This window comes from Chryseobacterium sp. CH25 (genome assembly GCF_004119455.1).
In the GTDB taxonomy this organism is placed as follows: Bacteria; Bacteroidota; Bacteroidia; order Flavobacteriales; family Weeksellaceae; genus Chryseobacterium.
This window is the reverse complement of sequence record NZ_NRQT01000002.1, coordinates 180,515-616,694: the sequence shown is the minus strand read 5'-3', so window position 1 is coordinate 616,694 and position 436,180 is coordinate 180,515. Positions and strand designations below refer to the sequence as shown.

Here is a 436,180-nt window from a genome sequence, read left to right as displayed (position 1 = left end):
GAGCGAATGAACGAAATGAAAATTAATCCGTGCTGTGTCGTGAGGACAGAAATTAAATCATTTATAACATACATTCAATCTTTATTCAGTAAGATTTTGCAAAAGTTTGAATAAGCGTTTTAAAATTTTACCAGCTAATAATCGTAAATTTATTGTTCATTAATCCAAGTTTTAAAACTGAAAATCTTCTCTGCCATGAAAGAAAACAAATACGACAACCCGTCATTTTTTGACCAATATGAAAAAATGCTCCGTTCTCAATTGGGATTGGAAGGAGCCGGAGAATGGCATGCTCTGAGAAACATGCTTCCTGATTTTAAAGGAGAAAATGTACTGGATCTAGGCTGCGGATTTGGGTGGCACTGCCGATATGCGATCGAAAATGGAGCAAAATCTGTGGTTGGAATTGATCTTTCAGAGAAAATGCTGGCCAAAGCACAGGAAATTAATACTCTTGAAGGCATTCTGTATGAAAGAAAAGCCTTAGAAGATCTTGATTACTCTTCAGAACAGTTTGATATTGTTTTAAGCTCACTAACCTTGCATTATGTAGCATCGTTTGATAAGATTGTTCAAAATATTTATCAGTGGCTTACTCCAGGAGGATCTTTTGTTTTCTCAGTAGAACACCCTGTTTTTACCGCTGAAGGAACTCAAGATTGGGTGTATGATAAAAATGGAGAAAAAACCGCTTGGCCTGTTGACAATTATTTTATTGAAGGAAAAAGAAATACTACTTTTTTAGGTGAAAATGTTATTAAATATCACAGAACTCTAACTTCCTATCTGAACACTTTACTTAAATATGGTTTCAAAATAAAAGAAATCATTGAACCAGAACCCAGTCATGACTTGTTAAAAGAAATTCCAGAAATGAAAGATGAACTGCGAAGACCTATGATGCTGTTAATTTCTGTAGAAAAATAAGTTACCTGCCAAAAAATGAGAATCTTATTTTAATTTACGGAAAAGTATATTGTATAACATAGTAATAAAATAATTACATATCTTTGTATAACAAATTACATAATATGATTACTAAAAAAACAATAGCCATTCTGATCTCTTTGTTGATCTGCACTAGTATTGATGCACAACTATATACCAAGAAGTTTGAACAGAAAATAGACAGCCTCATTCTTACCGGGTTTGGAAATAAAAATGAGCCAGGCGGAGCTTTCATGATTATGCATAAGGGAAAATCATACTACCGAAAAGCATTTGGAAAAGCTAACCTGGAACTGGAAGCTGATATGACTCCAGACAATGTTTTCCAAATTGGTTCTATGACCAAACAGTTTACAGCTGTAGCCATTCTTATACTGGAACAACAGGGAAAACTAAATGTTAATGACCCAATCTCAAAATACATTCCAGACTATCCTAATGGTGATAAAATAAGTATTCATCATCTTCTTACTCATACTTCAGGCATTAAAGACTTTACAAAAATGAAATCATTGTCTTCCATTGCACAAAAAGAAATGGAACCTAAAGCAATGGTAGATTTTTTTAAGAATGAACCTGTAGATTTCATGCCGGGAGAAAAATTCGATTATAACAATTCAGGATATGTAGTGCTGGGATACATTATAGAATTGGTTTCTGGCGATACTTATGAAAATTTTATCAGGAAAAATATTTTTGAGAAAGCAGGAATGAGTCATTCTTATTACGCTTCAGACCGAAAGGTGATCTCCAAAAGAGCCTATGGCTATCATAAAAAAGAATATGGTTTTGTTAATAAAACAGTCATCAGTTTCAGTGTTCCTTTTTCTTCAGGTTCACTGATGTCTACCGTAGACGATCTCTGGAAATGGCAGCAGGCTCTGAATCAAAATATATTATTAAATTCCTCACAAGCTCAAAAAGCATTTCAGAAATATAAACTGAATAATGGCAAAGAATTTACTTATGGCTACGGATGGCATTTGAAAGAAATCAACGGAACTCCGGATCGCGAACATGGTGGAAGTGTATTTGGCTTCAAAAGCATGGGAGTTTATATTCCTGAAGAAGATCTTTATGTAGTAGGCCTTAGTAATTGTGATTGTCATTCTCCAACCGAGATTACCAGAAATATGGCAACCATAGCTTTAAGTACTCTCAAAAATTCTACTAAAGCAGATAAATAGTTCAGAAGTTTATTTTTTATTTTTTGGGAAGAACATAATCTGGGACTTTAAAAACAGCAACCAGAACAATAATCAGACATAAAATATTAATCAGGATAGCCACAGTAAAAGCTGTATGATAATTTTGTATTAATGGTTTTTCTCCAAGAAAATAATAAAATACACTGCCGATTGCCACAATGCCGATGATAGCTGCAATCTGCTGGAAGGTATTATAAACTCCGGAAGCATTTCCGGATAATTTTTCCGGTATTCCTGAAAGAGCAATATTGGCTAATGAAGGGATTACAGAGCCTACTCCTACCCCATGCAAAAATAATAACAAATATAACTGGTAAAATTCTTTAGAGCCACTGAAAAAAATAATCTGAAGAATCAAAATTAACATGATAAAAACAAGTCCTGCCATCAAGGCTATTTTACCATATTTCAGAATCAGTTTCACTGAAAAAGCTGAAGCAAGGATAAATCCCAACCCCTGAAAAACGATCACTTCACCCGCTTCCATTGCACTAATCTTTAATCCATCCTGAAAAAATAAAGAAAGAATATAAAAGTAAGAATCCAACATAATAAAGAAAAAAGATACAGCCATAATACCCAGATTGAAGTTTTTATATCGGAATAATTCAAAATCAATCAGGTAAGGTTTTTTATTGTTCAATTTCTTTTTCTGATTAGTAATAAAGTAGATTAAAATCACCACAGAAATTATCATGTACAGAATATTCTGAGCAGAAAAGATTTCCTTTTCAGAAACCGTAAGCGTATAGGTCATGCTGAAAAGTCCTGCTGACAACAAAAAAACACCCCAAAGATCAAAAGATTCTTTTCTATTAATTCTGGATTCTTCCAGTATTCTTCTACTGAAAAAAATGGCAACCAGACATATCGGGATATTAATTAGAAAAATAAGTCTCCATGATTCTTCCAAAACGGTTAGTGATGAAAAATATCCACCCAGAAACTGCCCAAGAATAGTTCCGATCCCAATGGTGATTCCATACCAGCCCATTGCTTTTGTTCGCTGTTCATGAACAGGAAATAAAATCTGAATCATAGAAAGAACCTGTGGGGCCATTAACCCTGCACTTATTCCCTGAGCCAATCTTGATATCATCAGCTGAACAGCTCCCTGTGAAATGCCGCAGGTGATGGAACTTATCATAAAAAAGCCCAATCCGAAAACGAACATCTTTTTTCTTCCATATACATCTCCCAATCGTCCCCCTGTAATAAGAAAAGAAGCAAATCCAATAAGATAAGATGCTATCATCAGTTGCATTTCACCATTGGATGCATGAATATCGCGCTGTATAGAGGGTATGGATACATTGATGATAAAAATATCCATAATGGTTAACAATTGACCAAATAATATAACAATTAATTTCAGATAGTTATGTTTCATTTTTATATAGATATATCTATTTTTTAAGTTTGAAAAAAAATTAGGGTATTAACCCTTGAATTATTTTTTGGATATGGTTAAAAGAATCATTTTTCCTGGTAATAGTAGAGGTAACCACAGCTCCTTCTATCAGTAAAAATATATTTTCAGTGATTAAATCCGGATCTGATAACTGATGCAACTCATGATATTCTTTCACAATACCAAGAATGATTGCTTTCTGTTTCTCCTTATGATTTTCGAAAACCGGATACAGCTGCATTCCCCTCTCCTATTTCTGAAACAATTTTAATGAAATGGCATCCTGCAAACTTAGATGACTGCTGAACTTTCTTACGATAATCAATGATGGCAGAGATCTTTTCTTTAGGGTCCGAAATATGAGCAATACTTTTTTCAAGACCTTCAAACCAATCCTGTTCTTCTTTGATTAAATAAGCCTGAAGAAGATCACTTTTAGAAGCAAAATGGTTATACAATGAACCAATTGCTATGTCAGCTTCTGCAATAATCTGATTGATTCCTGTAGAATTATACCCTTGTTTATAAAATAATTCCGAAGATACTCTGATGATCCTGTCACGTACTTTTTCCTTTTTCATCCTGAAAAATTTTAACAAAGCTACATAAAAAATAGAGAAGTCTATCTATTTTTTATCATTAAGGATTCCTATCTGCTCATTAAGGTCTCTATGATTTCATCAAAATTCTTTCCTTGAAATCTTTCATTATTGACAAAATAGAACGATATTTAAGCTATAAAATACCAGCCATGTTCAAGTTTTTCAAGAAGAAGAAAAAAATTAAAGCCAACCTTCATTCTGTAACTATTCCTGACCAGGGGTGGATTAGAGTTTCAGAAGACAAAGAAGCAATAAGATGGGTTAATCAACAACAATCAGCCTTAATTGTCCTTCATTTTTTTGACAAAGACCCTGATCTTCCTACAGCTCAAGATCTTGATTATCTGAAAAAGTTTTACAGAAATATTGCTGCAGCATCTAATGGCGGGACTATTGAAACAGATATTATTCATGTTCACAATATCCCCTGTGTAAAAACCATTATTAAAATTCCTCAACAGGAAACAGGGATGGCTTATATTGCCTCTATCACCATTCCTTTTGAAAATTGCAGTTATGTAGTGAAAATCCAGGCTAACGAAATTGGAATTACAGGAATGAGAGATGCCCTTATCCTTGACAGATTACACAAGGCCGGAGAAGTGGAAATGGATGAAGAAACTATGAAAAACTGGTTTGAAGATCCTTATGACCCTGATTTTAAAGAAGGAACTTTAATGAATAAATCTGAACTGGAAAAGTACGATCATGAATTTCCGGAACATCCGCTTTCTATTGCAAGATCTCTCATCAGATCAATAGCTGCCACAATCATTTTCAAAAAAGAAATAAAAGAACTTCCGTCATTTAAGAAATAAAAAACAACCCATGAATTCATCCAATCCTGTTGTTTATTTTGAAATTCCCGTAACTGATCTTGAACGTGCTGAAAGCTTTTATTCTGCTGTTTTTAATTTCAGTTTTGAGAAAGAAATAATCGATCATTATGAAATGGCTCTTTTTCCTTTTGAAGAGAAGAACAGCGGTATTACCGGAGCTTTAGCCAAAGGCGATGTTTATAAGCCTACAAAAAATGGTGTCATTATTTATTTTAAAACAGAAAATATTGATGCTACCCTGGAAAAAGTTCTTCAACACGACGGAAAAATTCTCTATCCTAAAAGAATAGATGAAAAATATGGTTTTGCTGTAGCTGAATTTGAAGATTCTGAAGGCAACAGGATTGCACTGCATCAAACTATTTAAGATTTTGAATTAAAAAAATCTTTCTGCTTCCCTCCTGAAGACTTCATTCATTCCCATTTACTGCATAATATTTTTTAACTGATGTTTAAGCATATTTTGTATCTTTAATTACCATTTCTATAAAAATATTTGGTAATTCGTTATGACAGAAGAACTTTATTTCATCAAAACCAATCCAAATATTGCAAAAATCAATTTGTACAATAAGCTTTGTCGTGAAGAAGAAAATTTTCAAAACTTCCTTCAGCCTGATGCCAAAATCAGTCTTGAAGTCATCAAGGATAAAGTAAAAGATTCAGTGGAAGAACTTACCCGGGAAGAGCTTTTAAATATATTTTTGTGGTTCAGTAAAGCATATCCTTCTGATCATGAAGAAATAAAAACTCAGCTGTTCATCAATGGTATTGATCTTTTTTATGAAATTCAAAAGCCCATACATACTGAAACTTTTCTAAGAGTACTTTCTGAATATGAAAAACTTTCCCGTGAAAACCTGAATTATATTGTCAATGCCCAGAATTTCAATCAATTTCTGATCTACGGAATATTTCTTACTGAAATGATTAACAGAGAACAGGGCAAAGAGAATATCCTTTCGGATTATCTGAAACCGGATTATCCTGCTTTATATACATTGGCAGAAAATCATTCTGAGCTTAAAACTCTTGATGATAAAAACAATGCAGATCTCCAAAAATATTTCAATGACCTGTATGACCTGACTAAATTTTATAAGGGCTCTATTATTCAGCTTTAGTATATAACATAAAAGCTGCTTGAAATTTATAATTTCATCCTTCCTTTTTTTTCATTCACCAAATTATTTAGACACTATATTTTACTTTAAAATCTGGCTGCTTTAGTCCTTTTCCGAAACTTAAAAAAATTAGCACTCAATAAAAAGATTTTTCACAAGCCGATGTAATATTCACCGGAAAACAATTGTCTTGTATTAAAAGCTAAATATAAACCGGAAAATTATTCTTCCTTTAAGTCTTGGTACTTCTTCATTCTTTTTAGCACAAAGTGTAGAAGGAACTGTTACTGGTAAAGAAAAAACAGGATAAAAGCAATAACCCAGGCCGGCAGTTCCTTTTGAAAATAAGGTTTTGTCGGTCTTTTTTATGAAAGATTGTCATAAAAATCTACAAATAGAGTTCAATAATCATTTGACTTTGGAGATTCTTCGCTTCTCTCAGAATGACACAGTCCTATTTTAACTTTAAGACAGTTTATTTTTTTACAACAGAAAATGATCTGATCCTGAACAGGTAATACAACATACCGCCAAGAAAATAAGCCAATACATCAAAAATATCTCCTGTAAAAAGATGGGATAATTTTGGACATAGTACTTCAAAAAGAAATGACAGATATATTACGGAAGTCAGTACAAATTTGAAATCTGGCTTCCAGGAAAACCCAAGGAATGAATTCATGATATATTCTATCAGGTAACAATACATCGGAATGGTAATACAATCTGTAAAGTGGTCATTGATAAGAGGAATAAAAATACCATTCTTTCTCAACAGGATAATAGCTGCCCAGACTGCCAATCCTAACAGGAACCAATAAGAAATCTGCTTTTTCATTACATATGCAGTACTGCCATAATAAACCCGATAATCACCTGAAGTACTTTTGCCATAATATCCTGAATATCGATTTCATTCTTCTTTTCAGTTTTTCCGGCGGCCTCATAATCAAACTTTTGTTTTCCTTCCATTGTCATAAGATTTGATAGTACAAATATACTTAAATTAGAACAATTGTTCTAATTTTAAAAAGATGATTTATTCCCAACATTAATTATTCCTATCTTTGAACAATGAGCACAAAGGAAAAAATTTTGGCCAAGGCACTGGAGCTCTTTAATGAAAAGGGATACAACAATATTACCACGAGGCATATTGCGGCTGAACTGTCCATTAGTCCAGGAAATTTACACTATCACTTCAAACATTCTGAGGATATTATTAAGATCCTTTTTGCAGAGCTCACTCTGAAAATGGATGGACTTCTTAATAAAATGAAGGAAAAAGAGTATAAAACCCTGGAAGATCTTTATAATTTTACCTTTTCAACTTGTGAAATCTTTTATTCTTACCGTTTCATTTTCATCAATTTTATAGATATTCTGAACAAAATCCCGGAAGTTAAAGGCCAATATGAAGGAATCAATTTCAACAGGAAAGAAGAATTTCAAATGATATTTTCCGACCTTCAGCAAAATAATATTTTTAAAAAAGATGTTCCTGAATTTATCAAGGATAGCCTTACAGAACAGATTTTCATTATGGCAGATAACTGGCTTACCCACAACAGACTGATTTTAAAACTGAATAAAAAATCAGCTATTCAGCATTATACTGTTCTGCAGATGAACCTCTTCTATCCTTTACTCAATAAAGAGCAACAAAAAATTTATGAGCAACAATACATCCAATAAAATAATTGCCATCAGAAAAGGAAACTTGCAGGATCTCCCGGAAATGCTGATTCTTTTTCAGGATACCATTACAAGCGTCTGTCAGCAGGATTACAATCCCAATCAGCTTGAAGCCTGGAAATCCGGATCACAGAATCATGAAAGATGGCAAAATGTGATGAATGAACAGTATATTCTGATTGCAGAATCTGAAAATAACATGGTAGGTTTCAGTACTCTTGATCAAGGAAACTATATTGATCTATTGTTTGTTCACAAAGATTATCAACACCTCGGAATTGCTTCTCAGCTATACAAACTGCTTGAAAAAGAAGCTTTATTTCACAATCAAAAGGTTTTAACTGCAGATGTAAGCAAAACCGCAAAACCATTTTTTGAAAGGATGGGCTTTACAGTTATCCAGGAGCAAACTGTAAATGTAAAAGGCATAGATCTTATCAATTATAAAATGGAAAAAGAGCTGATAACATGATAAAAAACATATAAAGCCTTTTTAACAGATTATGGCATAGAATTAGCTTAAGAAATGACAAGTAAAATTGTTTTGAACCATTATTTTAGACCATTAAGATTCGTAAATGGTTAAGTTTTTTCTAAAAAAACAAATCTTGTTATAACCACTTCAATACATCTTAATGGTTTAAATTTTGGAACTTCAGGAAAAATCCTGTTATATTTAAACATCAATGAAACACTTAAACAGTATATTACGTCTTCCATTCTTCAGTGAATATTACACTCCGAGCTATCGTTCGGGAAGACTTTCTATATCTGTAATCTAAATTAAATAATCTACTTAACATATAGAGCCCGGACAGTACTGTCCGGGCTTTTTTCATTTAAAACTATTACAACATGATTGATACATTACAAGAAAATGTTTCTATTATCCTGCCGGAAAACGGCTTGGAAGAGAAATTAAAACAGGCTAAAGAAGAAAACAGAGTACTTTCTATTAAACTCGGATTTGACCCTACTGCTCCCGATTTGCATCTGGGACATGCTGTTGTTCTCAAAAAACTGAAGCAATTTCAGGATCTGGGGCATCAGATTATTATTGTAGTGGGAAGTTTTACCGCAAGAATTGGTGACCCTACAGGAAAAAATAAGGCCAGAAAACCTTTAAGTGCTGAAGATGTTCAGCATAATGCACAAACCTATATCAATCAGCTTTCAAAGGTTATTGATGTTGAAAAAACGAAGATTGTTTTTAATTCCGATTGGCTTGATACACTGGATTTTTCTGAGGTTATCCAACTGTTATCAAAAGTTACAGTGGCTCAGCTGATGCACAGAAATGATTTTAACAAACGCTTTACAGAAAATACTCCAATTGCTATGCATGAGCTGGTATACCCTATTCTGCAGGGTTTTGATTCTGTAAAAATTGAATGTGATATTGAAATGGGTGGAACGGATCAGCTTTTCAACTGTACCATGGGAAGACAGTTGCAGGAAGTTCATCAGATGTCTGCCCAAATTGTTATGTGTATGCCTCTGTTAAAAGGTCTTGACGGAAAGGAAAAAATGAGCAAATCTCTAAACAACATCATTGGACTGACTGATGAACCGAACGAAATGTTTGGAAAAACCATGTCTATTCCTGATCTCTTAATTGAAGAGTTTATTGATCTTACTACTGATTTTTCAATGGACGAAAAAAACAGTTTAAAATCAAAAATGGAAAACGGAGAAAATCCGATGAACATTAAAAAACTAATTGCTAAAAATATCATCAGTCAATATCATGATGACGAAGCTGCTGAAAATGCGGAACACTTCTTCAATAATCAGTTTCAGAATAAGAATTTTGATGAAAAAAGCTTTGAACCTGTACCTATCAGTACTCTGGCTCATACTCAATTGCAAACAACAGCTTTAGAGCTTTGTCATCAGTTAAAAAGTGACCTCAGCAAATCTGCGGTGAGAAGGCTTATTCAAAGTGGTGGAGTTCAAATCAATTCGGTTAAAGTAACAGATCCCGATGAGGAAATCAAATTAACAAAAGAGATCAAAATAAAGATTGGCAAAAGAAACTTTTTTGAACTTATCTAAGTAGAAAGATTAAATGCCGGAAGTAGGAGTAAAATATTTACAAAAAAATAAATTTATTACTGTTTCCGGCATTTCTATTCTAAATCATTTTTTATTTCCAAGTCCAATTAAATCAATATCTTCGCCACCAGAAACAAAAAGTAATGACGCAGGCTGAAATTCTTACCCTGATTGATGAAGAATTAGTCACTGATAATATTAAAACTGAACTCAGTGAGCAAAAGATTGTCTGGACAGATCATTCAGGTACAGAAAATTCAGTATCCCCACATCAGACAGCAATTAATAACAATGGAATTATTGCATGGTGGCAATGTAATGAAGCAGGAAAAGAAGAAGTTCGTATCAGACTGAAAGAAAAGAAAATATTTACCTGGAAACCACCCATCAATACATTAGGAGTACCCGTTTTCCGGGATGGTCTCTTATATTTTTATGAAACTCATTTGATTATTAAATATAAAGATGCTCATTATCAGAGACTGTTTATTTTTAATATCAAAACTTTAAAAGATGAAGAAATCCTTATTAATGCGCTTACCATCCAGGTCAAAATAATCAGGAATGAATTATTTTTAGGTGGAATTTACCCTGATGAAGAGTTTATAAAAATCACCATGCATTCAGATTATTTTGAAAAAGAGAATATTGATGAAGCCTATCTTCGACAGAGAAATATTACATTTGATTAAATAAAGCTGCTGAAAACAAACAGATATGCTATAACAAACCGGTATATGGAAAGAAATATTACAATCTATATGTTTGATAGTACAAAAGCTGCAAGAAACCTTTATAAGGATCTTCAGCACCGAATCTACTATACCAGTACGTTTAAAAATCATATTGAAGAGTATGAAAAGCATGTTGAGAATAATAATGTCAGCTTAGATAGGATTCTGGAATGTGTCAAAAATGATATTAATATGATGCATCCCAATGATCTGTATGAAATTACTCATTTCTTTAAAGATCAGATACATCCATTATTTTCTAATGATTCTGTAAAAGCTAGAGAAGAATACTTTAAAACCCTGTATGATTATTTGGGAATCACTAAACTCTACGAACTTGATACTATCAATACAGGTAAAGCCTATGGGTATCTGTATGAAACTTATGTTGATTATTTTCCTTTAAGTGGAATACAGGGAAAAAATTTAAGCATAAATATCCCTACCGAAGATTTTTTACATTTTAATGATTTTCTCATTCTGATGACCCAGAAAATTATTAAAAGTCAACTCTATGATTATCATGATGAATTAACCGAAGAGGAAAAACATATCATTCAAACGGTACAGTCACAGAGCCTGCAAAATATAAAGTTATCTGAAATTATTGAAGAGGAAATGAAATTTCTTGCAAAAGTATTTTATCCTGATGACAGACAGGATTTTGTGCAGACTGTATATCACGCTCACAGTTTCTTAAAACAGTCCATTGCAATGAAATCAATGATTGATATTCAAAAAAATCCTAGAATTATTGTAGTAGATACTTATTAGTTATTTTCTCTCAACAGGGAAAGTATGGCCTGAAATTAGAATTCAAAAACCTTATGAAAACCCCACTTATTTACCAAAAAGCTACAGAAAATGATATTGACTATCTTCTTGATCTGAGGACAAAAACGATGGTTCCGCATTATGCTGAAGCTAATCTTCCTACAGACCGGGAAACCACTCTTCAACGAATTCTTTATCAGTTTGACAAAGCTTATATTATCTTTCTGGACAATCAACCTATCGGGCTTTTAAAAATAGATAAAACAGATACTAATATTGATATTCTGCAACTTCAGATTGATCCCAGCCAACAAGGTAAAGGATTAGGCAGAATGATTCTCACTGATATCCTTGACGAAGCTTCTGTAACAGGAAAAACAGCTTCTTTAAGTGTTTTAAAAACCAATAAAGCACAACATCTTTATTCCAGTTTAGGCTTTAAAATTGTAGGTGAAAATGAACATTCTTATTTTATGGAGTTTTCGCCGGTTTAAGGGTAAATAACATGAATAAATCTGTATAAATATAATATCTCGCGGATTGAGCTGATCAAGCAGATTCTTTTCCCACAGATGATGATGTATGAAATCTGCGAGACGCCTTAAATTAGTTATTGAGATTGCTTCACTTCGTTCGCAATGGCAGAAAAGAAATGAAGAACCTAAGGATAATTCAATTTTATCGGAGATACAATCTTTGTGCCTTAAAACATAAAGTATACAAAAACCTTTGTGTCTTCGCGTTTTCCAACATTCAAAAAAACAAAAACAAAATTACAGCAATGACTATTGGTTAGCCATTGTCACATAAATCAATCTTCCGCCTTCTTCTGCAGATAACAGTATTTTTTTTCCATCAGTAAGCTCTACCATAGATCCCGGTGGAATTTCTTTCTGTTCTGTAATATCTTTCATCCCTGCCAAACTCTGATTCACCAATACCCATTTCCCCTGATGAAAAGTAAAATATCCTACAGGCATTTTATCCTGCATCGTCAGATTTTCATTTCTAATCACTTTTCTGGACACATGCCATTTGAATAAATATTGATTGTGATATACCATCAAACGGTGGTTTTCAGGTTTCCAAACCTCATCATCAAACCGGAAGTATAAATCCAGAACCGGGAGCGTTCCCTGATGTGGAGTCCCGCAGAAAGGACATTTAGGATTACTGGTATTATCAAAAACATACCATTTTTCAGTACATTCTGTATTCTGACAAGGCTGTATCATATCTACTGTTTTCAGTAAAGCGGTTTCCCATTCATTAGCGGTTGGACGTCTGATGGGATCATGCAATCCTTCTATAAATGTTTTTCTGAATAAATCAGCGATATATGGACCTGTTACGGTATAAGGCATCTTCTGCGGATCACCCCAGAAAACATCCCATTTTCTAAGATGATCTGCTCTTACATTATTGGATGGATCATTTGGATGCTCTACAAACAGAGCTTTTTCACCCATAGATATCACTTCATCCTTTTCAGAATCCAGATCCCAGATCTTTCCGCCACGAAGAGGATGTCTTCTCAACAGATACATATAGATCAAAACGCCAAGGGCATGCAAATCGGTTTTTTGATTGGGTAAGTGCCTTCCGGGATCCTGAATGTTAAGGTGCTGAGTTTTTAAAACTTCGGGCGCAATAAAATCAGCTGTTCCTATTACTTCCGGCGGGAATAATTTCGGGACAACAAGTCCGTCAATATCAATAATACAGGCCGCTTTAGTTACCGGATCTACCAGAATATTATTGTATGATAAATCTGAATGGGCTAATCCCATCTGATGAAGTTTCTTTACACCCCGGCTGATATTAATGGCAATCTGAAAATAACTTAACCAATCTCCCAGTTCAGACTGATCCAACCTTAATGGATACTGCGAGTTTCTAAACATAGGTGCGGTAAACCATTTTCCAACTTTATCTTCACCTTTAATATTATCTGAACCTATATATCCTTTAGCAAAGAAAAACTTTTGATTGTAAATAGGAACAACAATTCCTGTAAGCCTGTCTTTTTCCACGATATCATACGGCCATCTGAATATTTCATTTAGAAAATATTCAGCAGAATTACCGTTCTGAATGCTTTGCAGATAGGTAGAAACAATTCTCATAATCCTTTCTTTCTGTCCTTCATCCAATGGCTTTCTATAAAATGCTACCACATAGTCTCTATCCGGCGAAAAGTAAACGTCTTTTACTCCACCCTGGATGGGTTTTTCATCTACATATTCATAGGATTTGGCTGTATCCAGGACAGAAACAACTCTAATGGTCTTTTTCATATTGAATTAATAAATTATGGCCAGTGTACGGTCGTCATGGTTTCCTCTGCTCCAGAAATCGGTCCAATGGAGAAGTTGTTTAGCAATTTCGGTATCATTAATAAAATCTACTTTGGTGAGATCATCGTTATCCCCATTAAGATCATTAAAAAAAGTTTTCCAGCTTTCTGTATCTTCCAGCTTGTTTTCAGTAAGAAATTTAGGGTCATAAATACCATCTGTCATAAGTACCAGATATGAAAATTTTTCCACACAGGTTATTCGGAAACGGGAAACAATCTTATCATTAAATATTTCTTTCATGGTAATAAAACGGGTACCACCGCTGAATTCTCCCACATCCATGGTGTTCAAAAGTTCTACTTTGGAGAAATCGGAATTGATAAGATTGATCGGGCAGTCTCCTACCCCAAAACTCAGAATAACATATCCAAAACTGAATTTTTTAATTAATGCAAAAATTAAAGTCGCATGGAGATCATTAATAGATAAATTATTTTCTGAAGCCGTTTTCTCCAACGTCTGATGAACATATAAAACACTTTCATACAAACGTCTTATAATATTCTCTTTAGCTTCCTCTTGTTTGTTTGTATCTCCAGAGTTGTAAATAATATTGATTTCTTTTTCAATCTCATTTAATACTTGAGAAGTACTGAAAAATCGGTTAACAGAGTCTGTTGTCAATCTTGATCCTTCTCTTGCCATTACAGCAGAACCAGCTCCATCCGAAACTGAAATAATATTCCAGTCTGCAGGAAGCTTATTCACCGCAAAATCATCTTCTCTGAATTTCCCTTCATGGGCATGAGAACGACCTCTTTTGGAAGCCACAACAATTTTTTTATCTGAAAATGTTCCCTGAAACGAAACTTCATCTTCTTTATAAAAATCAGCATTTCTATCACTGGGAATATTCTTCCATAAATCTTTGGGATCAATATTAACCAATAACTGAACTCTTTTCACATCCGTATTTTCTTTATCCTCAGTATGAAAAAATTCTATATCCAGATGATACATATTATGAACCTTCGGAATACCGGAAATCCTGTTATTTTCAAACGTAAGTCCCGTTTCTTCCAGGTTTTTGATATTTTTAATACTGATATTCGGAAAATCATCCATATCAAAACTGAATTCATAGAACTTTCCTGAATGAGCATGATTCAGCACCCAGTGAACGTCTTTAAATTCTTCTTTGTCTTTATGAATAGTAACTTTTTCCACAGGCTTTTTACCAATTCCAAAATAAAATGAAGGTATTTTCATAGGCTATATGATTTAACCCAAAGTTCTGTTAATATCAAATCCACCCCCGGAATATCCATAATAATCGGAAGTTCCACACCAAGGGCATTTATTGTATCCTTCCCCTTGCAGGCAATGAATTCCACCACATGAACAGGTTGCCAGAGCAATAGGATTTGCACAATGCGGACAGGATGTTCCCCCCTGAAGTTCTTCTATCGAAATCCTCAGATTGCTCCTTTGCGCTGAAGACAGTCTGTAATAAGATTTCTCATCAATCTTATAAGCTCCTTCCAGTTTATAGTATCTCGTAGACATTCCCGGAATACTGGATTCTCCAAATGTTTTTTTAAATTTCATCAGATAGAGTTTATCGGTCTCTGAACATTTCCCATTCAAGACAACAAAATTATTGTCCGGAAAACGCTGCTCCATCTGTGGATCTACTTTTTCAAGAATAACAGAATCAATTTTAGAAAGATTGATTCCTTCTTTCTTGGCCTCAGTAACACTTTGACTGGTTGTTTTAATAGAATCTGTCACCCATTTGAAGAATTCTTTATACGAATTTTCGTCCGTGTTATTGAACAATAAAACATGATCTGCCAGTGAACCTAAAAGTTTATAATTGGTATTCTCCCCTATAGAAACAGCAATGGTATTGGCTTTTCCGTTGTATTTACTGTTCCATCTTTCGATTGCTTTGGTAGCATCATCTGTGGGAACTCCGTCTGTAAATAGGAAAACAATAGGCTTCCAGTCGCCTTTTCTATCGTATGTTGTTTTTACAACATCCCGATCTATACAGTCCATGATTTTAATCAAACCTTGCGACAATGAAGTACCACTCCCAATCGGAATTTTGGGCGGATAAAAACTGATAATATCCTGAAGCGGCGTAATCACCTCAGCCTCTCCTGCAAAGCCTACCACAGAAATGTAAACCGTTTCCAATGAATATGGATCTTTCTTCAATTCCCGAACGATATCAGAAATCCCTTCCTGTACCTGTTCAATTGGGTCTCCTACCATAGATTCGGAGACATCTATCAAAAAATAAATAGGCAGTCTTCTCATAACTGTAAAGACAATTTTTTAAATAATAATATTCAGCTCCGATGGTGGCGGAGGCAATGTTACGTGATCTGTTGTATTCTGTGAATGCCCACCCTGTGTAATGGAAGAACTCACCCATCTGAAAAAAGAAGAGAGCGTGATAGCATCTGTAGTGTCCAGCTTTACAACATGATCTGTAAGTTCCTTAAGAAACTGTTCATCAGCCTTAGGTCCTGCTGCACAGCCTACAATAGCTCCAAACTCAAGACCTCTAAGTACAGGGATCATCTGTCTGTATTTCTGAATATCAGAAGGTTTTCCGTCTGTAAATATAAAAAGTAATGGCTGCCAGTCTCCTTTTTCATCAGCAGAACCCTTTACAAGGTCTTTCTGAACAAGATCAGCCACCATTTCAAGGGCTGCTCCCGTATGCGTAGGCCCACTATCCGGACAGGTAATTTCCATAGGATAAAAATGGGCAAGAGCTGTTAATGGAATGATATTTTTGACTTCTCTATCGAAGGTAATGACACTTAAATGAAGGCTATCCATCGCTTGTGGATCTGCACGAAGCATACTGATAAGCCCGTTGAATCCGTTGTTCAGTGCCTGGATAGGCTCCCCGTTCATAGAGCCGGAAGTATCCAGTAAAAAATAGGCTAATAATCTTCTGTTCATAAGGGCGGTTATTAATTCTGAAGCCGGCGGAGGAAGTCGAAGACTTCCCAGCCGGCTTTTATGTTGAATAGAATTCTAAAATCTAGTTGGAATAGGAATACTGCTGTCTCAGGATATCAATAAAGTTATCTGTATTGTGAGGTTCTCCCACAGCACGGAACTTCCAGTCTCCATTATGACGGTATGCCTCAGCAAAAACCATTGCACACATTCCGTTCATACTTGAATCTCCGGAAAGGCTGTACTTTGTAATTTCTTTACCTGAAGCATCTACCGCACGGATAAATGCATTATCAATCATTCCGAAATGCTGATTATTGCTTCTTCCTTGATAAATGGTCACAAGGAAAACAATTTTCTGGTAGCTTTGATCCAATTGATCCAGCTTTACAATAATCTGTTCATCATCTCCATCTCCGGCTCCCGTTCTGTTATCCCCCGTTAACCATACATTTCCGCTTGGATGCTGCATAGAATTGAAGAAAACCACATCTCCCTGATACAGCCCCATCTGTCTTCCGTCATTCGTTTGAACTGTTCTTCCAAGATTGGCAACCTTTCCATTACCATCTAAAAGAAATGCTACTGCATCAAGATCATATTCTGCTTCCTTATTAAATAATTTTCCAAAGAAACCACCTTGTTTTCTTACATCCCATCCTAATCCGATCGTTACTTTTGAAAGGTCATAAACACTTTCTCCACGGTCGTTCTTTCTTAAATCAATCGTTTGACCTTTCTGTAAATTAATTGCCATAGCTATTATTTTGTGTATTAGTTTATTTACTGTTTATTTGATGATTTGTCCTTTATAATATTTTTCAAGGAAGAAACCAAGATCAGCTCTGTATCCTATTCCTGAAGCTTCAAACTTCCAGCTTCCGTTTCTTTTATACAGTCTTCCGAATTCAACTCCTGTTTCAATAGAAAAATCTTCATCCAACTCGTATTTTGCAATCTCCTGGTTGGTACTGTTGTCTACCACTCTGATATAAGAGTTTCTCACCTGTCCGAAATTCTGCTTTCTTCTTTCAAAATCTTCAATAGTGACTACAAAAAGAATTTCTTCTACTCTTGAATCCACTTTATCCAAATCAATAATAATAGCTTCATCATCATCTCCATCACTGTTCTTACCGCTTGGATCATCTCCGGTGTGGGTAAGTGCTCCATCTGGTGAATTCAGGTTATTATAAAAAACAAAATATTCCTCGCTTACTAATTTTCTGTCAGAATCGATCATAATTGCTGAAGCATCAAGATCAAAGTCGTAGCCTGTCCCTTCATTAGGATCCCAACCAAGTCCTATCGTCATTTTAGTCAATCCGATCTCGATCTTTTGTCCTTTCTGTAGATTAATTGCCATAGTATTTTATGTTATGAATTATTTTTTGCATTAAGATAGATTTGATTTACGAGCTGACCAAATTTATTTACCAAAAATAATGGATATAAAGCAATTAAGTCTAATTTTCAGGTTAAATGAAAGACAACAAAAAGGTCCAATTAAAAAACTGGACCTTTATACGTTATAATTGTTGATTTATTTTTTAAAACTCTTTCTTAGCAGCGACTTCGTTTCTTGCTTTGGCCAACATTGGAATAGAAATAAGCCCCATTACCAACATAATGACAATCTGAAGCGGCAAAGAAATAAAAGAATAGGTGAGCCCCATTTCACCACCAAGCTCAGCACTTTTCCCCACCGAGATAAAAAGAGCCATAAAACCATATTTCATTGCCAGATTATACGCCCCGATTCCTCCACTCGCCGGAATTATCATTCCCATTGTTCCCACAACAATAATGAAGAACCCGTCGGCGAAAGTAAATGCTGAAGTTTCAGGAAGTGCAAAACATACCAGATACGCTGCAAAATAATAGGAAATCCAGATTCCCAATGTATATAATATGAACTTCCCTTTTTGTTTTAACTTGAAGATAGTAGTCAGTCCCTGAAAAATACCATCTATAAAATTCACAATCTTACCTAAAAACGGAACATTTGCCAATCTCTTTTTAAAAGCAAAAAACAAAACTGTACCTCCTATTAGAACAGCAAGAACAAGTAGAATTTTATTCGGGTTGATATTCACTCCTGAATTTTCATAGAATGACAAAATTGCTTCGTATTTAAACAATAATGTCAGTCCAAGGAAACCAAGCATACATATCAGATCCACTACTCTTTCCAAAATAATTGTTCCAAAAGATTTATCTACAGGAACTTTTTCTACACCATACAAAGCGGTGGCTCTTGCCACTTCACCACTTCTTGGAATAGTAAGGTTCATTAAATAACCAAATGAAATAGACCAAAGCGAATTGGAATTGGAAATACGATGTCCCATTGGCTCCAGCATCAGATTCCATCGAATTGCTCTGAACCAATACGCCAAAAGGCCAAATACAGAGGCAAACAATACCCAAAGATAGTTAGCTTTAGCCAGTGACTGCTGAATTACTTTAAAATCAAGCCCACGTAGGGCAAGCCATAAAAAAAAGCCTGCAAAAGCAAGCGATATCAATATTGTAATTATTGATTTTAATGGACTTTTTGATGTTTTCTCCATGAATTACGTAAGAAGGTTTGTTTTTTCATCCGGGAAAACGATTTTCGGCTGGAAGTCTTTTGCTTCTTCAGGCGTCATCTGTGCATAGGCAATAATGATGATAATATCATCTCTCTGTACCTTTCTTGCAGCAGGCCCATTCAGACACACTTCTCCGGATTTTCTTTTCCCTTTGATCACATACGTATCAAAACGTTCTCCGTTATTTACATTGACGATATAGACCCTTTCTCCCACTACCAAACCGGCAGCTTCTATAAGATCTTCATCTATCGTTATACTTCCTATATAATTAAGGTCTGAGGCTGTAACTCTTACCCTATGAATCTTGGACTTGAAAACTTCTATTAACATGTTGCAAATTTATTAATAAAAATTAATAAAACAGACCTTCACTACCATTAAAAAACTCCCATAAACAAAGGGGTTTAATTTTGTAAAACACAAAAAAAGAGAACATTACTTATATTATTAATAATTATATTCTTAAAAACATCAATACTTTATACACAATTTAGGATTTAATAAATACAGGAAATAATATTAACTTTTTGCTAAAGTCAATAAACATAAGCATTTGGCATGATTTTAGTAACCCGTAACGTAGATTTTTCGTTAAAATACGAATTATCATATTTTAACTGTTTTCACTGAAAAGTAAAAAAATTGTATAAGTTTTTATAAAAAAATTGCACAATTAGAAAATAGTATTATATTTGCTATAATTACGAACTAACTTTAATATTAAAAATTATGAACAAGTCTGAATTAATCGACGCAATCGCAAAAGATGCAGGTATCACTAAAGTTGCAGCAAAGGCTGCTTTAGAATCTTTCATTGGTAACGTAACTTCTACTTTAAAGAAAAAAGACGGAAAAGTTTCTTTAGTAGGTTTCGGTACTTTCTCAGTAGCTGAGAGAGCAGCTAGACAAGGGATCAACCCTGCAACTAAAAAACCAATTAAAATTGCTGCTAAAAAAGTTGCTAAATTCAAGGCTGGAGCTGATTTATCAAATGCAGTTTCTGGTGCTAAGAAAAAATAATCATTCAGATTACGAAAATTCAAGACCGTTTCTTTGAAGCGGTCTTTTTTATGCCCTGTAATTACTGATATTGAATTGATTATTAATTATGGATTTGAAATTGCCAACACAATATAAACCATTCAGTGTTTAGAATATTGCTGAAGGTTCAGAAGAAGGAAAAATATTTATATAAAACCATTAAGGTGAGTAAAGAGATCATGATTATTAAGTTTTGGCTAAAGCCGGATGGATATAAAATAAATAAGCGGGCTAAAGCCCGCTTCTATTGATGTTTTAAATACTTTATGCTCAATTTATCAAAGGATTCTGAAATACCTTTTATATCCTTTCTATGGAGCCAATCGAGAGATCTTCCAATCCAGATCGTCTAACTGATATATAATTCTATCATGAAGACGGTTAGGTCTTCCCTGCCAGAATTCAATTTCATAAGGTCTTGCAAGATACCCTCCCCAATGAGCAGGTCTTGGAATCTCTGTATTTTCGTATTCTTTTTCCAACTCTTTTAATTTCTCTTCCAGAAACTCACGGCTTGGTATTTCCTGGCTCTGTGGAGAAACTACAGCGCCTAACTGACTTCCCTTAGGTCTTGAGTGAAAATAACCGTCACTCAGATTCTCGGCTACTTTTTCAAGGTTGGCTTTGATGATGATCTGCCTCTCCAGATTAGGCCAGAAAAAGTGCAGACAGGCTTTATGGTTATTCTCTATTGCTTTTCCTTTTCGGCTGTTGTAATTGGTATAAAAAATAAACCCTTCGTGAGTATACGCCTTCAGTAAAACCATCCTTGTTCTCGGACAACCATCTTCTTCTACTGTAGAAACCGCCATAGCATTGGATTCTGAGACCTCAGAACTCTCACTGGCATCCAAAAACCAGTCTCTAAACTGCTCAATTGGATTTTGTTTTATCTCACTTTCAATAAGTTGGGATTTATCATACACTTTTCTTTTGTCGTGCAGGTTTTCCATAAATATTTTTTATTAAATTTGAGTATGAATCACTCATACAAAGGTAAAATATTAATCTCGACACCTGACATTTCCGGCGATATTTTTTCCAGATCGGTAGTATTGGTTATTGAACATAACGAAAGCGGTGCTTTTGGTTTGATACTGAATAAAAAAAACAGTCAGATGAGCAGTAAATTCAAAGATTTCTTTGATTTTAAAATTGAGGTGTATGATGGTGGGCCTGTGGAAAATGACAAGGTATTTTTCATTGTAAAAGGTGATGAAAAAGTAACTGAGGTTTATACAGATATTACTGATGAATATTACCTTACCGAAGATATTGAGCGTATCATCAATGCTGTATTAGCGAATGAACTGGATATTCACAATGTAAAAATCTTTTCCGGATATTCCGGATGGGCTCCTAATCAACTAGACAGCGAGGTTCAGAGAAAGATGTGGACGGTAGTGGATGTTTATAATCTTGATTACACTCTTCCGAATGATCAGACTTTATGGAAATCTATCATGCAGAACCTTGGTGGTGAATTCCTACTTTGGGCCAATTCTCCTGAAGATATTTCATTAAACTAGCGATATCCTTTCCAGATAAGCAAAATAATTAACAAATTTTAGGATTTTGTTAACCAATTTTAAAGAAAGTTTTTCCGTTCTTTGAAAAACCAAAATCACTGAAATGAAAGGTATTACATTACTTGCTTTATCAATCTTTTCGACTGCTTTTTTATCCTTTACTCCTCTTAACAAGAAATATATTGTCATAGACGCTGGTCATGGTGGCAATGATCATGGTGCCGTATATGGTAATTTTAATGAAAAAGATATTACATTAAGTATTGCCAGAGAAATACAGAAACTTAATGAAAATCAGGATCAATATGAAGTAGTTTTAATTAGAAGCGAAGACACTTATCCCAGCCTTTCCGAGAGAACCAGCCAAATCAACAAACTGAACCCTGAAATGGTCATCTCACTTCATGTTAACACCTCTCTTCAGCAAGAGACCTCTATGCGGGGTACTGAAGTATATGTTCAGAACTCTGAAGATTCAAAAAAACTGGCAGGAAAAATCTATAAAAAATTCAAAGTCCGTAAAATTGAAGAACGCAATAATCTTCATATGCTAAGAGAAACAAAAGCACCTGCTGTATTGGTTGAATTGGGATTCCTCAATAATTCTTCAGACAGAGCTTATATTACCAGTGAAAACGGACAAAAGGAAATCGCACAGAAATTCGTTGACATTATCAACGAAAATTAAATAAAGAAACAATTTCTGATTTACTCAGAATAAAACCCGGTAAAGGACTTTGTAACTTTGTTGTTTACCGGGTTTGTCAATTTATGAGTTAAAACTCTTTTTCCAGCTTTCTACCAATTCTGTAAATCGGGAAGTTTCAAAGGTTTTATTTCTTATTTTACCTACAGAAAATATGCCTTTCTCATCAGAAATCATTAAAATTTCTTCTGCTTTCTGAGATTCAAATGCAATAATCTCGTGTTCCTGGATATCTGCCAGGTTATTTTTATGTAAAAAAGTAACAAAGTTTTCCATTAAAGGAGATATGTAAGCTCCTTCGGTCTGTTTTGGAACTTTAATCACATTTCCTTCCATAAATAAAAGGTTACCGGAAGTAGTACGGGCAATTCTTTTATTAGGATTTAAAAGGATAACATCATCAAGATCATTTTCCTGGGCGTAAATTCCTCCGTAGATATTTTCAGGACAATGTACTCTGATATTACTTAAGAGATTATTATTTACATTGATTTCCTTGATCAGATCCATATCCAGAGGTCTCTGATGAACTGCCAGTACATCATCTTTTACTTCAACTTCATAAAAGTAGGAAATTGAGGATTTTGCCAATGTTAGGGCATCCTGGTTTCTAAATACCTGGAAATTGATAATTCCATTCTGGATTCCTTTCCCATCTATAACCTCTTTCTGGAACAGTAACTGGAAAAACTCCAGTGTATAGGTTAAGGGAATATTCATTCTCATCTTTCTCATGGAAGCCATCAGGAAGAAATAGCATTCTTCATCCATGATCAATCTGCCGTCTCTTACAAAGAAAGAAACCTTCACTGCATCGCCCCAAAGAAAGGCTCTGTTCTTTATATTCAATTCGTCTGACGTAAAATATTGATTTTCCAATTTTCGATGTGATTTATTTACAAAAAATAATGAACGATAAATCGTTCATCAGTTTTATCATTTGATACAGTCCTGCATTATGCAGCACCTAATTTTATTCTGAGGTTCTCAATAAGATTCTCCCAATACATTGCGTTTTCTTCTTCATCACCTTCTTCACAGAAATCTGTAATATTCAGTGCCAGATCTTCTGTAATATCATCTATGGTGATAGTCATTTCAAAGAAGTTTTTAGTTCCCTCATCTTCTTCCCATCTAAAACGCACGAAACCTTCAGGCTTATATCTGATCAAAGTGGCCTTTTCTGCAGGGCCTCCACCCCAGCTAAAAAAGAAATCATCGCCTTTCTCTGTAACCTCATCCGCAAACCATTCAGACAACCCCTCTGCAGTAGCCAGATATTCATATAAAATCTCTGATAAACAATGCATTGGAAATTCGTAATGGACTTTATGTTTCGCCATATAATCTTTGTTTTTATCGTCCCGCAATATATAAATTAATTTTTTTATTACACAAAATTGCAGTTACTTTTTTAAAGAATCTGCATGATATTTATCAGAGATTATAAATATGTATTATGTTAAGTATTAAGCTTTAAAACTTCCATGTAAAGCATAAAAAAAATCTCTCCATTACGGAAAGATTTACATTGACTGTCTGAAACAATCTTAGTTCTTTTAAAAGTGGAAATTTAATTCAACAAAGCCTATTTTTCCGAATCCAGTTTCACTCCATCCTGTCTTTTTATCCTTCTGAAAGGTGTCGCGATCTACTATATAAATGTATTTGTAATAAAACATCGGCTCCGTAGAAATAGAAAAATGCGGAGAAATGAAATACTGTACTCCAATGAAAGCTCCTATTCCATTATCATACTGGGGTTTATTAATATTCTTGTAATTAGAATATCTCATAAAAGCATCGACACCATAATAGAAGTTCCAGTTTCGGTATCTTTTAAGGTTTCTGTCTACCCCAAGTTTCATAGCAAACTGTGTAAAACCTCCTTCACTACCATCTTTTTTATAATCAAACCCAGTTCTGTAGGACCATTTACCCTGTGGTGAATACCGATAATTAATAACCATTGCATTATCATCGGATGCAAAAATGGATTTAATAAACTTGTTAATCCCAATACCTATCTGATGTTTGGGAATTGTAAATAAAGTATCTTTCTGGGTCTGGGCTAAGCACAGGAACGAAAAGAAAAGAAAGAAAAATGCGGGAATAGTACGTTTCATAATAAAAACATCTCAAAGATTTATAAGTCTTTGAGATGTGTATCTTTTTTTGTGATATTATTTGATATAGTTTGCGAATATAGCTTTGATCTTCTGTTCAAAATCTCCAATATATACATCTGTATTTTCAGTGGTTCCATCGGCATAAACAATAAAGAATTCTCCTTGTCCATTTACTGTTTTATAGATGATCTCTCCAACTTTTTGTCCGGAATAATATACCTGAGCCTTAGAGTTTGCGTTGATCTGGCTGTCTGTAGGATCATTAATAGCTGCCAATGCTTCTAAATTCATACTACCCGTAATTTTAAGGTTCCCTTCCGTTACAGATACTGAAACTGCTTTAAAATCGTCCTTGGATGAAATATTAGCATAATCAGTATGTTTTAATGTAACATTTGCAATTACCTCACTGTTTGCACCTTGAGGAGTAGCAGCATTATATTTGAACTGAAATTCTTTGCTTGAATTTCTCTGCCATACAATAGTCTGCGTCCAAGGGGAAGCAAATATTTTGATATTGGCACTGATTGGCATACTGAAATTAGTACTGTTATCAAACGTAACATTTGATAAATTCATACTAAAGATTGTATTATCATTTCTCTTTAATGTAAGATCAAAAGTTTTAGGAAGCCAAATGGTTTCTGAATTATAGCTTGTCTGAATATCAGAATAAGAGGTAAGTGCTAATTCTCCGTCAACAGCTGCCTGATTTTTAACCGATGGGAATTTAAGAACAATACCCGTAGAGTTTCCCGTCTTAGCCCATTGTCCTGTAGTATTATTATAGGTATAAACTCCCAATTTAGTTGCAAACTGTAGTTTATTATTGATCAGAACCTCTCCAAATTGGGTTTCAAAACTTTCGATAACATTATTTAAATAGCTATCATCATACTCTTGTGCAGTATTGTTGAACATGGTGTATAAAATATATTTTGACAGATCACCATCATCCAATACATTCAGTTTATCATAGAAACTATTGATTGTTTTTTTGATATTCTCCTTGTCCTGTGCTACTGTTGTGGTACGATTTTCAGTAATAGAATCATCTGAACTTCCGCAGGCTTGAATCCCCAGGATAGTAGCAAGTCCTATCCCAGTGAATAAAATAATTTTTTTCATGGTTATTTTTTTACGCTGCGAAAGTATATATTTTTTTTATTTATTCAAAACTTTATAAAAAATTGCTTATTCCTCGTCTAGAATCTGTAAAATAATTTCACAGCCTTTTCTGATTTCATCAAGAGATAATGTAAGCGGTGGGGAGATTCTCAAATATTCATTTCTATACAATTGCCAGAAAACAATAAGCCCGTTTTCCATACATCTTTTAGCTACATGTAAGGTATATTCCGGTTCTCCAAGGTTTACTGCAAGCATTAACCCTTTACCATTTATATTTTTAATCTTTGGATGTACCAGAAGTTCTCTGAACAGTTTTTCTTTTTCTTCAATTTCATCCATTAAACCACTTTCCAATACTTCTTTCAAAGTAGCATAACTGGCTGCAGCAATTAGTGGATTTCCTCCAAAAGTAGTAACATGTCCCAGTTTTGGAGAATGCGATAATGTTTCCATAATTTTTCTTGAACTCATAAAAGCTCCTACCGGAACTCCACCACCCATTCCTTTTCCCATAACAAGGATATCGGGAACGATACCAAAATGTTCAAATGAGAATAGTTTTCCTGTTCTTCCAAATCCGGGTTGAATTTCATCAAGAATTAAAAGCGCTCCTACTTCTTCACATCTTTTTTTCAGCTTAATCAGATAATCATCATTCGGAACCAGAAATCCAGCTGCACCCTGAATGGTTTCCAGAATAACACAGGCTGTTTTTTCTGTAATCTTCTCAAATTCATTTTCATTATTGAATTCGATAAAACTAACCATAGGTAGTAACGGACGGAATTCTCTTTTATGATTTTCATTTCCTGACACACTTAATGCACCATGAGTATTCCCGTGATAAGAATTTTTAAAGGAAATAATTTCTTCTCTTCCTGTATATCTTTTAGCAAGCTTTAAACTTCCGTCAATGGCTTCTGCACCACTATTTACAAGATAAGTCACTTCCAAAGGTTCCGGAGTAGCTTCTGCAAGCAACTTACATAATGCAATTGGCTTTTCCTGAGCATATTCTCCGTACACCATTACGTGAAGATACTTATCTGCCTGTTCCTTGATAGCATTCACTACTTTTGGGTGTGAATGTCCTAATGTATTGGCAGAAACACCTGCTACAAAATCAAGATATTTTCTACCATCTGTACCGTAAATATAGTTTCCTTCTGCTTTTTCAACTTCAAAACCTGCCGCAAATTTGGTGGTTTGTGCTTGATATATAAAAAAATCTTTGTGCATTTCCATTGTCTCAAAAAATTTCAGCAAAGCTATAAAAGATTCAGCAAATGCCGAAATTATTGATATGGAATAAAAATATCACCCTTAAAAGTTTAAGAGTGATATTCATTGAAATATTAAGATTCGTTTAGAGTTATAATACTTTTTCTACCGTTACATAGCTGTCATTGGTAACTGTATAATTGGTTGTACCACTTACTTCTGTAATAGACTCCAGTGTAATATACTGTCCCTGAACCGCATATACTGAAATATCTAAACTGATCTTTCTGTTGGTTCCATCAAAGTTAACAGTATCTTCCAACAATTGAAATCTTTTCACATCATTCAGGTATAAACTGGCTCCTAATCTGTTGCTAAATGATCCTGCAGGACCTGTAAAATTAAGATTTACATTAACCCTATACAGCCCGGTCTGCCTGATATACAACCTGTTAAGATCAGCTCCTGTAGTAGGGACATTTGTTTTCAGTTTTAACGGATCAGCAAGGAAATTGGGTTTATCAATGGTGTTATTAATGGGTAGAAAAGCAGTCCCATCCGTTGTTGACACAGCATTCAACCGGAACCTTGAGATATTATCTGATTCTATTTCAAAAGCCTTACTCCATACCAGACCATCAAAAACCATTACCTCACCCGTGCTTTTAACAAACAAAAGCATCCCTCTCAATTCTTCTATCCTGGTTACGGGAGCACTTGCTCCTGTATAAGGAAGATCTACTACAGCGTTCACTGCCGGAAGACCAAATCCTTTCACCCCAGTTGCTTCGTTGGTATTGGTAATATACATCATTACCTTATCATTTCCGCTGGCGTTAGAGTCCGGATTAGAGATACTGGTGAAATTCACCTGTGCACTGTACATATTGATCGCCAATAAAGACAGTCCGAATATATATTTTTTCATCTTAATAAGCTTTAATTAAACGTGCTGCGAGATAAGAATTAATTGAATTGGCATCTGTACCATAAGCGGATAATGATCCACCAGATCCACCAATGGTTCTGATGGTAGGAATAACCCTTAACTCAGCTCCTACCGGTAAAGAAAGCGTCTGGGCAAAACTGCATGTTTTATTTCCATTTGTATCTATAACGAATATGAGTGAATAATTGGACTTCGTAACGATTGTTTCCCAATTTCCTGCAGGAGTATATCTAACCTGTAGTGTCAGCTTAAATTCTGTAACACCTACCTGTGCACCAAGAGATCCACCGGTAAAACCTAAAGCAGCACCTACATCATAGATTCCTGCCAGTTTTATTGTAACATTACTTGCATTCTTTAATGTAAGATTATCTACAAGAACCTCACTTTTATCATCCGGAGCTAAGTAAACTGCAGAACCAGTTGAAAGGCATATTCCTAAACCAAAAGCAATACAAGGGATTGAAATTCCTGAAGAGATTCCAAGTCTTGAGCCTTTAGGCTGATATATTCCCTGAATTTGTCTTGCAGGATTCCAGGCATAGCCATCATATTTATAATACTGGTCATCTGCTTTACTGTAGATAAGCCCTCCTACAAGATTGGGATAATCATTAAATTTATCTGTTACTCCAGCATTGTATTGCGGAAATGAAGTAAAACTGTTGGAAAAAGGAAGTATGGCTCCTTTGGTTCCGTCTAAAACTTTTACGATATTTTTTGTGCTATAAATATCGCCACCAATCCCTACCTGGGAAAACAAGAGGTATTGGCAAAAAAGTGCTATAATTAATGTAACCTTTTTCATCTTATTGCATATTTATTTTTTCAACAATAATATCTGATATAGAATTTCCTGCAGTGTTCATCGCAAAAAACATATTATTTCCCACACAGCCACCTACCAGCATAGTCTGGTTACCGTAGAATCTCAGTCTTGCTCTGTCATTGGCATTAAAAACCCCTACATAAGTAAATGCAAGAGACTGTCCCACATCTATAGACCCAACAGGTATTGATCCCAATGAAAGCAACCCGCCTGTAGTATTGCTTACTGTATTATTAACAGGTCTCCACGTTGTTCCATTATCAGAACTAATTTCTAAATTCAATCGGGAATACAGATTGGTTGATGCTCCTATACAAGTAGGAGTACCTACATTCAGCGCACCACTTTTAAATGAAACTTTATACAGGCCTCTAGTTTTAAAATTAATTACATTACTTGTTGTACTCAGCAGGTCTACGTCCGTTGAAATTTCATTCAGGGCAGGTATTCCTGTAGTAAAAGGTACATCTACTGCTGCACATTGCTGATTAGATCCAATAAGACAATTAGGGAATGGTAAAACAACACATGGATCGCAAGTAGTAGTAACGGTTCCATTCCTTATAAAACGGGCCATTTTATTATTTTTCATGGTCGTCACAATAGGGTCTGAGATTTTCCAACTTGTTCCGTCATTCTGAACAACACTTCCTGTTTCACGGTTAAAGATAACAGAACCTTGGGTTCCGTCTCCTGTTGTACCGGTTAATGAGGAAGGCAATACCGAAGCTGTGTTAGCTCTCGGTAGTCTGGCTGCGTAATCGTCTTGCTTTACATGCAATTGGGTTCGAACGTCTGGCTGAAAGCCCGTGGTTTTAGAAATACCAACTTGGGCCTCGATCTTTATATTGCAAAAAATAAAGATCAAGATAATAAATTCTAATTTCATATTGTCATTTTTAGATTGGCTTGACCTATTAAATGTATAAAATATTATAATTAGAAAAATATACTAGTATTTAAAAATAATAACTCCAATATATTAGAGTTATTACAACCAATAAAAAGTTCAGTACCAGACAGAAAATTCTAAGTTTAAGACTGAGAAAAAATATTTTTAATTTTAATATCGAAAGAAAGAATTTGAACAATTTCAACCCTTTTTTTTTGTTTTAAATCAAAAAAAATTACCATTTATGATATGAAAATTATTTTTTTAACATTTCGAGTTACAAAACAAGACCTTAACCAAGCTTCAATCAAGGTTAAAAAATTATTTAAACAAAATCAAAAACAAACAATTAACACATTGATATACAATATTATATATTAAAATTAAATTAATTCAATGAAAACTATGAGACTTTCAAATAATAGATTTTCTATCATTAATCAATTTGGTTAATAAATTTAATTTAACATTTACTTTTTTCACTATTTATTGATATAAAAAGCAAGAATTTATTTAAGAAATTAACAATTTTCAAAATAATAATTATGTTTAATCAAAACCTAGCTGTACAAAATTTAAAACTGTTATCTGAGATTTCTCATCCTGATAAAATGATTTAAATTAACCTCATAGACATAAAAAAAACCGCTTTATAATAAAGCGGTCTATATATTATTTTCTTACTCTTTTTGGCTTTTTCGCCTCTTCTTTGGCTCTTTCTTTTTCAATAGCTTCCTGAGCCTTATCATACAACTCATTATCTGAAGAATATTTGATTTCCTCATAATTCGGACTGTCTACCAATATATCCTGCCATTTCCTGATCCGGTCTTTTGTATTCCAGTTGAAATCAGGAAACTTTCTTTTTGAAGGTTCCAATTTACTCATAGGATAGGTGTCGGCTGTAGCTCCGATACTGCAGGAAATAATCTGCAGAGCTCTATCCTCAAATAAAGCACCAATGATACCACAAGCAGAAAGTGTAATTCCAATTCTTTCCGGTTTTTGGGTTTCTTTGTTTACATCATCTACATAGGCAATAGACTGCGCATTCCCAACTACTCTGGCTTCTTTGATATCATTCCCTTCATAGTAAACGGTCATAAACTTACCTTTCACCTGATTGAATTCATCTTTAAGGGTTAAAGAATCTACTTTACTGATGGCAAAGGCATTTCCAATTACTTTTAGGGAATCTATATTCTCATTCTGGGTATTAAAATAGGCTTCCACTTTATCACCTGTCACCTGTTTTTCACCACTCCATAAAATAGGCTTTGTATACATATGCATAACACCATCCGTTTCATTAAAAGCAATAGAGTCAGCTCTTCCCTGTGCATTAGATTTGTATATTCTTGCTTTTTTGTAAGCTCGTAAAAAACTTTTTTTAATTCTGATATCCAGAGAATCTTGTCGCTGATACGTTATGATCTTTTCTGCAGCAAAATACGCCGTATCTTTTTCCATGATTTTAACGGCGTAAGGATTTTTGGTGATCATTGAAGAGTCTTTTTTCTCAAAGATTTCGCCATAACCGCCCTTCACATATCTCCTTTCCTTTGGATCATCCAGCTTTACGTTTCCTGTTGCCTTTCCGAAACCTGTGATCTGATTAAAATACATATCATCACCGGTAAGGATTTTATCATTATAAAAGATCTTGGAATTTTTATTCAGGAAAGCTTCTTTGGTTTCCATTCTATAGGTTCCTCTTTCTGTATAAACCCTGTTTTTAGGATTAGCTCTGTTGGTAATGGTTGTGGGCCCAAAAAATTCGGCTACTTTGGTGTTCTGATTCTGTTTGATATTGACTCCTTCAATAATGTATTGAGCGTTGTCTATTTTAACGTTCCCTACAAAATCAATCATTTTGGTATTGAGGAAATAGGTTGCAGCTTTAGTATACATTACATTTCCCTGACTGTCGGAAATAGTACCGCCTGTATTGAAATAAGCCTGACTTGACAGTTTATCATAATACAGAATATCTGTTTTAATCGTCTGTTTAGGATCAGTAAGAACAACGTTCTTACGGGCAACACCTTTCTGGGTATTACCGTCATATTCCATTTCTCCAGCAGTGATTACGGATCCGTCAGCATTTTGAAGCTTTGTATTTCCTATTGCTTTGGCAAAGTTCTCTTCACTGTAAAGAACTACTTCATCAGCGGTAAGTATAGATCCCTTTTGTTCTATCTGAACATTTCCTACAAAATACTGATTACCATCATATTTTGTGGGATCTTTAATAATTTTATCTGCGTTGATAAGCTTTATTTTATCCTCAGGTTTCAATGGCTGCGTTTTTGCAGGTGCAGGAGTCTGTAAATAAGGATCTCTCTTCACAGGAGTTTTATCCTGCGCAAAACTAAGCGTAGAAATAAAGATAAACAGAAAAAGGATTTTTCTCATTAATTAGTCATTCTTAGTGCCATAAAAATATAGCGAATGAGAATCAATTTTTACGCCAAACGCTTCTTCAATGGCTTCTTTGATTCCTTGGATTCTTGGGTCACAGAATTCAATAATTTCTTCAATTTCTTTATCAGAGTCTTTTTTGTAGATCACCAAATGGTCATGCTGTTTATCAAAATAAGACTTCTCATAAGATGAAGAAGTAAGGGTCTTTTCTCCGAACTGATGTTTACGGATTAATCCTGCATCAAGGAAAATCTCGATAGTGTTATAAATAGTTGCTTTAGAAACATGATATTTCTTCTGCATCATCAGAAGATACAGATCATCTACATTAAAGTGATGATCCATATTATAAATTTCTTCTAATATCGTATATCTTTCAGGAGTGTTTCTAAACCCTTTTTCTAATAAGTAGTTTCTCAAAACATCCTTGATCAAAGCTATATTTTTTTCTTTTTGTACTGTATCCATTAAAAAAATTATCTACAAATTTATTGAATTTTATTTAAATAGATAGTATGGTTTAAATGCACCAGGCATTAAGAGTTATGACGGAAGTATCCGGACTGTTCGATTTTATTATCGTAAACAGTAAGCTCTGTAATTGGAGCCGACTCTACTTCTACGTTGTGAGAAGACACTCCCCAGGCCTTAAAGTCATCACTTCCGATATACTTCACAAAATTGTAAATATTAAGTGTAATCTTCTGTTTAACAGTTAAAAGTATATCGTTGATATAAGTATTATCTATAATTACATACTTCAAATCCGGTGGTATATCATGAGCTCTTAAAGATGGATGGCTGCTTCTTGAAGGAATGGTTCCATCTGCCATAAGATCTCTCAATACCATATTGAAATAGTCATTAATTCTTCGGTCTACTTTAAATCCTAAAAGGAAATTGATCTTATAAACAGTTCCCGGAAGGATTTCATCAACTGTATATTTGAATGTATATGGATCTTCCTGATTCACAATACTTAAAATAAAGTAGTGATCTGCTCTCTTCGGCTGCTTTTTGATGATAGAATAAATAATTTTAGATTCTACTTCATCATTTCTTTTAGCACGGCTTAAATAAGCAAGGTTTGTTGCATATTTTGGAATGGTTTCATCCAACTTCATATCCTTAAGGATGGAAATGTATTTATCAATTTTAACATATTGAATGAAATTCGCTTTTATCAGTCTTCCGTTGTACCATGCGTACATACATACTGCGATGAATCCACCTAATACCATCGTTAACCAACCTCCATCTACAAATTTAATAACGTTAGCATAGAAGAATCCTGACTCCAGGAAAAGATAAACTAGCGCAAAACCTGCAATAAAAATTTTATTAACTCTTGTACGGCTCAACCAGTATAAAAGAAGAATTGTGGTCATCAACATGGTGATGGTAATAGTAAGCCCATAAGCAGCTTCCATATGTTCTGATTTCTGAAAGAATACAACCACTACAAAACAGAACGCCATTAGTCCCCAGTTAATTCTAGGAATATACATCTGTCCTTTAATCCCTGAAGGATATTCAATATGCTGATTCGGCCAGAAAGAAATAGACATTGCTTCAGAGAACATGGTAAATGATCCTGTAATAACCGCCTGGCTGGCAATGATTGCTGCTGCAGTAGCCAGAATTACACTTGGTAAAACTGCCCATTCAGGCATAATTCCGAAGAAAGGATTTACTCCGTTATGAACCTGGTGATAATTATCCAATAACCAAGAACCTTGTCCTAGATAATTTAGGATAAGCATTAGTTTTACAAAAATCCAGCTGATTCTGATATTCTTTGCTCCACAGTGTCCTAAATCTGAATATAAAGCTTCAGCTCCTGTTGTACACAGGAATACAGCTCCCATAATTACGATGGCACTGGATGAATGCGTAATCAGGTTATAGGCATACATTGGGTTGAAAGCTCTGATGATCTCAATATGATCAAAAATATGCATTGATCCTGAAATTCCTAACACCAGGAACCAGGTTACCATTACAGGCCCGAAGAACTTACCAATGGAAGCGGTTCCGAACTGCTGTACGACAAAAACAATGAATAGAATGACTAAGGTAATGAGAACTACCGGAGTTTCGGGATTATAGATCTTTAACCCCTCAATGGCAGACATCACCGTTAAGGAAGGGGTGATTACACTATCTGCTACGAGCGTGGATGCTCCAATAATGGCGACTATATAGAGCCATTTTTTCTTGAGTTTTTTTACAAGTGAATACAAAGCAAGAATTCCACCTTCACCCTTGTTATCTGCTCTTAAAGCAATGATCACATATTTCAGGGTAGTCTGGAGCGTCAATGTCCAGATGATACAGGATAATGCTCCTTCAATGTATTCATCAAATGGCATCGTAGCGCCTTCTTTTCTTGCATTCACAATCGCCTTCATTACATAGAGTGGTGAGGTTCCAATATCTCCGAAAACGATTCCAAGCGAAACTATAACGCCTACAAATGAAAGCTTCTTTAGGTCAAAGTGATGACCGCCTTCTGTAACTTCTGCCATATCAGCCAATTTATTTTTTTAAAAGCGCAAATTTATATCAATTTTATGACCCCAAGAATTTTTCTTCATGAATATAATAAATGAAAAAACTTCCTTTCGGAAGTTTTTTTCTATTATGATTACTTAACGTACATTGCTTTTTTAATTTCCTCTTTCACTTTTTCAAGCTTAGGGAACCATTCTGCAAATAATGCAGCTGAATAAGGTGCAGGTGCATCAGGAGTAGTAATTCTCTTGATTGGAGCATCTAAATAATCGAATGCTTTTTGCTGTACCATATACGTAATTTCAGAAGATATTGATCCAAATGGCCAAGCTTCTTCTAAAATAACCAATCTGTTTGTTTTCTTTACAGATGCTAAAATAGTATCGAAATCTAAAGGACGAACTGTTCTAAGGTCAATAACTTCAACAGAGATTCCTTCTTTTTCCATATCTTCAGCAGCCTGTAATGCCAACTTCATGATTTTACCAAAAGAAACTAAAGTAACATCTTTACCTTCTCTCTTGATATCTGCTTTTCCGATAGGTAAATAGTACTCTTCTTCTGGAATTTCCATTTTATCACCATACATCTGCTCAGATTCCATGAAGATCACCGGGTCATTATCCTGGATAGCTGTTTTCAATAATCCTTTTGCATCATAAGGGTTTGAAGGTACTACTACTTTAAGCCCTGGGCAGTTGGCGAACCAACCTTCAAAAGCCTGAGAGTGTGTAGCTCCTAACTGTCCTGCAGAAGCGGTAGGTCCACGGAAAACGATTGGGCAGTTCCACTGTCCACCACTCATCTGACGGATTTTCGCAGCATTATTGATAATCTGGTCAATTCCTACAAGAGAGAAATTGAATGTCATAAATTCTACGATAGGTCTGTTCCCGTTCATTGCAGCTCCTACAGAAATCCCAGTAAACCCAAGTTCTGCAATCGGTGTATCGATCACTCTTTTTGGACCAAATTCATCCAGCATTCCTTTTGAAGCTTTATATGCACCATTATATTCTGCAACTTCCTCCCCCATCAGGTAAATGGATTCGTCTTTACGCATTTCCTCGCTCATTGCCTGCGCAATTACCTCACGAAAAGTATATTCTGCCATATTTTCTTGAAAAATTTAGACTACAAAAATAGTGTTTTTTTATTATACACATAATAAAAAGGCATCTCATTTGAACAAGATGTCTTTTTATTAATAATAATTCAAAAAAGAGATTTTGTGGGAAGGGGAGTTGGAGGCTGGAAGAGGGAAGTTATTGAGGTTTACAAAACTACTGAAAATGTATTTTTATTGTTTTTTACTCACTATTTTTTCAAAAGCAACATATACCAACCTCCAGCTTCCCTCTCCTGCTTTCATTCTCAAATTGCTTTTTCCTCCTGAAGGCTCAATTCTTTATAGTTTTTTCTCAGATCCTGTAAAATTTTCCCGTAGGTTCTTTTATAAATTATATACAGGATGTAAAACCCAATCACTGCAAAAAAACCGAAAATTATATAATTGGCTACTTCAGGAATCATTATATCAGGATTGGTAGGTAAAGCGTTAGTATCATGATTTTTATTATAACCATCCTTTAGCCCAGCCATAAAATCTCTTGTATTATGATCAAACTGAATAATATTATCTGTGACAGCCAGTACCAGTGATATGCCTGCATATCCCAGAATAAGAGTACGCATATTTAAAATGCTCTTCATCAATGTGATACTGTCCTGTCCGGTTCTCATTTTACGAAACAAAATGATAATGGCTGCTGTAAAAACAAAGAACATGGTTATTCTTATATAAGGAAACTCTCTGTTCAGATAGCCATATAAAGCCCATAAAACCATTTCCACCAAGCCAATAATCAATAATGTTCTGGTCATAGAAACAGATTTGTTTTTTATCATCTTATAAATTTCATTTTCAGAATATTCTTTAAAATCATCCGATTCTTTATTCCAATCTTTTTTCAGTAATTCTAATTCGTCCATATTATTTTGTGCTTATTTTGGTTTTCAGATTATTTTTTGCCCTGTTCATCTTTACTCTTGCATTTCCTTCTGTAATCCCGAGAATCTCACCTATTTCTTTATAGGGTTTGTCTTCCAGGTACATCATGATTAAGGCTTTTTCCACGTCAGACAATTCATGGATGGCTTTATACATTTTTTGAAGCTTATGTTCATCGTCTTCATAAACCTCGTATTCCAATGTAAGGGATGAAACATCAATATGAGCAGTATCTGCCTTTTGTTTCTGAGGTTTTCTGAATAATGTAATCGCCGTATTAAGGGCTACACGGTACATCCAGGTAGAAAACTTAGCATCTCCTTTAAAACCCGGAAAAGATTTCCATAGCTGAATCGTGATTTCCTGAAATAAATCGTTATGATCTTCAGTATTGTCTGTGTATATCCTGCATATTTTATGGATTAGCTTCTGATTGGGCTTAAAAAAATCTATAAATGTTCTCTCCTGTTCGGTGCTCATATTCTATAAGTGGGGAGATTTTATTTTCGTTACATAATTTTTCAAAAAAAATGACATCTCATTTCTGAAATGTCATTTTAAAATTCTATTTAAACTTATATTAATTAGCTTTCTCCCAAACCTGGGTTCTTCCTAATAATGATAATCCTAAATACCCTCTTACATTAAGCTTGTCTCCGCTTTTTGTAATGGTACATTTGTAAGTTTTCCCTGTTTTAGGATCTGTAATACTCCCTCCAGTAAACTCATCTCCTTCTTTCTTCAGTCCACGGATAATTTCCAACCCAGCAATTGGCTTACCTTTTCTGTCATCTTTACAAGCTGTACAGTTAGGGTCAGCTGGTTTTATTAATAGCTGAGAAACTTTACCATAATACTTACCATCAGACTTTTTAAATATTTCTACAATAGATTTAGCCTGTTTGGTTTCATCATCTATGGTCTTCCACTTTCCTTCTATCTGTGCAAATGTCATCACACCAAATAAAGAAAGCGCGAATGTTAACATTATTTTTTTCATATTTCTTATAGTTTTAATTTTAATACAATATACTTTTCTATGTATTGATAAAAATATAAATTAATTTTTAACGAACAAAAACTTTTATTATACAAAGCATAAAAGAGTAAATAAATGAGTTTACTTATTTAAGCTTCCTGTTTATCACTCTATCCATATAATCCTGATACCAGGCTTTTGCAGTTTGCTTTCCCTGTTCTACTTCGGGGTTTTTTAATTGGCTAATCAGATTCTTTTCAAGAGCAAGGTCCGTTTTATCATAGACTCCCACAATTTCCTTGCCATCAAAACGATAGATGTAATTTCCAATCATAAATTGTTCATTATTCCCATCTGAATTCACCATAATTCCCGGATATTTTTTATCACTTACTAAACTTCTTCCCCAGCTTCTGATGGGTTTATTATACCCAATGAGATCTGCAAGTGTTGGATAGATATCAATCTGCTGGGCCATTTCCTGATTTTCACCTTTAAGCTGATATGCAGGATTTGGAGAATATAAAACTAACGGAACAGCAAAGCGGTTCATCGCTTTTTCATATTCGGGATAATAAATCTGGTTGGTATGATCTCCCGTAAATACAAAGATTGTATTATTAAACCAAGGTTGTTTTTTAGCTGTTTCAAAATATTTTTTAATCGCATAATCCGTATACTGTATTGGCTCATGCATTTCTATTTTTCCTTTTTTGAATTTTCCCTGATACTTTTCAGGAATTTTGAACGGATGGTGTGAAGACGCCGTAAAAACGGTCGTCATAAAAGGTTGCTTCTTTCCTACATTTTTAGCAAAATACTGGAGAAACGGTTCGTCCCAGATCGCCCACATTCCATCAAAGTCTTCATCATGGTTGTATTCTGTTTTCCCGAAATAATGTTTAAACCCTAAAATATTTCCAAATCCTAAAAATCCCATAGAACCATTAGGAGCTCCGTGATAAAAAGAAGTATCATATCCCAAATCATTACAGACAGAAACGATAGACTGAATTTTCTGATTAGAGTATGGAGAACCCGTAAAAGCATCGGTAAGACTCGGAATACCTGCTAAAACACTACTCATCCCATGAATAGACTGTCTTCCGTTTGCGAAAGTATTCGGAAAAATAAGGCTCTGAGTGGCCAGGCTGTCCATAAACGGAGTGTAGGAAACGTAATCTTTAATATTCTTATCCTTATTAAAAGCTCCCGAATATTCTCTCCCGAAAGATTCTACAATGAAAATAACGATATTGGGACGGTTTTCTACCTTTCTGTCATATACTTTATAAGGATGTACATTCTCTTCAATATATTTTTCATCTACAAAATGAACTTCTTTGAAATTATTGGTATTTAAAGTTCTGAAGAATGAAAACGTACTGTTAAGAACCAGATTACCCTGTAATGGATTGGTAACAAAACGAGTAGCATCCACCATATTAATAGGTCTTGTGCTGTGTTTGAAATCTCCTCTGATTCCCCCTACTACTAAAACAGCAGTGATGCACAGAGTAACTATGGAAGATAAAAAATAAGAAAGTAAATGAGCTGGTTTTGTCTCATCAATCTTTACTTTTTTATAAAGGAAAACCCACAATCCCATTAAAACAATAAACCAAATCAGTACAAAAGGATGTTGCTGTACAGAAATCATCAGCGTCTGAGAAACATTAGACTCGTGTTCCGCAACCTGAAATACAGCTGAAGTAAGCCTTGACTGGGAGAATTTATAATAAATAAAATCCCCAAAATTCATCCCATAAGCCAATCCGTTCGTCAGAAAATAGACCCAGAACAGAACTTTCTGAAATCCTTTCTTGGTATTGATGACCAACGGTAAAAGGCTCAATAATATAAATAGTGCATTCACATACAAAATAGCCGTTGTATCGAAAGCTGTACCATGATAGGCCAACTTAAGGTATTCTGAAACAGAGTCTACCTTAATAAGGTCTTTATTAAAGTACCAGAATAAAAGTCTTGCGATCTGATAAAAAACATAGGCTAAAAAAATTCTGTAAACCAATGCCAGAAGTTCCTGTTTTCTAAATCCTTTTAAAAATTTCATGGGGCAAATTTACATCAAAATCATTTTATTGCGTTTTTTAGTACATATTATTTTGAGATAGAATTTTTAAAAACTGTAATTTTGTACTTATGGATTTTATAAAGAATAATCTGGCTAATGCCTTGACCCTGGCTAATCTATTTGCAGGCTGTGTGGGTGCAATACATCTTATTTTAGGAGACTATCAAACTACGGCAATATGCCTTATCCTCTCCTCCATTTTTGATTTTTTTGACGGATTTGTAGCCAGAGCCTTAAAATCAAACTCCAATCTGGGACTTCAGCTTGATTCTCTTGCGGATATGGTGAGTTTTGGCGTTATTCCGGGACTTACCATGTATAAAGCTCTTGAACCATTCGGAACTGAACTTCTTGGGCTTCATTTACCATTTGAAATTAAATATCTTGGTCTGGTTGTAACTGTTTTCTCTTGTTTAAGACTTGCTATTTTCAATCTTGATGAGGAACAGAGATATTATTTTAAAGGATTAAATACTCCAACCAACACAGTTCTTTTATTTGGATTATACTATGCTTTCAAGGAAACCGGAGCATTCAGCTTCCTGTTTGATAATGCATTGCTGCTTATCATTCTTTCATTCCTTACTTCATGGCTTCTCATCAGCCCTATCAAAATGATGGCAATGAAATTTAAATCCAAAGCATTAAAAGACAACTATCCAAAAGTAGTATTATTGGTAGGTGGAATTGCTATTCTTACTATCTTCAAGACTGTAGGGATTCCGATGCTGGTGATCTATTATATGTTAATATCCCTTATTTTTCAAAAACAATTAAAATAGGAATCAAAGGATTTCTTATTTTCAAATTAACACATTTTCAAATTATTAATAAGCAATATGAACTTAAAACTCCATAAACCCCTTTGTATTTTTGATCTTGAAACTACAGGAACGAACATTGGAAAAGACAGAATTGTTGAAATCTGTATCTTAAAAGTAAACCCGGATGCCTCAAGAGAAAGTAAAACATGGAAGGTAAATCCTGAAATGCCGATTCCAAAAGAAAGCAGTGAAATTCACGGAATTTATGATGAGGATGTAAAAGATGCTCCTACCTTCAGAGATATTGCTTCTAAAGTAATGGAAATGATTACCGGTACTGATCTGGGTGGTTTTAATTCCAACAGATTTGATGTTCCTCTTTTAGCCGAAGAACTGCTGAGAGTAGGAATGGATTTTGACCTTAGTAAATTCAAATTGGTAGATGCTCAGACTATTTTCCACAAGAAAGAGCCTAGAAATCTTGGAGCTGCTTATCAGTTTTACTGTGGTAAGACATTGGAAAATGCGCACTCTGCAGAAGCTGATGTAATGGCTACTTTTGAAGTTCTGGATGCTCAGGTTGGAAAATATGATGATATTCCGAATGAAGTTGCTCCATTAAGTGAGTTTACTTTCCATAATAAAAATGCAGACCTTGCAGGGTTTATCGGATATAATGATAAACAGGAAGAGGTATTCAATTTTGGAAAATATAAGGGACAAGGCGTAAAAGCTGTCTTCCAGAAGGATCTTGGATATTTCGGGTGGCTTCAGAATGCAGACTTTCCGTTATACACAAAGAAGGTATTTACTAAAATTCAACTGTCAAGCAGATTTTAAATATGTCTGATCTGGTTCGTTTTAAATTTTATGAAACAGCCCTGGAAGCTAACAGGGACAAACAGATTCTGTCTGAAAACGGAATTAACAGTTTCATTGCGAATGAACAGCTTATTCAGTCGGATTGGCTGCTTTCTCAGGCTGTAGGCGGAATTCAGCTCCAGGTTTTTGAAGAGGATCTGGAAAAGGCAAAACAAATTCTGCAGGATTATAAAGATAATGAACAGTACTCATTAGAAGTAGAACGCACCATCGAAAACCCTGAATTTGATTTCGTGTGTCCAAAATGCAGTTCCAATCATATCTACAGAGACGACAGAGCCACCAGCTTTTTTGGAATCTCGTTTCTCACAAGTCATAAGTTTGTGTGTTACTATTGTGGGAATGAATTTACTCACGAATAAGAACTAAAAATAAAATAATTACATTAATCAGAAGATTGCTTCGTTTTTACAATGATGCAATCCGAAAACAAATAAAGAGTTATGAAAATCATCTGCATAGGAAGAAACTACAGTGAACATGCTAAAGAATTAGGAAACGAGATTCCGGAGAACCCTGTTATTTTCATGAAACCAGATACAGCAGTTTTAAAGGGAAATGATTTTTATATCCCAGAATTCTCAAATGATATCCACTATGAACTGGAAGTGGTGATCAAAATATCTAAAGGTGGAAAATACATTCAAAAGGAAACAGCTCACAAACACTACGAAGAATTGAGCTTAGGAATTGATTTCACAGCCAGAGACCTTCAGAGTGAATTGAAGTCTAAAGGACTGCCATGGGAGCTTGCTAAAGGATTTGATGGTTCTGCAGTAGTGGGAAGTTTCTTTAAAAAAGAGAATTTTGACCTTAACACCCTTTCTTTTTCCCTTCTGAAAAACAAAGAGAAAGTTCAGGATGGAAATACAAAAGATATGTTGTTCCATTTTGATGATATTATTGCTTTTGCTTCTCAATATTTCACTTTAAGAGTAGGTGACCTTATTTATACAGGTACTCCAAAAGGAGTTGGAAAAGTAGAGGAAAATGATATTCTGGAAGCTTACCTTGAAGAAGAAAAAGTGCTTGATATCCGAATATTATAAGTATTTAACATAAAAGTCTGGTAAATTTTTCTTATCTTTAGGTAACAAAATGAAAGGTTATGATAAATATTGTATTGCCCGTAGATTTTGGGGACAAAACAGACCAATTGGTGGACGGTGCCATAAAATTTGCAAAACAACTTAATGGTAGAATTTACCTGATCCATGTTGCACCATCAGATATCGGATTTGCGATTGGTGATATGGGATTTCAATATTTTCCTGAGGTAGAAGCGAATGAAATCAGGGAAGAATTGGTTCAGCTTAATAAAATTGAGCAAAGAATCATTGCCCATGATATCGATTGTGAGCATCTTTTAAAACAGGGACTGGCAAAAGATATTATCCTTGAATATGCCAAAGCAAAAAATGCTGATTATATCGTAATGGGATCACACGGAAGAAGCGGAATTTATGATGTATTTGTAGGAAGTCTTACCAAAGGACTTACAAAGAGTTCGAATATCCCGGTTTTAGTACTTCCTATCCACGACTAAGTAAATAAAATTTTAATCGTTAGTAATAAAAAAACCGATCAAATAAATTATTTGATCGGTTTTTTACTATATAACCAATTAATTAACCTTCTTTTTTGTAGATATTCGGATCGTAGTAAGGGTGCTTACCTTCCGTTGGAGAATAATAGTCTTTATCTTTGTCACCACCTAGTGTTACAACCAGTACGTAGCACCAATAAGTGAATAATACACAGCAAACTATAAATAGAATCCAGTTTAAAACATTTCCGAAAGTATCAAAGAATGCGAAACTCGATTTGAAAACTTTGCTTAAGAATAGAAAGAAAGACGTCATTATTTTCCTTTTTTAAATTAACTTTGTACAAATTTATAAAAAATGTTTAAATTACTTTCAAAAGAAAGCAATATTTTTTCAATTCCTGTTTATATTGGTTGTCTTCTTTTAGTAGTCGTAATATTTAACATACTGAATTTCAACACTTACGAAGCAATTATTGCCGGAATTACATTTTTGGGAATTGCTTTGGGATATTTTTGTTTTCACAGTGTTGCCCTTAATTATCAGACCCACCTTCCGTTATTTTTATATACGTTTTTTATTTTTGGTCTGTATCCGGGTAATTTAGACATAGGAATTGCAGTTTCCCTGTTAACCAATTCTTTCCTTATCCTGCTCTTAACCAGTGCAGATGAAGATATCAGAAAGAAATCCTATGTATTGGTGGGTGCCATAGTAGCATTGAATTTTATTTTTCTTCCTACTACCTGGCCCATGGCTGTTTTTGTAATCATTCACGTGATTGCTACGTCTGCCAAAATAGGTTTAAATATTTTCAGATTCCTTTTAGGGGTGATTCTGATTGTATTCAGTTATTTTTCTGTAATGTACTTTGTTCAGTTTACTTCATGGAATATTGATTATTTTCCATTTGGAAAAATGAAACCGGTGACAGATTACACGGAATTATTCCCTTTAATTCCTGTGGCATTAATGCTTATTTATGCCGTGTATGACCATTTTCAAAATTATAATAAGAAAAGCCCGATAAGCAGATATAAATATACTTTTCTGTTGGTCTTTTCCTTAGCTCAGCTTGTTACCATTATTTTGTATATGAATAAAAGCTATGAGTATTTGTTACTTCTGGCATTTCCTTCAAGTATTATTCTGAGCAGAATGATGAGATTCTTACCCAAATACTGGATGCAGGAAGCTGGTTTATGGCTTATTATTTTAAGTTTACTTACCTTTAAAGTAGGTATGTTTTTTGATTTATTTTAGAAAATTATGATTCAGATAGACGATAAATTGATTTCTGAGGAAATCTTTTCCGAAGAATTTGTGTGCAACCTTACCAAATGTAAGGGAGCCTGTTGTGTGGAAGGTGATGTAGGAGCTCCACTGGACAAAAACGAGCTTGAAATACTGGACGGTATTTTTGATAAAATCAAACCTTATCTTACTCAGGAAGGCATCAAAGCCCTTGAAGAGCAAGGTACATGGACTACCGATCCGCACGACGGAATGTATGTTACTCCCATGGTAGAAAACCGTGAATGTGCTTATGTAACTTTTGATGACAAAGGAATTACGAAATGTGGGATTGAAAAAGCGTATGAAGATGGTGCTGTAGACTGGCAGAAACCTATTTCATGCCACTTATACCCTATCCGTGTTACGGAATACTCTTCATTTACGGCTTTAAATTATCATGAATGGAATGTATGCAGCGATGCATGTACGCTTGGAAAAGAACTTCAGGTTCCTGTGTATAAATTCCTGAAGACCCCATTAATCAGAAAGTATGGCGAAGAATTTTATGATGTTCTGAGCGGAGCTGCTGATGAATGGAAGAAAGAATATGGTTCATAAACAACCTGAATAAAAAGAGAAAGCCGGAAAATTGATTTCCGGCTTTTTTATGTAAGAAGGATGGAAGCTAAATAATGGAGTTTATTATTGAGCCTTTAGCAATTGATAGTCATGCCAGCTCAATAATACTAAAATCAATGATTGTTTTCAATAACTTCCAGCCTCAGGTTTCCTTACTTTATTTATTTAAAATCAGCGTCCGATACTCCGGAGTTCACTGTAATCTTAGTAGTTTTAATAGTCACTTTCTGACCTGCACCTTCTGCTTCTACATCGGCAGGGAACTGTAAGCCATCTACAGCCATATAGCTTTTTATCGTTACATTTCCTTCTCCGGCAAGCGTTTTATATAAAAGTCCTGTAGCAGCATCAAAATAGAATTTTCCTTTCTCAGAAGACAGTACGTTATAGTCTTTACCATCCAGTTTTTCTACTGCAACATTCTGAAAAGTAGCACCGTCAAATGCTAATGCATCCACTGGCTTTGCTTTTTTAAGTTCAGCAACTTTATCTGCAGGAATTGCAGTTTTGGTTCCCATCTGATCAAAATATCCTTTTTCACCATCGAAAAACTGAACCATCTGTTGCCCCATCAATGACTGTACAGACTTAAATTTGTTTCCCATTTTTCTGGTGGTCATGTTAATTTCCATTCCCTGAGCTGACATGGTATTTTCCATATAAAGAGTTTTTACGCCCTCTAATTTTTCTTTTCCTCCCAATGCTTTAAAGTAGTTATCCAATACCTCTTTAGCCGTTAAGGTTGACTTTGCAGCCTCTGTTTTTACAGAAGCGGCATCTTTCTTCTGAGCTGCTGCCGGAACCGAGAAAAGTACGGCACAGAAAAATGGAATGATGATCTTTTTCATATATAATAAGTTTAAAGGGTAAATATAGGAATATTGGCGGACATGGCTACATTATGAGTAATAAGTAATGATTGATAATTGATGAAGGATTATGAGACTGAAGAAACGGAAACATCTTTACATAAAAAAACCGCCAATAAATTGACGGTTTTGAAATATTTATATCTGAGTATAATTATTTTTTAAGTTCTTCTAAAAATTCGTCGTGAGAAATTTTAGTTTCTTTTTTGCTCGCTTTTTCAAGAATTACATCTTTTAATTTAGCCATAGCAACTTCAGAAGAGATTTGTCTTACTTGCTCCTGATCTTTCAACATTTCAACAGCATATTTTTGGATCTCCTCATCACCTAAGTGGTGAATTCCGTAGATAGCCAATTGGTTTTTAACTAACTGCTCAGCTTGTGCCAATACATCAGCATAGTCAAGGTTGATTTCGTTATCAGTCATCAATTTACCTTCGATGATCTGGTATCTCAATTGGTTTTTCTCAGCTTCAAGAATTTCTTTAGCCTGCTCTTCAGACTGGATGTTCTGGTTAGAGAACATTAACCATTTTGTTAAGAAAGTTTCAGGAAGGGCTACTTCTTCTTTTTCAGTAACCTGCTCTAATACTTTATTCACAAAGTGAACGTCAGCATTCTGTTGGAAGTACTCGTCTAATTCAGTCTTAACTTTCTCTTTAAGCTCTTCTTCAGACTTGATGTTTCCTTCTCCGTATACTTTGTCGAACAACTCCTGGTTAAGTTCAGCTAAGTCTAATGAATAGAAGTCTTTTACTTTAACTTCAATTTCATTGTGGTGTAGGTGCTCTACTTCTTCTTTGCTGAATCCTAATTCTTTAGCTAATTCTTCATCACCTGCAAGAGTTTCTTTAGTTACTTTTACAGATCCATCCATTTTCAAAGCTTTTACTAATTTGAAAGCTTCTTTGTTTTCTCCTGTAATAGTAACGTTCTTTGGGTGGTGGTGGTGCTCTCCTTCAGCATCTTCTTCCACAACTTGAGAAACTTCTAAAGCGATGTAAGAATCTTTAGTGATTTTATCTTGAGGAACCTGCTCAGCGAAACGCTTCTGCATGTTTTCAATACTCTTGCTGATTTCTTTTTCAGAAGCTTCTACTTTGTAGTGAGGTGCTTCATATTTAGCTAAATCTATAGTAAATGCAGGCTCATATCCTACTTCGAAAGCAACTTCCAACTGATCAGCATTGTAATCGAATTCGTTTACTGGCTGTGGAATAGGTTGACCAACTAATCTTAACTTGTTTTCGTTAACATAGTTGTTCAAAGCATCAGAAACCTGTCTGTTGATTTCTTCAAATGCAATCCCTGCTTCATATTGTTTTTTAACCATACTCAAAGGCACTTTCCCTTTTCTGAATCCAGGAACTTGCGCATTTTTAGCATAATTAATCAATTGCTTCTCTACTTTTTCTTTGTAGTCAGATTTTTCCAATGTCACTGTAAGCAATGCACTTACATCATCATGGTTTTGTGCGGTAACCTTCATTATTGATTAAAATTTTAGGTTGCAAAAATATGAATTTTTTATGAAAATCACCCATTTAAAATCAACTAATACAGCCAAATATTGTTAAAAGAGAGATTATGCAATTTTCTACCATTTATATATGAATTGTGAACTTGGTTTAAAAACCTGATTCCTTTGCTAATATCATCTATAAATGCCAAAGAGCTGACAGGCATCTCACCTGATTTACCCCTTCATATAAGCCTTTCTCAAAAAGACATATAAAAAAAACACCATAAACAATACATTATAAAATCTCTTTTTGGAGGAGTATTTTTTATAGCACTAACCCAATAAAAAACCACCGGAAAATTCCGATGGTTAACCAAGATGAAATCTACAACAAGTTGTATTTTTTTTAAGATCTATTTAGTTGCTTAGGTTATAAGTTGCCTGAGCGTCTGTTTCTCCTCCAACTACACTTCCCCATGCAGTTCCAGATTTAGCATCGTTTACACTTTGCGGAGAGTGAATCAGAGTTAACTTCAATAATGGTGCTGTTCCGTCAACAGCTTTTACTACCGTCCATTTTGTTCTCAACCCCACTCTTTTTCCATCACTTCTAAGATCACTTCCGTCTATTCTTTCTACAGTAATATTAGATTTCGGAAAATCGAAAATTAAAAAGTGCTCATTTTTAGCATCAATAATTTCCTGGGTAGCATCTTCATTTCCATTTTTAAATTTGGCTTGAACAGTATAAGTTTTACCATCTTTAAGAGGAATAGTAGGAACTCCTCCTGCCCCAATGCTGTAATCATAAGTTTGTGTAGTTCCCGCTGCCTCATCTGTCACCAACAAAAGAATATTTGTAAGTTCTTCCTGAGGAAGATCATCTTCTTCTGCAGACCCGTTTCTCTGACAAGAAGTAACGGCAGTAACAGTGATAAATAAAACAGCTAATAATTTGATAATATTTTTAGTATTGAATAGATTTTTCATTTTTTAAGAATTTTAAAATTTTGATTGAATTGTTTTTTAATTTTTAGAATTTATATCTAAAATTTAAAATAAAGTTTCTTCCTGCCTCATCTGCAAAGAATCTCAAACGGTTCAGATACTCTCTATATGAAGTATTGAAAAGATTGTTTACAATAAGCCCTGCAGAAAGATTTTTACTGATATTGATTCCTGTTTGGATATTCCAAAGTGAGTATCCATTTGGTGGAGTACTGAAATCGATTTCCTTATCTACCAATTCACCATTCACATAAAGTTCCAATGGTGCATTTCTAATCGGGAATCTGGTTTGTTTTAAAAATGTTTGATTTTCAACAGTAAAATAGAAGTTTCTCCATTCCTGTTTTTTAAATTGTAATGCATTGGAAAAATTTGGTGGCATCATTAGAATCAACGGTTCTTTGTGGGTATCATCCTGCCCATACACATAGCTCCCTCTTCCTACATAGGTAAGGTTATCGGTAAACTTCCAGTTAACATCCAGGTCAACCCCATACATCTTTGCATCAATCTGCTGGTAAACCCATTCCGGAAATACTCCTCTGATTGTTCCTTTAATTCCTACCGGAATTTCATTAATGAAATTTTTCGTGATAAAGAAATATGGATTTAAAGAAACATTCAGGCCTTTCAGAATATTGAATTTTGAGTCAATATTCAGGTTAAACTGATGTCCCTGCTCATTTTTTAATCCCATATATCCGGTTTCAATAATCCCTGCAGAATGGTGGAGACCATCTGAAAATAATTCTGCAACATTCGGAGATCTTCCCACTTTTGCATAATTAAATTTCAAATCAAAGTTAGCATTCGGACGATATTCCAAACCGGCATTGAAAGAAACGTTATTGTAATTAAGCTGAGGGCGTGTCAAAACCCTGTTTTGATCTGTTTTCACATAAAATTGCGGATAAGTATCAGCATACAAATTCACCCAGTCACTTTTATCATACCATTTGGTGACATCATAACGGGTAAAATCATATCTGGCTCCAGCTTCAAAATTGAATTCAGGTGAAATTTTATACTTGAAAACAGAATATGCACCTGCTGAATATTTATCATAATTCGGAATTAAACGTCTTGCTTTTGTTGCAGGATCTGAATAATTATTTTGAAAACCTGCATCAATTCCAGTTTCCAACGACCATTTTCCTCTTTCTAATAAATCATTAATATTAAATTGATGAGTCATCAATGCCAAATCCAGAGAAGGAGTATCATTCAAGTCTCCTCTTCTGATATCATACTCTTGTCTGTGGTTATACTGGTAACTGTAAGTTGCAGAAAGCTTTCCTATATTCTCAAATCTTTTGAAGGCTGAAACTTTTGCAATATGATGTTCAATAACCTGTCTTGGGTTATCAATATCATAACTGAATTTACCGGAATATATCGGAGGATTAGCATTCATCGCCCTATCGTAATCGTCAGAAGTAGAAACGTGTGAGTCTCTTAAAATTCCTATATTCTGATTCGTCAGATAATAATCAAAAGAGATTCCTCTTTCATAGGTATTATTCTGAACGGTGAAATTGAAGGAAGAAAAATCCATTCCTGTATTTTTCAGATTATAATTTGGAGCACTCTGGTCTCCTAACTTCTTGATGCTTCCTCCAGATTTTATTGCCCATCCGTTTTTCCAAACTTTAGCTACATCTACATCCAGCCCAAGACCTCTTCCGTTGGAAATTCCAGTAAGTCCTACTGAACCTTTGATGGTATCTTTTTTCGGAAAAATTTCGGGCTCCATTACCACGACTCCCCCAATAGCATCACTTCCATATTTCAATGCAGATGCTCCTTGATGACATCAATATGCTGAAAATTGTTGATATCAACATTCGGTGCATGCTCAACACCCCATTCTTGTTCGGCAAGACGTACCCCATTATTCAGAATACTGATACGACTTCCATAAAGTCCATGAATAACTGGTTTTGAAATATTATTTCCGGTTTTCAAAGCCGTCACCCCTGAAATTTTAGATAACAGACTCCCCAGGTTTTCTGTAGAGTTTTTCTCTATATCAGATTTACTGAGTGTTTTGACTACCAGTGAACCGTTATTTTTATGATTCCCATGGATTGTTACCGTCTCAATATCATTACTATGATGTTCAAGAATTATCTTTATATGTATGTCCTGCGTAACTTCTATATTTTCAGTATAATCATTACAATCAGGATGTTTTGCAATGAGTGTATACTTCCCTGCAGGGACTTTACTAAAGGAAAAGATTCCTTTTTTATCTGTTTTTGCTGTAAGGTTTCCAATTCTTACCACTGCATTTTCCAGCATGGTTTTATCATGAAAGTCCTGAACGGTTCCTTGTACAGTATAAGTTTTCTGTGCACTTGTAAATACTGATCCACAAAAGATCAATAACAGGCAATATATCAATTTCATTGTAAAATAGATTGCTTACATACCTTTTTGTAATGAAAAGGTACATTTTTTCGTTAAAGTTTATTGAATGGGTTGAGATTCTTTGTACAATGAATGGTGTACAACAGAGTATGTATCAATTACAAGGAGTAAAAAGTTAAAATATTGGAACAAGCTAGTCAACAGGTATACTCTATATTATCACCTATTACAAACTAACAGCTGTATCTCAACAACTTTAAGCATTAAACTTCAAAAATTGAACATTAAACTCTATGACATAGAGCTGTAACCCAATAAGAATGTATTGATTAGGAAATTGCGGGCGGTCCGCGAAGCTGAAAAGTAAATTTGGTCTGAGACCAGATTTTTTCCTGAATAGCGATAATTTGCTTTACTTCGTGCGTATAATGCTCAAAGCTAAAGCTGAATTCTTCAGGAGCTAATGTGTGTCCGGTCACCAAAAAGTGGCAGGCCAGACAGTCACCCGCTTTCTCTTTAGTAATGGCTTTCGTTACAGAATTTTCGACTTTTTTAAGGTTAAATGCCTTAAAATAATCTACTGATTCGTGATGGTGAAAGCTCTGAGAAAGCAGCGCGATGAAGTATACCCCAAACAACAGCCTGGAGATAAATACTTTTAAATTTCTGCTTTCTTTAATCATGGTTCAAAATTATGAAAATAATTTAATTTTCAGCCAAAACTTCTATTAAATTACTTTTGCAATTCATTTACTTATAAGTAGAAAAGGATTATGATTTGTTACAAAAAAAGCTTCATAAAGTAAATTACGAAGCTTTTGTATTGTTAATTAATCAAGTTGGGTTCCTAAGTATTCCCATTCCTGCAGAGCGTTATCCAGCTCTTCTTTAGCTTTATTGTATTTTTCTAAAGTTTCATCGGAAGGATTTTCTTTGGCGAAAGAAGCTTCCATTTCTTCTACTTTGGTTTCAAGTTCAGAAATTTTTTCTTCTACCTTCTTAATTTTATTCTGAATATTTTTTTGTTCCTTAGTGATAACATTCGATATCTGGCTATTGCTAACTACCGGTTTTTCTTCCACTTTCTTAGGCTCTTCTTTCACATCACTATGAAGTTTTGCTTTTTCTGCAGAAATCTCTCTGATGGTTTCTTTTTGCCTGTATTCAAGATATTCGTTGATATCTCCAAGGAATTCTTTCATTTTACCATCACGGAACTCATAGATTTTATCACAAAGTCCCTGAAGGAATTCTCTGTCGTGAGAGATTACGATTAACGTACCTTCGAAATTCTGTAACGCTAACTTAATGATCTCCTTAGACTGAATATCCAAGTGGTTGGTAGGTTCGTCCATAATCAATGTATTGAAAGGACGAAGTAACAGTTTACAAAGTGCTAAACGGTTTCTCTCTCCTCCGGAAAGGACTTTCGTTTTCTTTGTAACAGCATCTCCCTGGAACAGGAAAGATCCTAACAGGTCTCTTACTCTAGGTCTTGTTTCTTCTGTAGCAGCATCTTCAGCCTCTTCAAGAACGGTTTTATTAGGTGTTAAAACTTCTTCCTGATTCTGTGCAAAATAACCGATGTTTACATTATGTCCAAGATTCCAAGCTCCTGAATAGTCTTTAATATCTCCTGCTAAAATTTTAGCCAATGTTGTTTTTCCCTGTCCGTTTTGTCCCAGAAGTGCAATTCTGTCTCCTCTCTGAACAATAAAATCTACATCATCAAAAATCTGTTTCTGACCATAAGCCTTTCCAAGGTTTGCAGCTTCAAAAATTACTTTCCCCGGAACCATAGACTGTACGAAACGGATATTGAATTTAGAAACGTCTTCGTTATCTACTTCAATACGTTCAATTTTATCTAATTTCTTAATAAGCGACTGTGCAAAAGAAGCTTTGGTAGCACTTGCACGGAACTTATTAATGTTATCTTCCATCTGCTTGATCTCCGCATCCTGATTCTTTTTAGCCTGAATCAGTTTTTCACGACGGTCTTCACGCATTACAAGGTATTTGGTATAGTTGGCTTTATAATCGTCAACTTTCCTATTGTTGATATCAAAAGTACGGTTACAAACGGCAGTCATGAACTGTTTATCGTGACTTACCAGCACAATAGCTCCCGGATAATCTTTTAAGAAGTTTTCAAGCCAGATGATTGACTCCATATCCAGGTGGTTGGTAGGCTCATCGAGAAGCATGATGTCATTCTTTTGAAGAAGCAGTTTTGCCAATTCGATTCTCATTCTCCATCCTCCTGAAAACTCATCAGTAATTTTTTGGAAATCATCCGCTTTAAATCCAAGACCAAATAACACTTTTTCCATATCACCTTCCAGATTGTAGGCATCATGGTTCATTAAAAGGTCATTCAGCTCAGTCATTTTATTAATAAGATCTGTGTAGGAATCACTTTCGTAATCGGTTCTTGTAGCCATTTGGTGGTTAACTTCCTCAAGCTCGTTTTTCCATGCATTGATTTGCTCAAAAGCCTGCATAGTTTCAGCCCAAACCGTTCTTCCTTTCACAAAATCAAGATCCTGCTTCAGGAAACCAATGGTAACACTTCCTTCTGTGATCACTTCTCCTTCGTAGAAATTAATTTCTCCGGACAGCATTTTCAATAAAGTAGATTTTCCTGCTCCGTTTTTTCCCACGAGCCCTACTTTATCATCCTTTTTAATGGTGAAATTGACGTTTTGAAATAAATAATTTCCTGAATGATGTAATCCTAAACTTTGAACCGAAAGCATCTTAATTAATAATTAGTAATGAATAATGAATTTTCGGGTGCAAAAATACGGAAAAAGAAATGAATAGCCCAGAAATAAAAAAACTGACCAAAATGATCAGTTTTTACATATTGGTTTTACAACAGTATTTATTTTAAAAATCATTAAGTAATGGGACCAGTGATACTGCTGGAGATACCTGTTCTACAGGGAATGTTCCCGGAATATTTTTAATTCCAAAAGTCGTTTGAATCATCTGCAGATCATAGATCATATTCTGATCGCTGAACCTAAAGGTACATCCGAACTCATGTGCCTGCCCTGCCATAGACCCTGGAGTTGCATTGGTCTGAGATGCAAATAAAGCTATTTTTTCATCAGGTATTATGCTTACAGTCTCTTGTGCAGCACATGTAAATGCACAGAAAGGGAAAAAAATACCATTCATGTATGCAGCAAGCCCTACTGTTATAGGAGATGAGTCTCCAGGCCTGTTATTCTTTACAGTAATTACTCCGGGAGCTCCTGAAGTAGTAGGAAAGGTACCATCTGGATTGAATGTTGCTTCTGATCCTAAAGTGACTACATCTGATAATACCTCCATTATGATTTTCGTATTGACGGTAATATCAGATCTACGGTAAACATATACTTTATATATTTGTTCATAGTTAATTTTTAACACACCAAATACACTCGTATAGTCTATCACAAACCAAGTGGGCACTCCTGAAGCAACCTGATTGGTACCGGATGCTCCCATATATCCCACTAACTTATACCTTTCTTTCTGTAAGGAATTTAGAATTTCCTGTTGCTCTCGTGATCTGAAATCAAAGTTCATTGAAAATATGGGCCTTTCTTGTACGAGTGTTTTTTCCATAGTCTTAATTTTTAATGTTCTTACTCTTTTTACGATCAGGCTTTTCAGAATCCGCCTTTGTTCATTTCTTTTAAAATTCAGTTGTGAAATGAACACTATCAAAGTAACAGGAATCAGAATCAAAAAGCTACAGTATAATACACCAAATTAAAAATTCAGTGATTATACTTAACTGACCTCAAATACATTCCAAATAAAAGGGAACATCTGAAATAATGTTCCCTAACCTAAATTTAAAACTAAAAGGACTAACACTAATTATTGATTTCATCCAGCCTTGTTACCGGAGTTTTGATAATTGAACGAGTCCAGATATCATTGTTAGGAACACTGGTTCCATATAGAAATTCTGCTACAAAATTATCTTCAGGAAGATGCAGTTCAGCAGAAAGTCTCGCGTGGCTTTTCTGATCTACAATGGTACTGCTTGAAACATTTAATCCGTTGTTGAGAAGTTCAACATTCATTTCATATTCGGATCGTTTTAACAAACCATCGTAATAAAGCCCGAAATTTGCTGAAATATGGATATAATCAGCCAATTCACTAAAATTGTATATTGGCTTTCTATCTTTGGAAAGGTCTCTCACATAGGTAACCATTTCTTTATATAAACTTTCTAACAAAGGATGTCTGCTATAATCTGTTTCAAAATCTTTCCCTGATGCAAAGACTTGTGAGACTGCATTGGTTTCCTGCAACATTAGTTTTCCATACAGTTTTGACAGTTCGTTGTAAACTTTATCTCTGCAGGCATAGGCTTTAGAAAAAGCATCTTTTCTTTCTACCCCGAATTCTGAAAGTAGGGCATCCCATATTTTATTTCCTTCAGAATCTGTTTTTCCGGTTCTTATATTTTCAACATACCTGATAAGATCGTCTGTATTGGCAAAATTTGTAGAAATATATACAGACTGTGGACCTTCCAGATAACCACCACCAATATCTCCATGTGCTCCAGGAACAAAAATTTCTTTCCAGGTGGAAGTAGTATTCCGGAACCGGTAATCCTCCATCATTTTTGAATTTTCAAAAAATCCCGTCAGTGGAAAAAAGAATCTGCATTCATGAAGGGCACAGATATGAAATACGTTTTCCACCTCATGAGGTACACTTAGATTATAAGTATTAAATGGTTTTGATTCTACCGTATCAAAAGCTCCTAAAAATTTCACTTTAATTCCAACAAAAGAATAGTTAGCGAAAAGCCAATTGCTAAAAGCTCTGGCCAGCATACTTCCTCTTCCGAAACCATATAAATAAAAATGATATTCATTGTCTCCATCAGTCATAATCTTCCGAACAAAATCTTCTGCTTTCTGAAGTTTATCATCTGAAGAATATCCTTTTCCATAAGGCGGATTCGCGCATGTTGTCATGGCAAAATTACTGTCTTCTTCACCTGAGACGGTTCCTATTCCTTCAATATATATTTTTTCATTCCCGATAAATGATTTGTACAATTTATAGATATTGGTGAATGCACCGTGATAACTTTCATTATTGTTCAAAGGTTTATCTGATGAAAGTGCATTTACTCCATTGTTTCCCGTACCGTCAAAGAAAATCCCGACGGAAATCACTCTACTGACATTCATTCTTATTAATTTTTTAATACAGATCTTCTCTGTGCATTTATGTTTTTATTAAAATCCCTAAAAGAGACATTTCAAAATAACGGAAGAAAGTGCAGTTTGGCTAGAGTGAAAAGTACCAAATAAAAAATTCCGTATTTCTACGGAATCAAGCTATATTTTTTCTAGTGAGTAAATATTGTTCACAATAGCATAAATTACTATGCCCACTGTGTTTTTAGCTCCTATTTTCTCAAGAATGCGTTGCCTGTGGCTTTCAACAGTTCTTGGGCTTATGAACAGTTTTTCTCCTATTTCATTATTGGTAAATTCCTGACAGATCAGTTTTACAACATCTTTTTCTCTTTCAGACAGTTCATCTTCAGTTTCAAAAAGTGAATTTTTCTTGGCTGAACTGTTCATATAGGTAAACAACATCTGGTGATCTTCAGCCGTAAAGAAAACTCCATTTTTATCAACCATTGTAATGGCATCAATAAATGTTTTCTTATCTGAATTTTTAGGAAGGAAAGCTGAAACACCCAACTTAACCATATATCCTAAAATGGATGTTTTATAGTGAGAGGAAAGAATAATGATTTTAAGATCGGGATATTTTTCTTTTAGAATTTCTACCAGTTCAAAGCCATTCATCGGCTTCATCTGAACATCTATCAGTGCAATATCGGGAAATTCTTTTTCTGAAAGATTCCCCAGATACTCTATAAAATCGGGTCCGTTATCTGCAGTAAGGCATACGGATATATTTTTTTCATTGGACAGCAGCATTTTTACCCCTTCAAGGATCAGCTGTTCATCATCAATCAGGGCTAGTTTGATTTGGGAACTCATGATGTTTCGGAATTTTAATGATTAAACGACTTCCTTTATTTAAAAAAGATTTTTTCCATTTATGAACGGCATTCATGGACTTAATTCTGGATTCGATGTTTTTAATCCCCATGCCTTTTTTTACCTCTTCATACTCAAATCCCTGTCCGTTGTCTGAAATAACAACTGCCATATTCTGTGAATAATCTTTTATATAAATCCACAAGTCTGTGGCATTAGAATGCTTGATTACATTGGTAGTAAATTCCTGAATAATACGGTACAACTGTACCTCCACAAAGATATCTTTCTTTTCATACCTTGGCATCACCTGCAGAAAAATATTAATCTTATGGGAAAGATTCGCAATGAGTTCTTCTGCATACAGAACCAACCCTACCGATTCCAGATTCACAGGATATAGTGAATGGGAAATACTTCTGGCAGCATCAACCAGTGAAGACATCTGGCTGTGGATATTTTTTTTAATCAACTCATCCCCTTTTGTATCCAGATTATTGAGCCATAAGGAAAGGATATTGAGCCTGTTTCCTATATCATCATGAATCATCACGGCAATTCTTTTCCGTTCTTCTTCCTGAGCTTTGATATTCTCTAATACTAACTTTTTCTGATGAAGAACTTCTGCTTCATGCTGTACATTTTTTTCCTTAATAATCCTGCTTATAAAAGCTCTGTAAGCGAGCATTATAAAAGATACTATAATTGCTATGGTAACAATTATGAGAATCAAAAGGTTGATATTTAAGGTTACTTCTTTAATCGGATGAAAGTATATAAAAGTGAACAGTATAAAATACTGGATAAAATATTATTGGCTGTAAAAAGAATATAATAATTGTTTTCTGAAAGGTTAGCAATCTGATGCTGAATAATAAAAATGAACACTGAAACTGAATAATAGAAAAAAATACTGGCATCTACCCATAGAAACCGGTTCTGAGCTGATGTATTTTTGATCTCACTAATCAGAGTAGTTCCTGAAAGACAAATAATGATAATATTGGAAACTACTTTTGCAATATCGGCATTGGCCGGATAGTTAAAACCATATTTTGAAATCATAAAACCTGTTGCAATTGCAGCAGTTATTCCCAAGAGGTATTTAGCCCAATCCAGCTTTCTGATAAACAAACCTGTCAGTAAAAAAAATTCTCCGGCAATGTAGAACGGATAAAGAAATGAGGTATCATCAAGCTTGAAAATATAGGGTAATGCAAGATTCAGCAGTTCTATAAAAAACAGAAAAGCAATACAATAAAAATACTGCTTTTCTTTATAATTTAATATGCGGTATTTAGCAGCTCCCAATACTATAACAGCAAGAAGCAACCCGTAGTTTAGGAATAAAATCGTCTTATAAAGATCTGCCATTCCTTTTATTTATTATTTTAAAATTCACCTTCCATACCTGGTATACGGCAGATAGGTGGACATGGTTTTGCCCAGTCATAGGTATTAGAGGTCATCTGAGCACGCTCTGCATTCTGAAGATTTTCACGGAAAGAGATAAAGATAAGTGTTACCAACATTTTTCCGTATACCTCATTATATTTAAGTCCGAAAGAACATTTAATTTCCTTCAGGCCTGTATCCGAAAGACATAAGTCTGCTGTAGGAACATAGAATCTTTTAAAGATCCCCATCCCTTCAGATTCATGACATTCTTTGTAAAACCAATCCATCCCTGATTCTCTCCAGCTTTCAATAGCTTCTATAGCTTTATCCTGTTCAAGAATAGGTTTATTGGAGATAGGAAAAGCCATGTCTGCATTTTTTTCAACTTTTTCAAGCCCTTTGGAAAGAATGGTATTTTTAACAATAGTATACTCCTGTACCTCCTGAAGTTTTACATCACTGGTCAATTCGGTAAGTAAGCAATAAGGATATTCTCTTTGATCTATTCTGTCTCCTTTTTCATTCAGGGGATAGAAAATCAGGATCAATTGATCTTTCCATATTCCTATTGTAGCGCAGAACTCAGTATAATCTTTGTAACTTTTCATCCACTCTAGCGGACCATCAGAAACAGTAAAAACATAGGTGGTAGGAATTAAATCCTTGATTCTTGAATAATTGGAACGGCAAAGACTCCATTCGTCTGCAGCAATTCTGCATTCTTCTACTGGAAGTAAATATTCTACGATGTTTAATGTTGTCATAAGCATGGTTTTTTAGTTGTATAAAATTATATAAACTAAACATGCTGTGCAAGTAGGAATTTAATTAATAATTCCGCACCGTAATATGATAGCAACTTTGCTGTCTTTCTTTTATGTAATAAATTCTACCTGCATCCGCATAGTGCTTTAAAACTTTCTCCAAAGCCACTTCCATTTTCGGATTATTTTTAAGAACATTATTGAACCTTACATAAGAAATATCAAAAGAGTTTCCATAGTTGTGTGAACTGATGCCCAATGATGCATTAGAGTTTACTCTTCTTAATCTGCATTGGTCTTCCAGGGTTCTGGTAATGGACGAAACAGTGAATGTAGCCCCTTTTGTTACCTTACTGAATTTGGAACCGATATTTTCTAATGTAGTCTTTCCTTTCGAAACCATATAGGCTTTACTGTAATCAAGTTTCTGAACCTGATATCCTTTTCCTGATTTCTTTATTTTATGGAACTTCCCTTTATTAATATACTTCTGTACGGTTTTAGAATCTTTCAGTAACTGTACCCCAAAACTTTTAGAAGCATCCAGATGGGGTTTATAAAGTGCAGTAGGTTCAACCTTTAAAACAGTTGTAAGATCATAGCAGGGAAGGGCTTTTTTTGCCGCCTGCGAATAATGTAAACTATACATAAAGGGTACAAAGACCACACAAAGAAACTTTCTCATTAACCACCACTTTAAATTACTAACGAAGGATAAAACAATTATGTTAGTTCATTCAACAACAACTATAACAGTATCCAGATAAATCCCAAACAAACATCAAACCAATTTGTTTAATTTACAATTTTTGTTCCCTTAATTTTGAAATATTTTTTCAATTTTAACTTTTTATTTTAAGATATAAATTCTACATTTGAGATACATTTTAAAAATAAACAACATGATAAAAAAACTTTTTGCTGAATTTTTCGGCACATTTTGGCTTGTTTTCGGAGGTTGCGGGAGCGCTGTTTTTGCAGCGGGTGTTCCTGATATCGGTATCGGACTTTTAGGTGTTGCTTTGGCCTTCGGTCTTACTGTTCTTACAATGGCATACGCCGTGGGTCATATCTCCGGTGGTCACTTCAATCCAGCAGTTTCTTTCGGGCTTTTAGCAGGAGGAAGATTCTCTGCAAAAGACCTTATTCCTTATATTGTAGCACAGTGTCTTGGGGCAATTGTTGCAGCAGGATGTCTGTATACAATCCTTAACGGAGCCGGAGTTGTAGATTTCTCAGCACCTGGGGCATTTGCGACCAACTTCTATGGAGAAGCGGTCTACAATGGAAAAGCATTCAGTATGGGTGCCGCATTCCTGGCAGAGTTTTTACTAACAGCTTTCTTCCTTATTGTTATTATGGGTGCTACGGATAAATGGGCTAATGGTAAGTTTGCAGGTATCGCTATTGGTCTTGCTCTTACTTTGATCCACCTGATCTCTATTCCTATTACAAATACTTCTGTAAACCCTGCAAGATCACTTTCACAGGCAGTTTTCACAGGCGGTTTGGCTATGTCACAGCTTTGGCTGTTCTGGGTAGCTCCAATTCTAGGTGGAATTGTAGGTGGATTAATCTACAAATTCTTACTTCAAAGAGATACTGCAGAAATAGCAGACTAATTAATTTTAGAATTACATATAACTATAAAATCCTGTCATCAGACAGGATTTTTGTTTTTATAAGGCTGTATTTTAACGCAAAGTTTTATTAGGAGAAGACATTATTTTCAGGAAGCAAAGAAGAGCAACTTTGTCGCTGATGAAGCAAGTGATTTAGCTATGTGGTAAAAAAAGAAATGATTGCTTTACTTTTTATTTTTAAGATCAAAAGGATTTTTGAAAATGAGTTCTTCTTGTTTTCCTTTGATTTCCATTTTACGCTGAAGTAGATTGAGGGCCATTTTTCGGATGAAAAGGTCTTTATCATTCAGTTTCCAGTAAGAATCTTGGTGAAGTTTTTTGGGTGGACGGATAAGATAGAATTCTGTATCCCAAGTATCGGCATTATGATAAAATTCAATTATTCCGCAATGTTCCGGAATAATTTTGGAATCTACCATTCCCATTGGCAATAGGAAACTGAAAGCATTGCAGACATAATCTCCACAGGAAATTTTATCATGCTTCAGAAATTTTTCCCCGGTATCTTTATTTAGGTATGATTTTTTAAAATCGTTTTTAAAATCACTTTTTGAAAGCTTAATCTCAATTTCATGGCTCATTCCTTCTGCATCAACAATGAGTATATCTGCTTCCCAATCAGCCTGAAAATAGTTGGTGAGTACGAGTTCTTTTTCAAAATCGCAGTGGGTGTGGATATATGCGTGAACAAGTTCTTCTATTTTAAGCATAATGTAAAGTTTAGATTGGAGACCTACAGACACAAGATATGAGACTAAAATCCCGAACAACCAACCTCAGAATAGTTAATATTTAGCTCACCAACAGACTGCAACCTCTGATATCAGAATGATCTATTCTTCCCAATACCTGAAATTTATCGCCCACTATTTTACCTAAATCCTGAGTTGCAATAAAAGAGCAGGAATGGGTATTCGCTAAATCGATAATATTGATTGCTCCCGTTCTCCCTTCTTTTTCATAAGAGAAAGGATCTTCAGCATTTCTGATCTTAATTCGCATCCAATTAGGGCACTGGTATTCGTTGTTTCCCAGAGAATATGCCTGAGATAACAATTCTGTCATTGAATATTCTGAGTAGATCTTATCTGTTTTGAAACCTTCCTGTAAAATTTTCAACAGTTCATCTTTCGTCATTTCTTCCTTTCTACCCTTCATTCCTCCGGTTTCAATAACGATTAGGTTTTCAAGAATATTTAGAGCTTCTTCGCTACGCTCAGAATGACAGTAATATAAGAAATCTAATAGAGCAAAAGAAACTCCAAAGAGAATTACTTTTTTATCCTGTAACTGATTTAAAAGACTGAAAAGATCAGAATGGTTGTAAAGGAAATATCCGTTTTCAGGCTTTGCAGATTTTTTCATCAGATAATCCACCATGTAAATCAGTGATGAATTCTGCTTTTCCAGATAACTTGGCAATAACCCAAGGAAAATAAAATCGTCTGGCTTTCCGATGAATTGTTCAAAGCTTTTGTAAATACTTTCCTCATACAAATCTGTATTGGCTATGAAGTGTTTGGAAAGATTCATCTGAGTGGTTCCGGAACTCTGAAAAAAAGGTCTGTAGTAACATTTTTGTCCAGAATCTGATGATTTTTAAACATTTCAATTGGAAGAAAAGGTATTTTAGATAAGTCATTCACCTCATCCGGATTGATGTTCAGAAAATCTACAAACTTTCTATATATCTCAACGTTTTCATACTGATAACGAAATGTTTTCAATGATGCCTCCAGGAAATCCTGTTCCGTTTGTATGTTGAATATATTTTTCGGTTCCATAATTTTTTTCAATCTTATTATTACTTCTGTATAAAGCAATTATTGGGATAAAATATTTTTATTTAATGTTTTTTTAATATCAGAATCTGACTTTGGTAAACTTCTTGCAATTACTTAATCGGAATATGGATTAAAAACAGAATGAGTCCCCCACTCATTCTCAAATTACCTCTTTTTAGGGGTAATTTTTTTGTTTTATTTCTCGAAAGTTTTCAGTTCAAAGTCTTTTTCAAAAACGCCGTAAGTAAAATAGGAAATCCAATCTCCCAGGTTGATGTATTTTGAGTTTTGCCCCAGATCCAGTACCATAGGAAGATGGCGATGTCCATACACGAAATAATCAATCTTCTCAGTCTTCAGCTTTTCCTTGGAATAAATGATGAGAAACTCTTTATCTTCTCCTAAGAAAGCTTTGTCTTCTTCTCCTGATATCATTTTATTTTTCTGGGAAAGATACAATGCCACTTTCATGGCAATATCGGGATGAAGCCATTTGAAAAACCATTGTGCTACCGGATTGGTAAAGACTTTTTTCATTCTTTTATATCCCTTATCACCAGGTCCAAGGCCATCTCCATGAGCCAGCAGAAACTGTTTTCCACCCATTTCAAAATACTGCTTCTGATAAAAAACTGTACATCCAATTTCTTCTTCAAGATAATCTTTCATCCAAAGATCATGGTTTCCCACAAAAAAATAGATATGGATGCCTCTGTCTTTTAATTCTGCAATTTTTCCTAAAACACGAATATATCCTTTGGGAACTACATGTTTCCATTCATGCCAGAAATCAAAAAGATCACCCATTAAAAATAAAACCTGTGCATCTTCCTTGATCTGATCCATCCATCGTATAAACCTTTCTTCACGTACCTTACTTTCTTTAGGAGTAGGCGCACCGAAATGCTGATCTGAAGCAAAGTATACTTTTTTTCCAGGTTCTAAATTAATTGTTGTTTTTAACACCTTGTGAGCTTTATGGGATAATTATTATTGATTGTCTTCTGCAAACCATTCTCCATAAGAGTTTTCTGTCTCATGAAGTTTAAGATAAGCCAGGGAAATTCCTTCCGGAAGTCTTGATTTTATTTTAGCTGCAATGGCATACAGCATATTTTCGCAAGTTGGCTGGAAACTGCAATAGATTACCTTATGCCCTTTCTGTTCAAGATCATCACCCAATTCTTTATGAGGAGTAAGTGCATTTAAAAGCACAGCATGATCCCAAACGTCTACGATCTCAGATTTTACGATACTTTTGATATCTCCGAAATCAACTACCATCCCGTTTTTAGGGTTATCAATATCATTAATCGGTTTTCCTTTCACTGTTACAAACAGTTTATAGGAATGTCCATGCATATTTTTACATTTCCCATCGTAGTTGTACAGTACGTGGGCGGTTTCAAATGTAAAAATTTTTGTTATACGTATCATATTTGCAAAGATATGATAAAACAGTCTAACTTTAAAAGTCAGACTGCTATTAATAAATTCGAGGAATTCGATTGAAAATCAATAAAAACTTAATTAGTTTAATAAGTGTTCTGAAGCGTTTGTCTGTTTTATGAAAATAATTCCATTAAAGCATTCATTAAGCTTTAGAGGTTCTGTAATTGTAAATTTTTCTGTTGGAGGAGTGATGGGACCATATCCTAGAAATCTCATTTTAAAAGACTGTCCATATACATTTTCTGAGCTACCATTAAAATCAACAAAATAATTTTCGTATTTATTATTTCCCAGTTTTTCTTCCCAACTGTTTTCCAATTGCTTTGGAAGTTGATAAGAGGTGTATTTATTATTCTTCACGGCACGTGGGTCAGTTGTAGCACTATAGTTCCCGAAAACTGTGGAAGTTGCCAGCGCATAGTATTTATTCCCATACTTCTTTTTAAGATACCCGCCCATTCCATCTACAATGATAGGTTTCAATGCAATATGCCCATTATGAGCAAAAAGAATCATCTTTTTATTATATCCTGATTGAATTTTTTCAATCATTTCAGCCATAATTAAGTCTCTGGAAACATCATAATTTTTTTTGCTTGCTTCATAAGGAATTTTAAACCCTTGTTCCAGATTATATAAAGCTAATTTTGAGTTCAAATCTATTTTTTGACCATACAAACTATCTGCTTTTTTAGTTAGGAGAAATCCTTCTGTTCCATTTTTTATTACCACATTCATATCCAGTTTAAAAGATGGATCATTTTGTTTTTCCCACATTTCATCCTGTAAGGCGGCTTTTTTTCCAATCTCATTGGCTATCTCAGTATATTCTTTTCCTAAGTTCATCGTTTTTTTCAGAATTTCTGCACTGTTGGTGAGAACATCTGTATCAAACCCAGAAATGATAACTTTATCCTTATGGCTTTTATTATATTCTCTGATCCACGTTAGCAAATCGTAAATCTCTTTTGTCTGCCAGATAGAAGTTATGTATTTTTTTAAAGCATTATTTAAATCAACATCTGAATTTACAGCCTCATTAAGAAATGAAGCATCCCCATAGGCACTTTCAAAGGCTATAATTTTAAAATCATTTTTACTCAATAGCTGTTTTGAAACCTCACTTCTGATTTCATTAAATTCTTTGGTTCCATGGGTTCCTTCCCCTAGCCCAACTATAGTATGAGTTTTCAGATGTTCGCTAATATCTTTTACAGCCTTAGTCATATTTTTATGATCTGCAAACGACTTTGGGATTTGAGTTACATTTTGAGTGTTTTGAGAAAAACCTATTGAAAAAACAATAGAAAGGCAAAAGTCAAGGATTTTTTATTTAGCATGATTATAATATGTTTTTTTAATTTTTTATTTTAGTTGATTTTCAAGGTGAGATTATTATCTCTGCTTCCGTCTGTATTAGCTGCATTGTAAGGAAATGTCACCCTATCATTTTTACAATTCCTACGGCCATTCCGGGAATTTCATTGATTTGGATAACATTTCTTATATAGCTGTCGATTGCTTTTGACTGTTTGGCTGAATCCTAAAATGGATACATTCAAAAATATGGCTGTTAAAATGGATTGCTTCATTGTTTGTTCATCTATTGTTTAATAAGACAGCTACAAACTTTATTATGTTACAAAATTTCTGAATTTATTCTTCAATCTGCTTTTCTAATTTCTCCAGCCAATTGTTTTCCAGCCTTTTTATTTTCTTCGCTTCGGTATCAAAGAGAATCCAAAGTGTGCTTGAATCCACCACCAGCTCATCATGACAATAGAATTCTACTTTTCTTGGCTGTTTGGCCCCTTCCGGAGTTTGTGGATATGTTTTTACAGTAATTACATCATTCAGATAAACCTGTTTTTTATAACGGATATGATGATCCAGTAACATCCAAACATCATTCTCATACTCCGTTTTATGTTTTAAAAGATCCCAGTGTTCAGCAGCCACTTCCTCTACCCAATGCACATATTGAACGTTATTAACGTGGTTATTTTGATCGATATGTTCTTCCGTTACTTTGATCTGTTTTTCATGCACTAAACTCATTTCCTTGAAATATTTACTCAAATTTAGGATTTAAAAACGGAAGAAGTCCAACGTTTTCTATGCAAAAACGTCTATTTCTTCTAAAAGAAAAACGGAACCAGATGAGTCTGATTCCGTTTTACAATATTCAATAGATTGAAATTATTTTTTAGCTTTTCCTGCTGCTGGTTTAGATGCTGAAGCTCCTAATTTTGCTTTCACCACATCAGTAATATCTTCACCACCTTCAGTATAGATAAGGTTTGAACCTCGTGCTGAAATATCAAACACATAGTTCAGTCCTTTTTCCTTAGATACAGCATAAATAGCATCTTTTACTTTTTGTTGTATTGGAGCAAACAATTCTCCTTGCTTAGCAGATATTTCCTTAGCTGCCTCTGCTCTTGCATCTTCTATTTTTTTACCCAGATTGTCTAATTCTGTCTGTGCAGCCATCAGTTCCTTAGTAACAGCCTCTTTATTAGCTGCAGTTAATGTTTTTTCTTTATCCTGAGCTGCTTTTAATTTCGTCTGATATTCATTGATATTTTTATCAATCTCAGCTTTCTTAGCTTTAGTCAGGTTATCTACAGCTTCACCTGCTGTTTTTACCTCAGATAAGTTACTAAAAATATCTTCCGTGTTTACGCTTCCGATCTTTTGTTGAGCATTTGCAACATTAGCAGTTAAAGTTAATCCTGCTGCAATTAAAAATAATTTAATTAGTTTCATTATGATATATACTTTTTTCGAAAAATTTATTTTTTTCAGAGTCCAAATATAATATAATTTTTCATTTACAATCACTCTGTTTTTTTCAGACTCCATAAGGCTAAAAACTTTGTTACAAGCAACTATATTATTGAAAATGGTTTTCGTTAAAACATCTAATAACATAAAGCCCTCCCCAAAAAATGAGGAGAGCTTCGAAAATATGTATAATGCAAAAAACTGAATTTTAATGAAACTGGGCTGTTTCTGTAGAATCTTTCATCGCTACGGTAGCTGAAGATCCATTGGTAACAATATTCTGAACCTCATCAAAATATCCTGTTCCCACAAAAGACTGATGTTTTACCGCTCTGAATCCTTTTGACTGTAAAGCAAATTCACGTTCCTGAAGTTCTGAGTATCCAGCCATTCCTCTTTCTTTATAAGCTAAAGCCAATTCAAACATTGCAGTATTCAAAGCATGGAATCCTGCCAAGGTAATAAACTGGAATTTATATCCCATTTTAGCTAACTCTTCACGAAAAGTAGACATCTCTTCCACACTTAGTTTAGCTGCCCAGTTAAATGAAGGTGAACAATTGTAAGCAAGCATTTTTCCTGGAAACTGTGCATGAATTCCGTCTGCAAATCTTTTCGCCTGCTCTAAATCCGGGTTTGAAGTTTCCATCCAGATCAGGTCCGCATAAGGAGCATAAGACAACCCTCTGTCTATCCCCTGTTCTACTCCGTTTCTTACCACATAAAATCCTTCGGAAGTTCTTTCTCCTGTTACGAATTTTTTATCTCTGTCATCAATATCTGAAGTGAGTAGATCTGCCGCATCAGCATCCGTTCTTGCAATAATAAGACTCGGAACCCCCAATACATCTGCTGCCAAACGTGCTGCAATCAATTTATTAATAGCCTCCTGAGTGGGAACCAATACTTTTCCACCCAAGTGTCCACATTTCTTTGCAGAAGAAAGCTGATCTTCAAAGTGTACTCCGGCAGCACCTGCTTCAATCATCTGCTTCATCAGCTCAAATGCATTAAGATTCCCCCCAAAACCAGCTTCAGCATCAGCAATAATCGGAACAAGATACTCTTTATTTCCAGCTCCACTTACTGACTGAACCTGATCTGCTCTTAATAAAGCATTGTTGATCTTTTTCACTACAGAAGGCACTGAGTTCGCAGGATATAAAGACTGATCCGGATACATTTCTCCTGAAAGGTTTGCATCTGCCGCTACCTGCCATCCTGAAAGATAAATTGCTTCCAAACCTGCGTCTACTTCCTGCACAGCCTGGTTACCTGTTAAGGCTCCAAGTCCAGCCACATAGTCCTGAGTATTTAATTTCTCCCAGAATTTCGTAGACATTTCCGTTGCAATGGTATAATCAATTTTGTAAGATCCGCGAAGTTTCAATACTTCTTCTGCTGTGTAAGGTCTTTTTATACCATTCCAGCGTGGGTTTGTCAGCCAATCTTGCTCTAGAGCCTGGATTTGTTCTTGTCTTGTTTTCATAATATTTGGATTTTGTTTGTTGAGTTGTGGGGTTCGGGATGCGGGATTTCGTGAATATCAATTTTTTATTTTACCATTACCGAACTATATAAAAGGATATGCTTTCAGTGTTAAAAATTCTTCAAAGTTTTCTGAGAAAATCAATTCATTGAAAAGTTCTTTGGCAAGGTTGAATTTTCCGTTTTTAAAGCGAACTTCACCAACGTATCTTTCAATATTGTCCATTTCTTCAGACTCCCATTGAAGAACCATATTTCGGGTTAATGTTCTGTCATCACTTAATACTGCCTCATTTTTCAGCCATTGCCAGATCTGGGTTCTTGAAATCTCAGCAGTAGCAGCATCTTCCATCAGATTATAAATGGCTGCTGCACCTGTTCCCATCAACCAGCTTTCGAGATAAAGAATTCCTACATTAATATTTTTTCTTACTCCTTTCTCTGTGATTTCTCCTTTCGGGATTTCCAGCAAATCACTTTCTTTTATATGGTATTCCAATTTTTTATCGATCTGATTTTTGGAAGGCATATATTGATCAAAAACATCCTTGGCTACTGAAACCAATGCAGGATGTGCAACCCAGGTTCCGTCATGACCATTTTTTACTTCTCTTTCTTTATCACTTCTTACTTTTTCAAAAGCAATAGTATTAGCTTCGTCATCATTTTTCACAGGAATCTGTGCTGCCATTCCACCCATAGCATGAACATTTCTTTTATGACAGCCTTCAATTACTCTTTTTGAATAGGCACTCATAAAAGGTGAAGTCATGGTTACCTGGTCTCTGTCTGGAACGATAAATTCAGGAAGGTTTCTGAATTTTTTGATATATGAAAAAATGTAATCCCATCTTCCACAATTCAGACCGGAGCTATGTTCTTTTAATTCATACAAAATTTCATCAATCTGGAATGAGGCTGTTATGGTTTCAATTAAAACGGTTGCTTTAATGGTTCCCTGTGGAATTCCCAGATATTCCTGAGCAAAGACAAATACTTCATTCCACCATCTTGCTTCTTTATAATGTTCTAATTTTGGCAGGTAAAAGTATGGGCCACTTCCTTTTTCCAAAAGATTCTTTGCATTTCTGAAAAAGTAAATTCCAAAATCAATTAATGATCCGGACGTTACTTCTTCATTAATCTTAATATGTTTTTCAGGAAGATGCAATCCTCTTGGTCTTACCAATAAAACAGCTGTCTTTTCATTAAGCCTGTAAGCTTTTCCTGCTTCGTTAACAAAATCTATATTTCTGTTGATAGCATCGGAAAGGTTAATTTGTCCCTCCATACAATTGGCCCAAGTTGGCGAACTGCTGTCTTCAAAATCTGCCATGAAGGTGAAAGCTCCGGAATTTAGAGCATTGATAATCATTTTACGGTCAACCGGACCTGTAATTTCTACTCTTCTGTCCAGTAAATCTTCCGGCAATGGTGCACATACCCAATTTCCATTCCTGATCTCTTCTGTCTCTTTCAGAAATTTTGGAAGGTTACCCTGATCAAATTCTTTCTGTTTTTTTTTCCTTTCTTCTAAAAGTTCTATTCTTCTATGATTGAAATTCTGATGAAGCGATATTAAGAAATCTATCAAATCGGGAGTGAAAATTTCTTCAAACTGCTTCTGATCCGTAATTTTTAATTGAGTCTTAGTTTCCATAACATATTGATTTTGTGACTTGATATTACAAACATAGACAAAAATTTTCACAAACAGCGAACGTTCGCTAAATTTATTTAAAAATTATTATGCGAATAATCGCATCTAATTATTTATATTTGAGTAATGAATTCAGAAAGCGACTATATCAAGACAGTTTTCGGACTAAAACTGAAACAGCTGAGACAAAAGAAAAATTGGTCTCTACAGGATCTTGCTGTAAAAACCGGATTATCAAAATCTTACCTTAATGAGATTGAAAACGGAAAGAAATATCCGAAGCATGATAAAATCATTCAGCTTTCTGAAGCGCTGAGCTGTACTTTTGATGATCTTGTTTCCACAAAACTGGATAAAAGCCTTGCTCCTTTTAATGAAATTCTGCAGTCTGATTTCTTTAAAGAAGTCCCTCTGGAATTATTCGGGATCAATAAAAATAACCTTATCAGTATTATAAGTGATGCACCTAAAAAGGTAACAGCCTTCATTAATGCACTGATAGAGATCTCTCAGAATTATAATCTGGGAAAGGAAAGGTTTTATTTTGCTGTTTTGAGATCATTTCAGGAATTATATGACAATTATTTCCCGGAAATTGAAGATAAGGTAAGCCAGTTTACGGAAGATAATCATCTTCAGATTGATAAAAATTTAAAGTCTGACATTCTTGAAAGTATTCTTACGGAAAGTTTCAATTATACGATTCAGTCTGAAGATTTTGAAAGCTATGGAACACTGAACAACTTACGGTCTCTGTTTATTCCTGAAAAAAAATTACTGCTTCTGAATAAAAAACTTGAAAAGGATCAGAAAACATTTATTCTGGCTAAAGAAATAGGATTCAATGTTTTGGAGTTAAAAGTTCGTCCTACCACTTATTCATGGCTCGACTTTGGAAGTTTTGAAGAAATCCTGAATAATTTCTACGCTTCTTATTTTGCAGGAGCTTTATTAATTTCAAAGGAAACAGCCATTGAAAAGACTTCTGAATTTTTCCAACAAAATACATGGGAGCCTCAGAATTTCGCCAGCCTTATCAACAGTTTCACCCATTCACCGGAAACTTTCTATTACCGCCTGACCAATATTCTTTCTGCTGAAATGGGCATTAAGGATTTATTCTATTTGTGCCTGGTTAAAAAGAAAGGCTCAGAAAAAATTCAAATTCTTAAAGAGCTTCATCTTAATCACCAGCAGGCTCCTCATGCCAATGCTATGAATGAACATTACTGCAGAAGATGGATTGCGGTAAAAAACCTTCATCATTTAAAGGAAAATGAAACGCTGACTGATGCTCAAATTTCCCATTATAAGGATCAGGGAATTAGCTATCTGGTTATTTCCACTTCACAGAAAAATCCTTTTTCCGATGGCAGTAACAGAAGCTATTGCCTGGGAATTTTACTGAATCCGCAAACGATTAAAAAAATCGGTTTTATAAAATCTCCATCCCTAAAAACCATCAACGTAGGAGTAACCTGCGAATCCTGCAGTATCCCGGATTGTGAAGAAAGACAAGCCCCACCGGTTCGACTGGAAAAGGAACATTTTAACCTGAGCATGAAGAATGCTATTGAGAAGATAAAAAAGGATTTTTGAGTTTGAGAGTCTTAGGGCGTGAGAATTTGAGGGTGTAAGAGTTTTTAGAGTGGAGACTCAAAACTATTTTATATCTTAGTAAAAACACACTTATGATATTAGATTTACTCTTCCCTAACCGATGTCTTCATTGTAACAGAGTTATTAAGGATGATCTTTTGGTTTGTGATCTATGCTTTCCACAGATACATTTTACGCATTATGACTATTCCAAAAATAATCCGGTTAAGGAGCAATGCAAACTTTCTTTTCCTGTTGAGAATACGTATGCCCTTATTCAGTTTGAAGAAGATAGTTTAAGCAGGAAAATCATTCACGAACTGAAATACAGAAAGAGAGAAATTACCGGAAAAATCCTCGCAGAATGGACTATTGAACGATTGGATTTTGGCGATCAGAAACCTGATCTTTTGGTAAGTGTTCCCCTTCATCCTAAAAAATTAAGAGAAAGAGGATATAATCAACTTCATTTATATACAGAAATTCTTTCAAAATACTATGACATTCCGTTTGATCATCATTTGATCAAGAGAAACTACTATTCTAAAGCCCAAGCTTTAAAGGACAAAAAGCACAGACTGGAAACCATTAACACATTTTCAGCCACTCAATCCATTACAGGGAAACACATTCTATTGATTGACGATGTTTTTACAACAGGAACTACGGTTTCATCTATTGCCTGGGAGATTTTAAATGCCGGTGATAATAAAGTGAGTGTACTGGTGATGGCAATGGATGTCTAGAGATTTAATGTTTAAAGTTTGATATTTAAGGTTATTAAAGTGCAACCATTCGCTATTTACTTACAAAGCAATATTCAAATTCAATATAATTCTCTCGTTTTCGTGTTTCGATTCTTTTGCTTAATTTTCAGGAAAACAAATAATCATGCCGAATTTGGTTTTATTACATGGAGCTTTAGGTCATTCTGAAATCTTTAATCCTTATCTGAATAACCTTTCTGCCCATTTTACCGTTCATACTCCTTTATTTTCAGGACACGGAAACAGAGAACTTCCCTCAGATGGAATCAATATAGAAAAATATACACAGGAATTAACCGAATACTGTACAGAGAATAATTTAACAGATGTCTATTTTCTGGGACACAGTATGGGTGGTTATGTTGCTCTTTGTTATGCTATGAAATATCCTGAAAATGTTAATTCAATTATGACTTTGGGAACAAAATTCGATTGGACTGAAGAGCAGGCTTTAAAGGAAAGTAAGACGCTTAATCCGGATATCATTCTTGAGAAAGTTCCACAATATGCTCAACTTTTAGAAAACCAACATGGCATCAAGTGGAAACAACTACTTCCTGCGATTGCTGATTTAATGATTGATCTTGGAAAAAATCCACCACTGAAAGACAACTTTGCTTCTATCAATACTCCTGTTCAGATTATGGTGGGAGATAAAGACAATATGGTAACTCTTGAAGAAAGTACTCATGTTTACAGAAGCCTTCCTAATGCAAAATTGGCCGTACTTCCAGAGACAAAACATCCCATGGATAAAGTACGACCTCATTTATTGTTGAATTTAATAAAAGATTTCTGGAATCTTTCTTAAAATTATCTTTGTAGTTTTTCTCCGTAGCTTAAGTCTCCGGCATCCCCTAATCCAGGGGTGATGTACCCTTTTGATGTTAAGTTTTCATCAATGGCTCCTACCCAAATATGAGCGTCTGGATATGCGTTCTGAACCGTTTCAACGCCCTGTCTTGATGCAATAGCTGCAACAATGTGAAGCTGAGTTGGATTTCCGTTCGTCAATAAGTCTTTAATAGCTTCAATCAGGGAAGCTCCGGTTGCCAGCATTGGATCTGCTACAATCAGTGGTCTTCCTTCAATACTTGGGCAAGTAAGATAGTCTTGCTTAATTGAGAAATAGTCGTTGGCATCGTGTTTTCTGTACGCAGCTACGAAACCACAATCTGCTCTGTCAAGATAGTTAAGAATTCCTTCAAACAATGGAACTCCTGCTCTTAAGATGGTTGTAATTACCGGCTGTACTGCAATTTCTCTGCTTTTAATGGTATCTAAAGGGGTCTGGATTTCAACATCTCTTACTTCCAGTCCTTTGCTGATTTCAAAAGCCGCAATTTCTCCGATTCTTTCCATATTTCTTCGGAATCTCATTCGGTCATGCTGGACCTGAACATTTCGAAGTTCATTAATCCATTCATTAACAAGGGAAAAGTTTTGCGATAAAATAGTAAGCATGAAGATTTTAGGTTTTAATTACAGTTAGTAAAACATTAATTGCTGCAAAATTACAACTAAAAAACGAAATTGAAGATGAGCAAGCAATTAGAATAAGTATATCTATAAAAAATCTGGTAAAGCTACCTTTACCAGATTTTCATTAAAAAGTCATTTTATTTTTGTCTGAAATACACTTCAATCGGAACTCCGGTAAACCCGAATTCTTTTCTCAGCTGGTTTTCAGTAAATCTCTTATATGGTTCTTTCACATACTGTGGAAGGTTACAGAAAAATACGAACTGTGGAGACGGTGTAGGAAGCTGAACACAGTATTTAATTTTAATATATTTTCCTTTCAACGCTGGTGGCGGTGTATTTTCGAAAATAGGAAGCATTACTTCATTCAGTTTTGAAGTTTTGATTTTCTTTTTACGGTCTTCATATACTTCCATAGCCATGTCTACAGCTTTCAGGATTCTTTGTTTCGTTAAAGCTGATACGAACAGAATTGGAATATCCTGGAACTGACCGATTTTATCTTTGATTGATTTTTCGAAATCACGCATTGTATTCGTCTGCTTGTCTTCGATCAAATCCCATTTATTAACAAGGATTACAATTCCTTTTCTGTTTTTCTGTGCTAACCCGAAGATATTCATATCCTGAGATTCCCATCCCTGAGTAGCATCTACCATGATGATCACCACATCAGAATATTCAATAGAACGGATCGATCTCATTACGGAATAGAATTCCAGGTCTTCATTTACTTTAGACTTTCTTCTCATACCGGCTGTATCCACCAATACAAATTCGTGACCGAATTTATTATATAAAGTCTGGATACTGTCTCTTGTAGTTCCTGCAATATCTGTTACAATATTTCTTTCAACATCCAATAAAGCATTGGTCATTGTAGATTTTCCTACATTCGGACGACCTGCGATCGTAATTTTAGGTAACCCTTCGAAAGGATCTTTATATTCTGTAGTAGGGAAATCTCTAACAATATCATCTAATAGGTCCCCAGTTCCTGAACCTGTAGCAGAAGAAAGAGTATAATATTTATCGATTCCTAACTGGTAGAATTCAGTTGCAGGAAGTTCTTCCTTAGATGAATCTACTTTGTTAATTACAATATAAATTGGCTTGTTTGATCTTCTAAGAAGTCTGTAAATTTCGTGGTCAGTATCTGTAAGTCCTTCTTCTACGTTCATCATAAAGATAATGGAAGTGGCTTCATCTACTGCTAATTGTACCTGCTTACGGATTTCCTCCTCAAAGATATCATCTGTACCTACATCGTATCCTCCGGTATCAATTACAGTAAAATCTACTCCATTCCAATCAGACTTCCCGTAGTGACGGTCTCTGGTAACACCGGCTGTAGAATCTACAATAGCCTCTCTTCTTTCTAATAAACGGTTAAAAAGAGTGGATTTTCCTACGTTGGGACGTCCAACGATTGCGACAATATTTGACATAAAAAATGTTTAATAATCCTTTTGCTGCGCTAAGGATAAGTTATTAATGGGTTACTCCAACTTTTGGAGCCCAATTTTTTTGCAAAGATAAGATTTTATTATTTAGGATTAAAAACCTTCTTCATTTTGAAAATTTTCAGTAAAAAATAATTATTTGGCTATCAGCAAATAAGCCCATCAACACTCAATTATCTTAACTTTTTTTAATTGTAAGTTTTGTAGTTCAAATAATTTTTCTAATTTTGCAACATCAAAACAGACCCATGGTGTAGCGGTAACACTACTGATTTTGGTTCAGTCATCTGGGGTTCGAATCCCTGTGGGTCTACAAACCATCCTTTTCTAAGGATGGTTTTTTTATTTGTTCTCATTTTTCTAAAAGACATTGAAACAAGCCAAAATTTTGAACATCTAAAGAATCAATAAAAACAGCTCCTGTGTTTTATCATTTCATTTAGAATAGAACATTATATACTCAACTCTTATCTAAAATAAAATTGTAGATATTAAAGCAAAATCACAACCTATGTGAATATTTCATTTTATTTTGAATGATATGAATTCATTTTTCTAGTTATCTTTTATATTTTCCAAATCATTTTCAAAAGAATTCACATTTTAATTTAACACACCAAAAAGTGATAACAATCACTATTTTTCTCCTTTTAGAAGGCATTACAGGCCATATAAAAAAATTAAATTTGCACTAAATTAATTTAGACTATTTTAAAATAACAAAAGGAAATGAAAAAAATCTATTTCGGTGCATTCTTTCTATGTACGGTTTTAGGGTCTGCTCAGGAAGTTATTTGGCAAAAGGATATTGAGTCATCTTCTCAAGATTTTCTAAGCCAGATTATTACCAGTATAGACCAGCAGTATCTTATTACCGGAAGTTCTATACAGAGTGGCAAACTTCAACAGGAAAGCAACAAAAACAATGGTTACGATTTCCATCTGATTAAACTTAACCAACAGGGAGAAAAGTCCTGGGAAAAGTATTTTTCAGGAAACAACCATGATTATTTATCAGCAACCGTAACCACTCAGGACGGTGGATTTCTCTTAGCTGGAACATCATATTCCGGAAAAGGGTTGGATAAGAAAGAAGACTCTAAAGGCGGAGCGGATATCTGGCTGATCAGAATCAATGAATTCGGAGATGAATTATGGCAAAAAACATTGGGAAGTACTTCTGATGAAGAAGCGAGATCCGTTATTCAAAGTACAGACTTAGGATTTTTTGTAGCTGGAAATATTCAAAACTCTGATAAGGGTTATGGTTCTAAAGATGTATGGATTACCAGATTAGACAAAGACGGAAAAGAACTCTCTCAATTGGTTTTAGGAGGAAAAGGGTTAGATGAAGTTGAAAAGATGATTCCAACAAAGGATGGTGGTGCCTTATTGGGCATTTATTCAAGAAGTTCTGAGGTTCATATTTCGGAAGATAATCCTCGTGGAACGATCTCTCCTTCCTCGCCTCGTAGTACCTCAAGCCCCGAATCCCGCACTGGAAAATTTACAGAAAATTTTGGTGAAGGTGATTATTGGATCGTTAAACTGGATAAAAACGGGAAAGTAGAATGGGAAAAGAACTTTGGTGGCAAAGGAGATGATCATATCAGAACACTGGCATTGACTGCAAACGGCTATATCATTGGTGGTGAATCCAGATCAGAAAAATCAGGAAACAAAACAGTGGGTATTGAAGAAGGAACAGATCTGTGGCTGATAGCTGTCAATGAAAGAGGTGAAGAGCAATGGCAAAAGTCATATAGCTTCAAGAACAGGGATATTCTTATGGGTATGAATGTGATTCATTCAGAAAATGAGCAGTCTTCCAAAGGTATATTGCTAGGTGGTTATACCCAAGCAGAAGGAAGAATAGAAAAAGAGGATGAGACTTTCTGGATGTTATACCTGGATAGAAATGGTGATGAACAGTGGAGAAAACATGTAAATGGCAAGTCGAGACAAAAAGAGGAAAGACTTTCAGATTTGAAATTAAACAGAGATGGCTCTATTGTATTAGCAGGAACCAGTGCCAAAGAATTGGGAAAAGAAAACTGGAAAATTGTAAAGCTGGGAGACAAGCAGGTTAACCAATTAATTCCTAAATACGATATCAAAATCTATCCGAACCCTGTTACAGATTATGCCTATATAGAAATTGGCTTTGACTTTACTGAAGCGGAGATTCTACTGTATGATATGGGAGGCAGGCAAATTCAAAATATCAAAACAAAGAACAAAGTAAACAAAATCAATACGCAGGCTTTTGTGCAGGGAGCCTATTTGGTGACAATAAAAACTGATAACAATAAAACAGCAAATGCTAAGCTGATTAAAAAATAAATTCTATAACATGATAAAAAAATTATCTATATTATTTCTTATCCATATTTCATTACTTTTCCTGTCACAGACAAAACCACCTGAAAGCTATTCTTTGATAAGAGGGGTGAATGAAGGTGTTAATATGAACAGGGGAATGGTTGATTTAAACATTCCTTTATTTGATATTATAGAAGGGGGATTCAGGCTTAATAACAGTTTAAATTATGAATCAAGAGGATTTGTGCCTTATCTATATCCCAGCTTCGTAGGGTTAAACTGGAATCTAAACCAGTTCGGTAAAATAACACGTGAATCAAGAAAAATTGATTTAACAACTACAACAAAAAAAATCTTAAATCCATTTTATGGTGCTTCTCCAGCTCACATTTATTTAGCAAATTATTCTAGCTACCAATATAATGACATAAGGAGTTATGACAGAAATGACTGTATTAAAACTGCTTATTCAAATAACGCAAAAAAAATATCAATATTTAATGATGCTCTCAATCCGGCTTATCATGCTACGAATCTATTCGGCGATACACAACAATATTATGGTCAATCTATAAATTATGAACCGGATAAATATTATTTTGATTTTTTAGGGATTAAAGGTTATTTTATTGTAGACAATGAGATGAATCCTATAGTATTTTCTGAAAATTCTTCATTAAAAGTTGATATTTCAAAAGTTGATTGTTATGATATTTTCGGTAATATACCATTCTCTCAGTTTATAATTACAGACAACAAAGGAAATAAATATTATTTTGGTGGTAATACAGATGCAATGGATATTAACTTTAGTTATAATAGAGTAACTTATGACCATCATGAGAGTAACGATCCATCACATCCAACACAGATTCCATATTCTTATGCAAAGTTCAATAAAACAAATTATATTGACTCTTGGCTTTTAAATAAAATAGTCCTTGCAAACGGATCAGAAATCAAAGCTTATTATAAACAAAACAATCTTACTATATTAAACAATTATAGAGGAAATTGCTGTAATACTGGTGGAGAATATCCAATGCCAATGATAGAAAACTTTTCTGTTTATTACGTCACAGATAACACAGGTTTTCCTAGTAAACAAGAACTTTTACAAAATAATTTATCAATAAAGCATTCAAGAGTTGTTGGAATGTCTCAAGTGGATACTTATACTAAAATGGCCGTTTTAGACAGTATCAAAATTAATGATGTCACAATTTCCTATAAATATCATAATACACTAAACCCACTTGAGATTACCAATAATTATTTAGATGAGATTTTAGTCAAAAGAAATAATAAGCAAATAAAAAAGGTTAATTTAATATATGAAGATCTCGGATTAACCAATAAAAGAACATTTTTAAAACAAATATTAAGCTCTACTGATGAGAATGTAAACCTAGATTATTACAATACAGATGATTTCCCAGAATATAAGAACAGTACAGTTATGACATATATTGGTGGAATATGGAACGGTTCTAATTCTATATTTTACGATCCTACTCTTGATGAATATAAAAATTCGTATGATACTGGTTTGTTGAAAAAGGTAACTTATCCCACCAAAGGTAGCACAACTTATCTTTATGAATTTGGCGATTATTCTAAAATCATTGGTTATCATGGTGTTCTAAACACTAACGAGTTATCTGTGATTGACTATTCTGGTACCATTAACTCTCCCAAACTAAAGAAAAAAATTGAGAAAAACAGCTTTAATGATAGTATTGTAACTCGTTATGAATATCTGAATGATTCTGGGTTATCATCAGGTATTTTAGAATCTGGGAATTTATATTCATTTGTGTCTATAACTAATGATTCACAAGCAAAGCTAAAAGGACCAGTATCCACAAATAAGTCAAGTATTTTACAGTATAGCACAGTAAAAATCACTACTGAAGGAAAAGGTTCTCGAAAGATATATTTTAATGATTATATTACGAATCCTGATACTTTAACAGTGAAAAATTTTAGTGGCAATAATTCATCTTCTCCTAAAGAATATTTATCAAAAAGTTATGAAAGAGGAAAAATATCAAAAGAAGAATTGTACGACAACGGAAATAATCTAATCAAGAAAACAGAGTATAAGTACAAAAATTTTCTTAAAAAATTACCAAATCTAGATGCTGTTAATTCAACAGCATGTGATGGGTGCAAAGTTTCTGATTTAAACTATTATATTACTGTAAGACAACCTGGTCCATTTGAATCCATTACATCTAAATATGTACCTATAATTCCTTATCTTCTTTCATCAGAAACTACAACAGAATATTTCGGAGGTAAGACAATACAAACAAAGAGGAATATATCCTATATGGATAAAATAAATTATGGAGGATTAAATAATTTATGGCATCCATTTCCTGTAGAAGAAAAAATAACAACTGCTGCAGGAACAGCTACGAAAAAATATCTTTATCCTAATGAATTAATTAAAGGAAATTGCTCAGGCTTCAGAAATTGCCCAAACTCAGAAAACGCTACCGCTTCTCAATGGGGAAACTATAAAAGCATGCTTGATTCCAACATTCTTATTCCTTTAGTAGAGATAACCAAAAATACAGATAATAAATTTTATCTAAGGGAAAATCTTTTTACCGCAAGCAATACCTTTCTGTATGCTCCTAAAAAGGTAAGACATTCATTATTAAATGTTCCGTTAGATTTTGATAATTATACTATTCCTACCACTAATACTGTGGATGATATCACCTATGATGTTTATGATGAAAAGGCGAACAACTTACAGTACACCCCTAAAGATGGAATACCTGTTACAACAATTTATGGATACAATCAAAGCTTACCTATTGTTACAATAACAGGTATCACTTACGAACAATTAATGCAGATATTCGGGTTACCTAATACTCCTACGGGATATTTGAGTTTAGATATTGTTGCTAAATCAAATGCTGATAAAGACTCAGCCAGTGAACAACTATTACTCAATGCACTGGAAACTTTCCGCAATAATCCGGCATTAGCTAATTATCAGGTCTCAACATCTACCTATGATCCTCTAATCGGTGTAAAAAGTATAACTCCGCCTTCAGGGCTCAGAGAGAATTATATCTATGACTCCGCAAACAGGCTTCAAAAAGTAACCGATGTAAATGGTAATATTCTAAAAGAACATACCTATAACTACAAACACTAATATCCACAATTGTAAATATAACAATAAAGAGATAATATGGTATTTCATACCCTTTTACTCCATTGGAATATTTCACACGACAAATAACAAATCATAGTGAAACGATTATTTTATATATTATTTTCATTGATGGGAATTCATTCACTGCATTCCCAAATTGTGCTGAGCAGCCCTGTTACACAACAGGGACAGGAAATATCAGACCCGTACAACATAAGAGTATTACCCGGTTTTAAAGCAAACTCGGCTGCAATAGGTACTTTCCGAGCCTTTATCGGAAATACTAATAACAACTCCAATAATCAGACTGATTATAATGGTTCAGGGACATCATCGGAAAACTACATTACAACCCGTATTTATCTGGATGCAACAACCAATAGTAGTCCTTCGGTGAGACAACTGTATACCATCAAATATTTTGATGGCTTGGGAAGACCCAAACAGGAAGTTAATGTAAAAGCTACACCCCAGGGAAAAGATATTATTACTCATATTGAATATGATCAGGTTGGGAGACAATCTAAAAATTATCTTCCTATTCCTCAAACCGGATCTCAAAATGGTAATATCTATACTTCACCTTTAGCTAATGCGTCATCTATATATGGTGGTGAAAAAATATTTTCAGAAGCTCAATTTGAAAACTCTCCACTAAACAGGGCTCAACAACTAGTACAAGCAGGCACAGACTGGAGTGGAAAGCCGATTAAGTTTAATTATGATGTTAATACCCCGGGAGATAATCTAAAGAAGTATTCAACGGTAACAGCATGGGATCAGGTTGGAAAAATGACAATAAGTTCAATTCAACCTCCTGAATTCTATCTGCCGAATACTTTGTATAAAAATACAATTACTGATGAAGACGGCAACAAGACCATTAAGTTTAAGAACGCTAAAAACCAGTTAGTTTTATCACGAAAAGTATCTGAAAATAATGAAAATACAGATACTTATTATGTATATAATGAATATGATCAACTGGCTTTCGTTATTCCACCATTGATTTCTACATGGGATATTTTAAAACAATCAACATTAGACAATTTATGTTATCAGTATCGTTATGACAATCAAGGTAGACTAGTGGAGAAAAAACTTCCCGGTAAGGACTGGGAACACATGGTGTATGATAAAGCCGACAGATTGATCTTAACACAGACAGGTAATCTCAGAAAACAAAACAAATGGCTTATTACCAAGTATGATCAACTAGGAAGGGTGGCCTACACAGGTTTTTTAAACGGCGGCGAAAGAGCAACAAGACAAAATGAAATCAATAAGCTGAACATTGTTGAGAGCAGAAGTACAACAGGCTTTACCAGGAACGGAATTACAGTTTATTATACTGACAATTATTTTATCGGAGAGATCCCTACTCTATTAAAAGTAAATTATTACGACACCTATCCACAGGGTTATAACTTTACACCTTCTTTTCCTACAAGTATACAGAATCAGAATGTTTTAAAAGACAACCTGGCTGCTGGAACCAATACAAAAGGGTTTCCTGTAATGGAACTTGTAAAGAATATTGAAGATGATAACTGGACAAAAGACTATACTTATTATGATACTTCAGGAAAGGTTATTGGTACACATTCCATCAATCACTTGGGAGGGTATACCAAAACAGAATCAAAACTGAGTTTCACAGGAGTACCGCAAACTGTTCTTACCAGACATAAAAGGCTCAGTTCAGATACAGAACAGATCATAACACAAACATTTGAATATGATGCGCAAAACAGACTAAAGAAACAATGGCATCAGGTAGGCAGCAATCCTATAGAATTATTGGCTGATAACACCTATAATGAACTATCTCAACTTTCCAATAAAAAAGTAGGAAATAATTTACAGAATATAGATTATGCTTATAATATTCATGGGAGCCTGGTTAAAATCAACGACCCGGAAAATCTCAATGGAAAATTATTTACTTACGCAATCAAATACCAGAACCCTTCAAATGCTTCTACTACCAAAAAATTTAATAGTAATATTACAGAAGTTGACTGGAGAACAGCACAAGATGGAGTTCTTAAGAGATACAACTATCAATATGATGCGCAAAACAGGATAACAAAGGGTATTTATTCTGAACCCGGCTCTACCCTAGAACAAAACGGTTATTTTAACGAAGAGCTCAGCTATGATCTGAATGGAAATATCAATACTCTTAAAAGATATACCAAACCATCAATAGGAACAACCGCAGAATTAATAGATAACCTGCAATACAATTACGAAAACTCCAATTTAAGCAATAGACTTGAAAGAATAACAGTAGCAGATGGTTCCCCAGATAACCCTTCAGGCTATCTGGTATTGGGAAATAAAATCTTATATGACGATGATGGAAACATGATCGAAATGAAAGATAAAGGAAGATCAAGAATTGATTATAATTATTTAAATTTACCTAATTTCTTTGATGGTGATGGATTTGACTATGCTAAATATGTTTATTCCGCAAATGGTGAGAAAGTAAAAAAAACAGAATGGTTTGCTTTTGGAAACAAAACAGCAGAAACAGATTACCTGGATAATTTCCAGTACGTAAATGGCTCTTTAAAATTTGTTCCTACCTCTGAAGGATATTATAATTATGAAAATGGGAAATATGTTTACAATTACAGTGACCATTTAGGTAATACCAGATTAAGCTATACTAAAAAAACAGGAAGTACAGATATTGAAATTTTAAGTGAGAATAGTTACTACCCATTCGGATTAAAACATTTTGGGTTTAGTAATGATTATTTAAATAAAAATCCAAATTACAGGTATGAATATAATGACAAGGAGTACCAATATCTTGCAGGAAGTATGTATGATTATGGAGCCAGGTTCTATATGCCGGATCTGGGAAGATGGGGAGTAACAGATCCATTAAGCGAACTCCAGTATGGATATAGTCCATATTCTTATGTTTATGGAAATCCTATCAGGTTTAATGATCCCACAGGGATGATAGGAAATGATCCACCAACAAGGGGCTTTACAGCTGATAATCCGGTGGATGTAGGTGAGATTTTCCTAACCCCTAAAAGTTTTGAGTTCTCACTTTCCTCTGTGGGAATTTATGGGGTAAATAACTATGATCATCCTGCTTCAATGATGCCTAGCAACTGCTTAGTTTGTCATTCAGGAAGCGGTTTGGCTTATAACATCCCTCAAACGGATCCTTTGGCATACCGTGGTCCTGAAAACGGACAAGGCGGAGGATTACAAAGCGTAAGTATTCTGTCTATTCCATATATGCTTTTAGAAGCAGGGCTTACAGAAGCTCTTATGCAACTGGGAATAGAAGGAGAAGATGCATACACTGCTGCAAAAACAGCCACCTTCCTGTATTCCATGAAAGCTCCACAAAGTAGTAATGGTACATTAGGTGTTGTTAACGGAAATAGTGGATCCAGAATACTGAGCAGTTATACTAAAACCTCAACAGCCATAAGATCGGCTTTAGCAAATAGAACAGGAAAAAGAGGGTTTTCAGAAGTCGGTTACCAATTTCAAAAACACCATGGAAGAGGTGGAAATTGGACAATACCACAAGGAGTCAAACAAAACCCAACCATGTTTAACCAGGCAGGATATAAAACATTCAAAGAAATTTGGAGAGCTCCGGGATCTTTCAAAAATGTTGGAGGTTTTTATGAAAAAAGATTATCTGACGGAAGAGGTATAAGATTACAGCACAATTGGCAATTTAAAGGCTTTTTAGATTAAAAAAATATATGTTAACAGAAATAATATTTACAGGCGCTTTTCCTGTATTGAATTTTAATTTTTTAAAAGAAATTCTTACAGATGCTAAAGAAATACGTTTTAATGATCCTGAAATCAATACCATAAAAGATTTTGATGAAATTATAGCCATCATTAAATCTAGTCTCTATTTTGATTTAGTCATCAATACAGACTTTTTACATATAAGAAATATTATTATTCCTAGAGTATTTATAAATATGGGAAGGGATCATGAAGAAGTTGAAATTTTATTCTTTTTTGATTTAAGAGATTTAAACCTACCTAATATTAAAATGAGTGTTGATTATCTGCAAAACTGGGCAAAAGAATTCCAAGTAGAGAATAATTTTAACTATTTTATTTGTCAGCCTGATAATGCAGCTGCCAATGACTATTATTTTAATATTAGTGGACAAGGGGATTTATATGATAAAATTAAATAGTGATTATAATAGCCACCTGCTGCTCAAAGTCTCTCGACTTTGAGCAGGTAAAAAATCGCCAGCGCATCCCTATCACTTATTTTGACATAAAAACCACTGTAATCACAGTGGTTTTTATTGTATCAAGAACTTCCTTTTTATCTAAATTTCATCCAACATTCATCTTATATACTTAGTTTTATAAGATTGAATATATTTAGAAAGTAGAGTTTATTTCAATAAAACCTGAAGATCAGGGCTTCATTGCTATGGCAAGAAATGTAATTCCAATATTAGTAGATTAAATTATTAAGTTAAAAAGATATCAATAAAAAATTATTATTTCTTACCACTCAAAATTTAAAAATTCCCAATCCAATTGTGTGTCTTTTTAGACAACAAAATGTATAGAATAGTAAACGAATTTAATTAATAAACAAAGCACCTACATTTCTGTAAGTGCTTTGTTAATGTTATTTTACTAAAATATTAAATGTTAATTTCCATCATAGGTTATTACCCAGTTCTTATTTTTCAAATCCTGTAATGTAAGATCATATCGTTTTAAAACGAGATTATTTGCTTTAATATAATCCCATCCCTTCGTATCTAAAGTAAGTCCATCAAAAACATAGACCATCATAACACCGGATGGTATTAAAGAATGATACACATTTTCATACGAAGTTTTAGATGATAATACAGTTTGTGTGGTCTGATCTGCTTCAACCTTATTATATCCTCCCAGCTTAGGGTCGGGAATTTGTTTATACACATCTGTATCAGGATATTCATAGGAACTTACTACATACAACGTTTTATTGGTCTTGTTTACAAACGTTATTACCTGATGGCTGTTTTCAGTGTTGCTATATACACAAGAAACAAACATCATCATTGTACTTAACAGAAGAATAACATTTTTCATAAAGCTTATCATTTATTAATAAAATAATTAGAAACTCCTGAAATCGCATACCCTGAAGTTGCAAATAATACAGCGTCATACCACTTCAGATGAGTAAGATTATTGGACAGGGCCATTTGATTTGAAATATCATTAAAAGATTTAGACCAATCATATCCTACGATTACGTTTCTTCTATCCCAGCCTTTATAATTTTCAACATGCTTATTAAAATAAGTGAAAGCTCTTGAATTAGCATCCTGTTCTGCATAGTGTAAAGTATGCGAGTTTTTGCTTAATGTATCAAAAAAACTTGGTATTGCAAACTTTTGCATATAGAACAGACCAAATTTCTGGCTTTGTAAATAATGTCCGTATTCATGCTGGAATAAACTGTTGTTAGGATCTGCCTGTAAACCTCTGTCACCAATAACAAAATTCCCAAGTGTAAACCCGCCCCAGTTTGGCTTATAAGATTCTACTGCTGTTGCACCATCATAATAAGTAACACTTTTTACTCCTCCGAAGAGATTATAAAATCCTGAGGAAAGGTAGCCCAACATTGACTGATCAGACTCCCATGTAAATCGGCTCAGTATCTGTCCGAAATTACCTTTAAATAAGCCCATATCAATTTTCCAGGCTTTTGAAGTTCTACTGTAATCATAATCATCAAAATTAACGCCATGAGTGAAAATATTTTTAAATGTATCAAAAATAGCAGTAATAAATGAAAACAGTTCTCCACTTGGATCTGTATATGATAACGGATTATTCAGTACATATCCATATCGATTATAATTCTGGGTATTAAAAGGATCCTGAATATAGTTGTCTACAGAAAGGAAGGTATGCAGTTTCGGATCGTACATTCTTCCGTTCATATGTATCAGCCCAACCTGAAAGAAATGTTCATGTCCTGTATAACCACGCTCAATCATTAAATCAGGAGCTTGCTTGCCTAATTTAATTATCTCTCCGTTCTTTTCTAAATAAACAAGGTTTCCCCACGGGTCAAAATGTCTCCGTTCTTCAACATTACCCTTCTTATCCGAAATTGCTAAAATAGTCGACTGGTAATCTCTATGAAGGTAATGTATTCCTTCATTCAATACATCCATATTAATATTAAAATCTTTAATATAAACAGCCGGAGCAGTGTAAGGATCATTAGCAATATAAGTGATGATCCGGGTCCCCAATGCATTAACATTTGGTTTTCCTAAATAATTATAATTAATGATCTCAACAGAGCTGTCGTCAGAATAGATTTTTCCTTTTCCATATACAAAAAAATCAGGATAAAAGTCTTTGTCTGCAGCCGACCTCCTTTGATGGATATTATAATTAAAGTGAACCATTTCGTATCCTTCCTGTTTTATGACAGTCGGCATTCTGTACGAGTTATATTCTACTTCCTGCAGGGGATTTGCACTGTAATAGGCATCACCAGCAGAATTCAGATTAATGGTTTCTTTTCTATATCTGTTAACGCCATTGTATTTGTAGTCACCCACATTACTATTGTTGTCTATTCTTCCGTAGGCATCATAAGTCTGTGATTGTGATCCGTTCGGATAAGTCCAGCCCACAAGTCTTTGCTGATTATCATAATCGAAATTTTCTAACCATCCTCCCTGAATCACAGTACTGTTTCTGTTTTGTAATGTACCGGTCATAGCAGAAAAATTATAAATATTCTCAATAATATTTGCACTTATACTATTATAGTGTTTTATAGAATGAAGATAAAAATTACCATCATATTCATTATTTATTTCTGTTCCATTACCCAACTGAGCATTTAAAATATCTTCTTTTTCATTTGTCTGGTTAAGCTGCCATATCAATTTATCTCCATCGTCTGTAATTTTATATAAAACTCCACAAGATGCATAAAAATTCTTATGCTTAAATTCGCTGGATACAGAATTAACCAATGTCTGGGTAAATTCTTCGCTTATTCTTCCAAAATTATCGTACGAATAATTTTTCTTAAATGTTGCCAAACCATTGTCTTCTTCTTTTTCTGCAAACCTGTAGTAATTATCATACTGGTATTTGAATGTGTTTGGAACACCATTTGAACTTCCCATCTCGGATTCTAGAAGCCCTACCGAATTGTACTTATAATCTGTTTCTATATCTGTAGCATCACCTTCAATTTTCTTATGAATAACCCTTCCAAACTGATCATAAGTGAAAAGTGTTTTTCCTTTAGGATTTTCTTCTTTTAAAATTTGTCCTAAAATATCATATTCATAAGTATAATACCCTCCTACAGCTGGATCATACATTTTTGTTTTTCTTCCCCATCCATCCTGTTCAAAATTGATAACATATCCGCCATAATCTGAATTTTTCAATCCACCATTAGCAAAATATAAATAATTAACAGTTCCGCCGTTATCACTGGATTTGATTTTATTTCCCCAGGCATCGCTAGTTGTGGTCTGTGTTTTTGTTCCTTCAACTACGGTAACATTTAAGCCATTATAGCTTGTGGTTATTATCTTTCCTGTAGGAAAAGTCATTTTTTTGATTCTATTATATTCATCAAATTCACTCACAATCCATTGAGATGGTGTTACTGTAGAAAAATAAGGATTACTTACTCTATAAGGTTTATCAAAAAGATTATAATCTGTCCGTATATCAATCCACTTATTATTTAAGCTCAGCTTTCTTTCCACTCGTTTTCTTCCCCATACATCATTATAAGTTTCACTAATTGCACCAGTAGGTTCAGTAACTTTAATTTTTATTCCATTAGTAAAATCCCCGGATGTAATCCAGTCATAAGTAAAGCTGGTTTCGTTATTATAAATATCCCTTTCTTTTATTTTCTTTTGCCAGCCATCATACTCATAAGACACTGTCTGATTAAGATGATTGGTTTTTGATAATAAAGGTCCGAAAGCAGAATTATAGTTGAATTGGTCTTCAAAACCTAAAATATTGGTAGACTTTACGATAAATCGTCCAGAGGTATCATACTTCATCTTTTCAACCCTCGCAGTCATATTAGGTGCAGACATTGTTTTCTGAATTAAATTTCCATAATTATCATATTGATAATCTTCTGTTATAAAATCTGTAGCATTTCCTTTTTTCTTGAATTGAGAAACCAGATTATTAGCATAAGAAAACGATTGCTCAGTTGAAAATGTTTCGGAACCTAACGTCTGTGTCTCAGTTTTTTTAGTTTGTCTTCCAATAAAATATTGGTTTGAGATTCCTGAAGGGTTGTTATCAAATTCAAAAAGTGTTGTTTTTTCACCACCTGGAGCTACATCTCTGGTCTTTGTAGCGTTATTATAAACATCATAGACATCAAAATATGTGTATTTTGTAACTCCTGTAAGGTTATCAATCTGCTGAACCTCTGTTGGTAAATTGACAAACACTTTATTAGATAGCAATGTTGAAGAGAATGTCTTCCGTGTTTTTGTTACAAAACTTGTGGGAGAATCGAAACTAGGACTTCCATTAATAAGATAGGATTCAATATTAGCTCCACGTTTTTGAGGACTTTGTTTTGACACAGTCCACAATTTTTGAGTTATTGTTCCTCCATACACCGATGAAGTAGCAACACCTTTAAATCCTAAAAAGCCGATTCCTTCAAAATTTACAACGGCTCCCTTATACTTATAATCCTGAATTTTACTTTCCCCGTTGAAACTTTTCGTAACCTGTGCTACTAACTGGGTAGAAAGGGAGTTATTGATGTTTGCATATGGATAAAGTTCTTCCTGATCTTCTACATATACTCCATTTCCATTATCCAACAACGGACTGTAGTTGATTGTCGTTAGGATATCATTTTCTTTTATCCTTTTTAAAGCAACATCTACCCTGTTATCTTTTTTGAAAGACACATATTTAATTTTATCTCCTCCAAAGAATGCATAATCTAAATTCTGGTTGGTAGCAGTTGGATTATTTAAAAAGATCGGAGTCCCTTTATTGGTAGCTCCTCCATTTGTAAAATTATTTTGCCAATTATCAATATAAGCTGAGAATGAAGGAAATCCGTTTGCATCATTACCCATATTATATCTGATACTTCCTTTATCTCTCACAGTAAAATTATCTCCATACTGATTGTAAGGATAATTCCATTGTCCTCCCTGCGGATTATTATAAGGAGTAAGCACATCATGTACAATAGCATCTGCCTTACCATCACCATTGATATCTGAAAATATATAATAAAATACCTGAAGCATATACCCACATAACTGACCTCCGGATCCATTTGGATAACATGTGTTGATAACCTGAGGAGCATAGTAGGTAATACCTGTATTAATATATCCAGGTTGAAAACTTTTCCCGTTGGAAGTCAAAATAATCCAATTTGAGCTTGCGTTAGTATCAGGAGTAATTAAGTCGGTTTTACCATCACCATTGAAGTCGGTTAAATATACTGGCTTGCTTAGTGTATAGAAAGCATTACTGGTTTCATGCAGCAAAGTAAAACTATTGTTTTCAAAACTGAAAACAGAAATTTTCAGATTGTTCATTACATACAGGTCAGATTTCCCATCCCCATTGAAATCAGCTACATACAGCCTAGATGAAGAAGTAATTATATTATTTGATCCAATAAATAATGGATCCTGAATGCCTGTAGTGTTAGCATCAGATTTAAGGAAATAAAAATTAGAAATATTATTATAATTATCCTTTACACAGCACGGATTGCTTCCATCTCCGGGATCAAGAACCGGTCCATTACCACAATCACTCGTTGGATAAGAACTATAATAAGGAAAAGATATGGCTATGATATCAGATACCCCATCCCCATCAAAATCTCCTGAAATATATTTTTTCGGAATTCGTGCATAGATAGGATTATCCATGAAGCATTGATAATTTTCCGCAGTTGGAAAAGTATAAGAATTGGAAAATGCTAAATCTAAAGAATTATATGTTGTATTGGAAATATAGTTATTTACTTTAACAATTTCTTCAGAAGACATCATAGATCCATTGTTGGTAACAGTTGACAATGCATCCAGACCGTAGAATTTATTGTTAGCCAAAACAAGTTTTGTTGAGAAAACATCTGTGAATTTTTCAACATTTATTAAACTACCCGAAATGTTTGACGAAGAATTTAATAAAGTACTTGAATTAAATCGATACAATTTATCTTTAGAACTTGGATAGGTCATAAAATCAATGGCACCATCTTTATCAAAATAACCAGAAACATAGTTCCAGCTTGAATTGTCAAAAGCAGGAGATACACTTGTTAGTGTTCTGGAGTTATTAGTAAGCCCATTAACTGTTGTATCATATTCAAAAATAATAGGAGCAACAGATTCCCCTGCTGAATTAAATTCTTTAATCTGTGTTAATCTTTCGTAATTTAAAGAGGTTACATCATAAGTCAACCCATATTTTCTATACAACAGACCGTTCCCCTTAACCTCAATTCTTTCCAGTTTTTTAGTCAGGTACACAAATTTTGAATCATATACATAATTCTGCTCATTGCGGGAGCTGTTCTGATAATAAAAATTGATCTCGTTAACCGGGGTATATTGCCCTACAGACGGATTTCCTCCATATTTAACCGTTGATAAATAAATGGTATTTGCTCCTTCCTTAGTATAAGCATATTCAATTCTGTTATACTTAACATCATCAATTTGGCTAATCTTCCATTCGAATGAATTTTTGGAATTCGCATCATTTCCATAAAGAGCAACATTTCCATTCGGATAATAAACAATAAAATAGGAAGGTCCATCAGGAGTAGCTCCTTTGGAAATAATTTTTAAATTTGAATAATTTTCTGTTTGATATTCAGCATTATCCCCTCCATAGGTTCCTGTTTTTAAAATAAGTCTCTGACCATCCAAAACAAATCTATCACTGCTATCATAATCAACAGGATCAATCTCTCCATCGTGGAATTTTGTTGAGGATACCCTTGTAATAGAAGATACACCTTGAATATTCCAACCCCAGCCTGCAACCCCGTTGCCCGACTGATTTGAATAATCCAGGGAGATGCTTGGCACCATATCCTTTATACCCGGTAAATTTTTAATAGGGACAGAATAGCTTGCTCCCCCAGCCAACGAAACTGAAAAGTTACCATCAGTTTTTCCAACACCTTGTGATTTTAGAATCAAGGTAAGGAATAAAAATATTAAGAAACTAAATCTTTTTTTCATACTGTATTAGTGTTTTAATATTTTATAAGTTAACTTTTCTCCGTTCGTCAGATGAAATACGACAACATACATACCTATAGGCTCATTGGACAAATCAATAATCGCCTTCATCTGACCCCTTTTAAATTCCAAAGGTCTGATTTGTGTAAAATTATAAGCAACATATTCCATTTTTTGAATTAACAGATCTGTCTCTTCAGACCAAACAAGCGTCACCTTATCCTTAGTGGGATTGGGGTATATTTTAACTTCTGATGGTTTTTGAGAAACTTCTGCAATAGGATTACTTCTCGCTACAGCGGATTTTATCAAAGGAGTACATCCATTACAATATTTTCTGACGACCTGGTTCCCGCCTGAATCATATTTGAACGTTAAAGTTTGAGAATGGAAAAACTGAAATGCCAGAACAGCAAAACTGATCAAAAATTTAGCTTTTTTCATGATTATTAGTATTATGGTTGATTTCAAAATTAACAAATATTATAAACAAAACAATATTTTATTGATAATATTTAATACAAAATCCAATTTTACTAACAATTCATCACAACAAGGGAATTCAATATAATAAATGTATAAAAGGATCCAAAGCTCAGAAAGCAAAGTCTCCTGACTTTGAGCTGATAAAAAAAGGCTGTCACATTTCTGAAACAGCCTCTTTATTATATAAGATTAAAAAAATTAAACCAGATCAAATCTATCCAGATTCATCACCTTCGTCCAGGCCTTAACAAAATCATTGATAAATTTACCCTGTGCATCTGCACTTCCGTAAACTTCAGCAATTGCTCTCAACTCAGAATTGGATCCGAATACAAGATCTGCACGGGTAGCCGTCCATTTTGGCTGGCCTGTTTTACGGTCTGTTCCCATATACACTTCTTTATCGTCTGACATTGCTTTCCATTGGGTTCCCATATCCAAAAGATTCACAAAGAAATCATTGGTAAGAGCTCCAGGACGGCTGGTGAATACACCATGTTTTGAACCGTCAAAATTAGTATCCAAAGCACGCATACCTCCTACCAATACTGTTAATTCTGGTGCAGTAAGCGTTAACAACTGAGCTTTATCAATTAATAAAGATTCTGTAGAAACCGTGAATTTTGTTTTCAGATAATTACGGAATCCATCTGCTGCAGGCTCTAAATATCCCATAGATTCTACATCTGTTTGCTCCTGAGAAGCATCCATTCTTCCTGGTGCAAAAGAAACTTTCACTTCATGTCCTGCATTTTTTGCGGCTGCTTCTACTGCTGCATTTCCTGCTAAAACAATTAAATCCGCTAAAGATATTTTCTTACCATCGTTTTGAGAGTTGAATTCATTTTGAATACCTTCCAATACTCCCAACACTTTTTGTAATTGTGCCGGATTATTTACTGCCCAGTTCCTTTGTGGTTCTAATCTTACTCTTGAACCATTCGCTCCACCTCTCTTATCACTTCCTCTGAAAGTAGATGCAGAAGCCCACGCTGTTGAAACCAGTTCGGAAATACTTAATCCCGAGTTCAGAACTTTAGCTTTAAGAGTTTCAGCATCAGAATCATTTACCAATTCATGGTTTACTTCAGGAATAGGATCCTGCCAGATTAGTTCTTCCTGAGGCACATCCGGTCCTAAATAACGGGCGCGAGGTCCCATATCTCTGTGCGTAAGTTTAAACCACGCTCTTGCAAAAGCATCTGCAAACGCGTCCGGATTTTCATAAAAATGTCTTGAAATTTTTTCGTAAACAGGATCTAATCTTAAAGAAAGATCTGTTGTCAGCATTGTTGGTCTATGCTTTTTATTAGAATCAAATGCGTCAGGAATAATTTCAGCGCCCTCCTTTGCTACCCATTGGTGAGCTCCGGCAGGGCTTTTCGTTAGTTCCCATTCATTTTCAAATAAGTTCTTAAAGAAATAATTGCTCCATTGTGTTGGAGTTTCTGTCCAGGTTACTTCCAGTCCACTGGAAATGGCATCTCTTCCGCTTCCGGATTTATAGCTGCTCGCCCATCCCAGACCCTGTAGTTCAATTCCGGCTGCTTCCGGTTCTTTACCAACATGATCGGCAGGTCCTGCACCATGGGTTTTTCCAAAAGTATGTCCACCTGCAATTAAAGCAACGGTTTCCTCATCATTCATCGCCATACGTCCGAAAGTATCTCTGATATCTTTAGCCGCTGCAATCGGATCAGGATTTCCGTCCGGTCCTTCAGGGTTTACATAAATTAATCCCATCTGCACTGCTGCCAATGGATTTTCAAGGTTTCTTGAATGAATATCTCCATCTGCTTTTTCATCAGTAGGAAGAACGGCAGAATGACCTTCCACTACTCCTTCAGAACCATGAGCATAACGTAGATCTCCGCCTAACCATGTTTTTTCTGATCCCCAATATACATCGGCATCCGGTTCCCACACATCTGCACGTCCACCTGCAAATCCAAAAGTTTTGAATCCCATAGATTCAAGGGCAATATTTCCTGTAAGAATTAAAAGGTCTGCCCAGGATATATTTCTACCGTATTTTTGTTTAATAGGCCACAACAGTCTTCTTGCTTTATCAAGGCTTACGTTATCCGGCCAGCTGTTCAGTGGTGCAAAACGCTGTTGCCCCGCTCCTGCTCCACCTCTACCGTCTCCTACACGGTATGTTCCGGCACTGTGCCATGCCATACGGATAAATAATGGTCCATAATGGCCAAAATCTGCCGGCCACCAGTCCTGTGAATCTGTCATTAAAGCATGAAGATCTTTTTTTACCGCCTCAAGATCAAGGCCTTTAAATGCTTCTGCGTAATCAAAGTCTTTATCCATTGGATCAGACAGTGATGAATGCTGGCGCAGAAGATCTACTCTTAACTGATCCGGCCACCAATCTTTATTCTGAGTACCTTCGCCTGCTACACTCTTCTTCATTGTTCCGTTATGAAACGGGCATTTACTGATGTCATTCAAATCTTTTTCCATTGTCGTTTATTTATTTTTTATATTGATTAATACAGTTTAAGTAATTCCTATGTTGTAAGGACATGACAAACTTACAACGTTCGTTCAATAAATACAATCTATTAATAATTATTTCAATGATAGTTAAAAACTATAAAGAAACATTTCCGACAGCATCAAAACTAGAGACACAATTGTGGTATTAAGTTAGTCATTTTTTAAATCCATTTGGCACCCTCCCCTCTATTTAGAATAACTCAATGTAAGGAATATGGGTTGGAAGAAGGAAGTTGGAGACGGGAAGTTATGATGGACAGGAAATAGCTTTAGGAAACTTATTTAAACTTAGACGAATAGAAAAAAGAAAATATTTCTACTATGTCTTCCAATACTTCCAGCTTCCATCTCCCAGCTTCCGACCATTGCATAAAAAAAATTAACTACCTTTATAATTCACAAACATGAATCTCTTTTCCCATGAAAAAAATACTTATTATCATTCTTGTAGCTTTTGTTATCATTCAGTTTTTCCCTATTGATAAGACCAACCCGCGTCCTACACCAGGGATGGATTTTCTGAAAATAAAAAACACTCCTGAAAAAGTAGCCAAGATCATCAGGACATCATGCTATGACTGCCATTCCAATGAGACCAAATATCCCTGGTATGCAGATATTTCACCTGCATCATGGTATGTAAAAAATCATATTAATGAAGGCAGAAAACATCTTAATTTCTCTACCTTTGCAGTATATGAACCTCAAAGGCAGCTTCGTAAACTGGAAGAATGTATAGAAATGGTTGAAAAAAAAGAAATGCCACTTGAATCATATTATCTTGGACATCAGGATGCCAAACTGACTGACGAGCAACGTAAAGATCTTGTTAAGTATTTCAAACAGGCCAAAGAGGATACAGAAAGAAGGATCATGTTTAATAAATAGAAATCGTGGAAAACTGGGAAAACAAACATATTGTATTTTTTGACGGAGATTGTGGTGTCTGCAATTTCTGGGTTCAATGGATTCTGGAAAGGGATACAAAAGACCAATTTATGTTTGCCTCACTTCAATCTGAATTCGGGCAGCAGTTTTTATCGGAAAGAGGCTTGGAAACTAAAGTTTTTAATACTTTATACCTTTGGAAACCGAAACAGTATTACTTCATAAAATCAAGAGCTGTTCTTCAAATTGCCAATATTTTAGGTGGAATCTATAAACTTTCAGCTGTAGGTAAAATTATACCCGGTTTTCTGAGTGACAAAGCATATGATATGATTGCAAGAAACAGAATGAAACTGGCTAATCAAAAATGTTTTCTTCCGGATCAGCATCAGAAGAAAAAATTCATTCAGGTTTAATTTCCCACAGATTTCACAGATCTACACAGATGTTTATGCTGTAGATAAAAGATCTGCGTTATCAGCAAAATCTGCGAGAGATTATATTATTCATTATTTTTTTTGAGTTCAAAATCCGCTACTCATTACTCATAAATTAAGCGACCACACAGAATAACTATTCGGCGGGCACTGAATTTTCACCCTTTTATCCCCCTGAGTTGTCGGATACCAGCTTGAATGTCCGGTAAAATCTTTAATCTGCTGATTACTCCAATTGGTATCAATCCATCTTTCCTGCCAATTTGATGATGTATTGATATAAACTACAAGCCCGGGATTTCCGTTATATCCATTACGTCTTGCAATGTATTCATCGTTATCCGTATATAAAATAGAAGTGGTTCCTGTAGCTTTATTGTTATGAATCCAGATCAGATTGTTCAGTCTTTCCTTGTTTAACCATTCTTCATAGTCTCTATAAAATATAGTAGGATACCCTTCATGAGTTAGAATGTAAGCATAGGCCGGCATTTTATTGTAGATAACATCTGTATCATGGTTGGCAACAAAAGTTACAGCTTTGTATGGATTTCTTTTCCACATCATATCATCATTCAGTACATTCAGGTTTCCGTTATCAAAAGCTTCATCCATTTTATAATAGGCAGCGAAATCAAATACGGAACTGTTGGCATTATTAGCCCACCATTCTAAGGTATTGACATTGGAATCCCACAATTCACCTACAGAAAAACCACCTACTTTAGAATTCCAGGTATTGACTACCCACGGCCCGAACCCTTTCACATAATCGAATCTCCAGCCATCAAATTTCATTACATTTTTATAATATTTTGCGACTGAATCATCCCTTCCCCACAGCCAGTCCTGTACATGAGGGTTTGCATGGCACAAGTCCGGAAACCCGCCAAAAGCACCTTCATCATTATTTCCGTAGGAATTTTTATAAAAGTCATTATAATTTCTCTGAAATTTTCCTGAAGCTACTCCGGAAAAATTAGTCCAGGTATTGGTTCCCGTAAACGGATTGGCTTCAGACTGCCCACCACTGTTATGATTAATCACAATATCAGCATATACCTGCATATTTTCTGCATGGGCTTTTGTAATCAAAGCTTCCAGTTCTGTTCTTGATCCGAATCGGGTTTCTGTACTTCCATTCTGATTGAAATTTCCGAAATCATAATAATCAGTAGGATCATATCCCATGGAATAAGCTCCGTTTTGAGCTTTTGAAGCTGGTGGAAGCCATACCGCTCCAATTCCTGCATCAGACCATGCTGTTAATTTATCTTTAACGGTATTCCACCAATTTCCTCCATCGGGAACATCCCAGTAAAATCCCTGCATCAGAACACTTCCACCCGGGCCGGCTACAAATTTCCCATTCATTGATCCGGAATCTCTTCCTGTACTGAATGGTCTCCCGTCATGCTGGGTAACATTTACTATTTTATCATGTACCTCTTCCTTCTTCACGGATTCCGTACTCAATTCATCGTTATTCTGGCATGAACTAACAAGCGCTAAAGCCAGTAGAGAAAGAATAAAATGTGTTTTTTTCATTGGAATATTTAATTATCAAAATATTAACTAATTTACATTTTTATTAAAAACAAATTCAAAATAAGGAGAAATATTTTAAATTTAAATAATAATTCAATCAGAATTGCATCTGAAATTTTCATTAAAAAATCATAAATTTTCAAGTTTCTCCAAACAATTTTTCTTTTAATCCATATATTTGCATACTATGGAATACAATACCCAAAAAACTCAGCTTCATATGCCGGAATACGGCAGAATTATACAACAGTTGGTTGAGCGCTGCAAAGAACTTCCTACCAAAGAGGAAAGGAATGAAATGGCTATGGCAATCATCGATTTTATGGGTCAGAGAAACCCACAACTTCGCGACGAAGAAAATTATAAACATAAACTTTGGGACCATCTTTTTATTCTTGCCAATCATGATTTGGATGTAGATTCTCCTTATCCGTTCCCTACCATGGAACAATTGGCAGAAAAACCTAAAAGAATGGAGTACCCAAAACTTCAGGGAGACTTTAAATTTTACGGAAAAAGTATCCTTCAATTAATAGAAAAAGCAATTGAACTGGAAACGGGCGACGAAAAAGAAGCCCTTATTGAAGTGATTGCCAACAATATGAAGAAGTCTTATAATGTTTACAATAAAGAACACGTAACGGATGATGTTATCTTCAGACATCTGAAAGAATTGTCTGAAAACAGGTTGGATCTTACAGGAATTGACTCTCTTGAAAAAAGTAAGATCTATTATACAAATAATAACAACCGAAACAACAACAATAATAACAACAACCGAAATAGCGGTAATAACAACAGCAATAATAAGAACCAACCCAATAAAAGAAGGCATAATAACAATCATAAAAACAGAAAATAATGAGTGGAACATTTCAAATAAGAGGAGGAAAAAGACTGCAGGGTGAAATAACTCCACAAGGAGCTAAAAATGAGGCTCTACAAATTTTGTGTGCAGTTCTGTTAACAGACGAGGAAGTAAGAATTAAAAATATTCCGGACATCCATGACGTAAACAGACTGATTGAAATTCTTGGGGATTTCGGAGTAAAAGTTATTAAAAACGGCCATGGAGATTATACCTTCAAGGCTGATAAAGTTAATTTTGACTATATAAAATCAAGCGAGTTCAAAAAAGACGGAGCTAAGCTTCGTGGATCAATCATGTTGATGGGTCCTATGCTGGCTCGTTATGGTGAAGCTTATATGCCAACTCCGGGTGGTGACAAGATCGGAAGAAGAAGACTGGATACCCACTTCCAGGGATTGGTTGAACTTGGTGCCGAATTCCATTATGATGAAGAGGAATATTTCTATTCTTTAAAAGCAAAAGAGCTAACTGGAAAGTTCATCCTATTGGAAGAAGCTTCTGTAACCGGAACCGCTAATATTGTAATGGCTGCTGTTTTAGCAAAAGGAAAAACAAGAATTTACAACGCTGCCTGCGAACCTTACCTTCAGCAATTATGCAAAATGCTGAACAGAATGGGAGCTAATATTTCAGGAATCGGATCTAACCTTCTTACTATTGAAGGGGTGGAATATCTTCATGGAACAGAGCATACAATGCTTCCGGATATGGTAGAAATCGGATCATGGATTGGACTTGCTGCCATGACAAAATCTGAAATCACCATCAAAAATGTAAACTGGAATCAATTGGGAGTAATTCCTAATACCTTCAGAAAACTGGGAATTCAGCTTGAGCAAAGCGGTGATGATATTTACATCCCTGCTCAGGAACATTATAAAATTCAGAAATTTATTGACGGATCTATCCTTACTATTTCTGATGCTCCATGGCCTGGCTTTACCCCGGATTTATTATCCATCATCCTTGTAGTAGCTACTCAGGCTAAAGGAAGTATTCTTGTTCACCAGAAAATGTTTGAATCAAGATTATTCTTCGTGGATAAATTAATTGACATGGGAGCTCAGATCATCTTATGTGATCCTCACAGAGCTACAGTAATTGGATTAAACCATGAAGCTCCGTTAAGAGGAACTACAATGGTTTCCCCGGATATCAGAGCCGGAAATGCCCTTCTTATTGCAGCTCTTTCTGCAGAAGGAAAATCTATTATCCACAATATCGAGCAAATCGACAGAGGATACGAGAACATTGACGGAAGATTGAAAGCCATTGGTGCTGATATCGAAAGAATCTAAACTTATTTTTATTACCATAGAGCGTTCAGAGAAATCTGAGCGCTTTTTTATTGCTCCGATTTTACGTAAGCTTAATCCAATCAATTTTAATTGATTATCTCTTTGCTGCCTTAAAATATAAAATCTTGAAAATAGAACTTTGCATTTAAGAAAGTAATAAATGTTTTTTTTATGACCACCTCGTCAAAAATTCTTTGAATTTTTGCCACCCCTCCGGAGGAGGAGAATCCTCACTCCTTCAATTGGGATAGTTGTTGGGGTTGGGATCAATATTGACTTTATATTTAAAAAATCTGTGAGATCTGCGGGAGAAATTATTAAAAATAAAAAGTGCCCGATAAAAACCGGACACTTTGAGTAATTAAAACTATATGAATCTCCCCTAAGAATACTTCCGGCAGAGATATTCCACCGTTGTATTCAAAAGTTTATTTTTATTCAGATAAAACTCCAGTTTCTGATAGTCTTCTGAATTGACATTAATGTATAACTGTACTGAACCAAAACTATTGCCGTTCACATATTCTACGTTTGCTGATAACACTCTATGACAGATCCCCATTTGATTATAGATGGTATTCATTAAATGCTCAAATTTCATTTTGCCATTTAATTCTATTTCCAATAATAATTCTTTTTTAGGCAGGTTCAGTGTATTTTGAAAAACCTGCAGACTTGGGTTAGGTGTAATCATCGCTAAACATTTTTGGGTTAATACTCAGATCATATTGCGTTCTGCATTTTTAAATCTGTCACAAAAATATAAAAAAATATTAGTCTACCAAATTAGTGGACTAATATTTTTTAAAATTTAACATTTAAAAAGAAAGAAGCCATTACAGCTTCTCTATTATTTTAATTCAAATTTGGGAAAGGGATATGGGCCGGAAGCTGGAGGATGGAAGTCATCAAGTTATTAAAATCAAAAACATGTTTTTAATCAATCTTGAAACCTTATTATTTTAGGTGCTATATTCTCTATTATATGTCAAATAGTAACTTCGTGCTTTCTGCTTCCACCTTTCTTCCTCATTTTTTAAAGGTCTCCTACCCTTTCTAATTTCTCTGATCCGGCTAATCCGTTGGGGTTACAACCAGGTTCTCCTTCAGGAACTTTAAGATTTTTCTTAGCGTAGAACTCTTCCCAGAATGCATTGATTTTTCCCGTTTTGGGATCAACAAAAGTCATAGGTTCCAATTTAAAAATATGATCGTCCCGGAAAGCTCTTTCTATAAAGTCTGAACAGTAATAAGAACCTTCATCCAAAATATAATTGAAATTATAAGGTTTTCCCAGCATAGAATGTGCTTTTTCAATAGCAACAGGAATAGACTTTTGATATTCAGGTTTCAAGCGATAGACAACAATATTTTGCTGGTCTTTTTTCTGATCTTCCATAAAATCCTTCAGACTCTGTTTTTGTGAACCTCCTTTTGGGGCTGCATGCAAAACAAATATTTTACCTCCACTTTTTTCCAGAATCCCAATATGGTCAAAAGAAGCAATTTTCTGCTTTTGGGTAACATTATTAATAGCTCCGGACAATCCTGTTTCTTTTGCCATTACAAAAAGTAAATCTCCATTTTGAAGCTGTACGGAACTCTGATAGGAATTACACTGTAATAGGATTAGCATTAAAAGCGACAGTAGCCCGCCAACAGTTGCTTTCTTAATTTTATTATTGAAAATCATTTTAATTTCTGGTATTCTGATTGTTTATCTGACTCCAAAATTACAAAATAGAAATCATTACATTTGTGAAGAATATCGAGTAACTTTCACAGTAACCCAAACACTTTATCCACTCTTATGCCTCATATTTTACTTGTTGAAGATGATAAAAGACTTTCACGCCTTATTGGAAGAGGTCTTCTGGAACAGGATATGGATGTAAGTTTTGCCTATGATGGTGAAAAAGCTACAGAACTGGCCACTACTCAGGATTTCGATCTTATCATTACAGATATAATTGTTCCTTTAAAAAACGGCCTCGATTTCTGCAGGGAGATAAAAAATTCAAAACCTCACATACCCGTTATTATGCTGACAGCATTGGGAACTACAGATGATAAACTGGAAGGTTTTGATTCCGGAGCAGATGACTATTTAACCAAACCGTTTGAAATGCGTGAGCTAATTGCAAGGGTGAAAGTCTTAATGAAAAGATTTTCTCTGCATTCTCCTACTGAACCGATATTAAGATATGAAAATATCGAAATGGACCTGAAACTGAAATCAGTAAGCAGAAACGGAACTCCTATTAAACTTACCCCAAAGGAATTCAATCTGATGAAATACATGCTGGAAAATCCTGAAAGAGTACTCTCCCGCTCAGAAATTGCAGAAAATGTATGGGAAACGCATTTTGATACCGGAACTAATTTTATAGATGTATACATCAACTATATCCGTAAAAAAATTGACAAAGACTTTGAAAGCAAACTGATTCATACCAAAGCCGGAATGGGTTTTATCTTAAAAAAGGGATACGAAGAACACCAGCAATAAACCATAAGGTATGAAAATAAGAACCCGCCTCACCCTACTCTTTACCATCGTCACGGCTATGCTGATGATATTTTACGGTATTGCAGTATACTATTCTTCCAGTGAGGCCAGGGAAGTTTCATTTTATGCCCAGCTCAGAAACGAAGCGGTAGCCAAAGCCAATCTTTTTTTCAGAGTACACTGAGCGAAAAGGAAATGCACCGTGTTTACAAAAACAATACAAAAACTATTAATGAGGTTCAGGTAGCCATTTATGATCCGGAATTTAATCTGATTTATCACGATGATTCAAAAGTAGATTTTGTGAAAGAAGATCCAAAAATGCTTTCCAATATTTTAAAAAGGAAAGAGATCAGTTTTTTCATTAATGACCTTCAGGCTATAGGAATGGTGTATTCACACAATGGGAAAGAATACCTGGTAACCGCTGCCGGATACGATCAATATGGATACAAATCCATCAACCACCTTCTTACCATCAGTATTATTGCTTTCATCAGTATTCTGATACTTATTTATTTAGCCGGAATATTCCTTTCAAAAAAGCACTGAGCCCTCTGGGTGAAATGGTTCATCAAATAAAGAACATCACTGCCGGAAAATTACAGTTGCGTTTAAAAACATCTGGCGAAAAAGATGAACTGAATGAATTGGCTCAAAATTTCAACGGAATGTTGGAAAGACTGGAAAATTCGTTTGATGCTCAAAAACATTTCGTATCCAATATTTCCCACGAACTTCGTACCCCATTATCCGCCATTATCACAGAACTGGAATTCTCTTCTGGAAAGGAACAGACCAAAGAAGAATATCAGCAGACCATTCAATATACACTGGATGATGCCCGAAATATGGCGAAATTATCCAATAGCTTAATGGATCTTGCCAAAGCCAGCTACGACCCTAATGAAATCAGTTTTTCTGAAGTACGACTGGATGAAATTCTTCTGGAATCTTATTCAAAAATCATAAAAGAAAATCAGGAATATAAAGTTTCTCTGAATATTGACAATGCCATAGAAGAGCACCAACTCGTTGTACAGGGAAACGAATACCTGCTACAGGTTGCATTTAATAACCTCATCGATAATGCCTGTAAATATTCTCCAGTTCATACCTGCCTGATTGATGTTAAAGTAACCAATGAAAAGCTTTACATCAGTTTTATCAATACTGGAATTACGATTTCACAGGAAGATTTACTTCATATTTTTGAACCTTTTTTCAGAAGCGAAACCTCTAAACAGGAAAAAGGATATGGAATCGGGCTTTTCCTAACAGAAAAAATTATCCATCTGCACCATGCAGCGATCAAAGTAACATCTGAAAATAATGAAACTGTTTTTACGATAATATTTGACATCAAAAATTATTGATTTTGATGCAAAGTTCTGATTTATCCTTGTCAAGGTTTAAAACCTTGACAAGGATAAACTGATTAGACATCTGTTTAATATGTAAGAACTTAAATACCTCTTAACGGTTTATATTAAGACTTTTTAATTATGGGAAGCAGCTGCTTTATTAAAATGGTAGTTCCTATACTCGCGGCAATAACACAACTGATGGAAATCCACTGTAAAAAAGACAGTTCTTCAGCAAGAAAGACCAATCCGGAAAGTGCTGCAAATGCAGGTTCCAGACTCATCAGAATACTGAATGTTTTAGCAGGAAGCTTTTTTAGGGCCATCATTTCTAAAGAAAACGGTAAAGCACTGGATAAAATGGCGACTCCCAAACCTTTTACAAAAATAGTCGGGGTCATATTAAAAACTGCACCATCCCATATTGTAAAAGGGATAATTACCAGACTGGCAAATAACATCCCTGTGGTTACGGCATCTCTTCCATCCATTATTTTAGAAACTTTTCCGCCCATTACGATATAAAGAGCCCAGAATATTCCCGCAAGAAAAGCTAATCCAAGTCCTAACAAATCTACATGATCACTTTTCCACGGAACAATAAGCAATATTCCTATACAGGCCAATAATGCCCAAACTACATCCAGCAATTTTCGGGATAACGCCAATGCAAGAAATAGCGGACCTGCAAATTCTACGGTTACTGCAAGCCCTAAAGGAATCCTCTGAATTGCCATATAAAATATAAGGTTCATAGCCGCCAGCCCCGTTCCATACATCGCACAATACTTCCACTTTTGTGGGGTAAACTCTAAAAATTTGGGTCTATTGATGATGGTAAGCAGAATTGCGGAAAGCACAATCCTCAAAGTAACGGTTCCAATGGCTCCAATTGCCGGAAAAAGCTGTTTGGCAATGGATGCTCCACCCTGTACACAGATAATGGCTAACAATGTGGCAGGAATCGCTAAGTTTGAATTTTTCATTTCTAAAATATATAATTTATAAAGACAACTTTTGGTTGGAAACCGGGAAATAAAACAAGCTTTATTCTACAAAATTAATAATAGTATAGTAAAAAACTAGATTATTGCCAAAAGTATTGAAATTTTATCTTAAAAAATGGTTACAGATGAGCGCTTTATTTCCCAATCTGTAACCATTCATCAACCCGTACATAGTATCAAATGATACTATCAATTATGTCATTTTTAATTAAAAAAGGACTATCTCTATTTTTCTAATAAAATTCTAATAGCATTCTAAAGTTTTTCTAACGGCTTAAAAAAGCCACTCTTCCTACTTTTGCACTGTAAAAAATAAAGCACATGGACGCAGATCCTTACAGTAATTATCAATCTTAAAAGCTTTAGTTGTACTCACTTTTCCCGTACAGCTCACAAGCTTTATAAAAAAGGAAAAGTTATGAATACATTTGAATTTACACTTCGTTTATTAACTGCATTCTGTTTAGGAGCCGGTATAGGCTTCGAGAGACAGTGGCGCAAAAAAAATGCAGGTCTTCGCACCAATACCTTAGTTTGCATAGGTTCCGCAGCATTTGTACTGATTGCCATCAGAATTGGTGGTGATGCAGCCGGAAGAATTACCTCTTACATCGTGAGTGGAATCGGATTTCTCGGTGGTGGTGTTATTATGAAAGACGGCCTTACCGTAAGAGGTTTGAATACCGCAGCCACTTTATGGTGTTCCGCAGCGATAGGAGCATTGTGTGCACTCGGATATCCCAAAGAAGCACTTATTACCGTCTTTTTTATTGTTTCCACCAATATATTCCTACGCCCTACTTTATCTACCCAAAAGGAGGTACGGAGTAAGAAACTGGTCATCAACAAGAAAAAGAACAATACAAAACCTAAAATCAGCAACAGCACTCAATTTTATTAAGATCATGAAAAGAATAATCTTAAGCATTATCATTCTTTTTGCAATCTCCTGCAAAGACAATGTTCCACAACAAACTCCAGAACAGGAAATCATCCTGAAGGATAATCAGGTTATCATTCCTGAAAACAGTCCTGTTTTAAAGAAAATTAAAACCATAACCGTCAGCGATCAGGAATACAATCATGATATTACTTCTGTAGGAACCATAGAAGCCATTCCTAATAATTATGCAGAAATAGCAAGCCCATTTTCAGGAAGAGTTACAAAAGCATTTGTTAATATCGGACAGAAAGTAAGTGCTGGAAGTCCTCTTTTTGAAGTGCTTTCATCAGGGTATCTGGATATACAGAAAGAATATTCCGATGCCTTGAATGAAGCGGGTCTTGCAGAAAAAAAATACAAACGTCAACAGGACCTTGTAAAACATGGTGTGGGAATACAAAAGGAACTTGAAGAATCTGAAACAGAATTCAGAAATAAAAAAATTTCCCTATCCAATGCCTCCACAGCATTAAAAATTTATAACAGCCAAGGGAAAGGCTCCGGCGGTTTAATTGTAAGAGCTCCTATTGCCGGTGAAGTTATTTCCAACAAAATCGTTACCGGACAGTATCTCCGTGAAGATGCAGAACCTGTGATGGTTGTTGCTGAACTTTCCAAGGTTTGGATTTCAGGAGAAGTGAAAGAAAAGGATCTTCGGTTCATTAAAAATGGAGATCAGGTATCTGTAAAAGTTAATACTTATCCAGACAGAGCTATTACCGGAAAAGTATACCATATCAACGACTGGGTAGATGAAGCCACAAGAAGTATCAAGGTTTTAATACAATGTGATAATCCCGACAGAACATTAAAGCCCGGCATGTTTGCCACCATCATCTACTCCACCGATTCTGAAAACACAATTATTATCCCAACCTCTGCTCTGATGCAAAAAGATGACAATCAATACGTCTGGATCAAAACAGGAAGAAACCAATTCATGAAGCGTAATGTAACCACTGCCGAAGCTTCTGAAAAAACGGTAAAGATCACATCAGGGCTTAAACCAGGAGATGAAATCATGACCACTGGAGGAATTTATCTGCTGGATGTAAAATAAATGTAGAATGTGGAAGCAAAAACTCCCATTAAAGTTAGATTATGAAAAAGTTATTAACCGTTTCCATACAGAAAAAATGGCTTATACTGGCCCTCTTTATATTATTAGGATTTTTTGGATACTATTCTTGGACTAAACTTTCCGTTGAAGCTTATCCGGATATTGCAGACACCACATCACAGGTTGTGACCCAGGTACAGGGACTCGCTGCCGAAGAAGTAGAACAACAGATTACCATTCCCCTAGAAAGAGCTCTTAATGGAATCCCGGGAATGCACGTCATGCGAAGCAAGAGTACTTTTGGACTTTCCATGATTACCATTGTATTTGATGATGGCATTGATGATTATTGGGCAAGACAGCGTATCCAGGAAAGACTGGCAGAAGTTTCTCTGCCTTATGGGGCGCAGCCAGGATTAGATCCTTTAACCTCGCCCGTAGGAGAAATTTACCGATATGTAATTGAAAGTGACAATCTCAGCTTAAGAGAACTTACGGATCTTCAGAATTTCGTGATTATTCCCAGAATAAAGCAGGTTTCAGGAATTGCAGATGTAACCAATTTTGGAGGAATAACCACTCAGTTTCAGATAGAGCTTGATCCCAATAAACTGGAGCAATATGGTCTTTCCCTTGCAGAAATTATCGAAACCATCAGTAAAAACAATGCCAGTGCGGGTGGAAGTATGCTTCCCCGTGGAGATCTTGCATACGTTGTCCGTGGGATTGGATTGATTAAAAACCTTGATGATCTTGGAAAAACCGTTGTAAAAACAGAAAAAGGAGTTCCTGTTTTTTTAAATGATATCGGAACTTTAAAATATGGAAACCTTGAACATAAAGGAATCCTTGGATTTACAGACCGAAGCAGAAACTATAATGAAAGTGTAGGCGGAATTGTATTGCTTTTAAAAGGACAGAATCCCTCTCAGGTATTGATTGGTGTACATGAAGCCGTAGATGAACTGAACAAAAATATTCTTCCGGCAGGGGTAAAAATTCATACCTACCTGGACAGAACTGATCTTGTAAAAACCACTCTTACTACAGTTTCCCATACTTTAACGGAAGGAATCGTATTGGTAATCATTATCATGATTGTATTCCTTGGAAGCTGGCGGGGAGCTCTTTTAACTGCGATTACTATTCCTTTTTCACTTCTTATTGCTTTCATTTTAATGCATTTCACCAATATCCCGGCCAACCTTCTTTCATTGGGAGCTATAGATTTCGGAATTATTGTAGATGGTTCCATCGTAATGCTGGAAGCTATTTTAAGGCAGAGAGAGGAACATCCCGACAAAGAACTGGAAGAGAAAACAATCATTCAAAAAGCCACTGAAATTGCGAAACCGATATTCTTTTCAGGAATTATCATCATTACAGCTTACCTGCCTTTGTTCGCATTTGAAAGGGTTGAAAAAAAATTATTTACTCCCATGGCATTTACAGTAGGTTACGCATTATTAGGAGCTCTGGCAGTAGCTTTACTGCTAATTCCCGGGCTGGCTTATATGATTTACAGAAAACCCAGAAAGCTTTATCACAACAGATGGCTCGAAAAAGTAAGCAACGCTTATGGAAAAGGAATTGACAAAATCATGTCTGCTCCTAAAAAGATCTTTATTCCTGCAGGAATTGTATTATTGGGAGCAGGAATTCTTTCTTACAGCGTAGGTAAAGACTTCTTACCTGAACTTGATGAAGGTTCTATCTGGTTACAAGTACAGCTTCCACCCGGAATTTCTCTGAAAAAAGCACAGGAAATGAGTGACTCTCTCCGTATGAGAACCATGAAACATTCAGAAGTAACTTATATTATGGTACAGGCTGGACGGAACGATGATGGTACCGATCCGTGGACAGCTTCCCACTTTGAAGTATCTGTAGGGATAAAACCTTATAAAGAATGGCCATCAGGAAAAACAAAAGCAGACCTCATCAAAGAACTTGCAGAAGATTATAAAGATATGCCAGGTTTTACAGTAGGTTTCTCTCAGCCAATGATTGACGGAGTGATGGATAAAATATCAGGTGCCCACAGTGAGTTGGTGGTGAAAATTTATGGCGATGACTTTGCCGGAACAAGACAGGTTGCAGAAAATGTTCTCTCCCTTTTAAAAACTGTTCCCGGTTCTGCTGATCTTGCCATTGACCAGGAACCACCACTTCCTCAGCTACAGATTATAGCTGACAGAAATAAAATCGCACAATATGGCTTAAATGTTTCTGACGTTACCGATCTTATTGAAACGGCACTTGGTGGAAAAGCAGTTTCTCAAATCTTCATTGGTAACAAAGTGTATGATATTTCCTGCCGTTACGTTGAAAATAGCAGAAATACTCCTGAAAAGATTGGAAATCTGATGCTGGCCTCTTCATCAGGAGCAAAAATTCCGCTTTCACAGATTGCTTCAGTAAAATTGAGTACCGGAGAAAGCACGATCACAAGAGAAATGAACAAGAGACACCTTACTGTAAAGCTTAATCTACGAGGTCGTGATTTGACTTCATTCCTCAACGAAGCTCAAAAAAGCATTGAAAAAAACATCCGTTACGACCATGAAAAATACCAGATCAAATGGGGCGGACAGTTTGAAAATAAAAACAGGGCTTATTCAAGACTGGCAGTTATTGTCCCGTTGGCTTTAGCAGTGATGTTCCTGTTATTGTACGGTGCATTCGGAACCTTCAGACAGGCACTGGTTTTAATGAGTATTATTCCATTAGCTTTATTTGGTGGAATGCTGGCCTTAAACATTAGAGGAATGTCTCTCAATGTATCTTCTGCAGTAGGTTTTATTGCCTTATTCGGAGTGGCTATTCAGAACGGGGTGATTATGGTTTCCCATATCAATACCTTAAGAAAAAGTGGAATTCCGCTTAAAGCATCGGTTATTCAGGGAGCAAAGGACCGTTTCAGGCCTGTATTGATGACCGCCTCCGTAGCGATCATCGGATTATTGCCTGCTTCTCTTGCAACAGGTATCGGATCAGATGTACAGAGACCTTTGGCTACCGTAATTGTGTATGGATTGATGTTTTCAACATTCCTTACCTTGTTTGTACTTCCTGCCATTTATTATTTAGCTGAATACCGTTTCGACAAACAAAATGCAACCTCTCATGAAATCTAATTTTTTAATCATAATAGTATGTACCGTTACCGGTATATTCATCAAAGGCCAGACAGAGCAGGAACCTATTTACTTCAACGAATACCTGAATTATGTGAAGGATAAAAACCTTGGTCTTGCTGCACAGAAATACAATGTCAGTATGGCTGAAGCCTCTATCCTCACCGCAGGAATTTTCCCGGATCCTCAAATTGAAATGGAAACCTCTAACAACGGGGTTTCCAAAGATATGGGATACACCATGGAAGGGGCAGTTAGCTGGACACTTGAGTTGGGTGGCAAAAGAAAAGCCAGAATAGAAACTGCAAAAAATGAAGCAGAATATTCTAAACTGCAATTACAGGATTATCTGAGAAATCTTCTTGCTGATGCTACTTTAGGTTATATTGATGCTTTAAAATCAAAAGCATTGCTGAATGTTCAGAAAGAGTCTTATCAGAGTATGCTCAAATTGGCTAAATCTGACAGTATCCGATACAAATTAGGTGATATTTCCAAAGTAACGTCTCAGCAAAGCCGCCTGGAAGCATTTTCTTTATTAAATGAAGTGTATCAACTTGAAGGAAATCGGCAACAATCCATCACTGCGCTATCTGATTTTATGGGAAGCGACAGTACCGGCAAAGAAGTAACCGGAGATCTCAATACCTTCAACAGAACTTTTGCTTTAAATGACCTCATCACACAGGCTTTTAACCAAAGAGCAGACCTTTTAGCTTCCAAACAGAATATCAATACTGCGGCAAGCCGTGTTAAACTTGAGAAGGCTAATCGTGCAATAGATTTAGGGTTGAGTGCCGGAGCAGGACATAATACTGTGGCCAATAATGAAATTGCCCCTTCACCTGCTGTCAATACTGTAAAATTGGGAATCAGTGTTCCTTTGAAATTTTCCAATCGTCGGAATGCTGATCTTAAAATTGCCGAAATGGGCCACTCTCAAGCAGAAACAGAATATCGACAAATTGAAAACAGTATCAGGATGGAAGTTACTCAGGCTTACCAACAGTATACTTCTGCTCAAAAACAGTTGCAGCAGTTCGATAACGGAATGTTAAAAGAAGCGGAAAGCATTCTGAAAGGAATTACTTACAGTTATCAGCGTGGAGAAAGTTCTATTTTAGAAGTGCTTAATGCCCAGAGAACCTATAATGAACTTCGTCAGAATTATTTCCAGTTGCTGGCAGATAATGCTTCTGCTTTAATTGAACTTGAGCGCAAAGCCGGAATCTGGGATATTGATTTTTAAAAAGAAGGGGAGCCAGAAGCTGGAAGAAGGAAATTTATACTCGTCATAAAATTACTGGAACACCTATTAATTAACCTTTTAAAATGTGAATATTTTTAATAACAAACTATAAGTTATCAAAAACACAACACTAACTTCCAGCCTTCCTCTTCCGGCTTCCATCCTAAAAAACTGCCCTGCAATCTAATTGATTCAGGGCTTTTACTATTTCTTATACTGAGATTCATAAATACCAATCCAATCCTCTACAGTCATTTTCTGACTCAGTTCTGCGATCAGCTCAAAAGGAATATCTTCTGGTTTCTTAAAACGTACACAGGATTTTCCCATATCCAGTTTTTTCTTGGAGTATTTAGGAAATTCTGCCACAAACCAATTCAACAGCTCCGGTCTGGAATACAGTCCCATATGATACAGTGCAATAAAGTTTTTTTGTGAGGCCAGATTAATAAAAGGCAAAGGAGTTCCCGGAGCACAATGATACCCTGCAGGATAGGTTTTCAAAGGAACTGCCCAGCCTAACATCCCGTAATTGGAAATTTCTTCAAAACCTTTAGGTAGATTATTATTAATCATATCATAAAGTTTCTTAAACGGCTCTTGCCTTTCATCCGGAATCTTTGAAAGATAGTCTTCCAGTGAGTTTGATATAATTTGCATTTTCAGTGAGTTTTAGGTGGTCAAGTTAACAAAAATAGTTATTCATTGATATAAAAAAAGCAGCGATACAAGAATGCACCGCCACTCAACTTTATTTACACTAAAAAATTATTTTTTGATCGTTTTTACTGTAGAATGAGATCCGTCTTTAAAATATAGCGTTACAAAATACAATCCGGAATTCAATCGGCTCAGATCAAGCTCATTCACAGAACCTTCAACTGTTTTCACTACTCTTCCTGCAGTATCTGTTACCGCTACTGACTTAATATCTCTGGTATCTGAAATGTACAGAATATCCTTGAATGGATTTGGATGAACTACCGCTTTTTTCGCTGGTTTATTCACTTCCGAAGTACTTAACTGAGTATTTTCAACCGTAAAATCATCCACATAGAAATTATAATCCAAATCTTCATCCAGCGATCCTGTACTGCCATAAAATGCAAAAACAGTATTCGCACCGATATAATTAGCAAGATCGAATGTATATGGGTTAGAGGTATTAGACGGTGCATTATTTGTATCCCAGGTCTGCAGAATCGTCCATGTAGTTCCACCATCATTGGAAATCATGAAATGAACAACATCATCACTATCCATACCTGAAGAGCCAGTACCGGAATAGGTAGTTACTCCGTAATTAAACTTCACTTTATAGCCACCTGCAGAGAGATTAAAAGTTACTGTTTTAAGCCACCCTGTTCTATCTGACGAATATAAATTCATAGAGGCAGAAGGCCCATTAGCTGATGTGTTTAAAAAACTACGCGATCCCCAATAAGAAGTACCAGTACCTGTTGGCCCTGTACCCGGATCTCCGCCTGTTAAGTTATTCGCCCAGCATAATCCCGGAAAACTTGCAAAATTATTAGTATAAGAAGGCACTATAGCCCCACACTGTGTTGTAAACGATTTAGCAAGTGACCACGCACTCTTACTTGTTGCTGTACTACAGTTAGCTCTTACCCAGTAATAATAAGTTGTACTTGGGGATAAATTACTAAGTGCATAAGAAGTACCTACAACATTGGAATGATTAGGGTTTACATTACTCGCAGGAACTGCAGAGTTGGGACTGTAATAAATATCATAACTTGTCGTCTGGTTGCTTGCCGGAACTGTCCATGAAATTTGAGCAGTATTAGCAGTAACTCCGGTTGCTGCTTCTGTTGTAGGAGCAATACAGTCTGTATAAGCATCTGCTGAGAAAGCAAAAATATTAGGAATTCCAGAGCCGGAAGTTTTTGAAATGGTAACGCTCTGTATTGGTTTAGCCTGATTGGCTGCATCAATGTTCAGTACAGTCTGATACAATCTGGGATTGGTACTGTTGGGTTCTAAGACATCGTTTCCTCTATTAATTCTTCCAATTCCCTGAATAGCATAATTAGAACCGCCATACCAGTCTGAAAGGCTGATATTAGAAAATGTCTGAGTTGAATTATCTGTAAAAGTTACCGTTGCACTTACCGCAGACGTTCCGCTGCCACTTGTTGAAAGCATATATAGCTTAAAAGCAGCCATTGGTGTAGTAAATACAAGAGTTCCGCTATCTCCTGTTGCATTAAGCTTTAAAGAATTATTAGCACTTAAATCCCCCAGTTGATAACTTAAACCCGGTGTAGAGGCTACCACAGAATTAATGATACCATCCGCAGGAATTCCGTAAGTAAGAGCGGTGCTTGTAGAGGTAAGTTTAAAATCTCTTGCAACAAAAGCAAAAGATACTCCATCAACATCTGTTGTAGTAGACACAGAAGAGGATCCTACTCCATTTGCAATTACATCTGCCGTAAACCCGGAAGTAATTGGCATCTTTTGAAAATTTTGAGCTACCATCGCTGATGCTGAAAGAAGCGCAACAGCAGGAAAAGCTTTAAAAAATAAATTTATTGTCATTTTATTTACATTTGGGCGGTAATTTAAGAAAAAACAATAATAAATAAAGATTATTTTTAACAAATAAATAAATAATATTAAAAATAAAGATAATATCAATAGTTTAAATTTTAAAATTATCAACCTTCAAAGCAGATGATGAGCCGTTTCTTCTTATTCTTAATTTTATTATTGGGAAATTAAATCCTATTTTTGTCATACAAATTTTTGAACAATGCCGAATATTTCAAACAGAGCACTGCATATGCCGCCATCGCCGGTAAGAAAACTGGTTCCCTTTGCATTACAAGCAAAACAGAAAGGAATAAAAGTATATCACCTTAATATCGGACAGCCTGATATTGAAACTCCGGAAACAGCATTAAATGCTTTAAAGAACATTGATCTTAAAGTATTGGAATATGCACTTTCTGAAGGTAACTTAGACTACAGAAAAGCCCTTACAGAATATTACCACTCTTTAGGTTTTTCAGATCTTACACCGGATAACTTTATTGTTACCAATGGTGGTTCTGAAGCGTTAAACTTTGCTATTTCAACTTTGTGTGATGATGGAGATGAAGTAATCATTCCTGAACCTTATTATGCTAACTATAATGGATTCACCAGTACATTCGATGTAAATGTAGTAGCAGTTCCATCTACTATTGATACAGGTTTTGCCCTGCCACCAATTGAAGAATTTGAAAAAAAGATTACAGAAAAAACCAGAGCAATCATTATTTGTAACCCAGGTAACCCAACAGGGTACCTTTACACTCGTGAGGAACTTCAGAAACTTGCTGAGATTGCTTTAAAATATGATATCGTAATTATCTCTGATGAAGTATACAGAGAATACGTATACGATGGAAAACAACAGGTTTCTATCCTTGATTTCCCTAAGCTTAAGGAAAACTGTATCGTTATTGATTCCGAATCTAAACGTTATTCTATGTGCGGAGTAAGAATCGGATGTATGGTTACCCGTTCTCAGAAAATCCGTAACGCAGCTATGCTTTTTGCACAGGCAAGATTAAGCCCGGTTCTTTTAGGACAGATTGCAGCTACAGCGGCTCACCAGAATGACGGAGCTTATATCAGAGCAGTAAGAGAAGAATATACCCACAGAAGAAATGTTTTAGTAGACCTTTTAAATGCTATTCCGGGAGTAATATGCCCTAAGCCTAGAGGAGCATTCTACTGTGTAGCTGAACTTCCTGTGGATGATACTGAAAAATTTGCACAATGGTTGCTTGAGTCTTATTCTCTTAACAATGAAACAATCATGGTAGCTCCTGCCGGAGGTTTCTACAGTAACCCTGAATTAGGTAAAAAGCAGGTAAGAATTGCTTATGTACTGAAAGAAGAAGATCTTAAAAGAAGTGCTGAAATTCTGAAAGAAGCTTTAAAAAAGTACAGAGAAGAATTCAGCCTGTAAATTATAAATGATGCCGACAACAAAAATTGCATATCTGAAACTCATATTTCCGATCTTTTTGCTGTCGGCATTTTTTCCTGTGATTCAAAAAAAACATCACAACCTGTACCATCTAAAAATCCCAATGAAATAACGCTTATCAGGTTATCTCATATAGGGGGTACTATGGGTGAATACAGGATTATTAAAGCTACCAAAGATTCTGTTTTTGCAGAAAAAGGTGCTACTGCCAACAAAACTCATCAGGAATGGGCTTCAGCAATCAATACAGATACATGGAAGCAGCTCATCTCCTCTATTAATGTTAAAGATCTTGACAAAATAAAAAGTTCACCAAGCCAACAGTCTGTAGACGGAATTGATGAAACTTTTCAGATACGCACTCCTAAGAAGTCACATATCTACGTTAACTCTTTTGCCGATCCGGAACATTACACACAGCTTCAACAGCTTAAAGAACAACTAGACAAAATTCTTCCTAAAGAATACAAATAAAACATGCAAGAAAATTTTTCCTTAAAGCCTTACAATACATTCGGTGTTGATGCCAAAGCAAAATATTTTACAGAAGTTAATAACATCGAAAAGTTAAAAGAAGCTCTTAGCTTCTCAAAAGAAAACACTTTACCTCTTTTATTTTTAGGAGGCGGAAGTAATATTCTGTTGACAAAAGATTTTAACGGCCTTGCCATTAAGCTTAATTTTAAAGGCATTACGGAGCAGAATCTCAATGAAAATGAAATTCTGGTTACCGCAAAAGCAGGTGAAAACTGGCATGAATTCGTAATGTACTGTCTGAATAAAAATTACGGCGGATTAGAAAATCTTTCTTTAATTCCCGGAAATGTAGGAACGTCTCCTATGCAGAATATCGGAGCCTATGGAACAGAAATAAAAGATGTATTTGTGAGCTGCCAGGTATTGGATCTGGAAAATCTTGAGCTTAAAACCTTTGGTCTTGAAGAATGCAGGTTTGGTTACAGAGATTCTATTTTCAAGCAGGAAGGAAAAGGAAGATATGTTATTTTAGAAGTTACTTTTAAGCTAACTCAAAAAGATCACCACATCAAAACAGAATATGGTGCTATTAAATCTGAGCTTGAAAATCTTGGAATTACGCATCCTACGATTCAGGATGTTTCCAAAGCTGTGATTAATATCAGACAAAGCAAACTTCCGGATCCTAAGCAAATTGGAAATGCAGGAAGCTTTTTCAAAAATCCGACTATTCCTTTGGCTCAGTTTGAAGCGTTAAAGCAGAAGTTCGAAAATATTCAGGGATATCCTAATGGAAATATGGTAAAAGTTCCTGCAGGATGGCTTATTGAGCAGTGTGGATGGAAAGGTAAACAGATCGGAAATGTAGCTTCTCACAAACTTCAGTCATTGGTTATCGTCAATGCAACAGGAGAAGCAACAGGAAAAGAAATTTTTGACTTCTCCACTGAAATTATCAACTCCGTTAAAGAAAAATTCGGCATAGAACTCGAGCGAGAAGTGAATATTATATAACATTCGCTTTAGATTATATAACAGAATTCCGGGTATTTTCCGGAATTTTGTTTTCTTATTTTAAATTATTCTAAATAATCATTGGCTAGCATTATTATATTTTATAATTTTGCGACCTGCTTATTTAGAATAAATAAAAATGACTAGATCTTTACTTTTTGTTTTCTTTTTCATTTTCTGTACACAGTTTGTACAGGCGCAAACTGAAAAATCACAACTGAATATCACTGTATTTGATGAAAACAATAAAGAATTAGGTGGCGCTTCTGTTACCATCAATCAAAACTCTTTAGTTACCGATAAAAATGGTCATACGAACATTTCTATTCCTAATGGTAAATATCATGTAAAAGTTCTTCATCCTAACTTTCAGGAAAAGGAACTGAATATCGTTCTTACCTCATCACAAAACATCACCATCCAGCTTCAGCCTATTAATAAACTGGAAGAAGTAGTAATATTTTCCAAGGAAGGTAAAGGTTTAACTACTAAATCTGTTATAGACAGACAGGCTATGCAACATTTACAGCCTTCCAGTTTTACAGATCTGATGGAACTTCTTCCCGGCGGACTTTCAAAAGCACCTTTTTTAAACACAACCAATAAAGCTACTCTCCGTGAGAACACCGGAGATTATGTGGGTGATAAATACAACACTTCATCTCTTGGAGTACAGTTTATGATTGATGACAACATCATCAATACTAATGCTGATATGCAGGTTTCTGTAGATAACAGACAGTTTTTAGATAGTCCAAAGTATAGAGAGACCACCTCTTCAGGGGTTGATATGAGAACCATTTCCACCAACGATATTGAAAAAGTAGAAATTATCAGAGGAATTCCTTCAGCAGCATATGGAGATCTTACTTCAGGATTGATAAAAATTGAACGCAGAATAAAAGCGTCCCCCTTACAGGCAAGATTCAAGGCTGATGGATTCAGTAAACAATATTACCTGAGCAAAGGTTTTAAGATCAATGATAAATGGCAGCTGAGTGCAAGTGCAGATTTTCTGGATTCAAAATCAAATCCTACTGATGATTTTGAAACTTATCAGCGTATCACAGCATCTATCCGATCAAAAAAAATCTCCACGCTATGGTCAAGACCTTTAGAATGGAAGTCTACTATTGATTTTTCCACTAATATCGACAATAAAAAATATGATCCGGATAATGGTTATCCTTCAACTGATAAATATGAATCCAATAATAAAAGAATCAGCATAACGAATAACTTCATTTATCAGCTGGATAAAAATTCTTTTTTCAATAAACTTGCTTTAAATACGGCTCTCCGTCAGGGATTTGAAAAATTAGAACAGATAAAACTGATTCAGTTATCCGGTCCCCGTTCATTTTCATTGGCAACAGAACAGGGAGAAAATGTAGGGTATTTTCCGAATCTACGCTATATCACAGAATTTTCTACAGAAGGAAAACCTTTGGATATCACGGCTTTCTTCCAGGCAAACGGAACAAAGAAAACATTCGGAATTACTCATCAATATGAAGCGGGGCTTGATTGGAGGTATTCAAAAAATAATGGTAAAGGGATGCAATATGATATGAAAACGCCTCCTTCTGCCAATTCAAGAATAGCAAGGCCAAGACCTTACAATGATATTCCCGCCTCCAGCTTATTAGCAGCTTTCTTCGGCGACCAAATGAGCTACGCTCTTAATCAGCATAAATTCACCTTGTATGCAGGATTGAGATTATCAAAAAATCTGGGGATTGACAATTCTTATGCGATCAGTAAAAAAGTTTTTGCTGAACCGAGATTAAATTTACAATACAACCTTCCTCATCTCATGATTAATGGCTATCCTTTAAAAACAGATGTTACCTTAGGATATGGTCTTTTCTACAAGCAGCTTACTCTATTGATGCTTTATCCTAACAAGGAATATTGGGATTATACTCAGCTGAATTACTATCATAATGATGAACAGTATCGATATGTCAACTTTATGACCTACATACAATCAAAGGAAAATAAAGAACTTCAGGCAGCAAAAAGTATTAAAAAGGAAATTCGTTTAGATCTAGCTTACAGAAATAATGAATTCTTTATCACTTATTTTAAAGAAAATATGAACAATGGTTTCCGAAATATGGACCAAACTACTGTTCACAGTTATAAGCAATATGATAACACTCAAGTAGATATAACCCAATGGACACCTAACGGACCAGATTTAACAAACGTTCCTTATGATGTTAAAAATGTTTTTGCCCAATACACAACTACAGAAAATGGGAGTGAAACATTAAAACAAGGAATTGAATTTGGTTATACTTCTCCAAGAATCAAAGCAATTAACACCAGATTTACTTTCACCGGAGCATGGTTCAAAACCCAGTACAGAAATTCTACACCTATTATCGATAGACCCAATGCTTCAATTGGAACAGAAGCTTATCCTTATTACGGAATCTATCAATCTGATTACGGTTATGTGAATTCTAATATAAATTACAACCTTCTTATAGACACCTATCTTCCAAGTCTGGATATGATTATCTCGGCTTCTATACAAGGAAGTTTATACGATCATAGCAGGAACGACAGAAGAATTGCTGAACCTATTTCCTATTACGGAATAGATGGTGTAGTACATCCTTTTACAGAAGCAGACAGAACTGACACTTATAAACAATGGCTGGTAAGAAGCGTTTCTGTTTCTGATAATCTGGATAGGCTTTACACCTTTACTATGGTAGGAAATATTAAAGTGACCAAAAGTATTTATAAAGCACTACGTACCTCATTATTTGTCAACAGACTTTTCAATTATAGTGCCCCTTATACTTTCAACAATGTAAAAGTGTACAGAAAAGGAACCAATACTCCGTATTTCGGAATGGAATTGAACTACAATTTTTAATATATATCAAAAAAATATCATGAAAAAAAGAGTTTTACTACTAAGTTTAGCCGCTATGATGGCCACAACATTTACAGTAACATCATGTACTAGTGATGATTTCGGAACTACTACTACTCAAAAAGGAGTTTTAACATTAAATTTCTCTGGTGAAAATATCTCAACTTATAAAAGTTTAGATATTGAGATCAGGGAAGTAAATACCGGCACTGTAATAAGAGAAAGCATTAAAAATGTCAATACATATTCTTTGCCTTTGGACTATGGTTCTTACAAAATTACAGTAAATGGTGCTGTTATTTCCGGTAATGAAGAAGTATCAGCCGGAGCTATGGCTCAAACCGACGTTGCTTTATCTGCTACCAAACTTAATATTCCAATCATTATTAAAAAATTCCATGATGACTTTATCATTGAAGAAGTTTTCTTTACAGGAGTTAAAACAGTTGAGGGTAAAAACTATAACTCAAGCCGTTATTTTAAGTTAACCAATAATACCAAGGAAGTATTATATGCTGACAAACTAATCATTGGGCAATCTGAATTCCTGACTGTAGAAGATAAAAATCCTACTCCATATAATGCTAACTTATCATTCCCGGTAAAAGCAGTGATGGTACTTCCCGGTTCTGGTACTCAATACCCTGTACAGCCTGGAGATTTCATCGTTATTGCAGACAACGCAATCAATCATAAAGCTCAAACCAGTACAGCATACGACCTTCACAATGCTAACTTTGAATACCCTTCTAACAATCCTGCATTAGGACAAGTAGATAACCCTTCTGTTCCCAATGCAAAAGTGATCTATTCACAAATGAACTTTAATATGTTCTTTTTACATGATCGTGGTTTTGAAAGTTATGTGATTGCACGTTTCCCATTCGATGAAAATGAAGAAAGCTTCCTGAAAAAAAACACCTATGAATATACTTATATCAACAGTGCTGGTGGAGTTACTGCAAAAAAAGCGTATTCCATTCCTAATTCATGGATTATTGATGGGGTAAACAACAGTATTTCTTCAAAATTTGCCCAGACATTAACTTCTGCAAGTATTGATGGTGGATGGACTTCTGTAGGAACTATTGATAAAGACCCTACCCGTTTCGGAAAATCAGTAAGACGTAAGGTAAACGGACAGATGACGAATGGTAGAAACCTTTATCTGGATACCAATAACTCATCTAATGACTTCGTGAAAGACGCTCAACCAAGTTTAAAAGACGGTATTGTTCACTAAAATACCGTTCGATATTCAACAGTAAATTATGTTACAAACAAAAACATTTTTCTGCTTATTATTGATTGGGGTTTCTTTAAGTACAAAGGCTCAGGATAGCCTAAGCCTTTTCAAAAAGCTCAATAATCAATATAATCAGGAAAGAGATTTTAAAAATACATTTTATTATAACCCGGCATCCATGTCGGGTTATAGTAATTCTTCATTTTCAGAATTTAGCGTCGGTTATCATGATAATAAAGATAACATTTACCGTCAACAACTGGGAAATGGAAATAAAGGACTGACAATAAAAGCGAAATCTTTTCAAAAGCTAAAGCCTAACCGTTTTGTATGGGGAAGCGCAAGTTATCAGAACTTAAAAACCAGCATCGTCAATTGGAACGAAACGTTAGATTATGACCGTATTGCACCTTATATTACTTCAGATTCCGTTGGCGGAAAATTAAATCTGGAACGATATCAGTTTGCCGGAGGATATCTTGAAAAAATAAACCGTTGGACCGTTGCCGGACAGGTAAGTTATTCTGCACAGATGGGATACCGTTCAAAAGATCCGAGGATGAAAAGCACAACTTCAGATCTAAAGATAAATGCTGGTGTAAACTACCAAGTCTTCAGAGAGTATGAAGTTGGAGTTTTTGGTGAATTTAATAAATACACTCAAAATAATTCAATCCAGTTTCAAAGCCTTTTGGGCAGACCTTATGTATATCTCATGTCAGGACTTGGCTTCTCTAATTATTTGTTTAATGGAGGAACTCGCCCGGCCAATACTTTCGAAGAATTTGCTTATAAAGGAGGAATTCAAATTTCCAACCAACAAGGAAGAGATTTCTACCTTCAGGCTTCAATGGGAAAATCCAGCAATATTAAAAGTTACAATGATAATTCCAACGAAAACCATAACATTTCTGATCTGAAAAATGAAAAGTTTGAATTGGAAGGAGCAAAGTTCTTTAATATTAATGATAAACACCGCGTTGGTTTATCAGCAGGATATGTTACATCCCGAAAAACAGGCTCTGAATATGGCTATTCTATGAATACCGCGATAATGACCCAAATCTTCAAAAGAGAAGCTTATCGCAGAGAAAATTACACAGCCTCTCTTAAAGGTTTTTATCAGTACAACCAGGAGAATTTCTCAATTACAGCAGTTCCTTTCTTGGGGTATGAAGAAATAAAAGAACGTAGACTTTACCCAAACTCAGGACAGAAATTCACATACTCCTATTTCGGGCTTAATGCTGATTACAAACAACAGATTAACAATAACCAGGCATTTACATTCCAACCTTATTTCAATAAAAGAATAGTGAACCAATCCATCAATGCTTTAAACACCACAGGAAATGCGGCTGTTGATGAATGGGTACTTCAGGACTATATCTTCCAGGCTAGTGATATTACAACATTAGGAGCCTCGGTAAGATATGATTTTAAACTGGATAAACTGCCTGCATTCTTTGTAAGCGCGCAATACCAGACCCAAAAAGTCCAGAAAAATAATAATAATTTTGTAGGTGCAAGCATAGGGATAACGTTTTAAACATGAAAAAACTAGTATATTGGGGATTAGGTGGTATTGTACTCACTTTATTAAGCTTTACACCTAAGGTCAATCGGGATTTACTGGACCTTCAGGATCCTACCATTGAAGATATTGTAAAGAGTTATAAAAAGGCAATTGCAGAATGGCCCAAACCGGATATTGATTATGGAGTACAATGGAAAGAATTCTCTCCTATTAAAAAAGACTCTGCATTTTTTGTAAATCAGGACAAGCCTACTGTTATTCTTGGGAAAATGCTATTCTTTGATCCCAAATTATCCCAGTCCAGCCAAATTTCATGCAGCTCATGTCATGATCCTGAAATGGGTTGGTCAGACCGAAGACAGGTAGCATTAGGAAATAATCACCTTCTGGGAAACAGAAATACACAATCTCTTTATAATATTGCAGAGAGGCAGATCTTTTTCTGGGATGGCAGAGCAAAGACTCTCGAAGAACAGGCTGCAGGACCACTCGGAGCACATCATGAAATGGCAATGGATGTCAAAGCATTACCCTCAAAAATACAATCCATAAAGGGATATAAGCCTCTTTTCAAAAATGCCTATGGTGATGAAAATGTAACCTATGACAGAATTGTAAAGGCCATTGCAGACTTTCAAAAAACTATTAAAAGCCAGCCAAGCCGTTTTGATAAATTTCTGGAAGGAAAATACAATGCCTTATCTGATGAAGAAATCTATGGGATGCACATTTTCAGAACAAAGGCACGCTGTATGAACTGTCATAGCGGACAATATCTTACAGACGAATCTTTTCATAATATTGGACTTACTTATTACAAAAGAAAATTTGAAGATCTGGGGTTGTATAATATCACCAAAAAAGCTGAAGATGTGGGAAAATTCAGAACCCCACAATTAAGAGACCTAATGCTCACCCAGCCATGGATGCATAATGGTTTTTTTGGAGAGTTGGAAGGTATCGTCAATATATACAACAGTGGAATGCATATGATAGATCCATCTCCTGAAGCTAAACAGAAAGATCCATTATATCCTGTAACAGATCCACTTTTAAAACCTTTAAATCTTACAAAAGAAGAAAAAAAAGCTTTAGTTTCTTTCCTTGAAGCTCTTTCAGGAACAAAATATAAAATGAGACGACCAGAATTTCCTGTAGAATAAAATGTATCCGGCATTTGCCGGATATTTTTGTATGGGAGTTTGAAGTTTTCAAGGATTTCTCCCACCAATTTAGATTTCACAACAATCTATATCTTCTGACTTCTCTTCCCCTCTTTCCTATCACGAGAAAAAACATTATTTTCGTTATAAATTCAGCACAACATGAAAATAGCTATTTTAGGAGCCGGAAATATGGGATTATCATTTTCAAAATCGTTTTTGAAATATGAACTTATTAAGCCTGAAAATCTTCATCTGATTACCAGAAGCCAAACAAAAATCTCCAAAATAGCAGAAGAATTTCCCAAATCAAAAACATCCACCTTTGAAGAAGTTGCAGAACTTGATGCTGACCTGATTATTATTGCTGTAAAACCACAGGATTTCCAGACAGTTGCTCAGAACTTCAGATTTACCTTAAAAGAGAATCAAATGGTTCTTTCCATAATGGCCGGAATTAATATTGAGAAAATCCAGAAAGCACTGAATCATTCCCTGGTTGTAAGAGCTATGCCTAACTCACCTACCCTTCTGGGCATGGGAATTACCGGCTATACAGCGGCAGATGGAATTTCCTTTAGCCAGCTTATCAACATTGAAAGGCTATTGAACAGTACGGGAAGATCAGTTTATTTGGAAGATGAGAATCTTTTAGATGGGGTTACTGCTCTTTCCGGAAGCGGACCTGCTTATTTCTACTATATTATTGATGCCATGATTAAAGCAGGAATTGAAATGGGAATTGAAGAAAACCTGTCCAAACTGTTTGTAAAGCAAACCATGCTGGGAGCCTATCATCTCATCAACAATTCTGAAAAAAATCTTGAAGAACTTATCAAAGACGTTGCATCCAAAGGGGGAACTACGGAAGCTGCTCTGAAGACTTTTGAAGAAAACAGTTTCAAAGAAATTTTAAAAAAAGGAATTTTAAATGCTGAAAAAAGAGCAAAGGAACTCAACAGCTAAATCTTTTTTCAATAAATCTGCAGCACAGCCAGCCTAAATACACTCCAAACGTATTTAGAAGGATATCATCTACCTCAAATATTCCCATTCTTGTAAAATACTGAAGTCCTTCCACTATGGTAATGGCAGGTATAAAAGTAAATAGTAAAGATTTTAGCTCTGTAAGTTTTGGAAAAATCCAGCCCAAAAACCCAAACGGAACAAACATCACTATATTTCCGAGGACTATAACAACAATGTCCTTCCAAGACATTGCCCCCTGAATAAACTTAATAGTAGAAAGTACAGGTTCCACCGTAATCAGATTATCTTCATACTGAAACCTGCCCATTCCGAAAAACATCAGATAAAGCAAAAACAAGGTATAGGGAACAATAACAATTTTATATAATTTCTTTAACATCGGATGCTAATATATTCATTTCAAAAACATTAATTTTGTATATTAAAATAATTTAATGAAATACGTTCTGCTAACACTTATTTCAGCAATGCTGCTGTCGGTCTCTTGGCCTACTTATGGAGTTCCGTTTTTTATATTTTTCGCACTCGTTCCCCTTCTGATGATGGAACATGGAATTTCAAAATTTTCAGACTATAAAAGAAAAGGCTGGATCATCTTCGGACTTTCCTATCTGTGTTTCGTGATTTGGAATATTGTCACTACAGGATGGCTGTATGGTTCTAAAAATCCGGACGGAAGTCATTCTATGATGGCTGTTGTGTTCCCGGTTCTTGTGAACTCACTTCTATATTCCTTGGTTTTCCAATGCTATCACTGGTATAAAAATGCTCAGGGAACTTATTGGGGATTAGGATTCTTTATTGCGATCTGGATGAGTTTTGAAAAATTCCATTTAGGTTGGGAACTTACCTGGCCATGGCTGAATTTAGGAAATGTATTTTCAGATTATCCAAAACTGATTCAGTGGTATGATACCCTGGGAGCAACCGGAGGAAGCTTCTGGATTTTATTAATCAACGTTCTTATTTTCTATACGGTAAGAACATGGGAAGCAGGAAGAAAGAAAAAAGACCTGATTAAAAATTCATCTATTATAGCAGCTTTAATTGCTGTTCCAATGATTATTTCTGTCATTAAGTATAACAGTTTTAATGAAAAACCATCTGGACAGGTGAATGTGCTGATGCTTCAACCCGATTTGGATCCTTACGCTGAAAAATATTCAAAAGACAGCTTAACCATTGAACAGGATCTTTTGGCTCTGGCTGAAAAAAACTCAACAACAAAAATAGATTATTATATTGCTCCTGAAACGGCACTACCCGGCAGAGGTTCTATTTCTGAAACCGGGATTGAGAAGAGCTTACTTTTAAATAATGTAAAGGATTTCTTATCTAAACACCCAGGATCTGTTTTTGCAACAGGAATCTCTTCCCACCGTTTATTTTTTGATCCTAAAACCTTACCAAAAGAAGCGTATGAAGTTAATCAAGGAGTTTGGGGAGCAAGTTACAATACAGCTATTCAGCTTGCGCCACAGCAGAAAACACAGATCTACCACAAAGGAAAACTGGTTCCAGGTGTTGAAATCTTCCCTTATATGAGTGTTTTAAAACCTATTTTAGGAGATGCCATGCTTAATTTAGGGGGAACAGTTGCTTCTTTAGGCACTGATAAAGAAAGAATATCATTTTCCAATCCTTACAACAAAGGAAGAATAGCCCCTATCATTTGCTACGAAAGTATTTATGGTGAGTTTGTTACAGATTATGTAAAAAAAGGAGCCAACTTCCTGGGCATTATGACCAATGATTCCTGGTGGGGTGTTACAGAAGGACACAAACAACTTTTATCTTATGCAAAATTAAGAGCTATTGAAACCCGAAGAGAAATTGCCCGTGCTGCCAACAGTGGAATTTCAGCACATATTAATGCAAAAGGAGAAATTGTTGCAGATACATTTTATGGAGACCAAACTGCATTATTCTCAAAAATTAACCTTTATGAAGGGATGACATTCTACTCAAGAGCAGGTGATCTTCTTTCCAGATTTTCAATATTCGCTTTAGGGTTTTTATTATTCTATTACCTTATAAAAAGATTTCAGGCAAGAATAAAGAAAGCATAGTGTTTAAGCGTCAGTCACGCTGATCATTACACTTAAAAATACAATCTGCGTTATCTGCAAGATCTTAGAGAAATTAAATTCTCACTGATTGAGCTGATGACGCAGATTCTTTTTAAACACAAATAACACTAATGTTTACGCCAATAACCACAAACTTCTGTGTAAATCTGCGAAATCTGTGGGAAATAAAACTCTAACCAATTGAACTGATAACACAGTTTTTTCTTAAACACCAATAACCACAAACATCTATACAAACCCCTGATATCTGTGAGAATAAAAAAGAGAAGCCAGCTGGACGTCTGACTTCTCTCAAGATAGAATAATGATTCAGTTAGTTATTTTATACTAAGTTTTTTGGTGGTTATTTCGTTTTTTATTTTCAGTTTTAATAGATATATACCTTTAGGGAGATGAGAAACATCAATAGACTGATCTGATTTTAAAATGATACTCATCTTTCTTCCTTCCATTGAATAGATTTCAGCATCTGAAACCTTCTCTCCTTTAATAAATACTTTATCAGAGGTTGGATTTGGATAAACAACAAGTTCTTGTTCTCTATTAACCGTATTTTCTCTGGTTGATAATGTTCCCTGTGTAGAAACATCAGAATATACCTTTGAGGCATCAATGGATCTTACACTCCAATATACGTTCTGAATAGACGGATCAAGATCCAGGAACCATGAAGGTGTAGTTACAATATATTTGGCAATATCCTGTGATCCTGGTGTAGATCCTACTTTAATTTCATAGCGTAATGCGTTCGTTGGAGTTTTATCATCTGTGGCTCCACTCCATGTAAAATTAAATCGGTTTCCGTTTTTAATCAGATTCAGATTTGTGGGTGCTGTTGGTTTTGCATTTTGCTCTGTAGAATTATTTTTAAACATTTTAGTCAAAGATGGGATACTTGGATTTGCCCAATCAAATCCTGCTAGTAAAACATCCAGATGATTGTCATTATTAAAATCGAACAATTGAATAAATCCCGGACCTCCTAAGCTGTGTATCCCACTCGTTGTACCTTCAGTAAATTGCTGATTAGTCACATTATATAAATAAGTTTTTACTACTGCATTATAATTCACATCACCGGAAATGATAAAATCATAATATCCATCATTGTTCAAATCCCCTACGCTGACAGACGCTTCAGAAATTCCTGTTGGAATCTGCTGAACCACGAAGGTTCCCGTTCCATCATTCATCATCACTGCAAGGTAAGGGTCATCATTAGGGTCTTTACCCACCACTACCATATCCTGAAAACCGTCTGCATTAAAATCAGCCACTTCCAGTTTTCCGGAAATTAAAGAATCCAACGCCTGCGTATGAACCAATGTACCATTCTGGTTGATATATACTTTAGAAACCGGATCACCGTTAATATCCGAACCTATAATAACAAGATCCAAAAGATGGTCATTATTAAGATCTATTACTTTAAAACTCCCGTTTTGAGTTCCATCAGCCCAGTTTTCAGTCATAGTAAAACCTGATCCTGTATTTTGATAAAAATCCACACTATTCCTAAAACCACCCCCATGGGCAAACTGAGTTCCGTTAATAGCATAGTCCTGTTTTCCATCATGATTAAAATCAAAAACTTCTAATGAACCATATATTTTTCCCGGAAGCTCATCTTGTCTCACAAAACCAACTCCAGTATTTTTAAAACGATAGTGCTTGTAGTTTACAATATCCATATAACTCAGCCCTGTAGAGATAATATCCATTAATCCATCATTATTAAAATCAATAAATCTTATATCTCCCAGATGGGTTACATCTCCTCCCAGATCGGTATAAGGCTGTAAAGTAGTCCCATTATTATTGTATACTTCATTATAGGTAGCATCAGGATTTCCATCTCCATCTGAATCTATGGCTCCATTCACTGCAATATCCAATGTTCCGTTATTGTCTACATCAGCAATATCCGCTGCTGAGAAATAAAAATTATTCATTCCGGTCTGTATCTCTGTAAAATTCTGAGCACATAAACCAACAGGCAGCATAGATAATAGAATATAAATTCTCTTCATAATTTTTATTTAGATTAATTAAAAACAAAGATAGAATATTAATTTTTCAGCTTAAAAAAAAGTGTGTATGAAATATATCAGCACTGATTTACTGCTATATCCCGGAAATTCGGATATTTTAAAAAATCAATATTTATAATCAGCCACTTATTTGCAAATATTTTCCAAAAGATTTGTCTATCTAAAAAATTCTTCGTTATTTTGCACTCTCAAATATTATACAAATAAGAACATCGAGATATGTCAAGAATTTGCCAAATAACAGGAAAGCGTGCAATGGTTGGTAACAACGTTTCTCACGCTAATAACAAAACGAAGCGTCGTTTTGAAATTAACTTATTAGAGAAGAAGTTTTACCTTCCAGAGCAAGATAAGCACGTTACACTGAAAGTATCAGCTCATGGATTGAGAGTGATTAACAAGATTGGAATCGAGGAAGCTATTGAAAGAGCTACTAGAAACGGATTGATTAAAAAGAATTAATAAATCATGGCAAAAAAAGGAAATAGAGTTCAAGTAATCCTTGAATGTACAGAGCACAAAGAAAGCGGTATGCCAGGAATGTCTAGATACATTTCTACAAAAAATAAAAAGAACACTACAGAGAGATTGGAATTGAAAAAATACAATCCTGTTCTTAAGAGATCTACCCTTCACAAAGAAATCAAGTAATTTATAAATATAATTTACAATGGCAAAGAAAGTAGTAGCAACCCTACAAACTGGGTCTAAAAAAATGACTAAAGTGGTGAAAATGGTGAAGTCTTCTAAATCAGGAGCTTACGTTTTCGAAGAAAAAGTAATGAATGCTGATGAAGTAGATGGTTTTTTGAAAAAATAATCAATACTTTATTTACAATATAAAAAACTACTCATATTTTGGGTAGTTTTTTTGTTATCTTTGTTCACCAGATTATTAATCAATGAAATATGAAGAAGATTCTTGTTCTGATAGGTACAGTTATTTTTCAATTTTCATTCAGTCAGAAAATAATGAACCCTACAGAATACAAAAGTTCACCAAAAGTTTTCAGTATTCCTGGATTATCACAATCAGTAAGCATTGATTGCGGTACGTCCAGAATGATTTTATTATCTGGTCAGGTTCCTTTAGATTCAAAAGGAAACCTGGTGGGAAACAATGTAGAGGAACAGACACATCAGATTTTCAGAAATATTGAAAATATTCTGCAGGAGTATGGAGGTTCAGGAAAAGACATTGTCAGGCTTGGAATTTTCATCACAGATATATCAAAAACCCCGGATTTCAGAAAAGTGAGGGATCAGTATATCAACCTACAGAATCCACCTGTAAGCAGCCTTGTAGAAGCAAGCAAGCTGTTCAGAAATGATGTATTGATAGAAGTAGAAGCCACAGCAGTGATTACAAACAAAAGATAAGAATAAACTAAAACTATGAGTTGGTTTAAAAATATTTTCAAAAAGGAAGAAAAAGAAACTCTTGATAAAGGATTGGAAAAATCCAGCCAGGGATTCTTTGAAAAAATGACGAAGGCCGTAGTCGGTAAAAGCAAAGTAGATGATGAAGTTCTGGATGATCTGGAAGAAGTACTTATTGCATCAGACGTAGGCGCTTCCACTACCATTAAAATCATAGAAAGAATTGAAGAACGTGTAGCCCGCGACAAATATGTTGGGGTAAACGAACTGGACAGTATTCTTCGTGAGGAAATTTCAGGATTACTGCTTGAAAACCCTCATGCAGGAACCGGCAATATCGATACTTCAAAAAAACCTTACGTAATTATGGTTGTGGGAGTAAATGGTGTTGGAAAAACAACCACTATTGGAAAACTGGCTCATCAGTTTAAATCTGAAGGTAAAAAAGTAGTTCTTGGAGCTGCAGATACGTTTAGAGCTGCTGCAGTTGATCAACTTACCATCTGGAGTGAAAGAGTGGGCGTTTCTATTGTAAAACAGGAAATGGGATCAGATCCTGCTTCTGTAGCTTTTGATACGGTACAGAGTGCTGTAGCTCAAAATGCAGACGTTGTTATCATTGATACTGCGGGAAGGCTTCATAATAAGATCAATCTGATGAACGAGCTTTCTAAGATTAAAAGAGTAATGCAAAAAGTGATTCCTGATGCACCTCATGAAATCTTATTGGTACTTGACGGTTCTACAGGACAGAATGCATTTGAACAGGCTAAGCAGTTTACTGCAGCGACTGAAGTGAATGCTTTAGCCGTAACAAAACTAGACGGAACAGCAAAAGGTGGTGTTGTAATTGGTATCTCAGATCAGTTTCAAATTCCGGTAAAATATATAGGTGTTGGAGAAAAAATGCAGGATCTGCAGCTTTTCAATGGTACGGAATTTGTAGACTCATTCTTCAAGAAAAGATGATTTATATCATGTTTTCCCTTATATTAGTAAACAAATCAATTTTAAATATTAATCATTAAAAAATTTGCAACTATGGGAATTATAACATGGATCTTATTCGGTCTTATTGCAGGTGCAATCGCTAAAATGATCATGCCGGGAACTCAGGGAGGAGGTTGGCTAATCACCATTATCCTTGGAATTCTAGGCGCATTTGTAGGAGGAGCTATAGGAGTTTACATTCTACATTGGGGAGACGTTACCTCATTCTGGAATCCAAGAAGCTGGATTCTTGCCATTGGAGGAGCTTTGGTTATCCTCTGGATATACGGAATGGCTACAAAGAAAAGCTAATGTAACGCTGATAAAAAATAAAATCCCGGATCTGAAATTCAGATCCGGGATTTTCGTGTACAATATAATTTAGTTAGTTGTTGATTCTAATCTGGTAAGGCATTTCCATTTTTACCTCAGACTGTAATTTTTTGTCAGTAATCTGCTGCAGGATTTCATAGTTAGACTTCCCTATTTTATTTTTGATAATTCTTGCAGAGATATCTTCTTCATTAAGATCTTTAAAGATCTGCTCAAAAGGAGTCATTTTCTTAGGATAAGATTCTACGTAGTAAGATTTCACTCCTGCTTTCTGTGCTGCAAACTTTACAGCATCGTTAAGTGTACCTAACTCATCTACCAATCCAATTTCTTTTGCACGGACACCGCTCCATACTCTACCGCCACCTACATTATCAATCTGCTCGAATGCTTTCTTTCTGTTCTGCGTAACAAAATGTACAAATCTTTTATAAGTACCTTCCACACTTCTCGTCATCATGTTTACTCCATAAGGGGTAACACCGTTTAATCCTGAATAATACGTTGAGTTAGCATTTGTTGCAACAACATCTGCACGGATACCATTCTTGTTTGCAATATCTTTATAATAAGGCAACACTCCAAATACCCCGATAGAACCTGTAAGTGTATTAGGTTCAGAATAAATTTTATCCGCTGCCATAGCTACATAATAACCACCTGAAGCTGCGTAATCACCAAAAGATACAATCAGTGGCTTCTTCTTTTTCAGTTTCTGTAATTCAAACAAAATTTCATCTGAAGCATTCGCACTTCCGCCAGGAGAATTGATTCTGAAAACAACCGCCTTCACCTTATCATCTTCCTGAAGTTTTTTAATGTATTTCACATACTTTTCAGAGTGAATATCATTGTATTCGTCTCCATTATTAATAGAACCTGATGCATATAATACAGCCACTTTTTCTCCGGACTTATCTTCATCAGCAAAAGAACTGATATAGTTTGTTAAAGAAACCTTATTCAGTTTTTCTTTATCCTTTACATTCAACTTCATTTTAAGCATATCTTCATATTCAGATTTCTGAATAAGTTTATCTGCCAGTTTATATTTTAATCCCTGCTCAGGAATCATTCCGTACAAGCTGTCAACAATCGTTCTGAATTGAGCAGTATCAATTTTTCTGGAAGTTGCCATTTTATAAGATGTATTTTTCCAAAGGTCGTTTAGTAATGTACTTAACTGTTCTTTATTTTCAGGAGAAATATCATTTCTTAAGAAAGGTTCCACCGCAGACTTGAATTTCCCGTGACGGATCACCTCTATTCCAATCCCATATTTATCTGCAAAGTCTTTAAAGAAGGTAACCTCAGTAGAAAGACCTTTTAACTCTATACCACCTGCAGGATGAAGATAATACTGATCAGCTACAGATCCCAGATAATAAGCAGACTGTGATACTCCATTTCCGTAAGCATATACAAATTTCCCGCTTTTTTTGAAATCTTCAATAGCATTTCTAAGATCATCAATTTGGGTAAGCCCTGCATTCAGGTCATCTGTCTCAATACTGATCCCTTTAATATTATCATCCGTTTTAGCTTTATTAATGGCCTCAAGTACATCATACAAAAGAACATTTTTATTCTGGCTGCCTAAACCAAACAGATCCATCTGTTCTTCTGTAGGGCTGTCTATTATATTAGTCTTTAAATTAATCGTTAGAACCGAATTCTTTTTCACCGCTCCCGACTTGTCACTTCCCATAGAACTGAACACAAGCATCATAATAAAAAAGACGAAAAATACAGCGCAAAGTATGATTATTGCTACTATATTTGCCAAAACATTTTTAAAGAAACTTCTCATAAATCAATCAATTTTCCAATATGTCGCAGCAAAAGGTAGTTTTGTTACTAGGAAGTAACCTTGGAGAGCAAAAAAAATATAGAGCTTGCTTTACAGAAGATAAGTGATGCCGGAAACCACATTTCACAGATAAGCGAATTTTTGATGTCTGATCCCGTAGAATTTGTCAGTTCCAATATTTTTTGTAATATTGCAGCAATAATATTCACGCATCTTTCACCAATTCAATTGCTTGATTGTATTAAAAACATTGAAGTTGAAATGGGAAGAATTAATGATTCAAAAGTATCAGGTGGTTACACAGACAGGGTAATAGATATTGATATCATTAAGTATAATGAATTAAACTTTACATCAGAAAGATTAAATATCCCTCATAAAAAACATCTTTTTGAAAGGGAATTTTCAAGAATATTATTAAAGGATTTTATTTAAAACATAAAACATATTGTATGAAATTAGGTTTATTATTATTGGCTACAACCTTGCCAATTGCTGCTTTCGCACAAAGTAGCAGTACTACAGTAAACTCTTCTACTGAGTATCCTAATACATTCTCTTCAGGCTCCGCTAACGTACAACCTTTTGACAACAAAGCAAGACGCTTCAGAGATTGGTCTATTTCAGTAGGTGGAGGACCGGCATTTATGGTTCACTCTGACCTTAAATCTCTTCGTAAAGATAAAACCAACTGGGGTTATAATGCTTATATCAGTATTGATAAGCAGATTTCACATACTTTTGGTTTAAGTGTAATGTACACCAGAGGAGAAACGAAACAAACAGGACAACTTCCGGGTGCTGCGGGTGTAGCTGCAGGAATTGCCACTGCAACAACGCAATTTGACCAAATTGCTTTAATGGGAGACATCAACTTCTCTAACCTATTAAGAAGAGTTGACAATCATTCCCCTTACAGATGGGCTTTACATGGATATATGGGTGTGGGTCTTCAGGGATTCAGAACTTCATTACATGACAATAATGAGCTTAGATGGAGTGATACTCCTAAAAGAGCACCTTTGTTCATCAAACAGGACTTGGATATTAACTCCATATTCTACCAGGGAGGTATTGGTTTAAAATATAACGTTTCAAAACTTATTGACGTTGAAGCAAGAACCATGTATATCATCAGTGGTGATGACGAGTTTGATGGTGGCGGATGGGCTGGTCCTGGCGATTATGATCCTGCTGCAAAAGGTTCACATTACAACATGTTAAATCCTAGAAGATCAGACAATGCATGGACAGTAACTTTAGGTGTATCCTTCAAATTAGGAAAGCACCTGTCTCATTTAGCTTGGCATGATCCACTTCAGGAAGCATACTACAGAACTAATGTTTTAGAAAACGCATCTACAGATCTTGTAGTTTGTGAAAAAGGAGATGCTGACAATGACGGAGTATGTGATGACTGGGACAGACAGCTTGACACTCCTGCAGGAGCAAGAGTAGATGGTGCTGGTGTTGCTCTAGATATGGATCTGGATGGTGTTATTGACCTTTATGATAAATGTGTAACAGTTCCTGGACCTGTTGAAAACAACGGATGTCCAATCAAATAATATATAAAAGCCAACAACAGCTTTTGTAAAAAATCAAAATTAAATAATACACGATGAAATTAAGTTTAGCAATTGTTGCTTTAGCTTTGACAATCCCTACAGTCAGCTATGCGCAGGATTCAGCAGCAGCTACAGACGGAAAGTATCCCAATACCTTCTCTTCAGGTTCTGCTAATGTTTCCCCATTTAATAATCAGTCAAAAAGATTTAATGACTGGTCTATTTCAGTTGGAGCTGGAGTACCATTACTTCAGTCAGCAGATTTAACATCCATCAAAAATGGTAATGGTAAAAACCTGTTTGGATACTCAGCTTATGTAAGTATTGATAAAGCGATTACCCATGCTTTCGGGATCAACTTACAATATGACAGAGGTGAAACAAGACAGGGATGGTTCAATACTAAAGACTCTGCACCTAACGCTACTGCAGTAGGAGCAAGAACTCAATATGACGCGATCTCCCTTTTAGGAGATGTTAACTTCTCTAATCTTTTAAGAAGAGTTGATAATCATTCTCCTTACAGATGGGCACTTCACGGATATGCAGGTATTGGTACTATTGCCTACAGAGCATATCAGAAAACTAACAAAGGACAGGTATTAGCTACTGAAGTTAAGCCATTTGAACTAGGTTCAATGTTTATGCAGGCTGGTGCCGGTCTTAAATTCAAAATAAACAGAAGAATTGATCTTGAAGGAAGATTAATGTATGTAGTAACCGGTGATGATGAATTTGATGGTGGCGGTCAGGCATACAGCGATATCAACAAACGTTCAGAGCAGGTTTCTGATAACTTCTTCAACGCTACTTTAGGTCTTTCTTTCAAATTAGGAAAACACGAATCTCACTTAATGTGGCACGACCCACTTCAGGAAATCTATTACAAACTTGATGTACTGGCTAATAAAAATCAGGATATCGAAGTATGTAAAAAAGGTGATGCTGATAACGACGGGGTATGTGACGATTGGGACAGACAGCTTGATACTCCTGCAGGAGCTAGAGTGGATGGTGCCGGTGTTGCTCTTGATACAGACCTTGATGGTGTTATTGACCTTTACGATAAGTGTGTAACAGTTCCTGGACCAGTTGAAAACAACGGTTGTCCTGTGAAAAAAGACAATAATCAGACTGCTGTAGAAGTAGAAAAAACCCTTAAGGATATCTACTTTAACTTTAATAAAGCAACCATCAGACCTGAATCTAACAGTAAATTAGACCTTGCTGCTTCAATTATCAAAGAAAACGGCGGAAACTACTTACTGACAGGACATACTGATATTAAAGGAAATGCAGCATACAACCTAAGATTATCTAAAGAAAGGGCTGCTGCTGTAGTAGGTGCTCTGGAAAACAGAGGTATAAGCGAAAGCGTACTGAAATCAAGAGGTGTAGGTTCTGCAGAAGCTACTATACCAGCATCAGCTTCAGATGCTGAAAGATTAGCAGACAGAAAAGTTACGGTAAGATTTGTAGAAAGCTCAGAATGGAATTCTATCAAAAAGAAAGACTATGAAGATGCTCCTGTAAAAAAACCAGTAAAAAAAGCTCCGGCTAAGAAAAAGAAAAAATAATTTCTTAAATATTCATAAACCGAAAAGAATTACTCTTTTCGGTTTATTTTTTTCAACTACGACTTTTTTTACATACCTTTATATCATTTTCCGGGCAATAGGTAGAGAATCATTAAGATACAGCCATTATTGTTTTGAAAAAAATAACACAAAAATCACTTTTTAGCGTAAAAAAATCATTTAAAATAACTTAACTAAAAAAATAACACTATGAAATTAAGTTTAGCAATTGCTGCTTTAGCATTGGCGATTCCTACGGCCAGCTATGCACAAGACTCAACGGCAGTTTCAAAAGGAGAGTATCCCAATACGTTCTCGTCTGGGTCTGCCAACGTTTCCCCATTTAACAATCAGTCAAAAAGATTTAATGACTGGTCTATTTCTGCGGGGGTTGGAGTTCCATTACTTCAATCAGCTGATTTAACATCCATCAAAAATGGTAATGGTAAGAACCTTTTTGGATATTCAGCCTATATCAGTATTGATAAAGCGATTACCCATGCTTTTGGGATCAACTTACAATATGACAGAGGTGAAACAAGACAGGGATGGTTCAATACTAAAGACTCTGCACCTAACGCTACAGCTGTAGGAGCAAGAACTCAGTATGATGCAATCTCCCTTTTAGGAGATGTTAACTTCTCTAACCTTTTGAGAAGAGTTGACAATCATTCTCCTTACAGATGGGCACTTCACGGATATGCAGGTATCGGTACGATTGCCTACAGAGCCTACCAGAAAGATATTAAAGGACAGGTATTAGCTACTGAAGTTAAACCATTTGAACTAGGTTCAATGTTTATGCAGGCTGGTGCTGGTCTTAAATTCAAAATAAACAGAAGAATTGATCTTGAAGGAAGATTAATGTATGTAGTAACCGGTGATGATGAATTTGATGGTGGTGGTCAGGCATACAGTGATATCAACAAACGTTCGGAGCAGGTTTCTGATAACTTCTTCAACGCTACTTTAGGTCTTTCTGTAAAATTAGGAAAACACGAATCTCACTTAATGTGGCACGACCCACTTCAGGAAATCTATTACAAACTTGATGTACTGGCTAATAAAAACCAGGATATTGAAGTATGTAAAAAAGGTGATGCTGATAACGACGGGGTATGTGACGATTGGGACAGACAACTTGACACTCCTGCAGGAGCTAGAGTGGATGGTGCCGGTGTTGCTCTTGATACAGACCTTGATGGTGTTATTGACCTTTACGACAAGTGTGTAACAGTTCCTGGACCAGTTGAAAACAATGGTTGTCCTACTACCACTACAGGACCGGTAGTAGAAACAGAAACTAAATTGGAAGGAATTGAATTTGACTTAAATTCTGACAGAATTTTACCTTCAAACACTCCTATCTTAAATAACGCTGTAAACTATATCAATTCTTCAAGCGGTTCTTACAATGTTGTAGGAGCTACTGATACAAGAGGTACAGATGCTTACAACCAAAAACTATCTCAGAGAAGAGCAAACAACGTTAAGAATTATCTGGTGAAAAACGGAGTTCAGTCTGGTAAATTAAACGCTGTAGGTAAAGGTGAAAAAGACCTTAAATATCCTGAGTGCGAACCAGCAACGAAGTGCCCTGAGTGGAAAAACAGAGCCAACAGAAGAGTATACTTCGAAGCTAAATAATAAACTTATTAACTTATTATATAAAAGTCACGCATTGCGTGGCTTTTTTTGTCCTGATACTTTCCTTATTTTTACAACATGATTTCTCCACAGGATTTTCAAAAGCTAAAATATGATACTCTTAAGTATTTCTGGGGCTACACCGGCTTCAGAGATTCTCAGGAAGAAATCATCAATGCTGTTATCAATGAAAAAGATACTCTGGTCCTGCTTCCTACAGGTGCCGGAAAATCATTATGTTATCAGCTTCCCGCTTTATTAAAAGAAGGAACTTGCCTGGTGATCTCGCCACTGCTTGCTTTAATGAAAGATCAGGTGAACCAGCTTAAATTCCGGGGCATAGAAGCAGAATATCTATCCTCTGAATTGGATGAGTATGATGCAGAAGCCATTTACAATCGTTGTAAAGAAGGCATTACCAAACTGCTTTATGTATCTCCGGAAAGATTAACCAATATTCAGTTTCTTCAAAATATTGAAGAAATTGAGCTCTCATTTATTGCTGTTGATGAAGCCCACTGTATTTCCGAATGGGGACAGGATTTTCGTCCAAGCTATCAGAATATAAAAGGTTTTAGAAGCAATAATCCTGAAATCCCTTGTCTGGCACTTACTGCAACGGCTACTCCAAAAGTTCTGGATGAGATCAAAAACAAACTTGAACTTAGAAATCCGGCTGTTTTTCAGAAAAGTTTTAAAAGAGATAATATAAGGATCTTTACAGAAGAAGTCTCTGATAAATTCCAGCGTGTTCTGGATATTTTAAAATACAATACAGATTCGGGAATTGTATATGTAAGAACCAGAAAAGAAGCAGAACTGCTTTCCGAATTTTTAAAGAAAAATCATCTGAAAAATGTAGACTACTTCCATGCCGGTTTAACTACAAAAGAGAAAAATACAAGGCAAAATACATGGAACAACAGTGACAATCAGGTTTTAATTTCCACCAATGCTTTTGGAATGGGTATTGACAAAGATAATGTACGTTTTGTTCTTCACTACTCTCCTGCTGCTTCCCTTGAAAATTATTATCAGGAAATCGGAAGAGCCGGAAGAGATGGTAAGGAAAGTTTTGCATTCATGCTATGGAATAAACAGGAGCTTTTGAATTTCGATCAAATCCTCAAAAATCAAACTCCCAATAAGGCTGAATTTTTAAAGATCATAAGCTACCTCTACTCTATTTTCCAGGTAGCAGAATTTGAATTACCTGAAAAAACATTTCAATTAAATACTGCTGGAATACAAAATTTCACTAAGCTTTCAAAAGCCAAGATCAATAATGTTCTCAACTTCCTGCATAATCAGGAAATCATTTATTACAACGACAATAAAAGCCTTTCTTCTCTGGAGCTTTTTATTAAGTCTGATGAAATTGATCAGCTACCCCAAAAAGATGCTTATTTCATAGAGCTTCTACTCCGTACCATGTCCGGAATCACTACCCATAAAGTAATGTTCAGTGAGCAACAGGTCAGCAATAAAATTGAAGTAGGCGTCCCTTTAATCAAAGAACGTTTAAAAGAGCTTCAACAGAAAAACTATCTTGAATACATAGACGGAGCTTTATCCAGCATCAAATTTCTGAAACCCCGTGATGAAAGAGCTGTTAATAATGCGTACTGGAAACTTTTTGAACACATCCAGCGAAACAAAATCCAGAAATGGGAAGAAATGAAGTTTTACGTTGAGGATAAAGATTATTGTAAAATGAAACTTATTCTGGCTTATTTTGGAGAAAAAAATTCAAAAAACTGTGGCCAGTGTTCTGTGTGTGAAAAGAATAAACAATCTATTTTCGGAAAAAATATTTCCCAGCAGATCATCAATGTATTGGCAAAGAAATCAGCTACTATAGAAGAACTTTCTGTACAGCTGAGTTATCATTCCAAAGAAAGTATTCTGGAAAATTTAATATTCCTGCTAGACTCCGGAAAGGTAAAAATGCTGAACTTCAGAACGTATGCGCTTAATCATGAGTAATGAGTAATGGGGTAATTTACATCCTACTCCCTCGAATCACGAACCTCGAGTCTCACATATCAACTACAAAAACTTATCTTTGCAGTATGAAATCATTGAAAGTCGTTTTTTTAGGTACTCCTGAGTTTGCAAAGACATCATTGGAGTCTATTCATCAATCTCATCATCAGGTTGTAGGTGTTGTAACCGTAGCAGATAAAGCAAGCGGACGTGGTCAGAAAATCAACCAGTCCCCAGTAAAAGTATACGCTTCAGAAAATAATATTCCTGTTTTCCAACCAGAAAAATTAAGAAACCCTGAATTTTTAGAGGAACTTAGAAAGCTGGATGCTGATGTTTTTGTTGTAGTTGCATTCAGAATGATGCCTAAAATTCTTTTTGAAATGCCAAAAATGGGAACCTTCAACCTTCATGCTTCTCTCCTTCCGGATTATAGAGGGGCTGCTCCCATTAACTACGCTGTAATCAATGGGGAAGAAAAGACAGGGGCAACTACTTTCTTCATTAATGAAAAGATAGACGAAGGAAATATTCTTCTTCAGCAAGAACTTGATGTTTTACCCGATGAAAATGCAGGTACCCTTCATGACAGATTAATGGAAATGGGTTCAAAATTGGTAGTAAAAACATTGGACGGATTAGCAGATAATGCTATTGAAGAAAAACCTCAGCCACAGGTAGAACATCCAAAAAACGCTTATAAAATATTTAAAGAAGATACCAGAATTAATTGGGAAGCACCTTCTAAAACAGTACACCAGTTTATTTTGGGAATGTCTCCTTATCCTGCAGCCTTCACCACTTTAAAAATTGGAGAAGAAGAAAAAGGATTAAAAATATTTGGTGGAAAATTTGAGATTTCCAATCATGGTAAACCTGCAGGAACACTTGATATTTCTAAAAATGAATTTAAAATCTACACTCAGGATGGAGCTTATTTTCCACAGGAACTTCAGTTAGAAGGTAAGAAAAGAATGACTGTAAAAGATTTCCTGAATGGTTTCAGAAACTTTGATGAAATAACATTATAATTTAGTACACAACTGAATTTTAATTATAAATAAAAAGCCACAACACTTATTTCTGTTGTGGCTTTTTTATCTGTTATTATTTTAAATCAAAAAATAATTCCCATTTTCTCTAAGATTTCTTTACAATATTTTTGCGAACTCTACTTAGTGATTCGGGAGTTACTCCCAAATAGGCAGCGATCTGAATATTGGTAAGACGATGAGCAATTTGAGGATACTTTTTTAAAAATTCAAGATAACGTTCTTCTGAAGATTTGCTTAAATTATCAATAATCCTACGCTGTAATGCTATAATTGAGCTCTGAAATTTGAGCCTCATCAGTCTTTCCACCTCCGGCATTTCCTGGTATAACTGCTCTTTATCCATTTTTGAAATCAATAGAATTTCACTGTCTTCGAGAGCCTGAATAGTAAGTTTAGAAGGAATCCTGTTGATAAAGCTATCTATATCAGAGATCCACCAGTTTTCAATAGCAAAATATAAAATTTGTTCGGCAGCATTTCTGTCTGTATGAAAAACCTTAAAGCAGCCGCTCACTACGAACCCTTCAAAATCACAGATACTTCCTTCCGTTAATAAAAATTGTTTCTTCTTTATTTTTCGGTAGGTAAAGGCACTGCAGTATCTTTCCAGCTTTTCATCTGAAATATTAACATACTCCCGGATATGTTTTTGTAAAGGCTCGGTCATGGCTTAAAAATAAAAAAAGGTTTAGAAAAATCCTAAACCTTTTATTTTATATGGTAAAAAATCATTTAAAGTAAAACAAATTCACTATTGATTCTTCTCTTTTTATAGTTGTACCAACTCAGTTACCTCTACATCGTATCCCCCAACCTGAGGCTTGATACCAGGATTTTGAGTGATTACTTTAAACTTGTTGATTCCTAAATTCTTTAAGATCTGCGTTCCAATACCGTAATCTCTGTAGTTGTATGCTAAAGTAGGGTGCTGCTCCTGCCCATCCTGATAATTAAGGAACTGCTGAAGCTTTCTTAATGTATTTTCAGAATTGGAAACGTTGTTGATGAAAATAATAGCTCCTTTTCCGGCTTCGTTGACCATGTTGGTAACTTTTTCCAATAAAGGTTTTTCACCATTGTTTAATCTTGTTAATACATCAAAATAAGAATCAGAAGACTGTACTCTTACCAATACCGGCTCATCTACTGTCCATGCTCCTTTTGTTAATGCAAAATGGATCTGATCGTTAGAAGTCTCTCTGAAAGCATAAAAGTCAAACTCTCCGTAGTGTGTTTTTACTTTTTTCTCTTCTAATCTTTCAACAAGATTTCCTTTTTTAAGCTGATAGTGGATCAAATCTTCAATAGAAACAATCTTCATATCGTGCTTTTGAGCGAATGCATGAAGTTCAGGTAAACGGGACATTGTTCCGTCTTCGTTCATGATTTCGCAGATTACACCACCTTCTTTTAATCCTGCCAAGTGAGTAAGGTCAATAGCAGCTTCAGTATGTCCTGCTCTTTTCAATACTCCACCTTTTCTTGCACGAAGCGGGAAAATGTGTCCTGGTCTCATGAAATCTGTAGGCTTAGATTTTTCATCCATCAAAGCTAAAATTGTTTTTGCTCTGTCTCCTGCAGAAATACCTGTAGAAGTTCCGTTTCCTAAAAGGTCAACAGATACGGTGAAAGCAGTTTCTTTAGGATCGCTGCTTCTGCTTACCATTACTTCAAGACCTAGCTCATCGCATCTTTTTTCAGGAAGTGGCATACAGATAAGCCCTCTTCCGTGAAGTGCCATGAAGTTGATAATTTCTGGTGTTGTTAGTTCTGCTGCACAAAGAAAATCTCCTTCATTCTCTCTGTCTTCATCATCTACTACTATGATTATTTTCCCATTTCTAAGGTCTTCAATGGCCTCCGGAATAGTATTTAATTTAATATCAGACATTTTTACTTTTTATTTGAGTGCAAAGATACTCATAAAAATAAGCATCTGCCAATTTATATGGATGGTTTATTACGCTTTGGATAAGGAGTTCACCGCTTCTCTGATAATCTCGTAAGATCTTAATCTTTTCTGATGATCGTAAATATGTGAATTAATCATCAGTTCGTCTACATTAAATCTATTCTGGAAGTCTTTAAGTTTCTCCTGAATCTCAGCCTGATCTCCGATAAAAGTATATCTCAGCTTCTGTAAAACCATAGATTTTTCCATAGGTGACCAGATTTCATCCATATCATCTACCGGCGGTGCAAATGGCTTTCTGTCGTTTCTCACGATATTGATAAATGCCTGAAATAAAGTAGTAGAAATTTTATGAGCTTCCTCAGAAGTTTCTGCTGCTACTCCATTTACACAGGCAATGATATAAGGTTTATCTGAATACGCTGAAGGCTGAAAATGTTCCCTGTAAATTTTAAAAGCCATTTCCATCTGTTCCGGGGCAAAATGTCCCGCAAAAGCATAAGGCAATCCAAGTTCCGCAGCCAGCCATGCACTGTCTGTACTGGAACCTAAAATATAAAGCGGAATATCCAATCCTTCTCCCGGAATGGCACGTACCATTGCATCCGAATTTTCTTTGGAAAAATATCTTTGAAGTTCCAGAATTTGTCTTGGAAACTGCTCATTAATAATGGCTGGATTTCTTCCAAGAGCCTGAGCGGTTAATCCATCTGTACCGGGAGCTCTACCCAATCCAAGATCAATTCTTCCCGGGAAAAGAGACTCCAAGGTTCCGAATTGTTCAGCAATAATCAGAGAACTGTGGTTAGGAAGCATAATTCCCCCTGAACCTACTCTGATCTTTTTTGTTCCATTGGCTATGAAACCAATTAAAACAGAAGTGGCAGAACTGGCTATGCTTTCCATATTGTGGTGTTCAGCCAACCAGAATCTTTTATAATCTAAGCCTTCTGCGTGATTGGCTAAGGACAGACTGTCCTGAAAAGTATCATGAATGCTTTTCCCTTGCTTTACCGGCGCAAGGTCTAAAACAGAAATTTCAAAATTTTTCATATTGAGATGTTAATTTTTAAGGTGATACAGAATCATCCTTTTCTAAATGATATTAAAAACCATACAAATTTAAAACTTCTGAACTTCATTAGTTACTTTTTGTAATTAATAGGATCTATTGATGAGTTCAGGGAAAAACTATTGGAAATGAATTTTTATTCAATCCGTTTTGTTTATATATTTTTAGAATGTAAAATTCTTAATTAGTGTTGTATATTTGAGTATAAACTATTCCATGAAAAAAATATTTCTCCTTCTCTTTTTTATAGAATCTTTAATTTGTTGTAATCCTAAAAACCAAGACAGTTCCAAAAGAATTGCTAATTCAAAATACTATACAAAATCAGATACAGTACTTATTACTGCAGAAATAGCTGATACCATCAAGTATGATAAAAAAAGTTTCAATGAATTAATTGATAAACATCCTGAATTTTTTCAAGATTGGCCTGAAAATCCAGATAAATTCTATTTCTGTTTTGGAAATAATACAGAATTTGGAAGTGAAGCAGGTAAGGATCATTATTATACATTGTATACATATTTTTTAAAACAACGGAATGGATTTGAAAAATATACAGAACAGCGCAAGACACTTATCCATATTTTCTCTAATATCAATTCAATATTTGGTCATATTGCATACGGAGGCTCCTATTTTGGCCATCAAGGAAAAAGGATTCCTGCATATGCTGAATATCTAATTTTTTTGTCTTCAATTGATAAAGAGAAAGAGTCTGAAATAGATCATTATGATATTTCAAAACAAAAGAAGCTTTATATCCAAACTTTAAGACAAATAATTGAAGATGAAAATAGCATTGATTTTGAATCTGTAGGAAAGGAGAAAATTGATAGAATAAAAAAAATAAATTTACTTGTTGATGAAATTGAGCAACTTATAACAAGTTCTTATTATCTTCGTTCTGCTCAAAATTTTCATTATCAGTATTATACTAAAATATGAAAACAAAAATAATGTATATCGAAAACAAATCCTTCGGACATCACGGGCCTGCATGGATTGGTTTTGTAGAGTTCTCAAAATCCGGACAAACTCTTTATTTTAATAACAAAGCTCTCAAAAAACTTAAGAAACCAGGAATCAATGCCAATCACTTTGATATTGAAACAGGAGAAGGATATTGGGTATCCGGTATTAAGAAAAATGGGCAAAACAGGCATCAATTTGGTGGTGGAAAAATTATGATTGATAGAGATTCCATCAATGAGTATCTGAAGCTGGTAAGTTTTACAAGAATTGATCAAAATCACTTCGAAATTGTTGAATTCTCGGAAACAGATAAAAACAGGTTCAATACAATAGAAAATACAGAAACCGAATTCCGAGATGAAAGTTATCAGGCAACTTTTTATGACAATAACCTTAGAAAACTAATTTTTGATCTTTAATATTTAATTTTCTTAAATACAAAGGTTTTGGCTGATCCCAGTCAAAACCTTTTTTGTTTTTTGGGTTCCTATTTTTCCATATTAATATGCTCTGCTTTAATGAATTATATAAAAATCATTACTCTATTCTTTTAAACCCTTGCAATTTCTTAGTTCACTAAAACTCACGTATTTCAATGATAATAATTCAATAAAAAGAGAAATATTTACTATATTCGTATACCAAATCTTAAAATATTTAATATGAACAACAAAACAAACAACTTGTTTTCTCAGAAAGTATTTACAAAAAAAACTTTCCTGATGAGCCTTATGGTGGCTGCAACATTATCTTCTTGTAGTAAAAGCAATGATGAAATGGCCACTGAAACACAAACCAACTCAGTTAATACAGCCAATCTGAAAAGAGGACAATTAGATGGTCAGGAAATTACATATGAAAGAAAAAATGGAATGAATTTCTTCCAGGGAGATATTGTTCTTTCCGATCAACAACTGGCAGAAGGTGGAACAGCCAGTAAAGGAGGTGCTACATATTCAAGATGGCCTAATCGAACAATTTATTATACCATTGCTGGTAATATGGGTTCTATTAATGTTAATAAGATCAATACTGCGGTTAATGAGTACAATTCCAAGACGAATGCCCGCTGGGTTCAGCGCACCAATCAATCCAACTATGTAGAATTTGTTTTCGGAAGTTCAAACGGATCTGATGGCTGGGCTCATATCGGTTATCAGGGTGGAAAGCAGACTATTTCTCTGGATCAGTATATTTCAGTAGGATCAGTGATTCATGAAATGGGCCATACCGTTGGACTTTATCACGAACATTCACGCCAGGACAGGGATCAGTATGTTAGCATCCAATGGGGAAATATTCAGGATGGACAGGGATATAACTTCAATAAATATACTTCAGGAACAGATATAGGTCCTTTTAATATTAATTCTGTCATGATGTATTGGCCAAACTCTTATTCTAAAAATGGCTTACCTACCATTAAAAGAGCTAATGGCACCAACTTTACGTATAACAGAACAGGATTTACTACCGGAGATATCAATACTATCAATGCGATGTATCCTTAAATCTATAGATCAAAGTCTTATTAAATATAATTCAAAGCAAGAAAAGAATTCCCTAGGAATTCTTTTCTTTTTTATAATTGTAATGGTTAATTAAAATTCTGATCTCATTAAATTCAAAATGATTGGGCAGCGCATTTTTCCACTCCGTTAAGGTCTCATGTGGATTTTTATAAAATTCATCTTCAAACGCTTTGATTTTATCTGAAGTAATCACTCTTGCAATATCCAGCAATCCTTGTTCTGCAAACTTGGCAAGATGACCAATCACGGTTTCTTTTACCAACCCTCTTTCCAATGCAATTTCACCAATGGTTTTTCCCTGTTCAAAAAGTTGGATGGTAAGAACCTGTGACGGAACTTTAACAATTTTCATGCTGACTTCCTTGTCATTCTTTTCATCCAGAAGTCTTGTTTCAAGCAGGTGAATATCTTTCAAACTGTTCAGATATTCCTCAATATCTTCCAGCCAGCTTTTTACTTCTTCATTATATTGCTTCAACCCTTTTGCTCCTTTGATTTCAGCATAAAATTCTTTTAACGGATCAAAAATTTTATTTCTGGTTTCCGTAAAGAAGAAATTAACGGCCCCTTTTGATTTGCTTTCAATTTCGCTCCATTGTTCTTTCTGTTCAATGAAGTTATTCACTTTTTGAAAGATCACACGCTCCAACTTTTCAAAGATTTTTCCAAGATTGGTTGCTTCATGTTTTAACTGAAGATAAAGCTGATTGACTTTAGTGCGATCTATATTTTTAGTTACAGCAGAAAGTTTGTTCCACTCCTCTACTTCATTTAAGAACCACATACAGTCTACTGTGCGAAGTACTTTCCTGATGCTGTAATCATATTTTTCCTGATTCAGAATAGCTTCTACATGATCGTTAGCCACCGTATTGCTGTGGAAACTCAGGATTCTATTGTCTTTAAAGATAACTTCAGGAGTAATTTTTGATTTTAAAACAATTCCTTCCAAAGTTCTACAACGTGATAAAGCTACATATACCTGCCCCGCCGTAAAACTTTTTCCAGCATCAATAATCACCTTATCAAAAGTAAGTCCTTGACTTTTATGAATGGTCACCGCCCAGGCTAATTTAATCGGGAACTGTTCAAAACTTCCCAATACTTCTTCTTTGATTGTTTTATCTGTGTCCAGGAAGTATTTTTTCTGTTCCCAGGTTTCTTTTTTTACGGTAATCTCTTTTTCGCTTTCGTCCAGAACTACACGGATTTCATCTTCATCTAATCCAATGATTTCGCCCAGTTTTCCATTGAAATATTTCTTTTCCCCGGAAATATCGTTTCTGATAAACATGATCTGAGCTCCTATTTTGAGTTCCAGAAACTGATCGTTAGGAAACTGATTTTCTTTAAAATCTCCAACTAATTTAGCCTCATAAGTTTTAGGAGAGACTTTTATTTCCTTCAGTTTCTCCTGATTGATTTCATCTGCCATTTTATTGTGGGAACACAGGTAAACGTAAGATTCTTTACCCATGTCGAAATCTGGATCGTATCTTTTGTTCAGATGATCGAAATCTATATTGGCTACATCACCGTCACGGATTGCATTCAATATTTCAAGAAACTCCTGGTCAGACTGTCTGTAAACTTTTGTAAGCTCAATCGTAACAATCGGAATATCTTTAATGGCGTGGCTATCGAAAAAGAAAGGAGAATCGTAATACATTTTTAAGATATGTTCATCTCTTACCACTGGTGGCAACTGGAACAAATCCCCAATGAACAGCATCTGTACTCCACCAAATCTCTGGTTATTTCTTCTGATAAATCTTAAAGAAAAATCCATCATGTCCAGAACATCCGCTCTCAACATGGAAACCTCATCAATAATAATGATCTCAACCTCTCTTAAAAGTTTGAGTTTATCTTTACGGTATTTAAAATGCGGCATCAGATCGGCAATATTATTTGCCAAACTGGTATCTATCCTTTCTGTTGTAGGTAGAAAAGTTCTAAGGGGCAATCCAAACATAGAATGGATGGTTACCCCACCCGCGTTAATTGCAGCAATCCCTGTGGGTGCAATAACCACATGCTTTTTCTTTGTTCGTCTTACAAAATCGTTAAGAAACGTTGTTTTTCCTGTTCCTGCTTTCCCAGTCAGAAAAACACTTCTGTTGGTGTACTCTATTAAGTCAAAAAAATGATTGTTCATCGTTGTCAAAAATACGGAAATGAATTTGATTTTCTTACCTTGGCATAAGTTTTGAAAATTCTTAAAAAGAAAAAAGTCTACTGTGAAAAAATTTTTACTACCTATTCATGCTATAGTATTATGTGCTACATTAACCCTGATTTCCTGTAATTCAACAAAGAACCTTGACACGAATCTTCCTATAGATATTGCCAACAGACCTGTTGATGAAGACAGCCAGAAATATGATCAGGCACAATTGGATAAATTAAAAGCATCTATTGAATCTGAAGCAAAAGGGGAAGAATGCACGAATGGCAGTGACTGGACTTTTTCTCCTATGGGCGTAAAATCCTGTGGCGAACCTCAACAGTATATCGCTTATCCTAAAAAAATTGAAACTTCAATTCTTCCAAGAATCAGTGAGTATACGGATAAAGTAAGGGTTTTTAACGAAAAATATAATATTATATCTGACTGTACAGTGATTCCCCCTCCTTCATATGTTAAATGTATCAAAGGAGAAGCAAGACTGATTACACCAGACTCAAAATAAAAGTAAAGCAAAGGTTCTATATCAAATCGATACTAAGACTTGATATACAAAGCTCCGTCGTAAGACAGAGCTTTTGTTGTTTTATATTAGAGCTCAGGCTTGAGACTTAAAGATTGGAGATAAAAGACAGCCTCCTCACCCAAAAACATTAAACAAGAAGATCGCACCACGTATCCCGAAATCACGTACCTCGCATCCCGCCTACAACTCGTAATCTTTCACATTCTCTTTATACCAGGATGAATATTTCACATAATTATCTGCAATTCTGTTTACTTCACCTTCCAATAACTGAGCGTTAATATCTTTGATCTTTTTAGCTGGAACTCCACCCCAGACTTCTCCGGATTTAATATGGGTTCCCTGGGTAACTACAGAACCTGCCCCAACGATTGAATTTTCTTCAACCAGGCAGTCATCCATCACAATAGCTCCCATCCCAATCAGTACATTATCTTTAATCGTACATCCATGAACGATAGCATTATGGCCGATGGAAACATTATTTCCAATATTCAAAGGATGTTTCTGGTACGTACAGTGCAACATTGCATTATCCTGAACATTGACTTTGTCTCCCATTTTAATATAATGAACATCCCCTCTGATTACTGCATTATACCAAACGCTGCAATCTTTTCCCATGGTAACATCTCCGATAATGGTAGCGGTTTCAGCTAAAAATGTATTCTCTCCGATCTGTGGTATTTTCCCTAAAAGTTCTTTTATAAGTGCCATAGTTTTAATTTGAAAATTTAAAAAATAAGCCATTTGAAAATCATCATTTCCTACCTTCTGATTTTTAGCATCTAACTTCTAAATTACAGCGATAGCAAAAATCTAACTCTCAATTTTCAGCTTCTAACTTCTAATGCGTATTTTTGTATCTCAAATTTAACGAAAAAATGCGTACCGTACTTATAGAACCAACTGAAAACCCAAAAGTGATAAAATTTGTAGCAGATTACAATTTGATTCCGGGGTCTTTGGAGTTGGACAGAAATTCAGATATTTCAGAAATTCCTTTAGCACAGGAACTTTTCAATTATCCGTTTGTAGAAAGAATTTTCATTACGGCTAACTTTGTAGCTGTAGCTAAACAGGATACTATTGAATGGGAACACGTAGCGGAAAGCCTGAAAAATGTAATTGAAGACGAATTATTGGCTAACCCAAGAATTTATCTTCAGAAGAAAAAAGAGATGTATCAGATTTATTCTGAGATGACTCCTAACCCTAATGTAATGAAGTTTGTTTCCAGCAAACTGCTTATGGAAGGGTTTGTAGAAGTAAAATCAAGAGAAGCAGCAGAAGAAGTTCCTTTAGCAGCTGCGATCTTTAACGAGTTTGATTTTGCCAAAGAAGTTTTCATTTCTGATAACTTCGTAGCGGTTACGAGAGATAACTCTGTGGAATGGCATGAGGTAATGATCACGGTTCGTGCTCTTATTGCTGATTATCTTCAGAATGGTGGTGAGATTTCTAAAATTGAACCTCAAAAGCACGAAAACCCTGTAGAAAAAATCATCAACAGAGAATATACTGATGATGAGCAGAAGATTTCTGACATTCTAAATGAATATGTAGCTCCGGCTGTGGAAAATGATGGTGGAAAAATTTCTTTAATGGAATATGATGAAGCCAGCAAAACAGCTAAAATGCTTTTACAGGGAGCTTGTTCAGGATGTCCGAGTTCTACCGCTACTCTAAAGAACGGAATTGAAAATATTTTAAAGCAATTCGTTCCGGATCTTGTAGAAAAAGTGGAAGCTGTAAACGGATAATCAATATCTCATGACCAACTCAAAAAAGATCCTCATAATTATTGGTAGTGCTACTAAGAACTCCAGTAATCAGAAACTGATGGAACAGGTATTGGAAAAAAATCCCAATATTCATTTCCAGATGTATGATGATCTTTCTGTTCTTCCTCACTTTAATACCTCATTAACTGATGTGGATACTCCTGAGGAAATTGTACAGATCAGGGAATATATTAATGATTCAGCTGGGGTTATTATTTCTACTCCGGAATATATTTTCAGTATTCCGAGCAGATTAAAAAACCTGTTGGAATGGTGTGTTTCTACAAATGTTTTTCTGGGTAAACCTGTTGCCTTTATTACAGGATCTGCCAGTGGAGAAAAAGGTCATGAAGAATTATTATTGCTTTTAAGAACACTTGGAGCAAAAACTGATGATAAACATCAGCTTTTAATAAAAGGGATAAGGGTAGATTAGAGTCTGATGGCTCGGTTGAAAACAATACCTTTGTTAAAGTATTAGAATTGGTAACGGATTTTGAACAATCTGTTTCATCATTAAAATAAAAAATGTTGGGCAAAAAAGGAATTTTATTAGTCAATTTAGGATCGCCAAGATCTACGGCAGTAAATGATGTAAAAGAATATCTTGATGAATTTTTGATGGACGAGAGGGTAATTGATTACCGTTGGATCTTTCGGGCATTGCTTGTTCAGGGAATTATCCTGAAAACAAGACCTGCAAAATCTGCCGAAGCTTATAAAACGGTATGGACAGATGAGGGTTCACCATTGATCGTCATTACTGAAAAGATTCAGAAAAAACTTCAGAAGCTGGTAGATGTACCTGTAGAAATCGGGATGAGATATGCGGAACCAAGCATTGAAACCGGAATTCAGAAACTCGTAGATCAGGGAATTTCTGAAATCGTTCTTTTCCCATTGTATCCACAATATGCAATGAGTACTACAGAAACCGTTATTGAAAAAGCGGAAGAAGTAAGAAAAAAGAAGTTCCCAAAAGTAAAGATCAATTATATTCAGCCTTTCTATAACAGAGATATTTATATCAACTGTCTTGCGGAAAGTATCAAGGAAAAACTTCCTGAAAATTTTGATGCCCTTCAGTTTTCTTATCATGGAGTTCCGGAAAGACATCTGTACAAAACAGATCCCTCCAACACCTGTAAAATTGATGACGCCAATTGTATTAACAGTCAGGTAGATACTCACAACGCCTATTGCTACAGACATCAGTGTTATAAGACCACTGAAGCTGTGATTGCTAAAATGGGACTTCCAAAGGAAAAAACAATTGTTTCCTTCCAATCCAGATTAGGAAAAGATAAATGGATTGAACCTTATACGGATGAAACGTTGGAAACCATTCCTAAAAAAGGGGTTAAAAACCTTGCAGTAGTTTGTCCGGCATTCGTTTCAGACTGTCTTGAAACCTTAGAAGAGATTTCAGAAGAAGGAAAAGAGCAGTTTATGCATGGTGGTGGAGAAAGCTTCCACTATATTCCATGTCTGAATGATGAAGACCGATGGATTGAAGTGGTGAAAACACTTTGCGAAGAGAAACTGAATGATTTTTATTTAGTATAATCATTTTATCACCATATAAAAGGGCTGCCTCAAGATGAGACAGCCCTTTTACTTTTTATGGAAATATATCGTTTAATTAAAAATTATCGTATGATCCAAACCATGCAAATTCTGTAGTATGCGGAACTGAAACTTTGTTTCCGGCTTTATCATACAGGGTTATTCTGGTCATTGTTTCGGATTCTCCATCCCAGGTTCTTCCTACCCAGTTATGATCCAGCTTAAACCCTTCTTTAAACATCTGCTCTGGGACATGTATGGATGTAGATGTTGGAGTAAAGTACTTAGTGTATGATCTTGTGATATACGCTCCTGAGCTGTTACTTCTGAATGAAATATCAATATCCATTCTTGAGAATTCATTGGTGTTGTTAGAATTCGCTTTCAGGTTAATTACTTTTACTCCTCCAAATCCTGTCCAACGTTTATCTCCTTTGTAAACATAAGTAACAAGTTTAGCTCTGTCAACGCTTGTAGGGTTATCCAATTCAAGAGTTTCATCACCGGCTACACTTCTCATTTGAGTAAAGATAGGATACCCATAGAAATTAGAATCAAATTTTACATTGAACATAGAATACAGATTATCCAATGAATTTCCCCAGAAAGGCTCTGTACTCTTATCTCCCGTAGTCATAACTGTAACCACAGATTTTGATAAAATATCAGTTGTTTCCTGGTTATATCCGCCGCCACCTGAAACTTTCCAGATGTTAAAAGTAGCCTCAATAGCAGATTTTACTTTCTCATAAGAATACTCACTTTCAATTGCCAGATAAGCATACTTCCCGTAAGTTACCTGCTTGGTAAAGTAAGGCTTGCTGGTAAAGTATTGAGAAGGAACACCTGTCTGCTGAATAGTTTTAGCATCGTTATTATACTCTGGAGATTTAAAAAATCCATTCTTGCTTGGTTCGAAAATTACATCGAATGAAGTTGCCACAAGTCTTGCAAAATAGATACTCTTATATTTTGTAGTATGTGTATTTTGGGACATTTTTGTAGTGAAGATTGTTCCTAAACCAACATTAAAAGAAAGAGCTTTCTGAACATCTGAATAACTGTAACATTCTGTTGCTGAATAATCAACACTCTTTTTAACTCCTGAATTGATGTAATCATTAAAATTTTTAGATGTAACAGCCTGAGACAGCATATTGCTATAGTTTGTAAACCCTTTTGGGCTGTCTATACCTTCAATAACGTAAGGGTTTGAAAATGCAAAAATCAAATCATATGGATTCTTATCATAATTAACCTCTGAATCAAATGCAAAATTTTCAATCCTGTTTAAAGGGTATACCGCTCCCGGATAGATTGTTGAGCTATTAACACTGATATTCTTTCCGGTTGCCGGGTTAACGCCCGAAGCTCCGGCTTTCATACTGTTGTCTCCAATAAAGATATGATCTTTGTCAATTGTAGATACATCCCAACTGAAAGGCTGATTGTCAAAACGACCCATTTTTTGAGATTGATCAGCATGTAAAATTTCTTCATTATTATTATCCCCAACACAGGAAATAAGGCACAGAGAAACTGCGCAGCAAAATAAGATAATCCGCTTCATTTTTTTATATATTTTTTATTAGAACCCCTATTAATAAAGGGCTCAGCGAATTTAAAAAAATATATTTCATCCAATAGTGATTATATAAATCAAAAATCAAATAAATGAGAAATATCATCAATCAGTGAATAATGCACACAAAATTTGTCCTATTTTCAAATAAAACTTATAGAAAGCGGTATACAAAAAACAAAAGAATCTGCCTCCATAGAGACAGATTCTTCATTTAAGATATATAAGAAATTATTTTTTAATTAAGTTTCCTGCTTTTTGTCCGTTCACGGTTACAATATAAACTCCAGGAAGTATATTGGCTGGCAATTGTATTTCTACTCTATTTGCGCCGTCAATAAGATTAACTTTTTCTGAAAGTTCTTTTCTTCCCGTTAAATTTACAAGTTCAACAATTCCTTTGCCTTCCTTCCCGTTAAACACAACACTAAATCTGTCTGTTGCAGGATTTGGGCTGATGGCATATGAAGACTCATTAGCCGCTGCTGCAATAAGTCCGGCTGCAGAAGTTCCTCCACCTACTCCTACTGCATTCCATGCATTGGTAACCTGTGTTACTTCATTACTACCTGCACCGTAAAGATCTGCAGCAGCCTGTAAAGAATATGTTCTTGTATTGGCATAAGTTGAAGTAGAAGTCAGGTAAGAAGTCAGTGTTCTGTAAGCAATGGCTCCTGCTTTATCTAATCCTATTCCTGAAACATTATATACAAAACCATTATCGTTGGTTCCTGATCCTCCTGTTACCAATAAATAATACCAGAAATTAAGAACTCCTGAATTGGTATGAACCCCACAATAGTCATTAGCCTGACTAGGGCTGGCACATCCTGAAGTGGTAGTTGCTTTCCAATATGTTCCCAAATAGGTATCCGGCTGGCTATAAGCATTAGGATTAGCCATATTTCTAATTACATAACTGAAATCTTCTCCCAGTGTCCAGCTTGCCTGAGTTGGTCTTGCCCATTTTTCTATGGTATTACCAAAGATATCTGAGAATCCTTCGTTTAAAGCACCTGGCTCTCTCTGATAAACAAGATTGGCTGTTTTAGAAGTCATACCGTGGGTAATTTCGTGACCGCAAACATCAAGAGCTGTTAATGGTTTACCACCATTAGTAGTAGAACTTCCGTCCCCATAAGTCATTCTGGACCCATCCCAAAATGCATTAAAATAATTGGTGGAATAATGTACATAAGATTTTATAGCAAAGTTATTGTTGTCAATACTTTTTCTTCCAAACTTGGTATAAAAATAGTCGACAGTCATTTCTGCCCCCCAGTGTGCATCGGTAGCATACTGATCTTTGTTGGTATTGACATTGTTCCATACATTATCTGTATCTGTAAAATCTACTGCTGAAGCATAGCTGGTTCCTTTTTTCAAGTTGTAGGTTTCTACAGACGTTCCGCCATTTCTACCCGTTTCTCTCAGTCTGTAACTTCCATTATAAGAATCAGTCACAATATTTCTGTTTCCACTGTAACCAGTAGTAGCTGTTCCAGGTGTATTTACATCGTGAATAATAGCATCTACACCCAAAACTCTCCCACTTTTAGCATCTACAAATACATATTGTCTGCTTAGAGGTTTCTCCGCATAGATATCGAATTTATACGCTAACTTCAGATCCTTAAGAGTCTCATCGGTAGGCTCAGAATAATAGACCAATTCACCCTTAGGAGCAAAACTGGCATTATCATCTCCAGTTTCTTTTTTAATAAAATTTTCCTCTTCTTTGTTTTGCCATTTATACTGTTCTGCACCTACAAAATTTAAAGCATTCTGTAAGGCAATTTTTTCAGAAATATTAGACTTTTTCTCCACTCCTGACGGAACTTTAAGCACCCATTTTCCAGACTGCCCTACAATTTTACCGTCTTTGGTCTGTACAGCCATCATTCCATATTCAACCGGAATGTCATTTACTGTTTGTTGAAATCTGTGAGTTTCAATACCTAGCTGGTCGATTTCAAGTCCTAATTTTCGGGCTTGTCCTTGTGAAAGCTTCTCAGATCTTTCATCCAATAAAACCGGATTTCCTTGAAAAACAGGTCCATTTTTATCAAATCTTAAGAAATCTGCGTGTAATCCACTTTTACCAGGAATTACTTTTGATGGTGTGTTTTGTCCAAAAACGAAAGAGCAGGCTGCAATGCTTGCTGCCAGAATAAATTTTGTTTTCATAAATAATATTTGTTAAGTGTGAAACGAAGGTAAAAATTTTTCACAATAAACAAACATATTATTTACAAAAAATTCAATTGAAAATATAAATCATTAAACAAACCACAATAATGATTTTAAAACAAAGCGAAATAATTAAAAATAATTTTATTATTTTGAAAATTTTTCATGAATTAAATTCATAAAAATCAATATTTTGTGAATTATTATTTTCGTTATGCAAATCATTTTATTGAATAAAATTCTTATAATTTGAAAGATTTATTAAAAAAATAAGGCTATCTCTGTGGAGACAGCCTTGAATATTTTAAAATAAAGAATATTTTATTTCCTAACCGGAGTTCTGAATTCCCCGTACCCCATCAAGCCATCATAATTTCGGCCAAAAGGAGCAAAGTAAAGAAATGCCTGATAAAGGTTCTCTGTCTGCCAGAAGTTACCGTTCACTTCACCAAAATCTAACGGACCATCTCCCTGTTTTGTAGCAAGAATATAGTTGTAAAACCCTTGCTTCAGAAATAATTTGGCAACATACTGCTTCGTAGCGGCATCATATTGCATTTGATTCTCTTTACTTGGCTTAAAATTATTGAATCCACCCAGAATATAAATATCTTTATCCACCGGATCAGATTCAAGGGAAAAATATACCCATGAATAATCTGCTTCTCTTTCCGCATCCCTTTCTCTTCCCAGATCATTTCTTCTGTAATACCAAGCTCCGTTTACATCGGGTTGATACTGATAATTTAAAGGAAATGCCCAAACCGGATGTAAATAGGTATGATTGGCATCATCTTTTACTTCCACTGCACGAACCATGTCTGCTGCAGTATTCAGGTTTTTATTATCGAAATAATAAAACTCATTATCTCCCGGGAAAGCAAGATTCATTTGCTGGAAAAGCAGTTGATTCCCCAAAACAGAGCTTGGCTTCAGATTAGAAATCGTCATATTTGGATTATTATTCTGCATCACATTTAAACTCATAGAGTTTACATTGGAAGACAGATCTCCTGCTTTCGGTAATGCCTGTACCTCTATTCTCTGATTGATATTTGGGTTCTTTGCATCTGCAATTCTTGAAACATTCACTCCTAAGGTAGCCATATCTTCCACCAGATAGAACCTTCTTTTGAAAAGAGGTTTGTCTGCAGAATCCTTATAAACAATCAACTCAAAGTTTCCAGATATTTTCGGCTGCATTTTATCATTGGGAAAAACCAGTTTATAATGAGTATACGCCTGCAAGGTATTGAATGAATACTGAAACTTATCCAATAGTGCATTCATACTGCCTGTAGCAATTTCTGTAAAGAACAGATTATCATCATTCCAGTTTCTGTCGTAATGTTTGATGGTATACCGATAGATCTCGCTGCCATTCGTAAGATCATCAAAACTCAACACCAGTTGTTCACCAAACTTGATGACTGGTGTTTCATCATTTGTCTGAGGGTTAAACAGCTGTATGCTTTGGATATTTTGTCCATACACCAGCCCACCCAGGGAAAGTAAGAGTATTCGCAAAGTTTTCATTATGACGAAGATAACGAAAAATAGCCATTTTCTTAATAATATCGTATTTTTGAATAAAAATATTGAGACTATGCTTCAGATTCAAGGCTTCGTATGCAACTTTGCAAGTGAGAATACCTACATTCTTTATAATGAAAACAAAAACGCCTGGTTAATTGATCCGGGAAATATGAATGAACAGGAGACCAGAGCCATTGATAACTTTATTAAAGAAAAAGAACTGAACATTCAGAAAATTCTTTTAACACATGCTCATATTGATCATGTTTTAGGTCTTCAGTGGGCATTTGACACCTTCAAAGTTCCGGTGAATATGCATCAGGAAGACCAGGAAGTTCTTGATATGCTTCAGGCAAGTGGAATGAGATTCGGGTTCCCTGTTGATCCTGTAAAAGTAGATATTGAATATGTAAACGAAGGAGAGGAACTTGAACTGGACGGAGAAAAGTTTAAAATTTACCATGTTCCGGGACATTCTCCTGGAAGTATTGTTTACCATAATGAAAACCAAAAATTCATGATCTCCGGTGATGTTTTATTTGAAGGCAGCATCGGAAGAACAGATCTATACAAAGGAAATTACGAACAGTTAATTGACGGTATCAAAACAAAACTTTTCGTTCTAGATCCTGAAACGCAGGTTTTCTCTGGTCACGGAAATCCTACTTCAATTGGGTTTGAAAAGCAGTATAATCCTTTTTTTAAATAAGGTAATCGGGTTTGAGAGTCGGAGAGTTTGAGGGTTTTAGAGTGTACGCATTTTTGTCATTCTGAAAGAATCTAAACATCGGATTTTTAATAATAGGATTGAAGTAGAATGAATAAATCTAAAATACATTTTCGGATTATCATAATCTACAAATTATGTATAATACTCCCTAATAACCTAGTAAAAAATGAATTTTAAAATATTTGGTTTAATATCATCACTTCTTATTCTTTATAGCTGTGGTTTTGGAAAAACTGAATGGAGAATCGATCAATTATATACACAAAAGATTGAAGGTACTTCAAAAGTCATCTATTATTTTAGTGCATGGGGAGGTCTTGACTCAAACCCTCATGGTTTTATAATTTTGGATTCAACAAAACAATTTCAGGTTGAAGTAGAAAGCATTCTACCCATTTATCAATTATCACAAATTCCAAATAAAAGTAATATTGAAGGTATAACTCACGAATGTTATGGAACTTGCGGAGACCCTTATTACAATAGTATTCCAATTTTCAAACCAATGAAGGTGAATATTTCATCCGAAAATGAGATCAAATTAACAACCCGAACATATCAGTATAAAGGATATTCAGAACATGATAGAGCATTAGAAAGATATGTTTTTGAAAAATATAAAGAGACTAAAGATAGCTTATTCTTTTATAATTTAAACGATGTTGAAAGTATGAACGGAATACATCTCGATGAATTAAAAGTAAAAAAAGGAGAAACATACCTTTTGTTTAATAAACAAGATAATATTGAGAAGATAATTGTTGACGATGTAACCTTAAATCTTAAAACAAATTCTATCGAAAAAATAAGGCATATTGCTTTAACTCCAAAAAATAAAATTAGAAATAAAGAATTTTCCGAGAGAGGGATATTCAGAGAATTAAAAAATAAAAACCGTCAGAACTAAGTCCTGGCGGTTTCGTGTTATAAAGAAATAGAGTTTAGAAATCTAACGTGATGGAAGCTCTGGCAGCAGCACCCATAATAGGTCTTGCCATTCTGATACTAGAACCTGTTACAGTCTGAGATCTTGGATCACCTTCTGTAATTCCGATGGTATTAAATATATTGGTTCCGTCTACAGCAAAGCGGATTTTTCCTAACTGATAAGACATTCCTGCTCCAAATTCTGTGAAAGATGGTAGAATATTATCATCCGTATTTCCTTCATTCTGGAAACGCTTTCCGTAATAGTTCATACTTACATACGCTCTCCATTCTTTGGTGATATTCACTGCAGGAGAAATATTGAAATAAAATTTAGGAATTCTTCTTACCACATTTCCGCTATAATCGAAGGTGGTACCATCAGCATTTCTTCCGGTAAAATCTTTGTATTTTGGATTCTGAATGGTTCCGTTGAAAGTAACTTCAAAGATATTATTGAATAATCTGGCATATCCTTCAATCTCAAACCCAAAATTGGTGGTATTGGCAAATTTATTTTCTGAAGTTCCGTCAGAATATACATCCGTAAACGAAAGATTTTTAAGAGCAGAATAAAAAGGGATCACTGCAATATCGAAAGTACGGGAATAATATTTATACCCTACTTCCAATTGATTGGTGAGTACAGGTTTTACTGCATCCAGCTTTCCTATATTATTATAGTACGCTTCTTCATTCGGAGATCTGAAACCATGAGAAAAACGGGCATACACTGCATTTTCACGATTGATCTTATAGTTGGAAGCCAATGTATAAGAGACTTTATTAATATCATAGTACCAATATGTGAATTGATTTCCCAAAACATTCATATTCTCATCTGCAGTAGTGGTATCAAAACCATGGGTTCCATCAACTGTTAAACCTGAGTTATTAAGATTAGCTGTAGTAGTATTTACTTTATAGCCTCTGTAATAATCACGGCTGTAACGGATTCCTCCATTAAAGCTTAATGCGTCTGTTACATTATAATCAAGATTTAAATATAAATCATTCAGACTTCCCTGGATCTGTGAATCTCTAAGTAAGCTTGACATATTTAAAACTCCATTATAGGTTTTAGAATATCCTACACTGCTTGGACTAAGAGACGGATCTACCAGGTTTAGCAGCTCAGGTCTATCTGTTGCTGTTGCTAAAATATTACTCCAGTTCCAGTATTGATGGGATTTCCAGTTTGATTTATAAAATCCGGCCGTTACATTTCCTTTGTCAAATTTATAATTGAACTGCAAATCATTCACAAAATTATTCATTTGCTTATCAATAGCCCAGAAACCAAGCTTTTGAACAAACTGAGGAGCTACCACTGCTCCACTGCTTACCATGGAATACTGATAATTAGTCATTCCCATACTCTTTGCAGCAAAATCTGCTCCTGTCTGAGGTGCTCCTGCCGGGAAAATCCCCGTATAGTTCATATCTATATTGGTATATCTGGTTTTATTTAAAACGCTGAAATTTCCACCCAGATCATATTTAAATTCAGCTCCCAATACATCTACTTTCGGATGGATTCCATCTTCAAGATTTCTGCTGAAGAAACCACCACCAGCTTGTGGAATATTTAATTGACTGATTGCTCTGTAGCTGTATGTTCCGTAATTAGGATCAAAACCTGCAAATCCTTTTAACTTATCTCCATCCTGAGTTAAAGGAATTGGAAGGAAGAACGTATTTCTGTCATCCAGTTTTTTATAGTAAACTTTAACGTAACCTTTATCAAATACATATTTCAGATTCATTCTGATCTGTCCGCCGTTATTCGCCTTAAATCCTGTTTTTCTGATGCCGTCATCTGATCTGTAGAAGCCTCCAATATTGAAGAATAATTTATCTTTCACCAAAGCACCACCTACGTTAAGGTCAGTACGGATCAATCCATAAGTACTCGTTTCCAGTTTTGCACTTCCTTTAAAATCATTGGTTCCTTCTTTTGAAATAAAGTTGATTAATCCTCCGGGAGAATTATTGGCATAAATAGATCCGGAACCTCCTCTCAGAGCTTCCAAACGGCTTACCGTATTATCTACACGGAAAAAATTATCTGCATTCGCAAATTGGAGTGCTCCATCTTCAAAAACCGGAAGACCGTCTTCCTGAACCTGCACAAACTCATAAGCTCCTGCAGACGGAATTCCTCTTGCAAAAAGGTTATTTCCCACTTCCCCACCTGAAGTTTCTACTGCAAATCCAGGAACTCTCTGTAGCAATGCAGCAGCACTGATTGGGTTTTGTTTTTGAATTTCTTTAGCATTAAATGTTGAAATAGCCGTACTGGATTCTATTTTTTTCTTGGGATTGGAATTCCCTGTAATCACAACTTGATCGATAGAAGAAACTTTCACAGAATCCTGTGGAGTTTCCTGAGCATAAGCATTATTAAAATATAACGTAGCTGTTGCGGCGATTAAAAAGATTGATTTTTTTTTCATAGCCCTATTTTTTATTGTTAGTTTCAGTTTTGTTGTAGTTTTAAATACACACCATTCGTCCAACCGAATCCATCCTGATTGGGATATTCCCCGCCTCCTGCTATTGTTTCCGTATCTAATGCATTGTATTTTTCCATCAGTTTTCCAGTATTCCTGTAGACCCTTTCTACATTGAAACACCAGTTATATTTAATTTTTTCGGCTAATTCATTAAAGCCATAATTTTTCATTGCCTTAAAGCCTAACCATTGGTAAGGTGCCCAGGCATTGGGTAAATCCCATTGTTGTCCGGATTTTTTGGTAGTCGTAACCAATCCTCCCGGATATAAAAACTTTTCAGAAATGGTTTCAGCTACTGCCTGAGCCTGAGCCTGATCTGCAATTCCTAAGAATAAAGGGTAAAGAGCAGCAATATGTTCAGACGGTGTTTTTGTGTTTTTTTAATATGATAGTCTCTGTAAATCTTCGTCTTTTCATCCCAGAAGTATTTATGAATCATATGTCTTCGCTTTGCTGCTCTTTCACTAAAATAATTTTCTTTGTCTTTCAGATTCTGAAGTTCCGAAGATTTTGCCAATGTAATTTCCAAATGCCATAAAAGACAGTTTAAATCTACCTCAGCAAGGTTCAGGGTTTCAATCGTCTGAATATGTTCTCCGTCTGCAAACCATCTGCTGGAAAAATCCCAGCCGGATTCACAGGCGCTTCTTATATTTCTGTAAAACTCCTCTCCTGGAGCATTTTCTTTATCTTCGATATCAATAAGGTAGCTTTCAGGACGAGGTTCATTTTCTGCATCGTAATATCTGTTCAGGAGATCTCCATCCTGAGTTTTCACTACCCTTTTTAAACCTGAGCCGTTTTCTACTTCCTCATTACCATCCATCCAGAAATTATATTCTTTCTCTAGCGTATCATGATATTTTGAATAAATAGTTTCATCATTCGTTGTCTCCGCTAGAAGTTCCAGCATCAATGAAAAATACGGTGGCTGTGAGCGGCTTAAAAAATGAGTTCTGCTCGCATTCGGAACAAATCCAACATTCTGAATCAGATAAGCACAGTTTTCCACAATATTCTCCATCATTTCCACCCTACCGGAAACCTGTAGCCCAAGCATAATAAAATAACTATCCCAATAAAAAAATTCATTGAAGCGACCACCCGGAACAATATAAGGTTTTGGTAATTTTAAAAGTGTTCCTTTTTCTTCATGGGCAGTACGGGTCAATTCATCCCAAAGTTTTTCAATATGTTCCTCAATCGGAAGATGATCTTCTCTCTGAACAGAAACTTTAGCCCCTAAAAAATCAAAGTGAGCCATCACAAAACTTTTCAAATCGAAGCCTGTAGAATCTTTCTCCAACTCATATTTTGCATTGATCTCAGAAATCAGAAATAAAGGAACCGCATCGGTCATCATTTTCTGATCTTCAAAAATTTCTGATTTCTGTACTGCATCGAAAAGGACCTGAATTTCTTTGATATAAAGCTGATTACTCATGATTATTTTTTAGGGTTAATTTTTAATTTATTCATAAAAATGGCTGAAGTGATTAACAGCGAAAGCGGAATCAGCGACAGATAAAATGCCTGTTGCCCACTGAATTCCTGAAATACAAAACCTGTAATGATTGAGCCTATTGTTCCTCCAATTGCAGAAAAAACAACAATCAATCCAGACATTGCACTGTGTAAATATTTAGGAATAGAAGCCAGAATTACCGAGTTGATACTTGGATAAATCGGAGCTAACAACCCGCCCATTAATGGAAATAAATACACTACAAGTGGAGCATTCAGCCAGTTTGTACCGGTATCAATATGAATATTATGAGTTAATGGAAGTACCAGAAGTAAACTTACCGCAAAACCAATAACACAGAATGATACCACATAAATCCAGCTGATCTTTCTGGAAAAAAATCCAGATAGAAATCTTCCCAATGCAAAAGCTCCTGCCAAAACGGCTCCTGCCTGAATACTCATGGAAGTAGGAACTTTTAAAATTTCTTTATAAAATGTGGGAGTCCATGTCTGAAAACTCTGTTCCACCAATACAAAAAGGAATGCACATAATAAAAAGCACAATACTTTTTTATAACTGAATAAACTTGCACTGTTTTTAAGATCCCCAAGCCAATCGGTCTTCTCATTTTTTGCTTCTTTTTCATTTAATTTTGAAAAGAATAAGAACAGAAAAGACAATGAAGAAAGAGCTCCCAGAACCCAATATACATTCAGCCAATGGGTAGATTTCGGATTGTGATCGTCAATATATAAACTGAACAAAAGGTTTCCTGCCAATACACCGATCATAAAAAAACCTTCCAGAAATCCCATGAAGCTTGAATGTTCTTTATCCGTTTCCGTCACCAAACCAATGGAAGTGAAAACAGAAATTTTAATTAATGCAAAAGAAACTCCTACAATGGCAAATAATAATTTAAAGACCCAAAAATCATTGGTAAATGGCATTACGAAACACATTCCACTCACCAAAAACAACGCAGTCAGCATTGATTTTTTAATTCCGATCTTAGGAAGAAATGAAGCAAGAATGAATGAACAGATAGCAATCGGAAGATCTTTAAATCCTTCCAATACGCTGGCAGATGATTTCGAAATTCCAAAGTTCTGCTGTACCTGCAAAATAACAGTTCCCACAGAATTCAGAAGAATTGCGAAAACAAAATAGTTCAAAAACAGAACCGCCTTGATGTTGAAGTTTTTCATTCAGGTTATTTCTTTGCGGCTAAGATAGAAGCATTTCTGTTCACAATAATTTAACACAATAAATCAATATTTGAACAATATTAATATAATTAGTATTTTTAGTGATTAAATATGATTAATTAAATGAAAGTTACTTTTGAAAGAGTAATTCCCAACGAGAAAAGCTCATTTCGCATAATTCACAATAACTCCCCTATTTCAGAATTCAAATGGGAATATCATTATCATCCCGAAATTGAATTGGTATGTGTTATTTCCGGGAGCGGAACCCGGCACGTTGGTTATCATAAAAGTAATTATACTCATGGTGATCTGGTTTTAATAGGTTCCAATATTCCACATTCAGGATTTGGATTGAACTCTATTGATCCGCATGAAGAAATTGTCCTTCAGTTTAAGGAAGAAATTCTTCAGTTTCCACAACAGGAAGTGGAAGCCAGATCCATCAAAAACTTATTAGAACTTTCAAAATATGGGATTCATTTTCATCATAAAGTAAAAAAAGCCCTGCTTCCGAAATTAAGACTCATGCTGGAATCGGAAGGTTATAAAAGATATTTATTGCTGCTGGAAATTCTTTTTGAACTGTCAAAATGTAAAGACTATGACCTGTTGAACAAAGAAATCATGCCCTACACCATTATCTCAAAAAACAAAACCCGTCTTGAAAACATTTTCACGTATGTAGAACATCATTATGATAAAGAAATTAATATTGAAGATGTTGCAAAGCTGGCCAATCTCACCTTGCCTGCCTTTTGTAATTTCTTTAAAAAAGCAACGCAGATTACCTTTACAGAATTTGTGAACCGGTATCGGATCAACAAAGCTTGTTTACTGATGGCTCAGGATAAATCTATTTCAGAATGTAGTTATAGCTGCGGATTTAATAATGTGACTTATTTCAACAGGATGTTTAAGAAATATACAGGGAAAACACCTTCAGAATTTATTAAGGATTATGCGCATAATAAAGTGAGTGTTTAGAGATGCAGTGGATTAGTTCAGTGTAAAGATTTTGACAACTATTTTATATACTCTGTTTAGATTCCCACAGATTGCTCAGATGACACAGATGTTTGCGCTATAAATCATAATAGAATTATACAGCATCAAAAAATCTTTGTAATCTCCTAAGTTTGCAAAGGAATACCTAAAAATAATCTATGGAATCTGCGGGAAATAAAAAAGCTGTCCTAAAAAGAACAGCCATATATTATAATAAATAAGAACCGGTAACCGGAATCTTATTTCCATTTAATATTACATCCCATACTTGGTCTCTGAATTTCTTCCTGTGGTTCCCCAGCTAAAAGATTTTCAAAAGCAATAATTAAATCTTCTCCAGTAACATCTTTATTATTTCCTGGTCTTGAATCATCCATCTGACCTCTGTAAACAAGATCCAATTTGTCATCAAAGAAATAGAAATCAGGAGTACAAGCTGCATCATAAGCTTTTGCAATCGCTTGGCTCTCATCAAATAAATAAGGGAAATCAAATCTTCTTTCAATCTGGAATTCGATCATTTTTTCAGGAGAGTCATCCGGATATTTTTCAATATCATTAGCATTGATTGCGATGAATTCAATTCCTTTTTCATTATAGTCTTCATATAATTCATTGATCTTATCAATAACATGAAGAACAAACGGACAGTGGTTGCACATGAAGATTACCAGTGTTCCTTTTTCTCCTTTCAGCTCTTCTAAAGACTGAAGTTCATTCGTTTTTGACGGGTTTGGAAGCTCAAAAAACGGAGCTTTTGTACCTAATGCCAACATATTGGAGGGAGTATTCATATCCTTTTTCTTTAGTTTCACAAAGATAGAAATTTCTTTGGTTATATGGTAAGGAAGAGCGAAGCTGGAAAGAGGAAGTTATTCTTCCCAATATATTTATCGAGTAAGGCTATATACTTTATTCATTTTTACAATAATTTTTTAATTATATACTTCAGCCCTTTCCTACACTCATTTTTCCACCTTTCAGCCAACATCACTAAGCTTCTTTTTTCCATAAAAATTAAAATAACGTTTGGAAGATATCTTCAAAAGTTTGTAGTTTTGCTAACACTGTTAAGAAAAGAATATCATGGGCCTACATGAACGTCGTCAAAGAGAAAAAGAATCCATCCGTGCAAGTATTTTGCAGGCGGCATTCACTTTGGCTAAATCTGAAGGCTGGGCATCACTTTCCATGCGTAAAATAGCAGACGCTATTGAATACAGCGCACCGGTGGTGTATGATTATTTCGAAAATAAGGACGCTATTCTATTTGAAATTTCAATAGATGGTTTCCACAAACTACATATAGAATTATTAAAGGCACAACAACAGTTTGATACTCCTGAAGAGCAACTTGTTGCTGTTGTAGACGCTTATTGGAGCTTTGCTTTTAATAATAAGGAATATTACCAACTAATGTTTGGTCTGGGAATGCAATGTTGTGGAAAGGGGCAGATGAAAAAGGAGTTCTCCTCATTTCAGGAGCTGATTTACGAGTGTACTTACAACATTATTGAGAAAAACGGGTCTAATACAGACAATGCATGTCATATGTCTCATGCCTTATTTTCAGCAGTCCATGGAATGATTTCGATCATGATGATGCGTACAGGAGATATTCCGTCTACAATGAATAAATCGACTTTGGATGAAACCGTTTCATCTTTTATTAAGTCTTTATAATATATTTTTTTGAACTAAAATTAACACCGTTAGGAAATTTAACACTGAATTAATATCATTCAACTGTTGATTCCTGATTAAAAACAAAAACTATTTATGCAAAACTCTACTTCATTGATTGGTTAAAGGTACTTATTTTTTCTTTTAAAATTAACACCGTTAGCAAAATTAACATTATTTACACCTCACATCTTCATATACTTAACTACATTAAAAAAATTTCAATTATGGAAACAATCGATCTGATCGGACATTAAAAATTCTGTAATTTTTTTGAACTAACTATTAACACTGTTAGGAAAAAAAACAGCATTTATTAAAAAGAAACATTACTTCAATCTCACACTTCATTAAAAAATTAAATTAACAATGAACATACCTGGAAAAACAAGGTTTATTGTACTTATTTCAAGTATAATTCTTTTACAGAGCTGCACCAAGGCTGCAGAAGGATCTAATAATGCACCACCAGCTCCTGAACTTCCGGTTTATACCGTTATCACCTCTCCTGCTACCACATATCAGGAATTCCCAACTGCTTTGGAAGGGAAAAACAATGTGGAAATCAGATCTCAGGTTGATGGATATCTTGATAGAATTTATGTAGAGGAAGGCGCTTATGTAAGAGCCGGACAGCCTTTATTTAAAATAGACTCAAGAAGTTATGGCGAACAAATGAATATGGCTCAGGCCAATCTTCAGGCTGCCAATGCCAATATACAGAAAGCAAAAGTGGAAGTTGACAGACTTCAGCCTTTGGTAGCTGCAAAAGTAGTTTCTGATGTACAGCTTAAAACAGCAAAAGCCAACTATGAAGCAGCTGTTGCAGCCGCATCACAAGCCAGAGCATCTGTAGGAAGCGCCAGAATCAATGTAGGATTTACAACCATTACAGCACCGGTAAGCGGATATATAGGACGAATTCCATTTAAAAAAGGAAGTCTGATCTCAAGAACAGATCCTAATCCATTGACTTTATTATCAGACATCAGTGAAATTTATGCGTATTTCTCTTTAAGTGAACTTGATTTCATTGCTTTCCAAAATAAATATCCGGGAGCTACTTTAGAGGAAAAATTGAAAAATATGCCAATGGTAGACCTTATTATTGCTGACAACAGTACTTATCCTGAAAAAGGAAGACTAAGCATTGTAGATGGACAGTTTGATAAAACTACCGGAGCTATCAGTGTACGTGCCGTTTTCCCTAATGCCAGCGGATCTTTGAGAACCGGAAATACAGGAAGAGTACGTATGCCACAGCTGATATCCAATGCAGTGGTTATTCCACAGGAATCTACTTTCGAAATTCAGGATAAAACCTATGTCTATGTAATGGATAAGGATAAAAAGGTAACCGGAAAACCGATCAAAATTTCTGGAAAAACAGACAGCTATTACTTCATTTCTGAAGGACTTTCACCTGGTGAAAAAATTGTCTACACAGGAATTGGAAACTTAAAAGATGGAGCTTCTATCAGACCTAAAGCGATTTCCTCAGACAGTTTATTAAGAGCAAAACCTCTGTAAACCTCTGAAATGGAAGACTTAAAAAAATAAACTTCTTATGTTAAAACAATTTATAGAAAGACCGGTACTTTCAACGGTCATCTCCATAATACTCTTATTATTGGGAGCTCTGTCTCTCTTTAATTTGCCCATTGCCCTCTTTCCGGATATTGCTCCGCCAAGTGTTCAGGTAACGGCTTTCTATCCGGGAGCAAATGCTGAAGTTGTAGCACGTTCTGTGGCAACACCTATTGAGGAAGCAGTGAACGGAGTAGAAAACATGACTTACATGACATCCAACTCCAGTAATGACGGTACCATGACCCTAAGCGTTTTCTTCAAACAAGGGTCTGATCCGGATAATGCTGCCGTAAACGTACAAAACCGTGTATCAAAAGCAATGAGCCAACTTCCTCAGGAAGTAGTACAGGCAGGAATTTCTACACAAAAGGTACAGAACAGTATGATTATGTTCATGGGATTATCCAGTGATGATCCAAAGCAATATGATGAACTTTTCTTACAGAATTACCTTAAAATTAATGTAATTCCTCAAATCCAGCGTATTCCGGGAGTTGCTCAGGCTCAGGTTTTCGGAACTAGAGATTATTCTATGAGAATCTGGTTAAAACCGGATAGACTGGCTGCCAATAACCTTTCTCCACAGGAAGTTTTGAATGCCATTAAAGACCACAACCTTGAAGCTGCTCCGGGACGTCTTGGGCAAGGAAGTAAAGAAACTTACGAATATATCCTTAAATATAAAGGGAAACTGAACAAAGGGGAAGATTACGAAAGCATTGCCATCAAAGCAAATAGTGATGGTTCATTCCTAAGATTAAAAGATGTTGCAAGAGTAGAATTTGGGTCTTATACCTATACAGCAACAAACAGAGTAGACGGAAAACCGGTTGCCGGATTTGCCATTTTACAGACAGCTGGTTCTAATGCTAATGAGATCTTAACTGAGATTGAAAAACAGGTAGACCAGTTCAGTACTACCCTGCCTAAAGGAGTGAAGCCGATTATCATGTATAATTCTAAAGATTTCCTTGATGCTTCTATCCATCAGGTAGTGGAAACATTGGTGATTGCATTCATATTGGTATTTATTGTAGTATATATTTTCCTTCAGGATTTCAGATCTACTTTAATTCCGGCTATTGCAGTGCCTGTAGCAATTATTGGTACTTTCTTCTTCTTGCAGCTATTTGGATTCAGTATTAACATGCTTACTTTATTTGCATTGGTACTGGCCATTGGTATTGTAGTGGATGATGCCATTGTAGTAGTGGAAGCCGTCCATTCTAAAATGGAACAGACAGGAATGCCTGTAGAACACGCAACAATGAACTCTATGAGTGAGATCTCAGGAGCGATTATCTCCATTACCCTGGTGATGTGTGCGGTATTTATTCCGGTTGGATTTATGCAAGGGCCTGCGGGAGTTTTCTACAGACAGTTTGCATTTACACTAGCCATTGCGATTATGATTTCAGCAGTGAATGCATTAACATTAAGTCCTGCATTATGTGCCTTGTTCCTAAATGATCCTCAGGGAGAACACGGTGAACATGGTCACAAAAAAGGTTTTGGAGCTAGATTTTTCAATGCATTTAATGCAAGCTTCAATAACATGACCAAGAAATATATTTACAGCCTTAAGTTTTTAATCAAAAATAAATGGGTAGCCATCGGAGGTCTTGTTGTGATTACGGCAGCCAGTATTTTCATGATTAAAAAAGCACCATCCGGGTTTATTCCAACGGAAGACCAAGGATTCGTATTATATGCCGTGAATACCCCTCCTGGAAGTTCACTGGAAAGAACGCATAATGCTACGGCACAGATTGACAAAATCATCAACGGAGAAAAAGCAACCAATCACCTTTGGGTAGCTGATGGAATGAACTTTATCAGTAATGCTAATGCTTCTCCTTATTCTGCAGGTTTCATCAAGCTTAAAGATTATGATAAGCGTGGAGACATGAAAGATCCGGATCAGATTGCTGCTGCGTTAACAGGTAAAGTAAGCCAGGTAAAAGATGCCAATGCATTTTTCTTTAACTTCCCTACTATTCAGGGATTTGGTAACGTTTCCGGTTTTGAATTTATGCTTCAGGATAAAACCAACGGTTCTTTTGAACAATTGGGAACAACTACTCAGCAGTTTATTGGTGAACTGATGAAACGTCCGGAAATTGCTTTTGCATTTACAACCTATGCTGCAGGAAATCCACAATACACTATTAATGTGGATACAGATAAAGCCAATCAGCTGGGAGTTTCTGTAACGGAATTAATGCAGACGATGCAGATTTATTATGGAAGTAGCTTTGTTTCCGACTTCAACAGATTCGGAAAATACTACAGAGTAATGGCTCAGGCAGATGTTCCTTATCGTACGGATATTAATTCTTTAGAGGGAATTTATGTAAAAAACAAATCAGGAGAAATGGTTCCTGCGAAGACATTGGTAACTTTAAAAAGAACCTTCGGTCCGGAAACTGTAACAAGAAATAACCTATTCAACGCGGTAACCATTAATGGTACTCCAAAACCTGGATACAGTACCGGAGATGCCATCAAAGCTGTTGAAGAAGTTGCTAAACAATCACTTCCAAGAGGCTATGGTTATGAATGGACAGGAATTACTCGTGAGGAGATCAAAACAGGTGGACAAACCACTTTCATCTTCCTTTTAAGTATTCTATTCGTTTACTTCTTATTGTCAGCTCAGTATGAAAGTTATATTCTTCCATTTGCTATTATCTTAACCATTCCAACCGGAATATTCGGAGTATTTGCCTTCACCGGGCTAGCTGGAATTGATAACAACATTTATGTACAGGTTGGATTAATCATGCTGGTCGGATTATTAGCTAAGAATGCTATCCTGATCGTAGAATTTGCCGTACAGCGAAGAAAAGCAGGAAGATCATTAATTGAATCTGCTCTTCAGGCTTCAAGATTACGTTTAAGACCAATCCTGATGACCTCTTTTGCTTTTATTGTAGGGATGCTTCCATTAGTTTGGACACAGGGAGCTTCTGCAAAAGGAAATCACTCAATTGGTTATAGTACTGTGGGAGGAATGCTTACAGGAGTGGTATTTGGGATTTTCATTATTCCGGTAATGTATGTCGTTTTCCAGTATCTGCATGAAAAAATGCCAAGCAAAAAGAAGAAAAGACTTCTGAAAAAGAAAATGGAAGAAGAACTTTTAGCTTCAACGATTAATTAAATGATACAAAAGAGAGGTTTATACACCACAAAAGATTTTTAGAATAACACTTAAGTAATTTTAAAGTTAAAAGCATTCTGAATAAGAAGTACACATAAGTTTTTGAAAATCTCTGATTTTCCTATCCACAAACATCTGTGTAAATCTGCGTAATCTGTGGGAAATAATAAACATCAAAGTTGTACATCATCAAAGTCTATTAAACAAAAACTATGAAAAGACTAAAAAATATTATATTAACATTCGCCATAGCTTTAGGATCTGTTTCGTGTGTGTCAAAACTGGCATACACGGAGCCGGACCTTCCGCTTCCGGAAAAATTCCAGTACACCGCCACTGCTGATACAGCAAGCATTGCCAACCTGGAATGGAAACAGTTTTTCAGCGATCCTATTCTACAGGGATTGATTGAAAAAGGAATTAAAAATAATTATGACCTTCAGATTGCTTTAAAACAGGTTGCTTCTTCACAGGAGAAACTGAAACAGGCAAAATATATGCAATACCCGGATGTTGGATTTGGTGTATCTGCGCAAATTTCAAAACCATCTAAAAACAGCATGAATGGGCAGAGTCTAAATTTATTTTTAGGATCAAGTCATGTTGAAGATTATAATGCAGCTTTTAATTTATCATGGGAAGCTGATATCTGGGGGAAGATCAAAAACCAGCAGGAAGTTTCAAGAATGCAGTATCTGCAGACTTATGAAGGTTCTAAAGCCATTCAGACTCAGGTGGTAGCAGCTATTGCACAGGGATATTACAATCTTTTGATGCTTGACAAACAATTAGCTATTGCAAAATCTAATCTGGAATTGAGCAGCAACACCCTAATGATTACACAAAAAATGTGGGAAAGTGGAGACACAACTTCATTGGGTGTTCAGCAAGCTAATGCTCAGAAACAGGCTACTGAACTTTTGATCTCTCAATTAGAACAAAATATTGCCATTCAGGAAAATGCATTGAGTATTCTGGTTGGAGAAACGCCTAATAAAGTGAACAGAACGCTTGAAATGTCTGATACTTCTCTACCACAGAATATCATGGCAGGTCTTCCGGCAGCTATGGTAAGCCGCAGACCGGATGTACGTCAGCAGGAATTGGTTTTACTGGAATCCAATGCTATGGTAGGAATTGCCCAGGCCAATATGTATCCTGCATTAAAGATTACAGCCAATGGTGGAGTGAATTCATTCAAATTTGATAACTGGTTTCAAATTCCGGCATCTTTATTCGGATCTGTTTTAGGGGGAATTACTCAGCCTATTTTCCAGAAAAGACAATTGAAGACTGATTTTGAAGTGGCAAAAATTCAAAGAGAGAAAAATGTATTGGCATTCCGTCAATCTGTATTAAATGCTGTTGGTGAAGTTTCCGATGCGTTGGTTTCTAATGAGAATCTGAAAGTTCAGGAACAGAAAGCCACTGAGCAAACTACTACATTGAAGGATGGAATTAAAAGTGCACAACTTCTTTACAGAGGAGGTTCAGCCAATTATCTTGAAGTGATTACCGCACAGGGAAATTCGCTTCAGGCCGAGTTGAATCTTGCTTCCATTAAAAGACAGAGATTAAGCAGCATTGTAGATCTATACAGAGCGCTAGGCGGCGGTTGGAAGTAGTAAATTAAATTATATTGTTTGGGATGCGGTTCTTTATGAGCCGCATTTTTGTTTATATTACAGGCTATGGAAGTTAAAAATTTATAAAACAATACATGAGATTCTTCCTTCGTCAGAATGACAAAAAATACGCATAGCCTTTGTCATTCCGTAGGAATCTCAACTTATATTTTATTTTAATAACGGAAAAATTGATGCTAGGAGAATCCTATTCAAAAAATTATTTTTGGAACTGATCAGTAATCCAAAGAATCAAATCTTCATAATCCTGTTGAGAATATCCCAACTGTAAATAATGAATATCATCCGCCTTTCTATACCACGTCAGCTGGCGTTTTGCATATCTTCTACTGTTCTTTTTAATTTCAGACACAGCAAAATCCAAATCCCATTCTCCATCAAAATATTTGAATAATTCAGCATAACCAACCGTATTCAATGCAGTCAAACCTTTGAATTTCTCCAATCCTTTCACCTCATCCAAAAGTCCTTTCTCCATCATAATATCAACCCTGCGATTGATTCTGTCATATAACTCTTCTCTTGGAGCTTCAATTCCGATTCTGATCACATTAAAATCTCTGGAATCCTGGGAAACTGCAATCTGCTCAGAATATTTTTTATCCGTTTGCCAGATCACATCAATGGCACGCAACAGTCTTCTGTGATTGTGAATATCCACTACTTCAAAATATTCAGGATCTAATTCCTTTAAAATTTCCTGAAGTTTTTCTACTCCTTCCTCTTCCATTATTTTCTGAAGCTTTTCCTGATTTTCAGCATTAGCTTCAGGTAGATCATTCAATCCTTCAATCACTGCTTTTTCATACATCATACTTCCACCAACAAGAATGACAGTGTCATGATTTTGGAAAAGTTCATTGAGTTTTTTCAGAGCATCTTCTTCGTATTGCCCGATAGAATAATATTCTTCTACAGAAAGATTTCCGATAAAATGATGTGGTGCTTCAGCCAGCTCTTCTTCAGACGGTGCTGCTGTTCCGATTTTCATTTCTTTAAAAAACTGTCGGGAATCACAGGAAACAATTTCCGTATTGAAGTGTTTTGCCAGATCAATTGCCAGTTTTGTCTTCCCTATTCCGGTGGGTCCTACTACAGAAATCAGATTTTTCATCGGTGCACATTCATTATTTTATCCATAAAATAGAATCTTTTACAGATTTCACTGTGCTAATTTAAATGTTTATCTTTGTAGAACAATAAAAAACTATGATTTTATCAATGACTGGCTTCGGTAGAGCCGAAGATGTTTTTGAAGGAAAAAAAATAACAATAGATATTAAATCACTGAACAGCAAGAGCTTTGATTTAAATATCAAAATTCCTTTACGTTATAAAGAAAAAGAATTTGAGATCAGAAAAATTCTTAACGATAGAATTATCCGTGGAAAAGTTGACTGCTACGTCAATATTGAAAACCTTGAAGAATCTAATGATGTAAAAATCAATAAAGGTTTAATTGATTCCTATATCAAGGAACTTAAAAATATTGCATCAGACGGTCCTGATTTCGAATACCTGAAAATGGCCGTAAGACTTCCTGATGCCATCACTTCAAGACCTGATGAACTTACAGAAGGCGAATGGGAAGCATTAGCAAAAATTGTTAATGCGGCTGTAGATCGTTTTGAAGAGTTCAGAACCACTGAAGGCAGCAATTTACACGAAGAGCTTAACAGAAATATTCAAAATATTGATAAGTATCTGGGTGAAGTGATTCCTTTTGAAGAAGAAAGAATCGTGAGTGTAAAAGAACGTTACCAAAAGACTCTGAAAGAATTCGAAAATGTGGATGAAACCCGTTTCTATCAGGAAATGGCCTACTTCACAGAAAAACTGGATATTTCAGAAGAAAAGGTAAGACTTGCCCAACATTTGAAATATTACAAAGAAGTAATGGATAATGAGTCTTTCAATGGTAAAAAACTGGGCTTTATTTCTCAGGAAATCGGAAGAGAGATCAATACATTAGGTTCTAAAGCCAATCATGCCGAAATTCAGAAACTTGTAGTGAAGATGAAGGATGATCTGGAAAAAATTAAAGAGCAAACGTTAAACGTGTTGTAGTAACGAGGTACGAGATGCGTGGTTATAATTATCATGGATAAGGTAGTAACCCAAAACTCGGTACCCGGAACTCGAAACTCAAAAATATGGATAAAGTAATTATATTTTCAGCCCCATCTGGAAGCGGAAAAACTACATTGGTAAAGCATTCTTTAGAAACTTTCCCGGAACTGGAATTTTCAATCTCATGTACCACAAGACAGCCAAGAGGAAGCGAAGTACATGCTGTGGATTATCATTTTTTATCACCTGATGAATTCAGACAGAAAATTTCAGAAGATGCCTTTGTAGAATATGAAGAAGTATACACTGATAAATATTACGGAACTTTAAAATCTGAAGTTGAAAAGATCTGGAATCAGGGAAAAGTTGTTATTTTTGATGTAGATGTAAAAGGAGGAATTTCCCTGAAAAAATACTTCGGAGAAAAGGCTTTGTCTATTTTTATAGAACCGCCTTCCATTGAAGAATTGGAACGAAGATTGATTTCAAGAAATACGGATGATGCGGAAACCATCAAAACCCGTGTCGCAAAGGCAGAAGAAGAAATGTCTTATGCCAGCGAATTTGACAGGATCGTAATCAATTCCGATCTTGATGAAGCTAAAAAAGAAATAGAAAGTTTAATAAAAAGTTTTATCAATAATTAATGGCTGGAAGATGGAGGTCAGAAGATGGAAGTGATGTACTTTCATCACAATCTAACTTCTAATTTCTAACCTCTGGATTCTGATAATAAAAAAACATTAAGGTTGATATGAGTACCGAAACATTAGAAAAAGCAAAATCTGCGATTCCTGTAAAAGGATTCCTGGATATAAAAAATATAGCGATTCCTCAGGGAGAAGAGTTGGTAAAAGCCATTCTGAAACTTAAGGAAGAGAAAAATGCTGTAATCCTTGCCCATTATTACCAACCGGGAGAAATTCAGGATATCGCTGATTTCCTTGGAGATTCTTTACAATTGGCAAGACAGGCAAAGGATACCAATGCTGATATGATTGTATTCTGTGGAGTACATTTTATGGCTGAAGCAGCAAAAATTCTTAATCCAACTAAAAAAGTAGTTCTTCCTGATACCATGGCTGGGTGCTCTCTGGCAGATGGATGCTCAGGAGAAGGATTGAGAAAAATGCGTGAACAACATCCTGATGCTTTAATTGCAACGTACATCAATTGCAACGCAGAAACAAAAGCTGAAAGTGATATCATCGTAACAAGCTCAAATGCTGAAACAGTAATTGAAGCCCTTCCAAAAGACAGACCTATCATTTTTGCACCGGACAAAAACCTGGGAAGATACTTATCTAAAAAGACAGGTCGCGATATGATTCTTTGGGATGGAAGCTGTATTGTACACGAAGCATTTTCAATGGAAAGAATTGCAAAACAGCTTGCAGACAACCCGGATGCAAAAATGATTGCCCACCCTGAAAGTGAAGAAGCTGTTTTAAAGTTAGCCCACTTTATTGGTTCTACTTCTGCTCTATTGGATTATGTAGAAAAAGATGATTGCCAGAAGTTCATCATTGCCACAGAAGAAGGAATTCTTCACGAAATGAGAAAACGTGCACCTCACAAAGAATTAATTCCGGCATTGGTTTTTGATGAAAACTGTAACTGCTCAGAATGTTTCTACATGAAGCGTAACACAATGGAAAAACTGTATTTATGTATGAAATACGAACTTCCTGAGATTCTTATCGATGAAGAATTAAGATTAAAAGCACTGAAACCTATTGAGGCTATGCTTGATCTTTCTAAAAGTATAAAATAAGCAAAAAGCACTGTTTCTACAGTGCTTTTTTTAGTTCTATCAAAAAATAAAATGGTTTAATCTTTTTCTAAAAAGCATACTAAAAATTTCTTTCATTAGTGAATAATTAATTATATTTATATTCCAAACTAATAATAATTATTATGAAAAATTTAAAGAAATTAAACAGAGAAAATCTTAAAAAAGTAAATGGTGGATCAGATACATGCAGCTATTGCGGAATAAGTCAAATTTGTGCAACAGGGTGCTTTGGAGAACCTATTTGTCTTCCAAGAGGCCCCTATTTTCCTACTAACTGTTAAAAGATAAAGCACTGTAAAAATTACAGTGCTTTTTTATTTCTTGATTAGTCAGATATATTAAGATACTCCACCATCAACGCATTCCATACTTACAATCACACATGCTTTGCAGTATAAGGGAAGTGCCTGATAAGCGCTGCATGGAGCATCGTTTGGCCCAGTTCCATAAGTTGTATGTTGTGGGCACCTGCTACAGTTTGATCCTATTGCACCATTTACTCCTCCAAGTTCTCTTCTATTTAATTTCTTTAAATTTTTCATAGTTGTTTTAATTTTTTGATGTTATCCAGTAATATAGTTTTTAAAATTGCATTTAGTTACCAAAATAATCGGAATAATCCGGCCCATAGCAATCTGCACTTACATCTACACAGTTTCTGCAAGTAGGTGATAATCCCCAAAAAGCCATACAGCTGTTGGTATATTCTGGACCATCTCCATAATTACCACCTGTTGGACATCCTGCACAACCAGACATTCCTTTACCATTAATATCTTTCAGTTTTGTTCTTGATAGTTTTTTCATGTTTTAAATTTGTTATTAGTTGATCTTTATTTTTATTAAATCCTATAATTATTCATGTTAACAATCTCCAAAACAGGATCTGCTTACTCTAACACAGTGGTTATCCCTGCAGTAATCCGGTAATGCAAAATAATTTTCACATGTTCCAGTATATTCTATTCCCGGCCCATACTTAATATCAGTTGGGCATCCATCACAAATAGAAGAATTACCTCCGTTAATATCCCTAAGAATAAGTCTTGATAATTTTTTCATATTTTCAGGATTAAGTTAAATACAGAAATAAATAATAGATTAGAGCTTAGGAGTATAGCAGGTTCCTCCTGGTTTTAATGAACATCCCCAAGCTCCGGACCCTCCTTTCATGAAACACACAAGCTGCTCTCCTCCACAAGCTTCAATTTGCATCTGGGTAAAACCACCGTTGATACTTTTCTTTTGGTCTCTTGATAATTTTTTAAATTTTTTCATAGTATTTTAATTTTAAAGTAATAAACAAAAAGCACTGTTATACAACAATGCTCTTATATTATTAGAAGAAATTAATATGGTCCAAAACAATCCATACTTACCAATACTCTTTTTTTACAACATTCTGGTAGCCCGTGGAAATCTCCGCATGATTTTACTTCATTTGGTCCATAAGGTCCAACAGGACAGTTCTCATAACAGTTTCCTATTCCACCACCATTAATGGATTTTAAATTTTCTCTTTTAATTTTTTTTGAATTTTTCATTGGATTTTCATTATAGTTTATCCAATAAATGTAAGGTTTTTAATTAATTACACAAAATATTTCTCTAAAAAAGGACTTATTAATTTATTATGTTAAAAGTTTGCTATTCCAAAATAATTTGTACATTTGTTCCGTTACAATGAATTTTTTAAGAAACATATCTGATATTTCTATCCTGAAGTCACCTATTTCAGGAGTATCTTCTGTTTCTACATTCACAACTACAACATCTACCCCATAAAGGGGTAAATTTTCACATATTATTTCCGGTACCTTGTACTCTTTTTTTAAAGAGTAACCCACTCACTTTATCTAACCCCAAATAAATAATAGATGAAAATCTTAAAATTCGGCGGAACATCAGTCGCCAATTCTCAGAATATTCTGCTGGTAGAAAACATTATCAAAAAGGAATCTTCAAACGACAATGTTGTAGTCATTGTATCAGCACTTCACAGCGTAACAGACCTTCTTATTAACGCAGCAGCATATGCTTCTGTTAAAAATGAAGATTATCTGCAACTTCTTAAAAACGCAGAAGAAAAACACCTGAATCTTGTCAAAGAACTCATCCCCGTTTCAGAACAAAGTTCTTTACTAAGCTTTGTAAAAAAACATTTCAATGATATTGAAGACCTATGCAACGGAATTTTTGTTCTCGGTGAGCTTACTCCAAGAATCAAAGATAAAATAGCATCCTATGGTGAATTTTTGTCATCAAATATTATTGCAGCCAGACTTCAGCATCAGAAAATGGATTCTCTATGGATGAATACTGCTGAACTTATCAGAACTGACAGCAATTTCACTCATGCAAAAGTAAATTTCAATATCACTGAGGGTAACTTTAAAAATTACTTCAACAAACATCAGAATCGCATCTTCATAGGTCCGGGCTTTATAGCCAGTGACGAAAAAGGTCATACTACAACTTTAGGACGCGGTGGTTCAGATTACTCTGCAGCCATTATTGCAGCAGCCATTCATGCTGATGAACTTCAGATATGGACTGATGTAAGCGGAATGATGACTGCCGATCCGCGTCTGGCTTCCCATGCAAAACCTATTGCAGAAATTTCTTACCATGAGGCTATGGAGCTTTCCCATTTTGGAGCAAAAGTAATTTATCCACCATCCATTCAGCCGGTGATGGTAAAAAATATTAATCTTAAAATTAAAAATACTTTTGACCCTGAAGCTCAGGGAACATTGGTTTCTCACAATCTCAATATTTCAGAAAATGAAAAACAGCAGGTGGCAGTAGGAATTTCAAATATGGATAATATTGTCCTTCTTACTTTAGAGGGCAGCGGAATGGTAGGGATTCCCGGAATTTCTGCAAAACTGTTTCAATGTCTTAGCCAAGAAAAAATAAATGTTATTCTGATTACACAGGGTTCTTCGGAACACTCCATTACCATTGCCATTCATGAGAAAGATATGATTACTGCTGAAAATGCAATCAATACCTCTTTTGCAGATGATATCGACTTAAAAAGAGTAGCTCCTGTAAAAATTGAAACAGGTCTTTCTATTGTAGCGCTGGTAGGTGAAAATATGAAAAGCAGAAGCGGTGTAAGTGCCAAAATGTTTGGCTGTCTGGGGAATAATGGAATCAATATCAGAACCATTGCACAAGGTTCTTCTGAAAGAAATATCAGTGTGGTTATTGCTGAAAAAGATGCGAAAAAAGCAGTGAACGTTCTTCATGAAGAATTTTTTGAATCCGAAATAAAACAGATCCATCTTTATATCTGTGGAACAGGGAATGTGGGAAAAAATTGATTCAACAGATCTATGAACAGAATCAATATCTGAGAGAAAACCATTTCATCAATCTGAGAATTGCAGGCCTTTCCAACAGTCGGAAAATGTTTTTTGCTGATAAGGGAATTTCTGAAGAAGAGTACAAGAATTGGGATGAAACTGGTGTGGAAGCCTCTGCTCAAAAATTTGCGGAAGAAATTATAGCCCGTAATCTCAGAAACTCAGTTTTTGTGGATATCACAGCCAGCTCTGAGATTCCAGCAGTATATGAAAACCTTCTGAAAAGAAGTATCAATATTGTTGCCTGTAATAAAATTGCTGCATCGTCAGATTTTGAAAAATATACTTTATTAAAAAATACTGCCAGAAATCATAATTGCAGCTTTCACTTTGAAACAAACGTAGGAGCAGGGCTTCCTGTAATTGGAACCATTAATGACCTCATCAAAAGCGGTGATAAAATAACTTCTATTGAAGCTGTTCTGAGTGGAACATTAAATTTTGTATTCAACACTTATGATGGCAGCAGAACTTTTTCCGAAGTAGTAGCTCAGGCACAGAAAGAAGGCTATACAGAACCTGACCCAAGACTTGATCTTTCAGGAACTGACGTAGCAAGAAAAATATTAATCCTAGCCAGAGAAGCCGGATACCCACTTCAGTTTGAAGAGATTGAAAATATAGGATTCCTGCCTGAAGCCTGTATGGAAGGAAGTGTAGAACATTTCTATGAAAAACTTACAGAATATGAAAATCATTTTAAAGCTTTATTTGATAACGCTCAAAAAGAAGGAAAAATACTGAAATATACTGCAGAATTTAAAGATGGAAAAGCTAAGGTTGGTTTACAACATGTAGCTCCGGGAAGTGACCTGTTTCACCTTTATGGAAAAGATAATATTGTCATTTTTAAAACCCTTAGATATTCTGAGCAACCATTAGTAATAAAAGGTGCCGGTGCAGGAGCTGAAGTAACAGCCAGTGGGATTTTCGCAGATATCATCCGTTCAGTTTAAAAACAAAAAAATATGAAAAAAGTAAAATTAAGAATTCCGGCTACTGTTGCCAACCTGGTATGTGGATTTGATATTCTGGGTATGGCCGTTAATGAACCTTATGATGAGATGGAAATCCGTTTATTGGAAACTCCTGAAATCATCATTAAACATACAGACTCTTTTGGCCTTCCTGAAGAACCTGCTAAAAATGTTGCAGGAGTAGTGCTTTTAAAAATTCAGGAACATTTTGATCTAAAAAATGGTTTTGAAGTTATTATTCATAAACATATAAAACCGGGAAGCGGGTTAGGCTCCAGCGCGGCTAGCGCCGCTGGAGCCGCCATGGGAGCCAATATTGTATTGGGAAACATCATGTCGAAAGATGAAATGATCCATTTTGCAATGTTTGGGGAAGAACTAGCTTCCGGAGTTCGCCATGCAGACAATATTGCCCCTTGTATTTATGGCGGAATCACGTTGGTAAAATCAACAAATCCCATTGATATCATCCCATTGAATGCACCTGATTTATTTGTGGCCGCCGTACATCCTCAGGTTGAAGTAAAAACTTCAGATTCAAGGCAGATTTTAAAGAAAAACATTACGTTAAAAAGTGCTGTGGAACAATGGGGAAATATTGCAGGGCTGGTAGCCGGTATTCAGAAAAATGACTTTGCATTGATTGGCAGAAGCCTCAATGATGTTATTATAGAACCTGTACGAAGCATCTTAATTCCGAGGTTTGATGAAATTAAATCCAAAAGCCTTCATATTGGAGCATTAGGAGGTGGAATTTCAGGATCAGGACCATCTATTTTTATGTTGGCAGAAGAAAAAGAAACCGCAGAGAAAATTGCTGACTTAATGAAAGCAATGTATGACGAAATCAATATCGAAAACTTCGTCTATGTTTCAAAAATAAACCCGGTAGGAATTGAAATCATTGAAGAACACAAACTAGATTAAAACAGATGAAATATTATAATTTAAAAGACAGAGAAGAAAAAATAGATTTCAGAACTGCAACCATAAAAGGACAGGGAAAAAACAAAGGATTATTCTTCCCTGAAAGTATTCCGCCGTTCAAAGAGGATTTTATTCAAAATCTTAATCAATATTCTGATGAAGAGATTGCTTATCAGTGTATGAAAGACTTTATCGGGAATGAAATTCCTTCTGAAATACTCAGAAAGATTGTTTCTGAAACCATCAGCTTTGATATCCCTTTGAAAAAAATTAATGATGACATCTCAGTTCTTGAACTTTTTCATGGCCCTACCCTCGCCTTCAAAGATATTGGCGCAGGGTTTATGAGCAGATGTCTGTCTTATTTTTTAGAAAATCAACAGAAAAAAGTAACCGTTTTAGTTGCAACTTCCGGAGATACCGGTGGAGCTGTTGCTCATGGGTTCTATGATCTTCCGGGTATTGATGTTGTGATTCTTTATCCTAAAAACAGGGTAAGCCCCGTTCAGGAAAAACAACTTACCGCATTGGGCAAAAATATTTACGCCCTGGAAGTGAATGGAAGTTTTGATGATTGTCAAAACCTGGTAAAACAAGCTTTCTCCAATGAAGAAATCAACAATCAATTATTTTTAACATCTGCTAATTCTATCAATATTGCAAGGTGGCTTCCACAGCAGATTTATTATTTATTAGCATTAAAACAATGGCAGCAAACAGAAAATAAAGCACCCGTTATCTGTGTTCCAAGTGGAAATTTCGGGAATATCTGCGCCGGAGTTTTAGCCCATATCCGAGGCCTTCCAACAGAACACTTCATTGCAGCTTGCAATGCCAATGATGTAATTCCTACCTATTTGGAAACTCAGGATTTCAACCCTAAAAAAGCTGTAGCTACCTTGTCCAATGCTATGGATGTGGGAGATCCGAGTAATTTTGTCAGGATCCTTGAGCTTTTTAATAATGAATTTAATCCTTTAAAACATAAGATATCCGGTTATTCTATTGATGATTCAAAAACCATACAGACAATTTCAGAAGTGTATAAAAAAGAGCATTATATTCTGGAGCCACACAGTGCTGTAGCCTTTTCCGCTCTTGAGCAATACCTTAAAGAAAATCCAGGTAAAAAAGGATTTATTCTGGGAACAGCACATCCTGTGAAATTTCCTGAAGCTGTAGAAAATGCCATCAATACCAAAATTGAAATTCCTTTATCTCTGGATACTTTGATGAAAAAAGAGAAAAAAACTGTAGAAATAAATCCAGATTTTGAAGAATTAAAACGATTTTTGCTTGATAAAAATTAAGCAATGAGTAAGATATATCTTGAAGATGTAAAAATATATGCCTACCACGGGGTTTTACCTGAGGAAAATATTATTGGCACCTATTATATTTTAAATGCAGAACTTCATACCGATTTGTGGAAAGCGGCAGAATCCGATGACCTGAATGATACCATAAGTTATGCTGATATTAATGAGATCATCCATCAGGAGATGAAGATCAAATCCCAACTTCTGGAGCATGTTGCAGGAAGAATTATTTCAAAAATACATGACCGTTTTCCGCAAATCGACTATATCAAGCTTAAACTTACCAAGACTGCACCGCCTATGCAAGGCGAAATGAAAGGAGCAAGCATTGAACTGAAAAAAAGCTTTAAACCGGAAAATTAAAATCCTTATTTTTATTTCATAAAAAAATACAAAATTGAAATTCGTTAAAATATTATTTTTAGTAGCATTCATCAATGCTTTCGGCCAGACAGGTGTTGATAATCAATTGGCAAGTTATAACTTTCCTAAGATCAAATCCAGCATTACGATGCCAGTGACGATCCCACTTGCAGAACTTAGCAATATGGTAAATGCCTCTGTAAAAGATCTCATTTATCAGGATGATTCCTATACAGATAACAATAACGATCAGTTTAAAGTTAAAGTCTGGAAAACCAGACCGATCCGTTTGGTAGGCGGAACCAGCCAAAACCTACTGATTGAAGTACCATTAAAGATCTGGGCCGAGAAAGGAATTGGAACTTTGGGAGTATATTCCTACCAAAATACCACTTTTGAAACGGTAATGTCCTTTAATACAACTGTTACTTTTAAAAACAACTGGACAATTACTACCAATACCCAACCTAATGGCTTCCGATGGGTAACAAAACCTGTACTGGATTATGGAAGAATACAGATTCCAATCACTCCTATTGTTGAAAAAAGTTTGAAAGAACAACAGGAGAAATTCTGTAAAACCATCGACCAGCAAATGGCTACTCAGTTGAATTTTCAACAATATGCAGTGATGGCCTGGAATACATTTGCCCAGCCATTCAATATTTCTGAAGAATATAATACCTGGTTGAAAGTAAGTCCGGTAGGCGTTAATATCACTCCATTAAAGTTCTACGGAAATCAAATCAATGCAACCCTTGGAATTGATATTTTCTCGGAAACATTTACAGGAAATAAGCCTGCAGCATCACCCACTGTAACTTCAGCGAGTAATTTTAACTTTTCACCTACTGTTGCAGACAAATTTGTATTGCAGACAACAGCCAATATTCCCTTCACAGAAGCCAGCAATATGGCCAGGAAGACTTTTTTGAATAAAGAATTTGATATCAGAGATTCCAAAGTAAAAGTAACAGACATCAGAGTATATGGTGTAGATAACAGAATTGTTATTGAAGCACAGACAGAAGGCTATATCAAAGGAACCGCTGTTATTTCAGGAACTCCTGTATATGATGAAACTAAAAGAAAAATTGTTCTGTCTGATACTAAATTCAAATTGAAAACAATGAACATTCTTCAAAAAACAGCCTCTCTCTTATTCCAGGGAAAAATCGTAAAGATGATTGAAGAGGAATATGGAATTCCAACCCAGGAACTGGAAGAAACCTCAAGAAAAAGTATTGAAGAAGCCTTCAACAAAGAATATTATAAAGGATTAAAGATGAGTGGAAGGGTATTTAACCTGAAACCAAGTAAAATTCTACTCAACAGTACAGGAATTACAGCTGTAATTGATACCAATGCAACTTTAAAACTTCTTGTCAACGGATTTTAAAACACCTATGAAAAACTAATAACCGCCTATGAAAAAAATTCTAAATATTGTTGAATACAATAAGGCTTCATTATGGATTAGACTAGCCAATAATTTTATAGATCTTACTGTAGTATATATTACCAACTATCTCATCACTATTATTTGTAATTTTCTTTATAAAATAACTTCCATTGATTTTTTTTACTTCTATAATAACGGAGGGATCTTATGGGGGATCTTTATTGGAAACTTCAACTATATTCTTTATTATTTTCTAATGGAAAATTATCTGGATGGACGAACAGTCTCAAAATATATTACAGGAACTAAAGTAATCAGTACAGACGGTTCTAAACCTAGCTCCAAACAAATTATCTACAGAAGCCTTTCCAGAATTGTTCCTTTTGATGGACTCTCTTTTCTCGGAGTAAACGGTTGGCACGACAGCTGGAGCTATACAAGAGTAATTAATGTTAAAAATTATATATCTGAAATTCAAGCAAAAAGCGAAATTGACAGTTTAGGAAAGAAAGAAATTGCATAAAAACTTTGGTTTGTATAGAAATTTAGCTATATTTGCACACCTCAAAAATGGTAAGACATGGTACTTTGGCCGAGCGGCTAGGCAGTGGTCTGCAACACCATCTACAGCGGTTCGAATCCGCTAGGTACCTCTTAAAAACCTCTAAATAAAATTTAGAGGTTTTTTTATTTTCAATAATATTATTTTCAGTTAAATACATCATTCATCTTAGACTCTTTTTACATTAAATAAAAAAATTAGACCGTCTCAAAAGGACGGTCTAATCTATATATACATTAATTTTCTTGATTAATAAGCATAAAATGCTATTCCTTCATATACCCAGCCATTTCCACCATTACCTAGTTCTGCAAAATTCTTAGTATAAAGGTGACCACTTTTTGAAGGCCTGAAATATCTATAAACCGGAGAAGCATTCATCGCATCCTTGTTAATAGAGTATCCCAAATTTTCGATAACAATATACCCTTGTGATTCTGCACTTTGTCTTTCAATAGCAGTTGTAACTAAAAGATTATCTAAATTTTTTGGATGAATCATACTTATAACTGAACTTCCCGAATTACCTGGAACCCATGCAGATTCCAATCCAAAACCTACTTGTTCATACTTCCAGTCTAACTCATTTGGACTTTGTCCCGGAGGTCTTGTATTGATTCCAAAAAAATGTTTATGCACCTTATAACTATACCATCGGTCAACTTGAACCAAAGTCATACTCATCTTTTCAGAACCTTTAGCTAATATAGAATTTAAAGAAGGAGAAGAGGATACAACCGCTTGATTTTCTGTTTGAATTTCCGCCTCATCTCTTCCACATGATGTAAGTGTTAGTACAAATAATGATGCTAACAATAGTTTTTTCATAATTATTAATTTTTTATCAACTGCAATTATACAATAAATATCACCAATAAGAGAATAAAAAAACATGATATTAATCCACTAATGATCGATAGTTTAAAACAAATTAAAATTCACAGAATATCATAGAATTAGATTTTTAATTATACGACAAACAAAATAGGTTTTGCTATTACACTAAAAAATCCTGACCGTAAAAAATTAAGACATCTTTCAGCAGCTTCATATGTAGCAAAAAAAATCCTCGGAAATTCCGAGGATAAAAACTAATAACCATGAAAACTCAAATTAAACATGAGTTGCATTGGTATATTGAAAAATCGTGCCAAGAATTACTTTTTTTGAAAAAAAATTAAAATTTATTTCATAAACAGAGAAAATACAATTAAAAAATAACTACACAAAACACACTGAACATTAAATATATACAAATAATAACTCCACTAAACACTACAAAGCCATTTTTAAATACTGAAAAAGTTAACAATTTAATAATCTGAAAAAAATTAAAATAAAAAAATCAGACAAAAGAAAGAAATTCTTAGAAACTCAATATGAAGGCAAAAAACTACCATGTGACACAATTTTGTCATATTAAAAGAAAAGGCCCCCATACAGGAGGCCTAAAAAACACAAATGATGAAAAAAATCTATTCAGAAAAATCCAAACAGAATATAATGTATACCTTTTATTGTTATATCCTTTCCGTACGGAATTCTGATATATCTAAAAGTTATTAATTACTATGTACCGATTAAAAAAATCCTCATTCGAGGATTAGTAAATGTAGAGAAATAATTTGTGTTCCACAAAGTTATTCTTCCCATGTGATGGGAACATATATTGTAATATACCCGTCATCGTCTATATTCTCATCCGATACAGTAGCAATTACTGTTCCATAACCTACCCAGCCACCCTGGCCCTGAATTCCTGAAACTTCATAAGTTCCCTCTGGAAGATCTTCTTCAGAATACTGTGGAAGCGCACGGTAATTGTATTGACCAGTGAAATAGTCAACCCCTGTAGCCGTATTTTTAGCAACAAAACCACCCAGATCAAATCCTGAACCTGAAAGCATTTTTGTTCCACTTTTAGAAATAAGTCCATAACGAACCGGATATGTTTTTGTCTTTGCTTCCTTAACAGAAACTTCTGTATTAGCTTTAGAAGGCACTTCTACAAGATCAGTAGAAGAAAACGAAGTAGTAACAGCCAGCAATCCTACGACAGCTGCCACTGTAAAAATTGATTTTTTCATATTGAAAGTAATTTAGTTTCTCAAAAATAGTCAACCTAAATTAATTCAACAAGAATTGAGGATTAACTATATCTTACAAATTTCCTCCAATAAAAATTCCCAAGCATAACCAGGGAACTATGATGAATCTCGTTTAGAAGATTAATTTTCAAATCTGAAAACCAAAATTCTTTGCTCAAACTTTATGCCTGAAATTTTCACATCTGCTTTATGACAACAAGATTGATCAGGATTTACAATTAATTTAATTCTTTCACTATCAACTTTAACACTCTTTAACTAAAATTTGGCTTCATAATTGAAAATAAAAATAAATCTAAAGTCGTTTTGGCTTAAGCTTATTAAAATTTGAATTATGAGAAAGATAGTATTAGCAGGTTTTTTATCCGTTTTCTTATTAACGGCCTGCAAGAAGGACGACACAGTTGCTGAGAAATCACTGGAAGAGCAAAAACTTGAATTCCAGTCAAGACAGCTTGAAATAGAGAGACAAAAGCTGGCTATTGAAAAAGAAAAGTTAGTATACGAAGCTCAGAAAAAAGCAGATAGCATCTCTGAATCCAAAAAAGCAAAAGCTACTGCTGAAAATAATTCGAAACCAAAAGTGATAAGAGAAACAAGAACAGTATATCGCGACAGAAGCTCTAATTCCAATTCAGGCGGAGGAAGCAATGGAGGATATGCCGACAACGGAAGCAGTGCTTCACAGGGAACTACTCAGAAAAAAGGAATGAGTAAAGCAGCCAAAGGTACTATCATTGGTACTGTAGGTGGTGCTGCTGTTGGAGCAATTGTTGCTAAGAAAAACAGAGGTCTTGGTGCTGTAATTGGTGGTGTGGTAGGTGGAGCTACCGGATATACCATCGGTAGATCACAAGATAGAAAAGACGGAAGAGTTCAACCCAGATAATATTTTCCACAAAAACATATATAAAAGATTGCTTATTTTTAGGCAATCTTTTTTTATGATATTGATTCTGTTTTCCACTATACTACTCATTCCAGTCCTATCAGGGCTCGGAAAAATTATGGAAAAATTCTGTGGAATTTTATTTCAGGGAATCTCCGGAAAAGTACTTTCAGGAATCATGGGAATAAGTCTGATATGGACCGTCATTTCTTTTTTTATTCCTCTGAATATTTACGTAGAAGTTCCTACTCTTTTATTAGGCCTACTCTATTTTTTTAAAGAAAAGGTATATCAGGAATTCTATCTATTTTTTAAAAAGATATTCTTTTAACAGCATTCATTTCGGCTATTATATTATTTGCTGGAGCTTACCATCCTTATATATTGGATCATTTCGGGTATTATGTCCCTACCGTCAAATGGCTTACAGAATATGGCCTTGTGAAGGGAATTTCCAATTTGGATCTTACTTTAGGACAAATGTCGGTATGGCATATTTACCAGGCAGGTTTTTCCAATTTTTCAGATCCTTTTTTAAGGATCAATTCAATCCTGTTAGTTATCTACACCATTTATAGTATTGAAAATAAAAGTTGGATTCATCTATGTTTCCTTCCCTTTTTATTACTTTTCTCACAGTCACCAAGCCCGGATCTTTCGGTCATTGTCTTTTCTTTAATTATTTTAAATGAAATAATATCCGGAAATAAAAATATCAATATACTCTTTGCCTTTTCTGTTTTTGTTTTTGTTATAAAACCAACCATGATCTGGCTGCCCCTTCTGGTTTTCCTTTATAATATTTGTATTGTCAGATTAAATTTTAAAACACTGCTTTTCGGTGGAAGTATCCTTTTTCTATTCTTTATTAAAAATATATGGACATTCGGATATCCAGTATTCCCTGTATCAATTGGTGACTTTGGTTTCAGTTGGAAGCCTAATCCCGAAATATTAAAAATATCTTCACAATATGCTGTCATGAAAACTTATGATATGCAGTATTCGTATGAAGAAATTCAAAAATTTTCTACATGGGATTATATAAAAAACTGGTTTTTTCTAAAAGGGATCAAATCAAAAATTAATATTCTTTTTATAGCAAGCTTATTGAGTTTTTCAGCATTTGCTTGGGTAAAGAAAAAAAAACTCATTACGCTGATCTGTATTTCTCTATTGATAAAAACTCTATTAGTACTGGCTTTTTCAGCCCAATACAGGTTTTTTATTGATGTGTTTTTCGTTGTATTCTTCGTTCTTTTCTATGAGTGCTGGAATAAAAGAAAATCAGTTGTTGTTTTTTCTATACTCAGTGTATGTTTTATTGCATTACTATCCTTTCCAGGCCTTATTCAACAATATATTCCTAGTTTTCAATTAGGGAATTTCATAGCCGGATTTAAAAAGGAGCAACTTTACCAACCATCAGTTTATGAATATCATCAATTTGATACTTTTAAAGTAGGAAACCTAAAGTTTAATGTTTCTAAAAACTATCCTTACAACTTTGAAACACCTCTTCCTGCTATTTCCACAAGTTTTATTTTTGATGATGTAAAAGCCGGAATTTTCCCCCAGCTCATTGATGAAAATAACATTGCTAAAGGATTTATCTGGAAAACAATAACTTCTGAAGAAAAAAAAGAAGCCGCAAACGCTATCAATACGATCGAAAATATTTATAAACAGAACAATTAATGAAACTTTATTATCTGAAGAAAAAAAGGTAATTTTGTATCATGTTCAACACATTAGGTAATCTTCTTAGTCTTACAACATTTGGAGAAAGTCACGGAGTGGCTTACGGCGGTATCATCAATAATTTTCCGGCAGGTTTAGCGGTGGATCTCGATAAAGTTCAATACGAACTGAACCGAAGAAAACCCGGTCAGTCTGCTATTGTTACTCAAAGAAAAGAAAGCGACACAGTAAAGTTTCTTTCCGGGATCTTTGATGGAAAAACTACAGGTACGCCTATCGGTTTTATCATAGAAAACGAAAATCAGAAATCAAAGGATTATGACCACATTGCTGGAGCATATCGTCCAAGTCATGCCGATTTTACGTATGACCAGAAATTTGGTTTCAGAGATCACCGTGGCGGGGGGAAATCTTCGGCAAGAGAAACTATGAACTGGGTAGTTGCCGGAGCATTAGCCAAACAACTTTTACCGGAAATTGAAATCAATGCCTATGTTTCGTCTGTAGGTGATATTTTCTGTGAAAAGCCATACCAGGCTCTTGATTTTTCTCAAACGGAAAGTAATGATGTACGTTGCCCGGATGCTGAAACGGCAGAAAAAATGATTGCCAGAATCAAAGAAATTAAAAAAGAAGGAAATACAATTGGCGGAACCATTACCTGCGTGATCAAAAATGTTCCTGTAGGAATTGGTGAACCTATATTTTCAAAATTACAGGCAGAATTGGCAAAAGCAATGCTCAATATCAACGCCTGCAAAGGTTTTGAATATGGAAGCGGATTCTGTGGTGCAAAAATGACAGGAAAGGAACATAATGACCAGTTCAACACCGATTTTTCTACAAAATCTAACCTATCAGGCGGGATCCAGGGTGGTATCTCTAACGGAATGGATATCTATTTCCGTGTGGCCTTCAAACCTGTAGCTACTATTTTAAGACCTCAGGACAGTATTGACAAAGAAGGAAATCCTGTTATTGTGGAAGGAAAAGGCCGTCATGATCCATGTGTAGTTCCAAGAGCTGTGCCTGTGGTCGAAAGCCTTGCTGCATTTGTTTTGGCAGACTTATTCTTAATTAATAAAACAAGAAACATCAATAATTTTTAATCTAAATATTTTTGGTAATGAAAAATTACTGGGATCAGGGAATTTCTTTTGAAGAATACCTTCAAATTGCACAGCAAAGATTAGATCATCCTGCCAACGAACAGGAAATTGAATATAAACAATATTATGAGCTTGGGCTTCACAGAATGGACAGAACTGTAAAAAAGTATGTTCCGGATGAAGATCAGAGAAAAGAATTAGAAGCTAAGAATTTCGATGGAAAGATTTTAATCATTTCCGAAGCCTGGTGTGGAGATGCCAGTGCAACAGTTCCAGCTCTATTCAAATTCTTTGAAGGTCATAACGAGATCAGAGTTTTTCTAAGAGACAGTGATAAAAGCCTTATCAATCAATTTTTAACCAACGGAACAGAATCTATTCCGAAAGTGTTGATCCTTGATAAAGATTTTAATGTAAAAAATTCATGGGGCCCACGTCCAAAGTATGGATATGAGCTACTAATGAAATATAAAGCAGATCCTGAAGGCTATCCAAAAGATACATTTTATAATGACCTGCAGATCTATTATGCTAAAAACAGAGGTAAAGATGCCGTTCAGGAGATCTTAGATCTGTTATAAAAAAACAGAATATGAAAAAAGGGATTATTTATATTATAATTATTGTCATTATCGGTATTATTGCATTTGTACCTGGAGTAAAGGATTTTCTGAAAAATCAGTTCTTTCCGATTGCTACGATTGAAAACGCAGTACATATCAGTGAAGAAGATTATGACGTAGAGCTTAAGGGAATCAATGCACCAAGCACCAACCTTAAAAATTTTAAGAACAAAGCTGTTTTCCTTAATTTCTGGGGAACATGGTGCCCACCATGCAGAAAAGAATGGCCATCTATTCAGAAACTGTATGATTCCAGAAAAGAACATGTAGATTTTGTTCTTATTGCGATGAATGATAAAGAAGAAGACGTAATAAAATTTTTAAAGGAAAATAATTATACTGTACCGGTATATATTGCTCAAAGCCCTATATCTGAAAAGATTCTTCCTAAAGTTTTCCCTACCACTTTTCTTCTGGATAAAACCGGTAGAATCCTTATTAAGGAAGATGCCACAAAAGACTGGGACTCAGAGACTGTGCACCAGTTTATTGATAATATCATCAAATAAATTTTAACTAAATTTTATAATTTGTTGGTACAGGATTTGTGAAATTTATAATGTTGAAAAATTTATGTAAATCCAAACACAAAATGAAATATTCAAAATTAAATCTTGCAAAAGAAGCTATCAGTCACAAGGGCTTTGTAAAAAAGATCCCTGATATTTTCAGAATGGTAAAAATGTGGAGAAAAGGAGCTTATCCTATGAAATCCATTGACATTATTCTTCCGCTATTAGGAATTCTGTATGTCATCTCTCCCATTGACCTTCTTCCTGAATTTGCGATCCCTGTACTTGGAGTGATGGATGATCTGGCAGTATTGTCACTTACAATTCCAAAACTCATCAAAGAGGTTGACAAATTTTTACTTTGGGAAGCTGAACAAAAATATAAAGGTACTCAAGTGATTGATGCCGAGATCATAAAACAATAGTTTATTTATATTTTCAAAACCATTCTGATACTTACAGAATGGTTTTTTATTGAGCAAATGGGCGATAAATTTTTAAGCCTTATTTCAAATCCTTAAATTTGCAATATCTAATAAAAAATAATGGAAAGTAAAAAAGAATTCTTTTTGGAGTGCTACAAGCTAGGCATCATTAAATTTGGAAGGTTTACCTTAAAAAGTGGTATCGAAAGCCCTTTTTATGTAGACTTAAGACCTTTGGCTTCAGATCCTAAAATCTTAAAAAATCTGGCTAATTATTTATTGGAAATGCTTCCATTGGATAATTTTGATTTAATATGTGGAGTTCCTTATGCTGCTCTTCCTATGGCGACTGCGATGTCATTGGAAAGTTATATTCCATTAATTATTAAAAGAAAAGAAGCAAAAAGCTACGGTACAAAGAAGTTAATTGAAGGAATTTACCAGAAAGGGCAAAACTGTCTGCTGGTAGAAGACGTTATTACTTCAGGAAAATCTTTGCTAGAGACCATCCCTGAAATAGAACAGGAAGATCTTAAAGTTTCTGATATTGTAGTAGTGCTGGACAGAGAGCAAGGTGGGAAACAGCTGTTAGAAAGCAAAGGTTACAGAGTACACACTCTTTTCAATATTTCAGAAGTATGTGGAGTTCTTCAGGAAACCGGTGAGCTATCTGATGAAGAAGTAAAGAGAATTCAGGATTTCTTACAGGGTAACCACATTCAGTTCGAAGAAGAAACCAGAGCCTCTTATGAACAAAAACTAAGCAATACCCAGCATTCTGTTTCTAAAAAATTACTGGAAACAGCTATAGCAAAAAAATCTAACCTGATTGCTTCTGCAGATGTTACAACCACTCAGGAATTATTGACATTTGCTGAAAAAGTGGGGCCACATATTATTGCTTTAAAAACACACATCGATATCATTTCTGATTTTGAGTACGAAAAACAATTACCCCTTTAAAAGAAATTGCTGCAAGACATCAGTTCTTATTAATGGAAGACAGAAAATTCGCAGATATCGGAAATACTCAGGAATTACAATTTACAAGCGGAGTTTTCAAAATTACTGACTGGGCTGATTTCGTAACCTCTCAGGTTATTGGCGGTTTTGAATCTTTAGACTGCTTCAAAAATGTAGGCGTTGTAGCCATTGTTGGAATGTCTTCAAAAGGTGCATTAACTACGGCCAGCTACCGTGAAGAAGCATTAAAAGTAGCTGTATCTCATCCTAACGTAATTGGTGGAGTTTCTCAGAATAAAATTCCTGAAGATCTTCTATTATTCACCCCAGGGGTAAACCTTGCAGATTCAGGTGATGGAAAAGGACAGCAGTATAATACTCCTGAGCATGTTTTCAAAACTTTACACACAGATTTCATCATCGTAGGAAGAGGAATTTATAAGTCTGAAGATCCGGAAGCAGCTGCAGTTACTTATAAAAATGAAGGTTGGAATGCTTATATTAATTCTTTGGTAAAAAAAGCAATTCAGGATTAAAATCTTATAAAGTATATACAAAATAAGCTATATTTGAGCTTTATCACGGATATTTGAAAAAGATCAGCATTTGCCTTATTTTGTTTTGTGGAGTTATACAGATTTCTGCACAGAAAGACAGTATATACATTGGAGCAAAACTTTCTCCTGACAGAAAAACCCTTGAGGTGAATCAGGAGATTGTTTATTACAATCATTCAGACAAAGACCTGCAGACAGTAAAACTTCTGAATTGGGTTTCCGCTTACAACAAACGCGGAACATCCCTAGTCTACAGAAAGCTGGAAGACCGAAACAATGACCTTCATTTTGCTAAGAGCCATGAACTGGGAAAACTTCTTGAACTCAATATTAAAGATTCAGGAAATCAGGAAATACCCGTTAATACAAATTCAGATGAAAATCTTTTTCTTCCTCTGAAAGAAGCATTAAAACCTGGTGAAAGTACTACTCTGCAGTTACAATACCGTATACAGCTTCCCGATAAAAAATTTACGGGATATGGAACATCCGGACAGAATACGGCTTTAAAATATTTCTTTATTGTTCCGGATCGTTTTGATCCGGACAATATTTCTCCAAGAAAATACCACGATATTGAAGAACCGGTAAGTTTCAATACTTTCTGGACCGTAAATTTTGATATTCCTGTCAATAGCTTTATCGAAAGTAATCTGCCACAGATTCAGCTCAACTCTTTTCAGGGTTATCTTGACTCAGATCCGGAATTTTCTGTTTCTCCAAATGCTTACCCCATCATAAAATCCAATATTGATGGCGAAGATATTGAGGTAAAGTTTGGATATAATCTTAAGCCTGAAGAAAAACAGAACCTGGAATTTTACTTACCTCTTCATTTAAAATTTCTGAAAGAAAAAATAGGATCCCTTCCAAAAAGCATATTCATTTCAGACAAATTCAGGGCTAAAGAGGATTTCTTTGGAAATAACGATATTACTTTCTGGAAATTCAGATTCCAGCTATTTACAGATGCTGAAAAAACAGATCTTGATTATTTCGGAATCATTACAAAAAAAATTCTTGATGAAGAGATCATCGCAGATAAACAAAAAGATCACTGGTTCAAAAATGGCTTAAAATCCTATCTTGAAATACAGTATCTGAAAAAATTCTATAAAGACACTAAACTTTTAGGAATACTACCCGAATATAAGATATTTGGGATTAAACCTTTAAAATTCTTCCATGCATCCAAAGTAAAGCTCCTGGATCGTTACGGATTGGCTTATCAATATATCATGCTTCAGAATCTGGATCAGAAAATTGACGAAGATTTTAATAGCTTGAGTAATTTCAACGATATGGCCATCAGCAGTTTTGAAACAGGAAGTCTTTTCAATTATTCTGCTGATAAAATGGGTGATCAGCCATTCAATGATCTTGTAAAAGAATATCTTTCAAAAAATTCTGGAAGTAAGATTAATCCTAATGATTTTTTGAAATATTTATCCTCTAAAGAAAAGTCTGCCCATTATCTGGAAAATTTCTTTGAACAGAAAAACAGAGTAAATTTTAAGCTGAAACATATTACAAAGGAAAACGATTCTTTGCAGATTAAAATTGCAATAAATACAGATACTCCTATCCCGGTAAAGCTTGAAACAGAAACCAAAAATGGGGAAAGAAAATCTTACTGGATAGAAACGGAAGAGAATGAGAAAATAAAAGAAATCTCTCTTCCTGCCTCGGATAACATTTATAAAATAACCTTAAATAATGGTTACATTTTCCCGGAGTCCAGTTATCGGGATAACTTTCTGTATGCCAAAGGAATATTTTCAAATACAAAAAAGATTAAGTTTAAACTCATAAAGGACATTCCTAATCCTGAATACAATGAAATTTATGTAAGTCCTAGAGTCCGGTTCAACAACACTTATGATAAGTTTTTGTTGGGTGCTAATTTTAAGAATCAATCATTTTTTGATCAGAAATTTCTGTATTCATTTACCCCAACATACAGTACCGGAACAGGAAAACTGACTGGTTCAGGTGGAGTATCTTACTCTTTCCTGCCAGCTGAAAGTATGTTCAGAAGTATAACATTTGGGGTTTCAGGATCTTATTTCCATTATGATTATGATTTAGCTTACAGAAAAGGTTCAGTATATTCAACCCTAAACTTTAGAAAAAATCCAAGAAGCACAGTAAGCAGAAGCCTTGGTGTTTCTTATAATTATTTTGAAAGAGACCTGAGTCCTATTATGATCGCCAATGATGATTACAAGAAGTATAACCTTTGGGGATTGGGATACAGTTACAGTGACAGTCAGATGATCCATGAGAAAAGTTTCAGTTTGAGTGCACAGGGAATGGAAGATTTTAATAAAATTACTGCTGAAGGATTCTACAGATGGGAATTCGCTCCAAGGCAGAAGCTAAGCGTCCGTTTATTTGCCGGATATTTCCTTAGAAACGACACCCGTAATGATTTATTCAATTATGGAATTTCAAGAGTGTCTAATTACACATTCTCTTATAACCTTTTAGGAGAAAGTGCCAGCAGCGGCCTTCTTTCACAGCAGTTTATTTTAGCTGATGGTGGATTCAAATCCTTTCTTCCAGGAACAGTTAATCAATGGATCACCTCTGTGAATGTAGATTCCAGCATTTGGAAAATATTTCATGTGTATGCCGATGCAGGAATGTATAAAAATAAGGATCATTCTCCAAAATTTATCTGGGATAGTGGAATTAAAGTAAGAATCATCCCGGATTTTCTGGAAGTTTATTTTCCGGTACAGTCTTCATTGGGATTTGAGCCCGGGTTTAAAGATTATGCAAAACGTATCCGATATACGCTGGTTCTTAATCTCGGATCAATTATCAATGCAGCAAGAAGAGGCTGGTATTAAAAATAAAGGAACAGCTTATATGTAAGCTGTTCCTTATCAAAAATATTAAAAAACTAATCTTTTACAATCTTTTGTGAGACCGGAGCATTGTTAACCGTTCCTGTCACAATATAAGTTCCTTTTGGAAGTTCTGTAATGTCTATGTTCTGAGCAAATTTTGTTGGAGATTTTTTTACAACCTGTCTGAAGGTATCGTATATTTTTACATCTTTAATCTGCATTCCGAAAAGCACATTTCCATCTTTTATAAAAGGATTCTGAACAAAACCAGCTTTTGCAGTACCTTCAGCAGAAAAATCGGCTCTGTTATCACTATTATTTTCTAAAGTTCTTCGGATTGCCGTTGAGGCTGTAGGAGAAGGAGCCGGTCCATCTCCTTTAAACTGGTCTGCGTTGGCACCATAGCCTACAAAATCCAATACATTGGAGGAGGATGGATTCATTACCTGTACAATATTTCCTGCCAATGCCAGCTTCCCAGATGTTCCTGAAATTCTTATTCCATTGGATTTATTAGGTGTGCCATCAAAATTTGTAACAGTTGTTGCTATAAAATCTGGTGTTGGCAACGCTTCTACTCCACCATCCACAGAAGCTTCCTGAATCAGATAAGTTTCTTCTGGTCCCAATGTAAAATCCGGCAGGGTATGATATTCAGTAAAAGCTCCAATTGCAGGGGCATATTGTATACTGGCTCCTGTTAAAGAAACCAAAGTGGTTCCTATATTTTTCAGGACAATATAATTATTTTTGAAAACAGCTCCTGAATTTCCATTTCCCCCATAAATCTCATTAATCACAATTTGGGCATTGGTAAGAGCAGTCATCAAAACTAAACCAGCAATAGTAAAGATTTTTTTCATTAAAATAATTTTAAGAGGAAGTTATGATAAAAATATCAAAAACAATACCACATACTTAGGAAATATACAAAAAACACCATCATAAATATTTTATACTCCTACCCGAAAAAAATCAAATGATCCACATAAAAAATCCGGCTATTTCTTCGAAATGGCCGGACTCTATTTTAATCTAAAACTAAAATTAGTCTTTTAAGATTTTTTGAGATACTGCAGCGTTGTTTACTGTACCTGTTACGATATAGTTTCCTTTTGCTAATTCAGCAACGTTTACAGTTCCGTTTTGTTTTACAGAAGCTTCTTTTACAAGTTGTCCGAACATATTGAAAACTTTTACATCTTTAACATCAGCTCCGAAAGTAATTTCGTTGTTTTTTACGAAAGTATTTTTCACGAAGTTTAATGATTTAATAGATGTTACATCAGAAACTCCCAAGGTACCACAAGGGTTTTGTGCATTTGTAGAGTTTATTGGTGTTGCTGCAGCTAAAGTAAAGTCCGCACCATTTTCATTAGTATCTACGCATCCCCCACTAGCTCTAAAAATAGCATTGACAGCTGTTCCCGCTGGTGCAGTAGCAGCTCCTTCTTTTGCATTAGCAGTTCCCATTCCTACAAAATCAATAGCACCAGTTGGAGCTGCTCCGTTAATTGTAGTTGAATTATTCATTAAAGCAACCTTACCATTTGCTCCCATATTGAAACCGCTTGCACCACTATCAAAATCAGCTGTAGGCAATGCTGTTCCAATATTAATATTAGCACTTGCAAGAGCTACTAAATAATAGGAATAAGGAGCTATGGTTGAACTTTGAGGAATTGTTACCTTTCCAGTCCAAGCTCCATTATTAGTAGCAGCTGCATATTGTACAGACCACCCAGAAACATCGACTGCTGCACTAGTTTTATTAAACAAAACAACGTAGTCCTTATTGTATGTAGCACCAGTATTACCACCACCAACATAAATCTGTGCAATAGTTACTTGTGCATTCATCATTACGGAAGCAAAAGCAACTCCTAAAATAGTAAAGATCTTTTTCATAAAATAATTTTTTTAAAATTTATATCGTAAAATTACAAAAAAAACCGCTATCCCTTTGAAACAGCGGTATATATTTAACAATTAATTAAAATTACCTTTTAATAATCTTCTCAGATATGGCTTCACCATTAACATTTCCTGCCACAAAATAAATCCCACTCTGTAGAGTTTCTATATTTACAGATCCATTTTCTGAAACAGAAGCAGTTTTTACAACCTGTCCGTTCACATTGAAAATCTTAATATCAGATTTGGCTCCAAAATAGACTTCATTATTTACAGAAGTATTTTTAATAAAAACTTGTTTTTTGCCTTTAACTTCTGTTGTTCCCAGACTTCCTGCTGCTGTCCAGGAAATATCATCCAAAACAATCTGTCTGCTGCCTGTAGCTCTGAATTCTATTACAACATCTCCAGAAATATTTGCAGTTAAAGTTCTCGTATAATTTGTAGCCATAGCATCTAATGCATAAGAATCATACATTGTTCCGTTAACATATACCTGAATAGCTCTATTAGCTGCTGTACCACCTGTAAAGTAAGATCTAACTGTATAGGTAATATTTCCTACTCCGGCTGCTCCGGAGTTTGCTTTTACATTTCTCGTTCCACTGGAATCAAAACCAACAGATGTTCCTGTAACATTATCTCCAGACGTAACTTTTCTTGCTCCACTATAGTTCCAAGTAACACTATTGTCTCCTACAAAACTTCCAGCTGTATAACCACCAGCCGTAGCACTCAAATTAGTAAATGATTCTGAACCTTGCGCTGATAATGAAACAGCAAGAACTGCAACAGCCAATAACGAATAAAGTTTTTTCATGATTATAATTTTATATTATTGATAATTTCAATGGCTAAATTACCCTTAAATTTAAGGGTATCACAATATTTAGATTAATTTTCTGTTAATAATAGTTGATCTACTGCTATTAACATTTTTTAATTATTTTTACGAATTATTTTTCAGGAGTTGCGGAATATTTTTATCCTATTCGTTGTATTTTTCTTTGGCATATTTTCAGGAAATGCTCAGGTATTTTCATGGAAAAATCCCAACGTTCCTGAAGACAGCATAAAAAAAGACAGTATTCTCGCTGCAAGGCTTGAACAGGACATTTTTGCAAAAGACACTTTGGATTTTATCCGAACTCATAACAGAATTGTTGTTGATGAAGCTGTATTGGCTAAAAATGATAAAAAAAGATTTTTAGGTGAGCTAAATTCCAAAGGGTCTATTATCCGCGGGATTACATTTGGTAATAATCAGGGACAGTCTGTACAGAGTTCTATGGATCTTCAGATCTCCGGTCGACTTTCAAAAGATGTCACCATTTTGGCCAGTATTTCGGATCATAACCTGCCTATTCAGGCAGATGGATATACCCAGACCTTAGAAGAATTCGATAAAATCTACATGCAGCTGAACATTAAGGATAAGTCTATTCTTAGAGCCGGGCATCTAGATTTAATGGAGTCTAAAAATTATTTTGCCAAATACCAGAGACGAAGCATGGGAATTCAGTTTCAAACGGAATTTGGAAAAGAAAATAAAACATTTGTGGATATATCTGCCGGTGTGGCACGAAGTGAATTTCACAGAATCCGTTTTCAAGGGGTTGAAGGAAACCAGGGACCTTACCGTTTAACAGGGAAAAATGGTGAACAGTTTATCACTCTGATCTCAGGTTCTGAACAGGTTTTTATTGACGGTATCCTAATGAAACGTGGAGAAAATCAGGATTATGTTATTAATTACAATACAGGTGAAGTTACTTTCACCAGTTTCCGCCCTATTTTCCAGCAAAATTTCATCACTATTTCCTACAACTACGCGAACAGGAATTATTCAAGATATTTATTTACCGGAAAACTGGAGCACCAAAGAGAAAAGTTCAAAGTTGGGTTAAACTGGTTTATGGAGAATGATAACAAAAATGCACCTCTTGCCTTAAGTTTATCAAAAGAAGATGAGCAGATTTTAGCTGATGCAGGAAATGACCCTAATCTGATGTACGCTCCATCAGGAGTTGTTACCGAATATGATGTTAATAAAGTTCTATACCGCTTAAATCCTGCCGGAAATTTCTATGAACTTTCTACAGATCCTAATGAAACTCTTTATCAGGTATCTTTTACTTATTTTGGAGCCAATAAAGGTGATTATAAAACAGCTAAAACGACTAATAACGGACGTGTTTTTGAATATGCGGGTCCTAATTCGGGAGATTACAGAGCGGTAAGAAAACTTCCTTCGCCACAAAAATCCCAGGTATTCTCTCTTAATTCTGAATATTTGCTGAATGAAGGAAAAATAGGAGCTGATATTTCCTTGAGTAATTATGATGTCAATCTATTTTCATCTAAAGATTCTAATCAGAATACAGGATATGCCTATCGTATTTTTGGAAATAAAACCTTTACAAAAAGTACATGGAAAGGAACACCAAGCTTTGAATATCAATACATTGACAAACAGTTCCATATCCTGGACCGTATCAATGATGTAGAATTCTCCAGAGACTTTAACTTAACACAGGAATTTAATAAAAAGACTCAGAATCGTTTTATCTTCAGCTTTTTAAACAAGTGGAATAATAAGTCTACTTTAAATTACCGTATCAATTATTTAAATGAGCAGGATTCTTACAAAGGGATTAAAAACGATCTTGATTTCGGTTGGATCACCGGACGTTTCTTCACAAAAGGAAATTTATCTTACCTAAGCACTAATGCTACGCTTCAGGACACCAAGTTCATCCGTGGTGGGATATCAACTGAATTTACAGGAAAGAAAGGAAGCTGGGCTATAGGGGGAAGTATGGAACATAATGAGAAGAAATACAATGACACTCAACTTATGGATGTCACAAGTTTCAGCTGGAAGGAAATTTTCGTTCAGAAAAAGATCGGAGACAGTACCCGTACAAAATTGCTTGCTAAAGTATACATGAGAGATAATGACTCTGTACGCGATAACAGGCTTCAGAATATGAACAATATTCTGGGGATCATGGCGGAAAGTCAGATTATCAAAACCGAGAGAACAACATTAAATGCCTTAATCCATTACAGAAAATTTTTCTACCAGACTTCGGATGTTGATGTAACCAGAAATAACGATTTTGTGGTTGGAAATATTCTTTACAACCAACAGCTTTTCAGAAATGGAATGCGTTTACAGGCTTTCTATGAATTAGGAAACGGACAGGAAGCACAAAGAGAGTTTCAGTATATAAAAGTAACAGACGGCCAGGGAGTCTATAAATGGACCGATTACAACGGTGATGGTATTCAGCAGCTTGATGAATTTGAGATTGCAGAATATTCTGATTTAGCTAAATACATTAGAGTCTACACCAATTCTGTTCGGTATATTCCATCCAATAAAAACAAATTACAGTTGGCTTTATTTGTAAATCCAGCGATTGTCTTTAACTCAGAAAATGCGTTTTTAAAACGTTGGAATTTCAATATTTCATTAAATTCTCAAAACTCTTTTTACAAAAAAGATAAAGTTCTGGTACTGAATCCATTTGAAAAAAACAGCGATCAGATTCTTAAAAATCAAAATATTTTAACATCAGTACAATTCAATCCAACGGATAAATCCGGATGGAATGGAAACTACCGATTTATTACAAATGATAATCTTATCAATGCTAATTTCAGTAATGAAGAACGTGAGCAGACTTCTCACTTCCTGAATATCGGTTATTGGTTCAATAAAGAATTCAGGATCGATTGGGAAAATTCTGTTCATGATCTCAAAAACTCATCACAGCTGTTTACCTCGCGAGATTACCGTTTAAATAATTTTGAAACAAAACCTAAGGCTACCTATAAATTTACAGATGCTATTCAAACTGAACTTTCTTCTGCTTATCGTCAGAAGAAAAGAGTAGATGGTGAAGAGTTCTTAAAAGCTTTTGATATCACTGGAACCGTACAATGGGAGTTCAGAAAGACTTCTATTCGTGGAAATTTCTCTTTCATTAATAACAATTTCAACGGTAATAATTTCAGCATTGTAGGAAATCAGATGCTTGACGGTCTGAAACCTGGAAAAAACCAGGTATGGAGTGTATTTATCCAACAGGCCCTTAATTCATTTATCCAACTGAACTTAAACTACGAAGGAAGAAACTCCGGAGAAAGAACTATTCATATCGGAAGCATGCAGGTAAAAGCAAGCTTCTAGAAATTCAAGGTTTAAGGTTTAAGGTTTAAGGTTTAAGGTTTAAGGTTTAAAATTAGTTATTTCTTCCTAGTTCAATATTTTCTATCATCCCTGCCCTAATATTCTAATACTCTAATACTCTCCCACTCTCAAAAATCTCTCAAACACCTTTCAATCTCATCATTTACAGTAATAGATAATATCATATTTCCAACTATTCAGAATTTTGTAAATTTGCACCATGATAAAAATAGGCAACATAGAACTGCCGGAATTTCCGCTTTTGCTGGCTCCGATGGAAGACGTAAGTGATCCTCCATACAGACGTTTATGTAAAATGCACGGTGCAGATTTAATGTATTCGGAATTTATTTCTTCCGAAGGATTGATTCGTGACGCTATGAAGAGTCGTAAAAAACTGGATATTTTCGATTATGAAAGACCAGTTGGGATACAGATCTTTGGTGGTGATGAAGAGGCAATGGCCATGTCTGCAAGAATTGTTGAAACAGTAAATCCAGACCTGGTAGACATTAATTTTGGTTGCCCTGTAAAAAAGGTAGTCTGTAAAGGTGCCGGTGCCGGAGTTTTAAAGGACATTGACCTTATGGTTCGTCTTACAAAAGCAGTAGTGAGTTCTACTCATCTTCCTGTAACAGTTAAAACCCGTCTGGGATGGGACAGCACTTGTATCAATATTGATGAAGTGGCAGAACGTCTACAGGAGACCGGAATCAAAGCGCTTACGATACATGCCAGAACCCGTGCACAGATGTACAAGGGAGAAGCAGATTGGGAGCATATTTCAAGAATTAAACAAAATCCTAATATTGAGATTCCAATTTTCGGAAATGGAGACATAGACTCTCCGGAAAAAGCGCTGGAATACAAACAGAAGTATGCTTGTGACGGAATTATGATTGGGCGTGCAGCTATTGGTTACCCTTGGATATTTAATGAAATCAAGCATTTCTTTAAGACAGGCGAACATTTACCTGCTCCTACTGTTTCAGACCGATTATTAGCGGTTCGTCAGCATGCTGAATGGAGCGCAGAATGGAAAGGAGAAAGATTAGGACTGGTAGAAATGAGACAACATTACGGTAATTATTTCCGTGGAGTTCCTCACTTTAAGGATTTCAGAAAAAAATTCCTGGAAGTATTCACCTTAGAAGAAATGGATGCCCTGATTAAGGAAACCCAACAATTCTACGAAGAATATCAGGCACAGGTATAAAAATAAAAACCATCAAATTGAATTGATGGTTTTTTTATTATTCTTGAATATCATTTTCAATATCCGCCTGAGGAGGATTCATTTTTAATGAGTGCTAAAGCTGAGGAAGTACCAATCCTCTTCACTCCAAGGCTGATCATTTTTTCCGCATCTTCTGGAGTCCTTACTCCTCCGGCAGCTTTTACAGGAAGCTTTCCAGCGTTATCCAGCATGATTTTTATCCCTTCAAATGTTGCTCCATTAGGCTTTCCATCTGTCGTTTTATAAAAACCGGTTGATGATTTAACGAAAATATTTGGTAAATCATCTGCTGAAAAATTGTCTTCCGCCCAGTTCGATATATTTTTAGTAACATCTGCAATCTGCTCATCTGTTAAAGCAGCAATTTCAATAATCCATTTTGCAATTTTATGATGTTCCAAAGCCAGCTTTGTACATTTTACAAATTCTTCTTTTACCAAGTTTATATTTCCCTGAAGATAGGCATTGTAATTAATTACAAAATCCAGTTCATCTGCACCGTCTTCAATAGCTTTTAAAGCTTCTGCAAGTTTCTCTTCTATTGAGTATGTTCCTTCGTGGAATCCTATAACAGTTCCTACTGCAACATTTGAATTTCTCTCCTTAATATATTTTTTAATTTCAGCTACATAATCCGGCCTGATCATTACTGCAAAAATACCATTATCAATGGCTTCCTGAGCAAGTTCTTTATCAATCTGAAGGGTATCTTCATCTGAAATCCCTGACTGTTCCGGTGTCTTCAAGTAAGTTGAATCCAAATATTGGGCTATGTTCATATCGTTATACTTTCAATTGTCTGTAAATACCTTGCTCCAAAGATATAAAAGTTTCTGTTCTTGTTACTCCTTTCAGTTTTTGGAGTTTGCTAAGAATTTGCATCAAATGATCATTATCTTTACAAAGAACTTTAAGGAATATTGTATAATTTCCTGTTGTATAGTGCGCTTCTACCACTTCATTGATATCATGCAAAGATTTTACCACATCTGGATAATGACTTGGCTGATCCAAAAATACACCGATATAAGAAATCACTTTATATCCGATTTTCTTAGGATTAAGGAACGAAATTGAATTTTCAATAACTCCTGCATGCTCCAATTTTTTTATTCTTTGATGTACTGCTGTGGTTGAGATCCCAACATTCTTTGAGATGTGTGCTAAAGAAGTCTTAGCATTATCCATCAACATATAGATTATTTCCTTGTCGATGGAGTCTAAATGATAACTTGTGTTGCTCGAATTTTTCATTTTCTACTTTTTATTATTTATGTTTTTTATGATAAGCTTTTAAACTTTACAAAAACCGGGAAATGATCGCTGTATCCACCTAAATACCGGGTACCGGCATAAGTTCGGAAAGGGCGTCCTTCAAAATTTCTGGTCCTGCTGCTGAGTTTCTCAGAATTAAAGACATGGGCTTCCTGAAAAGCCAGCGTTTTATTATCAAGAAAAGATCTCGACATAATAATCTGATCATACAGCAATCCAGATTTATAATGAAAAGTAGAATAATTTCTTGTAGAAAACAACTCCTGAAAAGGATTCATTAAAACCTTCTCATGATCGTTGTCATAGAGAATTTGAACTAAATTTTCATCATCCGGGTTTTCATTAAAATCACCACACAATATAACATGTTCTCTATCTGCATCTACAATTTTCATAATCCGCTGTCGGACCTCATTTAATATAAAGGCTCTTTTAGGTTTATTAATATCTTTTTCTCGCTTAGAGGGAAGGTGGGCGATAAAGACATTAATAATTTCCCCTTTATATTTAATTTTTGAAAAAAGTACGTCTCTGGTTGTGTCGTAATTTCCTGTGTTTTTATAGGTTATTTCAAAAAAGAAAGTAATGGTTTCAGAATCTATAACCTCTACTTTATTTTTATCGTATAACATGGCTACATCCACCTTTCTTTCATCCATAGAATTATAATGTACAATTCCATATTCAGAATTAAAGGGTTCCATTTCTACGAGGTCTTCCAAAACCTTCCTTCCGGAAACTTCGGATAGCCCTATAATAAATGGCAATACTCCATTTTCCTCCTTCATCAATTGAAAAACATGAGAGATTTTAAAAAGCTTATTTTTATATCTTCTCTCATCCCAATTTCTTAAACCTGACTGTGTAGGATCTAATTTATGAACAGGCTTAGGATCGGGTAAAAATAAATTTTCAACATTATAAAAAGAGAACAGTTCCATCAACACAAATTTCTATACTTTTAATTAATATGTTCTTTTTTCTAGTCTTAAATTTATTATTATTTTTCAAATCACATTAATTTGCTGATAATATCAATAAATTAATTTATAATAAGAAATGCTTCAAAAGTAATAAAAAAAATCAATAAAACTAATAATAGTGAATTAATTTTTCAACTATTACTTTATTTTATTCAATATATCGAAATAAAAATAATGAATAAAAATTAAAATATTGAAAACAAAAATCCAATTAATGAGCAAAAATTGCTAATATTTTCCTTATCACTTAAAATAACAACAAATATTATTCCATTTAATTTGTAGACAAATAGAACACATAAAAATAGGTTTTCAAATACCCTTTACCGCCATATTAAAGAAGATCAGGTCGTTTTTCTTTAGTAATTCTTACTGCTTCATCATGACGCCATTCTTCAATTTTTCCAAAATTACCACTTAATAAGACTTTAGGAACCTCCAGTCCTTTATAAACTTCGGGCCTTGTGTAGATGGGCGGCGACAGAAGATCATCCTGAAAACTATCCGTTAAAGCACTTTGCTCATCATTCAAAACTCCCGGAAGCAGTCTTATGATAGAGTCAGCCAGCACACATGCTGCAAGCTCCCCACCGGTAAGTACATAATCACCAATGGATATTTCTTTGGTAATATGAAGATCTCTTACTCTTTGGTCTATTCCTTTGTAATGTCCGCAAAGAAAGAGCAGATTGTTTTTTATGGAAAGAGAATTGGCTATTTTCTGATTAAGCGTTACCCCGTCAGGTGTCAGATAGATAACCTCATCATATTCTCTTTGAGATTTTAATTCTGAGATACATTTATCTAATGGTTCTACCATCATCACCATTCCTGCTCCGCCTCCGTAAGGCTCATCATCAATCTGTCTGTGCTTATTGATTGCCCAGTCTCTCAAGTGATGAAAATGTACTTCTGCCAGTCCTTTGTCCATTGCCCTCTTTAAAATAGAGGTTTGAAATGGACTTTCCATCAATTCTGGAAGTACGCTTATGATATCAATTCTCATTGTAATGTTCCGTTTTTCTTAGTAGGTATAATAATTAATCTTAAGGAAGAATCCTTGTTGATATAGCTCCACATCCAGTTGAAGAATATGGCCAGCTTATTTCGAACGCTCAAAATTAGCATTAAATGGAGAAACATCCAGAAATACCAGGCTAAAAATCCCTGGAATTTTATAAAAGGTAGGTCTACAACGGCTCTGTGCTTTCCAATAGTTGCTAAAGATCCCAAGTCATCATATTCATATTCCTTCCACTCGCCTGAGTTCTTCTTTAAGAAATTTCGTCCTAAATTTTTCGCCTGATTAATGGCTACATTAGCTACCTGTGGATGTCCCTGCGGATACTTTTCGGTCTCCATATAAGCAATATCACCAATAGCATAAATATTATCGTACCCTTTTATTTTATTGTAGCGGTCTACGATGTATCTGTTTCTCACTAATTTTTCTTCAGGGAAACCGTCTATTACATTTCCTGTAACACCAGCTGCCCAAATTACATTATTGGATGGTATTTCTTTTCCGCTTTTCAAGTGTACTTTATCGCCATCATAATCTGTAACTACTTCTCCGCTCATGAAAGTTACCCCAAGATCTTTAAGGTATTTTTCAGATTTCTCCTGAGCTTCACTGCTCATTACTGCAAGAGGTTTTTCTGTAGAACTTACCAGGATGATCTTCAGATGATCGAAATTCATATAAGGATAGTCTCTTGGAAGAATATCTTTTTTCATTTCAGCAAAGGCTCCCGCCAATTCTACACCGGTTGGCCCGCTTCCTACGATAACGATATTCCAGTTTCCGTCATCGCTTCTGCTTTTCTCAATAATCAGTTTCTCAAAGGTCATCAGAACGTGATTCCTGATGCTGATGGCTTCCTGAGTATTCTTCATTCCGAAAGCTTTTCCTTCAAGCTCCTTGTTACCGAAAAAATTAGTTTTACAGCCTGTTGCTATGATAAGTTTGTCATACGTAAATTCCGCTTCATCCGTAATAACTCTATTATTGGCTGCATCAATCTCTTTTACTTCCGTCATCCGGAATTGAGTGTTTCTGGATTGCTGAAAAATCTTTCTGAAGGGGAAAGAGATGTTGGAAGGTTCTATCCTTCCTGAGGCTACCTGATAAAAAAGCGGCTGAAACATATGGTGATTCATCCGATCCAGAACAATAACCTTTTTGTTCTTGTTATTCAATGTTTTTGCAAGCTGCAGCCCCGCAAATCCTCCTCCTATAATGATGATTTTTTCGCGTGTTTCCATAATACACAAATTTACTGATTTTATTTAGCATTTAGTAGTGAAAAAAGTTATTTTTGCAAAACTTTATGACACCAAAAAAGTACACCAAAAAAACTGCCAAACAGATCCATAAGAACAGACGGAACAACTATTTTTTCCGTCGAAGGGTGATATTAGCCATTTTAATTGTAGCTTTAATTGGAACCGGGTTCTATCTTAAACAATCCGTAAGTTATTACTATGCATTGTACTTTAATAAATTTACCCACAAAAAACTTCACAACAGTGAAAGGGAAAGTTCCAGGATCCAAAGAATACTAGCCAATAATCTTGATAAGACCTACGGCTTTGATGTTTCTCATTATCAGAATAAGGAAGACATCAAATGGGACAGTCTCAGCATTGGTAACAAAACCATTCCTCTGGAATTTGTAGTAATGCGGGCAACGATGGGAAATAAAAGTGCCGATAAGCATTTTGATGAGTTTTGGGAAATGGCTAAAAAGCACAATCTGATCCGCGGAGCTTATCATTTTTACAGAGCTGATGAAGATCCGGTAATCCAAGCCAATAATTTTCTGGCAAATGTAAAACTGGAAAGTGGTGATCTTCCTCCAATTCTGGATATTGAAAAAATTCCGAAGCGGAAGACCAATAAAAAATTAGTGGAAGATCTGAAGGTCTGGTGTAAAATCGTAGAGGAAGCATACGGTGAAAAGCCTATTATTTACACCTATTATCATTATCATAAAGATTTTTTGAAAGGCGAATTTAAAGGGTATCCTTTATGGCTGGCCAATTATAATGATGTTCCTACTCCATCTCCAGATGACCAGTGGGACTTCTGGCAATTTACTGAAAACGGAATTGTTCACGGAATTAATACTAAGGTAGATCTGGATATTTACAATGGTAATTCCTGGTCGCTGAAAAGACTGACACTAGATTAATAAGGCTTGAAGATGGATGTAGAAAGATGAAAGTTATTGAAGTTCTAAATAACAGTTTTCAGTTCATTTTTCAGCTACTCAAAAAGCTCCTTTTAATTTCAATGTTGAAATTAAAAGGAGCTTTTTAAACATCCAGCTTCCAGCTTCACATCACTTACTTTTTCCCAAGAAAGTTCAGGATGTCTGTATTAAGCTGATCCGGTTTTTCAAAAGGGACCATATGAGTGGTGTCCTGATAAATTTTCTTTTCAGCATTTTGAATTTGTCTGGATATAAATTCAGTATGATCCGGCTTGATAACATCCCTATCACCTGCAATAACGAGAACCGGACTTTTTATTTTATTTAAATCAGTTTTACTGATATTAGGCTCTGTAAGCATGATCTTTAAAAGTCTGCGCTCACCAAATGTTTCTTCCGGAGCCATATCTTTCAACTGCTTCATCTGATTGGTAAGCCTTTCAATAAGCTTATTTTCTACTCCTTCAGGAAAAGTATTTGCTCCAATGACTACAAGCTTATTAAGACGTTCCGGGTATTTCAAAGCAAATTCAAGCCCTGTATTTCCACCATCGCTCCAGCCTACAATATTAATTTTATCAAGTTTCAACTCATCTGCTAATGCTTTTGCATCATCTGCAAATAATTTATAAGTAAAATCTCTCTTGGAGGTATCTTTACTCTTCCCCTGCCCTCTTGTATCTACCGCAATAACTTTATACTGCTTGGATAAAACAGGGATCTGCTGATAATAATCTTTGATACTCCCTGAATTTCCGTGAAGCAATACCAAAGGTTCACCTTCTCCGTATACTTCATAATAAAGATCGGTATCTTTCAGTTTCAGATATTTTCCAGCAGAGTCATTTTTACCATAGATCGATCGATCTGCTTCCTCTATATTTTTTGAATTATCGGTGGCCCATCCCTGAGAAACCTCATCATTATCTGCATAGCCTCCATCATCATCTTTTGTATCCTTACCGTTTTTATCCATTTTCACATCAATATTAATAGCGGGTGCAGCAATAGTCATTTTTTTCCAATCTCCATAGAACTCTCTGATAAATCCAGTCTTAAACAAAGCAGCACTAATTTTAATGTATCCGTCAAATTCTTTTAAAAAATTGATCCCTACAAAGAACTTTCCATTCACCCAGATATTATGGTCATTCACATCAAGCGTATAAGTTCCATCTTTAATCATATCTTCAGTAAGCTGTACTGTAATTTCTTCGTCTAAAAGATTTTTATCTGGGAAACCATCTTTCTCACTATAGATACTATAACGCATCAGAACTGGTTCTGTGGAAGAATATTTAGCAATATTCAAATTAATATTTTTGATTTTAGACCTTTTCTTTGCATTAAATTCTAAAGCAGTTTCACCCAAGAAACCTGCTTTTTTGCTTGCTGGATTAACAAAATATAAAACACTTTTAGTTTTCGTTTTTACTCCCCAGTTTTTATCTACCAGTTTTTTAGGTTTAATAGCAATCTCTTTGATCGTTTTAGTTTTCTCATTTAAGAATACCTTCTGCTGATCATGTTTTTTAAAATCCTGTACTGCTTCTTCATAAGTTTCATATCCTGGCACTTCTATTTTTACTTTCTGTTGTGGATCTAAACCGGTAAGATCTATTGAGAAATTTCCTTTTCCATCAGAAATGGTTCCGGTTGTTTTCTTTTCAACCCCAATTTTCACATAAGGAACAGGTTGATTTTCATTTTTAGAAATAATGGTTCCGGAAATAGTCTGTGCATTAAATACTGAAACCGTAAGAATAAAGGATAAAACAATAAGTTTTTTCATGGTAAAAGTTTGATGCAAACTTATCTATTTTATCACCTTCACCCTTCATAAGGTATTATTAAATTTAATCTCTTTTCTGTTAAATTTATTCTAAAAAAACACCCTTCAGTACATCAATTAAAAAAGATTCTAAATATAATTGTCCTTTTATAAAATCTCCATGATCTCTTCCCATGAATTTACTCTTCTATAAGTTTCGTTTTCGATGAGCTCATTATGTGGTTGGGTAAAAATCAACCTCTGCCCTGAAAAATGATCCAGGTTCTTTGGATAGTCATCAATCATCACATCTCCTGACACTACCTTTTTACTTCCACAAAGCACAATCTGCTCCCAGGTGATGAATGGAAAATGCTCAGCCAACCAGTCATATTTTTCTCTTAAACTGTTGGGAAACTCCATTCCTGCGGAAACAATATACAGTTCATATTTATTGTTCAGGTATTCTATAGCTTCCTGGCTCCCTTTCATCACTGGCAATGTTCTGAAGAACCCTACTTCATTCACATGTTTTTTTCCGTTGGGAAAAGCTTCTATCTCCGGCTTCCCAGTCATAGCATCAGATACCACTTCTCTTCCGGTATCTCTTTTTTCAAATTCAATCAGTTGAGGATATACATCTGCCATTACCCCATCCATGTCTACAATTACTTTTTTCATTGCTTCAAATCAGATTTATATTGTTATAGCTCCGTCATTTATATTGAGCCTATCAAAATTACCAAATTGTTTTCTCTGATTATGGACACAGTTTATTAATAAATCATAAATATTCAATTTTATAAAGCCGGTTCCGGAAAATTTTATGGTTACATTTTCGTATTTTTGCCGCTCAGTTCAAAATTAAAATCAAACTATTAATTTCCAATGAATTACGTTTCTGCAGAAATCTTACCAAATCTTATGGCATCAAAGTTTTGTTTGAAAACATTTCCTTTCACATTAATGAAGGAGACAAAATTGCCATTGTTGCCAAAAATGGAAGTGGAAAATCCACCCTTCTGAAAATTTTAATGGGTAAAGAAATTGCAGACAGCGGTACTGCGATCATTAATAAAGATATCCAGGTTGTTTTATTCGACCAGGAAATTGATTTTGATTCTAATCTAAGCATTGAAGAATTCATGATGACTCTTGATTCCGAACCTATTCTTGCTTTGAAGAATTACCATAAGTCTCTTCATTCTACAGATCATGATTTTATTGAAAAAGCACTGGCTGATATGGAAGCCCACAAAGCCTGGGATCTTGAAAATGAAATGAAGCAGATTCTTTCCCAGCTTAAGATCACAGATCTTGATGCTAAAATGGGAACGCTTTCCGGAGGACAAATTAAACGTGTTGCCCTTGCTAAATTATTGACTGAAACCCGAGCAGAGCACAAACATACGCTTCTTATCATGGATGAACCTACCAACCACCTGGACGTGGATATGGTAGAATGGCTTGAAAACTATCTGAACAAAGCAAAAATCACATTATTACTCGTTACCCACGACCGATATTTCCTTGATAGTGTTTGTGATATTATCTGGGAAATGGAAGACAGAAATCTTTATGTTCACAATGGTTCGTATGCTACGTATCTTGAAAATAAAATGATTCGTGAGGATAACCTTAATGCTACCATTGATAAGGCCAATAACCTTTACAGAAAGGAATTGGAATGGATGCGCAGACAGCCCAAAGCAAGAACTACAAAATCAAAAAGCAGAATTGACTCTTTTTACGAAACAGAAAAAGTAGCCAAAACCGATACGAGAAAACAAGGATTGGAACTGGATTTTGAAATGAAGCGTCTGGGGAATAAAATCCTTGAACTAAAAAATATTGATAAAAGTTTCGGAACTAAAGTTTTATTAAAAGATTTCAGCTACTCATTCCAACGTGGTGAAAAAGTAGGAATCATTGGAAAAAACGGAGCCGGAAAATCTACATTACTGAACATCATCCAGGGATTTGAAAAATATGACAAAGGAGAAATTGAAACGGGAGAAACTATTTCTTTCGGATATTTTGCTCAGAAAGGTCTTACTTATAAAGAGGATGAACGTGTTATTGATTTTATTAAAGAAATTGCAGAATTCTATCCTTTAGCTAATGGAAGAAGTCTTTCTGCATCTCAGTTCCTTAGATTATTCTTATTTGATGATCAGACACAATACTCTCCTATCTCAAAATTATCCGGAGGAGAAAAAAGAAGATTGCACCTGATGTATATTTTATATCAGAATCCTAACTTTTTGATTTTTGATGAACCTACGAATGATCTGGATCTTCCTACATTAACAGTTCTTGAAAATTTCCTGCAGCAATTTCAGGGATCTTTAATCATCGTTTCCCACGACAGATATTTCATGGACAGAATTGTAGATCATGTTCTTGCTTTTGAAGGAGATGGAAAAATCAGAGATTTCGTAGGAAACTTCTCTGAATATCGTGAAGCAAGAAGCCGTGAAGAAGCTTTAGAAAAAAATACAGCTGTAAAACCTGAACCTGTAAAAGAAACTGTTACTGTTGCAGAAAAGACTTCATCTTCCAACGCTCAAAAAAGGAAGTTAACCTTTAACGAGCAAAGAGAATTAGAAACTATTGAAAAAGAAATGCCTGAACTGGAAGAACAGCGGGCTAAAATCCTGGACCAGCTTAATAACGAATCTGATTACGAAAAGATAGCCAAACTTTCAGCGGAACTGGAAACAGTTTCTGAAAAGTTGGAGAATCATGAAATGAGATGGCTGGAACTTCAGGAAATCATGTAAAAATATAAGTTATGAATGAGTTTGAGAGTAAGAGAGGGCTTGAAAGTAAAAGAGTAGACAATTTATACTTCTGACTATCATTAACCTTAAACTTTGAACTCATTCATAAAACTTATCATATAATTTATAGTACAATCACTTTTTCTTCTTTTGCACTTTTTACTGAAGCATCAATGATTTTCATATTCTGGATGACTTCTTTTCCTGGTGATGGCAAAGGATATCCGAAGACAATATGCTCATAGATTTGCTGGTAATAATCCATATAATTTCCAGCTTCACTTGAAGTAAATATCCTTTCTGTTTCTGAGTTTTCGTTCAGATAATTTAAAATACCATCTGCTTCTTTCAAAGGCTGCATCCACTCTTTTCCATAGACAGGAATAGCTCCGGCGACCAATTCGGCTTCCTGATTATCGGTCCTTTCTTGTAAGAAACTACCTCTGTCTCCATGAATTTTATAAGCGTAATGATCTTCTTTCGTAAATACAGAAGATTTTAATCGTACTCTCAGATCATTTTTGTAGAATAGCAGAATTTCAAAATAATCATTGGCAAACTCTGATCCTTTCATAGAAAATACATCACCAAAAAGCTTTTCAGGGTATCCGAAATATTGCACAGCCTGATCTACAAGATGGGCTCCCAGATCATGCAATGAACCCGAGCCAATCTGATCCGGACTTTCTTTATGCTGTTTTCCACTTGGTGTGGTACGGAACCTGTCAAAACGGATTTCTGCCTCTTTAATATTTCCCAGTTTTCCTTCATTCAAAATATTCTGTACCTGCTGAAAATCGCGATCAAATCTTCTGTTTTGGTATACACTTAAAAACAATCCTTTTTCTTCTGCCAGTTTTACCAGTTCTTCTGCTTCTTCTACATTTACTGTGAAAGGTTTTTCAACAATGATATTTTTTCCTGCTTCCAATGCTTTTTTAGCATATTCATAATGGGTCTGAACCGGAGTATTGATTATTACCAATTCCACATCTGCATTTTGAAGCATGTCTTCTACCGAACGGTAAATAGTAGCTTCAGGATATTTTTCCTTCGATTCTTCTTTACTTCTTTCCGCTACCGCAGAAATAAAGAACCCCGGATGTTCTTTTAAAAAGGGTGCGTGAAAAACTTTCCCACTCATCCCAAAGGCACAAAGCCCAGCTTTTACCAGTTGCATATTTTTATTTTTCAACAAATATATTCATAAAAAACACTGAATTATGCACCAACAATAAGGATAGAAACTATCCATATAATTCACCCTAAAAAGACATGACAAAAATCATAAATTAATTTTTATTCATTCTAAACAAATACTTACATTTGCGCCTTATTTAAAACTGTTCTACATAAAAATAAAATGAAAAGACAATTACTATCTTTAGGTCTTCTATTTATCGCTGTTTCAGCAAGTTCACAGCTGAAAAACGCTGAGGCAGATACCATCAGAACCCAAACAATTGAAGATATCAATCTTCATAAAACAGGAAATCCTAATCAGGCGAGACCATTATCTACAAAGTCTAATTTGACGGTAATGGAAAATCCACAACCTATTGCTATCGTTACTCATGAAATCATTGAGCAACAGCAGGCAAAACAATTAAGCGATGTTCTTCAGAATATAAACGGGATGTATATCACTTCATCCAGAGGAAATTCTCAGGACAGCTTTGGAGGGCGTGGTTTTATTTTAGGAAATGATAATATTTTCAAGAATGGATCAAGAATAAATAGCGGAGTTTTCCCAGAGGTAAGTGGTCTTGAAAGAGTAGAAGTTTTAAAGGGGGCAAACGCAATGCTTTACGGAAATACTGCAGCAGGAGGTGTTATCAATATGATTACGAAAAAGCCTAAATTCAATTTTGGTGGAAGCATTGGATTAAACGGCGGAAGCTGGAATTCTTACAAACCAACAATTGATGTTTACGGTCCATTATCTAAAAATATTGCTTTCAGAGTCAACGGAACTTACGAATACGCTGAAAGTTTCAGAGATGTTGTACAGTCTGAAAAATATTACTTCAATCCTTCATTCTTATTTAATTTAAGTGAGAAGTCTCAATTAATTGTGGAGGCAGATTATCTTAAAAATAACTTCACTCCTGATTTCGGGCTTGGATCTATTACAGAAAGGGATCAAAGTTACAGATTGAATGATAACATTTCCAGAAACGTTTTCTATGGAACTGACTGGCAATATCAAAATGTACAACAAGCTTCTACAAACGTAACTTTCAATCATCAGTTTAACGAAAGATGGTCTTTAAACGCTACAGCTTCTTACCAGAACTATACGAAAGATTATTTTTCTTCTGAAAGAGTACAATGGATCTATGACACTAAAGATAAAGCGGTAGATCCCAACAGATTATCCTGGAAAAGACCTTTTGGTAAAACTTACAACGAACAGAATTATACTTCTGCACAAGTAAACATCAATGGTGAATTCAATACCGGAAGCATTAACCATAAGGTATTAATTGGTTCAGATGCAGATTATAGCCAGGCAGATGCTTACGCTTATACTGTTACAGACCCAAAAAACCTTCTTTATTTAGATGATCCTTCAACATGGGGAAATATTGATATGCCAAATTCTACTCTTACTACAAGAAACAGAATCAATACAAGAAGAATTGGGATCTATGCACAAGATTTTATCAGCTTAACAAAACAACTAAAAGTAATCGCTGGATTAAGATGGTCTTATGTAGAGAATATGCCTACGCTGACTACCCGTTTTAAATCAAACGATAAATTTGAAGTAGCAAATTCTTCAACATCTGATAATGCATTCTCTCCAAAAGTAGGATTGGTTTATGCTCCAAATGAAAATCTTTCGGTATTTGCTACATATACGAATTCATTTGCTTCCAATGCAGGATATACTTCAGATCAGTTTGGTACAGTAAATACTAATCAATCTGCTACGCAAGTTCAAGATCAACTAACTAATTTATCAAAACAAAGCATAAAACCATCAACAGTTGATCAATACGAAATTGGTGTTAAAAAGAATTTCTGGAATAACGCTTTAGCTGTTAATTTAACAGCTTACCAGATTATGTACAACAATTATTATCAAACGTATTGGTTCCCTTCTAATACAAATGGGGCACCTGTAAATTCAACAGATACCAATCTTAAAGAATTTGCAGGAAATATGAGAAGCCGTGGTGTAGAATTAGACATTACAGGAAATCCTACGGAAAACTTATCGATCATCGGAGGTTTCTCTTATAACAACTCTGTTTATCTTGATACTCCTGAAAAAGGATATGTTGAAAACCAAAGATTGGTAAGAACACCGGCAACAACAGCAAATGCTTCTGTTTTCTATAAATTTACAAACTATGTAAAAGGATTAAAAGTTGGGGCTGGAGTCTACTACATCGGAGATAGAATCGCTGGGTGGAATGATTCAAAATCAACCAATACAAGTAGAAACAACGTAAGTAGAATGTTTGATCTAAAAGATTATACTACGGTTTCTGTATCTGTTGGTTACGAGTGGAATAAATTCTCTATCCAGGGAAGAGTGGGTAACCTGTTTGATGTTGTAAACTACAACGTTCACGAGAATTACTCAGTGAATCCTATTATGCCAAGAAATTATTATTTTACGTTGACATACAAACTGTAGAATTAACTTTATAATTACTTCTTTATTAAAAGTGGAAATTGCATTTTTGCAGTTTCCACTTTTACAATTTAAAAACAAAACAAAAAAACGATATGGACAAGATTAAAGACACAAGAAGTTTCATGAGAATTACACACCGTTATCTGGGATATTTTCTGGCGGGTATTATGGCTGTGTATGCAGTAAGTGGAATTATTCTGGTGTACAGAGACACAGACTTTTTAAAGAGTGAAAAAAAGTACGAAAAAACTCTATCTGCCAACCTATCTGAAAAAGAACTGAAAAAGGAGCTGAAGATGAAAGGTCTTGAAGTAGAAAAAACCGAAGGTACTGTTCTTCATTTCAAAAAAGGTACTTATGATTCTGCAACAGGAGTGGCTAAGTATTCAAAAATGGAACTGCCATTTGTACTGGATAAAATGGTTTCTCTTCACAAATCACAGTCTAAAGATGCTATTGCTCCTCTAAGTGTATTTTTCGGAGTGGCTCTTTTCTTCTTTGTTATTTCAAGTTTCTGGATGTTTAATCCTAAGACAAAAGCATTCAAGCGTGGGATCAAGTTTACGATTGCAGGACTTGTTATCTCCATCCTTCTTTTGTTAATTTAGAAACAGAAAAGAAGTTTTAGAAACTCACTGAAGATTCTAGAACGATATAATCATTCTTTTACACTTCACCGACTTCTCTACTCATTAATTGTGAAATATTCAATAAATATGTTAAAAATACACTTCCTATCTTATTGATATTATTAACATTAATTTAGAAAAATTGTCTAAAATTAAGACTCTGGCACATTTATTGTTTTTTCTATAATTCGTGAATAATAAACATTTAATTATTAAAATAATAAATTATGAAAAAACTTATTTTAACAGGAGTATTAGCTATAGCAGGTTTAACAGCAACTGCAAACGCTCAGATTCAGAAAGGTAATTGGATGGTAGGGGGTAACCTTGCAGGTGCAAATTTTGGGTTAAATGAAGGAGCAGGATATGACTTTGCCATTCAGCCAAAAGGAGCCTATTTCATTGAAGATAATCTTGCAGTAGGGGGTTATGTAGATTTAGGATTTAAAGGAGCTAAAGATGCACCAACTACTTTCACATATAATGTTGGAGCATTAGGACGTTACTATCTTAACCCGGGAGAAAAAGGAGTGAATAACTTACTACACCACGGAAGATGGTTCTTCGAAGGTAATGTAGGTGTTGGAGGAATGTCTATCTCTAAAGGAGGTTCTTCTTCTAACGGTCTTAACTTCGGATTTGGTCCTGGTTATTCTTACTTCATTACGCCAAACATTGGTTTAGAAGGTTTAGTGAAATATGATGCAAACGCTGGATTCGGAAGCGGTGGATATACTAACAAAATTACTTTTGGTTTAGGATTCCAGATTTATCTTCCAACGTCTAAAGCAAAACAAATCATTAACGACGTTAAGTAATCACTGAAATACTTATAAAAAATAAAGCGGCCCGAAATAAATTTCGGGTCGCTTTTCGTACAAATTAAAACTAAACTATAAAAAATCAAATAAATCATGTATTCGGTTGGGGCGTATATCTTAAATACGGCTTTATTTCAGTCACTCCCTTAGGGAATTTTTTGATAGCATCTTCCGTAGATACTGCAGGCGGAACAATCACATCTTCCCCATTCTTCCAGTTTACAGGAGTAGCAACCTGATAATTATCCACAAGCTGTAAAGAATCCAATACTCTCAGTATTTCATTAAAATTTCTTCCTGTAGAGGCTGGATAAGTGATAATAAGCCTCACTTTTTTAGCCGGGTCAATAATCAATAAGGAACGCACCGTTGCTGTAGCAGAAGCATTAGGATGAATAAAATCATAGAGCTCAGAAATTTTTCTTTCTTTATCTGCGATGATCGGAAACTGTACATCCGTATTTTGGGTTTCATTAATATCTTTTATCCAGTTCTGATGATCTTCTACTCCATCCACACTTAAGGCAATCACTTTGGTGTCTCTTTCAGCAAATTCAGACTTTAATTTAGAGGTATATCCTAATTCTGTAGTGCATACCGGTGTATAATCTGCCGGATGAGAAAATAGAATTCCCCATGAATCTCCCAGATAATTATAAAAGTTGATATCTCCTAAAGATGATTCTGCCTGAAAGTTGGGTGCTGTATCTCCTAGTTTGATTGACATAATATTTCGCGTTTGTTAGTCTACAAATTTAGTAGACTTTTTGATACTAGCAAAATTTTTTGAAGAAAATTTATATCTTTAATGTAAAATTTTATTCATGGAGAAAACCGGGCTCACCTACATAGACTTGGTGTATAAGGTATTGGAGAATTGGTATGTAACGTTTGCAGAGCTTACTCCCAAATTAATTGTCGGCATTTTAGTATTTACATTCTTTCTTATTAGCAGTAAATACATGAGCCAAATTGCAGTAAAACTATTTCACAGATTCTTTCCGAAAAGCCAGAAAGAGAGTTCACTGGTTACTCTAATCAGTGTATTCAGATTCCTGATTATGCTGCTTGGAACATTTATTTCCCTAGAAATTATGGGCTTCAGTGGTTTCCTCTGGAAGTTTATCGGAAGTTTAGGGGTTGCCGGAGTTATTGCCGGAGTTGCTTTAAAAGATCTTGTATCAAGTATCTTTTCAGGAATGTTGATTGGTATTGATAAAGCTTTTAAAGTGGGTGATTATATTACGATTGGAACTCATTCCGGAACCGTACAGGAAATTGGATTTCTAACAACTAAAATCCTTACGGATGACGGAAAGAAAGCATATATCCCCAATCAGGTAGTTTTTAATGCTCCGTTTTATAACATTACGGCTTCACCTCAACGCAGAATTATCTTAAATTTTGAAATTCCGGCTGATGAAGACATCAGTAAAGCTCAGAAAAGTATTCTGGAGGTGGTAAAGAATCTTGACAATGTGGATAAGCTGGATACTGCAGAAGTAATTTTTACAGATCTCAAGCAGGGGTCTTTTAATCTGCAGGTTAAATTCTGGATCAAGATTGGAGCTAACCTGGCACAGGTAAGAAGTAAGGCTTATTTAAATATTAAAGAGCGGTTTGATGTAGATAAAATCCAACTGGTTACTCCTACAAGCATCAGTATTACAAGTGGAGAAAATAATTTACCGGAAAGCCAGGATAAATAATTGATTTTAATTCCCCACAGATCTTACTGATTTCACAGATGTTTGTGGATATATTAATATAATAGAAAGCTGCTTCAAATGTTTGGAGTGGCTTTTTTTTGTTGGAATTCGCAAGGACGCAAAGGTTTGACCTTTTTAAGGCGCAAAGATTTTATCTGCGATAAAATTTTATGCTGTTGATAATAGCAACGAATTCACGAATCATTTTATTTATACATAAATCTATGCTCCTATGTGATTCTAAATTTTTAGCCACATAGGTATATAGAGTAGTATTTTGGATTTATAAGTCTAAAGCTAGAGTTATTATTGCATCAAAAAATTTGTGTATTCTTGGCCAGAGAAGCTTTTGGTCCTTCGTATAATTCCAACAAATTATTTTGTACTGTGTTTCTTAGGAATTACAGCACTATCTTTTTTAGGGATTTTAGCAACAGTATCATCGTCTATCATCATAGGTTCTCCCATAACATAGTCTTTCTTAGTAATGGTAGAATCCTCTTCTATGATATCTACCAATCCTGTCGTCATACAAACCTCTTCTTTGGGTTTTGAACAACCTATTAAGAATAAGACGAAAGAAAATAATAAGAATGCTATTTTAGTATTTTGTAAATAAGATGGGATATATGTAAAGAAGCGTTCCTTCAATTTTTCAGACGGATCAGGCATTTTCAGCTGATGATTATAAAATCTGCCACAGATCTGCTCCTCTTTCTTTTCTTCTATAATTTGTTGAATCTCCTGAGGTTTCTTTTGTGTAAAATCAATAACACATTTATTACAGGCAGAACATAACCTACCTTTTTCCTGTGGAGACATAGATTCCCAGTTTTCAGAACATGGTTCCGGGATGTATAATTTTTTCATGAATACCGTTTCTTATACGCATTAAAAAACCGTTCCAAAATTGGAACGGTTTCTTATTTATTTGAAAATTTTAGATTAAGCTAAAACTTCTTTTACTTTGTTTGCAGCTTCTTCTAAAGTAATTGCAGAGTGAACTGGAAGACCAGACTCATCAATTAATTTTTTAGCTTCTACAGCGTTAGTTCCTTGTAATCTTACGATCAATGGAACAGGAAGGCTACCCATAGCTTTGTAAGCATCTACTACACCTTGAGCAACTCTGTCACATCTTACGATACCTCCGAAGATGTTAATTAAGATAGCTTTTACGTTTGGATCTCTTAAGATGATTCCGAAAGCAGTCTGTACTCTCTGAGCATCTGCAGTACCACCTACGTCAAGGAAGTTAGCAGGGTTACCACCAGATAATTTGATGATATCCATAGTTGCCATAGCAAGACCAGCACCATTTACCATACAAGCAACGTTACCGTCTAGTTTTACGAAGTTAAGACCAGCTTCACCAGCTTCTACATCCATTGGATCTTCTTCTCTTGTATCTCTTAGTTCAGCTAAGTCTTTGTGACGGAATAATGAGTTGTCATCTAAAGTTACTTTAGCATCTACAGCGATAATTTTGTTATCAGAAGTTTTCAACACTGGATTAATTTCGAAAAGAGATGCATCAATACCTGTGTAAGCATTGTAAAGAGAAGAAATAAATTTCACAAACTCTTTGAATGCATTTCCTTCAAGACCTAGGTTGAAAGCAATTTTTCTAGCCTGGAATCCTTGAAGACCGATAGCTGGGTCAATAAGTTCGTTGTGGATTAAGTGAGGAGTTACTTCAGCAACGTGCTCAATATCCATACCACCTTCAGTAGAATATACGATTGTATTTTTCCCTTCAGCTCTATCTAAAAGAATAGAAACATAAAATTCTTTAGTTTCAGATTCTCCAGGATAATAAACATCTTCTGCAACCAAAACAGAGTGTACTTTTTTACCTTCAGCAGAAGTTTGTGGAGTTACCAACTGCATTCCGATGATATTCTGAGCGTTTTCTTTAAGTTTATCCATGTTTGGAGAAAACTTAACACCCCCACCTTTACCACGACCACCTGCGTGAATCTGTGCTTTTACAACCCAAGCCTGAGCTCCAGTTTCAGCAGTCAATTTTTCAGCAGCTGCTACAGCTTCATCTACGTTGTTTGCAACGAAACCACGTTGGATAGCTACTCCATACTTTGATAAAATCTCTTTTGATTGATACTCGTGAAGATTCATATTATTTTTATTATTTTATTTTAATATTTAAAGGTTGACAAATTTACTAAAAATGAACAAGGTTAAAAAGAAATTTGTTGAACTTTTAATTCATTCGGTAAGATTATAAGCAATCTTCATAGATTCCAAGCCGTGAATCTATGAATAATATGATAATGATCATAAAAAAATGAAATCTGCACGTCATTTTCTAATGACATTTTAATCTCATTCTAATGTAGATAAGAATATTAACAACATCTCATCCATTATCTTTGAAGCCACGAAACAACAGAGCTATAATCTATATGTTTTCAGATAAAATTCACAATCTATGTAAGGCTTTATATACAGGATTCAGAAAAAAGAAAACCCAACGGAACTGCTGCTAAAAATCAGTCAAAGCGAATCATAAAATCTGATTTAGAAAAGTATTAATGTTCTAACTATTATATCTGTTTCAAAAATTTCAGTACCCCAAATCGTATGCAGATATTTTAAAATGGGAAACTTCCAGGCTTTATTTTCCGATAGCTAATGTCCATTATTTATTGGAAAGTCTAAAGCAGATAAATATTTAACCTTCGTAAAAAAGAAAAATGGAAATAACAGCCAATGAACAGGGTAAAAGACTACTCCGTTACATTACAAAAGAGAAAAAAGATGTTACTAATATTTATTTTTATGCCGTCCTCAATGGTCTTGTTTTACTGAGTGTTCCTTTGGGGATACAGTCTATTGTGAGCTTTGTGATGGGCGCTACAATGACTACATCCATATACATTCTTATATTTTTTGTAGTCATCGGAACGTGGCTTGCCGGATATTTCAGACTAAAGGTTATCCAGATTATTGAAAAAATACAACAGAAAATATTTGTAGAGTTTTCCATTGCTATAGCAGATAAGATACCTAAAGTAGATCTTTCTTACACAAGAAAATATTATCTCCCAGAACTGGTTAACCGTTTTTTGATATCCAGAATTTACAAAAAGGTATTTCAAAAATTTTGCTGGAAATTCCTACTGCCCTGATTCAAATTGTTTTTGGAATTCTTTTACTTTCTTTTTACCATCCCTGGTTTCTGGCATTCGGAGCATTGGTTATTATTTCTGTGGTTATTATTTTCAGATACACGATGGAAAGTGGGATTAAATCCAGTATTGAAGAAAGCAATAAGAAATATGATACCGCTGCGTGGATAGAAGATATTGCCGGATCTGTGAAAACATTTAAAATGCATGCTGAAAACAATGCCCATTTAAAAGGAACCGATAATCGGGTGGTAGAATATCTTAAACACAGAACTTCCCATTTCAAAGTTCTTGTTTTTCAATACAAAACAATTATTGCCTTTAAGGTGATCATTACATTAGCCATGCTTGCCATTGGAACCTATCTTCTGATTAATCAAAAATTAAATATAGGAGCCTTTATTGCAACAGAAATTGTTGTTTTGAGTATTATGTCTGCAGTAGAAAAACTGATTGTAAGTCTTGAAAGCTATTATGACCTTATTGCTTCTTTTGCTAAACTTTCAAAGATTACTGAACTTAAAGAAGAACTCAATGGTGAGATTGAATTATCTCAGAAAGAAAAAGGGATAGAGATTGAATTCAAAAATGTCAGTTTCTCATTTAATGATCATCAACCCATACTTTCTGATCTGAATTTTAAAATCAAAGAAAATAGCATCAATATATTAACAGGTAAACTAGGAGCCGGAAAAACACTTCTTCTCAATATGATTACAGGATTTTTTGAACCCAGCTCAGGAACTATTCTGTTTGATAAAATTCCATTAAAGAATATTGAGAAACAACAGCTTAGAAATCACATTGGTCTTTACCTTGAAAATATGAAAATTATTCAGGGAACAGTAAAAGAAAATATCACATTAGGAAATACACAAAGTCATACCGAAGATATCCTTGAACTTTCTGAAAGCATAGGAATAGAAAACATTTCCAGCATGTTCAGCAGTGGATTCTTTACTGAAGTCAGTGAGACTGATCCGGAAATTACATTCAGTTCAAAGAAGAAAATTTTATTACTTCGTGCTCTTCTGGGTGAAAAAAGACTCATCATCCTGGAAAATCCTTTTGCTGGCATCCGCGAAGAATATCAGGAAAAAATGATACAGTATCTGCAGAAGATCAAAGAAGAAACAACCATCATTATCGTTTCCCAGGATCCTGAACTGCTTCAGTATGCAGATCAGCACATTCATCTGGAAAACGGTACATCAAAAACATACTATAAAAATCAGTAAAATGGAATTACAGTCATTTGACAAAATATATCATATTCATAAAAAATCAAGAGTCAAAAGATGGTTTATGTTTATTTTCATTGGGGGTCTTATCACTTTATTTCTTCCCTGGACGCAGAATATAAAAGTAAAAGGGAATGTTACTTCTCTTTATCAGGAACAAAGACCTCAGCAGCTCCACTCTCCTATTCCGGGGAAAATTATCAAATGGAATGTGAAAAATGGAGACTATGTAAAAAAGGGTGATACTTTACTGCAGCTTTCTGAAATAAAGGACGATTATTTAGATCCGCTTTTGGTTCAAAGAACCCAGGAACAGGTTAATGCTAAAAGAGGAGTACGAGACTTTTATGAAGCTAAAGTAGGGACGGTTAAAAGCCAGCTTCAGGCACTACATTCAGCAAGAGATCTAAAGCTTAATCAGCTCAAGATAAAAATCAGCCAGCTCAACAATAAACTAACCGGTGAGGAAGCCGAACTGGCAGCGACTATCAATGAACTTAAATTATCTGAGGATCAGTTTAACAGGCAGAAAAAAATGTATGAGGAAGGCTTGGTTTCTCTTACTCAATTTCAGCAGAGAAGTATTTCTTATCAAAACTCCATTGCCAAAAAAACAGCTTCAGAAAATAAAACAGCTCAAACCCGCCAGGAAATCATCAATGTAGGCATTGAGCAAAATTCTGTAATTCAGGATTACACAGAAAAGCTCAGTAAAATAGAAGGGGAACGTTTTCAGAATATGGGACAGATTGAAGGCAGTGAAGGAGAAATCGCCAAGCTTGAAAACCAGGTGGCCAACTATAAAGCAAGACAGGGTTTATATTTCATTATCGCTTCGCAGGACGGACAGGTCATACAGCTCAACAAAACAGGAATTGGAGAAGTTTTAAAAGAAGGAGAAAACATAGGAACCATTGTTCCCTCCAGGGTAGATTATGCTGTGGAAATTTATATTAAGCCGGTAGATCTTCCTCTTGTTAAAGAAAAGCAGCGTGTTATGTGTATTTTCGACGGCTTCCCAGCCATTGTATTTTCAGGATGGCCTAACTCCAGCTATGGAACGTTTGCAGGGGAAGTTATTTCTGTAGAAAGCAACATCAGTGCTAACGGACTTTTTAGAGCTTTAGTTATAGAGGATAAAAACGAGAAAAGATGGCCCCCAAAGATTAAGATGGGTGCTGGTGTGCAGGGAATTGCTATTCTCAATGATGTTCCGATATGGTATGAACTCTGGAGAAATATCAATGGCTTCCCACCAGATTATTATGAAGTAAAAAATGAGCAATCCGGTAAATATGAAAAAACAAAGTAGATTTCTTTTTATTCTGATCCTGTTTTTTTTCCAGCATGGTCTTGCTCAGGATTCTTTAAGTATTTCCGCTCAGGAATTCATTTCGGCAGTTAAAAATTATCACCCGTTGGCATTAAAATATCAACTCCAGAATAAGATTGCCCAAGCTGAGATTACCAAAGCAAGAGGACGTTTTGACCCAGTTCTTGGGGGAAAGCTTGGCGAAAAAAATATTGATGGAACTCAATATTACAGACAAAAAAATATCGAATTAGGCATTCCCACCTGGTACGGAATTGATCTGACGGCTGGATACCATCATCTGGATGGTGAAAAACTAAACTCCAGTGATACAAAAGGTGGGCTCTACAGCATGGGAATTACAGTTCCTTTGGCAAAAAACCTGCTATATGATCAAAGAAGAGCTATATTGGATCAGGCAAAGTTTGCTTCCAAAATGACTGAAGCAGAGCAAACTGTTCTGACTAATGAATTACTTCTTGAGGCAGAAAACACCTACTGGGAGTGGGTACAAAGCTTTGAAGTTTATCAGTTGCAGACTAAAGTGGTAAATATTAACAGAAAACGTATGGAGCTTACCCAAAAGACTTTTGAATATGGGGAAAGAGCTGCTATAGATACCGTTGAAGCAAGTTCTCAGCTGCAGAGCTTTGAACTTCAGCAACAGGAAGCTTATCTTAACTTTATCCGAAATACACAGAAGCTTCATCTATTTTTATGGAAAGATAATCACGAAATATATGAAATTTTACAGCCTATGTATCCTAAAGATCGTCTTTCCGATCATACAGCTTATTCAGATTTTGAATTTCTCCTGCAGGAACTGAGCTCAAAAGAGTTGAATGATCACTGGTCTGTACTTTATTATAACCAGAAACACTCTATTTTAGAAAGTGAACGTAAACTGAAATGGCAGAGTTTCCTTCCTAAGCTTGATTTCACTTATAATTTCTTTAACAAGGAAAATTATCGGGCAGATTATTTACCACTTTTTGACAATAATTTTCAATATGGTTTAAAGCTTGAAATTCCGGTATTCCAAAGAGAGGCCAGAGCCCATTATCAGATTGCTAAAATGAAAATAGAACAAAATCAGATTGATACTCAAGTTAAAAAGAGAGAACTTCAGACCAAAATAGAAACGTATAAAAATGAATTGGTCAATTATCATACTCAAATCAATCTTTCACAAAAAAATCTTGTGAATTATCAAAAACTTCTTGTCGCAGAAGAAACCAGATACAGCAATGGTGAAAGTTCTCTATTCCTGATCAATTCAAGGGAAAATAAAATGATAGATGCACAGGAGAAGTTTATTTCCATTCAAATGAAATTTGTCAAAAGTTTCAATAAGCTTAAATGGATGAAAGAAAATTTCTCTTTATAAAACAAAAAAGTTCAGGGATTTCCTGAACTTTTTTATTTCTGATCTTTAAAATGAATCAGACATAATTTTATCATTAATGATGATTACTCTTCCGCTAATTTTTCAGACTGAGATCCAATAAATGGGATCTTTGGAGCTAAGAAATATCCCGTCAGACTTGCAAACAATATCGGAACAAAATAAGTAAACCCAGTAAGTGTTCCCAAAATAATGGTGGTACTCATCGGAGTTCTTGTTACACAGGCATTAATGGCTGCCATACAACTTACAATGGCCAAAGTAGTGTCAACACTTGGAAATAAATTATGAATAATTAATCCCAACGTTGTTCCTACAAAGAACAGAGGAATGATAAAACCTCCTCTCCAGCCTGAAGTTACCGTAACAGCAATCGCAACTATTTTAAAGACCAAAACCAGAATCAGAAAATTCAATCCGAAGTTTCCTCCGATTAACTGATTGATTTCATTGTGTCCGAAGTATCTAGTGATGGGAAAATTGTAAGCAATAATTCCTAAAATAATCCCTCCCACTAATGTTTTGATGTAGATCGGAAACTTTCTGTATTCAAAAATCTTTTTAAAAAACTTTACTACGAAGATGAAAATCCAACCGAAAAGGGTTCCTACAATACCAAATAAGGTTGCGTATAAAAAGTCATACACTCCGGTATAATGGTAAGCTTTCAAATCCCATGTCGCTCCAATTCCCAGATGAATAATCAAAGCAAACATCAGATAACTGAAACAGCTTGCTACCAATGCCGGAATAATGGCTTTATAATATTCAACCGCATGTTTGTGATGCAGAATTTCCAGGGAAAAAAGACTTCCTCCAAGTGGTGCTCCAAAAAGAGCCGTAAAGCCTGAAGCCATCCCGGCAATGCTTAGTGAGCGCAGTTCTTCACCTTTTAATCTGAAGATTTTTCCGAGCCACGTTCCTGTAGATCCCGTAACCTGTACCAAAGGAGCTTCAGGTCCCAAACTTCCTCCTGATGCCACACAAAAAAGCGATGAAAGAATCATGGATGGATTATTTTTGGGTTCCAGCTTTCCTTTATTGAACCTGATATTATTTACAATCAGGTGAATTTCTCCGGGATCTCCGATAAAGTGGATCACCAACCCGGCCAGCAAACCACAAATAGCCATAGTAGGAATAACCTGCCAACCTTGAAAGTGAGCTAAAAACTCAGTAAAATGCTCCAGTACAATCCAGTATCCACCGGCAATAATACCTCCTATCAGACCTGTAAAGGCCCACATGAAAAAAGTACGGCTGAATACGAACGGATTAAACTTTATAGGTTGATCTAATAGGTTAAATGTTCTTATAAGCCGCCTTCTCCTATTAATTTTCATTCTTAGATTTTGTTTTTAGCAAAATAAAGAATCAGCATCCCCCAGCTTAAGATCATCATCAGACCTCCAAGCGGAGTGATAGGTCCTAAAAATTTAAGATTCATTCCTAAATAATCCTGCATACTCAGAAAATAAATACTCACTGAGAATAAAAGTGTTCCTGCAATCATTAAAATGGATGTCCATCTTTCAGCAGACGTTTCAAATTTTAAAATATACCCGATAATCAGCAGGAAAAAAGCTGCATACATCTGATACCGTACTCCTGTTTCAAAACTTTCCAGTCTTTCCACAGCTAATATTTTCTTTAAAGCATGTGCTCCGAATGCACCCAGAATTACAGATACCATTCCGTAAACCGCTCCAAAAACTAAGGTAATTGTTTTCATTTTATAATTCTTCTAGTTCTATACTTAAATTTTTCTTTGTTTTATAGTCCTGCCAGGTTCCGGAAATTTTATTCCCGTTCATATCTGCTTCTACAAATGCTCTCGGAATCCATTGATTCGTAGCATCATCATAATGGTCATTTTCTGTAATAGAAATATGATTCCCTTTCATTTGCCCGTCCCATTGAATCAGTTTTTTATTTTTATCATACCAATATTCTGCATTAAAAGAACTGAGTTCTGAGGAATTATCAGCCGGATAGAAACGGCTTACTAAAACCGTAATGGGATATTTTCCATCAATTTTCCCTTTGTACAGCTTATTTCTGAAACTGGTTTTTTCCACTTTATTGGATCCGTTAAGTAGATTTCTGGCATAAGGACTCCAGTATTTTTCTAATTCCTTATACGTCAATTCCAGTTTGTGGCTTCCAAGATCGTCCAAAGCTCTCATAGCATGGTTGGAACATCTTCCTGCCACAAATGTCAGCCTGTCTTTTCCAAAAAAATATTGGATATATTCCAAAGATTGCTCTGTAGAACACTCTTCATATAAACCAATCTGTTCCTGCGTTTCTTCAGGTGGATTTTTTTCAGACTTCAATTCAACAAGAAAGTCATTCACTCTTTTCTTTACCTTTTCTCCAAGCAACCGTTCTATTGTTTTCACTGAACTGGCCTGAAACAGATCCTGAATATTGATAAAATTCCCGGTTCTCAGATCAAAGTTCTTCCAAACCGAAAAGTTTTCAGGATAAGCTCCTGAAGCTTCACCGTCCATCCCAATACTCAGAATATTTTTAGGTGTTTCCAACTTTTCCCAACTATAGAAATAAACATAGTTAGAATAAGATGTTGTTCCTGTAGAGACCAGTTTAAAAGGATTAGAGCCTGAATTGGGAACATACTCCAATTCATTCACTTGCAGGAATGTATTAATTTTATTTTCTACTAAAGGATTCTCAGCATAGGAAATCACCGGAAAAGTGGAGTCTTCGGTTTTTGGCTGCAAATCCGATACTTTTAAGCTTTTCTGTGAAAAACTCAACCCCGAAATCAGCATAAAAACCAAGACACTCTTTTTCACTATTTTGATTTTAAATACATTAAAATAAACTTAGCCACTAAAGTAGAGATCCCCAATATGATAAACATGTTGGCAAATCTCTTGGAACTCTGAAAACCTGGTGAAGTAGTTTTCTTCAAAAAGAATCCAAAGATCAGAAATATGATAGGCAGGATAATCTGTAACATTAGTTTCCTCTCATTCTGTTAAACTCATTAATTACCTCATGATGACTCACCGTCTTATCTTTGAAGTAAGTCACAAAATGCTGTTTCTCTTCTTCTGTAGCGCCTAATTGGTTCAGAATATTCAGTAAATGCATTTTCATGTGCCCTTTTTGGATTCCTGTTGTTACTAATGAACGTAACGCAGCAAAATTCTGAGCCAGTCCTGAAACAGCCAAAATACTCATTAATTCCTGAGCAGACGGCTTTCCAAGCAATGCTAAAGAGAATTTTACCAGTGGGTGAAGATTAGTTAATCCTCCTACTACTCCTACAGAAATCGGAAGATCTATCCAGAATCTGAAAACTCCATTATCTGTTGTACAGTGTGTTAAAGATCTGTACTGTCCGTCCCTTGCAGCATATGCATGAGCACAGGCTTCAGTTGCTCTGAAATCGTTTCCTGTTGCAATCACAACAGCATCTACCCCATTCATAACTCCTTTATTGTGAGTGGTTGCACGGTAAGGTTCAATTTCAGCAATTGTTACAGCCTGTTTAAATTTAGAAGCAAATTCTTCAGGAGAAATTCCGCTATCATCCTTCAGGTCTTCCATTTTACATGAAACCTCAGCTCTTACAACACAATCAGGAGTAAAGTTGGAAAGGATATTCATCACGATCTGTAATGAATTCTTTTCTTCCTGGGTGAAATCTTCGCTGGTTGCTACTTCCTGTCTCAATGTTTTTCCGAACTGTTCAAGACATGAATTGATAAAATTAGCACCCATTGAATCTACGGTATCAAAACTTGCTTTCAACTGATAGTAATTCGGCATTTCTGCAGTTTTATCCACCAGACTGATGTTCAGAATTCCACCACCGCGTTTTCTCATATTTGCAGTGATTTCTTCTGTAGATTCAAGTAATTTTTTCTTTAAACTGAAATTAAAGAAGTGTAATAATTTATGTGGCTCAACACTGAACATAAAGTGAGTGTGTCCCAGTTTTTCAGTATTGATGATGGTTGTTTTAAAACCACCTTTATCAATCCAGAATTTTGCAGCTTTGGAAGCTGCTGCCACTACTGAACTTTCTTCAACAGCCATTGGCAGTGCCAACAGTTTTCCGTCAATTAAAAAGTTCGGAGCAATTCCGTACGGCATATAGAAATTGGAAATTGTATTTTCAGAAAACTCTTCGTGAAGCTTCTGAAGATCCGCATCTTCATTCCAATATTGTTTTAATATATTTTGATATTCCTGGTTACCTTCAAGATATTCGTTTACAAGCCAGTCGATTTTCCCTTGCTTTGGAAGCTTGGAAAAACCTTCGATGGGTTTATGGTTCATGATATAAACTTTAATGAGGCGTAAATATAATGATTTTGAGAGTCTTTTTTGTTGATAACTTCTATGAAAAAAGGTTGACATTTATCAATTTTGGAATTAAATTTGAACAAATTTTAAAACAACAATTGATACAAATAATATCAAATCATTTACAGTATGAATTTTGACCGCCTTAAAGAAAAACTTGAAATCCTTGCTGATGCCGCAAAGTATGATGTTTCATGCTCATCAAGCGGAGGAACAAGGAAAAATAAAAAAGGGGCTTTGGGAGACAGTTCTGTAAGCGGAATCTGCCATACCTACACAGAAGATGGCAGATGTGTTTCCCTACTTAAGATTTTATTGACCAATCATTGTATTTATGATTGTGCTTATTGCGTATCCAGAAGTTCAAATGATATAAAAAGAGCTGCATTCACAGTAGAAGAAGTGGTAGATCTTACCATTAATTTCTACCGTAGAAACTATATTGAAGGTTTATTTCTGAGTTCCGGAATTTTCAAAAATGCAGATACAACCATGGAAAGACTTGTCCGGGTTGCCAAAAAACTGCGTCTGGAAGAGAACTTTAACGGATACATTCATTTAAAATCTATTCCCGGGGCCAGTGATGAGCTAATGCAGGAAGCAGCTTTATATGCAGACAGACTTTCTGTAAATCTGGAAATTCCCACAGAAAGCGGATTAAAATTATTAGCTCCTGAAAAGAACAGACAGGATATGATTAGTCCTATGAGATATATCCAAAAAGGAATTAGCCAATATGAAGATGAAAAAAAGATTTTGAAGAAAGTTCCTAAGTTTGCTCCTGCAGGACAATCTACTCAAATGATTGTAGGAGCTACCAATGAAAATGATTTACAAATTATTAAGGTGGCAGATCATTTTTATAAAAATTTTAATCTGAAAAGGGTGTATTATTCCGGGTATGTTCCGGTTCTAGAAGATAACAGACTTCCTTCTTTAACTACAGAAGTTCCGATGCTTCGGGAAAACAGATTGTATCAGTCTGATTGGCTAATGAGATTTTACGGTTTTAAAGCTGAAGAAATTTTAGATCCCAATGTTCCTTTTCTTGATTTGGAAGTAGATCCAAAACTGAGTTGGGCATTGCGACATCTGGATCAGTTCCCTGTCAATATTCAAACTGCCGATTATCAGATGATTTTAAGAATTCCCGGAATTGGGGTAAAGTCTGCTCAAAAAATTGTGAGCGCGAGGCGATTTCAGATTTTAAACCTGGATCATTTAAGACAATTAGGAACATCCATCAACAGAGCTAAATATTTTATTGATTTTAATGCTGGTAATGCCTATCTGAAATATTTAACCGATAAAAACTTTAGAAGATTATTGGTGGGAGGAAGCTCTTCAAAGTTTCATAATCAATTTTCACAACAGCTGAGCTTATTTTAATATGAAAAATAAAAAATCTATCCATCCAAACGACCACCTGATGAAAAATATTGAAAAGGAAATTTCAAAATTCTCTCAGCACTTTATGTCTAATGCTAAGTGGATCAAACTTATTGACCATCTTGTGGATAATATGGATGAAATAAAGAAAATTCAATTCAAAAGGGTTCAAAATGATACCATTGGGGAATTATATCTGGATGAAAACAGCAGCTTTGAATTCGATTACTGGAATACAGCTTTTGAAGGGATTAATTCTTTCGGTGGCTGGCTTCAATATAAAGAAATAGAATATCTTTTATTTCCTAAAACGATTGCTAAAGACACTGAACAGGATTTGGAAAAAATCTCAGCAATCATACAAATGATTGGAGAATTTCATCTCGAAACTGATGAAAATGAGCTGAGATTAATCTGTTATAAAAAATAGAAGTTCTTCTTCATAATGGCAATGACCAATTATATAGTTTTTAAATGATGACCACTCTACTCTACGATGCCAGCTTTGACGGCCTTTTTACAGCGATATTTGAAGTTTTTGAATATCGTTATCAAGACGTAGAAATTACTTCCAGAGAAAGATTTCATCAGGAAAATATTTTTGCTGAAATCCATGAGGTTATCACCCAAACTGATAAATCCGAAAGAGTATTAAAAAAACTAGAACAAAACCTTGGAAAACAAAGCATTCATAAGCTCTTAAAAGTTTTTTTATCTGAAGATCCTGAATTGGAGAAAGTCATATTATCTGCGGTAAAACAATCTGTAAAGAATCCTGAAGAAAATATCCTTGAAAATTATGCGGATGCTGATATCATGAAGATTTCTAAAATCTGTAAATCTGTAGACAGAGAAAGTCATCGGATGACCGCGTTTGTCCGTTTTGAAAAAATGCAGGATGATATTTTCTTTTCAAAAATAGATCCTGATTTCAATGTTCTTCCCTTAATCAGAAAACATTTTAGTGATCGCTATCAGGATCAGAAATGGATGATCTATGATTTACGAAGAAATTATGGAATTCTTTATGATCTGGAAACTTCTGATTTCTTTTATCCGGATGAGAAACTGGAAATTAAAAATTATCAGGAAAAGTTTCATGATGAGGAAAGAAATTATCAAACGCTTTGGCAACGATACTTTACAAAGACCAATATTGTAGAAAGAAAAAATTTGAAACTTCACGTTCAGCATGTTCCTAAAAGATATTGGAAATATTTGACTGAGAAGTGGTGATTTTAAAAAACCGTTTCAAATTCACATTTCCATATTGTGGATAACTTTTTCACATCAGAAATTAGACTTATTCCTGAAAAACCTTTTAGCAGTGTCACTTTATAACCATCTGTATTTATGATAGATACTGCTCCACATTTTCCATAATCCCATATTGTGGATAACTTTTTTGACTACAGATCATACAAATTTCCACAGATAGTTGCTTTTTAAATGTGTTGAATTTTGAATAAGCCTTTTAATTCATTTAAGGTTTTCAAATACGATTTACTTATTCTTTTTTTTAAATACTTCAGTCAGGTTTCTCCATCCTTCTATCCTTGTCAAGGTTTAGAACCTTGACAAGGATAGATTACAACTCTGTAGTTTTCGTCATTTGAAGAAATTTTAAAAAGATTTTAATTCATATTTTGATATTGTGGATAACTTTTTCACCTCAATTTATTAGACTTATTCTTGAAAAGCCTTTTAACAGACCTATTCCATAACCATCTATATTTATGAAAGATACTGTTCCACATTTTCCATAACCTGATATTGTGGATAACTTTTTTGACCACGAATGACATAGATTTACACAGATGATTACTTTTTTAAGTTCAAATTTTGAATTGAAAAGACTGAACGGGTTTTTAATTCATAATATGATATTGTGGATAACTTTTCCACCACTACTTATTAGACTTATTCTTGAAAAGCCTTTTAATAAACGTATTTCATAACTATCTATATTTATGTTAGATACTGTTCCACATTTTCCATAATCCGATATTGTGGATAACTTTTCTAACCTCAGATTACACAGATTTACACAGATGATTGTTCTTTATTAAATGGCAGAAATTTGAAAGAACTTCCAATTCATATTATAATATTGTGGATAACTTTTCCACACCAGAAATTAGACTTATTTCTGAAGAACCTTTTAACAGTGTTATTTTATAACCAACTATATTTGTGACAGATATAATATAACTTATTCTACAACTCCATATTGTGAATAACTTTTTCAACCACGGATTACACAGATTTGTACAGATGACTCTTATTTAGGCAAGTATTTTTATTTAGAAAAACATGAAAGGATTATGAATTCAAATTCTAAAATTGTGGATAACTTTTTCAAATGGGATTAATCTGGTCTGCTTCAAAGAATTAAATCCACACACAAAATACACATAACCACTTATATTTAAGAAGTATACAAACATCCATTAATTTACATCTACTTATTGTGGATAACTTTTATTTACGGATAGTACGCAAGGCTTTTTTAACAATATATTGAGTTTCTTTGGTATTACTTTCTTTAAGCCATTCATCGCAGGTTTCAATTACAAATTCCGGCTGAGATTTACTGGCATCATTCAGCCAATTGCCCACACTGTCCTGTACATATCTTGATGAATCAGAATTTAGTGGCTCCAAAATTTCCAATCCTAATCCCGGATTTTGTTTTAAAGCATCAATATGTTCACACCACACTCCTCTCGGTCTTGTGGATTCGCTGGCAAAGCGTCTGATATACTCATTTTCATGTTTGGTCCATTCTGATAAAATAGATATACTTTCTTTAAGATTCTTTGAAATATCTGAGCGCACCGTCATCCAACAGATTTCCCTTACCCCAAAATGAGTATCTGAAGCAAAAGACTGCATCTGTTTCAATTTTCCCTCTATACTAAAAGCATTATTCCGCCCAACAGTATAAGCAGCCCAGCAGCGAACCAGATCTGCCTGATGTGTGGATAACTTTGAAAGAAATTCTTCATCCTGATTTTTAAGTGAGAAATCTAAAATTCCCAATCCAATAGCTTCATTAATGGTATTCACCGTTTGTTTTTTTAATTGGTCTACTCTGGTCAGAATGGGTTGTAAGTAATCTGCACGGTTATTCTGTTGTAACAGGTTTTCCAATAGCTGCTTTTGATCCACTGCCAGCCATTCTGTAAGATTAGCGGTTTCAATTTCTCCTCTGTTTAGCTGAATTAAAATATCGGCAGGAATATCTTTAATGGAACGGGCTCCTTTTCTTTTTTCTGTCATAATGCTTGTATTAACTCTTCCACATCAATTCGATTCATGTAATTTACATCTAAAAATTTATAGGTAACCAAACTATTTTCATCCACTACAAAAACAGCCGGAACAGGTAAGGTATGATCATTATTTTTATTGAAATCGGAAAGATGTATTCCCAGACCATTATAATAAGGAATTACAAAATCCTGTAGCTGGAAAGCAATACCTAATCTCTTAGCAAAATTATTATCAATATCAGTCAATACTTCAAACTCAAGACTATTTTTCTCCGTCATATTTAAAGAATGATCCGGACTTTGTGGAGAAATGGCAATTAAAGTTGCTCCTTTATCTTTTATTTGAGAAAGATTATTCTGTAAAAATTTTAATTCCAGATTACAGTAAGGGCACCAGCTTCCTCTATAAAAAGCTAAAATTATTTTCCCATCTTTTAAAATATCTTCGGAATTAATGATCTTTCCAGAAGCATTAGGCAATGAAAACCCAGGCATTTGTTCTCCTATCTGAATGCTGTTTTCCTCTATTCTTTGTGTCTTTAAATCCTCTATAGATTTTCCAAAAGCTTCCAGGATTTCCTGAGGAAGTTGAGAAGATAATTCATGATTTAAATCTTCAATCTGTTTAGCCAGAGTATTCATTATTTTTTTTATTTTATTATTTTTACAAAGGTCTAAAAGCCGCTACAGAAAAGCAATAACGCATATTTTTCACCCATAGGGATAAAAAAGTCAATTTTATGGAAATAAAGGGAAGAGCTGAAGAAAATAAAATCTGTCCATTGGAAGTTGCCGTGAATACCATCAGTGGAAAATGGAAAATTCCTATTGTTTGGCAGATTAATGAAGGAAAAAAACGTCCAAGTGAATTTTTGCGCGGAATAGCAAAAGTAGACCGCAGAGTTCTGAATCAACAATTAACTGAAATGGTTGAGGATGGTATTTTGACAAAACAATCTTTTAACGAACTTCCCCCCAGGGTTGAATATACACTGACTGAGCTTGGTGAAAAATTGGTTAGTATCCTTTGGCAGCTAAATGATTGGGGAAAGCTGTTGATTCCTGAAATAGAGAATACAGAAATTTAAAATTGATTGTTAATTTCGCAGATTTAACTGATTAGACAGATTTTGTTATTCTGCTTAACATAATTTTTTTGTTGGAAAACGCTAAGGCGCAAGATTGTTCTAAATAAAATGTATTATTAAGACGCAAGGATTTTATCTTCGATAAAATTGCATACCGTTAAATCATTGGCACGAATGCACGAATAAATTATAAATCTTTATTTACATGTAAAAATAAATTCGTGCATTCGTGGCAAAAAAGTGGTAGAAATAAAAACTAGCATCAACTTTTCACAAAAAATCCCATATTTGTAACTGAATCAAATGAATATGAAAAAAATTATTTCAGGAGTGGTTATTGCCCTGGTTTTATTGGGCTGTACTCAAGATAAAACAACATCAAACCGAAATTCTCAAGAAACTGAAATTCTAACTTCTGAAACTTCAGTGCAAATCAATAAAGATAAAAATACAATCAGGGAAAGGTTTTCTCCACCCAAAGATTATCAATGGCAGGAAGAAAAGCCTGATTCTTTCGGATATTTTATTGAAAATTTCAAACTGAAACCTTACGGAAGTCAGATTTTAAGATATGACGAAACTCCTATTTCTACACAGCATCTTCACGAAGCGGTTTTTAATATTGACACAGGAAATAAAGACCTCCAACAATGTGCAGATGCTATCATTCGTCTTAGAGCTGAATATCTCTACAAAATTAAAAAGACGGATGATATTAAATTTCATTTTACCAGCGGTCATCTGCTCAGTTGGAATGATTATAAAAACGGAACAAGGGCTTTTGTAAATGGTAATGCTGTAAACTTTAGAAAAACAGCTGGTTTTGATGATGCTTATCAAAGTTTTAGAAATTATCTGGACCTCATTTTTAATTATGCGGGAACGATTTCTCTCAATAAGGAAACTCAACCGGTTCTAAAAAACTCAGATTTAAAGACTGGGGATATTCTCATCACTCCCGGAAGTCCGGGACATGTGGTTTTTATTGCCGGAGTCTGTAAGAATAAGGAAGGAAAAAAATTATTTTTATTGGCCGAAGGATTTACTCCTGCTCAATCTATACATCTGTTATCCAACCCTTTTCAGAAAAACATTTCACCGTGGTATAATCTTGATGTGAATGCTGCGGAGACTAAAACTGCGCGTTATATTTTTAAACCTACAAATTTCAGAAGCTTTTAATTCTATATATTCAAAACTATTGAAAAGTTACTGTGATAATCTGAACTTGTTTTTGTAAATTTGTGTTCGAAATTTTTTACTAGATGAAAGAGAGTGCTGTAAAAAAGATTGCAGTTCTTACTTCAGGAGGAGACTCTCCAGGTATGAATGCAGCATTAAGAGCGGTAGTAAGGACCGCCAATTACTATAATATTGAATGCTATGGAGTAAGGGAAGGCTACAATGGCCTTATCAGCAATGATTTCCTTAAAATGGGAGCCCGTTCCGTAAAAAATATAATCAACCAAGGTGGGACGATTCTAAAGTCTGCCAGATCTACTGAATTCAGAACCAAAGAAGGCCGTCAGAAAGCTTATGATAACTGCGTAAAGCTGGGTATCGACGGATTGGTATGTATTGGTGGAGACGGAACTTTTACCGGTGCTAAGATCTTCAGTGAAGAATTTGGAATCAGAGTAATTGGTATTCCGGGAACTATCGACAATGATATTTTTGGAACAGATAATACCATTGGGTATGACACTGCGTTAAATACGGCTATGGATGCTATTGATAAAATCCGTGATACGGCAACTTCTCACAACAGAGTTTTCTTTGTGGAGGTAATGGGCCGTGATGCTGGATTTATTGCATTAAACAGTGGTTTGGCAACAGGTGCTTTGGATATCTTAATTCCTGAGAAAAAAGACAGCACGGATGATCTTTTTGAGAAATTCAGAAAAGCTGAAAAAACAGGAAAAGCATCCAGCATTGTAGTGGTGGCAGAAGGAGAAAAACTAGCCAATGTTTATGACCTTGCCGAAAAAACAAAACAAATATTCCCTGACTATGACATTCGTGTAGCGGTTTTGGGACACATGCAGAGAGGAGGTTCTCCTAGTTGTGCAGACAGAGTGCTTGCCAGCAGACTTGGATATGGTGCAGTAGTAGGATTAATGGATGGACAAACCAATGTAATGGCTGGAATGCGTTCTAACGATGTGGTGTATACACCAATTGAAGAAGCCATTAAAAAACATAATGAAATCAATAAAGATTTAATGTTGATTTCAGAAATTTTAGCAATCTAATTATTTTTATAAATCTAATAAAAACAAACTATTATGTCAACAATCAAAGTAGGTATCAACGGTTTTGGTAGAATTGGACGTCTTGTTTTCAGAGCAATGACTGAAAGAGACAACATTGAAGTTGTAGGAATCAATGACCTAATCAATGCAGAATACATGGCTTACATGTTAAAATATGACTCTGTACACGGTATTTTCCCAGGTGAAGTTTCTGTAGAAGGAAATGATCTTGTAGTAAACGGAAAAAAATCAGAGTAACTGCTGAAAAAGATCCAAGCAACCTAAAGTGGGATGAAATTGGTGCAGATTACGTAGTAGAATCTACAGGTTTATTCCTAGATAAAGAAAGCGCTGCAAAACACATTACTGCTGGTGCTAAGAAAGTAATCCTTTCTGCTCCTTCTAAAGATGATACTCCAATGTTTGTAATGGGTGTAAACCACAAGGAACTTACTGATGATATCAAAATTTTATCAAACGCTTCTTGTACTACAAACTGTTTAGCTCCTTTAGCTAAAGTAATCCACGATAACTTCGGAATCGTAGAAGGTTTAATGACAACTGTACACGCTACAACAGCTACTCAGAAAACTGTTGACGGTCCTTCAATGAAAGACTGGAGAGGTGGTAGAGCTGCTCTAAACAACATTATCCCTTCTTCTACAGGTGCTGCTAAAGCAGTAGGAAAAGTAATTCCTTCATTAAATGGAAAATTAACAGGTATGTCTTTCAGAGTACCAACTGTTGATGTTTCTGTAGTAGACTTAACAGTGAGAATTGAAAAGGCTGCTTCTTATGAAGAAATCTGTGCAGTAATCAAAGCTGCTTCTGAAGGTGAATTGAAAGGTATCCTAGGATATACTGAAGAGGCTGTAGTATCTCAGGACTTCGTTGGAGATAAGAGAACTTCTATCTTCGATAAAGATGCTGGTATCATGCTTTCTCCTAACTTCGTAAAACTTGTTTCTTGGTATGACAACGAAATGGGTTACTCTAACAAGTTAGTTGATATGCTTGTACACGCGGCTTCTCTATAATGAGTAATGAGCGATAAGCTATGAGTAATATAAAACCTTCCCAATGGGAAGGTTTTTTGTTTTTATTTTGTTTCTTAATAACACCTAGCTATATTTATTTGACAGCAGATAGAACAACCATCTAAACTTCATTGTAAAAATCAGATAGAATTTTGTTTTGCTCTGTATAGCGATATACAATCATATTTTTATATTTCATAAGCTATAAATTGAATACAATAAGTTTTAGTTTTGATAAATAATAGTATAATGATCAATCTAATACCTTTTCTAAGATCTTTAAATCCGCACCAATTCCGAACCCCCACCAATATTTCCCATTATTAACCCAATCTTTTCCATTCTTATTAAAGCCAAAATCAAAGCCAAAAGGAACTAGTGTAAACAATATTTTATTATAAGAATAACTTAAAGCTAAACCAGTTGAAAGAAAAAATTGTTTACCTTTCTCTGATTTACTAGTGGTGTTGTCACTCGTCAATTCTTGAACTAGTGGAGCTAGCATCATCCCAGCTCCAAACCTATGCGTAGAGTTCCCTCCCGTAGCAAAATATCTATCCCGTTCATAATAAATAAAGTCAAAATTAACCCCTACATTATCTAATCCAGAGTCCGCGCCTGAAATATTTGGTCTGATTTTAATAGGAACCGTAACTAACGAAACTTGCCTCCACCCCCAAGTTGTATTAGTATAGACAAAATCAGGAGTAACTATCTTGCAGTTTTCTTTAAATTCATCTCCTATAAATCCTTTTACTTTCAATGTATCATCTGCATTTTTTGCTTCTGTAATAACATCATAGTGGGGTATAGTAACCACACATTTTTTTTTAATTTGATTTTCTTGTCCCAACACTATCTCCACCCATCCAAGCAGAAATAGTAATAAAATTTTTGTTTTCATAATATTTAGTTTTAAGGTTGATTTCTTCGGAATACAAAAAAGAAAATTAGGAAGCCTATCAAATAAGACTGGATATCTTAAATAGAGTTTCCATAGTTATTAGTTAATAACAAAGTTTAAACTTTTACAGATACAAAAAAATTACCCTTTTGTGGTATTTTAATTATCTAAAGTCACAGATTATTAATTCAAAAATATTGGCTATAATCCTGACAAATCTCACCACAAAACTTCAGCATAAAACTTGTACTTTTATATACCTAAGGAATGAACAATGATACAACCCCGATTTAAAGATGCTCCGCATTTCAGAAACTTTTGGGAAAACGGTAATGGAAAGCAACTTATTAAGTTTTCAGATGCTAAAGTGAATTTTGAAGCATTTGAGAAATATGCTCCTTTCTTTTATCATGTGGATGAAATGGGAGATGCTGTTGTAAAAGAAGTTTATTTTACGAAAAAATTTCATGAAGCCTCAAAAGAAATTGAAGGTTATATCCGAAATGGGGTTTCTGAAAATGATGATGTTCCTGAAAGTGTAAAAAAATTGTTCACCCAAACCCAGAAAATTCCTGATTGGCTGGATTATAGTTTGTTAAAAAGCGGTGCTGAACTCTGTATGAGAAGCAACCTTGATTCTTTAATTTCTTTGAGAGATTATTGCCTGATCGGAGGATATGATTATGCTTACCTCAACAAACCACTCATTGTTACTGAAGCTTTGAAAAAAGGAGCCGTAAAACGTCTTTCGGAAACATTGGATTTCTGGGTAAATGCCACCCGATACAATGCATTGGAGATTCATGCTAAAGGATATGAATTTGCTATAAAGACTCGCTTGATTCATTCCTATGCAAGACTTTCCATCAAAAAACATTACAAAGAATGGGATACCGAAAACTGGGGTGAGCCTATCAATTCATGGGATATGATGGCTACTTACATTGGTTTCAGTCTGGTCTTTCTTCACAGTCTTCAAAAATTAGGAAATACTTTTTCTATTGAAGAAGAACAGGGAATTTTTCACCTGTGGAAATATGTAGGATATCTTCTGGGAATCCCAGAACAACTTCTTCCTGATGATAAAAAACAGGCCACGGAATATTTTTATTTATGGACATCCATTCAGCCACCATCTGATAAAGATTCTGTTCTTCTTGCCCATTCGTTATTAGATGAATCATTGGAAAATCCAATTTTAAAATTTGAATTTCAACGAAAAAACCTGAGATATCTGCACATTTGCTGCACCTGGTTTCTGCTGGATGATGAAGTATGCAAAAGACTACAAATTCCAGAAGTTTCTAACAAAATGTTATTTCCAAAATCAAAAATATTGTTCAATAAAATTTATGATCGTCTTGTAAGTCGGGATTCAAGGATAAAAAGAGGAAACAAGGATCAGATGAAGGTCTTAAAAGATTATCTGAATATCACCAAAAATTCAAATTTCCATTAATTCTCTGGTTGAAAATTTGTTATATTTCTTTACCAGGAATGCACAAATTTCATTTATTGACGCTAAAATACTGAATCTTGTATTCTATGTATCTATGTGGTTCAATTTTTTTAAACCACATAGATATATAGATTAGGGGAAAATAAAATTACTCATGCATCCCGGGCAATTTTCTACGTTATACAATTTTATCGCAGATAAAATCCTTGCGCCTTAAAAACATCATGCATAAAAGAATTTTTCGCCTTTGCAGTTTCCAACAAACTTCCGATTTTGTTGATCAACAAAGATTAACACCACTCATCCTACAGAAAAAAATGGAGTTTAAAATATATTATACACTACATTATGCATCTGCTTCGTTATGAATAACATCACTCTTAATATTTTATCATTTTTTAACTCTAAAAACCGTTTTCAGGGATAAATAATATTAGTTTTTGATCTATAAATTATGTATTTTTGAGAAATTATTTTAATAGAGATGAGTAACATTGATGATAAGAAAAAAGCACTTGCACTAGTGCTTGACAAGCTAGATAAAACATACGGAAAGGGAACAGTAATGACTTTAGGTGATGAGTCTATAGACAATACAGTAGAAGTTATTCCTTCCGGATCTTTAGGATTAGATATCGCATTAGGTATAGGAGGATATCCAAAAGGAAGAATCATTGAAATATATGGACCTGAATCTTCAGGTAAAACAACATTAACACTTCACGCGATTGCTGAAGCTCAAAAAGCTGGTGGTATTGCTGCATTTATTGATGCCGAGCACGCTTTCGACAGAACGTATGCTGCTAAACTGGGAATCGATTTGGAAAACCTTATCATTTCTCAGCCAGATAACGGAGAGCAGGCATTAGAAATTGCGGATAACTTAATCCGTTCAGGAGCGATTGACATTGTTGTTATTGACTCTGTTGCTGCTCTTACTCCAAAAGCAGAGATTGAAGGAGAAATGGGAGATTCTAAAATGGGTCTTCATGCAAGATTGATGTCTCAGGCATTAAGAAAGCTTACAGCTACTATTTCAAGAACGAAGTGTACTGTAATTTTCATTAACCAGTTAAGAGAAAAAATCGGTGTAATGTTTGGTAACCCAGAAACAACTACCGGTGGTAACGCTCTTAAATTCTATGCTTCTGTAAGAATTGATATCAGAAAAGCAAGTGCACCAATCAAGCAAGGTGACGAAGCTATCGGAAGCCGTGTGAAAGTGAAGATTGTAAAAAACAAAGTAGCTCCACCTTTCAAACAGGCAGAATTCGACATTATGTACGGTGAAGGTGTTTCTAAAGTAGGTGAAATTCTTGATACTGCTGTTGATATGGGAATTGTAAAGAAAAGCGGTTCTTGGTTCAGCTATGAAGAGTCTAAATTAGGACAAGGTCGTGATGCTGTAAAAGATGTTTTAAAAGACAATCCTGAACTTGCCGAAGAATTGGAAAACAAGATCAAAGAGGAATTGAAAAACAAATAATAAACAAAAAAGCGGTCTGAATATTCAGACCGCTTTTTTTGTTTATACAAATATTTTATTATCCTATAATTCTTCCCTGTAGCTGCATTGCTCCGGCAACCTGCATCCCTACTCCAAGGGCTGCAAATCTCATGTTTTCATTACTTACAAAAGCATCAACTACAAAGAAGTTTTCAACTTCCGGATTCGTAATCAGCCTTAACTTAAGGATGAATCCTTTCACACTTCCGTCTGGCAGTAATTCAGACTCTTTAACTTCAAGCACCTTACCGATAAAGTCAATACATCCGTAATCAGGAAGATCCTGGCTTGGCTTGTATGCCGTAAATTCTTCATCAGTTTTAGTACCATCCGGTAAATCAAAGCTTTGATGAAGGTCTAGCACGAAGATAATTCCACTGATATTAATATTCAGTTTATTCTGTGTTTGATATCTATTTTTATTCGCTGCATAATCCGTAGGGAAAAACCAAAGTCCGAAAGTATCTCTAGCCATACCTCCTACAATAGCTTCATTGTTCTCTACATTTACCCATTCACGAATTTCTTTGGTTTCAAAATCAAGCGAAAAATCAGTTTTTACTTCCGGATAAATCGTATTAAAATCATCAGAAATAATTGTTTTGAATGTTATATCCTTAAATTCTGTATGCTTAGCTTTTTCATCAGCAGCAATATCATCTGCTTTACATAAAGCTATAGTTTCCATTAAATATTGTGAAAACTTTTGTTGAGACTGAAATTTCTGAAAACCAAAAATCCCTCCCCACATATTGGCAAGAGAATGAACATTTGATTTCTTCATAATAATTCCTGCTTCATTTGTACTCTCCGGACTTTTAATCTCCTCTCTGTTTGTAAAATAATCTTTCCCGTCTACTAACTGAGTATTCATAATCTCATTGTTTTCTTCAGGAGAAAACTCTGCAAAACCTTTGAAAGTAACATTTTCATTTTCGAAAGCATAAGGCAAAGCAATATTACCTTCTTCAGAATCATTAAAATGGTAAGAAAGCGTAATAGCTTTTAACTCTTCCGGATTTACGGCCAGTGCATGATTACCATCATCATTGAACTGAGAATGATAAAGAATAGCATACGACTTTATTTTCCCTTCTTTCAGCTCATTTTCAAACTTCTCTTTCATGTTACTCAATACTACCTGCGGAGAAAGTCCATAAGTAGGATCTGTAACCATATAAGCAAACCCTTCTACCTCTCCGTTTTCGTTTTCAAATGCTGAAATAGGAGCAAAGTCTCCTCTCAATTGAAGCGCAATAGAATACACGACATAATCACTATAAATCTTGATCTTTTCATATAATTCATTCACCTTTTTATCCTCAACAGGTAATGGTTGTAATGGTGTCTCCAATACTGTTTCCGGTATTACTTCTACCACTTCCTCTTCTACTATTATTTCCTCCACCGGCATTTCCTGTTGATGAACCGGAGCACTGACATTTTCCTGTCTGTTGTCTTTCTTCTTAAAAAAATCAAAGATTCCCATATTGTTGTTAAAATTGGCGGTAAATATAATAAAAGCTCGCAATAGACCCATCATAAAAAAAATGCCATTGTGTCAGTTTATCTTTTGTGAGATATTTTAAAACAAAAACTCGGCGGAGCCTTTGGCTCCGCCGAGTTTTATATCTTAAGGTTTATCATCTGTTAACTCAAATCCCCAATCTTTTCCTTTTTGGGTGGCCGGAATCCCTTTTGTCATCCAAACCGGAGCTTTGGCGCCTTTCAGATAATAATCAAAAAACTGCTGCTCGCGAATTTGAATATCTTTTCTGTTCTGGCGTTTAATAAGGTTATGATCGTCACCATTGTAATTCAGAAGCCATGCTGGTTTTCCAAGACGTCGTAATGCGGTAAACATTTCGATTCCCTGATACCATGGCACTGCTCCATCCTGATCGTTACTCATAATAGCTACCGGAGTTTTCACCTTGTCAATAGCAAAAAGTGGTGAATTTTTAATATAAAGATCCGGTGCGTCCCATAAATTCTTTCCTAATCTACTCTGTGATTTTTCATACTGGAACTGTCTGTTCATTCCGGAACCCCATCTGATTCCCCCATATGCAGAAGTCATGTTCACAACAGGAGCTCCACTCCATGCTGCAGCGTACATATCAGTATGAGCAATAAGATAAGCTACCTGATAACCGCCCCAACTTTGTCCCTGAATTCCGATCTTAGTACCATCTACCCACGAATTCTGCTTTAATTTTTCAACTCCGGAATTAATGTATTCCATTGCAGATTCTCCCGGGAAGCCATCTACATAAGAGATATCAGGAGTAAAAACCAGATATCCGTTGCTTACGAAATAAGAAATATTTAATCTTGAAGGTGTTGGTGAAGGAGCAACATAACGGTTCAGATTATCAGAAAGTTTTTCGTAGAAGTATACGATCATAGGATATTTTTTATTCGGATCGAAATTTTCCGGTTTGAATAAAACTCCTGTAGACGTATTTCCTTTTGGTGTTGCCCAATGTACTAATTCGTCTGTTCCCCAATTATAAATGGACTGCTGCGGATTAGTATTGCTCAGCTTTTCCTGTTTTGAGAAATCTGATGTGGTGAAAATATTCGGTGAATCTGTATATGATTCTTTTACTAGAATATATTCTTCAGCATTCTTTGCTTTTTGAAGACTGCGGTATCCCCAAACATTTTCTATTTGAATTTTTATAGGATCAACATTTGACTGAATAGATGTTTTAAAAATTCCGTTGGCCTTAGATTCATTATCAAATGCAGATAAGTAAATAGAAGATTTTCGGTTTAAGCTTTTAATATCTTTATCTAATTCGTAAGTATCGAATGTTATTTTATTTTTACGTCCATATCCATTCGTTATATTTCTTGGCTTTTTTGATCCGTTCAGAAAGAATTCCCAAAGGTCATAACGGTCTCTGATAATAACAGACTCATCATTATCTGTCCATGAAGCCAGTCCGTAAGGGCTTGGGAAATCCGGCATATCAAATTCTTCATCTACAAAAGAAACTGGTAGTCCGTTAGTAAGTGGCAGCGTTTGTTTCGTTTTAACGTTATAGCTAAACCATTGTCCTTTTTCACTATCAAAAATGACAACGAATTTTCCTAATGGAGATACAGCCACTGAACCATCCAGATTTTTAATGATCTCTGTTCTTTCTCCCGTTTTATTATCAATCGTGAAATAAGTCTTCTTTGTTGAACCTTCCCATTGCGAAGAAATACGGTTATTCAAACTCGTAACTCCCAATGCAAATTCAGCATTTCCCTGGTTTACTACTCTTAAAGTATCTAAATCTTCACCATCAATATTTCTAAAGAAATCTGGTTTTTCAGTTTGCATTACTGCAGCGTAAGATTTTTTCAGATCATTTTTCAGCTCTTTTAACTGTACCGTTTGTAAATAATCATCTCTATAATTCCAGATATCAACTACTGCATGGTCGTTAGCAATCATTGCAGTATCTTTTGCAATAGGTTTTGGAGCGACCCCGAAATACAATTGTTTTCCATTCTTACTAAATAATGGCAAACGGTTCTCAGAAACCACCCAATCTTTTTTCATTTGAGTATTTTGATTGGTAATTACTTCCTGTTTATTTCCTTTAAAATTAAAGTAATATAAGTTGTACAGCTTTACCAAGTCATTCTGTGCAGAAGAAGTCCCCACATAGGCCAATTGACTTCCTTCTTCATCAAAAGACAATTGTGAAAAATCACCTTCCATTTCAGAAATTTTAGAAACAGTTCCTTTTTGCAAGTCTACTACCTGTACCGTTTCAAGAGCGTATTTTTTAGGTTTAGATTTGTCAGTATCTTTTTTATCCGCAGATTTTTCATCTTCTGAATCTTTCCCTTCTTTCTTATCCTTTTTTTCTTCCGGTTTTTTGGTTACAAAAGCAAGTTGTTTTCCATTTTTACTGAACTCATAACGGATTACATTATCATAGGTCGTGCTTTTTCCATCCAAAAGATTTCGTACTACCAATTGTAACGGTTTTACGTTTTTATCTTCCTCTTTATTTTCATCACCATCCTCTTTATCCGAAGACTTATCTTTTACATCTTCCAAAAGATAAGCAGCGTAAGAACCCGCTTTTTCAGGGATTTTAAATATTTTTACATTAGGAATTTTCTCCGTTTGACCATTCAAAATATCAACAATGGCAAGACTGTCTTTTGTAAGCTTATTTTTTTTAAGCTTTTTATCCTTCACTGCTTTTATATCTTTATACTGTGGACGGATTTGGAAAACAGCAAATCGGGAATCATTCGTAAAATCTACTTTGGTTCCTCTTGCAAATGTCTTTGAAGTTTTATTTTTAACGGAATATAAAAAAAGGTTAGAATTACCTTCCTGAGGATCTACAGAATAGGCGATCCATTTTCCGTCATTTGAGATTTTTCTCATGCCTAGATTTTGCCAGCTGTCATAAACAGAATGGTCTAAAGGCTTCTTCTGTCCATACAGGCAACACGCCATCATGAGCAGAAGAAAAACTGTACATTTCATCTTCATTTTTAAAAAATTTTTAAGGATTAAAAATAGGGTATTTCTTTGACAAATTCACATAATTCCCCATTTATAACTATCGAAAAAATGTCATTCTGTCACTTTCTTCTTCATGGTATTTTTTTGAGAAAGATTTGAAAATTAAAAAATCTAAAATATTATGACGAAAGGAAATATTAATGTATCGGTGGAAAATATTTTCCCACTTATTAAAAAGTTTCTTTACAGTGACCACGAAATATTCTTAAGAGAGTTGATTTCTAATGCAACGGATGCTACTTTAAAGCTAAAACACCTTACAAGTATTGGTGAAGCAAAAGTAGAATATGGAAATCCGAAACTTGAGGTTAAAATTGATAAGGAGCAAAAAACATTACGCATCATCGACCAAGGAATTGGTATGACCGGTGAAGAGGTTGAAAAATATATCAACCAGGTTGCTTTCTCCGGAGCCGAAGAGTTTTTAGAAAAATATAAAGATACTGCAAAGGATTCAGGAATTATCGGACACTTCGGTCTTGGGTTCTATTCTGCTTTCATGGTAGCTGAAAAAGTAGAAATTCTTACCAAATCATACAAAGATGAACCAGCTGTAAGATGGATCTGTGACGGAAGCCCTGAATTTACACTTGAAGAAACTACTGATAAAACAGATAGAGGAACGGAAATCATTCTTCACATTGCAGAAGATTCTGTAGAATTTTTAGAAGAAGCAAAAATCCGTGAACTGTTATTGAAATATAATAAATTCATGCCTGTTCCAATAAAATTCGGAACAAAAACACATACACTTCCTTTACCGGAAGACGCTCCGGAAGATGCTGTTGCAGAAACTGAGGAAGTAGACAATATCATCAACAACCCCACTCCAGCATGGACCATCGCTCCAAGTGATTTGACTAATGAGGATTATATGAAGTTCTACCACGAATTGTATCCAATGCAGTTTGAAGAACCTTTATTCCATATTCACCTGAATGTAGATTATCCTTTCAACCTTACAGGAGTTTTATTCTTCCCGAAATTAAGCAACAACTTAAATATTGATAAGGATAAAATCCAGCTATATCAGAATCAGGTATTCGTAACCGATGAAGTAAAAGGTATCGTTCCTGATTTCTTAATGCTTCTGAGAGGAGTAATTGATTCTCCCGATATTCCATTAAACGTATCCCGTTCTTATCTTCAGGCAGATGGTGCTGTAAAGAAAATTTCTTCTTACATCACGAAAAAAGTAGCCGATAAAATGGCTTCTTTAATCAATGAAAACCGTGAAGACTACGAACAAAAATGGAATGACATTAAAGTCGTAATTGAATACGGAGTGGTTACAGAAGAAAAATTCGCAGAGAAAGCTGACAAATTCACTTTATATCCAACAACAGACGGAAAATACTTCCTTTGGAATGAATTGGTAGAGAAGATTACTCCTACACAAACCGATAAGGATAATAAGTTGGTAGTTCTTTACGCAACCAATGCTGATGAGCAACACAGCTATATTCAATCTGCAAAAGATAAAGGATATGAAGTTCTGTTATTAGACTCTCCAATTATTTCACACGTTATCCAGAAACTGGAAACTACGAAAGAAAATGTATCCTTCGCAAGAGTAGATGCTGATCACATCAACAATCTTATCAAAAAAGATGAACCCGTTATTTCAAAACTAAACGAAACTGAAAAAGAGTCTTTGAAAAAGAATGTAGAAGAAGCAATCCAGGATTCTAAATTCACCGTTCAACTTGAAGATCTTGACAGCACTGATGCTCCATTTACCATTACCCAGCCTGAATTCATGAGACGAATGAAAGAAATGCAGGCAACTGGCGGTGGCGGTATGTTTGGAATGGGTGGTTTCCCAGAAATGTACAACCTGGTTGTGAACTCCAACAGTGAACTTTCTAATCAGATCTTAAAAACTGAGAATACTGAAGAGAAAGAAAGTCTAATTAAATACGCTTTAGATCTTGCTAAGCTATCTCAGAATTTACTGAAAGGAAAAGACCTTACAGATTTTATACAGAGAAGCTATAAGCAACTTGAAAAATAAATTACAGAAGACTGTTTCGAATGAAGCAGTCTTTTTTTGTTTTAAAGGTTGGAAACGCAAAGACGCAAATTATTTTACATGTACGATGTTTTAAGGCGCAAGGATTTTATCTACGATAAAATTGTATACCGCTGAAAATCTTTGATCTTCTTGCACCTTAAAATATACATAATATTGATAGAACTCCTTTGCGCCTTAGCGTTCATCCAACATTAAAGCTATTATGAAATAGCTTATTGTACATTTTTTTAGTCACAAAAGAGTTTAAACACTTAAGTTTTATGAAGTAAATATTATTCTGTCGAGAAGTGCACTTAAGTTTTTGAAAATCTACGATTTTCTTTTGATATAAAATTTTTTACCGTATTATTTTGAACTTACTTAAGTGATCATCATAAAGCTTTTGTGACTGTTGTGGTTTATATTCTCTCAATAGTGAAGCTTCATCAGTATTTTTTCAGTTTTCTATTGTACACATTGTGCTTTTTTGCCATTTTTGTATAAAATGTTGGTCATGCAAAAAGAAAAATTACGTCTCATCAGAAAACAAAAAGGATATACTCAGCAGCAGGTAGCTGATTACATTGCTACGGATGTATCTAACTATAGCAGAAAAGAAAGCGGTGATGTAAGAATCATTCAGGATGAATGGGACAAACTTGCCCGTTTCTTAGAAGTACCGATTGAAGATATTTATGAAGACGAAGCAGCTTCTGTAATTGTTAATAATGACCATCCTGTATTTAATGACAGATCCTCTTCTGCAGGGGTAATCACTAATCAGAATAATTATGATAATATTCCAGGTTCTGTTATTGAGAATCTACAAGGCTATATTGCTTTATTAAAGGAGGAGAATGAAAGGCTAAAAGAGGAATTAAAAGGTTCTCAAAGTCCTGCAACAAGAGCAAAGAAATAATAATACAGTTTTATTGTAAAAATATTTACATCACTCATATTATATTAATGGTATGAGTGATATTTTTTTATTTAGTATTGATTTTTTTCTTGATACAAAATCACTTTCTTTAAACACGAATAGCACAAATAATTTCACAAATGCCACAAATATAATTCTCGCATTGATTGCATCTGTGTAATCTGTGGGAGATTATTTTAACGCAAAGCTTTAATGGTAAAAATCTTACACTTTAGGAGGCTAAGATTTTGCGACTTGGTAGCTGATGAAGCTTTATGGCTATGCTTACGCTTCGTAAGAATCAATGAAATTGATTCCACCTTTGCTCTCTCTAAATTATGCAATACCAAAATAGAAACTTTGCGTTTTAAAAAGACACTTATTTTTTTGCCACGAATGCTCGAATTATTTTTAGATGAACATTTTTTTGACGCAAAGAGCAACTATTTTAATGCTTTATTTTAGGAAGCTAAGAATACTGACTCCGTCACTGATGAAGCTTTGTGGGTATGCGTACGCTTCGTAAGAATCAATGAAATTGATTCCACCTTTGCTCTCTCTAAATTATGCAGTATCAAAATAGAAACTTTGCGTTTTAAAAAGACACTTATTTTTTTGCCACGAATGCACGAATTTATTTTGAGATGAATGTTTAATAATAAATTTACTATAATTCATTCATTGGGTCCCAGAACAGTTTTTTAAATCCTTTTATTCTTAGATTTTCTACGGTAATTCCTTCTGCTTCTAATTTCTTCTGGAACTCCGGAACAGATAATGTCCCTGAACTGGAAATAACGCGGTGTGCAGGAACATCTTCAGGGCAACCACCCATTGCTTTTCCTACGTGACGAGAATGGTTAGGATACCCCACTGCTTTCGCAATAGCACCATATGTAGAAACCCTTCCCTTTGGGATAAGTCTAGCTACTTCGTATACCTGTTGTTTGAAAATTTCGTCCATATCTAAAAAAGAATGTTTCGTTTTTGCATCATTTTTGAACTCTTAGAGCCTCAATGATGTTTCATTAAAAGATAAAGATATGAAAAAATCATTTTTCCGTTTACTGAATGTAATCAATAAAAAGGTTCTTCCGAAGCTCAGTAATAAGGACCCGAACAAGCTGACAAAAGTTGAAAAAGGAATTCTGGCGTACCGTTATTTTGTGCTGGTTAATTCTTTGGATTGATTTTTATTTTCCTTCAGATAACACAGATTTTCACAGATTCCAATGATGCTTAAATATTGGCTCGCAGATTTAGATTTGTTGGGAATCGCAAAGGCGCAAAGCTTTTTAATTGGTATTATACATATTTTAAGGCGCAAGAAGATCAAAGATCTTCAGCAAACTGTACTCCTATTTTTTTGAACCACATAGGAACATAGTTTTTTTGAGCGGGATACAAATTATTTATTCATGCATTCATGGCAATATTCAACAGTATAAAATTTTATCGCAGATAAAATCTTTGCGCCTTAAAAAATTATGCATACAAAAAGAATTTGCACCTTTGCGATTTCCAACATTCTATACTCTCTATAAAGAATCTGCGTCATCTGCAAAATCTGCGAGAGGTCTAAAAATATTAAAGCACAAAAATAAAAAAGCGCTCCCAAAATGGAAGCGCTATATTATAATCTCGTAAAGAGTTTATTTCTTAAGCATTCTCAAGAATATAAGAGAACATTAGTGGTGCACAGATTGTTGCATCACTTTCAACGATAAATTTCGGTGTAGTAATATCTAATTTACCCCAAGTGATTTTCTCATTTGGAACCGCTCCAGAATAAGAACCGTAAGAAGTAGTAGAATCAGAAATCTGGCAGAAATAAGACCAGAAAGGAATGTCATGCATTTCCATATCCTGATACAACATTGGTACTACACAGATAGGGAAATCTCCTGCGATACCTCCACCAATCTGGAAGAATCCAACTCCTTTTCCTGCTGAGTTTTTAGTATACCAATCTGCAAGGTAAGTCATGTATTCGATACCTGATTTCATTGTAGTAGCTTTAAGCTCTCCTTTGATACAGTAAGAAGCAAAGATGTTACCCATTGTAGAATCTTCCCATCCCGGAACTACGATTGGTAAGTTTGCTTCAGCAGCTGCGATCATCCAAGAGTTTTCTCTAGGAATTTCATAGTACTGCTCCAATACTCCTGAAAGGATCATTTTGTACATATATTCGTGAGGGAAATATCTTTCTCCTTTAGCTTCTGCATCTTTCCAGATTTCCACGATGTGTTTCTGTAATCTTCTGAAAGCCTCTTCTTCAGGGATACAAGTATCTGTAACTCTGTTCAGACCTCTTTCTAAAAGATCCCACTCATCCTGAGCAGTTAGATCTCTGTAATGAGGAACTCTTTCATAGTGAGAGTGTGCTACAAGGTTCATTAAATCTTCTTCAAGGTTAGCTCCTGTACAAGAGATAAAATCTACTTTCCCCTGACGGATCATTTCTGCAAGAATCTTTCCTAATTCAGCAGTAGACATTGCTCCTGCCAAAGTAATCATCATTTTTCCGCCATCTTTAAGATGTGCAACATATCCTTTAGAAGCATCCACCAATGCAGCTGCGTTGAAGTGCAGGTAGTACTTTTCTATGAATTCAGTTATCGGTTTGCTCATTTTTATAATTTTTGCAAAGATAAAACTTAAAAACGGAATGCAGCCCAAGCACTTGAAGAAAGTCTCCTATCAGGATGCTTTTTTATCATTTGTTAATAGGTAGATTGAATTTATAGTTTTTTAGTTAGTCAAATTTGTTGGATAAACGCAAAGACGCAAAGGATTTTGATTAGAATTGAGCATATTTTTAAGGCGCAAGAATATTTCGACTTCGCTCAATATAAGATCTTCAGCAGACAATACCCTAATTTTTTGCCACGAATGCACGAATTTATTTATTGATTCTAAAATATTGGATATTATATTTTATGAGTTTGTATGATTTAGGATTTTTAAAACTACATAAAGACATAGAATGTAAGGGAAAATATAATCATTCGTGCATTCGTGCGAATATTCAGCGGTATACAATTTTATCGCAGATAAAATCTTTGCGTCTTAAAACATCATATATGTAAAAAATCTTGCGCCTTTGCGTTTCCAACTTTTATTCCTATTCTTTAGAAAACAGAAAACGCAGCCCAAAAATGGACTACGTTTTCTTCGTAAATTCAACCCTATATGACAAAGTTTTAGCCTTCCCAGGCTTCCACTTTTACAATTTCAATTTTTCTTTCCCCTTCTCTGAAAGGCCACTCAATAATATCTCCCACTTTGTATCCAACTACAGCCAAAGCAATATTGGAAAGGATGGAATGTTTATTCTTTTTAAGTTTTTCTCTGGTAGAAGGCACAAAAATATATTCGTGTTCAACATCCAGTGTATGATCTTTTAAAGTTACTTTCCTGTTAACTGTTACAATATCTTCAGGCAGATCTCTTCTCAGCACCTGCTTTGCTTTTCTTAATTCTTCAGTTAATCTTTTCTCTTCCCCGATGCTTACTTTTTTTCTTCTGAGTGTATCTTTTATAGCATCATAAATTCCTGTGGTTACCGTAATATGATTGGACATTTTTTTCAATTTTTAAGATTAAAGTGCAATATTTCCCGAACGATCCAATGTAGAATCCAGGCAAAAATCTGCCTTCTTCTATAGAAAACCGCAAAAAATAATAAATAAAAATCTGGAATAATTCCCTGTCTTGGATCCTGACAGGGCTTAATTGATAAAGTCCTTGGAACTTTTCAGAAAAGAATCAGTATGTAGATATAATAATGACAGCAACAATCCTGCTTGCTTACGCTCTGCTGATAAAAATATGGTTGCTGTCATTATTATGTTGTTGTTAATTCTAACAAAGATAGAACTTAAAAATGGAATGTAGCAACTCCACTTAAAGAAACTCTGGTTAAACCTTCTTTTGCATCACCCAGCTCCATTGTTGTTCCATTAATTTTCATTTTGGTTAATGTTCCCGCTGTCATACTTAGTTTAGGTCCTATAAAAATATGGTCAGATAGTGCATATTGATACCCAAAACCAGCATCCAATCCCAGACTGGATCCGGTTCCTTTTACATTACCGGTTTTTGTGCTATAGGAAATAATCCCTAATGAGCCATCAACAAACAATTTATGTTTTGTTGGCTCGCTATAATTGGAATACATGATAGAAGTTCCAATAAAGGTAATATTATCTGTTGTACTTATAGGTACGTAGATGGTACCTCTTTGAGAATTATTTACAGTGATCATTCCATTGCTTGATGCGCTGTAATTCGAAAATTTTAGTCCGATTCCCACCTTATTGATGTGATAATAAGCTGAAAGATCAAAATGAAGTCCGCTTTTTAATCCTTTGATATAATCTTTTTCCTGCTTTGAAAGTCCTGAAGGTGTTTCAGCTACTCTCCACGCATATCCTACGGAAGGGACAAATGAAATTTTTTGGGCAAAAGAAAATAAAGAAGTCGAAATAGCTCCCAATAGCATTAGTTTTTTATCATTTTTGAAAAATTTCCGGCAAAAATAGGGCTTTCCGTGAAAGTGGCAACTAAAATTTAAATCTCCTGTTTTCTTTTTTATCGGAAAGCTTCTTTTTACTGTCCAATCTTTTTTGTTTTTGCGCTCTGGAAGGTTTTGTAGCCGTTCTTTTTTTAGGAACAATAAGTGCTTTATTTACAATCTCCGTTATTTTTTCGATGGTTTTATTTTTATTCATCAGCTGGGTTCTGCTTTCAGAAACTGTAAGAAATAAAAAGCCATCTGCGTTGATTCTGTTTTTAAGTTTTTCCTGAATTAGTATTTTTTCATCATCATTAAAAAATTCAGAAGCTATTACTTTCCAAAGTACAGTTACTGAAGTCTCCACTTTATTGACGTTCTGCCCTCCTGCTCCACTGCTACGGGAAGTTTTGAAACTCAGTTCTTTTGAAAAGTCTTTCATTATTTTAAAATTTTAGAGTTTAGATTCCGATGTTAGAATTAAATATTTTCGTTTATCAACTTATATAGTTCCAATCTACTAACCTTTCCATTTGGAGTTCTTGGAATTTTCCCGATAAAAATGATTTCTTTTGGTTTGTGAAAATTCTTTTCAAAAGAAATTGCTGAAATTTTCTGAATGACATCATCAGATTGATTTCCTTCAATAATTAAAATCAATTTCTGCCCCAGACTTTCATCAGATAATCCAGCAAAGATAGCTTCATTTGGAATTTCTTTTTTTACTAATGCTTCCAATGCTTCCGGAAAAATTTTCGCTCCGCCAGAATTAATTACATTATCTATTCGTCCTAGGAATTTAAACTGTTTATTATTTTTAATTTCAACTAAATCATTCGTTACCAACACATCAGCATTCACATTAGGAGCAAAGATGGTAAGGCAACCTCTTTCATCCAGAGAAATGGAAACATTTTCAAAAACAGTGAAATAGTCTTCCGATTCAGGCATCAATTGTTTTAGTCCAATATGGGAAAGTGTTTCAGACATTCCGTAGGTTTCAAAAATACGGTTTGAGCGATCCAGATTCATCTGAAGAATTTTATTTTTCAGACTTTCAGAGACAGCAGCTCCTCCAATAATCAGATTTTTAATTAAATGTAGCTTATCTAATGAATTTTCTACCTGAAGCGGAGTCATCGCACAAAAATCTACCTCCTGATCCAGGTGTTCAACAGGATGTAACGATGGTTCACTCACTATTAATCTAAGCTTCCTTTCCATAGAGCGAACGACCATCATTTTACCTGAAATGTATTCTACAGGCAGGCATAATAATGCAGTATCATCTTCTCTTAGGCCTAAAAAGTTGCAGGTCATGACTGCAGAATTAATCATTTTCTTTTTTTCAATCCCAAAAATCTTAGGAACGCCTGTGGAGCCGGAAGTCTGTACGTTGACTGTTTCTCCTTCAGAATTCCACTCTTCTAGAAAATTTTCAACTTTTTTTTCAAACTCAGAATTGAAGGATAATTGATTAATATTGAGATTATTGAAGTCTATCAGCATGTTTTCCGTAAATAAATTCTACAGTAAATTTAAAAAAAAAATCAAAAAGTTCTTGCATCTAAAGAAAAAAGCTGTAAATTTGCACCACTAAAACAAACAGACTCATGGTGTAGCGGTAACACTACTGATTTTGGTTCAGTCATCTGGGGTTCGAATCCCTGTGAGTCTACAAAACCACTCTTTTAAGAGTGGTTTTTGTTTTTTATGGAATTGAAATAAAAAATCATAATAAAATAAAATCCAGCTCATTTTCGAGTTGGATTTTATTTTAATTGCTCATTAGCTTGCTAATATTGATTATAAATATTTTCATTTAATAAAAATCCATAGCATTCTTAAAAAGAGCTGCCAAAGAAATCACGATTAATAAAATAGCAACAACCCATCCTCTATAATAAAGCATTTTATCATACACAGAATCATCATCTCTTTTCACATTAAAGACATTTTCTTTAGAACTTAATTTAAAGCAAATAAGGACTAATCCTATTAGTAATGTTATAAATGCCATTTTATTTAATCATATTTTCTTTCCTGCAAACCTTAGAATCGAATCTAGTTTGTATATAGGTTTACTAATATATTTATCTTCTTATTTTCAAAGCCTCACTTATTTTAGAGGTGTATAGCAATCTCATAGGTAACCAACAGTTCTACCCTCTAAGCCCATTCAATACTTCAATAGCTTTCGCCTCATCTTTTTCATCTACAAAAATATGGTCATGAAAATAGGCAGCCACAACATTACAGCTAATCCCAGCTTCACTCAAAGCTTGTGAAAATTTTGCCGTTAAACCAACAGCAGCCAATGAGGAATGAACTTCCAAAGTGATCCAAGAAGCTACATAACTGAAGTCTAAATTTAAAGCTTCTGCATCTTCTTTTTTCAGGACAACTGTTATACTTTCTGTCTCTTTAAAAAGAAACAATATTTTAGAAAAAGGAATATTATCAATATTATCAACGGTACAATACACATATTTTCCTTCATTCAATAATGGATTTAAATTTTTCAGGATATTCTTTAAATTCACTTCACCTTCCATAATTAATTATTTTTTGTCGTAACTATATTGGGTAAAATTACCATATATTAGAATATTAAATGAAAATAAGTTTGTCCAACCTTTGATTTTTACTTTATGTTTAATTAGACAGCTATATAACTCTTATTTATTATTCCTACATATTAAGAATAACAAAGATTGCTTTGATAAAATATTTTGAAGAAAAAGTACCCTTGTCAAGTTTTAAAACCTTGATGGGTCTTAACTAAAACAAAAAAGACCTCCATTGGAGATCTTTTTATATAGAATAATTTGATTACTTCTTAAGATCATCAATCTCATCCTGTATAGATTTGATTTTATCTCTAAGTTCCTGACTTACTTTTCCAGGAATCTTTTTAACTTTTCTAAGATCCAAGGCCAGCATAATAGAAGCTATTCCCATAAAAATAAAGGAAACACCTGTTAATGTTACCAAAGAAATCCCTGTAAATATTGGATTAAAGATCAGTAATAAAGAAAAAATAATTCCTCCTACACTTGCCAACGCTACATTTCCCCAACTCATAATTTTCATGCTTTTCAGATCAAAAGCGAAGCCTAGTAACTGAAAAGAGCGAAATAAAAGGGTAAATCCTACCACAAACGGAAGAATAGACATTGAAATCTGTGGATAAGCGATCAGATAGACTCCAATTGCTGTAGTCAGAAGCCCGCTTACGAGAAACCAGCCCCAACCCTGAAGAGATTTACTATTCTGAATAGAAAAGAATATTTCCGTAATCCCCGAGAACAGGAATGAAACACTGAAAAAGATAGACAATGTTACATATGTTGCCAGTGGGACACTAAATACATAAAAGCCACAGATCAGAAATAAAATCCCAAAGATCAATGGAATATACCAATGTTTAACTGTGTTGGTAAGTGTTTGAAATAAATTAGCCATAGGAGTGTTTTTTAGGTATGCCTACTTTGTGTACGGTGTTCGGCTTGTCCGCCGGAATTTCAAAAACAAATAAAAAATTTCACCTGTTTTTGAATAATACCTTGTCACTAATTTACGAAAAATAAAATATTTAACCACTAAACATCATATAAATCATTATGCAGACAATGAAGAAAATGATCTAAGAATTAATACAAATATTGAGATTAACTTTTAAACATTTACAAAAAAAAGTATTATGATACATCAAACTTAATGATCGTATCATAATACCTTTTATAAAATTGTTTTATTTCTTTAAACTTCCTGCAGGCTGCTGTTGAGTAACACAATGTACCATTCCTCCGTTTTCATATAAGTTTCTTACATCTATTCCTATTACTTTTCTGCCAGGATACTGTTTTTGAATAATCTGATTCGCGATCTGGTCATTAGGATCACCATAATTAGGAACTAAGACCACAGTGTTGGCAACATAATAATTAACATAAGAACCTTTTTCATCCAACTGTTTTCCATAAGCGGTTTTCACTTTATTTTTGGTAGCCGGCAGATAAACTTTCTTATATTCTTTACCATCAACATTGGAAGCTGTGTACAATGTATTGATATCTTTATCTGAAAGTCCCAACTCTAGCAGATCATCTTCATTCATTGTAATCATGGTCGTAGAGTTTACAAACTTCATGAAACCGTCAATATGCATATCTGTGACATCTAATCCGGTAACACCGTCCAGCCATATCACTTTGGACACTCCATAATAGGTTTCAAACATTTCTTCTGCTTCCTCTTGAGTGATTCCTTTATTTCTGGTAGCATCTTTTTTCTGACTGATAACAGAACTTTTACAAGCCATCAGTACTCCATGTCCGTCTGTTTCCACGGATCCGCCTTCATTAACCATTTCTTCATTCAGATCAATAACTTTTATGCCCAAGTCTTGTCCTATACGTTGTGGAATTTCATCACAATTTTCAAAATCAAACTTTTCACCCCATCCGTTGAATCCCCAATCTTCAATCAGGACATTTCCTTTGTTATCTTTTACGAAGATGGGTCCGTTATCTCTGATCCATACATCATCCGTTGGGTAAATTCTGAAATCCACATTCTTCATCGGAACTTTATTTTCTTCTAAAAGTTTGATGATTCTCTTTTTCTCATCTGCATTGTAAGCTATGATGTGAACTTTTTCTCCTGTCTGCAATCCTTTGGTCATATCAATCCAGGTTTGTTCTACTCTTTGGCGGTAAGTGGTACCGTGTTGGTAATGGTGAGGCCACTGTAGCCAGGTTCCTTCATGAAGCGAAGATTCTTCAGGGAAATGATAGGTTTGTCCCATAGTATACATAAAACCTAATATAAATGTAAGTGTGAATAATTTGTTCATATCGTTAAAATTTCTTTCCAATAAATACTCCGAAATTAATATCAGTTTCATAACTGCTTCCGGTTTGAGAAATATTACTTCCTATTCCGAACTGCATTTTCTTTCTGTTCTCCAGTCCCAGACGAATGACCTGGCTGCTAGCCTGATGTTCTTTAAAACTAAAATCAGATTCTACAATCAGCATGCTGTAAAAATTAAACCGCTCATTAATCTTTGGAGTGTATTCCAATAAAGTATATAATCCTAAACCAAGCTCTTTTGCATCCGTAGAGTAAGTAAGTGCTGGAAATACATTAATTCCAAACACCTCATTTCCTTTTCCATAAGCCAACCCTACAGAGGGCATAATATCTTTATCTGAAATATGAACTCCTGCAGAAACACCCAGATTCTTTCCAATTCCATAGTTAATATTCTGATAGAGTTCAGGGTTTACATTTTTCAAATTATAATCGTAACCAATAGTTCCTGAGGCAAAATAATTCCATTTGTTTCCGAAATCTTTATCATAGATTCCCAACACTTCTGTTTCTTTATTTCCTGCATAAGCCTGAACAGAGATTTGTGCTTTACTACAAAAAGGAAGCAATAAGATCAGGAGAAATATATTTTTTTTTATCATTTTTTGTCTTTTAAAGTTTTACACTTTAAATTCCGCTGTGGTTATTTACTGATGCAAAATTAAAGACTCAAAAAAGCAATTCTTGTCCTAAAAGGACATCTTAGCCATACAAAGGAAAATAAATATGAGTAACCTCTGGTTCTTCATATTCTTCAACAACATCAGAGTTATCCAACAAAAACTTTTTCCCGGAAAGCCAGGATTGATAGAATGAACGATAGGTTTCCAAAATATTTCCATAAGGACCATAATGGGTAAATCTGGCATATTTTCCACCAAAAATTTCACTTTTCATAAGTCCTGTTATCGATTCATCAGACCTTACCGCTGCACCATATCTGCAATGCGAATGGCTGGTAATTAAAGGCTGGTCACGGATAATTCCATAAGCCGTTTCAAAGATCTCCGCATCCGGTTCAATTTCTTTCCATAATGCATCAATTTCCTGATTATTATAATCTTTAGCTTTAATAAATTTACAATAAACAGTTACTGCATCTTTATATTTAATCTCAATTTTCAGATCTGTATTATGGTTTTCAAGAAATTCTTTAAAAATATGCTGTTTCTGTTTTCTTGCTTCAGCCGGAGCAATGGAATATTGTTTTTTAAATGCTTTTGAAAAGGATTGAATATTGAAATACCCTACCTGCCAAGCTATTTCAGAGAGGCTATCTTCTGTATAGATCAATTTTTTATAGGCATTTTCAAGACGCAGACGCTTTTGAAACCCGGAAATCGTTTCATTAAAAAGTTTGAAAAAAATACGCTGGAAATTACGATAAGAATAATGAGACATGGATTCTATCTCATGAGCAGTGACTTCTCTATCAAAATTAATTTCAATATGGTCGATAATCTTTTGTATCTCACTAAAATTAGCCTGCATATCACAAAATTTCGTTCTGAAATGATTTTGATATCTTCAATCTTCTCAGAATATAATTCATTACTAATGTAAGAAAAAACAGGCTATTTTATATCGGTTTTATATTCTGACTGTTTTAAAAAGTTCTCTGTGTCTTTTGTATTGCTGAAATCCAGATTTATGATGGTGCTGACCGCAGATTTTTTATCTTTTGATCTTTCATAGAATTTTTTGGTAATAATATATCCTATGAAATACCCAAGATCTGCCGGCATATCTTTTATGGTAGCAGTATTGGATAACCAGTTTTGAAAGTCTTCACCATTCATTTCTTTTTGAAAATTATTCCACAAAGAACCCTGATGCTTCATTCCATATTCAATATAAGGCGCTTCCACTTTTTTCCCGGTTAGCAGTTCAGCTATAAAATCTGCAGAGCCTTCTTTTAAGCAAAAACCTAATAAATTTGTTTTGGCACCTCTTAAATTTTGCTGAGTATGCACTAGTTCATGAGCCGTAAGAAAGGTAATTCCTGAATTAATCTTCATCCTGTCTTGATAATTTTTGGACAGCTCGGAATAATCCACTGTTTTATCGGAAGCAGCAAGTTCCGAACCAATGATGAGGTTTCCATTAATTACTGTTCCGCCTCCTTTAAGATTTCCCATCGTGAAATAGATCTTTGGAGGAGAAAAGCCTTCATACAATCGAGTAAAATTTTGGTAAAGATGCTCTATATTTTTAAAATCCTTTTGAATATGTTCTGTTTTGATTCTGATAGAATTCCAGAAATTTGGTTTTGATTCAAAAGACTCTATCCATTGTTCAGCAGTAAAGTTTCTGGACTTGATAAAATCATTCAATCCCAGACTTCCTTTATCAACATACAGCTTTTGAAATGCAGATATCTTTTCGTCCTGATTATTCATCTTCAAAACTTCATCATAAGCAACCCAAAAATTTTTGATATCAGAAGTCTCAATATAAATAGTAAAATCCTGCTTCTGAGCGTTGACTGAAACTGTAAACAAATACATAAACAGAAGACAAAATATGTGTTTCATCAATGGTACTTTTTAAAAATAAAATATGGTTTTTGTACCGCTAAAAAGTTTCCAAAAACCATATTTTTTATTGTATTTAAAACCTGTTAATTCGGTTTATATAATTTATACATGACAAATAAAAATCCTATCCAGACCGGAATCAGAATCACCTGAATTTCCATTCCTGTAATGCTCATCAATCCTAAAATAAGCACTAAAAATACAATACAGATATAATTGGAAATCGGATAAAATATAGATGGAAATTTCGATTGAATTCCTTCTTTAGTAATTGATTTTTTAAATTTCAAGTGGGTATAGCAAATCATCAACCAGTTGATAATCAAAGTAGAAACTACCAGGGCCATCAGATACTGAAATGCTTTTTCCGGCACCAGCTTATTAATGATAATACAGATTCCCGCAAAGCATGAAGAAACAAGGATCGCATTGATGGGAACTGAATTTTTGTTCAGTTTCTTCAGAAATTTAGGTGCATTCCCCTGTTGAGCCAATCCGAAAAGCATACGGCTGTTACTGTAAACACTACTGTTATATACAGACAGAGCAGCGGTTAATACAATAAGATTCAGAACATTTGCAATCAAAGCATTGAACTGAATAACCTTTCCTAAAAGACTGAATTCCAATCCATTTAAATTTTGGAATACCATTACAAACGGGCTTGACCCTTCTGTAATTTCTCTCCATGGGCTTAAAGAGAATAAGATTACTAAAGCTCCAACATAGAAAATCAAGATTCTATAGATTACCTGATTAGTTGCCTGTGGAATTGTTTTTTCTGGGTTTTTAGCTTCAGCAGCGGTAATTCCAATTAATTCCAATCCCCCGAAAGAGAACATAATCATGGCCATGGCTGCAAATAATCCGGAAAATCCAGTTTCAGTTTTATTGAATAATCCTTTTGGAAAGAAGCCGCCATCATTCCATAAGTTGGTAACTGTAGCTTTTTCTCCTCCTGTTCCACTTATCAAAAGATAAACTCCGAAAACAATCATTGCAATAATAGCGATTACTTTAATGATGGAAAACCAGAATTCGGTTTCACCATACACTTTTACAGAGGCAAGATTAAGTGCTGTAATGACTACAAAAAAGAATAAACTGGATACCCAAAGCGGTATTTCCGGCCACCAGAAATGGATATAATGACCAATGGCTGTAAGTTCGGCCATACTTACAAGAATATAAAGAATCCAGTAGTTCCACCCTGAGGCAAATCCTGGAAAATTTCCCCAATATTTATATGCAAAGTGACTAAAACTTCCCGATACTGGCTCCTGAACTACCATTCACCAAGCTGACGCATGATAAAAAAGGCAATAATTCCGGCTAAGGCATACCCTAAAATTACTGAGGGTCCAGCCAATACTGCTGCCGGCCCGATTCCCAGAAATAATCCTGTTCCTATGGCACCTCCAAGGGCGATTAATTGTATATGTCGATTTGTTAATCCTCTAACTAAAGTCTCGTTTTGTCCTGTATTTTTTTCGTTGCTCATTGAATGAATTATTCGGTCGCTAAATATATAAAAACTTTTCAGAGAAATTCACATTCCATGGGGTAAATTGAGAATTCAAACCATAACAGCCTGACCTATTTTTACCCAAACCTTAATAATCTTTAATTTGTAGGCATTGCATAAATAACATTTTCACCAAAAAGCCCACTGCTGAATCTATCAAAATAAGTAGCTGATGTCTGCGCTCCTTCCACCACATTACTTCCGGCAATATATTTATATCTTTTTACAGCTCCTGAAGAATTATTGATAACCAGACTTCCCTGCAGCATAGAAAATCTGGTTTTAGCTGAAGTAGGCCCTTGTATCAACCCGCTCACCATACTTGGAGAGCTAAGATCTGTGGAATAAGTTGCAATATCTCCAGGCACAGCATTCGGATCATCAGAAAAACTGGTTCTCAGCCACATCCATTGATCACTTGTCAAAGCAGGACCAGTCGGAATAATAAGCTGTTGTACTGTCACTAACCATTTACCGGGTGGTAAATCTATATAAGATCCTGTGTATTTAGATGTAGTAGCTGTCTCCATAAAAGAAATATTTATTCCGGCACCGTTTACTCCTCTTATGACAGTTAATTTTGCGGGTTTCCACTGTCCATTGCCATCAACATCAGAAGTCAATACATAGTTATCGTTTTGTGCCCCATCTGCTATTTTTATTCCAGGTACAGGAGTTACTGAAGTTCCGTTAGTTTTAATATCCAGGCTCCTTACCGGGTTGTTATTTCCAATTCCAATATACCCGTTAGATGTCATTACTACATCATCTGTCTGATTGGCCGGACTTATAGGTCCTGAGGTTTCATTATTTTTATTTCCATCCATATGAAACATGGCTTGAGGATTCGGGGTATTCACTCCAATTTGTGCAAAGGCAAAATGAGTCATCCCCATGAATAATACAATGGTTAGTTTTTTCATATCGTAAAAAATTAATTGGACATGATAAAAGCCTTAACAGATTGTCAAGGCTTACTTTTATAAAAATGATCTGTTAGTTGGCTATTTTATAACCATAAATAGAAGTGGCTGTTACCTGGTACTGAGGTCCGGCATTACTTAATCTCGCCGCTGAAGCCATACTTACCGTTTCATCCTTATTTAAATGAACAACCGCTGAAACAATACCAGAGGCAAAAACTCCCGGATTAGTATGAAAGTTCTGTACAAGCTGATTATTGGGAGTAGTTGAAAAGTTTTTTACAAGGTACAATACACACCAGGCAAAACCCGGCTGTCCGGAAATCTCAGAATTATCAAACTGTGCAGAACCATAGATCATATAAAACCCATCTGTAGGTGCTTTAAACCTTCCTGACTGCAAATCAAATGCATTTCCTGTATTAATGGCCATACCCTGATTATATTTTATCTCTTCATTCTGCCATGCCGGTCCTGTAGTAGCCGGACAAGTCTGTTTAAATGCATTTTGCTGCGCAGAAGAAAAAAGATAAGTTTGATTTACTGAAGGCATACTGTTCGAGCTTGAAAATAATACCAGCTCCCAAGTTTCTCCTGCTGTTGTACCCTTACTTACCAAAAATGCATAATATCCTGCTGGAATTGTAATATTAGCAACCCCTGTTCCGCTTTGGGTATCAATTAACTCTGCTCCATTGGCTGCAATAATAAGATTTCCCGTTCCTGTATTTTTAAAATGATAGGTTCTACCGGCAAAATTACCTGCTCCACTAGCTGCTGCTGGCAAAGTTAAAGTTCCATTACTTACTGAATTATATGCGGTGTAGTAATCATCTGCTCCTACAGTTCCACTTGCAGAAACTGTTTTATACGTTGCAGCAAAAGAACCATTAACAGTAAGACTACTGGTAGGATTAGATGTATTTACCCCTACTTGGGCATTCACCTTCAAACCATTCAACCCTGTCAAAAAAGCAATGAAAAATAAACTTGTTTTCATATCAAAAAATGTATTTAGAATCTTAAAGGAATTGTAAGCATTAATATAGCATCCCAGTCGTTTATCAGATGGGATTTTCATGAGACTAACTTACTCCGAAAAATAAAAATTCTACCTACAGACTTTGTACGCATTTTTCCACAAAACTGTACAGGTTTTATGACATGATAAGTATTATATATTAATGGATTTCGTTGTAAATTTCCAACAGTTCAACAAGATTTGTAATTTTTAATTTTTGATAGATTCTTCTTTTATACGTTCCGACAGTTGATTCCTCAATATTAAGCACATTGGCTATTTCAAGATTTCCGTTTCCTTTAGCCAAAAGATCAAAAACCTGAACTTCTCTTTCTGATAAGATTTCCAGAGGGCTTTTCCTATGCATTCGTACTACCATTTCATTGAGTACTTCAGGAGTATAGTAATACCCATCTTTAAAAATACCTTCAATTGCTTTTACAAATGTTTCCGGGTTGCTGAGCTTATTCAAAAAACCGTTCGCTCCCTCCTGAATATATTGCGTGGCAACTGTTTCTTTATAAGAGGTAAAAATTAAGATCAGAATATCTTCACTTATGTTTTTTATTTCTTTAACCATCGATTTGAAAGTACTTCCCGGAAGTTCAATATCCAATATAACAAGGTCAAATTTTACAGTTTCTACTTTCTCTTTTACCTCATCATACGTTTCTGCAAAATCGATTTCAAATTCATTAAAATTCTTTTCCAGAATTAAAGCGGTTCCGATTCTTACCACATGATGGTCATCTGCAATGAGTATTCTTTTTGTCATATTGTAATATGGATTTTAATGATTGTTCCTTTCGGTGTATTTTCATGGAAGGTCATTTCACCATTGATTTTCATCATCAACTGAATAACCATGTGCAAGCCCAAACCATAATTTTTAAAAATAAGATGCTCACTTCCCTTTTTCCTGAAAAGTTCCGAATAATAAGTTCTCTGTTCTGCAGACATCCCATTTCCCGTATCTGCAATGCTGATTTCCACACTCTGCTCCGAAGAGGTTGAAGTGATGATAATTTCTCCGTCCGAAGTATATTTCACAGCATTATCTATAATATTATGGAAAACGGCAAGAAGTATATTTTTATTGGTTTTTGCAGTAAGGTGATGATCACAAAAATTATAGATGAAAGTATTTTTCTGAACTGCAATTTCTTCAAACAATAATTTTTTAGTTTCAATCAAATCATAAATCTGATATTCCTTTTCTGTTGTATTCTCCTGTTTATAGAGTTCTGTATATTCTTTTAAGCTTAATGTAAATTTATAGAGTTGTTCTGAGGTCTTATAAATACTGTCAAAATACTTTTTCTGAGTTTTAGCATCTTCAGATTGGGTAAGTTCCTGTGAAAGAAGGGCAATAAATTTAACAGGAGTTGTAATATCGTGGCTGATACTTTCCACCAGTTTTTTCTGATAATCAGACTCATTTTTAAGCTTAGTATTGGTTTCCTGAAGTTCTTTATCCTTATGAACCAGAGTATTTTTAAGCACTTTATTTTTCAATCTTAAAAAGTTCGTTCTAACCTGTATTACGATGATAAGAATTAACATAAGCAAACCAACCATCAGGATTTTAAAGGATAAAGTCTGATAAAAATAGGCTTCAACTTCTATAGGGAGATTTTTATAAACAAATTTTCCAGTTTCTGAAGATAGAAATCTTATAAGCAACTGATATTTGCCCGGTTCTATCTTCGATAATCTGAATGTTCTGTCATTTCTGATATTGATCCATTGGCTCTCTTCTTCTCCTATAAGTTTTGCCTGCAGATAAATATTTTCAAAATTGGCGTAATAAGGAATATCAATATAGACTTCTGCATTTTTATAGCCACATTTCAGGAGAAGTGTATCTTTCAAACGGATCATTTTACCATCAACCTTTGCTCTTTCCAGATACAGATCATTGGTTGCAGGAAAATACGTTTTAATATGCTGAGGGGTAAAAAATACAAACCCTTCCATGGAAGGAAATACGAATTGTCCATCCTCAAGAATGTTGGCATCCGGATCAGCACTTCCATTGAATTCATTATTCAAAAAACCATGTTCCTTGGTATATCGGTAATAGGTAACAGGCTCTTGGGAATTTTTCAAAGATTCCAAAAGCCGGGTCTTATTCATTTTAAACAACCCGTTATTAGACGAAATCCATAAGTTTGAATTCTTATCTTCCAGGATATGATGAGCATTGGCCAGAAAATCATTTTTATCGGCAGGAACTTTAATTGTCTTATGATCTTTTAATAAATAAATTCCCTGATTAAAGGTAGTTAACCAAATATTTCCGTCTCTGGTTTTGATGATCTGCTTTACCGGAAGACCTTGCCCAATTCGCTCTATAATTTTATTTTGTGAAAAGGAAAAAACAGCTATCCCATTACTGCCGCCTAAATAAAGAATATCTTCATTATATCTGAGAACAGTATCTATATTGTCTTCACAAGAAATAACTCTCGCAGTTTTCTTAAAATTATCGTGATCAAATACATAGAGATAAAACTTATTTTTGTCTGTTATGGACATCATATACATACCTTCATTTTTGTACAACCCATCAATTTCTTTCTTATCAAAAGAGATGGAATCATACTTTGTAAATCCTGTATTTTTATATCTTATATGAATAGAATTATTTTCTCTGTATACAAGATTTCCCGAGTCATCTTGAAAAACATAACGTTTATCGTAAGACTGTGAAGCTTTATATAATCTTTCCGATCTATTATTATAATATCTGATCCCTTCCTGGGTTAAAACAGAATTACCACCATAAGGAAGAGCAGCATAGCAAACCTCATCCTGATAAGGTAGATTCTTTTTGGAAACTGAAAAGTCAGATAAACTTAAAATCTTAAGCCCATTAATCGAACTTCCAATATATAATTTACGGAATACCTCATCATAAAACATCGCTCCCGATATTTCCTTATCTATATTTTTATATTCCAATATATAAGTAAGGTTCAGCTTTCCTTCAGAAAATTGGCTTCTGTATATTTTACCATGGTTAATCATGAAGACCTGCCCTGTAATTTGCTGCCAATAGATTCTTGTTTCCGGATCCGTATACATAGAAGGAGCAGCCACATAAGACTCTTTTCCCTGATTCAGCTGAAGGATTTTTTTATTCCCGGGATCGGCAATAAAAACATTTTCATTATGAACGAACAGGCGTTTTAATCTGTTTCTTGGAAAATCAAAATTAAGTTTTGTCCGCTGCTTACTTTTCCTGTCAACATAAATAATACTGTTATTCTCAAAATAATAAGTTCCTGTTTTCAACTGAACAAAATAAGAGTCTATAAAAGAAACATATCTTACAGTTACATTATTTTTAACAAGTCTTTTATATACTCCATTGCCATTGGGAAAAGCCGGATGAAATTCTTTTTTATGAGGAATAACCTTTGGCTGTCTCTGAGAAATCAGGAGAACATTTTTTTCAGAATTATTGAAAACAGCAATACTGTCATTTTTGATATTGCCATAAAAATCGCCAAAACTCAGATTATCAAGTTTAAAATCTTTGTACTGAACAAAGTTGCTGCCATCATATCGTAAAACCCGCCCTTCCATAGACAGCCATATGAAGCCATGCTTATCTTTTACGATATCTTTGATGCTGTTTTGCGGAAGCCCATTATCCATGGTATACCATTGCCTGGTATAGCTTTGCCCGTTGCTACATAGAAAAAACAACAATACAATAAAGGACAAAAGCTTCATTCCGATTAGGCTACATTATTTTCATGACAAATATATCATAGAAAATTAAAATTACTGTAAATATTTATCCACAAACATGTGAAATTTTTTCTACATAATTATTTATGAATATTTTATCTGTTATAATAAATTTGAAATACATAAGACCTGTTCCCTCATCATTTGTCTTTATCATCAGGTTATTGCTAGAAACACAATTTTACTACAAAAAATAATGACCTTTCTCAATTCTATCGAGAAGGTCATTATAGTATATTGATATGATGTAAAGACTGAAAATATTAAAGGAACTCTTTTGGAATCGAGATATTATTCTTTTTCATATACTCTAAAAGATCCTGGTATTTATCTTCATATCCATCATCCGTTCCGCATTTATGAGAGATGCTGCAAATATCAGATGGCTTGATTTCTAAAATATCTGATATCTTAGTAAGGATCTCCAGATTGATCTTCACCTTGGAATTTTCAATATCGGAATATGCCTTTTGGGAAATCCCCATTTCAAAAGCCATGTATTCCTGAGTAAGGTCTTTACTCCTGCGAATTTTCCTGATATTTTGTCCACATATTTTCATCATTTCTGTTTTAGTAGTTTTCGGTATATTTTAGAAGTTTAGCTATTAGTCTCCAACAAAGTTAATAAATACCTTTGGCAAAACATTATACACGTTACATGATATTTACTTTTAACATAGAAAACGGCAAAAATAAACCCTTTTCAGAGCAAATATCAATTCGGTAAACACTATTGGAATTTATGGAGACGCAAAAATTTAATTATGACAATAATATTGTCAGGGCATTCCTCTATGCAACAGTTGCATTCGGACTCGTCGGATTTCTGCTTGGGCTTACTGCCGCACTGATGCTTTTTTATCCTGAACTACCTGAATTTTTATTCGGTACGGATGATACAACGATTAAAAGTTTAGCTTCGGGCAATATTCAGGGATTAATCAATACTCAGGGAGCGATGGGCTTCGGAAGAATCAGAATGCTTCACACGAGTGCCGTTATTTTTGCTTTCGTTTGTAACTCCTTCTTCTGCGGTGCTTACTATAGTATGCAACGATTGCTGAAAACAAGAATGTATAGTGATACCCTTTCATGGATTCACTTCTGGTCATGGCAGTTTATGATCGTTACCGTAGTGATTACCTTCTTAATGGGAATCAACACATCTAAAGAATATGCTGAACATGAATGGCCTATTGATATATTAATTGCCTTCTCATGGATTGTATTCGGTATCAATATGTTCGGAACGATTGCCAAAAGAAGAGTAAGACATTTATATGTAGCCATCTGGTTCTATCTGGCCACATGGATTGCTGTAGCAATGCTTCACATCTTCAATAACCTGGAAGTTCCTTTATCTTTCACAAGCTGGAAATCCTATTCTGTATATGCAGGTGTAAAAGATGCATTAGTACAATGGTGGTATGGTCATAATGCGGTAGCATTCGTATTAACTACCCCTGTATTAGGTCTGATGTATTACTTTATGCCAAAAGCAGCTCAGCGACCGGTATTCTCATACAAACTATCCATTATTCACTTCTGGTCGCTGATCTTTGTATACCTTTGGGCTGGTCCTCACCACCTTCAATACACAGCATTACCGGCTTGGGCACAGGCAGTAGGAACCGGTTTCTCTATTATGCTGATCGCACCATCATGGGGAGGAATGCTGAACGGTCTTCTTACTTTAAGAGGAGCATGGGATAAAGTAAGAGAAAATCCTATCCTTAAATTCTTTGTAGTAGCTGTTACCTGTTATGGTATGGCCACTTTTGAAGGACCTTTATTAGCAACAAAATCTTTAAATAAAATTGGACACTATACTGACTGGGTTATCGGTCACGTACACCTGGGAGCTCTTGGATGGAATGGTTTCATGGCATTCGGGGTGGTATATTACCTGGTTCCGATCATGTGGAGAACTAAACTGTGGTCTGTAAAATTAGCTAACTGGCATTTCTGGTTAGGAACATTAGGAATTATTTTCTACGCAGTACCTATGTATATCTCAGGATTCACACAGGGATTAATGTGGAAACAGTTCAACCCGGACGGAACCTTATTGTGGAAAAACTGGTTGGATACAGTAACTGCGATCATTCCTTACTTTAAAATGAGATTCTTAGGAGGTATTTTATATCTATCAGGAGCGATTTTAATGGTAGTCAATGTTATCAAAACCATTAAAGCCGGTTCATTCCAGAAAAATGTTCCTGCAGAAGCACCTGCATTAGCCAATATTGGGGGAACAAGAAAAGAAGGCGAAGGCGTACACCTTTGGTTAGAAAGAACACCTACCCTACTTTCTATCCTGGCTTTCATTACCATTGCGATTGGTGGACTTGTAGAAATTGTTCCGACATTATCACTGAAACAAAGTGTTCCTACGATCACTGCAGTGAAACCATATACTCCACTGGAGCTTGAAGGAAGAGATTTATATATCCGTGAAGGATGTAACTCCTGCCACTCTCAGATGATCCGTCCTTTCCGTGATGAAGTCCTAAGATTTGAAGGAAAGAACGGGCAATATTCTAAAGCCGGAGAATTTGTCTACGACAGACCATTCCTTTGGGGTTCTAAGAGAACAGGACCGGATCTTCACAGAGAAGGAGGCAGAAACCCGGATTCATGGCACTTTAAGCACATGTACAACCCAAGAATTACCTCTGCAGGTTCTATTATGCCACGTTTCCCTTGGTTAATTACCAACAAACTGGACCGCACTCAGATGGTGGATAAAATGAAACTGATGAAAAATTCATTTGATGTTCCTTATACAAAAGCTCAGATTGATTCTGCCAACCAATGGGCAGACAACCAATCAAAAGCTATTGTGCAGAGAATTTATTCTGAAGCTACTGATGTAAAAGATCAGATGGTAAAAGAAAAAACAGCAAAAGGAGCCTCTTATGTACCGCTTGAACAAAGAGAAATCGTAGCTATGATCGCCTATCTGCAAAGATTAGGAACCGACATTAAGACGACACAAATCCAAACCGCAAGTGTAGAGTAATCATTAAAAATTGATGTAATGAAAACGAGAACCCCCATTTCAGTATATATTGCAACAACGATAGGCTTAACAATCATGGCCTTTGAAATGTTCGCCAGTGATTCAGGATATTTTTCCTCACCCTTTTTCTGGGCACTGATATTGATTGCGATTATCCTTCTTATGATTATGAACTCCATCGGAGACATGATTGAAAACGAAAGTTTCAGCAGACTTTCGGAAGAAGAGAAAAAGCAGTATCTGGAAGATAAAAGTGTTCCTTATTATCAGAAACTTTGGAACTCTGCTTTCAAAAAACAGTCTGCTACAGAGGAAAAAGATATTCTGATTGACCACGGTTTTGATGGAATCACAGAGCTAGACAACTCTCTTCCAAAATGGTGGATAGGTCTGTTCTGGTTCGGATGTATTTTCTGCGCCGTATATCTGGTAGCTTTTTCTTTCACAGATTATGCCCATCCGGAAGCTGAATACACAAAAGAATCTAAACTGATGCTGGCATCTATTGCAGAATATGAAAAAACAGCTCCACAGATCAACCTGGAATCAGCAAAATACAGTGCAGACAATATCGCAGAAGGTCAGGAATTGTTTAAAACCAATTGTGTAACCTGCCACGGAGATGCTGGAAAAGGTGGTATTGGTCCAAACCTTACTGATACCCACTGGATCAACATCAAAGAAAAAAGTTTATTTAAAAATGTTTTCTGGATGCTTGAAAACGGTTCTCCAAATAACCCTACCATGAGACCTTTCATTAAAGAAGGAACCATTACCGGAAGAGACGCAGAAAAAATTGCAGCCTATATTTATCATATCAACCAGGAAACGGCTCCTATTACCCAAGCTCAGGGTGGTGCTGCACCACAGGGAGAAGAGGTGAAATGGGAAAACGGAAACAACTAGAAGATTATTATCTGATTAATACAAACCATGCCAAGCCCCCTTTACTACACTAACATTTGAATTTTCATTTTTGCTAACTAACCTTTTCAACATTAAAAAATGATTTAAAGGGGGCTTTTTTAAAAAACAAAATCCGCACCTTGGCTCGTCTTACTCAACTATTCACTTGACAACTACACAACTAAAAATTCCATAATAAGGCAGCCAAGGCAGGATTTTTGCATTCGTAAAGGATACTACAACAAAGACCGAATAAAATAGTATTATTATCTTTGTTAGAAACCTTCCTACTTTTGAAACTGAAAATCAACACTACAAAACTTATAAGGCGTATTGCAATAACCTTTATTTCAATATTGGTAATTCTTACCCTGTTGATCCTAAGCTTAAGACTTCCTGCCGTCCAAAACTTCATCAAAGACAGACTGATTGCTTATCTGGAGCAAAAAATTAAAACCAAAGTAAGCCTCGAAAGAGTCTACGTTGGATTCCCCAACAGTCTTGTGATGGAAAACCTTTACCTCAAAGGTCAGGATGTAGACACCCTTTTAGCTGTAAAAAAACTGGATGTAGGCTTACACATGCTGAAGCTCATCAACTCTACAGCGGATATCACTTCCGTAGATCTGGAAGGTGCCAGAGCCAATGTAGTCAGAAAACCGGACGGTAAATTCAATTTCGATTACATTATTGATGCCTTTGCCACTACAGACAAGGAAGAAAGTTCTTCAAAACCTTTCATTATTTCTCTCGATAAAATCAATTTAAAAGATGTTGGGGTTACCTTCAATGACCAACAGTCTAAGAATGATATTAATCTTTATTTCAAATCTTTCGATACCAGAGTAAAAAAATTCGATCTCAATAAAAACACCTATGCTGTTAACGATATTAATCTTGATGGATTAAAATTAAAACTTAAGCAGGGCATTGTAGAAGAGGTTTCCAAAAAAGTTGAGAAAAAAGTAGACTCCCTTAATGAGAAAAAACCGATGAATATTGGTTTAAGAGTAATCAAGCTTACTCACTTTGATATTGACTACGGTGATGAAAATACCAAGACCTATGCTAAGGTTTTATTCAAAGAACTAAGCACAAAAGTTAACAAACTTGATCTTGAAAATAATGCATTCAACGTTTCGAATGTATTCCTTTCCGGGGCAGACATCAATGCCAACCTTTATCTTCCGGCTCAGAATGCCAATCCAAAAAATAAAAAAGAAGCTGAACCATCCAAAGTTTCCGATCAGGACAAAGCCATGAATCTTCTTTTAGGTAAACTGGTTTTAAATGACGTAAAAGTGGCTTATAACAATACCGCAATTGCTCCTACCAAACAGGGAATGGATTTCAACCACCTGAATTTTTCCAAAATAAATGTTGAGGTAAGAAGCTTCAAAATGGAAAATAATACTTTTGCAGGAACTGTTAATACAGCAGAAATTCAGGAAGCAAGAGGTTTGAATATCCAAAAATTCAATACAGATTTTATGTATGCAGAAAAAGAGGCATACCTGAAAGACCTATACCTTCAAACTCCAAAAACATTATTACGTGATGAGGTTATTCTAAACTATAACTCCATCGATCAGCTGACTACCAATTTGGGAGCAGTAAAGATTTCGGCTAATATCAAAGATTCTAAAATTGGGTTTTCTGATATTTTAAATCTGGTTCCTACTTTAAGAAATACAGTTCCATTCAATAAATATCCAAACGCGATTCTGAATGTGAATGCTAATGTGAAAGGAAGTGTAAATGATCTTTTCATCCAAGATCTTAAAGTTTCCGGACTGGATCAGCTAAGAGTGAATGCATCAGGAAGAGTTAAAAATGCGATGAATCCTGATCAATTGTATTACGATCTAAGAATCGGAGAGTTTTCTTCTAATGCAAAAACAATTTTCAATTTAGTCCCGAAGAATACCATTCCTTCTAATATTACCCTGCCTTCAAACTTCAGTATTAAAGGAAATGCAAAAGGAACAACCAAAGTGGTCAATACAGACCTCAACCTCTACTCTACCCTCGGAAATGCAGCGATTGTTGCCAATGTGGATATGCGTAGAAAAAATCATGAATTATATGATGTAAAAGCTAATCTTCAGGGAATACAGGTTGGAAAGATCATTCAGAATAAAGATATCGGCTCCGTCACGGCCCAGATTTCTGCTAAAGGAGAAAGTTTCGATTTCAAAAATGCCAATGCCAATGTAAAAGGACATGTTGCAGCTGCAACTTACAAAGGGTATCGTTATCAGAATATGAACTTAACAGGTAAGATCAACAAAGGAGCTTATGCTGTTAATGTAAATTCAAAAGATCCTAATGCAGATTTACAGTTAATGGCTTCCGGAATCTACGATGAAAAAAATCCTACTGTAAAAGTTAATGGTGAAGTCATTAAATTGGATGTCAACAAACTTGGTTTCTATGAAAAACCAATGATTCTTGCCGGAAAAATAGATGGTGATTTTACCAGCCTTGATCCTAATAATTTGAATGGCTATTTAGACCTTAAAGATTTTGCCTTTTCAGATACCAAAGAAGTCTATCCTGTACAGGAAGTTCATCTGAAAGCCTCTTCTACAACAGATTCTACGCAGATTATTTTTAACTCTCAGATTGCAGATGCTGAATTAAAAGGAAAATACAAACTTACGCAGATCTTTGGTGCTTTAACACAGACTATCAATCAGTATTATCAGTTTCAGAAACCGGATAAAACACAGAAAATTGATCCGGGGCAGCATTTTGCCTTTACTGCAAAGATTAAAAATGATGATCTGATCAGAAAATTCGTTCCGGATCTGAAAAGCTTTGAAACCATTAACCTGGCAGGAAATTATGATGCAGATTCTCAAAAAATTGAAATTGACGGCCAGATTCCTCAATTGCTTTATGGTGAAAATACCATTGAAAAAGGAACTTTAAAAGTCACCAATGAAAATCAGGCCTTACAGTATAATTTGAATGTTGCCGCTTTAAAAAGTTCAAGCTTTTCACTAAAAAAATCAATATTGATGGTGATGTTGCTGATAACACAATCAACTATAATATCACTACAAAAGATGATAAGGATGCTACCCAATTTCTGATTGCAGGAAATGCAAAATCATTAAATGACATTACAGAGGTTTCTCTGAATCCCAATGGTTTAAAACTTAACTATTCTGATTGGAATGTTGCTGAAAACAATAAAATCCAGATCAGCAACAAAGGAATTTTAGCAGATAATTTCACTTTGAGCAATGGTGGAAGCCAAATTTCCATTCAGTCGGAAAGTGAAAGCCCAAGTAGCCCTTTGAACATTGCACTGAAAGATTTTAAAATTGAAACCATTACAGAACTTATCAAAAAAGACACGGTGCTGGCGAGAGGAACCATCAACGGAACCGCTCAGCTTAGGGATGTAATGAAAGATATGACATTCACCTCAGATTTAAATGTTTCCAATCTTATTGTCTATGGAAGTCCAGTCGGTAATCTGGCTGTAAAAGTGAATAATTCTTCACCGAAACTTTTAAATGCTGACATTGCCCTTTCCGGAAACAATAATGATGTAAGAATTCTTGGAGATTACAATACCGCTTCAAGCTCTTTTGACCTGAATATGGCGATTAACCAGCTTCAGATGAAGAGTATTCAAGGGTTCTCTATGAATGCCATTACCAATACGGAAGGTTACCTTTCCGGAAATCTGAAAATCACTGGAACAGCAGACCAACCCAATATTCTCGGAAAAGTAAAATTCAATGATGCAGGACTTGAAATTGCCAAAACAGGAAGTGATTTCAGAAAGCTGAATGATGAGATTGATTTTACCAACCGCGGTATTGAATTTAATAAGTTTAAGATTAAAGATAAGGATGGAAATGCTTTGGTTGTGGATGGCCAGGTTCTTACCCAGACTTACAGAGATTTCGCTTTCAATCTTAATGTGAACGCCAAAGATTTCAAGGTGGTTAATTCACAGAAATCAAATGATGCCATGATGTATGGAATTCTGGCGATTGATGCCGGCCTTCGTATTCGCGGAAATCTTGATCTTCCAAAAGTAGACGGAAAATTGAGTGTTGCTGATAATACGGATTTCACTTTTGTACTGCCTCAATCTAACCCTTCATTACAGGAAAGAGATGGGATTGTAGAGTTCGTGGATCAGGATCAGGTTGTTCTTAATAAAACCATCAAGGCAGATTCTCTTAACGCTCAAAGCCGTATCAAAGGGATGGATGTAAGCGTTAATATCGAAGTAAGCAAAGAAGCAAAATTATCAATCGTTATTGATAAGGCCAATGGAGATTTCGTACAGCTTCAGGGAGAAGCAGAATTAACCGGTGGAATTGATCCTTCAGGGAAAACAACATTGGTAGGTGTGTATGAAGTGAATAAAGGAAGCTATGATCTTTCGGTAAGTTTCCTGAAACGTAAATTTGATATCCAGAAAGGAAGTACCATTACCTGGACAGGAGAGCCTACTATGGCTGTAATGGATATTACTGCCGTTTACAAAACGGAAGCCGCTCCTATTGATCTTGTAGAACAACAGGTAAGCGGAGACGGAAGTGCGTCACTTATTAATCAGTTTAAGCAGAGAATACCATTTAATGCTTTACTGAAAATGAAAGGAGAACTGTTGAAACCTCAGCTTAGTTTTGATGTTACTACAGATGAAAAAAACAATTCCGTATCTACGAATGTAAAGGATGTTGTGGATCAAAAGCTTGCCCAGCTAAGAACACAGGAATCTGAATTAAACAAACAGGTATTTGCCCTACTTCTTCTGAACCGTTTTATTGGAGAAAATCCATTTGAAAGCGGAGCGGGAATGTCTGCCGAAACCATGGCAAGACAGAGTGTGAGTAAAATTCTTTCTCAACAATTAAATAATCTGGCAGCCGGACTGATTAAAGGAGTAGACCTTAATTTTGGGTTAGATTCTTCAGAAGACTACTCTACCGGCCAAAAAATACCAGAACCGATCTGAATGTAGACATCAGTAAGAAATTATTGAATGATAGGTTAAAAGTGACGGTAGGAAGTAATTTTGGATTGGAAGGGCAAGCCCGTCAGAATGAAAATATGACGAACATTGCCGGAAATGTTTCTGTAGATTACAGTCTTTCCAAAGATGGAAGATATATGCTACGAGCGTATCGTAAAGATGAATATCAGGTGGCTCTTCAGGGGCAGATCATAGAAACCGGAGTTGGATTTATCATCACTCTGGATTATGACAAATTCCGTGAGATTTTCCAGAAGTCCAAAGAGAAGAAGCCTAAAAAGAATCAAAACAATCAAGTGGTAGAATTTAAATAATGAGTAATACATTCCCAACATACTGTAAATATCTGTTCATTTCCGGATTAGCTTCGGCAGTGGTTTCCTGTAGCAACACCAGGTTTTTGAAAGAAAATCAGATGCTGTATACTGGTGCTGAAGTAAAAATTGAAAGCGACACTATTTCAAAAAAAGAAAAAAAAGACCTTCAGGCCGCTTTGGAAGCCAACCTTACTCCAAAGCCCAACTCCACGTTTTTAGGAATGCGCCCTAAGCTTTATTTCTACAATATTGCCAAGGAACCTAAAAAAGATAAAGGGTTCAATTACTGGCTTAAATATAAAATGGGTGAAAAGCCTGTATTATTAGGAGATGTAGACCGTGAGTTCAATAAAGATATCATTGAAAATTATTCTGAAAATAAAGGATATTTCAATGCCAGAGCTACCTATGATACCGTTTCAAAAAACAAAAAAGCTAAGGTAATTTATACATTAAAACCTGGCGCCAGATATTTGATTGACGGAGTGAAGTTTCAAGAAGACTCTACTCTTATTAATCAGGAAATTCAGAATGTAGCCGGGAAAACTCTTCTTAAAAACGGAAGACCTTTTGACCTGGATGTGATTAAAACTGAAAGGGAAAGAATTGATAATAACCTAAAGGAAAGAGGATTTTATTACTTCCATCCTGATAATATCATTGTACAGGCAGACAGTACGGTGAATAAAAACCACAAAGTAGAACTGAATGTAAAGCTTAAGGACAATACTCCGTCTTTAGCTACTCAGCAGTTCAGCATTGATAAGGTTATTGTATTCCCTAATTACAATATTCAGGATGTGAAAGAAGGAAAATACAGTGTTCCGATGAACACAGATTCCCTGAGTAAATATGCATTTGATGATATTTACGTTATTGATCCGCAACATAAATTCAAACCGAAAATTTTTGATAGAGCATTATACTTCAAAAAGGGAGATCTTTACAACCGCTCCAATCACAATCTTACGCTGAACCGATTAATCAGCTTAGGTGTATTCAAGTTTGTGAAGAATGAATTTGTAACTTCAGATTCTCTCAATCATAAATTTGATGCTTATTATTTGTTAACACCCAGACAAATTCAGTCTTTAAGACTTGAGGCATTAGGAAGAACAAACTCGGCCAATTACGCTGGTAGTGAACTTAATCTGAACTGGACGCACAGGAATTTCTTCAGAGGGGCGGAACAATTTAAAGCATCTATCTACGGAGCTTTTGATTTCCAGATGGGCGGTGCTCAGGATGCGAATAATATTTTCCGAGCCGGAACCAATGTTCAGCTTTCTATTCCGAGAATTGTAGCTCCTTTCCGTTTTCATTCTTCCAGTGAATTTGTTCCAAGGACCAATATTACGCTGGGATATGAATTTCAGAATAGAACAAAATATTATACGCTTAATAATTTCACAGCCTCATTTGGATATTTATGGAAAGAAAATGCTCGAAAAGAGCATGAGCTGAAAGTCATTGATATTACTTTGGTTTCCCCGGAAAAGGTTACTGCAGAGTATGAAGCTAACTCGGCCAATAATCCAGCTATGAAACGAATTGTTCAGAAGCAGCTTATCTTTGGTCCCACTTATTCATACACTTACACCAATACCATGCTTCCGAGGAAGAATACCTTTTATTATAAAGGTACCCTGGATCTTGCTGGAAATATCTCAGGTTTAGTAAGTGGAGCTAATGTAAAAGAGGATAAAGAGAAAAAGATCTTCGGCATCCCTTTCAGTCAATATGCTAAGATTGAAAATGACTTCAGGTTTTACCATAAGTTTACGGAAAAGTCATCACTGGCAACAAGACTCATTGCAGGAATTGCTTACCCTTATGGAAATTCAGAGTTCGTCCCTTTCTCTAAACAGTTTTTCTCTGGAGGAAGTAACAGTATCAGAGCTTTCCGTGCAAGAACATTGGGACCGGGAAGTTTTGATCCAAGAACAATGAAGGCAGGAACGTACTTCGACCAGTCCGGAGACATTAAACTTGAGCTGAATGCTGAATACCGAGCTAATCTCTATAAATTCATCAATGCAGCAGTATTTGTAGATGCAGGGAACATCTGGCTTCTTAATACTGATAAAGACAGACCAGGAGCAAAATTTTCAAAAGATTTCTTAGATGAAATTGCAGTGGGCGCCGGAGTTGGTCTGAGACTTGATTTTTCAATATTAGTGTTAAGGCTAGATTTAGCGATGCCATTGAGAGTACCTTATTATGAAAAAGGAGACAGATGGGCCTTCGATAAAATTAATTTCGGAGATCCAAGCTGGAGGAAAGACAATCTTGTATTAAATATTGCCATCGGATATCCTTTCTAATATGATTAATAATATTAAATTTTTCTGGGAAGTTCTCAAAGACACATTTAAGGAATGGAACAGTTCTTCCGCATCCAAGGATTCAGCGAGCCTTGCCTATTATGCGATCTTTTCGATCCCGGGATTATTAATTATTATTATCTGGGTACTGGGTAATTTCTTTGGGGAAGAAGCTATCCGCGGACAGATCAGTACCCAAATCAGTGGAATTATGGGGCCCGATGTAGCCAAGAGTATTGAAGGAATGCTTGCCGGAGCTTTAATTGACAAAAAGAATATTTTCATGAAAGCAGTAGGAGTAGGAGCTCTTGTTTTTGGTTCCACTACTCTATTCTTTCAGCTTCAGCATTCATTAAACGCTCTTTGGGACGTAGAATCTGCGCCTAAGAAAGCTTTACTTAAGTTTTTATTAGATAGAGCCAACTCGCTTGGAATGATCCTGATTCTTGGGTTCCTGCTCATGATTACTATGGTTTTATCTTCATTGATCAGTCTTTTTAATAAAATCATCACTCAATATTTTGGATTTGAAACCTATCTTCTTGTAGAGGTTGTCAATTTTTCAATCGGTTTCGGACTTGTTATGCTCTTATTTGCTTTGATGTTTAAAGTGCTGCCTGATGTACAGATCAGTTGGAAATCCGTTTGGAGAGGTGCTTTTTTAACAACCGCTTTATTTACGCTGGGTAAATTTTTATTGAGTCTTTATTTCAATCAGGTTAAACCTACGTCAGCTTTCGGTGCTGCCGGAACTGTCATTTTAATTATGATGTGGATTAATTATTCCTGTATGCTGATATTCTTTGGTGCTAAATTTACCAAGGTGTATACCTATAAAAAAGGGTATAAAGTTATTCTCTCCAAACATGCAAGATGGACTCCTGCAAAACTTTATGCAGATAGCCTTAAACAAATGAATGATCAACAGAATACAGATCGTAAAGAATCATAAGTTCTGAATAATGAATATAAAAAACCTCAGATATCACTTCTGAGGTTTTTCATTGTTTAATTTTGTAATTATATACAATTTGATCCTAATCCTGATATTAAAACTCTGCCATTCTGAATACAGACTAACAGTCTGTGAACCTAATTCAGGAGTGAAATGAAGAATCTAAACCATAGATAAGATTCTTCATTCGTCAGAAATCAAAGATCAGACATAGTCAATGACAATGGTGTAAAGTTTATATAGCCACCTTAATTTTTAATTATTTTATAAGACTTTCCGTCTATTTTAACAAAATAAATTCCTTTTTCAAGAGATGAAATATCTATTATATTAACTCCTTTTTTAATCTGAATGTTTCTTACCAAACTTCCGATTGCAGAATACATCTGACCAACGCTTTCCTTCTGAGCAGTAAAATTAATTTTATCTGAAACAGGATTCGGATAAATATCTGTAATGAAAGAATTATTAAGTTCTTTAGTATTTAAAACATTAGCATTATATATTTTCCTTACTCTATCATTGTCTCTGTCTGTAAAATAGAGAGCTCCATTATTTGTAATAAACAAATCTTCTGGTGTATTAAGGTTTGCAGATAATGGGTTCCCACCATCCCCAGAAAAGCCTGGTGTTCCGGTTCCTGCTATAGTATTAATAATTCCACTTGCAGCATCTACTTTTCTAATCCTGTGATTGCCACTGTCTGAAATATACACATTACCTGCATTATCAACGGCTACTCCTCCAGGAGCATTTAATCCAGCATCTTTTGCAGTTCCTCCGTCACCACTAAAAGAAGCGGTATCAAAAGCACCTGCAACTCTTGTTACTATTTGTGTATTAGCATTTACTTTTAAGACATTATGTCCACCAGAATTCGCAATAAAAAGATTACCTTCATTATCCATCGTAACATCTACCGGATAATAAAGATTAACATTTGTAGCTAAGCCAAGATCATTATTACCAGACGTCCATGAATAGAACCCCGTTCCTGCAACTGTTGTTATAATTCCTGTAGAATGGTCTATTCTTCGTACTCTATGGTGCCCACTATCTGCAAAATAAATATTATCTGATGCATCGATATACATCCCTAGGGGTTGATTCAATCTCGCAGAAAGTGCTGGTAATCCATCACCAATTGGAGTTGTTATAGTAGCTCCGTTACCCGCAATTGTAGAAATAATTCCTGTACTTTTAGTAACTTTTCTAATACGGTGATTCATTGTATCAGAGATGTAAACATTTCCTTGGCTATCAACCACTACTCCCTGAGGCCCAGAAAACCTTACTCCTACCCCTATAGCCAGCTCTCCATCACCGGTAAAACCAATTCCACCTCCACCTGCTATAGTGTTCATAATCCCAGTACTTGCATTTACCTTTTTTATTCGATGGAAGGTTGAGATATAAAAATTTCCAGTTGAATCAACAAAAATATCAGTTGGAAATTTAAAAGCAGATGATGTTGCAGGAAGATTATCCATTGCACTACCTGTTTCTGGATTACCTGCAACAGTAACAATCGTCTGCGCTTTCGCTATAAACATTCCCAATAATAAAGCAAAATAAGTAATCTTTCTTTTCATCCTTACTTTATTATATTATTTTACATTCTGTTTACCGTTCCAATACCCAGCAATTCTAACGATTTTTTAATCGTTTTTGCTGTAATATCTGATAAATTCAGACGGAACTGTTTCATATTTTCATCATCCTGATTCAGAATCGGGTTATTCTGATAGAATGAGTTATAAGATTTTACAAGGTCATACACATAGTTGGCTACCAACGCAGGGCTTAAAGTTTCTGCAGACTTCGCCACCACTGTTTTAAAGTTAGCCAATTGCATAATCAGTTCTTTTTCAAACTGATTCAATACAACATCAGTCGTTTCTTTGTATTCAAATGCTGCTTTTGATAACAATGATTGAATACGAGCGTAAGTATATTGAATAAATGGTCCTGTATTTCCATTAAAATCGATACTTTCAGCAGGATTGAAAAGCATTTTTTTCTTAGGATCCACTTTTAGCATGAAATACTTTAAAGCTCCTAACCCTACTGTTTCGTAAGATGCTTCTTTATCTTCTTCAGAAAGAGTTTCAAGCTTTCCTAGTTCCTGTGCTTTAGATTTTGCAGTCTCATACATTTCCTGCATTAAGTCATCTGCATCTACAACAGTTCCTTCACGGGATTTCATTTTTCCTTCCGGTAATTCAACCATTCCGTAAGAAAGGTGGAATAACTGATCTGCCCATTCATATCCTAATTTTTTAAGGATCTTAAATAACACCTGGAAGTGATAATCCTGCTCATTCCCTACTGTATAGATAAGCTTCTGAATATCATTTTGCTTAAAACGCTCTACTGCCGTCCCTAAATCCTGAGTCATATAAACTGAAGTACCATCGGAACGTAGCAATAATTTTTGGTCAAGCCCTTCATCGGTAAGGTCACACCAAACAGAACCATCTTCTTTCTGATATAAAACTCCTTTATCCAAACCTGCCTGGATAAGGTCTTTCCCTAAAATATAAGTATTGCTTTCATACTGAACCTGGTCAAAATTTACCCCTAATCTCTTATAGGTTTCGTTGAATCCCTTGTATACCCAAGAGTTCATCTCTGCCCAAAGATTTCTTACTGTTTCATCACCGTTTTCCCAATCCAGAAGCATTTTCTGAGCTTCCTTCATTACCGGAGCCTCTTTTTTAGCCTGCTCTTCTCCAACTCCCTGACTAACAAGTTCAGCGATTTCTTTCTTATAATTCTTGTCAAATTCTACATAGTAGTTTCCAACAAATTTATCTCCTTTAGTATTGGTAGTTTCAGGAGTTTCTCCGTTACCGAATTTCTCCCAAGCCAACATCGATTTACAGATATGAATCCCTCTGTCATTAATGATCTGAGTCTTGATAACATCATAACCCGCTTCTTTTAAAATCTGAGCTACAGAAAATCCTAACAGATTATTTCTGATGTGTCCTAAGTGAAGAGGTTTATTGGTATTTGGTGAAGAATATTCCACCATTACTGTAGCATTTTTCTTCTCTATTGTTGAAAAACCATTGTGAACAGATCTGAAGTTATCCACAAACAGTTGGTTTTTTACTTTAACATTAAGGAATCCTTTCACAACATTAAAGCTTTCGAAAATATCCGTTTGCTCCGTTAAAGCTTCACCTAATTCAACCCCGATACTTTCAGGGTTTTTCTTTAATTGTTTTACCAACGGAAAAGTAACGATAGTAAAATCACCTTCAAATTCCGTTTTATTTTCCTGAACTTCCAGTTTGATGTCTTTTAATTGATATACATTTAAAATGACCTCCGAAAGTTTTTGTTCTATAATATCTTTAATATTCATCTCAAAATTTAAAGTACAAATTTAGTGAAATAAAAAAGACGAGTCTATAATGTGAAGGTAGACATTCAATTATTTAGAATGTTTTTGAATAATCATTCTGAAGATCAACCCCTTGTCTAAATTTTACATATATTTATTCTACTAATCAAACAAAAAATTTATTATGAAAAATCTAAAAAAAATCACGAAAACTAATCTTAAAAGAATTACCGCTGGAGATGCTCCTTGCTGTGAACCATGGGGACAATGTCCTGATGGCTACAAACAATGCCAGGAATGGGGAGCCTGTGTTCCTAAATATGTTGACTGTGGTGGATAAAAAAAGAGGTCTTTACGACCTCTTTTTCATATGTGTAAAATAAAAAACCGCCCGAAGGCGGTATAATATGAATGTTGTTAAATATATTAATTTTTGTCCCAAATTAATTTGGTATCCATTTTATCTCCTCCGATAGAGGCAGAAGCAGCTTGGTAATTTGCTGTATTTAAATTCTGTACAGTAGTTGGATAGAAAATTCTTGTCGGTACATCTGTTAAACCAGCAATAAGCGAATTAAATGTATAAGTAGTCACCCCCGTTGCAGATGGCTTATTAAGATTAGCCGTTTGCCCAGGCAATAACAATGTATTCGGGTATCCGGTTCTTCTATATTCTGCCCAAGCTTCATTAGGCTGCATAAATAATGCGATATACTTTTGCGTGATTACATTTGCTTTACTCGCTGCAGGAAGTCCAGCTACGAATGTATTGATTTTAGTTGCATCAATACCCCATCTTTCCATAGATGCTTTCACTCCTTTTTCGTAATTAGCCTGTGACCATCCGTTCGCTTCTGATAATAAGAATTCAACCTCTGCATACTCCATGAATATTTCAGTAAAACCAGGTTTCAGGATATCTTTACCAAAGTAACTTGATGTACCTGACTGGCTTGATGTCAACGAAGATGGTACACCATAAGGCATCCCCTGGATTTCGCTTATATTGGTAGCTTCAGTCATTGTATATTCTCTAATATCAGTTGCTGAATTAGATATTGGAGCTGCATATTTAAAAATTCTAGGATCTACACCAAAAACTCCTTTCTCTCCTTTAAGCAACTGAACAAATGGCTTTGAAACAGAAAAGTCAGATCTGCTAATATAGGTTGAAAAGAATGGTGATGGATTAACCAGATTATTTTCATAAGTTAAACCTACAGTGTCATCATTAGAGGTCATTACTCCTGAAGCAATAGCATCTGCAATATGTGCTTCCGCTCCCGGAACAGCTCCTTTCAGTCGGGTAGCTATTCTCAACCTTAATGAATTTGCAAATTTCTTAAGCTTAGCAGGACTTTTAAACAATTGATCTCCTTCAGAGAAAACCTTATCTTTAGAAAGGTCAATCATTTCTGAAGCCTCTTTAAGCTCTTTTAAGATATCCGTATATACTTTTAGCTGTGTAGCAAATTTAGGCTGCAAAGTACCTTCGATATTTAATGCCTGGAAATCAGCATCTTTATTACCATAAGACCAATATGGAATATCACCAAAAGCATCTGCCAGGTTAGCGAATACATAAGATAACATAATTCTTGAAGCAGCGATCTGGTTTTCATTACTTCCATAAGCAAGCATCTTACCTTTAGTAGCTGGGTCAATATTATAATCGATAATTTTCTTATAATCTTGTGCTACGTAGTAAGTTCTTGCCCACAATTGATCTCCTGTAGTAAGTCTGTATTGATATCTGTCTTCTTCAGTATATATTTTTTGTGCTGAATATTGAACAAATGGTAGCATCATTCTTCCTGATACCCAACCATCTCTTGTATAGTCCATATATTCTTTGTTTCCATTATTGAACAATCCAGTCGGCAGAGGATTCTCCGTAGAGTTTGGATTGGTATCAATTTCATCTAGTTTATCCGCACAGCTGTTAAGCGCTAAAGATAAACCTGCTACTGCTATTATTGAAAATATTTTTTTCATTGTAATTTAAAATTTAAAATTCACATTAACTCCATACATCCTTGTAGATGGTAAAGAACCACCTTCTAACCCTTGAATATTACCTGATCCATAAGAGGTATTCTCTGGATCTACTCCCTTGAAGTCAAGGTTCCAAGCGAAAAGATTTCTTGCAAACGCTGATACTCTGATACCTTGAATAGAATTACCTATAAATGATTTTGGCAAATCATAAGATAAAGTAATATCTCTTAACTTAATGTAACTTGCATCAAAAACATTCTGTGCATCAACAGTGTTATAATATGATTTCCCCCATGTTGCAGCATCTAATCGAATATCGTTAGGAGTTCCATTTTCTTTAACACCTGGAAGAATTACACCAGCTTCTCTATTTCCACCAAGAGCAGTTTCTTCAAGCATCCCGTTATTCATCCCCCACATATGAGTTGTTGAGAAATATTTACCTCCCTGCTGAACATCAATCAGGAAAGATAATCCAAAACTTTTATATTTGAAAGAGTTTCTGAATCCCATATTGTAATCAGGAAGTACTGAACCTAAAGGCTTAATCCCTGATGCTTTATAACGTCCATTTGCATCTACTACCTTATTACCATTTGCATCATATACAAAATCAGTTCCCAGAATTACCCCATATGAATATCCAACCTGAGCGGCTAACTGTACTCTGAACGGAGCATTAGTCAGGATATAGTTTTCAAGATTTCCTTGTAATTCTTCAAGTTTGTTTCGGTTTCTCGTAAAGTTCCATGTAAAATCCCAAGAGAAATCAGAAGTTCTTACAGGGGTAATATTAACCATTGCTTCGATACCTTTGTTGGTCATCAACCCGGCATTTGTTCTTTTGAATCCATATCCGGTTGCAGGATCAATTGGTAAAGGAATAATTAGATCTGTACTTCTCACATCATAATAGGTAACATCAAATCCAAATCTATTTTTGAAGAAGTTCATTTCTAAACCAATTTCCTTGGTTGTTTTGATCTCAGGTTTAATATCTGGATTACCTTTAATATTAGGCATAGAATAAATAGGGCTTCCCGAGAATGCAGTTCCTATAGATGCAAAAGTTCCTCTGATATATGGATCAGAACCTCCAGCAATTCTAGACCATCCTGCTCTTACTTTACCAAAAGAGATCCAGTCTGTTTTAAGAACTTTGGAGAACACAAAACTACCCGTTACTGAAGGATAGAACTGATCGTCCTTCAACATAGAAAACCAATCATTTCTACCTGTAGCCTCTAAGAATAAGAAGTCCTTATACCCCAAAGAAACCGATGCAAATAGACTTCGTACTCCTAGGTGATAAGATAAGTTACTTGCCTTTGGTATTTCTCTACTGTTAGCTAAATTATATAAATTAGGGATAATTAATCCTCCAACAGAATTACCCTCCATGATGTCCCACTTACGGTCCATAATGTTAAATCCAGCAAAGGTATTTAAACTGAAATCTCCGAAATTATCATTATAGTGCAATCTTCCTTCATAGTTGAATTCAGAATTGTTACTTTTTCTAACATTGTATTCAGATTGTGCAGCTGATCCAACAGCTACTCTCGAAGTGATTGTCTGTGAATAAGTATCTCCATATACTTTACCGGAAACATATACTTTCTTAGAGAAATTATACGTTAACCCAGCATTTCCATAGAATCTATGTCTGTTATCGTCAGAAGTATTTTCATAGATAGTCCAGTAAGGGTTATCTGAGAAGGCTGGAGTACCATCATCCCATGATGTTCTGTTCCATGATCTCTGTCTTCCATTTGACAATTTATAATTTTGCAATTCTGCAAAATCAAGCTGTCTTTGTCCCCACTGATAAAATTTCTGTGCAACTGAATTATCTCCATATCCTTGTTCCGGTCTGTTGAAACCTGCAGTATGAACATAATTAAATAATGCGTCAGCTTTTAAATTATCAGATAATTTAGAGCTAACATTTAAACTGAAATTGTCTTTCTTAATTTCAGAATTCGGTACAATACCGTTAATTTTTGTATTGGTATAAGATAATCTTACGTTCGTATTTTCAAATGATTTAGCAACAGAGATGTTGTTTGTATAATTCGTTCCAACTCTAAAGAAGTCATCAACATCTTTATTAGGAGCAACCCATTTTTTCAACTTCATATATTGACCACCAAATTCAGGATCAAATGAGTCCCATCCTAAATAATATAAATTCGGGTCGTATTTAGGTCCCCAGCTTTCATCTGTTCCAAATTCAGGAAGATTATAAGTTACACCATCAATTACTTGAGTTTGTAAGGCTAATTCTGAACCACCTCCATACTGATTTTGCAATTTTGGTCTGATGTAAATAGATTCAAAGGAAACTCCAGTATTAAACTGAACTTCAGTTCTTCCTTTCTTAGCAGATTTTGTAGTATAGATAATGGCTCCGTTTCCAGCTCTATATCCATATAATGCAGCTGCCGGTCCCCCTTTTAACACTGTTACACTTTCAATATCGTCAGGATTGATATCAAATGTAGCATCTCCATAGTCTCTACCTCCAGCTCCTCTTTGAGTATCAACATTGTTAATATTTGAGTTATCTAAAGGAACTCCATCCACAACAATTAAAGGACGGTTTTCTCCTGTAACGGAACTGATCCCCCTCATTGTAATTCTTGTAGATCCTCCCATAGAAGAAGGAGCGGTAACTTGGACCCCCGCAACATTTCCGGATAATGCACTAACAGCATTTGTCTGTCCTGCATCGGAAATAAGATCCCCTTTGATTTCTTGAGAAGCATATCCAAGAGCTTTCTTTTCTCTCTTAATACCAAGTGCTGTTACCACTACACCCTCAATTTCCTTAGTCTGAGAAGCGGTGTCATTTTTCTTCTGTTGAGCATTAACAAGTGCAACAGAAGAAGACAAAACCACAACAAGCAGACTCGTAGTTAGTTTCTTCATATCAAATTAATTTTGTATCCGTACAAATTTGTAAAACTTTCTTAAAAGCACAAAGGAAAATTCAAAAAAAATATCAATTGTTTAAATATTCAAAAAAATAACCACTTCAAAACTATTAAAATAAGTTAAAATTCAATTTTTTAACAAAAATTACAAAAAAAACAATTAGTATTTTTTAAGATATATTAATTATCAAATTAATTGATATTTTCTATTTTAAAAACTCACAAAAACCCACATAAAACACTGTATTACAATATAATAAACCAAACCAATTAAAGAAAAACAGCCATTATTATAAAGCATACCATGTGAAGCATAGTTTATTTTCATTATAAAATCTCCTAAAATTTCGTCGTAAAAAGCGAAGCACGAGCAAAATTATAAGAGAAAAATATAAAACATATCAATACGCCAATAGAATAAATATAAGACTAAAAGGGCCTCAATAAAACTCATTTATAATTAATGTTTATGCATCCCTTACATCGAGATTCATTTATAAATCTTTCCATCAGAGTTCTAATATTCTATATAGTTTATGTTAAGAAACAGGAAATAAATTTCTTTTTTATAATTTTACACCTCGTATATCACATATAAAAATGGAATTATTACATAAATGGACAGATCATTATATCGAAGCGGGATGTGATGAAGTAGGAAGAGGATGTTTAAGCGGACCGGTAGTGGCAGCAGCTGTTATTTTAGACGATGATTTCAAACAGAACCTGGTTAATGACTCTAAAAAGCTAACCTTTAAAACCAGAATGGATCTGGACAGCTATATCAAGGATAATGTGAAAAATTATGCCATTGCAGAGCTTCCACCGGCATTCATAGATGAGCATAATATTCTTAATGCAAGTATTCATGCCATGCACCGTGCGTTAGATCAGCTCACGATAACACCGGAACTTATTCTGGTTGATGGCAATAAATTCCATCCTTATAATTATATTCCTCATCAGTGTATTATTAAAGGAGATTCAAAAGTATTATCTATTGCTGCTGCTTCTATTCTTGCTAAAAATTACAGGGATAGGTTAATGATAGAACTTCACGAAGAATACCCTGAATATGGCTGGAATACTAATTTCGGGTATGCTACAAAAAAACATCAGGAAGCTCTTATTAAGCATGGCCCAACAATCCATCACCGACAGTCTTTCAGATTGAAATATGATTAATCAAAACATGATATAAATAAAAAAGAGAAGCAAATTGCTTCTCTTTTTTATGATAGATGATCTATTATTTCTTTTTATTTTTTCCCTGAGCCTGTTGCTGCTGTTGAGCCTGCTCCATCATTTCTCTCATCTTCTTCTGGAATTTACCTTCCGTCTTCGGCTTTTCTTTATTAGCCTGAATCTGAGCATGAATTTTCTTCTCATCAAGAATGACATATTTAATCACAAGGATGATTAAGATGTTAATGGCATTCGATACAAAATAGTACCAGGAAAGACCAGATGCTGAAGTATTCAGGAAGAATAAGAATGTAATCGGGAAGATATACATTAATACTTTCATATTTGGCATCCCTTCCTGTTGTGGCTGCTGCATGTTTCCTGATGTCATTACTGTATAAATCAAGATAACAATCGTACAAGCCAATGCGAAGATACTTAAGTGATCTCCAAGGAATGGAACTTTAAATGGTAACTTAATCAAGTCATCATAAGCAGTTAAGTCTTTTGCAAACCAGAACCCTTGCCCTCTTAAATCAATAAAGTTCGGGAAGAAACGGAATAACGCATAGAAGATTGGAATCTGTACTAATGCAGGTAAACATCCCGCCATTTGATTTACTCCGGCTTTTCTGTATACTTCCATTGTAGCCTGCTGTTTCTTCATCGGATCTGCATCCTTGAATTTAGCATTCACCTCATCAATTTCCGGACGAATCACTTTCATCATTGCACTCAGCTTGTGCTGTTTGTACATAATTGGTGATAAGATTAGTTTTACAATAATTGTCATTACAAAGATTACCCAACCAGCAGATAATCCCCAACCAGCGATAATTGCATATAACCACATGAAGAAATAACGGTTCATTGCTCCAATGAATGACCATCCTAATGGAAGAATTTCATCAAAGTTTTTATCGTAAGACTTCAATAATGGTAAATCCAACGGCATAAAATACCATGTAAAGTCCTGGTTTAGCTCGCTTCCGGTCATCTGAACAAAACCTTCATAATTAAGCTTCTTCAGATATTCTCCTTCTTCTACATTTTCCTGATTACCTTTACTTTGAGTAAACCCGTTCTTAGCTTCAATAACAGAAGTGAAAAACTGTTGTTTTACCCCAATCCAGTTAAGAGTCTCTTTCTCTTCATCCATTGTTGTTCTTCCATCATAATCATAATCTTTATAATTATTGAAAGCATAAGAGAATTCTGAGTGAGACTGTTCCTGAGCTCTACCTTTTTCAAGATTTCTTACGCTATAATCCCAGATAAAGTCTGCCTTGTTATCAGAAGTAACTGCTGCAAGACCTTGAGTTCTAACTTTAAAATCAAGGGTATATTTAGGAAGTAATGTATAAATAAACTGAATAACAGCACCATTATAGTTTGCTGTCATTGTTACAGCGTTTCCATTAACAGCAGGTGAGAAAACTAAATCTTTAGTATTGATAACCTTCCCTGTTTTGTCTTTAAACTGAAAACCGTAGTTTGAATTATTTTTATTGATAAGATAAAGCGGAAGGTCAGCCTGATCCGTTTTATTATTGTATGCTTTGTATTCTGAAAGCTGAACTTTAGAAACCTGTCCTCCTAAACTTGAGAATTCAATATTCAGTTCTTTGTTAGACAAATTAGCGGTTTGAATCGCATTAGGAGTTACATTTGGATTGATATTGGTGGCCTGAGCTTGTTTTACGGCATTTTTAACCTGTTCCGTTTTCTGCTGCTGAGCTTTTAACTCTTCTTCTTTCATCTGCTTGTTCTGGAAATAGAACATTGCACCGAAAAGAATCAGGCATAAAACCGCGAAACTAATCATCTGCTTCTTATCGATTCCGTTGTTTTGTTGCATTTTATTTTTGTTATAATTAAAATTTCCTATTTATGGGCTTGCTACAATCCTATAAGAAAACTTATAAATCTGTAGCAAATTTGAGCTGACAAAAATACTGTTTTTTTATCAAAACTCTATACTATAATACATTAGTATATAATAAACTCAGGCTGAGAAAAATCAACCTGAGTTTATGAATAGACGTTTATGGTAAAAAATTACCTTATTTGTTATTGTGGGGTTGAATTTAATACTCTTCCCACACTAAAACATCTTACTTAGAAGTTTCACAAGCTTTAATGAAAGCTCTGAATAAAGGATGCGGTGTAGCTACCGTACTCTTGTATTCTGGGTGATACTGTACCCCAACATAGAATGGGTGACCTGGTAATTCCAATGCTTCTACCAATCCTGTTTCCGGGTTTGTTCCTGTAGCTAAGAAGCCATTCTTTTCAAAATCCTGAAGATAATCACTGTTGAATTCATAACGGTGACGGTGTCTTTCAGAAATATTTTTGCTTCCATAGATATCGTGCAGCTTAGATCCGTTTTTCAACGCACACTTCCATGCTCCAAGACGCATTGTTCCACCTTTATCAATTACATTTTTCTGCTCTTCCATGATTGAAATTACAGGATCCGGAGTTGCTGTATCAAATTCCATAGAGTTTGCTTTCGTATGTCCTAAAACATTTCTTGCAAATTCAATGGTCATAATCTGCATTCCTAAACAGATTCCCAACATTGGAATATTGTTTTCTCTTGCATATTTTGCAGTAAGAACTTTTCCTTCAATTCCTCTGTCTCCGAAACCTGGAGCTACAAGAATACCGTTTACTCCTTTCAGAGTCTCTTTGATGTTCTCTTCTGTAATATCTCCACTGTATACCCATCTTACTTTTACTTCAGTTTCAAGGTCAGCTCCGGCATGTTTGAATGCTTCAGCAATAGAAATGTAAGAATCCTGAAGGGAAACGTATTTTCCTACCAATGCAATTTCAACAGTTTTCTTAGGGTTCTGGAATTTCTTCACAAAAGTTTTCCAGTCTTTAAGATCAGCATCTTTATCACTTTTCAGATCCAGCTCTTTCAATACTACATCATCAAAGTTTTGCTTCTGAAGATACATTGGAACTTCATAGATTGTTTCCATATCCTTACATTCGATAACGTTTTCTAATGGAACGTTACAGAACTGAGCCAATTTTGCTCTCTGATCTTTTGGAATTTTGTGTTCAGTTCTACAAACCAATACATCAGCCATAATTCCGCTTTCCATCAACTGACGAACAGAGTGCTGAGATGGTTTTGTTTTTAACTCTCCACTTGAAGCTAGGTAAGGCAATAAAGTAAGGTGAATCACCATAGAATTGTTCTCTCCCAATTCCCATTTCAACTGACGAACAGTTTCAATGTATGGTAAAGATTCAATATCCCCTACTGTTCCTCCGATCTCAGTAATGATGATATCGTAGTTTTGTTTAGAAAGGATTTTAATTCTACGCTTAATTTCGTTAGTAATATGAGGAATTACCTGAACTGTTTTTCCAAGGAAATCTCCTTTTCTTTCTTTTTCAATTACAGTCTGGTAGATTTTTCCTGTAGTAACGTTGTTGTTTTGGGATGTAGGAGCATCAAGGTAACGCTCGTAGTGACCTAAATCCAGATCCGTCTCCGCACCATCTTCAGTCACATAACACTCTCCGTGTTCATAAGGATTCAAAGTTCCCGGGTCGATATTGATATAAGGATCAAGTTTTTGGATCGTTACGTTAAAACCGCGTGATTTTAGCAATAGTCCCAGAGAAGCAGAAACGATTCCTTTTCCCAAAGATGAAGTAACACCTCCTGTCACAAAGATGTATTTTGTATTCTTTTTACTCATTAGATTAGGTTTGTGCAAAGTTATGGGAAAAAGAGATACAAAGCAATCTTTTAGATTTTGAAAATACGGAAACACACTTCAAACACCCATAAAACCTAGGTATTTTTTTTATTTACAATAGAGATAGATCAAAAACATCAAAACGAGATTCTGATAACCTAGGAAATCAATCTCATTATTGCTCTATTCTGATCTTTGATATTTTTTAACCCATTTAAGTCTCGAAAAAAATGCTTTTTTTATAACTTCGCAGTATGGCAAAACTGAAAACGGCATATTTCTGTCAAAACTGTGGATCTCAATATTCCCAATGGATGGGGCAATGTAAAAACTGCGGTCAATGGAATACTCTTGTGGAAGAAGTGGTGGAAAAACCTAATAGCAAAGCGGTTCCCTTCTCAAAAACGAAACAACATGTCATCAATATCATTGAGGTAGAAACCAGTGAAGAACCGAGACTTAAAACACCTTCTGAAGAACTGAACCGTGTTCTTGGGGGTGGAATTGTTTTAGGTTCCGTTACTTTGATTGGTGGTGAGCCGGGAATCGGGAAATCTACCCTACTCCTTCAGCTTGCCTTAAAAATGAAGAAAAAAATCTTCTATGTTTCAGGGGAAGAAAGTGCTTCTCAGATTAAAATGAGAGCAGACAGATTAACGGATATTCAAAACCCGAACTGTTTCCTATTTACAGAAACTTCATTAGAAAAAATTCTCCACGAAGCTAAAAAACTGGAACCAGATTTCATGATCATTGATTCTATCCAGACACTTCAGTCTCAATTAATAGAAAGTTCTCCAGGAACGGTTTCTCAGATCAGAGAATGCTCCAATGAGATCATTAAATATGCTAAGGAAAATAGTGTCCCTGTATTTTTGGTAGGTCATATTACCAAAGACGGCCAAATTGCCGGACCAAAAGTATTGGAGCACATGGTAGATGTGGTTTTAAATTTTGACGGAGACCGAAATCACCTTTTCAGATTATTGAGAGCGAACAAAAACCGTTTTGGATCTACTTCTGAAATTGGAATTTATGAAATGATCTCCCAGGGCTTGAAGGAAATCAAAAACCCTTCAGAAATCCTTATTACCAAGAAATTTGAAGAGCTTTCCGGAAATTCTGTGGCGGTAACTTTAGAAGGAAACAGACCGATGCTTTTGGAAATTCAGGCCTTGGTAAGCACAGCTGTTTACGGTACTCCTCAAAGAAGCTGTACCGGGTTTGATTCAAAAAGATTGAATATGCTTTTAGCAGTCCTTGAAAAAAGAGCTGGTTTCCAATTAGGAGCTAAAGATGTCTTCCTTAATATTACAGGAGGTATAAAAACAGATGATCCGGCTTTGGACTTGGCTGTTATTGCATCTGTTCTTTCCTCCAATGAAGACATAGCCATTTCAGAGCATTATTGTTTTGCCGGAGAGATTGGGTTAAGTGGGGAAATTCGTCCTATTGCTCAGGTTGAACAAAGAATTACTGAAGCAGAAAAGCTGGGCTATGAAAAAATATTCGTTTCCAATCTTAACAAAATTCCGAAAAGAAAATTCGGGATCAAAATTGAAGAAGTAAGTAAAATTGAAGATTTCCACGAAAGACTTTTTTAAAGAAAATACAACATCACCAGCCTCTATAAAAAAATCCCTGAGGTTGGTGATTTTAATTTAAAAAAAACAAAAACCCAGAATAAAAATTGTAGAAATCAATAAAATTAATGATCTTAACACAAGATTTTTAAATGATGAAAACAAGTATTCTGGAATATTACAGCAACCTTGCTAAATCCTATGATGAGAACCGTTTCGGAAACTCATACGGCCAATATATTGACCAACAGGAAAGAGCTTTTTTAACTTCTTATTTCCAAGACAAAAAATACACAAAAGTTCTGGATCTGGGCTGCGGAACAGGCCGGTTATTGAATTTTGCTACTCACGGCACAGATTTCAGTGAAAATATGCTGAATGTTGCCCGTGAAAAACATCCTGAAAAAATTCTGGCAGTAGGTGAAATTTCAGGAATACCTTTTCATGAGAAATTCGACTGCATTTTCTGTTTTCATGTCATTATGCATCAAAACCGGGAAGAAACAAAAGCATTTTTAAATGAATGCTATCAGAAGTTAAATAAAAACGGAACGCTGATCTTTGATTATCCTGTAAAAAGCAGAAAGAAATCTGTTTCTCCACAGGAAGACTGGCATGCAGGCAACAGCCTTTCGGTTTCAGATGTTGCTGAGCTCTCAAAAGATCATTGGAAAGTTAAAAATACAACCGGAGTCTTATTTTTCCCGATTCACAGGCTGCCAAAAGCCATCCGAAAATTATTTCTGCCTTTAGATATTTTTCTTTGTCGCACTTTTCTAAAGAATTGGGCATCCTATCACATTACTGTTTTAGAAAAGATATGAAGCAGCAATTAAAAAAATGGCTTCCTCATTCATGGAAACTGCAGATGAAACTTTTGCAGCGATATTTCGATGAACAAAGCAACAATTATATCTATCCTAAAGAATATCGTACAGAAAATATTGGTGAATATTCTGTACAACTTAAGCAAATCATTAAAAGTGGAGCTTTTCATCAAAATAAAATTCACAATTTAAAAGTTGTAGGTGATAAGATTAATCACCTGGTTCTTCATCCCGGTGAAGTATTTTCTTTCTGGAAAATGGTTGGAAAGCCTAGTGAAAAGAATAATTTTAAGGAAGGACGAAACCTCATCAACAATACTGTTTCAAGTGATTTTGGTGGTGGGATCTGTCAGTTTTCTTCTATTTTATATCATCTGGCGCTTCAATCCGGATTAAATATTCTGGAAAGATATCCACATTCTATGGATATTTATAAGGAAGAGGAGCGTTTTACTCCTTTAGGTTCAGACTGCACAGTAGTGTATGGTTACAAGGATCTTCAGGTTCAGAATCCTTTTTCATTTCCTGTACAGTTTAAATGTAAGATAAATGATGATGAACTTCATCTCAGTTTGATTTCACCCGAAGAAGTCACTTTAAACAAAATTGAGTTTAGATATCTTGAAATTGAAAAAGGAGTTTGGGTGGAAACAGTAAGCAATAGCCAAACTTTGTTTAAAAATTTTTATATTCGTTTATGAATTATCTGGCGCATTCTTTTCTCACGTTCACTGACGGACAAGTTGTCGGCCAGTTTTTGGAAGATTTTATCCGAAACAGGGATCGTTTTTCTTTCCCTAAGGATATTCAGGATGGAATTACTTTACACAGAGCCATAGATACCTTCACAGACTCACACCCAGCCATTCATGAAGCTAAAAAAGTTTTCGCTCCGTTGGTAAGACTTTATGCCGGAGCTTTTGTAGATGTTTCCATGGATTATTTTGTAGCTAATGATCTTTCTCTGAATTCTCTTGCCCAATGGAAGGCACATTCTTTACGTGTCTATAGTATTTTAAATGCCAATGAAGAATGGCTCCCTGAAAATTTCAAAAGAATGCTGGCAAAAATGGAACATGATGACTGGCTTTATAATTACCGTGAAGACTGGGGAATTAAATTCAGCATTCAAAATGTATTGAACAAAGCAAAGTATCTGGATAAGGATATTCCTGTTTTTGAAGCTTTTTTAAGTAATAAAGATTTTCTTCAGGAATGTTATAATGACTTTTTCCCTGACCTTCTGGCTCACGCAAAAGGGGTCAACGCTTTGATTCAGTTGGAAAACTAGAACTGTTTATACATATATCGATTAGGATAGGCTAATTTTTCACTCTTTCGGTCTCCGTTTACAATGATATGAACAATATTGATCTGGTCATCAAAGAGGTTGTATAGAAAACTCACAGCGGTTTCTACTTTTTTAGGATTGGCAACAGGCTCTGATTCTAAATAGACATTTACAGATTCCTGGTCTTCTTCATATCCTATATAATTTACCTTAAGAAATTTATTGTCTGTTTTCAGTTTAAAATATTCCTGGCAATATTTAGACAGTGCCTCATTAAGTTTTGCTTTGTACTTGTCATCATTGAAATGAAAAGTTCCACCATACTTTTTCCCGAGACCATTTTCCAGATCATCAAGAAAAAATCTGCCTGTGACTTCAAATGTTTTAGACTTAGAGCTATAGTTAATCTCTACGGATCCTACATGATAAGGATGCCATACTTTTGTAAAAGATAATAAAAATACAATTGGAAGCAACAATAGCCACAATTTCTTCATAAACCCTGACTTTTAAATAATGTGTACGAAATTAATCATTATTTTCGTACGCATTATATTTTACTTTATGATGCAGGATTTCCTATTTTATTTAAATCTTGGCTGGGAGCACATTATTTCCCTTGACGCCTTAGATCATCAACTCTTTGTTCTGGCTCTGATTGCTGTCTATTCTTATAGTGACTGGAAAAAATACTGATTCTTGTCACAGCATTCACTATTGGGCATTCCATTACATTGGCTTTAAGTATTCTTGATGTTTTCAGAGTTCCTTCGGATTGGGTTGAGTTTCTAATTCCGTTAACCATCGTTCTGACTTCTCTTGATAATATTATCATGAAAAACCAGAAACAGACGTTAATGCGTGCCAATTACTATCTTGCCCTGATCTTTGGATTGGTTCACGGGATGGGCTTTGCCAATACAGCAAGAGTAATGATTGCCAAAAGTCAAAGTATTGCAGTTCCATTATTAGGTTTTAATATTGGCTTAGAACTGGGACAGATCGTTATTGTTGGAGCTATTCTAATTTTGCTGTTTATTTTGCTGAATATTTTCAAGGTCAACAAAAAAGACTGGATCCTTTTTGTCTCATCTGGAGTCTTTGCACTATCCTTAAAAATGACTTTGGAAAGAATTCCGTTCTAAACGTGAAATATTTTCATAATTTCAACTGCTTATTACTATCTTTGACAATTATTAAATCATTTCGGTTATGAAACTAAAAGTTGTTATACTTTCACTTTCTGTATTTGCATATACAGGTTTCACCGCACAAAATATTCAGAACAACCCGGGCAGCAATCATGGCAACAAGTTTGAGCAACTGGGAACTATTCTGCCAACACCCAATATTTACAGAACAGCTTCCGGAGCTCCCGGACATGCCTACTGGCAAAACAGAGCTGATTATAACATTACCGCTTACCTTGATGAGGATAAAAGAAATCTGAAAGGTTCGGAAACGGTTACTTATTACAATAATTCGCCTGATGAACTGGATTATATCTGGCTTCAACTGGATGAAAATGAACATTCCAGCATAAGAAATGCAGGATATGATAATTCATCAATACTTAAACCTTCAACAACAGACCAGCAGCTTAAGGTTACAGAACTTCCTGTAAAGGATAATGGTTATGGAGTCATCCTTGAAAAAGTAACTGATGCTTCAGGAAGCCCTTTACAATATACCGTCAATAAAACCATGATGCGTATTGATCTTCCAAAAGCGTTGAAAAAGGGAGAAAAATTTGTTTTCAAGGTAGACTGGAACTATAATATTTCCAACAGAATGAAGATGGGCGGCCGCGGTGGTTATGAAAACTTCCCGGAAGACGGTAATGATCTGTATACCATGACTCAATGGTTTCCAAGGATGTGTGTATACAGTGATTTCCAGGGCTGGCAAAACCATCAGTTTACCGGAAGAGGAGAATTTGCTCTGGTTTTCGGAAACTATAAGGTTTCTATGAACGTTCCTGCTGATCATATTGTAGGGGGAACAGGAGAATGTAAAAATTATGATCAGGTATTAACTGCTGATCAACTTTCAAGATACAGAAAGGCTGAGAATGCTTCTGAACCTATAGAAATTGTAACTTTAGACGAAGCTAAAAAAGCAGAGAAAAATCATTCTAAGCAAAGAAAAACATGGGTATTTGAAGCTAATGATGTAAGAGATTTTGCATGGACTTCTTCCAGAAAATTTGTTTGGGACGGAATGCGTGTTACGATTCCTGAAAACAATAACAAAGTAATGGCCATGAGTTTCTACCCTAAGGAATCTTATGGACTTTACAGAAAGTTTTCCACAAAGGCTGTAGCTCATACCATTAAAACATATTCAGAATTCACTATTCCTTATCCATATCCGGTAGCTCAGTCTGTAGAGGCATCCAGCGGAATGGAATACCCAATGATCTGTTTCAACTTCGGAAGAACAGAAAAAGACGGTACCTATTCTGAAGGAACCAAAAATGGAATGATTGGGGTAATTATCCATGAAGTAGGTCACAACTTCTTCCCAATGATCATCAATTCTGATGAAAGACAATGGGCCTGGATGGATGAAGGTTTAAATACCTTTACAGAATACCTTACGGAAGAAAAGTGGGATAATAAATTTCCTTCCAAAAGAGGTCCGGCATGGACAATCGTGGACTATATGAAGCTTCCAAAAGACCAATTGGAGCCTATCATGAGTAATTCTGAAAATATTATTCAGTATGGCCCGAACGCTTATTCCAAACCTGCTACGGGATTAAATATTCTTCGCGAAACCATTATGGGAAGGGAACTTTTTGATAAGGCATTTAAAACTTATGCAAAAAGATGGGCTTTCAAACATCCTGAGCCTGCAGATCTTTTCCGTACCATGGAAGATGCCAGTGGTGAAGACCTTGACTGGTTCTGGAGAGGATGGTTCTACGGAACTGATCCTGTAGACATCGCGATCGACAAAGTAACGGTAGCAACTCCTAATCTGGAGACTGATCCAAAAGCAGCTACAGAAGTAAAATATCAGGTTGACAAACCTTTAGTAAACAGTTTTGAAGATCTTTCAAAAATCAGAAACAGAGAAGATAAGAATATTACTTTCTATGTTGATAAAGATAAAGAGGCTCAGGACTTCTACTACCGATATGACAGAGGTCAGGAAAAAGTAAGCACTAAAGAATATACCACTAAAGTAGATGTAACTCTACCTTTGGATGCTAAGGATAAAGAAAAATTCAAAAATATTACAGCTTATCAGATCGATTTTGTAAATAAGGGCGGACTGATAATGCCAATCATTCTTGAATTCACTTTTGAAGATGGTTCAAAATTATATGACAAATCTTCTGCACAGATCTGGAGATTAAATGAACAGAAAGTTTCCAAGACCTATTATTTTGACAAGAAGCTTAAGTCTATTCAGTTGGATCCAATGAGAGAAACGGCTGATATTGATACTAACAATAACTTATGGACCAACAATGGATCCGGTGGTGAAACTTCAAAATTCCAACTGTTTAAACAGAAACAGGAAGGTGGCCCGGCAAGGGGAAGCTCAACCGGAAAAGTAAATCCGATGCAGGCCGCTGGAAAAATATAATTTTTACAAACAAAAACAGCTTTACAATAAAGCTGTTTTTTTATTTTAACCAAAATACTCTTTCAAATGGCTCTTATAAGTTCTGCCCAGCGGAAGCTGCTCTCCATCTTTCAAATAGATGGTATTGGAATCATATGAGCTGATATGGGAAGACAGGACAATATATGATTTATGAACTCTGATAAAACCTAAATTTTGATAATTTTCTTCAAAATTAGACATTCGATCCAGAATCATATATTTCTTTAGATGAGTCATCAGGATAATATATTCTCCAAAACCCTGAACCCATTTTATATCTTTAAGAAGTACCTTATTCATTATATAATTTGATTTGAACATAATGAAATCTTCCTGTTTTTTGTCTTCCGCAGACTGCTTAAACTGTAAGAAATCTTTTGCTTTATAAACAGCTTTTTTAAAGGTTTCAAAATCTACAGGCTTTACAAGATAATGTACTACATCCAGTTCAAATGCTTTGACTGCATACTGTGTTTCCAAAGTAAGAAATATACACAGAGGATTGTAAGGCAATTGCAATAAAAGATCAATCCCGTTGATATAAGGCATATTGATGTCCAAAATAACAAGGTCTACCCTATTCTTTTGTAAATATTGGAGAGCTTCTTCAGGGTTCTGAAAGGTTTCCAGCAATTCAACATCTTCTATCCTTGCACAGTAATGCCGGATAAGTTCTAATGCGGGATATTCATCATCCACTCCTACAATCGTCAGGTTAGCCATTATAATTTAATTTTTAAGAGAGTCTCGTATGTATTGTTGTCTGTTGCTTCAGAGATGAAAGTAAATTTTTCAGGATAGAATTTCTCCAGAATACTGATAACAGCCTCATTTCCTAATCCGTTATCATTGGAGTTCTCCATAATATTTTTATTTTTTGATACAGAGTTTCTGATCTCAAACAAAAATTCCTGATCCCGGAATTCATAACCTACCTTGATAAAACTATCTGCCTCTATTCCTATTGCAGAATGCTTCAATGCATTTTCAAATAAGGTCAGGCAAACTGATGGTGGTAGCTCAATAAGCTCAAGGATTTCTTCATCCTTCATTTTAAAATCTATATCCAAAATATTATTATACTTCAGCTGATAAAGTCCTATCAGAGATTTAATAGATGAAAATTCCTGCATCAGGGTAATTTTCTCTTTATTCGTATCATAAATAACATATTGAAGCAGCTTGCTTAACTGTAAAATAGATTCTGAGGTATTTTCGGCCTGATTAAAACTTTTGGAATAGATATTATTCAGAGTATTCAACAGAAAATGTGGATTTAATTTGGATTTCAAAAGAGCAAGATACAGCTGATCTTTTTCTTCTCCCAATTCTTTAAAATCCTGTTCAATCAAAAATTTATCTTTCGTAATTCCCAGAAAGGAGGCCACCAAAATCACAATCCCCTGTGCCGTATAAACGTTGTATAGAAATTTTGTATTGGATAGAGTTTCATCAAATTTCATGTTGAACACAGCTGGTTCCAATAAAATTCTAAAAAGACTTGATACCAAAAAACTGATAAAGGCATACAGAATAAATTCAGGATACTTATTGGAAAGATAAAATCGGGGAACGAGATAAAAATATACCAAATAATAGATTCCGATATTAAAAATAATCACAAATAATACCGACCAGATGAGTTCAGGAACATCTAAAAAGTAATTTTCGGTGAAAAAAGTGATGATAAAAAAGAATATAAAGAATAAAGTATGCTGAAACTTCAGCAAAAGTCCCCAATGATATTCCATCAGTCTTTTCAAAACCTTACCGTTAAGTAAAATCCTAAAAACCAACAATATAAATACAATATTGACAACAAAAAACATCTAAAATATCCAATTTTCAATCTTTCAAATATAAGACCTTTTTTACCTGAGATTGCAGTTCACTGATAAAAACTGTCATTGATTGAAAAATAAATTCACCACTCCTTCTTATAAATATATTTGAAACAACAGGATATTAATTCAATTTTACATGAAAATTAAATTATCGTTAATCACTATTTTTTTATTAGGATTTTGTCAGTTGGTCTATGCACAGAGCCGTGACAACTATAATATGTGGTTCCAGTATCTGATGTCTGCAAGACTGACAGATAAAAGTACCCTAACCGCGCTTTCTCAATACCGGTCTTTTGATCTGGCTTATGATACCCGCCTTTTTCTGGTGTCCACTTATGTAGACTATGAAGTAGCCAATGATGTAAAGCCTGCTTTGGGAATGATGTTTCTTATTCTGGACTCCTATAAATCCGACAATACCAAAAGAGAAAGGTATGAAAAAAGACCATTCCAACAGGTGAGTCTTGGGGGAAATATCGGAAGAACCTCAATCTCTCACCGTTTTCGTGTAGAAGAGCGATTCATCAGTAATCCGGATGAATTTATTGTAAGGCTTCGGTACCTTATTTCTTTGCGGATTCCCTTCAACAAAGCTGGAGAAAAAGAAAAGCTTTATGGTATTCTGAAGAATGAAATCAGAATGAATGTTGTGAAAGAAGAACCTTTTGACAGCAATCGTTTAACAGCCGGAATAGGCATCAAAGTCGGAAAAAACTCTGCCATAGAAGTCGCTTTCATCAACCAGTTGGAAACCGGATCTACAAGTAACTATGCCTATGTAGGTTACAGAAACAGTTTTGACTGGAGAAAAAATAAAAATAAATAACCTCAAAATACACTCACCTATGCTTACACTCCTTGGATTTCTGATGATCATTATTTTTATGGTGCTTATCATGAATAAAAAAATGACTCCTCTTACCGCTTTAGTTATTATTCCTGTAGCAATAGCATTTATAGCTGGTTTTGGTCCTCATCTGGGAGAGATGATGAAAAACGGGGTCAAAGAAATTGCCCTTACCGGCGTTATGCTCATTTTTGCCATTCTTTATTTCAGCTTAATGATAGACACAGGACTTTTTGAGCCTTTGGTGAATCTTATTTTAAAAGCTGTGGGAGATAATCCTGTAAAAACTACTATAGGAACGGCTATTCTTACTACATTGGTTTCTCTTGATGGTGATGGGTCTTCTACTTACATTATTGTGGTAGCAGCAATGCTTCCATTATATAAAAAGCAAGGTATGAATCCACTTACGCTAACCTGCATCATCATGCTGGCTGGAGGAATTATGAACATTTTACCATGGGGCGGCCCAACTGCACGCGTTATGAGTTCTCTGAAACTGGGACATACAGAAATTTTCGTTCCCATGATTCCTATTATGGCTTTAGGGATTCTTTGGGTGATTTTTGTGGCTTATATCTTAGGAAAAAAGGAAAAAAAACGCATTGCAACCCATGGAAAATACACTAAATATGGCACCAGCGATATTATGGGAGAATCTGATCCCAAGCTGCTTCGTCCCAAACTAATCTGGATCAATCTTTTGCTGACAATCATCTTGCTGGTTGTTATGATCCTAGATATTGTTCCGCTTGGAATTGCTTTTATGATTGCATTTTGTATTGCATCTGTTATCAACTACCCTAAACTGAAAGATCAGCAAAAAATTATTTCAAAACATGCAGGCAATGCTCTGTCTGTGGCAGGAATGATCTTTGGAGCAGGTATTTTTACAGGAATCCTCAACGGAACAGGAATCATGCAGGCCATGGGAAACAGTATGATAGAAATTGTTCCCAAAAGCTGGGGTGGCTATCTTAATATTATTACCGCTATATTCAGTGTTCCGCTTACCTTCTTTCTTACCAATGATGCTTATTATTTTGGAATATTACCCATCATTGAGGCTACAGGCCGCCAGATGGATATTGCACCTGAAATATTGGGAAGAGCCAGCCTTGTGGGGCAGGCTTCACATTTACTCAGTCCGCTTGTTCCTTCAACCTATCTATTGGTATCATTGGCTGGTGTAGAATATTCAGACCATTTAAAATATACATTAAAATGGGCCATCGGGTCATCCATCATCATGTTGGTAGGAGCACTGCTTCTCGGAACGATATAATTAGAATTTGACGAATAATGAGTATCTTCAACTTTATAAATAATAATCAAACCTAAAAATCTGTTTTGTAAAGACAGTTTAACTCCCAGATGAATTTCCTGCAGCCTCAAAAAACGTTCACCGGTAAATACCTCAAAAACCTTACTTTGTATGTGTTTACGGCAATGATATGCGGTGTAATGGCAGGTCATTATATTCCTGAAGAAAGTATAAAATTGGGAGTAGTAAGCCGATATTTTTTTATGGTTCTGGAAGCGTTTATTCTTCCTGTTATTTTTATGGCAATCATTTATGGAACCTGTCAGTTGTCCGAAATTAAAAATGCCAGTAATATTGTATTACAAACCATTTTTTACTTTTTGACAGTCACTTCTATAGCCATAATATTAGGCCTTATCTTTGGGTTAGTGATGCAGCCCGGCTCTGATACCGGAATTGATGTCAGCCATATCAGCACCAGCTTGCCTAAAGCTTTTGAAATCAAAGATGGACATTTTTCTACCGTTCTCTATCTCAATAGGCATGGTATTTTCCTGTTCTTATCTATTTTGATAGGCGTTACCATGAATTTTTTCTCAAAAAAAGAAAAATTCCTGAGTGTTTTAGATCGTGGGACAGGTATGTTTTACACCGTTATTAAATACCTGTACATCGTTCTGCCTTTTATTATCTTTTGTAACATTGCCTATGGTGTTGCGGTGTATGGTATCAATACACTTCTCCCATTAAGTAAAGTAGTGGCTACCGTTTATCTTGCAGATATTGTATTTATTTTTGGAGTGTTAGGACTTATCTCATATCTGTTCAGGTTTAATCTTTGGAAATTTTTACTGGATATTAAGGAGGAAATTATTCTGGTTATTACCACTTCATCTTCCAAAACCGCTTTCCCATTAATTTTTGAAAAAATGGAATCTGAGGGCTATAGCAGAAAGATTTTACGATTCATTATTCCTCTGGGGTATAATTTCAATCTTGCCGGAGCCTGTATCTATATTTCGGTAACCTGCTGTTTTTTAGTTCAGTTTTATAATATTCCTTTAAGCTTTAATGATTATATATGGCTCTTTGTTATTATTTCCATTACTTCAAAAACGGCATCCGGTGTTCCCGGTTCTGGATTTTTAGCCCTTATTTTTACCTTGAACAGGTTTGGAAAAATTCCATTAACGGATATTGCCCTACTTTATAGTGTAGACCGTTTTATGAACGAAGCCAGATCGGTAACCAATTTTATTGGCATTGCTGTTTCAGGAGCTATTATTTCTAAAATAAACCAACATCAAAAAAGTGAAATTCCCTCTGCTTAATTTGGCTTAACACTCATTTAAAGCATTAACTTTCAATTATGTAACTTTTTAAAGATTAGGATAACTAATTAATAAAAAGACTATGAGAACATTTATTTTTCTTTTATTGATAAGCAGTACTCACCTTTTTTCACAGCAACTGCTTACCCCACAAAATGCAGGCATCAATTCCAAATTGATTAAAGATGAAACCTCTGAAGCGATCTGGTATGCTGATAATGCAGGTTCAAAAATAGAAATTGGAAGCATTATTACAGAACTCAAAAAATTAAACAAAACAGATCTTTTAATCAGAACAACAGTAAAACTAAAGCAGGCTCCAGATACGAAATGGATTGATTCCACTCTTGTAAAAACCTCTGATTTTACTCCAGTCTACCACTCATCTTACAATATGATGAGAGATATGGTTCTCAAATCCGGTAAAGATAAAGTCAGCGGCTATTATCTGGATAAAAAATCCCAGAAAAAGGATATTATCGACCTCCCTGCCATCCATTATTTTGATAGCAGCAGTTATGCGATGCTGATAAGATTTCTTCCTCTGAAAGAAAACTATACCTCTGAAATTTCTATTTTCGATTACAATCCAAAATCAGAAAAAAAGGGAATCATGAAAGCCTATATTCTGGATACTCAAAAAACTGAATACAATGGAAAACCAGTGTGGGCTGTAAAAACAAATGACGATATCAGCAACAGAACTTCTACTGTCACCTATTATATTGATCCTGAAACAAGAAAAATTGTAAAACAGGATATGGATATGGCCGGAAGAAAAATGTTTCTGGAGATGATTCAATAATAAAAATATTTTCTACCTATCAATACCACCCTTCTGTCTATAAACAACTTAACAAGCTATCTTAAAACCACTTACCTTTGAAACAACAATAAAACACCAACTGTCAAAAAATCCTGATTGACATTAAATATTCAGGAATCAAAAAAACGAAGGTATTACACATATGAAAAATGCTAAATTATTAAACAGAGACAGTCAGAAATCCATTCATGGAGGATTATCTACTGCAAAACTTGTTTGTTGTGATTACGATGACAATATGAAATGTATCCGCTGGATTGGGCCGGGACAATTTTGCCCATAGAATAGTATTTGAAAAATTTCACAAACTCAACATTACGATCTATGAAAAATGCAAAACTATTAAACAGAGAAACACAAAAAGTAATTTGTGGTGGAAGTGTTACAGCCAGAATCAAATGCTGCGAAAAAGACAGAAACGGTAACTGTATCTTATGGATCGGACCGGGACAATATTGTCCATAGATCAATTCTAACATATACTAGTAAAAGCCGGAGATTTCTTCCGGCTTCTTTTTTACACACATCCTTTACCACTACCCTTTTAACTTCAAAAAAGAACATATATACACTGGTATCCAATAAATTATGTTTTAAAAAAATAAAACATAATTTCACATATAAAGGAAAAAATATTATCTTTGAATAAGACTTAAACACCAAATGTCAAAATCCTGATTGACTTTAAACGTTCAGGAAACATACAAATTAAATATTATTAACTATGAAAAATGCAAAATTACTAAGCAGAGATGCTCAGAAATCAATCAACGGCGGAGCAGCAGGACGTTTTTGCTGTGAGTACAATTACAAAGGACAATGTATTCTATGGATAGGACCAGGACAATATTGCCCATAAAAACCTACCTGTAAAAATTAAACACTTACAATAAAAGCCGGAAATTTCCGGCTTTCTATTTTTTATTTTTCTGCCAAATTTTCACATTCAGGGTCAAAAGTCTGCCATTTCAGCCATCCATGTCTCATGGCATACATTTAGAGAATTACAACACAGAAATAATTAAAAAATAAATATATTATGTCAGTAAACTTTAAACCATTGGCAGACAGAGTTCTGGTAGAGCCAATCGCAGCAGAAACTAAAACAGCTTCAGGAATTATCATCCCGGATACTGCAAAGGAAAAGCCGCAAGAAGGTACTGTAGTGGCAGTAGGTCCTGGTAAAAAAGATGAGCCTACAACTGTTCAGGTAGGTGACAAAGTTCTTTATGGAAAATATTCAGGTTCTGAATTGAAGTTAGAAGGTAAAGATTACTTAATCGTAAGAGAAGCTGACTTATTAGGAATCATCGGATAAGAATCCAGATATAAGACATCAGATTTCAGACTTAAAACTGAATAAAAAATAATTTTCAAACAATGCTTGACGTCTAATATCTAACGTCTGGCATCTAATATCTAAATAAGATGGCAAAAGAAATAAAATTCGATATTGAATCAAGAGACGCTCTAAAGAGAGGAGTTGATGCATTAGCAAATGCAGTAAAAGTAACTTTAGGTCCTAAAGGGAGAAATGTAGTAATCGAAAAATCTTTCGGTGCTCCACACGTAACTAAGGATGGTGTTTCTGTTGCAAAAGAAATCGAACTTGAAGATAGAGTAGAAAATATGGGAGCGCAAATGGTAAAAGAAGTTGCTTCCAAAACTAATGATATCGCAGGAGACGGTACTACTACCGCTACTGTATTGGCACAGGCTATCGTAAGAGAAGGTCTTAAGAATGTAGCTGCTGGTGCTAACCCAATGGATCTTAAAAGAGGGATCGACAAAGCGGTAACAGCTGTTGTTGAAAACCTTAAAACACAGTCTCAGGCTGTTGGAGATTCTACAGATAAAGTAAAGCAAGTTGCTTCTGTATCTGCTAACAACGACGAAACGATCGGTGCTTTAATCGCTGAAGCTTTCGGAAAAGTTGGAAAAGAAGGTGTAATTACTGTAGAAGAAGCTAAAGGTATCGATACAACTGTAGATGTTGTAGAAGGTATGCAGTTCGACAGAGGTTACCAGTCACCTTACTTCGTGACTAACCCTGAGAAAATGCTAGCTGAACTAGAAAACCCATATATCCTTTTAGTAGAGAAGAAAATTTCTTCAATGAAAGAATTACTTCCAGTTCTTGAGCCAATTGCACAAGGTGGTAAGTCTCTATTAATTATCTCTGAAGAAGTTGAAGGTGAAGCTTTAGCTACTTTGGTAGTAAACAAATTAAGAGGTTCTCTTAAAATTGCTGCTGTAAAAGCTCCAGGATTCGGAGACAGAAGAAAAGCAATGTTAGAAGATATCGCTATCCTTACAGGAGGTCAGGTGATCTCTGAAGAGCAAGGTTTCACTATGGAAAACATCTCTTTAGATATGCTTGGAACTGCTGAAAAAGTAACGATTGACAAAGACAACACAACTGTTGTAAACGGTGGTGGTGACGAAGCGAAAATCAAAGGAAGAGTAGCTCAGATCAAAGCTCAGATGGAAACTACAACTTCTGACTACGACAGAGAGAAACTTCAGGAAAGACTAGCTAAGTTAGCGGGTGGTGTTGCTGTCCTTTATGTAGGTGCTGCTTCTGAAGTAGAAATGAAAGAGAAAAAAGACAGAGTTGATGATGCACTTCACGCTACTAGAGCAGCTGTTGAAGAAGGTATCGTTGCAGGTGGTGGTGTTGCTTTAGTAAGAGCAATTAAATCTCTAGACAACCTTTCTGGTGCTAACGCTGACGAAAACACAGGTATCAAAATCGTTAAGAGAGCTATCGAAGAGCCATTAAGACAAATCGTTGCTAACGCAGGTGGTGAAGGTTCTGTAATTGTTGCTAAAGTAGCAGAAGGAACAGGAGACTTCGGATACAACGCGAAAACTGACGAGTATGTTCAAATGCTTGAAGCAGGTATCATTGACCCAACTAAAGTAACAAGAGTTGCCCTTGAAAACGCAGCTTCTGTATCTGGAATGCTTCTTACTACTGAATGTGTTATCACTGAAGTAAAGAGCGCTGAACCAGCTATGCCAATGGGTGGTGGAATGCCAGGAATGATGTAATAGCAAGTCGCTAAGACAATTTAATATATTAACCGTTCTGCTTTTGTAGGGCGGTTTTTTTATCAAAAAAGTATACTAATCTTTTTATATTTATATTATTTAATGAAATAAGAAACTCTAATGTTTTAGTTACCATTTCTTTATACTAATAAAAATGAAAAAGATTATAGCCATTGCAATTGATGAATATGAGGATAAAACAATATCCGATTTAGTCAATTGCGTAAAAGACACAAACAAACTTATTGATGTACTTTTTAGAAGATATCAATTTAACTCTTATGATTTATATGCTCAAAAAGAACAAACTACATTATCATTTCTATATAATCAACTATATTCTGAATTAATTAACTCATTAGAAAAAGATGAAATTTTAATTATTTTCGCTGGCCATGGTGAATATATACCAGCTTTAGAGTCAAATTATTGGTTATGTTCTGATTCTAAAAAAAATGACTTAACAACTTGGTTTAATATTGGAGATTTAATAAAATTTTTCAAAGCCTCACCTGCTAAAAATATTGCTTTGATTTCTGACAGCTGTTTTTCAGGGGCGATTTTCCAACTTAATCGTGGAGGAGGCTTAAAAGCTTTACAAAACAAATATTCAAGACAAGCACTTACTTCTGGTGGTATAGAAACAGTAAGTGATGGAAAAGAAGGTGAAAACAGCCCTTTTTGTAATGCTGTTTTTTCTATTTTAGAATCTAATAATCAAAAACATTTGTCCTTTAATCACTTTTCTGAACAAGTCATATTACAATTTAATGAGGATAGAACACAAACGCCATTGCATGGTTCACTATCTGGCTCAGGAGATAAAGGAGGTACATTTTTTTTGAACTTAAAGATAACAATGAAACATCTATAGTAAAAACGATACAATTACCACTGGAAATTAATAAAGATATTAAGATAGAAAATACCATCGAAATTCCTTTCTTTATTGAAAACAAAAAGTTCAACAATGATTTCGTTAATGCTTTTGTCCAACAACTTGGATATTCAATCATAAGTAATATTAGAGTCTTTGTAAATGAAGACGAAAATTATTCGATTTCACGTAGTAACGAAAATGAATTCTATTTAGATGTCAATTACACTATTGAAACATTAAATGATAACTTCCTAAGTATTGTAATCACCGAAAGTGATTATTTTGGCTCAGCACATCCAAATTATTACGTTTACAGTATCAACTTTGCCTTACAACCAGAAAGAAAAATCTCACTATTTGAAATTATCGACCATAGTGATTATGAAAATATTGAATTCTTTCTTATTGCTATGATAAATCAATATTCTGACACAGAATGTGCCTCAATACTTTTAGAATTTTGTAAATATGAATATTTACATGATCTTGGTTTTTCCTTTAATTCTGAAATATTTACTATTTATTTTATAAACTTACTCCCTCATGTTGCGAAGGGTTGTGGGATTTTAAATATTCCAATAGATAAAATAAAATTGAAGGTTTAACAAAGCACTAAACCAGCAATGCCAATGGGTGGTGGAATGCCAGGAATGATGTAACAACGTGTCGCTGAGACAAATTATATATTAACCGTTCTACTTTTGTAGAGCGGTTTTTATTATATAATTATTTTAATTATATTTGATTAACTTAAATAAAACCATGAAAGAACATCAATTCATTTCTTATTTCACATCTCCATAATTTAGTTCTAGAATCTAACAAAGTAATTAGGGGACGTAAATCTTTACTTAATAATCAGTATTCGACTATAGGTTTATAATTTGCAAGAAAAGCGTAAAAAATTCTAAGCCATATAAATAATATATAAAAATCTATGGAAGCATATTACTTATATAAATTTGACGTAATGTGTAACTTTAGAAGTTAGATCAAAGCATAACAAATGAAAGTTTGAAAAATTAATTATGAAACAATCAGAAAAATTAATTATAGAGATTGAACAAAAAAGAACAGAGTTCAAAACAGAGAATTACCCAATGTCTATTGGAGAGCTTGTGAATTTATTCGAAAAAGGAGAAATTTTAATAAACCCAGATTTTCAGAGGTATTTTAGATGGACAAACAGTCAAAAATCAAGACTTATTGAATCAATTTTATTAGGCATCCCTGTTCCTTCAATTTTTGTATTTCAGAGAGAAGATGGTATATGGGAAGTTGTAGATGGATTACAAAGAATTTCAACATTATTACAATTCATGAGCGATTTGCCAGAAGCGGAAGATATCCCTAAAAAAGAGAGACTTAAACTAGAAGGGACAAAATATCTTCCAAGTTTAGAAGGAATGGTTTGGGAATACAAAAATGACGGAGATTTAGAAATCCCTAGTTCATTAAAACTATTTATTAAAAGATCAAAACTTAATTTCTCGATAATATTAAGTGATTCTGGTCCAAATGCAAAATTTGATGTATTTCAAAGACTTAATACAGGAGGAACATATGCAAGTGACCAAGAAGTCAGAAATAGTGTTATGATAATGGTTAATAAACCAACTTTTACTTGGTTTAAAGAATTAGCAAGTGACAACAATTTTGTTGAAACTATAGCATTAACCGAAAGACTTTTTGAGGAACAATATCCAATGGAATTAGTTCTTCGTCATATTGCACTATCTCATTATACGTACTCACCAAAGAAAGAACTTAGTGATTTCTTTGATGAAATTGTAGAGAAAGTTTTAATAGATACAACTTTTGATTATGTTGGAATAAAAGATAAATTCTTTAAAACATTTGAATTATTAAATCAATTGTTTGGTGATAATGTTTTCAAAAGATTTGATGGACAAAATTTTAAAGGGAAATTTTTAGAATCAGCATTTGAAGCAATATCAGTTGGTGTATCTTCAAATCTAGACAACTATCAACTACCTGATGACATAGATTTTATAAAACAAAAAATAAAAGATTTACATACACAATCTACTTTTCAAAGATTCACAGGTTCAGGTTCAAATGCAAGAACAAGAATTCCTAACATTATTCCGTTTGCAAAAGATTATTTCCGAAAATAATGGCAGCTAGAATTCAGACATTTGATAATCTTTCGGACAAATTATATGGAGAATTATCTTGGAGAAGAAAAGAACTTACTTTAATAAAAAGTAAAATACCCACAAGTAAAAATTCTTTACAGTCCGCTATGATTAGAGCCTCACTTCCGTTGCTGTACGCACATTGGGAGGGATATGTCAAACTAACTATGAGCTATTATTTGGAATACGTATCAAACAAATATCTAAAAAATGATGAATTAAAAACTCAATTTATTGCTCTTTCATTACAAAATAAATTAGGTGATTTAAATAACAGTTCTTTTGAAAACAGAACTAAAATCATTGATTTTATTTTTACTGAAATCAATAAGCAATCAAATATTCCCAAGAAAAACATTATAAATACCAAGTCTAATTTAAGGTATGATGTTTTAAGTGAGATTTTATTTATACTCGACCTTCAAGATTCTCATATAGAAAGTAAAAAGGAGTTGATTAATGACCTTGTTGAAGAAAGGAATTATATAGCGCATGGAGAACATAAGATTATAGATTTAACAACATTTGAAAACTTTTATGATGACATAATTTCTTTAATGGATTACTTAAAAACCACCATTGAAAACAATGCTATACAGGAGAAATTCAAAAAAGCGAGCACATAATAAAATATTTCTCGTTGAGCAATGTCTCCTGACTTTGTTCCAATAAAAACAAAATCAGTTTATTTAAAAATAAGCTCCGAAGTCTTCAGACTTCGGAGCTTGGTTTATTTATCTAATTCAGAATAATATTCTTCAAAATCAAAAACAATATCAAATAATTCCTTTGGGTCTATTCTTAATCCGGTTGCAATTTCAATAAAAGTACTGAGTTGACAATCAATCTTATTATTAGCAACATCACTAATCCTTGCAGCCGTAACATTACATCTTTCAGAAACCTTAGAATAAGGAGTTTCTCCTTTTATTTCTTTTATTTTTTCTGAGACCATTCTTTTGATTTCATCAGTCTTAAACTCGTTCATAATCGCACTGTTTAGTGCAAATTGTAATTATTAGTATAAATTATCATTACCGAATTCGGTAATATGAAGATATTTTTATTATATTTGGAAAAGATTACTCATTAGAGTAATTTTGCGATACTTCAACGAAATATAGAAGCTATTGCTTAGAGTCTTGTCATAGAAAACTGGTAATTTTTAAAGCAACAAGATGATAAGTATGAAGCTCACGACCTAGGCGTGGGCTCTCTTATCTGTTGCACGGTATACCAGTACCTCTATGACAGATATTGTAGAGTCTCATGCCGTTTTTATTTTCATGCTGTTCTGCTTTTCTACAATCATCTTATTCTAAGCCTGCTTTACAACATAAAGTATCATGATACGGTACAATGGGGTGTACAATCCATTGCGGCTTTCGGGCTTTTAGAAAAACACAAATTCTATTATATTCATTGGCTTGTATGGCAGGAAGTTCAGGACTTCCTCCTTTACGGCCAGTAAAATCGTAAAATAAAAATACAAACTCATGAAAAAAAGCAGAACAGACTTTCACTCCCGGCTTGGGAAAGGCCACAAAAAATACTACGGCTTACAGCTGATGGAAACCTATTTTCAGCTCAATGACCTTACAGCATCCAAGGAACAGCTAAACAACATTATGAATTATGCTCTCAAACGAAATAGCCGGATACAGGAAGATCCGTCTGTCATTCTTCATTTTTATCAGGCGATGCGGTCATTCATTCGTGCAGGTTACTTCATAGCGCTGAAGGAAAAGAAAGGGATCGTCAATATCCCGTTGGAAGAAGTATCTCCATTAGTTCTTGGCTTGCTTTCTGAGAAAGAATACCAAAATCCTCTGTTGGTCTTCAAAAAAGCATTCAAAGAATACAGCATCAGGGAATTTGATTATTTTATATCCGGGATGGCCTATTTCTCACTTGGGGTATACAACAATCTCCCAGAAAGGAATATGATAAACCCATATATTCATCTGATCAAAATGCTGGATGCAGCGTATCTTCTTCTGGAAAGGAGAAGGAAAAAATAAAAATTCCTGCGTCAATAGACTTCGGGCAGTAATGCAGCTCTGCCCTCTTCTATAAATCCCTCCAGCCTTTATTACAAGTCTCTATAGTCACTTAATGAATAAAGTCCAGTTACTTCTGAAGCCCCTTTAATCACTTCCATAAATCCCTTTAGACACTTGTATAAATGGCTATACTCCCTTAGGAACAACCTGCATCAATAATGCAGCCTCCTATAACCATTTTACAAAACCTCTTTAGCTACTTCATAAAGAAGCTCCAGCCACTCCTGGCCCCTCTACAGCCACTTCAATAAGCCACTTTAACCACTTAGATAAGTGGCTATATCCTCTTGAGAACGGTCTAAATCCACTTCACAAAGCCCCTCCAGACCCTTCCATAAGTCCCTGAAACCTCTTGAGCAAGGCGAGACCTCCCCTTATCCAACCCCATCTACCCCCTTAGGTAAGGGGGTATCCGTACTTGATGATGAAGTACAGAATGTAAGTGTAGCCGTTCTGTTTTCAGAACAGTTTTTATTTTTTTAACCTTAAAGCATCCCTTCATTATTCAAGGATTTATGGGTAAATGTGAGGTATTAATGGCTCACTCTAAAACATCTCAGCTTTGAGTAAATAAAAACAGGTTCTCTAAAGTAAGAAAGCTTCAGAGACAGTATTTACACCATATAACACTGTCTACAAGTCACTTTCAATCAACAATAAAATATTATTAAAAAAATTAACAAATAAATACCTAAACAATCAAAACTATGAGTAAATTTGAAAAATTTTAACAAAATAACCATATAAAACTTAAAAGAACAATGAAGAAATTGATCTTAATGACTTTTTTAACGTTCTCGTTAGCAAGTCACGCTCAGGATTTGAAAAAAATTGAAAAAGAAAAGGCAAAACTGCAACTTTTTGAAGAAGAAAAATTTCCTGAGGCCTTCAATGAAATCTACAAAAAGAATGTTGGAAAAGTTTTGTTTTCAAATTCTAAAACTGAACGAGCACTTCCCGCTTCAGAATATATAACAACATTTACCTTAGGAGACAAACTATTTCTCAGAGGATTTTATGCACATTCTGTTTCAAACAGTATCTTATTACAATTGGTAGAAAGTGGCATGAAGACCAAGGATATTAATGGATGGAAAGATTCTTTTGATTCCCAGACCAGATTGATATCAAACCTTTATTTTGATGATCAGTTCATAGCGTCTTCAGGGAGAGATGAATATTTAAATGAAGAGGATATGACAAGGAAAAACTTATCCATGAAACATAGCCTCAACGACGGTACGGAAACCCTATGGATGGGAGAAATTCCTTTTCAGAAATTACTGGGCAAACAAGAATTATTAACACCTGGGAAACATAAATTAAAAATAGAACAGGTTCCTTTAAAAACCTTTGGAGGAGGTGCCGATTTTCAATATAAACCGATAGCCGTGGGTGAGATTGAAGTTATTGTACCGAAAGAAATAAAGTTTAATGAATCCGATTGCTTTCCAAAAGCCGCTATCAAGGATGTAAAATTAGAAGCAGAAACCCTTAAAGCGGTAAAAAAATTCTACAAAGATGGTGCACCAAATGCATTTAAAGTAATACTGTTCAGTAATGAAATGAAAATCATCAGACAAGAATATACAGGAGTAATCCTTAGAAAAGCTTATGATGCAGTGGTAGTTTCAAAAAAAGGGGACGAAGTATGGTATAATTATTATACATTCCACAAAGAATATAATGGTTCAAAATATGAGGAAGCCGTTATAAACAATGATGTAGCAACTTCTATACGAGCAGAAGGGAAAGTAGTGAATAAAGGCTGTCTTAAGTTTTTAAAATAATAAAAAAACATCAGTAAAATATTAAACCAGCTGGGCAAGATCTCTCAGTTTTGTACTCATAAACAATCCGAAGTCATAAGGCTTCGGATTTATTTTTAATAACAAACCAATGTGTTAATCCCAGCTCCGCAAAGTCTCCCGACTTTGCGGAAATAAAATAAATCATCCGAAGTCAGGAGACTTCGGATAGCGGTAATGAGATACAGAACCTAAGTAAAACCGCTCTGTTTATAACAAAAATAACCTCATGCTCATTTGACTATAAGCGATTTTAGAAAATTCTCTTCAACTTTTCCTATCTTTAAACCACCCAAAACTTCAATAAAAATAAATACTAAGCACTACCACCCTTGAAAACAAAATTATTATTCCTTTCACTGTTGGGTTCATTCTTAGCCCATGCACAGACTCTTCATTTTAAAAACCTTGCCAATATGTCTGCAGGCAGAGGAGCCGTAACCAGTGTAATAGTGAATGATAATATCTATGTGAGCAATGGATATCAGGAAAAAGGAGGTGATGCGAAGTATATTGAGAAATATAATATTACTGGTAACAGCTGGAGTATTCTCAATTCTACCCTACTTACCAAAAAATTTGCTAATTCGGAGACTTACGATAATAAAATCTATATTTTTAACGGTTGGGGAAACAGCCATCTTGAAATTGTAGACCTTGCCACCAATACCATAACGAAGGGGGCTGTTAATCGTTCCTATACAGGAAATGCAGGTTCTGCCATCTATAATGGCAAGATATATATGTTTGGCGGAAGCGGATTAAGTGGAGCCAAGACCTCTGTATTTTCCAATAAATTCCAGTATTATGATATTGCTTCAAATACATGGAATCCCTTACCAGATATGCCCACAGCCAGGGAAACAAAAGGTAAAATTGTTAATGATAAACTTTATGTCATTGGTGGTTTTAACGGTACCCCATCCCGCCTGATTAATGTTTACGATCTCAAAACGAATCTTTGGACCAATCAATATACAATGCCTGCTGGTATATACGGACACTCATTAGCTGTATCCGGTAATAAAATTTTTATTGTAGGTGGTGTGAATAATCAAAGTTTCCTGGCCTATTTTGATACTACAACCAATACATTACATCAGTTGTCATCCAATATGATTCCCAGAAGACATGCTGCTGCGGAAGTATATAACAATAAACTTTACATCATCGGCGGAAGTACAACCTCTCTCACCAGCTCAGCTATTAAAAGCATACAAGTGGCAGATATTGAATAACATACACTCTCTGCAAATGCACACTGGGATCAAGAAAACAAATAAAGCACATTAGTATGATGTATCTCTGGATCGATAAAATTAAAAGCACATGGGCCAGTGAAAATATAAAGCTTAAAATGCACAATACTATCTATAAATGATTTATTGCAAACCATGAAATATTATTCAAAATATCAACATATAAACATCCATACAATCAGAACTATATGTAAATTTAAAGCCTTTAAGTAAAGCCATTACTCTAAAAAAATAATAGTAATTATTAAATAAAAAACAATGACCAAACAACTAAAACTACCAATCATACTATTAATAACAGTTGTAAGTATGAATGTAAATGCTCAAAAGAAAACAACTGCAAAACCTGCAAAACAAGCTACAGAAAACAAAACATCCAAACCTAGCAAACAAGAAACAATGGATTGGATTGCGGGGAAAATGAAAGAAGGCTTAGGTAAAGAAAGAGAATTTGTTTCATATTCCAACGGAGAATTTGTGTATAAAGTAAAAATAGGTGCCTACGATTGTATTTCTACAGTATATCTAAATAAAATCACAGGTATGTCTCCTGAATATTCCAACGATTTTTATGTGAAAGGCTCAGTCATTAAATACACAGATTTTGGTAAAGAATTTAGCTTTAGAAATATATCTGATAATGAAATGTCTATTGCAGGCCCTAACTATAATGAGTATACCCAGCCTTTTAGCTTCAAAAATGATGATGCCTTGGTTGCAAGATTAAAGAAAGCTTTCACTACCTTAATTGATTATAACTCAACAAAGAGAGCAGCCGGAGAAGCTTTTTGACAGCAACATCTGCAAAACAATTTAATATACTACCGTTCTGCCTTTGTGGAACGGTTTTTATTTAAGAAAATTGGATAAACGTCAAGATCAATAACTACCAATAAAACTACAAAAAGATGAACGATACTTTTACAATTGATGATTTGCAGAATATATGGTAAAAGGTAATGACTTTGCGCAAAAAAATAAATAATTCAAAGTCAAAAGACTTCTGCTGGTAAATAACAATATTGTTCTTTTATTCCAAGATAAAACACCTTCACTCCTACCATTTCCTCTCCACCCAACTTTTACCTATATTTGTTTCAATAACGTACACAAATATGCAAAACAAAAAATACAAAAAGGAACTTATATCTTCAGGTATAAAAATGAGAAAGGAGTTTTACAACAGGTTAGAATTATAGTATAACAGAACTAAAGTCATGAAAATTAAACATGTATTAATTATTTTTTTAATTGGTTTTTTAATCAATAGTATTGGAGCACTACTTAAAATAACCCATCTGAGTTTTGGCCCATTCTCTGGTAACGCAGTTCTCGTAATGGGTTCTTTTTTTGAATCCGCCGGAATATTATTATTACTTTACAAATTATTGACAGGTCCAAAATTTAAAAAATTTTTGAATTGGTAAAAATAATATTCATCATTATTCAACAAACATTTATACAGCTATATGCAAAAAGCATTTGAATTCCTCAAACAATTAGAAAAAAACAATAACCGCGACTGGTTTGCACAACACAAATCTGAATATGATTTGATTGTAAAAGAAAACAAAGTTTTTTTTAATAAGATTTACTCTGAGCTTCAGGAATACGATAAGCTAAAAGGAATTCATATTTTCAGGATTTACAGAGATGTTCGTTTTTCTAAAGATAAGACCCCTTATAAAACAGATTTTGGAGTTGGATATTCCCGTTCAAAACCGATGCTGAGAGGCGGATATTATATTCAGTTGGAGCCTGGCAACAGCTTTGTAGGCGGTGGCTTCTGGGGACCTGATGCTAAAGATTTACTGCGTATCCGTAAAGAATTCGAGATTAGCACCAAAGAAATTGAAAAGATTACTTCTGATGAAACTTTTGTAAAATATTTCGGAGAACTTAAGGGCGATTCTGTGAAGACAGCTCCACGAGGCTTTGATAAAAATCATCAGGCTATAGATCTCATCAGGAAAAAGCAATTTGTTGTGATGCGAAAATTTACCGATAAAGAAGTGTTATCAGACAATTTCCAAAAGGAAGTACTGCAAACTTTACTGGCCATGCGTCCCTTTTTTGATTATATGAGTGAAGTCCTGACAACAGATCTTAATGGAGAACCATTAATTTAAATTATCCAGCACCTTTTTGTACTAGCCATGAAGAAATTACATATTGCTATTCTTGTAACCAGTATCTCCCTAATTTCCTGTCATAAAAAGGATAATAATACTGTTGACTTTGAGAAAAAAGTATTTGATGATGTTTTCCTGTCAGCAGTGGATTCTACGTTGGTTGATCTGCGAACTTACACAGGATTTCAATATTCAGAAAAACAGTTGGACTCAATTAAGAAAGATACATTACACCGAATTGTTGCGTTTAATACTCAAAATTATATAGCCCCTGATGATTTTTTAGAAGACAGCAACCTAAAATATAAACTGGCCAATGATTCTGTGTGGAGTTTTACATTAGAAAAATACAACTCTTTACAGTACACTTTTAAAAACAGGAATGAACTCCCTCTTACAGGAGAACTAACTGAATGGAAAAATAAATATCCTAAATTTTCCGGTGGCTTAAGCTTCTCTAAAATTTATTTCGATGAGGCAAAAGAAAATGGAATTTTTGAAGCAGCCTATTATTGTGGTCCATTATGCGGACTTGGATACACTGTTCATATAAAAAAAGCAAATAATAAGTGGATAATTTTAAAAGTAGAGAAATCCTGGATTTCGTAAAAATTTCACAATATTATATCCACACAATATAACTAAACATGCAGTATTATAAAAAACTCTTCTTATTTTTTGCTACGCTCCTACTCTTAACTCATTACACATTTGCCCAGACAAAAAAAGTTGCTCAAATAGATTCTTTACTGCAATCAGCAAATCAAGCTGGAGTTTTTAATGGAAATATTTTAGTATCAAAAAATAATAAGATTATTTACAACAGTTCCTTTGGATTTGCGGATGCTACAAAAACAAATAAGCTAACTCCTGATTACAGATTTAATATTGGTTCCATTACCAAAGAATTTAGTGGCATAGCATTGCTGCAGTTACAGGAACAGGGTAAACTGAAAATAGAAGATCATATCTCCAAATATATTCCGGAATTGCCTCAATGGGCTCATGAAGTGACTATAAAAGATATATTACAGTACACAAGTGGATTACCCAATGTAAACTGGAAAAAAATTAAAAGTAATCATGATGTTTTTGATGATTTAAAATTAATAAACAAACTTGATTTTGTTTCGGGAACTCAATATAATTACAACATGAACAATGTTTTCTTAAGGCAGTTTATTGTTGAAAAAATTACTGGAATGACTTACAAAAATTATGTAAGCAAAAATATTTTCAACCCATGTAAAATGAACTCGTCTGAAATTACACCTATTGTTGATGAAAAGTTTATTGCAAAAGGGTTTAATAACCAATTAAAAGAAGATAAGCCAGATTTTTTGGTGGGCGGAACTTTCTTAACTACAACGGATTTACTGAAATTCGTGAATTGTCTTTATTCAAAAAAATTAATCAATGAAAATTCACTGTTTGAATTAGGACAACACTACAATCTGCCGGAAACTCAATCCTCTTTGGGAGAAGCTCAATTTAACAACAAAAAATTAGTTGCCCACGCTCACGATGGAAGAGCCGGAAACTATGAAGCTCTTTTGGTCTCTGATCTGAATGAAAATCTTACTATTATTTTGTTGGGAAATAATTATAACGGAAAATTATTTGAAATTTCTGATGCTATTACTGCTATTTTGAAAAAATAAAAAAGAGTTACAATCACAATTTATTTAAACTAAATGTTCAAAATCAAAGACAAATTATTTAATATTCAATATGCTTATTTGGATGCTTTTGTAAATTCTGATCATCAGTTGGTTTTCGGGCTGCAGATTAAAGCTACAGGTACTGATAAAATGCCGGATAATGAAAATGATGATACTTCAGACCTATTTTTTCCAGACGATGCATTATTTTTCAATTCGGAAATTTTATTAAAGATCAATCCTAATGAAATAGAAAGATGGCAGGATATTGCCGGAAGAACAATTGAGTGGAAAGATTATCCGGAAGACGAACAGGAACCTCATGCTTTATTTTATGTTTATGAACATAATGAAGTATATAATGCCAAAATTGAATTTAAAGCACTGAAAGAGAAAATCATTGTAAAAATTAAAGCCATCTGTGATATATATGCAGGAGAATTTTTTTCTGATAATTTACCTTTAGAAGTTGAAACTGAAGTTGACTTTTATGGAATATTTTGTGGCAAAGGCACTACCGAAGAACAATGCTTTAAAAAAGTTAGTCCATACTTAAATACCGATGCTTTAAAAGTTGCTCAGAATAAGTACGGAGTATCCATTGTGGTTCCACAGGATACCAATATGGAAACCAATTTACTCATATTAGCAGACTATTAATTTTATTGAATATACATTCTTTAAAACTGTATATTCAAAATAATGCAATATGGCCTGATGGTTTTGCTTATATTATCTTTACAAATTCTTTTAATGAAGAAACAACTAACAGGGTAAGATTAATAATGCGTTATCTAAAAAAATCAATTAAATAGACATGAATACTAAAAACTATACTACTGAATTAGATCAGAATAAATCTCCCAATGACAAACAGGCTACACAACCGAAAATCATTGATAAACTGGCCTGGATAGAATTAAAAGATAAATCTATTCTCTCCACTAAAAGTTTTGGTAAAGATAAATACTATATTCCGGGAGGTAAAAGAGAAGCTGGTGAAACCGATGAACAGGCCTTAATCCGTGAAATAGAAGAAGAACTGAATGTTACCGTTGACAGCAATACCCTAAATTATATCGGAACGTTTGAAGCTCAGGCACACGGACATGCGGAAGGTATTATTGTAAAAATGACCTGTTATACGGGCCAATACTCCGGAGAATTAAAAGCCAGTTCTGAAATTGAAGAAATAAAGTGGCTGAATTACTCTAATAAAGATAAAATATCAGAAGTAGATCAATTGATTTTTGATTACCTGTACTCTAATAATTTGTTAGAATAAACGCTCATTGATATGACCATTCAACAACAAATCTCAGAATACATCAACAGCCAGCCAGGATCCAAACGTAGCGATATGCAGGAACTTCACCATCTCATACTGGAACTTATGCCAGATAGTAAATTATGGTTTCTGGACGGCAAAAATGATGAAGGCAAAACCGTTTCCAATCCCAATATAGGATATGGAATCCACACCATTCAATACACAGATGGTAAAACGAAAGAATTCTATCAGATCGGGATGAGTGCCAATACAACCGGAATATCTGTTTATATTATGGGAATAGATGATAAAACCTATTTAGCCCGAACATTTGGAGCAGAAATAGGAAAAGCAAGCGTAACCGGATACTGTATTAAATTTAAAGCCCTGAAAGACATCAATATTGAGGTTCTTAAAACAGCAATACTCTATGCCTATAATCAAAAGCCTTAATTTTACAATAGAATTTAATAACACTAACCATGGAATCATCAAATAAACCTATCCGTAAACTCACCTTATTTCTCATCGTAGGAATATTATCTCTTCTTATCGGTTTATTCTTTTCCTATACGGCATTCACCAGTGTTTCTGCAGCAGATGGTTTGGCAGGAATGTATATCTTACTGGGATTAATTCCAGTTGTTCTCATCATCATTATAGATAGAATCTGCGTTTGGAAATTTGGAGCAAGAAAAGTCAATAAAGTTCAGTTTTATATTACAGGAATACTGGTTTTTCTCTTTATCATGAACTGGATCAGACTACAGCTTCAGTAAACAAACTGATGATAAAAATTAATAAAAAAACATGAAAAAAGCATTTAAATTTATAGGAATTACACTGGGAATCCTTGTATTATTTCTCATCGCCAGCAACTTTATACAGGTTAATGAAAGAGAAAGCCTTCTTTATAAAATTCAGCAATATGTAACCTATAATGATGAAGACTGGAATAATTATGAAACCAATCAGAAAATATTGGCAGAAAACCCAGTGGGATCTTCTCAAACTACTGTTGCAGCAGTACCTGTAAAAGATTTTCATCCTTACAATATTGATTTACTCACTGAAAGTGCTAAAAAAGAAGAATTAAAAAAAATTGAGAATGCTCATTTTGAAAATTTAGTTCCGGCAAAAAAAGGTCCGGATGATGAAGATGCTCAAATCGCACTGATTAAACTAACCGATAGACGCTTAACAGATGTTATCATCAATCAAAAGCTGAGTGTCAAAATCGGGAAATGTTATGAAAATCCGAATAAAGAGGAAAACTACAGCTGTGTAAGCTGTATGATCTTATTGTACAACAGGGAGAAAAAAGATTGGCAGGAAGCACCTGATGGAGAAAACTTCCTGGACAATTCCTATGATTTCTATCAAACCTATGAAGGTGGAGAATGGGGAGCAAAAGGGTTATCAATGTATATTCCTTATGATAAAGATCTTTTTAAAAAGTATGAAAAAAAATAAATAGCAACACCTCTACAAAAATTAATCTTATTGTACTTAGCATAATTAGAGGATGTTATAAACACTTTACCTAATGCCAATAAAGTATTATTATTTGCTTTCCGCCCTACTTCTTTTTTCATCTCCTGTACAGAAAAAATAAAGGATGAAAATAACTTTGTCCTCTATCAGGCGGATCTTAAAAAGCAAAATGTAAAGCTATATTGGAAAAACAATCAAAATGAGATCCTGAAAAGCATCAGTAATCTGAAAAATGATGTAGAATCCAGAAATGAAAAACTAATTTTCGCCATGAACGGCGGAATGTTTGAAGCTGATAACAGTCCAAAAGGACTTTATATTGAAAACTTTAAAACACTGAAATCTATAGATACATTACAAGGGTCCGGAAATTTCTATCTTCAGCCCAATGGAATATTTTATATCACCCAAAACAATCAGCCCGGGATTATTGAAACCAAACAATACAAACAAAATACAGCCATAAAATATGCTACCCAATCCGGTCCGATGCTATTAATCAATGGAAAAATAAACTCCATCTTCCAAAAAGATTCTAAAAACCTGAATATCAGAAATGGAGTGGGTATTCTGGAAAATGGTGAAATTATTTTTGCAATGTCTAAGAAGGAAGTAAATTTTTATAGTCTTGCTCTGCTTTTTAAAGAAAAAGGTTGTAAAAATGCTTTATATCTGGATGGATTTGTATCCAGAACGTATCTTCCGGCAAAAAACTGGATTCAGACCGATGGCAATTTTGGAGTAATGATAGGCATTACAGAATTAAAATAGAAATAATTTTTCATCAAATAAATCATTTCCAACAGGTAAAATATACTTACCTTTCTCCCCAATTAAAAAACAAATTCACCTTATCATTCACTACTAAACATGAAAAAAATCATATTGGACCTGGCCACAACCTTAGACGGATTTATTGAAGGACCGAACGGAGAAATCGACTGGTGCATCATGGATGATGATATGAATTTTGATGGATTTATCTCTGGAATAGATACTATTTTCTACGGAAGAGTAAGCTATGATGCATGGGGAAATTATCAGCCTGATGAAAACACAGCTCCGGAAGAACTGGAATTCTGGAGAACCATTCATGCAAAGAAAAAATTTGTGTTTTCAAGCCAAAATCGCGAAGACGAAAGGGCAACATTTATTCATTCTGATTTTGTGGAAAAAGTTTCAGAAATAAAAAAACAAGGTGGAAAAGACATTTGGCTGTATGGCGGTGCAAGTCTCATCAAAACTTTTATTCAAAACAACTTAATTGATGTATACAGGATATCTGTACACCCTGTTGCTTTGGGAAAGGGAAAACCTCTTTTTGAAGATCTGAAAGAAAGATTAAATTTAAAACTTGTTGAAACCAATGTTTTTAAATCCGGTGTTGTTCAACTTATTTACCATCCATAAACTACAATTGAATATGAAACATTACATGTCTTTTTTTCTGCTTTTCTTACTCATTCATTGGATACCGGCTCAAACAAAACAGGACACCCTGAATATTAAACAGGCGGCTCTTGATTATATAGAATCACAGCATTCTCCTTCCCCAAGCAGAATGGAACGTGCCTTGCATCCCCGCATGGTAAAACGCACCTTTTGGAAAGACAAAGCTACAGGCAAAGAATATCTCCGTGAAACCAATACAGAATCTATGGTTTTACTGGCCGAAAGCTATAATAAAAATGGTGATAAATTTCCTGCTTCTCCTAAAAAAGAAATAAAACTGCTCGATATTTCTGATAAAGCAGCTTCTGTAAAATTACTGGCAGATGAATGGATAGATTATATGCATCTTGTTAAGCTCAATGGATCATGGAAAATAGTCAATGTTCTTTGGCAATACAATGACAGCAAGCAGCATAACTAAAAAACTTTTTGTCAACATGAATATAAAACTGGATTCCATCATTCTTTATGCACAAAATACCAATTTGCTTAAGAACTTTTATGTTGAAAACTTTAACTTAAAAGTGATTGAGGAAGATTCTGTTTGGGTTTTAATGAACGCCGGAGCAGTTAATATCGGACTCCATAAAATCGGAGATCAATATCTTGAAAAAATAGAAACAGGTTACCAATTTGACAACAATACCAAACTTGTTTTTGAAGTGGATACGGATATTGAATCAACAAGAAATGAACTGCTCACAAAAAAGTAGAGATGAGAGCTATTAAAACCTTTGAAAACTATGATTTCTGGTTATGTGACGGTATAGATCCTGAGGGAAATGTATTTCAGTTAAAATGCAGAAAATAACAGATTAAATTTCGAATATTTAGACCATACCATGAAAACAAAAAATATACTTGGATTTTTATTTGTACTCACCGCTCATTTTTTGTTCGGACAGAATATATCAACTATTGAGAAACAACTGAGTAAAGCCTTTCAAAAGATTGATTACTGGTCTTCTGAGGGTAGAAATAACGAAAATTCTTATGATTCACTTGCGACAGCCAATACCAAATTTGAAAAATTATTAGTTCAATATACGTCTTCACATTCCCAAACCATAAGCCATCCTTTCAAATCTTTAGAGAAAATCGGGTTAATTATTGCAACTTCCGAAGATGGTAAATTCAGAATTTATTCATGGGATACCTGGACAGGCGGAAGCATGCATTTTTTTAAGAATGTCTTCCAGTATGAGGTAGATAAAAAAATATATTCTAAAACTGTAGAGAGCCAGGGTGAAGGTGATCCTGGCAACTATTATACCCAGGTCAATGATATCATTTCTGAAAACAAAAAATATTACCTTGCTCAAAGTAAAGCGATCCTGAGCTCAGGAATGAGCTACCATGCCATCAAAGTTTTTTCTATTGATAACGGAAAGCTGAATGATAAAGCTCAATTAATAAAAACCCAAAGCGGAATAAAAAACCAGTTGAGTTATGAAGTAGACCTTACTGCTTCTACCAACAGACAATATGAAGGAAGAGATTATGAAATTGAATACGATCCGAAAAATAAAATCATCAGTATTCCTTTAATACAGGCAGATTCTAAGATCACAGTTAAAAAGATACGGTATCAGTTTAAAGGGAAATATTTTGAAAAGATATAACAGTCTTTATATTTAGCGATGTACGAGAAAAACTATTATTGATGAAAAAAGTAATCATAACAGATCTTATTATTGTAGCATTAGTTTACATTTATTATCCGGTCTTTGACAGTGAAACAATTTCCTATTTCATTATTTTTTTGTGTTTTGCTATTCTTTGTTTTTCAGTAGCGAAAATTTATACCTCGAACGACAAAGAAAATTATGAATCTGTTGAAAAAGAAATGAACCAGCGCTATGCTGATGACGGTATTTTTCAATACATCAATAATGGATTTTATGTAAAACAGGAAAGAACCATTGAATGGATAGAATGGAATCAAATTATCACGGTATATTCATTCAGTATTCCGATATTAAACACTGCCAGACAAACCGGAATAGAAATCATTACCGATGAGAACAGCTATGAATTTACTTATGAAAATACCCCTGGAATAGATAAATTGATAGATCAACTTATTAAGCATCTTCCGAGTTGGAAATACGATTCTCCAACTATTAGAAATAATGCTGGTGCTAAAAAAACGTTGCTTTACCAACGAAAAAATATTCAATAATATAAGAAATATTAGTCAAAAAATCTAAAAATGTGTACCATAATTAAAGTAAAAAATAGAATTAACTGGTTGGTGACCTTTATTACAAGCTTAGCTTTAATAGTATTTCTTTTTATTATTATTATTTTAATCCCTTTGGTATCTGTTAAAGAAACTTATTTTCTGTCTGTAATCAACTATCTCATCAATGTAATTCCTTTTGTAGCATTTTTCACTCTTTTTTTATATTTCTGGCTCTGGAATACCTTTGGAAAAACACTTCTCATTGTTGAACAAGAAACCATTACAATAAAATATAAAAACAAATTATTTGTTGGTTCAAAAATATTCCTGAAACAGGAAATTAAAGATATTCAGACAATAGATTTTAAAATAGAAAAGTATCAATTCGGTACCCGCTATCATTTCTCATGGGTAGATGCTACTTACTCTGTTGTATTTATAAATAATAATGGTGAAAAAAGAATTATTGACTGGATTACAAAAGAGAAAGCAGATGAAGTAACTGAAAGGATAAAAAAAGTATGGTATCAGAATAATGTTTAAAATAATAAGTTTAAATACAAGCAAAATGTAATACAAACTACTTTACAGCTGTCTTATAATAAAAGATACATGAGAATCATTCTAACCTGCCTTCTGGTAATTTTGGCAGCTAATCCTGTTTTTTCACAAAAAATAAAACAGCTGGAACAATTATTAGCAGCTTATGACCAAGCAGATCAATTCAGTGGTACTGTTCTTGTCGCTGAAAAAGGAAAAATTATTTTTGAGAAAAGTTATGGCTACAGAAACGGCCCTAAAAAAGAAAAGAACACCAATAACAGTCTTTACCGGATTTTCTCCACCACAAAAATGTTCACAGCCACAGTAATTCTGAAACTGGAAGAAGAAGGAAAATTATCTATCAATGATAAACTTTCCAAATACTACCCTAACTTTCCAAAAGGAGATAGTATCACCATTGCTAATCTTCTTTCTCATACCTCAGGAATCCCCAATGATACAGCCTCAGAAAATACTGTAGATGAAGAAACGTTTATGAAATTCATTGCTTCAAAGCCGCTAGACTTTTCACCAGGCAAAAAATGGGATTATTCAAATTCCGGATATTATATTCTTGGGTATATCATCAGAAAAGTAACCGGATCAGGCTATGAAAAGGTAATTGAAAATTATATTCTGAAGCCTCTGCAAATGAATCATACCGGCTTTCATTTTAATATGGTTACTGATGAAAACAAAGCCTTCGGATATGAATTTTTATCACCTAATAATTCCAACGAAGCTTTACGTTTTAAAACCGATCATCCTTTTGCTGCCGGAGCCATGTATTCTACTGTGGAAGACCTTTTCAAGTTCAACGAATCTTTTAAAACCAATACCATTCTTAAAAAGGAAACCATTGAAAAAATGTTTACTCCTTACCTTAATGACCATTATGGATTGGGCACTGATCGCCTACTCAAAGATGGTAAAAACAGAATTGGTCATGACGGTGGCGGGCCAGGCTATAGAAGCAGATACTACAGAATATTGGAAGATGATATTTGTATTATTGTGATCTCAAATTCTGATTTATCACATACTGATACTATTATTCCAAAGATTGAAAACATACTATACAACAAACCTTATAATATCCCGACACCAGCCAAAATTAATTCACAGCAATTAAAAGAACTGGAAGGAGTTTACTCTACAGGAACTACCGATTTCTATGTAACAGTCGTAGACGGGCAAGTTCTTTTCAGAGAAAAAGGATTTCCTATCTGCTCTCTGTTTCCTATCACTAATACTTCATTCCAATTGGATGATAATTTCACATTTACTTTTAAACCGGATGAATCAGGAAAAATAAATTCATTGGCCGTTAAGTTCCGTGATGGAAGTGTAAAAACAGGGACAAGAAAAGCTTCTAATTATCTATGGGGAATCATTGGAAATGCAACGCCAGGTGGCTGGGATGGTAAAGACACTCCATTGTTAGTAGATCCCAAGAATCAAAATCTTTATTTCCTCAAAAACTTTCATCTGAAAAAAGGCAATCTGAAATTCAGACTTGATAATGATTGGGGATATAACCTTGGCCTAAACAACGACGGAAAAACCATTGCTCTTAATGCCTATGATTTTCCGATAGCAGAAGAGGGTCAGTATGATATTGTATTGGATATGTCTGATCCTGTAAAACCTCAGTATAGTATAAAAAAAACTGTTCTGTAAAATATACAACCCCAAAACCGCTCCATTTCCGAGCGGTTTTTTATTTGAAAAATGGATTCATATTTTTCTTATTTTTACATAACAAAAATCATATCACAAAACATTTATGCCACATTTCATCATAGAATGCTCACAGGATATTCTCCAACAAAGAACTCCGGATGAAATCATGGATGCAGTATATCATGTGGCTCAATCAACAAACCTGTTTGCTGTGAATGATATTAAAGTAAGACTGCAACCTTATCACTATTATCGATTAGGAGAAGGCAAAAAGAACTTCCTGCACGTCTTCGGATACATTATGCAAGGACGCAGTACAGAACAAAAAGCAGATCTTTCAAAACAAATAAGCACACGGCTTACAGAACTACTTCCTGATATTTCATTTCTATCGGTAAATATCTATGAATTTGAAGCAGCTACTTATACCAACAAAGCCCTCATTAATCCTGAGAACTCTAATCATGACCGTCATTTTGGGCTTTGACACTCATTTTTAAAACCACAAAATATAAATATCATGAGCTTAAAAACATTAATCACTAAAACCGCTGAGTACAACAATTGGGTAGTCAATAAATACATTGACTGGCTATCCACAAAATCTGATGAACAGCTTAATCAGGAGACCATTTCAAGCTTTCCAACTATCTTAAAAACACTGCATCACATCTGGCAGACTCAGGAATACTGGTGGAGTCATATTTCCGAAAACAACGATTTTGATTTTGCTAAAACTACCGCTGAATCCAGTAAAGAAGAAGTTTTCAGGAATATAAAAAGTAATTCACAAAAACTGGTGGATTACGTAGAAAGCTTATCTGAAGAAGACCTAATAAAAAATGTAAAAATAGAATCCCAATGGTTTCAATGTGACTTTTCAAAATATGAATATATCCAACATGCTATTCTTCACGGAACTTATCACAGAGGACAAATCGTAACAATGGGCCGTAATATAGGAATCACAGATGCTCCTATGACAGATTTCAACTTCTGGAATATTTACAAGGACAAAGAATAACTTTTTGAACTTTAAAAAATTAATAGAATGAGCCAAATCTTTGAGCTCATATATTGTCATGCCTGTTAAAAATCAAATTTAGACAATAACTTTTTTATCAATTGAGCTCTCCGGATTACCATTCAGAAAGAAAATTCAACCATTGAGCTTATAAAATTTCTTACTATTCTTTTTTTATAATATTTTAGTTCAAAAATAAACCATGAAAAAAATTCTCAAATTCTTCAAATACGCTGTACTTACCGTATTGGCTGTCATTTTAATTTCTATTCTGTATGCGTTTGTAAGTAACAGAATTTTTATTGGCGGAAAAGATTCCGAATTCACAGATTATCTGAAAAACAACCATACTCAAATAAATGATAAAATAGACGGTAAATTATTTGATAATCATTTCTACAATTCTCAGGTTATTCTTTTGGGAGAAATTCATGGATATGCAGACAACCAAAAGCTGGATCTTGATTTACTGAAATTTTTAAACCAGAAATCAGGTGTTAAATATTATATTGCTGAAATGGACAGCACCAATTCCCATAAACTGAATCTGTTTCTTCATGGAAATACAAAAGATCAAAACTTGCTTAAAGAAGTTGTACTGGCTGTAAAAAAGAGAATTCCACAACAATCCAGTAAGGAATTAATGGATAAGTGGAACGCCGTTTATGATTATAATCAAACCCTAAAAGATTCTTTAAAAATATCCGTGATTGGGATTGATACAGATTTCAATAACAATTCCCGTAAAATATCCAGGGATTCTTCGATGATCGTCAACTTTAAAAATGCAGTGAAGAAGCAGAATATTGAGCATGAGAAATTCTATGGGCTTTTCGGGTTTTATCATGTCCTTCAACATGGTGTAAAAAAAGATAAGATGCCTTTTGCAGAAGAACTTAAAAACTCAGGCTTTAAAACATCAAGCATTGTAAGCTACCCTTTAGACAGTGAAATGTATCTGCCAAAAAATCCACAGTTCCCTACTCCAGAAGATGAAAAAATAGACTGGATTAATGCTGATGGGCCATTCATGTTGGTAAAAGGAATTAATGACTTCAAAGATTTTGCAAAACCTAATTCCATTACATTATTCAAACTTAATGCTAATAATTCTCCTTATCAACATGCAGATAAATTAATATCTGTAAAATCCAGAATGTTTGGAGAAAGCTTTACTCCACAGGAAAACACCCACACTCTGGATTATTTTCAGTATGTTGTGATCACAAAAAATTCAAAAGCTTTAACCCCTATACAATAATCATTTGCCTCCTTTCAATGAAAAAAATTATTTCGGTTTTATCAGTATTTATTGTGCTTTCCTGCTCTACACGAAACGCATCTCTTACTACAGATAAAAATTTTGATTATAACAGATTAGAAAAGGTAGCTGATAGTGTAAAAGTTGAGAATATTGTTATTAATAATCTCTTCAAACATCAGCTTCTTGCTCATAAAAATAAGCAATATGATTCTGCAAGGATCGTTAAAAATGTCTATCTGCCACATAAAAAATTATGGGACAGCTGCTATGGAGTGATTTTCGGGGATGAAAATGCTAACCTGTTCAACAATCCTAAAGGAATGATTGCCTGGAACCAATCCTTATATAACAAGAATAAGCAGGAGCTTGAAGAAAAAGCCAATATTGTTTTAAGTATTGATCTTAAAAAACATTTTCAAAAAACCTTAGCCCAATTCAACAAATTGGTTCCTTATCAGCCTAAGGCAAAAATCAGCTTAATCTTTACTCCCATCACCGGAATTTCATTTGGCGGATGCAATGCAGAACAATTTGCTTTAGAGCTTAATAATAAAGATGTGGATATCCTTTACTCTCTTGAAAAAGCTCTTCCCCATGAACTGAATCATCTGGTGTACGAACATTTCAGAAATACAGACAGCAATGGCGGATCTGCCTTGAGCCAGACAATAGATGAAGGTTTTGCCTGCTATTTTACTTATGTCTTCTTTAACCGTAAAATGGAAAAATATGAAGCCGTTGAAAATATGTCAAAGAAGAACTGGAGCTGGTATCTCAATCATGAAAAAGAAATATTCATAAAACTAAAGCCTTATTTTTCAGATCGTTCAGGAAATAATCCTTTACTGAGAAATGATAAACTCAAGCTTTTCCCGGATGCTCCAAAATCAATGAATTATTGGCTGGGATTCAGGATCATTGAAAAATATGTTGAAAAAAACGGCCCGGAGTCCTGGAAAGATGTTTATCATTTAAATGCCACAGATCTTTTGGAAAAAAGTGGGTATGAGCAATTCATAGAAAATTTATAGGACCTTTAAGGCTATTAAAAAATCACGGAATCAACCTTATTTATAAGGGTTTCATCGTTTTCCATAATGTTGGTAAAACATGTGGATAACTTTTCAACAATCCCTTAACCACTATCCATAAAATGTGGATAACTTTTTAAAAAGCATAAAAACAAGATAACAAATAACTATATTTCAACTGTTTAAATAAATAAACATATCCACATAAAGTTTTCCACATCCTAAAACAAACGTGGATAAGTTTATGTGGATAACTTTTTTAATTCCTATAATTCATACTTTTACGTGAAACACTAATATCCATAAGTAATAGAACTATGAACAAAATATTATTCGGAATTCTTTTTTTTCTTTGTCAATGGAGTTTTTCACAGAACATTACTTCGTATGAACATTTTAAGCACCATTCAGTCATCAAAAAGAATGACACCATTAATTATTATGTTTATTCCCGGGAAAAGATTAGTAATACAACAGGAATTCTTTTATTTATACACGGATCGGGAGCTTTCCCTATGTTCACTGTTACCAAAGACAGTAAAACAACATCTGTAGTCTCTACTGTTCCTTTTGATCTGGAAAAACTTCCAAAGGATTATGCTTTTGTTGTAGTGGCTAAAAAATGTGTTCCTTTTGTTACTACCAATAAGGAATATCAGCCATCAAAATGTTTTTATGAAAATGAATCCCTGAATTACAGGGTCTGGCAGTATAATAATGTTCTTCATGATTTCATTAAAAAGATAGAGACTCCTAAAAATATAATTGCTATTGGACATTCCGAAGGAAGTGACGTTGTTGCAAAATTAGGAACTGTCAATAAAAATTTAACCCATATCGGATTCTGGTCTGGAAGCGGAAACAGCCAGTACAATGATTTCGCTCTTATGATAAGAAAGGAAGTCAGTGAAAAAAAGATTGATGAAAAAACCGCAGCTATGAAACTAGACACTCTTTATGAAAAATTAAAGGATATAGAAGCCCACCCAAATGATATCAACAAATTCTGGATGGACAATACCTATAAAAGATGGCATGAGTTTTCTGAACCTGCTGTTGAAAATTTATTAAGGATAAACATTCCTATTTTTGCAGCAATTGGAACCCAGGATCAGGCCGTACCTATTGAATCATCATTAATTATCAAATCTGAATTTATCAGAAAACATAAAAAAAATCTAACCTACAGAATATATCCGGACTACGACCATGGATTCGAGACCGTTCCATCTAATCCTAATGAAGAACCACAAGATATGTGGATGAGCGTCTTTAGTGAATTTATGAATTGGGTTGAGAAAAAATAGAATATTTTCAGCTCATCCGTTTGCAGATATTTTGTAATTTATTCTACAGAAAATCAGAAGAAACTATGAAAACAATGAAAGGTATATTCATTATTTTATTTTCCTTTTTCCTGTTAAGCTGCAATTCTCAGCATAAAAATAACTTCAGGGCAAAGGAGATTTATAAATCTGAAAACCTCATCATTACACAGATTTCAGAGAATTCTTTTATCCATACTTCTTTTAAACAAACTAATGATTTTGGAAATGTTCCCTGCAATGGGCTTATTGTAAAAAACAGTAATGAGACCATTGTTTTTGATACTCCAATAAATGATAAAAGTTCAGAAGAACTTATCCAATGGGTCAATAAGACACTGCATGCAAAAATCAATGCAGTTATCCCTACCCATTTTCATGATGACAGCGCAGGAGGATTACAGGCATTTCATAATCACAATATACCTTCCTACTCCTACTCTAAAACAATTGAATTAGCCAAAGAAAATAATTTTGTTCTTCCTCAAAACAGCTTCAGCGATTCCTTGATTTTGAAAGTAGGTAATGAAAAAACAATTACAAAGTTTTTCGGAGAAGGCCATACAAAAGATAACACTGTAGGTTATTTTCCAAGTGAAAACATTCTGTTTGGCGGCTGCCTGTTAAAAGAACTGGAAGCTGGTAAGGGATATTTAGGTGACGCCAATGTTAAAACATGGTCTGCTACTGTTGAAAAAGTAAAAAAAGAATATCCCAATGTAAAAATTGTGGTCCCGGGACATGGCGAATATGGAGATCATAAATTACTTGATTACACGATCAATTTATTCAAAGTTCAGTAAAATAAACTCCCCAGAAACAACCATTTCACCTTCTAAAGGCTTTTCGTACCTTAGTTTGCTTAAAGTTACACACCAAAAAATAAAGTTTCTATGGAAAAATTTACAGTCTCTTCAGATGGCCAAAAAATTCATTATAAAGAATCCGGAAACGGAAATACAGCAATCATTCTGGTCCATGGCTGGCTTGGAAACACTGAGTGGTGGAATGACCAACAGAAATATTTCAACCACAATTACCATGTTATACAAATAGATCTTGCCGGACACGGAAAATCTGATTCTTCCAGAGAGAACTGGACAAGTTCTCAATATGCAGACGATATAAAAGCCGTAGCCAACGCTCTAGAATCTCAGGATATAATTCTTGTGGGACATTCAATGTCCGGTGCTTATGTTCTTGAAGCTTCTTTAAAGATTCCAAAAGTAAAAGCTTTGGTTTTGATAGACACCTTAAAAGATCTGGATGAATCTTTTAATGATGAACAGGTAGAGCAGATATTATCCATGTACCGTTCTGATTTTAAAAACGCAGTAGAAAATATTCTTCCTCAATATCTTTTTGCAGAACAAACACCTGTTTCAGTAACAGAAAGAATACAAAAAGAGTTTCTTCAAAATGAACCGGAAAAAGCGATCAATGCACTGAAACCTTTATACGAAACCGATTTCAAAAGTATTGCTATGCAAGTTCAAATTCCGGTAATAGCCATTAACTCGGATGCTTCTCCTACCAATCTTGAAGGTAACCGAAAGTATTTAAAAGATTATGATTATGTAACCATTACAGGTGTTGGTCATTATCCTATGCTTGAAAAACCTGAAGAATTCAATACTATTCTCGGAGATGTTTTAAAAAGGTTAAGCTAAATAAAAAAGCGATGCAGAATACAAAAATCTTTGCCACAGCTTTCGCCAGTGTTTATCCACATTATATTCAAAAAGCAGAAAAAAAGGGACGTACAAAATCTGAGGTTCATGAAATTATTCACTGGCTGACCGGCTATGATGAACAGAGTCTTCAGGAACAACTAGACAAGAGAACTGATTTTAAAACTTTTTTTGAACAGGCTCCAAAAATGAATCCTAATGCTGCGTTAATCAAAGGGGTTATCTGTGGATATCGCATAGAGGAAATAGAAGATGAACTGATGAGAAACATCCGATATCTGGATAAACTGATAGATGAATTAGCCAAAGGAAAAAAATGGAAAAGATATTAAGGGAATAATTTTAGCTAGTCATAATTCAATATTTTACATATTCTAAATGAAAAAAATACAACGGGAAGATATTCAAATCCTTAGCAGGCACAGTAACCTCAGCGAACAGGAAGTCAGTATGCTTCTTAAAGACAATATTTACAACAATAAAGAGGCCTGGCAAAAATTTCTTAAACTATTCCTCATCAGTCTGGGAATAGGATTTACGGTATCCGGAATTATTTTCTTCTTCGCCTACAATTGGGCAGAATTACCAAAATTCGCCAAAATCGGATTAACGGAAGCATTAATTATTGCAACCACAGGTCTGGCTTTACTTCCTAAGATTAACAATAACATCAGAAACATTATCCTTACCGGAGCAGCGGCACTTGTTGGTGTTTTGTTTGCCGTATTTGGGCAGATCTATCAAACCGGCGCTGATGCTTATGATTTCTTTTTAGCCTGGACTATTTTTATCACGCTTTGGGTCATTATATCAGATTTTGCTCCTCTATGGCTTCTGTATGTGGTTTTAATGAATACTACGCTGATTCTTTATTCGGAACAAGTGGCCAAAGACTGGGATGACAGCATTATTCTCCTTTTACTTTTTGTTCTTAATGCTGCTGTTTTAATAGGCTCCATCCTACTTTCTCATTATAAAAAACTCAATATTCCTAATTGGTTCACCAATGTTTTATCACTGGCCGTAGTCAGCATTTCAACATTTGGACTTTGCCTTGATTTTGTGGACAGCCACAAAACTTTATTATCATTTTTAATTCCGCTCAGTATTATCACTTATACTTTAGGGATCTGGTATGGGTTCAAAACAAAAAAGAGTTTTTATTTTGCCATTATTCCTTTAAGTCTCGTCATTATTACCTGTTCTTTATTATTTAGAATAAGTGACAATGGAGATATATTAAATGAAGGTATATTCTTGTTAGTATTCGTTTTCGTTATTGCTAGCATCACCCTTATCATTAAAAATCTGATGAACCTTCAAAAAAAATGGAAAAATGAGAAATAAAGAAAATATAAAAGAACTGATGGATCATCTTCATACAGTAGATGGCAGAGAGATTCATTTTGATGAAGAAGCTATTACAGCCGCTTATGAAGAAAAAAATATTAATCATCAATCTTTAGCGATTAAAATATTATCCATTTTTGGTGGAATTATGGCCTGCCTTGCTTTTCTCGGGTTTATTTTCATGGTTCAGGTTTTAGATTCACAAATAGGAGCAGGAATATTCGGAGTTCTCTGCATTACAGGATCGTCTTTTATCAGCAAAATATCAGGAAAAACCATTGTAGATACCCTGAGTGTTTCCTTTTTCATTACTGGTTTCTCTCTTTTAGGTATGGCTCTCTATACAGAAGGTGATACAATTTACCCTGTATTTATTGCCCTGGCCCTAAGTGTATTATTTCTGGTCCAAAGCTATATTCTTTCCTTCATTTCTGTATTAATTATCAACGGAAGTATACTTGCATTTGCTGAAATTCATCATGCCTTTGCTCTTACATGTGCTGTCATTATTCTTCAGGCAGTCATCATTACTTTTCTATTCTTGTCAGAATCAAAAATAATAACCAAAAGCAAGATGTTGTCTAAACTGTATGATCCGGTTCGGACAGGAATGGTTTTTTCATTCATATTTACGCTCACAGTTTTTGGATTCAAATCTTTTTTTCGCGTTGAAGATGGAGCGTATTACTATGGCTTAATCCCATCTGTTGCTATTGTTATAGCCATTCTTTATGTGATATCTCACCTGTTCAGAACAGTACAGGTTACTGATACAACTTATAAGATTCTTATGTATGTTCTCACAGTTTTATTTTTATTACCTACTGTATTAACACCAACCATACCGGGAGCTATTCTTATTATTCTGCTAAGCTTTTTAGTGAACTACAAAACCGGATTTGTTTTAGCAGTTATTGCTTTGATCTGTTTTATCGGAAGGTTTTACTATGATCTTAACTTTACTTTACTCACCAAATCTATCCTTCTGTTTACATCAGGAATCATCTTTTTGGCGATCTATTTCTTTACTCACAAAAAACTGACAGCACATGAAAAAATATAAATGGGTTATCATCATTTTCAATCTTATCCTCTTATTGATCTACTTTAATTACTCTGTAGTTAAAAAAGAAACTTTATTAAAGAATGGACAGCCTATTTTATTAAAGTTAGCCCCTGTAGATCCCCGTTCATTAATGCAGGGGGATTATATGACCTTACGATATGATATTTCTAACAATATTAATGCTGAAAAGATTCCAAAACGTGGTTACTGTGTAGTAACACTTGATTCAAATGGTGTTGCGCAGCGGGCCCGTTTTCAAAAAGAAGCCACTCCACTGAAAAGCGGAGAATACCTCATCAAGTATTCTTCTCCCAATCAATGGAACATTAATATCGGAGCAGAATCTTTCTTTTTCCAGGAAGGACATGCTGAAAAATACAGCAAAGCAGCCTATGGCGGAATTAAAACAGACAAAGACGGAAACAGTTTATTAATAGGGTTATATGACGAACAATTAAAACAGATTCAATAAAATATATTCATCATAAAAAATTATAGTAAATCCACTCCTATCTGTGAGTGGATTTTTATTTTAAGATCAATCCGGTATTAAATCCAATCAAAAAATTCTTTTCCATTTCAAAAAAACTCCCGAAATTAGCGGCTTGTGCATTAAATGTATTCAATGAAATAAAAATTTAAATTAATACATACAGTAAAACTTAGTATAAGTTTTCTTCGGGGCAGGGTGAAATTCCCTACCGGCGGTTACAGTCCGCGACTCCTTTCTTATGAAGGGACTGATTTGGTGAAATTCCAAAACCGACAGTTAAAGTCTGGATGGGAGAAGAAAATGAGACATACGGTAAGATCCTTCATTGGCTCTTATGGTATCGTATTTCATTTCCATGTACCGAAGACTATTTTAACTTTTAAAAGTAAAATAACATGGAAAAATTATTAGAACAATTCGGAGCAAACTCCAAAGAACGTGTAGAAAAAGCACTTTCAACATTACAACAGGGAAAAGGTATTCTTTTAGTAGACGATGAAAACCGTGAAAATGAAGGAGACATCATCTTTCCCGCTTCCACTATTACAGAACAGGATATGGCACTTTTGATCCGCGAATGCAGCGGTATTGTTTGCTTATGCATTTCCGAAGAAAAAAGTAAGCATCTTAATCTGCGTCCTATGGTGGAAAACAACAACTCAAAAAATCAAACTGCGTTTACGATTTCTATTGAAGCCAGAGAAGGGGTAGAATCCGGAGTTTCAGCTAAAGACCGTGTAACAACTATCAGAACGGCTGTTGCAGCAGATGCTATGGCTGAACATATTGCAAGTCCGGGACATGTATTTCCTCTGATCGCCAGAAAAGATGGAGTTTTTGCAAGACGCGGCCACACAGAAGGCAGTGTAGACCTTGTAAAAATGGCTAATTTGGGTGATGATGCTGTACTTTGTGAACTTACCAATGAAGACGGTTCTATGGCAAGACTTCCTGAAATTGTAGAGTTCGCACTAAAAAAAGGGATGAGTGTAGTAACAATTGAAGACATTTATGCTTACCGAAAAATGGTTATGAGCAACTAAAATTACATCCATTTAATGCACAAAATAGCCGCCTGACGTTGTTGGGCGGCTTTTTAATTTTATTATTTCATAAAACCCAATTTAACATAAAATTGTTTCATCTTTTTAATTAACTTTAATAAAAAATTGGCCATGAAAAAATCTATCCTTCTTCTGTTGGGAACTTCTGCAATGTTTTCAGCTCAGATTACACTTACAAAAGCATCCCATGATCCACTTGTTAATGATGTGGTGGATAACAAACTTATTACCGGAACTGTAGACAACTCTGCAACCGGAGCAAATGCAACATTTTCAAACAACAGCCTTACACTAGGAAGTGCTCTGCCAATGAGCTATACAACTCCTTCTGCTGTTGAAATCAGTACTTTCCCTGGATCTACTATTAAAATGACTGACGGAACCAATACTATATTTTATAAAGCTTCTTCTACAAAGCTTGAAATTACAGGAGTCATCAACCCACAGGTCACCCTTAATTTAAGTATGGATAATGGTACTTATATTAATTATCCTACGACCTTCGGACCTGCTCAGACTGACACTGCCAAAGGAACATTCTCTGCTTCTTTAGCCAGCGGAATATGCGTAGGAACTACATCTACCCAAGCTGATGCCTACGGAACATTAATTCTTAACGGCCAGACTTACAATAATGTTCTTAGAGTAAAATTTGTACAGAATTTCAATTTACATTTACCAACTGATGTAACCTTTTCCAATCCTTTAGGTTCTGTAACCAATACAGCATATTCCTATTATGATGCCAGCCACAGATATCCACTGCTTAGCTCCACTACAGTAAATCTTTCGGTACCTGCACTGGGCATCAACCAGACTACTACAAGTGCGGTAGCATTGAATGTTGCAACACTGGCCGTAAGTAATACTGTTAAAAAAGAAAACTTCAGTGTATATCCTAATCCGGCTCAGGATTTTATTGGATTTAAAGGAACTACAGAAGGCTATTCAAAAGCGAATATTTATAGTCTGGACGGAAAACTTATTAAAACAGCAGATCTCAATTCAGGAAACATACAGATTTCTGATCTCCCACCAGCAGCTTATTTTATTGAAGTCAGTGGAAAAAATTCCGAGACCAAAAAGAATATAAAATTCATCAAGAAATAAATTATAAAAAACTCGTTCAAACAGATGAACGAGTTTTTTTCTGAGTAGAGGTTAAAGTATACCTGAAGTATCTTCCAGCCTTCTAAAAAGTGGCTGCCGGAGCGGTATCATTATTCAGTTTTTTCTGGAGTTCGGTTTTCTTTCCTTTAGAAAAATCATAGCTTATCCCCAGTATAAACATTGATTTATTATTCATAATCTGTGTATGAAGCCTATAGTCTACTAAGCTTTCTGATAGACTTTTCGTTTTATATTCAGAGGGCATCCCTATCCAGTACATTCCTGTAGAAAAAGTAACGTTTTTATGTTTATAGCGGATAAAAATATTATTCTGATTTTCGTTGGTATTCAGAAAAGCTCCGTTGAGACTATATGTTGGGATATTGAACTGATACTGTGCTGAGAAATTTTTATATTCCGAAGACAGCACAAAATAATTTCCAAAGTAATTATTTCTAATCACCTCACCTGTACTTGTTTTTACCATTTCGAAAGTAGGCGCTAAATTCGCCTTTATCACCAGAAGATTATTTCCGAAAGGCTTATAAGAACCAGAAATAAAAGCTCCACCCTGCTGAGAATACTGCCCGTTTTCATAAGTCAGTGCATATCCACCAAAAGTATGATCCAAAATATAGTACTGGTTGATTACCCGATCTGTATAAGAATAGAATACATTCAAATTAAAATCAAAATACTTGTTGTTCAATGAATAAGTTAAATTATTGGTCCATTTCTGCTGAGAGGAAAGAAATGGATTTCCTTTCTGTACAATATTGGGTGCCAGCTGCACCACATTACTGCTGAGAGCACTGCTCACCGGACTTATAGGTTTATAGCTGCTTGTAAAGCGGAGACTTTGATTATTTTTAAGTTGATACGCCAACACTACTTTTGGAGTAAAAGACCATTCATCAAAAGTATTTTCTGCACTTTTGTTATGAATATTCGTAAGACCTACCCCGATACGATAGCTGAACTTATCTATTTTCCCTGCAAATTCACTGTATAGATATTGCTCCAGATAAGTAACCTTATACTGAGAATATCCGGAAAGGTTATTCAGATCATTGGATATTGAAGAATTTGAGATACGATATCCTGAAGAAAGTTTCCCGGCTGTAAAATCATGAGTATGGGCCAGCTCCCCGACAAAACTTGTCTGCTTTGCTTTCAAAATCATATCATTATCATATACAGAAAGACCAGATCCGGTCACCCATTCTTTAGCTGTTTCTGAAGAATAGGTAGTATAATCAGAACCTACAGCATTAATACTCAGCTCATCTTTCGTTCCTATTTTTTTAGAATAATAAAGATCCAGTTTCGGTGTGACATAATCCGAACCGTTATTTTTAAACATACTGTGCTCTTCAGCAGTATTGTCTACCGTAAAAATACTTTGTCCTGCCCCTTTTGAAAAACGGTTGAAAATATTCATATTTAATTTTACCTGAAAAGCATAATCATCAGGGACTAAACGGGTATAACGTAATGCTACAGCTTGGAAAGTATATCCGAAATGATCTTTTCTATCCTCATTAGACCGGTAATGCTGTCCATCCAGGTGATAATCATATACACTGTTTACCCTTCTGTCTGTGTAATCTCTTAAATTAATAGAATATTCCAGCCCAATATCATTTTTACCTTTTGTGTAATTAGCATAAGCAGATGCGTTAACAAAACCGGTATTCAATGCTGATGATCCTTCAGCACCAAAAACATATCCTGTTTCAGTAGATCTTGTAAGAATATTCACTACAATATCTGCCCTGGTTGCCCATCTTGCTGGCGGAATATCATAGTACTCCACTTTCACTACTTCACTAGGAGCAACACTTCTGATCTGCATGTCTGTAGCTTCAACTCCATTAATCAGAAATAAAGCAGTACCTCCTTTTGTACTTGTAATGGTATTGGACACCGGATCCAGCTGCAGTTCCGGAAGCGTACCCAATAAATCTTTTGCATACCGGGCTCTTTCCAGGGCTTCTTTATCAAAAGTATACACTGCCTTATCAGCAAACTGCTTTTTACGTTGTGCTTTTACAATGATTTCCTGAAGCTCTTTCGTTTCGGAGGTGCTCACCGTATCTTTTTTGCTTCCTGCGAAAAGACAAAGGTTCCACAAAGAAAGCAAATGGCATATATTGTTTTTTTCATGTCAGATGGATTATACTTTTAGGACAATCTATTCTTGAAATCCATTACATTATCTTTATTTTTAAAATAAAAAAGTACCATCATCAGTAATAATTTGAATGTTTTTTTCTTTAAATAAAATTATTATGTTAAATTCAGCCTGTTTTTTGCTGCTATTTTTACACTGCAAAATATAAGATTATGAAAAAAGCAATTCTGTTCATCCCATGTCTTCTGTTTTCTACAGTGGAAGCACAGGAAACCTCAACCGTTTCTTCGGAGAAGATGAATATCATCAAGACGAATGTTACCGCTTACGCATTCAGGAATATCAACCTGTCTTACGAACGCGCATTTAACCAATGGCTTTCTCTTAATATTGGTTTTGGGACCATGCCGGAAGGAAAAGTACCCTTTATCAACGCTTTCCTGAAAGATAAAGATGAAAAAAGATTTGAAAACCTAAGGGTAAAAGCCACCAATTTCACCATTGAACCCAGATTTTATATTGGAAAAGGTTATGGAAAAGGATTCTATTTTGCTCCTTATTACCGATATTCTGATGTTTCTTCCAATACCTTTGATTTTTATTATGATTATAACGGTCCGAATGGTATTACTTATCAAATCCCATTAAAAGGACAGGGAGATACAAAAGGAAATAGTGGCGGGCTTATGGTAGGTGTACAGTTTTTCCTTACCCGAAGTCAAAATCTGGTCCTGGATTTCTGGATTGCAGGCGCTCATTACGGAAGTGGAAAAGGGGATTTTACAATGACCTCAGATTATGTTCTCACTCCGGATATGCAGGCACAGTTAAAAAAAGAGATCGAAAATCTGGATATTCCGTTTGTAAAATATACTGTAGAAACCAATTCTAACGGAGCCAAAATAAGAGTGGACGGGCCATGGGCCGGTTTCAGAAGCGGACTTTCTTTGGGGTATAGATTTTAACACCTCAAACTAACCTTCAATATAAACAAACAATGATATATGGTTTTATATTCATTGTTATTCGTTATGCCCAAATAATATTCATCAACTGAAAATATTTATCTTCAGTTTCCAATAAATGAGAAATCACCAGAATTTGTATCTTGAGCCTTACAATATAATTGATTTATGAATTCATCTTCCATTACCACAGGCCAAAGAATAAAAGCTATTATAGGTGGTTCCATCGGAAATCTTGTAGAATGGTATGACTGGTATGCCTATGCAGCTTTTGCCATTTATTTTTCTCATTCTTTTTTCCCGGATTCTGACCTGAATGCACAGTTGATGAATACTGCAGGCATCTTTGCTGTTGGATTTCTTATGCGTCCTATTGGCGGATGGATGTTCGGGAGTATCGCCGATAAGATCGGAAGAAAAAGGGCAATGACATTATCTGTACTGTTGATGTCTTTTGGATCTCTTCTTATTGCTCTTACCCCCACCTATAAATCTATAGGAATTTTTGCACCCGCCCTACTACTGCTTGCCAGATTACTTCAGGGATTAAGCGTGGGTGGAGAATATGGCGTTTCTGCTACTTATCTCAGTGAAATGGCAACACAGGACAGAAGAGGATTCTATTCCAGCTTTCAGTATGTAACGTTGATTGGTGGGCAGCTTATTGCCTTAGGAATTCAACTTATTCTGCAGAAATTATTATTAACAGAAACTCAGCTGGAAACCTGGGGCTGGCGAATCCCTTTTGTGATTGGTGCCATGCTTTCTATTATTGCTCTGTATCTGCGGGCTAATCTCCATGAAACAGAAGCTTTTGAAAATAAAAAAGAGGTTAATGAAAAAAAGAAAGGAACGGTAAAAGAACTTCTGAAGCACCCAAAAGCTTTACTGACCGTGGTAGGTCTTACTTTAGGAGGAACACTTGCCTTCTATACCTATACCACTTATATGCAAAAATTCCTGGTGAATACGGTACATCTTACCAAGGAAGAATCTACTCTTATTTCTTTTATCTCCTTATTTATATTTGCCTGTCTGCAGCCTGTATTTGGCGGATTATCGGACAGGATTGGAAGAAGACCGCTTCTTTTGGGATTTGGAGTTCTGGGAACTTTATGTACAGTTCCGCTTCTCACTGCACTCAGTACCACAACCTCAATGTGGGCTGCCTTTTTTCTTATTATGGCTGCCCTTATCATTGTGAGTGGTTATACTTCTATTAATGCAGTGGTAAAAGCTGAGCTTTTTCCGGCCGAGATCAGAGCTCTTGGTGTGGGTCTTCCCTATGCTATTACAGTGGCTGTTTTTGGTGGAACTGCAGAATATATTGCCCTTTGGTTTAAAAAAATCGGTTCTGAAGAATATTTCTATTGGTATATTACAGGCTGCATTTTGTTTTCTCTTGTGGTATATATCGGAATGAAGGATACCAAGAAAACCTCAACGTTGGATAAAGATTAATTTTATAAACTCTATAAAGAAACCGCCGCCACAGATTCTCTGTGGCGGCGGTTATATTTTAGTGATAAGCCTGTTTAAATTTTTCTATGATATTGTCCAGATTATGACGCTGAACATACACAGTCTTCACCTCTTCATATCGCGGTGATTTGTAGAAAACTTCATGAAAATCCATACTTCCATTTCCTACTTTTACTACTTTCTGTACTTCAATATTAAGTTTTTTCAACTCGTCTTTAAAGACTTTAAATTCATCTTGGATACTACTGCTCATTTATATTTTTTAGTTTTTCGTTAAAAATTCCTTTTTTGTCTGCCTACCCCATCACTTCCCGGGGTAGCGACTTAAACCTTCAATAAAATTAATAATTTTTTCAAATATAAACACCATTAAGTTATTATTTTTTTATTTTATTCATCAAAACAATCAAAACATAATTCATTTAATAACCCTCATTAATCACGCATCAGAGAGGAAATATCAATCAACCGCCCTAAACATCGCACGATTCATGATTTTTATCATATCAATTACAAAAAAAACAATTAGTTCAAAAATTATTACAAAAAAAATTAATTCTACTCTTTCCTTTATACTAAAGGTTTTCAAAGAAGGAAAAATATTTTTTTAAAAAAATCAAAAAATAGTGTAACATTTTAAAAAGGCTCGTCTCTAAAAGACAAATAAACCTTAAAACTTTAGAAATCATGAAAAAATTCACATTCCTTCTTATCATCATGTTATTTTTTGCAGCGGTATGTAATATATTTGGTCAGGAAAAAACATACCCGTTTGAGGTAAAAAAATCCGGAAAAGGAAAACAGTCTTTAATTCTGATTCCCGGATTTGCTTCTTCAGGAGATGTATGGAACGAAACAACTGCAAAGTTTGAAAAAGATTTCACCTGCTATACCTTAACCATGGCAGGGTTTGCAGGGGCAAAACCTGATGCTGATGCCAGCTTCAAAGATTGGGAAAAGGGAATTGCAGCTTATATAAAGAATAATAAAATTGAAAAGCCCGTTATTATTGGACACAGTATGGGTGGTGGTCTTGCCTTGGCTATTGCTGCAGATTATCCTGAACTGGTAGGTAAAATTGTGATTGTAGATACTTTACCTAGCCTGGCAGCTCTCTCTAATCCTAACTTCACGTCTAAAGAAAATAACGACTGCTCATCAACCATTAATAAATTGACAGCAATGACCGATGAACAATTCCGTCAAATGCAGACCCAATCTATTCCACGTCTTCTCGCAGAAACTTCTATGCAGAGTACAGTGATTGACTGGAGCATGAAATCTGACAGAAAAACATTTGCCAAAATGTACTGTGACTTCTCCAATACCGATCTTAGAGAAACGATTAAAAATATACAATGTCCTTCTCTGATTTTACTGGAGTCTTATTTTGTATTTATGAAGCCTTCCATTGAAGCTCAGTATGCCAATCTTAAAAATGCCAATCTTCAATATTCTACGAAAGGATTACATTTCATTATGTATGATGATAAAGAATGGTATTTTAATCAGCTTAATAACTTTTTATCTTCGAAATAATGGTATTTGAGGATATTTACGAACTCTACTGGCAAAAGATATTCCGTCTGTGCATGGGATATGTAAATGATACTGATCTTGCCCAGGATCTTGCTCAGGAAACATTTATCATTGTATGGCAACAGCTTCCGAAATTCAGAAATGAATCCAGCATTGGAACATGGATCTTCAGAATTGCTTCCAATAATTGTCTCCGGCAGATTGAAAAGGAAAAAAGATTCTCCAAAACAGATCTCCCCATTAACCTGGAAGAGAAAAAACAGGAATCTATGGAACCTCAGATTCAGATGCTCTATCAATATATTTCAGAGCTTCCGGAAACGGATAGAATTATCATCTCCCTGGAGCTGGAAGAGGTAAAACAGGCAGAAATAGCCCAGATCACAGGACTCTCGGAATCCAATATCCGGGTAAAGATTCACAGGATCAAAGAAAAATTAACACAAAAGTTTAAAAACAATGGATACTAATATCGATTTTAAAAATATCTGGAAGCAACAGACAGCTCCCAAACCCAATATAGAAGAGCTTCTTCAAAAGCTGAAAAAATTTAAAAATGAAAATCTCCGTAAACTGATCCTCACCAACCTCCTATTAATTGTAACCAGTCTGGGCATCGGTTTTATATGGTATCGGTATCAGCCTCAGCTTCTGAGCACCAAAATTGGGATTGTACTTGTGATTCTTGCCATGGTTATTTTTCTGTTGGTTTACAACAGAATGTTTATGATCTTTTATAGAATAGACAATACAAAATCCAACAGTGAATACCTTCAAAATCTATATCTGGTAAAGTATAAGCAGAAGTTTATGCAGACCACCATGCTTAACCTTTATTTCATTATGCTGTTTTCGGGAATATGTCTTTACATGTATGAATATGCAGCAAAAATGTCATCCGTCTCTGCAATTTTAGTGTATGCTGCAACTTTTATATGGATAGGCTTCAACTGGTTGTATATAAGACCCAAAACAATAAAAAAACAACAGGGGAAAATTGACGGATTAATTAATAAATTTGAAGAAATAAATAATCAGTTAAAAGACTAATGAATTCTTCCGAAAATAAAAATCACTGGGAAAATGTTTACGAAACTAAAAACCCGGACCAGGTAAGCTGGACTCAGAAAAAGCCTCAGACTTCACTTGATTTTATTAATTCCTTCGGATTGGGAAAAGAGGCTAAAATCATAGATATTGGTGGTGGAGACAGTAATCTGGTTGATTTTCTGCTTGAAGAAGGCTATGAAAATATTACAGTACTGGATATCTCTGCCAAAGCTTTGGAAAAAGCAAAACAAAGATTGGGTAACAAAGCTGATAAAGTAAAATGGATTGCTACAGATATTACCGCTTTTCAACCTACAGAAGCTTATGACATCTGGCATGACAGAGCAGCTTTCCACTTCCTGACTACTCCGGAACAGGTCTCAAAATATATTGATATTGCAACGAAAAACATTACTGGATATCTGGTATTAGGAACTTTTTCTAAAAATGGTCCTACCAAATGCAGCGGACTGGATATTCAGCAATATGATGAGGAATCGCTTTCTGAAAATTTTAAAAAAGATTTTGAAAAGATTCAATGTATTACTGAAGACCACACTACTCCATTTGAAACCACTCAGAACTTTATTTTCTGTAGTTTTAAAAAGCACTGATCTGTACCGTTTTTTATTTATTTTTGGCGGATAAAAACAACACTTAAAATAAATAACTTTGAAAAAACTATTATTTCTGCTTGCTACAGTAAGCTTATCTTCTAGCTTTTATTCACAAAACACAGAATTTTTAGAATGTGGAACTGATGAATTAATGAAAAAACATTATGCCAAGTTCCCAAATGAAAAAATTCAGGATGATGCCTTCAACCTGGAATTATCCAAAATGATGAAAACTGGAAAACTGGCTGCAAAGAATGGTCAGAACCAGGTATATGAAATTCCCATTGTTGTACACGTTGTAGGAGACGGAAGCCCAATAGGAAACGTCAATAATAAGTCGGATGCTGACATTATTGCCTGGGTAAACTATACCAATGGTGTTTTTGCAGGAAATGCATCCAGTGGAATGGCTGCTACAAGTTCTGCCCTGCCTGTAAAATTTGTATTTGCGAAGATAGATCCTAACTGTAACCCTACCAACGGTATCAATAGAATAGATGCCTCTGCCCTTCCAAAATATGTAAGCGGTGGGGTAAATGACGACAATACAACCAATGCAGTACCGGCAACAGAAATTACGGCATTGGGGCAATGGGATACCAGCAAATATTACAATATCTATGTTGTTAAAAAACTAACTTCAAACGCAGGAGCTTTGAATGGATATGCTTACTATCCGGGTGGAAGCAATGATTATTCTTTTATGGCAACCAGCGCTTCGGCAGTGAATGCGCAAACGCTTGCTCACGAGTTTGGCCATGCTTTAGGTTTAAGACACACCCACGAAGGATATAATGCAACTACAGGAGACTGTCCGGTAAATACCGACTGTACAATAAATGGTGATTTGGTATGTGACACTGAACCTATGAAAAGTCTTTATCACTCTTCTGTTCCAAGAAACTGTCAAACGGGACAAATCAATCCATGTACCAGCCTAGTATACGCTGGTGGAGAAAGAAATGTAATGTCTTATACATTCTGCTTCAGAGATTTGTTTACACAGGGACAGACAGATCGTGCAACAGCACAACTTCTTAAATTCAGACAATCCTTAATTAACTCTCCGGTTGCTGCCAATACAACTCCTAATAATAATGTTTCTCTTACCAGTACATGTACTCCGACTTCAATAAGTAATCCCGGATCATATAATATCGGAATTACTACAGTAAAGTTCGGAAGTATCAATAACTCTTCTAACAATTATAAGCAGGCCATCAATAATTTCTATGAAAATTTTACCGGAAGTTATTGTTTGGGAACCAGCAAAACCACTATTCCTAACAGCACAGCAACAACAATCACTGTAGCTCCGGGAACAAGCAACAACCACGCTATAAAGGCATATATTGATTATAATAATGATGGGCAGTTCAATGAAACTACAGAGCTTATTTTGAATCAGACAGGCGTAGCCAACGGTTCATTTGCTACTGCTTCTGTAACTCCACCATCAGATGCTGTATTGAATACACCATTAAGGATGAGAGTTATTGGTGATTTGACAGGTACTACCATTACATCATGTTATACTCCAAAATACGGACAGGTGGAAGATTATTCTGTTACCATCGTATCTCAGTCTTCGTTGTCAGTAAACGATGTAGCTGCAAAGAATAATTCTTTTATTACCAAGGATGAAAGTTCAGTGTACGTAAAGAGTGATTCCAGAATTTCTTCAATCCATATTTATGATGCATCAGGAAAATTATTGGCTGACAAAACAGGAATCAATGCTTCAGAATTCAGAATTCCTATCAGTCAAAAGAATACCATCATCACAGTGAATGTCGTTCTAAAGGATGGAAAGGCAATGACCAAGAAATTAAAACTTTAATTATCTGAAATAAACAAAAAAGAGAGCTAATTGCTCTCTTTTTTTATTTAGTACATCTTTTGTTTTGATTCTTTTTCTTCTTCCAGTTCTACTTCATGTCTAAGCTGTGCTTTGTATAAAGTAGCATAATAACCATTTTTATCCAGAAGTTCCAGATGTTTTCCTTCTTCTACAATTTTACCGTGTTCCATCACAATAATTTTGTCTGCTTTTTCAATAGTGGAAAGTCTGTGGGCAATAATAATGGATGTTCTATTTTTAGTAATTTTTTCTGTAGCTCTCTGAATCAGCTTTTCACTTTCATGATCAATGGAAGAGGTTGCTTCATCCAGGATCAGGATCTTTGGATCTGATAAATAAGCTCTCAAAAATGATAATAATTGTCTTTGACCTAAGGAAATAGAAGATCCTCTTTCGCTTACTACATAATCATATCCACCCGGAAGCTGCTCAATAAACTGATCTACTTCAATTTCTTTAGCACCCGCCTTTATTTTTTCAAGAGTAATACTGTCATCCCCAAAAGCAAGGTTTTCAAAAATACTTCCGTGGAAAAGGAATACATCCTGCAATACCACTCCGATATGACTTCTCAGATTATAAAGCTCATAATCCTTCAAATCAACATCATCAATAAGAATATTTCCGGAATTGATATCATAAAGTCTTGTAATCAAACTGATAATTGTAGATTTTCCGGCACCCGTTGCCCCAACAATGGCAACAGTTTCTCCCGGATTTACTTTAAAGTCAATCCCTTTCAACACTTCCTGTTTTTCATCATAAGCAAAATGTACTTTCTGGAATTCAATTTTACCCGCAAAATGATCTTTTTTCACAGTCCCTGTGTTCGCCATTGAATTGTCTTCATCCATTAATCCCAAAACCCTTTCTGCTCCTACAATTCCTCTCTGAATATTGTTAAAACGGTCTGCAATCTGTCTTAAAGGACGAATCAGCATTGAAATATACTGGATAAATGCAATAACGACCCCTGCACTGATGGTAATATATCCCCCGTAAAACAGGATAAACCCTATAAATAATGAGGAAATAAGCTCTACTACGGGAAAGAACAATGAGAAAATGAAAACAGTTCTCAGCAATGCAGATTTCAGGGTAATATTAATATCATCAAATTTCTTAAACTCAGATTCCTGTCTGTTAAACACCTGGATGATTGACATTCCTGCCAGCCTTTCCTGTACAAATGAATTTTGGGTAGCTGTCCAGTTTCTCTCATCTCCAAAAGCTTTTTTCAGTCTTTTCTGGAAGAATCTTGTAATCACAACCATTAAAGGCAGAATTGCCAGTGTAATATAACTCAGGTGAACATTCGTGCTGAACATCATCACCAAAACGAATACAATTCTCAGAATATCTCCGAAAACCATCAGGAAACCATCTGTATAAACAGTAGCAATGGTTTCTACATCTCCTACAGCACGGGTTACCAACTGACCGATTGGAGTTTTATCAAAAAATGATGTTTTAAAATAAATCAGTTTGGAATATAATCTTTCACGGATGTCACGAATTACATTCTGTGAAATAAAATTAGAAAAATAAACCAGGAAAAAATTTAAGACAGTTTCAGCAAATACTAATCCTACAAGGATATAGATATGCTTCATCATCACGGCTTTGTCCTGTAGCTTTGTGATATCGTTATCTACTACTTCCATCGTAAGATAGGGCCTGTAAGTAGAAACTATTGAAAGTATGACGGAGATGATTAAAGTAAGGATGAACCAGGAACGAAATTTCATTCCAATAAAGAACAGCCTTTTTACAATTCCCCAGGTATCTTGTTTTTTCATTATACGAATTGAAGAAAAGAATTAAAATTCTCTGCAAAAATAAGATTTTATAAGTTGCCAGCCTGTACAACTTTTACAAATCACCATAGAAAATATAAGATACCTATCATTTACAGAATGAATATCTTTTGTGGATAGCTTTGTTTTTACTGAGGTTATTTGAACAACGAATTTTTATTTCTGTGAGCCTTTTGATTTCTTACCCATCTTCTGGATTTCTATGGATGGGTTTTTCAGATTCTCTTTAATGTATTTCTGTTCCAGAAACAGATAAACACTCCATACCGCAAGAAGAGAAAGTAACCAACTTACAAGATTAGCTGCAGAAAAGCCGATATGATTCATATTATTTACAGCATCTGGGTCTGTATACGCTAAATAAACTCCGTAAGACACTCCTAAAATAATCTGAGCTCCCAGATAAATTCCTGCACCCAAAAGCCCCAACTTCCATTTTATTTTCCCGAATTTCTCAGCTAACCGTGCAAAATACCGATAGGCTCCGATAAGAATAATGATGGATAACATGGTTATAGTTTTTAGTTTTTATTTAAAATTCGTAGCCAACATCCACAAGATATAATCCATGAGCTGGTGCAGAAGTTCCGGCAGCATTACGGTTTTTATCCTCTATAACTCTTCGTAAATCCTCAGGTTTCAATTTTCCAGTCCCGATTTCTACCATTGTTCCTACAATAGCACGAACCATATTTCTCAGAAAACGGTTGGCAGAAACAGTAAACATAAGTTCTGTCCCATTCTGTTCCCATTCTGCTTTATACATTTTGCAAATGTTCGTTTTATTATCGGTTTTCAATTTCGCAAAACTTGTAAAATCTTCATATTCAAAAAGAATTTTACAGGCTTCGTTCATTTTATCAATATCCAGAGATCTTTTCCAGTGTTGCCACGCAGATTCCTGGGTAAACGGATTTTTCGATAATGAAATATAATATTCATACGTTCTGTATGTTGCATCAAAACGGGCATGAAAGTCATCTTTCACCTTAAAAATTCTGTGGATGGAAATATCTGGCGGAAGAAAACTATTCAGTCTGCGCGGAAGTTCATCGCTCAGTTCCTGAGCCGTATCAAAATGTGCAAATATTTTTTTGGCATGAACACCGGTATCTGTTCTCCCGGCACCCGTTGTCTTAATCTCTTCTCTTAAAATCGTGGAAAGTGCTTTTTCCAATTCTTCCTGCACGGAAATAGCGTCCGGCTGTATCTGGTAGCCAAAATAATTCTTTCCGTTGTAAGAAAATTCTATAAAGTATCTCAATGTATTGTTATAACTCCGCAAAAATACTTTAATTTAACAAATATTTGTTGAAAAGTCTTTGAGAATATTACTCCATTGCTTATGAAAATTCCTATTTTTGCATTCGTATGAAAAGATGGTACCTTTATCCTTTTTCCCTTGCTTATCATATGGTAACGGGTATCCGAAACACAATGTATGATTTGGGGATTTTTAAATCAACGAAATTCAAGACACCGATTATTAATGTCGGGAATCTTTCTGTGGGTGGAAGCGGAAAGTCACCCATGGTGATGTATCTTGCCCAGTTTTTATCCAAACATTACAGAACCGGAGTCCTGTCACGAGGCTACGGAAGGCTTACCAAAGGCTATGAGGTAACGAATTATGACAGCAACTACAAAATTGTAGGGGATGAAGCGATGCAGCTTTTTGAACGTTTCAAAAACCGTTTTGTGATCGCTGTTTCTGAAGAACGCGTTCCCGGAGCCAAAAAAGTGATCGAAGATATGGATCTTGAAGCCCTGATATTGGATGATGCCATGCAGCACCGTGCTATTAAAGCAGGATTCAATATTTTGATGACCGATTTTAACGACCCATTCTTCAAAGACTATCTTCTTCCTGCCGGAGATCTCAGAGAATCCAGAGCCGGAGCTGAAAGAGCAGATATCATCATGGTGAGTAAATGCCCTGATGAACTGACAGAGGAAACCAAAAGATATTATATTTCAAGGATCAGACCTTCTCATAACCAAAAAGTATTCTTTTCATCTATTGGTTATGACGAAAACGTATACGGAAAAGATAAAATGCTTCCGGATAACAACCTGAACTATTACGATATTTTATTAATTACCGGAATTGCGAACCCTAAACCGCTTCTGGAACATCTTGCTAAATTCTCGAAAAGGGTTACCCATCTGAAATTCAGAGATCATCATAATTTCACGGATGATGATATTAAAAAATCCTTGCAGAGTATAAAAAATTAGGAGAATATAAGCTGATATTAACCACAGAGAAAGATTACGTTCGTCTGAAAACTTTTGACTATCTTAGAGAAATTGTTTACTACTGGCCTATCAATGTTATTATTGATAAAAAGGAAGAATTCAATCAAATCATCTTAGATTATGTTAGAAAGAATTAAAGAGACAGCTGATTTTATCAAGAACATTATTCAGGACACTCCTGATTTTGCCGTTGTTTTAGGATCCGGACTTGGAAAGCTGCAGAATGAAGTAGACCCAATCCATGTTTTAGAATACAAAGATATCCCCAATTTTCCACAGACTACGGTTGCCGGACATACCGGAAAACTGATCTACGGAATCCTGGAAGGAAAAAAAGTACTGATGATGAGTGGCCGTTTTCATTATTATGAAGGACATTCTATGGAAACTGTAACTTTTCCGATCAGAGTTTTTCATTTACTGGGAATTAAAAATCTCGCACTTTCCAATGCATGTGGCGGAGTAAATCCTGATTTCAGCATTGCAGACATTGTTATTTTAAAGGATCATATCAATATGATGCCTGAACATCCGCTTCGTGGAAAAAATATCGATGAACTTGGACCACGTTTTGTAGACATGAGTGAGCCTTACAATAAAAATATGATTGCCGTAGCAGAAAAGGCTGCCGCAGACAATAATATTAAAATCCATCAGGGAATTTACGTTGCCCTGCAAGGCCCTACTTTTGAAACTCCAGCCGAATACGGAATGATTAAAGCCATTGGCGGTGATATGGTGGGAATGAGTACGGTTCCTGAAGTGATTGTTGCCAGACACATGGGAATGGATGTATTCTGTATTTCCGTTATTACCGATCTTGGTGGCCCGGATATCGCTTTTGCTGTTTCTCACGAAGAAGTTTTGAATGCAGCCAATAAAGCTATGCCAAATGTTATTGCAGTAGTAAAAGGTCTGATTAAAAACTATCAATAGAAATCTTCAATAATATAAATTTTTCCCAATTCATAAAAAATCAATTACAGATTGCAACACATTTCATAGTTTTGTGTAAATGAAATTGTAGAATGAGAAAGTTGTTATTAATTTTTATGGTAGGCCTATTTGGCTTAAGCTATGCCCAAAAAGTTCCTACTGCTCTTAAAACCGGATTTTCCAAAGAAGCTCTGAAGCAAAAGCTGGAAGATGAGGAAGGAAAAACAATTACTATCCAGGAAATTCTGGATCAGCATAAAGGAAAAGTTTTAGTAATCGATTTTTGGGCCGGATGGTGCAGAGACTGTCTTCAGGCATTACCAAAAGCTGAAATATTAGAAAAAAACAATCCTAATGTTGATTTTGTTTTCTTATCACTGGAAAGATCCAAAGAAGGATTTGATAAAAGCCTTGTAAGGTTCAATATGAAAGAAAAAGACAATTACTGGTTTGCATCTGGATGGAAAAATGATTTCAATAATTATGTAGACCTGAACTGGATTCCAAGATATATGATTATTGATCAGAAATCTGCTATCGCCAAATATTACGCTATTTCCCCTGAAGATCCGGAAATTCAGCAGACCATAGATAAGCTTTTAAAATAATTTTAAAACATCAAAAAACCTTGAAGTTTAAACATTCTATAAAAATTGGAATGTTTAAACTTCACTTATTTTTTATACCATGATCACAAGAGAAGCCACAGAACAGGATTTAGAAACCCTTTTAACCTTTGAGCAGGGAATTGTTTCTGCAGAAAGACCTTTTAACAGTACACTCATTGATGGAGAAATTCATTATTATGATCTAAGCCATTTTATAAAATCTCCGGATGCCACTTTAATTGTGGTGGAAGATAATAATGAAATTGTTGCATCAGGATATGCTCTTATCAAACAAACTGAAAAAAATTATTACAAGTTTGAAAGCTATGCTTACCTGGGATTTATGTATGTAAAACCAGAATACAGAGGAAAAGGAATTAATAAAATAATTACCGACGAACTGATCAGCTGGGCTAGATCCAAGAATATCTCAGAAGTAAGACTGGATGTTTACGCAGAAAATGAATCCGCTGTAAAAGCTTATGAAAAAGCAGGTTTTGAACCTCTTCTTCTAACGATGAGACTGAAAGCGTAAGAAGATGGAGACTGGAAGATGGAAGTAATTAGAATGCTACTAATAACTAGCTACCATTTTAATTACTTTTCAATCAATTGGTCATAATTTTCATAGCGGCCTTATTAACTTCTCTCTCCCAGCTTCTAACTTCCCTTCGATAAATAAATACAGGAATCCATATCTTTGTGATATGGATTTTTCTTTGCCGCTTCGTAAAATTATTCACGTGGATATGGACGCATTTTATGCTTCTGTGGAGCAGCATGATAATCCTGCATTGAAGGGGAAGGCAATTGCTGTAGGTGGCCAGCATCGAGGGGTGGTAGCTGCAGCCAGTTATGAAGCCAGAAAATATGGAGTCCGTTCCGCAATGCCCAGCAAAACGGCCAAAGAGAAATGCCCGGATCTGATATTTGTTCCGCCCCGTTTTGCACGGTATAAGGAGATTTCAAAAATGATCCGTGAAATTTTTTATGAATACACTGATCTCGTAGAACCTCTGTCTTTAGATGAAGCTTATCTGGATGTTACTGAAAATAAAAAAGACATAGAATCTGCCAATCAGATTGCCAGAGAGATTCGTCAGAAAATATTTGATAAAACAGGGTTAACAGCTTCTGCAGGAATTTCTGTTAATAAGTTTTTAGCTAAAGTAGCTTCCGATATCAATAAACCTAACGGGCAAAAAACCATTCATCCAGATAAAGTGGAAAGTTTCCTGGAAGAATTACCTGTAGAAAAATTTTATGGGGTTGGAAAAGTTACGGCTAACAAAATGTTCAGTTTAGGCATTTATAAAGGAAAAGATTTAAAAAAGAGATCACTGGAAGATCTGGTAAGGATGTTTGGAAAATCGGGAAAGCATTATTACAATGTAGTTCGTGGTATTCATACTTCTGAAGTAAAACCTCATCGGATCCAGAAAAGTGTAGCCGTAGAAAGAACTTTTTTTGAAGATCTTTTTGACGAACAGCAGATCAATGAAAAACTGGAAAGTCTTAGCGAGGAACTTCATCAGCGTTTACAGAAGAATAATATTCTCGGAAGAACCTTAACCTTAAAAATTAAGTATAAAGATTTTTCCCTTTTCACAAGAAGCATAACCCGGGAAGAATATTTTACATCTCCTGAAGAATATTTCAACACGGGAAAAAGACTCTGGGAACTGCGCCCCTTTGATAAAGCAGTCCGTTTACTAGGACTGTCTCTTTCTCATCTGAATACGGAAGAAAAAAAGCTCGTTTCCGTTCAACTAAAAATCCCGTTTAAAGAATTCGAAAATTAACAGGTTATATTTTTTTGCTAACTTGTATTCACCAAATCAGCAAATTGTATGAACCCAACAATGATTCAGTTTTTCCACTGGTATTCTGAAGGAGATGGAAAACTATGGAAAGAAGCCGAAAAACAGCCCAGATATCTTGCGAAACTGGGAATAACTTCTGTATGGTTCCCTCCTGCATATAAAGGAACAAATGGTGGATATTCGGTGGGATATGATACCTATGATCTTTATGACCTTGGAGAATTTGATCAGAAAGGAACCATCCCCACGAAATATGGCACTAAAAAGGATTATTTGAAAGCCATCAAAGCCTTAAAAAAACAAAATATAGAAATCATTACAGATATTGTTCTGGGTCATAAGGCAGGTGGTGATGAACTGGAACAGTTCAAAGTGGTAAAGGTAGATGAAAACAACCGAGAAAAAGTGATTTCCGATATTATGGAAATTAAATCCTATACCAAATTTACTTTTCCCGGAAGAGATAAAAAATATTCTGATTTTGAATGGAATTTCACCTGCTTCAGCGGTGTGGACTATGCAGAAGGCATGGAACCTCATATCTATAAAATACAGTTTGAGTATGGTGATGACTGGGAGGAAATGATCCATGATGAGAAAGGAAACTATGACTATCTCATGTATAATGACATTGAACACAGGAATCCTTTTGTTCGGGAAGAGCTTAATACCTGGGCCAAATGGTATTGTGACGAAACAGATTTTGATGGAGTTCGCCTTGATGCCTTAAAACATATTTCTTTTGATTTTTATAAAGAATGGCTCACCCTACTCCGCTCCAATTCCGGAAAAAATATTTTTGCAGTAGGAGAATACTGGGCTCCCGGACATCTTCATCTGCTTCAAAAATATATTGAAGTCACCGAGGGGTGTATGAGTCTTTTTGACAGCTCCCTTCAAAATAATTTTCATAATGCTTCCAAAGAGGGTGATTCTTATGATCTCAGAAGGATTTTCGATGATACGCTCACTCAGGCAGATCCTCTTCATTCAGTAAGTCTTGTCGCCAATCATGATACCCAACCGCTTCAGGCGCTGGAAGCTCCGGTAGAGCCTTGGTTCAAACCCATAGCCTATGCTTTAATTTTATTACGAAAGGATGGTTATCCATGTATTTTTTATCCGGATCTGTATGGAGCTCATTATGTTGATAAAGATAGAGAAGGAAATGATCAGGAAATATTTATGCCTAAAGTAGATGGTATTGAAGAACTTTTAAAGGCCAGAAAAGATCACGCTTACGGTGAACAACGGGATTATTTTGAGGATTCTAACTGCCTTGCGTGGATACGGGACGGAGATGATATGCACACAGGATGCATTGTAGTACTGAGCAATAAAGAGGCTTATAACAAACCTATGGAAGTGGGGAAACATTTTGCAGGGAAAAAGTTTAAAGATCTGTTGAAAAGATTCAGAAATAAAATAACCGTTGATGAAAATGGCTGGGGAAATTTCCCTGTTCCTGCCGGAAATGTAAGTGTCTGGGTTCCTGAAGAACAATAATATATAAAAGCGACTGTCTCAAAAGTTTGATTCTGAATACCATAAAGAATCTTCATCATTAAATTTTCAGAGATTCTTCTTTTCTCTCAGAATGACAAAGTTTATTTTTTGACTTTTGAGGCAGTCGCTTTAACTTTCCGTATAATACAGAATATTAGCATTTAATGCCACGGCAGTTCTGTAGATCCCAAGCCCACTCACAGCAATAATTGTCTTCGTTATAAAAACAGCATATTCTGTCTCTGATAATAATTCCTCCTTTTACGTGTTTAAGTTCCTCTCTGTTAATTTTTCTCGCGTTTTGAATTTTTGTTGATTTCATAGTTCAATGTTTTAGAATTTGGTTTTATAAATATAATAAAAAAACCTTTAAAATAACCATAATTAACTATAAAACAACAAAATAAGAAAATCAAATCACAAGAAAATAATAATTGAATTAAAATTTAAAACCGCCTCCTTACATCTATTTACGGTTCTATTTTTTCTATTTTAAGGATTTCCGGCCGTTCCGATTGATCTGAAATTTTCCCTGTTCTTGCAAATTCTGCCCATAATGCTCTGAGTTTTGTTCCATATTCATGAATACGTTCCCATGGAATATTTCTCAGCATTTCTGAGTTTTTCCATGCAGATTCGTTACCGAAGATCAGAGGAAGATCAATACAATGAGGCGCTCCAATAGGATTCTCTTTTAGTTTGGAATGTATTCTGAATAAATAGACATTTCCACCACCTTTTGCATGATTTTCTGCAAATTGTCTGGCTGGTAATCCATAGATAAATTCTGTAGTTTTTTCAACCGTTTTGTCCATAATTTTCAGTCCGAAACCTTTCCCAAAATATTTATTTAAAGCCTCTGAAGTTTTCAGATAAAATGCAGTTTCATCATTATTCAAGCCGATCAGCACATCATATTTTACTGCATTTTCTTTCCATTTTACAACAGCCTCATCTTCTTTACACAAAGGCGGGAATCCATATTGAGTTCCAAAAGGCATGGCCGCTTTCAAACCATATTTTATAACTGAAGGAACAAATTTCCCATAATCCTCCATCATCTTGTAAATATCAACCTCATCTTTAATCTCTTCTGTTTTCTTCAGAAACTCAGCTGACATTTTCTGCCTTTTATGACGTAAACCCAAAGGTGCACTTTGAATAATGACACGTTGAAATAAGTTATCCACATTTTCAGAAATCATCAGATGGGCAATTGCATCTCCTCCGGAAGATTGACCAAGCAGAGTTATATTTTTTGTATCACCTCCAAAATCAGAGATATTATTTTTGATCCACCTCAGTGCTTCAATCATATCCAAAAGTCCTAAATTAGGTGGTCTTTTTTCATCGCCGCCTAAAAAGCCGAAGAGCCCAAGACGATAGGAAACTGTAACCACAATAATATTCTGTTCTTTTACCCATTCGGCAGGATCCGCTGTAGGCAGATCACCACAGCCAATTTCATGAGAACCACCGTGAATCCAAACAATTACCGGAAGTTTTTCGTTTTCAAGTATATTTTCAGGACGGGTAACTGAAAGATATTGGGTAGATTCATCCGGTTCAAATTCTTCAACCGGTGTTCTACCAATCATTTTTTCCACCAACGGGCTTAGCTTCTGTGGGCATACCGGAGTTTTATCCTGAAGTCTGCTGTCAAAAATAAAATGCTCTACAGGAACAGGTCTCTGAAATCTTTCGGAACGGGCATAGCGAATACTTTTTGCCTTAATGACTCCATTTTCTTTGAATGCTGTAATTTTTCCAAATTTGGTATTGAGAACCACTGCTTCTGTATGTTGTGAACTCATTTTTTTAACTGTAAAAACTTTACATTAAAGATAATTTTGTTTTTTGAGAATAGAAAATTTATAGAGTTAATTAAACACTAATGACACTAATGAATGCACTAATTTCCACAAATAAATTCATGCTATTTGTGAAAAACATTTGTAAGATTTGTGTTTAAACTCAATTCAAGGTTTTGTATTCACTTGGAGAAACACCTACTTTGGTTTTGAAAAGTCTTGTAAAATGCTGTGGATATTTAAAACCCAGATCATAAGAAATTTCACTGATTGATTTCCCTTGATCCAGGATCTGTTCTTTAGCAATATCAATAAGTTTATTGTGAATAAATTCCTGTGGGGAAATCCCTAATTCCTTTTTGATAAGATCTCCGAAATAATTGGCTGAAAGATTCAGTTTTTCTGCAAAGTAATTCACCATAGGAAACCCTATATTTTTGGGATCATCTGATTTCAAGTAAGCATCAACAAGGTTTTCAAACTTCCCTATTACTCCTTGATTAATATGATCTCTGGTGATAAACTGACGGTCATAAAAACGCATACAGTAGTTGAGAAACAGTTCAATATTATTTACAATTAATGATTTACTGTGTTTATCAATTGCCTGCCCAAGTTCGTGTTTTATATTGTTAAAACAATCCAGAATAATTTCTCTTTCTTTTTCTGAAAGATGCAGTGCTTCATGTACATCATAGGAAAAGAAATTATAGTCTTTTATATTTTTCCCAAGATTGGTTCCTTTTAAAAGATCAGGATGAAAAATTAAAGCAAAACCTGCCGGCTGAACAGATTTTCCCTGATTATAAATCCCATAAGTCTGCCCAGGGGCAATAAAGACCAACGTTCCTTCCTGATAGTCATAGCTGTGTTTTCCGTACTGCATGTCTCCACACATCACATCCTTCAGGAAAACGGTATAAAAACCAAATTTTCTTCTGTATTGACAGATAGGATCTGATTTGGAAAAATCAATCACACTCACCAATGGATGCAACGTTTCATGGTTGGCCATTTTATTATATTCCGAAACACTGTTATAGATTTCAACCACCTGATTTTCCATGAAGTATATTTTTTACAGTTCAAAATTACCAATTTCCGGCATAACAGATATCCTGTCTGTAAAAATGGTAAGTAATTCGGTAATCTATATAAGTAAGGTTTGTTCAAAAGTCTCGAATTTTGTACCGTTATGGAAACTTTTAATACAACTATTTTTCCGAAGGGAGAAAAAGCACCTTCGGATTATTTTTCAGGAGGAACAGCATGGGTTCAGATCCTGAAACCTAATGAAGATCAGCTGAACTGCCAGATCGGAAATGTAATCTTTGAGCCGGGATGCAGAAATAACTGGCACTCTCACGGAGGCGGACAAGTTTTAATCGTAACTTCAGGAACCGGATATTATCAGGAAAAAGGAAAACCTGCACAGATTTTACATCCTGGAGACATCGTTAATATTCTTCCGAATGTCATCCATTGGCATGGTGCAGCATCTGACAGTGAATTCTCGCATATCGCCATCAATACCAATACACAGAATGGTATTGTAGAATGGCTGGATCCTGTAACAGATGAAGAGTATAGTAATTTATAGCATCAACTTATTAATTTAAATAAAATACATTATAAAATGAACACATTTACAGTAAAAGCTTACGGAGCAGAGTCTACCACAGCAGATCTGAAAGAAATGAATATTGAAAGAAGAGAGGTTACTTCCAAAGATGTAGAAATTGAGATTCTATACTGTGGAGTATGCCATTCTGATCTTCATACAGCAAGAAACGACTGGGGCGGAACCATCTACCCTGCTGTTCCCGGACACGAAATTATAGGAAGAATTACAAAAGTAGGAAATGAGGTCTCTAAATTTAAAGTAGGTGATCTTGCAGGAGTAGGATGTATTGTAGATTCCTGTGGGCACTGTAACAGCTGCCAGCATGATCTTGAACAGTACTGTGAAAACGGATTCACCGGAACTTATAACGGAAAAGACAAGCATACGGGAGGTCATACTTTCGGAGGTTATTCCCAAAAAGTAGTGGTAGATTCTCACCACGTTTTAAAAGTTCCTGAAAACCTTGATCCAGCTGCTGTAGCTCCTCTTCTTTGTGCGGGAATTACAACATGGTCACCATTAAGACACTGGAATGTAGGTCCAAATTCTAAAGTAGCTGTTGTTGGTTTAGGTGGATTGGGACATATGGCTATTAAGCTGGCAAAAGGCTTAGGAGCAGAAGTTACCTTATTTTCAAGAACCCCGGGAAAAACTGAAGATGCTAAACAACTGGGAGCAGATCATGTTATTATTTCTACAGATGAAGAACAGATGAAATCTGTAAAAGGGAAATTTGATGTGATTATTGATACCGTTCCTTATGTACATGATGTAAACCCTTATGTTACGACTTTAAATATCAGCGGAACACATGTTCTTGTAGGATATTTAGGAGGACTGGAGCCTATTCTGAATACAGTTCCGATGATTTTGGGAAGAAAATCAGTAGCAGGATCTGTAATTGGTGGTATTGCTGAGACACAGGAATTATTGGATTTCTGTGGAGAACACAATATTGTTTCGGAAATTGAGATGATTAAAATGCAGGAAATTAATGAAGCGTATGAAAGAATGCTGAAGAGTGATGTAAGATACCGTTTTGTGATTGATATGCAGTCCTTATAATTCTCCTACAGGATATAACAAAAAAGGTTCTTCAGATTGAAGAACCTTTTTTTATTTTTTAAGGTTTTGGCCAAAGCCGTTCTGATTTTTATCTATCATATATTTGTTTCCATCTGCACATCTGTTATCATTCCTTTCCATATCCTGAAAAGCCCAGGCCGCCATGGCATCAATAACAGGAGCCAGTTCATTGCCCGCATCACTCAATTTATACGTAACATGAGGTGGTACTATAGGTTTTGCTGTTCTGATAATAAGGCCGTCTGATTCCAATTGTTTAAGATGCTGAATCAGCATTTTTTCTGTAACTGCCGGAATTGCTTTCTTCAGTTCGCTATACCTTTTCTCTCCGGTGGAAAGATTGAACAGGATAATAGGTTTCCAAAAACCGCCAATTCTCTCCATAACATACATTACAGGGCAATCCTGTACCGTCTTTTTATTCTCCTGAATGGTTGAACTTTCTTTGATCGCTGTCATAACTACATACTTTAGGGTAAGTACTTGCATAAAAGTAAGTACAAATATAACTTTGTCTCAGGAAATAAAAAAAATATTTACATATGAAAATTATAATCACAGGATCACTGGGAAACGTTGCTAAACCTTTAACAAAGCAACTGGTAGAACAAGGACATGATATTACTGTCATCAGCAGCAATGAAAACAGAAAACATGATATTGAATCTTTAGGAGCAAAACCTGCTATTGGATCTATTACAAATGTGGAATTCCTAACTCAGACGTTTAACGGAGCTGATGCCGTATTTGTAATGACACCACCCGCCATCAGTGCTGAGAATATTGTTCAGAATACCATCAGTGCCGGAAAGAATTATGCCGAAGCATTAAAAAACGCAGGTGTTAAAAGAGCGGTCATGTTAAGCAGTGTTGGAGCTGGATCTCCCGTAGAAAACGGACCTATCAAAGGGCTTCATCATATCGAAAAACTCTATCGTGAACTTGAAGACACTTCATTTACTTTCTTAAGAGCCGGTTATTTCTACACTAATTTCTTTAATGACATTCCATTAATTAAAAATGCAGGAATTATAGGGGGAAATTATCCTGAAAACACAGAAATTCCTGTTGTACATCCGGCAGATATCGCCTGGGCAGCCGCAGAGGAACTTGTGAAAAATGAATCAGGTAAAAATATCAGATATATTGTAAGTGACTCCCGAAAGGCTTCTGATTTTGCCAAAGTATTGGGTACTTCTATTGAAAAACCTGAACTTCCATGGGTAGAATTCTCAGATGAAGATTCTTTAAACGGAATGCTGCAGGCCGGTTTACCTCAAGATATGGCTGAACTGTATGTTGAAATGGGACTGGGCATGAAAACAGGAACCGTACAGAAAGATTTTATTGAGCATCATTCTCCTATTACCGGGAGTATTAAACTAGAGGACTTCGCTAAAGAATTTGCTTCTCAGTTTTAAGTTCTAAATCAGAAAAGAAAAACTAAAATTTTAATATTTATAAAATTGTTAGAAAACAAAAGACTCTCCAGTTTGGAGAGTCTTTTTATTATTTAATAACAGGTAGCCCTGTAAAGAAGTAAGTCTTAGTTTTTAATTAATTTTAATGCTTTATTTTCTGTATCTGTTTTTACAAGTACCAGATAAAGTCCTTTTGTAAGACCTTTTACGTCCATATCAATTTTTGGCCCTTTCTGTTTTTTCAGAGACATTACCTGTCTGCCGGAAGCATCATACACATAAACATCTACATCCCCTTTATTATTAACAGGAAGCATAATCCCTGTGGCATCATCTGCCGGGTTAGGTACTAATCTGATTCCTTCTTCTGCTTTCACAATATCTTTTACCCCAAGAGAAGCGGTAGGAACTATAGATTTAATAAGCCATCCATAAGAAGCCACCTCCGGATCACTGGTGAGGCGAAGTCTCACTGCAATTTCATCTCCAGGGGCAAATGCTCCCAGATTTAAAGAACTGTTCTGGAATAATGTCTCATTCACATTGGCTGCTGTAAGAGCAGTTCCTCCATTAGTCCAGTTACTGAATGATGCTTCATCATAAACACCCATTGTAGTCCAGTTAACAAGATCTTTAGATCCTTCTACATAAGCAAAATCATATCCTGCTTCTGTAAGAGCCATATGTCTCATTGTCATTGCAGAGGCAGGTCCTACAATTACCGGAGTTTTTATATAGGTCTGATAATTTGTTGAATTGGCATATGGATGTCCTACATTATTCAATACATTATAAGTGAATTTATTAGAAACATTGTCTACTACAAATTTACCGGATCCAATATATACATCACTAGCAGCAAAGGCCGGAACATTAATAGCAGATGCCCCACTGTTAAAGTTGATAATATCTAAAGATTTTGTATCCTTAATGGTTTCTTTGGTACCATTAGCATACAGCCCGCTGACTGAAATTGTATGAATTCCCTCTGGTAAAGTTGAAGTTGTAGTGAAAGTATAATCCGTATTAGCCTGAGTACTGGAAATGGTTGATACATATGCGTTATCAATATACACTTTCAGACTTGTAATCTGTGGATTGGTATAATTAAAGACTGCTTTGGCTTTTGTATCATGAATAGCTACCTGATTAGCACTCTTTATGATTGGACGCGATACATATTCAGGAAGTACGTATGTTGCTAACTCGGGAATTGTAGCCGTCCATACCCCTCTACCGTGGGTAGCAAGAACCACCTGGTCATTCACAATCTTCATTTGCCAGATAGAAACCGGCGGCATAGTGGTTACCAGAGACCAGGTTGCACCGTTATCTACAGTTTCAAATATTCCTATGTCTGTTCCTGCCCAAAGGATTCTGTCATCAAATGGCATTTCAATTAAGCTATGTACCGGAACATTTGGGAATCCTGTAGATACGGATCCCGTACTGTATCCTGAGATATCAGACCATGTTGCACCAAAATCATTGGTTTTTACCACTTTCGGCTGGTCGGCTACAGAGAAGAGTACATACGCTCTGGCTTCCGTCGTATTTGACGGTGAAATTCCACTGATGTAGTAATTGCCTGTTGTTGGTAAATTCCCTGTTGTTTTTGCAAAAGTAGATCCATTATCTTTTGAAACATTGATCTTATAAGTTGTTCCTGTTCCCCCGGAAGCTGCAGATCCTGCCCAAATTACATCAGGGTTTGCGACTGAGACTTTAACCGTAGCAAAAGAAGCATTTCCGTTCCATGTTCCGTTATTGGCAGCCGTAAAGGTTGTTAAGCCCCATGTTCTTCCGAAATCCGGAGACTTCCACACCCCTTTGGAAGACACAGTAAATACAACATCCGGGTTATTATTGGCATTGGCTAATTTTGAATAGAATGGAGAAAATGATGATCCATAATCTGCATTTCTAGCTGTAAAACGACCTGTAAGGCTCACTCCCTGTTCTGTTCTTACAAAGTTGTTGTATTGTGAACCAAATATCATTTCATTAGGCTTATTATAGTTCCAAAGAGCCTCAAAGCCGTCTCCACCTAATAAAGATAAGTAATTTGATGTGCTTGATGAGGGTGCTGTAATGGTAGCTGAGGATCCATTATCCTGAGCTCCTGTAACATAAGCATCTGCACCGTTCTTTTTATCTGCACCGTAGAACTGTGTAGTATTAAGTCCTGTAACAGGATTACTCCAGTCTCCCTGAGTTTCCCCTGGATTTGTTTTATACTGTGTGGAATATACTCCGCCGTCATTCGTCAGCAATAATCTAAACTGTGCAGGATTTGCCGGATCAACCTGACAAACAATACCATGCTGATCGGGATGTACAGCTGTGTTAAGATATGCTGTATTATACCCACTTGCAATGGAAAGTACATTGTATGAATTATCTGTAGTATCTACCGTAATCTTTGCTACCGAAACTCCACCTATATAAATAATATTTTCATTAAAAGGATGGGCTGTAACGGCATTGTCATACCATCCCTGATCCCCAAGAATTTCCTTACTGTTTCCAGTTTTAAAGGTCAAAGCCTGAAAGCTGGTTCCTGCATTGGCAGACATATATATTCCGGTAGTTGTTCCTTCCTGGCAGCTCAGATAAAGCTTGCTCGGATTGACTGGAGATACGGCAATCTCAATTCTTTTTATTGCTTTATTAAGGGCTAATGCATCAAATACTTTTGTCCATGTTGCTCCGCCATCTGTAGATTTAAGAACTCCTAAGGTATTCACAGATGCATATATTGCACTGAAATCACTGGTTGCCACAAGATCCTGAGTGGAAACATACGCCGTTCCATTTACAGTTGATCCTGTAAAAGTCTGATTCCAGGTTGTTCCACCATCCTGAGTTACGTAGATTCCTTTTGAAGTAGCAGCCAACAGATGATTTGAATTGGCAGGGTTTACCAATAGTCTTCCTACATCACCAAAAGCAGCCGTATTCAGTAATCTTGTCCAGTGTTCTCCTGCATCTGTAGATTTTATAAGTCCCGTCCCTGTAATCTTATCCAGATTGCCAAACGGTTCTCCTGTTCCGGCGTACACAACATTTGGGTTTTGTGCAGAAATGGCAATGGTAGAAGTAGCCAGGTTAGGAACTGCAAAATCTGTAGTATTTTTCCAGGTTGTTCCGGCATTGTCTGTAATCCAGACTCCTCCTCCTACTGACCCTACATACCATTTATTAGGATTCTGAGGTGAAACTACAATACTTCTGTCTCTTCCCGGAATATTATTAGGACCTCTCTCTGTAAACACAACATTGTTAATAGAGTAAGTTCCATTTTTAGCAGCAGTTAATGATTTTTGCTTCGCCTGTTTAAGAGTAGCACTGTTAAGCGCTTTGTTATATTCTTTCAGTAAATTTCCATCTTCATAAAGCATTGTATTGGTTCCGATAGGCATTGTGATCTGACGTCTGTATTCTGCCATCTCTTCAATTCCTTTTTTTTCTTTTGCCCCTGCTTCCTGTTCTCTTAATTTTTTATCGGCACGGTGGCCCATAACCATTTCACCAGGTTTTGCCATGCTCATTAATAGCTCCTTTCTAAGCTGAGTTTCTTCAGCTCCATCACCAAAGTTTTCAAAAATTTTATTAAACTTCGGATCATTATAAGCGAGTATCTTTTTCAGGCTTTGTTCTTTCTGAACCTGAGCATACACTTTTTTATCGTCCGAAACTTTAATTTTATCCTGTTCCGTTGATTCTTTTTCTTTCTGTTTCACTATTCCGTCAGTATTTGCCGACGGGGGACGGCTTTTGTCTGCTTGTGTATTGAAATGCTGACAGGCATTCAATAAAAAACAGCGCTTATTGCGATTGCCCCATTTCTAATGTAGTTTTTTTCATGTCGTGGTTATTTTACAGGTATTAAAATTTGATTGTCATTGTCTTTTTCCCTTACTTCCATATCTGCTTTTATCATTTTACGATAAGGTATGATGACCAGAACATTATCTGATCTCCAATAAATAGAGTCTGCAAGAATTTTCGTTTTTTCTTTTTTGAGAATATCAGTTTTGTTCTCCGTTACATAATAGCTAAGCCACCTTCCCGGATCCAGTGGATTATCTTCAAATCTATAAAAAAGGGTAAACCGATGATCAGGGCTTAATTTTCTGGAATACTTATTTTCCATATCATCACTTACAAAACCTTTTGTAGCAGAAGGTTTGCAGCCCATCAGAAACATCATTATTACACTGATAAAAATTTTCATAAAATTCGAAATAATTCACTTTTAAAGATATAAAAAAAACAATACAGAAATCATAAAAAAATAGCCCCGAAATAAATCAATATAACAATCTATAATTAGTTTAAATAACTTTTACGTATACAATCAAAGAATTTATTGTATAAATAACAGTTTCGGCGCACCAAAGGTGCGCCGAAACTTATCTAAATGTTTAAAAAAAATCGCAATACATTTCTGTACTGCGACTCTATTACATTAAAATATATTTATTTTTTTCTTTTAATATCTTGTTTAAAACTTTCAGTTTTCCATCAATTGGCTGTTCAGTTTTTAGCCCTAACACCTCAGCGACTAAAGGATAAACATTGATATTGGTAAATTCATCGATCTCCATATTATTTTTAAATTCCGGTCCCCAGGCATAGAAAGTAGCCTTCATTTCAGGAACTGTTCTTGGGTTGTATCCATGTTTTCCAACCGAAGTTTTCTTTCCTTTTTCCAGGAATATTTTGGGAGCTTTAGGAAGGAGCAGGATCTGTCCTATCCTGTTGTATTGATCATCTCTTGTTGCAAAGTGCAGATATTTAGGTAACTTTTTATCCAAATAAACTTTGTAATCGTCTGTTTTATGAGCTTTTAATTCTTTATAAACGGCTTTAACCTCATCTGGATTTTTAACATATACTCTTAAAAGGGTTTGGGAGTTATAGAAATCAAATCTGTTTTTATCAAAAAGAAGAGCTGGAATTTCCAAAGGTGTTCCGCCATCAACTTTTATCATTCCATGATCGGAAACAAAAACAAAGTTGACATTTTTTAATCCTAAATCATTTACTTTTTGAACAAGATCTCCTATAGCCTGATCAATCAGATGAACAGCTGTTTCTGTTTCTTTGGTATCCGGGCCAAAGTGATGTCCGCTTCCATCTACTTCAGGAAAATATAATGATATAAAATGTGGTCTTTTATCTTCAGGCAGCTTCAGCCAGTTTACTACCTTTTCTACTTTTTCTGATGGGGTAAATTTTTCATGATAAGGATAATAATAAGTAGGTCTCATTCCTCCTGCATCGCTGGCAGATCCTACCCACATCAGGGATGCAGATACCATTCCCTGCTTTTCAGCTAATCCCCACAGAGGAATTCCGCCATACCAGCTTCCGTCTTCTGCATTTTTTTTATTGCTCATCGCATAAGCTTCTTTTCTCTTATAATCGTAGAAGAAGTTATCAATTAAGCCATGATGAGAAGGATACAATCCGGTAATTAGACTCCAGTGATTGGGAAAAGTAATACTTGGATAGCTTGGAATCATTGCTTCTGCTTTTACTCCGCTGTCTGAAAGTTTCAGCAGATTTTCGGCATTGTATTTTTTAGCATAGTCATATCGAAAACCATCGGTGGAAATCATGATAACATACGGTTTTGACTGGGCTTCAATGCTGTTCATACGACCTGGCACCACTACCTGGGCAGTATCTGCAGTTCCCTGTTGGGCAAAAACCGTTAAGGAAAAAAACAGCAGTAAAAAATGTATTCCTCGCTTCATTATTTTAAAATTTTCGGCAAAGTTACATTCTCTACTGCTCCCTGAAAAGTTTATGAGGTTAAAAGTATATTAAAACCTCTTATTTTTAAATGGAATAGAAAACAGATCAGATACTGCGTGTCATTTCAAACTGTGACAGCCAGTTTTGAAGTCCTATTTTTTTATCCAGAAATACATCTGTTTCTTTGGAAACATCATCTACATTATTGATCGCAACAGGCTGCCCATCTGCAATAGCTGTAAAAAGTCCGGAACCTATTCCCTGTTTTCTATATGCTTTATCTACTGCAATCTGAAGAACCCTTCTTGCTCCAGGATTATAAATGATATAACCTACCAAATTTTCATCTGAATAAGCTCCCAAAGCCTGATAATTTTCCGGCATAGGATTTAATACATACTCAGATCCCTGCCATGAAGGTTCAATATCCCAAAAAGAGCGGAGATTATCCCATTGAAAATCCTCCAGACTCTTAATTGTGACTGTTGAACTTTCCACTCCTGAATTGATATTCCCTCTAAAGCAAAGCAACTTTCTTATAATGGTAAAACCTAAGTTTTCATAAGCCCTGATGGCAGCTGCATTTCCTTCAATAACTTCAAGCAGCAACACGTCTGCTCCTCTTTCTTTTAAGGATGGAATAATAAAATCATACATTTTTCTTACCAACCCTTTTCCTCTGCTTCCAGGTACTACCCCGGTTCCGCCATTATAGATAATTTTCTGACCGTTCTCCAGCTTTTCAGACTGAAGAATAAAACTTACTAATTTTCCTTCTTCAAAAGCACCTACTGAAATATTCATATCTAATTTTTCAGCAATAATTTTAGCTGCAAGTATTTCTTTGGTAAGATGAAAAGGAACAATATAATCGGAAAAAGAAAGATTGAAGACTTCTAAAAGTTCATCTAATTCAATATTGGCTAAGGTTTTAAACTCCATGGATCTTTATTTTTAAATTATCATTCTACAATTACCATTCTCTGTCAAGATCTTCTTTCCAGTCGTAAGGCATTAATTCTTTTAAGGTTAAAAATACGCCGTTTTTTACTTCTATTACTGCATTGAGATTTTCTTTGGACAGCTGGCTCATCAGTTCTCTGCAACGCCCACAGGGTGGAACAGCATTTCCATCATTTCCCACTGCCACTACTGATTTGATAAAATGCTCTCCGTTCTTCAGCATTTCTGCTACAGCACTATGTTCGGCACAGAACCCCATAGAACATGCTGTATCTATACTGATTCCTGTGTACACATTTCCATCTGCAGTTTCAATGGCCGCAGCAACGCCACCATATTCTATAAAGTCATTCAGTGTTTTGGATTTTGCAAACTGACGGGCTATCTTCTTTAAATCATTTCTCATTGACAAAAGTATTAAGGTCTCTCTGATTATTCAGATCCCATTGAATGGAACTTTTATGCAGCTTTCATGGGCATCCGCTTACTACACAAATATATAAAAAATAAGGCAGCACCCTTGAACAAAGGATTACTTAAAATCTATCCCCAAAACATAAAAGAACAATACCTCTGAAAAAATCAGAGGTATTATTAAAATATTTGGATGTGTTTTTTATTCTTTAATTAGCTTTTCATAAGACAGATTTCCATCTTTCAATCTGATTTCAAAATAATAAGTTCCCGGCTTAAGATCTTCAACACTGATATTTTCTCCGTCCGGCTTTACAGATTTAACTTTTCTGCCTGTTGCATCATAAATATCAAGTGTATTTACCTTGTCAACATTTTTGAAGTTCACAGTGGTTTTAGCTGGATTAGGATAAAGAAGACTGACTTTTTTGTTGGCAGCAGCAACTTCATTTGTTGATAGCGTACTGGTAGCCATTGTTAAAGTTGCATAACTTCTTCCCATATCATGATACCCCAAAGTATTACCAGTCTTACGTGCATAAAAGATATCAATTGTTCCTGCCGCATTCGGAATTGCAAAATCACCGGCTCCTCCGGAAAGACTTCTTGTTGCTACAATAGTTCTTGTACTTCCTGATACCGTATTGGATGTTTCTGTCCAGTCCTGGCTGGGATCGGCATTTGGCATTGTCTTTCCTACAAATGTATAATCTCTGTTGGCAGTGGCATTATAAATAAATCCATCAGATCCTGATGCCATCCCCGTATTTCCAAATCCAATACCCAACATAGAATTACTGTCTCCCGTTAAGGTAAGTGTTACTCCTGTAGGAGTTGTATCTAATTTCACCGTCATACCAGTAACCGGAAGAGATACTGTTCCTGATGAAAACTGAGCCCATGCAAAATTGGCAAGGACTATACTGAATGTTAGTAAAGTTTTTTTCATATCACTTTTTTAAGATATTAATGATTTCTTCTTTGTGAGTCTGTAATGCGTATTCAAAAGGGGTCATTCCCATTGAATCTTTTATTGATTTATCGGCTTTATATTGAAGCAGGAGTTCAATAAGTTCTTTATTCCCGAATTTCACCGCCCAAAACAACGGTGTAGAACCTGTAGCATCCGGAATGTTAGGATCTGCATTTTTTTTCAATAGATCTTCTACCAGTTTTTTGTTGTATTTCACAGAAAGACCTGCCAACGCTGTTCCTTCTTTACTTTTATAATTTACATCCTTTACGTGGTCTATTAAAAATTCAGCTACATCAACATTCCCTCTGTAACAAGCTAAAATAAGAGGAGAGAAGCCGCTTTCATTGGCCTGATTGATAATGTCCGGATTCTGTTTCATCAGTTCTTTTACCTCGGAAACTGTTCCGCTTCTTGCAATATCAAATATGGATTTTGCTTTTTCCTGGGCCCATAATAAAGATCCCAGAAACAGACTTACTGTTATAATCAGGGTTCTCATTTTATCAGGATATAATTGTATTCAACATTTACATTCTCAGCAATTTTTTAGTAACTACTTTAGGGATTGTTACTTTATAATCTGCCGGTTTCGCTACAAAATTTCCCTGCATATAAATTTTCCCATCCTTTGCATACATTGAGGCTGCAGACGTTATTGCTTTATCTACTCCATGAAAATTTAAGGTTCCCTGAACCGTATATTTTTGTGGACTGGCTGTGAGTTTTGACTTGTCGAAACCTATAATTTTTCCTTTAAATGTAGTTTTAGGAAATTTAGCAGACTCTGCATAGCTTTCATTGAAATGTTCTTCCATTAACTTGGTTTTAAAATGGAAATTTTTCACCACAGAAACAGACGCCATTTCTCCGGTATCAGCATTAAGAATAACCACATTGGTATCATCCTGGGCATCAATATCTTCAAATAGAGGTACTGATGCTTCAAACTTCAGCTTACCTGTTTTGGAACTGTATTTCTGAGCTGAAGCATAACCGGCAAAAAGCAGGAATACGCTCAATAGTGTTAGTTTTTTCATATCAAATATTTTTAGTTTTCGGTTAATCCATCAGCTTTCCACTTTATAAAAGTATTAATCTGAGTGGCAGATAATGAACCGCCTTTAGGCATTTTCTCCGGATCTCCATTCGGTCTTTGAATACGATCTATAATCCCGTCTATATTGTTCTTTACCTGATCATAAGTTGCTAAGGGTTTAAAACTTCCTGCTGAGTGGCAACCAATACAGCTATTATCTATAATCGGTTTTATATCTGCTGTATACTTCACAGGGAGTATGATGGGAGTATTTTCTGAAACGTCTTCGTAGGTTCTGCTTTCACAGGCAATGATGGTAGCTGTAAATGATATGGCCAGTATGTATATTCCTTTTCTCATATTAAAAAACTCTGTAAAGGTTAAACCCAAAGAAAATTTGTCCTTTCCCCCAACTTCCTGATGCATTTGTAAGGTATCCGATGTCTGAATTGATCTGGGAGTTCGTAAATAAAAGCTGGAAAATATGCCCCCCGGTTTCTATGTCTACCCCTAATGATAAGGGATTTTTATAAAAACTGTGATTGTCGAAATTCACAAAATATTCTGCATTTACAGAAATTCTTTTTGAAATTTTATAGCGTCCGCCAAGACCCGCTAAAAATTGATTCTTATCCTCTATAGCAGGGTCATACAAATTCTTATGTACGTAAGATGGAGTAAACTGTAATGAAAATTTATCACTGAACCTTCTGGAAATAAGAGCCTGAGTAAGATAAGACAGTCTGTCACTGAATCTTAGATGTGGATATGTATCTTTATCAAGGGCTGTATTAGCACCCATTACATGATAGCCAACAACATCTACCGGAAAGTTTTCATTCTGTTGTACCAACCTGTACTTAATTCCACCTTCAAAAGTTTTCATATTGGTTTCACGGGAAAGGCTTAAGGATATAGCATCTGTAACGCCATAAATTACGCCCAGTTTAGTAGAGGCATTATCCAGCCCGAAGAAATCTTTAAACCCGGCACTTACATCACCAAAACGGTGAGCAACTACCATATACCATTCTTTTTTGGCAGCAAGTTTAGTAGATTGTCCGGTAACAATCTGCAATGCCTTAAAAGCGGGTTGTGAAGTATCTGTATTGGTTTTTACAGTATCAATATCTTTCAGCAGATCTTCCTGTGCAAAGGCAAAAACTGATGAAAATACCGACAAAAATAAGAGAGCTTTTGTCATATAACAATTTTATTAAATTATGATATAACAAATCTATCGCGTTACTAATTCAAAAATATGTGATAAAAGTCACCAAGAAAATAGTTTTTATCAATCATAAATATAAAATCATTAAAACATTATGAATTAGGCAAGTCTAACATTTTCATTTACAGCGACTTTTATTCCTTCTTTAGTAAGCAAAACATCTCCGTCGCTTTCAATTTTCTTTAAAACCCTGCTCACGACTTCTCTGGAAGTACCAAGGCTATTGGCAATTTCTCTGTGAGTAATCTTTATTGGATTATTTCCGGTAGCAGAAATCTGTTGTTTGATATAGTTAAGAACTCTTTTATCCAGGCGGTGAAAAACAGCATCATTGACCATATTCATGATTTCTGAAAAACGTCTGTCATATTCCTGATAAAACAATTTATTGATCTCGGGAAACCTCAACAGCCAATCATTTATAACGGAAACAGGGATCAGTAATGCTTCTGAATCTTCTTCAGCTACTGCATATACTCTGCTTATATAATCTGTAAAAATAGATGAAAAAGTCATCAGGCAACTATCATTCTCTCTGATATAATAATAGATCAGTTCCCTGCCATCATTAAGTGTAAACACTTTTATAGATCCTTTGATTAAAAAAGGGACATATTTATTTTTCTGCCCTTCTCTCACAATTTCAGTCTTTGATTTTATATCTGCTAAAATGGCATGCTTCTGAAACTCATGCAGAAAATCGTTTCCTAAAAATCCGAATTTCTGAATAATAAATTGATTGTCCATATCCTTTTTCCGTCAATATTCTTAAACAAATATATAAAAGAGGATTAACTATTTAGTAAAAAATATAAAAATTCCAATATTAATAAATAAACACAATCTAGAAACCCCTTTACATAAGGATTTCCTATAAAACAATTCACTATATTAATAATTTGCAATAAAAAAACTGTTCCATAAAAATGAAACAGTTTTTTAAGAACTTATATTTCAGATCAGAATCTGTATTTCAGGTTAGCACCGTAAAAGAAATATGCTTTTCCTGGCCCCGGATTAAGATCTGTACTTACTCCTTTAGGATAACCATTCCCAACATCAGCATCATTGATACTGCTTCCTAAGAAAAGGAAAGTATAATTGATCTGATTGGTAAGATTATTCCCCATTACATAAAGATCTACATCAAATTTACCAAAGGTCTTTTTATATCCTAATTTTGCATTTAGCAATCCAAACCCTTTTACCAGATTTTTATTATTAAAGTCAGTATATACCTGTCCCAGATAATTAAATGTATTTAAAAGATAAAGTCCCGGCTTTGTATAGATGTCCAATCCTACAGCATATTTATTTCTTGGAACACCTACAACTGTTTTGTGATCATACGTCTCTTTTCTTCCTCCTACTATCGTTGTAAAATCCTTATACTTAGTATCATAATAAGAAAGGTTTACAAATGGCACCACTCTTTCAATAAATGAATTCTCCGATCTATACTGGTATCCTACACTCACTTCCAATCCTGTATTTTTCTGGCTTCCGGTATTTGCCCAGTATGTCTGATTAGCTGCATTCCCCGGAATTAACAACTGAGTAAGTTTATCAGAATAATCTATTCTGAATGCTGAAATTCGGTAATCTAATTTGGTATTCATTAAAAGCCCGTGTACACTGAAATCTATCATTCTTGCACGCTCAGGTTTTAAATCATCATTCACAGTATTAGTCCCGGTAATATATGATGAGGCTGCTGTTGGGGAATTATACCCTTCACTATAACTCAGATTAAAGATCTGATGTTTCCATTCTTTTTGTAAAGCAAAGTGAGGAGTGTATGCCATGTCATATTTTTTGTTGAATGATTGATCCTTACGACCCGCAATCAACCCTGGCAGAGCGTAAAGATCTTTTCTGTCATAATTGGTTCTATTAGCGCTTAAACCAGCTAACAAGGTAAGCCCCCAGGGTTTATAGGTAAGATAATCAATGACAAAATATGTGGACTGATTGTTATTATATTTAAAATATGAAGCTCCATTCATCCCTGTCGTCTGTACAGGTTCAGTTTCAGAACCTGTAAATCGGTAACTTGAAGCAGTAGATACAGAATTTTGTATTTCCGCTCCAAAATCCAAGCGGTTTTCAAAGTCTTTAAATTCGTTCTTTAATGTAAAAGTGGAACGTAATCCTACATTCGGAGCACTTGTAATTCCATAGGCTCCTGCTGAAATACTTTCCGTATTCGCATTATAATAAAATAAAGTGGTATAGTTTCTCAAATTTGAAGTAAGACTTACCATATTACTCAACCCTACTCTTGTTGATTTTATTTTTGTTCCTGAGTTTTTTCGGATATAGGCAGGATTTCCGTTATCAATTCCCGCATAATAATCATCGTAAGAAATCTGTCCTGAAGTATGTTCATAGGAATAAGCCTGACTTGCAAAGAAACTTAACTGGTCTTTTTTCCCAAGCTTAACCGTACCATTCACATTAAAGAAGTTCTTTAATCCACCACCGTTAGGTCTGTAGCCATCTGTTTCAAGATGTCCATATGCTGCGCTTACAGAATAATTTTCATCAGCAACATTCAGCTGCGTTCTCGACTGGAATGTTTTAAAAGCACCGAACATGACATTCTCAGAAATGGATGCGCCTTTTGTAAAATCAGGGCGGGTATAAAAACGGACGGCTCCGCCAACTCCACCACCATACATTGTTGCCGCCGGGCCTTTGATAACTTCTACATTGGTTACGTAAGCAAAATCAACATCATCCAGAACGGTTACTCCTTCCGCATTGGTTAATGGCATATTATTCCAGTAGGCTTTCACCCCCCAGTTATTAAACTTCTGATCATTTCCATATCCACGAAGAACAAGCCTCTGCCCCCCAAAGTTGGTTCGTTTATCTACCTGAAGCCCTGGCATTGTTGAGAGAGTCTGATCAATTGCAGCAGGGTTATTTCTGTTAAGATCTTCTTCAGAAAGCGTTTCTACAGATTGTCCGTGTCTTTTGAATTCTGCGCGCTCCTGTTTAATTTTCTTTCTACCAAGGATATTAACTTCATCAATTGATCCTTCCTGTACCTGTTGAGCATGAGCTATAGCACAACCTAACATTGCTGCTATGCATATATATTTTTTCATTATTTAAAAATTAGTTATCATTAATATTATATTCACTTTAGATAAAGTGACTTTCCGGAGGCGGAATACTAATGGATAAATAATGAGTACTTTCTAATAAGTAATAGTGATTGGATATTGTATTTATATCCAACATTAAAAAAAGAGGAAATTCTTTTCCACTAAGAATGGTAAAACGGGATGTTTTAAGTAAAACTGTTTTATGACCTGGGAGGTCAATCTGGGTTCTCAGGTTAATTTTTTTAACGCTTAATTTTTTCGAAAGATCTACCAATGAATTAATGATAATATCTTTCTTATCAAGATAACAGAAAAAGAATTTCTTACCATCAACCGTTCTCGTCCGAACAATATCATAAGAAAATCCATTAAGGACAAACTCTCTATCTTCCTTCCATTCGGCTTTTGCAAGATCATTTTCTGTAAAGCAGATCGTTTCTGATTTTTTTAAAGGATGCCGGGTGATATTGTACTGGGTATGTTCATATAATTTTCTTTTTACATGGGAAACAACCTTGTAAGCCATATTATTAAATAACATGATTACCGGAATGCATAAAAAGATAAAAAATAATTTTCTATTCAACAATGAGTAATATTTTAAGGGGCCAGCTCTTCCTGAGTCTCTACCGAAGTAAACTTTGGAATACTGATTCTACGAGATACATTGGAGTTTTTTAAAGTATATTCAATCCAATTTTCTTTAGGGTTAGTGTTCTGATTGACACTTTCTGCGGGAGCTCCTACTGGTAAATCTTCAGCATTAACATCATTATTGTTTTTATGCTGCAAACTGCCTTGTATTACAATAATATTCCCTGAAATATTCTGACTAAATGAAATTTTGGTTCCTTCTGCCATAAAGGATTTTATCACAACATTATTTTTTTTCTCAGTTTTACAGTATACATTACCCCTTTTACTCCGGCTCTTCCGCCAAACCATTCTGTTTTTTCAGCAGAAATTACGGATACTGATTTATCCTGAAAATTGGATACTGGCATTCCACAGGAAGCCAGTATCCAAAATAATATTAATAATAATGAATTATTCATTTTTTTAATCATCATCACCTCCGGTACGTCCGATTACCAGGAAGTTACCGCTAAATATGACTTCTCCTTTATCTTCAGCTTTTAAAATATAAGTTCCCGGTGTCATTTTCTGACCAAATTCTTCATCAGACTTTACATTTTTCTTGCTGTATACCAGTCTTCCAGCCTTATCAAATATGCTGATATTTACAGTAGTATGATTGGCATTATTAAATCTTAAACGAGCAATTCCTTTGGATGGATTAGGGTACACCCTATTCACAGTTCTTGGGGATACTGCTGATGTTTCTGAAGTTGACAGCGAAGTATTAGTATTTTGTGTTGTCCAGGCTCCTCTTCCATACGTAGAAACCAAAACAGTTTTTGTAGAAGGTCTGTAATCCAGATTTGTTACTCTTACATTCCCGATATTCCCTGTTACTGATGACCATGTAGGTGTTCCGGAAAGGAAATTTGCGGTTCCCCATACTCCCAATTCAGTACCTACTAATACTTCATTAGGATCATCCGGATTTCTAAGAATAGTTCTTACCGGCATATCCGGCAGATTACCTTCTTTATTTTGCCATGTTGTTCCGCCATCTGTTGAATAGAATACACTAATCTGATTATAATTAGATAATGTTAATAAAATCTCATTTTCATTAGCTCCAAATTCTATATCTGAAATAGTCCCTACAGCAGGTGATGTTAATACTGCAGATGTATATGATGTTGTATTTGCGTTGGTAATTTTGAAAAGTCTGCCAAGGTTAGTTCCTACAAAAAGTGTAGAAGATGCCGTTGTATGAGGAGAGATTTTAAGCCATGAAATCTGTTCACCACTCTGTGCTGTTCCTACATTAACCTGATCATTGGTGAATGTTGTTGCAGTACTGCTAAGCCCCGTTGTTCTGAAAAGCGTAAGCCCTGAACGATAAGAATAGAAAACATCATTCATTCTGTCCAATGCAATTTCGTTTACGAAATGCCCCATACTCCTGTTAGCAGAAGTTGAGATTAAATAATTGGCAGATGGGGTTGAATTCAGCAAATAATGGTTGTTATTGGTATAGCTTGAAATTTCATACAAATCCTGATCATCATACTCAGGATACATTCCGTCTCCTCCTGTAGCAGCCGCCATAGTAAGGAAATTATTAGGTTGTGGCACTCCATACAGCCACCATGAACCATTGTCTTGCGCTCCTGCCAGCAACTCTTCATTCGCAGGAGCTTTTGTAGGATTTAATACAGCTCCGTAGAACTGGGTTACATTATATCTTGTATTTCTTGCTACCATACCCCCTACAACTCCGATATTTTCTTTATTCGCTGCAAAGAAGACACCGCCGTCATTTCCAAACATCATTTGGCCAGTATTGTAATTATTGAATGGATTAAACACTATGGCATGCTGATCGGCATGTACTGTAGAAACAGCCAAATTAGCCATAGCATTATTATTGGACCATTTTGAAATCTGTGACCAGTTAACACCTCCATCTATAGATTTAAATAAATCAATACCTCCAATATACAACGTATTATCATTCAGTGGATCTGCAGCTATAACCAAATCATAAAAAGACTGCCCTCTTGTAAAATCATTGGTTGGGATACTGGTATCTGTAGCTTTAGGTAATTTAATCACCTGTGGCACATCAGAGGTAGACTGCCATGTAGTTCCACCATCAGCTGTTTTTACAATCCTGATAGGCTCTCCAGTCCCTACCCCCTGCATAAAAGCATAGCCTTTATTAGCATCCGTTTTTGAAAGGGTGAAGTTTACTCTTGAACCACTACTCCCTACATTATAAATCTGATTGAAAGTATTTCCATCTGTAGATTTGAAGATCCTTCCTCCTGAATCTATATTTGAAAATCTAGAGCTCCTTGTAGAAATCCAGACAGAATTATCTGCAGCTATTTCTATTTGCTGGATAGAATATCCTGTTGTACTGGTTACACCTGTTGTAGTATTCATTGCCAACAGATTGGCATTCTTGGTAAAGGTAGTTCCACCATCTACTGATTTATATAATCCAGCCTGGCTTAGTCCCTGCCATCCGTCATTAAATGATATTCCAACATAAGAACCGCTTACTCCTGCATATATTTCTGAAACACCGTTGTTATTTCTTACTTTAATATCATTAATATAAAAATTTCCATTTCTTACTCCATTAGATGCATAAGTAACCGGAACAGTAAAAATCTGAGTCCATGTAGCACCGGCATCTGTAGTTTTCCAAATCCCAGAACCTACCACATCACTTGTTGCGGCTTCTCCTGTACCTACATAAAATGTTTGTGGATTGACTGGATCATAGGTAATACATACTACAGAAGTATTAGCCCAAAATGTGCTCAGTGGCTGCCATTCATTTGTACTGACTGAAGGGTCCTGATTCACCCAAAGTCCACCTGAAACTCCACCTGCAAAAACTCTTTTACCTGTAGGATCATTTGGATCATACATTATTGCTCTTGTTCTACCCCCTACATTATAAGGACCTCTTTCAATCCATGGTTCATTGATTATTTTTCCAACAGCAGATCCCTGTTGTCCTGTAATAAAAGACATTGGCTGAGCAGCTTTATACGTACCCGTCAAAATATCCTTATTTACCTTTGCCAATTTTTCAAAATTAACATTTCCCGTAACAGGATCCATCGTTCTTTTATAATCCTCCTCGTTATACAAATCCGGAGGTGTTCCCATCAATTTTGCATTCTTACGGGCCTTTTTAATATCTTTCTCATATTTAGCATAAAGCTCCTGCAAGTGCTTCTGATTAGCCTGAGGTTTATTTTGCTGCTGAGCATATACATTAATGCAAAGTAAAGCAGCTGCAATAGGATAGAGTTTCATTCTTTATATTTTTTTGTAAATTTAATTAAGAAAAACAAAATATTTTAACTTATATTAACTAAATACATTTAATTTATATTTAAAATCAATAAAACTCAATGAGATTTAATTTTAAGCATTTTATACCCCTATTTTAAAGACATAATTATAGAAAATGCAACCGTATATAAAAAGACAACACTTTAGTGAATTAATTTTGCTTTCAGATGATGCAAGTACTAAAATAATCAGTCAATTACCTCATCTTATTTTAACAGTAAAAGAGTATAACCCTAACCAATCGGGACCTATTTTTTTAAATAATTTCCTATCTAGCCCCCCAAAGTTTCAGAAGTACAAGATATTCCATAAAAAAATGCCCTGGTAAAAACCAGGGCATTCTTATTTATTGTAAGAAAAATCTTAAGCTTGTACGTTGTTTCCTCCTAATACGAAAGGCTCAACTTCTTTGATTTCTCCGAACTGCTGCTCGTAGTTAGCGATGTTCTGTTGAAGAGCACTTAATACTCTTTTAGCGTGAAGTGGAGCAAGAATTACTCTTGATCTTACTTTAGCCTGCTGAACACCTGGCATCAACTGAATAAAGTCTACTACAAATTCAGATGGAGAGTGGTTTACTAGAGCTAAGTTAGCATAGATACCAGCAGCTACCATTTCGTTTAATTCGATGTTGATGTTTCCGTCTTGTGGATTTTGATTGTTGTCCATTGTTATAAATTATGTTTTTAAAATTCGAAATTTGAGATTGTGAAAATATAAAAATAATTTCAAATCCCAAATTTCAAATCATTAAATTTAGTTAAGGTCTTCGAATTCTTTCTTAGAACCTACGATAACATTCTGATACTCTTTAAGACCTGTACCTGCAGGAATTCTGTGTCCTACAATTACATTTTCTTTAAGACCGTTAAGATCATCGATCTTACCAGCAACTGCTGCTTCGTTAAGAACTTTAGTTGTTTCCTGGAACGATGCTGCAGACATGAACGATTTCGTTTGAAGTGCCGCTCTTGTAATACCTTGTAATACAGGAGTTGCTGTAGCAGGAAGAGCTTCTCTTACTTCTACTAAACTTTGATCTTCACGTCTCAATTTAGAGTTTTCATCTCTTAATTCTCTTGCAGTAATCATCTGACCTGGCATAAATTCTTTAGAATCACCAGCATCTACAACTACTTTAAGACCGAATACTCTGTTGTTCTCTTCTAGGAAATCATACTTGTGTTCAAGAGCTCCTTCAAGGAATTGAGTATCACCTCCATCTACGATAGATACTTTTGTCATCATCTGTCTTACGATGATTTCGAAGTGCTTGTCGTCGATTTTTACCCCCTGTAGACGGTAAACTTCCTGGATCTCATTTACTAAGTATTCCTGAACAGCTGTTGGACCTTTAATTCTTAAGATATCGTCTGGAGTAATTGATCCGTCAGAAAGTGGCGAACCAGCTCTCACGAAGTCATTCTCCTGTACTAAGATCTGGTTAGATAATTTAACTAAGTAAATTTTTCTTTCTCCAGTTTTAGCTTCAACGATAAGTTCACGGTTACCTCTCTTAATTTTTCCGTAAGAAACTACCCCGTCGATTTCAGTAACAACCGCTGGGTTTGAAGGGTTTCTTGCTTCGAATAATTCGGTAACTCTCGGAAGACCTCCGGTGATATCCCCTGCTTTTGCAGATTTTCTTGGGATCTTGATTAGGACTTTACCAGCCTTAATTTTCTCACCATCGTTTACCATTAAGTGGGCTCCTACCGGTAAGTTGTAAGCTTTTTGCTCAACTCCTTTAGAGTCTACCACCTTCAGGGTAGGTACGGCTTTCTTATTTCTAGATTCAGAGATTACTTTCTCTTCAAATCCTGTCTGTTCGTCAATTTCAAGTTGGAATGAAATACCCTGGATGATATCCTCGTATTCTACCTTACCTGAAGTTTCAGCAATAATTACTGCGTTATACGGATCCCATCTACAGATTGTATCTCCTTTCTTCACTTTATCACCTGGTTTCACAGATAATATAGATCCGTAAGGTACGTTAGCTACCATTAATGGAGTTCTAGACTCATTATCAGCAACTAATCTGAATTCTGTTGAACGGGAAACTACAACCTCAGCTGTATTACCGTTTTCATCTTCAGAAGTAATTGTTCTTACTTCATCCATTTCTACGATACCATCTCTTCTTGCAACGATAGATGGGTTTTCAGAAACGTTACCTGCGGTACCCCCTTGGTGGAAGGTTCTCAACGTAAGCTGAGTTCCTGGTTCCCCAATTGACTGTGCACCGATAACTCCTACTGCCTCACCCATGTGAATCATCTTACCTGTTGCTAAGTTTCTACCGTAACATTTCGCACAGATACCTTTTTTAGCTTCACAAGTAAGTGGTGAACGTACTTCAACAGCTTCTAATCCTGCTGCCTCAATTTTCTTAGCTAATTGCTCAGTAATTACTTGGTCAGCTTCAGCGATTAATTCATCACTTTCAGGATCATAAATATTGTGAAGAGATACTCTACCTAAGATTCTTTCAGAGATTTTTTCAACGATCTCGTCATTTTTCTTAAGTGCAGTAACTTCTGTTCCTCTTAAAGTTCCACAGTCATCTTCTGTAACGATAACGTCCTGTGCAACGTCTACCAATCTTCTGGTTAGGTAACCAGCATCGGCAGTTTTAAGAGCGGTATCCGCAAGACCCTTACGAGCACCGTGGGTAGAGATAAAGTACTCTAAGATGGAAAGACCTTCCTTAAAGTTTGCAAGGATCGGGTTTTCGATGATCTCCGCACCGGTAGAACCAGCTTTTTGCGGTTTCGCCATCAAACCTCTCATCCCTGATAACTGACGGATCTGTTCCTTAGAACCCCTCGCCCCAGAGTCAAGCATCATGTATACAGAGTTGAAACCACCTTGGTCAGTTTTCATTCTGCTCATGATCATTTCAGTTAATCCAGCGTTGGTATTAGTCCAAACGTCGATTACCTGGTTATAACGTTCTGTATCGGTAATTAGACCCATGTTATAGTTAGCTCTAATTTCGTCTACAGTTTCAATTGAAGTAGCAATCATCTGCTTTTTCTCCACAGGTACTACGATATCTCCAAGAGAGAATGACAGACCTCCTTTGAATGCGTTTGAATACCCTAGATCTTTCATTGCATCAAGGAACTTCACAGTTGTAGGGAAATCTGTATCAGCAAGGATCTTACCGATAACGTTTCTCAATGATTTCTTAGTAAGAAGTTCATTGATATATCCTACCTGCTTAGGTACAATTTGGTTGAATAAGATTCTACCTACAGAAGTTTCGATCAATCTTGTTACGATTACACCGTCTTCTTTAACTGGTAGTCTACATCTTACCTTAGCATTTAATGAAACTCTACCTTCTGCATAAGCGATTTCCGCTTCTTCAGGAGAATAGAATGCAAGACCTTCACCTTTTACTTTCATCTCTTCTGTAGAGCTTAATTCTTTAGTCATGAAATAAAGACCAAGAACCATGTCCTGAGATGGTACTGTAATTGGAGAACCGTTTGCAGGGTTCAAGATGTTTTGAGAACCTAGCATTAATAACTGAGCTTCAAGGATCGCTTCTGGTCCTAACGGTAAGTGTACCGCCATCTGGTCACCATCGAAATCGGCGTTGAATGCTGTTGTTACTAACGGGTGTAGTTGGATAGCTTTACCTTCGATCATCTTAGGTTGGAAAGCCTGAATACCAAGTCTGTGAAGAGTAGGTGCCCTGTTCAATAGTACCGGGTGACCTTTCATCACGTTTTCTAGGATATCATAAACTACTGGTTCTTTTCTATCGATAATTCTCTTTGCAGATTTTACTGTTTTTACAATTCCTCTCTCGATTAGTTTTCTAATGATGAACGGTTTGTAAAGTTCAGCTGCCATATCTTTAGGGATACCACATTCGTGAAGCTGTAAGTTTGGACCTACAACAATTACCGAACGCGCAGAGTAGTCAACCCTTTTCCCTAGTAAGTTCTGACGGAAACGACCTTGCTTACCTTTCAATGAATCAGAAAGTGATTTCAATGGTCTGTTTGATTCAGATTTTACTGCAGAAGATTTTCTTGTGTTATCGAATAATGAATCTACTGATTCCTGAAGCATACGCTTCTCGTTTCTCAAGATTACTTCAGGAGCTTTGATCTCCAATAATCTCTTCAAACGGTTATTTCTGATGATAACTCTTCTATAAAGGTCATTTAAGTCAGAAGTTGCGAAACGTCCTCCATCCAATGGAACCAATGGTCTTAGTTCTGGTGGGATAACTGGAAGAACACGCATGATCATCCACTCTGGTCTGTTGATCATTCTTGTATTAGCACCTCTTAATGCTTCTACAACGTTCAATCTTTTAAGAGCTTCAGTTCTTCTTTGCTTAGAACCTTCGTTGTGAGCTTTATGTCTTAAGTCGAAAGACAATGAATCAAGATCAATTCTTTTTAATAATTCCTCAACAGCTTCAGCACCCATTTTAGCGATGAATTTGTTTGGATCAGAATCGTCAAGATATTGGTTTTCTACAGGAAGAGTTTCCATAATGTCAAGGTACTCTTCTTCTGTAAGGAATTCCATGTTCTCGAAATCAGAACCGTCTAATTTCTTAGCAATACCTTGTTGAATCACTACATATCTTTCGTAGTAGATGATCATATCTAATTTCTTAGAAGGAATTCCAAGAAGGTATCCGATTTTGTTTGGTAATGAACGGAAATACCAGATGTGTGCAATTGGAACTACAAGGTTGATGTGCCCGATTCTCTCTCTTCTTACTTTTTTCTCAGTAACTTCTACTCCACAACGGTCACAAACGATCCCTTTGTAACGAATTCTCTTGTATTTACCACAAGCACATTCGTAATCCTTTACAGGACCAAAGATTTTCTCACAGAATAGCCCGTCTCTTTCAGGCTTGTGAGTTCTGTAGTTAATAGTTTCCGGTTTTAAAACCTCTCCTCTTGAGTCCTGTAAAATAGACTCAGGTGAAGCTAAACCGATGGTTATTTTATTAAATCTACTTGATTTATTTTTATTTGACATAATTTTTTTTAGATTTTAGATTTCAGATTTCAGATTTCAGACGAAATCTTCATTCCAAATTCAAGGATTATAAAATTCTTAGAGTGCCATAGTCTGACATCTTGTGTCTGACATCTGATATCTTACTCCTCCAATCTTACGTCTAATCCAAGACCTTGTAACTCGTGAAGTAATACGTTGAATGATTCTGGAATACCTGGTTCAGGCATAGATTCACCTTTTGCAATTGCTTCATAAGTTTTTGCTCTACCAATCACGTCATCCGACTTCACAGTAAGGATCTCTCTCAGGATGTTAGATGCACCGAATGCTTCAAGTGCCCAAACCTCCATCTCTCCGAATCTCTGACCACCGAACTGAGCTTTACCTCCTAACGGCTGCTGAGTAATCAATGAGTAAGGACCAATAGAACGTGCGTGCATCTTATCATCAACCATGTGTCCTAGTTTCAGCATGTAGATAACACCCACTGTAGCTGCCTGTGTAAATCTTTCTCCGGTACCACCATCATAAAGGTGAGTGTGACCGAATTTAGGAAGACCTGCTTTCTCAGTATACTCAGTAATCTGATCAAGAGTTGCTCCATCGAAGATTGGCGTAGCGAACTTCATTCCTAATTTCTGACCAGCCCATCCAAGAACTGTTTCATAGATCTGTCCGATGTTCATACGAGAAGGTACCCCTAGTGGATTCAATACGATATCTACTGGTGTTCCGTCTTCAAGGAATGGCATATCTTCTTCACGAACGATTCTTGATACGATACCTTTGTTACCGTGACGTCCTGCCATTTTATCCCCTACATTCAGTTTACGTTTCTTAGCGATGTAAACTTTAGCCAACTTCATGATACCTGCTGGAAGCTCATCTCCGATTGAAATTGCGAATTTTTCACGGTTTTTAACCCCTTGGATGTCGTTATATTTGATTTTGTAATTGTGAATCAATTGTTTGATCAATTCATTCTTGTCAGCGTCTACTGTCCAGTCTGAACCGCTTACGTTTACATAATCTTCAACTGAAGTTAATAGCTTGTGAGTGAACTTCACACCTTTACCGATGATCTCTTCGTCAAGGTCATTTTGTACCCCTTGAGAAGTTTTACCGCTTACCAGTGTATTTAATTTTTCAATTAAAGTATTTCTCAACTCGTCAAACTTAGCCTTGTAAGTGTTTTCAATCTCTTCAAGTTTAAGTTTTTCTTCAGTTCTTTTCTTTTTGTCTTTAATGTTTCTAGAGAACAATTTCTTGTTGATAACAACCCCTCTTAATGAAGAGTCAGCTTTTAATGATGCATCTTTTACATCACCAGCTTTATCACCGAAGATTGCTCTAAGAAGTTTTTCTTCAGGAGTCGGGTCAGATTCACCTTTTGGAGTAATTTTACCAATCATGATATCTCCAGGCTTCACTTCAGCACCGATTCTGATCATACCGTTCTCGTCAAGATCTTTAGTAGCTTCTTCAGATACGTTTGGAATATCAGCTGTAAGTTCTTCCATACCTAATTTAGTATCACGAACTTCCAGGGAATATTCATCTACGTGGATTGAAGTAAACCAGTCTTCACGTACAACTTTTTCGTTGATTACGATTGCATCCTCGAAGTTGTACCCTTTCCAAGGCATGAACGCTACTACTAAGTTTCTACCAAGAGCTAATTCTCCTTTTTCAGTAGCATAACCGTCGCAAAGTACCTGTCCTTTTTCCACTACATCACCTACTCTTACGTTTGGTCTTAGGGTAATGGTAGTACTCTGGTTAGTTTTTCTAAACTTAGTAAGGTTGTATGTTTTAGTAGCAGACTCGAATTGTACTAAATCCTCATCTTCACTTCTTTCATATTTGATAGTGATCTTATCAGCATCTACGTACTGTACTGTACCTGTACCTTCAGCGTTAATTAAGATTCTTGAATCTCTTGCAACTTGTTGCTCAAGCCCTGTACCTACAACTGGAGCCTGTGGCTTCAATAGAGGAACGGCCTGACGCATCATGTTAGATCCCATCAATGCACGGTTCGCATCATCATGCTCCAAGAATGGAATTAGAGAAGCGGAAATACCAGAGATCTGGTTAGGTGCAACGTCGATAAGGTTAACCTGAGCTGGCTCAACTACTGGATAGTCACCATCTAGTCTTGCAATAATTCTGTCTGTTAAGAAATCACCATTATCACTCAATTCAACGTTTGCCTGAGCAATTACTTTGTCTTCTTCGTCTTCTGCATTCAGATAAATAGGATCAGCGTTAAGATTAATCTTACCATCTTCTACTTTTCTATATGGAGTTTCGATGAAACCAAGGTTGTTGATTTTTGCATAAATACCTAAAGATGAAATCAAACCGATGTTTGGTCCTTCCGGAGTTTCAATCGGACAAATTCTTCCGTAGTGAGTATGGTGAACGTCACGAACCTCGAAACCTGCTCTTTCTCTTGATAAACCACCAGGCCCTAGTGCAGATAATCTTCTCTTGTGAGTGATCTCTGATAGAGGGTTGGTTTGGTCCATGAACTGAGATAGCTGGTTGGTACCGAAGAACGAGTTAATAACAGATGTTAAAGTCTTAGCGTTAACAAGGTCAAGTGGAGTAAAGATTTCGTTATCTCTAACGTTCATTCTCTCCTTGATTGTTCTTGCAATTCTTGAAAGACCTACTCCGAACTGTCCTGCTAATTGCTCACCAACAGTTTTAATTCTTCTGTTAGATAAGTGGTCAATATCATCAACCTCCGCTTTAGAGTTTACAAGTTCAATTAAGTGTCTTACGATTGCAATGATATCTTCTTTTGTAAGAACCTCAGTTGTAGTTGGAATGTTAAGACCTAACTTTTTGTTTAGTCTGTAACGTCCTACTTCACCTAAAGAGTATCTCTGCTCAGAGAAGAATAATTTTTCAATAATTCCTCTTGCAGTTTCCTCATCTGGTGGATCTGCGTTTCTTAACTGACGATAGATGTACTCTACTGCTTCTTTCTCAGAGTTAGTAGGGTCTTTTTGTAATGTATTCTGGATGATAGAGAATTCATTGCTGTTTTCTTTGTGAATCAGGATAGATTTCACACCAGCATCTAAGATAAGATCTAAGTGTTCTTTCTCTAGAATCGTTTCTCTATCTAAGATGATTTCGTTTCTTTCGATAGAAACTACTTCACCTGTATCTTCGTCTACGAAGTCTTCGAACCAAGTGTTCAATACTCTCGCAGCCAATGTTCTCCCTTCTACTTTTTTAAGGGCTGCTTTAGAAACTTTCACTTCTTCAGCAAGGTCGAAGATCTGAAGGATATCCTTATCAGATTCGTAACCGATAGCTCTTAATAAAGTTGTTAATGGTAACTTTTTCTTACGGTCGATATACGCGTACATTACGCTGTTGATATCTGTTGTAAATTCCATCCAAGATCCTTTGAAAGGGATAATTCTTGAATAGTAAAGTTTGGTTCCGTTAGCGTGGTAAGTCTGTCCGAAGAATACACCCGGAGATCTGTGTAACTGAGTTACGATTACACGCTCTGCTCCATTGATAATGAATGAACCAGAAGGAGTCATGTAAGGAACCGGACCTAAATATACATCCTGAACCACTGTTTGGAAATCTTCGTGTTCCGGGTCAGTACAGTACAGTTTAAGTCTTGCTTTTAGAGGAACTGAATAAGTAAGTCCTCTTTCCACACACTCATCGATTGAATAACGTGGAGAATCTACCAGATAGTCTAAGAATTCTAATACGAATTGGTTTCTTGAATCCGTAATTGGGAAATTCTCTTGGAAAGTCTTGTAAAGAGCTTCTGTCTTTCTGGCTTCAGGAAGTGTATCAAGCTGGAAAAATTCTCTGAAAGACTCGATTTGGATGTCCAAGAAGTCTGGAGTTACAATTTTTCCTTTCGCTGATGAGAAATTAATTCTCGGATTTCCTTGAGTTGTTGATTTTGTTTTACTCATAAAACTTTTAAGAAAGGGTTAAAAAATATTTTGATTCATTTAAAAATATCAGGAATAGAAGAAAGAAAATAGAGAAAAGATAAAAGACATGGAGATATTTGGCGCTATCAGAAATAGTCTTTATTCTTTGTTCTTTATTCTTACAGTCTGATTCCTAACTGCAACACTGGTATATCTTTTCACAGCGTAATGCAAAATATTTTTCTTACTTTTGAGACGGTATTACCCGCAATATCTATAAACACGAAATCCCTTCCATGCTATTACACAATGAAAGAGTTGATTTTCAGTATTTTATAAATTTACAAACAATTTTTCGCGCCAAAAGAGGGGCAAAGATACAAAAAAAAATCTATAATAACAAATAAAACCACTTCAAAATGAAGTGGTTAAATATTATTTCTTACTCAAAATATAGATTAAGGTTTCCAGAAAGTCCAGTTATTTCCATTGAAAACAGCCAAAAGCTTGGTTGTTGTATCATAAACTACCATTCCTGGTGAGGGGTTAATAATATTAGTTTGAGGGATGGCAACTTTAGGAAGAACCATAGCTTTATTTGTATCTTCCAGTACCAGAACTCCCGGGGTGGACGTTAATGTTCCAATACCTACTTTTGCAGTAGAGGTTTCGGTTGCTGAATTCTGAATAGTTACACCATCTACAGTTGTGACAGGGTCAACCGTTGTTCCGGATGTATTTACGGTAAGATCTTTCCAACCTGAAGCATACTTTATCTTTACTTTTTTATCAGCAAGATCATATACCATCGTTCCATTAACTACTCCTGTAACAGAAGCAACATTGGTCACCCATGGTAAAATCAACCCTCTGTTACCTGATCCAAAATCAAGAGATACAGATGGAGAAGCAACCGTTGTTTTACCAATAGCAACCTGTGCATTAGCGAAAAAGGAAAATAAAACAAAGCTGATTACTATACTATTTTTCATAATTTTCAATTTATTAGTTAACATCAGGACAAGTTTGTGTATTAAAACATTTCCATCCGGAAGGAGTACCATCCGTATTCACCTGAAGGCAATCCAAAGTTGTATTATAAATCATCATTCCTTCTACCAGGTTAGCTGCAGGAATTATAACAATCTGAGGTGTGGTAAGCCTATTCAAAACAAATCCTTTAGTTTTAGCTTCCAACGCCATCCATCCTCCTTTTCTCACCATAGGCCAATTGGCACCACCTGCTCCTGCTCTATTCAAGGCTGTAATTCCTTGGTTTGTGTCTAGAATTGTTCCGGAAGTTACCGATGGTTTATAGCAAAGACATGCATTAACAGCAGCATTTTGAGAAGATCCAAGCCCCTGTCCCTGATCTCCGCCGATATCTGCAGCCCCTCCACTATTAACAAGAGCAGGAACTCCCTGAGCATCAACAGCTCCAGGTATAGATCCATTTGCATTGATCTGTAGTATCTTCACATTTTCATCTCCCTCAAGAGAATCAAAGCACCCATCATTATCAGAGTCTAAATCCAAATGATTAAATGTTCCATCTCCATCTGTATCACAAGTAAACGCCAAAACTGAAATATTATCCAAAGACCAATCGTCTAATGCATTGGTAGATCTGAAAAGCAATGTAGCGGTATCCGGAACAGGACCGTTAGGAATATTCAAGGTAAATGTCTGGGTAGTAAATCCGGTTTGATTAGCCGTTGTAAAAGGTACAAAACTAGAAGTAGCTCCATTACTCAATACAATGGTAACATTATTCACAGTAGTGCTTCTCGTTGTACCATTACTAACTGTTGCATAAAGAGTCCCATTTAATAATATCTGTAAGCTTGCCGTAGACCCGGAAGCATTACTTCCATCCTGCGCCCCCAAAGTAAGGCTAAGAGGAATAAAGTTATTGGTATTCGTTAAGTTATTTAAAGTCTGAGAAGCATCTTTATTGGATACGTTATCTGTGGTAATATTAATATCTGTTCCGCTCGCTACCCATTCCGGAGCCAGTGTCCAGCCATTAGCATTTCCTGTAAACGTTCCATTTGTTACAATATTATTTCCGGGGCATTCAATATTATCAAGAATACCATCATTATCATCATCCAGGTCCGAAGTGTTACTTATTCCATCTCCATCATTATCTGCAGTTGTTACTCTTACACTGGCTGTATTATCTGCTGTATCAGGATCATTTAAGGCTCCGGTAATGGTTGCAGTATTCAAATAACTTCCAGGCGCACTCACTGTAGCTGTTACTGTAAGAGTAGCATTTGCTCCTGAAGCCAGATTCCCAATTGTCCAAACTCCCGTAGAATTATTATAAGTCCCTACAGATGGTGTAGCACTCACAAATGTCAGTCCTGCAGGAAGCAGATCATTGACCACAACGCCTGTATTATTAGAAGCTCCGTTATTCGTAGCAGTTACAGTAAACACAACATTACTGCCTGCTACTGGAGATGCATTATTTACAGTTTTCGTTACTCTTAAATTAGATTCCTGTACCGTAAATCCAAGCATATATCCATCTCCTCCGGTATTAGCTGTCCCGTGCCAATTCGTTCCCGTATTAGTTGCTGCTCCGCGGGTATACACTCTCAATGTCAGCGTTGTGATTCCCGTTCCAGAAACAAGTACTGTACCTCTTGAAACGTTTGCTACCGCACCATCCGGAGTAGTAGCAGAGTTTAAGATTTGTGTAGAAGTAACATTTAAAAATGTTGATCCGGAAACTTTAGAAAAAGTCACAGGTACATTAGACGACAAATAATCAAACTCAGCAGAATAGTTTTGTCCGTTAGACGTTCCTCCTAATGCATTAACCTGCAAATACGGATTATTTACAGGTCTGCTGAAAGTAATAGTCATATCCGCCATCTGCCACCTTTGATTTGTTGCTCTCGCAGCTGTACTTAATGGTTGAACATTCGTGAAAAGATTAATTGCCCTATTAACAGTAACATCAATCCCAGTCCCTACCGGTGCACCGCTACTCGTAAAAGGAGTACTTACAGTGGTATTCCCAAAAGAATTCATTAATGTTAAAACAGGTTCACCCGTATATCCCATAAGAACAGCCCCATTATACCCTGGAAAATTTGTCTGTGTATACTGTTGATTACTCAGCGTAAAAGTAACGTTCAAAGGAGTAGGATTTGCATAGGTAGCAAAAGTATTCCCTGTAGGATTATCAGTATTATTCCTTAACCTGATAGAAGTAGTTCCTACCGAGTTGGTAACATTCGTCGTAGGGTTTCCATCCCCGTCCGCCATTTCCAAAGAAGCATTTTGAGCTTTCAAATGGAAGATTGAAAAAAGCCCTATTGCAAAGACCAGTTTCTTCTGAATTAAAAATTTCAGATTCCTAGATAAGTCAAAATAGTTTAAATTCATATTTTTATATCAGTATTTAATATTAAAATTAATCATTTTATGTTGTTTTTTTGCGAAAAATAATAATATTTAACAACCAATTCTTAAAAAATATTAGAATATATTTTCAAAATCAATGATCTATCATAAAAAAAGGCTGCCCGAAACGAGCAGCCTTCACCTTATTATGAAGTTACAAGATTATTTCACAATAACCTTATAAGATTTCAAAGTTGATTTAGTTTCAATCTTAATGATATAAATTCCTGTAGGCAACGCAGCGGTATCGATACCTGTGCGTGCAGAGAATTTACCAGACTTCACCGCTTTTCCTTCGGCAGAGAACAATGTATAATTTCCTTCTTCTGCTGCTGTAACCATAAGACTTTCTCCAGCTTTTACAGGGTTAGGGTATATTTTGACATCATTAGCTGCCTGTGTTATTTCTGAAGTTCCTGCATTTTTTGCTGTACCAGTCAATGCATTTTTCAATAATGAAGCATATGGAGAAAGTGGAGAATTCGGAGCACCTCTCTTCACAAGGTCTGTATCTACTACTGCCTGAATACCATCTTTATCACCATCATTAATTGTAGAGATAAATCCACCTCCTAATGTATCAAGGTTTCCTTTTCCTATCTGATACAGATCAAAGTCTGAACCATTAGAAGTAACATCAAGGAAATCAGGAGTATTATCACCATCTACATTTCTAATTGAATATTTTAAAGTTCCGGAATCCGGATACGTTTCCAATACATCTGCCAAACCGTTTTGACCTACTGCAACTCCACTATCAATAACACCATTATGATCTGTATCAATTTGGTTGATTACTGAGACTGGAATACCAGATTCAAACAGATCTAAAATTCCATCATTGTCTGAATCCAGATCACGATAGTTTGGAACAGCATCTCCCAGGATAGGAGTAATTAAGATATCTCCTTCCAGGTCATCATCTTCAAACTTGGCATTCTTATCAAAATCTTCTAGAGAATCCGGAATACCATCATTGTCAGAATCAAAATCACAGGCATCTACAATACCGTCACCGTCTGTATCTAATGTTGGCGACTTATCATTACCACTGTACATCCTTCTGCACAGTCCGGAATACCATTACCATTATTATCAATACTGTCATCTCCGCCAGGGCAACGGTCGAAACAGTTTGGAACTCCATCATTATCATCATCTTTACTGGCAAATGCATTATAGATGTAATAACTCTGAGGAATACGGATTGCTGTTCCACTATTGAAGGTTATTTTCATTCTGTTAAAAGGTTTTGTAGCCTTTCCACCCACATAAAATTTATTGGAATTTGTAGTAAAGAAATTTCCACTGATAAGACTTCCCGAGCTAGTAAAGGTGTCTGTTACCGAGTTTCCATTATATAATGTTACCGTAATATTTTCAAGAACACTTACTCCCAATAGGTTCCCTGCTTTTTCTACTGTAAATCCAGCCATCGTATTGGCAGGAAGCACACTATTACTGCTTACTGTAGCAAATGCTGAGAAAATACTGAAGATTGAAGCAGCCGGAACTGTTGCTGTTGCATAGTTCGATGGATTGTTATCCACAATAGCTTCCGGGCTTGTCATTTTAGCCAAAATAAGGCCTAAGAATCCAGGACCTGATGTCCAGTTTGATCCTGTTACTATATTTCCAGGTACCGCTGATCCACTGGTTTGAATTTTATCATCACACTCACAAGAGATTGGTTCTTCAAAAGCATAGTATACTTTAAGAGCTCCCAAGTTGAATCCAACCGTTTGAGTAATCTTTAACCTTACCTCATTGAAAGGCTTTGTGGTTGTTAAAGTTACTTTTTGTTTTCCTGAACCGTATCCAAGAACTTTAATATTAATCAGTCCTCCGCCATCTGAAAGCTGCCTTGAATCTTGAAGCTGACCAAATAAATAAGTTTCAATCGTAATATTCTTTAAAAATTCAGCACTTAATAATTTCCCCTGATCGTCTGGCTCAATTACAAATCCTGTTCTGTTTCCTGCAGGATATACCTGATTTTTATCTAAAACTCCTACTGAATAAGATCCTAACAATCCTATCGGAAGAACTATTTTTCCAAAAGAGTTTTTATTTCCGTCACCTATATTTTCTTTATTCTGAACGTAAGAAAGCGGAGCGAGGAAACTGCTGCTTCCAGATACATTACCATCTACACCACTTCCTGCAATGATATCATCACAAATTCCGTTGTTATCTGTAGGTACTTTAGTAGGATCAAATGCAAATGCATAGTACACGTTCATTGCGCTGAATACGGAAAGAACATTGGTTTGATATAATCTCACTTCATCAAACTCTTTTGAAGTTTTAAAATGCAAGAATATTCTGTTTTTACTTCCTCCGAATGCCGGCACTGATAAAAGTGTACTGCTTGTAGTAGTTTCCTGAAGAACTCCATTTTTATAAGTACTGATTCTTAATGAACTTAAAAGATCAATCGTAATAAAACTTGTCCCAAGATCCACATTAAATCCGGTAATATACCCAGCCGGATAAGTGGTATTGTTATTTTTTACAGAGATCCCATTTCCGCTTATTAATGAAGCGAAATTTCCCATATTTACGCTGTTATCCAAACTGGCATCCACCACCGGATTCATATTTCCGTTATAGCATGCTAAACAAATCCCGGAATTGTTTACCGGTTTTGCTTCTACCCCCATCCCACGGATAGGTTCATAACCCTGCTGCGCAAATACTGCTGTTGACATTATCAACATCATCAGCATTGCCGCTAGTTTCCCGAATAATTTTTTGGTCATTTTTTATTGTTTTATAAAGTTTGTGTTTCTATTTTTTTAAAGGGTCTGCCATGCAAAAGCACTGGCACCAGTCTGTTTACATCCTACAAAGCTCCCCACTGATGATGATACTTCATATATAATGGTTCCCGCATTTGAGGCATCACAGGTTGGCCTTGCATTCGCTTTAATCTGTATTGCTTTACTCACTTCCAGATCTGCAAAATTTACTGAGCTGGGAATCATATTGATTCCTACATTCGTAGTGGCAGCATTATTCTCGTTAAAAAAAACCTGTGTTCCGTTTGCATATACTGTTTGTCCTGAATTAGCTGTTCCGGAAAACCCTACTGCAAATGCTTTTCCACCTAGTGCTGAACTTGCAGAGCCAACAGCAAAACTGTTTGTGTCTACTGTATTTCCACTCCCTATAGTAATTCCGCCTTTATTATTATGTAAATTTCCAAGGGTAAGTCCCGTTGCACCACTCACTGTATTGGAGTTTCCAAATACAAAATGATTAGCCCCTGATGCTGTATTAGAGTTCCCAATAATCTTGGCTCCACTTGTAGCTGAGTTATTGGCACCAATAGCTAAAGCTGGAAAATTAGCATTAATGGCAGTAGCAGTATTGTTTCTCCCAATTGCAACATTGGAAGATGTTGAATTGGTTATATTATTAGATCCCCAGGAAAAAGATGCATAAGGCCCTGATGCATCATTGACATTTCCACCTTGTAATGTTCCACTTACATCAAGAATTGCTTTTACATTTTTTTGAGTGGCCAGTACCAGATTCTGGGCATCAATTGTTCCCAGATAATTTCCAGTAGAAATATCTGTACCTAATGTTGAAGATGTGGCCGTTGTACCGCTGTTTCCTACTGTGCGCCAGTTTCCATTTAAGTTCCCCCATTTTGTCCCATCAAAATAATAGTAACCAGGTGTTAAAACATCTACGGTTTGTCCGGTAGGGGCAGTTTCTGCTGCAGTAACATATACTATGGCTCCGGTTTGGGCTGCGGTATAGTTTTTAGCTTTTAACTGTACTCCTGTAAGTCTCGGTGCAATAATTCCATCAAGTTTATTTGCATCGGATGGAAATCCCATGACATCCAGACTAGCCTGAGGCTGATCTATTCTAATCCCAACCTGTGCAGAAATTGTAAATCCGACAGATAAAAGTGCTAGTGTGAATAATTTGTTTTTCATTTTTTAGTTGATATTTGTTGTTTTTTTTGTTTGTTTTTTTAAAAAAAAGCAGTTTAGTGGCTATTTCATTTAAAACAATAAATGAAACTAGAAGAGAAACCGTAAAAAGTCAGAAATATTATTTTATAGAGGTATTAATACATTTGTCGGGAATCTTAATGACAAACATAAAACCATCAACCAGCTTAATAGAGTTGATGTAAAATTTTTTTATCTGTGTGAATATACTTAACACACCAATATGGCCAGTAGCACCTAATATTCTCCACTTGTTCCATACAGCAACAGACTTTAAATTCTGCAGAGACAAGAGAAAAAAAGTCTGGTCACTAACAACTGGAAAATTTTTGTGTAAAGAATGTTCAAAAACAGCACTATGAGAATCATCATTGACTATCGTATGATGATGAGATATGCATCCCACAGTATTCACAGATTTCTTTGAAAAAGCATCAGATAAATACAGGTAAAGATCAGTAGCATTTATATCCTGATGAAGCACCAATTCAGACTTGCTCATTGTGGTGGATATAATCTTTGCGTTTAGTTTTCCTACAGCCGATAATAGCAGAAGAAATACTATTTGACTATAGGAAAGAAAATAATTTCTATCCAATTTTGTGTTTTTTTATTGATACAAATATAATACTTTTCCAAATAAAACAATGTTTTAATGAAAAAAATTACCAAAAACATAAAATAAACAAATAAAGAACAAATTATTATGTTAATAATTAAGGAATAAATAATAATAACAAAATATAATATAATACATTATAAAAATATTCAAATACAATTATCAATAAATGTAAAACTTATTTAGGTTTAACCATAAAAAAAGCCTGAGCAAATGCTCAGGCTTCTTATATTTATAATAAAATTGAAATTATTTCAATTCTACTTCAGCACCAGCTTCTTCTAATTGCTTCTTAAGAGCTTCAGCTTCGTCTTTAGATACACCTTCTTTAATTGCAGAAGGAGCTCCGTCTACGATATCTTTAGCTTCTTTAAGACCAGCACCAGTTAAATCTTTTACTAATTTAACGATAGCTAATTTAGAAGCACCTGCAGACTTAAGAATTACGTCGAATTCAGTCTTTTCTTCAGCAGCTTCACCTGCACCACCTGCAGCAACAACTACAGCAGCAGCAGCTGGCTCAATTCCGTACTCATCCTTAAGGATAGTAGCTAATTCGTTTACGTCTTTTACAGTTAGGTTTACTAGCGTTTCAGCTAAATTTTTTAAATCTGACATTGTTGTAATGTTTTTGTTGATTATTTATTTAATTTCTTGAGTGTAATTATTCAGCACTTGTTTCTTCAGTGCTTTCTGCAGCAGCTTCTGGAGCTTCAGCAGCAGGAGTTTCTTCAACTACAGGAGCAGCTTCTTCAGCTTTAGCTTCTACAGTTTCAGGTTTGTTTTGAAGAGCAGAAACAACTCTCTGGATTGGAGACTGAAGTAATCCGATGATTTCACCGATCATTTCTTCTCTAGACTTGATGTTAGCCAACATGTCTAGGTTGTTGTCACCTAAGTAGAAAGTTTCCTGAACAAAAGCAGACTTTAAAGCTGGCTTTTCTTCTTTCTTTCTGAATCCTTGGATTAACTTAGCAGGAGCGTTTGCTGTATCAGCAATCATCAACGCTGAGTTTCCTTTGAAAGTAGGGAACATTTCAGAGTAATCTACTCCTTCAATTTGCTCCATTGCTTTCTGTAAAAGTGTATTTTTTACAACTTTTACTTTGATGTTTTGCTTGAAAGCCTGTCTTCTGAAGTCAGAAGATTTACCAGCGTTCAAACCGTCTAAATCTGCTACGTATACTACTTTTGCATCCTGAAGCAAATCTTTGATCTCTTGTATTGCTACAACTTTTTGGTCTTTTGTCATTGTCTTAAGGATTATTATTAGTTAACAGATTTCGTATCAATTGCAATACCAGGGCTCATTGTAGAAGACAAATAGATAGACTTCACATAAGTTCCTTTAGCAGCAGTTGGCTTCATTTTGATCAATGTAGAGATCAATTCCTGCGCATTTTCTTTGATCTTAGCAGCATCGAAAGATACTTTACCAATACCAGCGTGGATGATACCATACTTGTCTACTTTGAAATCAATTTTACCTGCTTTCACTTCAGTTACTGCTTTACCAATTTCCATTGTTACAGTTCCTGATTTAGGGTTTGGCATTAAACCTCTTGGACCTAATACTCTACCTAATGGACCTAATTTACCCATAACAGCTGGCATCGTAACGATAACGTCAACGTCTGTCCAACCATCTTTAATTTTTTGTAAATATTCGTCAAGACCTACATAATCAGCACCAGCAGCTTTAGCTTCTGCTTCTTTATCTGGAGTTACTAAAGCCAAAACTTTAACATCTTTACCAGTACCGTGAGGAAGAGATACAACACCTCTTACCATTTGGTTTGCTTTTCTTGGGTCTACTCCTAATCTTACAGCGATATCTACAGAAGCATCAAACTTTGCAGTGTTCACTTCTTTTACAAGAGCTGAACCTTCTTCAAGGTTATAGATTCTTCCTTTTTCTACTTTGCTTAAAGCTTCCTTTTGCTTTTTAGTCAATTTTGCCATTTCTAATAGTTTTAAGCGTTAAAAGTTGGTTTAGTTCCTGTTACTCTTAATCCCATAGATCTAGCAGTACCTGCAACCATAGAAACTGCAGAGTCCATTGTAAAACAGTTAAGATCCGCCATTTTATCTTCAGCGATTTTCTTTACTTGTTCCCAAGTTACAGCTCCTACTTTGTTTCTGTTTGGTTCACCAGAACCTCCCTTGATCTTAGCCGCATCCATTAACTGAATTGCTGCAGGTGGAGTTTTAATAACGAATTCAAAAGATTTGTCTTCGTATACTGTAATTACTACAGGTAAAACTTGCCCTGGCTTATCTTGGGTTCTTCCGTTAAATTGCTTACAAAACTCCATGATGTTCACACCTGCAGAACCCAATGCTGGACCTACTGGTGGAGAAGGGTTAGCTGCGCCACCTTTCACCTGAAGCTTTACCATTTTAAAGACTTTCTTAGCCATTGTTTGTTTTTTAAATTTGAATAATTAATGAGTTTGGAAGCATTTATTATTCAGTAGGTTATCGCACTCACTTATGACAAACCTACTTTTTGGACTGCAAAAGTATAAAATATTTTTGAAACTACAAACGGATATTGCTGATTTTTAAAAAGTTTTAAAAAAATTAATATCCAGAAGTTTGGACTTCAATTTTTTATATGATGAATATACTCTTTTATCCAATAACCAAAAGAAGAACAGACAACTCGTACCCTTTCTTCCAATTAAACTATTAGGGTTAAAGAAAAATACATCAATAAAACATTTCAACAGTAATAATAAAATTACTAAACTAGAAAATCCACTTACGCTAGTTGGTATTATGTTTTATACATAAAAAGCCAGACTATTAAAAATACAGTCTGGCTTTTCTTTATACTTGTTTTTGTGTTTACGATTTAAAAACCGGATGGTTTATTAATTGTCTGAGTAGAGCCATTAGTTCCGTTAAGATCTGCACTCACATCATTGATATTATGTTTTGTAATCAGTCTTTTGTAAGCCATCAGATAAAGATCTACGGTAAAAGTATTATAATCTCTTGACGGACCTGCTGATGTATTCGCAATAATTCTACTATCTGTAAATCTAGCCTTAATATGCCAGGTTCCATTACTTTTAAATGCAACTACATCAGGAGACCCCTGTTTGTTATCATTTACTCCGTTATCACCATAATCAAGCATCACGTTCGTATTACCATTGCTAAGCTTAAAAGAATAATTGTGAAGTACAACCAGGAAATTATTAGCATCTATCTTAGTATCATAATCTGTAATCCCAGCGCCTGAAACATTGGTAAGGCTAAGTTTAATATAATTGAACAATCCACTGCTTTCAAGATTCGGATCATAAACCTGCAGTGCATTTTCTGATGTTGCCAAAAAACTTCCCCCAGTCATGGTAGGTTCTCCCGGATTTCTAAGGTATAGTGAATTGGTATATGTTTTTCCGTTGACATCAAGTGTTTCTGTAGGTTTATCTGTTTTGATTCCTACTCTACCGGTTTGAGCATTCAAAAGCACACCCAATCCTATCATCATTGTAATATAAATTTTTCTTATCATGTTTTATTATTGAAGCCCAAGAGGCGTATTGGTTGATACTCCGGAAAAGGAAGCTGCAGCAGATACTGAGCCCTCAAATGTTCCCCAGTCTTTTACAAGAGATTTTTCAAATACATTTAATGTTAATGTCCAGGTTCCGTTTTGTGAATTCACTGTTCCTGCCCCTTTAAAGCTTAAATTAATAGCCTGGTAATTTTTCCCGTTCTTCTGCACTTTGGTTACTTCCGTTGAATAAGCCCCATACAGTCTCGAAGTTGCTGTAGTTGTTGCAGAAACGGCACCACTAAAAATAGCTCCAGTAATTGCTACAACATATTTATCTGCATCTAACCCTGTATTCAGATTGATAACTTCATCCTGTTTTACATTTTTTAAAACAACAGTATACATATTTACCGGTGCTACATTACGAAGGGTAATATCCAAAAGTTTTACTTTTCCTACTGGAGATGTATCTTTTGAACGGGTAAGTAATAGGTAATTCCCTCTTGCTGTTACATTTTCAGTATCTATTAAATAAGATTCTACAAGAGTTTCTCCTTCTACATCAAGTGTTCCTTTTGGGTTGGCTGTATTAATTCCAATTTGTGCTTTTAAACCTAGAGTGGCCGCAGCTACAAAGAATAAAGAGATAATTTTTTTCATGTTTGTGTTTTTATTGAATTAAGGGAGCTGCTGCAGCACCAGTTGTAGAAGATCTGAGATCCTGAGTTGAGTTTAATTCTTTTGCATAGGATCTATCATATACCAACAAATTCAGAGTCCATTCTCCGGTAGGTAAATTGGAAGTTGGAGAAAATCCTTCATAATCTGCTTTCAATTTCCAGGTGTTTCCTGTTGAATAAGCAAATATTTGAGGAACTGGAGTTAGCCAGTCTGCAGTATTCGTTCTTACAGGTTGAGTAAACCCAAAGGAAGAAATTACTACTAAGAATTTTTTGGAATTGATTTTTGTATCAAATTCTCTTACCCAGTCTTTATCTGAAGGATCACAGGTAATTTTAAACTGAATAATATTGATAGGTGCCGGAGAATTCGGTACAAAGGAATCATTGTAAGCCGTAATTTTATTTTCCGGAGCCGGTGATTTAATAATAAAGGTATAATTTTCATCTGCCCCTAATTTCTCCATGGGCTTTTTGAAAACAATACCGGATGTCTTCATTGTTCCGTTCACAGTAAGTTCCTTTTCCGGCTTTGCAGTATTAATTCCCACCTGGGCATTAATCAACACTGCTGAACCTAATGAAAGGATCATCGAAATAGTTTTTGTCATTTTTCGTTTATGTGTTTGCTATAAGTTTCTATTCACCACATCTTATTAAATCATATTTATTGTTTTTAATTCAAAAACACAAAAAATATGCTATGCAACTTTAAAAAGTGCACTTAATAAGAAAAACAATAAGTTTTATGGGTTAATTGCTGAATAAGTTACAAGAACTATGCCATCAAAAATAAATCAATCTTCGGAAAGCCCTTTTAATAAAGGAAAACCTATAATTATCCCACAAGCGGGAATATTCAATTTAGTCAGATCCTTTATCCAGACGTGGATAACAGCGATTGGCAGTTTTATATATTATTAATAAAAAACCTGTTAAAAATTATAAAAAATTAAATTTAAGAGATAAAGACAGATTGTTTTTTATCAATAATAAATTATTCTGAGAAGAAATATAATTGGCTGTATTTATATGACCCACAGGAGTATCTAATTGATCAATACTGATTACTTATTTATCAATAGTAGTAAAACAAAAAAGACCGCTTAATAGCAGTCTTTTTATATTTTATATAAGTAAATATTATACTTTTTCTACTTGCATGTAGCTTAGTTCCATCGGAGTTTTTCTACCGAAGATTAATACAGAAACTTCAATTTTCTTTTTATCTTCAAGAATCTTCTCAACTGTACCATTGAATCCGTTGAAAGGACCATCGATCACTTTTACGTTTTCACCTACTACATATGGAATCTCAACATCGCTTGCGAATTCTGAAAGTTCATCCATTCTTCCAAGCATTCTGTTCACTTCTGATTTTCTCATTGGAACAGGATCTCCACCTTTTGTTAAACTTAAGAAAGAAATAACTCCAGGGATGTTTTTGATAACGTGAGGAATCTCTCCCATCAGCTCAGCTTCAATCATTAAGTATCCAGGATAGTAAGGTCTCTCTTTAGGAACTTTTTTACCGTTTCTAATTTGGATTACCTTTTCCATAGGAATAACCACTTGAGTAACGTACTGCTCAAACCCTAGACGTTTGATTTCTGTCTCAATATAGTTTTTCACTTTATTTTCCTGTCCGCTGATAGCTTTCAGCACATACCATTTCAATTCGCTCATTTTGGGAAAATACTTTTATAATTAATTGAACAAGTTGATTAGCATACCAATGATGTTGCTGATTGATTTAGAAAACAATTCATCAACTCCAAATGTAAACAATGCCAAGATCACTGTCGCAATAGTCACTACAATTGTAGACGACTGAAGGTCAGCCCATTTCGGCCATTCAACTTTATGTCTGAATTCGTTATAAGAACCTTTTAAAAAATCGACAAATGAACTCATAATTTATATTTGCACGGGCACAAGGATTCGAACCCTGATCAACGGTTTTGGAGACCGGTATCCTACCATTGGACGATGCCCGTAGTTAAAAAGCTTCCGAGAGTTTCCTTTCGGAAGCTTAATTTATTCTAAGATGATTAGTCTAAGATTTCAGTAACCTGACCTGAACCAACTGTTCTACCACCTTCTCTGATCGCGAATCTAAGACCCTCGTTAAGAGCGATTGGTTGTAACAATTCTACAGTGATCTCTAAGTTATCACCAGGCATTACCATTTCTACACCTTCTGGTAAGAAGATCTCACCTGTAACGTCAGTAGTTCTTACGTAGAACTGAGGACGGTACTTGTTGTGGAATGGAGTGTGACGTCCACCTTCTTCTTTAGAAAGGATATAAACAGATGCTTTGAATTTCTTGTGAGGTTTCACAGAGTCTTTCTTAGCGATTACCATACCTCTCTTGATGTCAGTTTTTTCAATACCTCTCAACAATAGACCTACGTTATCACCAGCTTCACCTCTGTCTAGGATTTTTCTGAACATCTCAACTCCTGTAATAGTAGAAGTTAATTTTTCTTCACCCATACCAACGATATCAACTGGATCTCCAGTGTTGATAACACCAGCCTCGATTCTACCAGTTGCTACAGTACCTCTACCTGTAATAGAGAATACGTCTTCGATTGGCATCAAGAATGGCTTGTCAGTATCTCTTACTGGCTCGTCGATCCACTCATCAACTGCATCCATAAGAGCTTCAACAGTTTTGAACCACTTATCTTCTGAGTCACCGTTAGTAGCTGCAGTAAGCGCTCCAAGAGCTGAACCTTGGATTACTGGAGAGTTATCTCCATCAAAGTCATAAGTAGCTAATAGATCTCTAAGTTCCATTTCAACAAGCTCTAACAATTCTGGATCATCCACCATGTCAACTTTGTTCATGAAAACAACGATCTTAGGTACGTTTACCTGACGGCAAAGTAGGATATGTTCTCTAGTTTGAGGCATTGGACCATCAGTTGCAGCACATACTACGATAGCTCCATCCATCTGAGCAGCACCAGTTACCATGTTCTTAACATAGTCGGCGTGACCTGGACAGTCAACGTGAGCATAGTGTCTTTTTACAGTTTCGTACTCGATGTGAGCAGTATTGATAGTGATCCCTCTTTCTTTTTCTTCTGGAGCAGAGTCAATTGAAGAGAAGTCTTTTTTCTCAGCAAGACCTTTGCTAGCTAATACAGCAGAAATAGCAGCTGTAAGAGTAGTTTTACCATGGTCAACGTGACCAATAGTACCAATGTTCAAGTGTGGTTTGTTACGATTAAACGTTTCCTTTGCCATGATTTAAAATTATTTATTTATTGTTTTTCAAATTTTCGGTGTGCAAATATAATGAATTTTTAAATACCAAAAACTTTTTATTCAAAAAACTTTCAATATTCTCATCCGATGAAGGACAAACCTTATATTTCGATGCATTGAGACTGCAAATTTACACATTTTTCCGGATTGAAAAAATCTTTCTGGAACCTTTTACAGCTCCTTTTACAGAAAAGCCTGAAATACAGAATATTTCAGGCTCAATTAATATATAAAATGAAAGATAATCAGACTTGATTTAGCCTTTTAGGCCTGTTAAAAATCCAGAAAATGATTGGAAAAATAAGCAAAGTAAGTACAGTGGCCGTTATCAACCCTCCAATAATTACAATAGCTAAGGGCTTTTGAGATTCGGATCCGATCCCTGTAGACAATGCTGCTGGCATTAATCCGATAGAAGCCATAAGAGCAGTCATAATAACAGGTCTTGTTCTGGACTTCACTCCGCTTAATATGGCATTGTCTATATCCAGGCCGTTTTTAACATTCTGATGAAATTCTGTAATAAGGATAACTCCATTCTGTATACAGATTCCCAGAAGAGCAATCATACCTACTCCTGCAGAAATTCCGAAATTGATTCCGGTAACATGTAAGGCAATAATACCTCCAATTAATGCAAACGGAACATTCGCCAGTACAAGAAGAGAGTCTTTCATATTTCCAAACAGGATAAACAGAAGGAAAAAGATCATCAGAATACTCACCGGAACTACCTGAGCCAATCTGTGTGAAGCACGCTGTTGGTTTTCAAACTGCCCTGTCCAGCCTACAGAATATCCATCCGGAAATTCAATAGTAGCTACTTTTTTCTGAGCATCGGCAATGGTACTTCCCAAATCACGGTCACGGATTGAGAATTTTACTCCAATATATCTTTTGATATTATCTCTGTAAATAAATGCAGCTCCGTTATCTTTAACAATGGTACTGATCTCTTTTAAAGGAATTTTTGCTCCATCCTGAGTAGGCACCATCAAAGCTGCAATATCATTTTCATTGGTTCTGTATTCCTGTGAATAACGGAGACGAATCGGAAATTTCCTCTCTCCATCAAACATTTCAGAAGCTGTTTTTCCACCAAAGGCCATTTCCAATACAGCCTGTGCATCAGCCGGCATTACTCCGTAAGCAGCCATTTTATCTCTGTCCAGGACTACACTTACTTCAGGCTGACCGATATTTTTAATAATACCAGGATCTTTTACTCCTTCAACATCTTTAATCTTTGATAAGACCTCGTGCGCTAATTTATCCAGGGTTTCTAAATTATCTCCATAGATTTTGATTCCGTTTTCTGCTTTAAAACCGGCTACGGCTTCTGCCACGTTATCTGAAATCGGCTGTGAGTAGTTGAAGGTAATTCCCTGATAACTTCTCAGCTTTTGATCGATTTCATTAATCAGTTCATCGTAGGTAATCTTCCGTTTCCATTCTTCCCTTGGCTTAAGGTTTACAGCAAACTGCACAAATCCGAATCCATTCGGGTCAGTACCATCATTACTTCTTCCTGTCTGTGCCAGAACATCTGTTACTTCAGAGAAGCTCATAATGTCTTTTTTGAGAAGATCTGCTGTTTTTAAAGATTCTTTTAATGATGAACTCATTGGCATTTCTGCAGTGATCCAAAGTGAACCTTCATTAAGCTGTGGCAAAAATTCTGTCCCAAGGAATTTACCAGAGAATAGTGTCAACGCAAGGAATGAGATGGCCACAATCATACTCATTTTTTTATGTTTAAAGGTTACGTTGAACCCTTTTAATACAATTCTGTCCCAAAAATTAACAAATGGGTTATTTTTTTCTCTTACATTTTTATTTAATAGAATATGGGAAAGAACAGGAACCAGCGTTAATGTAAATATCAATGCTCCCATTAATGCAAATCCTAAAGTAAAGGCTAAAGGAGAGAACATTTTTCCTTCCACTTTCTGGAATGAGAAGATCGGAATTAATGAAGTAATGATTATCAGCTTGGAGAAGAAAATTGCTTTTCCAAGTCCCGTTCCGGTTTGTTTAATCCATCCTCCCTTTGCCAGTTTGTTGAATTTCTCCATTCCATATTTATGTGCTTTGTGGTCGAGCATTACAAAGAGGCCTTCCACCATGACGACGGCTCCGTCAATGATAATCCCGAAGTCAACTGCTCCCAGAGAAAGTAAATTCGCACTCATCCCTGCTAATTTTAAACATAAAAAGGCAAATAGTAAGGATAAAGGAATAATGATGGAAACGATTAAAGTCGTTCTCCAGTCCGCCATAAAGATCAAAACGATCACAGTTACCAATACAATTCCTTCAATCAGGTTATGCATTACGGTGTGGGTAGTGAAATCCATCAGGTTATCCCTGTCATAGAAAGTCACCATTTTTACGTCTTTCGGAAGGATCTTTTCGTTCAGTTCTTTAATTTTAGCTTTTACGCCAACCAAAACTTCTCTCGGGTTCTCTCCTTTTCTCATCACCACAATACCTTCTACGGTGTCATCATGTTTATTTAAGGCCGCCTGCCCTACTCTAGGCATGGAGCTTTCGTGAACTTCTGCTACATTTTTTACCAGGACCGGATTTCCGCTGTCATTCTGAATGGTAATATTTCCGATATCTGTAATAGATTTCACCAAACCTATTCCTCGTACCACATAAGCCTGTCCATTTTTTTCAATAACGTCTCCGCCAACATTCAGGTTACTCTTGGTAACCGCATCATATACCTGAAGTGGTGTCAGATTATATTTATCCAGCGCTCTAGGATCGATACTTAGTTCAAATACTTTATCCTGTCCACCGAAAACGTTAATATCCGCAACTCCGGGAACACCTCTTAGAGCACGGTCTATCACCCAGTTTTGCAGCGTCAGCAGTTTACGGGAATCTTTTGTTTTACTTTCCAGTGTATATCTGAAAATTTCTCCGGTTGGCCCGTAGGGTGGCTGCACTTCAGGGTCTACCTCGTCAGGAAGGCTAATGGTTCTTAATTGGTTATTGACCTGATTTCTGGCAAAAGTATCATCCACCCCATCATCAAACAGAATTTTAACAATGGAAAGTCCAAACATTGTGGTACTTCTCACACTGGTTTTCTTCTGAACCGGGCTCATTGCCAATTCTATGGGAGTAGTCACAAAACGTTCTACTTCTTCTGCACTACGCCCATTCCATTGGGTAATGATGACAATCTGAGTATTGGTAACGTCCGGAAAAGCTTCAATAGGCATATTTTTGAAACTTATAAAGCCGGCTATGGCTAAAATAGCCACCCAGATAAATGTAAATGCTTTATTCTTGAGTGAAAAAGCGATTATATTTTTAATGAATTTATTCATGATAGATGCATTAATGACCTAAAAAAGTCGTTGAAAGAATTTATTTTAAATCATTACAGTTTTAACTGTTCAGAGAACGGTATATCAGCAGCTGATTGTTCGTAATTACTTCTTCTCCTTCTTTAAGACCATCCACAATGTAAGTGATATCGCCTACCTGTTTCTGTACTTTTACTTCTCTTACTTTTACGTCGGTTCTGGATTTAAAAACCACTACAAAACTTTTGTTATCGTCAAAAATTACGGCTTTGGATGGAACAGTCAGCATTGTATTGCTTTCCAGGCTAGAAACTTTTATGGTTGCTTTACTATCCGGAATCAGTAATCCGTTGGCATTATCCAGGACGACTCTTGCCTGCATGGCATTGGTTTGCGGATCAATGATTTTAAATATCTTATCAATTTTCCCATCAAAAACCTTATCCGGATAAGAAAGTGTAGACACCTGAGCTCTCATTCCCAGGCTGATTTTTTCAATATCCGATTCATTTACGTTCATGATCGCCCATACATTGGTGGTATTGGCAACATCGAAAATATTTTCGCTTCGGTCACTTCTCAGCTGCATATCTTTATTGATACTTTTCTGAACAATATATCCGTTAATAGGGGCTACCACACTGTATATATTCCCTGATTTCACATTATAAACAGTACTTACCGCTGTAGCTCTCTGTAACTGATCTTCGGCTTTCTGTAACTGACTTTTTGCTTCCAGCACATCTCTTTCCGTATTCAATTTTCCTTCATAAAGTTCTTTGGCAACTCTAAGATTATTTTTTGCGACTACAAGATCTGTTTTAGAATCGCTCACATCTTTTTGAATTTCGGCCAGCTCGGTACTTCTGATAGTAGCCAAAACCTGTCCTTTTCTCACGTAATCTCCAAGTTCCACATTTACACTCATTACATTTCCTCCTACCAAAGGGTAAACATCAATATAGCTGTTTTTGTCTGCAGAGATCTTTCCGTAAAAGCTATATTCATCTTCTATATTCTTTACTTCAGCTTTTGCCAGAGAAATTGAATTCAGCATGGTGTTACTGAGTTCAAAACCTTTTTTTGCCTGATTTGTCTTTTCTTCCTCTTTTTTTGAGCAGGCCATCAATGATAAGATCATCAATACTGGGATAATATAAGTTTTCATCGTTTAATAGAAGATTTTCGTTTGTACTAATTGGTTAAGTTGTTCTGCCGCCTGCATGATTTCATTCTTCATATCATAAATTTGAAGTGCTGTTTCCCGGTAGCTATCCATGAAATCAGTAAATTCAATAAGGTTCACGTTTCCTTTTCTAAAATTGGTCATCATTCCGTTATAGACGAGATCCATATTCTGAAGATCAGTTGTTTTAATATCCGCAAGCTGATCATATTGTGCTTTCCAGGTTTTATAGGCTGCCTGTACCTTCGTCTCAAGGGTCAGTTTCTGAAAATCTGCATTTTTCTGATTCTGTTGAATCGCATAATTGGCTTTTTCCACATTTCCCTGATTTACTCTCCATAATGGTAAAGGAATTCCTAGGGTCAGATTGGCTTCATTATTGAAAGTTCCCCCTGCCTGATCCCATGCTGCTCCAACATTAAGATCTGGTACGTTTAATGATTTCTGCCATTGAGCATACAGTTTACTGTTATCAATTAATTTTAAGTTATATCGATAATCTGCATTATTTTCCAGGGCTTTACTTTTAAGTTCTTCTTCATCTCCAAAAGGTTGGATAGCCAATGCTTCTTTAGCTTCGGATTCAGGCATTAGAGGCTCTATATCCTCTGAAATTCCGGTAAGAACTTTTAAATTCTGCTCAAAGCCAAGGATATTTTTGTTGATCTCAAGCTTATCATGATTAAGTTGAATTACTAAGCTTTGCAGTCTTACCGCATCTTTAAGGGAAACATTTCCTTTAGCAGACTGTACACGATAGGCACTTAGCAGATCATTCATATATCCTAATTGCTTATCTGTATTTTCAAGCTTTAGCTTTTCATAGTAAAGATTAAAATAAGTAGTACGAAGCTGAGCCCTCAGATCAACAAGAAGTTGGGAAAACTGAAGTTGGGCAAGTTCTTTGTTGGATTTAGCAAAAGCAATTTCATTTTTCTTTTTACCACCCATGTAAATTAATTGGGTAATCCCTGCTCCTTTTGAATGTCCTACATCAAAAAACTTTTTATCCTGGGGGTTGTAAGCATTAAACTGTCCGCTCAATTGTGGTAACTCCCAGATTTTGGCCTGCAAAATATCAGCATCAGCCATATTGATGTTGTACTGTTCGGCGAGCAGCTGAAGATTGTTCTTCTGGAAAGCTTCTTCACAATCCAAAAGAGACATTTGCTGTTGTGCCGCCATGAATGAGGAAACGGCCAGGCACAGCACTGCAATTCTGTTCATTATTTTCTTTTTAAATTACAAAATTGCTCGGATGTGCTTAAAAGAAACTTAAATGAGGCTTAAAAAAATATTAAAATCGGCTTAAACAGGCTATTTCAGGTAAGATTATTGAAGCCTAAAAATTAAAATTTATCTCCAATGTTTGAATTTTCCACTGAAATTTAATCAAAAGTTTAACAAAACTTGTAGCCGTTATTGTGAAAGAAATAATTCTTAAAATCTATTTTTTAAAAATCATAGTAAATTTATTGATCTCTTCTTCAGGAGAACAATACATAATTTCTGCATCATGATATTCAAGAATCCTTTTAACAATTCTAAGTCCTAAACCGGAACCTGAAATATTCTGGGCATTATTTCCTCTTGTAAAAGCTTCAAATAGTTTCGCCTGTTCTTCCTCAGGAATAGTATTACCGTGAGAAATAACATCAACACTAAGATTCGTGTTAGTTTCTGTTATCAGAACTTTTACTTCTGTATTATCAGAATATATAGCGGCATTTTTAAATAAATTAATAAAGACAATCACCAGTAATGAATGGATTCCACTAATGGTAAGAAAAGCATTCTCTGAAATTTCTTCGGTAATGAGAAAATCCAGCTTTAATTCAGGATAACTTTTTTCCACTCCTTCAAAGGCTTCAAAAATTACTTCATCTATTCTCACATCTTCATAAATGCTCTGAATATTTTCTTTATCAAATTTTGTAAGTAACAACAACGAATTCGTCAGATCTGACAATTGATAAACATCACGCTGAATTTGCTGTAATGAAGACAGTGTTTTTGGAGAGTGTTCTTCAAATTTAATCAGGTTCTCCAATTGAAAAGCCATTCTTGTAATAGGAGTTCTTATTTCGTGAGACGCACTTGCTGTAAAATCTTTTTGGGACTGAAACACATCATTAAGTCGAACAATCATCGTGTTGAACGATTTTGCAAGAACATTTACTTCATCATCAGACTCCTGTACAGGAATCTGAGTGGTAAGTTTATGGGCCGTTACTTCTGAAATTTCCTTATTCAAATCTTCCAGAGGACGAAGAAATTTCTCTACAAAATAATAACTGAAAAAGCCTATTAGAAGTGTGCTCATAGCATAGGCCGCAATTAAAAGATATTTCAGAAAGCCTAGCTTTGATTTTCCGTTGGTATCAAAAGCACTGGTAAGAATATAATAATTTTCTCCATTAATGTTTCTCAGTGCTGCATAGATTTCAGGAACTGTCTTTTCAGTGTAAATAATCTTTTTTTTATCCAGCTCCTTAAGCATCGCGCTGTCCCAGGTAACATTCCGGTCTTTAATTGTACTGTAAATTAATTCTTTCTGTTCGTTGAAAATTAAAATCTTTTCATTCAAAAGAATATTATCTGAATTTTCATTGAAAAAGATAGGTGCTTCTTCTTCAAAATCTTTAGACTTGGAAATAAAATGAGTAGTAAACTCCAGCCTCTGTCTGAACCTTTCTTTAAATTCATCCCTTCTAAAATCATTAAAAGATAGATAAATAACCGCCATTACCATTCCAAAAAGCAATGAAAAGGCTATACTGATCGTTAAAGCTATCTTTCTTTTTAAAGACATTTATAATGGGCTTAGGTAATATCCGAAACCGGAACGGGTATGGATAAGTTTTATTTTAAAATCTTTATCGATCTTTTTCTTAAGAAATTAATGTACACCTCTACTGTATTGGTATTGGTATTAAAATTATGCTCCCACACATGTTCTGTGATCTGCTGCTTAGAAACAGTTCTCCCTTGCGCTTCTGCCAGATAAACCAATAGCTGGAATTCTTTTAAAGTAAGGGTTATTTCATTTCCACCACGATATACCTTCTGCTCTGTTTTATTGATGATAAGGTCGTCTACTCTGATAATATCCTGATCGGAAGTATCTGATGGCATTTTTCTTCTTAACAGGGAATTGATCCTTAAAAGAAGCTCCTCAAACTGGAACGGCTTTACCAAGTAATCATCAGCCAAACGGGTAAATGCATCTTTTTTATCAGAAATATCTCCATAAGCTGAGATGATAATGATTGGGGTACTTTTATCAAAAGAACGAATAGTCTGACAAACATCCAACCCATTTATTTTGGGAACATTAATGTCTAGTAGATAAAGATCATAGGAATTATTCTTAATCTGGCGAAGAAAAGTTTCCCCATCATAAATTTTATCGCAGGTAAAATTATTAGACTCTAAAAATCGGCAAAGCTCCGCAGAAAGAATGAGATCGTCTTCTAATAAAAGAATATTCATCAAAAATTATTTTACACGAATTTAGCGAAAATTTTCATGCTGATTATGGATTGGAAATAAAAGTTGAGAATAATATGAAGCTAAACAATTTTCGAGTTATGAAAATTCAGAACTTGATTTTATAATCTGTGCATTCAAAACAGAATCCGTCTCATCATTTTTTAAACAGTTGTATAACTATTTTTCTCTATCAACTTTATATTATTGTAAAATTAGGAGATGTATATTACGGATTGTTCTGTACAATATTGAATCATTTTTTGAAAATCAATAGCATTATCCGTTGATAGTATTTGAACTTTTGGGCAAAAAAAATTCCCGAAGAGATTCGGGAGATTCGAGAGCCAACTACGGGACTTGAACCCGTGACCTCTTCCTTACCAAGGAAGCACTCTACCGCTGAGCTAAGTCGGCATTAATTAAAAAAATCACACTGAATAGCGTGATTTTATTGAGCGGAAGACGGGGGTCGAACCCGCGACATTCAGCTTGGAAGGCTGACGCTCTACCAACTGAGCTACTTCCGCAATTTTGTTTCCAAAATTATTGGTAAACGCTTTGCAAAACTAAGAATTAATTTTTAATTCTGCAAACTTTTTTCTAATATAAAATGTGGGGAGAGCAGGATTCGAACCTACGAAGCCGAAGCAACTGAGTTACAGTCAGTCCCATTTAGCCACTCTGGAATCTCCCCAGATATTTTATATTAAATTGAGCTTCCAGAGGGATTCGAACCCACGACCCCGAGATTACAAATCACGTGCTCTGGCCAACTGAGCTATGGAAGCATTTAATAAATAGACTGAAATTGATCGAGAAACTCTACTCTACACATTTCAGTGTTAAAAAAATCAATTTAAATATTGATTTTTGTTGAGCGGAAGACGGGGGTCGAACCCGCGACATTCAGCTTGGAAGGCTGACGCTCTACCAACTGAGCTACTTCCGCGATTTTGTTTACAAAACCATTGGTAAACGCTGTGCAAAACTAAGAATTATTTTTTAATCCTGCAAACTTTTTTTAAAAAAATATAGTGGGGAGAGCAGGATTCGAACCTACGAAGCCGAAGCAACTGAGTTACAGTCAGTCCCATTTAGCCACTCTGGAATCTCCCCAGATATTTTATTTTAAATTGAGCTTCCAGAGGGATTCGAACCCACGACCCCGAGATTACAAATCACGTGCTCTGGCCAACTGAGCTATGGAAGCATTTAAATAACAAAGAATTCAAAAGAACGCTGTTCCCTTTTTGCGAGTGCAAATATAGAACGGTTTTTTTGAATTCTCAAATATTTTATAAACTTTTTTTAACTTTTTTTTCTATGCCATTTCTTTTTTCTTGATTAATAGCTTTTTAGCTGTATCAACACAAAGGTCCAAACTTTCTTCAAAACTTGCGGAAGTCTTCTTTACTACGATATCGTCACCCGGAACCGCCAAAATAATCTCAGCCGTCTTATTAGCTTTATCAGCATTGTTTTCTACTTTTAGAAATACTTTACACTCTTGAATTTTATCATAGAATGTATCTAGTTTACTAACTTTTTTGTCGATGTGTGATTCTAGTGGTTCGTGTGGAGTTAAACCAATTGATTGAACTGAAATCTTCATAATTCTTCTTTTTTAGATGCTCGAGGGTGAGCTTGATTAAACACTTTTTTCAATTGTTCAATATTAGCATTCGTATAGACCTGAGTACTGGCAAGACTGGAATGCCCTAATATTTTTTTTACTTTGGAGATCTCCGCCCCATTATCCAATACGTGAGTAGCAAAGCTATGACGAAGGATGTGAGGACTTCTTTTTTCTTTTGTTGTTATAAGACTAAGGTACTTATTAACTACGATATAAACAAATTTTTCATTGAGTTTTTTCCCTTTCTTATTGACAAAAAAATAGGATTGATATTCTGCCTGTGGATTTCTTATTTCAAGATAACTTTTAAGAAGCTCAGACAGGTCTTCGGAAACAGGAACTACCCTTTCTTTATTTCCCTTTCCTATTACTCTTAATTCATTTCCTATTATATCAACATTCTCAAATATCAGGCCACAAAGTTCAGCTTTTCTCATACCGGTCTGATAAAGTACTTCTATAATGCATTTTTCCAGAACACCATGTTCCTGTTCAAAGATCCGGTCATTAAGATCAGCCATTTCCTCTTCAGACATAGGAATCTGCTTTTCTGCGTAAAATTTAAGGGAAGAGATTCCCTCAGTAGGAGAAACCTTAATTTCACCTATCTTTAAGAGGAAAAGATAAAAACTTCTGAGTGATGACAGTTTTCTATTGATACTTCTTTTGGAAATATTATTTTCGCTTAAATCAACAATAAAGTTTCTGATGATCTTTTTGTCGGCTTTAGAAATATCTTCGGAAGATTCTGTTCGGAGATAGAAATGGGAAAAGTCTTCAAGGTCTTTTTTGTAGCTTGTAATGGTGTGAGGAGAATATCTTTTTTCAAATTGTAAGTATTCTAAAAACTTTTCCAGCATCATAGGGTATAAAAATAAAAATTCACTCCTCAAATATAAGAATTTAAGAAGTGAATTAATATATGGTTAAGAAAAAATCTTAAGCCTGCTCTTCCTTGCTAAGTGCTCTTTGTTTGTAAGCCGCTTTTAATCTAGCTTGTCTCAAAGTTACAGAAGGCTTAATAAACTGTTGTCTAGATCTTAATTGACGAACAGTACCTGTTTTATCAAATTTTCTCTTGTATTTTTTTAAAGCTCTGTCGATGGATTCACCATCTTTTACTGGAATTATTAACATATTTTACATCTCATTTTGGATTGCAAAACTAAGCTTTTTTTCTTAGAACGCAAAATATATTACCACAAAGAATCATCCACTCACTGCCATTTATCTTAAAAACCCAGTATTAAAAGCAGTTAACATGGAATAATATTTTTATCCACAATCACTAAATTTCAATTCTTAAACGCTTCATGCTGCTTATTTTATCTTCAACGTCTATTAAACTCACCTATTATTAATGAAATATAAACAAAAAGCACTATCTTTGCCTTCACTTTATTCATGGGGTTGACTGGTTTCGACAGCAAGACCAATGGGTAAGTAAGCATGCAGAGAACCGTGGCGCGATCTCTATAATCCCTTGCTACAAAATTTTAACTGGCAACGAAGAGTTCGCTCTTGCAGCTTAATATCGAAGTATAGTAGATAAAGCGTTTTCCTGAAGATAGTAAGGAAGCAAGATATTCCACAAATGCTCTGTTCTGCGGCGTTTGATCCTGGGATATAGGAATGCGGGAATAAGGTTTCAGATGCTTCGGCTGAAACTCGAAAACTTTAGAAGATAAGCTGGAAGTTGGGTGTCTGCTCTCTGCTTTCAGTCGAAAACCAATAGTAGAATAAGCATGTAGAAAGCTTATGTATTGCTTGTTTGGACGAGGGTTCGAATCCCTCCAACTCCACAAAAACCACTGAAATCTTCAGTGGTTTTTTTATTCCCAATCATATCCTTTAGCTTATCATATATAAAAGAATATACTAATGAACTCAGGAACACAAACACAAAAGACTCCATTTCGGAGCCTTCTGAATTATTTTATCCTCTTATAGAATTCGTATAGTAAATCAATATCTTCAGAGCAAAGCATTGGTATTGCTTTTTCAATAATACTTTCATCCCATTCCCACCACTTCATTTCAAGAAGTAATGCAATATGATGATTGCTAAATCTTTTTCTGATTGGTTTTGCAGGATTACCACCTACAATAGTATAAGGCTCTACATCTTTTGTAATTAAAGATCTGCTTCCGATTACAGCCCCATCTCCTATTTTAACACCTGCCATAATCATAGCTTCAGTCCCAATCCAGACATCATTACCAATAACAGTGTCACCTGCCGACTCAAAAGCATCTTTACTATTTTGGAAACATTCTACTTCAGACATATAATAAAAGGGGAAACTTGAAATCCAATCGTAACGATGCCCCTGGTTCCCACACATAATAAAGCTGGCACCACTTCCAATAGAACAATAAGATCCAATAATCAGTTTATCCACATCATTTCTGTCAGGAAGCAGATAACGGGCACAGTTATCGAAGGAATGTCCGTGATAATATCCGGAGTAATAAGAATATTTACCGGCAATAATATTAGGGTTTTGAATATGGTCTTTTATGATTTTGCCTTTAAAAGGACTTTCAAAGAAATTTTTCATTTTTTAGCTTTTAAATAAAACAATAGAAACATATAGAACAGCAATAAGCCATTCTTTAAAGAAATATGATTTGTTTATTCAAAAAAGCTAACGTGTTAATTTCATAACAAACAAATATAGACAAAAAAGGATATACTTTTCATTCATTTTGGTTCCGAAGAAGACGAAAATCAGTCTTTTTTAAACATTTTGTATAGAAAATAAGTCAGTTCGTCAGAAAATAAAAATTAAACCACTCTAATACAATCAAATATAAATGGCTGAAAACTAAAACACTAAACTTACAAGATCTAAAATGAGGGTCCTCTATCCACAAAAAAGACTAAAAAAATGTTTTATCGTCAAGAATTTTATATATTTGCACCATCTAACAATTAAAAAAATAATTTACTATGTCAGACATTGCATCAAGAGTAAAAGCTATCATCGCTGATAAGCTTGACGTTGAAGAAACAGAAGTAACTCCTGAAGCTAGCTTCACTAACGATTTAGGAGCAGATTCACTAGATACAGTTGAGTTAATCATGGAATTTGAAAAAGAATTTAACATTCAAATCCCTGATGATCAAGCTGAAAAAATTACTACTGTAGGACACGCTATCGCTTACATCGAAGAAGTAGTAAATAAATAATATTCTTCAACAAAAAAGAAATTAAACAAAGTTTATGGAATTAAAAAGAGTAGTTGTAACAGGTTTTGGAGCAATAACGCCAATCGGAAATAATGCAAAAGAATACTGGGAAAATCTTGTGAAAGGTGAGAGCGGAGCCGCTCCGATTACTCTTTTTGATGCCACAAACTTTAAAACCAAGTTCGCATGTGAGGTAAAAAACTTCGATCCATTACAGCATTTCGATAAGAAAGAGTCTAAAAAAATGGACCGAAATACTCAATTGGGACTTGTTGCTGCCAGAGAGGCAGTAGAACATTCTGGCATTATTGAAGATAATGTAGATAAAAACAGAGTTGGTGTTATTTGGGGCTCCGGAATTGGAGGACTGGAAACGTTTGAAACGGAAGTTTTAGGATGGGCTAATACAGAAATTCCTAGATTTAATCCTTTCTTTATTCCTAAAATGATTGCAGATATGACTCCTGGTCAAATCTCAATTGAATATGGTTTCCACGGACCAAATTATACAACTGTATCTGCATGTGCCTCTTCAGCTAATGCTTTAATTGATTCCAAGATGCTTATCCAACTAGGAAAAGCAGACGTTATTGTGTGCGGAGGCTCTGAAGCAGCCGTAACAGCAAGTGGTGTCGGTGGATTTAATGCAATGATGGCACTTTCTACAAGAAATGATGATCCTACAACAGCTTCAAGACCTTTCGACAAAGACAGAGATGGATTTGTATTAGGTGAAGGTGCTGGATGTATTGTTCTTGAAGAATACGAGCACGCTGTAAAACGTGGTGCTACAATTTATGCAGAATTATTAGGAGGCGGTATGAGTGCAGATGCATATCATATGACTGCTCCACATCCTGAAGGCCTTGGCGCTTATCTGGTAATGAAAAACTGTTTGGACGATGCAGGTTTAACTGCTGATGAAGTAGATCATATCAACATGCATGGTACCTCTACTCCATTAGGAGACATCGCAGAATCTAATGCAATTTCAAAATTATTAGGCGAGCATGCTTTTGACATTCAGATCAATTCTACAAAATCAATGACAGGTCACCTTTTAGGAGCTGCCGGTGTTATTGAAGCTATTGCTGCATTAGGAACTATTATTCATGGTGTTGTTCCTCCTACCATTAACCATTTTACTGATGATGAAAAGATAGACAGCAGACTAAACTTTACGTTTAATACAGCTGTGAAGAAAGATGTAAAAGTAGCCATGAGCAATACTTTTGGATTTGGCGGGCATAATGCTTGCGTTCTATTTAAGAAAATCTAAATTCAATGAATGGAGTTACAGAAATACTTTTCTAAATTCCTTCTCAAAAAAAGAAAAAGACAATTAACGGAAAGAGATTATTTTCTCAGTACCGAGCTTAAAAGAGTTCTGGGTACAGAGGTACAAAATATTGCTCTTTACCGAGAAGCTTTTTCTTTGAAAAATTCTTCTAAAAATCAAGACAGCAACTACGAAAGACTTGAATTTTTGGGAGATTCTGTTTTGGGTACAATTATTTCTTGTCATTTGTTCCAGATCTATCCTCAGGCTAATGAAGGATATCTGACACAAATGAAATCTAAGATTGTTAATAGGAAAAACCTTAATAAACTAGGAGAAGACCTTAAGCTTACAGATCTTCTGCAAAAGCAGAATAATTCTTCGGCTCTAGGTGAGAATATCTCCGGTAATTTATTTGAGGCTTTAATCGGTGCCATTTATCTTGACTTTCATTATGAATCTTGTAGAAAGATCATTCTGGAAAAACTTCTGACGCCTTCCGAAATTAACAAGCTTGAGAATAAAATTGTCAGCTACAAAGGTCTCCTGCTCGAATGGAGCCAGAAGAAGAAGGTAAATATAAAGTACGAAACCTGCGAGGAAATACAGGCTAATAAAGCAATCATGTTCCGTTGCCATGTATGGCTGGGAAATGAAAAGATTGCCAATGCTACAGAAACCTCCAAGAAAAAGGCTGAAGAAAAGGCAGCACAGAGGGCTTTTTATATTTTAAATAAAAAAGAAAATATACTTGGAAATTCAAAAACTTTATGATCTTGATGATATAGAATTTGAAGATATTGCCATAGGATTGGTAAGATTAGCAAAAGATATACCCGCTCATGAGTTTTTCTATACAATAAACAAGCTTAACAATCTCAGTTTTTCAAGAAAAAAAGACCTGGTCTTTCACGGAGATTATTATGATTATTTTTTTCCAAGATTTGAAGCTTATCACAAGTTTTCCAAGACCTGTTTCACCTTTATTTCTAATAAATCTTCCGAAAGTAAACAAAAAAAAGTTCAAACCGAGCTCTTTACAGAAGAAGAAAACATTAAATTTTTATTAAATAATCAGGTAGATGTGGAATATATTCTGCATAGTTCGGAACAGTTTCCTGATTTTTCCGTAATTTTGCTCCCTGAAAATCTTGTGTTTCCAATTCAAGATTATACACTGAGTTCTGAAGAGGAACTATATCAAATTATCCAGTATTATGAATAAGTATTTAAAGAAGACAAAAATTATCGCAACACTAGGGCCTGCTTCGTCATCGAAGGAGGTAATGTTAGATCTAATGAAGGCAGGTGTTGATATTTTCAGAATAAATTTTTCCCATGCAGATTACGACTTAGTTCGAAAAAATATTGAAATAATTAGAGAACTAAACAGCGAGTACGGGTATTCAGTGGGTATTTTAGGAGACCTTCAAGGCCCTAAACTAAGAGTAGGAGTCGTAAAAGAAGGATCATACCTGAATCCTGGTGACATTCTTACCTTCACCAATGAAAAGATGGAGGGAGATTCTACTAAGGTATACATGACTTACCAACAGTTTCCACAAGACGTAAAAGTTGGGGAAAGAATCCTTATTGACGATGGTAAATTAGTATTGGAAGTTACTGAAACCAACGAAGTGGATACTGTAAAGGCTAAAACAATCCAAGGAGGGCCTCTTAGCTCTAAAAAAGGTGTTAACCTTCCTAATACACAAGTATCTCTTCCTGCGTTAACAGAAAAAGATGTTCAGGATGCTAATTTCATGATGGACATGGAAGTAGACTGGATTGCTCTTTCTTTCGTTCGTCATGCACAGGATATTATTGACCTGAAAGAATTAATTGCAAAACATCCAAACGGTAAATTCAAGACTCCAATTATCGCGAAGATTGAAAAACCTGAAGGGGTTAAAAATATTGAGGAAATTTTATTGGAATGTGATGGACTAATGGTTGCTCGTGGTGACCTAGGTGTAGAAGTTCCAATGGAAGAAGTTCCTGCTATTCAGAAAAATCTGGTAGAGAAAGCAAGATTCTACTCTAAGCCGGTAATTATCGCTACTCAAATGATGGAAACGATGATTAACAGCTTAACACCAACAAGAGCGGAAGTAAATGACGTTGCTAACTCTGTATTGGATGGTGCTGATGCTGTAATGCTTTCAGGAGAAACTTCTGTAGGTAGATATCCGGTACAGGTAGTAGAAAACATGGCTAAAATTGTGAAAAACATTGAAACCACTCACTTCTACCAACACAAGAATGAACCTATTGAAAAGGACTATAACTGTATCGATGAGAGATTCATTACGAACAGGGTATGTCTTGCAGCGGTAAGAATTGCAAAAACAACTAATGTTTCTGCGATTGTTACATTAACTCATTCCGGTTATACAGCTTTCCAGCTTGCAGCGCACAGACCAAACTCTCACATCATTGTATACAGTGGTAACAGAAGAGTAATTACAATGCTGAACCTTCTTTGGGGTGTTCACGCTTACTATTACGATATGAAGAAGTCTACTGATGAAACAATTATCCAGGTCAATATGTTAACGCATAACTACGGTTATATTGAAACTGGCGACTTCGTAATCAACATCAACGCTACCCCGTCGTATGAAGGTGGTAAGACTAATACGTTGAGATTAACGACAGTATAAGCAATAAGCAATAAGCAATAAGCAATAAGCAATAAGCAAAATTACTTTTTGTCAAAGCATACAAAAACTCCCGGAAATTGATTTCCGGGAGTTTTTATTTTTATAATGATTGACTCAGTATATTTTATAGTTTGTCATTGACTTTATCGAATCTTCGATTTCTGAACGAAATGTAGTGGAGTAAAGAATCTCTGAGATTCCTCGGAATGACATTTATACAGATTTAGCTATGTCTTAGTTCCCTACAATAGTCTTCGCTGTTACAAACTCTTTTAAAGCATGTAAAGAAAGCTCTGTTCCATATCCTGAAGCCTTGGATCCACCAAATGGGAAACGAGGGTCAGAACTGGTCATTCTGTTGATATTAACGGTTCCTGATTCAAGATTCTCTATAAAGAATAACTGACGGTCTTTATTTTGAGTCCAAACTGAGTTTGAAAGTCCGAAAGGAATATCATTAGCAATTTGTAATGCTTCATCAGCATCTTTTGCAATCATTACCATTCCAAGAGGGCCAAAAAGTTCTTCTTTTAGAATTGGATTTCCTTCTTTAACTCTGATTAAACCAGGTTTGAATTCAGTTTCTGAAACTCTTTCTAAAGGAAGGATAATTTCAGCTCCATTCTCTAATGCTCTGTTGAACTGAGCTTCTAACTCATCAGCTAAGTCTGGTCTTGCCATTCCTGCTAATTTCGTTTCTTTATTGAAAGGATCTCCGATTTCGTATTTTTTATATTCTTCGATGAAGATTGGTAAAAACTGGTCCTCAATTTTTTCATCAAGAATAAATCTTTTAGCTGCCGTACACGTTTGTCCACAGTTTTGAAGTCTTGATTTTGCCCCTGCTTTTGCTGCAGCTTCAAGATCTCCATCTTCAAAAATGATAAATGCATCACTTCCGCCTAATTCAAGTAAAGATTTTTTGATATTTAAACCAGCAATAGAAGCAACTTCTCCTCCTGCTTTTCCACTTCCTGTAAGGCTTACTCCTTTTACAGCATCATGCTCAAGGATTTCTTTTACAGCTTTGTGCCCTACTTCAAGATTCTGGAACACTCCTTCCGGAAAACCTGCTTCCAACAGAACTTCTTCAATGGCATTTCCACTTCCGAAACAAATTGAAGCATGTTTTAAAACCACTGTATTACCTGCCAATATTGCAGGGACAGCAAACCTCAACACCTGCCAGAAAGGAAAATTCCAGGGCATTACTCCTAAGATTACTCCTTTTGGAGCATAATGAACTTCAGAATAAGCGAATTCGGATTCTATTTTTTCAGGTTTTAAAATATTTTCAGCATCAGCATAATAATTCATCATTAAAGCACATTTCTCTACCTCAGCAATGGATTCCGAAATGGGTTTATTCATTTCCGTAGTAATGATCCTTCCAAATTTCTCTGAATTATTTTTTAATATTTCTGCGGCTTTTGCGATTAACTTCTGCTTTTCTTCAAACGGCACTTTTCGCCACACTGAAAACACATGATCTGCTTTAATAAGCTTGTTTTCAATTAATTGTTCCATAATATAATTTCTGTTTTAAATTCAGCTAATGAATTTATGAGCGCTTTTGTTTTAAAAGCACGGTAAGGTCAGCAAATTCTATTCCTTAAGGGTCAATAAAAGAATGATTTTCTCTATCGGAAGAATATAGCTTTATCTTAAATCATTAGCCATTCATTCACAAGACAGGCTGCTAGTCTTGCCGTTCTGTCCTGAATATCGAACGACGGATTAACTTCTGCCACGTCCAGTGCAACCAGTTTTTTGTTTTTTAAGATATGCCTGTAAAAATGCATAAAGGTTGCATCTGCAAAGATACCATTATATGCTGAAGCTGAAACCCCCGGAGCGATAGATGCATTAAAAACATCCATACAAATGGTAAGATATACATAATCTACACTCTCCAGCAAGTCATCAATACGCTGATAGACGGAAGGAAGGTTTTCAAAAAATAATTCATCTGCAAGGATATACTTCATTCCATATTGATGGGCTGTATCAAAAAGCTTTAAAGTATTGGAGTTCCTCTGAATCCCGATGTGAAGAGAATTAATGGGACCTTCCTGAGCAATCTGCCAGAATCCTGTTCCTGAACTTGGTCCCACTCCTTTTTCCGGCTGTCTGTTATCAAAATGAGCATCAATATTGATGATTCCGATTTTCTGCTCCGGAAAGGCTGTCTTGATTCCTAAATAATGAGCATAGGTCACTTCATGTCCACCACCTAAAACAAGTGATTTACCACCTTTTAAAAGAACTTTTGAAACATTTTTGGCCAGATTATTCTGAGTATTCTCCAGATTACCGTCTTCGCAAGTAATGTTTCCAAAATCCAGCATAGCAAAGTTGGGAAGATTAACCGGAAAATTAGACATATTCTTCCTGATCACGTTGGGTGCATCTTTTGCTCCCTGACGGCCTTTATTCCTCCTGACTCCTTCATCCACAGCAAAACCGTGTAAGGCAAAATCGTTCGGTAAAATATTGTCGTAATTCTGTTCTTCCTTTACTCTCTGAAATAGTCTGTGGAAAAGAAGCTCTTCCCCATCTAATCTACCCTGCCAAATATTTTGAAGCATCATCCTTTAAAATTCAATTTTAGTCACATCATTCTATTCAGTAAAGCTAATTAATATTGTTTAGATAAAAAAACTCCTTTTACACATTCTACAAAGAATTCACTGTAAGATAAATAGCTTCCGTTTTAGTCTTTATTCTCATTGGCATTGCTGCTGATGAACATTTCATTTCGTTCTTCTGAAATAATTTCCAAAAAGCGTTCGTAATGTTTCAGAACATCGGAAATTAATTCATTTTTGGTGAAATACTGCACATCATAGCCTTCTCTTCCATCTCCAAAATAAGATCTGGGATAATGGGTTTTATTATCATCCAGGTCTGGAAGATTGTCTTCATTGATAATATGTTCTGAAACTGTTTTTATTTTATTCTCAACTCCGTAAACAAAATTATTAACGACTCCCTGATGAATTTCTATTTCTACTCTTACCGGATTTTCATGGTGATTAATCTTAGCTTCAATTCCGTTAGCAGCAAATTCCTGCTGCAGATCAGTAAAAGCTTCTTTTGCTTTCACTTTAATAAAACGGTCTACAGAAGCGTTATCTTTAAAAGAAACGATATTTTTTAAACGTTCTTTCCAAAATTCACCGGACCATGGCACTGTAGACACTGAAAAATTTCTGTCGTAATATTTTTGATCAATTGCCAAGCCTTTCATCAAACTTACAATAAACAGAATCACTACAATGGAAAACGGCAATGCTGTAATTAAGGTCATGCTTTGAAGGGCTTTCAATCCACCAACATTGAGCAACAGAAGGGAAAGAACAGCCAATAAAACACCCCAGAATACAATTTGCCATTTAGGAGATTTACTGGCATTTTTAGTCGCAATACTGTTCATTACAAATATCCCTGAATCTGCTGACGTCACAAAAAAGATAAGAATGATCAAAATAACAAAGAGTCCTGTAAATTGAGATAAGGGTAAATAATCCAGGAAACGGAACATGAGCGCATCCGGATCTGAAGCAAACTGGCTTAGCTGTCCATTGGCAATATTTAAATCAAACCAAATGGCGCTGTTTCCAAATACAGACATCCAGATGAAGTTAAATAATGTAGGAAGTATTAAAACTGCCAGGATAAATTCCCTTATGGTTCTCCCCTTTGAAATTCTGGCAATAAATAGACCTACGTAAGGCGACCATGAAATCCACCATGCCCAATACAGAATTGTCCAGTCATAAAACCATGGCAAAGCATTTTTCTCATAGACATGGGTATTGAAAGTAAGGTTGAAAAAATTATTGATATAATTTCCAAGTCCTTCTGTAAAGCTTCCAATCAAATAAACCGTTGGGCCCAATATCAATACAAAAAGTAAAAGCCCAATCACACTGATAACATTAATATTACTTAAGATTTTCACTCCTTTTCCTACTCCGGAAATGGCTGATATAACTGAAAGTGAAACCAAGCTAACTACAATAATGATCTGATACGTAAAACTATTTTCCGGAGTAATGTGAAGGATATTCAGTCCGGAACTAATCTGTACAACTCCAAAACCTAGTGTTGTTGTGATTCCGAAGAATGTACAGCATAATGCAAAAACGTCAATAGCATTTCCCCATCTACCATTGATTTTATTTTTCAGCAATGGATAAAAACAGCTTCTTAATGAAAGTGGCAGCCTGTAACGGTAGGCAAAATAAGATAAAGAAAGTCCCACTACTCCATAAATTGCCCACGCATGAATTCCCCAATGGAAAAATGTGTAGAGCTGCGCCTGTTTAGCCCTACTTACATAATGATTATCTGCAAAAACTTCTGAAGAATAATGCTGCATAGGTTCTGCTACACTGAAATAGATCAATCCGATTCCCATTCCTGCTGCAAAGAGCATAGAAATCCAGGAAAAGAAGGAATACTCCGGTTTACTGTCATTAGCTCCCAGTTTTATGTTGGCATATTTACTGAACAACAGATATACCAGGAAAATAACGAACAAAGTTACAGACCATACATATACCCAGTTTAAATTCACAAATATGAATTGTTTAATCTCATTCAGGATATTTTCAGTAGGTTTTGGATACACTGCTGAGAGAAAACAGGTACCTATAATAAATATCAAACTCGGAATAGTGACCCCTTTGTTAAAAGTAGATCTAACATTTTGAAAATTCATCTTTTATATTTTCGTTTATAGTATTGACAAGTCTTCCTGGTATGGGATATAGCTGTAAAAAAAGTACTGAGAAAAAAGAAAATATCCAGGTTTCCGGAATCTCCGGTGCACTTAAGAACTATAGAAAAATGCGTTATTGATCTAAAAATCAACGCTAATTGCAGCGCAATATAAGAAAACTTATAGAGAATATGAAAAATATGAGGGACTTTATGATTTTGATTATCATCTATTCAACTTCATTTATTGGAAATATTTTACTTCAAAAAATGGTTAAGTTTCCCGCAGATTTCACGGATGACACAAATGATTGAAAACATTAAATGTGATGATTTTAAAACGCAAAGTTTTTTAGCTTCTGGGTTTATGATTTTAGGGAGCAAAGATGGAATCAATGAAATTGATTCTTTCTAAACGGATGAATATTAATAATTAATAAAAATGTGGATAAGTTTATTCTTATCCACATTTTCTATTTTTAAACGGCGTTATTATAATATTTAAAATACTGCCAGTATTTATCTTTAAAGATTCTGAATGAAATCTTGTATTTGGGGTTACTGTCTTTTATCTCTTTAAAAACTTTAGATATTTCTCTGAAATCTTTTCCTGCAAAATAACATTCTTTAGCATTATCTGCTGTTTCACGCCCTATGTACAGGTATTCTTTTTCTTTCAGATCTTCAATAACCTTATCTTCTATATCGCCTAATTTTTCAAAATCTTCTTTTTCAGGAAGTCCATCATTGTTTTCTCCGTTATAATGGAATTTCAATACTGAAATCCATGGATAGGAAGCTTTAGCATCATAACT

383 protein-coding genes, 11 tRNA genes, 1 other RNA gene, 12 pseudogenes and 1 riboswitch (1 of these 408 only partly in view) are annotated in these 436,180 nt (G+C 35.2%); of the genes and pseudogenes, 202 read left to right on the top strand and 205 right to left on the bottom strand.

Features of this window, described 5'->3' with window-relative positions; all coding sequences use genetic code 11:
• Window positions 1-195: 195 nt before the first annotated feature.
• Window positions 196-927, top strand: a complete 732-nt coding sequence (locus tag BOQ64_RS08165; protein WP_129054880.1) for a class I SAM-dependent methyltransferase — start codon at window positions 196-198, stop codon at window positions 925-927.
• A gap of 104 nt (window positions 928-1,031) precedes the next feature.
• On the top strand, window positions 1,032-2,135 hold the full coding sequence (locus tag BOQ64_RS08160) for a serine hydrolase domain-containing protein (protein WP_129054878.1): 1,104 nt from the start codon (window positions 1,032-1,034) through the stop codon (window positions 2,133-2,135).
• Window positions 2,136-2,151: 16 nt separating this feature from the next.
• On the opposite strand, the gene BOQ64_RS08155 is transcribed toward BOQ64_RS08160, so the two are convergent.
• Window positions 2,152-3,546 carry an MFS transporter gene (locus BOQ64_RS08155; protein WP_129054876.1) on the bottom strand — a complete coding sequence of 465 codons (1,395 nt, stop codon included), beginning with the start codon at window positions 3,544-3,546 and terminating at the stop codon, window positions 2,152-2,154.
• Between the two features lie 230 nt (window positions 3,547-3,776).
• Entirely contained in the window at window positions 3,777-4,148 is a 372-nt protein-coding gene (locus tag BOQ64_RS08150; protein ID WP_228448270.1) for a TetR/AcrR family transcriptional regulator, read from the bottom strand.
• Window positions 4,149-4,318: 170 nt separating this feature from the next.
• On the opposite strand from BOQ64_RS08150, the gene BOQ64_RS08145 reads away from it, so the two are divergent.
• The 3 genes from BOQ64_RS08145 to BOQ64_RS08135 all read left to right on the top strand — a co-directional run bounded on the left by BOQ64_RS08145 (window position 4,319) and on the right by BOQ64_RS08135 (window position 6,132).
• Window positions 4,319-4,987 carry a hypothetical protein gene (locus BOQ64_RS08145; RefSeq protein ID WP_129054874.1) on the top strand — a complete coding sequence of 223 codons (669 nt, stop codon included), beginning with the start codon at window positions 4,319-4,321 and terminating at the stop codon, window positions 4,985-4,987.
• A gap of 10 nt (window positions 4,988-4,997) precedes the next feature.
• On the top strand, window positions 4,998-5,375 hold the full coding sequence (locus BOQ64_RS08140) for a VOC family protein (RefSeq protein ID WP_129054872.1): 378 nt from the start codon (window positions 4,998-5,000) through the stop codon (window positions 5,373-5,375).
• A gap of 142 nt (window positions 5,376-5,517) precedes the next feature.
• Window positions 5,518-6,132, top strand: coding sequence for a hypothetical protein (locus BOQ64_RS08135; RefSeq protein ID WP_129054870.1), 615 nt, complete (start codon window positions 5,518-5,520; stop codon window positions 6,130-6,132).
• Between the two features lie 475 nt (window positions 6,133-6,607).
• On the opposite strand, the gene BOQ64_RS08130 is transcribed toward BOQ64_RS08135, so the two are convergent.
• On the bottom strand, window positions 6,608-6,970 hold the full coding sequence (locus BOQ64_RS08130) for a hypothetical protein (RefSeq protein ID WP_129054868.1): 363 nt from the start codon (window positions 6,968-6,970) through the stop codon (window positions 6,608-6,610).
• A complete protein-coding gene (locus BOQ64_RS24495; protein ID WP_262708743.1) occupies window positions 6,970-7,104 on the bottom strand; it encodes a hypothetical protein in 135 nt (44 codons plus the stop codon). Before BOQ64_RS24495 ends, BOQ64_RS08130 begins: the two co-directional genes overlap by 1 nt.
• A 102-nt stretch (window positions 7,105-7,206) precedes the next feature.
• Between BOQ64_RS24495 and BOQ64_RS08125 the strand changes: the two genes are divergently transcribed.
• The 6 genes from BOQ64_RS08125 to BOQ64_RS08100 all read left to right on the top strand — a co-directional run bounded on the left by BOQ64_RS08125 (window position 7,207) and on the right by BOQ64_RS08100 (window position 11,884).
• Window positions 7,207-7,827: a TetR/AcrR family transcriptional regulator gene (locus BOQ64_RS08125; RefSeq protein WP_129054866.1), complete on the top strand. Its 621-nt coding sequence runs from the start codon at window positions 7,207-7,209 to the stop codon at window positions 7,825-7,827.
• Window positions 7,805-8,299, top strand: coding sequence for a GNAT family N-acetyltransferase (locus BOQ64_RS08120; RefSeq protein WP_129054864.1), 495 nt, complete (start codon window positions 7,805-7,807; stop codon window positions 8,297-8,299). The genes BOQ64_RS08125 and BOQ64_RS08120 overlap by 23 nt, the downstream gene beginning before the upstream one ends.
• 383 nt (window positions 8,300-8,682) lie before the next feature.
• Complete coding sequence (gene tyrS, locus BOQ64_RS08115; RefSeq protein ID WP_129054862.1) at window positions 8,683-9,882, top strand: tyrosine--tRNA ligase; 1,200 nt, start codon at window positions 8,683-8,685, stop codon at window positions 9,880-9,882.
• A gap of 143 nt (window positions 9,883-10,025) precedes the next feature.
• A complete protein-coding gene (locus tag BOQ64_RS08110; RefSeq protein ID WP_129054860.1) occupies window positions 10,026-10,574 on the top strand; it encodes a hypothetical protein in 549 nt (182 codons plus the stop codon).
• Window positions 10,575-10,619: 45 nt separating this feature from the next.
• A complete protein-coding gene (locus BOQ64_RS08105; RefSeq protein ID WP_129054858.1) occupies window positions 10,620-11,390 on the top strand; it encodes a hypothetical protein in 771 nt (256 codons plus the stop codon).
• Between the two features lie 53 nt (window positions 11,391-11,443).
• The gene (locus tag BOQ64_RS08100; RefSeq protein ID WP_129054856.1) at window positions 11,444-11,884 is read left to right on the top strand and encodes a GNAT family N-acetyltransferase; all 441 of its coding nucleotides are present in this window, start codon (window positions 11,444-11,446) and stop codon (window positions 11,882-11,884) included.
• 291 nt (window positions 11,885-12,175) lie between these two features.
• Here BOQ64_RS08100 and BOQ64_RS08095 read toward each other — a convergent pair whose 3' ends face one another.
• The 8 genes from BOQ64_RS08095 to panD form a co-directional block, all read right to left on the bottom strand.
• Window positions 12,176-13,687 (bottom strand): helix-hairpin-helix domain-containing protein, encoded by a 1,512-nt coding sequence (locus tag BOQ64_RS08095; RefSeq protein ID WP_129059679.1) that lies wholly within the window; start codon window positions 13,685-13,687, stop codon window positions 12,176-12,178.
• Between the two features lie 6 nt (window positions 13,688-13,693).
• Complete coding sequence (locus BOQ64_RS08090) at window positions 13,694-14,959, bottom strand: PP2C family serine/threonine-protein phosphatase (protein WP_129054854.1); 1,266 nt, start codon at window positions 14,957-14,959, stop codon at window positions 13,694-13,696.
• A 12-nt stretch (window positions 14,960-14,971) separates the two neighbouring features.
• Window positions 14,972-16,015 (bottom strand): TerY-C metal binding domain-containing protein, encoded by a 1,044-nt coding sequence (locus tag BOQ64_RS08085; protein WP_129054852.1) that lies wholly within the window; start codon window positions 16,013-16,015, stop codon window positions 14,972-14,974.
• A gap of 18 nt (window positions 16,016-16,033) precedes the next feature.
• On the bottom strand, window positions 16,034-16,672 hold the full coding sequence (locus BOQ64_RS08080; RefSeq protein WP_129054850.1) for a vWA domain-containing protein: 639 nt from the start codon (window positions 16,670-16,672) through the stop codon (window positions 16,034-16,036).
• Window positions 16,673-16,754: 82 nt separating this feature from the next.
• Complete coding sequence (locus BOQ64_RS08075) at window positions 16,755-17,429, bottom strand: TerD family protein (RefSeq protein WP_129054848.1); 675 nt, start codon at window positions 17,427-17,429, stop codon at window positions 16,755-16,757.
• Between the two features lie 33 nt (window positions 17,430-17,462).
• Window positions 17,463-18,038, bottom strand: coding sequence for a TerD family protein (locus BOQ64_RS08070; RefSeq protein WP_129054846.1), 576 nt, complete (start codon window positions 18,036-18,038; stop codon window positions 17,463-17,465).
• Window positions 18,039-18,222: 184 nt separating this feature from the next.
• Window positions 18,223-19,245, bottom strand: a complete 1,023-nt coding sequence (locus tag BOQ64_RS08065; RefSeq protein WP_129054845.1) for a lysylphosphatidylglycerol synthase transmembrane domain-containing protein — start codon at window positions 19,243-19,245, stop codon at window positions 18,223-18,225.
• Between the two features lie 3 nt (window positions 19,246-19,248).
• Window positions 19,249-19,599, bottom strand: a complete 351-nt coding sequence (gene panD, locus BOQ64_RS08060; protein WP_029294648.1) for an aspartate 1-decarboxylase — start codon at window positions 19,597-19,599, stop codon at window positions 19,249-19,251.
• Window positions 19,600-19,998: 399 nt separating this feature from the next.
• Between panD and BOQ64_RS08055 the strand changes: the two genes are divergently transcribed.
• Window positions 19,999-20,289 (top strand): HU family DNA-binding protein, encoded by a 291-nt coding sequence (locus BOQ64_RS08055; RefSeq protein ID WP_027379880.1) that lies wholly within the window; start codon window positions 19,999-20,001, stop codon window positions 20,287-20,289.
• 332 nt (window positions 20,290-20,621) lie between these two features.
• Here BOQ64_RS08055 and pdxH read toward each other — a convergent pair whose 3' ends face one another.
• A complete protein-coding gene (pdxH, locus tag BOQ64_RS08050; protein WP_129054843.1) occupies window positions 20,622-21,263 on the bottom strand; it encodes a pyridoxamine 5'-phosphate oxidase in 642 nt (213 codons plus the stop codon).
• Between the two features lie 24 nt (window positions 21,264-21,287).
• Here pdxH and BOQ64_RS08045 point away from each other — a divergent pair, with 24 nt between their 5' ends.
• Together BOQ64_RS08045 and BOQ64_RS08040 are read left to right on the top strand one after the other, a co-directional pair.
• The gene (locus tag BOQ64_RS08045; protein WP_129054841.1) at window positions 21,288-21,839 is read left to right on the top strand and encodes a YqgE/AlgH family protein; all 552 of its coding nucleotides are present in this window, start codon (window positions 21,288-21,290) and stop codon (window positions 21,837-21,839) included.
• A gap of 103 nt (window positions 21,840-21,942) precedes the next feature.
• Complete coding sequence (locus BOQ64_RS08040; RefSeq protein ID WP_129054839.1) at window positions 21,943-22,527, top strand: N-acetylmuramoyl-L-alanine amidase; 585 nt, start codon at window positions 21,943-21,945, stop codon at window positions 22,525-22,527.
• 81 nt (window positions 22,528-22,608) lie between these two features.
• On the opposite strand, the gene BOQ64_RS08035 is transcribed toward BOQ64_RS08040, so the two are convergent.
• From BOQ64_RS08035 to BOQ64_RS07960, 16 genes are all read right to left on the bottom strand, one after another.
• Entirely contained in the window at window positions 22,609-23,424 is an 816-nt protein-coding gene (locus tag BOQ64_RS08035; RefSeq protein WP_129054837.1) for an aminotransferase class IV, read from the bottom strand.
• Between the two features lie 77 nt (window positions 23,425-23,501).
• A complete protein-coding gene (locus BOQ64_RS08030; RefSeq protein WP_034696870.1) occupies window positions 23,502-23,888 on the bottom strand; it encodes an START-like domain-containing protein in 387 nt (128 codons plus the stop codon).
• A 216-nt stretch (window positions 23,889-24,104) separates the two neighbouring features.
• Window positions 24,105-24,671 (bottom strand): hypothetical protein, encoded by a 567-nt coding sequence (locus BOQ64_RS08025; RefSeq protein WP_129054834.1) that lies wholly within the window; start codon window positions 24,669-24,671, stop codon window positions 24,105-24,107.
• A 57-nt stretch (window positions 24,672-24,728) separates the two neighbouring features.
• Window positions 24,729-25,802 (bottom strand): hypothetical protein, encoded by a 1,074-nt coding sequence (locus tag BOQ64_RS08020; protein WP_129054832.1) that lies wholly within the window; start codon window positions 25,800-25,802, stop codon window positions 24,729-24,731.
• A 66-nt stretch (window positions 25,803-25,868) separates the two neighbouring features.
• The gene (locus BOQ64_RS08015) at window positions 25,869-27,044 is read right to left on the bottom strand and encodes an aspartate aminotransferase family protein (protein WP_129054830.1); all 1,176 of its coding nucleotides are present in this window, start codon (window positions 27,042-27,044) and stop codon (window positions 25,869-25,871) included.
• 133 nt (window positions 27,045-27,177) lie between these two features.
• On the bottom strand, window positions 27,178-27,954 hold the full coding sequence (locus tag BOQ64_RS08010) for a hypothetical protein (protein WP_129054828.1): 777 nt from the start codon (window positions 27,952-27,954) through the stop codon (window positions 27,178-27,180).
• A 1-nt stretch (window position 27,955) separates the two neighbouring features.
• Window positions 27,956-28,783 carry a hypothetical protein gene (locus BOQ64_RS08005; RefSeq protein ID WP_129054827.1) on the bottom strand — a complete coding sequence of 276 codons (828 nt, stop codon included), beginning with the start codon at window positions 28,781-28,783 and terminating at the stop codon, window positions 27,956-27,958.
• 1 nt (window position 28,784) lies between these two features.
• Window positions 28,785-29,693 (bottom strand): hypothetical protein, encoded by a 909-nt coding sequence (locus tag BOQ64_RS08000; RefSeq protein ID WP_129054825.1) that lies wholly within the window; start codon window positions 29,691-29,693, stop codon window positions 28,785-28,787.
• Window positions 29,694-30,368: 675 nt separating this feature from the next.
• Window positions 30,369-32,111, bottom strand: a complete 1,743-nt coding sequence (locus BOQ64_RS07995; protein ID WP_129054823.1) for an OstA-like protein — start codon at window positions 32,109-32,111, stop codon at window positions 30,369-30,371.
• A 3-nt stretch (window positions 32,112-32,114) separates the two neighbouring features.
• Complete coding sequence (locus tag BOQ64_RS07990; RefSeq protein WP_027374694.1) at window positions 32,115-32,588, bottom strand: Fur family transcriptional regulator; 474 nt, start codon at window positions 32,586-32,588, stop codon at window positions 32,115-32,117.
• 68 nt (window positions 32,589-32,656) lie between these two features.
• Window positions 32,657-34,648, bottom strand: coding sequence for a KUP/HAK/KT family potassium transporter (locus BOQ64_RS07985; RefSeq protein ID WP_129054821.1), 1,992 nt, complete (start codon window positions 34,646-34,648; stop codon window positions 32,657-32,659).
• Window positions 34,649-34,767: 119 nt separating this feature from the next.
• Window positions 34,768-35,748: a pyruvate dehydrogenase complex E1 component subunit beta gene (locus BOQ64_RS07980; RefSeq protein WP_027374696.1), complete on the bottom strand. Its 981-nt coding sequence runs from the start codon at window positions 35,746-35,748 to the stop codon at window positions 34,768-34,770.
• Window positions 35,749-36,008: 260 nt separating this feature from the next.
• Window positions 36,009-36,626 carry a hypothetical protein gene (locus BOQ64_RS07975; protein WP_129054819.1) on the bottom strand — a complete coding sequence of 206 codons (618 nt, stop codon included), beginning with the start codon at window positions 36,624-36,626 and terminating at the stop codon, window positions 36,009-36,011.
• A gap of 1 nt (window position 36,627) precedes the next feature.
• The gene (locus BOQ64_RS07970) at window positions 36,628-37,125 is read right to left on the bottom strand and encodes an RNA polymerase sigma factor (protein ID WP_129054817.1); all 498 of its coding nucleotides are present in this window, start codon (window positions 37,123-37,125) and stop codon (window positions 36,628-36,630) included.
• 100 nt (window positions 37,126-37,225) lie between these two features.
• Complete coding sequence (locus BOQ64_RS07965) at window positions 37,226-37,645, bottom strand: DUF2147 domain-containing protein (RefSeq protein ID WP_129054815.1); 420 nt, start codon at window positions 37,643-37,645, stop codon at window positions 37,226-37,228.
• A 124-nt stretch (window positions 37,646-37,769) separates the two neighbouring features.
• Window positions 37,770-39,698, bottom strand: a complete 1,929-nt coding sequence (locus tag BOQ64_RS07960) for an LTA synthase family protein (protein WP_129054813.1) — start codon at window positions 39,696-39,698, stop codon at window positions 37,770-37,772.
• Between the two features lie 89 nt (window positions 39,699-39,787).
• Between BOQ64_RS07960 and BOQ64_RS07955 the strand changes: the two genes are divergently transcribed.
• The 5 genes from BOQ64_RS07955 (at window position 39,788) to BOQ64_RS07935 (ending at window position 42,911) form a co-directional block, all read left to right on the top strand.
• The gene (locus BOQ64_RS07955; RefSeq protein ID WP_129054811.1) at window positions 39,788-40,501 is read left to right on the top strand and encodes a CDP-alcohol phosphatidyltransferase family protein; all 714 of its coding nucleotides are present in this window, start codon (window positions 39,788-39,790) and stop codon (window positions 40,499-40,501) included.
• A 57-nt stretch (window positions 40,502-40,558) separates the two neighbouring features.
• Window positions 40,559-41,323: a 3'-5' exonuclease gene (locus BOQ64_RS07950; RefSeq protein WP_129054809.1), complete on the top strand. Its 765-nt coding sequence runs from the start codon at window positions 40,559-40,561 to the stop codon at window positions 41,321-41,323.
• A 2-nt stretch (window positions 41,324-41,325) separates the two neighbouring features.
• Window positions 41,326-41,727 (top strand): DUF2007 domain-containing protein, encoded by a 402-nt coding sequence (locus tag BOQ64_RS07945; protein WP_129054807.1) that lies wholly within the window; start codon window positions 41,326-41,328, stop codon window positions 41,725-41,727.
• A gap of 81 nt (window positions 41,728-41,808) precedes the next feature.
• Entirely contained in the window at window positions 41,809-42,414 is a 606-nt protein-coding gene (locus BOQ64_RS07940; protein ID WP_129054805.1) for a fumarylacetoacetate hydrolase family protein, read from the top strand.
• Window positions 42,415-42,473: 59 nt separating this feature from the next.
• Window positions 42,474-42,911, top strand: coding sequence for a universal stress protein (locus tag BOQ64_RS07935; protein ID WP_129054803.1), 438 nt, complete (start codon window positions 42,474-42,476; stop codon window positions 42,909-42,911).
• Between the two features lie 82 nt (window positions 42,912-42,993).
• Here BOQ64_RS07935 and BOQ64_RS07930 read toward each other — a convergent pair whose 3' ends face one another.
• Window positions 42,994-43,227, bottom strand: a complete 234-nt coding sequence (locus BOQ64_RS07930; RefSeq protein WP_045500551.1) for a DUF6341 family protein — start codon at window positions 43,225-43,227, stop codon at window positions 42,994-42,996.
• Window positions 43,228-43,269: 42 nt separating this feature from the next.
• Here BOQ64_RS07930 and BOQ64_RS07925 point away from each other — a divergent pair, with 42 nt between their 5' ends.
• Window positions 43,270-44,175 (top strand): DUF6427 family protein, encoded by a 906-nt coding sequence (locus BOQ64_RS07925; RefSeq protein ID WP_129054801.1) that lies wholly within the window; start codon window positions 43,270-43,272, stop codon window positions 44,173-44,175.
• A 6-nt stretch (window positions 44,176-44,181) separates the two neighbouring features.
• Window positions 44,182-44,766, top strand: coding sequence for a DUF3109 family protein (locus BOQ64_RS07920; protein ID WP_129054799.1), 585 nt, complete (start codon window positions 44,182-44,184; stop codon window positions 44,764-44,766).
• A gap of 182 nt (window positions 44,767-44,948) precedes the next feature.
• Here the strand turns inward: BOQ64_RS07920 and BOQ64_RS07915 are convergent, their stop codons facing one another.
• The 14 genes from BOQ64_RS07915 to BOQ64_RS07855 form a co-directional block, all read right to left on the bottom strand.
• Window positions 44,949-45,635 (bottom strand): hypothetical protein, encoded by a 687-nt coding sequence (locus tag BOQ64_RS07915; protein WP_129054797.1) that lies wholly within the window; start codon window positions 45,633-45,635, stop codon window positions 44,949-44,951.
• A gap of 175 nt (window positions 45,636-45,810) precedes the next feature.
• Window positions 45,811-47,145, bottom strand: coding sequence for a trigger factor (locus tag BOQ64_RS07910; RefSeq protein WP_129054795.1), 1,335 nt, complete (start codon window positions 47,143-47,145; stop codon window positions 45,811-45,813).
• A 390-nt stretch (window positions 47,146-47,535) separates the two neighbouring features.
• The gene (locus BOQ64_RS07905) at window positions 47,536-48,108 is read right to left on the bottom strand and encodes a hypothetical protein (protein ID WP_129054793.1); all 573 of its coding nucleotides are present in this window, start codon (window positions 48,106-48,108) and stop codon (window positions 47,536-47,538) included.
• Between the two features lie 43 nt (window positions 48,109-48,151).
• The gene (locus tag BOQ64_RS07900) at window positions 48,152-49,918 is read right to left on the bottom strand and encodes a TonB-dependent receptor (RefSeq protein WP_228448269.1); all 1,767 of its coding nucleotides are present in this window, start codon (window positions 49,916-49,918) and stop codon (window positions 48,152-48,154) included.
• Complete coding sequence (locus BOQ64_RS23780) at window positions 49,915-50,535, bottom strand: TonB-dependent receptor plug domain-containing protein (RefSeq protein ID WP_228448268.1); 621 nt, start codon at window positions 50,533-50,535, stop codon at window positions 49,915-49,917. The genes BOQ64_RS07900 and BOQ64_RS23780 overlap by 4 nt, the downstream gene beginning before the upstream one ends.
• Window positions 50,536-50,825: 290 nt before the next feature.
• On the bottom strand, window positions 50,826-51,179 hold the full coding sequence (locus BOQ64_RS07895; RefSeq protein WP_129054792.1) for a hypothetical protein: 354 nt from the start codon (window positions 51,177-51,179) through the stop codon (window positions 50,826-50,828).
• A 147-nt stretch (window positions 51,180-51,326) separates the two neighbouring features.
• Entirely contained in the window at window positions 51,327-53,255 is a 1,929-nt protein-coding gene (locus tag BOQ64_RS07890; RefSeq protein WP_129054790.1) for an ABC-F family ATP-binding cassette domain-containing protein, read from the bottom strand.
• Window positions 53,256-53,388: 133 nt separating this feature from the next.
• Window positions 53,389-54,117, bottom strand: coding sequence for a hypothetical protein (locus BOQ64_RS07885; protein ID WP_129054788.1), 729 nt, complete (start codon window positions 54,115-54,117; stop codon window positions 53,389-53,391).
• Window positions 54,118-54,371: 254 nt separating this feature from the next.
• Entirely contained in the window at window positions 54,372-55,715 is a 1,344-nt protein-coding gene (locus BOQ64_RS07880) for a T6SS phospholipase effector Tle1-like catalytic domain-containing protein (protein ID WP_129054786.1), read from the bottom strand.
• Window positions 55,716-55,865: 150 nt separating this feature from the next.
• Entirely contained in the window at window positions 55,866-56,543 is a 678-nt protein-coding gene (locus tag BOQ64_RS07875) for a response regulator transcription factor (protein ID WP_129054784.1), read from the bottom strand.
• Window positions 56,512-57,231, bottom strand: a complete 720-nt coding sequence (locus tag BOQ64_RS07870; protein ID WP_228448267.1) for a sensor histidine kinase — start codon at window positions 57,229-57,231, stop codon at window positions 56,512-56,514. The genes BOQ64_RS07875 and BOQ64_RS07870 overlap by 32 nt, the downstream gene beginning before the upstream one ends.
• A 62-nt stretch (window positions 57,232-57,293) precedes the next feature.
• Complete coding sequence (locus BOQ64_RS07865) at window positions 57,294-57,917, bottom strand: hypothetical protein (protein ID WP_129054782.1); 624 nt, start codon at window positions 57,915-57,917, stop codon at window positions 57,294-57,296.
• Window positions 57,918-57,934: 17 nt separating this feature from the next.
• The gene (locus BOQ64_RS07860; RefSeq protein WP_228448266.1) at window positions 57,935-58,705 is read right to left on the bottom strand and encodes a hypothetical protein; all 771 of its coding nucleotides are present in this window, start codon (window positions 58,703-58,705) and stop codon (window positions 57,935-57,937) included.
• Between the two features lie 64 nt (window positions 58,706-58,769).
• The gene (locus BOQ64_RS07855) at window positions 58,770-59,390 is read right to left on the bottom strand and encodes a DUF5715 family protein (protein ID WP_129054778.1); all 621 of its coding nucleotides are present in this window, start codon (window positions 59,388-59,390) and stop codon (window positions 58,770-58,772) included.
• 220 nt (window positions 59,391-59,610) lie between these two features.
• Between BOQ64_RS07855 and aqpZ the strand changes: the two genes are divergently transcribed.
• Complete coding sequence (gene aqpZ / locus BOQ64_RS07850) at window positions 59,611-60,327, top strand: aquaporin Z (protein ID WP_129055875.1); 717 nt, start codon at window positions 59,611-59,613, stop codon at window positions 60,325-60,327.
• Between the two features lie 185 nt (window positions 60,328-60,512).
• On the opposite strand, the gene BOQ64_RS07845 is transcribed toward aqpZ, so the two are convergent.
• From BOQ64_RS07845 to aceB, 9 genes and pseudogenes are all read right to left on the bottom strand, one after another.
• A complete protein-coding gene (locus BOQ64_RS07845; protein ID WP_129054777.1) occupies window positions 60,513-61,058 on the bottom strand; it encodes a hypothetical protein in 546 nt (181 codons plus the stop codon).
• 82 nt (window positions 61,059-61,140) lie between these two features.
• A pseudogene (locus BOQ64_RS07840) lies at window positions 61,141-62,132 on the bottom strand (acyl transferase).
• Window positions 62,133-62,327: 195 nt separating this feature from the next.
• A complete protein-coding gene (locus BOQ64_RS07835; protein WP_129054775.1) occupies window positions 62,328-63,098 on the bottom strand; it encodes a UDP-2,3-diacylglucosamine diphosphatase in 771 nt (256 codons plus the stop codon).
• A gap of 24 nt (window positions 63,099-63,122) precedes the next feature.
• Window positions 63,123-63,569, bottom strand: a complete 447-nt coding sequence (locus tag BOQ64_RS07830) for a 6-pyruvoyl trahydropterin synthase family protein (RefSeq protein WP_045500594.1) — start codon at window positions 63,567-63,569, stop codon at window positions 63,123-63,125.
• Between the two features lie 93 nt (window positions 63,570-63,662).
• On the bottom strand, window positions 63,663-64,811 hold the full coding sequence (locus BOQ64_RS07825) for an erythromycin esterase family protein (RefSeq protein WP_129059678.1): 1,149 nt from the start codon (window positions 64,809-64,811) through the stop codon (window positions 63,663-63,665).
• Between the two features lie 429 nt (window positions 64,812-65,240).
• Window positions 65,241-65,642 carry an acyl-CoA thioesterase gene (locus BOQ64_RS07820; RefSeq protein WP_129054767.1) on the bottom strand — a complete coding sequence of 134 codons (402 nt, stop codon included), beginning with the start codon at window positions 65,640-65,642 and terminating at the stop codon, window positions 65,241-65,243.
• Between the two features lie 141 nt (window positions 65,643-65,783).
• Window positions 65,784-66,353: an OmpH family outer membrane protein gene (locus tag BOQ64_RS07815; protein ID WP_129054765.1), complete on the bottom strand. Its 570-nt coding sequence runs from the start codon at window positions 66,351-66,353 to the stop codon at window positions 65,784-65,786.
• A gap of 226 nt (window positions 66,354-66,579) precedes the next feature.
• Window positions 66,580-67,860: an isocitrate lyase gene (aceA, locus tag BOQ64_RS07810; RefSeq protein WP_129054763.1), complete on the bottom strand. Its 1,281-nt coding sequence runs from the start codon at window positions 67,858-67,860 to the stop codon at window positions 66,580-66,582.
• 84 nt (window positions 67,861-67,944) lie between these two features.
• On the bottom strand, window positions 67,945-69,519 hold the full coding sequence (gene aceB / locus BOQ64_RS07805; protein ID WP_129054761.1) for a malate synthase A: 1,575 nt from the start codon (window positions 69,517-69,519) through the stop codon (window positions 67,945-67,947).
• A 126-nt stretch (window positions 69,520-69,645) separates the two neighbouring features.
• Here aceB and BOQ64_RS07800 point away from each other — a divergent pair, with 126 nt between their 5' ends.
• The 3 genes from BOQ64_RS07800 (at window position 69,646) to BOQ64_RS07790 (ending at window position 72,696) form a co-directional block, all read left to right on the top strand.
• Window positions 69,646-71,118 carry a helix-turn-helix domain-containing protein gene (locus tag BOQ64_RS07800; protein WP_129054759.1) on the top strand — a complete coding sequence of 491 codons (1,473 nt, stop codon included), beginning with the start codon at window positions 69,646-69,648 and terminating at the stop codon, window positions 71,116-71,118.
• Window positions 71,119-71,210: 92 nt separating this feature from the next.
• A complete protein-coding gene (locus tag BOQ64_RS07795; RefSeq protein WP_129054757.1) occupies window positions 71,211-71,864 on the top strand; it encodes a ComF family protein in 654 nt (217 codons plus the stop codon).
• A gap of 145 nt (window positions 71,865-72,009) precedes the next feature.
• A complete protein-coding gene (locus tag BOQ64_RS07790) occupies window positions 72,010-72,696 on the top strand; it encodes an alpha/beta fold hydrolase (protein WP_129054755.1) in 687 nt (228 codons plus the stop codon).
• Window positions 72,697-72,698: 2 nt separating this feature from the next.
• Here the strand turns inward: BOQ64_RS07790 and upp are convergent, their stop codons facing one another.
• Window positions 72,699-73,349: a uracil phosphoribosyltransferase gene (gene upp, locus BOQ64_RS07785; RefSeq protein ID WP_089737643.1), complete on the bottom strand. Its 651-nt coding sequence runs from the start codon at window positions 73,347-73,349 to the stop codon at window positions 72,699-72,701.
• Between the two features lie 155 nt (window positions 73,350-73,504).
• On the bottom strand, window positions 73,505-74,815 hold the full coding sequence (gene der, locus BOQ64_RS07780; protein WP_129054753.1) for a ribosome biogenesis GTPase Der: 1,311 nt from the start codon (window positions 74,813-74,815) through the stop codon (window positions 73,505-73,507).
• A 257-nt stretch (window positions 74,816-75,072) separates the two neighbouring features.
• Here der and BOQ64_RS07775 point away from each other — a divergent pair.
• From BOQ64_RS07775 to BOQ64_RS07755, 5 genes are all read left to right on the top strand, one after another.
• Window positions 75,073-75,143: transfer RNA gene (locus BOQ64_RS07775), tRNA-Gln, on the top strand.
• Between the two features lie 416 nt (window positions 75,144-75,559).
• Window positions 75,560-77,173 (top strand): T9SS type A sorting domain-containing protein, encoded by a 1,614-nt coding sequence (locus BOQ64_RS07770; protein WP_129054751.1) that lies wholly within the window; start codon window positions 75,560-75,562, stop codon window positions 77,171-77,173.
• A gap of 10 nt (window positions 77,174-77,183) precedes the next feature.
• Window positions 77,184-80,333 carry an RHS repeat protein gene (locus tag BOQ64_RS07765; RefSeq protein WP_129054749.1) on the top strand — a complete coding sequence of 1,050 codons (3,150 nt, stop codon included), beginning with the start codon at window positions 77,184-77,186 and terminating at the stop codon, window positions 80,331-80,333.
• Window positions 80,334-80,429: 96 nt separating this feature from the next.
• Complete coding sequence (locus BOQ64_RS07760) at window positions 80,430-84,074, top strand: DUF6443 domain-containing protein (RefSeq protein WP_129054747.1); 3,645 nt, start codon at window positions 80,430-80,432, stop codon at window positions 84,072-84,074.
• 8 nt (window positions 84,075-84,082) lie between these two features.
• Window positions 84,083-84,538 carry a hypothetical protein gene (locus tag BOQ64_RS07755; protein ID WP_129054745.1) on the top strand — a complete coding sequence of 152 codons (456 nt, stop codon included), beginning with the start codon at window positions 84,083-84,085 and terminating at the stop codon, window positions 84,536-84,538.
• 475 nt (window positions 84,539-85,013) lie between these two features.
• On the opposite strand, the gene BOQ64_RS07750 is transcribed toward BOQ64_RS07755, so the two are convergent.
• The 4 genes from BOQ64_RS07750 to katG all read right to left on the bottom strand — a co-directional run bounded on the left by BOQ64_RS07750 (window position 85,014) and on the right by katG (window position 94,582).
• Complete coding sequence (locus BOQ64_RS07750; protein ID WP_129054743.1) at window positions 85,014-85,445, bottom strand: hypothetical protein; 432 nt, start codon at window positions 85,443-85,445, stop codon at window positions 85,014-85,016.
• An 8-nt stretch (window positions 85,446-85,453) separates the two neighbouring features.
• The gene (locus tag BOQ64_RS07745; protein ID WP_129059677.1) at window positions 85,454-91,621 is read right to left on the bottom strand and encodes an RHS repeat-associated core domain-containing protein; all 6,168 of its coding nucleotides are present in this window, start codon (window positions 91,619-91,621) and stop codon (window positions 85,454-85,456) included.
• 6 nt (window positions 91,622-91,627) lie between these two features.
• Window positions 91,628-92,065 carry a T9SS type A sorting domain-containing protein gene (locus tag BOQ64_RS07740; protein WP_129054739.1) on the bottom strand — a complete coding sequence of 146 codons (438 nt, stop codon included), beginning with the start codon at window positions 92,063-92,065 and terminating at the stop codon, window positions 91,628-91,630.
• A gap of 240 nt (window positions 92,066-92,305) precedes the next feature.
• Window positions 92,306-94,582: a catalase/peroxidase HPI gene (gene katG, locus BOQ64_RS07735; RefSeq protein ID WP_129054737.1), complete on the bottom strand. Its 2,277-nt coding sequence runs from the start codon at window positions 94,580-94,582 to the stop codon at window positions 92,306-92,308.
• A gap of 456 nt (window positions 94,583-95,038) precedes the next feature.
• Between katG and BOQ64_RS07730 the strand changes: the two genes are divergently transcribed.
• A complete protein-coding gene (locus tag BOQ64_RS07730; protein WP_129054735.1) occupies window positions 95,039-95,506 on the top strand; it encodes a heme-binding domain-containing protein in 468 nt (155 codons plus the stop codon).
• 5 nt (window positions 95,507-95,511) lie between these two features.
• The gene (locus BOQ64_RS07725) at window positions 95,512-95,922 is read left to right on the top strand and encodes a thiol-disulfide oxidoreductase DCC family protein (protein ID WP_129054733.1); all 411 of its coding nucleotides are present in this window, start codon (window positions 95,512-95,514) and stop codon (window positions 95,920-95,922) included.
• A gap of 129 nt (window positions 95,923-96,051) precedes the next feature.
• Here BOQ64_RS07725 and BOQ64_RS07720 read toward each other — a convergent pair whose 3' ends face one another.
• Window positions 96,052-97,491, bottom strand: a complete 1,440-nt coding sequence (locus tag BOQ64_RS07720; protein ID WP_129054731.1) for an alpha-amylase — start codon at window positions 97,489-97,491, stop codon at window positions 96,052-96,054.
• 187 nt (window positions 97,492-97,678) lie between these two features.
• Between BOQ64_RS07720 and BOQ64_RS07715 the strand changes: the two genes are divergently transcribed.
• Window positions 97,679-98,353 carry a DUF4290 domain-containing protein gene (locus tag BOQ64_RS07715; protein ID WP_129054729.1) on the top strand — a complete coding sequence of 225 codons (675 nt, stop codon included), beginning with the start codon at window positions 97,679-97,681 and terminating at the stop codon, window positions 98,351-98,353.
• Window positions 98,353-99,660, top strand: a complete 1,308-nt coding sequence (gene murA / locus BOQ64_RS07710; protein WP_129054727.1) for a UDP-N-acetylglucosamine 1-carboxyvinyltransferase — start codon at window positions 98,353-98,355, stop codon at window positions 99,658-99,660. Before BOQ64_RS07715 ends, murA begins: the two co-directional genes overlap by 1 nt.
• A gap of 382 nt (window positions 99,661-100,042) precedes the next feature.
• Here murA and BOQ64_RS07705 read toward each other — a convergent pair whose 3' ends face one another.
• Window positions 100,043-100,354 carry an NIL domain-containing protein gene (locus BOQ64_RS07705; RefSeq protein ID WP_129054725.1) on the bottom strand — a complete coding sequence of 104 codons (312 nt, stop codon included), beginning with the start codon at window positions 100,352-100,354 and terminating at the stop codon, window positions 100,043-100,045.
• Between the two features lie 342 nt (window positions 100,355-100,696).
• Window positions 100,697-101,353 (bottom strand): YiiX/YebB-like N1pC/P60 family cysteine hydrolase, encoded by a 657-nt coding sequence (locus BOQ64_RS07700; RefSeq protein ID WP_129054723.1) that lies wholly within the window; start codon window positions 101,351-101,353, stop codon window positions 100,697-100,699.
• A gap of 117 nt (window positions 101,354-101,470) precedes the next feature.
• Between BOQ64_RS07700 and BOQ64_RS07695 the strand changes: the two genes are divergently transcribed.
• Genes BOQ64_RS07695 through BOQ64_RS23765 form a run of 4 tightly spaced genes read left to right on the top strand, consistent with a single transcriptional unit; the run spans window position 101,471 to window position 103,545 of the window.
• On the top strand, window positions 101,471-102,169 hold the full coding sequence (locus BOQ64_RS07695) for a response regulator transcription factor (RefSeq protein ID WP_129054721.1): 699 nt from the start codon (window positions 101,471-101,473) through the stop codon (window positions 102,167-102,169).
• Between the two features lie 10 nt (window positions 102,170-102,179).
• Window positions 102,180-102,353 carry a hypothetical protein gene (locus BOQ64_RS23775; protein ID WP_228448265.1) on the top strand — a complete coding sequence of 58 codons (174 nt, stop codon included), beginning with the start codon at window positions 102,180-102,182 and terminating at the stop codon, window positions 102,351-102,353.
• 11 nt (window positions 102,354-102,364) lie between these two features.
• The gene (locus tag BOQ64_RS23770; RefSeq protein WP_228448264.1) at window positions 102,365-102,721 is read left to right on the top strand and encodes a hypothetical protein; all 357 of its coding nucleotides are present in this window, start codon (window positions 102,365-102,367) and stop codon (window positions 102,719-102,721) included.
• A 14-nt stretch (window positions 102,722-102,735) separates the two neighbouring features.
• Window positions 102,736-103,545 (top strand): sensor histidine kinase, encoded by an 810-nt coding sequence (locus tag BOQ64_RS23765; RefSeq protein WP_262708742.1) that lies wholly within the window; start codon window positions 102,736-102,738, stop codon window positions 103,543-103,545.
• A gap of 113 nt (window positions 103,546-103,658) precedes the next feature.
• Here the strand turns inward: BOQ64_RS23765 and BOQ64_RS07685 are convergent, their stop codons facing one another.
• The gene (locus tag BOQ64_RS07685) at window positions 103,659-104,519 is read right to left on the bottom strand and encodes an EamA family transporter (protein WP_129054719.1); all 861 of its coding nucleotides are present in this window, start codon (window positions 104,517-104,519) and stop codon (window positions 103,659-103,661) included.
• 439 nt (window positions 104,520-104,958) lie between these two features.
• Here BOQ64_RS07685 and BOQ64_RS07680 point away from each other — a divergent pair.
• The 4 genes and pseudogenes from BOQ64_RS07680 to BOQ64_RS07665 all read left to right on the top strand — a co-directional run.
• A pseudogene (locus tag BOQ64_RS07680) lies at window positions 104,959-105,339 on the top strand (MgtC/SapB family protein); the annotation flags it as partial.
• A gap of 106 nt (window positions 105,340-105,445) precedes the next feature.
• Window positions 105,446-106,543, top strand: a complete 1,098-nt coding sequence (locus BOQ64_RS07675) for an efflux RND transporter periplasmic adaptor subunit (RefSeq protein WP_129054715.1) — start codon at window positions 105,446-105,448, stop codon at window positions 106,541-106,543.
• A 41-nt stretch (window positions 106,544-106,584) separates the two neighbouring features.
• A complete protein-coding gene (locus tag BOQ64_RS07670) occupies window positions 106,585-109,680 on the top strand; it encodes an efflux RND transporter permease subunit (RefSeq protein WP_129054713.1) in 3,096 nt (1,031 codons plus the stop codon).
• Window positions 109,670-110,929, top strand: a complete 1,260-nt coding sequence (locus BOQ64_RS07665) for a TolC family protein (protein ID WP_228448263.1) — start codon at window positions 109,670-109,672, stop codon at window positions 110,927-110,929. Before BOQ64_RS07670 ends, BOQ64_RS07665 begins: the two co-directional genes overlap by 11 nt.
• 204 nt (window positions 110,930-111,133) lie before the next feature.
• Here BOQ64_RS07665 and BOQ64_RS07660 read toward each other — a convergent pair whose 3' ends face one another.
• Together BOQ64_RS07660 and BOQ64_RS07655 are read right to left on the bottom strand one after the other, a co-directional pair.
• Window positions 111,134-111,589: a DUF1801 domain-containing protein gene (locus tag BOQ64_RS07660; RefSeq protein WP_129054709.1), complete on the bottom strand. Its 456-nt coding sequence runs from the start codon at window positions 111,587-111,589 to the stop codon at window positions 111,134-111,136.
• A gap of 108 nt (window positions 111,590-111,697) precedes the next feature.
• Complete coding sequence (locus BOQ64_RS07655; RefSeq protein WP_129054707.1) at window positions 111,698-113,491, bottom strand: T9SS type A sorting domain-containing protein; 1,794 nt, start codon at window positions 113,489-113,491, stop codon at window positions 111,698-111,700.
• A gap of 214 nt (window positions 113,492-113,705) precedes the next feature.
• Between BOQ64_RS07655 and BOQ64_RS07650 the strand changes: the two genes are divergently transcribed.
• From BOQ64_RS07650 to proC, 8 genes are all read left to right on the top strand, one after another.
• The gene (locus BOQ64_RS07650; protein ID WP_129054705.1) at window positions 113,706-114,911 is read left to right on the top strand and encodes a pyridoxal phosphate-dependent aminotransferase; all 1,206 of its coding nucleotides are present in this window, start codon (window positions 113,706-113,708) and stop codon (window positions 114,909-114,911) included.
• A 165-nt stretch (window positions 114,912-115,076) separates the two neighbouring features.
• Window positions 115,077-115,406, top strand: a complete 330-nt coding sequence (locus tag BOQ64_RS07645; protein WP_129054702.1) for a hypothetical protein — start codon at window positions 115,077-115,079, stop codon at window positions 115,404-115,406.
• A 3-nt stretch (window positions 115,407-115,409) separates the two neighbouring features.
• Window positions 115,410-116,423: a UDP-N-acetylmuramate dehydrogenase gene (murB, locus tag BOQ64_RS07640; protein ID WP_129054701.1), complete on the top strand. Its 1,014-nt coding sequence runs from the start codon at window positions 115,410-115,412 to the stop codon at window positions 116,421-116,423.
• Window positions 116,424-116,562: 139 nt separating this feature from the next.
• Window positions 116,563-119,316, top strand: a complete 2,754-nt coding sequence (locus tag BOQ64_RS07635; RefSeq protein ID WP_129059676.1) for a TonB-dependent receptor — start codon at window positions 116,563-116,565, stop codon at window positions 119,314-119,316.
• A 19-nt stretch (window positions 119,317-119,335) separates the two neighbouring features.
• Complete coding sequence (locus BOQ64_RS07630) at window positions 119,336-120,559, top strand: DUF4876 domain-containing protein (protein WP_129054695.1); 1,224 nt, start codon at window positions 119,336-119,338, stop codon at window positions 120,557-120,559.
• A 28-nt stretch (window positions 120,560-120,587) separates the two neighbouring features.
• Complete coding sequence (locus BOQ64_RS07625; RefSeq protein ID WP_129059675.1) at window positions 120,588-122,111, top strand: DUF6850 family outer membrane beta-barrel protein; 1,524 nt, start codon at window positions 120,588-120,590, stop codon at window positions 122,109-122,111.
• Window positions 122,112-122,113: 2 nt separating this feature from the next.
• The gene (locus BOQ64_RS07620; protein WP_129054691.1) at window positions 122,114-123,262 is read left to right on the top strand and encodes a cytochrome-c peroxidase; all 1,149 of its coding nucleotides are present in this window, start codon (window positions 122,114-122,116) and stop codon (window positions 123,260-123,262) included.
• Between the two features lie 162 nt (window positions 123,263-123,424).
• Window positions 123,425-124,228, top strand: coding sequence for a pyrroline-5-carboxylate reductase (gene proC / locus BOQ64_RS07615; RefSeq protein WP_129054689.1), 804 nt, complete (start codon window positions 123,425-123,427; stop codon window positions 124,226-124,228).
• On the opposite strand, the gene BOQ64_RS07610 is transcribed toward proC, so the two are convergent.
• Window positions 124,218-124,631 (bottom strand): VanZ family protein, encoded by a 414-nt coding sequence (locus BOQ64_RS07610; protein ID WP_129054687.1) that lies wholly within the window; start codon window positions 124,629-124,631, stop codon window positions 124,218-124,220. The two genes, proC and BOQ64_RS07610, sit on opposite strands and share 11 nt — an antisense overlap.
• 55 nt (window positions 124,632-124,686) lie before the next feature.
• On the opposite strand from BOQ64_RS07610, the gene lnt reads away from it, so the two are divergent.
• Window positions 124,687-126,321 carry an apolipoprotein N-acyltransferase gene (lnt, locus tag BOQ64_RS07605; RefSeq protein ID WP_129054685.1) on the top strand — a complete coding sequence of 545 codons (1,635 nt, stop codon included), beginning with the start codon at window positions 124,687-124,689 and terminating at the stop codon, window positions 126,319-126,321.
• Window positions 126,322-126,659: 338 nt separating this feature from the next.
• Here the strand turns inward: lnt and BOQ64_RS07600 are convergent, their stop codons facing one another.
• Window positions 126,660-128,372, bottom strand: a complete 1,713-nt coding sequence (locus BOQ64_RS07600) for a T9SS type A sorting domain-containing protein (protein WP_228448262.1) — start codon at window positions 128,370-128,372, stop codon at window positions 126,660-126,662.
• A 240-nt stretch (window positions 128,373-128,612) separates the two neighbouring features.
• On the opposite strand from BOQ64_RS07600, the gene rpmB reads away from it, so the two are divergent.
• From rpmB to BOQ64_RS07570, 6 genes are all read left to right on the top strand, one after another.
• Window positions 128,613-128,855 (top strand): 50S ribosomal protein L28, encoded by a 243-nt coding sequence (gene rpmB, locus BOQ64_RS07595; protein WP_002976757.1) that lies wholly within the window; start codon window positions 128,613-128,615, stop codon window positions 128,853-128,855.
• A 6-nt stretch (window positions 128,856-128,861) separates the two neighbouring features.
• Window positions 128,862-129,044: a 50S ribosomal protein L33 gene (rpmG, locus tag BOQ64_RS07590; RefSeq protein ID WP_027373683.1), complete on the top strand. Its 183-nt coding sequence runs from the start codon at window positions 128,862-128,864 to the stop codon at window positions 129,042-129,044.
• A 19-nt stretch (window positions 129,045-129,063) separates the two neighbouring features.
• Window positions 129,064-129,213 carry a DUF4295 family protein gene (locus BOQ64_RS07585; RefSeq protein ID WP_065395045.1) on the top strand — a complete coding sequence of 50 codons (150 nt, stop codon included), beginning with the start codon at window positions 129,064-129,066 and terminating at the stop codon, window positions 129,211-129,213.
• 89 nt (window positions 129,214-129,302) lie between these two features.
• Complete coding sequence (locus tag BOQ64_RS07580; protein WP_129054683.1) at window positions 129,303-129,773, top strand: RidA family protein; 471 nt, start codon at window positions 129,303-129,305, stop codon at window positions 129,771-129,773.
• A 15-nt stretch (window positions 129,774-129,788) separates the two neighbouring features.
• Window positions 129,789-130,742, top strand: a complete 954-nt coding sequence (gene ftsY / locus BOQ64_RS07575) for a signal recognition particle-docking protein FtsY (protein ID WP_129054681.1) — start codon at window positions 129,789-129,791, stop codon at window positions 130,740-130,742.
• A 72-nt stretch (window positions 130,743-130,814) separates the two neighbouring features.
• On the top strand, window positions 130,815-131,075 hold the full coding sequence (locus tag BOQ64_RS07570; protein WP_129054679.1) for a GlsB/YeaQ/YmgE family stress response membrane protein: 261 nt from the start codon (window positions 130,815-130,817) through the stop codon (window positions 131,073-131,075).
• 73 nt (window positions 131,076-131,148) lie between these two features.
• On the opposite strand, the gene sppA is transcribed toward BOQ64_RS07570, so the two are convergent.
• On the bottom strand, window positions 131,149-132,906 hold the full coding sequence (sppA, locus tag BOQ64_RS07565) for a signal peptide peptidase SppA (RefSeq protein WP_129054677.1): 1,758 nt from the start codon (window positions 132,904-132,906) through the stop codon (window positions 131,149-131,151).
• Between the two features lie 60 nt (window positions 132,907-132,966).
• Here sppA and folK point away from each other — a divergent pair, with 60 nt between their 5' ends.
• From folK to fmt, 6 genes are all read left to right on the top strand, one after another.
• Window positions 132,967-133,341, top strand: coding sequence for a 2-amino-4-hydroxy-6-hydroxymethyldihydropteridine diphosphokinase (gene folK, locus BOQ64_RS07560; protein ID WP_317127567.1), 375 nt, complete (start codon window positions 132,967-132,969; stop codon window positions 133,339-133,341).
• Between the two features lie 17 nt (window positions 133,342-133,358).
• Window positions 133,359-134,474 carry an OmpA family protein gene (locus BOQ64_RS07555; RefSeq protein WP_129054676.1) on the top strand — a complete coding sequence of 372 codons (1,116 nt, stop codon included), beginning with the start codon at window positions 133,359-133,361 and terminating at the stop codon, window positions 134,472-134,474.
• A 53-nt stretch (window positions 134,475-134,527) separates the two neighbouring features.
• Window positions 134,528-136,051, top strand: a complete 1,524-nt coding sequence (locus tag BOQ64_RS07550) for an OmpA family protein (protein WP_129054674.1) — start codon at window positions 134,528-134,530, stop codon at window positions 136,049-136,051.
• A gap of 210 nt (window positions 136,052-136,261) precedes the next feature.
• Entirely contained in the window at window positions 136,262-137,698 is a 1,437-nt protein-coding gene (locus BOQ64_RS07545) for an OmpA family protein (RefSeq protein WP_129054672.1), read from the top strand.
• Window positions 137,699-137,776: 78 nt separating this feature from the next.
• Complete coding sequence (locus BOQ64_RS07540) at window positions 137,777-139,684, top strand: ATP-dependent DNA helicase RecQ (RefSeq protein WP_129054670.1); 1,908 nt, start codon at window positions 137,777-137,779, stop codon at window positions 139,682-139,684.
• A gap of 86 nt (window positions 139,685-139,770) precedes the next feature.
• Entirely contained in the window at window positions 139,771-140,715 is a 945-nt protein-coding gene (fmt, locus tag BOQ64_RS07535; protein WP_129054668.1) for a methionyl-tRNA formyltransferase, read from the top strand.
• Window positions 140,716-140,824: 109 nt separating this feature from the next.
• On the opposite strand, the gene BOQ64_RS07530 is transcribed toward fmt, so the two are convergent.
• The 3 genes from BOQ64_RS07530 to BOQ64_RS07520 form a co-directional block, all read right to left on the bottom strand.
• Window positions 140,825-141,406 carry a Crp/Fnr family transcriptional regulator gene (locus BOQ64_RS07530; RefSeq protein ID WP_129054666.1) on the bottom strand — a complete coding sequence of 194 codons (582 nt, stop codon included), beginning with the start codon at window positions 141,404-141,406 and terminating at the stop codon, window positions 140,825-140,827.
• A gap of 102 nt (window positions 141,407-141,508) precedes the next feature.
• On the bottom strand, window positions 141,509-142,630 hold the full coding sequence (gene ribB, locus BOQ64_RS07525) for a 3,4-dihydroxy-2-butanone-4-phosphate synthase (RefSeq protein ID WP_129054664.1): 1,122 nt from the start codon (window positions 142,628-142,630) through the stop codon (window positions 141,509-141,511).
• A gap of 69 nt (window positions 142,631-142,699) precedes the next feature.
• Window positions 142,700-143,704 carry an LLM class flavin-dependent oxidoreductase gene (locus BOQ64_RS07520; RefSeq protein ID WP_129054662.1) on the bottom strand — a complete coding sequence of 335 codons (1,005 nt, stop codon included), beginning with the start codon at window positions 143,702-143,704 and terminating at the stop codon, window positions 142,700-142,702.
• Between the two features lie 235 nt (window positions 143,705-143,939).
• On the opposite strand from BOQ64_RS07520, the gene BOQ64_RS07515 reads away from it, so the two are divergent.
• From BOQ64_RS07515 to BOQ64_RS07505, 3 genes are all read left to right on the top strand, one after another.
• A complete protein-coding gene (locus BOQ64_RS07515; protein ID WP_129054660.1) occupies window positions 143,940-144,671 on the top strand; it encodes a hypothetical protein in 732 nt (243 codons plus the stop codon).
• Entirely contained in the window at window positions 144,668-145,117 is a 450-nt protein-coding gene (locus tag BOQ64_RS07510; protein ID WP_228448261.1) for a hypothetical protein, read from the top strand. The genes BOQ64_RS07515 and BOQ64_RS07510 overlap by 4 nt, the downstream gene beginning before the upstream one ends.
• A gap of 243 nt (window positions 145,118-145,360) precedes the next feature.
• Entirely contained in the window at window positions 145,361-146,209 is an 849-nt protein-coding gene (locus BOQ64_RS07505) for a M12 family metallopeptidase (protein WP_129054658.1), read from the top strand.
• A gap of 52 nt (window positions 146,210-146,261) precedes the next feature.
• On the opposite strand, the gene BOQ64_RS07500 is transcribed toward BOQ64_RS07505, so the two are convergent.
• On the bottom strand, window positions 146,262-148,388 hold the full coding sequence (locus BOQ64_RS07500) for a helix-turn-helix domain-containing protein (RefSeq protein WP_129059674.1): 2,127 nt from the start codon (window positions 148,386-148,388) through the stop codon (window positions 146,262-146,264).
• 82 nt (window positions 148,389-148,470) lie between these two features.
• Here BOQ64_RS07500 and BOQ64_RS07495 point away from each other — a divergent pair, with 82 nt between their 5' ends.
• Window positions 148,471-148,923 (top strand): hypothetical protein, encoded by a 453-nt coding sequence (locus tag BOQ64_RS07495; protein WP_129054654.1) that lies wholly within the window; start codon window positions 148,471-148,473, stop codon window positions 148,921-148,923.
• Window positions 148,924-149,124: 201 nt separating this feature from the next.
• Here BOQ64_RS07495 and BOQ64_RS07490 read toward each other — a convergent pair whose 3' ends face one another.
• The gene (locus BOQ64_RS07490; protein ID WP_065395062.1) at window positions 149,125-149,661 is read right to left on the bottom strand and encodes a gamma carbonic anhydrase family protein; all 537 of its coding nucleotides are present in this window, start codon (window positions 149,659-149,661) and stop codon (window positions 149,125-149,127) included.
• A 167-nt stretch (window positions 149,662-149,828) separates the two neighbouring features.
• On the opposite strand from BOQ64_RS07490, the gene BOQ64_RS07485 reads away from it, so the two are divergent.
• From BOQ64_RS07485 to hemH, 3 genes are all read left to right on the top strand, one after another.
• On the top strand, window positions 149,829-150,707 hold the full coding sequence (locus BOQ64_RS07485) for a NifU family protein (protein WP_129054652.1): 879 nt from the start codon (window positions 149,829-149,831) through the stop codon (window positions 150,705-150,707).
• A 10-nt stretch (window positions 150,708-150,717) separates the two neighbouring features.
• Window positions 150,718-151,164, top strand: a complete 447-nt coding sequence (locus tag BOQ64_RS07480) for an NADPH-dependent FMN reductase (protein ID WP_129059673.1) — start codon at window positions 150,718-150,720, stop codon at window positions 151,162-151,164.
• 95 nt (window positions 151,165-151,259) lie between these two features.
• Window positions 151,260-152,294, top strand: coding sequence for a ferrochelatase (gene hemH / locus BOQ64_RS07475; protein WP_129055871.1), 1,035 nt, complete (start codon window positions 151,260-151,262; stop codon window positions 152,292-152,294).
• Between the two features lie 76 nt (window positions 152,295-152,370).
• Here the strand turns inward: hemH and BOQ64_RS23445 are convergent, their stop codons facing one another.
• The 3 genes from BOQ64_RS23445 to BOQ64_RS07460 form a co-directional block, all read right to left on the bottom strand.
• Window positions 152,371-153,864: a hemolysin gene (locus BOQ64_RS23445; RefSeq protein ID WP_185147067.1), complete on the bottom strand. Its 1,494-nt coding sequence runs from the start codon at window positions 153,862-153,864 to the stop codon at window positions 152,371-152,373.
• Window positions 153,865-154,107: 243 nt separating this feature from the next.
• Window positions 154,108-156,063, bottom strand: coding sequence for a M4 family metallopeptidase (locus BOQ64_RS07465; protein WP_129054648.1), 1,956 nt, complete (start codon window positions 156,061-156,063; stop codon window positions 154,108-154,110).
• A 324-nt stretch (window positions 156,064-156,387) separates the two neighbouring features.
• On the bottom strand, window positions 156,388-157,602 hold the full coding sequence (locus BOQ64_RS07460; RefSeq protein WP_129054646.1) for a DUF5103 domain-containing protein: 1,215 nt from the start codon (window positions 157,600-157,602) through the stop codon (window positions 156,388-156,390).
• Window positions 157,603-157,672: 70 nt separating this feature from the next.
• Between BOQ64_RS07460 and BOQ64_RS07455 the strand changes: the two genes are divergently transcribed.
• Together BOQ64_RS07455 and BOQ64_RS07450 are read left to right on the top strand one after the other, a co-directional pair.
• Window positions 157,673-158,311: an MBL fold metallo-hydrolase gene (locus BOQ64_RS07455; RefSeq protein ID WP_129054644.1), complete on the top strand. Its 639-nt coding sequence runs from the start codon at window positions 157,673-157,675 to the stop codon at window positions 158,309-158,311.
• Between the two features lie 187 nt (window positions 158,312-158,498).
• Complete coding sequence (locus tag BOQ64_RS07450) at window positions 158,499-159,239, top strand: hypothetical protein (protein ID WP_129054642.1); 741 nt, start codon at window positions 158,499-158,501, stop codon at window positions 159,237-159,239.
• A gap of 34 nt (window positions 159,240-159,273) precedes the next feature.
• On the opposite strand, the gene BOQ64_RS07445 is transcribed toward BOQ64_RS07450, so the two are convergent.
• From BOQ64_RS07445 to BOQ64_RS07435, 3 genes and pseudogenes are all read right to left on the bottom strand, one after another.
• A complete protein-coding gene (locus tag BOQ64_RS07445; RefSeq protein WP_129059672.1) occupies window positions 159,274-161,715 on the bottom strand; it encodes a TonB-dependent receptor in 2,442 nt (813 codons plus the stop codon).
• A gap of 23 nt (window positions 161,716-161,738) precedes the next feature.
• Window positions 161,739-163,135, bottom strand: a pseudogene (locus BOQ64_RS07440) (trehalase family glycosidase).
• A gap of 86 nt (window positions 163,136-163,221) precedes the next feature.
• Window positions 163,222-164,451 carry an MFS transporter gene (locus BOQ64_RS07435; protein WP_129054640.1) on the bottom strand — a complete coding sequence of 410 codons (1,230 nt, stop codon included), beginning with the start codon at window positions 164,449-164,451 and terminating at the stop codon, window positions 163,222-163,224.
• Between the two features lie 123 nt (window positions 164,452-164,574).
• Between BOQ64_RS07435 and BOQ64_RS07430 the strand changes: the two genes are divergently transcribed.
• The gene (locus BOQ64_RS07430; RefSeq protein ID WP_129054638.1) at window positions 164,575-165,438 is read left to right on the top strand and encodes an AraC family transcriptional regulator; all 864 of its coding nucleotides are present in this window, start codon (window positions 164,575-164,577) and stop codon (window positions 165,436-165,438) included.
• Window positions 165,439-165,698: 260 nt separating this feature from the next.
• Here BOQ64_RS07430 and BOQ64_RS07425 read toward each other — a convergent pair whose 3' ends face one another.
• Window positions 165,699-166,253, bottom strand: coding sequence for a thioredoxin family protein (locus tag BOQ64_RS07425; protein ID WP_129055869.1), 555 nt, complete (start codon window positions 166,251-166,253; stop codon window positions 165,699-165,701).
• A gap of 292 nt (window positions 166,254-166,545) precedes the next feature.
• Here BOQ64_RS07425 and BOQ64_RS07420 point away from each other — a divergent pair, with 292 nt between their 5' ends.
• The 4 genes from BOQ64_RS07420 (at window position 166,546) to BOQ64_RS07405 (ending at window position 173,520) form a co-directional block, all read left to right on the top strand.
• Entirely contained in the window at window positions 166,546-167,142 is a 597-nt protein-coding gene (locus BOQ64_RS07420) for a TetR/AcrR family transcriptional regulator (RefSeq protein WP_129054636.1), read from the top strand.
• A 369-nt stretch (window positions 167,143-167,511) separates the two neighbouring features.
• A complete protein-coding gene (locus BOQ64_RS07415) occupies window positions 167,512-168,672 on the top strand; it encodes an efflux RND transporter periplasmic adaptor subunit (RefSeq protein ID WP_129054634.1) in 1,161 nt (386 codons plus the stop codon).
• A 37-nt stretch (window positions 168,673-168,709) separates the two neighbouring features.
• Window positions 168,710-171,895 (top strand): efflux RND transporter permease subunit, encoded by a 3,186-nt coding sequence (locus BOQ64_RS07410; RefSeq protein ID WP_129054632.1) that lies wholly within the window; start codon window positions 168,710-168,712, stop codon window positions 171,893-171,895.
• Window positions 171,896-172,107: 212 nt separating this feature from the next.
• Complete coding sequence (locus BOQ64_RS07405; protein WP_129054630.1) at window positions 172,108-173,520, top strand: efflux transporter outer membrane subunit; 1,413 nt, start codon at window positions 172,108-172,110, stop codon at window positions 173,518-173,520.
• A gap of 220 nt (window positions 173,521-173,740) precedes the next feature.
• Here BOQ64_RS07405 and miaA read toward each other — a convergent pair whose 3' ends face one another.
• Window positions 173,741-174,655 carry a tRNA (adenosine(37)-N6)-dimethylallyltransferase MiaA gene (gene miaA, locus BOQ64_RS07400; protein ID WP_129054628.1) on the bottom strand — a complete coding sequence of 305 codons (915 nt, stop codon included), beginning with the start codon at window positions 174,653-174,655 and terminating at the stop codon, window positions 173,741-173,743.
• Between the two features lie 107 nt (window positions 174,656-174,762).
• Here miaA and BOQ64_RS07395 point away from each other — a divergent pair, with 107 nt between their 5' ends.
• The 4 genes from BOQ64_RS07395 to BOQ64_RS24815 all read left to right on the top strand — a co-directional run bounded on the left by BOQ64_RS07395 (window position 174,763) and on the right by BOQ64_RS24815 (window position 177,687).
• Complete coding sequence (locus BOQ64_RS07395; RefSeq protein WP_262708740.1) at window positions 174,763-175,608, top strand: YicC family protein; 846 nt, start codon at window positions 174,763-174,765, stop codon at window positions 175,606-175,608.
• An 86-nt stretch (window positions 175,609-175,694) separates the two neighbouring features.
• Window positions 175,695-176,258, top strand: a complete 564-nt coding sequence (gmk, locus tag BOQ64_RS07390; protein ID WP_129059671.1) for a guanylate kinase — start codon at window positions 175,695-175,697, stop codon at window positions 176,256-176,258.
• Between the two features lie 107 nt (window positions 176,259-176,365).
• A complete protein-coding gene (gene nadA, locus BOQ64_RS07385; protein ID WP_129054624.1) occupies window positions 176,366-177,385 on the top strand; it encodes a quinolinate synthase NadA in 1,020 nt (339 codons plus the stop codon).
• A 143-nt stretch (window positions 177,386-177,528) separates the two neighbouring features.
• Complete coding sequence (locus BOQ64_RS24815) at window positions 177,529-177,687, top strand: bacteriocin-like protein (RefSeq protein WP_410494432.1); 159 nt, start codon at window positions 177,529-177,531, stop codon at window positions 177,685-177,687.
• Between the two features lie 57 nt (window positions 177,688-177,744).
• Here BOQ64_RS24815 and BOQ64_RS07380 read toward each other — a convergent pair whose 3' ends face one another.
• The 5 genes from BOQ64_RS07380 to BOQ64_RS07365 form a co-directional block, all read right to left on the bottom strand.
• Window positions 177,745-177,948, bottom strand: a complete 204-nt coding sequence (locus BOQ64_RS07380; protein ID WP_129054622.1) for a bacteriocin-like protein — start codon at window positions 177,946-177,948, stop codon at window positions 177,745-177,747.
• Between the two features lie 52 nt (window positions 177,949-178,000).
• Window positions 178,001-178,213 (bottom strand): hypothetical protein, encoded by a 213-nt coding sequence (locus BOQ64_RS07375; protein ID WP_129054620.1) that lies wholly within the window; start codon window positions 178,211-178,213, stop codon window positions 178,001-178,003.
• A 57-nt stretch (window positions 178,214-178,270) separates the two neighbouring features.
• Window positions 178,271-178,468, bottom strand: a complete 198-nt coding sequence (locus tag BOQ64_RS07370) for a hypothetical protein (RefSeq protein ID WP_129054618.1) — start codon at window positions 178,466-178,468, stop codon at window positions 178,271-178,273.
• 39 nt (window positions 178,469-178,507) lie between these two features.
• Window positions 178,508-178,684 (bottom strand): bacteriocin-like protein, encoded by a 177-nt coding sequence (locus BOQ64_RS23055; RefSeq protein ID WP_164975774.1) that lies wholly within the window; start codon window positions 178,682-178,684, stop codon window positions 178,508-178,510.
• Between the two features lie 71 nt (window positions 178,685-178,755).
• Window positions 178,756-178,950, bottom strand: a complete 195-nt coding sequence (locus tag BOQ64_RS07365) for a bacteriocin-like protein (RefSeq protein WP_129054616.1) — start codon at window positions 178,948-178,950, stop codon at window positions 178,756-178,758.
• A 333-nt stretch (window positions 178,951-179,283) separates the two neighbouring features.
• Between BOQ64_RS07365 and thrA the strand changes: the two are divergent.
• From thrA to BOQ64_RS07330, 7 genes and pseudogenes are all read left to right on the top strand, one after another.
• Window positions 179,284-181,733: pseudogene (thrA, locus tag BOQ64_RS07360) on the top strand (bifunctional aspartate kinase/homoserine dehydrogenase I).
• A gap of 12 nt (window positions 181,734-181,745) precedes the next feature.
• Window positions 181,746-182,681 (top strand): homoserine kinase, encoded by a 936-nt coding sequence (locus BOQ64_RS07355; RefSeq protein ID WP_129054614.1) that lies wholly within the window; start codon window positions 181,746-181,748, stop codon window positions 182,679-182,681.
• Window positions 182,682-182,686: 5 nt separating this feature from the next.
• On the top strand, window positions 182,687-183,991 hold the full coding sequence (thrC, locus tag BOQ64_RS07350; protein ID WP_129054612.1) for a threonine synthase: 1,305 nt from the start codon (window positions 182,687-182,689) through the stop codon (window positions 183,989-183,991).
• Between the two features lie 3 nt (window positions 183,992-183,994).
• Window positions 183,995-184,363 (top strand): dihydroneopterin aldolase, encoded by a 369-nt coding sequence (gene folB / locus BOQ64_RS07345; protein WP_129054610.1) that lies wholly within the window; start codon window positions 183,995-183,997, stop codon window positions 184,361-184,363.
• Window positions 184,364-184,397: 34 nt separating this feature from the next.
• Complete coding sequence (locus tag BOQ64_RS07340; protein WP_129054608.1) at window positions 184,398-185,762, top strand: DUF4403 family protein; 1,365 nt, start codon at window positions 184,398-184,400, stop codon at window positions 185,760-185,762.
• A gap of 28 nt (window positions 185,763-185,790) precedes the next feature.
• Window positions 185,791-186,288, top strand: coding sequence for an RDD family protein (locus BOQ64_RS07335; RefSeq protein WP_129054606.1), 498 nt, complete (start codon window positions 185,791-185,793; stop codon window positions 186,286-186,288).
• A 59-nt stretch (window positions 186,289-186,347) separates the two neighbouring features.
• Window positions 186,348-186,418: transfer RNA gene (locus tag BOQ64_RS07330), tRNA-Cys, on the top strand.
• 158 nt (window positions 186,419-186,576) lie between these two features.
• Here BOQ64_RS07330 and BOQ64_RS07325 read toward each other — a convergent pair.
• Together BOQ64_RS07325 and BOQ64_RS07320 are read right to left on the bottom strand one after the other, a co-directional pair.
• Complete coding sequence (locus BOQ64_RS07325; RefSeq protein ID WP_129054604.1) at window positions 186,577-187,155, bottom strand: hypothetical protein; 579 nt, start codon at window positions 187,153-187,155, stop codon at window positions 186,577-186,579.
• Window positions 187,156-187,967: 812 nt separating this feature from the next.
• On the bottom strand, window positions 187,968-188,414 hold the full coding sequence (locus tag BOQ64_RS07320; protein ID WP_129054602.1) for a hypothetical protein: 447 nt from the start codon (window positions 188,412-188,414) through the stop codon (window positions 187,968-187,970).
• A gap of 355 nt (window positions 188,415-188,769) precedes the next feature.
• On the opposite strand from BOQ64_RS07320, the gene BOQ64_RS07315 reads away from it, so the two are divergent.
• The 9 genes and pseudogenes from BOQ64_RS07315 (at window position 188,770) to BOQ64_RS07280 (ending at window position 198,069) form a co-directional block, all read left to right on the top strand.
• Window positions 188,770-189,324: a glycine zipper family protein gene (locus BOQ64_RS07315; protein WP_129054600.1), complete on the top strand. Its 555-nt coding sequence runs from the start codon at window positions 188,770-188,772 to the stop codon at window positions 189,322-189,324.
• Window positions 189,325-189,442: 118 nt separating this feature from the next.
• Complete coding sequence (locus tag BOQ64_RS23760; protein ID WP_228448260.1) at window positions 189,443-189,655, top strand: hypothetical protein; 213 nt, start codon at window positions 189,443-189,445, stop codon at window positions 189,653-189,655.
• Window positions 189,646-191,022: an LIC_10190 family membrane protein gene (locus tag BOQ64_RS07310; RefSeq protein ID WP_410494443.1), complete on the top strand. Its 1,377-nt coding sequence runs from the start codon at window positions 189,646-189,648 to the stop codon at window positions 191,020-191,022. Before BOQ64_RS23760 ends, BOQ64_RS07310 begins: the two co-directional genes overlap by 10 nt.
• A 41-nt stretch (window positions 191,023-191,063) precedes the next feature.
• The gene (aroC, locus tag BOQ64_RS07305; protein ID WP_129054599.1) at window positions 191,064-192,134 is read left to right on the top strand and encodes a chorismate synthase; all 1,071 of its coding nucleotides are present in this window, start codon (window positions 191,064-191,066) and stop codon (window positions 192,132-192,134) included.
• Between the two features lie 17 nt (window positions 192,135-192,151).
• Window positions 192,152-192,715 carry a thioredoxin family protein gene (locus BOQ64_RS07300; protein WP_129054597.1) on the top strand — a complete coding sequence of 188 codons (564 nt, stop codon included), beginning with the start codon at window positions 192,152-192,154 and terminating at the stop codon, window positions 192,713-192,715.
• 11 nt (window positions 192,716-192,726) lie between these two features.
• On the top strand, window positions 192,727-193,266 hold the full coding sequence (locus BOQ64_RS07295; RefSeq protein ID WP_129054595.1) for a TlpA family protein disulfide reductase: 540 nt from the start codon (window positions 192,727-192,729) through the stop codon (window positions 193,264-193,266).
• A gap of 83 nt (window positions 193,267-193,349) precedes the next feature.
• The gene (locus BOQ64_RS07290; RefSeq protein ID WP_129054593.1) at window positions 193,350-193,694 is read left to right on the top strand and encodes a YkvA family protein; all 345 of its coding nucleotides are present in this window, start codon (window positions 193,350-193,352) and stop codon (window positions 193,692-193,694) included.
• A 120-nt stretch (window positions 193,695-193,814) separates the two neighbouring features.
• Window positions 193,815-195,193: pseudogene (pyrF, locus tag BOQ64_RS07285) on the top strand (orotidine-5'-phosphate decarboxylase).
• Between the two features lie 53 nt (window positions 195,194-195,246).
• Window positions 195,247-198,069: an aminopeptidase gene (locus BOQ64_RS07280; RefSeq protein ID WP_228448258.1), complete on the top strand. Its 2,823-nt coding sequence runs from the start codon at window positions 195,247-195,249 to the stop codon at window positions 198,067-198,069.
• Between the two features lie 53 nt (window positions 198,070-198,122).
• On the opposite strand, the gene BOQ64_RS07275 is transcribed toward BOQ64_RS07280, so the two are convergent.
• From BOQ64_RS07275 to BOQ64_RS07265, 3 genes are all read right to left on the bottom strand, one after another.
• Window positions 198,123-198,932: a lamin tail domain-containing protein gene (locus BOQ64_RS07275; protein ID WP_129054591.1), complete on the bottom strand. Its 810-nt coding sequence runs from the start codon at window positions 198,930-198,932 to the stop codon at window positions 198,123-198,125.
• A 184-nt stretch (window positions 198,933-199,116) separates the two neighbouring features.
• Window positions 199,117-199,977 carry a lamin tail domain-containing protein gene (locus BOQ64_RS07270; RefSeq protein WP_129054589.1) on the bottom strand — a complete coding sequence of 287 codons (861 nt, stop codon included), beginning with the start codon at window positions 199,975-199,977 and terminating at the stop codon, window positions 199,117-199,119.
• Window positions 199,978-200,068: 91 nt separating this feature from the next.
• Window positions 200,069-200,803, bottom strand: coding sequence for a T9SS type A sorting domain-containing protein (locus BOQ64_RS07265; RefSeq protein ID WP_129054587.1), 735 nt, complete (start codon window positions 200,801-200,803; stop codon window positions 200,069-200,071).
• A 150-nt stretch (window positions 200,804-200,953) separates the two neighbouring features.
• Between BOQ64_RS07265 and BOQ64_RS07260 the strand changes: the two genes are divergently transcribed.
• A complete protein-coding gene (locus tag BOQ64_RS07260) occupies window positions 200,954-204,181 on the top strand; it encodes a hypothetical protein (RefSeq protein WP_129059670.1) in 3,228 nt (1,075 codons plus the stop codon).
• A 220-nt stretch (window positions 204,182-204,401) separates the two neighbouring features.
• Window positions 204,402-205,397 (top strand): tRNA dihydrouridine synthase DusB, encoded by a 996-nt coding sequence (dusB, locus tag BOQ64_RS07255; protein WP_129054585.1) that lies wholly within the window; start codon window positions 204,402-204,404, stop codon window positions 205,395-205,397.
• Between the two features lie 56 nt (window positions 205,398-205,453).
• Here the strand turns inward: dusB and deoC are convergent, their stop codons facing one another.
• From deoC to BOQ64_RS07230, 5 genes are all read right to left on the bottom strand, one after another.
• A complete protein-coding gene (gene deoC / locus BOQ64_RS07250) occupies window positions 205,454-206,197 on the bottom strand; it encodes a deoxyribose-phosphate aldolase (protein WP_129054583.1) in 744 nt (247 codons plus the stop codon).
• Between the two features lie 4 nt (window positions 206,198-206,201).
• A complete protein-coding gene (locus tag BOQ64_RS07245; protein ID WP_047490188.1) occupies window positions 206,202-206,672 on the bottom strand; it encodes an Lrp/AsnC ligand binding domain-containing protein in 471 nt (156 codons plus the stop codon).
• A gap of 26 nt (window positions 206,673-206,698) precedes the next feature.
• Window positions 206,699-207,634 (bottom strand): endonuclease/exonuclease/phosphatase family protein, encoded by a 936-nt coding sequence (locus tag BOQ64_RS07240; RefSeq protein ID WP_129054581.1) that lies wholly within the window; start codon window positions 207,632-207,634, stop codon window positions 206,699-206,701.
• A gap of 376 nt (window positions 207,635-208,010) precedes the next feature.
• The gene (gene trmD, locus BOQ64_RS07235) at window positions 208,011-208,682 is read right to left on the bottom strand and encodes a tRNA (guanosine(37)-N1)-methyltransferase TrmD (protein ID WP_129054579.1); all 672 of its coding nucleotides are present in this window, start codon (window positions 208,680-208,682) and stop codon (window positions 208,011-208,013) included.
• On the bottom strand, window positions 208,679-209,941 hold the full coding sequence (locus BOQ64_RS07230) for an NAD(P)/FAD-dependent oxidoreductase (protein WP_129054577.1): 1,263 nt from the start codon (window positions 209,939-209,941) through the stop codon (window positions 208,679-208,681). The genes trmD and BOQ64_RS07230 overlap by 4 nt, the downstream gene beginning before the upstream one ends.
• A 65-nt stretch (window positions 209,942-210,006) precedes the next feature.
• Here BOQ64_RS07230 and BOQ64_RS07225 point away from each other — a divergent pair, with 65 nt between their 5' ends.
• Complete coding sequence (locus tag BOQ64_RS07225) at window positions 210,007-210,870, top strand: glycoside hydrolase family 25 protein (RefSeq protein WP_129054575.1); 864 nt, start codon at window positions 210,007-210,009, stop codon at window positions 210,868-210,870.
• Window positions 210,871-211,024: 154 nt separating this feature from the next.
• Here the strand turns inward: BOQ64_RS07225 and BOQ64_RS07220 are convergent, their stop codons facing one another.
• Both BOQ64_RS07220 and BOQ64_RS07215 read right to left on the bottom strand, forming a co-directional pair.
• Complete coding sequence (locus BOQ64_RS07220) at window positions 211,025-212,683, bottom strand: alpha/beta fold hydrolase (protein WP_129054573.1); 1,659 nt, start codon at window positions 212,681-212,683, stop codon at window positions 211,025-211,027.
• Window positions 212,684-212,830: 147 nt separating this feature from the next.
• Window positions 212,831-213,343: a 5' nucleotidase, NT5C type gene (locus tag BOQ64_RS07215; protein WP_129054572.1), complete on the bottom strand. Its 513-nt coding sequence runs from the start codon at window positions 213,341-213,343 to the stop codon at window positions 212,831-212,833.
• Between the two features lie 207 nt (window positions 213,344-213,550).
• On the opposite strand from BOQ64_RS07215, the pseudogene BOQ64_RS07210 reads away from it, so the two are divergent.
• Window positions 213,551-215,445 (top strand): annotated as a pseudogene (locus BOQ64_RS07210) (ABC-F family ATP-binding cassette domain-containing protein).
• Window positions 215,446-215,569: 124 nt separating this feature from the next.
• Here the strand turns inward: BOQ64_RS07210 and BOQ64_RS07205 are convergent.
• A complete protein-coding gene (locus tag BOQ64_RS07205) occupies window positions 215,570-216,625 on the bottom strand; it encodes a Gfo/Idh/MocA family oxidoreductase (RefSeq protein WP_129054570.1) in 1,056 nt (351 codons plus the stop codon).
• A 183-nt stretch (window positions 216,626-216,808) separates the two neighbouring features.
• On the opposite strand from BOQ64_RS07205, the gene BOQ64_RS07200 reads away from it, so the two are divergent.
• From BOQ64_RS07200 to BOQ64_RS07190, 3 genes are all read left to right on the top strand, one after another.
• Window positions 216,809-219,094: a TonB-dependent siderophore receptor gene (locus BOQ64_RS07200; RefSeq protein WP_129054568.1), complete on the top strand. Its 2,286-nt coding sequence runs from the start codon at window positions 216,809-216,811 to the stop codon at window positions 219,092-219,094.
• 92 nt (window positions 219,095-219,186) lie between these two features.
• Complete coding sequence (locus BOQ64_RS07195) at window positions 219,187-219,702, top strand: hypothetical protein (RefSeq protein ID WP_129054566.1); 516 nt, start codon at window positions 219,187-219,189, stop codon at window positions 219,700-219,702.
• A gap of 248 nt (window positions 219,703-219,950) precedes the next feature.
• Complete coding sequence (locus BOQ64_RS07190; protein ID WP_066697146.1) at window positions 219,951-220,541, top strand: outer membrane beta-barrel protein; 591 nt, start codon at window positions 219,951-219,953, stop codon at window positions 220,539-220,541.
• Window positions 220,542-220,635: 94 nt separating this feature from the next.
• Here the strand turns inward: BOQ64_RS07190 and BOQ64_RS07185 are convergent, their stop codons facing one another.
• Window positions 220,636-221,271, bottom strand: coding sequence for a peroxiredoxin (locus tag BOQ64_RS07185; RefSeq protein ID WP_129054564.1), 636 nt, complete (start codon window positions 221,269-221,271; stop codon window positions 220,636-220,638).
• Between the two features lie 97 nt (window positions 221,272-221,368).
• On the opposite strand from BOQ64_RS07185, the gene BOQ64_RS07180 reads away from it, so the two are divergent.
• Entirely contained in the window at window positions 221,369-222,253 is an 885-nt protein-coding gene (locus BOQ64_RS07180; protein WP_129054562.1) for a mechanosensitive ion channel family protein, read from the top strand.
• 375 nt (window positions 222,254-222,628) lie between these two features.
• On the opposite strand, the gene BOQ64_RS07175 is transcribed toward BOQ64_RS07180, so the two are convergent.
• Both BOQ64_RS07175 and sucC read right to left on the bottom strand, forming a co-directional pair.
• Entirely contained in the window at window positions 222,629-223,123 is a 495-nt protein-coding gene (locus BOQ64_RS07175; protein ID WP_129054560.1) for a hypothetical protein, read from the bottom strand.
• 75 nt (window positions 223,124-223,198) lie between these two features.
• Window positions 223,199-224,389, bottom strand: a complete 1,191-nt coding sequence (sucC, locus tag BOQ64_RS07170; RefSeq protein WP_034694875.1) for an ADP-forming succinate--CoA ligase subunit beta — start codon at window positions 224,387-224,389, stop codon at window positions 223,199-223,201.
• Between the two features lie 578 nt (window positions 224,390-224,967).
• Here sucC and BOQ64_RS23755 point away from each other — a divergent pair.
• From BOQ64_RS23755 to BOQ64_RS07155, 4 genes are read left to right on the top strand one after another with little or no spacing between them, the layout of a single operon-like run.
• Complete coding sequence (locus BOQ64_RS23755; RefSeq protein ID WP_228448257.1) at window positions 224,968-225,402, top strand: hypothetical protein; 435 nt, start codon at window positions 224,968-224,970, stop codon at window positions 225,400-225,402.
• On the top strand, window positions 225,378-226,640 hold the full coding sequence (locus tag BOQ64_RS07165; protein WP_228448255.1) for an ABC transporter ATP-binding protein: 1,263 nt from the start codon (window positions 225,378-225,380) through the stop codon (window positions 226,638-226,640). The genes BOQ64_RS23755 and BOQ64_RS07165 overlap by 25 nt, the downstream gene beginning before the upstream one ends.
• A 1-nt stretch (window position 226,641) precedes the next feature.
• Window positions 226,642-227,955: an HlyD family secretion protein gene (locus tag BOQ64_RS07160; protein ID WP_129054556.1), complete on the top strand. Its 1,314-nt coding sequence runs from the start codon at window positions 226,642-226,644 to the stop codon at window positions 227,953-227,955.
• Complete coding sequence (locus BOQ64_RS07155) at window positions 227,939-229,342, top strand: TolC family protein (protein ID WP_164975773.1); 1,404 nt, start codon at window positions 227,939-227,941, stop codon at window positions 229,340-229,342. The genes BOQ64_RS07160 and BOQ64_RS07155 overlap by 17 nt, the downstream gene beginning before the upstream one ends.
• A gap of 83 nt (window positions 229,343-229,425) precedes the next feature.
• On the opposite strand, the gene BOQ64_RS07150 is transcribed toward BOQ64_RS07155, so the two are convergent.
• The 4 genes from BOQ64_RS07150 to BOQ64_RS07135 all read right to left on the bottom strand — a co-directional run bounded on the left by BOQ64_RS07150 (window position 229,426) and on the right by BOQ64_RS07135 (window position 233,674).
• Window positions 229,426-230,703, bottom strand: a complete 1,278-nt coding sequence (locus BOQ64_RS07150; RefSeq protein ID WP_129054552.1) for a chloride channel protein — start codon at window positions 230,701-230,703, stop codon at window positions 229,426-229,428.
• Between the two features lie 2 nt (window positions 230,704-230,705).
• A complete protein-coding gene (locus BOQ64_RS07145; RefSeq protein WP_129054550.1) occupies window positions 230,706-231,092 on the bottom strand; it encodes a DUF423 domain-containing protein in 387 nt (128 codons plus the stop codon).
• A 1-nt stretch (window position 231,093) separates the two neighbouring features.
• Complete coding sequence (locus BOQ64_RS07140) at window positions 231,094-232,179, bottom strand: hypothetical protein (RefSeq protein ID WP_129054548.1); 1,086 nt, start codon at window positions 232,177-232,179, stop codon at window positions 231,094-231,096.
• A 166-nt stretch (window positions 232,180-232,345) separates the two neighbouring features.
• The gene (locus tag BOQ64_RS07135; protein WP_129054546.1) at window positions 232,346-233,674 is read right to left on the bottom strand and encodes a hydroxymethylglutaryl-CoA reductase, degradative; all 1,329 of its coding nucleotides are present in this window, start codon (window positions 233,672-233,674) and stop codon (window positions 232,346-232,348) included.
• A gap of 156 nt (window positions 233,675-233,830) precedes the next feature.
• Between BOQ64_RS07135 and BOQ64_RS07130 the strand changes: the two genes are divergently transcribed.
• The 3 genes from BOQ64_RS07130 to BOQ64_RS07120 are packed head-to-tail and all read left to right on the top strand — an operon-like array spanning window position 233,831 to window position 236,326.
• Window positions 233,831-235,090, top strand: a complete 1,260-nt coding sequence (locus BOQ64_RS07130; RefSeq protein ID WP_129054544.1) for a putative DNA modification/repair radical SAM protein — start codon at window positions 233,831-233,833, stop codon at window positions 235,088-235,090.
• Window position 235,091: 1 nt separating this feature from the next.
• Complete coding sequence (locus tag BOQ64_RS07125; protein WP_129054542.1) at window positions 235,092-235,520, top strand: hypothetical protein; 429 nt, start codon at window positions 235,092-235,094, stop codon at window positions 235,518-235,520.
• A gap of 44 nt (window positions 235,521-235,564) precedes the next feature.
• The gene (locus BOQ64_RS07120; protein WP_317127565.1) at window positions 235,565-236,326 is read left to right on the top strand and encodes a TIGR03915 family putative DNA repair protein; all 762 of its coding nucleotides are present in this window, start codon (window positions 235,565-235,567) and stop codon (window positions 236,324-236,326) included.
• 1,245 nt (window positions 236,327-237,571) lie between these two features.
• On the opposite strand, the gene BOQ64_RS07115 is transcribed toward BOQ64_RS07120, so the two are convergent.
• Window positions 237,572-238,372 (bottom strand): DNA alkylation repair protein, encoded by an 801-nt coding sequence (locus tag BOQ64_RS07115; RefSeq protein ID WP_129054540.1) that lies wholly within the window; start codon window positions 238,370-238,372, stop codon window positions 237,572-237,574.
• The gene (locus BOQ64_RS07110; protein WP_129054538.1) at window positions 238,369-239,007 is read right to left on the bottom strand and encodes a peroxiredoxin-like family protein; all 639 of its coding nucleotides are present in this window, start codon (window positions 239,005-239,007) and stop codon (window positions 238,369-238,371) included. Before BOQ64_RS07110 ends, BOQ64_RS07115 begins: the two co-directional genes overlap by 4 nt.
• Window positions 239,008-239,105: 98 nt before the next feature.
• Here BOQ64_RS07110 and BOQ64_RS07105 point away from each other — a divergent pair, with 98 nt between their 5' ends.
• The 4 genes and pseudogenes from BOQ64_RS07105 to gap all read left to right on the top strand — a co-directional run bounded on the left by BOQ64_RS07105 (window position 239,106) and on the right by gap (window position 242,742).
• Window positions 239,106-239,453 (top strand): winged helix-turn-helix transcriptional regulator, encoded by a 348-nt coding sequence (locus BOQ64_RS07105; protein WP_129054536.1) that lies wholly within the window; start codon window positions 239,106-239,108, stop codon window positions 239,451-239,453.
• Window positions 239,454-239,762: 309 nt separating this feature from the next.
• Complete coding sequence (locus BOQ64_RS07100) at window positions 239,763-240,635, top strand: DUF4846 domain-containing protein (protein WP_129054535.1); 873 nt, start codon at window positions 239,763-239,765, stop codon at window positions 240,633-240,635.
• 83 nt (window positions 240,636-240,718) lie between these two features.
• On the top strand, window positions 240,719-241,705 hold the full coding sequence (gene pfkA, locus BOQ64_RS07095; protein WP_129054532.1) for a 6-phosphofructokinase: 987 nt from the start codon (window positions 240,719-240,721) through the stop codon (window positions 241,703-241,705).
• Between the two features lie 33 nt (window positions 241,706-241,738).
• A pseudogene (gene gap / locus BOQ64_RS07090) lies at window positions 241,739-242,742 on the top strand (type I glyceraldehyde-3-phosphate dehydrogenase).
• A gap of 253 nt (window positions 242,743-242,995) precedes the next feature.
• Here the strand turns inward: gap and BOQ64_RS07085 are convergent.
• On the bottom strand, window positions 242,996-243,646 hold the full coding sequence (locus BOQ64_RS07085) for a hypothetical protein (RefSeq protein ID WP_129054530.1): 651 nt from the start codon (window positions 243,644-243,646) through the stop codon (window positions 242,996-242,998).
• A 274-nt stretch (window positions 243,647-243,920) separates the two neighbouring features.
• Between BOQ64_RS07085 and BOQ64_RS07080 the strand changes: the two genes are divergently transcribed.
• Entirely contained in the window at window positions 243,921-245,105 is a 1,185-nt protein-coding gene (locus BOQ64_RS07080) for an oxygenase MpaB family protein (RefSeq protein ID WP_129054528.1), read from the top strand.
• A 484-nt stretch (window positions 245,106-245,589) separates the two neighbouring features.
• Window positions 245,590-246,591, top strand: a complete 1,002-nt coding sequence (recA, locus tag BOQ64_RS07075; protein WP_068944644.1) for a recombinase RecA — start codon at window positions 245,590-245,592, stop codon at window positions 246,589-246,591.
• A 58-nt stretch (window positions 246,592-246,649) separates the two neighbouring features.
• On the opposite strand, the gene BOQ64_RS07070 is transcribed toward recA, so the two are convergent.
• Together BOQ64_RS07070 and BOQ64_RS07065 are read right to left on the bottom strand one after the other, a co-directional pair.
• On the bottom strand, window positions 246,650-248,101 hold the full coding sequence (locus BOQ64_RS07070) for a hypothetical protein (RefSeq protein ID WP_129054526.1): 1,452 nt from the start codon (window positions 248,099-248,101) through the stop codon (window positions 246,650-246,652).
• A gap of 144 nt (window positions 248,102-248,245) precedes the next feature.
• Window positions 248,246-251,125, bottom strand: coding sequence for an alpha/beta hydrolase family protein (locus BOQ64_RS07065; RefSeq protein WP_129054524.1), 2,880 nt, complete (start codon window positions 251,123-251,125; stop codon window positions 248,246-248,248).
• A gap of 154 nt (window positions 251,126-251,279) precedes the next feature.
• Here BOQ64_RS07065 and htpG point away from each other — a divergent pair, with 154 nt between their 5' ends.
• Together htpG and BOQ64_RS07055 are read left to right on the top strand one after the other, a co-directional pair.
• Entirely contained in the window at window positions 251,280-253,172 is a 1,893-nt protein-coding gene (gene htpG, locus BOQ64_RS07060) for a molecular chaperone HtpG (protein ID WP_129054522.1), read from the top strand.
• A 514-nt stretch (window positions 253,173-253,686) separates the two neighbouring features.
• Window positions 253,687-254,091, top strand: a complete 405-nt coding sequence (locus BOQ64_RS07055) for a helix-turn-helix transcriptional regulator (RefSeq protein ID WP_129054520.1) — start codon at window positions 253,687-253,689, stop codon at window positions 254,089-254,091.
• A 667-nt stretch (window positions 254,092-254,758) separates the two neighbouring features.
• On the opposite strand, the gene BOQ64_RS07050 is transcribed toward BOQ64_RS07055, so the two are convergent.
• Entirely contained in the window at window positions 254,759-255,055 is a 297-nt protein-coding gene (locus BOQ64_RS07050) for an MGMT family protein (protein WP_068944649.1), read from the bottom strand.
• Window positions 255,056-255,134: 79 nt separating this feature from the next.
• Between BOQ64_RS07050 and BOQ64_RS23050 the strand changes: the two genes are divergently transcribed.
• Complete coding sequence (locus BOQ64_RS23050; protein WP_164975772.1) at window positions 255,135-255,281, top strand: hypothetical protein; 147 nt, start codon at window positions 255,135-255,137, stop codon at window positions 255,279-255,281.
• Between the two features lie 469 nt (window positions 255,282-255,750).
• On the opposite strand, the gene BOQ64_RS07045 is transcribed toward BOQ64_RS23050, so the two are convergent.
• From BOQ64_RS07045 to BOQ64_RS07025, 5 genes are all read right to left on the bottom strand, one after another.
• The gene (locus BOQ64_RS07045; RefSeq protein ID WP_129054518.1) at window positions 255,751-256,725 is read right to left on the bottom strand and encodes a deoxyhypusine synthase family protein; all 975 of its coding nucleotides are present in this window, start codon (window positions 256,723-256,725) and stop codon (window positions 255,751-255,753) included.
• Between the two features lie 572 nt (window positions 256,726-257,297).
• Window positions 257,298-257,678: a GreA/GreB family elongation factor gene (locus BOQ64_RS07040; protein WP_129054516.1), complete on the bottom strand. Its 381-nt coding sequence runs from the start codon at window positions 257,676-257,678 to the stop codon at window positions 257,298-257,300.
• Between the two features lie 296 nt (window positions 257,679-257,974).
• Window positions 257,975-258,592, bottom strand: coding sequence for a hypothetical protein (locus BOQ64_RS07035; protein ID WP_129054514.1), 618 nt, complete (start codon window positions 258,590-258,592; stop codon window positions 257,975-257,977).
• A gap of 67 nt (window positions 258,593-258,659) precedes the next feature.
• The gene (gene arfB, locus BOQ64_RS07030) at window positions 258,660-259,052 is read right to left on the bottom strand and encodes an alternative ribosome rescue aminoacyl-tRNA hydrolase ArfB (protein ID WP_129054512.1); all 393 of its coding nucleotides are present in this window, start codon (window positions 259,050-259,052) and stop codon (window positions 258,660-258,662) included.
• Window positions 259,053-259,090: 38 nt separating this feature from the next.
• Window positions 259,091-260,119, bottom strand: a complete 1,029-nt coding sequence (locus tag BOQ64_RS07025; RefSeq protein ID WP_129054510.1) for an AMP-binding protein — start codon at window positions 260,117-260,119, stop codon at window positions 259,091-259,093.
• Between the two features lie 98 nt (window positions 260,120-260,217).
• Between BOQ64_RS07025 and BOQ64_RS07020 the strand changes: the two genes are divergently transcribed.
• Window positions 260,218-260,288, top strand: a tRNA-Gln gene (locus BOQ64_RS07020).
• A gap of 144 nt (window positions 260,289-260,432) precedes the next feature.
• Here the strand turns inward: BOQ64_RS07020 and BOQ64_RS24490 are convergent.
• The 13 genes and pseudogenes from BOQ64_RS24490 to BOQ64_RS06955 all read right to left on the bottom strand — a co-directional run bounded on the left by BOQ64_RS24490 (window position 260,433) and on the right by BOQ64_RS06955 (window position 273,816).
• Window positions 260,433-260,555 (bottom strand): hypothetical protein, encoded by a 123-nt coding sequence (locus tag BOQ64_RS24490; protein ID WP_262708739.1) that lies wholly within the window; start codon window positions 260,553-260,555, stop codon window positions 260,433-260,435.
• A gap of 217 nt (window positions 260,556-260,772) precedes the next feature.
• Window positions 260,773-261,165, bottom strand: coding sequence for an ACT domain-containing protein (locus BOQ64_RS07010; RefSeq protein WP_129054507.1), 393 nt, complete (start codon window positions 261,163-261,165; stop codon window positions 260,773-260,775).
• Window positions 261,166-261,442: 277 nt separating this feature from the next.
• A complete protein-coding gene (locus BOQ64_RS07005; RefSeq protein ID WP_066696771.1) occupies window positions 261,443-262,075 on the bottom strand; it encodes an HdeD family acid-resistance protein in 633 nt (210 codons plus the stop codon).
• Between the two features lie 289 nt (window positions 262,076-262,364).
• Complete coding sequence (locus BOQ64_RS07000) at window positions 262,365-263,468, bottom strand: agmatine/peptidylarginine deiminase (protein ID WP_129054505.1); 1,104 nt, start codon at window positions 263,466-263,468, stop codon at window positions 262,365-262,367.
• 4 nt (window positions 263,469-263,472) lie between these two features.
• Window positions 263,473-264,090 carry a hypothetical protein gene (locus BOQ64_RS06995; RefSeq protein WP_129054503.1) on the bottom strand — a complete coding sequence of 206 codons (618 nt, stop codon included), beginning with the start codon at window positions 264,088-264,090 and terminating at the stop codon, window positions 263,473-263,475.
• Between the two features lie 100 nt (window positions 264,091-264,190).
• A complete protein-coding gene (locus BOQ64_RS06990) occupies window positions 264,191-264,979 on the bottom strand; it encodes a GyrI-like domain-containing protein (RefSeq protein ID WP_129054501.1) in 789 nt (262 codons plus the stop codon).
• Window positions 264,980-265,062: 83 nt separating this feature from the next.
• Window positions 265,063-266,022 (bottom strand): DUF2268 domain-containing putative Zn-dependent protease, encoded by a 960-nt coding sequence (locus tag BOQ64_RS06985; RefSeq protein ID WP_129054499.1) that lies wholly within the window; start codon window positions 266,020-266,022, stop codon window positions 265,063-265,065.
• A gap of 86 nt (window positions 266,023-266,108) precedes the next feature.
• Window positions 266,109-267,526, bottom strand: a pseudogene (locus tag BOQ64_RS06980) (amino acid permease).
• Between the two features lie 122 nt (window positions 267,527-267,648).
• Window positions 267,649-268,473 carry a hypothetical protein gene (locus tag BOQ64_RS06975; RefSeq protein WP_129054497.1) on the bottom strand — a complete coding sequence of 275 codons (825 nt, stop codon included), beginning with the start codon at window positions 268,471-268,473 and terminating at the stop codon, window positions 267,649-267,651.
• 73 nt (window positions 268,474-268,546) lie between these two features.
• Window positions 268,547-269,473 (bottom strand): hypothetical protein, encoded by a 927-nt coding sequence (locus tag BOQ64_RS06970; RefSeq protein ID WP_129054495.1) that lies wholly within the window; start codon window positions 269,471-269,473, stop codon window positions 268,547-268,549.
• A gap of 181 nt (window positions 269,474-269,654) precedes the next feature.
• Window positions 269,655-270,269, bottom strand: a complete 615-nt coding sequence (locus BOQ64_RS06965; protein WP_129054493.1) for a response regulator transcription factor — start codon at window positions 270,267-270,269, stop codon at window positions 269,655-269,657.
• Window positions 270,266-273,235: a sensor histidine kinase gene (locus tag BOQ64_RS06960; RefSeq protein ID WP_129054491.1), complete on the bottom strand. Its 2,970-nt coding sequence runs from the start codon at window positions 273,233-273,235 to the stop codon at window positions 270,266-270,268. The genes BOQ64_RS06965 and BOQ64_RS06960 overlap by 4 nt, the downstream gene beginning before the upstream one ends.
• Before the next feature lie 281 nt (window positions 273,236-273,516).
• Window positions 273,517-273,816 carry a helix-turn-helix domain-containing protein gene (locus BOQ64_RS06955; protein ID WP_228448251.1) on the bottom strand — a complete coding sequence of 100 codons (300 nt, stop codon included), beginning with the start codon at window positions 273,814-273,816 and terminating at the stop codon, window positions 273,517-273,519.
• Between the two features lie 179 nt (window positions 273,817-273,995).
• Here BOQ64_RS06955 and ccoN point away from each other — a divergent pair, with 179 nt between their 5' ends.
• The 5 genes and pseudogenes from ccoN (at window position 273,996) to BOQ64_RS06930 (ending at window position 285,782) form a co-directional block, all read left to right on the top strand.
• Window positions 273,996-276,275, top strand: coding sequence for a cytochrome-c oxidase, cbb3-type subunit I (gene ccoN / locus BOQ64_RS06950; protein WP_129054489.1), 2,280 nt, complete (start codon window positions 273,996-273,998; stop codon window positions 276,273-276,275).
• Window positions 276,276-276,293: 18 nt separating this feature from the next.
• Window positions 276,294-277,181, top strand: a complete 888-nt coding sequence (locus tag BOQ64_RS06945; protein ID WP_129054487.1) for a c-type cytochrome — start codon at window positions 276,294-276,296, stop codon at window positions 277,179-277,181.
• A gap of 293 nt (window positions 277,182-277,474) precedes the next feature.
• Window positions 277,475-282,503, top strand: a pseudogene (locus tag BOQ64_RS06940) (translocation/assembly module TamB domain-containing protein).
• Window positions 282,503-284,830: a BamA/TamA family outer membrane protein gene (locus BOQ64_RS06935; RefSeq protein WP_129059669.1), complete on the top strand. Its 2,328-nt coding sequence runs from the start codon at window positions 282,503-282,505 to the stop codon at window positions 284,828-284,830. The pseudogene BOQ64_RS06940 and the gene BOQ64_RS06935 overlap by 1 nt, the downstream one beginning before the upstream one ends.
• 1 nt (window position 284,831) lies before the next feature.
• Window positions 284,832-285,782, top strand: a complete 951-nt coding sequence (locus BOQ64_RS06930; protein ID WP_129054485.1) for a YihY/virulence factor BrkB family protein — start codon at window positions 284,832-284,834, stop codon at window positions 285,780-285,782.
• 251 nt (window positions 285,783-286,033) lie between these two features.
• Here BOQ64_RS06930 and BOQ64_RS06925 read toward each other — a convergent pair whose 3' ends face one another.
• On the bottom strand, window positions 286,034-287,377 hold the full coding sequence (locus BOQ64_RS06925) for a T9SS type A sorting domain-containing protein (RefSeq protein WP_129054483.1): 1,344 nt from the start codon (window positions 287,375-287,377) through the stop codon (window positions 286,034-286,036).
• 20 nt (window positions 287,378-287,397) lie between these two features.
• Window positions 287,398-289,158: an arginine--tRNA ligase gene (argS, locus tag BOQ64_RS06920; protein WP_129054481.1), complete on the bottom strand. Its 1,761-nt coding sequence runs from the start codon at window positions 289,156-289,158 to the stop codon at window positions 287,398-287,400.
• Window positions 289,159-289,321: 163 nt separating this feature from the next.
• Here argS and BOQ64_RS23045 point away from each other — a divergent pair, with 163 nt between their 5' ends.
• On the top strand, window positions 289,322-289,477 hold the full coding sequence (locus BOQ64_RS23045; RefSeq protein WP_164975771.1) for a bacteriocin-like protein: 156 nt from the start codon (window positions 289,322-289,324) through the stop codon (window positions 289,475-289,477).
• A gap of 86 nt (window positions 289,478-289,563) precedes the next feature.
• Here BOQ64_RS23045 and BOQ64_RS06915 read toward each other — a convergent pair whose 3' ends face one another.
• Both BOQ64_RS06915 and BOQ64_RS06910 read right to left on the bottom strand, forming a co-directional pair.
• The gene (locus BOQ64_RS06915) at window positions 289,564-291,132 is read right to left on the bottom strand and encodes a SusD/RagB family nutrient-binding outer membrane lipoprotein (RefSeq protein WP_129054479.1); all 1,569 of its coding nucleotides are present in this window, start codon (window positions 291,130-291,132) and stop codon (window positions 289,564-289,566) included.
• A 6-nt stretch (window positions 291,133-291,138) separates the two neighbouring features.
• Window positions 291,139-294,066, bottom strand: coding sequence for a SusC/RagA family TonB-linked outer membrane protein (locus BOQ64_RS06910; protein ID WP_129054477.1), 2,928 nt, complete (start codon window positions 294,064-294,066; stop codon window positions 291,139-291,141).
• Between the two features lie 605 nt (window positions 294,067-294,671).
• Between BOQ64_RS06910 and BOQ64_RS06905 the strand changes: the two genes are divergently transcribed.
• On the top strand, window positions 294,672-295,256 hold the full coding sequence (locus tag BOQ64_RS06905) for a ribonuclease HII (RefSeq protein WP_129054475.1): 585 nt from the start codon (window positions 294,672-294,674) through the stop codon (window positions 295,254-295,256).
• A gap of 64 nt (window positions 295,257-295,320) precedes the next feature.
• On the opposite strand, the gene yidC is transcribed toward BOQ64_RS06905, so the two are convergent.
• Both yidC and BOQ64_RS06895 read right to left on the bottom strand, forming a co-directional pair.
• Entirely contained in the window at window positions 295,321-297,114 is a 1,794-nt protein-coding gene (gene yidC / locus BOQ64_RS06900; protein ID WP_129054473.1) for a membrane protein insertase YidC, read from the bottom strand.
• Between the two features lie 256 nt (window positions 297,115-297,370).
• Window positions 297,371-298,981, bottom strand: a complete 1,611-nt coding sequence (locus BOQ64_RS06895) for a CTP synthase (protein WP_129054471.1) — start codon at window positions 298,979-298,981, stop codon at window positions 297,371-297,373.
• Window positions 298,982-299,235: 254 nt separating this feature from the next.
• On the opposite strand from BOQ64_RS06895, the gene radA reads away from it, so the two are divergent.
• The 4 genes from radA to BOQ64_RS06875 all read left to right on the top strand — a co-directional run bounded on the left by radA (window position 299,236) and on the right by BOQ64_RS06875 (window position 302,682).
• Window positions 299,236-300,585 carry a DNA repair protein RadA gene (gene radA / locus BOQ64_RS06890; protein WP_129054469.1) on the top strand — a complete coding sequence of 450 codons (1,350 nt, stop codon included), beginning with the start codon at window positions 299,236-299,238 and terminating at the stop codon, window positions 300,583-300,585.
• Between the two features lie 134 nt (window positions 300,586-300,719).
• Complete coding sequence (locus BOQ64_RS06885) at window positions 300,720-301,388, top strand: class I SAM-dependent DNA methyltransferase (protein ID WP_228448249.1); 669 nt, start codon at window positions 300,720-300,722, stop codon at window positions 301,386-301,388.
• On the top strand, window positions 301,385-302,092 hold the full coding sequence (locus BOQ64_RS06880; RefSeq protein WP_129054465.1) for a VanW family protein: 708 nt from the start codon (window positions 301,385-301,387) through the stop codon (window positions 302,090-302,092). Before BOQ64_RS06885 ends, BOQ64_RS06880 begins: the two co-directional genes overlap by 4 nt.
• Window positions 302,089-302,682 (top strand): ACP phosphodiesterase, encoded by a 594-nt coding sequence (locus BOQ64_RS06875; RefSeq protein WP_129054464.1) that lies wholly within the window; start codon window positions 302,089-302,091, stop codon window positions 302,680-302,682. Before BOQ64_RS06880 ends, BOQ64_RS06875 begins: the two co-directional genes overlap by 4 nt.
• On the opposite strand, the gene BOQ64_RS06870 is transcribed toward BOQ64_RS06875, so the two are convergent.
• A complete protein-coding gene (locus tag BOQ64_RS06870) occupies window positions 302,679-303,179 on the bottom strand; it encodes a DUF6702 family protein (protein ID WP_129054462.1) in 501 nt (166 codons plus the stop codon). The genes BOQ64_RS06875 and BOQ64_RS06870 overlap by 4 nt on opposite strands.
• A gap of 70 nt (window positions 303,180-303,249) precedes the next feature.
• Here BOQ64_RS06870 and BOQ64_RS06865 point away from each other — a divergent pair.
• Window positions 303,250-303,827 (top strand): annotated as a pseudogene (locus tag BOQ64_RS06865) (HupE/UreJ family protein).
• A 67-nt stretch (window positions 303,828-303,894) separates the two neighbouring features.
• On the top strand, window positions 303,895-306,279 hold the full coding sequence (locus BOQ64_RS06860) for a M1 family metallopeptidase (RefSeq protein ID WP_129054460.1): 2,385 nt from the start codon (window positions 303,895-303,897) through the stop codon (window positions 306,277-306,279).
• A 45-nt stretch (window positions 306,280-306,324) separates the two neighbouring features.
• Here the strand turns inward: BOQ64_RS06860 and BOQ64_RS06855 are convergent, their stop codons facing one another.
• A complete protein-coding gene (locus BOQ64_RS06855) occupies window positions 306,325-307,023 on the bottom strand; it encodes a LytR/AlgR family response regulator transcription factor (protein ID WP_129054458.1) in 699 nt (232 codons plus the stop codon).
• On the bottom strand, window positions 307,023-308,063 hold the full coding sequence (locus tag BOQ64_RS06850; protein ID WP_228448247.1) for a sensor histidine kinase: 1,041 nt from the start codon (window positions 308,061-308,063) through the stop codon (window positions 307,023-307,025). The genes BOQ64_RS06855 and BOQ64_RS06850 overlap by 1 nt, the downstream gene beginning before the upstream one ends.
• A gap of 217 nt (window positions 308,064-308,280) precedes the next feature.
• Between BOQ64_RS06850 and BOQ64_RS06845 the strand changes: the two genes are divergently transcribed.
• The 12 genes from BOQ64_RS06845 to BOQ64_RS06800 all read left to right on the top strand — a co-directional run bounded on the left by BOQ64_RS06845 (window position 308,281) and on the right by BOQ64_RS06800 (window position 319,134).
• Window positions 308,281-308,973 carry a DUF2490 domain-containing protein gene (locus BOQ64_RS06845; RefSeq protein ID WP_129054456.1) on the top strand — a complete coding sequence of 231 codons (693 nt, stop codon included), beginning with the start codon at window positions 308,281-308,283 and terminating at the stop codon, window positions 308,971-308,973.
• A gap of 19 nt (window positions 308,974-308,992) precedes the next feature.
• Window positions 308,993-310,279, top strand: coding sequence for a CitMHS family transporter (locus BOQ64_RS06840; protein ID WP_129054454.1), 1,287 nt, complete (start codon window positions 308,993-308,995; stop codon window positions 310,277-310,279).
• Between the two features lie 89 nt (window positions 310,280-310,368).
• Window positions 310,369-311,589, top strand: coding sequence for a cation:dicarboxylate symporter family transporter (locus BOQ64_RS06835; RefSeq protein ID WP_129054452.1), 1,221 nt, complete (start codon window positions 310,369-310,371; stop codon window positions 311,587-311,589).
• 82 nt (window positions 311,590-311,671) lie between these two features.
• Complete coding sequence (locus tag BOQ64_RS06830; RefSeq protein ID WP_129054450.1) at window positions 311,672-312,394, top strand: hypothetical protein; 723 nt, start codon at window positions 311,672-311,674, stop codon at window positions 312,392-312,394.
• A gap of 345 nt (window positions 312,395-312,739) precedes the next feature.
• Complete coding sequence (locus tag BOQ64_RS23040) at window positions 312,740-312,880, top strand: hypothetical protein (protein WP_164975770.1); 141 nt, start codon at window positions 312,740-312,742, stop codon at window positions 312,878-312,880.
• Window positions 312,881-313,139: 259 nt separating this feature from the next.
• On the top strand, window positions 313,140-313,274 hold the full coding sequence (locus BOQ64_RS24485) for a hypothetical protein (protein ID WP_262484685.1): 135 nt from the start codon (window positions 313,140-313,142) through the stop codon (window positions 313,272-313,274).
• A 180-nt stretch (window positions 313,275-313,454) separates the two neighbouring features.
• Complete coding sequence (gene groES, locus BOQ64_RS06825) at window positions 313,455-313,733, top strand: co-chaperone GroES (protein ID WP_002976538.1); 279 nt, start codon at window positions 313,455-313,457, stop codon at window positions 313,731-313,733.
• Window positions 313,734-313,843: 110 nt separating this feature from the next.
• Window positions 313,844-315,469 carry a chaperonin GroEL gene (gene groL / locus BOQ64_RS06820; protein ID WP_129054448.1) on the top strand — a complete coding sequence of 542 codons (1,626 nt, stop codon included), beginning with the start codon at window positions 313,844-313,846 and terminating at the stop codon, window positions 315,467-315,469.
• A 154-nt stretch (window positions 315,470-315,623) separates the two neighbouring features.
• Window positions 315,624-316,343, top strand: coding sequence for a caspase family protein (locus tag BOQ64_RS06815; protein WP_129059668.1), 720 nt, complete (start codon window positions 315,624-315,626; stop codon window positions 316,341-316,343).
• Window positions 316,304-316,954, top strand: a complete 651-nt coding sequence (locus tag BOQ64_RS24810; RefSeq protein ID WP_129059680.1) for a PdaC/SigV domain-containing protein — start codon at window positions 316,304-316,306, stop codon at window positions 316,952-316,954. Before BOQ64_RS06815 ends, BOQ64_RS24810 begins: the two co-directional genes overlap by 40 nt.
• A gap of 423 nt (window positions 316,955-317,377) precedes the next feature.
• Window positions 317,378-318,487, top strand: a complete 1,110-nt coding sequence (locus BOQ64_RS06805; protein WP_129054444.1) for a DUF262 domain-containing protein — start codon at window positions 317,378-317,380, stop codon at window positions 318,485-318,487.
• The gene (locus BOQ64_RS06800; RefSeq protein WP_129054442.1) at window positions 318,487-319,134 is read left to right on the top strand and encodes an MAE_28990/MAE_18760 family HEPN-like nuclease; all 648 of its coding nucleotides are present in this window, start codon (window positions 318,487-318,489) and stop codon (window positions 319,132-319,134) included. The genes BOQ64_RS06805 and BOQ64_RS06800 overlap by 1 nt, the downstream gene beginning before the upstream one ends.
• A gap of 104 nt (window positions 319,135-319,238) precedes the next feature.
• Here BOQ64_RS06800 and BOQ64_RS06795 read toward each other — a convergent pair whose 3' ends face one another.
• Window positions 319,239-319,496, bottom strand: coding sequence for a helix-turn-helix transcriptional regulator (locus BOQ64_RS06795; protein ID WP_129054440.1), 258 nt, complete (start codon window positions 319,494-319,496; stop codon window positions 319,239-319,241).
• Window positions 319,497-320,004: 508 nt separating this feature from the next.
• On the opposite strand from BOQ64_RS06795, the gene BOQ64_RS06790 reads away from it, so the two are divergent.
• The 33 genes and pseudogenes from BOQ64_RS06790 to BOQ64_RS06630 all read left to right on the top strand — a co-directional run bounded on the left by BOQ64_RS06790 (window position 320,005) and on the right by BOQ64_RS06630 (window position 347,476).
• Window positions 320,005-320,529 carry a hypothetical protein gene (locus BOQ64_RS06790; protein WP_129054439.1) on the top strand — a complete coding sequence of 175 codons (525 nt, stop codon included), beginning with the start codon at window positions 320,005-320,007 and terminating at the stop codon, window positions 320,527-320,529.
• Between the two features lie 803 nt (window positions 320,530-321,332).
• Window positions 321,333-322,361 carry a hypothetical protein gene (locus tag BOQ64_RS06785; RefSeq protein WP_129054437.1) on the top strand — a complete coding sequence of 343 codons (1,029 nt, stop codon included), beginning with the start codon at window positions 321,333-321,335 and terminating at the stop codon, window positions 322,359-322,361.
• 350 nt (window positions 322,362-322,711) lie between these two features.
• Window positions 322,712-323,617, top strand: a complete 906-nt coding sequence (locus tag BOQ64_RS06780; RefSeq protein ID WP_129054435.1) for a Kelch repeat-containing protein — start codon at window positions 322,712-322,714, stop codon at window positions 323,615-323,617.
• 279 nt (window positions 323,618-323,896) lie between these two features.
• Window positions 323,897-324,430, top strand: coding sequence for a hypothetical protein (locus BOQ64_RS06775; RefSeq protein WP_129054433.1), 534 nt, complete (start codon window positions 323,897-323,899; stop codon window positions 324,428-324,430).
• A gap of 677 nt (window positions 324,431-325,107) precedes the next feature.
• On the top strand, window positions 325,108-325,767 hold the full coding sequence (locus tag BOQ64_RS06770; protein ID WP_129054431.1) for a DUF2461 domain-containing protein: 660 nt from the start codon (window positions 325,108-325,110) through the stop codon (window positions 325,765-325,767).
• A 27-nt stretch (window positions 325,768-325,794) separates the two neighbouring features.
• Window positions 325,795-326,379, top strand: coding sequence for a hypothetical protein (locus BOQ64_RS06765; RefSeq protein ID WP_129054429.1), 585 nt, complete (start codon window positions 325,795-325,797; stop codon window positions 326,377-326,379).
• A 38-nt stretch (window positions 326,380-326,417) separates the two neighbouring features.
• Entirely contained in the window at window positions 326,418-327,431 is a 1,014-nt protein-coding gene (locus tag BOQ64_RS06760; protein WP_129054427.1) for a serine hydrolase domain-containing protein, read from the top strand.
• 33 nt (window positions 327,432-327,464) lie between these two features.
• The gene (locus BOQ64_RS06755) at window positions 327,465-328,091 is read left to right on the top strand and encodes a hypothetical protein (RefSeq protein ID WP_129054425.1); all 627 of its coding nucleotides are present in this window, start codon (window positions 327,465-327,467) and stop codon (window positions 328,089-328,091) included.
• Window positions 328,092-328,248: 157 nt separating this feature from the next.
• Window positions 328,249-328,716, top strand: a complete 468-nt coding sequence (locus tag BOQ64_RS06750; RefSeq protein WP_129054423.1) for an NUDIX hydrolase — start codon at window positions 328,249-328,251, stop codon at window positions 328,714-328,716.
• 12 nt (window positions 328,717-328,728) lie between these two features.
• Window positions 328,729-329,154, top strand: coding sequence for a DUF1801 domain-containing protein (locus tag BOQ64_RS06745; RefSeq protein WP_129054421.1), 426 nt, complete (start codon window positions 328,729-328,731; stop codon window positions 329,152-329,154).
• 29 nt (window positions 329,155-329,183) lie between these two features.
• A complete protein-coding gene (locus BOQ64_RS06740) occupies window positions 329,184-329,480 on the top strand; it encodes a hypothetical protein (protein WP_129054419.1) in 297 nt (98 codons plus the stop codon).
• Window positions 329,481-329,511: 31 nt separating this feature from the next.
• Complete coding sequence (locus BOQ64_RS06735; RefSeq protein ID WP_129054417.1) at window positions 329,512-330,174, top strand: hypothetical protein; 663 nt, start codon at window positions 329,512-329,514, stop codon at window positions 330,172-330,174.
• A 57-nt stretch (window positions 330,175-330,231) separates the two neighbouring features.
• Entirely contained in the window at window positions 330,232-330,966 is a 735-nt protein-coding gene (locus BOQ64_RS06730) for a phosphodiester glycosidase family protein (RefSeq protein WP_317127573.1), read from the top strand.
• A 99-nt stretch (window positions 330,967-331,065) separates the two neighbouring features.
• Window positions 331,066-331,605, top strand: a complete 540-nt coding sequence (locus tag BOQ64_RS06725; RefSeq protein WP_129054414.1) for a dihydrofolate reductase family protein — start codon at window positions 331,066-331,068, stop codon at window positions 331,603-331,605.
• A gap of 13 nt (window positions 331,606-331,618) precedes the next feature.
• Window positions 331,619-332,068, top strand: coding sequence for a nuclear transport factor 2 family protein (locus tag BOQ64_RS06720; RefSeq protein WP_129054412.1), 450 nt, complete (start codon window positions 331,619-331,621; stop codon window positions 332,066-332,068).
• A gap of 16 nt (window positions 332,069-332,084) precedes the next feature.
• Window positions 332,085-332,360, top strand: coding sequence for a hypothetical protein (locus BOQ64_RS06715; RefSeq protein WP_129054410.1), 276 nt, complete (start codon window positions 332,085-332,087; stop codon window positions 332,358-332,360).
• A 129-nt stretch (window positions 332,361-332,489) separates the two neighbouring features.
• Window positions 332,490-333,269 carry a hypothetical protein gene (locus tag BOQ64_RS06710; protein WP_129054408.1) on the top strand — a complete coding sequence of 260 codons (780 nt, stop codon included), beginning with the start codon at window positions 332,490-332,492 and terminating at the stop codon, window positions 333,267-333,269.
• Between the two features lie 41 nt (window positions 333,270-333,310).
• Window positions 333,311-333,829, top strand: a complete 519-nt coding sequence (locus tag BOQ64_RS06705; protein WP_129054406.1) for a hypothetical protein — start codon at window positions 333,311-333,313, stop codon at window positions 333,827-333,829.
• 30 nt (window positions 333,830-333,859) lie between these two features.
• Window positions 333,860-334,375: a hypothetical protein gene (locus tag BOQ64_RS06700; RefSeq protein ID WP_129054404.1), complete on the top strand. Its 516-nt coding sequence runs from the start codon at window positions 333,860-333,862 to the stop codon at window positions 334,373-334,375.
• A 69-nt stretch (window positions 334,376-334,444) separates the two neighbouring features.
• Window positions 334,445-336,055, top strand: a complete 1,611-nt coding sequence (locus BOQ64_RS06695; RefSeq protein ID WP_129054402.1) for a serine hydrolase — start codon at window positions 334,445-334,447, stop codon at window positions 336,053-336,055.
• Between the two features lie 106 nt (window positions 336,056-336,161).
• The gene (locus tag BOQ64_RS06690; RefSeq protein WP_129054400.1) at window positions 336,162-336,545 is read left to right on the top strand and encodes a 5-carboxymethyl-2-hydroxymuconate Delta-isomerase; all 384 of its coding nucleotides are present in this window, start codon (window positions 336,162-336,164) and stop codon (window positions 336,543-336,545) included.
• A gap of 33 nt (window positions 336,546-336,578) precedes the next feature.
• Window positions 336,579-337,082, top strand: coding sequence for a DinB family protein (locus BOQ64_RS06685; RefSeq protein ID WP_129054398.1), 504 nt, complete (start codon window positions 336,579-336,581; stop codon window positions 337,080-337,082).
• 202 nt (window positions 337,083-337,284) lie between these two features.
• Entirely contained in the window at window positions 337,285-338,343 is a 1,059-nt protein-coding gene (locus tag BOQ64_RS06680; RefSeq protein ID WP_129059667.1) for a hypothetical protein, read from the top strand.
• A 17-nt stretch (window positions 338,344-338,360) separates the two neighbouring features.
• The gene (locus tag BOQ64_RS06675) at window positions 338,361-339,377 is read left to right on the top strand and encodes a DUF2268 domain-containing putative Zn-dependent protease (protein ID WP_129054396.1); all 1,017 of its coding nucleotides are present in this window, start codon (window positions 338,361-338,363) and stop codon (window positions 339,375-339,377) included.
• Window positions 339,378-339,694: 317 nt separating this feature from the next.
• On the top strand, window positions 339,695-340,684 hold the full coding sequence (locus tag BOQ64_RS06670; protein WP_129054394.1) for a dienelactone hydrolase family protein: 990 nt from the start codon (window positions 339,695-339,697) through the stop codon (window positions 340,682-340,684).
• A 74-nt stretch (window positions 340,685-340,758) separates the two neighbouring features.
• Window positions 340,759-341,505, top strand: coding sequence for a CHM family subclass B1 metallo-beta-lactamase (gene blaCHM / locus BOQ64_RS06665; protein ID WP_228448243.1), 747 nt, complete (start codon window positions 340,759-340,761; stop codon window positions 341,503-341,505).
• Window positions 341,506-341,595: 90 nt separating this feature from the next.
• Window positions 341,596-342,372, top strand: coding sequence for an alpha/beta fold hydrolase (locus tag BOQ64_RS06660; protein WP_129054390.1), 777 nt, complete (start codon window positions 341,596-341,598; stop codon window positions 342,370-342,372).
• Window positions 342,373-342,383: 11 nt separating this feature from the next.
• Window positions 342,384-342,733 (top strand): annotated as a pseudogene (locus BOQ64_RS06655) (DUF2200 domain-containing protein).
• A gap of 38 nt (window positions 342,734-342,771) precedes the next feature.
• Window positions 342,772-343,740, top strand: coding sequence for a DUF2157 domain-containing protein (locus BOQ64_RS06650; protein ID WP_129054386.1), 969 nt, complete (start codon window positions 342,772-342,774; stop codon window positions 343,738-343,740).
• A complete protein-coding gene (locus tag BOQ64_RS06645; protein ID WP_129054384.1) occupies window positions 343,730-344,806 on the top strand; it encodes a DUF4401 domain-containing protein in 1,077 nt (358 codons plus the stop codon). Before BOQ64_RS06650 ends, BOQ64_RS06645 begins: the two co-directional genes overlap by 11 nt.
• Complete coding sequence (locus BOQ64_RS06640) at window positions 344,793-345,281, top strand: GDYXXLXY domain-containing protein (protein ID WP_129054382.1); 489 nt, start codon at window positions 344,793-344,795, stop codon at window positions 345,279-345,281. Before BOQ64_RS06645 ends, BOQ64_RS06640 begins: the two co-directional genes overlap by 14 nt.
• A 198-nt stretch (window positions 345,282-345,479) precedes the next feature.
• A riboswitch (FMN riboswitch) is annotated at window positions 345,480-345,605 on the top strand.
• A gap of 92 nt (window positions 345,606-345,697) precedes the next feature.
• Complete coding sequence (ribB, locus tag BOQ64_RS06635; protein WP_129054380.1) at window positions 345,698-346,345, top strand: 3,4-dihydroxy-2-butanone-4-phosphate synthase; 648 nt, start codon at window positions 345,698-345,700, stop codon at window positions 346,343-346,345.
• A 132-nt stretch (window positions 346,346-346,477) separates the two neighbouring features.
• On the top strand, window positions 346,478-347,476 hold the full coding sequence (locus BOQ64_RS06630) for a T9SS type A sorting domain-containing protein (RefSeq protein ID WP_129054378.1): 999 nt from the start codon (window positions 346,478-346,480) through the stop codon (window positions 347,474-347,476).
• Between the two features lie 82 nt (window positions 347,477-347,558).
• Here BOQ64_RS06630 and BOQ64_RS06625 read toward each other — a convergent pair whose 3' ends face one another.
• Window positions 347,559-349,568 carry an outer membrane beta-barrel protein gene (locus BOQ64_RS06625; protein WP_228448241.1) on the bottom strand — a complete coding sequence of 670 codons (2,010 nt, stop codon included), beginning with the start codon at window positions 349,566-349,568 and terminating at the stop codon, window positions 347,559-347,561.
• Between the two features lie 254 nt (window positions 349,569-349,822).
• On the opposite strand from BOQ64_RS06625, the gene BOQ64_RS06620 reads away from it, so the two are divergent.
• Window positions 349,823-350,575, top strand: coding sequence for a DUF3575 domain-containing protein (locus BOQ64_RS06620; protein WP_129054374.1), 753 nt, complete (start codon window positions 349,823-349,825; stop codon window positions 350,573-350,575).
• Between the two features lie 168 nt (window positions 350,576-350,743).
• Complete coding sequence (locus tag BOQ64_RS06615; protein ID WP_129054372.1) at window positions 350,744-352,036, top strand: MFS transporter; 1,293 nt, start codon at window positions 350,744-350,746, stop codon at window positions 352,034-352,036.
• A gap of 58 nt (window positions 352,037-352,094) precedes the next feature.
• On the opposite strand, the gene BOQ64_RS06610 is transcribed toward BOQ64_RS06615, so the two are convergent.
• Window positions 352,095-352,310: a hypothetical protein gene (locus tag BOQ64_RS06610; protein ID WP_066698089.1), complete on the bottom strand. Its 216-nt coding sequence runs from the start codon at window positions 352,308-352,310 to the stop codon at window positions 352,095-352,097.
• 434 nt (window positions 352,311-352,744) lie between these two features.
• On the opposite strand from BOQ64_RS06610, the gene BOQ64_RS06605 reads away from it, so the two are divergent.
• From BOQ64_RS06605 to BOQ64_RS06585, 5 genes are read left to right on the top strand one after another with little or no spacing between them, the layout of a single operon-like run.
• Entirely contained in the window at window positions 352,745-353,596 is an 852-nt protein-coding gene (locus BOQ64_RS06605; protein WP_129054370.1) for an alpha/beta fold hydrolase, read from the top strand.
• A complete protein-coding gene (locus tag BOQ64_RS06600) occupies window positions 353,596-354,066 on the top strand; it encodes an RNA polymerase sigma factor (RefSeq protein ID WP_129054368.1) in 471 nt (156 codons plus the stop codon). Before BOQ64_RS06605 ends, BOQ64_RS06600 begins: the two co-directional genes overlap by 1 nt.
• The gene (locus BOQ64_RS06595; RefSeq protein ID WP_129054366.1) at window positions 354,056-354,646 is read left to right on the top strand and encodes a hypothetical protein; all 591 of its coding nucleotides are present in this window, start codon (window positions 354,056-354,058) and stop codon (window positions 354,644-354,646) included. The genes BOQ64_RS06600 and BOQ64_RS06595 overlap by 11 nt, the downstream gene beginning before the upstream one ends.
• Window positions 354,646-355,260, top strand: a complete 615-nt coding sequence (locus BOQ64_RS06590) for a class I SAM-dependent methyltransferase (protein WP_129054364.1) — start codon at window positions 354,646-354,648, stop codon at window positions 355,258-355,260. The genes BOQ64_RS06595 and BOQ64_RS06590 overlap by 1 nt, the downstream gene beginning before the upstream one ends.
• Before the next feature lie 58 nt (window positions 355,261-355,318).
• The gene (locus tag BOQ64_RS06585; RefSeq protein WP_129054362.1) at window positions 355,319-357,103 is read left to right on the top strand and encodes a GEVED domain-containing protein; all 1,785 of its coding nucleotides are present in this window, start codon (window positions 355,319-355,321) and stop codon (window positions 357,101-357,103) included.
• A gap of 47 nt (window positions 357,104-357,150) precedes the next feature.
• Here BOQ64_RS06585 and BOQ64_RS06580 read toward each other — a convergent pair whose 3' ends face one another.
• From BOQ64_RS06580 to truA, 3 genes are all read right to left on the bottom strand, one after another.
• The gene (locus BOQ64_RS06580) at window positions 357,151-358,923 is read right to left on the bottom strand and encodes an ABC transporter ATP-binding protein (RefSeq protein WP_129059666.1); all 1,773 of its coding nucleotides are present in this window, start codon (window positions 358,921-358,923) and stop codon (window positions 357,151-357,153) included.
• Window positions 358,924-359,097: 174 nt separating this feature from the next.
• Window positions 359,098-359,451, bottom strand: a complete 354-nt coding sequence (locus tag BOQ64_RS06575; protein WP_129054360.1) for a hypothetical protein — start codon at window positions 359,449-359,451, stop codon at window positions 359,098-359,100.
• A 22-nt stretch (window positions 359,452-359,473) separates the two neighbouring features.
• The gene (gene truA / locus BOQ64_RS06570; protein WP_129054358.1) at window positions 359,474-360,205 is read right to left on the bottom strand and encodes a tRNA pseudouridine(38-40) synthase TruA; all 732 of its coding nucleotides are present in this window, start codon (window positions 360,203-360,205) and stop codon (window positions 359,474-359,476) included.
• Between the two features lie 107 nt (window positions 360,206-360,312).
• Between truA and lpxK the strand changes: the two are divergent.
• From lpxK to BOQ64_RS06540, 6 genes and pseudogenes are all read left to right on the top strand, one after another.
• Window positions 360,313-361,337 (top strand): annotated as a pseudogene (gene lpxK / locus BOQ64_RS06565) (tetraacyldisaccharide 4'-kinase).
• A complete protein-coding gene (locus BOQ64_RS06560) occupies window positions 361,321-362,136 on the top strand; it encodes a purine-nucleoside phosphorylase (protein ID WP_129054356.1) in 816 nt (271 codons plus the stop codon). Before lpxK ends, BOQ64_RS06560 begins: the two are co-directional and overlap by 17 nt.
• Before the next feature lie 92 nt (window positions 362,137-362,228).
• On the top strand, window positions 362,229-362,744 hold the full coding sequence (locus BOQ64_RS06555; protein ID WP_129054354.1) for a TlpA family protein disulfide reductase: 516 nt from the start codon (window positions 362,229-362,231) through the stop codon (window positions 362,742-362,744).
• 79 nt (window positions 362,745-362,823) lie between these two features.
• A complete protein-coding gene (locus tag BOQ64_RS06550; RefSeq protein ID WP_129054352.1) occupies window positions 362,824-363,279 on the top strand; it encodes a GNAT family N-acetyltransferase in 456 nt (151 codons plus the stop codon).
• Between the two features lie 172 nt (window positions 363,280-363,451).
• Window positions 363,452-364,546 (top strand): DNA polymerase IV, encoded by a 1,095-nt coding sequence (dinB, locus tag BOQ64_RS06545; RefSeq protein WP_129054350.1) that lies wholly within the window; start codon window positions 363,452-363,454, stop codon window positions 364,544-364,546.
• A 48-nt stretch (window positions 364,547-364,594) separates the two neighbouring features.
• On the top strand, window positions 364,595-366,073 hold the full coding sequence (locus BOQ64_RS06540; RefSeq protein WP_129054348.1) for an alpha-amylase: 1,479 nt from the start codon (window positions 364,595-364,597) through the stop codon (window positions 366,071-366,073).
• Window positions 366,074-366,227: 154 nt separating this feature from the next.
• Here BOQ64_RS06540 and BOQ64_RS23035 read toward each other — a convergent pair whose 3' ends face one another.
• From BOQ64_RS23035 to BOQ64_RS06530, 3 genes are all read right to left on the bottom strand, one after another.
• Window positions 366,228-366,395, bottom strand: a complete 168-nt coding sequence (locus BOQ64_RS23035; protein WP_164975769.1) for a hypothetical protein — start codon at window positions 366,393-366,395, stop codon at window positions 366,228-366,230.
• 148 nt (window positions 366,396-366,543) lie between these two features.
• Window positions 366,544-367,887 (bottom strand): carboxylesterase family protein, encoded by a 1,344-nt coding sequence (locus BOQ64_RS06535; protein WP_129054346.1) that lies wholly within the window; start codon window positions 367,885-367,887, stop codon window positions 366,544-366,546.
• A 160-nt stretch (window positions 367,888-368,047) separates the two neighbouring features.
• On the bottom strand, window positions 368,048-368,950 hold the full coding sequence (locus BOQ64_RS06530; RefSeq protein WP_129054344.1) for a helix-turn-helix domain-containing protein: 903 nt from the start codon (window positions 368,948-368,950) through the stop codon (window positions 368,048-368,050).
• A 129-nt stretch (window positions 368,951-369,079) separates the two neighbouring features.
• On the opposite strand from BOQ64_RS06530, the gene BOQ64_RS06525 reads away from it, so the two are divergent.
• Window positions 369,080-369,484: a cupin domain-containing protein gene (locus tag BOQ64_RS06525; RefSeq protein WP_129054342.1), complete on the top strand. Its 405-nt coding sequence runs from the start codon at window positions 369,080-369,082 to the stop codon at window positions 369,482-369,484.
• 36 nt (window positions 369,485-369,520) lie between these two features.
• Window positions 369,521-370,573: an NAD(P)-dependent alcohol dehydrogenase gene (locus tag BOQ64_RS06520; protein ID WP_129054340.1), complete on the top strand. Its 1,053-nt coding sequence runs from the start codon at window positions 369,521-369,523 to the stop codon at window positions 370,571-370,573.
• Between the two features lie 51 nt (window positions 370,574-370,624).
• Here BOQ64_RS06520 and BOQ64_RS06515 read toward each other — a convergent pair whose 3' ends face one another.
• On the bottom strand, window positions 370,625-371,053 hold the full coding sequence (locus BOQ64_RS06515; protein ID WP_129054338.1) for a winged helix-turn-helix transcriptional regulator: 429 nt from the start codon (window positions 371,051-371,053) through the stop codon (window positions 370,625-370,627).
• 83 nt (window positions 371,054-371,136) lie between these two features.
• Here BOQ64_RS06515 and BOQ64_RS06510 point away from each other — a divergent pair, with 83 nt between their 5' ends.
• Window positions 371,137-372,015 carry an NAD(P)H-binding protein gene (locus tag BOQ64_RS06510; protein WP_129054336.1) on the top strand — a complete coding sequence of 293 codons (879 nt, stop codon included), beginning with the start codon at window positions 371,137-371,139 and terminating at the stop codon, window positions 372,013-372,015.
• Window positions 372,016-372,140: 125 nt separating this feature from the next.
• Here the strand turns inward: BOQ64_RS06510 and BOQ64_RS06505 are convergent, their stop codons facing one another.
• The 51 genes from BOQ64_RS06505 to rpsU form a co-directional block, all read right to left on the bottom strand.
• Window positions 372,141-375,758, bottom strand: a complete 3,618-nt coding sequence (locus tag BOQ64_RS06505) for a WD40/YVTN/BNR-like repeat-containing protein (protein WP_129054334.1) — start codon at window positions 375,756-375,758, stop codon at window positions 372,141-372,143.
• A gap of 131 nt (window positions 375,759-375,889) precedes the next feature.
• On the bottom strand, window positions 375,890-376,252 hold the full coding sequence (locus tag BOQ64_RS06500) for a hypothetical protein (protein ID WP_129059665.1): 363 nt from the start codon (window positions 376,250-376,252) through the stop codon (window positions 375,890-375,892).
• Between the two features lie 229 nt (window positions 376,253-376,481).
• Window positions 376,482-377,780 carry an ectonucleotide pyrophosphatase/phosphodiesterase gene (locus BOQ64_RS06495; protein WP_129054330.1) on the bottom strand — a complete coding sequence of 433 codons (1,299 nt, stop codon included), beginning with the start codon at window positions 377,778-377,780 and terminating at the stop codon, window positions 376,482-376,484.
• Window positions 377,781-377,886: 106 nt separating this feature from the next.
• Entirely contained in the window at window positions 377,887-378,723 is an 837-nt protein-coding gene (locus BOQ64_RS06490; protein ID WP_129054328.1) for a GNAT family N-acetyltransferase, read from the bottom strand.
• 31 nt (window positions 378,724-378,754) lie between these two features.
• The gene (locus BOQ64_RS06485; RefSeq protein ID WP_129054327.1) at window positions 378,755-379,150 is read right to left on the bottom strand and encodes a cytidine deaminase family protein; all 396 of its coding nucleotides are present in this window, start codon (window positions 379,148-379,150) and stop codon (window positions 378,755-378,757) included.
• Between the two features lie 210 nt (window positions 379,151-379,360).
• Entirely contained in the window at window positions 379,361-380,107 is a 747-nt protein-coding gene (locus BOQ64_RS06480; RefSeq protein WP_129054325.1) for a T9SS type A sorting domain-containing protein, read from the bottom strand.
• Between the two features lies 1 nt (window position 380,108).
• Entirely contained in the window at window positions 380,109-380,633 is a 525-nt protein-coding gene (locus BOQ64_RS06475; protein WP_129054323.1) for an ankyrin repeat domain-containing protein, read from the bottom strand.
• A gap of 28 nt (window positions 380,634-380,661) precedes the next feature.
• A complete protein-coding gene (locus BOQ64_RS06470) occupies window positions 380,662-381,171 on the bottom strand; it encodes a YceI family protein (RefSeq protein ID WP_228448239.1) in 510 nt (169 codons plus the stop codon).
• 11 nt (window positions 381,172-381,182) lie between these two features.
• On the bottom strand, window positions 381,183-381,530 hold the full coding sequence (locus BOQ64_RS06465) for a hypothetical protein (RefSeq protein WP_228448238.1): 348 nt from the start codon (window positions 381,528-381,530) through the stop codon (window positions 381,183-381,185).
• A gap of 1 nt (window position 381,531) precedes the next feature.
• On the bottom strand, window positions 381,532-382,374 hold the full coding sequence (locus BOQ64_RS06460; RefSeq protein WP_129054319.1) for a DUF5777 family beta-barrel protein: 843 nt from the start codon (window positions 382,372-382,374) through the stop codon (window positions 381,532-381,534).
• Window positions 382,375-382,500: 126 nt separating this feature from the next.
• Entirely contained in the window at window positions 382,501-383,148 is a 648-nt protein-coding gene (locus BOQ64_RS06455; protein ID WP_129054317.1) for a Crp/Fnr family transcriptional regulator, read from the bottom strand.
• A 212-nt stretch (window positions 383,149-383,360) separates the two neighbouring features.
• Window positions 383,361-385,514 (bottom strand): TonB-dependent receptor, encoded by a 2,154-nt coding sequence (locus tag BOQ64_RS06450; RefSeq protein ID WP_129054315.1) that lies wholly within the window; start codon window positions 385,512-385,514, stop codon window positions 383,361-383,363.
• Between the two features lie 37 nt (window positions 385,515-385,551).
• Window positions 385,552-386,040 carry a hypothetical protein gene (locus BOQ64_RS06445; RefSeq protein WP_129054313.1) on the bottom strand — a complete coding sequence of 163 codons (489 nt, stop codon included), beginning with the start codon at window positions 386,038-386,040 and terminating at the stop codon, window positions 385,552-385,554.
• A gap of 74 nt (window positions 386,041-386,114) precedes the next feature.
• On the bottom strand, window positions 386,115-386,390 hold the full coding sequence (locus tag BOQ64_RS06440) for a hypothetical protein (protein ID WP_129054311.1): 276 nt from the start codon (window positions 386,388-386,390) through the stop codon (window positions 386,115-386,117).
• Window positions 386,387-386,569, bottom strand: a complete 183-nt coding sequence (locus BOQ64_RS06435) for a hypothetical protein (RefSeq protein ID WP_129054309.1) — start codon at window positions 386,567-386,569, stop codon at window positions 386,387-386,389. Before BOQ64_RS06435 ends, BOQ64_RS06440 begins: the two co-directional genes overlap by 4 nt.
• 4 nt (window positions 386,570-386,573) lie before the next feature.
• Entirely contained in the window at window positions 386,574-389,423 is a 2,850-nt protein-coding gene (locus BOQ64_RS06430; RefSeq protein WP_129054307.1) for a T9SS type A sorting domain-containing protein, read from the bottom strand.
• A gap of 402 nt (window positions 389,424-389,825) precedes the next feature.
• The gene (locus BOQ64_RS06425) at window positions 389,826-390,131 is read right to left on the bottom strand and encodes a DUF3467 domain-containing protein (protein WP_027375539.1); all 306 of its coding nucleotides are present in this window, start codon (window positions 390,129-390,131) and stop codon (window positions 389,826-389,828) included.
• An 87-nt stretch (window positions 390,132-390,218) separates the two neighbouring features.
• Window positions 390,219-394,484 carry a DNA-directed RNA polymerase subunit beta' gene (gene rpoC, locus BOQ64_RS06420; protein ID WP_129054305.1) on the bottom strand — a complete coding sequence of 1,422 codons (4,266 nt, stop codon included), beginning with the start codon at window positions 394,482-394,484 and terminating at the stop codon, window positions 390,219-390,221.
• Between the two features lie 122 nt (window positions 394,485-394,606).
• Window positions 394,607-398,428: a DNA-directed RNA polymerase subunit beta gene (rpoB, locus tag BOQ64_RS06415; RefSeq protein WP_129054303.1), complete on the bottom strand. Its 3,822-nt coding sequence runs from the start codon at window positions 398,426-398,428 to the stop codon at window positions 394,607-394,609.
• 419 nt (window positions 398,429-398,847) lie between these two features.
• Complete coding sequence (locus tag BOQ64_RS06410) at window positions 398,848-399,381, bottom strand: hypothetical protein (RefSeq protein ID WP_129054302.1); 534 nt, start codon at window positions 399,379-399,381, stop codon at window positions 398,848-398,850.
• A gap of 13 nt (window positions 399,382-399,394) precedes the next feature.
• Window positions 399,395-401,791, bottom strand: coding sequence for a DUF11 domain-containing protein (locus tag BOQ64_RS06405; RefSeq protein ID WP_129054300.1), 2,397 nt, complete (start codon window positions 401,789-401,791; stop codon window positions 399,395-399,397).
• Window positions 401,792-401,971: 180 nt separating this feature from the next.
• Window positions 401,972-402,868, bottom strand: a complete 897-nt coding sequence (locus tag BOQ64_RS06400) for a T9SS type A sorting domain-containing protein (RefSeq protein WP_129059664.1) — start codon at window positions 402,866-402,868, stop codon at window positions 401,972-401,974.
• Window positions 402,835-404,571, bottom strand: a complete 1,737-nt coding sequence (locus BOQ64_RS06395; RefSeq protein WP_129059663.1) for a hypothetical protein — start codon at window positions 404,569-404,571, stop codon at window positions 402,835-402,837. Before BOQ64_RS06395 ends, BOQ64_RS06400 begins: the two co-directional genes overlap by 34 nt.
• Window positions 404,572-404,607: 36 nt before the next feature.
• The gene (locus BOQ64_RS06390; protein WP_129054297.1) at window positions 404,608-405,762 is read right to left on the bottom strand and encodes a hypothetical protein; all 1,155 of its coding nucleotides are present in this window, start codon (window positions 405,760-405,762) and stop codon (window positions 404,608-404,610) included.
• Between the two features lie 118 nt (window positions 405,763-405,880).
• Window positions 405,881-406,378 (bottom strand): hypothetical protein, encoded by a 498-nt coding sequence (locus tag BOQ64_RS06385; RefSeq protein ID WP_129054295.1) that lies wholly within the window; start codon window positions 406,376-406,378, stop codon window positions 405,881-405,883.
• A gap of 270 nt (window positions 406,379-406,648) precedes the next feature.
• A complete protein-coding gene (rplL, locus tag BOQ64_RS06380) occupies window positions 406,649-407,017 on the bottom strand; it encodes a 50S ribosomal protein L7/L12 (protein WP_045501110.1) in 369 nt (122 codons plus the stop codon).
• A gap of 46 nt (window positions 407,018-407,063) precedes the next feature.
• The gene (gene rplJ / locus BOQ64_RS06375; RefSeq protein WP_045501111.1) at window positions 407,064-407,651 is read right to left on the bottom strand and encodes a 50S ribosomal protein L10; all 588 of its coding nucleotides are present in this window, start codon (window positions 407,649-407,651) and stop codon (window positions 407,064-407,066) included.
• 17 nt (window positions 407,652-407,668) lie between these two features.
• Window positions 407,669-408,361, bottom strand: a complete 693-nt coding sequence (rplA, locus tag BOQ64_RS06370; RefSeq protein ID WP_045501112.1) for a 50S ribosomal protein L1 — start codon at window positions 408,359-408,361, stop codon at window positions 407,669-407,671.
• A gap of 11 nt (window positions 408,362-408,372) precedes the next feature.
• The gene (gene rplK, locus BOQ64_RS06365; RefSeq protein WP_045501113.1) at window positions 408,373-408,819 is read right to left on the bottom strand and encodes a 50S ribosomal protein L11; all 447 of its coding nucleotides are present in this window, start codon (window positions 408,817-408,819) and stop codon (window positions 408,373-408,375) included.
• A gap of 437 nt (window positions 408,820-409,256) precedes the next feature.
• Window positions 409,257-409,925: a hypothetical protein gene (locus BOQ64_RS06360; RefSeq protein ID WP_129054294.1), complete on the bottom strand. Its 669-nt coding sequence runs from the start codon at window positions 409,923-409,925 to the stop codon at window positions 409,257-409,259.
• 6 nt (window positions 409,926-409,931) lie between these two features.
• Entirely contained in the window at window positions 409,932-410,570 is a 639-nt protein-coding gene (locus BOQ64_RS06355) for a hypothetical protein (RefSeq protein ID WP_129054292.1), read from the bottom strand.
• A 10-nt stretch (window positions 410,571-410,580) separates the two neighbouring features.
• On the bottom strand, window positions 410,581-411,201 hold the full coding sequence (locus BOQ64_RS06350; RefSeq protein WP_129054290.1) for a hypothetical protein: 621 nt from the start codon (window positions 411,199-411,201) through the stop codon (window positions 410,581-410,583).
• A 532-nt stretch (window positions 411,202-411,733) separates the two neighbouring features.
• Window positions 411,734-412,276 (bottom strand): transcription termination/antitermination protein NusG, encoded by a 543-nt coding sequence (gene nusG / locus BOQ64_RS06345; protein WP_065395256.1) that lies wholly within the window; start codon window positions 412,274-412,276, stop codon window positions 411,734-411,736.
• 21 nt (window positions 412,277-412,297) lie between these two features.
• A complete protein-coding gene (gene secE, locus BOQ64_RS06340; protein WP_045501119.1) occupies window positions 412,298-412,504 on the bottom strand; it encodes a preprotein translocase subunit SecE in 207 nt (68 codons plus the stop codon).
• Window positions 412,505-412,516: 12 nt separating this feature from the next.
• A tRNA-Trp gene (locus BOQ64_RS06335) sits at window positions 412,517-412,587 on the bottom strand.
• A 54-nt stretch (window positions 412,588-412,641) separates the two neighbouring features.
• Entirely contained in the window at window positions 412,642-413,847 is a 1,206-nt protein-coding gene (gene tuf / locus BOQ64_RS06330; RefSeq protein ID WP_045501120.1) for an elongation factor Tu, read from the bottom strand.
• Between the two features lie 266 nt (window positions 413,848-414,113).
• Window positions 414,114-417,212, bottom strand: coding sequence for an efflux RND transporter permease subunit (locus tag BOQ64_RS06325; RefSeq protein ID WP_129059662.1), 3,099 nt, complete (start codon window positions 417,210-417,212; stop codon window positions 414,114-414,116).
• A gap of 61 nt (window positions 417,213-417,273) precedes the next feature.
• Entirely contained in the window at window positions 417,274-418,359 is a 1,086-nt protein-coding gene (locus BOQ64_RS06320) for an efflux RND transporter periplasmic adaptor subunit (RefSeq protein WP_129054288.1), read from the bottom strand.
• 3 nt (window positions 418,360-418,362) lie between these two features.
• Entirely contained in the window at window positions 418,363-419,604 is a 1,242-nt protein-coding gene (locus tag BOQ64_RS06315; protein WP_129054286.1) for a TolC family protein, read from the bottom strand.
• Window positions 419,605-419,824: 220 nt separating this feature from the next.
• Window positions 419,825-421,189 (bottom strand): ATP-binding protein, encoded by a 1,365-nt coding sequence (locus BOQ64_RS06310; RefSeq protein ID WP_129054284.1) that lies wholly within the window; start codon window positions 421,187-421,189, stop codon window positions 419,825-419,827.
• 50 nt (window positions 421,190-421,239) lie between these two features.
• A complete protein-coding gene (locus BOQ64_RS06305; RefSeq protein ID WP_228448237.1) occupies window positions 421,240-421,869 on the bottom strand; it encodes a response regulator transcription factor in 630 nt (209 codons plus the stop codon).
• 342 nt (window positions 421,870-422,211) lie between these two features.
• Window positions 422,212-422,283, bottom strand: a tRNA-Thr gene (locus BOQ64_RS06300).
• Between the two features lie 40 nt (window positions 422,284-422,323).
• Window positions 422,324-422,396: transfer RNA gene (locus BOQ64_RS06295), tRNA-Gly, on the bottom strand.
• An 86-nt stretch (window positions 422,397-422,482) separates the two neighbouring features.
• Window positions 422,483-422,563 (bottom strand) — tRNA-Tyr (locus BOQ64_RS06290).
• Window positions 422,564-422,583: 20 nt separating this feature from the next.
• A tRNA-Thr gene (locus BOQ64_RS06285) sits at window positions 422,584-422,657 on the bottom strand.
• Window positions 422,658-422,745: 88 nt separating this feature from the next.
• Window positions 422,746-422,818: transfer RNA gene (locus tag BOQ64_RS06280), tRNA-Gly, on the bottom strand.
• An 86-nt stretch (window positions 422,819-422,904) separates the two neighbouring features.
• A tRNA-Tyr gene (locus tag BOQ64_RS06275) sits at window positions 422,905-422,985 on the bottom strand.
• Between the two features lie 20 nt (window positions 422,986-423,005).
• A tRNA-Thr gene (locus BOQ64_RS06270) sits at window positions 423,006-423,079 on the bottom strand.
• 111 nt (window positions 423,080-423,190) lie between these two features.
• The gene (locus tag BOQ64_RS06265) at window positions 423,191-423,481 is read right to left on the bottom strand and encodes an HPF/RaiA family ribosome-associated protein (RefSeq protein WP_034693158.1); all 291 of its coding nucleotides are present in this window, start codon (window positions 423,479-423,481) and stop codon (window positions 423,191-423,193) included.
• On the bottom strand, window positions 423,478-424,365 hold the full coding sequence (locus tag BOQ64_RS06260) for a tyrosine-type recombinase/integrase (RefSeq protein ID WP_129055859.1): 888 nt from the start codon (window positions 424,363-424,365) through the stop codon (window positions 423,478-423,480). The genes BOQ64_RS06265 and BOQ64_RS06260 overlap by 4 nt, the downstream gene beginning before the upstream one ends.
• Before the next feature lie 79 nt (window positions 424,366-424,444).
• Window positions 424,445-424,642: a 30S ribosomal protein S21 gene (gene rpsU / locus BOQ64_RS06255; RefSeq protein WP_034693154.1), complete on the bottom strand. Its 198-nt coding sequence runs from the start codon at window positions 424,640-424,642 to the stop codon at window positions 424,445-424,447.
• Window positions 424,643-424,911: 269 nt separating this feature from the next.
• On the opposite strand from rpsU, the gene ssrA reads away from it, so the two are divergent.
• Window positions 424,912-425,310: a transfer-messenger RNA gene (gene ssrA, locus BOQ64_RS06250) on the top strand.
• A 126-nt stretch (window positions 425,311-425,436) separates the two neighbouring features.
• On the opposite strand, the gene catB is transcribed toward ssrA, so the two are convergent.
• Window positions 425,437-426,066, bottom strand: a complete 630-nt coding sequence (gene catB / locus BOQ64_RS06245) for a type B chloramphenicol O-acetyltransferase (protein WP_129054282.1) — start codon at window positions 426,064-426,066, stop codon at window positions 425,437-425,439.
• A gap of 392 nt (window positions 426,067-426,458) precedes the next feature.
• Here catB and BOQ64_RS06240 point away from each other — a divergent pair, with 392 nt between their 5' ends.
• Genes BOQ64_RS06240 through pyk form a run of 5 tightly spaced genes read left to right on the top strand, consistent with a single transcriptional unit; the run spans window position 426,459 to window position 430,640 of the window.
• Complete coding sequence (locus BOQ64_RS06240; RefSeq protein ID WP_002976354.1) at window positions 426,459-426,698, top strand: acyl carrier protein; 240 nt, start codon at window positions 426,459-426,461, stop codon at window positions 426,696-426,698.
• Window positions 426,699-426,732: 34 nt separating this feature from the next.
• On the top strand, window positions 426,733-427,977 hold the full coding sequence (gene fabF, locus BOQ64_RS06235; protein WP_129054280.1) for a beta-ketoacyl-ACP synthase II: 1,245 nt from the start codon (window positions 426,733-426,735) through the stop codon (window positions 427,975-427,977).
• A gap of 9 nt (window positions 427,978-427,986) precedes the next feature.
• Window positions 427,987-428,751, top strand: a complete 765-nt coding sequence (gene rnc, locus BOQ64_RS06230) for a ribonuclease III (RefSeq protein WP_129054278.1) — start codon at window positions 427,987-427,989, stop codon at window positions 428,749-428,751.
• Window positions 428,729-429,202: an IPExxxVDY family protein gene (locus BOQ64_RS06225; protein WP_129054276.1), complete on the top strand. Its 474-nt coding sequence runs from the start codon at window positions 428,729-428,731 to the stop codon at window positions 429,200-429,202. Before rnc ends, BOQ64_RS06225 begins: the two co-directional genes overlap by 23 nt.
• A complete protein-coding gene (gene pyk / locus BOQ64_RS06220) occupies window positions 429,195-430,640 on the top strand; it encodes a pyruvate kinase (RefSeq protein ID WP_129054274.1) in 1,446 nt (481 codons plus the stop codon). The genes BOQ64_RS06225 and pyk overlap by 8 nt, the downstream gene beginning before the upstream one ends.
• 234 nt (window positions 430,641-430,874) lie before the next feature.
• Here pyk and BOQ64_RS06215 read toward each other — a convergent pair whose 3' ends face one another.
• The 4 genes from BOQ64_RS06215 to BOQ64_RS06200 form a co-directional block, all read right to left on the bottom strand.
• Window positions 430,875-432,167, bottom strand: coding sequence for an aldehyde dehydrogenase family protein (locus tag BOQ64_RS06215; protein WP_129054272.1), 1,293 nt, complete (start codon window positions 432,165-432,167; stop codon window positions 430,875-430,877).
• A gap of 137 nt (window positions 432,168-432,304) precedes the next feature.
• Entirely contained in the window at window positions 432,305-433,231 is a 927-nt protein-coding gene (hutG, locus tag BOQ64_RS06210; protein WP_228448236.1) for a formimidoylglutamase, read from the bottom strand.
• A 122-nt stretch (window positions 433,232-433,353) separates the two neighbouring features.
• Entirely contained in the window at window positions 433,354-435,366 is a 2,013-nt protein-coding gene (locus BOQ64_RS06205) for a BCCT family transporter (protein WP_129054270.1), read from the bottom strand.
• Between the two features lie 478 nt (window positions 435,367-435,844).
• Window positions 435,845-436,180 carry the 3' end of a DUF695 domain-containing protein gene (locus tag BOQ64_RS06200; protein ID WP_129054268.1) on the bottom strand. Its footprint extends 726 nt past the window's final position, so only the last 336 of its 1,062 coding nucleotides appear in the window; the start codon falls outside the window, past its right edge; its stop codon occupies window positions 435,845-435,847.

Bases quoted from the DNA above. Each gene is read 5' to 3' on its own strand.
- pyk (WP_129054274.1), top strand. From the start codon at position 429,195: ATGAATAAGTATTTAAAGAAGACAAAAATTATCGCAACACTAGGGCCT.
- tuf (WP_045501120.1), bottom strand. From the start codon at position 413,847: ATGGCAAAGGAAACGTTTAATCGTAACAAACCACACTTGAACATTGGT.
- BOQ64_RS07995 (WP_129054823.1), bottom strand. From the start codon at position 32,111: ATGAGAAAAATCCTTTTTCTGTTTATCTTTATTTCTACGCTTAGTTTT.
- BOQ64_RS07610 (WP_129054687.1), bottom strand. From the start codon at position 124,631: ATGTTAAAGAAATTATATAAAATTGTTATTGTTCCCTATACCTTGTTT.
- nadA (WP_129054624.1), top strand. From the start codon at position 176,366: ATGAGTACCGAAACATTAGAAAAAGCAAAATCTGCGATTCCTGTAAAA.
- trmD (WP_129054579.1), bottom strand. From the start codon at position 208,682: ATGAGAATTGATATCATAAGCGTACTTCCAGAATTGATGGAAAGTCCA.
- BOQ64_RS07270 (WP_129054589.1), bottom strand. From the start codon at position 199,977: ATGAAAAAGATCTTTACTATTTTAGGAGTTGCTTTTGCTTCCGTAATG.
- BOQ64_RS07395 (WP_262708740.1), top strand. From the start codon at position 174,763: ATGACTGGCTTCGGTAGAGCCGAAGATGTTTTTGAAGGAAAAAAAATA.
- rpmG (WP_027373683.1), top strand. From the start codon at position 128,862: ATGGCAAAAAAAGGAAATAGAGTTCAAGTAATCCTTGAATGTACAGAG.
- aceA (WP_129054763.1), bottom strand. From the start codon at position 67,860: ATGAAAACAAGACAAGAACAAATCCAGGCTCTAGAGCAAGATTGGCTG.
- BOQ64_RS06840 (WP_129054454.1), top strand. From the start codon at position 308,993: ATGCTTACACTCCTTGGATTTCTGATGATCATTATTTTTATGGTGCTT.
- BOQ64_RS06435 (WP_129054309.1), bottom strand. From the start codon at position 386,569: ATGAATAATTCATTATTATTAATATTATTTTGGATACTGGCTTCCTGT.
- BOQ64_RS06835 (WP_129054452.1), top strand. From the start codon at position 310,369: ATGAATTTCCTGCAGCCTCAAAAAACGTTCACCGGTAAATACCTCAAA.
- BOQ64_RS06965 (WP_129054493.1), bottom strand. From the start codon at position 270,269: ATGACAAAAAGAATACTCATTGCAGATGACCATCATGTGGTAAGAATC.
- BOQ64_RS07430 (WP_129054638.1), top strand. From the start codon at position 164,575: ATGAAAGTTACTTTTGAAAGAGTAATTCCCAACGAGAAAAGCTCATTT.
- radA (WP_129054469.1), top strand. From the start codon at position 299,236: ATGGCAAAACTGAAAACGGCATATTTCTGTCAAAACTGTGGATCTCAA.
- BOQ64_RS07295 (WP_129054595.1), top strand. From the start codon at position 192,727: ATGAAAAAAGGGATTATTTATATTATAATTATTGTCATTATCGGTATT.
- BOQ64_RS06755 (WP_129054425.1), top strand. From the start codon at position 327,465: ATGTTCAAAATCAAAGACAAATTATTTAATATTCAATATGCTTATTTG.
- BOQ64_RS06705 (WP_129054406.1), top strand. From the start codon at position 333,311: ATGAAAAAAGTAATCATAACAGATCTTATTATTGTAGCATTAGTTTAC.
- gmk (WP_129059671.1), top strand. From the start codon at position 175,695: ATGGATAAAGTAATTATATTTTCAGCCCCATCTGGAAGCGGAAAAACT.
- BOQ64_RS06560 (WP_129054356.1), top strand. From the start codon at position 361,321: ATGTTAGAAAGAATTAAAGAGACAGCTGATTTTATCAAGAACATTATT.
- BOQ64_RS07730 (WP_129054735.1), top strand. From the start codon at position 95,039: ATGAAAAAAATACTTATTATCATTCTTGTAGCTTTTGTTATCATTCAG.
- BOQ64_RS07585 (WP_065395045.1), top strand. From the start codon at position 129,064: ATGGCAAAGAAAGTAGTAGCAACCCTACAAACTGGGTCTAAAAAAATG.
- BOQ64_RS07105 (WP_129054536.1), top strand. From the start codon at position 239,106: ATGGAAATAAAGGGAAGAGCTGAAGAAAATAAAATCTGTCCATTGGAA.
- miaA (WP_129054628.1), bottom strand. From the start codon at position 174,655: ATGAAAAATCTGATTTCTGTAGTAGGACCCACCGGAATAGGGAAGACA.
- BOQ64_RS06925 (WP_129054483.1), bottom strand. From the start codon at position 287,377: ATGAAAAGAAAGATTACTTATTTTGCTTTATTATTGGGAATGTTTATA.
- BOQ64_RS23755 (WP_228448257.1), top strand. From the start codon at position 224,968: ATGGAAATAACAGCCAATGAACAGGGTAAAAGACTACTCCGTTACATT.
- BOQ64_RS06465 (WP_228448238.1), bottom strand. From the start codon at position 381,530: ATGAGAAAAGGAATATACATACTGGCCATATCATTTACAGCTACCATC.
- BOQ64_RS07195 (WP_129054566.1), top strand. From the start codon at position 219,187: ATGGACAAGATTAAAGACACAAGAAGTTTCATGAGAATTACACACCGT.
- katG (WP_129054737.1), bottom strand. From the start codon at position 94,582: ATGGAAAAAGATTTGAATGACATCAGTAAATGCCCGTTTCATAACGGA.
- BOQ64_RS07190 (WP_066697146.1), top strand. From the start codon at position 219,951: ATGAAAAAACTTATTTTAACAGGAGTATTAGCTATAGCAGGTTTAACA.
- ribB (WP_129054380.1), top strand. From the start codon at position 345,698: ATGGAAAAATTATTAGAACAATTCGGAGCAAACTCCAAAGAACGTGTA.
- aroC (WP_129054599.1), top strand. From the start codon at position 191,064: ATGTTCAACACATTAGGTAATCTTCTTAGTCTTACAACATTTGGAGAA.
- upp (WP_089737643.1), bottom strand. From the start codon at position 73,349: ATGCTTACTATTTTATCGCAAAACTTTTCCCTTGTTAATGAATGGATT.
- der (WP_129054753.1), bottom strand. From the start codon at position 74,815: ATGTCAAATATTGTCGCAATCGTTGGACGTCCCAACGTAGGAAAATCC.
- BOQ64_RS06500 (WP_129059665.1), bottom strand. From the start codon at position 376,252: ATGAAAATTTTTATCAGTGTAATAATGATGTTTCTGATGGGCTGCAAA.
- BOQ64_RS07225 (WP_129054575.1), top strand. From the start codon at position 210,007: ATGACACCAAAAAAGTACACCAAAAAAACTGCCAAACAGATCCATAAG.
- BOQ64_RS07970 (WP_129054817.1), bottom strand. From the start codon at position 37,125: ATGAGCACCGAACAGGAGAGAACATTTATAGATTTTTTTAAGCCCAAT.
- BOQ64_RS08000 (WP_129054825.1), bottom strand. From the start codon at position 29,693: ATGAAATTAGAATTTATTATCTTGATCTTTATTTTTTGCAATATAAAG.
- BOQ64_RS06450 (WP_129054315.1), bottom strand. From the start codon at position 385,514: ATGAAAAAATATATATGCATAGCAGCAATGTTAGGTTGTGCTATAGCT.
- BOQ64_RS06725 (WP_129054414.1), top strand. From the start codon at position 331,066: ATGAAAAAAATCATATTGGACCTGGCCACAACCTTAGACGGATTTATT.
- BOQ64_RS06535 (WP_129054346.1), bottom strand. From the start codon at position 367,887: ATGAGTTCACAACATACAGAAGCAGTGGTTCTCAATACCAAATTTGGA.
- BOQ64_RS07055 (WP_129054520.1), top strand. From the start codon at position 253,687: ATGCAAAAAGAAAAATTACGTCTCATCAGAAAACAAAAAGGATATACT.
- BOQ64_RS06325 (WP_129059662.1), bottom strand. From the start codon at position 417,212: ATGAATAAATTCATTAAAAATATAATCGCTTTTTCACTCAAGAATAAA.
- rpsU (WP_034693154.1), bottom strand. From the start codon at position 424,642: ATGTTAATAATTCCAGTAAAAGATGGTGAATCCATCGACAGAGCTTTA.
- pfkA (WP_129054532.1), top strand. From the start codon at position 240,719: ATGAAAGAGAGTGCTGTAAAAAAGATTGCAGTTCTTACTTCAGGAGGA.
- BOQ64_RS07100 (WP_129054535.1), top strand. From the start codon at position 239,763: ATGAAAAAAATTATTTCAGGAGTGGTTATTGCCCTGGTTTTATTGGGC.
- deoC (WP_129054583.1), bottom strand. From the start codon at position 206,197: ATGAACATAGCCCAATATTTGGATTCAACTTACTTGAAGACACCGGAA.
- BOQ64_RS06860 (WP_129054460.1), top strand. From the start codon at position 303,895: ATGAAACTAAAAGTTGTTATACTTTCACTTTCTGTATTTGCATATACA.
- BOQ64_RS07800 (WP_129054759.1), top strand. From the start codon at position 69,646: ATGAATTCAGAAAGCGACTATATCAAGACAGTTTTCGGACTAAAACTG.
- BOQ64_RS06745 (WP_129054421.1), top strand. From the start codon at position 328,729: ATGACCATTCAACAACAAATCTCAGAATACATCAACAGCCAGCCAGGA.
- BOQ64_RS06680 (WP_129059667.1), top strand. From the start codon at position 337,285: ATGAAAAAAATTCTCAAATTCTTCAAATACGCTGTACTTACCGTATTG.
- BOQ64_RS23765 (WP_262708742.1), top strand. From the start codon at position 102,736: ATGGTTCATCAAATAAAGAACATCACTGCCGGAAAATTACAGTTGCGT.
- BOQ64_RS06485 (WP_129054327.1), bottom strand. From the start codon at position 379,150: ATGAGAAATGATTTAAAGAAGATAGCCCGTCAGTTTGCAAAATCCAAA.
- BOQ64_RS06675 (WP_129054396.1), top strand. From the start codon at position 338,361: ATGAAAAAAATTATTTCGGTTTTATCAGTATTTATTGTGCTTTCCTGC.
- BOQ64_RS07490 (WP_065395062.1), bottom strand. From the start codon at position 149,661: ATGGCACTTATAAAAGAACTTTTAGGGAAAATACCACAGATCGGAGAG.
- BOQ64_RS08165 (WP_129054880.1), top strand. From the start codon at position 196: ATGAAAGAAAACAAATACGACAACCCGTCATTTTTTGACCAATATGAA.
- BOQ64_RS07000 (WP_129054505.1), bottom strand. From the start codon at position 263,468: ATGAACAAATTATTCACACTTACATTTATATTAGGTTTTATGTATACT.
- BOQ64_RS06390 (WP_129054297.1), bottom strand. From the start codon at position 405,762: ATGAAAAACAAATTATTCACACTAGCACTTTTATCTGTCGGATTTACA.
- BOQ64_RS07485 (WP_129054652.1), top strand. From the start codon at position 149,829: ATGCGTACCGTACTTATAGAACCAACTGAAAACCCAAAAGTGATAAAA.
- BOQ64_RS06260 (WP_129055859.1), bottom strand. From the start codon at position 424,365: ATGCTGGAAAAGTTTTTAGAATACTTACAATTTGAAAAAAGATATTCT.
- BOQ64_RS07990 (WP_027374694.1), bottom strand. From the start codon at position 32,588: ATGGATACAGTACAAAAAGAAAAAAATATAGCTTTGATCAAGGATGTT.
- BOQ64_RS06715 (WP_129054410.1), top strand. From the start codon at position 332,085: ATGAATATAAAACTGGATTCCATCATTCTTTATGCACAAAATACCAAT.
- BOQ64_RS24495 (WP_262708743.1), bottom strand. From the start codon at position 7,104: ATGGAAGGAAAACAAAAGTTTGATTATGAGGCCGCCGGAAAAACTGAA.
- BOQ64_RS06880 (WP_129054465.1), top strand. From the start codon at position 301,385: ATGAAGCAGCAATTAAAAAAATGGCTTCCTCATTCATGGAAACTGCAG.
- BOQ64_RS23050 (WP_164975772.1), top strand. From the start codon at position 255,135: ATGAAAAAATCATTTTTCCGTTTACTGAATGTAATCAATAAAAAGGTT.
- BOQ64_RS07860 (WP_228448266.1), bottom strand. From the start codon at position 58,705: ATGACAACATTAAACATCGTAGAATATTTACTTCCAGTAGAAGAATGC.
- BOQ64_RS06885 (WP_228448249.1), top strand. From the start codon at position 300,720: ATGAAAACAAGTATTCTGGAATATTACAGCAACCTTGCTAAATCCTAT.
- BOQ64_RS08100 (WP_129054856.1), top strand. From the start codon at position 11,444: ATGAAAACCCCACTTATTTACCAAAAAGCTACAGAAAATGATATTGAC.
- BOQ64_RS06990 (WP_129054501.1), bottom strand. From the start codon at position 264,979: ATGCAGGCTAATTTTAGTGAGATACAAAAGATTATCGACCATATTGAA.
- BOQ64_RS07480 (WP_129059673.1), top strand. From the start codon at position 150,718: ATGACCAACTCAAAAAAGATCCTCATAATTATTGGTAGTGCTACTAAG.
- BOQ64_RS08070 (WP_129054846.1), bottom strand. From the start codon at position 18,038: ATGGCAATTAATCTACAGAAAGGACAAAAGATCGAGATCGGATTGACT.
- BOQ64_RS23055 (WP_164975774.1), bottom strand. From the start codon at position 178,684: ATGAAAAAATTTAAAAAATTATCAAGAGACCAAAAGAAAAGTATCAAC.
- catB (WP_129054282.1), bottom strand. From the start codon at position 426,066: ATGAAAAATTTCTTTGAAAGTCCTTTTAAAGGCAAAATCATAAAAGAC.
- BOQ64_RS07790 (WP_129054755.1), top strand. From the start codon at position 72,010: ATGCCGAATTTGGTTTTATTACATGGAGCTTTAGGTCATTCTGAAATC.
- BOQ64_RS06915 (WP_129054479.1), bottom strand. From the start codon at position 291,132: ATGAAAAAAATATTTTCAATAATAGCAGTAGCAGGTTTATCTTTAGCG.
- BOQ64_RS07155 (WP_164975773.1), top strand. From the start codon at position 227,939: ATGAAAAAACAAAGTAGATTTCTTTTTATTCTGATCCTGTTTTTTTTC.
- BOQ64_RS07890 (WP_129054790.1), bottom strand. From the start codon at position 53,255: ATGCTTTCGGTTCAAAGTTTAGGATTACATCATTCAGGAAATTATTTA.
- BOQ64_RS06615 (WP_129054372.1), top strand. From the start codon at position 350,744: ATGAATTCATCTTCCATTACCACAGGCCAAAGAATAAAAGCTATTATA.
- BOQ64_RS06975 (WP_129054497.1), bottom strand. From the start codon at position 268,473: ATGAAAAAACTAACCATTGTATTATTCATGGGGATGACTCATTTTGCC.
- BOQ64_RS06310 (WP_129054284.1), bottom strand. From the start codon at position 421,189: ATGTCTTTAAAAAGAAAGATAGCTTTAACGATCAGTATAGCCTTTTCA.
- BOQ64_RS07715 (WP_129054729.1), top strand. From the start codon at position 97,679: ATGGAATACAATACCCAAAAAACTCAGCTTCATATGCCGGAATACGGC.
- BOQ64_RS07370 (WP_129054618.1), bottom strand. From the start codon at position 178,468: ATGAAAAAATTATCAAGACTTATTCTTAGGGATATTAACGGAGGTAAT.
- BOQ64_RS07930 (WP_045500551.1), bottom strand. From the start codon at position 43,227: ATGACGTCTTTCTTTCTATTCTTAAGCAAAGTTTTCAAATCGAGTTTC.
- ccoN (WP_129054489.1), top strand. From the start codon at position 273,996: ATGGAGACGCAAAAATTTAATTATGACAATAATATTGTCAGGGCATTC.
- BOQ64_RS07405 (WP_129054630.1), top strand. From the start codon at position 172,108: ATGAAAAGACTAAAAAATATTATATTAACATTCGCCATAGCTTTAGGA.
- BOQ64_RS08140 (WP_129054872.1), top strand. From the start codon at position 4,998: ATGAATTCATCCAATCCTGTTGTTTATTTTGAAATTCCCGTAACTGAT.
- BOQ64_RS06470 (WP_228448239.1), bottom strand. From the start codon at position 381,171: ATGAAAAAACTAACACTATTGAGCGTATTCCTGCTTTTTGCCGGTTAT.
- BOQ64_RS08010 (WP_129054828.1), bottom strand. From the start codon at position 27,954: ATGAAAAAATATATATTCGGACTGTCTTTATTGGCGATCAATATGTAC.
- BOQ64_RS08080 (WP_129054850.1), bottom strand. From the start codon at position 16,672: ATGAACAGAAGATTATTAGCCTATTTTTTACTGGATACTTCCGGCTCT.
- BOQ64_RS07215 (WP_129054572.1), bottom strand. From the start codon at position 213,343: ATGAAAAAAGTAATTGTAGACATGGATGGGGTAATGGCAGATGTATAT.
- BOQ64_RS06590 (WP_129054364.1), top strand. From the start codon at position 354,646: ATGAATTCTTCCGAAAATAAAAATCACTGGGAAAATGTTTACGAAACT.
- BOQ64_RS08015 (WP_129054830.1), bottom strand. From the start codon at position 27,044: ATGCACAAAGATTTTTTTATATATCAAGCACAAACCACCAAATTTGCG.
- BOQ64_RS06765 (WP_129054429.1), top strand. From the start codon at position 325,795: ATGAAGAAATTACATATTGCTATTCTTGTAACCAGTATCTCCCTAATT.
- BOQ64_RS23445 (WP_185147067.1), bottom strand. From the start codon at position 153,864: ATGAAGCGGATTATCTTATTTTGCTGCGCAGTTTCTCTGTGCCTTATT.
- BOQ64_RS06455 (WP_129054317.1), bottom strand. From the start codon at position 383,148: ATGGACAATCAATTTATTATTCAGAAATTCGGATTTTTAGGAAACGAT.
- BOQ64_RS06785 (WP_129054437.1), top strand. From the start codon at position 321,333: ATGAAGAAATTGATCTTAATGACTTTTTTAACGTTCTCGTTAGCAAGT.
- BOQ64_RS07980 (WP_027374696.1), bottom strand. From the start codon at position 35,748: ATGGCAGAATATACTTTTCGTGAGGTAATTGCGCAGGCAATGAGCGAG.
- BOQ64_RS07530 (WP_129054666.1), bottom strand. From the start codon at position 141,406: ATGACCGAGCCTTTACAAAAACATATCCGGGAGTATGTTAATATTTCA.
- BOQ64_RS06410 (WP_129054302.1), bottom strand. From the start codon at position 399,381: ATGAAAAATAGTATAGTAATCAGCTTTGTTTTATTTTCCTTTTTCGCT.
- BOQ64_RS06800 (WP_129054442.1), top strand. From the start codon at position 318,487: ATGGCAGCTAGAATTCAGACATTTGATAATCTTTCGGACAAATTATAT.
- BOQ64_RS07545 (WP_129054672.1), top strand. From the start codon at position 136,262: ATGAAATTAAGTTTAGCAATTGCTGCTTTAGCATTGGCGATTCCTACG.
- BOQ64_RS06995 (WP_129054503.1), bottom strand. From the start codon at position 264,090: ATGATAAAAAAAAATATATTTCTCCTGATCTTATTGCTTCCTTTTTGT.
- BOQ64_RS07335 (WP_129054606.1), top strand. From the start codon at position 185,791: ATGAAAAAAATTCTAAATATTGTTGAATACAATAAGGCTTCATTATGG.
- BOQ64_RS07085 (WP_129054530.1), bottom strand. From the start codon at position 243,646: ATGAAAACAAAAATTTTATTACTATTTCTGCTTGGATGGGTGGAGATA.
- BOQ64_RS07915 (WP_129054797.1), bottom strand. From the start codon at position 45,635: ATGAAAAAGATCATCATTCCATTTTTCTGTGCCGTACTTTTCTCGGTT.
- BOQ64_RS06550 (WP_129054352.1), top strand. From the start codon at position 362,824: ATGATCACAAGAGAAGCCACAGAACAGGATTTAGAAACCCTTTTAACC.
- BOQ64_RS23775 (WP_228448265.1), top strand. From the start codon at position 102,180: ATGAAAATAAGAACCCGCCTCACCCTACTCTTTACCATCGTCACGGCT.
- BOQ64_RS07940 (WP_129054805.1), top strand. From the start codon at position 41,809: ATGAAAATCATCTGCATAGGAAGAAACTACAGTGAACATGCTAAAGAA.
- BOQ64_RS07415 (WP_129054634.1), top strand. From the start codon at position 167,512: ATGAACATACCTGGAAAAACAAGGTTTATTGTACTTATTTCAAGTATA.
- BOQ64_RS06205 (WP_129054270.1), bottom strand. From the start codon at position 435,366: ATGAATTTTCAAAATGTTAGATCTACTTTTAACAAAGGGGTCACTATT.
- BOQ64_RS06425 (WP_027375539.1), bottom strand. From the start codon at position 390,131: ATGGACAACAATCAAAATCCACAAGACGGAAACATCAACATCGAATTA.
- BOQ64_RS08110 (WP_129054860.1), top strand. From the start codon at position 10,026: ATGACGCAGGCTGAAATTCTTACCCTGATTGATGAAGAATTAGTCACT.
- BOQ64_RS06710 (WP_129054408.1), top strand. From the start codon at position 332,490: ATGAAAACAAAAAATATACTTGGATTTTTATTTGTACTCACCGCTCAT.
- rnc (WP_129054278.1), top strand. From the start codon at position 427,987: ATGGAGTTACAGAAATACTTTTCTAAATTCCTTCTCAAAAAAAGAAAA.
- BOQ64_RS06265 (WP_034693158.1), bottom strand. From the start codon at position 423,481: ATGAAGATTTCAGTTCAATCAATTGGTTTAACTCCACACGAACCACTA.
- ribB (WP_129054664.1), bottom strand. From the start codon at position 142,630: ATGTCTGATATTAAATTAAATACTATTCCGGAGGCCATTGAAGACCTT.
- BOQ64_RS06790 (WP_129054439.1), top strand. From the start codon at position 320,005: ATGAAAAAAAGCAGAACAGACTTTCACTCCCGGCTTGGGAAAGGCCAC.
- BOQ64_RS07920 (WP_129054799.1), top strand. From the start codon at position 44,182: ATGATTCAGATAGACGATAAATTGATTTCTGAGGAAATCTTTTCCGAA.
- BOQ64_RS06305 (WP_228448237.1), bottom strand. From the start codon at position 421,869: ATGAATATTCTTTTATTAGAAGACGATCTCATTCTTTCTGCGGAGCTT.
- sppA (WP_129054677.1), bottom strand. From the start codon at position 132,906: ATGAGAAGTTTCTTTAAAAATGTTTTGGCAAATATAGTAGCAATAATC.
- BOQ64_RS07645 (WP_129054702.1), top strand. From the start codon at position 115,077: ATGGGTGAATACAGGATTATTAAAGCTACCAAAGATTCTGTTTTTGCA.
- BOQ64_RS07665 (WP_228448263.1), top strand. From the start codon at position 109,670: ATGAAATCTAATTTTTTAATCATAATAGTATGTACCGTTACCGGTATA.
- BOQ64_RS06875 (WP_129054464.1), top strand. From the start codon at position 302,089: ATGAATTATCTGGCGCATTCTTTTCTCACGTTCACTGACGGACAAGTT.
- BOQ64_RS07870 (WP_228448267.1), bottom strand. From the start codon at position 57,231: ATGCTCGCTTACAGAGCTTTTATAAGCAGGATTATTAAGGAAAAAAAT.
- BOQ64_RS06775 (WP_129054433.1), top strand. From the start codon at position 323,897: ATGACCAAACAACTAAAACTACCAATCATACTATTAATAACAGTTGTA.
- BOQ64_RS06895 (WP_129054471.1), bottom strand. From the start codon at position 298,981: ATGAGTAAAAAGAATACAAAATACATCTTTGTGACAGGAGGTGTTACT.
- BOQ64_RS07635 (WP_129059676.1), top strand. From the start codon at position 116,563: ATGACTAGATCTTTACTTTTTGTTTTCTTTTTCATTTTCTGTACACAG.
- BOQ64_RS07300 (WP_129054597.1), top strand. From the start codon at position 192,152: ATGAAAAATTACTGGGATCAGGGAATTTCTTTTGAAGAATACCTTCAA.
- BOQ64_RS06355 (WP_129054292.1), bottom strand. From the start codon at position 410,570: ATGAAAAAAATTATCTCTTTATTCTTTGTAGCTGCGGCCACTCTAGGT.
- BOQ64_RS23770 (WP_228448264.1), top strand. From the start codon at position 102,365: ATGCACCGTGTTTACAAAAACAATACAAAAACTATTAATGAGGTTCAG.
- BOQ64_RS08085 (WP_129054852.1), bottom strand. From the start codon at position 16,015: ATGAGAAGACTGCCTATTTATTTTTTGATAGATGTCTCCGAATCTATG.
- rplA (WP_045501112.1), bottom strand. From the start codon at position 408,361: ATGGCAAAATTGACTAAAAAGCAAAAGGAAGCTTTAAGCAAAGTAGAA.
- BOQ64_RS08120 (WP_129054864.1), top strand. From the start codon at position 7,805: ATGAGCAACAATACATCCAATAAAATAATTGCCATCAGAAAAGGAAAC.
- BOQ64_RS07245 (WP_047490188.1), bottom strand. From the start codon at position 206,672: ATGAAAAATTCGAGCAACACAAGTTATCATTTAGACTCCATCGACAAG.
- BOQ64_RS06360 (WP_129054294.1), bottom strand. From the start codon at position 409,925: ATGATAAGAAAAATTTATATTACAATGATGATAGGATTGGGTGTGCTT.
- groL (WP_129054448.1), top strand. From the start codon at position 313,844: ATGGCAAAAGAAATAAAATTCGATATTGAATCAAGAGACGCTCTAAAG.
- BOQ64_RS07180 (WP_129054562.1), top strand. From the start codon at position 221,369: ATGGAGAAAACCGGGCTCACCTACATAGACTTGGTGTATAAGGTATTG.
- BOQ64_RS06595 (WP_129054366.1), top strand. From the start codon at position 354,056: ATGGATACTAATATCGATTTTAAAAATATCTGGAAGCAACAGACAGCT.
- rplK (WP_045501113.1), bottom strand. From the start codon at position 408,819: ATGGCTAAGAAAGTCTTTAAAATGGTAAAGCTTCAGGTGAAAGGTGGC.
- BOQ64_RS06445 (WP_129054313.1), bottom strand. From the start codon at position 386,040: ATGGCTTACAAGGTTGTTTCCCATGTAAAAAGAAAATTATATGAACAT.
- BOQ64_RS06955 (WP_228448251.1), bottom strand. From the start codon at position 273,816: ATGATGAAAATATGTGGACAAAATATCAGGAAAATTCGCAGGAGTAAA.
- BOQ64_RS07505 (WP_129054658.1), top strand. From the start codon at position 145,361: ATGAACAACAAAACAAACAACTTGTTTTCTCAGAAAGTATTTACAAAA.
- BOQ64_RS06720 (WP_129054412.1), top strand. From the start codon at position 331,619: ATGAAACATTACATGTCTTTTTTTCTGCTTTTCTTACTCATTCATTGG.
- htpG (WP_129054522.1), top strand. From the start codon at position 251,280: ATGACGAAAGGAAATATTAATGTATCGGTGGAAAATATTTTCCCACTT.
- BOQ64_RS07120 (WP_317127565.1), top strand. From the start codon at position 235,565: ATGATGACCACTCTACTCTACGATGCCAGCTTTGACGGCCTTTTTACA.
- BOQ64_RS06750 (WP_129054423.1), top strand. From the start codon at position 328,249: ATGAATACTAAAAACTATACTACTGAATTAGATCAGAATAAATCTCCC.
- BOQ64_RS07945 (WP_129054807.1), top strand. From the start codon at position 41,326: ATGTCTGATCTGGTTCGTTTTAAATTTTATGAAACAGCCCTGGAAGCT.
- BOQ64_RS07150 (WP_129054552.1), bottom strand. From the start codon at position 230,703: ATGAAAATTAATAGGAGAAGGCGGCTTATAAGAACATTTAACCTATTA.
- BOQ64_RS06815 (WP_129059668.1), top strand. From the start codon at position 315,624: ATGAAAAAGATTATAGCCATTGCAATTGATGAATATGAGGATAAAACA.
- BOQ64_RS07745 (WP_129059677.1), bottom strand. From the start codon at position 91,621: ATGAAAAAAAGATTTAGTTTCTTAATATTTTTATTCCTTACCTTGATT.
- BOQ64_RS07135 (WP_129054546.1), bottom strand. From the start codon at position 233,674: ATGAACCATAAACCCATCGAAGGTTTTTCCAAGCTTCCAAAGCAAGGG.
- BOQ64_RS07455 (WP_129054644.1), top strand. From the start codon at position 157,673: ATGCTTCAGATTCAAGGCTTCGTATGCAACTTTGCAAGTGAGAATACC.
- BOQ64_RS07875 (WP_129054784.1), bottom strand. From the start codon at position 56,543: ATGAGTTCCCAAATCAAACTAGCCCTGATTGATGATGAACAGCTGATC.
- BOQ64_RS07515 (WP_129054660.1), top strand. From the start codon at position 143,940: ATGAAAAAAATATTTCTCCTTCTCTTTTTTATAGAATCTTTAATTTGT.
- BOQ64_RS07050 (WP_068944649.1), bottom strand. From the start codon at position 255,055: ATGGACGAAATTTTCAAACAACAGGTATACGAAGTAGCTAGACTTATC.
- BOQ64_RS06650 (WP_129054386.1), top strand. From the start codon at position 342,772: ATGAAAAAAATACAACGGGAAGATATTCAAATCCTTAGCAGGCACAGT.
- BOQ64_RS06700 (WP_129054404.1), top strand. From the start codon at position 333,860: ATGTGTACCATAATTAAAGTAAAAAATAGAATTAACTGGTTGGTGACC.
- BOQ64_RS07675 (WP_129054715.1), top strand. From the start codon at position 105,446: ATGAAAAGAATAATCTTAAGCATTATCATTCTTTTTGCAATCTCCTGC.
- blaCHM (WP_228448243.1), top strand. From the start codon at position 340,759: ATGAAAGGTATATTCATTATTTTATTTTCCTTTTTCCTGTTAAGCTGC.
- BOQ64_RS24485 (WP_262484685.1), top strand. From the start codon at position 313,140: ATGAAAAATGCAAAATTACTAAGCAGAGATGCTCAGAAATCAATCAAC.
- BOQ64_RS06660 (WP_129054390.1), top strand. From the start codon at position 341,596: ATGGAAAAATTTACAGTCTCTTCAGATGGCCAAAAAATTCATTATAAA.
- BOQ64_RS07555 (WP_129054676.1), top strand. From the start codon at position 133,359: ATGAAATTAGGTTTATTATTATTGGCTACAACCTTGCCAATTGCTGCT.
- BOQ64_RS06555 (WP_129054354.1), top strand. From the start codon at position 362,229: ATGAGAAAGTTGTTATTAATTTTTATGGTAGGCCTATTTGGCTTAAGC.
- BOQ64_RS08045 (WP_129054841.1), top strand. From the start codon at position 21,288: ATGAATCACTCATACAAAGGTAAAATATTAATCTCGACACCTGACATT.
- BOQ64_RS07025 (WP_129054510.1), bottom strand. From the start codon at position 260,119: ATGCTGATAGACTTCAATAATCTCAATATTAATCAATTATCCTTCAAT.
- BOQ64_RS07315 (WP_129054600.1), top strand. From the start codon at position 188,770: ATGAGAAAGATAGTATTAGCAGGTTTTTTATCCGTTTTCTTATTAACG.
- BOQ64_RS06515 (WP_129054338.1), bottom strand. From the start codon at position 371,053: ATGACAGCGATCAAAGAAAGTTCAACCATTCAGGAGAATAAAAAGACG.
- BOQ64_RS07275 (WP_129054591.1), bottom strand. From the start codon at position 198,932: ATGAAAAAAATCTTTACTATTGCTGGTTTAGTTTTGATGACTGCTCTT.
- BOQ64_RS07950 (WP_129054809.1), top strand. From the start codon at position 40,559: ATGAACTTAAAACTCCATAAACCCCTTTGTATTTTTGATCTTGAAACT.
- nusG (WP_065395256.1), bottom strand. From the start codon at position 412,276: ATGAGCGAATTGAAATGGTATGTGCTGAAAGCTATCAGCGGACAGGAA.
- BOQ64_RS07550 (WP_129054674.1), top strand. From the start codon at position 134,528: ATGAAATTAAGTTTAGCAATTGTTGCTTTAGCTTTGACAATCCCTACA.
- BOQ64_RS07540 (WP_129054670.1), top strand. From the start codon at position 137,777: ATGATTTCTCCACAGGATTTTCAAAAGCTAAAATATGATACTCTTAAG.
- BOQ64_RS08130 (WP_129054868.1), bottom strand. From the start codon at position 6,970: ATGAAAAAGCAGATTTCTTATTGGTTCCTGTTAGGATTGGCAGTCTGG.
- BOQ64_RS08075 (WP_129054848.1), bottom strand. From the start codon at position 17,429: ATGGCAATTAATTTACAGAAAGGTCAAACGATTGATTTAAGAAAGAAC.
- BOQ64_RS07885 (WP_129054788.1), bottom strand. From the start codon at position 54,117: ATGGAAAAAACACTCGTACAAGAAAGGCCCATATTTTCAATGAACTTT.
- BOQ64_RS06315 (WP_129054286.1), bottom strand. From the start codon at position 419,604: ATGAACAGAATTGCAGTGCTGTGCCTGGCCGTTTCCTCATTCATGGCG.
- BOQ64_RS06645 (WP_129054384.1), top strand. From the start codon at position 343,730: ATGAGAAATAAAGAAAATATAAAAGAACTGATGGATCATCTTCATACA.
- BOQ64_RS06805 (WP_129054444.1), top strand. From the start codon at position 317,378: ATGAAACAATCAGAAAAATTAATTATAGAGATTGAACAAAAAAGAACA.
- BOQ64_RS06490 (WP_129054328.1), bottom strand. From the start codon at position 378,723: ATGGAGTTTAAAACCTTAGCCAATATTGAATTAGATGAACTTTTAGAA.
- BOQ64_RS06620 (WP_129054374.1), top strand. From the start codon at position 349,823: ATGAAAAAAGCAATTCTGTTCATCCCATGTCTTCTGTTTTCTACAGTG.
- BOQ64_RS08155 (WP_129054876.1), bottom strand. From the start codon at position 3,546: ATGAAACATAACTATCTGAAATTAATTGTTATATTATTTGGTCAATTG.
- BOQ64_RS06685 (WP_129054398.1), top strand. From the start codon at position 336,579: ATGAGCTTAAAAACATTAATCACTAAAACCGCTGAGTACAACAATTGG.
- BOQ64_RS07445 (WP_129059672.1), bottom strand. From the start codon at position 161,715: ATGAAAAAAAAATCAATCTTTTTAATCGCCGCAACAGCTACGTTATAT.
- BOQ64_RS06985 (WP_129054499.1), bottom strand. From the start codon at position 266,022: ATGAAACACATATTTTGTCTTCTGTTTATGTATTTGTTTACAGTTTCA.
- recA (WP_068944644.1), top strand. From the start codon at position 245,590: ATGAGTAACATTGATGATAAGAAAAAAGCACTTGCACTAGTGCTTGAC.
- BOQ64_RS07435 (WP_129054640.1), bottom strand. From the start codon at position 164,451: ATGAAAAACTTCAACATCAAGGCGGTTCTGTTTTTGAACTATTTTGTT.
- BOQ64_RS06630 (WP_129054378.1), top strand. From the start codon at position 346,478: ATGAAAAAATCTATCCTTCTTCTGTTGGGAACTTCTGCAATGTTTTCA.
- BOQ64_RS07130 (WP_129054544.1), top strand. From the start codon at position 233,831: ATGAATTTTGACCGCCTTAAAGAAAAACTTGAAATCCTTGCTGATGCC.
- BOQ64_RS06480 (WP_129054325.1), bottom strand. From the start codon at position 380,107: ATGAAAAAAACTTTACTAACATTCAGTATAGTCCTTGCCAATTTTGCA.
- murB (WP_129054701.1), top strand. From the start codon at position 115,410: ATGCAAGAAAATTTTTCCTTAAAGCCTTACAATACATTCGGTGTTGAT.
- thrC (WP_129054612.1), top strand. From the start codon at position 182,687: ATGAAATATTATAATTTAAAAGACAGAGAAGAAAAAATAGATTTCAGA.
- BOQ64_RS06215 (WP_129054272.1), bottom strand. From the start codon at position 432,167: ATGGAACAATTAATTGAAAACAAGCTTATTAAAGCAGATCATGTGTTT.
- BOQ64_RS07960 (WP_129054813.1), bottom strand. From the start codon at position 39,698: ATGAAATTTTTAAAAGGATTTAGAAAACAGGAACTTCTGGCATTGGTT.
- BOQ64_RS23045 (WP_164975771.1), top strand. From the start codon at position 289,322: ATGAAAAATCTAAAAAAAATCACGAAAACTAATCTTAAAAGAATTACC.
- BOQ64_RS07520 (WP_129054662.1), bottom strand. From the start codon at position 143,704: ATGAAAAATTTTGAAATTTCTGTTTTAGACCTTGCGCCGGTAAAGCAA.
- BOQ64_RS07905 (WP_129054793.1), bottom strand. From the start codon at position 48,108: ATGAAAAATCTATTCAATACTAAAAATATTATCAAATTATTAGCTGTT.
- BOQ64_RS07955 (WP_129054811.1), top strand. From the start codon at position 39,788: ATGGATTTTATAAAGAATAATCTGGCTAATGCCTTGACCCTGGCTAAT.
- BOQ64_RS07460 (WP_129054646.1), bottom strand. From the start codon at position 157,602: ATGAAAACTTTGCGAATACTCTTACTTTCCCTGGGTGGGCTGGTGTAT.
- BOQ64_RS07325 (WP_129054604.1), bottom strand. From the start codon at position 187,155: ATGAAAAAACTATTGTTAGCATCATTATTTGTACTAACACTTACATCA.
- BOQ64_RS08150 (WP_228448270.1), bottom strand. From the start codon at position 4,148: ATGAAAAAGGAAAAAGTACGTGACAGGATCATCAGAGTATCTTCGGAA.
- BOQ64_RS07185 (WP_129054564.1), bottom strand. From the start codon at position 221,271: ATGTCAATCAAACTAGGAGATACAGCACCCAACTTTCAGGCAGAATCA.
- BOQ64_RS07500 (WP_129059674.1), bottom strand. From the start codon at position 148,388: ATGAACAATCATTTTTTTGACTTAATAGAGTACACCAACAGAAGTGTT.
- BOQ64_RS06605 (WP_129054370.1), top strand. From the start codon at position 352,745: ATGAAAAAATTCACATTCCTTCTTATCATCATGTTATTTTTTGCAGCG.
- hutG (WP_228448236.1), bottom strand. From the start codon at position 433,231: ATGATGCTTCAAAATATTTGGCAGGGTAGATTAGATGGGGAAGAGCTT.
- BOQ64_RS06475 (WP_129054323.1), bottom strand. From the start codon at position 380,633: ATGAGAACCCTGATTATAACAGTAAGTCTGTTTCTGGGATCTTTATTA.
- BOQ64_RS06495 (WP_129054330.1), bottom strand. From the start codon at position 377,780: ATGAAGCGAGGAATACATTTTTTACTGCTGTTTTTTTCCTTAACGGTT.
- rplL (WP_045501110.1), bottom strand. From the start codon at position 407,017: ATGTCAGATTTAAAAAATTTAGCTGAAACGCTAGTAAACCTAACTGTA.
- BOQ64_RS06580 (WP_129059666.1), bottom strand. From the start codon at position 358,923: ATGAAAAAACAAGATACCTGGGGAATTGTAAAAAGGCTGTTCTTTATT.
- BOQ64_RS07865 (WP_129054782.1), bottom strand. From the start codon at position 57,917: ATGGCAGATCTTTATAAGACGATTTTATTCCTAAACTACGGGTTGCTT.
- BOQ64_RS07175 (WP_129054560.1), bottom strand. From the start codon at position 223,123: ATGAAAAAATTATACATCCCGGAACCATGTTCTGAAAACTGGGAATCT.
- BOQ64_RS08005 (WP_129054827.1), bottom strand. From the start codon at position 28,783: ATGAAAAAGGTTACATTAATTATAGCACTTTTTTGCCAATACCTCTTG.
- BOQ64_RS07815 (WP_129054765.1), bottom strand. From the start codon at position 66,353: ATGAAACTAATTAAATTATTTTTAATTGCAGCAGGATTAACTTTAACT.
- BOQ64_RS06830 (WP_129054450.1), top strand. From the start codon at position 311,672: ATGAGAACATTTATTTTTCTTTTATTGATAAGCAGTACTCACCTTTTT.
- ftsY (WP_129054681.1), top strand. From the start codon at position 129,789: ATGAGTTGGTTTAAAAATATTTTCAAAAAGGAAGAAAAAGAAACTCTT.
- BOQ64_RS07465 (WP_129054648.1), bottom strand. From the start codon at position 156,063: ATGAAAACAAAATTTATTCTGGCAGCAAGCATTGCAGCCTGCTCTTTC.
- BOQ64_RS06945 (WP_129054487.1), top strand. From the start codon at position 276,294: ATGAAAACGAGAACCCCCATTTCAGTATATATTGCAACAACGATAGGC.
- BOQ64_RS07740 (WP_129054739.1), bottom strand. From the start codon at position 92,065: ATGAAAAAAGCTAAATTTTTGATCAGTTTTGCTGTTCTGGCATTTCAG.
- BOQ64_RS07670 (WP_129054713.1), top strand. From the start codon at position 106,585: ATGAAAAAGTTATTAACCGTTTCCATACAGAAAAAATGGCTTATACTG.
- BOQ64_RS06760 (WP_129054427.1), top strand. From the start codon at position 326,418: ATGCAGTATTATAAAAAACTCTTCTTATTTTTTGCTACGCTCCTACTC.
- BOQ64_RS06690 (WP_129054400.1), top strand. From the start codon at position 336,162: ATGCCACATTTCATCATAGAATGCTCACAGGATATTCTCCAACAAAGA.
- rpmB (WP_002976757.1), top strand. From the start codon at position 128,613: ATGTCAAGAATTTGCCAAATAACAGGAAAGCGTGCAATGGTTGGTAAC.
- BOQ64_RS06640 (WP_129054382.1), top strand. From the start codon at position 344,793: ATGAAAAAATATAAATGGGTTATCATCATTTTCAATCTTATCCTCTTA.
- BOQ64_RS07825 (WP_129059678.1), bottom strand. From the start codon at position 64,811: ATGACTAAGGCTGTAAAAGATATTAGCGAACATCTGAAAACTCATACT.
- BOQ64_RS07045 (WP_129054518.1), bottom strand. From the start codon at position 256,725: ATGAGCAAACCGATAACTGAATTCATAGAAAAGTACTACCTGCACTTC.
- BOQ64_RS06845 (WP_129054456.1), top strand. From the start codon at position 308,281: ATGAAAATTAAATTATCGTTAATCACTATTTTTTTATTAGGATTTTGT.
- BOQ64_RS07820 (WP_129054767.1), bottom strand. From the start codon at position 65,642: ATGAGTTTAGTGCATGAAAAACAGATCAAAGTAACGGAAGAACATATC.
- BOQ64_RS07230 (WP_129054577.1), bottom strand. From the start codon at position 209,941: ATGGAAACACGCGAAAAAATCATCATTATAGGAGGAGGATTTGCGGGG.
- BOQ64_RS07040 (WP_129054516.1), bottom strand. From the start codon at position 257,678: ATGTCCAATCATATTACGGTAACCACAGGAATTTATGATGCTATAAAA.
- BOQ64_RS07070 (WP_129054526.1), bottom strand. From the start codon at position 248,101: ATGGGAATCTTTGATTTTTTTAAGAAGAAAGACAACAGACAGGAAAAT.
- folB (WP_129054610.1), top strand. From the start codon at position 183,995: ATGAGTAAGATATATCTTGAAGATGTAAAAATATATGCCTACCACGGG.
- BOQ64_RS06400 (WP_129059664.1), bottom strand. From the start codon at position 402,868: ATGTACAGTGGTAATGATAAGTCGCCAACATTAGATACAGACGGTGAC.
- BOQ64_RS07855 (WP_129054778.1), bottom strand. From the start codon at position 59,390: ATGAGAAAGTTTCTTTGTGTGGTCTTTGTACCCTTTATGTATAGTTTA.
- BOQ64_RS07160 (WP_129054556.1), top strand. From the start codon at position 226,642: ATGGAATTACAGTCATTTGACAAAATATATCATATTCATAAAAAATCA.
- BOQ64_RS07770 (WP_129054751.1), top strand. From the start codon at position 75,560: ATGAAAAAAATCTATTTCGGTGCATTCTTTCTATGTACGGTTTTAGGG.
- BOQ64_RS07065 (WP_129054524.1), bottom strand. From the start codon at position 251,125: ATGAAGATGAAATGTACAGTTTTTCTTCTGCTCATGATGGCGTGTTGC.
- BOQ64_RS07795 (WP_129054757.1), top strand. From the start codon at position 71,211: ATGATATTAGATTTACTCTTCCCTAACCGATGTCTTCATTGTAACAGA.
- BOQ64_RS07630 (WP_129054695.1), top strand. From the start codon at position 119,336: ATGAAAAAAAGAGTTTTACTACTAAGTTTAGCCGCTATGATGGCCACA.
- fabF (WP_129054280.1), top strand. From the start codon at position 426,733: ATGGAATTAAAAAGAGTAGTTGTAACAGGTTTTGGAGCAATAACGCCA.
- BOQ64_RS06855 (WP_129054458.1), bottom strand. From the start codon at position 307,023: ATGGCTAACCTGACGATTGTAGGAGTGGATGATGAATATCCCGCATTA.
- BOQ64_RS06575 (WP_129054360.1), bottom strand. From the start codon at position 359,451: ATGTTATCCATCATTATTCTTATCGGAGCCTATCGGTATTTTGCACGG.
- BOQ64_RS07625 (WP_129059675.1), top strand. From the start codon at position 120,588: ATGTTACAAACAAAAACATTTTTCTGCTTATTATTGATTGGGGTTTCT.
- BOQ64_RS07975 (WP_129054819.1), bottom strand. From the start codon at position 36,626: ATGGACGAATTAGAATTACTGAAAAAAGATTGGAATAAAGAATCGGAT.
- BOQ64_RS07005 (WP_066696771.1), bottom strand. From the start codon at position 262,075: ATGGCTAATTTATTTCAAACACTTACCAACACAGTTAAACATTGGTAT.
- BOQ64_RS06395 (WP_129059663.1), bottom strand. From the start codon at position 404,571: ATGACCAAAAAATTATTCGGGAAACTAGCGGCAATGCTGATGATGTTG.
- BOQ64_RS08160 (WP_129054878.1), top strand. From the start codon at position 1,032: ATGATTACTAAAAAAACAATAGCCATTCTGATCTCTTTGTTGATCTGC.
- BOQ64_RS07845 (WP_129054777.1), bottom strand. From the start codon at position 61,058: ATGCTTAAAATAGAAGAACTTGTTCACGCATATATCCACACCCACTGC.
- BOQ64_RS07450 (WP_129054642.1), top strand. From the start codon at position 158,499: ATGAATTTTAAAATATTTGGTTTAATATCATCACTTCTTATTCTTTAT.
- BOQ64_RS06910 (WP_129054477.1), bottom strand. From the start codon at position 294,066: ATGAAGAAACTAACTACGAGTCTGCTTGTTGTGGTTTTGTCTTCTTCT.
- BOQ64_RS07290 (WP_129054593.1), top strand. From the start codon at position 193,350: ATGAAATATTCAAAATTAAATCTTGCAAAAGAAGCTATCAGTCACAAG.
- BOQ64_RS24815 (WP_410494432.1), top strand. From the start codon at position 177,529: ATGAAAAATTTAAAGAAATTAAACAGAGAAAATCTTAAAAAAGTAAAT.
- lnt (WP_129054685.1), top strand. From the start codon at position 124,687: ATGAAATACGTTCTGCTAACACTTATTTCAGCAATGCTGCTGTCGGTC.
- BOQ64_RS07720 (WP_129054731.1), bottom strand. From the start codon at position 97,491: ATGAAAAAAACACATTTTATTCTTTCTCTACTGGCTTTAGCGCTTGTT.
- groES (WP_002976538.1), top strand. From the start codon at position 313,455: ATGTCAGTAAACTTTAAACCATTGGCAGACAGAGTTCTGGTAGAGCCA.
- BOQ64_RS07115 (WP_129054540.1), bottom strand. From the start codon at position 238,372: ATGACAGAAAAAAGAAAAGGAGCCCGTTCCATTAAAGATATTCCTGCC.
- BOQ64_RS07600 (WP_228448262.1), bottom strand. From the start codon at position 128,372: ATGAAGAGAATTTATATTCTATTATCTATGCTGCCTGTTGGTTTATGT.
- BOQ64_RS07965 (WP_129054815.1), bottom strand. From the start codon at position 37,645: ATGAAAAAAATAATGTTAACATTCGCGCTTTCTTTATTTGGTGTGATG.
- BOQ64_RS07365 (WP_129054616.1), bottom strand. From the start codon at position 178,950: ATGAAAAATTCAAAAAAAATTAAAAGAGAAAATTTAAAATCCATTAAT.
- BOQ64_RS07700 (WP_129054723.1), bottom strand. From the start codon at position 101,353: ATGATTTTCAATAATAAAATTAAGAAAGCAACTGTTGGCGGGCTACTG.
- BOQ64_RS06600 (WP_129054368.1), top strand. From the start codon at position 353,596: ATGGTATTTGAGGATATTTACGAACTCTACTGGCAAAAGATATTCCGT.
- BOQ64_RS07265 (WP_129054587.1), bottom strand. From the start codon at position 200,803: ATGAAAAAACTTTATTCGTTATTGGCTGTTGCAGTTCTTGCTGTTTCA.
- BOQ64_RS07620 (WP_129054691.1), top strand. From the start codon at position 122,114: ATGAAAAAACTAGTATATTGGGGATTAGGTGGTATTGTACTCACTTTA.
- aceB (WP_129054761.1), bottom strand. From the start codon at position 69,519: ATGGAAACTAAGACTCAATTAAAAATTACGGATCAGAAGCAGTTTGAA.
- BOQ64_RS06430 (WP_129054307.1), bottom strand. From the start codon at position 389,423: ATGAAACTCTATCCTATTGCAGCTGCTTTACTTTGCATTAATGTATAT.
- BOQ64_RS08025 (WP_129054834.1), bottom strand. From the start codon at position 24,671: ATGAAACGTACTATTCCCGCATTTTTCTTTCTTTTCTTTTCGTTCCTG.
- BOQ64_RS06960 (WP_129054491.1), bottom strand. From the start codon at position 273,235: ATGAAGCTTTTGTCCTTTATTGTATTGTTGTTTTTTCTATGTAGCAAC.
- BOQ64_RS06795 (WP_129054440.1), bottom strand. From the start codon at position 319,496: ATGAACGAGTTTAAGACTGATGAAATCAAAAGAATGGTCTCAGAAAAA.
- BOQ64_RS08135 (WP_129054870.1), top strand. From the start codon at position 5,518: ATGACAGAAGAACTTTATTTCATCAAAACCAATCCAAATATTGCAAAA.
- BOQ64_RS07410 (WP_129054632.1), top strand. From the start codon at position 168,710: ATGTTAAAACAATTTATAGAAAGACCGGTACTTTCAACGGTCATCTCC.
- dusB (WP_129054585.1), top strand. From the start codon at position 204,402: ATGATAAAAATAGGCAACATAGAACTGCCGGAATTTCCGCTTTTGCTG.
- BOQ64_RS06510 (WP_129054336.1), top strand. From the start codon at position 371,137: ATGAAAATTATAATCACAGGATCACTGGGAAACGTTGCTAAACCTTTA.
- BOQ64_RS07220 (WP_129054573.1), bottom strand. From the start codon at position 212,683: ATGAAAAAACTTATTGTTTTATCCTTTATTCTTACGGTTTCAGTATTT.
- BOQ64_RS07355 (WP_129054614.1), top strand. From the start codon at position 181,746: ATGAAAAAAGTAAAATTAAGAATTCCGGCTACTGTTGCCAACCTGGTA.
- BOQ64_RS08105 (WP_129054858.1), top strand. From the start codon at position 10,620: ATGGAAAGAAATATTACAATCTATATGTTTGATAGTACAAAAGCTGCA.
- BOQ64_RS06350 (WP_129054290.1), bottom strand. From the start codon at position 411,201: ATGACAAAAACTATTTCGATGATCCTTTCATTAGGTTCAGCAGTGTTG.
- BOQ64_RS07200 (WP_129054568.1), top strand. From the start codon at position 216,809: ATGAAAAGACAATTACTATCTTTAGGTCTTCTATTTATCGCTGTTTCA.
- BOQ64_RS07650 (WP_129054705.1), top strand. From the start codon at position 113,706: ATGCCGAATATTTCAAACAGAGCACTGCATATGCCGCCATCGCCGGTA.
- BOQ64_RS07655 (WP_129054707.1), bottom strand. From the start codon at position 113,491: ATGACAATAAATTTATTTTTTAAAGCTTTTCCTGCTGTTGCGCTTCTT.
- BOQ64_RS07910 (WP_129054795.1), bottom strand. From the start codon at position 47,145: ATGAAGGTTACCGCACAAAACCATGATGATGTAAGTGCATTGCTTACA.
- BOQ64_RS07985 (WP_129054821.1), bottom strand. From the start codon at position 34,648: ATGGCAGAAGTTACAGAAGGCGGTCATCACTTTGACCTAAAGAAGCTT.
- BOQ64_RS23040 (WP_164975770.1), top strand. From the start codon at position 312,740: ATGAAAAATGCAAAACTATTAAACAGAGAAACACAAAAAGTAATTTGT.
- BOQ64_RS07570 (WP_129054679.1), top strand. From the start codon at position 130,815: ATGGGAATTATAACATGGATCTTATTCGGTCTTATTGCAGGTGCAATC.
- BOQ64_RS08020 (WP_129054832.1), bottom strand. From the start codon at position 25,802: ATGAAAAAAATTATTTTATTCACTGGGATAGGACTTGCTACTATCCTG.
- BOQ64_RS23760 (WP_228448260.1), top strand. From the start codon at position 189,443: ATGGAAAAATTCTGTGGAATTTTATTTCAGGGAATCTCCGGAAAAGTA.
- BOQ64_RS07320 (WP_129054602.1), bottom strand. From the start codon at position 188,414: ATGAAAAAATCAATTTTTACAGTGGCAGCTGTCGTAGGATTGCTGGCT.
- BOQ64_RS06610 (WP_066698089.1), bottom strand. From the start codon at position 352,310: ATGAGCAGTAGTATCCAAGATGAATTTAAAGTCTTTAAAGACGAGTTG.
- rpoB (WP_129054303.1), bottom strand. From the start codon at position 398,428: ATGAGTAAAACAAAATCAACAACTCAAGGAAATCCGAGAATTAATTTC.
- BOQ64_RS06740 (WP_129054419.1), top strand. From the start codon at position 329,184: ATGGAATCATCAAATAAACCTATCCGTAAACTCACCTTATTTCTCATC.
- BOQ64_RS06870 (WP_129054462.1), bottom strand. From the start codon at position 303,179: ATGAAGAAATTGTGGCTATTGTTGCTTCCAATTGTATTTTTATTATCT.
- BOQ64_RS07895 (WP_129054792.1), bottom strand. From the start codon at position 51,179: ATGATTAAAGAAAGCAGAAATTTAAAAGTATTTATCTCCAGGCTGTTG.
- BOQ64_RS07580 (WP_129054683.1), top strand. From the start codon at position 129,303: ATGAAGAAGATTCTTGTTCTGATAGGTACAGTTATTTTTCAATTTTCA.
- BOQ64_RS07375 (WP_129054620.1), bottom strand. From the start codon at position 178,213: ATGAAAAAACTATCAAGAACAAAACTGAAAGATATTAATGGTAAAGGA.
- BOQ64_RS06320 (WP_129054288.1), bottom strand. From the start codon at position 418,359: ATGAAAACTTATATTATCCCAGTATTGATGATCTTATCATTGATGGCC.
- tyrS (WP_129054862.1), top strand. From the start codon at position 8,683: ATGATTGATACATTACAAGAAAATGTTTCTATTATCCTGCCGGAAAAC.
- rplJ (WP_045501111.1), bottom strand. From the start codon at position 407,651: ATGACAAAAGACCAAAAAGTTGTAGCAATACAAGAGATCAAAGATTTG.
- BOQ64_RS07765 (WP_129054749.1), top strand. From the start codon at position 77,184: ATGATAAAAAAATTATCTATATTATTTCTTATCCATATTTCATTACTT.
- dinB (WP_129054350.1), top strand. From the start codon at position 363,452: ATGGATTTTTCTTTGCCGCTTCGTAAAATTATTCACGTGGATATGGAC.
- fmt (WP_129054668.1), top strand. From the start codon at position 139,771: ATGAAATCATTGAAAGTCGTTTTTTTAGGTACTCCTGAGTTTGCAAAG.
- BOQ64_RS08055 (WP_027379880.1), top strand. From the start codon at position 19,999: ATGAACAAGTCTGAATTAATCGACGCAATCGCAAAAGATGCAGGTATC.
- proC (WP_129054689.1), top strand. From the start codon at position 123,425: ATGAAAATAGCTATTTTAGGAGCCGGAAATATGGGATTATCATTTTCA.
- BOQ64_RS06405 (WP_129054300.1), bottom strand. From the start codon at position 401,791: ATGAATTTAAACTATTTTGACTTATCTAGGAATCTGAAATTTTTAATT.
- BOQ64_RS07145 (WP_129054550.1), bottom strand. From the start codon at position 231,092: ATGAAAACAATTACCTTAGTTTTTGGAGCGGTTTACGGAATGGTATCT.
- BOQ64_RS06970 (WP_129054495.1), bottom strand. From the start codon at position 269,473: ATGAAAACAAGTTTATTTTTCATTGCTTTTTTGACAGGGTTGAATGGT.
- BOQ64_RS06530 (WP_129054344.1), bottom strand. From the start codon at position 368,950: ATGGAAAATCAGGTGGTTGAAATCTATAACAGTGTTTCGGAATATAAT.
- BOQ64_RS07830 (WP_045500594.1), bottom strand. From the start codon at position 63,569: ATGATACGTATAACAAAAATTTTTACATTTGAAACCGCCCACGTACTG.
- BOQ64_RS07110 (WP_129054538.1), bottom strand. From the start codon at position 239,007: ATGAATACTCTGGCTAAACAGATTGAAGATTTAAATCATGAATTATCT.
- BOQ64_RS08125 (WP_129054866.1), top strand. From the start codon at position 7,207: ATGAGCACAAAGGAAAAAATTTTGGCCAAGGCACTGGAGCTCTTTAAT.
- BOQ64_RS07510 (WP_228448261.1), top strand. From the start codon at position 144,668: ATGAAAACAAAAATAATGTATATCGAAAACAAATCCTTCGGACATCAC.
- BOQ64_RS06525 (WP_129054342.1), top strand. From the start codon at position 369,080: ATGGAAACTTTTAATACAACTATTTTTCCGAAGGGAGAAAAAGCACCT.
- BOQ64_RS07080 (WP_129054528.1), top strand. From the start codon at position 243,921: ATGATACAACCCCGATTTAAAGATGCTCCGCATTTCAGAAACTTTTGG.
- sucC (WP_034694875.1), bottom strand. From the start codon at position 224,389: ATGAATCTTCACGAGTATCAATCAAAAGAGATTTTATCAAAGTATGGA.
- BOQ64_RS06520 (WP_129054340.1), top strand. From the start codon at position 369,521: ATGAACACATTTACAGTAAAAGCTTACGGAGCAGAGTCTACCACAGCA.
- BOQ64_RS07380 (WP_129054622.1), bottom strand. From the start codon at position 177,948: ATGAAAAATTTAAAGAAATTAAATAGAAGAGAACTTGGAGGAGTAAAT.
- BOQ64_RS07010 (WP_129054507.1), bottom strand. From the start codon at position 261,165: ATGGAAGGTGAAGTGAATTTAAAGAATATCCTGAAAAATTTAAATCCA.
- BOQ64_RS08095 (WP_129059679.1), bottom strand. From the start codon at position 13,687: ATGAAAAAGACCATTAGAGTTGTTTCTGTCCTGGATACAGCCAAATCC.
- panD (WP_029294648.1), bottom strand. From the start codon at position 19,599: ATGTTAATAGAAGTTTTCAAGTCCAAGATTCATAGGGTAAGAGTTACA.
- pdxH (WP_129054843.1), bottom strand. From the start codon at position 21,263: ATGGAAAACCTGCACGACAAAAGAAAAGTGTATGATAAATCCCAACTT.
- BOQ64_RS07755 (WP_129054745.1), top strand. From the start codon at position 84,083: ATGTTAACAGAAATAATATTTACAGGCGCTTTTCCTGTATTGAATTTT.
- BOQ64_RS06735 (WP_129054417.1), top strand. From the start codon at position 329,512: ATGAAAAAAGCATTTAAATTTATAGGAATTACACTGGGAATCCTTGTA.
- BOQ64_RS06935 (WP_129059669.1), top strand. From the start codon at position 282,503: ATGAGTAATACATTCCCAACATACTGTAAATATCTGTTCATTTCCGGA.
- BOQ64_RS07750 (WP_129054743.1), bottom strand. From the start codon at position 85,445: ATGAAAAATGTTATTCTTCTGTTAAGTACAATGATGATGTTTGTTTCT.
- BOQ64_RS08090 (WP_129054854.1), bottom strand. From the start codon at position 14,959: ATGAAAATACCTTCATTTTATTTTGGAATTGGTAAAAAGCCTGTGGAA.
- BOQ64_RS07240 (WP_129054581.1), bottom strand. From the start codon at position 207,634: ATGGAACTGTTCTCTTTTTATAATGTTGAAAATTTATTTTTACCCGAT.
- BOQ64_RS23780 (WP_228448268.1), bottom strand. From the start codon at position 50,535: ATGAAATTGATATATTGCCTGTTATTGATCTTTTGTGGATCAGTATTT.
- BOQ64_RS07420 (WP_129054636.1), top strand. From the start codon at position 166,546: ATGGGCCTACATGAACGTCGTCAAAGAGAAAAAGAATCCATCCGTGCA.
- BOQ64_RS07880 (WP_129054786.1), bottom strand. From the start codon at position 55,715: ATGAATGTCAGTAGAGTGATTTCCGTCGGGATTTTCTTTGACGGTACG.
- BOQ64_RS06695 (WP_129054402.1), top strand. From the start codon at position 334,445: ATGAGAATCATTCTAACCTGCCTTCTGGTAATTTTGGCAGCTAATCCT.
- yidC (WP_129054473.1), bottom strand. From the start codon at position 297,114: ATGCAACAAAACAACGGAATCGATAAGAAGCAGATGATTAGTTTCGCG.
- BOQ64_RS06240 (WP_002976354.1), top strand. From the start codon at position 426,459: ATGTCAGACATTGCATCAAGAGTAAAAGCTATCATCGCTGATAAGCTT.
- BOQ64_RS08040 (WP_129054839.1), top strand. From the start codon at position 21,943: ATGAAAGGTATTACATTACTTGCTTTATCAATCTTTTCGACTGCTTTT.
- BOQ64_RS07125 (WP_129054542.1), top strand. From the start codon at position 235,092: ATGAAAAATAAAAAATCTATCCATCCAAACGACCACCTGATGAAAAAT.
- argS (WP_129054481.1), bottom strand. From the start codon at position 289,158: ATGAATATTAAAGATATTATAGAACAAAAACTTTCGGAGGTCATTTTA.
- BOQ64_RS07205 (WP_129054570.1), bottom strand. From the start codon at position 216,625: ATGCAACTGGTAAAAGCTGGGCTTTGTGCCTTTGGGATGAGTGGGAAA.
- BOQ64_RS06670 (WP_129054394.1), top strand. From the start codon at position 339,695: ATGAACAAAATATTATTCGGAATTCTTTTTTTTCTTTGTCAATGGAGT.
- BOQ64_RS08030 (WP_034696870.1), bottom strand. From the start codon at position 23,888: ATGGCGAAACATAAAGTCCATTACGAATTTCCAATGCATTGTTTATCA.
- BOQ64_RS07685 (WP_129054719.1), bottom strand. From the start codon at position 104,519: ATGAAAAATTCAAACTTAGCGATTCCTGCCACATTGTTAGCCATTATC.
- BOQ64_RS07425 (WP_129055869.1), bottom strand. From the start codon at position 166,253: ATGAATACTCCCTCCAATATGTTGGCATTAGGTACAAAAGCTCCGTTT.
- BOQ64_RS08145 (WP_129054874.1), top strand. From the start codon at position 4,319: ATGTTCAAGTTTTTCAAGAAGAAGAAAAAAATTAAAGCCAACCTTCAT.
- BOQ64_RS06930 (WP_129054485.1), top strand. From the start codon at position 284,832: ATGATTAATAATATTAAATTTTTCTGGGAAGTTCTCAAAGACACATTT.
- rpoC (WP_129054305.1), bottom strand. From the start codon at position 394,484: ATGTCAAATAAAAATAAATCAAGTAGATTTAATAAAATAACCATCGGT.
- BOQ64_RS07925 (WP_129054801.1), top strand. From the start codon at position 43,270: ATGTTTAAATTACTTTCAAAAGAAAGCAATATTTTTTCAATTCCTGTT.
- BOQ64_RS07935 (WP_129054803.1), top strand. From the start codon at position 42,474: ATGATAAATATTGTATTGCCCGTAGATTTTGGGGACAAAACAGACCAA.
- BOQ64_RS07660 (WP_129054709.1), bottom strand. From the start codon at position 111,589: ATGCAAATTATATCAAACTCACTGGAAGACTATCTTTCAAAGATTCCG.
- arfB (WP_129054512.1), bottom strand. From the start codon at position 259,052: ATGAAAGACTTTTCAAAAGAACTGAGTTTCAAAACTTCCCGTAGCAGT.
- BOQ64_RS07705 (WP_129054725.1), bottom strand. From the start codon at position 100,354: ATGATTACACCTAACCCAAGTCTGCAGGTTTTTCAAAATACACTGAAC.
- BOQ64_RS06770 (WP_129054431.1), top strand. From the start codon at position 325,108: ATGCAAAAAGCATTTGAATTCCTCAAACAATTAGAAAAAAACAATAAC.
- BOQ64_RS08065 (WP_129054845.1), bottom strand. From the start codon at position 19,245: ATGGAGAAAACATCAAAAAGTCCATTAAAATCAATAATTACAATATTG.
- BOQ64_RS06460 (WP_129054319.1), bottom strand. From the start codon at position 382,374: ATGACAAAAGCTCTCTTATTTTTGTCGGTATTTTCATCAGTTTTTGCC.
- BOQ64_RS23035 (WP_164975769.1), bottom strand. From the start codon at position 366,395: ATGAAATCAACAAAAATTCAAAACGCGAGAAAAATTAACAGAGAGGAA.
- BOQ64_RS06540 (WP_129054348.1), top strand. From the start codon at position 364,595: ATGAACCCAACAATGATTCAGTTTTTCCACTGGTATTCTGAAGGAGAT.
- BOQ64_RS07695 (WP_129054721.1), top strand. From the start codon at position 101,471: ATGCCTCATATTTTACTTGTTGAAGATGATAAAAGACTTTCACGCCTT.
- murA (WP_129054727.1), top strand. From the start codon at position 98,353: ATGAGTGGAACATTTCAAATAAGAGGAGGAAAAAGACTGCAGGGTGAA.
- secE (WP_045501119.1), bottom strand. From the start codon at position 412,504: ATGAGTTCATTTGTCGATTTTTTAAAAGGTTCTTATAACGAATTCAGA.
- BOQ64_RS06905 (WP_129054475.1), top strand. From the start codon at position 294,672: ATGGAATTATTACATAAATGGACAGATCATTATATCGAAGCGGGATGT.